This window comes from Bradyrhizobium sp. SEMIA, from assembly GCF_014844175.1.
GTDB lineage: Bacteria > Pseudomonadota > Alphaproteobacteria > Rhizobiales > Xanthobacteraceae > Bradyrhizobium > Bradyrhizobium arachidis.
In genome coordinates this window covers 7,670,857-8,132,229 of the sequence record NZ_CP046601.1, presented here as the reverse complement: position 1 = coordinate 8,132,229, position 461,373 = coordinate 7,670,857, and the positions used below count along the sequence as shown (strand labels likewise).

At 63.2% G+C, this 461,373-nt stretch carries 409 protein-coding genes, 1 tRNA gene and 27 pseudogenes (2 of these 437 cut by a window edge); 215 read left to right on the top strand and 222 right to left on the bottom strand.

The features are described from left to right. Window positions 1-1,027: the 5' portion of a TadE/TadG family type IV pilus assembly protein gene (locus tag FOM02_RS39025; RefSeq protein WP_027563463.1), read on the bottom strand. The gene continues 332 nt to the left of window position 1, outside the view; only the first 1,027 of its 1,359 coding nucleotides appear in the window; it begins with the start codon at window positions 1,025-1,027; the stop codon falls past the left edge of the window. Window positions 1,028-1,166: 139 nt separating this feature from the next. Between FOM02_RS39025 and FOM02_RS39020 the strand changes: the two genes are divergently transcribed. Beyond that, on the top strand, window positions 1,167-1,577 hold the full coding sequence (locus FOM02_RS39020) for a (deoxy)nucleoside triphosphate pyrophosphohydrolase (protein WP_027563464.1): 411 nt from the start codon (window positions 1,167-1,169) through the stop codon (window positions 1,575-1,577). 114 nt (window positions 1,578-1,691) lie between these two features. Here the strand turns inward: FOM02_RS39020 and FOM02_RS39015 are convergent, their stop codons facing one another. Further along, the gene (locus FOM02_RS39015; RefSeq protein WP_181411731.1) at window positions 1,692-2,561 is read right to left on the bottom strand and encodes a methyltransferase domain-containing protein; all 870 of its coding nucleotides are present in this window, start codon (window positions 2,559-2,561) and stop codon (window positions 1,692-1,694) included. Between the two features lie 200 nt (window positions 2,562-2,761). On the opposite strand from FOM02_RS39015, the gene FOM02_RS39010 reads away from it, so the two are divergent. The 4 genes and pseudogenes from FOM02_RS39010 to FOM02_RS38995 all read left to right on the top strand — a co-directional run bounded on the left by FOM02_RS39010 (window position 2,762) and on the right by FOM02_RS38995 (window position 5,171). Beyond that, window positions 2,762-3,571, top strand: a complete 810-nt coding sequence (locus FOM02_RS39010) for a ComF family protein (protein WP_027563466.1) — start codon at window positions 2,762-2,764, stop codon at window positions 3,569-3,571. Between the two features lie 35 nt (window positions 3,572-3,606). Further along, a complete protein-coding gene (gene grxC, locus FOM02_RS39005; protein WP_027563467.1) occupies window positions 3,607-3,882 on the top strand; it encodes a glutaredoxin 3 in 276 nt (91 codons plus the stop codon). Next, window positions 3,879-4,757, top strand: a complete 879-nt coding sequence (locus tag FOM02_RS39000) for a carbon-nitrogen hydrolase family protein (RefSeq protein ID WP_027563468.1) — start codon at window positions 3,879-3,881, stop codon at window positions 4,755-4,757. The genes grxC and FOM02_RS39000 overlap by 4 nt, the downstream gene beginning before the upstream one ends. After that, window positions 4,754-5,171, top strand: a pseudogene (locus FOM02_RS38995) (DUF1178 family protein). Before FOM02_RS39000 ends, FOM02_RS38995 begins: the two are co-directional and overlap by 4 nt. 114 nt (window positions 5,172-5,285) lie before the next feature. On the opposite strand, the gene FOM02_RS38990 reads toward FOM02_RS38995, so the two are convergent. The 3 genes from FOM02_RS38990 to FOM02_RS38980 all read right to left on the bottom strand — a co-directional run bounded on the left by FOM02_RS38990 (window position 5,286) and on the right by FOM02_RS38980 (window position 7,715). Next, on the bottom strand, window positions 5,286-6,185 hold the full coding sequence (locus tag FOM02_RS38990; protein ID WP_027563470.1) for an EamA family transporter: 900 nt from the start codon (window positions 6,183-6,185) through the stop codon (window positions 5,286-5,288). 274 nt (window positions 6,186-6,459) lie between these two features. Then, window positions 6,460-7,233 carry a bifunctional 2-polyprenyl-6-hydroxyphenol methylase/3-demethylubiquinol 3-O-methyltransferase UbiG gene (gene ubiG / locus FOM02_RS38985; protein ID WP_027563471.1) on the bottom strand — a complete coding sequence of 258 codons (774 nt, stop codon included), beginning with the start codon at window positions 7,231-7,233 and terminating at the stop codon, window positions 6,460-6,462. A gap of 14 nt (window positions 7,234-7,247) precedes the next feature. Then, on the bottom strand, window positions 7,248-7,715 hold the full coding sequence (locus FOM02_RS38980; protein WP_027563472.1) for a PH domain-containing protein: 468 nt from the start codon (window positions 7,713-7,715) through the stop codon (window positions 7,248-7,250). 150 nt (window positions 7,716-7,865) lie between these two features. Here FOM02_RS38980 and FOM02_RS38975 point away from each other — a divergent pair, with 150 nt between their 5' ends. From FOM02_RS38975 to prfA, 3 genes and pseudogenes are all read left to right on the top strand, one after another. Continuing rightward, window positions 7,866-9,122, top strand: a complete 1,257-nt coding sequence (locus FOM02_RS38975) for an aspartate kinase (RefSeq protein WP_027563473.1) — start codon at window positions 7,866-7,868, stop codon at window positions 9,120-9,122. 353 nt (window positions 9,123-9,475) lie between these two features. Then, window positions 9,476-11,743: a phosphoenolpyruvate--protein phosphotransferase gene (gene ptsP / locus FOM02_RS38970; protein WP_027563474.1), complete on the top strand. Its 2,268-nt coding sequence runs from the start codon at window positions 9,476-9,478 to the stop codon at window positions 11,741-11,743. A gap of 57 nt (window positions 11,744-11,800) precedes the next feature. Continuing rightward, window positions 11,801-12,885 (top strand): annotated as a pseudogene (prfA, locus tag FOM02_RS38965) (peptide chain release factor 1). A gap of 8 nt (window positions 12,886-12,893) precedes the next feature. Here prfA and FOM02_RS38960 read toward each other — a convergent pair. Next, entirely contained in the window at window positions 12,894-13,376 is a 483-nt protein-coding gene (locus tag FOM02_RS38960) for a MarR family winged helix-turn-helix transcriptional regulator (RefSeq protein ID WP_027563476.1), read from the bottom strand. Window positions 13,377-13,497: 121 nt separating this feature from the next. Beyond that, entirely contained in the window at window positions 13,498-13,998 is a 501-nt protein-coding gene (locus FOM02_RS38955; protein ID WP_265440991.1) for a hypothetical protein, read from the bottom strand. Window positions 13,999-14,327: 329 nt separating this feature from the next. Between FOM02_RS38955 and FOM02_RS38950 the strand changes: the two genes are divergently transcribed. The 5 genes from FOM02_RS38950 to FOM02_RS38930 all read left to right on the top strand — a co-directional run bounded on the left by FOM02_RS38950 (window position 14,328) and on the right by FOM02_RS38930 (window position 20,275). Continuing rightward, window positions 14,328-15,662 (top strand): substrate-binding protein, encoded by a 1,335-nt coding sequence (locus tag FOM02_RS38950; RefSeq protein WP_027563478.1) that lies wholly within the window; start codon window positions 14,328-14,330, stop codon window positions 15,660-15,662. 99 nt (window positions 15,663-15,761) lie between these two features. After that, window positions 15,762-16,637: a branched-chain amino acid ABC transporter permease gene (locus tag FOM02_RS38945; protein WP_027563479.1), complete on the top strand. Its 876-nt coding sequence runs from the start codon at window positions 15,762-15,764 to the stop codon at window positions 16,635-16,637. 11 nt (window positions 16,638-16,648) lie between these two features. Continuing rightward, window positions 16,649-18,496, top strand: coding sequence for an ABC transporter permease subunit (locus FOM02_RS38940; RefSeq protein ID WP_027563480.1), 1,848 nt, complete (start codon window positions 16,649-16,651; stop codon window positions 18,494-18,496). Next, window positions 18,493-19,191: an ABC transporter ATP-binding protein gene (locus tag FOM02_RS38935; protein ID WP_027563481.1), complete on the top strand. Its 699-nt coding sequence runs from the start codon at window positions 18,493-18,495 to the stop codon at window positions 19,189-19,191. The genes FOM02_RS38940 and FOM02_RS38935 overlap by 4 nt, the downstream gene beginning before the upstream one ends. Window positions 19,192-19,333: 142 nt before the next feature. Further along, entirely contained in the window at window positions 19,334-20,275 is a 942-nt protein-coding gene (locus FOM02_RS38930) for a DUF5996 family protein (protein WP_027563482.1), read from the top strand. A gap of 63 nt (window positions 20,276-20,338) precedes the next feature. Here FOM02_RS38930 and FOM02_RS38925 read toward each other — a convergent pair whose 3' ends face one another. Further along, complete coding sequence (locus FOM02_RS38925; RefSeq protein WP_027563483.1) at window positions 20,339-20,764, bottom strand: HIT family protein; 426 nt, start codon at window positions 20,762-20,764, stop codon at window positions 20,339-20,341. 92 nt (window positions 20,765-20,856) lie between these two features. On the opposite strand from FOM02_RS38925, the gene prmC reads away from it, so the two are divergent. Further along, window positions 20,857-21,747, top strand: a complete 891-nt coding sequence (gene prmC, locus FOM02_RS38920) for a peptide chain release factor N(5)-glutamine methyltransferase (RefSeq protein WP_027563484.1) — start codon at window positions 20,857-20,859, stop codon at window positions 21,745-21,747. 463 nt (window positions 21,748-22,210) lie between these two features. Further along, window positions 22,211-22,957: pseudogene (locus FOM02_RS38915) on the top strand (DUF4167 domain-containing protein). Window positions 22,958-23,237: 280 nt separating this feature from the next. Here FOM02_RS38915 and FOM02_RS38910 read toward each other — a convergent pair. Continuing rightward, on the bottom strand, window positions 23,238-23,984 hold the full coding sequence (locus tag FOM02_RS38910; protein ID WP_027563486.1) for a methyltransferase domain-containing protein: 747 nt from the start codon (window positions 23,982-23,984) through the stop codon (window positions 23,238-23,240). 108 nt (window positions 23,985-24,092) lie between these two features. On the opposite strand from FOM02_RS38910, the gene gloB reads away from it, so the two are divergent. Both gloB and FOM02_RS38900 read left to right on the top strand, forming a co-directional pair. Further along, window positions 24,093-24,860 carry a hydroxyacylglutathione hydrolase gene (gene gloB, locus FOM02_RS38905; RefSeq protein WP_027563487.1) on the top strand — a complete coding sequence of 256 codons (768 nt, stop codon included), beginning with the start codon at window positions 24,093-24,095 and terminating at the stop codon, window positions 24,858-24,860. Between the two features lie 24 nt (window positions 24,861-24,884). Then, window positions 24,885-25,307, top strand: a complete 423-nt coding sequence (locus tag FOM02_RS38900; RefSeq protein WP_027563488.1) for a cupin domain-containing protein — start codon at window positions 24,885-24,887, stop codon at window positions 25,305-25,307. Window positions 25,308-25,359: 52 nt separating this feature from the next. Here FOM02_RS38900 and FOM02_RS38895 read toward each other — a convergent pair whose 3' ends face one another. The 3 genes and pseudogenes from FOM02_RS38895 to FOM02_RS38885 form a co-directional block, all read right to left on the bottom strand. Beyond that, window positions 25,360-26,229, bottom strand: a complete 870-nt coding sequence (locus FOM02_RS38895) for a DMT family transporter (protein ID WP_027563489.1) — start codon at window positions 26,227-26,229, stop codon at window positions 25,360-25,362. A gap of 116 nt (window positions 26,230-26,345) precedes the next feature. After that, complete coding sequence (phbB, locus tag FOM02_RS38890; RefSeq protein ID WP_027563490.1) at window positions 26,346-27,071, bottom strand: acetoacetyl-CoA reductase; 726 nt, start codon at window positions 27,069-27,071, stop codon at window positions 26,346-26,348. Between the two features lie 240 nt (window positions 27,072-27,311). Continuing rightward, a pseudogene (locus FOM02_RS38885) lies at window positions 27,312-28,487 on the bottom strand (acetyl-CoA C-acetyltransferase). Window positions 28,488-28,803: 316 nt separating this feature from the next. Between FOM02_RS38885 and phaR the strand changes: the two are divergent. Beyond that, window positions 28,804-29,394: a polyhydroxyalkanoate synthesis repressor PhaR gene (gene phaR / locus FOM02_RS38880; RefSeq protein ID WP_027563492.1), complete on the top strand. Its 591-nt coding sequence runs from the start codon at window positions 28,804-28,806 to the stop codon at window positions 29,392-29,394. 108 nt (window positions 29,395-29,502) lie between these two features. After that, window positions 29,503-30,120, top strand: coding sequence for a class I SAM-dependent methyltransferase (locus tag FOM02_RS38875; RefSeq protein WP_027563493.1), 618 nt, complete (start codon window positions 29,503-29,505; stop codon window positions 30,118-30,120). A gap of 100 nt (window positions 30,121-30,220) precedes the next feature. Here the strand turns inward: FOM02_RS38875 and FOM02_RS38870 are convergent, their stop codons facing one another. After that, on the bottom strand, window positions 30,221-31,108 hold the full coding sequence (locus FOM02_RS38870; RefSeq protein WP_027563494.1) for a branched-chain amino acid aminotransferase: 888 nt from the start codon (window positions 31,106-31,108) through the stop codon (window positions 30,221-30,223). 135 nt (window positions 31,109-31,243) lie between these two features. Between FOM02_RS38870 and FOM02_RS38865 the strand changes: the two genes are divergently transcribed. After that, window positions 31,244-32,179: an alpha/beta hydrolase gene (locus FOM02_RS38865; protein ID WP_027563495.1), complete on the top strand. Its 936-nt coding sequence runs from the start codon at window positions 31,244-31,246 to the stop codon at window positions 32,177-32,179. Window positions 32,180-32,188: 9 nt separating this feature from the next. Here the strand turns inward: FOM02_RS38865 and FOM02_RS38860 are convergent, their stop codons facing one another. Further along, window positions 32,189-32,434, bottom strand: a complete 246-nt coding sequence (locus FOM02_RS38860) for a hypothetical protein (RefSeq protein WP_027563496.1) — start codon at window positions 32,432-32,434, stop codon at window positions 32,189-32,191. 182 nt (window positions 32,435-32,616) lie between these two features. On the opposite strand from FOM02_RS38860, the gene FOM02_RS38855 reads away from it, so the two are divergent. Together FOM02_RS38855 and FOM02_RS38850 are read left to right on the top strand one after the other, a co-directional pair. Further along, window positions 32,617-33,519 carry a hypothetical protein gene (locus FOM02_RS38855; RefSeq protein WP_051378263.1) on the top strand — a complete coding sequence of 301 codons (903 nt, stop codon included), beginning with the start codon at window positions 32,617-32,619 and terminating at the stop codon, window positions 33,517-33,519. A gap of 151 nt (window positions 33,520-33,670) precedes the next feature. After that, entirely contained in the window at window positions 33,671-35,251 is a 1,581-nt protein-coding gene (locus FOM02_RS38850; protein ID WP_027563498.1) for a sensor domain-containing diguanylate cyclase, read from the top strand. Between the two features lie 16 nt (window positions 35,252-35,267). On the opposite strand, the gene FOM02_RS38845 is transcribed toward FOM02_RS38850, so the two are convergent. Together FOM02_RS38845 and FOM02_RS38840 are read right to left on the bottom strand one after the other, a co-directional pair. Further along, window positions 35,268-35,825, bottom strand: coding sequence for a carboxymuconolactone decarboxylase family protein (locus FOM02_RS38845; RefSeq protein WP_265440989.1), 558 nt, complete (start codon window positions 35,823-35,825; stop codon window positions 35,268-35,270). A gap of 116 nt (window positions 35,826-35,941) precedes the next feature. Continuing rightward, window positions 35,942-36,406, bottom strand: a complete 465-nt coding sequence (locus FOM02_RS38840) for an Lrp/AsnC family transcriptional regulator (protein ID WP_027563500.1) — start codon at window positions 36,404-36,406, stop codon at window positions 35,942-35,944. 160 nt (window positions 36,407-36,566) lie between these two features. Between FOM02_RS38840 and FOM02_RS38835 the strand changes: the two genes are divergently transcribed. Continuing rightward, window positions 36,567-37,583 (top strand): 1-aminocyclopropane-1-carboxylate deaminase, encoded by a 1,017-nt coding sequence (locus FOM02_RS38835; protein WP_027563501.1) that lies wholly within the window; start codon window positions 36,567-36,569, stop codon window positions 37,581-37,583. Between the two features lie 183 nt (window positions 37,584-37,766). On the opposite strand, the pseudogene recQ reads toward FOM02_RS38835, so the two are convergent. From recQ to FOM02_RS38815, 4 genes and pseudogenes are all read right to left on the bottom strand, one after another. Next, window positions 37,767-39,631: pseudogene (recQ, locus tag FOM02_RS38830) on the bottom strand (DNA helicase RecQ). A 136-nt stretch (window positions 39,632-39,767) separates the two neighbouring features. Then, window positions 39,768-40,511 carry a polysaccharide deacetylase family protein gene (locus tag FOM02_RS38825; RefSeq protein ID WP_027563503.1) on the bottom strand — a complete coding sequence of 248 codons (744 nt, stop codon included), beginning with the start codon at window positions 40,509-40,511 and terminating at the stop codon, window positions 39,768-39,770. 103 nt (window positions 40,512-40,614) lie between these two features. Beyond that, the gene (gene metA / locus FOM02_RS38820) at window positions 40,615-41,610 is read right to left on the bottom strand and encodes a homoserine O-succinyltransferase MetA (RefSeq protein WP_027563504.1); all 996 of its coding nucleotides are present in this window, start codon (window positions 41,608-41,610) and stop codon (window positions 40,615-40,617) included. Between the two features lie 13 nt (window positions 41,611-41,623). Next, window positions 41,624-42,925 (bottom strand): O-acetylhomoserine aminocarboxypropyltransferase/cysteine synthase family protein, encoded by a 1,302-nt coding sequence (locus FOM02_RS38815; RefSeq protein WP_027563505.1) that lies wholly within the window; start codon window positions 42,923-42,925, stop codon window positions 41,624-41,626. 635 nt (window positions 42,926-43,560) lie between these two features. On the opposite strand from FOM02_RS38815, the gene FOM02_RS38810 reads away from it, so the two are divergent. The 3 genes from FOM02_RS38810 to FOM02_RS38800 all read left to right on the top strand — a co-directional run bounded on the left by FOM02_RS38810 (window position 43,561) and on the right by FOM02_RS38800 (window position 47,553). Then, window positions 43,561-44,865, top strand: coding sequence for a TadE/TadG family type IV pilus assembly protein (locus FOM02_RS38810; protein ID WP_027563506.1), 1,305 nt, complete (start codon window positions 43,561-43,563; stop codon window positions 44,863-44,865). Between the two features lie 259 nt (window positions 44,866-45,124). After that, a complete protein-coding gene (locus tag FOM02_RS38805) occupies window positions 45,125-45,943 on the top strand; it encodes a uracil-DNA glycosylase (protein ID WP_027563507.1) in 819 nt (272 codons plus the stop codon). After that, the gene (locus FOM02_RS38800; protein WP_027563508.1) at window positions 45,940-47,553 is read left to right on the top strand and encodes an amidohydrolase family protein; all 1,614 of its coding nucleotides are present in this window, start codon (window positions 45,940-45,942) and stop codon (window positions 47,551-47,553) included. The genes FOM02_RS38805 and FOM02_RS38800 overlap by 4 nt, the downstream gene beginning before the upstream one ends. A 30-nt stretch (window positions 47,554-47,583) precedes the next feature. On the opposite strand, the gene FOM02_RS38795 is transcribed toward FOM02_RS38800, so the two are convergent. Both FOM02_RS38795 and FOM02_RS38790 read right to left on the bottom strand, forming a co-directional pair. Then, window positions 47,584-48,618, bottom strand: coding sequence for an aldo/keto reductase (locus tag FOM02_RS38795; protein WP_027563509.1), 1,035 nt, complete (start codon window positions 48,616-48,618; stop codon window positions 47,584-47,586). Window positions 48,619-48,628: 10 nt separating this feature from the next. Beyond that, on the bottom strand, window positions 48,629-49,810 hold the full coding sequence (locus FOM02_RS38790) for an MFS transporter (RefSeq protein ID WP_027563510.1): 1,182 nt from the start codon (window positions 49,808-49,810) through the stop codon (window positions 48,629-48,631). A 98-nt stretch (window positions 49,811-49,908) separates the two neighbouring features. Here FOM02_RS38790 and FOM02_RS38785 point away from each other — a divergent pair. After that, window positions 49,909-50,858: pseudogene (locus FOM02_RS38785) on the top strand (LysR family transcriptional regulator). 38 nt (window positions 50,859-50,896) lie between these two features. Here the strand turns inward: FOM02_RS38785 and FOM02_RS38780 are convergent. Both FOM02_RS38780 and FOM02_RS38775 read right to left on the bottom strand, forming a co-directional pair. After that, window positions 50,897-51,505 carry an NIPSNAP family protein gene (locus FOM02_RS38780; protein ID WP_027563512.1) on the bottom strand — a complete coding sequence of 203 codons (609 nt, stop codon included), beginning with the start codon at window positions 51,503-51,505 and terminating at the stop codon, window positions 50,897-50,899. A 49-nt stretch (window positions 51,506-51,554) separates the two neighbouring features. Then, a complete protein-coding gene (locus tag FOM02_RS38775) occupies window positions 51,555-52,964 on the bottom strand; it encodes an amidase (RefSeq protein WP_027563513.1) in 1,410 nt (469 codons plus the stop codon). A gap of 99 nt (window positions 52,965-53,063) precedes the next feature. Between FOM02_RS38775 and FOM02_RS38770 the strand changes: the two genes are divergently transcribed. Continuing rightward, a complete protein-coding gene (locus FOM02_RS38770) occupies window positions 53,064-53,624 on the top strand; it encodes a TetR/AcrR family transcriptional regulator (protein WP_027563514.1) in 561 nt (186 codons plus the stop codon). Here FOM02_RS38770 and FOM02_RS38765 read toward each other — a convergent pair. The 5 genes from FOM02_RS38765 to FOM02_RS38745 form a co-directional block, all read right to left on the bottom strand. Further along, window positions 53,594-53,983: a hypothetical protein gene (locus FOM02_RS38765; protein WP_231164180.1), complete on the bottom strand. Its 390-nt coding sequence runs from the start codon at window positions 53,981-53,983 to the stop codon at window positions 53,594-53,596. The genes FOM02_RS38770 and FOM02_RS38765 overlap by 31 nt on opposite strands. Then, entirely contained in the window at window positions 53,919-55,649 is a 1,731-nt protein-coding gene (locus FOM02_RS38760; protein ID WP_084334855.1) for a long-chain-fatty-acid--CoA ligase, read from the bottom strand. Before FOM02_RS38760 ends, FOM02_RS38765 begins: the two co-directional genes overlap by 65 nt. A 522-nt stretch (window positions 55,650-56,171) precedes the next feature. Next, entirely contained in the window at window positions 56,172-56,594 is a 423-nt protein-coding gene (locus FOM02_RS38755; protein ID WP_027563515.1) for a tautomerase family protein, read from the bottom strand. A gap of 141 nt (window positions 56,595-56,735) precedes the next feature. Continuing rightward, entirely contained in the window at window positions 56,736-57,629 is an 894-nt protein-coding gene (locus FOM02_RS38750; RefSeq protein WP_035730494.1) for an SDR family oxidoreductase, read from the bottom strand. Between the two features lie 124 nt (window positions 57,630-57,753). Then, window positions 57,754-58,287, bottom strand: coding sequence for a PaaI family thioesterase (locus FOM02_RS38745; protein ID WP_051395265.1), 534 nt, complete (start codon window positions 58,285-58,287; stop codon window positions 57,754-57,756). Window positions 58,288-58,572: 285 nt separating this feature from the next. Between FOM02_RS38745 and FOM02_RS38740 the strand changes: the two genes are divergently transcribed. From FOM02_RS38740 to FOM02_RS38730, 3 genes are all read left to right on the top strand, one after another. Then, a complete protein-coding gene (locus FOM02_RS38740; RefSeq protein WP_084334857.1) occupies window positions 58,573-59,595 on the top strand; it encodes a helix-turn-helix domain-containing protein in 1,023 nt (340 codons plus the stop codon). Between the two features lie 290 nt (window positions 59,596-59,885). Beyond that, window positions 59,886-61,250: a DUF6538 domain-containing protein gene (locus FOM02_RS38735; protein WP_027563519.1), complete on the top strand. Its 1,365-nt coding sequence runs from the start codon at window positions 59,886-59,888 to the stop codon at window positions 61,248-61,250. A gap of 565 nt (window positions 61,251-61,815) precedes the next feature. Further along, window positions 61,816-62,694, top strand: a complete 879-nt coding sequence (locus FOM02_RS38730) for a hypothetical protein (protein WP_027563521.1) — start codon at window positions 61,816-61,818, stop codon at window positions 62,692-62,694. Window positions 62,695-62,717: 23 nt separating this feature from the next. Here FOM02_RS38730 and FOM02_RS38725 read toward each other — a convergent pair whose 3' ends face one another. The 5 genes from FOM02_RS38725 to FOM02_RS38710 form a co-directional block, all read right to left on the bottom strand. Continuing rightward, a complete protein-coding gene (locus FOM02_RS38725; protein ID WP_027563522.1) occupies window positions 62,718-63,488 on the bottom strand; it encodes a hypothetical protein in 771 nt (256 codons plus the stop codon). Window positions 63,489-63,601: 113 nt separating this feature from the next. After that, a complete protein-coding gene (locus tag FOM02_RS38720; protein WP_027563523.1) occupies window positions 63,602-65,308 on the bottom strand; it encodes a hypothetical protein in 1,707 nt (568 codons plus the stop codon). 24 nt (window positions 65,309-65,332) lie between these two features. Beyond that, on the bottom strand, window positions 65,333-65,938 hold the full coding sequence (locus FOM02_RS47395) for a mismatch-specific DNA-glycosylase (protein WP_416207741.1): 606 nt from the start codon (window positions 65,936-65,938) through the stop codon (window positions 65,333-65,335). Window positions 65,939-65,976: 38 nt separating this feature from the next. Next, window positions 65,977-66,750, bottom strand: coding sequence for a hypothetical protein (locus tag FOM02_RS38715; RefSeq protein ID WP_141263269.1), 774 nt, complete (start codon window positions 66,748-66,750; stop codon window positions 65,977-65,979). A gap of 50 nt (window positions 66,751-66,800) precedes the next feature. Further along, window positions 66,801-67,916 (bottom strand): DUF2806 domain-containing protein, encoded by a 1,116-nt coding sequence (locus tag FOM02_RS38710; RefSeq protein ID WP_265440988.1) that lies wholly within the window; start codon window positions 67,914-67,916, stop codon window positions 66,801-66,803. 117 nt (window positions 67,917-68,033) lie between these two features. Between FOM02_RS38710 and FOM02_RS38705 the strand changes: the two genes are divergently transcribed. The 3 genes from FOM02_RS38705 to FOM02_RS38695 all read left to right on the top strand — a co-directional run bounded on the left by FOM02_RS38705 (window position 68,034) and on the right by FOM02_RS38695 (window position 69,911). Next, a complete protein-coding gene (locus tag FOM02_RS38705; protein WP_027563526.1) occupies window positions 68,034-68,738 on the top strand; it encodes a recombinase family protein in 705 nt (234 codons plus the stop codon). Between the two features lie 146 nt (window positions 68,739-68,884). Next, window positions 68,885-69,124, top strand: coding sequence for a hypothetical protein (locus FOM02_RS38700; RefSeq protein WP_027563527.1), 240 nt, complete (start codon window positions 68,885-68,887; stop codon window positions 69,122-69,124). 280 nt (window positions 69,125-69,404) lie between these two features. After that, entirely contained in the window at window positions 69,405-69,911 is a 507-nt protein-coding gene (locus FOM02_RS38695) for a hypothetical protein (protein WP_028146482.1), read from the top strand. A gap of 6 nt (window positions 69,912-69,917) precedes the next feature. On the opposite strand, the gene FOM02_RS38690 is transcribed toward FOM02_RS38695, so the two are convergent. From FOM02_RS38690 to FOM02_RS47385, 5 genes and pseudogenes are all read right to left on the bottom strand, one after another. Further along, the gene (locus tag FOM02_RS38690; RefSeq protein ID WP_027563529.1) at window positions 69,918-70,568 is read right to left on the bottom strand and encodes a hypothetical protein; all 651 of its coding nucleotides are present in this window, start codon (window positions 70,566-70,568) and stop codon (window positions 69,918-69,920) included. A 42-nt stretch (window positions 70,569-70,610) separates the two neighbouring features. Next, window positions 70,611-70,712: a GIY-YIG nuclease family protein gene (locus FOM02_RS47390; RefSeq protein WP_347336538.1), complete on the bottom strand. Its 102-nt coding sequence runs from the start codon at window positions 70,710-70,712 to the stop codon at window positions 70,611-70,613. Window positions 70,713-70,753: 41 nt separating this feature from the next. Further along, complete coding sequence (locus FOM02_RS38685) at window positions 70,754-71,287, bottom strand: hypothetical protein (protein ID WP_027563530.1); 534 nt, start codon at window positions 71,285-71,287, stop codon at window positions 70,754-70,756. Further along, window positions 71,284-71,655 (bottom strand): hypothetical protein, encoded by a 372-nt coding sequence (locus FOM02_RS38680; protein ID WP_027563531.1) that lies wholly within the window; start codon window positions 71,653-71,655, stop codon window positions 71,284-71,286. Before FOM02_RS38680 ends, FOM02_RS38685 begins: the two co-directional genes overlap by 4 nt. 84 nt (window positions 71,656-71,739) lie before the next feature. Continuing rightward, window positions 71,740-71,997 (bottom strand): annotated as a pseudogene (locus FOM02_RS47385) (transposase); the annotation flags it as partial. 1,149 nt (window positions 71,998-73,146) lie between these two features. Here FOM02_RS47385 and FOM02_RS38675 point away from each other — a divergent pair. Further along, window positions 73,147-73,776, top strand: a complete 630-nt coding sequence (locus tag FOM02_RS38675) for a hypothetical protein (RefSeq protein WP_028146485.1) — start codon at window positions 73,147-73,149, stop codon at window positions 73,774-73,776. Between the two features lie 473 nt (window positions 73,777-74,249). Further along, a complete protein-coding gene (locus tag FOM02_RS38670) occupies window positions 74,250-76,199 on the top strand; it encodes a hypothetical protein (protein WP_231164179.1) in 1,950 nt (649 codons plus the stop codon). 218 nt (window positions 76,200-76,417) lie between these two features. Here FOM02_RS38670 and FOM02_RS38665 read toward each other — a convergent pair whose 3' ends face one another. Continuing rightward, window positions 76,418-76,693, bottom strand: a complete 276-nt coding sequence (locus FOM02_RS38665) for a hypothetical protein (RefSeq protein WP_027563535.1) — start codon at window positions 76,691-76,693, stop codon at window positions 76,418-76,420. A gap of 45 nt (window positions 76,694-76,738) precedes the next feature. Continuing rightward, window positions 76,739-76,828, bottom strand: a tRNA-Ser gene (locus FOM02_RS38660). Window positions 76,829-77,024: 196 nt separating this feature from the next. Between FOM02_RS38660 and FOM02_RS38655 the strand changes: the two genes are divergently transcribed. Continuing rightward, entirely contained in the window at window positions 77,025-77,366 is a 342-nt protein-coding gene (locus tag FOM02_RS38655) for a hypothetical protein (RefSeq protein ID WP_027563536.1), read from the top strand. Between the two features lie 157 nt (window positions 77,367-77,523). Here the strand turns inward: FOM02_RS38655 and FOM02_RS38650 are convergent, their stop codons facing one another. The 3 genes from FOM02_RS38650 to FOM02_RS38640 all read right to left on the bottom strand — a co-directional run bounded on the left by FOM02_RS38650 (window position 77,524) and on the right by FOM02_RS38640 (window position 81,628). After that, complete coding sequence (locus tag FOM02_RS38650; RefSeq protein ID WP_027563537.1) at window positions 77,524-78,987, bottom strand: trehalose-6-phosphate synthase; 1,464 nt, start codon at window positions 78,985-78,987, stop codon at window positions 77,524-77,526. A gap of 334 nt (window positions 78,988-79,321) precedes the next feature. Continuing rightward, complete coding sequence (gene otsB, locus FOM02_RS38645) at window positions 79,322-80,137, bottom strand: trehalose-phosphatase (RefSeq protein WP_027563538.1); 816 nt, start codon at window positions 80,135-80,137, stop codon at window positions 79,322-79,324. A 3-nt stretch (window positions 80,138-80,140) separates the two neighbouring features. After that, entirely contained in the window at window positions 80,141-81,628 is a 1,488-nt protein-coding gene (locus FOM02_RS38640; protein ID WP_092218475.1) for an MFS transporter, read from the bottom strand. A 175-nt stretch (window positions 81,629-81,803) separates the two neighbouring features. Between FOM02_RS38640 and FOM02_RS38635 the strand changes: the two genes are divergently transcribed. After that, a complete protein-coding gene (locus FOM02_RS38635) occupies window positions 81,804-82,187 on the top strand; it encodes a DUF3175 domain-containing protein (RefSeq protein ID WP_027563540.1) in 384 nt (127 codons plus the stop codon). 183 nt (window positions 82,188-82,370) lie between these two features. Here the strand turns inward: FOM02_RS38635 and FOM02_RS38630 are convergent, their stop codons facing one another. Then, the gene (locus FOM02_RS38630; protein ID WP_027563541.1) at window positions 82,371-84,404 is read right to left on the bottom strand and encodes a methyl-accepting chemotaxis protein; all 2,034 of its coding nucleotides are present in this window, start codon (window positions 84,402-84,404) and stop codon (window positions 82,371-82,373) included. Between the two features lie 206 nt (window positions 84,405-84,610). Continuing rightward, on the bottom strand, window positions 84,611-86,650 hold the full coding sequence (locus tag FOM02_RS38625; RefSeq protein WP_027563542.1) for a methyl-accepting chemotaxis protein: 2,040 nt from the start codon (window positions 86,648-86,650) through the stop codon (window positions 84,611-84,613). Between the two features lie 341 nt (window positions 86,651-86,991). Here FOM02_RS38625 and FOM02_RS38620 point away from each other — a divergent pair, with 341 nt between their 5' ends. The 4 genes and pseudogenes from FOM02_RS38620 (at window position 86,992) to FOM02_RS38605 (ending at window position 92,031) form a co-directional block, all read left to right on the top strand. Further along, entirely contained in the window at window positions 86,992-87,477 is a 486-nt protein-coding gene (locus tag FOM02_RS38620) for a (2Fe-2S)-binding protein (protein WP_027563543.1), read from the top strand. An 84-nt stretch (window positions 87,478-87,561) separates the two neighbouring features. Then, complete coding sequence (locus FOM02_RS38615; RefSeq protein ID WP_027563544.1) at window positions 87,562-89,904, top strand: xanthine dehydrogenase family protein molybdopterin-binding subunit; 2,343 nt, start codon at window positions 87,562-87,564, stop codon at window positions 89,902-89,904. Between the two features lie 13 nt (window positions 89,905-89,917). Continuing rightward, window positions 89,918-90,718, top strand: a complete 801-nt coding sequence (locus FOM02_RS38610) for an FAD binding domain-containing protein (RefSeq protein ID WP_027563545.1) — start codon at window positions 89,918-89,920, stop codon at window positions 90,716-90,718. Window positions 90,719-91,030: 312 nt separating this feature from the next. After that, window positions 91,031-92,031, top strand: a pseudogene (locus tag FOM02_RS38605) (CaiB/BaiF CoA transferase family protein). A 190-nt stretch (window positions 92,032-92,221) separates the two neighbouring features. On the opposite strand, the gene hppD reads toward FOM02_RS38605, so the two are convergent. Further along, window positions 92,222-93,340, bottom strand: a complete 1,119-nt coding sequence (hppD, locus tag FOM02_RS38600; RefSeq protein WP_027563547.1) for a 4-hydroxyphenylpyruvate dioxygenase — start codon at window positions 93,338-93,340, stop codon at window positions 92,222-92,224. A 122-nt stretch (window positions 93,341-93,462) separates the two neighbouring features. On the opposite strand from hppD, the gene FOM02_RS38595 reads away from it, so the two are divergent. Further along, the gene (locus FOM02_RS38595; RefSeq protein ID WP_027563548.1) at window positions 93,463-93,942 is read left to right on the top strand and encodes an Lrp/AsnC family transcriptional regulator; all 480 of its coding nucleotides are present in this window, start codon (window positions 93,463-93,465) and stop codon (window positions 93,940-93,942) included. 72 nt (window positions 93,943-94,014) lie between these two features. After that, a complete protein-coding gene (locus FOM02_RS38590) occupies window positions 94,015-94,326 on the top strand; it encodes a DUF1272 domain-containing protein (protein ID WP_027563549.1) in 312 nt (103 codons plus the stop codon). 120 nt (window positions 94,327-94,446) lie between these two features. Here FOM02_RS38590 and fahA read toward each other — a convergent pair. The 5 genes and pseudogenes from fahA to FOM02_RS38565 form a co-directional block, all read right to left on the bottom strand. Further along, window positions 94,447-95,717: pseudogene (fahA, locus tag FOM02_RS38585) on the bottom strand (fumarylacetoacetase). 139 nt (window positions 95,718-95,856) lie between these two features. Continuing rightward, entirely contained in the window at window positions 95,857-97,203 is a 1,347-nt protein-coding gene (gene hmgA / locus FOM02_RS38580; protein ID WP_027563551.1) for a homogentisate 1,2-dioxygenase, read from the bottom strand. Window positions 97,204-97,205: 2 nt separating this feature from the next. Next, window positions 97,206-98,162, bottom strand: a complete 957-nt coding sequence (locus FOM02_RS38575) for an MBL fold metallo-hydrolase (protein ID WP_027563552.1) — start codon at window positions 98,160-98,162, stop codon at window positions 97,206-97,208. A 35-nt stretch (window positions 98,163-98,197) separates the two neighbouring features. Further along, window positions 98,198-98,425 carry a DUF2783 domain-containing protein gene (locus FOM02_RS38570; RefSeq protein ID WP_027563553.1) on the bottom strand — a complete coding sequence of 76 codons (228 nt, stop codon included), beginning with the start codon at window positions 98,423-98,425 and terminating at the stop codon, window positions 98,198-98,200. Between the two features lie 8 nt (window positions 98,426-98,433). Then, window positions 98,434-100,053, bottom strand: a complete 1,620-nt coding sequence (locus FOM02_RS38565) for an FAD-dependent oxidoreductase (protein ID WP_027563554.1) — start codon at window positions 100,051-100,053, stop codon at window positions 98,434-98,436. Between the two features lie 110 nt (window positions 100,054-100,163). Here FOM02_RS38565 and FOM02_RS38560 point away from each other — a divergent pair, with 110 nt between their 5' ends. From FOM02_RS38560 to FOM02_RS47000, 3 genes and pseudogenes are all read left to right on the top strand, one after another. Beyond that, a complete protein-coding gene (locus FOM02_RS38560) occupies window positions 100,164-100,706 on the top strand; it encodes a MarR family winged helix-turn-helix transcriptional regulator (protein ID WP_027563555.1) in 543 nt (180 codons plus the stop codon). Window positions 100,707-100,791: 85 nt separating this feature from the next. Further along, on the top strand, window positions 100,792-101,511 hold the full coding sequence (locus FOM02_RS38555) for a class I SAM-dependent methyltransferase (RefSeq protein WP_035731952.1): 720 nt from the start codon (window positions 100,792-100,794) through the stop codon (window positions 101,509-101,511). Between the two features lie 84 nt (window positions 101,512-101,595). Continuing rightward, a pseudogene (locus tag FOM02_RS47000) lies at window positions 101,596-101,673 on the top strand (MarR family transcriptional regulator); the annotation flags it as partial. Between the two features lie 108 nt (window positions 101,674-101,781). Here FOM02_RS47000 and FOM02_RS38545 read toward each other — a convergent pair. After that, complete coding sequence (locus tag FOM02_RS38545; protein WP_027563557.1) at window positions 101,782-102,588, bottom strand: N-acyl homoserine lactonase family protein; 807 nt, start codon at window positions 102,586-102,588, stop codon at window positions 101,782-101,784. Window positions 102,589-102,970: 382 nt separating this feature from the next. Between FOM02_RS38545 and FOM02_RS38540 the strand changes: the two are divergent. The 4 genes and pseudogenes from FOM02_RS38540 to FOM02_RS38525 form a co-directional block, all read left to right on the top strand. Then, window positions 102,971-103,618 (top strand): annotated as a pseudogene (locus FOM02_RS38540) (caspase family protein); the annotation flags it as partial. 105 nt (window positions 103,619-103,723) lie between these two features. Beyond that, a pseudogene (locus FOM02_RS38535) lies at window positions 103,724-104,035 on the top strand (hypothetical protein); the annotation flags it as partial. Beyond that, entirely contained in the window at window positions 104,032-104,934 is a 903-nt protein-coding gene (locus FOM02_RS38530) for a terpene synthase family protein (protein ID WP_027564017.1), read from the top strand. The pseudogene FOM02_RS38535 and the gene FOM02_RS38530, both read left to right, overlap by 4 nt. Window positions 104,935-105,291: 357 nt before the next feature. After that, window positions 105,292-106,108, top strand: a pseudogene (locus FOM02_RS38525) (integrase arm-type DNA-binding domain-containing protein); the annotation flags it as partial. A gap of 752 nt (window positions 106,109-106,860) precedes the next feature. Here FOM02_RS38525 and FOM02_RS38520 read toward each other — a convergent pair. From FOM02_RS38520 to FOM02_RS38495, 6 genes are all read right to left on the bottom strand, one after another. After that, window positions 106,861-107,088 (bottom strand): hypothetical protein, encoded by a 228-nt coding sequence (locus FOM02_RS38520; RefSeq protein ID WP_265440986.1) that lies wholly within the window; start codon window positions 107,086-107,088, stop codon window positions 106,861-106,863. Between the two features lie 787 nt (window positions 107,089-107,875). Beyond that, on the bottom strand, window positions 107,876-108,190 hold the full coding sequence (locus tag FOM02_RS38515) for a hypothetical protein (RefSeq protein WP_265440985.1): 315 nt from the start codon (window positions 108,188-108,190) through the stop codon (window positions 107,876-107,878). Between the two features lie 546 nt (window positions 108,191-108,736). Continuing rightward, on the bottom strand, window positions 108,737-111,415 hold the full coding sequence (locus FOM02_RS38510) for a DUF5695 domain-containing protein (protein ID WP_265442256.1): 2,679 nt from the start codon (window positions 111,413-111,415) through the stop codon (window positions 108,737-108,739). A gap of 69 nt (window positions 111,416-111,484) precedes the next feature. Continuing rightward, window positions 111,485-111,625 carry a hypothetical protein gene (locus FOM02_RS38505; protein WP_265440984.1) on the bottom strand — a complete coding sequence of 47 codons (141 nt, stop codon included), beginning with the start codon at window positions 111,623-111,625 and terminating at the stop codon, window positions 111,485-111,487. Window positions 111,626-111,670: 45 nt separating this feature from the next. Continuing rightward, window positions 111,671-111,880, bottom strand: a complete 210-nt coding sequence (locus tag FOM02_RS38500; protein WP_028146171.1) for a hypothetical protein — start codon at window positions 111,878-111,880, stop codon at window positions 111,671-111,673. 2,285 nt (window positions 111,881-114,165) lie between these two features. Then, on the bottom strand, window positions 114,166-114,975 hold the full coding sequence (locus FOM02_RS38495; RefSeq protein WP_283808052.1) for an effector protein NopP: 810 nt from the start codon (window positions 114,973-114,975) through the stop codon (window positions 114,166-114,168). Window positions 114,976-115,394: 419 nt separating this feature from the next. Between FOM02_RS38495 and FOM02_RS38490 the strand changes: the two genes are divergently transcribed. Beyond that, window positions 115,395-115,559, top strand: a complete 165-nt coding sequence (locus FOM02_RS38490) for a hypothetical protein (RefSeq protein ID WP_231164113.1) — start codon at window positions 115,395-115,397, stop codon at window positions 115,557-115,559. Window positions 115,560-115,586: 27 nt separating this feature from the next. Here the strand turns inward: FOM02_RS38490 and FOM02_RS38485 are convergent, their stop codons facing one another. From FOM02_RS38485 to FOM02_RS38475, 3 genes are all read right to left on the bottom strand, one after another. Next, a complete protein-coding gene (locus FOM02_RS38485; RefSeq protein ID WP_265440983.1) occupies window positions 115,587-116,303 on the bottom strand; it encodes a S1/P1 nuclease in 717 nt (238 codons plus the stop codon). Between the two features lie 1,474 nt (window positions 116,304-117,777). Beyond that, window positions 117,778-118,158, bottom strand: a complete 381-nt coding sequence (locus FOM02_RS38480) for a hypothetical protein (RefSeq protein ID WP_265440982.1) — start codon at window positions 118,156-118,158, stop codon at window positions 117,778-117,780. Between the two features lie 371 nt (window positions 118,159-118,529). Further along, a complete protein-coding gene (locus FOM02_RS38475) occupies window positions 118,530-119,426 on the bottom strand; it encodes a LysR substrate-binding domain-containing protein (RefSeq protein ID WP_027564024.1) in 897 nt (298 codons plus the stop codon). A gap of 110 nt (window positions 119,427-119,536) precedes the next feature. Between FOM02_RS38475 and FOM02_RS38470 the strand changes: the two genes are divergently transcribed. The 5 genes and pseudogenes from FOM02_RS38470 (at window position 119,537) to FOM02_RS38450 (ending at window position 125,248) form a co-directional block, all read left to right on the top strand. Beyond that, window positions 119,537-120,286 (top strand): SDR family NAD(P)-dependent oxidoreductase, encoded by a 750-nt coding sequence (locus tag FOM02_RS38470; protein WP_265442255.1) that lies wholly within the window; start codon window positions 119,537-119,539, stop codon window positions 120,284-120,286. Between the two features lie 24 nt (window positions 120,287-120,310). Continuing rightward, window positions 120,311-121,150, top strand: coding sequence for a transketolase (locus FOM02_RS38465; RefSeq protein WP_265440981.1), 840 nt, complete (start codon window positions 120,311-120,313; stop codon window positions 121,148-121,150). Then, window positions 121,147-122,156 (top strand): annotated as a pseudogene (locus FOM02_RS38460) (transketolase family protein). Before FOM02_RS38465 ends, FOM02_RS38460 begins: the two are co-directional and overlap by 4 nt. 177 nt (window positions 122,157-122,333) lie before the next feature. Next, the gene (locus FOM02_RS38455; protein WP_265442254.1) at window positions 122,334-123,359 is read left to right on the top strand and encodes a TRAP transporter substrate-binding protein; all 1,026 of its coding nucleotides are present in this window, start codon (window positions 122,334-122,336) and stop codon (window positions 123,357-123,359) included. 35 nt (window positions 123,360-123,394) lie between these two features. Continuing rightward, window positions 123,395-125,248, top strand: coding sequence for a TRAP transporter large permease subunit (locus tag FOM02_RS38450; protein WP_265442253.1), 1,854 nt, complete (start codon window positions 123,395-123,397; stop codon window positions 125,246-125,248). 45 nt (window positions 125,249-125,293) lie between these two features. Here FOM02_RS38450 and FOM02_RS38445 read toward each other — a convergent pair whose 3' ends face one another. The 6 genes and pseudogenes from FOM02_RS38445 to FOM02_RS38420 all read right to left on the bottom strand — a co-directional run. Beyond that, window positions 125,294-126,184 (bottom strand): SMP-30/gluconolactonase/LRE family protein, encoded by an 891-nt coding sequence (locus FOM02_RS38445; RefSeq protein WP_265440980.1) that lies wholly within the window; start codon window positions 126,182-126,184, stop codon window positions 125,294-125,296. Between the two features lie 31 nt (window positions 126,185-126,215). Continuing rightward, on the bottom strand, window positions 126,216-127,316 hold the full coding sequence (locus tag FOM02_RS38440; RefSeq protein WP_265440979.1) for an ABC transporter ATP-binding protein: 1,101 nt from the start codon (window positions 127,314-127,316) through the stop codon (window positions 126,216-126,218). A gap of 10 nt (window positions 127,317-127,326) precedes the next feature. Beyond that, window positions 127,327-128,166, bottom strand: a complete 840-nt coding sequence (locus tag FOM02_RS38435) for a carbohydrate ABC transporter permease (protein WP_265440978.1) — start codon at window positions 128,164-128,166, stop codon at window positions 127,327-127,329. Further along, entirely contained in the window at window positions 128,163-129,086 is a 924-nt protein-coding gene (locus FOM02_RS38430; protein ID WP_265440977.1) for a carbohydrate ABC transporter permease, read from the bottom strand. The genes FOM02_RS38435 and FOM02_RS38430 overlap by 4 nt, the downstream gene beginning before the upstream one ends. Window positions 129,087-129,147: 61 nt before the next feature. Further along, window positions 129,148-130,365, bottom strand: a complete 1,218-nt coding sequence (locus FOM02_RS38425) for an extracellular solute-binding protein (RefSeq protein ID WP_265440976.1) — start codon at window positions 130,363-130,365, stop codon at window positions 129,148-129,150. A gap of 4 nt (window positions 130,366-130,369) precedes the next feature. Continuing rightward, a pseudogene (locus FOM02_RS38420) lies at window positions 130,370-130,823 on the bottom strand (helix-turn-helix domain-containing protein); the annotation flags it as partial. 394 nt (window positions 130,824-131,217) lie between these two features. Between FOM02_RS38420 and FOM02_RS38415 the strand changes: the two are divergent. The 4 genes and pseudogenes from FOM02_RS38415 to FOM02_RS38400 all read left to right on the top strand — a co-directional run bounded on the left by FOM02_RS38415 (window position 131,218) and on the right by FOM02_RS38400 (window position 136,433). Then, complete coding sequence (locus FOM02_RS38415; RefSeq protein WP_027562228.1) at window positions 131,218-132,051, top strand: substrate-binding domain-containing protein; 834 nt, start codon at window positions 131,218-131,220, stop codon at window positions 132,049-132,051. 54 nt (window positions 132,052-132,105) lie between these two features. Then, window positions 132,106-133,210 (top strand): annotated as a pseudogene (locus FOM02_RS38410) (molybdopterin-binding protein). Window positions 133,211-133,222: 12 nt separating this feature from the next. Then, complete coding sequence (locus FOM02_RS38405) at window positions 133,223-135,172, top strand: molybdopterin biosynthesis protein (RefSeq protein WP_027562226.1); 1,950 nt, start codon at window positions 133,223-133,225, stop codon at window positions 135,170-135,172. Window positions 135,173-135,302: 130 nt separating this feature from the next. Then, window positions 135,303-136,433, top strand: a complete 1,131-nt coding sequence (locus FOM02_RS38400) for an FAD-dependent monooxygenase (RefSeq protein ID WP_027562225.1) — start codon at window positions 135,303-135,305, stop codon at window positions 136,431-136,433. On the opposite strand, the gene FOM02_RS38395 is transcribed toward FOM02_RS38400, so the two are convergent. The 3 genes from FOM02_RS38395 to fdhD all read right to left on the bottom strand — a co-directional run bounded on the left by FOM02_RS38395 (window position 136,400) and on the right by fdhD (window position 138,211). After that, window positions 136,400-136,618, bottom strand: coding sequence for a hypothetical protein (locus FOM02_RS38395; protein WP_027562224.1), 219 nt, complete (start codon window positions 136,616-136,618; stop codon window positions 136,400-136,402). The genes FOM02_RS38400 and FOM02_RS38395 overlap by 34 nt on opposite strands. 80 nt (window positions 136,619-136,698) lie before the next feature. After that, complete coding sequence (gene mobA, locus FOM02_RS38390) at window positions 136,699-137,334, bottom strand: molybdenum cofactor guanylyltransferase MobA (protein WP_035731563.1); 636 nt, start codon at window positions 137,332-137,334, stop codon at window positions 136,699-136,701. Next, the gene (gene fdhD / locus FOM02_RS38385; protein WP_027562222.1) at window positions 137,321-138,211 is read right to left on the bottom strand and encodes a formate dehydrogenase accessory sulfurtransferase FdhD; all 891 of its coding nucleotides are present in this window, start codon (window positions 138,209-138,211) and stop codon (window positions 137,321-137,323) included. Before fdhD ends, mobA begins: the two co-directional genes overlap by 14 nt. A gap of 93 nt (window positions 138,212-138,304) precedes the next feature. On the opposite strand from fdhD, the gene mobB reads away from it, so the two are divergent. The 8 genes from mobB (at window position 138,305) to ybaK (ending at window position 148,151) form a co-directional block, all read left to right on the top strand. Next, entirely contained in the window at window positions 138,305-138,832 is a 528-nt protein-coding gene (gene mobB / locus FOM02_RS38380) for a molybdopterin-guanine dinucleotide biosynthesis protein B (protein WP_027562221.1), read from the top strand. A gap of 9 nt (window positions 138,833-138,841) precedes the next feature. After that, window positions 138,842-140,098, top strand: coding sequence for a gephyrin-like molybdotransferase Glp (gene glp, locus FOM02_RS38375; RefSeq protein ID WP_265440975.1), 1,257 nt, complete (start codon window positions 138,842-138,844; stop codon window positions 140,096-140,098). 45 nt (window positions 140,099-140,143) lie between these two features. Continuing rightward, window positions 140,144-140,407, top strand: coding sequence for a sulfurtransferase TusA family protein (locus FOM02_RS38370; RefSeq protein WP_027562219.1), 264 nt, complete (start codon window positions 140,144-140,146; stop codon window positions 140,405-140,407). A gap of 315 nt (window positions 140,408-140,722) precedes the next feature. Then, window positions 140,723-142,378, top strand: a complete 1,656-nt coding sequence (locus FOM02_RS38365; RefSeq protein ID WP_027562218.1) for an OFA family MFS transporter — start codon at window positions 140,723-140,725, stop codon at window positions 142,376-142,378. A 92-nt stretch (window positions 142,379-142,470) separates the two neighbouring features. Next, a complete protein-coding gene (locus FOM02_RS38360) occupies window positions 142,471-142,755 on the top strand; it encodes a hypothetical protein (RefSeq protein ID WP_027562217.1) in 285 nt (94 codons plus the stop codon). 246 nt (window positions 142,756-143,001) lie between these two features. Continuing rightward, on the top strand, window positions 143,002-144,711 hold the full coding sequence (locus FOM02_RS38355) for an NADH-ubiquinone oxidoreductase-F iron-sulfur binding region domain-containing protein (RefSeq protein WP_027562216.1): 1,710 nt from the start codon (window positions 143,002-143,004) through the stop codon (window positions 144,709-144,711). Next, entirely contained in the window at window positions 144,708-147,476 is a 2,769-nt protein-coding gene (gene fdhF / locus FOM02_RS38350) for a formate dehydrogenase subunit alpha (protein ID WP_027562215.1), read from the top strand. Before FOM02_RS38355 ends, fdhF begins: the two co-directional genes overlap by 4 nt. A gap of 201 nt (window positions 147,477-147,677) precedes the next feature. Then, window positions 147,678-148,151: a Cys-tRNA(Pro) deacylase gene (ybaK, locus tag FOM02_RS38345; RefSeq protein WP_027562214.1), complete on the top strand. Its 474-nt coding sequence runs from the start codon at window positions 147,678-147,680 to the stop codon at window positions 148,149-148,151. Window positions 148,152-148,160: 9 nt separating this feature from the next. On the opposite strand, the pseudogene FOM02_RS38340 reads toward ybaK, so the two are convergent. Beyond that, window positions 148,161-148,798, bottom strand: a pseudogene (locus FOM02_RS38340) (GntR family transcriptional regulator). A gap of 149 nt (window positions 148,799-148,947) precedes the next feature. Between FOM02_RS38340 and tcuA (FOM02_RS38335) the strand changes: the two are divergent. The 5 genes from tcuA (FOM02_RS38335) to FOM02_RS38315 all read left to right on the top strand — a co-directional run bounded on the left by tcuA (FOM02_RS38335) (window position 148,948) and on the right by FOM02_RS38315 (window position 153,313). Next, window positions 148,948-150,339 (top strand): FAD-dependent tricarballylate dehydrogenase TcuA, encoded by a 1,392-nt coding sequence (tcuA, locus tag FOM02_RS38335; protein ID WP_027562212.1) that lies wholly within the window; start codon window positions 148,948-148,950, stop codon window positions 150,337-150,339. A gap of 27 nt (window positions 150,340-150,366) precedes the next feature. Further along, window positions 150,367-151,395, top strand: a complete 1,029-nt coding sequence (locus FOM02_RS38330) for an esterase (protein WP_027562211.1) — start codon at window positions 150,367-150,369, stop codon at window positions 151,393-151,395. A gap of 4 nt (window positions 151,396-151,399) precedes the next feature. Further along, window positions 151,400-152,506, top strand: a complete 1,107-nt coding sequence (gene tcuB / locus FOM02_RS38325) for a tricarballylate utilization 4Fe-4S protein TcuB (RefSeq protein ID WP_027562210.1) — start codon at window positions 151,400-151,402, stop codon at window positions 152,504-152,506. Window positions 152,507-152,577: 71 nt separating this feature from the next. Then, entirely contained in the window at window positions 152,578-152,736 is a 159-nt protein-coding gene (locus FOM02_RS38320) for a DUF5993 family protein (RefSeq protein WP_027562209.1), read from the top strand. 10 nt (window positions 152,737-152,746) lie between these two features. After that, entirely contained in the window at window positions 152,747-153,313 is a 567-nt protein-coding gene (locus FOM02_RS38315) for a disulfide bond formation protein B (RefSeq protein WP_035730115.1), read from the top strand. A 45-nt stretch (window positions 153,314-153,358) separates the two neighbouring features. Here FOM02_RS38315 and FOM02_RS38310 read toward each other — a convergent pair whose 3' ends face one another. Then, on the bottom strand, window positions 153,359-156,763 hold the full coding sequence (locus FOM02_RS38310) for an acyl-[ACP]--phospholipid O-acyltransferase (protein WP_027562207.1): 3,405 nt from the start codon (window positions 156,761-156,763) through the stop codon (window positions 153,359-153,361). A gap of 650 nt (window positions 156,764-157,413) precedes the next feature. On the opposite strand from FOM02_RS38310, the gene FOM02_RS38305 reads away from it, so the two are divergent. After that, a complete protein-coding gene (locus tag FOM02_RS38305) occupies window positions 157,414-158,034 on the top strand; it encodes a TetR/AcrR family transcriptional regulator (protein WP_084334670.1) in 621 nt (206 codons plus the stop codon). Between the two features lie 6 nt (window positions 158,035-158,040). On the opposite strand, the gene FOM02_RS38300 is transcribed toward FOM02_RS38305, so the two are convergent. From FOM02_RS38300 to FOM02_RS38290, 3 genes are all read right to left on the bottom strand, one after another. After that, on the bottom strand, window positions 158,041-159,348 hold the full coding sequence (locus FOM02_RS38300; RefSeq protein ID WP_027562204.1) for a GGDEF domain-containing protein: 1,308 nt from the start codon (window positions 159,346-159,348) through the stop codon (window positions 158,041-158,043). Between the two features lie 235 nt (window positions 159,349-159,583). Continuing rightward, window positions 159,584-160,888: a nicotinate phosphoribosyltransferase gene (gene pncB, locus FOM02_RS38295; protein ID WP_027562203.1), complete on the bottom strand. Its 1,305-nt coding sequence runs from the start codon at window positions 160,886-160,888 to the stop codon at window positions 159,584-159,586. Between the two features lie 124 nt (window positions 160,889-161,012). Further along, window positions 161,013-161,933: a LysR family transcriptional regulator gene (locus tag FOM02_RS38290; RefSeq protein ID WP_035730113.1), complete on the bottom strand. Its 921-nt coding sequence runs from the start codon at window positions 161,931-161,933 to the stop codon at window positions 161,013-161,015. 104 nt (window positions 161,934-162,037) lie between these two features. Between FOM02_RS38290 and pcaH the strand changes: the two genes are divergently transcribed. Together pcaH and pcaG are read left to right on the top strand one after the other, a co-directional pair. Then, window positions 162,038-162,826 carry a protocatechuate 3,4-dioxygenase subunit beta gene (gene pcaH / locus FOM02_RS38285; protein ID WP_027562201.1) on the top strand — a complete coding sequence of 263 codons (789 nt, stop codon included), beginning with the start codon at window positions 162,038-162,040 and terminating at the stop codon, window positions 162,824-162,826. A gap of 4 nt (window positions 162,827-162,830) precedes the next feature. After that, on the top strand, window positions 162,831-163,457 hold the full coding sequence (gene pcaG / locus FOM02_RS38280; RefSeq protein WP_027562200.1) for a protocatechuate 3,4-dioxygenase subunit alpha: 627 nt from the start codon (window positions 162,831-162,833) through the stop codon (window positions 163,455-163,457). Window positions 163,458-163,482: 25 nt separating this feature from the next. Here the strand turns inward: pcaG and FOM02_RS38275 are convergent, their stop codons facing one another. Beyond that, on the bottom strand, window positions 163,483-164,088 hold the full coding sequence (locus FOM02_RS38275) for an NYN domain-containing protein (protein WP_027562199.1): 606 nt from the start codon (window positions 164,086-164,088) through the stop codon (window positions 163,483-163,485). A gap of 536 nt (window positions 164,089-164,624) precedes the next feature. On the opposite strand from FOM02_RS38275, the gene FOM02_RS38270 reads away from it, so the two are divergent. Then, window positions 164,625-165,008: an SPW repeat protein gene (locus FOM02_RS38270; protein WP_027562198.1), complete on the top strand. Its 384-nt coding sequence runs from the start codon at window positions 164,625-164,627 to the stop codon at window positions 165,006-165,008. A 16-nt stretch (window positions 165,009-165,024) separates the two neighbouring features. On the opposite strand, the gene FOM02_RS38265 is transcribed toward FOM02_RS38270, so the two are convergent. Then, window positions 165,025-165,930 (bottom strand): helix-turn-helix domain-containing protein, encoded by a 906-nt coding sequence (locus FOM02_RS38265; protein WP_265440973.1) that lies wholly within the window; start codon window positions 165,928-165,930, stop codon window positions 165,025-165,027. 50 nt (window positions 165,931-165,980) lie between these two features. Here FOM02_RS38265 and pobA point away from each other — a divergent pair, with 50 nt between their 5' ends. After that, window positions 165,981-167,153: a 4-hydroxybenzoate 3-monooxygenase gene (gene pobA / locus FOM02_RS38260; RefSeq protein ID WP_027562196.1), complete on the top strand. Its 1,173-nt coding sequence runs from the start codon at window positions 165,981-165,983 to the stop codon at window positions 167,151-167,153. A gap of 473 nt (window positions 167,154-167,626) precedes the next feature. Here pobA and FOM02_RS38255 read toward each other — a convergent pair whose 3' ends face one another. The 3 genes from FOM02_RS38255 to FOM02_RS38245 form a co-directional block, all read right to left on the bottom strand. Then, window positions 167,627-169,777 (bottom strand): adenylate/guanylate cyclase domain-containing protein, encoded by a 2,151-nt coding sequence (locus tag FOM02_RS38255; protein ID WP_265440972.1) that lies wholly within the window; start codon window positions 169,775-169,777, stop codon window positions 167,627-167,629. A 19-nt stretch (window positions 169,778-169,796) separates the two neighbouring features. Beyond that, window positions 169,797-170,465 carry a hypothetical protein gene (locus FOM02_RS38250; RefSeq protein WP_027562194.1) on the bottom strand — a complete coding sequence of 223 codons (669 nt, stop codon included), beginning with the start codon at window positions 170,463-170,465 and terminating at the stop codon, window positions 169,797-169,799. 187 nt (window positions 170,466-170,652) lie between these two features. Next, window positions 170,653-171,771: an HD domain-containing phosphohydrolase gene (locus FOM02_RS38245; protein ID WP_027562193.1), complete on the bottom strand. Its 1,119-nt coding sequence runs from the start codon at window positions 171,769-171,771 to the stop codon at window positions 170,653-170,655. A 287-nt stretch (window positions 171,772-172,058) separates the two neighbouring features. On the opposite strand from FOM02_RS38245, the gene FOM02_RS38240 reads away from it, so the two are divergent. The 12 genes and pseudogenes from FOM02_RS38240 (at window position 172,059) to FOM02_RS38185 (ending at window position 182,824) form a co-directional block, all read left to right on the top strand. Continuing rightward, complete coding sequence (locus FOM02_RS38240) at window positions 172,059-172,382, top strand: STAS domain-containing protein (protein WP_027562192.1); 324 nt, start codon at window positions 172,059-172,061, stop codon at window positions 172,380-172,382. Next, complete coding sequence (locus FOM02_RS38235) at window positions 172,382-172,747, top strand: response regulator (RefSeq protein WP_027562191.1); 366 nt, start codon at window positions 172,382-172,384, stop codon at window positions 172,745-172,747. Before FOM02_RS38240 ends, FOM02_RS38235 begins: the two co-directional genes overlap by 1 nt. After that, window positions 172,744-174,824, top strand: a pseudogene (locus tag FOM02_RS38230) (chemotaxis protein CheA). Before FOM02_RS38235 ends, FOM02_RS38230 begins: the two are co-directional and overlap by 4 nt. Beyond that, window positions 174,824-175,285 carry a chemotaxis protein CheW gene (locus FOM02_RS38225; RefSeq protein ID WP_027562189.1) on the top strand — a complete coding sequence of 154 codons (462 nt, stop codon included), beginning with the start codon at window positions 174,824-174,826 and terminating at the stop codon, window positions 175,283-175,285. Before FOM02_RS38230 ends, FOM02_RS38225 begins: the two are co-directional and overlap by 1 nt. Window positions 175,286-175,323: 38 nt before the next feature. After that, window positions 175,324-177,009 carry a methyl-accepting chemotaxis protein gene (locus FOM02_RS38220; RefSeq protein WP_265440970.1) on the top strand — a complete coding sequence of 562 codons (1,686 nt, stop codon included), beginning with the start codon at window positions 175,324-175,326 and terminating at the stop codon, window positions 177,007-177,009. Window positions 177,010-177,150: 141 nt separating this feature from the next. Continuing rightward, complete coding sequence (locus FOM02_RS38215) at window positions 177,151-178,005, top strand: CheR family methyltransferase (RefSeq protein ID WP_027562186.1); 855 nt, start codon at window positions 177,151-177,153, stop codon at window positions 178,003-178,005. Between the two features lie 16 nt (window positions 178,006-178,021). Next, a complete protein-coding gene (locus tag FOM02_RS38210) occupies window positions 178,022-179,113 on the top strand; it encodes a protein-glutamate methylesterase/protein-glutamine glutaminase (protein WP_027562185.1) in 1,092 nt (363 codons plus the stop codon). Between the two features lie 5 nt (window positions 179,114-179,118). After that, window positions 179,119-180,846: a chemotaxis protein gene (locus tag FOM02_RS38205; protein ID WP_027562184.1), complete on the top strand. Its 1,728-nt coding sequence runs from the start codon at window positions 179,119-179,121 to the stop codon at window positions 180,844-180,846. Between the two features lie 150 nt (window positions 180,847-180,996). Then, on the top strand, window positions 180,997-181,440 hold the full coding sequence (locus FOM02_RS38200; protein ID WP_027562183.1) for a hypothetical protein: 444 nt from the start codon (window positions 180,997-180,999) through the stop codon (window positions 181,438-181,440). 112 nt (window positions 181,441-181,552) lie between these two features. Then, the gene (locus FOM02_RS38195; RefSeq protein WP_027562182.1) at window positions 181,553-181,837 is read left to right on the top strand and encodes a hypothetical protein; all 285 of its coding nucleotides are present in this window, start codon (window positions 181,553-181,555) and stop codon (window positions 181,835-181,837) included. A 143-nt stretch (window positions 181,838-181,980) separates the two neighbouring features. Further along, window positions 181,981-182,427, top strand: a complete 447-nt coding sequence (locus FOM02_RS38190; protein WP_051378071.1) for a CHRD domain-containing protein — start codon at window positions 181,981-181,983, stop codon at window positions 182,425-182,427. Window positions 182,428-182,605: 178 nt separating this feature from the next. Beyond that, window positions 182,606-182,824 (top strand): hypothetical protein, encoded by a 219-nt coding sequence (locus FOM02_RS38185; protein WP_141263188.1) that lies wholly within the window; start codon window positions 182,606-182,608, stop codon window positions 182,822-182,824. 500 nt (window positions 182,825-183,324) lie between these two features. Here FOM02_RS38185 and FOM02_RS38180 read toward each other — a convergent pair whose 3' ends face one another. From FOM02_RS38180 to FOM02_RS38170, 3 genes are all read right to left on the bottom strand, one after another. Continuing rightward, a complete protein-coding gene (locus FOM02_RS38180; RefSeq protein ID WP_265440969.1) occupies window positions 183,325-183,603 on the bottom strand; it encodes a VanZ family protein in 279 nt (92 codons plus the stop codon). Window positions 183,604-184,604: 1,001 nt separating this feature from the next. Beyond that, a complete protein-coding gene (locus FOM02_RS38175) occupies window positions 184,605-186,155 on the bottom strand; it encodes an EAL domain-containing protein (RefSeq protein WP_265440968.1) in 1,551 nt (516 codons plus the stop codon). A 479-nt stretch (window positions 186,156-186,634) separates the two neighbouring features. Further along, complete coding sequence (locus FOM02_RS38170; RefSeq protein ID WP_167336527.1) at window positions 186,635-186,811, bottom strand: hypothetical protein; 177 nt, start codon at window positions 186,809-186,811, stop codon at window positions 186,635-186,637. 610 nt (window positions 186,812-187,421) lie between these two features. Between FOM02_RS38170 and FOM02_RS38165 the strand changes: the two genes are divergently transcribed. From FOM02_RS38165 to FOM02_RS38145, 5 genes are all read left to right on the top strand, one after another. Beyond that, complete coding sequence (locus FOM02_RS38165) at window positions 187,422-187,808, top strand: hypothetical protein (RefSeq protein WP_051378069.1); 387 nt, start codon at window positions 187,422-187,424, stop codon at window positions 187,806-187,808. 265 nt (window positions 187,809-188,073) lie between these two features. Beyond that, window positions 188,074-188,229, top strand: coding sequence for a hypothetical protein (locus tag FOM02_RS38160; RefSeq protein WP_167336526.1), 156 nt, complete (start codon window positions 188,074-188,076; stop codon window positions 188,227-188,229). 509 nt (window positions 188,230-188,738) lie between these two features. Then, window positions 188,739-188,864 carry a hypothetical protein gene (locus tag FOM02_RS38155; RefSeq protein ID WP_265440967.1) on the top strand — a complete coding sequence of 42 codons (126 nt, stop codon included), beginning with the start codon at window positions 188,739-188,741 and terminating at the stop codon, window positions 188,862-188,864. Beyond that, complete coding sequence (locus tag FOM02_RS38150; RefSeq protein ID WP_027562177.1) at window positions 188,857-189,141, top strand: hypothetical protein; 285 nt, start codon at window positions 188,857-188,859, stop codon at window positions 189,139-189,141. The genes FOM02_RS38155 and FOM02_RS38150 overlap by 8 nt, the downstream gene beginning before the upstream one ends. Before the next feature lie 51 nt (window positions 189,142-189,192). Further along, the gene (locus FOM02_RS38145) at window positions 189,193-189,612 is read left to right on the top strand and encodes a hypothetical protein (RefSeq protein WP_027562176.1); all 420 of its coding nucleotides are present in this window, start codon (window positions 189,193-189,195) and stop codon (window positions 189,610-189,612) included. Between the two features lie 86 nt (window positions 189,613-189,698). Here the strand turns inward: FOM02_RS38145 and FOM02_RS38140 are convergent, their stop codons facing one another. From FOM02_RS38140 to FOM02_RS38125, 4 genes are all read right to left on the bottom strand, one after another. Then, window positions 189,699-190,025, bottom strand: a complete 327-nt coding sequence (locus FOM02_RS38140) for a hypothetical protein (RefSeq protein WP_141263167.1) — start codon at window positions 190,023-190,025, stop codon at window positions 189,699-189,701. A 200-nt stretch (window positions 190,026-190,225) separates the two neighbouring features. After that, the gene (locus tag FOM02_RS38135; RefSeq protein WP_028146378.1) at window positions 190,226-190,858 is read right to left on the bottom strand and encodes a hypothetical protein; all 633 of its coding nucleotides are present in this window, start codon (window positions 190,856-190,858) and stop codon (window positions 190,226-190,228) included. Between the two features lie 27 nt (window positions 190,859-190,885). Further along, entirely contained in the window at window positions 190,886-191,596 is a 711-nt protein-coding gene (locus FOM02_RS38130) for a metallophosphoesterase family protein (protein ID WP_035731547.1), read from the bottom strand. A gap of 352 nt (window positions 191,597-191,948) precedes the next feature. Beyond that, a complete protein-coding gene (locus tag FOM02_RS38125) occupies window positions 191,949-196,088 on the bottom strand; it encodes a beta strand repeat-containing protein (protein WP_265440965.1) in 4,140 nt (1,379 codons plus the stop codon). 620 nt (window positions 196,089-196,708) lie between these two features. Here FOM02_RS38125 and FOM02_RS38120 point away from each other — a divergent pair. After that, complete coding sequence (locus FOM02_RS38120) at window positions 196,709-197,320, top strand: transglutaminase-like cysteine peptidase (RefSeq protein WP_027562172.1); 612 nt, start codon at window positions 196,709-196,711, stop codon at window positions 197,318-197,320. 3 nt (window positions 197,321-197,323) lie between these two features. On the opposite strand, the gene FOM02_RS38115 is transcribed toward FOM02_RS38120, so the two are convergent. The 3 genes from FOM02_RS38115 to FOM02_RS38105 all read right to left on the bottom strand — a co-directional run bounded on the left by FOM02_RS38115 (window position 197,324) and on the right by FOM02_RS38105 (window position 199,768). Further along, window positions 197,324-198,625, bottom strand: a complete 1,302-nt coding sequence (locus FOM02_RS38115) for a hypothetical protein (protein ID WP_027562171.1) — start codon at window positions 198,623-198,625, stop codon at window positions 197,324-197,326. 163 nt (window positions 198,626-198,788) lie between these two features. Further along, window positions 198,789-199,091 carry a hypothetical protein gene (locus FOM02_RS38110; protein ID WP_035730107.1) on the bottom strand — a complete coding sequence of 101 codons (303 nt, stop codon included), beginning with the start codon at window positions 199,089-199,091 and terminating at the stop codon, window positions 198,789-198,791. Between the two features lie 68 nt (window positions 199,092-199,159). Beyond that, window positions 199,160-199,768, bottom strand: a complete 609-nt coding sequence (locus FOM02_RS38105; RefSeq protein WP_141263163.1) for a hypothetical protein — start codon at window positions 199,766-199,768, stop codon at window positions 199,160-199,162. A gap of 271 nt (window positions 199,769-200,039) precedes the next feature. On the opposite strand from FOM02_RS38105, the gene FOM02_RS38100 reads away from it, so the two are divergent. Both FOM02_RS38100 and FOM02_RS38095 read left to right on the top strand, forming a co-directional pair. Beyond that, window positions 200,040-201,488: an undecaprenyl-phosphate glucose phosphotransferase gene (locus tag FOM02_RS38100; protein ID WP_084334668.1), complete on the top strand. Its 1,449-nt coding sequence runs from the start codon at window positions 200,040-200,042 to the stop codon at window positions 201,486-201,488. 192 nt (window positions 201,489-201,680) lie between these two features. Next, window positions 201,681-202,862, top strand: coding sequence for a polysaccharide biosynthesis/export family protein (locus tag FOM02_RS38095; protein ID WP_027562169.1), 1,182 nt, complete (start codon window positions 201,681-201,683; stop codon window positions 202,860-202,862). A gap of 142 nt (window positions 202,863-203,004) precedes the next feature. Here FOM02_RS38095 and FOM02_RS38090 read toward each other — a convergent pair whose 3' ends face one another. Beyond that, on the bottom strand, window positions 203,005-204,081 hold the full coding sequence (locus FOM02_RS38090) for a hypothetical protein (protein WP_141263161.1): 1,077 nt from the start codon (window positions 204,079-204,081) through the stop codon (window positions 203,005-203,007). A gap of 23 nt (window positions 204,082-204,104) precedes the next feature. Further along, window positions 204,105-204,995, bottom strand: a complete 891-nt coding sequence (locus FOM02_RS38085) for a glycosyltransferase (protein ID WP_028146377.1) — start codon at window positions 204,993-204,995, stop codon at window positions 204,105-204,107. A 137-nt stretch (window positions 204,996-205,132) separates the two neighbouring features. On the opposite strand from FOM02_RS38085, the gene FOM02_RS38080 reads away from it, so the two are divergent. The 9 genes from FOM02_RS38080 (at window position 205,133) to FOM02_RS38040 (ending at window position 215,845) form a co-directional block, all read left to right on the top strand. Further along, window positions 205,133-206,365, top strand: coding sequence for a glycosyltransferase (locus FOM02_RS38080; RefSeq protein WP_027562166.1), 1,233 nt, complete (start codon window positions 205,133-205,135; stop codon window positions 206,363-206,365). Beyond that, window positions 206,365-207,549 (top strand): glycosyltransferase family 2 protein, encoded by a 1,185-nt coding sequence (locus tag FOM02_RS38075; RefSeq protein WP_265440964.1) that lies wholly within the window; start codon window positions 206,365-206,367, stop codon window positions 207,547-207,549. Before FOM02_RS38080 ends, FOM02_RS38075 begins: the two co-directional genes overlap by 1 nt. Beyond that, window positions 207,536-208,699 carry a WecB/TagA/CpsF family glycosyltransferase gene (locus FOM02_RS38070; RefSeq protein WP_063617205.1) on the top strand — a complete coding sequence of 388 codons (1,164 nt, stop codon included), beginning with the start codon at window positions 207,536-207,538 and terminating at the stop codon, window positions 208,697-208,699. Before FOM02_RS38075 ends, FOM02_RS38070 begins: the two co-directional genes overlap by 14 nt. 110 nt (window positions 208,700-208,809) lie before the next feature. Next, window positions 208,810-211,236, top strand: coding sequence for a polysaccharide biosynthesis tyrosine autokinase (locus FOM02_RS38065; protein ID WP_231164288.1), 2,427 nt, complete (start codon window positions 208,810-208,812; stop codon window positions 211,234-211,236). Window positions 211,237-211,244: 8 nt separating this feature from the next. After that, on the top strand, window positions 211,245-211,994 hold the full coding sequence (locus tag FOM02_RS38060) for a hypothetical protein (protein WP_027562162.1): 750 nt from the start codon (window positions 211,245-211,247) through the stop codon (window positions 211,992-211,994). Between the two features lie 14 nt (window positions 211,995-212,008). Beyond that, entirely contained in the window at window positions 212,009-212,521 is a 513-nt protein-coding gene (locus FOM02_RS38055; RefSeq protein ID WP_051378063.1) for a hypothetical protein, read from the top strand. A gap of 115 nt (window positions 212,522-212,636) precedes the next feature. Next, complete coding sequence (locus FOM02_RS38050) at window positions 212,637-213,638, top strand: ABC transporter substrate-binding protein (protein WP_159073951.1); 1,002 nt, start codon at window positions 212,637-212,639, stop codon at window positions 213,636-213,638. A gap of 95 nt (window positions 213,639-213,733) precedes the next feature. After that, the gene (locus FOM02_RS38045) at window positions 213,734-215,077 is read left to right on the top strand and encodes an O-antigen ligase family protein (RefSeq protein WP_159073950.1); all 1,344 of its coding nucleotides are present in this window, start codon (window positions 213,734-213,736) and stop codon (window positions 215,075-215,077) included. Window positions 215,078-215,164: 87 nt separating this feature from the next. Beyond that, a complete protein-coding gene (locus FOM02_RS38040) occupies window positions 215,165-215,845 on the top strand; it encodes a hypothetical protein (RefSeq protein WP_051378058.1) in 681 nt (226 codons plus the stop codon). A 96-nt stretch (window positions 215,846-215,941) separates the two neighbouring features. Here FOM02_RS38040 and FOM02_RS38035 read toward each other — a convergent pair whose 3' ends face one another. Next, entirely contained in the window at window positions 215,942-216,943 is a 1,002-nt protein-coding gene (locus FOM02_RS38035) for a hypothetical protein (RefSeq protein ID WP_027562159.1), read from the bottom strand. A gap of 83 nt (window positions 216,944-217,026) precedes the next feature. Further along, a complete protein-coding gene (locus FOM02_RS38030; RefSeq protein WP_027562158.1) occupies window positions 217,027-218,301 on the bottom strand; it encodes an O-antigen ligase family protein in 1,275 nt (424 codons plus the stop codon). 253 nt (window positions 218,302-218,554) lie between these two features. Here FOM02_RS38030 and FOM02_RS38025 point away from each other — a divergent pair, with 253 nt between their 5' ends. Both FOM02_RS38025 and FOM02_RS38020 read left to right on the top strand, forming a co-directional pair. Beyond that, entirely contained in the window at window positions 218,555-220,417 is a 1,863-nt protein-coding gene (locus FOM02_RS38025) for an acyltransferase family protein (protein WP_027562157.1), read from the top strand. Between the two features lie 226 nt (window positions 220,418-220,643). After that, entirely contained in the window at window positions 220,644-221,951 is a 1,308-nt protein-coding gene (locus tag FOM02_RS38020) for an oligosaccharide flippase family protein (protein WP_051378057.1), read from the top strand. A gap of 140 nt (window positions 221,952-222,091) precedes the next feature. Here FOM02_RS38020 and FOM02_RS38015 read toward each other — a convergent pair whose 3' ends face one another. The 17 genes and pseudogenes from FOM02_RS38015 to rfbF all read right to left on the bottom strand — a co-directional run bounded on the left by FOM02_RS38015 (window position 222,092) and on the right by rfbF (window position 241,441). After that, on the bottom strand, window positions 222,092-223,174 hold the full coding sequence (locus FOM02_RS38015) for an acyltransferase family protein (RefSeq protein ID WP_063617210.1): 1,083 nt from the start codon (window positions 223,172-223,174) through the stop codon (window positions 222,092-222,094). Window positions 223,175-223,377: 203 nt separating this feature from the next. Then, complete coding sequence (locus FOM02_RS38010; protein WP_027562155.1) at window positions 223,378-224,469, bottom strand: acyltransferase family protein; 1,092 nt, start codon at window positions 224,467-224,469, stop codon at window positions 223,378-223,380. 68 nt (window positions 224,470-224,537) lie between these two features. Next, window positions 224,538-225,554: a glycosyltransferase family 4 protein gene (locus tag FOM02_RS38005; protein WP_027562154.1), complete on the bottom strand. Its 1,017-nt coding sequence runs from the start codon at window positions 225,552-225,554 to the stop codon at window positions 224,538-224,540. A gap of 41 nt (window positions 225,555-225,595) precedes the next feature. After that, complete coding sequence (gene rfbA, locus FOM02_RS38000) at window positions 225,596-226,495, bottom strand: glucose-1-phosphate thymidylyltransferase RfbA (protein ID WP_027562153.1); 900 nt, start codon at window positions 226,493-226,495, stop codon at window positions 225,596-225,598. A 36-nt stretch (window positions 226,496-226,531) separates the two neighbouring features. Then, window positions 226,532-227,374 (bottom strand): NAD-dependent epimerase/dehydratase family protein, encoded by an 843-nt coding sequence (locus FOM02_RS37995; RefSeq protein WP_027562152.1) that lies wholly within the window; start codon window positions 227,372-227,374, stop codon window positions 226,532-226,534. A gap of 33 nt (window positions 227,375-227,407) precedes the next feature. Beyond that, window positions 227,408-227,964 (bottom strand): annotated as a pseudogene (rfbC, locus tag FOM02_RS37990) (dTDP-4-dehydrorhamnose 3,5-epimerase). 24 nt (window positions 227,965-227,988) lie between these two features. Further along, entirely contained in the window at window positions 227,989-229,095 is a 1,107-nt protein-coding gene (rfbB, locus tag FOM02_RS37985; RefSeq protein WP_051378052.1) for a dTDP-glucose 4,6-dehydratase, read from the bottom strand. A 363-nt stretch (window positions 229,096-229,458) separates the two neighbouring features. Further along, window positions 229,459-230,271 (bottom strand): acyltransferase family protein, encoded by an 813-nt coding sequence (locus tag FOM02_RS37980; protein ID WP_265440963.1) that lies wholly within the window; start codon window positions 230,269-230,271, stop codon window positions 229,459-229,461. Between the two features lie 185 nt (window positions 230,272-230,456). Next, window positions 230,457-232,304 carry a hypothetical protein gene (locus tag FOM02_RS37975; protein ID WP_265440962.1) on the bottom strand — a complete coding sequence of 616 codons (1,848 nt, stop codon included), beginning with the start codon at window positions 232,302-232,304 and terminating at the stop codon, window positions 230,457-230,459. A gap of 147 nt (window positions 232,305-232,451) precedes the next feature. Then, window positions 232,452-233,450, bottom strand: a complete 999-nt coding sequence (locus FOM02_RS37970) for a Gfo/Idh/MocA family protein (protein WP_265440961.1) — start codon at window positions 233,448-233,450, stop codon at window positions 232,452-232,454. Window positions 233,451-233,481: 31 nt separating this feature from the next. Next, window positions 233,482-234,063 (bottom strand): class I SAM-dependent methyltransferase, encoded by a 582-nt coding sequence (locus FOM02_RS37965; protein WP_265440960.1) that lies wholly within the window; start codon window positions 234,061-234,063, stop codon window positions 233,482-233,484. Window positions 234,064-234,210: 147 nt separating this feature from the next. Then, a pseudogene (locus tag FOM02_RS37960) lies at window positions 234,211-234,546 on the bottom strand (GtrA family protein); the annotation flags it as partial. Beyond that, window positions 234,428-235,702: a glycosyltransferase family 2 protein gene (locus tag FOM02_RS47380; protein WP_416207740.1), complete on the bottom strand. Its 1,275-nt coding sequence runs from the start codon at window positions 235,700-235,702 to the stop codon at window positions 234,428-234,430. The pseudogene FOM02_RS37960 and the gene FOM02_RS47380, both read right to left, overlap by 119 nt. A gap of 26 nt (window positions 235,703-235,728) precedes the next feature. Next, complete coding sequence (locus FOM02_RS37950; protein WP_265440958.1) at window positions 235,729-236,961, bottom strand: class I SAM-dependent methyltransferase; 1,233 nt, start codon at window positions 236,959-236,961, stop codon at window positions 235,729-235,731. 171 nt (window positions 236,962-237,132) lie between these two features. Next, on the bottom strand, window positions 237,133-239,100 hold the full coding sequence (locus tag FOM02_RS37945; RefSeq protein ID WP_265440957.1) for a hypothetical protein: 1,968 nt from the start codon (window positions 239,098-239,100) through the stop codon (window positions 237,133-237,135). 515 nt (window positions 239,101-239,615) lie between these two features. After that, the gene (rfbG, locus tag FOM02_RS37940; protein WP_265440956.1) at window positions 239,616-240,674 is read right to left on the bottom strand and encodes a CDP-glucose 4,6-dehydratase; all 1,059 of its coding nucleotides are present in this window, start codon (window positions 240,672-240,674) and stop codon (window positions 239,616-239,618) included. Continuing rightward, window positions 240,671-241,441 (bottom strand): glucose-1-phosphate cytidylyltransferase, encoded by a 771-nt coding sequence (gene rfbF, locus FOM02_RS37935; RefSeq protein ID WP_265440955.1) that lies wholly within the window; start codon window positions 241,439-241,441, stop codon window positions 240,671-240,673. Before rfbF ends, rfbG begins: the two co-directional genes overlap by 4 nt. 436 nt (window positions 241,442-241,877) lie before the next feature. Here rfbF and FOM02_RS37930 point away from each other — a divergent pair, with 436 nt between their 5' ends. From FOM02_RS37930 to FOM02_RS37910, 5 genes are all read left to right on the top strand, one after another. Next, a complete protein-coding gene (locus FOM02_RS37930) occupies window positions 241,878-242,831 on the top strand; it encodes a CgeB family protein (RefSeq protein WP_265440954.1) in 954 nt (317 codons plus the stop codon). Between the two features lie 126 nt (window positions 242,832-242,957). Then, a complete protein-coding gene (locus tag FOM02_RS37925) occupies window positions 242,958-243,404 on the top strand; it encodes a hypothetical protein (protein ID WP_265440953.1) in 447 nt (148 codons plus the stop codon). Beyond that, the gene (locus tag FOM02_RS37920; RefSeq protein WP_265440952.1) at window positions 243,401-244,522 is read left to right on the top strand and encodes a DegT/DnrJ/EryC1/StrS family aminotransferase; all 1,122 of its coding nucleotides are present in this window, start codon (window positions 243,401-243,403) and stop codon (window positions 244,520-244,522) included. Before FOM02_RS37925 ends, FOM02_RS37920 begins: the two co-directional genes overlap by 4 nt. After that, window positions 244,519-245,286, top strand: a complete 768-nt coding sequence (locus tag FOM02_RS37915) for a class I SAM-dependent DNA methyltransferase (protein ID WP_265440951.1) — start codon at window positions 244,519-244,521, stop codon at window positions 245,284-245,286. Before FOM02_RS37920 ends, FOM02_RS37915 begins: the two co-directional genes overlap by 4 nt. Then, window positions 245,283-246,491 carry a glycosyltransferase family 4 protein gene (locus FOM02_RS37910; protein ID WP_265440950.1) on the top strand — a complete coding sequence of 403 codons (1,209 nt, stop codon included), beginning with the start codon at window positions 245,283-245,285 and terminating at the stop codon, window positions 246,489-246,491. Before FOM02_RS37915 ends, FOM02_RS37910 begins: the two co-directional genes overlap by 4 nt. A gap of 97 nt (window positions 246,492-246,588) precedes the next feature. Here the strand turns inward: FOM02_RS37910 and FOM02_RS37905 are convergent, their stop codons facing one another. The 11 genes from FOM02_RS37905 to FOM02_RS37855 all read right to left on the bottom strand — a co-directional run bounded on the left by FOM02_RS37905 (window position 246,589) and on the right by FOM02_RS37855 (window position 256,586). After that, entirely contained in the window at window positions 246,589-248,169 is a 1,581-nt protein-coding gene (locus tag FOM02_RS37905; RefSeq protein WP_265440949.1) for a hypothetical protein, read from the bottom strand. A gap of 107 nt (window positions 248,170-248,276) precedes the next feature. Beyond that, window positions 248,277-248,774, bottom strand: a complete 498-nt coding sequence (locus FOM02_RS37900; protein WP_265440948.1) for a hypothetical protein — start codon at window positions 248,772-248,774, stop codon at window positions 248,277-248,279. Window positions 248,775-249,107: 333 nt separating this feature from the next. Beyond that, window positions 249,108-249,701, bottom strand: coding sequence for a type II secretion system protein GspM (gene gspM / locus FOM02_RS37895; protein ID WP_265440947.1), 594 nt, complete (start codon window positions 249,699-249,701; stop codon window positions 249,108-249,110). Then, window positions 249,698-250,735: a PilN domain-containing protein gene (locus tag FOM02_RS37890; protein ID WP_167381152.1), complete on the bottom strand. Its 1,038-nt coding sequence runs from the start codon at window positions 250,733-250,735 to the stop codon at window positions 249,698-249,700. The genes gspM and FOM02_RS37890 overlap by 4 nt, the downstream gene beginning before the upstream one ends. A 1-nt stretch (window position 250,736) precedes the next feature. Continuing rightward, window positions 250,737-251,651, bottom strand: coding sequence for a general secretion pathway protein GspK (locus FOM02_RS37885; protein WP_244553987.1), 915 nt, complete (start codon window positions 251,649-251,651; stop codon window positions 250,737-250,739). Next, window positions 251,648-252,352, bottom strand: a complete 705-nt coding sequence (locus FOM02_RS37880; protein ID WP_092219966.1) for a general secretion pathway protein GspJ — start codon at window positions 252,350-252,352, stop codon at window positions 251,648-251,650. Before FOM02_RS37880 ends, FOM02_RS37885 begins: the two co-directional genes overlap by 4 nt. Further along, entirely contained in the window at window positions 252,349-252,747 is a 399-nt protein-coding gene (locus FOM02_RS37875; protein WP_265440946.1) for a type IV pilus modification PilV family protein, read from the bottom strand. The genes FOM02_RS37880 and FOM02_RS37875 overlap by 4 nt, the downstream gene beginning before the upstream one ends. Beyond that, entirely contained in the window at window positions 252,725-253,219 is a 495-nt protein-coding gene (locus tag FOM02_RS37870; protein WP_027564730.1) for a prepilin-type N-terminal cleavage/methylation domain-containing protein, read from the bottom strand. Before FOM02_RS37870 ends, FOM02_RS37875 begins: the two co-directional genes overlap by 23 nt. Next, window positions 253,182-253,637, bottom strand: coding sequence for a type II secretion system major pseudopilin GspG (gene gspG / locus FOM02_RS37865; protein ID WP_027564731.1), 456 nt, complete (start codon window positions 253,635-253,637; stop codon window positions 253,182-253,184). Before gspG ends, FOM02_RS37870 begins: the two co-directional genes overlap by 38 nt. 43 nt (window positions 253,638-253,680) lie before the next feature. After that, complete coding sequence (locus FOM02_RS37860; protein WP_265440945.1) at window positions 253,681-254,892, bottom strand: type II secretion system F family protein; 1,212 nt, start codon at window positions 254,890-254,892, stop codon at window positions 253,681-253,683. Between the two features lie 5 nt (window positions 254,893-254,897). Further along, window positions 254,898-256,586: a GspE/PulE family protein gene (locus FOM02_RS37855; RefSeq protein ID WP_416207739.1), complete on the bottom strand. Its 1,689-nt coding sequence runs from the start codon at window positions 256,584-256,586 to the stop codon at window positions 254,898-254,900. Between the two features lie 137 nt (window positions 256,587-256,723). Between FOM02_RS37855 and FOM02_RS46990 the strand changes: the two are divergent. The 4 genes and pseudogenes from FOM02_RS46990 to FOM02_RS37835 all read left to right on the top strand — a co-directional run. Beyond that, window positions 256,724-257,698, top strand: a pseudogene (locus FOM02_RS46990) (secretin N-terminal domain-containing protein); the annotation flags it as partial. Between the two features lie 430 nt (window positions 257,699-258,128). Next, a pseudogene (locus FOM02_RS47375) lies at window positions 258,129-258,179 on the top strand (hypothetical protein); the annotation flags it as partial. 258 nt (window positions 258,180-258,437) lie between these two features. Further along, window positions 258,438-259,103, top strand: coding sequence for a type II secretion system protein GspD (locus FOM02_RS37840; protein ID WP_265440943.1), 666 nt, complete (start codon window positions 258,438-258,440; stop codon window positions 259,101-259,103). 86 nt (window positions 259,104-259,189) lie between these two features. Continuing rightward, window positions 259,190-259,786, top strand: coding sequence for a prepilin peptidase (locus FOM02_RS37835; protein WP_265440942.1), 597 nt, complete (start codon window positions 259,190-259,192; stop codon window positions 259,784-259,786). A gap of 202 nt (window positions 259,787-259,988) precedes the next feature. On the opposite strand, the gene FOM02_RS37830 is transcribed toward FOM02_RS37835, so the two are convergent. Then, window positions 259,989-260,540 carry a tetratricopeptide repeat protein gene (locus FOM02_RS37830; protein ID WP_322596932.1) on the bottom strand — a complete coding sequence of 184 codons (552 nt, stop codon included), beginning with the start codon at window positions 260,538-260,540 and terminating at the stop codon, window positions 259,989-259,991. An 80-nt stretch (window positions 260,541-260,620) separates the two neighbouring features. Further along, entirely contained in the window at window positions 260,621-263,653 is a 3,033-nt protein-coding gene (locus FOM02_RS37825) for a CARDB domain-containing protein (RefSeq protein WP_265440941.1), read from the bottom strand. Between the two features lie 197 nt (window positions 263,654-263,850). On the opposite strand from FOM02_RS37825, the gene FOM02_RS37820 reads away from it, so the two are divergent. Next, window positions 263,851-264,165 (top strand): hypothetical protein, encoded by a 315-nt coding sequence (locus FOM02_RS37820; protein WP_265440940.1) that lies wholly within the window; start codon window positions 263,851-263,853, stop codon window positions 264,163-264,165. Between the two features lie 107 nt (window positions 264,166-264,272). Beyond that, the gene (locus FOM02_RS37815; RefSeq protein ID WP_265440939.1) at window positions 264,273-265,466 is read left to right on the top strand and encodes a CaiB/BaiF CoA transferase family protein; all 1,194 of its coding nucleotides are present in this window, start codon (window positions 264,273-264,275) and stop codon (window positions 265,464-265,466) included. A gap of 67 nt (window positions 265,467-265,533) precedes the next feature. Here the strand turns inward: FOM02_RS37815 and FOM02_RS37810 are convergent, their stop codons facing one another. The 12 genes and pseudogenes from FOM02_RS37810 to FOM02_RS37755 all read right to left on the bottom strand — a co-directional run bounded on the left by FOM02_RS37810 (window position 265,534) and on the right by FOM02_RS37755 (window position 277,882). Next, window positions 265,534-265,815 carry a hypothetical protein gene (locus FOM02_RS37810; protein WP_265440938.1) on the bottom strand — a complete coding sequence of 94 codons (282 nt, stop codon included), beginning with the start codon at window positions 265,813-265,815 and terminating at the stop codon, window positions 265,534-265,536. Between the two features lie 191 nt (window positions 265,816-266,006). Beyond that, window positions 266,007-266,438, bottom strand: a complete 432-nt coding sequence (locus tag FOM02_RS37805) for a leishmanolysin-related zinc metalloendopeptidase (protein WP_265440937.1) — start codon at window positions 266,436-266,438, stop codon at window positions 266,007-266,009. 29 nt (window positions 266,439-266,467) lie between these two features. Further along, on the bottom strand, window positions 266,468-266,854 hold the full coding sequence (locus FOM02_RS37800; RefSeq protein ID WP_265440936.1) for a hypothetical protein: 387 nt from the start codon (window positions 266,852-266,854) through the stop codon (window positions 266,468-266,470). 383 nt (window positions 266,855-267,237) lie between these two features. After that, on the bottom strand, window positions 267,238-268,116 hold the full coding sequence (locus FOM02_RS37795; protein WP_265440935.1) for an outer membrane protein: 879 nt from the start codon (window positions 268,114-268,116) through the stop codon (window positions 267,238-267,240). Window positions 268,117-268,398: 282 nt separating this feature from the next. Further along, window positions 268,399-269,352, bottom strand: a complete 954-nt coding sequence (locus FOM02_RS37790; protein WP_265440934.1) for a right-handed parallel beta-helix repeat-containing protein — start codon at window positions 269,350-269,352, stop codon at window positions 268,399-268,401. 237 nt (window positions 269,353-269,589) lie between these two features. Continuing rightward, window positions 269,590-271,104 (bottom strand): tripartite tricarboxylate transporter permease, encoded by a 1,515-nt coding sequence (locus tag FOM02_RS37785; protein WP_265440933.1) that lies wholly within the window; start codon window positions 271,102-271,104, stop codon window positions 269,590-269,592. An 11-nt stretch (window positions 271,105-271,115) separates the two neighbouring features. Continuing rightward, window positions 271,116-271,658 carry a tripartite tricarboxylate transporter TctB family protein gene (locus FOM02_RS37780; protein ID WP_265440932.1) on the bottom strand — a complete coding sequence of 181 codons (543 nt, stop codon included), beginning with the start codon at window positions 271,656-271,658 and terminating at the stop codon, window positions 271,116-271,118. A gap of 154 nt (window positions 271,659-271,812) precedes the next feature. Continuing rightward, entirely contained in the window at window positions 271,813-272,787 is a 975-nt protein-coding gene (locus tag FOM02_RS37775; RefSeq protein WP_265440931.1) for a Bug family tripartite tricarboxylate transporter substrate binding protein, read from the bottom strand. A gap of 400 nt (window positions 272,788-273,187) precedes the next feature. Further along, a pseudogene (locus FOM02_RS37770) lies at window positions 273,188-273,984 on the bottom strand (enoyl-CoA hydratase/isomerase family protein). A 41-nt stretch (window positions 273,985-274,025) separates the two neighbouring features. After that, window positions 274,026-275,225 (bottom strand): pyridoxal-phosphate-dependent aminotransferase family protein, encoded by a 1,200-nt coding sequence (locus tag FOM02_RS37765; protein WP_265440930.1) that lies wholly within the window; start codon window positions 275,223-275,225, stop codon window positions 274,026-274,028. A gap of 116 nt (window positions 275,226-275,341) precedes the next feature. Next, entirely contained in the window at window positions 275,342-276,625 is a 1,284-nt protein-coding gene (locus FOM02_RS37760) for an MFS transporter (RefSeq protein WP_265440929.1), read from the bottom strand. Between the two features lie 54 nt (window positions 276,626-276,679). Continuing rightward, window positions 276,680-277,882, bottom strand: a complete 1,203-nt coding sequence (locus FOM02_RS37755; RefSeq protein WP_416207738.1) for a pyridoxal-phosphate-dependent aminotransferase family protein — start codon at window positions 277,880-277,882, stop codon at window positions 276,680-276,682. Window positions 277,883-278,015: 133 nt separating this feature from the next. Between FOM02_RS37755 and FOM02_RS37750 the strand changes: the two genes are divergently transcribed. The 3 genes from FOM02_RS37750 (at window position 278,016) to FOM02_RS37740 (ending at window position 282,267) form a co-directional block, all read left to right on the top strand. Next, a complete protein-coding gene (locus FOM02_RS37750) occupies window positions 278,016-278,765 on the top strand; it encodes a GntR family transcriptional regulator (protein WP_265440927.1) in 750 nt (249 codons plus the stop codon). A 105-nt stretch (window positions 278,766-278,870) separates the two neighbouring features. After that, window positions 278,871-281,846, top strand: coding sequence for an FAD-binding and (Fe-S)-binding domain-containing protein (locus FOM02_RS37745; RefSeq protein WP_265440926.1), 2,976 nt, complete (start codon window positions 278,871-278,873; stop codon window positions 281,844-281,846). After that, the gene (locus FOM02_RS37740; protein ID WP_265440925.1) at window positions 281,839-282,267 is read left to right on the top strand and encodes a GlcG/HbpS family heme-binding protein; all 429 of its coding nucleotides are present in this window, start codon (window positions 281,839-281,841) and stop codon (window positions 282,265-282,267) included. Before FOM02_RS37745 ends, FOM02_RS37740 begins: the two co-directional genes overlap by 8 nt. Window positions 282,268-282,457: 190 nt before the next feature. Here FOM02_RS37740 and FOM02_RS37735 read toward each other — a convergent pair whose 3' ends face one another. Next, window positions 282,458-283,240, bottom strand: a complete 783-nt coding sequence (locus FOM02_RS37735; RefSeq protein ID WP_265440924.1) for an enoyl-CoA hydratase/isomerase family protein — start codon at window positions 283,238-283,240, stop codon at window positions 282,458-282,460. A 127-nt stretch (window positions 283,241-283,367) separates the two neighbouring features. Then, window positions 283,368-285,458: a molybdopterin oxidoreductase family protein gene (locus tag FOM02_RS37730; protein WP_265440923.1), complete on the bottom strand. Its 2,091-nt coding sequence runs from the start codon at window positions 285,456-285,458 to the stop codon at window positions 283,368-283,370. 252 nt (window positions 285,459-285,710) lie between these two features. On the opposite strand from FOM02_RS37730, the gene FOM02_RS37725 reads away from it, so the two are divergent. The 4 genes from FOM02_RS37725 to FOM02_RS37710 are packed head-to-tail and all read left to right on the top strand — an operon-like array spanning window position 285,711 to window position 289,969. Further along, entirely contained in the window at window positions 285,711-286,667 is a 957-nt protein-coding gene (locus FOM02_RS37725) for a tripartite tricarboxylate transporter substrate binding protein (RefSeq protein ID WP_265442251.1), read from the top strand. Window positions 286,668-286,680: 13 nt separating this feature from the next. After that, window positions 286,681-287,151: a (2Fe-2S)-binding protein gene (locus FOM02_RS37720; RefSeq protein ID WP_092215880.1), complete on the top strand. Its 471-nt coding sequence runs from the start codon at window positions 286,681-286,683 to the stop codon at window positions 287,149-287,151. Continuing rightward, on the top strand, window positions 287,148-289,274 hold the full coding sequence (locus FOM02_RS37715) for a xanthine dehydrogenase family protein molybdopterin-binding subunit (RefSeq protein ID WP_265440922.1): 2,127 nt from the start codon (window positions 287,148-287,150) through the stop codon (window positions 289,272-289,274). Before FOM02_RS37720 ends, FOM02_RS37715 begins: the two co-directional genes overlap by 4 nt. After that, a complete protein-coding gene (locus FOM02_RS37710) occupies window positions 289,271-289,969 on the top strand; it encodes a molybdate ABC transporter substrate-binding protein (protein ID WP_265440921.1) in 699 nt (232 codons plus the stop codon). Before FOM02_RS37715 ends, FOM02_RS37710 begins: the two co-directional genes overlap by 4 nt. Before the next feature lie 222 nt (window positions 289,970-290,191). Here FOM02_RS37710 and FOM02_RS37705 read toward each other — a convergent pair whose 3' ends face one another. From FOM02_RS37705 to FOM02_RS37690, 4 genes are all read right to left on the bottom strand, one after another. After that, window positions 290,192-290,998, bottom strand: coding sequence for an SDR family NAD(P)-dependent oxidoreductase (locus tag FOM02_RS37705; RefSeq protein WP_092215886.1), 807 nt, complete (start codon window positions 290,996-290,998; stop codon window positions 290,192-290,194). Window positions 290,999-291,076: 78 nt separating this feature from the next. Continuing rightward, entirely contained in the window at window positions 291,077-292,369 is a 1,293-nt protein-coding gene (locus tag FOM02_RS37700) for a TRAP transporter large permease (RefSeq protein WP_092215888.1), read from the bottom strand. Then, window positions 292,360-292,908: a TRAP transporter small permease gene (locus FOM02_RS37695; protein WP_027562513.1), complete on the bottom strand. Its 549-nt coding sequence runs from the start codon at window positions 292,906-292,908 to the stop codon at window positions 292,360-292,362. Before FOM02_RS37695 ends, FOM02_RS37700 begins: the two co-directional genes overlap by 10 nt. 76 nt (window positions 292,909-292,984) lie before the next feature. Further along, window positions 292,985-293,956 carry a TRAP transporter substrate-binding protein gene (locus FOM02_RS37690; protein WP_027562512.1) on the bottom strand — a complete coding sequence of 324 codons (972 nt, stop codon included), beginning with the start codon at window positions 293,954-293,956 and terminating at the stop codon, window positions 292,985-292,987. A 306-nt stretch (window positions 293,957-294,262) separates the two neighbouring features. Between FOM02_RS37690 and FOM02_RS37685 the strand changes: the two genes are divergently transcribed. Then, a complete protein-coding gene (locus FOM02_RS37685; protein WP_092215892.1) occupies window positions 294,263-295,039 on the top strand; it encodes a cyclase family protein in 777 nt (258 codons plus the stop codon). A 10-nt stretch (window positions 295,040-295,049) separates the two neighbouring features. Here the strand turns inward: FOM02_RS37685 and FOM02_RS37680 are convergent, their stop codons facing one another. From FOM02_RS37680 to FOM02_RS37655, 6 genes are all read right to left on the bottom strand, one after another. Then, window positions 295,050-295,778, bottom strand: coding sequence for a Crp/Fnr family transcriptional regulator (locus FOM02_RS37680; RefSeq protein WP_027562510.1), 729 nt, complete (start codon window positions 295,776-295,778; stop codon window positions 295,050-295,052). Window positions 295,779-296,038: 260 nt separating this feature from the next. Further along, complete coding sequence (locus FOM02_RS37675; protein ID WP_265440920.1) at window positions 296,039-296,173, bottom strand: hypothetical protein; 135 nt, start codon at window positions 296,171-296,173, stop codon at window positions 296,039-296,041. Between the two features lie 96 nt (window positions 296,174-296,269). After that, window positions 296,270-296,983 carry a helix-turn-helix domain-containing protein gene (locus tag FOM02_RS37670; RefSeq protein WP_265440919.1) on the bottom strand — a complete coding sequence of 238 codons (714 nt, stop codon included), beginning with the start codon at window positions 296,981-296,983 and terminating at the stop codon, window positions 296,270-296,272. A gap of 134 nt (window positions 296,984-297,117) precedes the next feature. Further along, window positions 297,118-298,221, bottom strand: a complete 1,104-nt coding sequence (locus FOM02_RS37665) for an ABC-type transport auxiliary lipoprotein family protein (RefSeq protein WP_265440918.1) — start codon at window positions 298,219-298,221, stop codon at window positions 297,118-297,120. Between the two features lie 3 nt (window positions 298,222-298,224). Continuing rightward, a complete protein-coding gene (locus tag FOM02_RS37660) occupies window positions 298,225-298,992 on the bottom strand; it encodes an ABC transporter ATP-binding protein (RefSeq protein ID WP_265440917.1) in 768 nt (255 codons plus the stop codon). A 2-nt stretch (window positions 298,993-298,994) separates the two neighbouring features. Continuing rightward, a complete protein-coding gene (locus FOM02_RS37655; RefSeq protein ID WP_265440916.1) occupies window positions 298,995-300,131 on the bottom strand; it encodes an ABC transporter permease in 1,137 nt (378 codons plus the stop codon). Between the two features lie 174 nt (window positions 300,132-300,305). On the opposite strand from FOM02_RS37655, the gene FOM02_RS37650 reads away from it, so the two are divergent. Continuing rightward, on the top strand, window positions 300,306-300,581 hold the full coding sequence (locus FOM02_RS37650) for a hypothetical protein (protein ID WP_092215903.1): 276 nt from the start codon (window positions 300,306-300,308) through the stop codon (window positions 300,579-300,581). After that, a complete protein-coding gene (locus FOM02_RS37645) occupies window positions 300,582-301,070 on the top strand; it encodes a phage holin family protein (RefSeq protein ID WP_092215905.1) in 489 nt (162 codons plus the stop codon). It begins immediately after the preceding gene. Here the strand turns inward: FOM02_RS37645 and FOM02_RS37640 are convergent. Together FOM02_RS37640 and FOM02_RS37635 are read right to left on the bottom strand one after the other, a co-directional pair. After that, on the bottom strand, window positions 301,067-303,763 hold the full coding sequence (locus FOM02_RS37640) for a bifunctional acetate--CoA ligase family protein/GNAT family N-acetyltransferase (protein ID WP_265440914.1): 2,697 nt from the start codon (window positions 303,761-303,763) through the stop codon (window positions 301,067-301,069). The genes FOM02_RS37645 and FOM02_RS37640 overlap by 4 nt on opposite strands. 68 nt (window positions 303,764-303,831) lie before the next feature. After that, window positions 303,832-304,671 carry a universal stress protein gene (locus tag FOM02_RS37635; RefSeq protein ID WP_265440913.1) on the bottom strand — a complete coding sequence of 280 codons (840 nt, stop codon included), beginning with the start codon at window positions 304,669-304,671 and terminating at the stop codon, window positions 303,832-303,834. Window positions 304,672-304,852: 181 nt separating this feature from the next. Between FOM02_RS37635 and FOM02_RS37630 the strand changes: the two are divergent. Together FOM02_RS37630 and FOM02_RS37625 are read left to right on the top strand one after the other, a co-directional pair. After that, window positions 304,853-306,365: pseudogene (locus tag FOM02_RS37630) on the top strand (AAA family ATPase). Between the two features lie 24 nt (window positions 306,366-306,389). Then, window positions 306,390-307,364, top strand: a complete 975-nt coding sequence (locus tag FOM02_RS37625; RefSeq protein WP_265440912.1) for a CHAD domain-containing protein — start codon at window positions 306,390-306,392, stop codon at window positions 307,362-307,364. Here the strand turns inward: FOM02_RS37625 and FOM02_RS37620 are convergent. Then, on the bottom strand, window positions 307,361-309,187 hold the full coding sequence (locus FOM02_RS37620; RefSeq protein ID WP_265440911.1) for a PHA/PHB synthase family protein: 1,827 nt from the start codon (window positions 309,185-309,187) through the stop codon (window positions 307,361-307,363). The genes FOM02_RS37625 and FOM02_RS37620 overlap by 4 nt on opposite strands. 207 nt (window positions 309,188-309,394) lie before the next feature. On the opposite strand from FOM02_RS37620, the gene FOM02_RS37615 reads away from it, so the two are divergent. After that, on the top strand, window positions 309,395-310,123 hold the full coding sequence (locus tag FOM02_RS37615) for a CBS domain-containing protein (RefSeq protein WP_027562498.1): 729 nt from the start codon (window positions 309,395-309,397) through the stop codon (window positions 310,121-310,123). A gap of 6 nt (window positions 310,124-310,129) precedes the next feature. On the opposite strand, the gene FOM02_RS37610 is transcribed toward FOM02_RS37615, so the two are convergent. The 3 genes from FOM02_RS37610 to FOM02_RS37600 form a co-directional block, all read right to left on the bottom strand. Further along, window positions 310,130-310,588: a RidA family protein gene (locus FOM02_RS37610; RefSeq protein WP_265440909.1), complete on the bottom strand. Its 459-nt coding sequence runs from the start codon at window positions 310,586-310,588 to the stop codon at window positions 310,130-310,132. A gap of 21 nt (window positions 310,589-310,609) precedes the next feature. Next, on the bottom strand, window positions 310,610-312,301 hold the full coding sequence (locus tag FOM02_RS37605) for a benzoate-CoA ligase family protein (protein ID WP_265440908.1): 1,692 nt from the start codon (window positions 312,299-312,301) through the stop codon (window positions 310,610-310,612). 151 nt (window positions 312,302-312,452) lie between these two features. Further along, on the bottom strand, window positions 312,453-312,971 hold the full coding sequence (locus FOM02_RS37600; protein WP_265440907.1) for a MarR family winged helix-turn-helix transcriptional regulator: 519 nt from the start codon (window positions 312,969-312,971) through the stop codon (window positions 312,453-312,455). Between the two features lie 251 nt (window positions 312,972-313,222). Between FOM02_RS37600 and FOM02_RS37595 the strand changes: the two genes are divergently transcribed. Then, the gene (locus tag FOM02_RS37595) at window positions 313,223-314,395 is read left to right on the top strand and encodes an ABC transporter substrate-binding protein (protein WP_265440906.1); all 1,173 of its coding nucleotides are present in this window, start codon (window positions 313,223-313,225) and stop codon (window positions 314,393-314,395) included. Between the two features lie 29 nt (window positions 314,396-314,424). Continuing rightward, window positions 314,425-314,883, top strand: a complete 459-nt coding sequence (locus FOM02_RS37590; RefSeq protein WP_092215923.1) for a cupin domain-containing protein — start codon at window positions 314,425-314,427, stop codon at window positions 314,881-314,883. A gap of 9 nt (window positions 314,884-314,892) precedes the next feature. Here the strand turns inward: FOM02_RS37590 and FOM02_RS37585 are convergent, their stop codons facing one another. The 4 genes from FOM02_RS37585 to FOM02_RS37570 form a co-directional block, all read right to left on the bottom strand. Beyond that, the gene (locus tag FOM02_RS37585) at window positions 314,893-316,143 is read right to left on the bottom strand and encodes a flavin-dependent oxidoreductase (RefSeq protein ID WP_265440905.1); all 1,251 of its coding nucleotides are present in this window, start codon (window positions 316,141-316,143) and stop codon (window positions 314,893-314,895) included. Between the two features lie 55 nt (window positions 316,144-316,198). After that, on the bottom strand, window positions 316,199-318,550 hold the full coding sequence (locus FOM02_RS37580) for a bifunctional salicylyl-CoA 5-hydroxylase/oxidoreductase (RefSeq protein ID WP_265440904.1): 2,352 nt from the start codon (window positions 318,548-318,550) through the stop codon (window positions 316,199-316,201). A 101-nt stretch (window positions 318,551-318,651) separates the two neighbouring features. After that, window positions 318,652-319,488 (bottom strand): enoyl-CoA hydratase family protein, encoded by an 837-nt coding sequence (locus FOM02_RS37575; RefSeq protein WP_265440903.1) that lies wholly within the window; start codon window positions 319,486-319,488, stop codon window positions 318,652-318,654. A 40-nt stretch (window positions 319,489-319,528) separates the two neighbouring features. Continuing rightward, window positions 319,529-320,290 (bottom strand): SDR family NAD(P)-dependent oxidoreductase, encoded by a 762-nt coding sequence (locus FOM02_RS37570; RefSeq protein ID WP_027562490.1) that lies wholly within the window; start codon window positions 320,288-320,290, stop codon window positions 319,529-319,531. A 217-nt stretch (window positions 320,291-320,507) separates the two neighbouring features. On the opposite strand from FOM02_RS37570, the gene FOM02_RS37565 reads away from it, so the two are divergent. From FOM02_RS37565 to FOM02_RS37545, 5 genes and pseudogenes are all read left to right on the top strand, one after another. After that, window positions 320,508-321,305 carry an alpha/beta fold hydrolase gene (locus FOM02_RS37565; RefSeq protein ID WP_265440902.1) on the top strand — a complete coding sequence of 266 codons (798 nt, stop codon included), beginning with the start codon at window positions 320,508-320,510 and terminating at the stop codon, window positions 321,303-321,305. A gap of 11 nt (window positions 321,306-321,316) precedes the next feature. Further along, complete coding sequence (locus FOM02_RS37560; RefSeq protein ID WP_092215933.1) at window positions 321,317-322,606, top strand: acyl-CoA dehydrogenase family protein; 1,290 nt, start codon at window positions 321,317-321,319, stop codon at window positions 322,604-322,606. A gap of 2 nt (window positions 322,607-322,608) precedes the next feature. Continuing rightward, a pseudogene (locus tag FOM02_RS37555) lies at window positions 322,609-324,134 on the top strand (class I adenylate-forming enzyme family protein). After that, entirely contained in the window at window positions 324,131-325,219 is a 1,089-nt protein-coding gene (locus FOM02_RS37550) for an NAD/NADP-dependent octopine/nopaline dehydrogenase family protein (protein ID WP_027562486.1), read from the top strand. The pseudogene FOM02_RS37555 and the gene FOM02_RS37550 overlap by 4 nt, the downstream one beginning before the upstream one ends. Window positions 325,220-325,222: 3 nt before the next feature. Next, the gene (locus FOM02_RS37545) at window positions 325,223-326,215 is read left to right on the top strand and encodes a 3-hydroxybutyryl-CoA dehydrogenase (RefSeq protein ID WP_092215937.1); all 993 of its coding nucleotides are present in this window, start codon (window positions 325,223-325,225) and stop codon (window positions 326,213-326,215) included. On the opposite strand, the gene FOM02_RS37540 is transcribed toward FOM02_RS37545, so the two are convergent. From FOM02_RS37540 to FOM02_RS37515, 6 genes are all read right to left on the bottom strand, one after another. Then, entirely contained in the window at window positions 326,212-327,258 is a 1,047-nt protein-coding gene (locus FOM02_RS37540; protein ID WP_027562484.1) for a peptidase M29, read from the bottom strand. The two genes, FOM02_RS37545 and FOM02_RS37540, sit on opposite strands and share 4 nt — an antisense overlap. A gap of 37 nt (window positions 327,259-327,295) precedes the next feature. After that, on the bottom strand, window positions 327,296-328,063 hold the full coding sequence (locus tag FOM02_RS37535; RefSeq protein ID WP_027562483.1) for an ABC transporter permease: 768 nt from the start codon (window positions 328,061-328,063) through the stop codon (window positions 327,296-327,298). Continuing rightward, window positions 328,060-328,845, bottom strand: a complete 786-nt coding sequence (locus FOM02_RS37530; protein WP_027562482.1) for an ABC transporter permease — start codon at window positions 328,843-328,845, stop codon at window positions 328,060-328,062. The genes FOM02_RS37535 and FOM02_RS37530 overlap by 4 nt, the downstream gene beginning before the upstream one ends. Then, window positions 328,842-329,687 carry an ABC transporter ATP-binding protein gene (locus FOM02_RS37525; RefSeq protein WP_092215939.1) on the bottom strand — a complete coding sequence of 282 codons (846 nt, stop codon included), beginning with the start codon at window positions 329,685-329,687 and terminating at the stop codon, window positions 328,842-328,844. Before FOM02_RS37525 ends, FOM02_RS37530 begins: the two co-directional genes overlap by 4 nt. 125 nt (window positions 329,688-329,812) lie before the next feature. Continuing rightward, entirely contained in the window at window positions 329,813-331,507 is a 1,695-nt protein-coding gene (gene ilvD / locus FOM02_RS37520; protein ID WP_092215941.1) for a dihydroxy-acid dehydratase, read from the bottom strand. Between the two features lie 77 nt (window positions 331,508-331,584). Then, window positions 331,585-332,583 carry an ABC transporter substrate-binding protein gene (locus tag FOM02_RS37515; RefSeq protein WP_265440900.1) on the bottom strand — a complete coding sequence of 333 codons (999 nt, stop codon included), beginning with the start codon at window positions 332,581-332,583 and terminating at the stop codon, window positions 331,585-331,587. A 167-nt stretch (window positions 332,584-332,750) separates the two neighbouring features. Here FOM02_RS37515 and FOM02_RS37510 point away from each other — a divergent pair, with 167 nt between their 5' ends. Further along, window positions 332,751-333,659, top strand: a complete 909-nt coding sequence (locus tag FOM02_RS37510; protein ID WP_027562478.1) for an NAD(P)-dependent oxidoreductase — start codon at window positions 332,751-332,753, stop codon at window positions 333,657-333,659. 29 nt (window positions 333,660-333,688) lie between these two features. On the opposite strand, the gene FOM02_RS37505 is transcribed toward FOM02_RS37510, so the two are convergent. The 9 genes from FOM02_RS37505 to FOM02_RS37465 all read right to left on the bottom strand — a co-directional run bounded on the left by FOM02_RS37505 (window position 333,689) and on the right by FOM02_RS37465 (window position 338,885). Beyond that, on the bottom strand, window positions 333,689-334,246 hold the full coding sequence (locus FOM02_RS37505; RefSeq protein WP_265440899.1) for a flavin reductase family protein: 558 nt from the start codon (window positions 334,244-334,246) through the stop codon (window positions 333,689-333,691). Window positions 334,247-334,255: 9 nt separating this feature from the next. Next, complete coding sequence (locus tag FOM02_RS37500) at window positions 334,256-335,455, bottom strand: acyl-CoA dehydrogenase family protein (protein ID WP_265440898.1); 1,200 nt, start codon at window positions 335,453-335,455, stop codon at window positions 334,256-334,258. 119 nt (window positions 335,456-335,574) lie between these two features. Further along, window positions 335,575-336,837, bottom strand: a complete 1,263-nt coding sequence (locus FOM02_RS37495) for a CaiB/BaiF CoA transferase family protein (RefSeq protein ID WP_092215952.1) — start codon at window positions 336,835-336,837, stop codon at window positions 335,575-335,577. Window positions 336,838-337,038: 201 nt separating this feature from the next. Further along, a complete protein-coding gene (locus FOM02_RS37490) occupies window positions 337,039-337,467 on the bottom strand; it encodes a GNAT family N-acetyltransferase (RefSeq protein WP_265440896.1) in 429 nt (142 codons plus the stop codon). A 63-nt stretch (window positions 337,468-337,530) separates the two neighbouring features. Continuing rightward, window positions 337,531-337,830, bottom strand: coding sequence for a hypothetical protein (locus FOM02_RS37485; RefSeq protein WP_265440895.1), 300 nt, complete (start codon window positions 337,828-337,830; stop codon window positions 337,531-337,533). Then, on the bottom strand, window positions 337,827-338,210 hold the full coding sequence (locus FOM02_RS37480) for a hypothetical protein (protein ID WP_265440894.1): 384 nt from the start codon (window positions 338,208-338,210) through the stop codon (window positions 337,827-337,829). The genes FOM02_RS37485 and FOM02_RS37480 overlap by 4 nt, the downstream gene beginning before the upstream one ends. Next, window positions 338,201-338,452 (bottom strand): hypothetical protein, encoded by a 252-nt coding sequence (locus FOM02_RS37475; protein WP_265442250.1) that lies wholly within the window; start codon window positions 338,450-338,452, stop codon window positions 338,201-338,203. The genes FOM02_RS37480 and FOM02_RS37475 overlap by 10 nt, the downstream gene beginning before the upstream one ends. Continuing rightward, entirely contained in the window at window positions 338,452-338,601 is a 150-nt protein-coding gene (locus FOM02_RS37470) for a hypothetical protein (protein ID WP_265440893.1), read from the bottom strand. Before FOM02_RS37470 ends, FOM02_RS37475 begins: the two co-directional genes overlap by 1 nt. A gap of 2 nt (window positions 338,602-338,603) precedes the next feature. After that, window positions 338,604-338,885, bottom strand: coding sequence for a hypothetical protein (locus FOM02_RS37465; protein WP_265440892.1), 282 nt, complete (start codon window positions 338,883-338,885; stop codon window positions 338,604-338,606). A gap of 473 nt (window positions 338,886-339,358) precedes the next feature. On the opposite strand from FOM02_RS37465, the gene FOM02_RS37460 reads away from it, so the two are divergent. Beyond that, window positions 339,359-340,060: a methyltransferase gene (locus tag FOM02_RS37460; protein WP_265440891.1), complete on the top strand. Its 702-nt coding sequence runs from the start codon at window positions 339,359-339,361 to the stop codon at window positions 340,058-340,060. Here FOM02_RS37460 and FOM02_RS37455 read toward each other — a convergent pair. The 11 genes from FOM02_RS37455 to FOM02_RS37405 all read right to left on the bottom strand — a co-directional run bounded on the left by FOM02_RS37455 (window position 340,053) and on the right by FOM02_RS37405 (window position 346,943). Beyond that, window positions 340,053-340,517 (bottom strand): tail fiber protein, encoded by a 465-nt coding sequence (locus FOM02_RS37455; protein WP_265440890.1) that lies wholly within the window; start codon window positions 340,515-340,517, stop codon window positions 340,053-340,055. The two genes, FOM02_RS37460 and FOM02_RS37455, sit on opposite strands and share 8 nt — an antisense overlap. Then, window positions 340,417-341,061 carry a hypothetical protein gene (locus FOM02_RS37450; protein ID WP_265440889.1) on the bottom strand — a complete coding sequence of 215 codons (645 nt, stop codon included), beginning with the start codon at window positions 341,059-341,061 and terminating at the stop codon, window positions 340,417-340,419. The genes FOM02_RS37455 and FOM02_RS37450 overlap by 101 nt, the downstream gene beginning before the upstream one ends. Window positions 341,062-341,135: 74 nt before the next feature. Beyond that, on the bottom strand, window positions 341,136-341,357 hold the full coding sequence (locus FOM02_RS37445) for a hypothetical protein (protein ID WP_265440888.1): 222 nt from the start codon (window positions 341,355-341,357) through the stop codon (window positions 341,136-341,138). Then, window positions 341,323-341,799 carry a hypothetical protein gene (locus tag FOM02_RS37440; RefSeq protein ID WP_265440887.1) on the bottom strand — a complete coding sequence of 159 codons (477 nt, stop codon included), beginning with the start codon at window positions 341,797-341,799 and terminating at the stop codon, window positions 341,323-341,325. Before FOM02_RS37440 ends, FOM02_RS37445 begins: the two co-directional genes overlap by 35 nt. Window positions 341,800-341,807: 8 nt before the next feature. Continuing rightward, entirely contained in the window at window positions 341,808-342,074 is a 267-nt protein-coding gene (locus FOM02_RS37435; protein WP_265440886.1) for a hypothetical protein, read from the bottom strand. Window positions 342,075-342,132: 58 nt separating this feature from the next. Continuing rightward, window positions 342,133-342,654 (bottom strand): hypothetical protein, encoded by a 522-nt coding sequence (locus FOM02_RS37430; protein ID WP_265440885.1) that lies wholly within the window; start codon window positions 342,652-342,654, stop codon window positions 342,133-342,135. A gap of 113 nt (window positions 342,655-342,767) precedes the next feature. Continuing rightward, the gene (locus FOM02_RS37425) at window positions 342,768-343,343 is read right to left on the bottom strand and encodes a hypothetical protein (RefSeq protein ID WP_265440884.1); all 576 of its coding nucleotides are present in this window, start codon (window positions 343,341-343,343) and stop codon (window positions 342,768-342,770) included. Window positions 343,344-343,550: 207 nt separating this feature from the next. Continuing rightward, window positions 343,551-344,744 carry a hypothetical protein gene (locus tag FOM02_RS37420; RefSeq protein ID WP_265440883.1) on the bottom strand — a complete coding sequence of 398 codons (1,194 nt, stop codon included), beginning with the start codon at window positions 344,742-344,744 and terminating at the stop codon, window positions 343,551-343,553. Continuing rightward, the gene (locus FOM02_RS37415) at window positions 344,741-345,616 is read right to left on the bottom strand and encodes a tail fiber domain-containing protein (protein WP_265440882.1); all 876 of its coding nucleotides are present in this window, start codon (window positions 345,614-345,616) and stop codon (window positions 344,741-344,743) included. Before FOM02_RS37415 ends, FOM02_RS37420 begins: the two co-directional genes overlap by 4 nt. A 76-nt stretch (window positions 345,617-345,692) precedes the next feature. Next, window positions 345,693-346,148: a hypothetical protein gene (locus tag FOM02_RS37410; RefSeq protein ID WP_265440881.1), complete on the bottom strand. Its 456-nt coding sequence runs from the start codon at window positions 346,146-346,148 to the stop codon at window positions 345,693-345,695. Between the two features lie 57 nt (window positions 346,149-346,205). After that, on the bottom strand, window positions 346,206-346,943 hold the full coding sequence (locus FOM02_RS37405) for a hypothetical protein (RefSeq protein ID WP_265440880.1): 738 nt from the start codon (window positions 346,941-346,943) through the stop codon (window positions 346,206-346,208). 249 nt (window positions 346,944-347,192) lie between these two features. On the opposite strand from FOM02_RS37405, the gene FOM02_RS37400 reads away from it, so the two are divergent. After that, window positions 347,193-347,669 (top strand): hypothetical protein, encoded by a 477-nt coding sequence (locus FOM02_RS37400; RefSeq protein ID WP_265440879.1) that lies wholly within the window; start codon window positions 347,193-347,195, stop codon window positions 347,667-347,669. Window positions 347,670-347,685: 16 nt separating this feature from the next. Here FOM02_RS37400 and FOM02_RS37395 read toward each other — a convergent pair whose 3' ends face one another. After that, window positions 347,686-348,042 carry a hypothetical protein gene (locus tag FOM02_RS37395; protein WP_265440878.1) on the bottom strand — a complete coding sequence of 119 codons (357 nt, stop codon included), beginning with the start codon at window positions 348,040-348,042 and terminating at the stop codon, window positions 347,686-347,688. Between the two features lie 343 nt (window positions 348,043-348,385). Between FOM02_RS37395 and FOM02_RS37390 the strand changes: the two genes are divergently transcribed. After that, complete coding sequence (locus FOM02_RS37390; protein WP_265440877.1) at window positions 348,386-348,637, top strand: hypothetical protein; 252 nt, start codon at window positions 348,386-348,388, stop codon at window positions 348,635-348,637. A 4-nt stretch (window positions 348,638-348,641) separates the two neighbouring features. Here the strand turns inward: FOM02_RS37390 and FOM02_RS37385 are convergent, their stop codons facing one another. From FOM02_RS37385 to FOM02_RS37365, 5 genes are all read right to left on the bottom strand, one after another. Beyond that, window positions 348,642-350,114, bottom strand: coding sequence for a hypothetical protein (locus tag FOM02_RS37385; RefSeq protein ID WP_265440876.1), 1,473 nt, complete (start codon window positions 350,112-350,114; stop codon window positions 348,642-348,644). Further along, entirely contained in the window at window positions 350,114-350,722 is a 609-nt protein-coding gene (locus FOM02_RS37380; protein ID WP_265440875.1) for a hypothetical protein, read from the bottom strand. The genes FOM02_RS37385 and FOM02_RS37380 overlap by 1 nt, the downstream gene beginning before the upstream one ends. 3 nt (window positions 350,723-350,725) lie before the next feature. After that, window positions 350,726-351,001 (bottom strand): hypothetical protein, encoded by a 276-nt coding sequence (locus FOM02_RS37375; RefSeq protein WP_265440874.1) that lies wholly within the window; start codon window positions 350,999-351,001, stop codon window positions 350,726-350,728. Continuing rightward, window positions 350,998-351,267 (bottom strand): hypothetical protein, encoded by a 270-nt coding sequence (locus FOM02_RS37370; RefSeq protein WP_265440873.1) that lies wholly within the window; start codon window positions 351,265-351,267, stop codon window positions 350,998-351,000. Before FOM02_RS37370 ends, FOM02_RS37375 begins: the two co-directional genes overlap by 4 nt. A 475-nt stretch (window positions 351,268-351,742) precedes the next feature. After that, a complete protein-coding gene (locus tag FOM02_RS37365) occupies window positions 351,743-352,555 on the bottom strand; it encodes a FadR/GntR family transcriptional regulator (protein WP_265440872.1) in 813 nt (270 codons plus the stop codon). Window positions 352,556-352,728: 173 nt separating this feature from the next. On the opposite strand from FOM02_RS37365, the gene FOM02_RS37360 reads away from it, so the two are divergent. From FOM02_RS37360 to FOM02_RS37335, 6 genes are all read left to right on the top strand, one after another. Continuing rightward, the gene (locus FOM02_RS37360; RefSeq protein ID WP_265440871.1) at window positions 352,729-353,694 is read left to right on the top strand and encodes a dihydrodipicolinate synthase family protein; all 966 of its coding nucleotides are present in this window, start codon (window positions 352,729-352,731) and stop codon (window positions 353,692-353,694) included. 32 nt (window positions 353,695-353,726) lie between these two features. After that, the gene (locus tag FOM02_RS37355) at window positions 353,727-354,839 is read left to right on the top strand and encodes a BMP family ABC transporter substrate-binding protein (protein ID WP_265440870.1); all 1,113 of its coding nucleotides are present in this window, start codon (window positions 353,727-353,729) and stop codon (window positions 354,837-354,839) included. A gap of 9 nt (window positions 354,840-354,848) precedes the next feature. Continuing rightward, window positions 354,849-355,712 carry an ABC transporter permease gene (locus FOM02_RS37350; RefSeq protein ID WP_265440869.1) on the top strand — a complete coding sequence of 288 codons (864 nt, stop codon included), beginning with the start codon at window positions 354,849-354,851 and terminating at the stop codon, window positions 355,710-355,712. A gap of 217 nt (window positions 355,713-355,929) precedes the next feature. Then, window positions 355,930-356,856, top strand: a complete 927-nt coding sequence (locus FOM02_RS37345; protein ID WP_265440868.1) for an ABC transporter permease — start codon at window positions 355,930-355,932, stop codon at window positions 356,854-356,856. A gap of 40 nt (window positions 356,857-356,896) precedes the next feature. Continuing rightward, window positions 356,897-358,411 carry an ABC transporter ATP-binding protein gene (locus FOM02_RS37340; protein WP_265440867.1) on the top strand — a complete coding sequence of 505 codons (1,515 nt, stop codon included), beginning with the start codon at window positions 356,897-356,899 and terminating at the stop codon, window positions 358,409-358,411. Window positions 358,412-358,452: 41 nt separating this feature from the next. Continuing rightward, the gene (locus tag FOM02_RS37335) at window positions 358,453-359,952 is read left to right on the top strand and encodes a CoA-acylating methylmalonate-semialdehyde dehydrogenase (RefSeq protein WP_322596931.1); all 1,500 of its coding nucleotides are present in this window, start codon (window positions 358,453-358,455) and stop codon (window positions 359,950-359,952) included. 574 nt (window positions 359,953-360,526) lie between these two features. Here FOM02_RS37335 and prpB read toward each other — a convergent pair. Next, window positions 360,527-361,447 (bottom strand): methylisocitrate lyase, encoded by a 921-nt coding sequence (gene prpB, locus FOM02_RS37330; protein WP_027564035.1) that lies wholly within the window; start codon window positions 361,445-361,447, stop codon window positions 360,527-360,529. A gap of 21 nt (window positions 361,448-361,468) precedes the next feature. Then, complete coding sequence (locus FOM02_RS37325) at window positions 361,469-362,647, bottom strand: 2-methylaconitate cis-trans isomerase PrpF family protein (protein WP_027564036.1); 1,179 nt, start codon at window positions 362,645-362,647, stop codon at window positions 361,469-361,471. Window positions 362,648-362,896: 249 nt separating this feature from the next. Here FOM02_RS37325 and FOM02_RS37320 point away from each other — a divergent pair, with 249 nt between their 5' ends. The 12 genes from FOM02_RS37320 (at window position 362,897) to FOM02_RS37265 (ending at window position 375,284) form a co-directional block, all read left to right on the top strand. Next, a complete protein-coding gene (locus FOM02_RS37320; RefSeq protein WP_051377652.1) occupies window positions 362,897-363,601 on the top strand; it encodes a GntR family transcriptional regulator in 705 nt (234 codons plus the stop codon). Between the two features lie 202 nt (window positions 363,602-363,803). After that, on the top strand, window positions 363,804-365,321 hold the full coding sequence (gene tcuA, locus FOM02_RS37315; RefSeq protein WP_035729220.1) for an FAD-dependent tricarballylate dehydrogenase TcuA: 1,518 nt from the start codon (window positions 363,804-363,806) through the stop codon (window positions 365,319-365,321). A gap of 11 nt (window positions 365,322-365,332) precedes the next feature. Then, complete coding sequence (locus tag FOM02_RS37310; protein ID WP_027564037.1) at window positions 365,333-366,313, top strand: MmgE/PrpD family protein; 981 nt, start codon at window positions 365,333-365,335, stop codon at window positions 366,311-366,313. Between the two features lie 104 nt (window positions 366,314-366,417). Beyond that, window positions 366,418-367,575, top strand: a complete 1,158-nt coding sequence (locus FOM02_RS37305; protein ID WP_027564038.1) for an ABC transporter substrate-binding protein — start codon at window positions 366,418-366,420, stop codon at window positions 367,573-367,575. Window positions 367,576-367,643: 68 nt separating this feature from the next. After that, window positions 367,644-368,513, top strand: a complete 870-nt coding sequence (locus FOM02_RS37300) for a branched-chain amino acid ABC transporter permease (RefSeq protein ID WP_027564039.1) — start codon at window positions 367,644-367,646, stop codon at window positions 368,511-368,513. Next, complete coding sequence (locus FOM02_RS37295) at window positions 368,510-369,496, top strand: branched-chain amino acid ABC transporter permease (protein WP_141263157.1); 987 nt, start codon at window positions 368,510-368,512, stop codon at window positions 369,494-369,496. Before FOM02_RS37300 ends, FOM02_RS37295 begins: the two co-directional genes overlap by 4 nt. Further along, window positions 369,493-370,254, top strand: coding sequence for an ABC transporter ATP-binding protein (locus FOM02_RS37290; protein WP_027564040.1), 762 nt, complete (start codon window positions 369,493-369,495; stop codon window positions 370,252-370,254). The genes FOM02_RS37295 and FOM02_RS37290 overlap by 4 nt, the downstream gene beginning before the upstream one ends. Then, window positions 370,247-370,954, top strand: coding sequence for an ABC transporter ATP-binding protein (locus FOM02_RS37285; protein ID WP_027564041.1), 708 nt, complete (start codon window positions 370,247-370,249; stop codon window positions 370,952-370,954). The genes FOM02_RS37290 and FOM02_RS37285 overlap by 8 nt, the downstream gene beginning before the upstream one ends. Before the next feature lie 32 nt (window positions 370,955-370,986). Next, the gene (locus FOM02_RS37280) at window positions 370,987-371,880 is read left to right on the top strand and encodes an NAD(P)-dependent oxidoreductase (RefSeq protein ID WP_027564042.1); all 894 of its coding nucleotides are present in this window, start codon (window positions 370,987-370,989) and stop codon (window positions 371,878-371,880) included. A gap of 73 nt (window positions 371,881-371,953) precedes the next feature. Next, on the top strand, window positions 371,954-372,913 hold the full coding sequence (locus FOM02_RS37275) for a Bug family tripartite tricarboxylate transporter substrate binding protein (RefSeq protein ID WP_063617230.1): 960 nt from the start codon (window positions 371,954-371,956) through the stop codon (window positions 372,911-372,913). Between the two features lie 8 nt (window positions 372,914-372,921). Further along, complete coding sequence (locus FOM02_RS37270; protein WP_027564044.1) at window positions 372,922-373,722, top strand: N-acyl homoserine lactonase family protein; 801 nt, start codon at window positions 372,922-372,924, stop codon at window positions 373,720-373,722. Window positions 373,723-373,805: 83 nt separating this feature from the next. Next, window positions 373,806-375,284: an aldehyde dehydrogenase gene (locus FOM02_RS37265; RefSeq protein WP_027564045.1), complete on the top strand. Its 1,479-nt coding sequence runs from the start codon at window positions 373,806-373,808 to the stop codon at window positions 375,282-375,284. A 385-nt stretch (window positions 375,285-375,669) separates the two neighbouring features. On the opposite strand, the gene lpdA is transcribed toward FOM02_RS37265, so the two are convergent. From lpdA to FOM02_RS37240, 5 genes are read right to left on the bottom strand one after another with little or no spacing between them, the layout of a single operon-like run. Further along, a complete protein-coding gene (gene lpdA / locus FOM02_RS37260) occupies window positions 375,670-377,064 on the bottom strand; it encodes a dihydrolipoyl dehydrogenase (protein WP_027564046.1) in 1,395 nt (464 codons plus the stop codon). Between the two features lie 4 nt (window positions 377,065-377,068). After that, window positions 377,069-378,343 (bottom strand): dihydrolipoamide acetyltransferase family protein, encoded by a 1,275-nt coding sequence (locus tag FOM02_RS37255; protein WP_027564047.1) that lies wholly within the window; start codon window positions 378,341-378,343, stop codon window positions 377,069-377,071. A gap of 1 nt (window position 378,344) precedes the next feature. Continuing rightward, on the bottom strand, window positions 378,345-379,358 hold the full coding sequence (locus tag FOM02_RS37250) for an alpha-ketoacid dehydrogenase subunit beta (protein WP_027564048.1): 1,014 nt from the start codon (window positions 379,356-379,358) through the stop codon (window positions 378,345-378,347). Window positions 379,359-379,361: 3 nt separating this feature from the next. Next, on the bottom strand, window positions 379,362-380,633 hold the full coding sequence (locus tag FOM02_RS37245) for a 3-methyl-2-oxobutanoate dehydrogenase (2-methylpropanoyl-transferring) subunit alpha (protein ID WP_051378394.1): 1,272 nt from the start codon (window positions 380,631-380,633) through the stop codon (window positions 379,362-379,364). Continuing rightward, window positions 380,618-380,986, bottom strand: coding sequence for a hypothetical protein (locus tag FOM02_RS37240; protein ID WP_141263155.1), 369 nt, complete (start codon window positions 380,984-380,986; stop codon window positions 380,618-380,620). Before FOM02_RS37240 ends, FOM02_RS37245 begins: the two co-directional genes overlap by 16 nt. A 32-nt stretch (window positions 380,987-381,018) precedes the next feature. Between FOM02_RS37240 and FOM02_RS37235 the strand changes: the two genes are divergently transcribed. Then, on the top strand, window positions 381,019-381,531 hold the full coding sequence (locus FOM02_RS37235; RefSeq protein WP_051377655.1) for an Lrp/AsnC family transcriptional regulator: 513 nt from the start codon (window positions 381,019-381,021) through the stop codon (window positions 381,529-381,531). 77 nt (window positions 381,532-381,608) lie between these two features. On the opposite strand, the gene FOM02_RS37230 is transcribed toward FOM02_RS37235, so the two are convergent. After that, on the bottom strand, window positions 381,609-382,118 hold the full coding sequence (locus FOM02_RS37230) for a hypothetical protein (RefSeq protein ID WP_027564052.1): 510 nt from the start codon (window positions 382,116-382,118) through the stop codon (window positions 381,609-381,611). Between the two features lie 492 nt (window positions 382,119-382,610). On the opposite strand from FOM02_RS37230, the gene FOM02_RS37220 reads away from it, so the two are divergent. The 9 genes from FOM02_RS37220 (at window position 382,611) to FOM02_RS37180 (ending at window position 391,967) form a co-directional block, all read left to right on the top strand. Then, window positions 382,611-383,747, top strand: a complete 1,137-nt coding sequence (locus FOM02_RS37220; protein ID WP_027564054.1) for an ATP-grasp domain-containing protein — start codon at window positions 382,611-382,613, stop codon at window positions 383,745-383,747. Next, window positions 383,744-384,634, top strand: coding sequence for a succinate--CoA ligase subunit alpha (locus FOM02_RS37215; protein ID WP_027564055.1), 891 nt, complete (start codon window positions 383,744-383,746; stop codon window positions 384,632-384,634). Before FOM02_RS37220 ends, FOM02_RS37215 begins: the two co-directional genes overlap by 4 nt. Window positions 384,635-384,669: 35 nt before the next feature. Next, window positions 384,670-385,875: an FAS1-like dehydratase domain-containing protein gene (locus FOM02_RS37210; protein WP_027564056.1), complete on the top strand. Its 1,206-nt coding sequence runs from the start codon at window positions 384,670-384,672 to the stop codon at window positions 385,873-385,875. Window positions 385,876-385,963: 88 nt separating this feature from the next. Further along, the gene (locus FOM02_RS37205; RefSeq protein WP_027564057.1) at window positions 385,964-387,163 is read left to right on the top strand and encodes a CoA transferase; all 1,200 of its coding nucleotides are present in this window, start codon (window positions 385,964-385,966) and stop codon (window positions 387,161-387,163) included. Beyond that, complete coding sequence (locus FOM02_RS37200) at window positions 387,160-388,350, top strand: CaiB/BaiF CoA transferase family protein (RefSeq protein WP_027564058.1); 1,191 nt, start codon at window positions 387,160-387,162, stop codon at window positions 388,348-388,350. The genes FOM02_RS37205 and FOM02_RS37200 overlap by 4 nt, the downstream gene beginning before the upstream one ends. A gap of 23 nt (window positions 388,351-388,373) precedes the next feature. Next, entirely contained in the window at window positions 388,374-389,225 is an 852-nt protein-coding gene (locus tag FOM02_RS37195) for an FAS1-like dehydratase domain-containing protein (protein WP_027564059.1), read from the top strand. 68 nt (window positions 389,226-389,293) lie between these two features. After that, on the top strand, window positions 389,294-390,121 hold the full coding sequence (locus tag FOM02_RS37190; RefSeq protein ID WP_027564060.1) for an ABC transporter ATP-binding protein: 828 nt from the start codon (window positions 389,294-389,296) through the stop codon (window positions 390,119-390,121). After that, entirely contained in the window at window positions 390,118-390,909 is a 792-nt protein-coding gene (locus FOM02_RS37185; protein ID WP_051377656.1) for an ABC transporter permease, read from the top strand. Before FOM02_RS37190 ends, FOM02_RS37185 begins: the two co-directional genes overlap by 4 nt. A gap of 38 nt (window positions 390,910-390,947) precedes the next feature. After that, the gene (locus FOM02_RS37180) at window positions 390,948-391,967 is read left to right on the top strand and encodes an ABC transporter substrate-binding protein (RefSeq protein ID WP_084334943.1); all 1,020 of its coding nucleotides are present in this window, start codon (window positions 390,948-390,950) and stop codon (window positions 391,965-391,967) included. Window positions 391,968-392,026: 59 nt separating this feature from the next. On the opposite strand, the gene FOM02_RS37175 is transcribed toward FOM02_RS37180, so the two are convergent. Both FOM02_RS37175 and FOM02_RS37170 read right to left on the bottom strand, forming a co-directional pair. Beyond that, entirely contained in the window at window positions 392,027-392,602 is a 576-nt protein-coding gene (locus tag FOM02_RS37175) for a cysteine hydrolase family protein (RefSeq protein ID WP_027564063.1), read from the bottom strand. Next, window positions 392,599-393,324, bottom strand: a complete 726-nt coding sequence (locus FOM02_RS37170; protein WP_265440866.1) for a GntR family transcriptional regulator — start codon at window positions 393,322-393,324, stop codon at window positions 392,599-392,601. The genes FOM02_RS37175 and FOM02_RS37170 overlap by 4 nt, the downstream gene beginning before the upstream one ends. Window positions 393,325-393,370: 46 nt before the next feature. On the opposite strand from FOM02_RS37170, the gene FOM02_RS37165 reads away from it, so the two are divergent. The 9 genes from FOM02_RS37165 (at window position 393,371) to FOM02_RS37125 (ending at window position 401,572) form a co-directional block, all read left to right on the top strand. After that, a complete protein-coding gene (locus FOM02_RS37165) occupies window positions 393,371-394,201 on the top strand; it encodes a CoA ester lyase (RefSeq protein ID WP_322596930.1) in 831 nt (276 codons plus the stop codon). Between the two features lie 80 nt (window positions 394,202-394,281). Then, window positions 394,282-395,487 (top strand): ABC transporter substrate-binding protein, encoded by a 1,206-nt coding sequence (locus FOM02_RS37160; RefSeq protein ID WP_027564065.1) that lies wholly within the window; start codon window positions 394,282-394,284, stop codon window positions 395,485-395,487. A gap of 102 nt (window positions 395,488-395,589) precedes the next feature. Further along, entirely contained in the window at window positions 395,590-396,339 is a 750-nt protein-coding gene (locus tag FOM02_RS37155; RefSeq protein WP_027564066.1) for an SDR family NAD(P)-dependent oxidoreductase, read from the top strand. Window positions 396,340-396,343: 4 nt separating this feature from the next. Beyond that, complete coding sequence (locus FOM02_RS37150) at window positions 396,344-397,249, top strand: NAD(P)-dependent oxidoreductase (RefSeq protein WP_035729227.1); 906 nt, start codon at window positions 396,344-396,346, stop codon at window positions 397,247-397,249. After that, window positions 397,246-398,142, top strand: coding sequence for a branched-chain amino acid ABC transporter permease (locus tag FOM02_RS37145; protein WP_027564067.1), 897 nt, complete (start codon window positions 397,246-397,248; stop codon window positions 398,140-398,142). The genes FOM02_RS37150 and FOM02_RS37145 overlap by 4 nt, the downstream gene beginning before the upstream one ends. Next, the gene (locus FOM02_RS37140; protein ID WP_231164111.1) at window positions 398,135-399,109 is read left to right on the top strand and encodes a branched-chain amino acid ABC transporter permease; all 975 of its coding nucleotides are present in this window, start codon (window positions 398,135-398,137) and stop codon (window positions 399,107-399,109) included. The genes FOM02_RS37145 and FOM02_RS37140 overlap by 8 nt, the downstream gene beginning before the upstream one ends. Then, entirely contained in the window at window positions 399,106-399,891 is a 786-nt protein-coding gene (locus tag FOM02_RS37135; protein WP_027564069.1) for an ABC transporter ATP-binding protein, read from the top strand. Before FOM02_RS37140 ends, FOM02_RS37135 begins: the two co-directional genes overlap by 4 nt. Next, window positions 399,884-400,621 (top strand): ABC transporter ATP-binding protein, encoded by a 738-nt coding sequence (locus FOM02_RS37130; RefSeq protein WP_027564070.1) that lies wholly within the window; start codon window positions 399,884-399,886, stop codon window positions 400,619-400,621. Before FOM02_RS37135 ends, FOM02_RS37130 begins: the two co-directional genes overlap by 8 nt. Window positions 400,622-400,633: 12 nt before the next feature. Then, the gene (locus FOM02_RS37125; RefSeq protein ID WP_027564071.1) at window positions 400,634-401,572 is read left to right on the top strand and encodes an SMP-30/gluconolactonase/LRE family protein; all 939 of its coding nucleotides are present in this window, start codon (window positions 400,634-400,636) and stop codon (window positions 401,570-401,572) included. 740 nt (window positions 401,573-402,312) lie between these two features. Here FOM02_RS37125 and FOM02_RS37120 read toward each other — a convergent pair. From FOM02_RS37120 to FOM02_RS37060, 13 genes are all read right to left on the bottom strand, one after another. Continuing rightward, window positions 402,313-404,871, bottom strand: coding sequence for an arylsulfatase (locus FOM02_RS37120; protein ID WP_084334945.1), 2,559 nt, complete (start codon window positions 404,869-404,871; stop codon window positions 402,313-402,315). A gap of 1,388 nt (window positions 404,872-406,259) precedes the next feature. Continuing rightward, on the bottom strand, window positions 406,260-407,234 hold the full coding sequence (locus FOM02_RS37115) for a tripartite tricarboxylate transporter substrate-binding protein (protein ID WP_027564072.1): 975 nt from the start codon (window positions 407,232-407,234) through the stop codon (window positions 406,260-406,262). Window positions 407,235-407,257: 23 nt separating this feature from the next. Beyond that, a complete protein-coding gene (locus FOM02_RS37110) occupies window positions 407,258-407,974 on the bottom strand; it encodes a GntR family transcriptional regulator (RefSeq protein WP_051377659.1) in 717 nt (238 codons plus the stop codon). 23 nt (window positions 407,975-407,997) lie between these two features. After that, window positions 407,998-408,738 (bottom strand): SDR family oxidoreductase, encoded by a 741-nt coding sequence (locus tag FOM02_RS37105; RefSeq protein WP_027564074.1) that lies wholly within the window; start codon window positions 408,736-408,738, stop codon window positions 407,998-408,000. A gap of 24 nt (window positions 408,739-408,762) precedes the next feature. Then, the gene (locus tag FOM02_RS37100; protein WP_231164110.1) at window positions 408,763-409,542 is read right to left on the bottom strand and encodes an SDR family oxidoreductase; all 780 of its coding nucleotides are present in this window, start codon (window positions 409,540-409,542) and stop codon (window positions 408,763-408,765) included. 7 nt (window positions 409,543-409,549) lie between these two features. Further along, entirely contained in the window at window positions 409,550-409,930 is a 381-nt protein-coding gene (locus FOM02_RS37095; RefSeq protein WP_027564076.1) for a carboxymuconolactone decarboxylase family protein, read from the bottom strand. 39 nt (window positions 409,931-409,969) lie between these two features. Beyond that, window positions 409,970-411,208: an ABC transporter substrate-binding protein gene (locus tag FOM02_RS37090; RefSeq protein WP_027564077.1), complete on the bottom strand. Its 1,239-nt coding sequence runs from the start codon at window positions 411,206-411,208 to the stop codon at window positions 409,970-409,972. Between the two features lie 35 nt (window positions 411,209-411,243). After that, entirely contained in the window at window positions 411,244-412,479 is a 1,236-nt protein-coding gene (locus tag FOM02_RS37085) for an ABC transporter substrate-binding protein (RefSeq protein WP_027564078.1), read from the bottom strand. 34 nt (window positions 412,480-412,513) lie between these two features. Further along, window positions 412,514-413,221, bottom strand: a complete 708-nt coding sequence (locus tag FOM02_RS37080; protein ID WP_027564079.1) for an ABC transporter ATP-binding protein — start codon at window positions 413,219-413,221, stop codon at window positions 412,514-412,516. Next, window positions 413,208-414,980 carry an ABC transporter permease subunit gene (locus FOM02_RS37075; RefSeq protein ID WP_027564080.1) on the bottom strand — a complete coding sequence of 591 codons (1,773 nt, stop codon included), beginning with the start codon at window positions 414,978-414,980 and terminating at the stop codon, window positions 413,208-413,210. Before FOM02_RS37075 ends, FOM02_RS37080 begins: the two co-directional genes overlap by 14 nt. 2 nt (window positions 414,981-414,982) lie before the next feature. Then, window positions 414,983-415,918, bottom strand: coding sequence for a branched-chain amino acid ABC transporter permease (locus FOM02_RS37070; RefSeq protein WP_027564081.1), 936 nt, complete (start codon window positions 415,916-415,918; stop codon window positions 414,983-414,985). A gap of 79 nt (window positions 415,919-415,997) precedes the next feature. Then, window positions 415,998-417,389 carry an MmgE/PrpD family protein gene (locus FOM02_RS37065; protein ID WP_027564082.1) on the bottom strand — a complete coding sequence of 464 codons (1,392 nt, stop codon included), beginning with the start codon at window positions 417,387-417,389 and terminating at the stop codon, window positions 415,998-416,000. Window positions 417,390-417,419: 30 nt separating this feature from the next. Next, window positions 417,420-418,313, bottom strand: coding sequence for an NAD(P)-dependent oxidoreductase (locus FOM02_RS37060; RefSeq protein ID WP_027564083.1), 894 nt, complete (start codon window positions 418,311-418,313; stop codon window positions 417,420-417,422). 226 nt (window positions 418,314-418,539) lie between these two features. Here FOM02_RS37060 and FOM02_RS37055 point away from each other — a divergent pair, with 226 nt between their 5' ends. From FOM02_RS37055 to FOM02_RS37005, 11 genes are all read left to right on the top strand, one after another. After that, window positions 418,540-419,916, top strand: coding sequence for an MmgE/PrpD family protein (locus FOM02_RS37055; protein ID WP_027564084.1), 1,377 nt, complete (start codon window positions 418,540-418,542; stop codon window positions 419,914-419,916). 28 nt (window positions 419,917-419,944) lie between these two features. Further along, window positions 419,945-420,334: a carboxymuconolactone decarboxylase family protein gene (locus tag FOM02_RS37050; RefSeq protein ID WP_008557256.1), complete on the top strand. Its 390-nt coding sequence runs from the start codon at window positions 419,945-419,947 to the stop codon at window positions 420,332-420,334. Window positions 420,335-420,345: 11 nt separating this feature from the next. After that, a complete protein-coding gene (locus FOM02_RS37045) occupies window positions 420,346-421,155 on the top strand; it encodes an N-acyl homoserine lactonase family protein (RefSeq protein ID WP_027564085.1) in 810 nt (269 codons plus the stop codon). Between the two features lie 88 nt (window positions 421,156-421,243). Continuing rightward, on the top strand, window positions 421,244-421,972 hold the full coding sequence (locus FOM02_RS37040) for a GntR family transcriptional regulator (RefSeq protein ID WP_027564086.1): 729 nt from the start codon (window positions 421,244-421,246) through the stop codon (window positions 421,970-421,972). Window positions 421,973-422,019: 47 nt separating this feature from the next. Continuing rightward, complete coding sequence (locus FOM02_RS37035; protein WP_027564087.1) at window positions 422,020-422,982, top strand: ABC transporter substrate-binding protein; 963 nt, start codon at window positions 422,020-422,022, stop codon at window positions 422,980-422,982. Window positions 422,983-422,987: 5 nt separating this feature from the next. Then, the gene (locus FOM02_RS37030) at window positions 422,988-423,743 is read left to right on the top strand and encodes an ABC transporter permease (protein ID WP_027564088.1); all 756 of its coding nucleotides are present in this window, start codon (window positions 422,988-422,990) and stop codon (window positions 423,741-423,743) included. After that, window positions 423,722-424,528 (top strand): ABC transporter ATP-binding protein, encoded by an 807-nt coding sequence (locus FOM02_RS37025; RefSeq protein ID WP_051378397.1) that lies wholly within the window; start codon window positions 423,722-423,724, stop codon window positions 424,526-424,528. Before FOM02_RS37030 ends, FOM02_RS37025 begins: the two co-directional genes overlap by 22 nt. 7 nt (window positions 424,529-424,535) lie before the next feature. Continuing rightward, the gene (locus FOM02_RS37020) at window positions 424,536-425,333 is read left to right on the top strand and encodes an ABC transporter permease (protein ID WP_265440865.1); all 798 of its coding nucleotides are present in this window, start codon (window positions 424,536-424,538) and stop codon (window positions 425,331-425,333) included. Between the two features lie 9 nt (window positions 425,334-425,342). After that, window positions 425,343-426,002 carry a polysaccharide deacetylase family protein gene (locus FOM02_RS37015; RefSeq protein WP_027564091.1) on the top strand — a complete coding sequence of 220 codons (660 nt, stop codon included), beginning with the start codon at window positions 425,343-425,345 and terminating at the stop codon, window positions 426,000-426,002. Window positions 426,003-426,005: 3 nt separating this feature from the next. Then, complete coding sequence (locus FOM02_RS37010; protein ID WP_027564092.1) at window positions 426,006-426,860, top strand: fumarylacetoacetate hydrolase family protein; 855 nt, start codon at window positions 426,006-426,008, stop codon at window positions 426,858-426,860. 35 nt (window positions 426,861-426,895) lie between these two features. Then, window positions 426,896-427,939 (top strand): cobalamin-independent methionine synthase II family protein, encoded by a 1,044-nt coding sequence (locus tag FOM02_RS37005; RefSeq protein WP_199820262.1) that lies wholly within the window; start codon window positions 426,896-426,898, stop codon window positions 427,937-427,939. Window positions 427,940-428,064: 125 nt separating this feature from the next. On the opposite strand, the gene FOM02_RS37000 is transcribed toward FOM02_RS37005, so the two are convergent. Next, window positions 428,065-428,682, bottom strand: a complete 618-nt coding sequence (locus FOM02_RS37000) for a TetR/AcrR family transcriptional regulator (RefSeq protein WP_027564094.1) — start codon at window positions 428,680-428,682, stop codon at window positions 428,065-428,067. 255 nt (window positions 428,683-428,937) lie between these two features. Here FOM02_RS37000 and FOM02_RS36995 point away from each other — a divergent pair, with 255 nt between their 5' ends. Genes FOM02_RS36995 through FOM02_RS36960 form a run of 8 tightly spaced genes read left to right on the top strand, consistent with a single transcriptional unit; the run spans window position 428,938 to window position 437,301 of the window. Beyond that, window positions 428,938-429,798: an FAD binding domain-containing protein gene (locus FOM02_RS36995; RefSeq protein ID WP_027564095.1), complete on the top strand. Its 861-nt coding sequence runs from the start codon at window positions 428,938-428,940 to the stop codon at window positions 429,796-429,798. Continuing rightward, window positions 429,795-430,319, top strand: coding sequence for a (2Fe-2S)-binding protein (locus tag FOM02_RS36990; protein ID WP_027564096.1), 525 nt, complete (start codon window positions 429,795-429,797; stop codon window positions 430,317-430,319). The genes FOM02_RS36995 and FOM02_RS36990 overlap by 4 nt, the downstream gene beginning before the upstream one ends. Beyond that, a complete protein-coding gene (locus tag FOM02_RS36985; protein WP_027564097.1) occupies window positions 430,316-432,691 on the top strand; it encodes a xanthine dehydrogenase family protein molybdopterin-binding subunit in 2,376 nt (791 codons plus the stop codon). Before FOM02_RS36990 ends, FOM02_RS36985 begins: the two co-directional genes overlap by 4 nt. Window positions 432,692-432,714: 23 nt before the next feature. Then, complete coding sequence (locus FOM02_RS36980; RefSeq protein ID WP_027564098.1) at window positions 432,715-433,956, top strand: ABC transporter substrate-binding protein; 1,242 nt, start codon at window positions 432,715-432,717, stop codon at window positions 433,954-433,956. 10 nt (window positions 433,957-433,966) lie between these two features. Continuing rightward, the gene (locus FOM02_RS36975; protein ID WP_027564099.1) at window positions 433,967-434,842 is read left to right on the top strand and encodes a branched-chain amino acid ABC transporter permease; all 876 of its coding nucleotides are present in this window, start codon (window positions 433,967-433,969) and stop codon (window positions 434,840-434,842) included. Then, window positions 434,839-435,837, top strand: coding sequence for a branched-chain amino acid ABC transporter permease (locus FOM02_RS36970; RefSeq protein WP_027564100.1), 999 nt, complete (start codon window positions 434,839-434,841; stop codon window positions 435,835-435,837). The genes FOM02_RS36975 and FOM02_RS36970 overlap by 4 nt, the downstream gene beginning before the upstream one ends. Further along, complete coding sequence (locus FOM02_RS36965) at window positions 435,834-436,589, top strand: ABC transporter ATP-binding protein (RefSeq protein WP_027564101.1); 756 nt, start codon at window positions 435,834-435,836, stop codon at window positions 436,587-436,589. Before FOM02_RS36970 ends, FOM02_RS36965 begins: the two co-directional genes overlap by 4 nt. Continuing rightward, window positions 436,582-437,301 (top strand): ABC transporter ATP-binding protein, encoded by a 720-nt coding sequence (locus tag FOM02_RS36960; RefSeq protein WP_035729239.1) that lies wholly within the window; start codon window positions 436,582-436,584, stop codon window positions 437,299-437,301. Before FOM02_RS36965 ends, FOM02_RS36960 begins: the two co-directional genes overlap by 8 nt. A gap of 448 nt (window positions 437,302-437,749) precedes the next feature. Here the strand turns inward: FOM02_RS36960 and FOM02_RS36955 are convergent, their stop codons facing one another. After that, the gene (locus tag FOM02_RS36955; RefSeq protein ID WP_027564104.1) at window positions 437,750-439,537 is read right to left on the bottom strand and encodes a peptide ABC transporter substrate-binding protein; all 1,788 of its coding nucleotides are present in this window, start codon (window positions 439,535-439,537) and stop codon (window positions 437,750-437,752) included. A 234-nt stretch (window positions 439,538-439,771) separates the two neighbouring features. Between FOM02_RS36955 and FOM02_RS36950 the strand changes: the two genes are divergently transcribed. From FOM02_RS36950 to FOM02_RS36900, 11 genes and pseudogenes are all read left to right on the top strand, one after another. Then, on the top strand, window positions 439,772-439,966 hold the full coding sequence (locus FOM02_RS36950) for a hypothetical protein (protein ID WP_027564105.1): 195 nt from the start codon (window positions 439,772-439,774) through the stop codon (window positions 439,964-439,966). Window positions 439,967-440,087: 121 nt separating this feature from the next. Then, on the top strand, window positions 440,088-440,279 hold the full coding sequence (locus FOM02_RS36945; RefSeq protein ID WP_141263153.1) for a hypothetical protein: 192 nt from the start codon (window positions 440,088-440,090) through the stop codon (window positions 440,277-440,279). A gap of 203 nt (window positions 440,280-440,482) precedes the next feature. After that, complete coding sequence (locus FOM02_RS36940) at window positions 440,483-441,265, top strand: MetQ/NlpA family ABC transporter substrate-binding protein (protein WP_027564106.1); 783 nt, start codon at window positions 440,483-440,485, stop codon at window positions 441,263-441,265. Window positions 441,266-441,384: 119 nt separating this feature from the next. Then, window positions 441,385-442,430: pseudogene (locus FOM02_RS36935) on the top strand (putative FMN-dependent luciferase-like monooxygenase). A 3-nt stretch (window positions 442,431-442,433) separates the two neighbouring features. After that, on the top strand, window positions 442,434-443,033 hold the full coding sequence (locus tag FOM02_RS36930) for a CMD domain protein (RefSeq protein WP_027564108.1): 600 nt from the start codon (window positions 442,434-442,436) through the stop codon (window positions 443,031-443,033). A gap of 15 nt (window positions 443,034-443,048) precedes the next feature. Further along, on the top strand, window positions 443,049-443,627 hold the full coding sequence (locus FOM02_RS36925; RefSeq protein WP_027564109.1) for an alkylhydroperoxidase domain protein: 579 nt from the start codon (window positions 443,049-443,051) through the stop codon (window positions 443,625-443,627). Window positions 443,628-443,686: 59 nt separating this feature from the next. Further along, window positions 443,687-444,844: an ABC transporter substrate-binding protein gene (locus tag FOM02_RS36920; RefSeq protein ID WP_027564110.1), complete on the top strand. Its 1,158-nt coding sequence runs from the start codon at window positions 443,687-443,689 to the stop codon at window positions 444,842-444,844. A 25-nt stretch (window positions 444,845-444,869) separates the two neighbouring features. After that, window positions 444,870-446,693: an ABC transporter permease gene (locus FOM02_RS36915; RefSeq protein WP_027564111.1), complete on the top strand. Its 1,824-nt coding sequence runs from the start codon at window positions 444,870-444,872 to the stop codon at window positions 446,691-446,693. Beyond that, the gene (locus tag FOM02_RS36910) at window positions 446,693-447,526 is read left to right on the top strand and encodes an ABC transporter ATP-binding protein (protein WP_027564112.1); all 834 of its coding nucleotides are present in this window, start codon (window positions 446,693-446,695) and stop codon (window positions 447,524-447,526) included. Before FOM02_RS36915 ends, FOM02_RS36910 begins: the two co-directional genes overlap by 1 nt. After that, the gene (locus FOM02_RS36905) at window positions 447,523-448,263 is read left to right on the top strand and encodes an ABC transporter ATP-binding protein (protein ID WP_027564113.1); all 741 of its coding nucleotides are present in this window, start codon (window positions 447,523-447,525) and stop codon (window positions 448,261-448,263) included. The genes FOM02_RS36910 and FOM02_RS36905 overlap by 4 nt, the downstream gene beginning before the upstream one ends. 229 nt (window positions 448,264-448,492) lie before the next feature. Then, window positions 448,493-449,548, top strand: a complete 1,056-nt coding sequence (locus tag FOM02_RS36900) for a HoxN/HupN/NixA family nickel/cobalt transporter (protein ID WP_035729244.1) — start codon at window positions 448,493-448,495, stop codon at window positions 449,546-449,548. 10 nt (window positions 449,549-449,558) lie between these two features. Here FOM02_RS36900 and FOM02_RS36895 read toward each other — a convergent pair. From FOM02_RS36895 to FOM02_RS36880, 4 genes and pseudogenes are all read right to left on the bottom strand, one after another. Next, window positions 449,559-451,075: pseudogene (locus tag FOM02_RS36895) on the bottom strand (helicase HerA domain-containing protein). Window positions 451,076-451,178: 103 nt separating this feature from the next. Beyond that, window positions 451,179-451,997, bottom strand: coding sequence for a YkgJ family cysteine cluster protein (locus FOM02_RS36890; protein ID WP_027564116.1), 819 nt, complete (start codon window positions 451,995-451,997; stop codon window positions 451,179-451,181). 508 nt (window positions 451,998-452,505) lie between these two features. After that, window positions 452,506-453,570, bottom strand: a complete 1,065-nt coding sequence (locus FOM02_RS36885; protein WP_027564117.1) for a ketopantoate reductase family protein — start codon at window positions 453,568-453,570, stop codon at window positions 452,506-452,508. 526 nt (window positions 453,571-454,096) lie between these two features. After that, window positions 454,097-454,336, bottom strand: a complete 240-nt coding sequence (locus tag FOM02_RS36880; RefSeq protein WP_027564118.1) for a hypothetical protein — start codon at window positions 454,334-454,336, stop codon at window positions 454,097-454,099. Between FOM02_RS36880 and FOM02_RS36875 the strand changes: the two genes are divergently transcribed. Continuing rightward, window positions 454,335-455,420: an alpha/beta hydrolase gene (locus FOM02_RS36875; RefSeq protein WP_322596929.1), complete on the top strand. Its 1,086-nt coding sequence runs from the start codon at window positions 454,335-454,337 to the stop codon at window positions 455,418-455,420. The genes FOM02_RS36880 and FOM02_RS36875 overlap by 2 nt on opposite strands. Before the next feature lie 91 nt (window positions 455,421-455,511). Here the strand turns inward: FOM02_RS36875 and FOM02_RS36870 are convergent, their stop codons facing one another. After that, window positions 455,512-455,991 (bottom strand): MarR family winged helix-turn-helix transcriptional regulator, encoded by a 480-nt coding sequence (locus tag FOM02_RS36870; protein WP_027564120.1) that lies wholly within the window; start codon window positions 455,989-455,991, stop codon window positions 455,512-455,514. Between the two features lie 534 nt (window positions 455,992-456,525). Here FOM02_RS36870 and FOM02_RS36865 point away from each other — a divergent pair. Then, window positions 456,526-458,100 (top strand): porin, encoded by a 1,575-nt coding sequence (locus FOM02_RS36865; RefSeq protein WP_027564121.1) that lies wholly within the window; start codon window positions 456,526-456,528, stop codon window positions 458,098-458,100. 544 nt (window positions 458,101-458,644) lie between these two features. Then, entirely contained in the window at window positions 458,645-458,857 is a 213-nt protein-coding gene (locus FOM02_RS36860) for a hypothetical protein (RefSeq protein WP_028146191.1), read from the top strand. A gap of 214 nt (window positions 458,858-459,071) precedes the next feature. Here FOM02_RS36860 and FOM02_RS36855 read toward each other — a convergent pair whose 3' ends face one another. Further along, on the bottom strand, window positions 459,072-461,373 hold the 3' portion of the coding sequence (locus FOM02_RS36855) for an NHLP bacteriocin export ABC transporter permease/ATPase subunit (protein WP_265440864.1). It continues 602 nt past the right edge of the window; only the last 2,302 of its 2,904 coding nucleotides appear in the window; its start codon lies beyond the right edge, outside the window; its stop codon occupies window positions 459,072-459,074.

Below are 461,373 nucleotides of genomic sequence, written 5' to 3'. Positions count from 1 at the left end.
CGCTACACATCGTCTTGCCCGAGTTGGTCTCGTCGGCGACGCCATCCGATACAAGGAACAGATATTTCAGCGGTGAGGCGGATGTGCCGGGTCCCGGCGAGGCGATTTCGTTATTGATCGCAGGAAAAATGGTGGTGAAGGGCGTATCTTTGTCGGCAGTATAAGCGTCATTCTGACCGGCCACCGCCATCAGGTCGATGCCTCCCGCCGCGGTCTTGGCGGATGTCAGGCTCGACGAGAGCGAAAACAGATTTCTCAATCCGATCGTGGCTGACGCACCGCCGAAATCGTAGATCGCCATTCTGAACTGGTTCGTGTAAGTCTGCGTGTTCCTGGCTGTGTCCATCAAGTTCGCGCTCGCCTGGCGCACCACGTCGATTCGGGTCGTGATGCCATTTGCTTTGGCAATGTCGTAGTTGCTTGTGCCGGCCGCCTTGGTGGTGTCGTGACACGCGAATGCGCATCCACCTGTCCTTGCCTGCATATTCGTGATGTCCGCCGGCGTCGCCGCCACGCCCATCGAGGGCGAATTGTCCAGCAGGAGGTAGAAGTCGACATAGAGCGGCATGGTGGCCGTCGAGGTCGACGTGCCGGTGAGGGCCAGCGAGGTCTTGCCGATCACACCGAGGAACATGGTGTTGACGGTGGCGCTGAACGTGACAGTCGAGGTGACGGTCGAGCCGCTCTTGACCACGGTCGGCGTGACGGTGCCGGGCGTATAGCCGGTCAGATTGGCAACGTTGGCATTGAAGATGTTCTGCGCGTCGGTGACGCCCACCGCGATCGAGCCATCCGAGGTCATCGTGCCCGCGGCGGCAAACGCCGGCGAGGCCTTGGCGATCGAGCCGACGCTGGCCGCATCGGCCGCAGCCTGAAGCTTGGACCGGATCTGCGTCGCGCGCGAGTAATCGACCGCGCAGCCGACCACCGTGATCAGGGGAACGCAGGCCAGCGCGAAGATCACCGCGATGTTGCCACGCCGGTCGCGGACGAAATGGCATAAGAGAGTGGGAAACGCAGCGCGCATAGCTCGGGTCCAGAGTGGTTTTAGGAGTTCCCACCCTAGGAACCGACGATTAAATATGACTTATGGGGTTCCCGGAAATGCGGCCGCGACGCAGTTAACGAACCGTTACGGATCATCTTCAGTGAGCAATATTTTTGGCATGGCCGATCTCAAACTGACATTAGTGGTGGCCTGCGCGCTGGTCGACGCTGACAAGCGCGTCCTGATCGCGCAGCGCCCCGAGGGCAAGGCGCTGGCGGGCCTCTGGGAATTTCCCGGCGGCAAGCTCGAGCCGGGCGAGCGGCCGGAGCAGAGCCTGATCCGCGAGCTCCATGAAGAGCTCGGCATCACCGTCGCCGAACCGTGCCTGGCCCCGCTGACCTTTGCGAGCTACGGCTACGAGACGTTTCACCTCCTCATGCCGCTCTACATCTGCCGGCGTTGGGAAGGGCTGGTCACCGCACGCGAAGGCCAGAACCTCGCCTGGGTCCGCGCCAACAGACTGCGCGACTACCCGATGCCGCCCGCGGACATTCCGCTGATCCCGCATTTGATCGATTTGCTGATGTGAGCACGGACCTCATCCTGAGGAGACCGCGAAGCGGTCGTCTCGAAGGATGGCCACACGGCAAGAGCCGGGCCTGCATGGTTCGAGACGGCGCTGACGCGCCTCCTCCCATGAGGATCACTCTTTCCCCGCCTTCTTGACCGCCTCCGCCAGACTCGCTTTCGCCGATCCCGGCTTGAGCGGCTGCTGCTGGCTCGCATGCGGGGCCCAGCCGGACAGCCAGATGATGTCGAATGTCGCGCGAATGCGGCCGTCGGCATCGGCAAAACGCTCGGCGTAGATTTCGGCCATCCGCAGCAGCGTGGCGCGACGGCTCGGCGCGCGGCGGCGCTCGATCAGCACATTGGCCGCGCCCATGCGGCGCAGGTCCTGCATCAGCGCGAACGCATTGCCATAGCGCACCACGACGCGGTCGACATCGGTCACCGGCAGCGCAAAGCCGGCCCGCTGCAACAGCGCGCCGATGTCGCGAAGATCAGCGAACGGCGCCACGCGCGGCGACACCCCGCCCTCGCATTCGGCTTCCGCCGCGGCAAAGGCTTGGCGCAGCTCGGTCAGGCTGTCGCCGCCGATCATCGCGGCGAGCAGCAACCCGTCCGGCTTCAGCGCGCGGCGGATTTGCGCCAGCACGCCCGGCAGGTCGTTGACGAATTGCAGCGCCAGTGCAGAGACGACGAGATCGAGACTTTCCGGCGCGAAGGGCAATTTCTCTGCGCCCGCCGCATCGAGCGCGATCCGCTCGATGGAAGGAAGCCGCGCCCGCAGCCCCGCAAGTCCCTCCCCGGGTGTCCAGAGATCGACCGGCGCATGAAACTCCCGCATCACCGCGGCCAACCGGTCGGACATATCCTCGGCAACACGATCGAGCAGGAATGTGACCCCGCCCTGCGCCTGCGTGCGCCGTTGCCGTGCATGCAGCAAGGCGCGATCGAACAAGGCGGGCGGGATTTGCGGGGTCTGGGCCATGCCGCTGGTTACGCCGATCATGCTGGGCATTGCAATCGCTCTCGTGTCCCGGACGCGGTGCGGCACGAAGTGACGCTCCGCAGAACCGGGACCCATGCTTCTGCGCGCACAGCTTCTGGGCCCCGGCTCAGCAGCGCACCACTGCGCGATGCGCTGCGTCCGGGGCACGAGACCGAATTCCGCCGCTTGAGCCGAATATCGCTCGGCGCTAGCCTTCCCTCATGGAAGCCGAAAGTGCCCCTGCCCGTTCCATCGCCGCACCACTGCGTGCCGCATGGACCGCCGGCCGCCACGTGCTGGCGCGGGCGGCCCGGCTTGCGCTCGACATCGCGCTGCCGACGCTGTGCGTCTCCTGCCGCGAACCGGTCGATGGCGAAGGCGTTTGCGCCTCGTGCTGGGCCGAGCTGTCGTTCATCGAACGGCCCTACTGCCCGCGGCTCGGCATTCCCTTCGTCTATGACCCCGGCCCCGAGATGCTGTCGATGGAGGCGATCGCAAGCCCGCCGGCTTACCAGCGCGCGCGAGCCGCCGTGCGCTATGACGACGTCGCCCGCACGCTGGTGCATGCGCTGAAATACCAGGACCGCACCGATCTGGCCCCGGCGATGGGCCGCTGGATGGCGCGCGCCGGAGGCGAGCTGCTCGCAGGCGCCGACATGCTGGTGCCGGTGCCCCTGCATTGGCGGCGGGCCTGGCGCCGCCGCTACAACCAGTCCGGGGCGCTGGCGCGCATCATCGAACGGCAGAGCGGGGTGAAAGTAAGGGCCGAGGTGCTGCGCCGGGTGCGCGCCACCGAGCAGCAGATCGGGCTGTCGCGAGCCCAGCGCGCCACCAATGTGCAGGGCGCATTCCAGGTATCCCGCGACCATCAGGCCGAGATTCAGGGCCGCCGCATCATCCTGATCGACGACGTCCTGACCACGGGTGCGACGCTGGACGCCTGCGCGCGGGCCCTGCTCCGCGCCAAAGCGGCCCAGATCGACGTGCTGGTCTTCGCCCGGGTTGTCGAGAGCGGCCCCCGTCCCATATAATTCAATGAATTCATGACATGAAAGCGCTGGACGAGATGACCGCTGCTGTCGAGATCTACACGAGGCCGGGTTGCGGCTATTGTTCCGCCGCGAGGTCCCTTCTGACCCGGAAGAAGGCGACCTTCGCGGAGTTCGACGTCGCCAAGAACCCGTCCTGGCGTCAGGAGATGTACGACCGCGCCGGCGAGGGCTCGACCTTCCCGCAAATCTGGATCGGCGGAACCCATGTCGGCGGCTGCGACGAGCTTTATGCGCTCGATCGCGAGGGCAAGCTCGACGGTCTGCTCGAAAGCGTGAAGGCCGTCTCATGAGCGACAACAGGACCTTCACCGCCGCGATGGTGCAGATGCGCACCGGCCTGATGCCCGGCCCGAGCCTCGAACAGGCCACCAGGCTGATCCGGCAGGCGGCGGCCAATGGCGCCGATTACGTGCAGACGCCCGAAGTCAGCAACATGATGCAGCTGAACCGCAAGGCGCTGTTCGAGCATCTGCAGAGCGAGGAGGATGACGCCTCGCTCAAGGCCTACCGCGCGCTCGCAGCTGAGCTGAAGATCCACATCCATGTCGGCTCGCTGGCGCTACGCTTCTCGCCTGACAAGGCGGTCAACCGCTCCTTCCTGATCGGGCCCGAGGGCAACGTGCTCGCGAGCTACGACAAGATCCACATGTTCGACATCGAGCTGCCGGACGGCGAGAGCTATCGCGAATCCGCCAATTACCAGCCGGGCGAGACCGCCGTGATCTCCGACCTGCCCTGGGGCCGCGTCGGCTTGACGATCTGCTACGACGTACGCTTCCCCGCGCTTTACCGCGCGCTGGCCGAGAGCGGCGCCTATTTCATCACGGTGCCGTCGGCCTTCACCCGCAAGACCGGGGAAGCTCATTGGCACGTGCTGCTGCGCTCGCGCGCGATCGAGACCGGCTGCTTCATCTTTGCCGCCGCCCAGGCCGGCCTGCATGAGAACAAGCGCGAGACCTATGGTCATTCGCTGATCATCGATCCCTGGGGCGAGATCCTCGCCGAGGGCGATGTCGAGCCCGGCATCATCATGGCGAAGATCGACCCGGCGAAGGTCGAGACCGCCCGCCGCGCGATCCCCTCGCTCCAGCACGGCCGCCGCTTTGGCGTCGCCGATCCCAAGGCGGGGCCGGATCACCTGCACCTCGTGCGGGGATCAGCATGATCCGCTACGCACTGCACTGCGACCGCGGCCACGACTTCGAAAGCTGGTTCCAGAGTTCGTCCGCCTACGATTCGCAGGTGAAGCGAAAGCTCGTGACCTGCCCGATCTGCGGCTCGGCCAAGGCCGGAGCCTGCGGCTGCGACCACGCCCGAGGCTGCGCCGTCAGGGCCGACCTCGCTGCTGATGGCGCAGGAGCGCGAGCTGCGCACCAAGCTGAAGGAGCTGCGCGACCACATCGTCAAGAACGCCGACAATGTCGGCGAGCGCTTCGCCAACGAAGCCCGCGCGATGCATTACGGCGACAAGGAGCACCGCCCGATCTACGGCGAGGCCTCACCGGAAGAGGCGAAGTCGCTGATCGACGAAGGTATCGAGGTCTCGCCGCTGCCGACGCTGCCGGAAGACAGGAACTGAGGCGTCCCTTCTTCGTCATGGCCGGGCTTGACCCGGCCATCCACGTCTTTCTTTCCTACAGCACGAAGAACGTGGATGCCCGGGACAAGCCCGGGCATGACGGCGGCTGAGAAGTCAGGCCCCCACCAGCAGCGCGACGCCCGCCACGATCAGCACAATCCCAAAAATCTCGCGCGGCGCGATCGGCTGCTTGAACGAGTAATAGGCGACGCCTTGTGCGAACAGCACCTCGATCAGCGCGAGGGTGCGGACATTGGCGGCGGCCGTCAGCGCGAAAGCCAGGAACCAGAACTGCGAGGCGAAGGCGCCTGTGAAGCCCGCCAGCATTGACGGCCGCCACATCCCGAGGATGCCCCGCAACACGTCCGGTGCACGCCAGAGCAGATAGATCGTCAGCACCAGCGTCTGCACGAACAGGCCAAGCACCAGGGTGAAGGACGAGGCCGTCACGAACGACACGTTCGGCACGGTGATGATGGCGCCGCGGAAGCCGACTGCGGAGAGTGCGAACGCCGCGGCCGCGACGAGGCCGGTGATGGTCGGCTTCAACTCGGCAAAGCTCTTCTCGCCGCCGGGCCGCAGCGCGGTGATGACGACGCCGATTGTCGCGATCAGGATCGCCAGCACCTTCAGCCAGGTCAGGTGATCGCCGAGGAAGACGAAGCCGAAGATCGCGGTCTGGATCGCCTCGGTCTTGAGATACGCCGTCGTCACCACGAAGGAGCGGTCGTTCATTGCGAGCAGCATCAAGCCGGTTGCGACGATCTGGCTGAGCGCCCCGAGCAGCAGCCACGGCCAGAACGCGGTCGGCGGCATGCCGATATGATCGCCGGTTGCGACCAGCACCACGCTTAAGAACAGCAGCGAGAACGGAAAGCCGAACAGGAAGCGGATGTTGGTCGCGCCCCAGGTCCCGAGCGGCTTGGTCAGCGACCGCTGCATCGCATTGCGCGCGACCTGCCCGAGCGCGGCGATGACGGTAAAGGGAATCCAGAGGCTGGTGACGGTGAGCATGAGGGGGTGGCTAATGCAGGAAGGGCGGGGCCAACCTGCAAGCTGAGGCGCATGCGGTCAACCGCGGGGATGTCATGGGAGCGATGCTCTCGCAACAAATACCGCCGTCGTCCCTGCGAACGCAGGGACCCCTAACCCCAGGGAGCAATTTGGCGACCGCTGCCAACCCACGCATCCAACACCGCGCCCCACCGATGGATTCCGCGGTATGGGTCCCTGCGTTCGCAGGGACGACACCATTTGTGGAGATACAGCTCGCGCCTTACTCGCCCCCTCACACCATCCCTTCCGCCACCACCATGTAGTTCACGTCCATGTCCGACGAGAGCGACCATTTGTCGGCGAAGGGGGAGTAGACGACGCCGGTCTGCTCCGTGATGACGAGGCGGTTGTCGAGGAGGTATTTCGTCAGCTCGTCCGGGGTGACGAACTTATTCCATTCGTGGGTGCCGCGCGGCAGCCAGCGCAGGACATATTCGGCGCCGACGATAGCGAGCGCAAAGCTCTTCCAGTTCCGGTTCAGCGTCGAGACCACCATCAGCCCGTTCGGCTTCAGCATCGCGGCGCAGCGCTTGAGGAAAACGCCGACATCGACGACGTGCTCGACCACTTCCATCGCCAGCACGATGTCGAAGCGCTCGCGCGGGTCGATTTCCTCGACCGTGGTGCAGCGGTAGTCGATCGCAAGATGGCTCTTGTCGGCATGCAGCTTCGCCGCGGCGATGTTGCTGGCCGACGGATCGACGCCGATGACTTGCGCGCCGAGACGCGCCAGCGGCTCGCACAAAAGGCCGGCGCCGCAGCCGATGTCGAGCACGCGCAAGGACCCGAGACAATTGAGGCTGCGCACATTGCGCTCGAACTTGCGGCAGGCGGCGTCGCGGATATAGCCGAGCCGCAACGGGTTGATCCGGTGCAGCGGCGCCATCTTGCCCTTGGGGTCCCACCACTCCACGGAGAGTTTCGAGAATTTCGCGATCTCGGCGGCGTCGACGGTCGAGCCCGGCTGGGCGGTTGCGGTGGCGGAGGTGTTTTGCTGCATGCTCATGGTTACGCGCGGTCCTACCGCGTGGTGATCGAACTACGGAAGGCGAGCGGCGAGGCGATGGTCCGGATGGTTTCGCGGCCTTCGCCGACGCCGTTGATGGTCACGTCGCCGTAGTTGAGAATACGTCCAAGAATCGACTGGTTGACGTCGACACTCTCGACCTTGTCGAGCGCCATTTCAAAGGTGCGGCGCTTGATGAACCCGGTCTTGTGCACAACCCTGAGGTTGGTGACGTCGGTCTCGGTGGTGAAGCGGTGGAACCAGCCCTTCAAGGTCCAGAACAGGGCCGCCAGAGCCACCACGCCCGCGGCGATGAGACAGAGAATCACGAGCCCGTCGACCGCGGTCTGCCGCGACAGAAGCAGAAGGCCTAGGGCCACGATCCAAGCCACGATCGCCGGAAAATAGAAGATCCAGTGCGCATTGGTCGAATACAGCACCCGCTCGCCGGGCTGCAGGATTTCGTCAATATAGCGCGCCATGACCTCGGTTAACCCATTGTCCGGATTGGGCCCCACAGGAACCCGCTTGCCCCCGGCCCCGCCCCTCTGTATACGCGCGGTCGGTATCCCCTGGCATCCGTCCAGCGCGGGTCACCATACTGATCCTTATGAAGGAATGCACGCGTCGTCATGAGCCGCCTCGTGATGAAATTCGGCGGCACGTCCGTCGCCAACATCGAACGTATCCGCAACGTCGCACGCCATGTGAAGCGTGAGGTCGATGCCGGCCATGAGGTGGCCGTGGTCGTCTCGGCGATGTCCGGCAAGACCAACGAGCTGGTGGCCTGGTGCACCGAGGCCTCGCCGATGCATGACGCGCGCGAATACGACGCCGTGGTCGCCTCGGGCGAGCAGGTCACGTCCGGCCTGCTTGCCATCGTACTCCAGGGCATGGGCATCCAGGCCCGCTCCTGGCAGGGCTGGCAGATCCCGATCAAGACCAGCGACGCCCATGCCTCGGCCCGGATCGAGGACATCGACGGCCGCGAGATCATCAAGCGCTTCCAGGAGCGCAAGGAGGTCGCGGTCATCGCCGGCTTCCAGGGTATCAACCCCGAGACCAATCGAATCACCACGCTCGGCCGCGGCGGCTCCGACACCTCGGCCGTCGCGGTTGCCGCGGCCGTCAAGGCCGACCGCTGCGACATCTACACCGACGTCGACGGCGTCTACACCACCGACCCGCGAATCGTGCCGAAGGCGAAAAGGCTCGACAAGATCGCATTCGAGGACATGCTGGAACTGGCCTCCCAGGGCGCCAAAGTGCTCCAGGTCCGCTCGGTGGAACTCGGCATGGTCCACAACATGCCGATCTTCGTCCGCTCGAGCTTCGACAAGCCCGAGGATATCGACCCGCATGCCAACCAGCCGCCCGGCACGCTGATCTGCAGCGAGGAGGAGATCATGGAAAGCCACGTCGTCACCGGCATCGCCTTTTCGAAGGACGAGGCCCAGATCTCGGTGCGCCAGATCGAGGACAAGCCGGGCGTTGCCGCCTCCATCTTCGGCCCGCTGGCGGATGCCAACATCAACGTCGACATGATCGTGCAGAACGTGTCCGAGGACGGCAAGACCACCGATCTCACCTTCACCGTGCCCGCCGCCGACTACACCCGCGCCAGGGACACGATCACCGCCGCCAAGGACAAGATCGGTTATGCACGGCTGGATACAGCCACCGACGTCGCAAAGATCTCGGTGATCGGCAGCGGCATGCGCAGCCATGCCGGCGTCGCCGCCCAGGCGTTCTCGGCCCTCGCGGGACGGAATATCAACATCCGGGCCATCACAACCTCCGAGATCAAATTCTCGGTCTTGATCGACACGGCTTACACCGAGCTTGCGGTGCGCACCCTGCACACGCTCTACGGCCTCGATCAGGGCTGAAGCCCCCCCATCATCGCGCTTCAGATTGTCGTTTGAGCATGGTCTTTCCGGAAAACCGCTTCGCACTTTTGCGGACCATGCCTGGGCTAATTTTCTCTTAGCGGTCGCAGCAAACGTGAAGGTGTACACACCTTCGCGTTTGGCAGGCGTTTTGCTTGGCAAAACAAGCCTCAATTCGCTATACGGCGAACAGGGTGGGCTGCCGCAGACTGTGTCCCAGTTCAGGCCGCTGATTCGGTGCAAGCGAAGGTTTGCGCCTGCGCCGGACAAACAATTTGGTTGTTTTTCTGGAATTTTAGGCCAGCCGCCGGCCGATACCGCCGGGCCCGGCAGACGGAGGAGATTGACGGTTCATGCGGAGCGCGTCGGGAGGTCCCCGCGTCTTGTTGAGACGGCTCCGCGAAACCATGGCGGAGCAGGTCTCGGCCCAGGAGCGGCTGGACAAGATCGTGGTGCTGATCGCCGCCAACATGGTGGCCGAGGTATGCTCGGTCTATGTGCTGCGCATCGACAACACGCTCGAGCTCTACGCCACCGAAGGCCTCAACCGCGAGGCGGTGCACCACACCGTGCTCAGCGCCCATGAGGGCCTCGTCGGCCTCGTCGCCAGCGAGGCGACCCCGCTCAACCTGAGCGATGCGCAGAGCCATCCGGCCTTCTCGTTCCGCCCCGAGACCGGCGAAGAGATCTATCACTCCTTCCTCGGCGTGCCGATCCTGCGGGCCGGCAATACGCTCGGCGTGCTGGTCGTTCAGAATCGCGCCAAGCGCAACTATGTCGAGGAGGAGCTCGAGGCGCTTCAGACCACCGCGATGGTGCTGGCGGAGCTGATCGCCTCCGGCGAGCTGTCCGCACTGGCCCCGCCGGGCATGGAGCCCGCCGCGCGCCATTCCGCGCAGAAGGTCGGCGCCATCCTGTCGGAAGGCATCGCGCTCGGCCATGTCGTGCTGCACGAGCCGCGCGTCGTCATCAAGGATTACATCGCCGAGGACCTGCCGAAGGAGGTCAAGCGGCTCGACACCGCGCTTGCCAAGCTGCGCGCCGATCTCGACCGCATGCTGGAGCGCGGCGACGTCGCGGAGGGCGGCGAGCACCGCGAGGTGCTGGAAGCCTACCGCATGTTCGCCAACGACCAGGGCTGGTCGCACAAGCTGCACGAGGCGGTCGCGACCGGCCTCACGGCGGAAGCCGCCGTCGAGCGCGTGCAGTCAGACACCCGCGCGCGCATGCTGCGCTCGACCGATCCTTACTTGCGCGACCGGCTGCATGATCTCGAGGATCTCGGCTACCGCCTGATGCGGCAGCTGGTCGGCCAGGACCACGCGCCCTCGCGCGAGCAATTGCCCGACAACGCCATCGTCATCGCGCGCGCTATGGGCCCCGCGGCGCTGCTCGACTACGACCGCAAGCGCCTGCGCGGCATCGTGCTGGAGGAAGGCACCGCCAACTCCCACGTCTCGATCGTGGCGCGCGCGCTCGGCATTCCCGCCGTCGGCGAGGTGCCGAACGCGCCGGGTATCGCCGATCCCGGCGACGCCATCATCGTCGACGGCACGTCGGGGTCGATCTATGTGCGTCCGTCGCAGGAGATCGAGGCCGCCTTTGCCGAGCGCGTGCGCTTCCGCGCCCGCCGCCAGGCGCAGTACCTGGCGCTGCGCGATCGTCCCTGCGTCACCAGGGACGGCCAGAAGGTCGAGCTGATGATCAACGCAGGTCTTGCGATCGACCTGCCGCATATCGAGGACACCGGCAGCGCCGGCATCGGCCTGTTCCGCACCGAGCTGCAATTCATGGTCGGCCAGAGCCTGCCGCGCACCAGCGACCAGCTCGCGCTGTATCGCACCGTGCTGGATGCGGCCGGCACCAAACCCGTCACCTTCCGCACCCTCGACATCGGCGGCGACAAGGCGCTGCCCTATATGGAAGCCGTGATCGAGGAGAATCCCGCGCTCGGCTGGCGCGCGATCCGGCTTGGGCTCGATCGTCCCGGTCTGCTCCGCGGCCAGATCCGCGCACTGCTGCGCGCCGGCGGCGGCCGTGCGCTGCGCATCATGTTCCCGATGATCTCGGAGGTCGCTGAATTCGACTCCGCCAAGGCGCTGGTCGAGCGCGAGCTCACTTACCTGCGCCAGCATGGCCACACGCTGCCTGAAAGGATCGACATCGGCACCATGGTCGAGGTGCCGGCGCTGCTGTACCAGCTCGACGAGCTCCTGAAGAAGGTGGACTTCATCTCGGTCGGCTCCAACGACCTGTTCCAGTTCCTGTTCGCGGTCGACCGCGGCAATGCCAAGGTGTCCGAGCGCTTCGACACCATGTCGGCGCCGATCCTGCGCGTGCTGCGCGAGATCGCGCGCAAGTCGAACGCCGCGAAGAAGTCGCTCTCGCTCTGCGGCGAGATGGCCTCCAAGCCGATCGGCGCATTGGCGCTGATCGCGATGGGCTATCGCTCGTTGTCGCTGTCGGCGACCGCGCTCGGCCCGGTCAAGGCGATGGTGATCGACCTCGACGCGAAAAAGGCCGAAGCGATGCTCAATCCGCTACTGGATGCGCCCTCCGGCAGCATCTCGATCCGGCAGAAGCTGACGGAATTTGCCGAGGCCGAAGGCCTGGCGTTGTAGCGGGCCTGCCGCCCCTTCCCGCCGCCGCGCCGCTTTCCGCACTTTGAGACTGAACCGATGTCGTCACTCCCCGAAGCCAAACTGGACGTCCTGCTCGCGCATCATGCTTCGCTCGAGGCTGAATCGCTGGGCCAGCTCGCCTCCGAGCGCTATGTGCAGATCACCCGCGAGCTCGCCGAGATCACCCCGCTGATCGAGGCGGTGAAGGCCTATCGTTCTGCGGTCAAGGAGCTCGCCGACACCGAGGCGCTGATCGCCGATCCCGCGACGGATGCCGAGATGCGCAGCATGGCGGAGAGCGAGCGCGACGAGCTGACGCCGAGGATCGAGGAGCTGGTCCAGAAGATCCGCGTGGCGCTACTGCCCAAGGACGCCATGGACGACCGCAACGTCATGCTGGAAATCCGCGCCGGCACCGGTGGCGACGAGGCCTCGCTGTTCGCCGGCGACCTGTTCCGCATGTACGAGCGCTTCGCCAGCTTGCAGGGCTGGAAGGTCGAGGTGATCTCGGCGAGCGAAGGCACCGTCGGCGGCTACAAGGAAATCATCGCGGAGGTGCAGGGCCGCGGCGCGTTCTCCAAGCTCAAATTCGAATCCGGCGTGCACCGGGTGCAGCGCGTGCCCGACACCGAAACGCAGGGGCGCATCCATACCTCCGCCGCCACCGTCGCGGTGCTGCCGGAGGTCGAGGACGCGACGTCGACATCAAGAACGACGACCTGCGCATCGAGACCATGCGCGCGCAGGGCGCGGGCGGCCAGCACGTCAACAAGACGGAATCGGCGATCCGCATCACCCACATCCCGACCGGCATCGTGGTGATGATGCAGGACTCGCGCTCGCAGCACAAGAATCGCGCCTCGGCCATGAACATCCTGCGCTCGCGCATCTACGACGCCGAACGCCAGCGCGTCGATGCGGCGCGCTCGGCCGAGCGCAAGGAGAAGGTCGGCTCCGGCGATCGCTCCGAGCGCATCCGCACCTACAATTTCCCGCAAGGTCGCGTCACCGACCACCGCATCAACCTGACGCTCTACAAGCTGCCGCAGGTGATCGCGGGTGAAGCGCTGGGCGAATTGATCGACGCGCTGACCACCGAGCATCAGGCCGCGCAGCTCGCGGCGCAAGGCGCTGCGGCCTGAGCCCGCGTTTAGGCGTCGCTGGGCGCCCGGAAAGACTTCAAGAGTCGATTCAACGCCGGGCTGGCGGCGCGGCGAAGCTCCTCGAGATTCTTCCGCGAGAGTGCCTGGAGCTTCTGCTCGCCCTTCTTCGTCAACTTGAGATGAACTCGCCTGGCGTCTTCCGGGTCGGCGACGCGGCTGACCAGCCCGAGCTTCGCGAGGCGGTTGATCAGCTCGACAGCGGAGTGATGCCGGATCAGCAGGAACCGCGCGACGTCACCGACTGTTGCGGGGCCTGGACGGACAAAGCCCTTGATGCCGAGCAGCGCCTGGTGCTGCGTGGGGGTCAATCCTTGCTGTGCTGCCGCCGCCTCGCTGAACGCCAGAAAGCTCCGGATCTGATAGCGGAATTGCGCCAGCGCCGCGTAGTCGGAGTCGCGCATGGTCCGGTTGCTTGAAGACCGTGCAGGCATCGCCGCCGTGGAGCGTTGCGCCTTCTTCGCCTGAACCATGCCGTGCCGCCTCCGCCCTTGCCGCCCGGCAATGCGGGCAGCTTAGCCAAAAGTAGCAAGCAGCGGCCGCCGTACAACCGGCGGGCAGCGGAGATGCACAAATATCGGCGCTTGCAGCCGCCTATTCGAAGCTGGACAGCAGGATCTTGACCAGGATGACCTGAAACGCGATCGGGATGCGGACGCTCTTGCGCCGGATCGAGCGCTGGAGCGCGCTGACGATCTCCGCACTGGTCAGGGCCCCCGTCGACGCATTGGTGATCAGCTCCGCCCACATCTCCGACAACGAGCCGCCGGACCGGATCACGGGTTTGATGGTCACGCCACAGCCCTGCGCCCAGTCGACGATCTCCCGCACGGTGTGAGGCCCGCAATTGCGCGCGGTCGCGAGGCGCTCGGCCGTCAGCGCGCGCAGCAGCTCGCGCGAGGGCGACCAGTTTCCTTTCGGCGGCTGCTCGCCGGTGAGCTCGACCGCGAGCTCCTTGAGGACGTTCTGGGCGCGCACGCTCAGTCGCTTCATCGGCGCCGGCGCACGCTTGGCCTGAACGGAGCCGACGGCCGGACCTCGCTCGCGCCGGACTGCGGCGCCGCGCGCTGGTCGCCTGCCTCTCCGCTTGGCCACGCAGCCTCCTGCCGCTCCGCCTCCTGCGACCAGGATCGTTGCTTCCGGACACCCGCCACTGTCGTCTGCCGCGCCATTTCGCTCGCCGAACCCGCTCGCCTCGTACTCACAAAGACTAATATATATCGTGATCCGATATGTTTTCACGACATAATTTTCGTCGTTCGACCAAAGGCGAAATTGACAGAAGGTGTTCACAAGCAATGCTTACGGCCAAGAACTACACGCGGATGTGACGTGCCCGGCGGGGGCAGGCCAAGCGAGGCCGGTTGCCGCCGGACAGGTCGTGTTTGGCCTGCAACCAAGAACGATGTTCGGAGGAAACGATCATGACTGACAAACTCATCCGCCGTGGCCTCTCGCGCCGCGGCCTGCTGCAGACGACCGCAGGCCTGATCGGCGGCTCGATGCTGCCGGCGCTGCCGGCCTTTGCCGAGGACAAGCCGGCGATCGGTTCCTATCCGGCTGGCGTGTCGGGTTCCACCGCCTTCATCGGCATCTCGGTGCCGCGCACCGGCACCTATGCCGTGCAGGGCGAGGACGAGCTCAAGGGCTATCAGCTCGCGATCGAGCACATCAACAGCGGCCACGACCTGATCAAGAAGATCTCGCCGAAGACCAGCAAGGGCGTGCTCGGCAAGGAGCTCAAGTTCGGCGTCGCCGATTCCGCGGCCAAGCCCAACGAGGCGGTGCAGGCGCAGCAGCGCTTCATCAGCGAGAACAAGGCGATCATGATCACCGGCGGCACGTCGAGCGCCGTCGCGGTCGCGCTCAACAAGCTCGCCCAGCGCGAGCACGTGCTGTTCGTGTGCGGCATCTCCGGCTCGAACGACACCACCGGCAAGGACTGCGTCCGCTATGGCTTCCGTCAGAACTTCTTCGGCCAGACCGCGGCCGCGGCGATCGGACCGGTGATGGTGAAGGAGTTCGGCAAGGGCAAGAAGGCGGCCTATCTCACGCCCGACTACACCTACGGCCACACCGTCACCAAATCGATGCAGGACTTCCTCGCCACCGCCGGCTGGACCACCGTGACCAACCAGGTCGCCCCGCTCGGCGCGCCCGACTATTCCTCCTATCTGCTGAACGTCGCGAACTCCGGCGCCGACGTCCTCATCAACGTCAACTGGGGCCACGACGCGGTGCTGTCGACCCAGCAGGCAAAACAGTTCGGCGTGCTCGACAAGATGAAGCTGGTGGTCCCTTACCAGGTGCCCTTCATCGCGCGCGAGACCGGCGGCCTGATGCAGGGCGTCTACGCCGCCACCGACTATTGGTGGACGATCGAGGACAAGTTCCCGCTGGCCAAGATGTTCAACGAGGCCTTCGAGAAGAAGTACGGCTACAAGCCGGAATGGGGCGCGGAGAACGCCTATGTCAGCTTCGCGCACTGGGCCCGCATGTGCGAGGAAGCCGGCAGCTTCAATCCGCCCGACGTGATCAAGGCCTATGAGAAGGGCGAGACGCTGCCCTCGCTGGTCGGCGACGTGCATTACCGCCCCGAGGATCACCAGTGCGTCCGCCCGGTGATCATCGTCAAGGGCAAGCAGCAGAAGGACATGAAGAACAAGGAAGACTGGTACGACGTGGTCGAGATCGTCCCGGGCGAAGGCCTGATGCAGAAGCCGGACGCGTTCGGCTGCCATCCCGGCGACTACACTTGAAGCCGGACTAACCCCTGTGACGCCGCGGGACGCACTCTGGTCTTGCGGCGTCACCTTTTTTGACGCGCGCTGCTCTCGCGTCTCAACGGCGATCATTGCATGATTAGTTGGCCCAATCTCGTTTCGCAGCTCTTCAACGGGCTCGCGCTCGGCGCGCTGCTGGCGCTGATCAGCTCCGGCCTGACCATCATCTACGGCACGCTCGGCGTGCTCAACCTCGCGCATGGCGCGATGTTCATGATCGGCGGCTATGCCGGCTTCGTCACCTACCAGTACACGGAATCCTTTGTCCTCGCCGTCATCGCGGGCTCGCTGTTCGTGATGCTGCTCGGCGTCGTGATGGAACGCGTCATCATCCGCCACTTCTATCACCGCCCGCACGAGGACCAATTGCTGGTGACTTTCGGGCTCGGCATCTGCTTCGTCGAGCTCGTGCGCCTGATCTTCTCGAGCCAGTCGCAGATCGTGCCACCGCCGGCGCTGTTCCAGGGCATCACCAATCTCGGCTTCATGTTCTATCCGACCTACCGCCTCGCCGTGGTCGGCATCGTCGCGATCGCGCTCGGCGCGCTGTTCCTCGTGCTGTACCGGACCCGGCTCGGCATGATCGTGCGCGCCGGCATCGAGGATTCGGTGATGGTCGATTCGCTCGGCATCAACGTCTACCGCGTCTTCATGGTGGTGTTCGGCATCGGCGCGATGGCCGCCGGCTTTGCCGGCATCGTCAACGCGCCGGTGGTGTCGCTGACCCCCGGCATTGGCGACGACATCCTGGTCCAGACCTTCGTGGTGGTGGTGATCGGCGGCGTCGGCTCGTTCCCCGGCGCGATCCTCGGCGGCCTGATCGCCGGCGAGATCATCAGCGTCACCTCCATGTTCAACCCCGGCTATGCCTATGTGATGCTGTTTGCGGCAATGACGCTCGTGCTCGTGGTGCGACCGCATGGCCTGCTCGGCGTCCAGGGCCGCGAGTAAGCGATTTCCCGATGCTCAAGCAACGCCCGTTCCTGATCGAGACCCTGACCGCGATCGGGTTGATCGCAGCGCCCTTCGTGCTGCCTCATCTCGGCTTCGCCCCCAACACCGTGAACCGGATCCTGGTCTGGGGCCTGTTCGGCCTCGGCTTCGATATCCTGTTCGGCTTCACCGGCTTGCTCTCGTTCGGCCAGTCCGCCTTCTACGGCACCGGCGGCTTCGTCGCGGCCTACCTGTTGACCCGCGCCGGCTTCGGCAACGTGCTGGGCGCGCTGATCATCGGCATGATCGCGGCTGCAGCGACCGGCTATCTGATCGGCCTGATCGCGCTGCGGCGGACCGGCATCTACTTCGCGATGATCACCGTGGCGATCGCGGAAGTATTCTTCTTCGTCGAGTTCAATCCGCTGTCGGATTTCACCGGCGGCGAGAACGGCCTGCCGGGCGTGCCGACGCCGAGCTTCAATCTCGGCTTCACCACCGTCCACTTCACCAATGGCTGGTCGCTCTATCAGTTCATCGCACTGTGCTATTTCGTCGGCGTCATCATCGCGCTCCGGATCGTGCGCTCGCCGGTCGGGGCGATTCTGAGCGCGATCCGCGACAATCCGCTGCGCGCCACTGCCGTCGGCCACAACATCCACGGCTACAAGCTGACCGCCTTCGTGATCGCAGCCGCTTATGCCGGCTTCGCCGGTGGCCTGCTCGGCGTGCTCCAGGCCTTCATGCCGCCCGATGCCTTCACCTTCGACACCTCCGGCCAGCTCGTGATGCAGACTGCGATCGGCGGGCGCGGCACGCTGTTCGGACCGCTGGTCGGCGCAACCGTCTGGCTCTTCCTCCAGGATTTCCTCCAGTCCGCGTTGGGGTTAGGTGCCGCCTGGAAGCTCGTGCTGGGCGTCGTATTCGTGCTGCTGGTCTGTTTCCTGCGCGGCGGCATCATCGGCGGTTTGGCCGATCTCTATCGCCTCGTCTCGGGCAGGCGTCGGCGGACGGATACGGAGATGGAGCAGGACGCTGCGGACGCCGCGATTCCGCAGCACCTCGCACCAGCGCCGATGCTGGCCAAGGAGGTCGAGCACCCCGCTTACTCCGGACCCATCCTGAAGGCGACCGGCCTCACCAAGCGCTATGGCGGCCTCGTCGCCAACAGCGACATCGATTTCAGCGTCAATCAGGGCGAGCTGCGCGGCATCATCGGGCCCAACGGCGCGGGCAAATCGACCTTCTTCAAGATGCTGACCTGTGAGGTCGCGCCGACCTCCGGCCAGATCGTGTTCGAGGGACGCGACATCACGGGATTGAAGGTCACAGAGGTGTGCCAGCTCGGGCTGACCAAGAGCTACCAGGTCAACCAGCTCTTCACCGGCCTCACGGTGCGGCAGAACCTGACCATCGCCGCCCTCGCCGAGCTGCGCGGAAAATTCCGGCTCGACCTGTTCAAGAAGCTCTCGAGCGTGAAGGGCCTGACCGAGCAAGTGGAACACACGCTGGCGCTGGTCAACCTCACCCGCCGCGCCGACACGCCGGTGTCCGAGCTTGCGTATGGCGAGAAGCGCAGGCTGGAGATCGGGCTTGCGCTCGCGACCTCGCCGCGCCTGCTGCTGCTCGACGAGCCGCTCGCAGGCATGAGCCCGCGCGAGCGCGTCGAGACCGTCAAGCTGCTCAAGTCGATCGCACGCGGCCGCACCATGATCATCATCGACCACGACATGGATTCGCTGTTCGAGCTGGTCGAACGTGTGACGGTGCTCCAGGAGGGCAAGGTGCTGATCTCGGGGACGCCCGAGGAAATCAAGACCAACGCCGCGGTGCAGGAGGCCTATCTCGGCGGCGTGCATGGGGAGATCGCCGCATGAGCCTGATCGAGGTCAACGGCCTGAACAGCTATTACGGCGATTCCCATATCCTGTTCGACGTCGCCATGCATGTCGAGCGTCACGAGGTGGTGGCTCTGCTCGGCCGCAACGGTGCCGGCAAGAGCACGACGCTGAAGAGCCTGATGGGCGTGGTGACGCCGCGCAGCGGCAGCATCAAGTTCGACGGCATCGACGTTGCCGGTCGGCGGAGCCACAAGATCGCGCAGGCGGGCATGCAGCTCGTGCACGAGGAGCGCCGCATCTTTGGCAGCCTGTCAGTGGAGGAGAACATCGTCCTCGCCGGCATCACTGCGCCGAAGCGTTGGCCGCTCGGGCGCATCTACGAGATGTTTCCGCGGCTGAAGGAGCGGCGCAGCAACCGCGGCACCGAGCTCTCCGGCGGCGAGCAGCAGATGCTGGCGATCGCACGGGCACTCGTGCGCGATCCCAAGATCGTGCTGCTGGACGAGCCGTTCGAGGGGCTTGCGCCGGTGATCGTCCACGATCTCGTCAAGGCCTGCCGCGAGCTCGCGGCCGCCGGCCAGACCATCGTGCTGGTCGAACAGAATCTGGCGGCAACGCTGGCGCTGGCGACGCGGATCTACATCATCAATAACGGCCACATCGTGCACGAAGGTCCGGCGCAGGAACTCAAGGCCCAGCCGGAACTGCTGCAACGCTATCTTGGCGTCTAGGGCGTCTACCCATAAACTCGGGGTGTCTGCTTTCGAGGAGCGAGCGGACACGCGGCCCCACCCCGGAATGTCGACTGGTGCCCAAGGCGGACACCGGGTCGCCCGTAGAGGTGAGGTCTTGCCCAAGCCGGGAGAAGACACCATGAGCACGATCTGGCCGGAGATCCCCTTCGAGGCATGGCGCGAAAGCTGTTCTGCGCTTCATTTGTATTGCCAGGTTGTCGGCAAGTATCGGCTCGCGAGAACGCCGTGGGTCAACCATTCCTGGCACGCGACTTTCTACGTGAATGCACGCGGGCTCACGACTTCACTGGTTCCGGACGGATCTGGCATCGAGATCGTCTTCGATCTCTGCCGTCATGTCCTGATCGGAGAGGCGGCCGACGGCTGCAGGGCTGAAATGCCGCTCGGGCGAATGTCCGTCGCCGAATTTCACACCCGGTTCTGCGAACTGATAGGACATCTCGGCGGAATACCGGAATTCGACGGTCGGCCCAGCGAGGTCCCGAATCCGATCCCGTTCCGGGATGACCGCCAAATCAGGCCCTACGATGCGGACGCCGTGACGCGGTTCTTTCGAGCCCTCGTGGCGATCAACGGAGTCTTTCATCGGTTTCGGACAGGATTCACGGGGAAGGTCAGTCCGGTCCATCTCTTCTGGGGCAGCTTCGATCTCGCGGTGACGCGCTTCTCCGGTCGTCCCGCCCCGCTTCATCCGGGCGGCGTTCCGGGTTTGCCTGATGTCGTGACCCGCGAGGCCTATAGCGATGAGGTCTCCTCCGCCGGCTTCTGGCCGGGCGGAGGTGGTGCGGAGTTCGCGGCCTTCTATTCCTATGCCTATCCCACCCCGAACGGCTTCGCTGACGGACAGGTCATGCCGGAAGGCGCATACTTCGATAACAAGCTCGGCGAATATCTCCTGCCCTACGACCTCGTGCGAAAATCCAGCGAGCCTGAGGAGACGCTCATGGCGTTTCTGCAGAGCACCTATCGGGCGGCGGCTGATGCCGGAAGCTGGGATCGTGCCGCGCTCGAATGTCCGATTGGCTCCCCCCTTCGACCCCGCCCGCTGAACAAACGATGATGAAGGTCGAGGAAAGTTCGCTGGCAGGTTGGTGGAGCGAAGCTGATCACGTCAGACGCCAAATCAGCCAGCAAGCGCCGCGATCATCCGCTTGGCATGCTCGGCGAGCACGGCCATGTCCTCCTTGCGCGTCTGCGCCGGCAGCAGCTCGATTCCGGCCCGGACCGGCATGACATGCATGTGCAGGTGAAGCACCACCTGCCCGCTGGCGGGCTCGCTGAACTGTTGCAGAATGATCCCTTCCGCGTCGAAGGCCTTCATCGCCGCGATCGCGACCCGCTTGGCGGTGCGGGCAACCGCGGCGAGATCGTCATCGGCGATGTCGAGAATGCCGCGCGCCGGCGCCCTCGGGATCACCAGCGTGTGCCCCGGTGAGCGCGGCATGATGTCGAGGAAGGCGAAGCTGCGGTCGTCCCTGAACACCTCGAAACAGGGAATTTCGCCGCGCAGGATCTTTGCGAAGACGTTCTGATCGTCATAGGCCGTCATGGATGCCTCCCTTCGCCACGCGGCGCGATCAAACGCGCTCCTTTCCGTTGACGCAAGCAAGTCCGCCGATCTATCCACGATGCCAAGGCAGGATGGTTCCATTGGCGACAGATTCCAGACACAGCATCGAGAGCGCGCGACGCGCGCTTGCGGCACGGCTGCAAGCGGCGGGCATCGAGGAGCCCGGCCTCGATGCACGCCTGCTCGTCGGCGCGGCCGTGGAGCTCGATCTCACCGCCATGGTGACGCAGGCGGCGCGACGACTGACACCTGACGAGGCTGCGCGGCTGGAAGGCTATGCGCAGCGCAGGCTCGCGCATGAGCCGGTCGCCCGCATTTTCGGAGCGCGGGAATTCTGGGGCTTGCCGTTCCGGCTGTCCGAGGCAACGCTGGTGCCGCGGCCGGACACTGAAACCGTGGTCGAGCTGGCGCTCGAGATTTTTCGCGAGTTCAGGGTTTCGGGGGGGCGCCCGCGAATCGCCGATATCGGCACCGGATCCGGCGCCATCCTGCTCGCTTTGCTGCACGAGATTCCCGAGGCGTTCGGCGTCGGCACCGATGTCAGCCTGACCGCGCTCAACACCGCACGCGATAATGCGGCCACACTCGGCCTGTCCGGCCGCGCCGCCTTCGTCGCCTGCTCTTATGCGGCGGCGCTTCAAGGCCCGTTCGACCTCATCGTGTCGAACCCGCCCTATATTCCCTCAGCTGAAATTCCGAAATTGAGCATCGAGGTGCGCGAGCACGATCCGCATCTGGCGCTCGATGGCGGCAATGACGGCTATGATGCCTACCGCATCCTGATCCCGCAGGCGGCCGAGCGTCTCGCCGCAGGCGGGGCGCTGATCGTCGAGGCCGGCCAGGGCCAGGCCCGGAATATTGAAACCTTGATGGGGGCCGCCGCGTTATCGGTGGACAGGCCACCCAAGGCCGACCTTGGAGGCATTCTCCGAGCCGTATCGGCCCGAAAAATGCCCCCATAAAAGCCCGATTGGCCTGTAAAAAGCTCTTGGAATATCCCTTGGGAACGACTACGTTCCGCTCAACACATCGGTGCCGGCCCCGTACACCTACGGGCGAAAGCCGGGGCTCTCGGGCGAGAGCGTTACTGATTATAGGTTCCAAGCCGCAGGTCCTGTTGAGCGCGATGGCCAGTGGAGCTGCGCTGCTCTCCGACCGCAACGTGAACGAAAGCCAGATATTGCGCTTGAAGACTTACGCAACAAAGCTGGGCTTGTTTCGGCAGGCGATATGAATGGGTTCGCTGGCGATGGATGCTGGCGAGTGGGGAACGCGTCTTTGTTGAACGCGACGGTCGACGAACATCGGCAGGGTTCGATCCGCTCTTGCGCGCGGTGCGCGCGAGACATGTGAACCGCTGTCAGCAAGTCACTCCTAGCAATCAGTAATGCGTGCAACCTTTAGGGCTGGAATTAAAGGCAGGACATGAGAAACGGTCAGAACAAGCAGCGGATGCGCAACCGCAACAACAATAACAACAACAACAACCGGCGCGGCCAGAACCCGATGACCCGGGTCTACGAGTCCAACGGACCCGACATCAAGATCCGCGGCACGGCCTCGCACATCGCCGAGAAATATCTCCAGCTCGCGCGCGACGCGCGGTCCTCCGGCGACCCCGTTGCAGCCGAGAACTACTACCAGCATGCCGAGCATTATTTCCGCCTGATCGCGGCGGCCCAGGAACAGTTCCGCCAGAACCAGCAGCAGCCGCGCGGCGACGAGCCGATCAGCACCAGCGACGATAGCGAGGACGACGGCGAGAATTTCTCGAATTTCGGCCAGGAGCCGGGCTTCGTCCCGCAGCCGCAACAGCAGCAGCCTTACATGCGCGAGGGCCAGCGCGATCATCACCAGCGTGATCACCAGAGCCGCGACAGCCAGCAGCCCTATCAGCGCGACAACCAGCAGCCGCGCGAGCACCGCGAACGCGACCATCGTCCGCAGCCGCAATATCAACCGCAGCCGCAACCTGCGAACCAGCCGCAGCCCGTCATCGCCGATGCCGGCAGCGTCGACCGCCTGCCCTCCTTCATCACCGGCGCACAGCCGCAAGCGAATGTCGGCGCCAAATGCCGGCCAGGGCGGCTTTGAGGGCGGCGGTGGCGAACGGCGCCCCGACGCGCGAGCAGCGCCGCCGGTTCGAGCGACGATCTCGCGCCCGGCGAGTAAGCCTTTTCTGATTTTCTGATCTGCAATCGTCCCGGCCTCGCGCCGGGACGATTGTTTGAGAACAGTCGGTGGCGGTGTTGCACCTCTCCCGCTTGCGGGAGAGGCGTAGGCCGCCTCCGGCGGCCGTTCTCAGAAACGCCGAGGCAGAGCCTCGGCTATGGCAAAGCGCCGGGTGAGGGCTCTCTCCTCTCGGGGAATCTCTCTGCGGAGGCACCCTCTCCCCAGCCCTCTCCCGCAAGCGGGAGAGGGAGCGCACCGTGGTCCCGGCGACGCTTGTGCCTTAGCTCCGCGTGACCGTGGTCGAGGACGGCACCAGCACCGGCTTGGTCAGTGCGGGAATGAGGCGCGCGCGTTCGTGCTTGGCGGGGATCGCGCGGTAGACCTGCTTGGTGGCCTCGACGATGTGCACCCCGGCAAAGGGCAGCGACAGCGCCGCGCCGGCACGCTCCCACATCTGCGCCGATTTCAGCACCCAGCCGCCGGCATAGGGCGGCATGAACAGCGCCTCGCCCCAGGCGGTCGGCGTGAACCAGGTCTGGCGCAGCAGCTCGGTGATCTGCGAGCGCGAATAGGGCCGGCCGTGGCCGAACGGCGTGTTGTCGGTGCGGGTCCACACTCCCCGCCGGTTCGGGATCACCGCGATGACGCGCCCCGAAGGCGACAGCACCCGCCACACCTCGCGCAGCAGCGCAGCCGGATCGTCCGACATCTCCAGCGCGTGGATCAGCAGGATGCGGTCGACCGCGGCGTCGGGAAGCGGCAGCGTGAATTCATCCACCAGCGAGGCCAGCGCCGGCCGTCCCGTCGGCCATTTCAGCACGCCCTGGGCCGCCGGCATGAAGGCGATGCAGCGCTCGGCATCCTCGCGAAACAACCCGAGATAGGGCGTCGGATAGCCGATGCCAAGCACGCGCTGGCCGTCGGCATTCGGCCAGCGCTCCCTGATGCCGCGATTGATCATTTGCCGCGCCACGATCCCGAGGCGGCGGGAATAGAATTCGCGAAGATCGACGACATCGATGCTCATGACGGCAATGTAACATGCACAAGGGCACTGCTGCGCGCGGAATATTGCATTGCCTGCGCAACGTTAACGCCATATTTGTCTGGCGGGGCTGAGCGCGATGGAGATGTCATGGCCGCCGAAATTCGTACTTTCAACTGTTTAAACGACAATTTCGGTTATTTGATCCACGATGTGGAAACCAAGGCAACCGCGTCGATCGATGCGCCGGAGGCCGGTCCCATCCTTGCGGCGCTGGAGCGCGAGGGCTGGCAGCTCACCGACATCCTGATCACCCATCATCATGGCGATCATGTCGGCGGCGTCGCCGAACTCAAGCAGAAATACAATTGCCGCGTCGTCGCGCCGCACGACAAGACGACGAAGATTGCGAACGTCGATCTGCGCGTTGCCAATGCCGACGTGGTCAAGGTCGGTAATCTGCTCGCGCGCGTCGTCGAGACGCCGGGCCACACGCTCGACCACATCTCCTACGTGTTCGACAATGAGAAGACGGTGTTCGCCGCCGACACGCTGTTCTCGATCGGCTGCGGCCGCGTGTTCGAGGGCACCTATCCGATGATGTGGGACTCGCTGTTGAAGCTCCGCGCCCTGCCCGACGACTTCAAGCTCTATTGCGGCCACGAATACACGGCGTCCAACGTCAAATTCGCACTCACCGTCGAGCCTGATAACGCGGCGCTCCAGGCGCGCGCGGCGGAGGTGGCGAAGCTGCGGGCCGAGAACAAGCCGACGATTCCCTCACTGCTTGGTGACGAGAAGCGAGCAAACGTGTTCCTGCGGGCTGATGCGCCCGAGGTCGCAGCCAAGCTACACATGAAGGGCGCGGATGCCGCCGCGGTGTTCGGCGAGCTGCGCGAGCGCAAAAACAAGTCCTGAACAAACAAGTCCTGACGGGGATCGATGCCGACCGCAGCCGAGATCATCGCACGCCTCGAACTCCGCCCGCACCCCGAGGGCGGGCACTATCGCGAGACCTTTCGCGACCAGAGCACGGATGCCAACGGCCGTTCGCGCTCGACGCTCATCTATTTCCTGCTCGCGCGCGGCGAACGCTCGCACTGGCACCGCATCGATGCGGTCGAGACCTGGCATTACTACGCCGGCGGCCCCTTGATGCTGCGCATCGCCCATGACGGCTGTTCCCAGCACGAGGTACGGCTCGGCACCGACCTGCTCGGCGGCGAGCGTCCGCAGGCGATCGTGCCGGCGAATGCCTGGCAGATGGCGGAGACCACGGGCGAGTGGACGCTGGTCGGCTGCACTGTTGCGCCCGCATTCGAGTTCGCCAAGTTCGAGCTGGCGCCGAAGGGCTGGGAGCCGTAGCTCGACGCTGTCGTTCCGAGGCGGCGCGCAAGCGGCGAACTCGAAATGACAATCACCTTTTCCGCAGCACCATGTCCTTCGCCGCGATCAACCCGCCGCCGGCGATCAGGATCGCAGCGATGGCGATGTTGGCGCTGGCCTTTGCAAACCCGGCGGCGATGAGGAAGCCGGTCGAGAGCAGCGGCGTCGCGTAGGAGGCGGCGCCGAGCACGCGGATGTCGCCGCGCTTCATGCCGATGTCCCAGGCGTAGAAGGCGGCGCCGACGGGGCCGATGCCGAGCCCGATCACGGCGAGCCATTGCAGCGCGGTCTCCGGCCACACCGTGGTTTCCAGCACACCATGCATCAGCGCGGCGAGCCCGGATGTGGCGAGGCAGAAGCCGGCGACCGCATCGGTCGGCACCGCCTTGAGCCGGCGCGACAGCACCGAATAGGTCGCCCAGACGAAGGCGGCGATGAAGGCCGCAATCAATCCCGGCACCGCCCCCGGCGCAAAACCGCTGGTGTTGCCGGCGAACAGCAGCACGGTGCCGACGAGGCCGAGCACGGCGCCGATGATGTGGTGTAAGGCGAGCCGCTCGCCGGGCAGGAAGGACGAGAACAGCACGATCAAGAGCGGCCACATGTAGTTCAGAAGGCCAGCTTCTGCGGGCGGCGCAAAGCGCAGCGCGAGGAAATACAGCGCGTGATAGCCGAACAGGCCGCCAACGCCGACAACCCACACGACCAGCGGCTGGCGCAGGCTTTTTGCGGCATCGCCGCGGCCGATCCAGGTCAAGAGACCGACGAGACCGCCGATCGCAAAGGTCATCGCGGCGAGCTGGAACGCCGGGATCTTTCCGGTCGCGACCGTCATCACGGACAGCAGCGACCACATCAGGATCGCGGTCAGTCCGATCAGTGTGGCTGTGCGGGGGCTCATCGATCAAAAGGCTCTGAGGACGTTTATGCCCGGCACGAGGCCGGGCATTTTCGTCTTCACTATCGCCTTGTCGGGCCCGAAGCTACAGGCTTTTGGATCAAAGGGCTGCGGCCAAATCAGGCCTGATACTGGCCGCCATTGATGGTCATGGTCGATCCCGTGATGAAGCCCGCCTCGTCGGCGGCGAGGAACACGACCGCGCGCGCGATCTCCTCGGGCTCGCCGAGCCGGCTGACCGGGATCTGCGGAATCACGTTCTTCTCCAGAACGTCCTTCGGCACCGCCTGCACCATTTCGGTGTTGATATAGCCTGGGCAGATCGCATTCACAGTGATGCCACCCTTGGCGTTCTCCAGCGCCAGCGCCTTGGTGAAGCCGATGTCGCCGGCCTTCGCCGCGGAATAGTTGACCTGACCGAACTGTCCCTTCTGGCCGTTGATCGACGAGATCGAGATGATGCGGCCGAACTTGCGCGAACGCATGCCCTCGATCACCTGGCGCGTCATGTTGAACAGCGAGCCGAGATTGGTGTTGATGACGGCGTTCCACTGTTCCAGCGTCATCTTGTGGAAGGCGGTGTCGCGGGTGATGCCGGCATTGTTGACGAGCACCTCGATCGGCCCGAGATCGGCCTCGACCTTCTTCACGCCTTCCGCGCAGGCATCGAAATTGCTGACATCCCATTTGTAGACGGCGATGCCGGTTTCGGCCTTGAACTTCTCCGCCGCGGCATCGTTGCCGGCGTAGCTCGCCGCGACCTTGTAGCCGGCCGCCTTCAGCGCCTTGCTGATCGCAGCCCCGATGCCCCGCGTACCACCCGTCACCAATGCAACACGTGCCATATCGTATTCCTTCCCTTGGACTCTTCGGACGTTTCTGAGTGATCGTTTTTAACGGTGGATTATGCGGCTGGTTTGACGGACATCAAGAACAAAACGCCCGGCGTTGAGCCGGGCGTTTGTATTTAGTCGAGGCTTGCGCAGTTGCGAAGAATATTTGATTTGCAACCGCCGCCTTTTTAGTCGCGTGCAACGCACTCAATCAGGTGTGCGGCGCACGCGTCAGTTTCTCGCCGGCGACGTTCAGTCGCGCGCCAGACACATCGCGATACCCATGCCGCCGCCGATGCACAACGTGGCGAGGCCCTTCTTCGCATCGCGCTTCTGCATCTCGTGCAGCAAGGTCACCAGCACGCGCGCGCCCGAGGCGCCGACGGGATGGCCGATCGCGATCGCGCCGCCGTTGACGTTGACCTTCGAGGTATCCCAGCCGAGGTCCTTATTCACGGCGCAGGCCTGCGCCGCGAAGGCCTCGTTGGCCTCGATCAGGTCGAGATCGCCGACGTTCCAGCCGGCCTTCTTCAGTGCGGCGCGCGAGGCCGGGATCGGCCGATCCCATGATCTTCGGATCGACGCCGGCCTGCGCCCACGACACGATGCGCGCGAGCGGCTTCTTGCCTTCCTTGGCCGCCTGCTTGGCGGTCATCAGCACCACGGCGGCAGCGCCGTCGTTGATGCCGGAGGCCGAGCCTGCGGTAACCGTGCCGTCCTTCTCGAAGGCGGGCTTGAGCTTGGCCATCGCATCGAGCGTTGCGCCATGGCGCGGATATTCGTCGTCGCTGACGACGACGTCGCCCTTGCGGGTCTTGATGGTGACGGGAACGATCTCGTCCTTGAACTTGCCGGCCTTCTGCGCGGCCTCGGCCTTCTGCTGCGAGGCAACGGCGAACTCGTCCTGCTGGGCGCGGGTGATCTGCCACTGCCGCGCGACGTTCTCGGCGGTGTTGCCCATGTGGTAGCCGTTGAAGGCATCCCACAGGCCGTCCTTGATCATGGTGTCGACCAATTCGAGGCCGCCCATCTTGACGCCGCCGCGCAGGTGCTGGGCGTGCGGAGCCATGCTCATGGATTCCTGGCCGCCGGCGACCACGATCTCCGAATCGCCGTTGAGCAGCGCCTGGTAGCCGAGCGCAACGGTGCGCAGGCCGGAGCCGCAAAGCTGGTTCACGCCCCAGGCCGGGCTTTCGACCGGAATGCCGGCTATGATCGAGGCTTGGCGGGCGGGGTTCTGGCCCTGGGCCGCGGTCAGGATCTGGCCCATGATGACTTCCGAGACCCGGCCGGCTCGATGCCACCACGCTCCAGCGCGGCCTTGATGGCGACGGCGCCGAGGTCATGGGCGGGAAGGGTCGCGAACGCTCCGTTGAAGCTTCCGACCGGGGTGCGGGCGGCGCTGACGATGACGACATCGTCTGACATGGGCATCTCCTGGGGCTTGAGGTTTTCTAAAAAGGGGCAGGCGGGCGGTTGGGAAAAGGCCCGTCAGTCTCGTCAGGCATCCTGTTAACGTCGTTGAGGCATGTCAATCGGCCGACGACCGAATCCATACCGCAGCGCATTCAAAATAGCGTTCTTGGCGCTTTCGCAAGCATGTTTTTGCTGCCCGATTAACCGTGGCGCACAAAACGGTAGCGTGACCCCTTTGAAAATGCTTATTTTGTTGCGTTGCGTACTCTTCCCGCCCTGCGGCATAGCCGCCGGGTTCCCGTTCTCAGCGTTTTGCAAGTGAGAGCCCATGGCGAAATCAGACCAACCCACCACGATCAAGAAATACGCGAACCGCCGGCTCTATAACACCGGAACGAGCACCTACGTGACGCTGGAAGACCTCGCCGCCATGGTCAAGGACGGCGAAGATTTCCTGGTCTACGACGCCAAGACCGGCGACGACATCACCCGCTCCGTGCTGGCCCAGATCATCTTCGAGCAGGAGAACAAGGCCGGCCAGAACCTGTTGCCGACCACCTTCCTGCGCCAGCTGATCCGCTTCTACGGCGACAGCATGCAGATGGTGGTGCCGAAATATCTGGAGCAGTCGATCGCGACGCTGACCCAGGAGCAGGAGAAATTCCGCAAGCAGATCGCCAACACGCTGTCCGGCACGCCGTTCGCGCCGCTGGAGGAGCAGGTCCGCCGCAACATGGAGCTGTTCCAACAGACCTTCTCGATGTTCAAGCCGTTCGCCGCGCCCCGCCCGGCAGCGAGCCCCGAGCCGGAGCCCGATGCGAGCGCCGAGGCGCCCAAGGACAGCAACATCGACGACCTGCGCCAGCAGATGAAGGAAATGCAGGAGCGCCTCGAACAGATGTCGAAGAAGGACGAGTAGCCCTTCGTTCGCGCCGGCGCGTCCGCCTCCGGCGGACGCGCGAATTGCCACTTGATCCCGGCAGCGCCGCTTGCGCGCTGCTGTCCCCCGGCCGAGGCCGGAGCCGCCATGTCTGACCGCACCACGCACTGGCAGAGCGTCTACGCCACCAAGGGCGAGACCGAGGTCAGCTGGTTTCAGGCCAGCCCAACGATCTCCCTCGAAATGATTCGCGCGGCCGCTCCGGACCATGACGCGGCCATCATCGATATCGGCGGCGGGGCCTCGCGGCTGGTCGATGCGCTGCTGCGGGACGGATATCGCGATCTCGCTGTGCTGGATCTTTCCGCCGACGCGCTTGATGCGACCAAGAAGCGGATCGGCGCCGCCGCTTCAACGGTCGACTGGATCGTCGCCGATGCCACGACGTGGCGGCCAATGAAGACCTACGATGTCTGGCACGATCGCGCGGCGTTTCACTTCCTGACCGACCCGCACGACAGGGCTGCTTATGTCGAGCGCCTGCGGACGGCGGTCAAACCAGAAGGGCATGTCATCATCGCGACGTTTGCGCCTGATGGTCCGGAGAAATGCAGCGGCCTGCCGGTGCAGCGGCACGACAGCGCGAGCCTTGCCGCAGAGCTCGGGCCGGAATTCGCGCTGGTCGAGACGCGCCGCGAGACGCATCACACGCCGTGGGATTCGACGCAGGCGTTTCAGTTCAGCCGGTTTCGGCGACTGGCTTAGCTCTGTCATGGCCGGGCTTGTCCCGGCCATCCACGCATCACGGCGAAGAAGAACGTGGATGCCCGGGACAAGCCCGGGGCATGACGGCGGAACGTCCAGATCAAGCCGCCAGCTTCACCGCATGCGCAAAGTCCCAATAGAGTTTTCGCGCCTTGGTATAGAGCGGACCCGGCTTCAGCTCGCGCTCGTCGATGCGGATCACCGGCGCGACTTTTGCAAAATTGCCGGTTGAAAAAATCTCGTCGGCGGCGAGGAAGTCGGCATAACGCAGTGTCTTCTCGACCACGGTGACGCCGTCGCCGCGAAGCAGGCTGATGACGCGCTGGCGCGTGATGCCGTTGAGGAAGGTGCCGTTCGGCACCGGCGTGAACACCACGCCGTCTTTGGCCATGAACACGTTGGAATTGCCGAACTCCGCGACGTTGCCGAGCATGTCGAGCATCAGTGCGTTCTGGAAGCCGCGCGCGGCGGCCTCTGCGAGCGCGCGCGAATTGTTCGGATAGAGACAGGCGGCCTTGGCTTCGACCGGCGCACATTCGGCGGTGGGCCTGCGGAACGGCGACAGCGTGATGGCGTTGCCGGCAGGCTTCGGCATCGGCGCTTCGTAGATGCACAGGCACCAATTGGTGGTCTCGGGGTCGAACAGCACGCCGCCGCCCGAGCCGTTCTGCGCCCAGTACATCGGACGCACATAGAGCTCGGCATTCGGTGCAAAGCGCGCGATGCCCTCGTTCGCGAGCGTGAGCCAGGTTCCGGCATCGACCACCGGCTTCAGGCCAAAGTTGATCGCGGATTGATTGGCGCGGGCGACGTGGCGGTCGAGATCGGGCGCGACGCCCTCGAAAGCGCGCGCGCCGTCGAACACGACCGAGCCGAGCCAGGCCGCATGCGTGCGCGGGCCCATGATCGGCACATTGCCGTCGTGCCATTTGCCCTCGAAGAAGGTCCAGCTCGGCGAATATTCGATCGGCTTCTTGATCTCGGCCATGACCGGCCTCCCCTGGAAATGTTCCGGCACTATTGTCCCAATTTCTAAACGATTTGCTGCGGGATTTGGATACCCTCCAGGGGAGGGTAAGACTGAGCAAATCCGCTATAGTACGCGCACGTCACGGAGTGTCCCATGCCGCTCGATCCGCTCGCAAAGCGTTTGTTGACCATGATGGCTGCGGCCGGGTCCCAAGCACGGAGCCGGCCGAGCGTCGAGGCGCGGCGGCAGTCGCTGGCGAAGCTGATGCAATTCGTGCGCGCTGACGCGCCTGACGTGACGGCGTCAGATGGCACGCTGCCCGGCCCCGGCGGAGCGCTGTCCTATCGGCTTTATTCACCCCCAAGCGCCGGCGAGCACGCGCCGGGCTTCGTGTTCTTTCATGGCGGCGGCCTCGTCGCCGGCAGCATTGCCACGCATGACCGCATCGCCGCGGCGCTGGCGCATGCAACCGGCTGCCGCCTCGTCTCGATCGACTACCGGCTCGCGCCCGAACATCAATTCCCGGCCGCCGTGGACGATGCGATCGCCGCAACCGAATGGGTCGCGCGCGAAGCGGCTTCGCTCGGCATCGACGCCGAACGGCTGGTGGTCGGCGGCGATTCCGCCGGCGCCACGTTGGCTGCGATCGTGTGCCAGGAAGCCGCGCAAAGCGCCGGCCTTTCCATCGTCGCGCAATGCCTGATCTGCCCGGTGCTGGATTTCGAGGAGACCTCGCCCTCGCGCGAGGAATTCGCCGAGGGCCATCTGATCGACCGCGTCACGATCGAGGCCGATCTCGCCGACTATCTGCCCGAGGGCCTGGACGCCGCCGATCCCCGCATCTCGCCGCTGCGCGCGACACGGCTCGCGGGCCTGCCGACGGCGATCATCCACACCGCCGAGTTCGATCCGATGCGCGACGAGGGCAATGCCTATGCCCGCAAGCTGCTCGCCGCGGGCGTCGCGGTCGAGCACGTCTGCCATGACGGCATGGTCCACAACTTCCACGCCATGGGCGCGATCCTGCCACAGGCCCAGCTCGTGCTGTCGCAGATCGGCGAGCAGGTCAGGCGGGCGGTGGAGAAATAAAAGCGCGACTCACACGCGCGCGCCAATCACCGCCCTGGCTGCCACTACATATTCCGGCCAGTGCGCGTCCGCATACCGTTCCGCCTGCCGCGCGCAGTTGATATCGGGCGCATGGGCGGCGGCGATCGTGCGAGCAAAGCGCTCTTCGGCGACCGTCACGTCCCCGGGCTCGGACGACGGGGCGGCGGCGACCGCGGCCGGAGCAACAGCAAGCCCCGCCAGACCCGTGAGCAAAATGCGGCGTGACGTGTTCATGTCTGTCGTCCTTCCATTGTCCGGCCGCACTCTGGCCGGCGAGTGTGTCAATGCGATCACGGCAGGGTAACCGCGCACATCCGCCTCGTCCACCGCTTGCGGATAGCGCTTGACCGCGCGAATGATCACGTTCCATCTAGAACACGATTCCGTCATCAGAGCGCCACGCGCCGGATTGTCACGTGTCCCATTCTCGCCGATCATACCGTCCGGCCTTGCCCGTCGTGATCGGGCTGCTTGGCCTGACGATCTCGGCAGGCGCTGCCTTCGCCGCCGATGACGACGAGGACAAACCCGCAAAGCCCGCCATCCCGAACATCTACCTCGATCTCCGCACCATCTATGCGGCGATCCCCGCAGGCACGCTCGGGCTCGGCTTCGGCAACACGTCCTTGTCGGCCGCGTTCGAAGCGCTGGCAGCACAACGCGGCACGACGCTGCCGAACGGCTTGCCGGCGGCGAAAGCCATTGCCGTCGACCTGCCGCTGACCGTCGACGTGACCGACCGCGTCTCGCTCTATGGCGGCGTGTCGGGCTCGACCACCGACATCGGCGGCGGCTGGTCGTCGTTCGACATCACGAGCTGGAACATCGGCGTGCAGGCCGACCTCTATCAGCAGAACGGCGGGAAGATCCCGACCATCACGCTGCAATCGACCCTGACGCAGTCGGTGCCGAACGAGCAGGGCATGACGAACTCGTTCAACAACATCCTGGAATTCGACTACGCGCTCGACGAGGACGAGACGCGAGGCTGGCTCGCGGGCGTGCAGTACACTCACACCGACATCGCCAGCCAGTTGGCCAGGATCAAGCCGAACACGATCCTCTATGCCGGTGGCTATTACCAATGGCCGAGCAACTGGAAGTTCACCGGGCGGCTCGGCGTGCAGTCGTTCGGCGGCGCGCAGCTCGCTGGCCGGACCTTGGCGGAGTCCTTCACCCAGCCGATCCTGCGCCTCGACCTCGACCGCATGGACGACAACGACAACCGCCTGTTCGGCATCACCGCGCAGATCGCGTGGATGCCAAAGCCGGCCTATCAGCTGACCTTGCGCACGCCACTCTACGCCGTGCGAAACTGACTGCGGCCATAGCGGATTTTGGATAAAGCGCGCCGCCCGTCAACCGATCGTTAATCCTCATCCCAAAACTTCTATTCCGTTACATCGCCGCAAGGAACCTTGCGCGACACTAGGCCGGCTTGTCGCATCGTATTCGCGTTGGAGGCTGCGAATGTCCCGCTTGGTCTCGGAACGGACGTTCCTTGCCGGGAAGATTTTCTTCAATTTCGGCCAGTCCTCGATCGATTGCGTCGTGCGCCGGCTGACCGAGGAGGCCGCGACGCTCGAGATGGAGAGCGGCCTCGGCGTGCCCGACCGTTTCCAACTCAGGCTCGCGGGCCGCGAGATCCTGGCCTGCCGCGTGATCTGGCGATCCGACCGCCAGGTCGGAGTCGCATTCGAGCGGCCTGGCAGCGAGCACCCGACCGGCGAGGAGCGGGAGCGCTCGTCCGACGCGCTGATGCGCGGCCAGATGCTGGCACTGCGCGCCGCGCTCGATCATGTGCCGACCGGCATCGTGCTGCTCGACTCCCATCTCCGGGCGCGCCTGATCAACCAGTCGTTTCGCCAGATGTGGCGCCTGCCCGACGAGGTCGCCGACAGCAATCCCTCCATCCTCACGCTGCTTCATCACGGCCGCGACACCGGCGCCTATGAGGTGCCCGACCCTGAGCTCGATGCCCTGGTGGCGGAGCGCGTCCGGGTGATCGAGGCGGGCGATCCGACGCCGATCGATCTGCGCCGCACCAACGGCGATGTGGTGCGCGTCCAGGTCACGCCGTTGCCCGATGGGGGACGTATGCTGACCTATACGCCCGTCACCGACATCGTGCGCGCCTCGGACGAACTGAAGCTGCTGAGGGATGCGCTGGAGAACGTCCAGGACGGCGTCCTCCTTCTCGACTCCGACCTGCACGCCACCTTCATGAACCGGCGCATGCGGCGATTCTGGGAGGTCAGCGAAGACGAGGCCGCAAGCCGGCCTGCCTATTCGTCGCTGGTGCGACGCCTGCACCGCGCCAGCGCACCCAATCTGCCAACGAACGAGCTTGCGAAATTTCCGGCAAGACGCGTCGAGGAGGTCAAGGCCGGCGATCACGTGCGCGACCTGCAGACGCCTGACGGAAGGCGCATCAGGGCCCATTGCACCACGATGTTGAACGGCGGGCGCATGCTGACCTATGTCGACATCACCGATCTGACGCAAAAAGCCGCGATGCTGGAGACGCTCGCCACCACCGATCCGCTCACCGGCCTCTACAACCGCCGTCACTTCCTCGACAACCTCGATGCGGAATGGAGCCGCTTCCAGCGCTACTATCGCGCCGTCTCGGTGCTGATGCTCGATATCGACCACTTCAAATCGGTCAACGATCGCTACGGCCATGCGGTGGGCGATGCCGCGATCAAGGCGGTCGCGGCCGCCTGCCTCGACGGCAAGCGGAAGTCGGACATCGTCGGCCGTCTCGGCGGCGAGGAATTCGCCGTGCTGCTGCCCGAGACCAGCCTGTCGCGGGCGAGGACTGTCGCCGAGCGCATCCGCAAGCGCGTGATGAGCACGCAGGTTCTCGCCGGCGAGATTCAATTCGGTCTCACCGTGAGCATCGGCATCGCGGAGGCCACCGTCAGCATGTCCGGCATCGACGCCCTGATGGGCGCCGCGGATCATGCGCTCTATCAGGCCAAGGCCGAAGGCCGCAATCGCTGCATCGCCTTCGCACCGCCGCCGCCTGCGAGCAAGGCGGCGGAGTGATCGAACGAAGCGGCTTTTAGTCCGGCACCGGCACGTCGAAGGTGTTGAGCGTGACCGAGACCATGCAATAGACGCCGACGAGATAGGACAGCTCGGCCGCGCCGTGCTCGCCGAACTCCTTCACCGCCGCCCGGTAGGTCAGCTCCGGCAGCACGCCGCCGCTGACCAGCGCCGAGGCCATGTCATAGGCGACCGCTTCCTGCTTGGTGAGATCGACCGGCCGCTGGCCAGCGACGATGGTCGCGAGCTTCTCGTCGGAGAGGCCGCGCTGCTCGGCGACCAGCACATGGGCGTAGAGCTCGTAGCCGGAGCGGAAATGCGAGCCGGTGACGAGGATAGCGACCTCGCGCACCGGCGCCGGCAGCAGCGGGTTCGACGCAACCGCCTTGACCAGCTCCCACACCGGCCCACCAAAGCGCGGCTCGCGAATCCAGGGATTCCATGGCCCGAGCAGCGCGCCGTCGTCGCGCATGTTCACGAAGCCCTTGAAGTGGTCCTTGATGCCCGCTCGCATGTCGTCATAGAGCGGCTTCTGTTCGGCGGTCAGATCCTTGGGATCGAGAAGGAGGCGCACGGCAGGATCTCCTCGTTGAGAAGCGCCGAGGCTCGCGCGCGTGCGCCTGCATGGCAAGTGAAGTTGCCGTGACGACCGTGCGATTCGAAAAGTGGCGTTGAAGCACCAGCGCGTGCTCAAAACTCCAGCGGCGCGTTGTCGACGACCTCCTTCATCACGAAGAAGGTGCGGGTCTGGCGCACGCCGGGCAGCGCGATGAGCTGCTCGCCATGGATGCGGTTGAAGTCCTCCATGTCGCCGACGCGAATCTTGAGGAAGTAGTCGAAGTCGCCGGCGACGAGATGGCAGTCGAGCACAAATTTCAGCTTGGCGATCGCCTGCTCGAAAGTCGCAAAGCTCTCCGGCGTCGAGCGGTCGAGCACGACGCCGACCATCACCAGCGTGCCCTTCGCCACCTTCTTCGGCGCCACCATGGCCCGGACGGTCGCGATGAAGCCGCCCTCGAACAGCCGCTGGGTGCGGCGATGGCAGGTGGCGGGGCTGATCGCCACGGTTTCAGCCAGCTCCGCATTGCTGAGCCGGCCGTTATTCTGAAGCAATCTCAAGATCTTAAGGTCAGTGCGATCGAGCCGGGCGGCCATGGAAGAAGCTTCCGCATCTATGGTATAATTCGGAAGGAATATGCCGTGAAGCCGCCATCCTCGCAAGATAGCGCGCAATATGGGCGCAATATTCGAGAGCACATTTTCCCGGGTTGATGCTAGCGACGTCCCCAGACCTCAACGCCAATCGGGATATCCCATGAAGCTCGACAAATTTCCGCGCTACCCGCTGACCTTCGGCCCGACGCCCATCGAGAAGCTGGAGCGGCTGTCAAAGCATCTGGGCGGCAAGGTCGAGATCTATGCCAAGCGTGAGGACTGCAATTCCGGCCTTGCCTATGGCGGCAACAAGCTGCGCAAGCTCGAATACATCATCCCCGATGCGATCGCCTCAAACGCCGACACGCTGGTGTCGATCGGCGGCGTGCAATCGAACCACACCCGCATGATCGCGGCGGTCGCCGCCAAGATCGGCATGAAGTGCCGCCTGGTGCAGGAGGCCTGGGTGCCGCACGAGGATGCGGTCTATGACCGCGTCGGCAACATCATGCTCTCCCGCATCATGGGCGCCGATGTGCGCCTCGTCGACGACGGCTTCGACATCGGCATCCGCAAGAGCTGGGAGCAGGCGATCGAGGAAGTGAAGGCGGCGGGCGGCAAGCCCTACGCGATTCCCGCCGGCGCCTCCGTGCACAAGTTCGGCGGGCTCGGCTATGTCGGCTTCGCCGAGGAGGTCCGCAAGCAGGAGAAGGAGCTCGGCTTCAAGTTCGATTACATCATCGTCTGCACCGTCACCGGCTCGACCCATGCCGGCATGCTGGTCGGCTTCGCGGCGGACGGCCGTGCGCGCAAGGTGATCGGCATCGATGCGTCGTTCACGCCGGCACAGACCAAGGCCCAGGTGCTCGAGATCGCGCAGAACACCGCCAAGCTCGTCGAACTCGGCCAGGACCTCGTCGCCGACGACGTCGTGCTGATCGAGGACTACGCCTATCCCGCCTATGGTGTGCCATCGGACGAGACCAAGGACGCGATCCGCCTCACCGCGCGTCTGGAAGGCATGATCACCGACCCCGTCTATGAGGGCAAGTCGATGCAGGGCCTGATCGACCTGGTGCAGAAGGACCATTTCGAGAAGGGCGCGAAGATCCTGTACGCGCATCTCGGCGGCGCACCGGCGCTGAACGGCTATGCTTATGCGTTCCGGAACGGGTGAGTAGACCGGCGTCTCGCCTCCCCCTCCGCTGTCGTCCCCGCGAACGCGGGGACCCATAGCCACAGGGAGATGTGTGGCGTGAGCTGGCAACCGCGAGTCATCGTCAAACCGCTTCCTGTGGTTATGGGTCCCGGATCTGCGCTTCGCTTGTCCGGGACGACAGCGGAGATAACGGCGGCGCCCCTACCGCGTCCTGATGATCTGCAACAGCTCTTCGCCATAATGCTCGAGCTTCTTGTCGCCGATACCAGGCACATTGCGCAATTCGTCGAGCGTCGTCGGCCAGGCGCGGACGATGCCGTCGATGGTGGCATCGTGCAGCACGACATAGGCCGGCACACCGCGCTCGCGCGCGACGTCTGAGCGCCAGGAGCGCAGCCGCGCGCGCAATTCGGGATCGACGTCGCCTTGCGGCGCGTTTGCGGCCGGGCGAGATCGCCGCGGCGGGATTTGGAGCGGCTGGCGCGGACACGCGTGCCGGGCGCTTCCTCGCGCAGCCAGACCTCGGTCTCACCACGCAGCACGCCGCGCGAAGAGTCCGTCAGCTTCAGCGCGCCATAGGCTTCGCTGTCGCTCTGCAAATGGCCCATCGCCACCAGCTGCCGCAACACTGTGCGCCACTGCTTCTCGTTGAGCTCGCGCCCGATGCCGAACACCGACAATTTGTCGTGGCCGAACTGCGTCACCTTCTCGGTCAAGCGGCCGATCAGCACGTCGATCAGGTGCATCGCGCCGAAACGCTGGCCGGTGCGATAGGCGCAGGACAGCAGCTTCTGCGCCAGCACCTTGCCGTCGCGCATCTTCGGCGGCGTCAGGCAGTTGTCGCAGTTGCCGCAAGTCTCGCCCATGACGATCTCGCCGAAATAGCCGAGCAGCCGTTTGCGGCGGCAGTGTGCGGTCTCGGCGAGACCGACCAGTGCGTCGAGCTTGCGGATCGAGACCCGCTTGAAATCGTCGGAGCCGCTGGACTCGTCGATCATGCGGCGCTGCTGCACGATGTCCGAGAGCCCATAGGCCATCCACGCGGCCGACGGCTTGCCGTCGCGGCCGGCACGACCGGTTTCCTGGTAATAGGCCTCGATGCTCTTGGGCAGGTCGAGATGGGCGACGAAACGCACGTCGGGCTTGTCGATGCCCATGCCGAAGGCGACGGTCGCGACGATGACGATGCCGTCCTCGTTGAGGAAGCGGTCCTGGTTGCGCGAGCGCACGCTTCCGTCGAGACCGGCATGATAGGGCAGCGCGGGAATGCCGGCATCGTCGAGTGCGGCGGCGACCTCCTCGACGCGGTTGCGCGACAGGCAATAGACCACGCCGGCATCGCCGGCATGTCGCTCCCGGATGAAGTCCTTGAGCTGCGACACCGCGTTGCGCTTGTCGACGATCTCGTAGCGGATGTTCGGCCGGTCGAAGCTCGAGACGAATTGCGGCGCGTCCGTGAGCTGAAGCCGCTCGACGATCTCCTTGCGCGTCAGCTCATCGGCGGTCGCAGTCAGCGCGATCCGCGGCACCTCGGGAAAGCGCTCGGCGATGATGGAGAGGCCGACATATTCGGGGCGGAAGTCGTGCCCCCATTGCGAGACGCAATGCGCCTCATCGATCGCGAACAGCGCCACCTTCGCCTGCGCCAGCAGCGACAGGCAGCGCGGCGTCACCAGCCGTTCCGGCGCGACATAGAGCAGGTCGAGATCGCCCGCGATCAGCCGCCGCTCGATGTCGGACGCCTCCTGGAACGACAGCGACGAATTCAGCGCCGCAGCGTTGACGCCGGCTTCGATCAGGCCGGCGACCTGGTCGCGCATCAGCGCAATCAACGGCGAGACCACGATGCCGCAGCCCTCGCGTAGCAGTGATGGGAGCTGGTAGCACAGCGACTTGCCGCCGCCGGTCGGCATCAGCACGAGGCAATTGCCGCCGTCGGTAACGTGCCGAATGATCTCGCCCTGTGCGCCGCGGAACCCCGGCAGGCCGAACACCGAATGCAGCACCGACAGCGCGTCACGGCCGGTGGCCGGCGCAGGCAGCGGAGCGGTGGAGGATGTGGACATGGTGCTGGAGCGATGCTTTGGGATTTGTCACAAGGCCAGTCGCATGCTGGCGCGGGCATGGCAAGACTGTTTGCGGGGCTTGCACCGTTGCGCGCGAGCTTCGCCCGCGCTGAGGGGGTTGAGCTGAGGTGAAAAACTACGCCCCGATCCTTCGCAATGCCTCGGCGACGGTCACGATCGGCATGCTGCGCTTCCCCGCCGCCTCCAGCGCGTGGCGCATCAGGTGCGGCGTGCAGCCATAGGGGCTGGGGGCATCGACGACGTCATGGCTGTAGAAGATCAGCCATCCGCCGCTCGCGATGGCTTCGTCGAAATAGCGATCTACTCCGGCCGCATCGATCTCGTAGTTGACCAAGGGCGAAGCGCGCAGGAACTGGAGGTCGATGACGTCGCTGTTGACGCCGGGCAGGATGCCGCGCGCCGAGCGGAACGCTTTGGCGAGCTGGGGCTTCCGCCAAATCGAGGCGATGCCATAAGGGTAGGCAAAGTTCTCCAACACGATCGAAGAATCGATGCCGCGGAAATGACTGCGGTTGCGCTCGATCTCGCGGGCCATCGCGGCCTCGTCGAGATCGGCCGAGCTCTGGTGCGAGAAGGTGTGGCAGGCGATCTCGTGGCCGGCGCGGTGCAGCCGCACGATGGCGTCATTCGACAGGCCATGCCAATGGTCCGACGGACGGTCGATCAGGCTGCCGGCGATGTAATATGTGCCGCGGCCGCCATGCGCTTCGAGGAGCGAAGCGCCCTCGCCTGCGGCGCTGTCGGGAGCGTCATCGAAGGTGAAGCTCACCATCGGCGCATGCGCGGGCAGGCGGTGCGGCGCGGCGCGGAAATGCCGGGCCAGCCGATTGCTCACGCGTCCCTGGAGTGCCGACCACACGACCGCATTTCCCGTTTGCCCCGATTCGCTCAATCAAACATTCGTGCGCGGCCCGAGGCAAGCTTCACACTTCGTTAGTCCTAACGGAACCCGCCGCCCCGATCTAGCGCGGCACGACCGACGCGTCGGCATCCGCGCCGAGATATTGCAGCCAGTTGCGGAAAAGCACCGCCGCCGCGCTGCCGGCCGCGATATCCGTGCGCAGATTCAGCGCGGGCAGCTCGTTGGTCAGCGCCGGATGACGCTGGTGCTTCGCCTGCTTCTCGAAGCGGAGGAGCTTTTCCTCCGTGGCTGCGTCAAAATAGCTCACCGGCAGGTGCGGATAGGTCTCGCGCTCACGGGCGAGATAGCGGCCGATGTCGCGCAGATATTCGCGCTGGAGCGACAACGCATCGTACTCCGGATGGCCCTGGAAGAACACGAAGCGGCTGGCATATTGCCGGACGAAGACGTCGACGCCGGCCTGAAGCGAACGTGTCAGCACCTGATAGCCGGCCTCGTCGAGATCGCTCTCGGCGATCTCGTTCAGGCGCGAATGCGAGACTTTCAGCGGCGCGGGCGCCGCGCGGGTCAGGGCATCGTCCGTCACGGCTTCGCAGTCGAAGATGCCGTGACATTTGGCCGGCAGGCGCCGCCGTTCGATACGGTCGAGATGCAGCACCGCCGCATGCGCGGCGAGGCACGACCAGATCGTGGAGCGCGTGTTGAGCTTGGCCCAGTCGATCAGGTCGGTGAGATCCCGCCAATACGGCTCCTGGTCGAGCTCGGGTGCGACCGGCTCGGCTCCGGTCACGATCAGGCCGTCGAATCTGTGCCGCCTGAGATCCGCGAGATCGGAATATTCGCTCTCGACATGCCACTTCGCTTCCGGCGAGCGTTTTACGGACGGCAGCGAAAAGCAGTGGAAGCGGATGCGGTGCGCGCCGGCCGCGGCCTGAAGCAGCTTCATGAACTGCCGCTCGGTCGCCTTCAGCGCCGTATCAGGCATGTTGTTGATCAGACCGATGGTGAGCTCGCCATGGTCGCGCGCGAGATCACGCTCCGCCGGCACCAGCGCCGGACTCGTTATACCTTGATCCCTGTCGATCAAGATCGTCATCGGAGCCGTCCGCCTACTCCGCAGCCTGGAGGCGCGCCGACGGACAGGCCTTTGCCAGCGCCTGGTCGATATCCTCGATGATGTCGGCGGAATGCTCGATGCCGATCGAGAGGCGGATCGTCTCCGGCAGCACGCCGGCGGCGCGCTGCTGCTCGGCCGACATCTGCCGGTGCGTGGTCGAGGCCGGATGGCAGGCCAGCGACTTGGCATCGCCGATATTGACGAGGCGCGTGATCAGCCTCAAGGCATCGTAGAAGGTCTTGCCGGCTTCCATGCCGCCCTTGATGCCGAAGGTGAACAGCGACGAAGCCTGACCGCTGAGGTACCTCTCGACGAGCGGAAAATACGGGCTGTCCGGGAAGCCGGTGTAATTCACCCAGGCCACGCGCGAGTCACCGCGCAGGAATTCGGCGACCTTGCGGGCGTTCTCGACATGGCGCTCCATGCGCAGCGCCACGGTCTCGATGCCCTGGAGCAGCAGGAAGGCGTTGAACGGCGACAGCACCGAGCCCATGGTGCGCTGATAGACGCTGCGCGCGCGCTCGATATAGGCGGTCCGGCCGAAGCGCTCGGCATAGACGAGGCCGTGATAGGACGCGTCCGGCTTGTTGTAGGCCGGGAAGCGGTCGGCGTGCTTGGCCCAGGGAAAGTTTCCGGAATCGACTATGGCGCCGCCAAGCGTGGTGCCGTGGCCGCCCAGAAACTTGGTCAGCGAATGCACGGCGATATCGGCGCCGTAATCGAACGGCTTGAGCAGGATCGGGGTGGCGACCGTGTTGTCGACGATCAGCGGCACGCCGTGGGCATGCGCAATCTTGGCCAGCGCCTCGATGTCGCAGACGTTGCCAGCGGGGTTGCCGATGGTCTCGGCGAACACGGCGCGGGTGTTCTCGTCGATCAGCTTTGCGATCGCGTCGGGCTTGTCGCTCTCGGCGAAACGGCCGGCGATGCCCTGCCGCGGCAGGATGTGCGAGAGCAGCGTGTGCGTGGTGCCGTAGAGCTGCGGCACGGAAACAATATTGCCGCCGTGATCGCCGACATTGACGAAGGCGAAATGCAGCGCGGCCTGGCCGGTCGCAACCGCAAGCGCGCCGACGCCGCCTTCGAGCTGGGCGATGCGCTTCTCCAGCACCGCGCTGGTCGGATTGGCGATACGGCTGTAACGGAAACCTTCGGCCTCGAGATTGAAGAGCGCAGCGCCATGATCGGCGCTGTCGAAGGCATAGGCTGCGGTCTGGTAGATCGGCACCGCAACTGCGTGCGTGGTGGCTTCGGGCTCGTAACCGGCGTGAATAGCGATCGTCTCGTTTCGCATCGTGCCACCTCCGCGTGGAGCGGGCCGCACTTATTGGCCTGTATGAGGCATGTGCGTTGTCCGCCGTCCCTCTGTTAGAGGCGGGTGGTAAAGCGGACAATAATTCGCATAGAGATCGAGGAAGTAACCCTAACAGCTGTTGGTGAATTGGCTAAAATTCGAGTTAATTTGGCTTAATGAATCGCAGCGCGCCGCCGCAGCTTGCCCAGCGCCGCTTCTCTTTCTCATTGCGGGCCGAGGTGCGTCATCCTGTGCAGCCGAGCGCTTCGAACGCTCTCACAGATCTCAACGCCTGTGCTTCGTCCGAGATCGAATCGCTGCCTCCCGAAGCGATTCGGAATGATCGAATCGACAGACAGATCTCGTCTCTTTCGCAGCACTACAGGTTGACGCTCTCACGCTCGACGCGGTGTCCGTGCAAATTGAGACGCGCGAAGACGCATCATGCGCCTCCCCCGTGTTACTACGGAACTCAACGATACAGACGCGCGCTGAGCCTATTTTTATAGGGACTCTCGCGCATCGCAGAAACGATCTGCAACGCGCGGACATGCATGTTCGCGTCGCGATCAACCGTTGCGTAAGTTTCGATGGCCTAGGTTGGCGCATCGTTTTTCGTTCGAGGATGCGTTTGCTTGACCTTTGCTACCGGGAATGCTCGTCGCCTGTTATCCCGCTTTGCTTCTGACCGCCGCGGCAACATCGCCATCATCTTTGCGCTAGCGCTGTTGCCACTGTTGTCCTTCGTCGGCGCCGCCGTCGACTACTCCCTCGCCGCGCGAGCCAAGGTGAAGCTGGCGGCTGCGCTCGACACCGCCGTGCTGGTCGCCACCGCCAAGAGCGAGATCACGAAGAGCACATCGACCGCGAAGAACGACGCCTTGAACGTCTTCAACGGGCAAATGTCCGCACTCGGCATGACCGCGAGCTCGGTGACCATCGATGTGACCGACAGCGTCACCAAACGCACCGCCTCGGGCACCGCAACGACCAACCTGACGACCTATTTCATGGGCATCGTGGGCTACAAGACCCTCGTCGTCTCGGCGACTTCGACCGCGGCGGCTTCGCTGCCTGCCTACATCGACTTCTACGTGCTGCTCGACAACTCGCCGTCGCAGGGGCTGGGCGCCACCACGAGCGACATGACGGCCCTGCAGAACGCGACCTCCGACAGCTGCGCCTTCGCCTGCCATGACATTTATACATCGAGCTCGAAGAAGACGCTCCAGACCTCGAGCTATTACTCGATCGCGAAGAAGCTCGGAATCAAGATGCGGATCGACCTGGTGCGCGACGCGACGCAGTCGCTGACCGACACCGCCACCGCCAGCCAGCTCGTCAGCAACCAGTACCGGATGGCGGTCTACACCATGGGCAGCGACTGCAGCTCCATCGGCCTGACCACGATCTCGGCGCTCACCTCGAGCCTCTCGTCGGTCAAGACGGCGGTTTCCGGCGTCGACCTGATGACGATCCCCTACACCAACTACAACAACGACATATGCACCGATTTCGACGGGACCCTGTCGTCGATGAACGGCGCGATTCCGACGCCCGGCGACGGCTCTTCATCCTCGCCGCAGAAATGGCTGTTCTTCGTCTCCGACGGCGTGGCCGATTACTATTATCCGTCGAATTGCAGCCAGACCGTGATCTCATCGTCGGGCCGATGCCAGGAGCCGCTGACGACGACGATCTGCGACACCATCAAGGCGCGCGGCGTCAAGATCGCCGTGCTCTACACCACCTATCTCGCGATCACCAACAACAGCTGGTACAACACCTACATTGCGCCATGGCGCAGCTCGATCGCGACCAAGATGCAGTCCTGCGCGACGTCGGGCTATTATTACGAAGTCTCCAGCGATTCGAGCATCACCGACGCGCTGAATGCGCTGTTTCAGAAGGCGATTGCCGTCTCGCATCTGACGAACTAGCCGCGCGCTTTCCCGATCACGCCCGCGACGTCGCGGCGTCCGGTGGCGCGCGGGCTGCGCGGCGCCAGGCCGGCGCGGTTGATCGCGGAGATCAAGCGGATTACCCGCTCGCGCTGCGCTCAGCGATGCCCTCTTAGGTCCTCTCTCCTGACCCATATTGTGGTTGAACATAACAGTGAATTACCGCTAAGATTGCGGCATTGCGACCGGCTTTTTTTGACGCAGCCATTTTGCCAGCGACATTATCGGAGCAATTGCCATGCTCACGGGATTCGACAGCGGATACGACCAACAACCATTTCGCGATCTATGCGCCGACTACCCTGGCGCCGAGGCCTACGATCCGCATGATTTCCGGATCGAGTGGGGCCCGATCTTTCACCGCGGCCGCCTCGACGGATCGGCGCGCGTGCTCGTCGTCGGTCAGGATCCGGCCCAGCACGAAACCATCGTACGCAGGATCCTGGTCGGCACTGCAGGCCGCCGGACCCAGGGTTTCCTCGCGAAGCTCGGCATCACGCAGAGCTACGTGATGGTGAACACCTTCCTGTACAGCGTCTACGGACAGAGTGGCGGCAGCAAGCACAAGAACGAGCCGGGCATTGTCGGCTATCGCAACAAATGGCTTAAGGCCGTGCTGGCGTCCGGCAACATCGAGGCCGCAGTCTCGCTCGGTGGCCTCGCGGACGAAGCCTGGAAAGCCTGGCTCAAGACGTCCGATGGCGCGGCCTACAAGACCCTCGCCTATCAGCACATTCCGCACCCGACCTGGCCGGAAAGCTCGGCGCACGATGCCGCCACCCAGGCCGCGAACACCAAGATCATGCTGACCAAGTGGAACGCCGCGCTCGCGGCTCTCGTGCCGCAGGTCGGGCATCCCGATGTGCCGACGACGCTCGTGCCCTATGGCGACGCCTTCAAGCCGGCCGAGCTCGTCGACATCATCGCGAAGGATCTACCCGCCGGCCTGCCGGCCTGGATGCGCGGTGATGCGGCATGGGCGGTGCGCCAGGGCACTGACGCGGCGACCAAGCGACGCACCATCACGATCACCATCCCCGACGGAGTGATCCCATGAGCCCGGCCGCTAATCCGAAGCGATGGGCCTTGACCGGACGGATCGTGACGATGGCGGCCGACGGCGACGTCATCAAGAGCGGGACGATCTTCATCGAGGACAGCCGCATCGCCGCGGTCGTGCCCAAGGGACAGCCGGCCCCGGCGGGCTTCGAGACGGTCGCTCCGGTCGCGACCGGCGGCACCATCTATCCCGGCCTGATCGAGCTGCACAATCATCTGAGCTACAACATCCTGCCGCTGTGGCGGGTGCCGCAGCTCTACGGCAATCGCGACCAGTGGCAGAACGCAAAATCCTACAAGACCTCCGTGACCGGCCCCATGAGCGCAATCGCGCTGGCCGATGACGGCTCGCTGCTGCCGGCTCTGGTCCGCTACGTCGAAGCCAAATGCCTGGTCGCGGGCACCACGACGAGCCAGGGGATCACGCTGTCGAACTGGAGCGGCACGATCCACAAGTACTACAAGGGCGCGCTGCGCGCCGCCGAGATCGGCAGTCCTCCGGACCTTCCACGGGCGCACTCGAAGATACCCGATATCGACGCCGACGATTGGGCGAAGTTCGACAACGAGCTGAAATCGTCGGCCTGCTTCCTGCTGCATCTCAGCGAAGGCATCGATGCCAAGGCCCACAGCCACTTCCTGGCCTTGCGCAACGGTTCGGGCGATTGGGCGATCGAACCGTCGCTGGCCGGCATTCATTGCACCGCGCTCGATGCGACCGATTTCGGAACGATGGCACATCACGAGGCCAAGGTGGTCTGGTCTCCGCTGAGCAATCTGCTGCTGTACGGGAAGACGACCGATGTCGCCGCCGCACGCGCAGCCGGCCTCACCATTGCGCTCGGCTCGGACTGGTCGCCATCCGGCAGCAAGAACCTTTTGGGTGAGCTGAAAGCGGCGAAGGTCGTCTCGGCGCATTTCAATCTCGGCTTCAGCGATTACGACATCGTCTCGATGGCGACGCGCAATCCGGCAACGATCCTGAAATGGGATGCCAAGCTCGGGACGATCGCCCAGGGCAAGTTCGCCGATCTGCTGGTCGTCAAGGGCGTCACCGGCGATCCCTACGGCCATCTGATCAAGTCGCGCGAGCAGGATGTCGTGCTGGTGGTGATCGGCGGACGGCCGCACTATGGAACGAAGAGCGTCATGCAAAAGGCGGGCGGAAGCGGCGAAGCGATCAAGATCGGCAGCAGCGCGCGGGTGATCGACTTCACCTCGCCCGACCAGGATCCGGGGATCGAGAACATCACGCTGGCGGAGGCGACGAACCGCCTGACCGCCGCGCTCGGCAATCTCGGCACGCTGCAACCGCACAGCCTTGCGATGTCGGCGGCGATCGCCGGCGGAACGGTGACGCGCACCGGATGGCGTCTCGCGCTGGACGAGCAGTTCGGCAACAATGTCCAGCTGCGGCCGCGGCTCGTCTATAACGGCATCCGGACCGGTCCCGATCTGTTGGCCTCCGCTGCGGCGGCGCCCGAGCCGCTGCATCCGATCAAGCTGGATGGCCTCACGGTGGCGGGCGATCCCGCCTTCCTGGACACGCTGACGAGCGAGTCGAATCTTCCGCCGGGAATCGCAACGGCAATCGCGGCATTCTACTAGGCCGCGATCGCCGCCCCATATTTGCGACCTTTACACCGGTGGTGGATTGAGCCGCGCAAAGCCTTCCTGGATGCGATAGGGGTAATAAGGATAGGGCGGCATCACGGCGTTGACCTCGTCGAGCCGCTTGATCTGATCCGCGCTCAGCGACCAGCCGACCGCCCCCAGATTGTCGCGCAGCTGCGCCTCGTCGCGCGCGCCGATGATCACGGAGGAGACCGTGGGACGCGAGAGCAACCAGGCGATCGCGACCTGCGCTACGGTGCGACCAGTCTCTGCGGCAATCGCGTCCAGCACGTCGACGACGGCATACAGACGCTCCTCGTCCACGGGCGGCCCGAACTGTGCGGTGGCGTGCAGGCGGCTCGCTTCCGGCAGCGGCTGGCCGCGCCGGATCTTTCCGGTGAGCCGGCCCCAGCCGAGCGGGCTCCAGACCAGCGCGCCAACACCCTGGTCGCGCGCGAGCGGCATCAGCTCCCACTCATAGTCGCGGCCGAGCAGCGAGTAATAGACCTGGTGCGCGACATAGCGCGGCCAGCCGTGGCGGTCGGCGATGGCGAGCGACTTCATCAGCTGCCAGCCCGCGAAATTCGAGACGCCGACATAGCGCAGCTTGCCGGCGCGCACGAGTGTGTCGAGCGTGGACAGCACCTCCTCGATCGGCGTGAACGCGTCGAAGGCATGGAGTTGAAGCAGGTCGATATGCTCCGTGCCAAGCCGGCGCAATGCCGCGTCGACCGAGGCAAGCAGCCGCTGCCGCGACGAGCCGGCATCGAGCGGGCCCTCGCCCATCGGCATGCTCATCTTGGTCGAGATCAGCACTTTGTCGCGACGACCCTTGATCGCGGCCCCGAGGATCTCCTCGGAGGCACCATTCGAATAGACGTCGGCGCTGTCGAACAGATTGACGCCGGCATCGAGGCAGATGTCGACCAGCCTGCGGGCTTCCTCCACGCCGCTGCGGCCCCAGGCCGAGAACAGGGGTCCCTGGCCACCGAACGTGCCGGTGCCGAAGCTGAGGACGGGGACCTTGAGCCCGGACGCGCCGAGATTGCGGTATTCCATGATCGCGCTCCTATTCCGCCGGGCACGCCACGACGGCGACCTGCCGGCGGTCGAGCTGGAGGCTCCACAGCGCGAGCACGAGGCCGATCGCGGTTATGCCGGCCGCGACCAGCGGCAGGGCGGAGAGGCCGAGCCCGCGATCAATGGTGACACCGCCGGCCCAGGCGCCGAGCGCGTTGCCGAGATTGAACGCGGCGATGTTGAGGCTGGAGGCCAGCGTGCGGCCGCTGGGCCCAGCCGCCTCCAGCACGCGCAGCTGCAGCGGCGCGACGGTTGCGAAGGCTGCAATGCCCAGCAGCAGGATCAGCGCGATGGCAGCGATCTTGACCGACAGCACGGCGGCCAAACCGAGCAACACGATCGCGAGCGCGGCGATCGTGCCGATCAGCGCACGCGGAAGGCCACGATCGGCAAGCTTGCCGCCGGCGACATTGCCGATCGCAAGGCCAACACCGAACACCAGCAGGATCGGCGAGACTGCGGCCTCCGAGAAGCCGGTGAAGCGCGTCAGGATCGGCTGGATATAGGTGAAGACGACGAACAGCCCGGCGAAGCCGAACACGGTCATGGCAAGGCCAAGCAGCACCTGCGGACGGCCGAGCACCGCGACCTCTTCCGCGAGCGAGATCGGCTTGTCGCCCTTGCCGACATGACCGGGCACCAGCGCAGCCACCACGGCAAACGCAATCACGCCGATCACCGTCACCGCCCAGAACGCCGCGCGCCAGCCGAGCATCAGGCCGAACCAGGCGCCGAAGGGCACGCCCAGCAGTGTCGCGACTGTCAGGCCGATGAACATGGTCGCGATGGCGGATGCGCGCTTGTCCTCGGCCACCAGGCCGGTCGCCACCACCGAGCCGACGCCAAAGAACGTGCCGTGCGCGAGCGAGGTCAGCACACGCGCGGCCATCAGCAGTTCGTAGTTCGGCGCCAGCGCGCAGGCCGCGTTGCCGAGCGTGAAGATCGCCATCAGCGCCAGCAGCACGGTTTTCCGCGGCAATTTGCGCGTCGCCAGGGTGAGGACTGGCGCCCCCACGAATACGCCGAGCGCATAGCCGGAGATCAGGAGGCCCGCGACCGGCACAGAGACATGCATGTCGGCGGCAACCTGCAGCAAGAGACCCATGATGATGAATTCGGTGGTGCCGATACCGAAGGCACCGGCGGTGAGCGCGAGGACGGCGGGAGGCATGCGTGGCTCCAATGGATGAGACGAGCCACGCAGATAGCGGCACCGCGGCAAAACCATTAGAATGTCCGCAATCCAATCATTTGTGACGTGAATTCAACATGGCCCGTTTCGACACCAACCGCTCCGCCGAGATGGAGGTCTTCGTCCGCGTGGTCGATCTCGGCGGATTCACCCAGGCCGCACGAAAACTGCGCCTGACGCCCTCGGGCGTCAGCAAGCTGATCTCTCGGCTGGAAACACGACTCGGCTCGCGGCTCGTCAACCGCACGACGCGCAAGCTCACGCTGACGGAAGAAGGCCGGGCCTTTTACGAGCGCGCCGTGCGCATCCTCGCCGAGATGGAGGAGGCGGAGCGCGAGGCGGCTTCGGGCGCTGCGCCGCGCGGCCGGTTGACGGTCAACTGCAACATCCCGTTCGGCATGCTGCATGTGATGCCGCTGCTCCCGCGCTTCCTCGAGCAGCACCCCGAGGTCACGCTCGATCTCGTGCTGACCGATACGCTAATCGACCTGATGCAGGAGCGCGCCGACGTCGCCATCCGCGCCGGGCCGCTGCGGGCCTCGCGCCTCGTCGCGCGAAAGCTCGGCACCAGCCGCATGGTCGTGGTCGGCGCGCCGAATTATCTCGCTCGCGCAGGCACGCCGAAGACGCCGGCCGATCTTGCCGATCACCGCGGCATCGGCTGGACCTTCCCGCGCTCGATCCGCGCCTGGCCATTCAAGCGCGGCGACCACACCGAGGAAATCGTGCCGCCGCCAGTCGCGCGCGCCAGCGACGGCGAAGCCGCGCGTCGGCTCTGTCTCGGCGGCGTGGGACTGGCCGCCTCGCCCTCTTCCACATCGGCCCCGACATCGAAGCCGGACGTCTTGTCCCAGTTCTCCAAAACTACAATCCCGGCGATCGCGAAGACATCCACGCCGTCTATGTCGGCCACACCGCCCCCCTGCCCGCCCGCGTCCGCGCGTTCATCGATTTTCTGGCCGCGCATGTGCGGGTGCCGGATCCCGCGCTGAAGCGCGCGGGAGACGGGAGGTGGAAGGTGGCCTAAGGACGCTGGGCTGGTCGCGAGGCAGCCGTACGACCTGGCTATTCGCCTTCCGGCATTGCGATGACCGAGACCGCCTGAAGGACATTCTCCGGGCCACCCTTCGGAGGCCAGACGCTGGTGGAAAAGGCGGCGCTGCGCAGCGACGCGCGCTGCGCGAGGCTTTCGAAACCCCAGATATGGGTGATCCGGGGTGGTCCATCGAGCGCGTACATGTTGATCACCAAATGCGCCGTGTAGTCCCGCGCCGGCGCGATCGCAGCCTCCCATCCCGCAAGCGTCGGCGGCAGTCCGCCCGGCTTCAGCTTGTAAGTGCGGAATTCGTAGACATCGCCGTAAGCCCCCGGCTGCACCGGCGGCAGGAAGGGAAAGCGCTGGTAGCTATCCATCTCCAACGCCGTGATCAGCCGCCCGGCGTTGAACGGATTGGCGCTCAACAACGCGCGGCGCCGTTCTTGATCCAGCGCATCTCGCGCTTCGAAGCTGCGCAGGATCAACAGGCGCCCAAGCGTAGCGAATTCCGTTCGCCAGCAGCCCAACAGCGTGCCGCTGGCGTCGGGCGCCGTGACCCAATCCCGTGCGGCCTTGGCGACTTCCGATGTCCCGAGCATCGGGCAGGCAAGGGATGTGAGTTCGTAGAATTCGCTCATGTTTCAATGCTCCTATCGAAGGGGGCGGGAAGACCCGCCCCCTGCAGCGTTAGATCGCAGGATGAAGATTGCGGACGGGGCTCACGTCTTCAAGGACCGAGGCAACCTCGAGCACCGTCGATTCCGCCAGCCACGACGAGACGATCTGCACGCCGATCGGAAGACCGTCACGGCTCGTTCCAAATCGCATCGAGAGAGCGGGCATTCCTGTCAGGCTGAACGGTGATGTGGCGCTCATCACGTGGAACGGCGAGACTGTCACGCCATCGACCACGACGTCGTTGAGACCATGCTTGGTCGCCGGGAACGGTGTCACCGGACATAGCAGCACATCGTAGCGCTGGAAGCATTCGGCAAAGGTGTCGCGAAGGCGCTCTATGGCCTGCTCGGCGGCGACGAAATCGGCGATCGGCGTATCAGGTGCATCAAGGACCAATTTGGCGTGCCTGAAGATCTCGGCCTCGTGGCCGGCGGTGACCTTCTCGAACTCGGCTTGGCTTTCCATCTGCTGGAGCTGCCAGAGGACGCTGTTGGCATCGGTCTGCTCCACCACTGGCAACCGGACCTGTTCGACCTGGTAGCCGGCATTGGTCAGTGCACGCGCCGCTGCCTTCACCGTCGCCACGACCTCGGGATCGATTGGCCCGAAGAAGCCTGGAGAGGCCATCCAGCCCACGCGAAGCTTACGGGTCGACGTTGTGCCCACCCCTGTGTCGAGGCTGGGCGAGCTGATGGAGAAGCCGTCGGCGCCGTCGGGCCCGGCCATCAAGGAATAAGCCAGTGCAACATCGCGAACCGACCGCGCCATCGGACCGATGTGCCAGAAGCGTCGCGGCACCCGTGGCCAGTGACCTGTCATCGGCATTCGGCCATGCGTGGCCTTAAAACCAACGATACCGGTATGTGCTGCCGGGCCACGCAATGAGATCGAGAGATCGCTGCCCACACCGAGTGGCGACATGCCCGCTGCGATGGCGGCCGATTCACCGCCGCTCGATCCGCCCGGCGTGTAGTCGAGATTCCAGGGGTTGTTGGTCTGGCCCGTCAGGAGATTGTCGGTTTCGATCGAATAGGAAAATTCGGGAGGGTTCGTCTTTGCGATGAGGATGGCGCCGGCGGCCTTTAACCTCGCCACAACGGTGGCATCGGTGTCAGGCACGCGCCCTCTAAAAATCGGCGAACCGCGCTGTGTCAGCACACCCGCCGTGTCGATTCCGTCCTTGACGGTGAACGGAACACCATGGAGAGGGCCGAGCTGAGCGCCTGACATCACTGCCGCCTCGGCCTTTCCAGCGCTTTCCATCGCGCTATCGGCCAGCGCGACAATTGCGTTCAGCTTGGGATTGACCGCCGCGATGCGGTCGAGGTGCGCCTGCATGACCTCGACGGGCGAAAGCTCCCGTTGAGCGATCAGCTGGGCGATGCGGGTGGCGTCCATTTTCACGATATTGTTGGTCATGTTATCCTACCTGTCATTTGGTAGGCTGGACATGTTCCTCGCATTTTCGGACTTCAATCCCTACCTGTCATTTGGTAGGGACACGATGAGGTGATCGAGATGACCGAAAATGCGAGGGAGGCGATCCTGGCCGCAGCGCGCAGGACGGCCCAGGCCCACGGATATGGCGGGTTGAACTTCCGCGACATCGGAGCCGAGGTCGGCATCAAGGCTGCGAGCATCTACCACCACTTCCCGGGCAAGGCCGAGCTGGGTGCGGCGGTGGCGAGACGCTACTGGGAGGATACGGCGGCGAACCTCGAAGCTCTTTCAAAAGCGAACGGAGATCCAAGAAAGGCGCTCCGGGCCTATCCGGGACTTTTTCGTCGATCGCTGGAGCAGGACAATCGCATGTGCCTCTGTAGCTTCATGGCGGCCGAATATGACGATCTGCCGGACGCGGTGAAAACCGAGGTGCAGGCTTTTGCCGATGTCAACGTGGCGTGGCTGACCAGGATGCTCGCCGCGGCCGCAGTTCCCGCCAGCAAGCGTGAAGCAAGGGCGCGCGCGATCTACGCGGCCGTTGCCGGCGCGCAGCTGATGGCGCGGAGCCGCGCAGATCTGAAGTTGTTCGATGCGCTGATCGAAAGCTATCGCGGATCCGGCTTGATCCCGACTTGAAAGCCATTGGCGGAGAGAGTGTCAGTCACCCCCCTTGAATTGGAGAACGTGCTCGCCTTTCGGACGAGCAGTTCATCGCCCTTTCGGCTGATTTCGAGCGCGGGTGCCTGGTATGGCGTTGAGACAACGACGCGCTGACCGGGCGCCAGTACTGTCACAAAGCGGATCGGCGTTCCCGCTTCACCCTGTGCGAGAGTCGTGACGACGCGGAATCCATCGGGCTCGACCGTGTAGTAGGCGACGCCGGATACATCGCCGAGATTGATGCTCAGGCCCTCGATCGGCCGCAGGCCGTTAGCGTGTGCGGCCGCGAGTGAGAAGGTGACGGCGGCTGCGAGAAGTGAGCTGCGCACTGACATAGGAACCTCCGTTGGCTTCGGCGGCGGGCGGGGCGCCCGTCTGGCTGATCGCGGCGGAAACGCGGTTTCCGCAAAGCTCTCGCAATCTGGTCTTCACGACTTTTCCGGTCGCCCCGTGCGGAAGCTCGTCGACGAACAGAACATCGTCCGGCATCCACCACTTCGCGATCTTGCCCTCGTAAAAGGTCAGGAGATCTTGCGCCTTGAGCCTCGATCCCTGGCGTCGGACCGCAAGCACGAGCGGGCGTTCGTCCCATTTTGGATGCGCAATACCAATCACCGCCGCTTCGACGATTTCGGGGTGGGCCATCGTAAGGTTTTCGAGTTCGATCGACGATATCCGTTCGCCTCCGGACTTGATGACGCCCTTCGAACGATCCGCAATCTGCATGTAACCGTCGCTGTCGACCGTGGCGACATCACCCGTGAAAAGCCAGCTGTCGGCACGCTCGCTTTCCGGCATCCTGTAATAAGCGCGGGCAATCCCGGGCCCCCGAACCACGAGGTCGCCAACTGCCTTGCCATCGTGGGGGAATTTTCTGTTTTTGCCGTCGCGAATGCCGATTTCGACACCGAAGAGCGCACGTCCTTGTTTGACCTGGCGAGACCGCCGTTCAGCTCTCGACGAGGTTATGTGCTTGCGCAGCGGCTTCGAGATCGTCGCAAGCGGGCTGGTCTCCAGCATGCCCCCGTCATGCAGAACTTCTACTCCGTATTCGTCCTGCAGCGTTTCCATCAGGGAGGCCGGATATGCCGTGCCACCAATCAGCGCGCGATTGAGCATCGTCGGCTTCACGCCGGCGCCTTGCAGGTATCGAACATAGCCCAGCCAGACCGTCGGCACGCCGCCGGCGAAAGTCACCCCGTGGTCCTCGAACAACCTGTGCAGGCTCTCACCGTCGACGTTTTGTCCGGCCATCACGAGCTTCGAACCCGTCGCCGCTGCACAATACGGCATTCCCCAAGACATGACGTCAAACATCGGCGAGACAAGCGCGACCGTGTCATGCAGAGAAATGCGGCAAGCGTCCGGCAGCGCCGCAGCGCAGGAATGCAGCACGGCGCTGCGATGGCTATACAGCACACCCTTTGGGTTTCCTGTCGTTCCCGACGTATAGCAAAGTCCGCATGCCGTGTTCTCGTCGAATTCCGGCCATGCATAAACTTCCGAGCACCCGGAGAGAAATCCTTCATAGGAGGGGAAGCCTTTGGCTCCCACGATCTTCGCGTCGCCAGCATCGCCCAGATATATCCACGCTTCAACAGTCGGACATTGCGGTATCAGCGACTGTACGAGATCGATGAATGCCAGATCGAAGAATACAACCACGTCTTCGGCATGGTTGATGATGTATATGATCTGCTCCACGAACAGCCTTGGATTGATCGTGTGGCAAACGGCTCCCATTCCGGAAATGCCGAAGGATAGCTCCAGATGCCGACAGCTATTCCAGGCCAGGGTCGCCACGCGATCGCCCGGCTTGATGCCGATCGAGTCCAATGCATTTGCGAGCCGGGAGCTGCGCTCGAGAAGGTCGCCGTAGCTCGTGACGTGATCGGGCTTGTCGGGAGTTCGGGAGACGATCTCGACATCGGGAAAGGAACGCGCCGCGTGCATGAGAATGGACGACAGGAGCAAAGGAGTTTGCATCATCAAGCCAGGCATGGCGAATGGTCCTCGGTTTCAACGCTTTCGTTTCAGCCGCAAGCGGCCGTTCATGCGGGCAGGATATTGTCCGCACGGGCACCCATTCAGCGGGAGGTCTTCATCAGCCAGGACGACGTCTCGCCTGCCCTCTCGGGCGCCCGGCCTCCGAAAACTCGCCTTCGCGCGAGACCTGGAAGGATGACGAGCTTGAAGTGAACGACGAGCAGCCTGATCGCAAAGGACGTGAGGAGCCATATGACTGACAGGGGCATTTGTCTTCCAAACACGATTTGAATTCGATGCTGTGAATGAAGCTAGAGGCCCTGGAAGCCGGATGTCGTGAGCCGCCGGCGCCCTTTCGCCGGTACTGGCACGCACCGTTCACGGCCACATCGCGCCGCCAACTCGGTCATCAGCTACTGGAACGAAAAAATGTTCTTCCAGTCGTTCTTCACGCTGATGATGGTCCAGTTTTTCTTCCTGGCCTCGCGTAGAGCGTCGGGGTCGCCGTGCTCAACTCGCTGTAGGTTGCGCCGACATTCAGGTATAGGCTGACGGGCGGTCCTCTTGGACCCAGAGCTTTTCAGCCTCGGAATAGGGGTCAGGCGGCTTCATTCCCTGGATGGTCCAGAAATCGATTGGCGTTTCGTCAATGTGGATCTCCCAGCGATAACCCCGCTCGCGCGTGAAGGAATTGAGCGCAGTGTTGACGCGCTCCAGCCACCACGCTCGCCGCTCGGGAGCAGTTGCGCGAGCAATCTGATCAATCCAGATCCTGACAAAATCGTTCGTTGCCTTTCCGCCGATAAAGAACGAGTTCCTTGGCAATTCGTGAAAGACAACGCTTGCATAGAACCGGGGCAGGCCGACATCCGCGTAGAGGTCCGTGATACGCGTCGCAAGCGCGCACTTGTCCTTGGCCGAGTACGCATTTTCCGGACAGTAGATATGCCACAGAGGCATTTGAGTTCTCCTCGCTAAGCTTTGGCGATATTCGTCCTGGCTTCTTCATTCCCTCGCGGGCCTATTCCCGGCACGGCGCGCCCGCCATCGTGCCGCCGCATGAGGACGGGTCGACGGCAGTCGCCGACCCGGAACGCTCCATCATGCGAGTGCTTCGAGATGCCCGAGGCCCAGACCGTCGACGACGGCCTTCTGGACGGGCGCGATGTCGGCATTGATCTTGTCGGCACCGAACGACGTGCCCACCACCGTCCGAGCGGCGCGACTGCCCTTCGCCTGGCCGACGAGCCTGGCAACGGCCTCGGCAATGTCGTGAGGCTTCGGAGCGTCCTTTCCCTGCAACATTGACGTGAAGGTCTTGTAAATGGCTTCGGGAATCTGGCCGACCTCGCCGTAGGACTTCGTGATGTCGCCGTCGGCAGGCCTCTGGATGCTCGCGTACAGGCTTGTCGGATAAGCGCCAGGCTGAACTTCCACCACGTCTACGCCGAGTTGGGAGACCTCCAACCGAATACTGTCGGTCAAAGCTTCGATCGCCATCTTGCTCGCGCCGTAGATGCCGACGAAGGGGAACGTCACCCGGCCGAGGACTGAGCCCATGTTGATAATGAGGCCTTCGCGCTCCCGGCGCATCGAAGGCAGCACTGCCCGCGTAACGCGGAGGAGCCCGATGACGTTGGTGTCGAAGATCGCCTTCGCCTGATCCGCCGTGAAGGCTTCGGTCACGCCGACCGATGCAATGCCGGCGTTGTTGACCAGCACGTTGATCTTGCCGGCCTCGGCAAGGATGGAAGCGATGGCGCGATCGACCGACACGCCATCGGTAACGTCGAGTTCTACGACGCCTATTTTCTGGCTTCGCAGCGCGTCGGCGTGGCTGCGATTGCGGCCGGCGATGTCGCGCATCGCGGCGAACACGCGATAGCCGTCGCGCGCCAGCCTTTCGGCGGTTTCGCGGCCGAAGCCGCTCGATGTGCCGGTGATGAGAATGGTGCTAGTCATGGTTTGGCTCCGGTGACGAGGGTTGCGGGTCATTGCGAGATGATCAGCCGGTATGGCTGGTCAGGAACTGGCGGAGTACCGCGACCGGGATGTCCGGGAACGAGCTTGAACAGACCTCGGGAGCGGCGCGTTGGGGTGATGAAGCCCTGGATGCGAGTCAGAAGGCGAATTCCAGGCTGGCGTGTGCAACTAACCTTCCCGTGGACGCAAACGAAACGCGGGTTTCCGTGAAGGCCGAAGCTTTGCCGAAGCGCAATACTTCCGCTCTTACATGATAGTCGTCGTTGACGGCTGGACGCAGGAAGTGAGTGTGCTGATACACGGTGCCTTTGGTGATGCGCCCCGTCGTGCCCACAGACAGTGACGCAACCGAGTCAATGGCCGCCATGATTGCCTGACCACACACCGCACCGCTTGACAATTTGAGCGCATCATTTTGCGGAAGCATCGCGGACACGATGCCCGGGTAGACCTTGAACTCTCGAAGGCCGAGCAGTTTCACCCAAGGCGCGAAGACATACTCGTACAGCTCGAGAACTGTGGCATCCGTCACTGGCAAACAATGAAGCGGAACCGGAATCCCGGGCCGCGCAACTCCCAAGGCAGGATCGGACTCGTTTTGCGTTGCCTGCTCGGTCACAAGCGCCCGGTCTCCCGTTAGCGTCTTTGTATTCTCAACCACTGTAATCATTGTTGTCTCCGATTCTCGTCAAAGCATGACTACGAGGATCGGAATCTAGGCGGCTGGACCTTAGGTGTCGTGAGGCGATCGCGCCCAATCGTCCGTACTGGCGCGCACCGCCTGGCGCGCCTCGCGGCAATGCCGACGCGATCTCGCGGGCGTGATTTGGCGTGACGCAGAGTTGAGCAGGAGGCGTCTTGGGCCACACTAGCTTGATCAACGGCTGCCCATGGTTTCGGCGCAGGCCGTTACAAAGCGTGCGATTAGGCTTAGCCAGACCCGCGGAGGCGATGGATGATGCACCCGAACGACGATTTTCTCAGCGCTCCAGAATTGGATTATGACGGTTTCCGAGCTGCAATGCGCGACGATTGGGGATGGTTTACTCCTGCTCACGAAACCAACATCTTCGCCAGCAAGGTGCGCACGCGGCGCGTCTTCGGATTTGCTGCAGTGGATCTCATCTGCAACGCTAGCCGTCTAGAGCGGACGGAATTGGACATTCGCCGCGATAATATGGAGTACTATTTCGTCACGGTTCAGGATACCGGCGAATCGACCATCATTCACAACGACCGGGTCGTAAATATCACTGCTGGCGATGTCATCCTGCTCGATTCCACAAGACCCGTGACATTCATCTCGCCGGCCCAGGACAGCGCGCAATGGCTTGGTTTGCAAGTGCCGCGCCAGAGCCTGGCGTCGCATCTCGGCTTCGAACCGCAAGGTGGCGCGTGCGGTCCTCGGCAGGCCCAAGCGTCGCGTCTACTCTGTCAACTCGCTCTTGACCTGGTCGGCAATGCAGAACCAGCTTTCGCGTCGACCGATAAATTTATGCATCTGGTGGTCTACGATCTCCTCGGCGCACTGTTTGCACCTCCCGCCCCGCTTGGCTCGCGCCACAACGACAAGCTGTTTATGCGCGTCTGCAGCATCATCAAGGACCGCTTTGCCGATCCGGACATTTCTCCGCGCGAGGTGGCTGCCGAGGCGGGAATTTCACTGCGCTATTTGCAGAAGCTGTTCACGGCCCGCGGGTCGACATGCGGTCACCACATCTGTTCGGCCCGTCTGGATCATGCAGCGCGTCTGATCGAACGCCGCGCGTTGATGAAGACAGGTCAGCCTCTCAGCGATATTGCCTACGCCTGCGGCTTTCGCGACTACACGCACTTTGCGCGCGGCTTCCGCCGGCGTTTCGGCACCGCGCCGGGCGCTGTCGGAGCAGGCGCCACCGGTAACGACAGCGCGCCGGTCCGCGCTGGATGCACGCCGCATTCGCTTCGGAGCCACACTCACCCCCCGGACGGCCCGTAAACTCAGCATTTAGCTGCTCAACACCGAGCCGCGGTTGCAGGCTCGAGTTCTGCCAGCGAGCGCAGTCAAGCGCGGATCTCGACCGAATTCGGAAAGGATCTCGCTTTCCAACGCCTGTCGCACCCGGAAGCAATCGGGGGGTTGACCGTCGAAAACAGAGATCCACCTTACATTTCGATGGGGACTGGCGGAGAGAGTGGGAACCTCCACCAAAAGCACCTGAAGACCAATAATCCCTTGTTTATCAGGCCTTAGCTGGATAGCAAGGTGTGGTTTTCGGGTATGGTTTGATGGCAGACACCAAGTATCTTCAGAAGAAGGGCAACACGTGGCGGGTGGTCGTAGAGATACCCAAGCCCCTTCGACAAGCCGCCAACGGCAAGCCTCGCTTTGTGAAGTCGCTGGGCACGGAAAGCCTCACGGAGGCGAACCGGCTTAAGCACAGCCACGTTGCTGAGTTTAAGCGCCGCATCAAGATGTATGAGAAGGGGCAAGCTGACCCGCTCGCCGCCGCGATTGGCGCGGCCATCGCCTTCCGTGAAGCGTTCGCGTCTTCCGACAACGAGTACCTTGCGCATGGCGATCAGGAGAGCTTTGCCGCCAGCGAACTGCTCGACGTGGTGAACCAAGAGGCTGAAGCGCTGTTGGAGGCCCAAGGCCCCGAAGCGGAGCGGTTGTTCCGCAGTCTCGCGACTGGCAAAGCGACGCTCATCCGCGACCACTATCCAACGTGGTTGACCATCTGCGAAGGCACGGAGCAAACCAAGGCGCAACACGAGGCCGCCATTAAGCGCTATCTCGTTTGGGCTGGCGAGTATACGTCCATCCAAGCCACCGACCGTCGCAAGGCGGGCGAATACGTTCAACTGCTGAGAGATGAGAAGTTAGCACCCAAGACGATCCAGAGGCACCTTTCGACGCTTTCGACCTTCTGGCGATGGCTAATGAGTAGCGGCCTTACCGACCCGAATAACCGCGACAATCCATGGCGGGAGCACGGCGTTGGCAAAAAGTCGCGCAAGGGCAAGACGGCTACCCGGAAGGGCCTCACCAACGAGAAGCTAGTGAAGCTCCTAAAGGGTCGATATCGCACCCCTCGCTACGCCAACGTGCTTGCAGACCTCACACGCCTTGCCCTGCTGCACGGAGCCCGGCTTGATGAGCTTTGCTCGCTCAAGAAGGTCGATGTTCATAAGCGCGCCGATGGCTATTGGTTCGTCATCAACGAAGGCAAGACCGAAGCCGCCGCGCGCGAAGTGCCTATCCACAATCTCGCTGTGCCCATCCTGAAGCGCCGCTTGAAGGGCAACGATGAGTATCTGTTCCCCGGACTGGTGCCGGGAGGTCCCGACGACAAGCGCTCTTGGAACGTCAGCAAAGCCTATGGGCGCTTCCGCAAGCAGCCGGATGTTGGTGTTAGCGCGCGCTTCGAGGACTTCCATGCTCTTCGCAAGACTTTTGTGGACCTCATGGAGGGCTTGGAGGTGCCTGAGAGCACCGTGAAACTCATCATCGGACACGATAGGGGCGAGGATATCACGTATGGCGTCTACTCGACCGGCCAACGCTTGGACCTTCGCAAGATCATCGACAAAGTGGATTACGGGCCTGAAGTCATGAAGACGATTGCATCAGGAGTTGGCACGGCGGCGTAGGGGTCGCATAGTCGGCTAATGGAAGCAGCGACCCACAGCACATTCCAGCTAACCAGGAGCGGCAGCGGCTGCGCGTTCATATCTCCGATAGGCGAGATACAGCGCATAGTCCGTGCGGGCGAGCGGTTGGGTCTCGATCCATCCGACACCAACGACGTATTCACGATGAACTCACTCTCCTTGCTCGTCGCTCGTGGAGAAGCAGAGCTTCTGCGAAAGGCCGTTTTCAGGCTCCTCGGTGCGCGGCGCGCTAATATGCAGTTGGGCTGCTTCAGCCGCTTCGGTGAGTGCGAGAACGGCCTATTCGGTCTGCGGTTCTCATCATTCGGTGTTTCATGGCCTCCTATCGTTGACGCGCAAAACAATCCAGCGCCCCCGACCTTTCAGCTACACAAGGGCTACCGCATCAGATGCGCGGCCTGGGCGGTGATGTCCTCAAATAGACGCGCCGTGTTTGCTAAGATGATCGCCGTACAGATTGTCAAAGCACCTCCTAAACCTCCACCGTTCGAGTTTGAGCCGATTGAGGGCGAATTTCTGTTCTCACAAGGAAGCGTTCAATCCAATGAGCGATGACCTATCAGACGATGCCCTTCTGTCGATGGTGGTGAAGGCCGACGAGGAGCTATTCGCCGCTGGGGAGGACATACGACAGCGACAATTCCGCGTTCCCAGCGTTGTAATGCGACAATTGGGGTACGTCTCATTCGGCCTATTCGGGGATTACACTTCGCCAATACTCAAGCGTATCAGGGCACAATTCGCACGGCTCTATAGCGCTCACGATCTAGCCGTAGGTGGCCATATCGGCGTGTTCATGTTCCGAGACATCTTTGGGCGAATTGGCATCCCGCATGGATATGGAACGGTGCGGATAGTTCCAATAGACCATGTTGAATTGACAGACGTTCAGAAACACATACTGGCCAGCGACTCCGCTGCCTTTGATGCATACCATGATCAATTCGCCGATCTTTTTGACCTTGAATACGGTGTTCGTGAACTACGAGCGCCCTATGCACAGATGGAACTAGTAGAAAGATTTCTCAATCTGTCTCGTTTGCACCTCCACGGCGCCGCTGCAATTCTCACGGGCGGATACGACTTCAGAGGCGCAGTGCAAAGCGGGCTCCTCGCCACCGAACTAGCTTTGAAAGCGTTGGCCGCCGCAACCGGGCTAGGCGAGAACGACATCAGAGACGGTTACGGGCACCATATCGACCGCCTCATCAATTACTTGGAACCTAAGTGGTCAACGCTGGACGCTGCAAGAGTGCGGAGGGTAACGGAGGCGCAGCCACGCTATGTCCGCAACCGATATGCCAAGGAGCAGCCTAAGCGCGTGGAAGTTGGTCACACAGTTATGGGCGCGCAATTCGTCGCTGGCGAGGTAACGCGTCAATTATCTGATAGGGACTTCAGAAAGGGGGCAGGGCAACCGTAGCCCCGCAATTACCCTCAGTAGCACTATGGAGCTTGACGGCACCTGACCGCCAGATTGTGCGCGAACGTAAACACGTTGGTAGCCAGACCTTCAAAGGTGCCGCCACTCAACACAGCTAAGAGTTCTACGCACGCGCCGGGGCTGCCTTCGTCGGGCTCGCGACGCTCAGAAAGCGCTGCTGCAATAATGTCCTGAGAGCGCTTCTGTTGTGGCGTTGGAGGATGAGTTTTGGCCCACTCATCGGCATGGCGGAAGCCATTCGCTCCTGCTTCAATTATAGCTCCTATGGAGTGACCACTGACGGATGGCCCCATCATGGACCAGTAGCGCTTTCCCTCGATATCGTCCCTGAGCCGAAGAAGAACGGTGCTGAGCATTAGCATCAGCGAACCTGCATAAATGCCCGCGCCGAAGACCGCTGCGGCTTGTCGGTCCCACACGTCGTGCAAGGCTGCGCCAAAAGCCCCGGACGGCATCCGATGCCCACGCATGATTTCTTCGTGCGCCTTGTTCCCCACGGCGTTTAAATCGTCGTCCAGAGCGCGGCGCTGGGACTGCATTTCGTCTACGGTCGCGAACAGGTAACGAAGGTGCGCCTCGCTATAGCGCCACATCTGCACGAGCCGGAATAGCCCGTTGTAAGCAATGTCGCCGTGCTGAGGGTCGCCGTCCTTTGTCGTTACGAGGTCACCAGTGCCGTCCAGGGACCAATCACCCATCTCGGTCAAAATCGTTAAGTTGTAGGTTTCGACGATTTCGTCGTACGGCCTCGCCTTAATGTCACCCGCTCTCATTTCGATCCCCTGTTGACCTCCGCGAGGCCATCGAGAAGGTCGCGTGTGGTCCAAAGATTCATGGAGGCGGTAGACGCTGCTTAGAGCGTTCAAGCCCCACCACAGCCTCTAGCCTACCGCCTTTGAACGCTAGTTAGTGTAGTGATGATGCGTTCGAACGCCTCCTCACACCGCGCGCAAAGGGACCGAAAGTGCGCGGCGAGTGACCCATGGTCTCTTAAGGCGCTCGCTTCCAGCTTCGTTCGCTCTCCAGTGTGATGCCCCGGCACCTTGCTTCTAAGGTGGTGTAGTTCCTTGAGTGGTTCCGCGATTTGATCTGCTGTTAGGCTATCCTCGGACCGTAGTATTTCCTGAATTAGTTTGAGACTTTGCCATGAGGGCTCGAACTTGACGCCAGAAGCTGTTGCGAGCTTGCGAAGCTCTGTCGCCACGAAGCCTTCCACGAGCATTTGGTCCAAGGCAAGCAACTCGTCGGCCCATTCCTTCGAGGACGTCGTAACCGGATAGTGCACTCTATCGCGCACCTGCGACCCTCTCGCGCGCCACCATGGCGGGGAATCACGATCAAGCTCGGCTACGGCATATCGCATGGATTGCAGTGGATCACTCTCGGTCGTCCACTCTCCCTTGAAATCCGTTTGGAAAGCGCGCTTCGAGATGGGGGCCTTGGGCCACTCATTATGAAGTTTCCAATGCTGCTGCTCCTTGAACGGTAGGTTCTGGAGATACCCTATATAGGTGTGAACTTGACCAGCTTCATTGATGTCAAAGGTCTTCAAATGCCAAGAATTGCGGCAAGTGATGGAGCGATCTGCCAAATCGTATTTGTCTGGGTCTGCCTTATACTTGGTCAAAACCTCTGGGCTGAAAAAGGCGGGAGATATCTCGAACGGCTTCTCGGACTTTGTGAAATAGTTGCTTAGCTCAAAAGGCGCGCACGACCATTCCACCAGCCGCTTGTTTTTCCAGTCGTCGATTTTGAAGTTTTCATACTGACGAGCATTTGGGTCATCTTCTCGCTTCCACTCCTCAATCAACTCGTCAACCGTGACATTTGGTCGAATGATTTGCCCGCCGTGAATGTAGCTCGCATTTTCACCTGATAGCGCTGAGTTGTAGAAAAGGTCGGGGGCATCGAAGTGGCGTTCCGCATTGTCCCAATGGCTAAATGATCCTGGCCTGAACCTCGTCAGGTCGAACTTCCGATAAAGAGCGTATCCACCTACTGCCATAAATTCCGCCAAGGGCTTGGTCTTGATCAGCACGAGTGTCCTACTGCGGTCAAAGTCACCGGTGCCAGCGTCGCGAAACACTTTGATGACTTCCTCTAGGTCACCCTCCGAATTTAGACGACAGTACGCGCTCCGCTCGGCAATGAAATGCAAACCAAGTGAGTGAACAAGCTGTTGACTTAGCTCTATCGGCGGGTCGTAGTTCGGCATGCCCTCAAAGGACCGACGAAATACAATCGGCTCTGCCCCATGAAGCGGGTGCTCCTCAGGTAGGTCGAAAGGAGGCTCAAGGTACATCTGATGCCCATGTCCGCCGCCCCACGCTTTCTGAATGCACCAGGCTTCATCGACATAAAAGCTGGTATCGTACAGCTTGTCTTTGTCAGGATTGATGAGGTTAGCGGCGCGCGCGAATATTGAGATGATCAGCAAGCTTTGGAAGCTCGCGTAGAGGATCACGGATTCATGCTCCTCCTCTGTCAATAGGCGCAAGCCATCTCGTTCTGCCCCGAGAAGCCAATCCTTGTCGGCTCCTAAAGGCATCACGTGGGCCGAGCTAATTCGATCAAAGAATTTTCGCTCTTGCATGCTGCTCTACGTCCGATGAATTCACTAAACCTTCCGCCAATCACTTAGTCCGAGTGCTATTGTGCGCGACCAGCGATCATGGAGACGATGAGTTTCCTGGCCCGGTGGGGGTCGAGGTTCGCACCGTCTCCGCAAATCGAGCCAATGCCTCTTTTGCTCACTCCACCATCGCTCACCCCACCTCGACGATGTAGTTGGCAAGATGAAAATGTCGGTTGCTTGATGCGCCCGCTGGCGGCCGTATTGAGCAGAACTCCCGCAAATCACTCGGCCAGCAGTTCTGCTGGTAAAGGCGAGGTAGCGCGGCTTGTGCGTGCTCAACGCTTCGAGAAGGCGCTCAGGCGAGAAGGCGCTTTTGGGCAACTCGTCGTCGTTTCCGGAAACTCGCTTGCACAGGTCGGTCAGGCCAATACCAAATCGTTTGAGCCGTCCATATTCGCTCGCCTCTAGTTTGTGGTCAGTGAAGCCGCACTCATGAAGTATGCTCCAGAACCGATTACGTTTGTGAGCATAGTAGGCCCCTTGCCGCGCTGAGGTGCGTCCTGGCGCGGTGCCGCAGAAAACAACGGTGAGGTTAGGACCTAGAAGGTCGGGAAGTACGTCAGTCGTCTCGCTGGTCGTATGGACCATCAAAGCTCCTCCAGCAATTCACCCAACCAGTACGTGAGTTAGACCAACATCGCCAAGAATCTGTAGATGTCGCCCACCTTGATGATGTGAAATCGATCCTTCCCGCCTGTCACGACGAGCCCCGCGAAGTAAGCGCGAAATTCCCCAGCCACTGCCTGGACGACAAACGCCGACCCTCCACTCATGCCATCTGGATCGAAGTCTAGCGGCTCATCCGTGCGAAGGCACATGAGCGCTGGATCGTAAGAAGATGGATCAGGATGACAGACGACAATTCGCTTCACCTTGCCGATGTGGTTCCTTTCCTCAAGTTCATATCGCTGGTCGCTGGATGGAAAGCCCGCAACGACTGCAAACATGATATCTGTGGCGGGCGCGTCTGGAGGAACCTCCCGCAGCGTAAAGAACCGCTCCTTCAGGTCCTGATGGGCCTCGCACGGCTCAGTGAAGTCGAAAGCGGCTAGGTCGAGATAGTGCGGATTGCTCTCGTCGTTGAAGTGGCGCACGCCTGAGGAGGTAATGAGCAGTTTTCCGTCCCGTCCAAGCAGCGAAACGTCCTCCGGCTGACACCCGCGCAATTGATGATTGGTGCAAAGCAAGAAATATCGCTCAGCAAATTTGATAGGGACGGCTGATCCGACTAAAGAGACCTTGTAGGTTTCATGATCGTTCCAGACGAAAAGGTTCTCCACGTAGCGAGCAAGCGCCATAGACAGAGTTGAAGCAGGGATCAGAAGGCCATTGAGGGCTACGCTTGTCCCGACCATCCGCTCAAGAGCGTTCCGTGTTGGTTGACGACCCTTTGCTGTCACGTGCGGCGCCTCAAGTACGCTCGTCTCCCATGCTCACTATCATTGGTCGCTCATCGCGCCTCGATATCGTACCGCTCGTCGGCCCACAAAAGGAGCTTGAATAGTCGAGCACTGATCCGTTCGCTGAAGGACCTCCAGTCATTGCTGCTACTGGCTTTCGTCAAAGGGTTCTTCCGCGTGAGACGTATCGACCAAGGTTGCCCATCAGGAGCAAGACTTGGCAAGATCGTTGCTGCTTGCTTACGTTTCAATTGATTGAGCAGTATCAAACGTAGATATTGATGCTCGTGCTGTTCGCCCAACGGCACGTCCTCAGACCGACGGAAGACAGCGCTGGCAATCTCCCTTCCCCGCAGCGTCAATGCGTAGTGACTGCGCAGATCGGCAGGAAGCGGTCCAGTGCGTTTGATCGCCTCAAAGGAGAAGTCTTCGAAACTGTATGTTCCCTCGTAGAGGGTGTTGTCGATCAAGCCCAAATCGTGAAGTATGCCTAAGTTGATACCTTGCGGATCATGCTCCCCCTCTTCAGGCTCGGGCAAGAAACCGAACGTTGCTACCACAGCCACAAAATTTCTGAAGCTTTCCGCGATCTGCGCGTCAAATAATCCAAGCGTCTGTAGCGCGGCCGCAGACAGCTTGGGGGCGCCCTGTATGGCGACTGAAGAGAGCGCGCGCGCCCATAACGATTGAACGTCGCTATCCGAGACCTTCTGAGCGAGGTCGGCGAACTTGAAGAGCCAGTCTTCGTCAACTTCGCGGGCACTGCCGTTCTCAGGGTCGCGCTCAACGTATTCCAGCGCGCGCCGCTCAATCGCCTCCAAATTCAACTGTTCGCGCGCCAATTCGATGCGAAGCCGTTCCGCACGCCGTTGAAGGGCGGCGTTATGCTCTAGGTCCGCAAGCGCTTGTTCGCGGCCTGCGGCGGCGACAGCCTTAGCTGCATTAATCTTTGCATCTGTTTCGATGGCAAGCCGTGCAGCCTCTGCCTTTGCTTCCTTCTTGGCGACCCACTCGCCAAGCGCTGCGTTACCAAGCCTCCCAAAGCCCCGCACCAACGCCTTTCCCGCGTCGCTGCCAACCTCGGCGAGAGCCTCTTCGGTCGGCTGGCCGGGCAAGGAAAGTCCGCCACCCGTCTTGGCCGGTTGCTCAGTTTTGGTTGCGCTCATTCCACCCTCCTGACTGCCGCCAAATAATTGTTCTCAACTGCAAGCACAACCTTATTGACTTGTACACAAATTCATCTAACGTCCGTTACATCGAAATGTGTATGAGGGCTTTTGGCCGTGGCACAGGGAAAATTCATCTCCTATTTGCGGGTCTCGACCGACAAGCAGGGCCGAAGCGGCCTTGGGATCGAAGCGCAGCGGGAAGCCGTCACGAGCTACCTCAACGGCGGCCGGTGGACTTTGGTGGCCGAATACGTCGAGACCGAAAGCGGCCGGAAGTCGGACAGGCCCAAGCTTACTGCGGCTCTCTCTCACGCGAAGGCTATCGGCGCGAAGATGGTCTTTGCCAAGCTGGACCGCCTGACGCGCAACGTTGACCTCCTGCGCTCCCTCGTGGCGAGCGATGTAGACTTGGTGTTCTGCGACCTCCCAAGCGTCCCTCCCGGCCCCATGGGCAAATTTCTCCTGACACAGATGGCCTCCGTGGCAGAGCTTGAGGCCGGCCTGATAGGCGAGCGCACAAAGAAGGCATTGGCAGCGGCGAAAGCGCGCGGCGTCAAGCTGGGCAACCCGAACGGTGCTCGTGCTCTCCGGGGCAAGCAGACCGGAAACGCTGAAGCGATCACGAGGATCAAAGAGAAGGCCGCACAGCGCGCTATGGACCTTCAGGGCATCATTGAGAGCATCAAGCGCTCAGGCGTCACGAGTGTCCGCGCCATCACTGAAGAACTCAACCGCCAAGGCATCAGTGCACCGCGCGGGGGCGAGTGGCACCCTACAGCCGTTGCAAGGCTGCTCAATCGTCTCCCTAAAGCCGCCTAAGCACAGCCAGGAACGGACCCATGCTGATCCATCTCACCATCGCCGCCGTCATCCTCTCAGCCCTCGTGCAGGACCGCAGCATGATCCTTGGGAGCTTGGCCGGGCTTGGTGCAGCCCTTTACATTGCCTGTTAGGAGATTGCCCCAATGGTCAGTGCTCAAGTGCTCAACTGGACAAATGCCAGTGTCGTCTTTGCATTCCTCGCGGCGCTGCTATGGGGCGCATCTGCGGCGGTGAACATTCCCCTGATTGGATCAGGCTGGGGCGCGCTCGTAGGCCTTGACGCGTTCTATGCCGCCATGAGGAAGGTAGCTCGCCTCAACATGCTCGCTGCGGCATCTGCGGCACTCTCCGCTCTGTGCCAAGCGCTTTCGCTTGCAGTGTAGCCTAGCCATTGTCGGGAGCCGTTAGCCGGATTTAGGATGGCAGTAATAAAAGCATGAAGTCTCGTTCGCTCCGAAGCGGCGCTTGGGTCTCTCGCCTTCATTCGCTGGCTTGGCAGCTCCCTTGGCCTCTAGGGTCCCTGCCGGCCCAATGAATTGGCACATTTCTTGAGAAATCGATTTCAAAATTGGGGTCTAAAGTCGCCGTTGTTGTTCGACCAAAGCGGCGCGTGAAGCTATCGGTCCCTAGAGAGCCGCGCCGATAGGCAAAGGGTCCCTCGACATGTACAAAGCCCGAAAGGGTCTCTCCCTAGCGTTCAACACACAAAGGAATGTCATGCTCCCTGAGCAGTCGAAGAGCGAGAGAGACCAGCGGGGAGCAGCGTTCCATGAGGCCGGGCACATAGTCGTGGCATGGAGCCTCGGTCTAGCGGTTGGCGGTGCTGAAATAGCGATTGGCGGCGATGATGCGAAGGGAACTGCTGAAGTTCAAACCCCCGACCACCTGGACCTACTAGAACAGCTTGCGATCTGCGCGGCTGGCCTACAGGCTCAAGAGATCTTCGACGCGCCGACGCACGAAGGAGCAGGCTGGGGCGACTACGGAAAAATGGTGGAGCTACTAGAAGACTTCGAAGAAGACGAGCAAGTCCGGATGATGCATCAAGGGCACGCTCGTGCCTCTGACCTTGTTGCTTCGAACCGCGCAATGGTTGAGCGACTTGCTACCGCATTGCTCGACAAGAAGCGCTTGGAAGCCGACGAGGTCGCAAAACTACTTGCGGACTGACCAATATCAGCGTTCGGCGAGGAAGCTCTGGATGTCTCTAATCATGCTGGCAACGTCTCCCCTCTTGAAGCCGTTGCTGTCCCCATGCGCAGCGCTGTTGCGAATGTCGGCCAACGCTGTGATCTGCTTCTGACGAAGCTTGTTGTAGACGCCAGCCTTAGCCAAATCCGCATTCATCTTGTCGAGCTTCCCGATCGGCAAGTCATTTTCGGCGCACATCTGACGAAGAGTGGTTTCCAGCACAACACCTGCAACGACCGCAGCAGCAGTTTCGTAGCCGGAAGCTAGTAGTTCGGTAGCCTGATCGAGCTCACTGTCAAAGACTTCACTTTGAAGGAGCGTTTTGAGACTGGAAAAATAGCCGCCCTCGAAATCTTCTTTTGCGGCCAATAGCACCGCGCTCAGTCGACGAAATATCTCGTAATTGGTCGTATACATCGTCGGCTCTTCGAGCTTCACGAACTCTCGAAAGTGTTGAGAGGTCTCGCCGCACACAGTGACCAGCAGATGCCGTACCTTTACGGACCAATTGATGAGTGTGTTCTGATCGATACGGTGACCGCCATAAGAAGGACCTTGCTCGTATTTCTTAGAGGCTTCAATAGCGTCCGCTTGCTGGCACAATTCATCAAATCGACGTCCGAAATCCACCCCCATGCGGCCCTCCTAGCTTACGCAAATCTTGGTCAAACACGCGGCTTACTGGAACTTCCGACGCTTGAACGCGGCCACATCCGCGCCCGTGAGCTTGAACCACTCGCCACTGGCTCGCTTGTCATTGAAACGGCGGTGCCAGTGAATGCCGGACTTGCGAGGTACGGAAGCCCTCTTGCTGCTTCAACTTAGAAGATCGGTTTGCCTATCGATCGACATACGCCATTCCGCATATACTTCATACCTTCCGATTTCGAACCGGTCGCGTTCCGGCCAGCATGGTGAGTGGTCTCCATGAAGAAGCTGTACTCTCCAGTTTCTTGATTGATGTATGACTTCATCACCCTGCTTTCGCTCCCTGCGTCGATGGTGCTCGGATAGACAGCTTTGCCGGTACAGATGACGACCCCATTCTTAAGTTCGCAATTTCCGGTGTTCAAGAATGCGGAACCATTGTCCGCCAATTCTCCCTCTCTCAAGCTTAGAGTGGTTGAAAACGTCTTAGGCGACAAAGATTCGATGGTTGGCTTGCTGAGTATAATCGTGAGCTTTCCCTCGCATTTTAGCAGTAGATTTTTCGGCAATTCATCGGCAAGAGCACATACCGTCGAAAAGCATACCAAGATCACGGCTCGCGTCGTGAGCTTGCCCCAAAACCTCATGCACATCAGCGGTTCTCCAATGTCGGGAAAGGCGACGCTCGAAGCTTTCGCAGAACTCATCTACCGCTCCCGCCGACCAACACCCATTGCAAGAAGCGCTCTGTGCGCTCGACGTGAGCCTCAGTCGCAGGCGGCGTGAACTGCAATGTCGAAAGTGCTCCAGCCGCTAAAGGCACTCGGGGAGCCTTGTAGGTGCCTGCGGCTTTCTTTGCTCTCCTGCGTGCCGAACTTGCTTTGCTGTTTCTGTGCTTGGGCAGGAAAGGCTCAACGTGAATTTGAACCGTCTTGCCGAACAGCGGCAACGGGCCTCGATAGTTCTCAACAGCCTCTAAGAGCTTCTGCACCATGTGCCACGCGGTCTTATAGGTTACGCCCAATGCCCGCTCGACCTCTCGCACGGTGACCGGCTTGGGCGACGTGTTGAGCATGTGCGCGGCCCGAAGCCACGCAGCAAGAGGAAGCTTAGACCCCTCAAGCGGAGTGCCAACCGTGACGGTGAATTGCTTCCTGCATTCGGAGCACAGATAGAGACCAGGGCGATGAGACGTGCCGCCTATCTCGGAAACGACAGGACCAGACGCCGCGCAGTGCGGGCATACGGGGCCGGTGGGCCACCTAATGCGCTCCAGAGCCGCCCTACAATCTTCCGCCCGCACGAGACCTCCAAGGTGTTTTGCCTCGTATATACGAAGCAGGCTGGAAGAGCAACTTCTTGTAACGAAGTCAGAGGGATGAGAGTTACAGCGCGTACCTATACACGAAGGGCTCATTATCGGGCTATGGGTCCTGCTGCCGCCCGCCATTCCAAGGACGACCGCTGAAATCGACTTGAAGAACGACAGCTAAAGCCCTTCGCCGTTGTTCGATTGAAACGCGCGCGTCAGACGGCGCTCCAGAGACCTTTATGGCTTTCAATTCAGCGAGATGATCGTTTTCTTGACTACCTTTACAGGAGACCATCACACATCGACTTCACGAAGCCTCACGACTACTTCGGAGCATTCTTCCACGCCTGCATGACACCCACAGAGCTATCCAAGCTCAGGGCGGTCCTCCAGCACGGATGGACCGAAACCGATCTTGCCGAGTTCGCCAGATGGCATACCGGCAGACCCTTCCTCGCCGTGAACAGACGCACGCTCATGGCAGTGATCAACTCGGCATTGCTGCGCGACCGCTTCGCTAAACGGTTCCTCAAGGAACGCGGGCAGCGTCCCATCGCTATGCATGCCTCTCGTCCCTCCGCAGAAATCCCTCACCGCAAAATTGACAACAGCAAATCCTGACAGCACTCGAAAGGCGCCCCAGCTTCTCCGTAGTGTGTGCCCTCACTTCGCTCAACGCGTCATCCTTGGACGGGCCTACGCCAACGGCTGGGACGCTCCAACGCTCATCAAGCTGGCAGGGGCCTTCCCGGCCACCGGCCGCCCCCGGACCAGCCCGTGCAAAGCGGCCTACCATCAAGCCATCATGATCGGCTCAGAGCGCGCCTTCGACGCCTCTCAGCCCTCCAACGCCTATTGGCTTATGTCAAAGGCTCCGGCCGTCGATAGCGATTGGCCGCACTAACTAGCGCTGCTCCAACCAAGGAGCGAAGTGCTGGGGTCTCTGGTAGCTTCTCGGGCAGCGCTTCGGTGTCTGGCTCTTTGTCATCCACCAACACAGGCGGGCAGGCTCACAGCAACGTGCAGCCTTCAAGAGCGGTAAACTGGATTATCCGCATCGGTTGATCCTAGCGGTCGAGGGAGATGGGATTTGGCTATACGCTCAGGTCTCATCTTCTCCAATTCGTCGGCGATGAAAACGACGACTTTAGCCCACTGTGGCGGACGCAAGCGGACATGGGGCAACCTCATGTGATAAATCATGCACGCGGCCGAGTTTGTCGCCGCGCTTGCCAAGCTGCAAAAGGGCCAACCATGGCAAAACCGAAGCTTCGTAATCTCAGCCGTCGCGAATTGTCAGAGGAAGATTATGTAGCGGTCGTAGAGCAACTCGAAGCGCCTGACGTTCCAGACATGGTAGCTGCGATACTTGGTGCCACGCTGGTTGAGCACCAAATCGAGCAAGCGCTTCGCATTCAGTTGAAACACGGAGACGCAAGTACGTGGGGCCGCTTAACCGATCCCACAGGTCCGTTACGCGATTTTAGCTCAAAGATTGCCCTCGGTTACGCGCTTGGCCGCTACGACGAGGAGATAGTTGAGAACCTAAGCATCGTGAAGAATATCAGAAACGCGTTTGCGCATGCACGGACTCTTCTCACCTTTGACCACCCCACTGTCAAAGCGGAGCTAGGGAAGACCAAGCCAATTCGACACGGCAAAAGGACATTAAGCGTCGCAACTTTGGCGATCGGGGTTGAAAAGCGAGCTTACCTAAGTTTGTGCTTTTCCATCTTCATGTACTTCCATCTGAAGCTTGTTCAATCTGTCAAGCGGCGCGAGCGTCACCTCGAAGCGAAACGCGAGGAGCTTCGGTTCTTGGAAGAATTTATTGCGTCTATGAAGGCAGCAAAGCAATCTCGGTCTGGTGGTCGTACAGCGTGAGGTACGTAGGCGACCGCGATCTGCATCAGGAACGACCCTCAGGCTTCCAGCGGGCCGCACTCACGCGTTTAAAGGCTGAAGAGCTGCCGGTAAGGCAGCGTGAGTGCCACTGCGTCGCTGTTCCTGCTAGGACTCACCTTCCAGGCCTCTGAATGGCAACCATAATAATTATCGAATAACTATCGTCAGAACAGCCTCAGGCTTCGCAGCGGGACTCACTGGGGCGTTCTGATGTTGGAGGGCGGGTGGGAGATAGCCGGAGAGCTCAAAACGGCTCTATGGAGTCCCTAGACGCTCCTGAAGCCATGTCTTCTACGATCAAATAAACACACCCCTGAAACCTCTAGAGAGAGGGGTAAGAGCTTGAGGAGTGCATTTGACCTCTCAAGCCTCGCCAGACCTCCAGAGCAGGCACGAGCCCCCCCTCGTTGCCACCAACGTCAATCTCAAACCAACCTCAAGGTCCACCACTCATGACTACCGTTATCGGTATGCACGAGCAGTACGCTCTCGTGCCACCGCTGGAGTTCGTGTCCGCAATGAACGATCATTGGACACAGACGCTCCACATGCCGTCCTCAGGCTCCCTGCGCTCCCTTTGGGAGACGATGGGGAATGTCTTTGAACGATCAATTATCGACAACATCAGCGAGCGTGATGCGCGCTGGAAGGTCCTTCAGCCCCCCACCGGGTCAGGGAAGACACAAGGGGCGTGCCTTTACTCGGCAATGCAGGCGAGGCGCAATCGGGACGCTTTAGCCCACCTCAAGCCTGTGGGTGTGCTCCTCGTGACTCGCCTGATCAAGCAGGCCGACGACCTCGCTGCTCAGGTCAACGCAATGGCGGGGGCGAACGTCGCTGTTGCTCATCACTCAAAGAGCGGAACTGATGCCGATGATATCGGGCGATATGACGTTCTGGTCGTGACACACCAAGCCTTCGTCAATGCTGCTGAGACCTTTGCCGGTGCCGCATGGTCGCGCCTCGTGCAGTGGAACGGAGGTCGTCGGCTCCTGACCATCGTTGATGAGGCGTTAGCCAACGTGGTGGAGGAGAACAAAGTCACGCTGGAGAGCCTTCAGTTTGTCCTTGGCTGTGTGCCCTTTGATGTCGCGCAAGCTCATCCTGACCAAGTCAAGCTCGTCGAAGCGCTCAAAGACGCGTTGGTACAGCAGGCGCAATCTGACACCAACGACGGCACGGCGAAACTGATGTGGAGGGATGGAGGGGCAAGAGAAGCACTAAACGCTCCCCCGGCTGCCATGAAACCTCTGCGTGAGGCCATGCGCAAGGTGAAGTACGATCGGAGGATCAGGGAGGGCAACACCAAGCGCAACATTGCCAAGCTGGTGGACGATACGCTCGCGAGCATCCAAGCTCTCACGGATCGGTGGGCCTACTATGCTCGCATCGGTAAGGACCACTCGCTCAACTCCTCCACGCTCACGGTCTCCTATGCTGTCCCCGGTGCGGTGGTGTTGGATGCGACAGCCAGCCAGAACTTCTTGTGGGAGCTATTCCAAGGCAGAGCACAAATCGAGCCTATCTGTGCCGGTGCTCGCAATTATCGAAACGTGACCCTTCACGTCGCGAGAGCCAAGGGTGTTGGCAAGACCACAATGGAGAAAACATTTGCGGCGCGCTACGCACGCTTGCTGGAAGCGCTTGAAGCACAGTTGGGCTCTGAGAGGTCGTTGTTTGTCTGCGTCCATAAGGACTATGAGCACGCTGCGGAGAGGTTCAAGCATCCCTTCGAGCGCGTCGGCTTCGGCCATTGGGGAGCCGTGGATGGCCGCAACGACTGGAAGGACTATGATACGGCGGTGCTGTTCGGGTTGCCCTATCGCGACCTGATATGGCCCACGAACGTGTTCTTCGCTCTCCAAGGCGTGCAGGACGATGATTGGCTGAAGGCGCCAACGTGGAAGGGTTACACGAACGTCCGCCGCCTGATGCAGCAGCGTCAAATGTCCGTGGAGATTATCCAGGCCATTAACCGCATTAGATGCCGTAAGGTCGTTGACGAGCACGGCGGCTGCAATGCGGCTGAGGTGTTCATTGTCCTTCCCGCCGACAGCATGGGCGATGCCATCCTGACGGACATCAAGGCCGACATGACTGATATCGATGTGGTGCCTTGGTCCTTCGAGATGGATGGTCCGAAAGTGCTGCGACCTCGTGAGGGAAGCGCGCATGCAGGACTGATCACGCTGATGCGGAATACTGAGCCCGGCGAGAATATCCCTATGACCGCCGTGCAGCGCGCTTTGGGGCTGAAGCCAAGGGGCATGGATAAACTGAGGGCAGTTCTGCGTAACGCCTCTCACGCAACTTGCAAGGCTCTACACGAGATTGGCGTGGAGTACGTGTCAGGCAGAGGGCGAGGAGCAAAGAGCTTCCTCGTGAAGCACGAAGCCGCCTAAGGCGGTCGGATCAGACTTGGCCGGTGAGGTCCCGCATGGGGCTTCATCGGTACATTTCGGTCTAACAATAACGTCGCGATCAACCGCGCCGAGCCTGATATCAACAACAGCGCGCACGGAAACCTATCAGGACAGAGAAAAGGCCCCACGGCGAAACCGTGAGGCCCCTCTGTGCTTCGCGGCTTCTGAGCGGCGAAGTGATGGACGAATGGTGTTGATCACCGCTGAGGTGCAGCCCTACGCGGCTTCTTTATCTTCCTCTCCCTCGTACCGGCCACACGCTGCTCCACGAAGGTCTGATGGACCTCCCCGAATGGCACGCCAAACCGCTCCGCAATCTTCTCCAGCGAGCCGCCGACTTGGTTGGCGAGCACGTCAAGTTCTTGGCTGAGCTTCGAAGCGGACTGCATGAGACCTAGCAGCGTCGCGAGGTCTGCAAGCTGCTGAGCAGTGCGGGTGTGGTTGGCGGGTGTGGTTTGAGATTTCTTGCTCATCGTGAAGTCCTTGTTTTATAAGGTTTTATAGGACTTCAGGAGTACTGGCGGAGAGAGTGGGATTCGAACCCACGGTACGGTTTCCCGCACACACGCTTTCCAAGCGTGCGCCTTAAGCCACTCGGCCATCTCTCCGGAGCGCCCTCTCTTGAAGGGGCGCCGATGATTTTGCAAGGGATCGCGGAGAAATCGGGTGAATTTTCCGCAACATATTGTATTTGCACGAGAATATCGCGTGTCACGAGACCGCTCGGAACCACCGAGGGGCTGAACCGGCGGAGGGTTTGGCGCGACGATTCACCTGAGCCCACCAATGACCGCCGGGGACGCCATGACCATCCGCAAGACCATCGCCGCGCTGAGCCTGATTTCGGCCCTTGGCTCAGCCTTTGCCGCACCGGCCCTCGCCCAAGTCTGCACCCGGCAGGGCGTCGACGTCAGCTGCGACGACGGGCGGCGGGGCATCCTGTCGGGCAACGCCATCCTGTGGCCGGACGGGACGCGCTCGAGCTCGACGCCGCATCAGAGCGTGATCATCGGCAACAAGAGCTCGATCCATGTCGGCCCCGGCGTGTTCGTCGGCCAGGGCAAGGGCATGGTGCCGCTGGATGATCCCAACGCGCCGAACAAGCGGCAATGCGCGATCCTGGATGGCGTGTCGTATTGTTATTGAGGTTTTCGTCTTCACCTCTCCCCGCTTGCGGGGAGAGGTCGGATCGCCTTTGCGATCCGGGTGAGGGGGTACAGGTCTCTCGATGGATCTCACATGTGGAGAGAGGCCCCTCACCCCCCGACCCTCTCCCCGTAAGAACGGGGAGAGGGAGGAGAGGCTAAATCAGCCGCACGCCCGAGATCGCCGACTTCAGCCAGCGCAGCGCCTGCGGCGGCTGGGAGACAAGCGGGGCGACTGCGGCCTTCTCGGTCCGGCACTTCTCGAGCTCCGCGACGAAGTCCGCCGACCATTGCTGGATGGTGTGGCCGCGCAGCTTTTTCATCATCGCGTCCCAGCGCATCTTGCGCTCGGTGAGCGGCATCGCGGCGGCGACCGCGATGGCGCGCGCCATGCCGTCGATGTCGTGCGGATTGACCAAGAGCGCGGTGTCGAGCTCGTTGGCGGCGCCGGCGAATTTCGACAGCACCAGCACACCGGGATCGGCCGGGTTTTGCGCGGCGACGTATTCCTTGGCAACCAGGTTCATGCCGTCATGCAGCGGCGTCACCACGCCGACCTGCGCGGTGCGGTAGAGACCGGCGAGCACGGCCTGGCTGAAGCCCTTGTTCAGATAACGGATCGGCGTCCAGTCGACCTCGCCATGGCGGCCGTTGACGTCGGTGACGAGGCGCGCGACCTCGTTCTGGAGATTGCCATAGGCCTCGATGCCGCCGCGTGAGGGGTTGGCGATCTGGAGCAGCGAGATGCTGCGCGAAAACTGCGGCTGCTCGGTCCAGAGCCGGTCGAACGCGCTGATGCGGTTGACGAGGCCCTTGGAATAGTCGAGCCGGTCGACGCCGATCGCAAGCCGCTCGCCGTTGAGGCTGCGGCGCAGCCGCGAGACATCCGGATGCGACGCTGACTTCGCGGCATAGGCTGCGAACTTCTCCGCATCGATACCGATCGGGAAGACCTCGCAGCGGGTGCGGCCGTGCTGCGAAAGCACGATACCATCCTCGACGGCGAGGCCGAGCTCACCGCCGACATAGGAGAGGAAGTTCTGGCGATCCTCCTCGGTCTGGAAGCCGATGAGATCGTAGGCCAGCATCGCCGTGATCAGCTCGCGATGATGCGGCACGCCCTGCATCACCGCGGCGACCGGCCACGGCGTATGCAGGAAGAAGCCGATCGGATCGTCGACGGAAAGATCGCGCAGCTCCGCGCCGAGCGCGAGGAAATGATAGTCCTGCACCCAGAACGCGGTCTTGGGTTTGCGGAAGCGCATCAAGGCGCGCGCCATGAAGGCGTTGACCTCGCGATAGCTGACATAGTCGTCGCGCGAGACGCGGATCAGATCGCTGCGCGAATGCAGCGCCGGCCACAGCGCCGAATTGGCAAAACCTTCGTAATAGCCGCCGTAATGCGCCGCCGGCAGATCCAGCGTCGCAATCGCGCCGGAACCCAGCGCCTCGATCTCGGCAAACGGTTCCTTCTGATGGCCGTCGCGCACACGGCCGGAGGAACCCACCCAGATCGCTCCTGAATGTTCAACAACTGGAAGCAACGCGGCCGCCAAGCCGCCCGTCATGGGCTCGTTGGGCTTGCCGCGCGCGACACGATTTGAAACGACAACCAAGTTCACAGGTCGTCCCCTCCTGTTCATTCCACCCCGTTTAACTGCCGTTCATCAATATGGTTCCTGTCATGATTTCTTCGGATTGAAACCAAAATCGGGCATGCGCGTTGGAACTGGTTTTCCTTGCGGAACCTGAAATTCCACTGCAAAGACAGTATTTGCGACTGATCGCGCAGCACGCATTGCGGCGCGCAATGATACCGCGCCGGGCTTATTGTGTCGGTGACGTGGCGTTGCCTTGGTTTTACCTAAAGCGCGTTCGCGCTTTAGGTAATTTTGAGCATGATGCTTTCGGAAAACCGATCGACACTTTGCGCCAACGCGGCCCTTCGGGTCCGGATCATGCTTTCGGGTCGAGCAGGTGCGCGAGGAACGCGCGCACGTCGCTCGGCGCGTCGAAGTGGCCGTTGACGCCGATGGCGCGGCGGCCGACCGAGAAGGCGAGGCCATTCATATCGGGCATGATCGCGAACACGGTTTCATCCGTGACGTCGTCGCCGATGAAGATCGGGCGGCGTCCCTTGAACGGCTCGTGCTTCATCAGCTCGCGCACGCCGCTCGCCTTGGTGAAGCCCGAATGCTTGATCTCGCAGACGAACTTGCCGGGCAGCACCTCGATCGGCGCATTGGGCAGATCGGCGCGGATCAGCGAGACGGATTCGTAGATCGCCTTCTCCGCATGCGGCGCAAGGCGGTAATGCAGTGCCAGCGAATAGCCCTTGTCCTCGAGCAGGATGCCGGGGCTGAGCTTGGCGATCGCAGCGAGCCGCCGCTTCAGCTCCTTGTCCAGCGGCGGTGCGTGCACGTCGTCCGCTTCGTTGTCGACCGACAGCCGCATCTCGGCGCCGTGACCGGCAACGGCGCGGAAAACATCCGGCGCGAAGATCAGGTCGATGTCGTTGAGCGATCGGCCGCTGACCAGCGCCAGCGCGCCGGAGGTGCGCTCCACCAGCGCTTTGAGCGTCTCCGACAGGCCCGGCGGCACCCACACCTCGCGCGGCGTCGGCATCAGGTCGAGCAGCGTGCCGTCGATGTCGAGCAGGATCGCGGTTTCGCCGAGATGCGGCACGAGCGCATGCGGCACCGGCACGGCGTCGGGAGCTTCATCATCGGCCATGGCGCGCATCTGATCCAGTTCAGCGAGTTCTGATGTCATAGTCTACTCCATGAAGGCGAGCGGCCGCGCAATTTGTTCGAGCGATTTGCGTTCCGCGGAGACGGCATAGCGCCACGCCACGATCGCGGCCGCGATCATCAGGAACGATCCCAGCAGATAGCCGGCGAACACGCTTGTGCGCGATCCCGTGTCGATCAGCGCGCCGAACAGCGCCGGCCCGATCACGCCGCCGATGCCGGTGCCGACCGCATAGAACACCGCGATCGCCAGCGCGCGGACTTCGAGCGGAAACGTCTCGCTGACGGTAAGATAGGCCGCGCTCGCGGCGGGCGAAGCGAAGAAGAAGATCACCATCCAGGCGATGGTCTGTCCCTGCGCGCTCAAGGCGCCGATCGAGAACAGATAGCCCGACAGCGCCAACAGCAGGCCCGACATGCCATAGGTGAACATGATCATGGTGCGGCGGCCGAGCGTATCGAACAGGCGGCCGAGCAGCAGCGGGCCGAGGAAGTTGCCGGCGGCGAAGGGAAGCAGATACCAGCCGACGTGTTCGGCACCAATGCCGTAGAAATCGGTCAGCACCAGCGCGAAGGTGAAGAAGATGGCGTTGTAGAAGAACGCCTGCGCGCTCATCAGCACGAGGCCGACCAGCGCGCGCTGGCGATAGACGAAAAACAGCGTGTGCACGACCTCGCGGATCGGCGTGTGATCGCGCATCTTCAGCCGGATCTTTGCGAAGCGCCCGTCGCTCGCATGCTGGTCATGGCCGATCACCGAGCGTTCGATCTCATCGACGATCGCATGGGCCTGGTCAGGCCGGCCATGGATCATCAGCCAGCGCGGACTTTCCGGGATCCACATCCGCATCAAGAGCACGACGAGGCCGATGGCCGCGCCGATCAGATAGGCGAGGCGCCAGCCGAGATCGGGACCGATCACGGCGGGATCGAGCAGGACGATGGCTGCAACCGCGCCCATTGCTGCGCCGATCCAGAAGCTGCCGTTGATGACCAAATCAGTCCAGCCGCGATAGCGCGCCGGCACCAGCTCCTGGATCGTCGAATTGATCGCGGTATATTCGCCGCCGATGCCGGCGCCGGTGAGGAAGCGGAACACCGCGTAGCTCGCGATATCCCACGACAGCGCGGTCGCGGCCGTCGCGGAGAGATAAAGCGCGAGCGTGATGAAGAACAGCTTCTTGCGGCCGATACGGTCGGTGAGCCAGCCGAAGCCGAGTGCGCCGAGCACCGCGCCGGCGAGATAGGCGGAGTTGGCAATGCCGAGATCGAGATTGGAGAATTGCAGCACCGGGCTCTGCTTCAGCGCGCCGGAGAGCGCGCCGGCCAGCGTCACCTCGAGCCCATCCAGGATCCAGGTGATGCCGAGCGCCAGCACGACGCGGGTATGAAAGCCGCTCCACGGCAGCGCGTCGAGCCGCGAAGGAATGCTGGTCTCGACGATGCGCTCAGTCGCGGCCGCCGCCGAGATCGCAGGTCCATAATTCAACGCTGGGCTCTGCTGCAATTCCATCGCGTTGTTGTCTGACCAATGAAAGCAGCCCCGGTTCACAGGATGTGGACAGGGGCGATGATGGAGCTGGGGCATTCGACCTGCCACCTGCGACAACGTCTGCGGCGAAGGCAGGTTCCCTTGGGAACGGCCGCCAATACCGCCCGTTTCCGATGGAGCCGCAAGGAGTTGACGCATGGCTCATGTCAGAAAGACGACACATTCGCGCAAAACAGCCGGCCACAAGACCGCGCGCCGGAAGACCAGCGCCCGGCGCAGCACCGCGCGCAACAGCACCAAGCGCGCCGCGCCAAAGCGCTGGTCACAGCGCGTGACAAAAGAGAGCGACGCGCTCGACCTCAAACAGGGCGTATTCAAGCTGACCAGCGCGAAGAAGATCGCGGCCTCGCTGAAGCGATCGGCCGAGCACAGCTCGCGCCGCAAGACCGGCGCGTACCGGTCGGCGCTGTCGATGCTGACCTTCTACATCAATCGCGCCGGCAAGACGCTGCCGAAGACGCAGCGCTCGCGGCTGGAGCGTGCGAAGGTGGAGCTGAAGCGGGCGTTCGGGAGGGAGTGAGGTTCGCGCTTCTTGCTCCGCTGTCGTCCCGGACAAGCGCAGCGAAGCGCAGATCCGGACCCATAATCACAGGGAGTGGTTATCGGGCGAGCGGGTAACTCCGAGTCTTCGCCAAACCGCTCCCTGTGGTTATGGGTCCCCGCGTTCGCGGGGACGACAGTGGAGGGTGGCGCTACAGCGGCCTTACGCCGCCCTGATGTTCGCCATGAACCGATCGAGCTCGGCGCGCAGGCGGGTGCTTTCGCTGGAGAGAGATTTGGCCGAGTTCAGCACTTCCTCCGAGGCCGAGCCGGTTTCGGCGGCGCCGCGGTTGACCTGCCCGATGTCGGTGGCCGCGGTCTGGGTGCCCTGCGCCACGGTCTGGACGCTGCGCGCGATTTCCTGCGTCGCGGCGCCCTGCTGCTCGACGGCGCTCGCGATCGAGGTCGAGATCGACGAGATCTGGCCGATGGTCGCACCGATCTCCTTGATCGCAGCGACGGACTCGGCGGTGGCGCCCTGCATGCCGGCGATATGCGAAGAAATCTCGTCGGTGGCCTTGGCGGTTTGGCTCGCCAAAGACTTCACCTCGCTGGCAACCACCGCAAAGCCGCGACCGGCTTCGCCTGCCCGCGCCGCCTCGATGGTCGCATTCAAAGCCAGCAAATTGGTCTGCTCGGCAATCGCCGTGATCAGTTTCACAACTTCGCCGATCTGCTGAGCAGCGTGCGAGAGCTTGCCGATGCGGCCGTCGGTTTCCTTGGCCTGAACCACGGCAGCTTCGGCGATCCGGCTGGAGTCGCGGACCTGGCGGCCGATCTCTTCGACCGAAGCCGAGAGCTCTTCCGTCGCGGTTGCGACCGACTGCATGTTCGAAGAGGCCTGCTCGGAGACGCCGGCGACCTGGCTCGACAGGCTCTGCGTCGTCTCGGCGGTACGGGTGAGCGTCGAGGCTGCCGATTCCAGCTGCACTGCGGAAGACGAGACGTTCGACACGATGGCGCCAACGGCGCTCTCGAAGTCGTCGGCAAAGCGGATCAGCTCGGAGCGGCGGTTCGCTGCCTGCTCCTTGTTCTGGGCTTCGCTGGCGGCGGCGTCGCGCTCGGCCTTGGCCACGGCCTGGACCTTGAACTCCTCGACAGCGCTAGCCATCTCGCCGATCTCGTCCTTACGCCCCAGGCCCGGCAGCACGACATCGAAATTGCCCGAGGCAAGCTCGCGCATCGCCTTGCACATCGCGATCATCGGACGCGAGATGCCATTACCGAGCATCAGGGCGAGCACCGCGCCGACCGCGAGGCCGCCCAGCGCCATCATCAGCATCAACTGCTCGGTCTCGCCGATGGTCGCATTGGCGCTCGCCTCGATCCGCTGCTGATCGGCGGTCAGGTCCGACCGCAAATCGGCCGAAAGCTTGAGGATCGACGCCGCCGACTTGGTCATCTCGCCGTTCGACTTGACGATGATCTTCACATTGTCGGTCAGCTTGGAGAACGAGGTGCGATACTGCTTGAGCAGATTGCCGATCTCGGTGACGCGATCGGTGATCTTCTGGTCGTTGGCATAGATGGAGACCAGCAGAGTCTCCAGGAACTTGATGCGGGCGACGACGCCGTCGGCGTTCTTCGGCTCCGGCTTGGCGACGAAGGCGCTCACCGAGGTGGAGACCGCCAAATATTGCGAGGTGACGTCCTTGGCCGTGGTCTGGACCGACGCAAGGCCTGCCAGTGCAGCCGTGTCGGCGAGATCGTCGAACTTGAAGCGAATCTTGTTGCCGACGCTGTTGAGCTCGTCGGCCGCGATCTTGTTGTTCTCGCGCGTCAGCGTGATGATCTCGCTGAAGATCTTGGCGAAGCGCTGGAACTCGGCCTCGAGCTTGCCGACCTGCTCGCGGCGCGCGGCTCCGGTCGTGGCCGCCATCGACTTGGCGATCGCGCCCCTCAGATTCTCTTCCGCCGCCTTGGCCGCGGTCTCGTCGTCCGCCGCGCCGGTCAGCGTATAGGCCCGCGCCAGCCCCTGATAGGCGATCAGGTCGCGATCCACGGTCCGGGCGAGATCGGCTTCCGATACGCTAGCCCGGTAGGAAGCTACGGCGCCCTGGATCCGCTCGAAGCCGAAATATGCGAAAGCCATGCTGACGGCGAGGATGGCCAGCACCGCCACGAAGCCGAGGATGATTTTTGCGCGAAAGCGCAAGGTGAACAGCTTCGATGAGCTCGGCTTCGACTTGGCAGACATTCCCCCACCCCATTCCATTCGCGGAAAACCAGGCGCAGTCCGGAAGCAGCCCGCTTCCTGACTCATCGGCACGTTACGGGGCAAAGGATAAGCTGTGGTAAATTTGTGCCACCGCAACTGGCGGTTAGGTGTCGCAGGGATGCGCACTCCGCTGTCGTCCCCTCGAACGCGGGGACGACAGCGAAGGGTGGGCGCTATAGAGAGCCTTACGCCGCGCGGATATTCGCCATGAAGCGGTCGAGCTCGGCGCGAAGGCGGGTGCTTTCGGATGAGAGCGACCTGGCCGAGTTCAGCACCTCTTCCGAAGCCGAGCCGGTCTCGGCGGCGCCGCGGTTGACCTGGCCGATGTCGGTGGCCGCGGTCTGGGTACCTTGCGCCACGGTCTGGACGCTGCGGGCGATCTCCTGCGTCGCGGCGCCCTGCTGCTCGACGGCGCTCGCGATCGAGGTCGAGATCGAGGAGATCTGACCGATGGTGGCGCCGATCTCCTTGATCGCCGCGACCGATTCGGCGGTGGCGCCCTGCATGCCCGCAATGTGCGAGGAGATCTCGTCGGTCGCCTTCGCAGTCTGGCTCGCCAGCGACTTCACTTCGCTGGCAACGACGGCAAAGCCGCGGCCGGCTTCACCGGCCCGCGCTGCCTCGATCGTCGCATTCAAAGCCAGAAGATTGGTCTGCTCGGCAATCGCGGTGATCAGCTTGACGACTTCGCCGATCTGCTGGGCGGCATGGGAGAGCTTGCCGATGCGGCCGTCGGTTTCCTTGGCCTGAACCACGGCAGCTTCGGCGATCCGGCTGGAGTCGCGGACCTGGCGGCCGATCTCTTCGACCGAAGCCGAGAGCTCTTCCGTCGCGGTTGCGACTGACTGCATGTTCGAAGAGGCCTGCTCGGAGACGCCGGCGACCTGGCTCGACAGGGTCTGCGTGGTCTCGGCGGTCCGGGTCAGCGTGGACGCCGCCGATTCCAATTGCACGGCCGAGGAGGACACGTTGGAGACGATCGCGCCGACCGCGCTCTCAAAGTCGTCGGCAAAGCGGATCAGCTCGGAGCGACGTGCGGCGGCTTGCTCCCGGTTCTGGGCGTCGCTCGCGGCGGCGTCGCGCTCGGCCTTGGCCACCGCCTGAACCTTGAATTCTTCCACGGCGCCCGCCATCTCACCGATCTCGTCCTTGCGCCCCAGCCCGGGCAGGACGACGTCGAAATTGCCCGAGGCAAGCTCGCGCATCGCCTTGCACATCGCGATCATCGGACGCGAGATGCCGGTGCCGAGCAGGAAGGCGAGGACCGCACCCAGCAGTGTGCCGCCGACGGCCAGCATCAGCACCAGTTGCTCGGTCTTCCCGATGGTTGCTTCCGATTCCGAATCCAGCCGCTGCTGCTCGGCGACGAGATCCGCCTTCATGGCGGTGGCGCCTTGCAGGATCGCGCCGGCTGAACCGCTCATCTCGGTGACGAGCTCGTCGACTAACTTGGCGTTGGCGATCAGCTTCTCCAACGCTTCGCGATAGGCGACCAGGATGGTCTTGGCGTCCTTCAGGCCGGCGACGATCTTGTCGTCCATGGAATAGACCGCGCCGAGCGAGTTCTCGACGAATTTCAGCCGCGCCAGCGCGCTGGTCGCGATCGCCTGGTCGGACGTCAGCACGAAATTGGTGGCCGCGGCGCTCGCGGTCTGAAACTGGGCGTTGACCTGCTTGGTGCCGAACTCGATCGACTGCGCCTCGGAATCGGAGGCATTGTTGCCGATATCGTCGAGCTTGTACTTCAGGAGATTCGCTTGGCGCGTCAGTTGGTTCTGCACCAGCAGCGCACTGTCGCGCTTGGCCTGGAGCACCTTGGCGAAGGTCGCGGAGAAATTCGAAAACTCCTTGGCCAGCTTGGAGAGGCTCTCCTGCCGCGCCGGCGTCTTGGCGCCCTTGACGGCCTGATCGATGGCGCTCTTCAGGCTGGCTTCAGCGTCCAGCGTCGCCTTGGCGTCGTCTTCCTTGCCGGTGACGACGAAATATTTGACCGCCGAACGGTAGCCGAGCAGCTCGCGGTCGATGTTGCGGGCAAGGTCCGCCTCCGAAACGCTGGTGCGGTAGGACCCGACCCCGGCCGACACCCGCTCGAAGCCGAAATAGGAGAAGGCCATGCTGCCGGCGGAGATCACCAGGACGGCGGCGAAGCCGAGGATGATCTTGGCGCGGAACCGGAGGGTCGGAAAGATTGTGCGCTTAGACGGCGACGCGATACGCCCGGACATTCCAACCCCCATTTATTCTATTCAGCCGCGATCCGGAGGCGCCCCGCCCCCCGACCTGGATGCGCAAAACTAAGGCAGAATCGATAAGGGGCGGTAAATTCGGCACGCCTGCGCAAGGCGGACTTGATCGGCCAGAGGCCGACCGGTGGGATGACGGCTGGCATCCCACGCGGCCAGCCGGTCCGGCCACAGAATCCCCGACCCGCCCGCACAAGTCGTTGCGGCCACGGCGGGATCGATGACCTTTCCATGACCGGGGCGACCAAAATCCCAGTTGCAAAGTCCGGACGCCGCTGTCTCTAATTAGAAACAATCAAAATCATCCCGGGAGGACTACAACCGTGTCTACAGTCAAACTGACGGTGAACGGCAAGGCCGTCGCTGTCGACGTCGAGGATCGCACGCTGCTGGTCCATCTGCTGCGCGATCACCTCAATCTCACGGGAACCCATGTCGGCTGCGACACCAGCCAGTGCGGCGCCTGCGTCGTCCACATGGACGGCCGTGCGGTGAAGTCCTGCACCATGCTGGCGGGTCAGGCCGACGGCGCCAACGTCACCACCATCGAAGGCATCGCCAAGGGCGACGAGCTGCACCCGATGCAGGCCGCCTTCCGCGACAATCACGGCCTGCAGTGCGGCTATTGCACGCCGGGCATGATCATGTCGGCGATCGACATCGTGCACCGCCATGGCGGTCAGCTCGACGAGGCCACAGTCCGCCAAGAGCTCGAAGGCAATATCTGCCGCTGCACCGGCTACCACAACATCGTCAAGGCCGTGCTGGATGCAGCCGGACGCATGAAGGTCTCGCAGGCGGCCGAGTAAAGCGGCCCGCCTCGAATAAAGAACCACCGCTGCTGCTTTCGAGGGAAAGCGCAGTCAAAACAATTCCGGTCGGGAGGACCAGACATGGGTGTTGAAGGCATCGGCGCGCGCGTCGTGCGCAAGGAAGACAAGCGTTTCATTACCGGCAAGGGCCGGTACGTGGACGATATCAAGCTGACGGGCATGACCCATGCCCATTTCATCCGCAGTCCGCATGCGCACGCCAAGGTGCGGAAGATCGACTCGTCCGCCGCGCTGAAGATGCCGGGCGTGGTCGCGGTGCTCACCGGGCAACAGCTGGTCGATGACAAGGTCGGCAACCTGATCTGCGGCTGGGCCATCACCTCCAAGGACGGCAGCCCGATGAAGATGGGCGCATGGCCGGCGATGGCGCCGGAGACGGTACGCTTCGTCGGCCAGGCCGTCGCGGTCGTGATCGCCGACAGCAAGAATCTCGCACGCGACGCGGCCGAATCCGTGGTCGTGGACTACGAAGAGCTGCCGGCCGTCGCCGACATGCAGTCGGCCATCAAGGCTGGCGCACCGCAGCTCCACCCCGAGGCACCCGGCAACCAGGTCTATGACTGGGTGATCGGCGACGAGGGCGCGGTCAGCGCCGCCTTCTCGAAGGCTGCCAACGTGGTCAAGCTCGACGTCACCAACAACCGCCTCGCGCCGAACGCGATGGAGCCGCGCGCGGCGATCGCCGACTATGACGCGGCGGAAGAGCACTTCACTCTTTATACGACCTCGCAGAACCCGCACGTCGCCCGCCTCGTGCTGTCGGCATTCTACAACATCGCCCCCGAGCACAAGCTGCGCGTGATCGCCCCCGACGTCGGCGGCGGCTTCGGCTCGAAGATCTTCATCTATCCCGAAGAGATGGTGGCGCTGTGGGCCTCGAAGAAGGTCGGCCGTCCCGTCAAATGGACGGGTGACCGCACCGAGGCCTTCCTCACCGACGCGCATGGCCGTGACCATGTGACCCATGCCGAGATGGCGTTCGATGCCAATAACAAGATCATCGGGTTGAAGGTGAAGACCTACGCCAATTTCGGCGCCTACATGTCGCTGTTCTCCTCGTCAGTGCCGACCTATCTCTACGCGACGCTGCTGTCGGGCCAGTACAACATCCCGGCGATCCACGCCGAGGTGATCGGGGTCTACACCAACACCACGCCGGTCGATGCCTATCGCGGCGCTGGCCGCCCCGAGGCGAGCTATCTGATCGAGCGTCTGATGGAGACGGCCGCTCGGCAGCTGAACGTCGATCCGGCCCAGTTGCGCCGGACCAACTTCATCACCCAGTTCCCGCACCAGACGCCTGTGATCATGGCCTATGACACCGGCGACTTTAACGCCTCGCTCGATGCGGCGATGAAGGCGATCGACTATGCCGGCTTTGCCGCGCGCAAGGCGCAAGCAAAGTCGCAGGGCAAGCTGCGCGGCATCGGCGTGTCCTGCTACATCGAGGCCTGCGGCATCGCGCCGTCCAAGGCGGTCGGCAGCCTGGGCGCCGGCGTCGGCCTGTGGGAATCCGCAGAAGTGCGCGTCAACCCGGTCGGCACCATCGAGATCCTCACGGGCTCGCACAGCCACGGCCAGGGCCACGAGACGACGTTCTGCCAGCTCGTCGCCGATCGCCTCGGCGTTCCGATCAGCCAGGTCTCGATCGTGCATGGCGACACCGACAAGGTGCAGTTCGGCATGGGCACCTACGGCTCGCGCTCCGCAGCCGTCGGCCTCACCGCGATCCTGAAGGCCATGGAGAAGATGGAATCCAAGGCCAAGAAGATCGCCGCGCATGCGCTGGAAGCGTCGGAAGCCGACATCGTCATCGAGAATGGCGAGTTCAAGGTGACCGGCACCGACAAGGCGATCGCCTTCCCGATGGTCGCGCTTGCGGCCTACACCGCGCACAACCTGCCTGACGGGATGGAGCCGGGCCTGAAGGAAAGCGCCTTCTACGACCCGACCAACTTCACCTTCCCGGCCGGCGCCTATATCTGCGAGCTCGAGGTCGATCCCGGCACGGGCAAGACCTCCTTCGTCAACTTCGTCGCGGCCGACGATTTCGGCCGGCTGATCAACCCGATGATTGTCGAAGGCCAGGTCCATGGCGGCCTCGCGCAAGGCATCGGGCAGGCGCTGCTCGAGCACGCCATCTACGATGCCAACGGCCAGCCGGTCACGGCCTCGTTCATGGATTACTCCATGCCGCGCGCCGACGATCTGCCCTCGTTCAACCTCTCCCACACCACGACGCTGTGCCCGGGCAATCCCTTGGGCATCAAGGGTTGCGGTGAGGCCGGCGCGATCGGCGCCTCCGCGGCCGTGATCAACGCGATTACGGATGCGATCGGCAAGAACAATCTGGAAATGCCCGCAACCCCTGACCGGGTGTGGCGCACGATCCACGCGGCTTAAGGGAGGAACGAACATGTACCAGACCACCTATCATCGCGCCTCCTCGGTCGACGAAGCCGCCAGTCTGTTCGGCAAGGGCAGCGAGGCAAAATTCCTCGCCGGCGGCCAGACGCTGCTGCCGGTGATGAAGCAGCGCCTCGCGGGGCCCTCCGACCTGATCGACCTCGGCAAGATCAAGGAGCTGATCGGTGTCGAGGCCGCCGGCGACACGCTGACCATCAAGGCCGCCACGCCGCATTACGATGTGGCGACCAGCGATGTCGCGAAGAAGGCGATCCCCGCGCTCGCCTATCTGGCGTCGCTGATCGGCGATCCCGCCGTGCGGTATCGCGGCACGATCGGCGGCTCGATCGCCAACAACGATCCCGCCGCGGATTACCCGGCCGCATTGCTCGCGCTCGGCGCCACCGTGAAGACCAACAAGCGGTCGATTGCGGCGGAGGATTTCTTCAAGGGCCTGTTCACCACGGCACTTGAAGACGGCGAGATCATCACCGCCGTGTCGTTCCCGGTTCCGGCGAAAGCGGGCTATGCCAAGATGCGGCACCCTGCCTCACGCTTCGCGCTGACCGCCGTGTTCGTCGCGCAGACGAAATCTGGCGAGATCCGCGTCGCCGCCACCGGCGCCTCGCAGAGCGGCGTGATGCGGGTTGGCGCCATCGAAGCCGCGCTGAAGGCGAACTGGTCGCCGTCCGCACTCGACAGCGTCAGCATCCCCGCGAGCGGACTATTGGCCGACATCCACGGCACGGCGGAGTACCGCGCCAACCTCGTCAAGGTGATGGCGCAGCGCGCGGTAGCTGCGGCCGGGTGACACTCGCGCTCTAGCGCCTCGACACAAATTTTCCGCGGCGCGCAGAAATGCGCGCCGCTTTTATTATGCGCCCATGCGTGAAAAGCGCTTGCCTCGCTGGCGTGAAGGCGAGAAAAGTTAATCAGCCAATTAACTCGCCCCCAAGAGCAACGTCGGAGGCGCTTGCCGGACCACCGGCATTTGCCCGCGACCCGAGGAAACAAAAACGTGCTCGATAAGCCAGCCCAGAACACATCCGTCCGCACCTCCGGCCCGCTGTCGGGCTTCCGCGTCGTCGAATTCGCCGGCATCGGGCCCGGCCCGTTCGCCTGCATGATGCTGGCCGACATGGGCGCCGATGTCGTGACGCTCGACCGCGTCGGCGCCAGGAAGAGCATGAAGTCGGTGGCCGGCCGCGGCCGCAAGGTGATCGAGCTCGACCTCAAGGACAAGGCGGCGATCGCGCAAGTGCTCGACCTGCTCGCCAGCGCCGATGCGCTGGTCGAGGGCTTTCGTCCTGGCGTGATGGAGCGGCTCGGGCTCGGCCCCGATGTGGTGCTCGCACGCAATCCAAAACTCGTCTACGGCCGCATGACCGGCTGGGCCAGGAAGGCCCGCTCGCCAACGCGGCCGGCCATGACATCAACTACATCTCCATCACCGGCGCGCTCGCCGCGATCGGCACCAAGGAAGCGCCGGTGCCGCCGCTCAACCTCGTCGGCGATTTCGGCGGCGGCGCGCTCTATCTCGTCGTCGGCGTGCTCGCCGCGCTGCTGGAAGCGCAGAAATCCGGCAAGGGACAGGTGGTGGACGCCGCGATGTGCGATGGCGCAGCATCGCTGATGTCGTTCTTCTTCGACATGACGACGCTCGGCCGCTGGACCGAAGGGCGTAACCAGAACTTCCTCGATGGCGGCGCACATTTCTATGGCGTCTACGAATGCGCCTGCGGCCACTTCGTCTCGATCGGCTCGATCGAGCCGCAGTTCTACGCGCTGCTGCGCGAGCACGCGGGCCTGACTGACGCAGATTTCGACGCGCAGATGAATCCCAAGGCCTGGCCGGCGCTGAAGGAGAAGCTGAAGGCCGTGTTCAAGAGCAAGACGCGCGAGGACTGGTGCAGGATCATGGAAGGCACCGACATCTGCTTTGCGCCAGTGCTGACCATGTCGGAAGCGACGCAGCATCCGCACATGGTGGCGCGCGAGGTCTTTCTCGAGCGCCACGGCGTGAAGCAGCCTGCGCCCGCGCCGAGATTCTCACGCACGCCGTCGGCGGTGCGTGAGCCGGAGGGTGCGGAGATCAGTGCGGTGACGGCCGCGTGGAAGCGATAGGTCTAGCCCCGGCAAAGATCGCGTAGGGTGGGCAAAGGCGCGAAGCGCCGTGCCCACGTTCTTTCCGCAATTCGATAAAGGTGGTGGGCACGCTCCGCTTTGCCCACCCTACGACACTGGGGTTATGGGTCCCCGCCTTCGCGGGGACGACACCGGTGATGTAGGCGCAGCTCGCGCCTAACGCGGCGCCCTACGCCGCGTTACCCACCTTCAACACCCCGCGCCGGATCTGGTCCTCCTCGATCGACTCGAACAGGGCCTTGAAATTGCCCTCGCCAAAGCCGTCGTCGCCCTTGCGCTGGATGAATTCGAAGAAGATCGGGCCGATCGCGTTCGCCGAGAAGATCTGCAGCAGCACCTTGGTCTGGCCGCCATCGACCACGCCTTCGCCGTCGATCAGGATGCCGTTCCGCTGCAACCGTACGACGTCTTCGCCGTGCTTGGGCAGGCGTGCGTCGATCTTCTCGAAATAGGTCTCTGGCGGCGACGGCATGAAGGGCAGGCCGGCGGCGCGCAGGCCTTCGATCGTGCCGTGGATCTCGCGGCAGCCGCAGGCGATGTGCTGTATGCCTTCGCCGCGGTAGGTTTTCAGATATTCCTCGATCTGCCCGGAATCGCCGGCGTCCTCGTTGATCGGAATCCGGATCTTGCCGTCCGGGCTGGTCAGCGCCCGCGAGAACAGGCCGGAGGCGCGGCCCTCGATGTCGAAGAAGCGGATCTGGCGGAAGTTGAACAGCTTTTCGTAGAAGCCGGCCCAGACATCCATGCGGCCGCGATGGACGTTGTGGGTGAGGTGGTCGAGATAGAACAGGCCGGCGCCATGGGGCTGCGGATCGCGCGCGCCGAGCCATTCGAACTCGGCATCATAGGCCGAGCCCTTGGCGCCGTAGCGATCGACGAGATAAAGCAGGCTGCCGCCGATGCCCTTGATCGCGGGCACATCGAGCGTCTTCTGCGCCGATGACACACCGGCGGGCTCGGCTCCGAGCGCAATCGCGCGGTCATAGGCCGCCTTGGCATCGACAACGCGGAACGCCATCGACGGCGCACAGGGGCCGTGGGCAGCCACGAACTCGTAGCCATGGGTGCCGGGCTCCTCATTGACGAGATAGTTGATGTCGCCCTGGCGATAGACCGTGATCTTCTTGGTCTTGTGGCGCGCCACGGGCGCATAGCCCATCAGCTTGAACAGCGCGTGCAGCTCTTCCGGATTGGGATGGGCGTATTCGACGAACTCGAACCCGTCGGTGCCCATCGGATTGTCGGCGGTGATAGTGGCCGGCGGTGCATCGTGCGGAAACGGACCCATGGTGTTCTCCCAAATGGCGGCTAGAGAGGAACTATCCTTCATCGGACGCGCAAGGAGCGTGCAAACGAGACAGGATTTGGCTATCTTATGCACGATCCGTGCATAAAATGGACAAACGACGCATGATTTCCGTGGACGCCTTCGACCTCAAGATCCTGACCGCGCTCCAGGACGACGGCCGCCTCACCAACCAGGAGCTCGCCGAGCTCGCAGGCCTGTCGGCCTCGCAATGCTCGCGGCGGCGGATGCGGCTGGAGGAGGAGAAGGTGATCGCAGGCTATCACGCGGACCTCTCCAGCGAGGCGCTCGGCTTCGGCGTGATCGCCTTCATCCAGGTGGGGCTTGCGACCCATTCGCCGGACAATTCAAAGCGCTTCCGTGCGCTGGTGAATCGCATCGACGAGATCCAGGAGGCCTATTCGCTCACGGGCGATGCCGACTACGTGCTCAAGGCCGTGCTGCGTGATCTCAAGGGCCTTTCCAACCTCGTGAACGACGTGCTGATGCCGCACCAGAGCGTCGCGCATGTGCGCTCCTCGATCGTGCTCGATCGTCTCAAGGAGAGCTCAAAGCTGCCGCTCAAGGAGATCAAGCCCGGCTGAAATCGAGGGAACTACGGCATTCGCGCTACGCGCGCGATCTGCGATGATCGGCCAGCTTGCGGAGATTTAGTCATGGCCCTCCAGCTTCGACCGAACTGCGAATATTGCGACCGCGACCTGCCGCCTGATGCAACGGACGCGCGGATCTGCTCCTATGAATGCACGTTCTGCGCGGACTGCGTTGAGACCAAGCTCTCCAACGTCTGCCCGAATTGCGGCGGCGGTTTTGCTCCGCGCCCGATCAGGCCGACGCAGGAATGGCGGCCGGGCGTGTGCACGAGCAAGCAGGCGCCGTCCGACAAGCGGGTGCATTTGAAATACAGCGTGGAGGATGTCGCGGCGCATTGTGCGCGGGTAAAGGACGTGGCGCCGGAGAAACGATAGGTCTCGTAGGGTGGCAAAGCGAAGCGTGCCCACCACACAAGCAGATGGTGGGCACGGCGCTCTCGCGCCTTTGCCCACCCTACGACACCGGAGCGCGCTACGAGACTGCACGCGCAGCCATTACTCCGCCGCCAGAATCGTCCCCTCGACCTCGCCGAACCCGACGCGGTAGCCGTTGCCCTGGCACCAGCCGCGCATCACGAGGCTGTCGCCGTCTTCGAGGAACGAACGCTTGGCGCCACCGGGCAGCTCGGCCGGCTCGGTGCCGTTCCAGCTGATCTCGAGCAGGCTGCCGCGCTGGTTCTTCTGCGGGCCGGAGATGGTGCCGCTGCCGAGGAGATCGCCGACATTCATGGCGCAGCCGGAGGAGGCGTGGTGCATCAACTGCTGCACCGAGGACCAGTACATGTATTTGAAATTGGTGCGGCTGATGCTGGCAGGCGCGTTGGCACCGGCGGCGCGCAAGGAGACGTCGAGCTCGACATCGTAGTTCTGTGGCCCCGCCTGCTTGAGATAATCCAGCGGCACGGGCTCCTGCTCCGGCCCGTTCAGGCGGAACGGCTCCAGCGCCTCGCGTGTCACCACCCACGGACTGATCGAGGTCGCGAACGCTTTCGCGAGGAACGGCCCGAGCGGGACATACTCCCATTGCTGGATGTCGCGCGCGCTCCAGTCGTTGAGCAGCACGAAGCCGAAGATCATCTCTTCGGCCTGGCTCTCCGTGAGCATGCCGCCCATCGGCGAAGGCTGACCGACCACGACGCCCATCTCCAGCTCGAAATCGAGCCGCTTGCACGGACCGAAGCTCGGCACGTCCACATTCGGCGGCTTCAGCTGCCGCGCGGGCGCTTCACCTTGGTGCCGGAGACCACGACGGTGGAGGCGCGGCCGTTATAGGCGATCGGCATGTGCAGCCAGTTCGGCTGCAACGCATTGTCCTTGCCGCGGAACATCACGCCGACATTGGTGGCGTGCTCCTTCGAGGAATAGAAGTCGGTGTAGCCGGACACTGCGAACGGCAGATGCAATCTTGCATCTCGCATCGGCACCAGCGCCTGCTTCCGCAGCTCCTCGTTGTCGCGCAGCTCGGGATAATCCGCACGCAACAGCTCGCTGATGCGCGCGCGCGTCCTGGTCCAGACTTTCGGTCCGAGCGCCATGAAGGAATTGAGCGAGGGCCCGGAGAACACGCCGAGCAGCCCGACGTCGAGTCGCGAATCCTGCTCGAGCTCCCAGAGATCGAGCACGTAATTGCCGATGGCGACGCCAACCCGCGGCGTCGGATTGGCCGCGGTCGAGAACACGCCATAGGGCAGGTTCTGGATCGGGAAATCGGAGGCGGGATCGACCTCGATGAAGGAGCGGAGGCTGGGGTCGTTGGGGTGGGGCATTGGTTTCCTGCCGGATTTTTTGAAACTCTCTCCGCCGTCATTCCGGGGCGCGCGGAGCGCGAGCCCGGAATCCATACTCACGCTCGTGGTTATGGATTCCGGGCCTGCGCCTTCGGCGCATCCCGGAATGACGAAACAATTACGGCTTGTTCGGATCGAACCGTTTCTCCAGGCCCTTCCAGCAATCCGCGTAATCATCCTGGAGTGTCGAGGACTTCGCGGCATGCTCCGTGACGCGCTGCGGATAGCGGGTTTCGAACATGAAGGCCATGGTGCCGGTCAGCTTCACCGGCTTCAGCTCGCCGTTGCTGGCGTGCTCGAACGCGTCGCGATCGGGGCCGTGCGGCAGCATGCAATTGTGCAGTGAGATGCCGCCGGGCACGAAGCCTTGCGGCTTGGCATCGTAGACGCCGTAGATCAGGCCCATGAACTCGCTCATGATGTTCATGTGATACCACGGCGGCCGGAAGGTGTTGTCGGCGACCATCCAGCGCTCGGGGAAGATCACGAAATCGATATTCGCCGTGCCCGCAGTCTCGGACGGCGAGGTCAGCACCGTGAAGATCGACGGATCGGGATGGTCGAAGCTGATCGCGCCGACCGGCGAGAATGCGCGCAGATCGTATTTGCAGGGCGCGTAATTGCCGTGCCATGCGACGACATCGATCGGCGAATGCGGCAGGGTCGTCTTGAACAGCGAGCCGCCCCATTTCACGAACAGCTCGGTCGGCGTGTCCTTGTCCTCGTAGTTCGCGACCGGCGTCAGGAAGTCGCGCGCATTGGCGAGGCAATTGGCGCCGATCGGCCCGCGCTCCGGCAGCGTGAAGGCGCCGCCGTAGTTCTCGCAGAGGTAGCCGCGCGCGGGGCCGTTCGGAATCTCGACGCGGAACTTCACGCCGCGCGGGATCACGATGATCTCGCCGGGCTCGGCATCGATGCGGCCGAACTCGGTGACGAGGCGCAAATTGCCCTGCTGGAGCACGAACAGCAGTTCGCCGTCGGCATTGTAGAAGTGCTGGTCCACCATCGACTTGGTGATGAGATAGACATGCGCGGCCATGCCTGCCTGCGTGTTCACATCCCCCGCCGTGGTCATGGTCTGCACGCCCTGGAGGAACGTCACCTCCTCCTTCGGCAGCGGCGTCGGGTCCCAGCGCAGCTGCGCGATCGGCAGGTCGTGTTCATGGCACGGCGCCGAGCGCCACAGGCCGGCATCGACCTTCTCGAAGCGCCCGGAATGCTTCACCGAGGGACGGATGCGATAGAGCCAGGAGCGCTCATTGGTGCCGCGCGGTGCGGTGAAGGGCGAGCCGGAGAGCTGCTCGGCATAGAGGCCATAGGCGCAGCGCTGCGGCGAGTTGCGCCCCAGAGGCAGCGCGCCCGGCAGCGCCTCGGTCTCAAAACTGTTGCCGAAGCCGGACATGTAGCCCGGCGTCACCTGCGCCGAGCTGCGGACGATCTGATCAGGCGAGGTATTGATGTTCATGACTATCCTCCTCCTTGCAGGGCGGCCCACATTTCCTGGTCGCGCTTGTCGGTCCAGATCACGGGATCGTCGATCCCCGATGCCTCATCATAGGCACGCGACACGTTGAACGGCAGGCAGTGCTCGTAGATGGCGAAGCTGTGGAATTTCGGATCCATCACCTCGCGCGTCGCGGCCATCGATTCTTTCAGCGTACGGCCCTTGGCGACCGAGATCTCGGCCGCGCCATAAAGCGAGGTGACGAAGTCTCGCGTCATCGCGATGGCTTCGCGCACCGTGCCAACGCCCTTCAGGGCATCGCCGCGGCCCGGCGCGATCGCCTTGGGATTGAAGTTGCGGATCTCGTTCAGCGTCAGCGGCCATTCGCGCAAATGCGCATCGCCGCAATAGCAGGCCGAGTGATATTCGATGAGATCGCCGGAGAACATCACCTCGGCATCCGGCACCCAGGCGACGATGTCGCCCGAGGTGTGACCCGCGCCGAGCTGCATCAGCCGCACCTCGCGTTTTCCCAGATAGATCGACATCTCGCCTTCGAAGGTCAGCGTCGGCCAGGTCAGGCCGGGAATGCTGGCAGCATCCTGGAACAGGCGCGGGAAGCGGCCGTATTCGGAATCCCAATCCTGCTGGCCGCGTTCGGCGATCAGCCGATGGGTCTCCTGCGAGGCCACGATCCCTTGCGCCTTGTAGGCGGAGGCGCCAAGCACGCGCACGGCATGATAATGCGACAGCACGACATATTTGATCGGCTTGTCGGTGACGGCTTTGACGCGCTCGATCACCTTGTTCGCCATCGCCGGCGTCGATTGCGCGTCGAACACGAGGCAGCCGTCGTCGCCGACGATGATTGCGGTGTTCGGATCGCCTTCGGCGGTGAAGGCGTAGAGATCGGTGCCGATCTCCGAGAAGGTGATCTTCTTTTCGGAGAGATCGCCGGTGGATGCGAAGTTCTTCGCCATCAGGTCATCCTTAAGTCTTTGCTTCAGGTTCTGGGTTATTGTTGTTGCTGTTGTTGCTGCTGCTGGCCGTCGATCATGCGGCGCGTGGCGAGCCCAATCGCCTCGCGCAGCACGTCGATATCGCCGATATGGTTGGCGAGGATCAGCACCAGCGCCGCGTCGAAATCGGCGCTCTGTTCCTCGGTGAGACCGCGATGCGCCTCGACGATGGCGCGGAAGGCGTCGTCGGGGCGTGCGAAGTTCGAGCTGGTCGAAAGCGGCATGCGAAACCTCAATTGACGCCTGTGGCGCGCGACAGCGCGGCCGCAATCGCCTCGCGCGTCGCATGGCGGAAGCGCGCCGCGACATAGCCATCGGGCCTGAGCAGGTAGGCTGCGCCCGGCGCGGCGTCGTAGCGCTTTACGACCAGGCCCTGGGGATCGGCAAGTCCGCCCTCGCCACCGACGCGAATATCCTTCAGGCCTCCCGGCGCATCGATCGCCGCTCCGTTCCTGAACGACAGCAAGGTGAAATCCGTTCCACCTTTGCGGAACGCATCGGTCAGATAGGCCTGCTCGCCGGCAACGGGGGCGTCGAGCATGGAACAGCCGGGCGATGGCCCGCCGCGCCAGGCATCTGCATCAGGCGATGACAGCGGCGAGTCATAGCTGCACGGCACCGAGAGCCGGCCGCCATTGACCATGCGCTTGCCGAACTCGGTCTCCTTGGCGAGCGACAGCACCGCCTTGCGCAGCCGCGCCTCCTGATGCGAGTTCGGCGCCATGAAATCGGTCGAGCGGGTGGATTCGCGGATGTTTTCGTCCGCCGCGAAGCTCCGTTCGACATGGTAGCTCTCGAGCAGGCTCGCCGGCGAAGTGCCACGGAGTACGCGGTCGAGCTTCCAGGAGAGATTCTCGGCGTCCTCGAGCCCCGAGTTCGCGCCGCGTGCGCCGAACGGCGAGACCTGATGCGCGGAATCGCCGGCAAAGATCACGCGGCCATGGATGAAGCGGTCCATCCGCCGGCACTGGAATTTGTAGAGCGAGATCCACTCGAACTCGAACTTGTCGTGGCCGAGCATGCGCGCGATCCGCGGCCGCACGTTTTCCGGCTTCTTCTCGACCACGGGATCGGCGTAGCGATTGAGCTGGAGGTCGATGCGCCAGACATCGTCGGGCTGCCGGTGCAGCAGCGCCGAGCGTCCCGCATGGAACGGCGGATCGAACCAGAACCAGCGCTCGGTCGGGAATTCCGCCGTCATCTTGACGTCGGCGATCAGGAACTGATCCTCGAACACCTGTCCGGCAAACTCGGCGCCGACCATCTGCCGCAACGAGGAGCGCGCCCCGTCGCAGGCGACGACATATTGCGCGTGCAGGCGATAGGCACCCTCCGGCGTGTCGATCGTCAGCGCCACGGAATCGTTGCGGCTCTCCAGCGCCGTCACCTTGTTGCGCCAGCGCAGGTCGATCGCGGGCAGATCGCAGATGCGGTCGACCAGATAGGCCTCGGCGTAATATTGCTGGAGGTTGATGAAGGCCGGCCGCTTATGACCGTCCTCGGGCAGCAGGTTGAACTGATAGAGCTGGGACTCGCCATGAAAGATGCGGCCGACGCTCCAGACCACGCCCTTCTCGACCATGCGGTCGGCGACACCGAGCCGGTCCCAATATTCGAGCGAACGCTTCGAGAAGCAGATCGCGCGCGAGCCCTCGCCGATGCGGTCGGCATCATCCAGAAGGACGACGCGCTGGCCGCGCTGGGCGAGATCGATCGCCAGCGACAGCCCCACCGGGCCGGCGCCGACGACCACCACCGGATGCTCGGCCGGATTTGGGCCGGGGCGATCCTGGTCGGGGTGGCGGCGATAGCCGAACTGGGTTTTGGCCTTTTGCGTATTGGCCTGCGCCATGCGCTAACCTCGGCTCTGGTCAGGAGAGGACTGATCTGCTAGATAGTCTCACGTGCAACTATTTTGGACCGGAGCCGGCCGGCCGTCAACTGGAATTCGGAGCGCTCTCCTTGGCGAGGACATCCAGCGATATCGCGCTGAAGACGCGGCAAGCCGACGAGGCTGCACCGCGACCGAAGGCGCGCCTCGATCTGTTCAAGTTCGTGCCGTTCCGCCTCAACCGGCTCGCGGCGGAAGTCAGCGCCGCGCTGTCGGTCGAATATCAGGAGCGTCACGGCCTCGACATTCCGGCCTGGCGCGTGATCGCTACGCTCGGCTTCCGCAACGATGCCTGCAGTGCGCAGTACATCTCGCAATGCACCCGCACGCACAAATCCACCATCAGCCGCGCGGTGACCACGCTGCTGAATGCGCAATTGATCGAGCGCGTCGAGAACGAAGCCGACCGGCGCGAATTTCGCCTGCAACTGACGAAGAAGGGCCGCGCGCTCTATGAAGAGCTGTTCCCGCAGCTGCTGCGGCGGGAAGACGAGATCCTCGCCTGCCTCTCCGCGCAGGAGCGCAAGCAACTGTCCGCGCTGCTCGGCAAGATCGAGGAGAGCCTCGATCTGATCCAGACCAGCGAAGAGGCCGACGCAAAGCAGGCGTATTAGGGATTCATGGAGGCGCGGACGTCGGCGTTTGGGGGTCCGGTTGAGGAAACTTGGTAGGCCCGTGACGGCACTGGCTCATATAGCGATGCTCCTTGCGGCGCTTGCCGCGACTCGCGCATACGCCGCTGACATAGGTCATCTGGCTCCCCCTGGAGTCGCTGCAAACGAGTTTCCCTCACCACAGCGTCCTGTTGCACGGATCGTCAGCCCACGCCGCTCCGCCGAAGAGCGCCGCGACGCCCTCAATGAGGCCGGTCAAATCGCACGTATTCTCGAACTGAAACCAGGCATGACAGTCGGCGACATTGGAGCCGGCGGTGGCTACCACACGGTCAGGCTCTCGCGCCTCGTCGGACCCGCCGGCTCTGTCGTTGCCCAGGACGTCACGCGGGATTACCTCATGGAACTCGCCAGGCGAACAGAACTTCTGAAGTTGACGAACGTGCAATTCGCGCTCGGCGAACCACACGACCCGCGGCTGCCCGCTTCCTCGCTGGATGCCGCAATCCTCGTGCATATGTATCACGAGATAGCCCAACCCTATGCCTTCCTCTACAATCTCGCGCCTGCCTTGAAGCAGGGTGCGCGGGTCGGAATTGTCGATCTCGAGCTTCCGACGTCGAAGCATGGCACGCCAATCGAGCTCTTACGCTGCGAATTGAGTGCCGTCGGCTATCGCGAGGTCGCCACATATAAGCTCGCAGGCGACGGAGGATATTTGGCGATATTCTCTCCGCCGGAGCTAGCGGCTCGAAAATCTCCCCGCGATATCGTTGCTTGCGGGGATCCTTCCGGCACTCGTTGACACCATATTTGCCGCCCGTCTCGGAGACTGCACACGTCCGAAGAAAAGGACTGGAATTGCCGGTTGAGACCCAAACCGGCGCCCTCCGCGCTGCTCGGCAAGATCGAAGCGAGCCTCGATCTGATCCAGACCAGCGACGAGGCCGACACCAAGCAGGCGTATTTAGCCCAGCCCGTCATTCCGGGGTGCCGCGAAGCGGCGAACCCGGAATCTCGCGCTACAACTTCTGGATTCCGGGTTCGCGCTTCGCGCGCACCGGAATGACGGTCACTACTTCGCAAACGACCTTGTCGGCGGCAGATGCAGCGCCCAGGCATCGACCTTGTCGCTGGCGCGCGGATAGATTTCCGTCACGATCGGATCATGACCGGGAATGAATCGATCAGGATGCCCGGCGAGACGCTCGATCGTTTCCCAGCCCGCCGCCATGTCGCCGACATTGTAGACGATCGGGAACGGGCTCCTGCGCTGGAGATTGGCGTAGTAGTGCGCGGCGTCGGACGCGAGCACCACCGGCCCGCGCGCGGTCTCGACCTTGACCACCTGCAGGCCGTCCGAATGGCCCCCGACACGATGCACGGTGACGCCGGGTGCGACCTCGCCGTCACCGGAATAGAACGTGACGCGCTCGCCATAGACATGGCGCACCATCTGCGTGACGTGCTCGACCGTGAACGGATGTCGCAGCAGGCCATTGCACATGCAGCGGCCGGTCGCGTAAGCCATCTCGCGCTCCTGGAGATGGAAGCGCGCGTTCGAGAAACGGTCGAGATTGCCGGCATGGTCGTAATGCAGATGCGTCACGATGATGTCGGCAATGGCTGACGCAGCGACACCGAAGCGCTCCAGCGCATCGACCGGATTCAGCGTCAGCTTGCGCGCCCGCGCGCTCGCCTCCTCGGCATTGAAGCCGGTATCGACCAGGATGTCGCGGCCCTTCCCTCGGATCAGCCAGACGAAATAGTCGAGGTCCTGCGCCGCGCTGTCATGCGGGTCCGGGGCCAGGAAGTTCATGTTGGGGGTGCGCGGCGACATCGTCGCATAGCGCAGCGCGTAGATTTCGTAGGCGTTTCCCATGGTCTTGCTTTTCTTGAGTTGGATCTTGCGGGACGATCGGGCGCACCAAGCCATTGTCCGCAAGAAAGGTCAAACGCCGGAGGCTGCGATGACCGCGAGCCTGCCATGTGAGTCCGCGATGTGAGACCAATCACATTCTCTTCGCCCCGGCTGCCCTAACTTGCTGCCGTAAAGATCGAACCGGATCGCTCGAGCCGCAATCATGACAGCCTGTTCATTCTCCTCCCGGCGCGCCCATGCGTTGCGATCAATCGTCGCGATTATCCCGAATCTCCAAGCGGTTGACGCCCCCCTTCCCGGGTTTGATAATGCCTGGAGCGTAAGTTAAGGTCGCCGCGGCGCAAGCTGGGAACGGCGCCTTTTTGGCTGGACCGCGCTGATTATGAAAATTCGCTTTCTCGTTCTTCTGTCCCTCCTCATTTCGCTTGTCCCGGCTGCGCCGTCCTTGGCCGCCGGCGACCGCTATGCGCTGATCATCGGCAACGCCAAATATCCGGATGCGGATGCCCCGCTGAAGGAACCGATCAACGACGCGCGCGACGTTGCCGACGAGCTCAAGCGCGATGGCTTTTCCGTGGAGATCGGCGAGAACCTGACCGGCGACGGCATGCGCCGCGCCTTCGAGAAGCTCTATGGCAAGATCAAGCCCGGATCGGTGGCGCTGGTGTTCTTCAGCGGCTTCGGCATCCAGTCGGCGCGCCAAAGCTACATGCTGCCGGTCGATGCGCAGATCTGGACCGAATCCGACGTGCGCCGCGACGGTTTCAGCCTCGAGACCGTGCTCGGCGAGCTCAACACCCGCGGTGCCGGCGTCAAGATCGCGCTGGTCGATGCGTCCAGGCGCAATCCGTTCGAGCGCCGGTTCCGCAGTTTCTCGGCGGGCCTCACCCCGGTGATCGCGCCGAACGGCACGCTGGTGGTGTATTCGGCGGCGCTGGCTTCGGTGGTGTCGGACGCCGGCGGCGAGCACAGCCTGTTCGTGCAGGAACTGCTCAAGGAGATCCGCGTCCCCGACCTGATGGCGGAGGACGGAAGGCAGGAGCCGGTAGCTCTACATGAAGATTGCGACATTCAACATCAACCTTCGCCGATTCTCGATACTCACAACGCCTGCGCAATCATTTACGGTTGCGGCGGCGACGGCGGCTGGGGCGCCGGTCGCGCGTCCACATTCGAGGAGACCGCCTATGCGTTGTTCGCGTTACGCGTGATGGACGAGAGCGAAAAAACCACAGGGCGCCGGCGCATCGCGCAGGTGGTGGCGCGTGCGCTAGAGTGGATGCTCGCCCGCCATGCGGCGCATGCATTGCCGAAAACGCCATTGTGGATCGGCAAGGAACTGTATTGCCCCGCTCGGGTCGTGCGTGTGGCCGAACTCGCCGGCTTGTGGCTGGCGCTTCATTGGGGGCGGCGCGTCCTGACCGAGGGAGCAGGAGCGGCGCCATGATCCAGGCAGAACGCGCGCTGCATCAGGTGCTGGGCTGGGGGCGTTCCCTGACCGGGTTCGCTGACGAGCATGCCGTGGAAGCGGTCCGCGGCGGCCAGTACATTCTGCAGCGTATCCGCCCGAGCCTGCGTGACATCAGCCCCCGCACCGGTCGCAATCCGCAGGACGAAACACTCATCGTGGCGTTCTATCGCGAACTGGCGCTGCTGTTCTGGCTCGACGATTGCAACGACCTTGGCCTGATCGTGCCGGAGCAGCTCGCCGCGGTGGAGCAGGCGCTGGGGCAGGGCGAGCCGTGCGCGCTCCCCGGATTCGAGGGCTGCGCTGTGCTGCGCGCTTCGCTGGCGGCGCTAGCCTACGATCATCGCGACTATGCTCAGCTTCTCGCCGATACCAGGCGCTACTGCGCGGCGCTGCGCGCCGGCCACGCGCAGGCGGCAGGGCCGGAACGCTGGTCCTACGCCGAGTACCTGCATAACGGCATCGATTCGATAGCCTACGCGAACGTGTTCTGTTGCCTGTCCTTGCTGTGGGGGCTGGACATGGCGACCTTGCGCGCGCGTCCGGCGTTTCGCCAGGTCCTGCGGCTCATCTCCGCGATAGGGCGCCTGCAGAACGATCTGCACGGACGCGACAAGGACACGTTGGCCGGCGAGGCCGACAACGCGGCGATCCTGCTGCTTCAGCGCTATCCAGCTATGCCTGCCGTGGAGTTCCTCAATGACGAGCTGGCCGGCTATACGCGCATGCTGTACCGGGTGATGGCGGAAGAGTGCTTTCCGGCGCCGTGGGGATCGTTGATCGAGGCCATGGCGGCCATCTCCGCGCGGTACTACCAGACCTCGGCCAGCCGCTACCGAAGCGACCCTCAGGGGCGAGGCCAGCGTTCGCCGGCCTGAACGCGGAGGAGGCGCGGCGTGCGCGCGCTGCCACGGTCTGGTCCGACGCAACGCCGTCGCCCGATGCCACGGACGGAGCGAGCATGAGCAACACCGCCCTGAGCCGGCGCAAGGACGACGATCTGGAGATCGTGTTGGAACCGCGACACGATTGGAACGTGTGACCTTTGCCTTCGGAGCACTTGACGTGCCCTTCGACCGTTTTCGATGGGCTTCGCTCCAATGTGCTATCCTGCTGTTTCAGCTGAACAAACTGAAATTTTAGCTTGTCTTCGGTATCCTCAGATACGCCCTGATTTGTGTCCGACTGCTTACGTGGTGCTTACGCGAGAACGGGTGTTCTGTCGGAGATTGCCCATGGTTAAGCTCACGAAGAGGGTCGTAGACGCCGCTGAGAGCAGCGACAGGGACTGTGTCATCTGGAATGAAGAGCTACCTGGTTTCGGTCTGCGCTTCTTCACTTCTGTCCAAGCGTAGCTACGTCATCCAATACAGATCACAGGGCCGCTCGCGCCGCTACACCATCGGCTTGCATGGCGTCTGAACCGCCCAGAAGGCGATAGGTCCAATTGGGGCGTGTCGCACAGGGCGACAATCCCGCGGAGGAACGCCAGCTCGATCGCAAGGCGATCACCGTCAAGGAGCTCTGCGTTCTTTAAACGATCTGAACGCCGGCCTCCTCCTGGGAAAGGGTCGACGCCCAAAGAAGCCCACTACCATCATCACCGATACCGGCCGCATTCAAGCGCCATATCATCCCGCTTCTCAGCACGTGGCGCGTGAAGGACCTAACCAGGGCCGATATCAACAAGGTCCTGAAGGATATCATGGCCGGCAAGACGCGAGCCTTAGTCAAGACGAAAAAGCTACGCGGGAAAGTCATTGTTCGCGGTGGCGCGGGAACGGCAACGCGGACCGCCGGGCTTCTTGGCGGCATTCTCACGTGCGCCGTCGATGCGGGTTCATCGCCATCAATCCCGCCCATGGTATGAGAAAGCCGGACAACGTGCGGAGCCGCCGGGCCAGAGAACCCGAATATCGGATCATTGGCGAGATAATGCGAAATGCCAAGAAGGACGAAAGGTACGTCACGAGGGCCGACATCATCCGCCAGATAGCACTAACCGGCTGCCGGAGGAGCGAGGTGATCGGTCCGATGTGGACCGAGGCCGATAAACGGCTGAGGCGGCGGCCTTACTGTCCCACTTGAATCACACGGAAATGAGGGCCGCCAGTTTTGTAAGGCGGGACGGGAACCGGCGTGAACGTTGTATCGGTCCGCTGAGCGCGCTTGCAATTTGGGCAGACATAAAGGTCGGCAATTATCGATTCCGGAGTGTCTCGCACTATCTCCGAGCGAAACCATCTCATGACGATCCGGCAATTCGGACAGCCCGGAAGTTCGAGATGCCCCAACGCGTTCTTCAGCCGATCCATCGCTGCCCCTCTGATCGGGAAATAGTAGCAGGCCCCCTTTGGATCACAACGTGTCAATTGATACGCAAGGGCAGACTAGGCATAGAAAAAGGCAGCTACCAGGGCGCTGCCGTCAAGCGTCATGACGAGCCGCACTATCAGCGTCAAAACCGCCAGACGGCCCCAGCCGGCGGGGCATTTGGGGGTGGGCCGCTGTGCTTAGTCTCCGTTGCACCAAGCGGACGCGAGCCTACTCACAGGATGAAGGCCTGCTCTGTTCGCTTTCGCTCGGTCCGTTGCCTATTTTTTCCCGACTTGATCGTCACACTGACGATGCATCCGGAATGGAGCGCGGGATACTGCCACACCGGGGCTGGCCGAATAGTTCACCTAGAGACCGTTTCACCCGGTTCATCTGACCGTGCGCGGACCGCAGCGATGAGTTCGCTGCGGCCTCTGTCCTAGTGACAGCGCGGCCAGATCCGCATTGCGGAGCGCCAGGGCTTCTATTCAGGTCAGACGGATCACCTCCTCACCTCGCTCCTTCGCTTGCAAATCGATCTGTTGAGCGGTGTCGAGCTCCTTCAAAGGGAGTGACTTAAATGGGTCTGAGGTCAGAGCCGTTGGCCGCCCGCAAGTCTCGCAAACCCATCTATCAATGTTGGATAGTCGACCAAGGACCACCTCGTGGCCACAGGCGAGTTTGAACATCTTTTGATCAAGCATGCTGATGGTCATCACAGTACTCCCGAGCAGCGGCTGGCACTCGGCATATTGCGTGCTGCCCGTCGCCGCCAGGCTAATCAATAGCGGCTGAAGCCATCGGTCACCATGAACGGTTCAATGCGAGAGCCGTCACCTAGTCGGATCCAACCTTGTGGTCGAGGGCCCATACATGGTTGGCATGTTGAGGCACCGTCAGCTGCCCCATCCGCGGCGGCGCGTGCGGGATAGGTTTTTCGTGGGGACGTGATCTAGCCCTGGCGAATCTGTTGCTGGAAGCGAGCCAATCGTCGGCGCACTTCCTGCACAGGCAGGCGGCATCTGGATGGGCGGAGTAGAGTCTTCAAGCCTTTCGTGCAATCACCTGATAGTGACATGATCTCCATCAGCGAGCTGATCGAACAACAAGACGCATGGATCTGATCTGTTCGGCCGAGGGCAAACTCGCGCAATATCCCGTCGCCGGTAAGCAAGTTCCATTGCCGAGATTCAGGGGGCGCATAGGCGAATGTGGCAGCCGTGCATTGCGCCGCCGAACTGTCGTGGCGCGGCTGAAATCTGCGCGCTTCAGACCTCAAGGGGGAGCCCCAAGCGCCTCAGCTCGTCGTCGAGTTCGCCTGCCAGTCACCTCTGCTAATATCCTTCGTCCGGCGGCGCTGGCAGCTTTCCTATTTCCCCCTTGAGCGCCATGACCTCGTGCTGAGTGTCGACGACGTGTTGGCACGAGGCGAATAACGCCTCGATGCTCTCGTTCAGCGCCGGTTGCTCCGCCGGCATTTGTTGTTGTTGCTTTGGCGTACTGTCACCACTTTTTCGGCGCATCAGCATCCGCGTGTAGCCACGCCGTGAAGCCTATGGCGAAGTCGCGAAGGCCCGCGCGATCTTCGGCGACATGTTCAGCAAACGGATAAGCAGAAACCTCAGCGATCCTTCCGTTGGCCGCGCCGGGATAGTATCCCGATTCGCCAGGAGGCCACTTTTTCGATACCGGAGATTGGCCAACGGGCAGATGAAACTTGCTTGATTTATCCAAGCAGCGCCATGGTGATGCTGCAGCGCCCCGATATTTCTGAGGACAATCGACTTCGATAGGAACGGTGTTGTCGCGGGCGCGCATCTTGGCCCAGGCAGTTGCTTGTTTCGGTGATCGGCACCCTGTCCTCGGCGTTGTTGTTTGAGCTGTGTCTTGTTCACGACATCGATGTCTCAAGTCGCGCAGTAAAGCTTCTCTATTACGGCTATAGCGCCTTGTTCGTTGAGGAACTCTCGTACAACATCGTTGGCAGGTCGGTTGCTTAAGATGCGTAGAGCTCTGTGACGATCATCTCGCTGCCAGGCGCAGCCAAAGAGTTCGGATTAGACTTTCTCAATCGGAGAAATGTGGCAGCGGATGCGGAGCAAATGCGCCCAGAAATGCGGAAGGTGGACTTAGGCTCCCGGGGGCCTGTCTTCGCGTCACTAACGGAGCCGCTGCCTTTCCACCTGATGAACCGTCTTTGGGAGTGATGCCGTAGCGCTTAGCCAGCGCTCTTAAGCTCTCTTGACTATTTGTATTGCTCGACGGACCGCGTCCGTCGCGGTGGCGCAGCCGTGTAAAATGTGTCCCAGGCGCTTCCTTCGAATCGTGCGATACGGATGCACCATCAAAGGCCGGACTAATCATCTAGCGAACCTGAACCCGCGGTAAGCGCGCGGCAGGCAAGCGGACGAGGATCTGGCTGTCTGTGATGTCGATGACTTCCTTGCGCTTCCTCCCATCATCGTACCGCAATTCGAGCGTCACTCCCGATGCAGATGGTGCAAAGGGCTCAGGCGTCAGGCTGATCCGCCCCTCCACCAAATTCAGAATGATCGGTCGATCCGCGCGAAATCGGGCGTCGAGCAGCACCAAGTCCAATCGGAGAGACTGGAGCCGCAGGTTGAGCCGTCGCCGCACGCCATCACGTGGGCAGATCCGCAGGGTGTGAGCGAACGTCTCCATCGTGCCACCGTAACAAACCTGCCCAAAGATGGGATCGTCGGCAACGATCGTCGCAGCGGCGCGGACCGCCCCACAAAATCCTAGGTCGACCTCGCACGAGTAATACCACGTTCCACGGTGACGCGGCTGACCGAGCCATGTGGTCCCGCTCGGCGCCGGCTCGAAGCCGCCAGCGGCCGCGCCGTCATTCTCCTCGCCTGGATACCAATAGCCATGACCGGCCGACGCAGGGCCGCTGTTCAGCAAAGCCCAAGCGCTGAGTTGTGACGCATAGCCGAGACGAAGGAGCGGATGCGGGTCGTCTGCATCGTTCAGCGCATGATCAAGCAGCGCCCAACCTCCCATTTGCGCCATGTAAGTCAGCGTATAGGCGTCGCCCGCAGTGCGGCGATAATCGCTGCCCAGGTAGTAATAAGCAGGTTCCAGCCAGCCACGGCAGAACAGATTTGCAGCGAGCTGACGCGCCGCGAAGGCACGCGCCGCCGCCTTCGAAACTCCCATGGCGGCAGGGTCGTCAAGGGCCGAGCGCGCCAGTGCCTGTGTTGATTCGAAGGCTGTGGAATCGAACGGATATTCCGACTTGAAAAGGTCCGCCTTTGCATCCACGAAGGCGCGCACCTTACGCGCCCAGTGCGCCTCCAAAGTCGCTGCCTCGCGCGTCAAGCCCGCAGTTATAAGCGCCGAAACCAGTTCGGGGATCACACATTCGTTGCAGAAGCCGGTGCGATAGGCAGACCACATCACCACGCGCATCGGCACCGTGAACATGGCCAACGCCGTACCGTAGGCGCGTACCAGATAATCTCGTGCGCTCTGGCGGGTGGGTATCGCGGGATGGTCAAGCGCGATGCGGTGCATGGCCAAATAAATCGCGAAGATGTGCGGATAGTCATAAGGGCGCCAGATATGCAGGCGGCCCTTTGGGCCGGGATCGCTACTTTCCCTGTTCTGCTTCCAATCGGGTATGCCGTAGATGCCGTAGGCATATGCCTCCTGTGTGGTACGTTGCAGCCCGCCCCAGACGAACGTATCTATATACCGATCCAACGCCGCCACTTCGGCCACATCAGGATGCTCGGCATTCTTGGTCGCGAGGTAAGCGGGCTTGCTCAGCCCGGGGTCGTCGCACGTCACCTCGTAGATGCGCCAGCCCTTGATCCGGTCGTAATTGTCCGGGCCAAGCAGGACCTGCGTCTCCATATTCCACTCGCCAAACAAACCGTCGTACCATTTGGACGGATCACGATGCTGCCGTTTCACGATGAAGGTAGCGCGCTTCTTCATCATCGTCTCGACGGGCTCGGTAGCGAAGAATTCAAGAAAGGTCTGGCGCGCACCCGCCTGGTGCAGGGTCAGCCGGTTCTCTCCCAATCGCGAAAAGCGAACCCGCCACAGTCGCCTGCCGGCCCGATCCGGCAACCGTTGCACCACCGTGTCGCCGGTAAATTCCGCTTCGATTCGCTCCACCGGAATGGAGGACGCGAGTGCGATGTCGACATGCTGGTCGTTGGGAACCGTCATGCCTAGCATTACTTCCACGTCCACCAGACCGGCGTCCGTGATAGCCCTGCGCGCCGCCTCATAATCGGCAACCCACTGGAAACGGAGACGGTAACGCCGTTGCTCGGCCGGCGAGAGGGAGAGGGAATGGGTCGGCTGTCGCCAGCGAGTCCCGCCCGCCACTGCCTCGCAGGCGGCCGCCCCGCCCAAGATGTAGGCGCACCACGTCCCACTGGCTTCTGCCGAATCCTTGTGAACATTCCAATATTCCAGTGACGTATCCGCTTCCGGCAAGAGCATGAGGAAGGGACCGGTGCTATTGCCACGAATCCAGAGGATGTGCGACCCATGCCCCGACACGAAGCTGTGCTTCAAAACAGCCGCCGATACCGGTTGCCCCGCCGGAAATTCGGTGTTCATCGGCATGGGCAGATAGAGGTCGCCAACCTCCACGCTCGCCATGCCGTCGTTCCGCAGCATGATCTCCCACGTCAATCTAGCTTCGTAAACTGAGAGGCGGCTCGCGAGAAGGACGCCCGCATCGTGGGCTGCTAGTTCAAGGGCAGCGCTATGCATCGGCTTCGTTGCACTAACGCCAGTTCGAAGCGTATGCCACTCGGATCCGGCACGCCGAACTCTAGCGTGAGCCGTCCCCAGCACGGCTCCAGGCAGGACATAGTCCGTGTCATACGCATCGTAACGATAACGCAACGAGATGATACCGTCTTGTGTGCACCCAACGACAAAGGGAGAGTCGGGCGCCTTCAACACCATAGCGACCTTGCGTTGCGGCTGATTGCGTGTAGGCACCGCAGCGCCCCCGAACAAAGCGCTACCCAAGAACCTACTGCCCAACAGCATCGTACGACGCGTATACGTCCAGGCTTTAGACATGCCTTTGATCTTAGTCATCAACCATATCCCGTATCGCTACACATGGATGATGAAAGGCGTGCGGTTGTGGAAGTTCCGGCCATCCGGCAGAGCAGCGACGGCTTCTTCGACCACCGAAAGCGCTCTCGCCCAATCCTGTGCCTCCATCGCCAGCCTTAGTTTAGCCAAGATCGGCATTGCGCCTTCGCCCTTGGCGATCCGCCCTGACTCGGCGGCTTCGCTTCATCTGATGCGCCAATGGCCAGTGAGAATCTTCGGCATAACGTCATCGAGTTGCGTCGGCGAACCGATAGAGGCGATGCGGCCATCACGGTCGACCCCGAACGGCGTCGGAATCCCAACAGAAAAGCTGGTATCCATCCAAAGCTTGTTCATTTCGCGTGTGTAGTTGAACCCGATCCGATAGTTGAGATTTGGCAATCTTTCGGTCAACCACTTTCCAACTTCGGGCCTCTTCCGCTATTTGAGCGCGCTCTTGAGCTGCTATTCCGAGGACCTCAATTCCGCTATCTCTGTATTTCTCTTGCAGCTGTATCAGATCGGACAGCGCCGCACCAAGTTGCCCAAAATTCAACGATGTACACCTTCCCGGGCTGGAAGCTCGTGACGGGCTGACCACGCAGCCAGTTCTCCACCTTGATCGGGGAAGCAGGGGATTCTAAGCCAGCGCCATGTTCCTCTCCAAACTTATTGTCAGAGGCTGCGCGATGTTTTGCGCTCGCTGATTTTGATCGCGACCACGATCAAGTGGGGTGCTGCCTTGGTGTAGATGCGCCGCCGAGCGAGATCCGCAGCGAATGTCGGTGTCTTCGTGCTAAGCGCGACGACACACAAAGTCAAAAGCAACAAGCTCCTTCCTCTCACAAGAGGGCCACATCGATTCCAGAACGGGGAGCATCGCTGGTCTCGCGTTTGGTGCGCTCAGCACTTTCAGTGCTGCCGCACCATACTAGCAACGACTGTGCCAGAATCGTAAGTCCTTCCTCAACCGCAAGGAGCATCACCCTCTGAATCAAAATACCAAGTCCGCCGACTGCGGAGAGCGCGGCCTCCGGTCGCGAGAGAGGAACTGCCGACCGGCGGACCGAACAGCTGCCCGTTTCGAGCTAGTCTCCGTGCTCCGGCATTCCAGAATTTACTTTCAACCACCCGCAACACGAACGCATCTTCTTCAGCCTTCTTGGGCACACAGCGCCCCCAACGGACGACGCCCCTACGAACTGCTGCCCTACCACCTTACGCGCGTACTGGACGACCGTGGAATTGCAGCCGCTCGGATAGGCCGACGCGCTAGGAATCACGACACGGAATGCTAAGCGGTCATCAGAGTGCGACTCCACCGCGGACGGAGATGCGCGATTCGCACGGCGCTCCACCGGGAACGGCCCGGTTAACGATAAGAGGGCGCTTATTCTGTTGCCCGCTACATCGCGGCTATGCATTCCGCCCTCAAATCGGAGATGCGCACACCCAACGTGGACCTCCGCGCAGTTGCCGATATTCTCGTCGGCGTCTCGCGCGTAGCTCATCAACTCGCGGTGGACTTAGGCGCCCCTTCGAGCATTGGCAGAACGTACGATCAGGCAATCTGTGGTGACAAGGTAGTGATCTTCCCGCGCCGCGGCTGCCTTTGAACGCCGCGCTTTTGCGGCCGACCTACCTTCGGCGGTGGCGCTCGTTCTTGCATCCCGTTCAAGCATAGCCCGAACGAACCTTTTCAATCGTTCAGCTCTTGGGCGCATGAGGACGGGCGTACCGCGGGGAAATTGCCGCGCTGCGGTGCCGTCAAGGATGAGGAGCGTCGAGGCTTTCGAAAAAGAGTGCGACGGTGCAAAAGTTCCGAAGGTCCGCCATTTTGGCAACTGCCCCTCGCTGAAGACGCGGCCAGTGGGAAGAACAGCTTCCTCTGTCAACCAACGCCGCGCCCTGTAGAACACCCGCGTGGCCGGACTTCGCATAGGTGCTGATAGTCTTCGTGGCGAATTGGATCGGAGCCTACCCGGACATGTTGGCATGGCGGAGCAGCATCCGACGATGCGCACGTGAGGCCAACGAAAGCATTGCATGCCGGACCGGCCCAGCCATTGTGATGAGCATAGATCGAGGATGTTTGTTGACGCAATCGAGAGCATTGCAGTGGCTCGATTTGGCGGTGCGATACGAGACCATGACCGGTTCGGAGCCAGATCGGAGGGGCACCGACCCAAACGGACAGGAAACCGCAAGCGCAAGATCAACCTCATCCTGGAGCAGAATGAGGTGGGTCTGCTGGCATCTGCTCCTTTTTTGATCTTGCCATGCGTCCACCGCCGGCGAGCCGCGTGGATGGTCTCGTTGCTCGATGAGTTGGCCCGACGTTTCTCGAGATTACCGCCTACGAAGAAAACGGCCAACGAAGCCCTCCTCACCCAGCGAACCCGGGAAGATCCCAAGCAATTCTGATGGCGCGGACGCAATGACGCTCGCGCATGCCATAGGCAATTCGCTTCTCCCGCCCAGGCCACAGTCGAAAACCCCGGTTGGAAGCCGGGATTTTCTTTTGTGCTATTACAGGCACCAACTCTCCTAAACCGCCGCGGTGCGGTCAGTGCAGCGCACCTCATGGATTGAGCCAAATTTGACTTCGGCTTCGTTCCGTCCAACGCTCGATCGTAAGCCGCAGGTGTCGGTTGGTCTGCGCTCCTGCTCCACCTCAATCGATTGATGGAGATCTCACGTCACATAAAGTCTCCATCCGAATCGGACTCTGGTGAAGGTTCATCATCACTCGGCGTTTTGATTTTGGAGAGATACATCGGAGAATTGGTTGCACGTTGCCATTCACCATCCCTGTATCTCCACTGTCTGGACTGGGTGGGATCGAGTACCATATCATTGTGATCTACATCAACGAAGCCCATTTGTTCTGCACGGGTTCTCGCTTCATCATTAGCAGGCCGCCAGTTCACCAGCGGCCGTTCGCCGTCTTGCTGTAGTTGGTGCTCAAGCAGAATATCGCCCGCGTTGCCGACGAGCGGATGAGCAACCTGAAAATCCACGATTGATGTGACGTCAGTTCGTCCGGGGAACTGTTCTCGCCACCGTTGGCTGGTGAACTCAGTCGCCATAGGAAATCCGGCTTCCGTTCTTTGGAGGCCGACGCTCCTATTTCCCAGTTGGTAGCTGTAATATCGGGCGGCATCAGAATCCCTTCGGATCGCGTAACTGCTAGCGACATCCGCGGTGCGCCTGGCTCTTTCGGATACAAATTCTGAGTATTCCTGCGGATTGTTGGCGATATGATTGATCTCGTCACCATGAAAGCTCCTCACCCGTTCCCGGAATTCGGCTTGGTCGATCTCAACAACGGGAGATCTTGAAGTGAGGTAATAACTCGGCTGCGAGGATGAGCTGGCACCCGAATCCTGCAATCCCATTCTACCGAACGCGTCCGCGAAATAGTCAGCATTCCTGTGCTCCGGGGAGCTCGCGTAATGATACTCATCAGCGGATGGAGCATCCGACCAATTGTTAATTCGACCGCCCATGGCGACCACACTCCTATGGCTGTTGCATTGTGTTCAGGTCATTAGACCTGACCCCGCCGATAAGCAGCTTAGCTGTCCGTAAGCTGACGCCGACAATAAACGGAAAGCAAAATTCTCTGATCTGCTTTGTAGCAATCGGCTTGCAGGACGCCGGCGAAGATCGCCAGATGCATCTGTGGATCCTCGCTTCGTCGGTCGCTCGAGGCGTAATCGCCGCTGCCGGCGGCGGGAACCCGGCGAAGGGCCGGTCGTCGCGCTAATTTAAATACACAAGCGGGATTAGGCACACCCCGTGATTGTGCGCAGCTCGCAGGAACAGGAGCCTGTATCTATGGGATTCTCGGACGACGTCCGGCTGGCGAACTGCGCATAATTTCGGTCTTTCCTATCGAGCCTAATCAGCTCGATAGGAGATCAGCATGCAAACCGCCCACGGCCTCGTGCTTGGGGAGGAGGAGTATTCTTCACCCTACGTTTCGCAATACCAGGAACACTTGCAGCGAAGGCGATATGCGCCGAACACTCAGCGCGACTACCCACCTCGCCGCTTTCCTTTAGCGAACGCCTGGCAGCGCAGCGTGTGACGGTCGGATTCATTTTCAATATCTGGTTCAGCAGATTGGCCAATCGTCCTCGGCAAGCGCAGCCTGATTGCGAGCTACGTTGCGAGCGTTGGTCTCATAATCTCGAGTTAGTTGAACCGGTGTCGTGTCATTCGGTATGGGAGCTGCATAAGCATTCTGCTTGGCCAGCTCGAAGCTTTCTTGGGCCAAGGTGGCAGGATCGAGAATCTGAGCCTTCGCGGAATCTGGCGCGACATTTTTGAGGCCGTTGAATTTGTCCTCGTCGTCGGTGATCGCTCCGAACACTGGCGAATAGCCGCCGAACAAGCTATCCCAATAAGCATGAAGCAGGATCGTCTCTCCCCTGGCTGGTATGACTTTTTCTGCGTTACCGCCGCGATCGCCACCATTGTCGGGCAGTTGCGCAGTGTAACAGGCAATTGCATGATCCGGCTGGTGTAGATCGCCAACCAGATGAAGTGTCCAGGCGAGACTGTAGGAACGCATAGCATCCCAAGCACTCTCTGAGGCTGGCAGCTTAGCGACTAGAGCCTTGAGCTGCGTGACAGCATCAACCGGATCCGGCTGCGGGAGGGACGTACCGTCCGGCGTGTACAGAGCGTCTTTGAAATGCCAATAGGCATGCTTGAGGTGGCCATATGGGACGATCTGTTTTGCCTTGGAATCTTTAACTTGATCGTCGTAGTAATCGTCCTTCGTTTTGATATCATCGGCCCATGTAGCGGCATGCACCAAGGCGTACACTTTTCCGCGCCCTGGGGCGCGCCTGCGATCCAGTTTGCGTAATCCGGTAGCTTCAGGAGTATGTCGGCGTGTTCTTTGACCGCCGGACAAGTTGCTTGTAAGCGAGATAGGCGATCTGCATATGCCCTTCGTCCCACCAAGCCGCGGCAGGCGAAAATGAGAAGCACGTGAAGGCGACTGACGCAGCAAGCGAACGCATTGATACCTCCCGAACGAAGCGGCCGATGTGCCGCGTGAATAGCCGACGTTTTTTCATATCCTGCACGGTGTGTTCCTTCAGCGGTATGACACCATCGAGTGTTACCGAGCTCCCGTCGTCAGTTTTGTGCCGCCTGTTTTGGAGGACGTGCTGGGGACCGGCTCCAGCGAATTTCGTGCTTGAACGACCTTTGACTGACGGTGATAGCCAAGCATTTTTTGACGGCGCTTCCACAGCGTTTTTTCCAAGCTTCGGGGATTGCCTCTGTGCTCCTGGGCCGGCTGCCTTTGGTCCACTATATAGTGCTCCTAAAGGATCGTATTCCCGCGACGTCCTGAAGCCTGCGTGAGACGAAGTCCCTATTTCGGCCGGCCACGCGAAGTAATCGTTGCAAAGCGTCATGACGCAAGAGTTTCGAATACTTTGGTCATAAATGGTCCAGTTTTCCGGTCTCAGATCATGTCCCATGGCGCTTCCTTGCAATGGTGCGATAAGGATGCACCATCAAAGGCAGGGGCTAAACATCTCGAACCTGAACCCCCGGTAAGCGCGCCGCAGGCAAGCGGACGAGTCTGCCTGTCCGTGATGTCGACGACTTCCTTCGCTTCCTCCCGTCATTGTACCGCAATTCGACCGTCACTCCCGATGCGATGGGGCAAAGGGCTCAGGCGTAAGGCTGATCCACCCCTCCCCCAAATTCAGAATGATCGGTCGATCCGCCCGGAGTCGGGCGTCGAGCAGCACCAAGTCCAATCGGAGAGACTGGAGCCGCACGTTGAGCCGTCGCCGCACGCCATCACGTGGCCAGATACGCAGGCTGTTAGCGAACGTCTCCATGATGCCGCCGTGACAAACCTTCCCAAAGACGGGATCGTCGGCAACGATCGTCGCAGCAGCGCGGACCGCCCCACAAAATCCCAGGTCGATCTCGCACGAGTAATACCATGTTTCACGGTGATGCGGCTCTACCGCGCTACCAGCAGAGCACGCTGATCAAAGGAGGCCCTTTTGGACGCCGATGGGAGTCCCGCCGCCATCGAGCACCCAAGGACCGATGATGCCATATCTGGCGAGAGCGGCTACGACACATTTTCCAGTGGCCATGAGGCACGGTGCCCGCAGGCGTTCGCCGCGCCTGAAGCGACCATGTGTTCGCGCCAATTTGGTCGATGCCCAGGTCTCACACATGAAGACGAGAGGATCCCGGTCGACCTTGTCGTGACTCTCGCGCAAGCCTCGTCGCCCTTCGAAGCGTCCGGACGGTCTTGCTCTGCGTCATGGGAGTCTCTTTTTGCGCGTGATCTTGTGACGCTCGAAGAAGCGGCGGATCGTGCCATAGCCAAAGCAAAGGCCCTCTTTGCTCAAGCTGTGCCTCAGTTCATCGATGGCGCTATCGGGCGAGGCCTCGAGCACAGCCATGATCGTCGCACGATGGGCCTCGACCCGGTGCGATTTCCGAGGCCGTTGGGCCTTTGGCAGAGCACCGCGCCGTGCTCCCGCTCGCGCCTTCGTCATCGGAGTACGCTCGCTGGGCTCACTCCAAAAGCTCGGCAGCCCGCCGCTGTGAAACGCGCCCTCAATACAGACGACCTTGGCCATTCCCAATTCCTGTTTCGGCAGATGGTCGCGGCCCCGCTCCTCCTTCAGCACGCGCATAGTAGTTCGTCAGCACCCGGTTATATCCGACGAACAGCGCTCGCTCAGCCTCAATCTTTCACACATCGATTCAGCTATTCGATACCTGGTGCATTGAGCTGCTCCGCGATGTTTTGAAACGACGTCTCAGAGCAAGTGCCCTCGCGGCGCTCGCTACCAATCGTACAATTTTGCACGCCAATCTACGATCTTCCGCCACCCCGATGGTGGCACCTCGGATAATGGGCACGAATGATACGATTGTGAGGATTTATGGAGGCCCGTTTGCTTGGGCGCCGACTTCGATGCGCTGAAGACGCGAACATCGGAGCTCGAGACGCAAAATAGCCGCACGCTTGGTTGGTTGAGGGCTGCTCGGCTTGACTTCGATATTAGTGCGAGGAACCCACGGTCTCGCCAGCGAGTTGCGCCACGAGCCAATCCGCGAAGGCTCGTACCGCAGATCTCTGTCGACTGGCGCGCGGGTAGATCAGGCGATGGCCGACGTAGCGGATATCGTTGGCGCGCCCTGCTAGCGGCGCAACTAGTCGCCCGCTCGCCAGTTCGCGTTCGGCCAGGAGCGTTGATTCCAACGCTACTCCCAATCCCTCCGCAGCCGTTGCGATTGCAAGAAAGCTGCGATCGAACCTCATCCCGTGGAGCGCAGGTGCTTCCAATCCGTTCGCCGTGAACCATTGGTGCCACTGAACCTGCTTCACGTCGGAACGAATGAGCGTTTGATCGAGGAGATCGGCAGCCTTCCTGATTGATTTTGCAAGCGCGGGGGAGCAGAGGGGCGTGACCGTCTCCTCTGGGAGCGGAACAACCTCCACTCCTTCCGCGCGCGGCGGACCGTAGACGATGTCGACATCGAAATCGTCGTTGCTGAAGCGCGCGTAGTCGGTGCTCGCAGCCAGGCGGACTTCGAGCTTCGGGTAAGTGGCGAAAAACTGTGCAAGTCGCGGGGCAAGCCATTGCGCGGCAAAGCTCGGCGCGGAATGAACGCGTACCAATTGCGGCCCGCGCGCGGCAACTTCTTCAAGCCCGCGGCGGAGCTGATCGAAAGCGGCTCCGGTGTGACGCATCAGGTTTTCGCCGGCTGGCGTGAGCCGCACTGACCGCGCGCTGCGCTCGAACAGAACAGTCCGAAGCGTGTCCTCCAGTTTGCGGATGGCATGACTGACTGCACTCGGTGTCAGGTGAAGCTCATTCGCTGCATCGCGAAACGATCCAGTGCGGGCGGCGGCTTCAAAGGCGCGAATTGCCGATATCGGGACGTTTGATAGCATTCCATAAGTGAACCAGATTCATCCATCCGTGACAACTGTGCGTTTGTCTGTTGCGCGTCCGCGAGGCATTCCTAGCCTTGCCAATGAAAAACAATTCGCGGGAGGAACTGATGCTGCTTAGCGGTAAGACGGCCATCATTTCGGGCGCGGCTTCGCCGCGCGGCATTGGGCTTGCCACAGCCCGCCGGTTCGCTACCGAGGGCGCGCGGGTTGCGATTCTCGATATTGATGCCGCAGCTGCCGCGGGTGCAGCGACCAGTCTTGGTACAGAGCATATCGGGGTATCGTGCGACGTTGCCGACAAGTCATCGTGCGAGCGGGCGGTCACTCGCGTAATGGAAGCATTCGACGGCATCGATATCTTGATCAACAATGCCGGCATCACCCAGCCGGTGAAGCTCCTGGAGATTTCGGCAGCCGATTGGGATCGTATCCAGGACGTCAACCTCAAGGGTGTACTGTTCCTCTCCCAAGCCGTGATCCCACATATGCGCGCACGGAAGTCGGGATCGATCGCCTGCATGTCGTCGGTCTCGGCCCAGCGCGGCGGCGGAATTTTTGGCGGCCCGCATTATTCGGCGGCCAAGGCGGGTGTGCTCGGCCTCGCCAAGGCGATGGCCCGTGAATTCGGCCCGGACGGCATTCGCGTCAATTGCGTGACGCCCGGCCTGATCGGCACCGATATCACCGCGGGCAAGCTGACGGATGAGATGAGGGCTAAGATTCTGGAAGGCATTCCGCTCAATCGTCTCGGCACAGCGGAAGACGTCGCCGGCATCTACACCTTTCTGGCCTCGGATCTCTCCGCTTATGTCACCGGCGCCGTGATCGACGTCAATGGCGGCATGCTGATCCACTGAGTCAGCAAGACAAGGTCCAAATCGATGGAAACGCTGACCAACACGCCCAAGCTGGCAGACCGCGCCTACAACATTCGCCGCAATGCGCTGCGCATGGGCGAGGTTCAGGGACAAGGCTATATCGCACAGGCCCTGGACATTTCCGACGTCCTCGCCGCGGCTTATTTCCACGCGATGCGCTACCGCCCGGAAGATCCGTTGTGGGAGGAGCGCGACCGTTTTCTGCTCTCCAATGGGCACTACGCGATCGCGCTTTACGCGGCTTTGATCGAGGCGGGGATCGTCCCGGAGGACGAGCTCGAAACCTATGGCAGTGACGAGAGCCGCTTGCCGATGTCCGGCATGGCCTCCTACACCCCCGGAATGGAAATGTCGGGCGGCTCGCTCGGGCTTGGGCTCAGCATCGCCGTCGGCATGGGCCTCGGGCTGAAGCGCAAGAAATCGGACGCACGGGTGTACACGTTGTTCTCCGACGGCGAGCTCGACGAAGGCTCCGTCTGGGAAGCCATCCAGTCGGCGGGCCACTACAAGCTCGACAATCTGATCGGCATCGTCGACGTCAATAACCAGCAGGCGGACGGTCCTTCGACGCAGGTGATGGGCTTCGAGCCGCTGGTCGACAAGCTTCAGGCCTTCGGCTGGTTCGTGCAGCGCATCGACGGCAACGATCTCGATGCCGTAGTTGCCGCATTCGATGCCGCCAAGTCCCATCCCGAGCCCAAGCCGCGGATGATCGTCGCCGACACGCTGATGGGGAAGGGCGTTCCCTTCCTCGAGCAGCGCGACAAGAACCATTTCATCCGCGTCGAGCAGCACGAATGGCAGCTCGCGCTGGCCGCGCTGGAAGCCGGGAGGCAGGCATGAAGACCGTCAGATCAGCGCCGCAGCCGGGCAAGCCGCGCCTGACCACCTCGGCCATGATCGCCTCGATCGCGTCTGAGGGACAGAAAACGAAACCGGCGCCGTTTGGCCACGCGCTCGTTGAGCTCGCGCGCAGCCGTCCCGATGTGGTCGGCATGACGGCCGATCTCGGCAAATACACCGACCTGCACATCTTCGCAAAGGAATTTCCGGACGCTATTACCAGATGGGTATGGCGGAGCAGCTTCTGTTCGGCGCCGCTTCAGGCCTTGCTGCCGAAGGTTTCATGCCGTTCGCGACCACTTACGCCGTGTTCGCATCCCGCCGTGCCTACGATTTCATACATCAGACGATTGCGGAGGAAGACCGCAACGTGAAGATCGTGTGCGCATTGCCCGGCCTGACCTCTGGCTATGGCCCGAGCCATCAAGCCGCGGAAGATCTCGCGCTCTTTCGCGCCATGCCGAACATGACTGTCATCGACCCATGCGATGCGCATGAAATCGAGCAACTGGTACCCGCGATCGTGGCACATCAGGGGCCGGTCTACATGCGCCTGCTGCGTGGCCAGGTGCCAGTCGTGCTCGACGAATACGAATACAAGTTCGAGCTCGGCAAAGCCAAGCTGATCCGTGACGGGAAGGATGTTCTGATCATCTCATCCGGCATCATGACAATGCGTGCGCTCGAGGCGTTGCAAACACTGAAGAACGATCGCGTCGATGCTGCGGTGCTCCACGTTCCGACCATCAAGCCGCTCGACGCCGAGACGATCCTGCGTGAAGCCGGCAAGTCAGGCCGCTTGGTCGTCGTTGCCGAAAACCACACGACGATTGGCGGTCTCGGCGAGGCGGTCGCCGCACTCCTGATGCGTTCAGGCGTCCATCCGCCTTTCCGTCAAATTGCATTGCCGGACGAATTTCTTGACGCCGGCGCACTTCCGACGCTGCACGACCGCTACGGCATATCCACCGCCGAGATCGCAAGGCAGATCAAGCAGTGGCTATAGCGCACCGGCACTAAGCGTCAGTCAGGCCCAATCTAAGTGAAGTGTTCCACCCGCTGCATGTTGCGGCGGGCGAGCCGATGGCTGTTGCCCCGAATGGGGGCGGTCGAAGAGCCCGCACAGCTGAAAACCATCCCAAGGCTCATGCAGCACAGCGTAATACAGAATCAGGAGGAAAACATGACTGTCTCGAAGTCCGGACGCATCAGCCGCCGTTCGCTATTGATGGCGGCTAGTGCCGTACCTCTCTGCGGGATTCTGACCCGTCCGGTATCTGCCGCCGAATTCGTCTACAAGTTCGCAACCGGACAGGACCCGACCCATCCGGTGAACATCCGCGCGCAAGAGGCGATCGACCGCATCAAGGAAGCGACCAGCGGCCGCCTGGAGATCAGGCTATTCCCGGCCAACCAGCTCGGTTCCGACACCGAACTGCTGACCCAGGTTCGCAGCGGTGGGGTCGAGTTCTTCAATCAATCGTCCTCGATCCTCGCCACCCTGGTGCCGAGTGCGGGCATCGTGAACACAGGCTTCGCATTCGCGGATTACGACAGCGTATGGAAGGCGATGGATGGTGACCTCGGCACCTACATCCAGGCCCAGATTGCCAAGACGCCGATCATGGCGGTATCGAAGGCTTGGGATAATGGCTTCCGCCAGGTGACCTCGTCCGGTCGTGAGGTCCGCACTCCGGATGATCTCAAGAACTTCCAGATCCGCGTTCCGCCGGCGCCGCTATTGACCTCGCTTTTCAAGGCCCTCGGCGCCGGACCGACGCCGATCAACTTCAACGAGGTCTATTCCGCGTTGCAGACCAAGGTCGTTGACGGGCAGGAGAATCCGTTGCCAATCATCGCGACCGCCCGTCTCTTTGAAGTGCAGAGCACCTGCAGCCTGACGGGCCACGTCTGGGACGGCTACTGGATCCTCGGCAACAAGCGCGCCTTCGAGCGCCTGCCGAAGGACGTGCAGGAGATCGTGACGCGCGAGCTCGATCGCTCCGCGGTCGATCAGCGCGCCGACATCGCGAAGCTTAGCCAGTCACTTCGCGCCGATCTTTCGGCCAAGGGCCTCAAATTCATCGACGTCGATCGCGCTGCCTTCCGCCAGGCCTTGTCGAAAACCAGCTTCTACACGGACTGGAAAGCCAAGTTTGGCGAGGAGGCATGGTTGCAGCTCGAGAAAGCTGCGGGCCAGTTATCATGACCAGCGAGGGCCATGCGCCGCATGTCGATGCCGGTATGGTGGCCGGCGCGTCGCAAGCGGGCCGGCGCAGTTGGGTCGTAACAGCGAACACTGTGCTCGGCCATATCGTCGCTGTACCTGCAGCACTGCTCGTGCTCGCGGAAATCGCGGTGCTGTCCGCGGGCATTGTGGGCAGATATGTGTTCCGCTCGCCGATCGTCTGGTCTGACGAGCTTGCCGGCATTCTCTTCCTCTGGCTCGCCATGCTCGGATCGGTGATTGCGTTTCAGCGCGGCGAGCATATGCGGATGACCGCCATCGTCGGCGTCCTCCGTGCGGAAGTTCGGGCATTCCTGGATGTCGTGGCGGCCGCAGCATCGCTGGCCTTTCTCGTTCTAGTCGTCTGGCCGGCTTACGAATTCGCCGCAGATGAGGTATTCGTCACGACGCCGGCGCTCGAGATCGTCAATAGCTGGCGCGCGGCGGCGCTACCAATCGGCATCGGCTTGATGCTGATCGCAGCGGTCCTCCGGCTGATCCGCATCGCGAGGCTCCGCAGCTTGCTGGCTTCGGCCGCAATGGTCGCAGGCATCATCGCAACCTTCGTTCTGCTCGCTCCCGCTTTGAAACCGCTCGGCAATCTAAATCTCCTGATCTTCTTCGTTTTCGTCGTAGGGGCGATGGTCTTTGTGGCCGTGCCGATCGCGTTTGCATTTGGTCTTGCGACGGTCGGCTATCTCGCCTTGACGACCAGCACGCCCGACGTGGTGATGATCGGACGGATGGACGAGGGCATGAGCCACCTGATCCTGCTCGCCGTGCCGCTCTTCGTCTTTCTCGGCCTCCTGATCGAGATGACGGGCATGGCGCGCGCCATGGTCAGTTTCCTGGCGAGCCTCCTGGGCCACGTGCGCGGCGGATTGCACTACGTGCTGGTCGGAGCCATGTATCTGGTCTCGGGCATTTCCGGCTCCAAGGCAGCAGACATGGCTGCGGTGGCTCCTGTCCTGTTTCCCGAGATGCGGCAGCGCGGGGCCAAACCGGGAGACCTCGTTGCGCTTCTCGCGGCGACCGGCGCTCAGACCGAGACGATTCCGCCCTCGCTGGTCCTGATCACCATAGGTTCGGTGACGGGCGTCTCGATCTCGGCGCTGTTCACCGGGGGCTTGCTTCCGGGGGTGGTACTCGCGGTCATGCTCGCGGCGGTCGTGTGGTGGCGATACCGCAGCGAGGACCTGTCTCACGTCAAAAGGGCGAGAGCCCGGGAGATTGGCCGCGCTTTCGTCATCGCCATACCGGCCATCGCGCTGCCATTCGTGATCCGGACCGCCGTTGTCGAGGGCATCGCAACGGCAACCGAGGTCTCGACCATCGGCATCCTGTACTCGGCGTGCGCGGGTCTCTTCGTCTATCGGCAGTTCGACTGGCGTCGCATCTATCCGATGCTGGTCGAGACGGCTTCGCTGTCGGGGGCGATTCTGCTCATCATCGGCGCCGCGACGGGCATGGCCTGGGCGCTGACCCAGTCTGGATTTTCGGCCTCTCTGGCCAAGTTCATGACCAGTCTTCCCGGCGGGGTCCCCGTCTTCCTGGCCGTGACGATCGTAACGTTCGTGATCCTAGGCAGCGTGCTGGAGGGAATCCCGGCCATAGTTTTGTTCGGTCCGCTGCTGTTCCCGATCGCGCGGCAGGTCGGGGTGCACGACGTCCACTACGCGATGGTGGTCGTCCTCGCCATGGGCATCGGCCTGTTCGCGCCGCCGTTTGGCGTCGGCTACTATGCGGCCTGCGCCATCAGTCGCATCAATCCGGACGAGGGCATGAAGCCGATCGTGGGCTATATGATCGCGCTCCTGATCGGCACGCTGATCGTTGCCGCAGTGCCTTGGCTATCGATCGGCTTCCTTTGATAACAGGCAAAGACGCCCTCGCGGGAAACATCGCGAGGCATCTCGTCAGGCGAATTTCGGAAGATGCAGCGGCAGGCCATCGCATGCCATGTCAATCTCCTCGACCTGGCCCTTGCCGACCTCCGTGACCCGGAGTTTCTTGCCTCCGAGTGTGAAGGCGCAGTTCGTCGGCTGAGGCCCATCCAGGACCAGACGATCGGCAACCTCGCCCCGGCGGTCGAGCACTGTGACATTCTTCTGGTTGTAGACCGTGCAATAGAGCCGACCGTCCGTTCCGAAGGCCATCCCGTCCGGCCCTTTGAAATCCGGATTGGAATCCGGCTGCAGCACGTTGCCGAAGACGACGCGCTTCGGCGCTGCCTCGCCAAGCACGTCATATCGATAGATCTCGCCGGTGAAGGATGCGTTGGCGTAGAGATGGTTGTCGGGACCGAAGGCAATGCCGTTGGTGAAGCGGATCTTGCGATCGAGCACGCGCAGTACCTTCATAGCTGCTGGATCGATCTCATACACACGGCCGTCCCAGTCGAGATCCATATAACCGTCGACGAAGGCCTGGCCGTTGATGAAATCCTCGGCAGCCATCCCGGAGTCGGTCATGTAGAGCAGTCCGTTCGGACCGAAGCAGAGATCATTCGGAAACAGAAAGCGGTCCGCGCCTTCGCCCTGCATGCGCCGGATCTCGTTTCCGCTTTCGTCGATGCAAATCAGCGACCGGAGGCCTGCTTCGGCGATCCAGATCCGACCGTGGCCATCGGTCGTCAGTCCATTCGGGCGCCCGCCCGTCGTCCGGATGACGCGGCGATTGCTGCGAGGATCGACCCGCGTGACGCAAAGGGTGGAGGCGGACATCTCTGTGACATACATCGAGCCGTCGGGCAGGCACACCGGACCCTCCGGCGCGCCAATTCCGGTTGCAAACAGTCTCGACGCCATTCATCCCTCCCGTTTTCGAATGTTGGTCTCGTTAAGCGATGACCAGGCCGCTGGCCGGATCGATCAGCACCACGCGATTGAGGTCGACGACGAGATCGATCCGCTCGCCGTGGCTGCTGACGTCGTGCGCCTGCAGCTCGGCAACCGCATCGACGCCGCCGATCTTGATGGTGGTGAAGGTGCGTGTCCCCGTCGGCTGAATGAGATCGGCAGTGGCCGAATAGGAGACCACGCCGTCGCGCAATGGCCCGCCGGCTCGACTGAAGTGCTGGGGCCGAATGCCGACGAGAATTTCTCGCCCATCCATACTAGCCAGCGGCCTCGCCTTCACGCTCGGAAGTGTCAGTTCACCGCCGGACTGAAACACCACTGCTGCGTCGGGGCCGTTGATCTTGAGGGTCGCCGGGATGAGATTGATCGACGGAGACCCCAGGAAGCCCGCCACGAACCCCGTGCGCGGCTGCTCGAACAACTCGAGCGGCGCGCCCTGCTGCTCGATCTTCCCGTCGCGCAGCAGCACGATGCGGTCGGCCAGCGTCATCGCCTCGACCTGATCATGGGTGACGTAGATCATGGTGGTCGTGATCTCGTGATGCAGGCGCTTGATCTCGGTGCGCATCTCGTCACGTAGCTGAGCGTCGAGATTCGAGAGCGGCTCGTCGAACAGGAACAGGTCGGCCTTGCGGACGATGGCGCGGCCGATGGCGACGCGCTGACGCTGTCCTCCGGACAGCTGCCTCGGATAGCGCTGCAGGAAATTGCCGATACCGAGCATCTCGGCGGCTTCGCTGACCCACTTCCTGATCTCGATCTCGGGAGTCTTGCGGGCGCGCAGACCGAAGGCGATGTTCTCGCTGACGGTCAGATAGGGGTAGAGCGCATAGTTCTGAAACACCATCGCGATATTGCGCTCGCGGGGGCGCAGATCGTTGACCACCGCGCCCCCGATGGTGATGGTTCCACCATCCGGATCCTCAAGACCGGCGATGGTTCGCAAGAGCGTGCTCTTGCCGCAGCCGGACGGCCCCACCAGCACAGCGAATTCACCATCGGCGATGGTGAGATCAACTCCCCGGACCGCATGCACGTTGCCGTAATATTTGTGTACTCCGGACAGCTTGACGTCAGCCACTCCGCTCTCCCTAACCCTTGACTGCGCCCAGCGAGATGCCGCGCACGAGATAGCGCTGCATCACCGAGACCGCGACGAAGATTGGCAACGTCCCCAGCACCGACATAGCCGCGATCTTCGCCCAGAAATTCGATTGGCCGCCGAAATAGTGCGTCAGCATGACCGGAAAGGTGATGACCTCGGTGCGCGTGAGCACGAGTGCGAATAGAAAGTCGTTCCAGGCGAACACGAAGGTGAAGACCGACGTCGCCATGAGGCCGGGACGCACCATCGGGAAAACGACCTTCCAGATCACCTCCCATCGATTGAGGCCATCGACCAGCGCGCTTTCCTCGAGCTCCAGGGGAACGTCGACGATGTAGCCGCGCATCATCCAGATCACGTAGGGGAGATTGAATGCGGTGTAGAGCAGGATGAGCCCGAAATAGCCGTCGACGAGGCCGAAATACACGTAGATCAGAAAGATCGGGAAGACGACCGCAATCGGCGGGATCATGCGCTGGGAGATGATCCACATCGCGAGGTTCTCGCCGCCGGTGCCGAACCGGGCGAGGCTGTAGGCGCAGAGCGTCCCGAGAACGATTGCGATGCCGGAACTGATGCCGGCGACGATCAGGCTGTTCAGGATCGCCAGGACGTCGCCATCCTTGAACAGGACGTAATAGTTCGAGAACTGGATCTGGCCGGGAATCCACAAGGGCGGGACGTGATAGATCTCGTCCGGCGTCTTGAACGAAATCATGAACAGCCAATAGACCGGAAACAGGAACAGCAGGGTCACGACACCGGCACCGAGATAGCGAAGCGCCAGGATGCGGGCTTTTCTGGCCGGAAGCCTGCCCATCCTCATCGCGCAAGCTCCATGCGCTTGAGGACCAGGGTCGTGATCAGCGTCAGCAGCGCAATCACCAGGAAGGAAATCGCGGCTGTGTAGCTGGTCTCGAATTGCGAGAAGCCCTGCACATAGATGTAGAGCGAGATGGTCTCGGTCATCGAGCCCGGCCCGCCCTCGGTGAGAGCCCAGATGATGTCGAAGATGCGAACGAGATCGAGGCCGCGGATCAGGCAGGCGACAGCTATCACTGGCGCGATCGCCGGCAGAACGATCGCGCGAAGCACGCGCAGGTGCGACGCCCCATCAATTTCCGCGGCCTCGAGCTGCGACGGGTCAACATTCGACAGCGCTGCAAGCAGCAGCAGGAACATGAATGGCGACCACTGCCAGACCTCGCAGATGATCACCGCTGGATAGACGTAGGCGGGATTGACGGTCCAAAGGATCCGCACCGGCTCACCGGCGAAGAAACTCAGGATCTGGCCAATCGGGCCGAAGCGGACGTCGAACATCAGACGCCAGGTCGCACCCGCGACGATCGGAGAGATCACCGTCGGAAGCACCAGCAGCGCGACGAAGATCTGCCGACCCGGCATTCGATCGATGAAGAGCTGCGCCATCAGGAAGCCGACCAGCAGCTCCAGGGGGAGGGCGATCGCGGTGATGGTGGCGGTGTGGCCGAGCGAAGCCCAGAGGCGGGCATCCCTCAACAGCTCTGCATAGTTCAAGAAGCCAACGAAGGAGGTGTCGTTCTCGGTCATCGTGATGCGCTGGAAGCTCACGATCAGCGAGTAGATCAGAGGGAACAGGCCGACCAGGAGGAGAATCAGAATGGCCGGCGCGACGATGAGATAAGGCAGGCGGTCCTCGAGCATGCGCCCGAACCGGCTGGGGCGGCGCTGCTCCGCGCCATTGAGGCTAACAGAAACTGTCATCATCAGTCCGGAAAACGGCACGGCACGGGAGGGCGATGCCTCCCGTGCGGTATCCAGTCAGTTATTGCGGGTAGGCGCCGGGCTTTGCGGCCCAGACCTTGTAGACGGCTTTCTGGTTCTCGATGCCGACCTTCTCCGTGATCGCGTCGAATTGTTGCGCCATGCGATCGAGAATGGCCTTGGGATCTTCACCGGCCCAGAGGCTCGAGACCGCCTTGGTCATTGCCTCGTCGTACTTGTCCTGTTGCAGCAGGGAGAGATCAAGCAGGCCCTTCTCGCCGGATGTCTTGATCGTATCGAGATAGGCGGGGGCGTCAGGCCAGAGCGCACGGTATTTCTCGCTCGCGTAGTGCGAAAGGCGGAACGGATCGCGCAGCGTATAGGGGAGCTGGACGCGCTCGAGGCTGGTCTTCTTGCTGTTCAGCCACTGGATGAAAAGATAGGCGGCCTCCTTGTTCTTACTGGTGGCCGAGACCGACAAGTCGAAGCCGACGCCGAGCTCGGGACGGCTGAGAGGCGTGAGCGCGTAGCCGACCTTGCCGGCGACCTGCGATTTCGGCACCCACTTCAGTGCTTCCTCGCCCGAGCCATAGCCCGCGGCCCAGCGACCGTAGGGCGGCCAGGAGATCGTCATCGCGGTCGTGCCCTGAAGGAACGCGGCGAGATTGTCGACGAAATTCCACTGCTCGACGCCGGGCGGCATGAACGTGTTTTCCGCCCGCATCTGCTTGAACACCTTGAGGCCGACCTCGCCATTCACCGTGGTCTTCATGGTGTCCGCATTGAAGAACTTGCCGCCCTCCATGCGGAAGCGCTCCTGGAACATGTATTGCGGGTAGGGCGCGGTGCGGAAGAAGCCGGCGCCGTAAACCTTGGGCGCCATCTTGTCGGTGATAAACTGGCCGATTTCGTCAAACTGTTTCCAGTCCTTCGGCGGCGCGAGCTCGTAGCCGAACTTGGCCTTGAATTCGTCCTTCATCTTCGGATCTTCGAAGATGTCCTTCCGGTAGTAGAGCAGCATCACGTCGCCATCGTCCGGAAAGCCGTAGATCTTCCCGTCATACTGCATCTGATTGTCGCGGTAGGCGGCCGCGATGTCCTGCAGTTCGTCGCGATAGCCGAACTTGTCGACATACTTGTCGAGCGGCTCAAGGACGCCTGCGCGTGCAAGATCGGGCATCCAGGATGGGATGACGTTCAGCGCGTCATACGCTCCGGCGCCGGATTTGAAATCCTGCATGATCTTGGTGAACATCTGGTCGGTCGGTACCTCAACCACCTTCACCTTGATGCCAGTGAGCTAACGCGACCAGCACCGCACTCATGCAGGTCCGGCGCGTCGCGCAGCGCCGTCGCACTGGCGTCGGCGGCAAGATTGCCGTCGGCATCGAGGCTGTGGAAGTGCACCGCAGCCGCCATCACCTCGTCGCGCTGCAAGCGCTCGAGCCCGCGCGCGCTGCCCTCGCTCATCGATCCCAAGCCCGAGCCGGATTCGCGCAGGCCCCAATCCAATAGCTCGTCCTGGCTGCCGCCCACGACCGGCGGCGGCTCCGCGATCAGCATGCCGGCGGGACGCGCGAGGCCCGACAGCACCCAGAGGTCGAGCTCGTGCCGCGGGAAGAGCCACTTGCCGGTCACCTTGGTGCAGGGGATCGCGCCGTTGGTGACGAGTTCGTAGAGCTTGCGTTCGCCGAGCCGGAGATAGTCGGCGGCTTCGCTGGTCGTCAGGAATTCCATCCTGCATTCCTATGCAAATTCTTGCTTCTTTTTGACGTTCGACGCAGGTGGAATTCTGCATTTCAATTTGTGTTCATCGGAACCATGCACGATGATCTCGCTGCTTTGCAACACATCCTCGCGCGCGATTTTTGCTTTGGTGAACGATCCTGTTGCGCGCGCATGACGCGAGGGTTGCGATCGCGATCGAGATGAGCGCCGCAGCCTTGCCGAACTTTCCCGAGTGTCACGCCTTTGAACGGTTGCGCCGGCGCGGCGAAGTCTGCTGCTGGTGGTGATCAGATGTCAGCTCTATCTGTCGTTGTCAGGACCCGCGCCGCGAAGCGACAATGCGTCACGAGTGCGGCGCAATCGATCATCATCATGACCGCGTCATATCCGAGGGAACCCGCTCATGGCCGTTCGCCGCCTGTCCGCTCTGCTTGCGCTTCTCTGCGGCCTTGCCGCAGGCGTCGTGGCGTCGTCCGCGGAGGACCGCGCGATCGTGCTGGCGACGACGGCATCGACGCAGGAGTCCGGCCTGCTCGACTATCTCCTGCCGATCTTCCGCGACAGGACCGGCATCGACGTCACGGTGATCGCGCGGCGCGCCGATGAGGTGCTCGACGGCGCGCGACGGGGCGAAGCCGACGTGGTGCTGATGCATGCGCGGCCGCAGGAGGAGAAATTCGTCGCCGACGGTTTTGCATCGAAACGCTACGACGTGATGTACAACGACTATCTGCTGATCGGCCCGAAGAGCGACCCCGCCGGCGTGAAGGGCAAGGACATCGCGACCGCGCTGAAGGCGATCGAGGCCAAGGGCGCGCCGTTCGTGACGCGCGGCGATCGCTCGGGCACCCACGCAGCCGAGCTCGCGCTGTGGATCGTCGCCGGCATCGACATCGCAAGTGCCAAGGGCGCCTGGTATCGCGAGGCCAGGCAAGGCATGAACGCGGCACTCGAGGCCGCGCGCGCTGCGAATGGCTATGTGCTGTCCGACCGCGGTAGCTGGATCGCCTTCAAGGAGCGCGGCGATCTCGACATTGTCGTCGAAGGCGACAAGCGGCTGCTCAACCAGTACGGGGTGATGCTGGTCAATCCCGAAAAATTTCCGGACGTGAAGAAGGAGCTGGGGCAGACCTTTGTCGACTGGCTGACCTCACCGGAGGGACAGACCGCGATCGCCGGCTACAAGGTCGACGGACAGCAGCTGTTTTTTCCGAATGCCGACAGGTCAGGCGGCTGATGGCTGCATCGTCGGCGGTTGCCAAACCGGGCGATGCATGGTCCATCATGGCGCATGACCCAGCGCCTGCCGCCCTCGCTCACATCGCTCGACGTCGCGCTCGCCGCGTTGCTGCGCGGCGTTGAGCGCTTGCGCCGGTGGAATTGCCGGTGACCGAAGCGGCCGGCTGCATCGCGGCGGGCACTCCGCTGCTTCCGGCCTGTCCGTCTCACGACGTTGCCGCCACCGACGGCTGGGCGCTATGCGCCAATGATCTCGTCGGCGCGTCCGCCTATTCACCGCTGCCTCTGCTTGCGGCGCCTACGTGGGTCGAAGCCGGTGACGCGATACCTGGGGGATGCGACTGCGTGCTCGATGCCGATGCAGTCGAAGTGTCGGGGCCGCTCGTCCAGGTGCTGGCCGAGGGCGTGCCCGGGCAGGGCGTCAGGCGCGCCGGCAGCGATATCGCGGATCGCGCGCCTGCCGGGAGACAGGGACATCCGGTCAGTGCAGCCGATCTGCTCATCGCGCGCGTCGCGGGTTTGGAAAAGCTCGGCGTGCGGCAGCCGCGGCTACGCATCGTCAATGTGCCGGACGCGACGGCGACGGCGCATATGATCGCCGGGATCGCACGCGCAGCGGGACTGGACGTGACGACGTTCGAGGCCGGCGCGCGTGACGAAGCATCGATTGCCGCTGTGCTCGATGCCGCCTCCTGCGATGCGCTGCTGACCGTCGGCGGCAGCGGCGTTGGTCGCCAGGATGCCGCCATCACCGCGCTGACCCAGTGCGGCGATGTGTCGCTCATGGTCTCGCGCTCCGGCCCGGACGCACCGCGGCGGTGGCGCGGGTCGGCAAGGTTCCCGCCGTCGCCTTGCCGGGATCGCCGGATCATGCGCTCGCGGCCTGGTTCGCACTTGCGCTTCCGTTGATCGATCGTCTGTCGGCGCGGCAGCTGCGCCGGCAGGTGACCTTGTCGCTCGCGCGAAAAATCGCATCCAGCGTCGGCATCGCCGAGATCGCGCTGCTCGCAAGGGAACATGAAACATGGATGCCGATTGCGGTCGGCGAGTGGCCGCTCCAGGCGATCGCCCGCGCGGATGCATGGCTGCTCATTCCCGGCAGCCACGAAGGATTTGCGGCGGGCGTGCCGGTCGATGCTTATCTGATGCGGGAGTGATATGGTTCCGGCATGACCATGATCCCAAAACCGCCAGACCGCAGCGCGCTCGAACAGGAGCAGTTCCTCAAGATCCTTTCGCGCGAGGAGGCGCTGGCGCGCTTCGAGGCGGCGCTGTTCCCGCGTGCGCTTCCGAATGAGGTTTGCAAGCTCGGTGCTGCGCTCGGCGCGGCACTCGCCGAAGACGTCACGGCACCGATCGATGTGCCGCCGTTCGACCGCTCCAATGTCGATGGCTTTGCCGTGCGCTCGTCCGACCTCGCCGCGGCCGGCGAAGGCGCGCCTGTTCGCCTTGCGCTCAACGGCGAGACCATCCATTGCGGCACCGCGCCGGCGCTACAAGTCGCAGTGGGAACCGCAACGGCGATCGCGACCGGCGGTCCGCTGCCGCGCGGCGCCGACGCCGTCGTCATGGTCGAGCATACCCAGCCGACCGGCTCGGATGCGATCGACGTCCGCCGCGCGACATCGCCCGGCCAGTTCGTCTCCTATGCGGGTTCCGACATCGCGCGCGGCGAGGCGCTGCTGCGCGCCGGCACGGTTATCGGGTCGCGCGAGATCGGCATGCTGGCGGCCTGCGGCATCGCCGAGGTGAAAGTCGCACGCAAGCCGCGCGTTGCCGTGATCTCCACCGGCGACGAGCTGGTGCAGCCCGGCGAAGCGCTCGCGCCGGCCGCGATCTACGATACCAATGGTGCGATCGTCACCGCGGCGATCAACGAGAATGGTGGTCAGGCGGTCTTCCTCGGCGCCATTCCCGACGATGAGGCAAAGCTCGAAGCCGCCATGCGCAGCGCGCTGGCGGACGCCGACATGCTGGTCCTCTCCGGCGGTACGTCGAAGGGCGCCGGCGACCTGTCACACCGCATCATCGGCCGGCTCGGGGCACCCGGCATCATCGCGCATGGTGTTGCGCTCAAGCCGGGCAAGCCGCTGTGCCTTGCGGTGTGCGACGGCAAGCCGGTGGTGATCCTGCCGGGCTTTCCGACTTCGGCAATGTTCACCTTCCACGACATGATCGTGCCGGTGTTGCGCAAAATGGCCGGACTGCCGCCGCGCTCCGACGCCAAGGTGAATGCGACGGTACCGGTCCGCATCGCGTCCGAGCTCGGCCGCACCGAATTCGTCATGGTCTCGCTGGTCGAGGGCAAGGACGGCTTGATCGCCTATCCATCCGGCAAGGGCTCCGGTGCGATCACGTCCTTTGCGCAGGCCGATGGTTTTCTGCGCATCGATGCGCTCGCCGACCAGATGCCGGCCGGCACCGAGGCCGAGGTGACGCTGTTCACGCCGCATGTGCGTGTGCCCGATCTCGTCATCGTCGGCAGCCACTGCACTGGCCTCGATCTCGTCAACGCGCAGCTCGCGCATGCCGGGCTCACCGTGCGTTCGATCGCGGTCGGCAGCCTCGGCGGGCTTGCGGCGGCCAAGCGCGGTGAATGCGATCTCGCGCCGATCCATCTGTTCGACGACAAGAGCGAGACCTACAACACACCTTATCTCGTCGAGGGGCTCGAGCTCGTGCCGGGCTGGCGGCGGATGCAGGGCATCGTCTTTCGCAAGGGCGACAAGCGTTTCGAAGGCCTCGGCGCGAAAGAGGCGGTCGCGGCTGCGCTCAGCGATCCCGCCTGCATCATGGTCAACCGCAACCAGGGCGCCGGCACGCGCATCCTGATCGACCGGCTGCTCAACGGCGCGCGCCCCGAAGGCTACTGGAACCAGCCGCGTTCGCATAATGCGGTGGCCGCGGCCGTCGCGCAGCACCGCGCCGACTGGGGCATGACCATTGCGCCGGTCGCCCATGCGGTCGGCCTTGGTTTCATTCCGTTCGCGGAAGAGCATTATGACTTCGCGCTGGTGACGGCGCGCAAGCAGCGGCCGGCGGTGCAGGCCTTTCTTGATGCGCTCGGCTCGGACGAGGCGCGCGCCGCACTGGAGCACGCGGGCTTCCGGCCCGCCTAAAGCGCGTGAACGCGCTTTAGATTCTTGTTCGAGCATGATCTGTTCGGAAAACCGCTTCACACTTTTCCGGATCATGCTCTAGATCGACGACGCGGCGCTCAAGCCGCGCGGCAGGGGGGGTGGGGACGCGATGGCAAGGCCGCTTTCGGTTGCGATCGTCGGTGCCGGCATGGGTGGGCTCGCGACAGCCGCGGCGCTCAGGCGCGTCGGCGTCGACGTCATGGTCTACGAGCAGGCCTCGCAGTTTGCCCGCATCGGCGCCGGCATCCAGATCGGCTGCAACGCGATGAAGGTGCTGCGCGCACTGGGGCTCGAGCAACGGATGCGCAGCCAGTCGTTCTATCCACGCTCCTGGAATAATCGCGACTGGAAGAGCGGCGACATCAAATTCGACATGATCTTTGGCGAGAGCGCGGAGGAGAAGTTCGGCGCGCCCTATCTGCTCGCCCATCGCGGCGATCTGCATGCGGCGCTGGCGAGCGCCGTGCCGGATGAGTTCGTGAGGCTCAACCACAAGCTGGCCGGTCTCGACGAGACGGGCGAGGGCGTCCGGCTCAGCTTCGCCGACGGCACCAGCGCCGTTGCCGATGCCGTTGTCGGCGCGGACGGCGTGCATTCGACGGTACGCGACATCCTGTTCGACACCGCGCCGGTCAGGTTCACCGGCCGCATCGCCTATCGCACCACCTATCCGGCATCGCTGCTCGGCGGCGCAGAGATCGACGACTGCACCAAATGGTGGGGCGAGGACCGCCACATCGTGATCTATTACGTCAAGCCTGACCGCAGCGAGGTCTATCTCGTCACCAGCCAGCCCGAGCCGGATTTCCGCATCGAGTCCTGGTCGGCGAAGGGTGACGTGCGCGATTTGCGCGCCTCATTCGAAGGCTTTCATCCGCAGGTCGGTCACGTGCTCGCGGCGTGTCCCGACGTGCACAAATGGGCGATCATGGATCGCGACGCGCTGGAGCGCTGGGCCGACGGCAATGTGACGCTGCTCGGCGATGCCTGCCATCCCATGACGCCCTACATGGCGCAGGGCGCGGCGATGGCCATCGAGGACGCCGCGGTGCTGTCGCGCTGCCTCGACGGCGTCGACCGCGACGGTGTCGCGGACGCATTCCGCCGCTTCGAGGCGACGCGCAAGGAGCGAACGACACGGGTCCAGGAAACCTCGCGTGCCAACATCTGGCTGAGAGAGCGGACCGACACGAGTTGGGTCTACGGCTACGATGCCTGGTCGGTGCCGCTCGCGGCTTGAGCGGCGCGCTCGCGTTCCTCCGCCTCGGCCAGTGCACGCTGCGCGGCGGGCGGCAGCGGCTTCGGGTCGGGCGGGACTTCGACGATGTCAGGCTTGCTAAGCCGTTTCGTGCGATCGATCGTATCCGAAACATCGATGGCGAAATCGACAACTTCGAATATGACATCCAAAAGGGAGTCGGCCATGGCTCATCCGGGGCAACGTACCGATCATTGGTCGTTCCCGTGCGGGGCCCGGTTCACGGCCAGGAGCTCAAAGCGGCGCCCTACGACGCGTCATCCAGCGCCGCCAGCCGCTCGGCCTCGGCGATGTCCTCGACCGTGTTGGCATTGAAGAACGGATCGAGCGGCGCGGCCGGCCAGGTCACCGTCGCGAGCGGATAGCGCGCGGTCCAGCGGTCGATCTTGCGGAGGTCCTCGACGACCAGCGCGTGCCGGAGCTCGTTGCGCAAGGCGACGCGCCACAATCCGATCACCGGATGCGACTGATCGCCGGATGCGGCGACCGCGAGCTGGGCGTTCTCCCGTGTTCGCGCCTCGTGCAGGCGCGCGACGAGATCGCGCGGCAGGAACGGGCAGTCGCCGGCAGCGCTGAGCACCCACTCGATGTCAGGACGGTTCGCAGCGGTCCAGTCGAGCGCGGCCAGAATGCCGGCGAGCGGGCCGGGGAAGCCGGGCACGTCGTCGGCGATGACCTGCAAGCCGAACGAAGCGAAACGCGCGGGATCGCCGTTGGCGTTCAGGATCAATCCGCTGCACTGGGGTGAAAGGCGCGCGATCACGCGCTCCAGAATGGTGCGGCCGCTGATGGTGCGCATAGGCTTGTCGCCACCGCCCATGCGGCGCGCCAGACCGCCGGCGAGCAACACACCTTGCGTGGCGGGAATGTCAGTCGTCACCACCTTCACCCTTGCGCTTGTGCTTGGCCGATTCCTCCTCGACGTAAGCGAGGTTCTGATCGTAGACGATCCGCTCTTCGCCTGCGAGCACGATGAAGCGCTTCCCGCGGGTGCGGCCAACCAGCGTCAGGCCAACCTGTCTTGCGAGATCGACACCCCAGGCGGTGAAGCCGGAGCGCGACACCAGGATCGGAATGCCCATGCGTACCGTCTTGATCACCATCTCCGAGGTGAGGCGTCCCGTGGTGTAGAGGATCTTGTCGCTGGCATCGACGCCGTGGCGGTACATCCAGCCCGCGATCTTGTCGACGGCGTTGTGGCGCCCGACGTCCTCGGTGTAGCAGAGCGGCTCGCCTTCCTTGCACAGCACGCAGCCGTGGATCGCGCCAGCCTCGAGATAAAGCGAGGGCATGGTGTTGATGGTCTGCGTCATCTGGTAGAGCCAGGAGGTACGCAGCTCGGCCTTCGGCAGCGCGACGCTCTCGACCGCCTCCAACAGATCGCCGAAGGCCGTGCCCTGCGCGCAGCCCGAGGTCTGCGTGCGCTTCTTCAGCTTGGCCTCGAAATTGGTGTGGTGCTCGGTGCGCACCACGACCACCTGGAGGTCGTCGTCGTATTCGACCTCGGTGACGGCGTCATTATATTTCAGCATGTTCTGGTTCAGCAGATAGCCGAGCGCCAGGTATTCCGGATAGTCGCCGATCGTCATCATGGTGACGATCTCCTGGGCATTCAGGTAGAGCGTCAGCGGCCGTTCCATCGGCACCTTGATCTCGACCTGGGCGCCGGTCTGGTCGGTCCCGGTCACGCTCTGGGTCAGGCGCGGGTCGTCCGGGTTGGGGACGATCAGGGGTACCGGGGCTTTGTCGATCTTCATCATGGCCGTGACGTTAGCATGACATTCGGGTCAAGCCGATATAAGCATGGTCACTATGATGGAGAAGGCGGTTCCGGCCGCGGAGATCGAGTTACGATGAAAGTCATCGGCCTTGCAGGCTGGAGCGGTGCGGGCAAGACCACGCTGTTGACGCGGCTGATCCCGCATTTCAACGCGCAGGGCCTGCGTGTCTCGGTCATCAAGCACGCGCACCACCAGTTCGACGTCGACGTGCCCGGCAAGGATTCCTGGCGCCATCGCGAGGCAGGCGCGGCCGAGGTGCTGGTGGCCTCGTCAAACCGTTGGGCCCTGATGCATGAATTGCGCGGAGCGGCGGAGCCGCGGCTGCCGGAACTATTGAGCAAGCTGTCCGCCGTCGATCTCGTCGTGGTCGAGGGCTTCAAGCGCGAGCCGCATCGCAAGATCGAGGTGCACCGCGCCGCCAACGGCAAGCCGCTGCTGTTTCCCGACGATCCCGGCATTGCCGGGATCGCGACCGACGTTGCGATTGACACGCGGCTGCCGACTGTCCATCTCGATGATATCGAGGCTGCCGCGGCGCTGATGCTGCGGGCGGCGATGCCGGTCGAGGAAGCGGTGGCCAAAAGCGCCGCGATGCGCTGACGAGGCACCATGGCGCAACTGTCTGACGATTGCTTTGCCTTCGGCGGACCGATGATGTCGGTCGACGAGGCCGTTGGCCTGATCACGACCCGTGTCAACGCGATCACTGATCTCGAAACGGTCGCGCTTGTCGATGCGGATGGCCGCGTGCTGGCGCACGATATCGCGGCGCCCCTGCCGCTTCCGCCGTTCACCAACTCGGCGGTTGATGGCTACGCCGTGCGCAATGCCGATCTTCCGCAAAGTGCGGAGCAAGCGTTGCCGCTCGATGGCCGCATCCAGGCCGGTGGCCTCGCGCATGCGCCGATCAAACCGGGCCACACCGCGCGCATCTTCACGGGCGCGCCGATGCCGCCGGATGCAGAGACCGTCTTCATGCAGGAAGATGTCCGCATCGATGCAACAGGCAAGATCGTGCTGCCGGCGGGGCTGAAGCCCGGCGCCAATGTACGTCCTGCGGGCGAGGACATCCCTCACGGGCACATCGCGCTGCGCGCCGGCCAGCGCCTGCGGCCGCAGCATGTTGCGCTTGCTGCGGCCTTTGGCCTGACCAAGCTCGACGTCGTCAGGCGCATCCGCGTCGCAGTGTTCTCGACCGGCGACGAGCTGGCCTCGCCCGGCGAGCCGCGCGCCGCCTCGCAGCTGTTCGATTCCAACCGCTTCATGCTGATGGCGATGCTGCGCCGGCTCGGCTGCGAGGTCAGCGACCTCGGCATTTTGCGCGACGATCGCACTTCCCTCGCGAACGGCTTGAAGCAGGTCGCGGGTGACCATGACCTGATCCTCACCACCGGCGGCGTCTCGACCGGCGAGGAGGACCACGTCAAGGCAGCGGTCGAAAGCATCGGCTCCCTCGTGCTGTGGCGGATGGCGATCAAGCCCGGACGGCCCGTGGCGATGGGCATCATCGGCGGAACGCCGCTGATCGGTCTGCCCGGCAATCCCGTCGCGAGCTTCGTCACCTTCGTCCATGTGGTGCGGCCGACGGTGCTGGCGCTCGCCGGCAGCCTGCCCGAGCCGCTGTTCCCGATCCCGGTGCGCGCCGCGTTCACCTACAAGAAGAAGATCGGCCGCCGCGAATATGTTCGCGCGTCATTGCGGCGCGGAGAGGATGGTGCGCTGGAGGCGGTCAAGTTCCCGCGTGAAGGTGCCGGCCTGTTGTCCTCGCTGGTCGAGACCGACGGCCTCATCGAGCTCGGCGAGGACATCATTCGGGTCGAGCCCGACCAGCGTGTAGGTTTTCTGTCCTATGCGGATTTGCTCTGACGCTCCTTCGTTGACGCCAATGCTTCGCCTCGCCATGTTGCGCCCATGACCAGAACGACGCTCGATCTCACCGGTTTGAAATGCCCGCTGCCTGCCTTGAAAACGCGCAAGGCGCTGAAGCCTTTGCAGCCGGGCGATCAGCTCGAAGTGCACTGCACCGATCCGCTGTCGGTGATTGACATCCCGAACCTGATCCGCGAGACGGGCGACACGGTGGAGATCACCGAGCGCAACGACGCGCGCATCGTGTTCTTGATAGAAAAGACAAATGGTCCAATAGAAAGCATCAATGCTGCGCTGCGTCCTTGAGGACGTTACCGCGCTGATACCGACCATTTGTCTATCGACATCGATCACGGCTTCTGCCCCAATTGACAATCTCCGTGCAGGCGCGGAGGTTGAGTCTTGTCTGCGATACGCGGATCAAGGGGCCACACGAAGCTTGCACGTCGTATCGGCATAGCGCCCCGCTTGCGGGGTTAACTTTTGGGATGCGCGCAACGATCCTGGCGCGCGTCGGATGATTGAGCGGAGCAGCAGGGACAATTGGCTGCCCCGCAACGGGCTGAGGATCAGGATCTTTTGCGGCAGGCTGTTCAGAAGGGCGGCTTAGGGGAGGAATGTATGGCTACTATTGAGAGCGCTGGAACGATATCGGGCGCCGGCGCAGGTTTTCTTGATCGCGAGCGGACCATCGCGACCGCCGGCTTCAATCGCTGGCTGGTGCCGCCGGCGGCGCTGTGCATCCATCTCTGCATCGGCATGGCCTATGGCTTCTCGGTGTTCTGGCTGCCGCTGTCGCGCGCGATCGGATTGACCGCGCCGAAGGCCTGTCCGGACATCTCGCTGTGGCAGGAGCTGTTCACCACGACCTGCGACTGGAAGGTCGCAAGCCTCGGGTGGATGTACACGCTGTTCTTCGTTGTGCTCGGCGTCTCCGCCGCGCTGTGGGGCGGCTGGCTCGAGCGTGCCGGACCGCGCAAGGCTGGCTTCGTCGCGGCATTGTGCTGGTGCGGCGGCCTCGTGCTCGGCGCCATCGGCATCTATCTCCACCAGCTCTGGATCATGTGGCTCGGCTCCGGCGTGATCGGCGGTGTCGGCCTCGGTCTCGGCTACATCTCGCCGGTGTCGACGCTGGTGAAGTGGTTCCCCGACCGGCGCGGCATGGCGACCGGCATGGCGATCATGGGTTTTGGCGGCGGCGCGATGATCGGCGCGCCGCTGGCGAACTGGCTGATGGACGTGTTCAAGAGCCCGACCTCGGTCGGTGTCTGGGAAACCTTCCTCACCATGGGCGCGATCTACTTCGTCTTCATGATGATCGGCGCCTTCCGCTATCGCCTGCCGCCGACGGGGTGGAAGCCTGAGGGCTGGACGCCGCCGAGCGAGAAGAAGACGATGATCTCCGAGCATCACGTCCATCTCGACAACGCACACAAGACGCCGGAGTTCTGGCTGATCTGGTGGGTGCTGTGCTTGAACGTGTCCGCCGGCATCGGCGTGATCGGCATGGCCTCGCCGATGCTGCAGGAAATCTTCGCGGGCAAGCTGATCGGCCTGCCTGATGTGGGCTTCAACGCGCTGAACGCCGCGCAGAAGGCGCAGATCGCCGGCATCGCGGCGGGCTTTGCCGGCCTGCTGTCGCTGTTCAACATCGGCGGCCGCTTCGTCTGGGCTTCGCTGTCGGACTATATCGGCCGCAAGAACACCTACTATACGTTCTTCATCCTCGGCATCGTGCTCTACGCGCTGGCGCCGACCTTTGCGGCAATGGGCTCGAAGCTGCTCTTCGTGCTCGGCTTCGGCATCATCCTGTCGATGTATGGCGGCGGCTTCGCCACCGTGCCGGCCTATCTCGCCGACATGTTCGGAACCCAGTTCGTCGGCGCCATCCACGGAAGGCTGCTGACCGCGTGGTCGACCGCGGGCATCATCGGCCCCGTCGTGGTCAACTACATCCGCGAGTTCCAGCTCGCGGCGGGCGTGCCGCGTGACCAGCTCTACAACACCACCATGTACATCCTCTGCGCCATGCTGATCGCGGGCCTGATCTGCAACTATCTGGTCAAGCCGGTCGATCCGAAGTGGTACATGAGCGAGGCCGAGGTGGCGAAGCTGCAAGCCTCGAGCGCGGGCGCGAACGCGGCGCAGCAAACCGGCTCGTTCGGGATCGGCACGGGCGGTCTCGACGCCAAGGCCGCGCTGTTCTGGGCCTTCGTCGCCATCCCGCTGGCCTATGGCGTGTACAAGACGCTGGAAAGCGCGGTGAAGATCTTCTGATCTTTGAACCTACATCATCGCGGGGTGCCGGCTGCCCGGCATTCCCGCGATGCTCGTCTTTCAAGTCAAGAATGGGATCTAGGGGGATTCTTATGCTTCGTACCCGTATCTGCCTTGCTGCCATGCTGCTGGCCGCAGGCCTTCACGCCGCCTCCGCACAGACCGCAACGGCGCCCGCAACTTCGGCGCCGGCGGCAACGACCGCCGCCAAGCCGCCGGGCAAGATCAAGCTCACCATGCAGAAGCTGAAGGACATGAAGGCGAAGTGGTCCGCCAACAAGCCCAAGCTGAAGGCCTGCCGCGGTGAGGTTAAGTCCAAGGGTCTGACCGGCGACGATCGCTGGTTCTACATCGAGGAGTGCATGAGCAAGACGTGAGGCGAGGTTCCACCTGAGTTTGCGTATGGGGGCGTGGCAGGGCGGCTGCCCGCCCCTAAATGACTATAGACACATTCTAAATTTACTTGGCGTCTGGTATACCAGAGGCTAGAGTTGCCTGGAATGAGGCCTGACTCAGGGGATCCGGACGACGCGGTTCCCGGTCCATCAGGCCTGGAAATGGGGGGATCGCGATGGCGATCCCGCCTGAGGTCATCGCGCTTTTGAGGAGAACGCGACGTTTCCATGAGCAGCAACGACGACGTTCAGAAGGTCAGGGAATTCGAGCATCCGGGCGAGGGGCGCCGACGCGCCAAGGCCACGCCCAAGGGCCGGCAGGTCGATCCGACCGCCGCGCATGAGATCGAGCAATTGCTCGGCGACCGCCCGCGGCGGCGCGATCTCCTGATCGAATATCTCCACCTGATCCAGGACAAGTACCACCAGATCTCGGCCGCGCATCTTGCCGCGCTTGCCGACGAGATGAAGCTCGCCTTCGCCGAAGTGTTCGAGACCGCGACCTTCTATGCGCATTTTGACGTGGTGAAGGAAGGCGAGCCGAATGTTCCGCCGCTCACGATCCGTGTCTGCGACTCGCTGACCTGCGCGATGCTCGGCGGCGAAAAGCTGCTCGCGGATTTGCAGGACGCCTCCGGTCCCGGCATCCGCGTCGTGCGCGCGCCCTGCGTCGGCCGCTGCGATACGGCGCCGGCGGCTGAGGTCGGCCACAACTTCGTCGATCATGCCACCGTTGCGAATGTCATGGCGGCGGCGAAGGCCGGCGATACCCACGCGCATTTGCCTGATTATACCGACTACGACGCCTACGTCGCCGGCGGCGGCTACAAGTTGCTGGGTCGCGTGCGCTCCGGCGAATTGTCGAAGGACGATCTGCTCAAGGCGCTCGACGATGCCTCGCTGCGCGGCCTCGGCGGCGCCGGCTTCCCGACGGGACGCAAATGGCGCGCGGTGCTGGGCGAGCCCGGTCCGCGGCTGATGGCGATCAATGGCGACGAGGGCGAGCCTGGCACGTTCAAGGACCGCTATTATCTCGAAACCGATCCGCATCGCTTCATCGAGGGCATGCTGATCGGCGCGCATGTGGTGCAGGCCTCCGACGTCTACATCTATCTGCGCGACGAATATCCGGCCTCGCGCGAGATCCTCGAGCGCGAGATCGCAAAGATCCCGCCGGGCGGCCCGACGCTGCACATGCGCCGCGGCGCCGGCGCCTATATCTGCGGCGAGGAATCCTCGCTGCTGGAAAGCATCGAGGGCAAGCGCGGCCTGCCCAGGCACAAGCCGCCTTATCCGTTCCAGGTCGGCCTGTTCGGCCTGCCGACGCTGATCAACAATATCGAGACGCTGTGGTGGGTGCGCGATATCGTCGAAAAGGGCGCTGACTGGTGGAAGGGCCATGGCCGCCATGAGCGTCATGGCCTGCGCAGTTTCTCGGTCTCGGGCCGCGTCAAGAACCCGGGCATGAAGCTCGCGCCTGCGGGCATCACCGTGCGCGAGCTGATCAATGAGTATTGCGGCGGCATGGCCGACGGCCATCAATTCTATGCGTACCTGCCGGGCGGCGCGTCGGGCGGCATCCTGCCGGCATCGATGGACGACATCCCGCTCGATTTCGGCACGCTGGAGAAATACGGCTGCTTCATCGGCTCGGCCGCGATCGTGATCCTGTCGCAGAAGGACAGCGTGCGCGCAGCCGCACTCAACCTGATGAAGTTCTTCGAGGACGAGAGCTGCGGCCAGTGCACGCCGTGCCGCGTCGGAACCCAGAAAGCGGCATTGCTGATGCAGAAGCCGGTCTGGAACCGTGCCTTGCTGGAAGAATTGAGCCAGGCGATGCGCGATGCCTCGATCTGCGGGCTCGGACAGGCGGCATCGAATCCGCTGTCCTCCGTGATCAAATATTTCCCTGACGAGTTCAAGGAAGCGGCCGAATGACGAAAATTACGTTCGAGCTCGACGGCAAGCAGGTCGAGGCCAAGCCCGGCGAGACGATCTGGCAGGTCGCAAAACGCCAGGGCCGCGACATCCCGCATCTCTGCTATTCGCCGGCGCCCGACTATCGCCCCGATGGCAATTGCCGCGCCTGCATGGTCGAGATCGAGGGCGAGCGCGTGCTGGCTGCGTCGTGCAAGCGCACGCCGTCGGTCGGCATGAAGGTGAAGACCGAATCCGCGCGCGCAACTGCTGCGCAAAAAATGGTGATGGAGCTGCTGGTCGCCGACCAGCCGGCGCGCGAGACCAGCCACGATCCGGATTCGAAGTTCTGGCACTGGGCCGAGACGACCGGCGTCACCGAGAGCCGTTTCCCCGCTGCCGAGCGCTGGGAGACCGACGCCAGCCATCCGGCGATGCGCGTCAATCTCGATGCCTGCATCCAGTGCGGCCTGTGCGTGCGCGCCTGCCGCGAGGTCCAGGTCAACGACGTCATCGGCATGGCTTATCGTAATCACGATTCCAAGATCGTGTTCGACTTCGATGATCCCATGGGCGAGTCCACCTGTGTCGCCTGCGGCGAATGTGTGCAGGCCTGCCCGACCGGCGCGCTGATGCCGGCCGTGATGCTCGACGAGAAGCAGACGCGCGTCGTCTACGCCGACAAGAAGGTGGATTCGCTCTGCCCGTTCTGCGGCGTCGGTTGCCAGGTGACCTATGAGGTCAAGGACGAGAAGGTGATCTATGCGGAAGGCCGCGACGGTCCCGCCAATCACAACCGTCTCTGCGTCAAGGGCCGCTTCGGCTTCGACTACATCCACCATCCGCATCGCCTGACCAAGCCGCTGGTGCGGCTGCCGAATGCGAAGAAGGATTCCAACGACCAGGTCGACCCGGCCAATCCCTTCACGCATTTCCGTGAAGCGAGCTGGGAGGAGGCGCTCGACATCGCCGCCAAGGGCCTCGTCAAGATCCGCGACGAGAAGGGCGTGAAGGCGCTGGCCGGCTTCGGCTCGGCTAAGGGCTCGAACGAGGAAGCCTATCTGTTCCAGAAGCTGGTGCGCACCGGCTTCGGCTCGAACAATGTCGACCATTGCACCCGCCTGTGCCATGCCTCGTCGGTCGCGGCGCTGTTCGAAGGTCTGAGCTCGGGCGCGGTGTCGGCGCCGTTCTCGGCCGCGATGGATGCCGAAGTCATCATCGTGATCGGCGCCAATCCGACCGTGAACCATCCGGTCGCCGCGACCTTCATCAAGAACGCGGTCAAGCAGAACGGCGCAAAGCTGTTCGTGATGGATCCGCGCCGGCAGTCGCTGTCGCGTCACGCGACCAAGCATTTGCAGTTCAAGCCGGGCTCGGACGTCGCGATGCTGAACGCGATGATCAACACGATCATCACCGAAGGCCTGACCGACGACCAGTACATCGCCGGCTACACCGAGGGGTTCGAGGACCTCAAGGAGAAGATCAAGGAGTTCACGCCGGAGAAGATGGAGGCGATCTGCGGCATCCCGGCGCAGACGCTGCGCGAGGTCGCGCGCACCTATGCGCGGGCAAAATCGTCGATCATCTTCTGGGGCATGGGCATCAGCCAGCACGTCCACGGTACCGACAATGCGCGCTGCCTGATTGCGCTCGCGCTGATCACCGGCCAGGTCGGCCGTCCCGGCACCGGCCTGCATCCGCTGCGCGGTCAGAACAACGTGCAAGGAGCGTCCGACGCGGGCCTGATCCCGATGTTCCTGCCGGACTATCAGCCGGTCGGCCGCGACGACATGCGCGGCGCCTTCGAGAAGCTGTGGCAGCAGGATCTCGATCCTGTCCGCGGCCTGACCGTGGTCGAGATCATGAACGCGATCCACGCCGGCGAGATCACGGGCATGTATATCGAGGGCGAGAACCCCGCGATGTCCGATCCCGATCTCCAGCATGCGCGCCAGGCGCTCGCGATGCTCGATCATCTCGTGGTGCAGGATCTGTTCGTCACCGAGACCGCGTTCCACGCCGACGTCATCCTGCCGGCCTCGGCCTTCGCCGAGAAGGAGGGCTCCTTCACCAACACCGATCGCCGCGTGCAGCTCGCGCGCCAGGTGATCAAGCCGCCGGGCGATGCGCGGCAGGATCTCTGGATCATCCAGGAGATCGGCAAGCGCATGGGCCTGCCGTGGAATTATTCGGGCCCCGGCGACGTCTACACCGAGATGGCAGAACTGATGCCGTCGCTCAAGAACATCAGCTGGGAACGGCTGGTGCGCGAAGGCGCCGTCACCTATCCGGCCGATGATCCGAACAAGCCCGGCAACGAGATCATCTTCACCACGGGCTTTCCGACCGCGAGCGGCCGCGGCAAGATCGTGCCGGCCAAGGTCGTCCCGCCGGATGAGTTGCCCGACGCCGAGTATCCGATGGTGCTCTCGACCGGCCGCGTGCTGGAGCACTGGCACACCGGCTCGATGACGCGCCGTGCCCAGGTGCTCGATCAGATCGAGCCGGAGGCGGTGGCGTTCATGTCGCCGAAGGACATGCGCAGGAAGAAGCTTGCGCCGGGCGATTTCATTCGCTTGGAGACCCGCCGCGGTGCCGTCGAGGTCAAGGTCCGCTCCGACCGCGACGTGCCGGAGAACATGGTGTTCATGCCGTTCTGCTACGCGGAGGCGGCGGCGAACCTCTTGACCAATCCGGCGCTCGACCCGTTCGGCAAGATCCCGGAGTTCAAGTTCTGCGCAGCAAGGGCCGAGCGCGTGGAGATGCGGGACGCGGCGGAGTAGGGTCCTGTCGAGTCTGACGGCGTAACACCTCCAAACTCCACTGTCTCCCCGCGAACGCGGGGAGGACACCGAGGGGGGGCGGGCAACTGTGCCCAACACCGTCATTGCGAGCGAAGCGAAGCAATCCAGGCTGCCTCCTTGGCGGGCTTCTGGATTGCTTCATCGCTTCGCTCCTCGCAATGGCGGTGGTAAGTGTGGCCCATGTCCAAAGCCACCCCCGCCACCCGCGCGCTTGAAGTCGCCCGCGTCGCCTTCACCGTCCACAGCTACGACTACGATCCCGACGCCGAGAGCATTGGCCTTCAGGCCGCGGCCGCACTCGGCGAGGATCCGGCGCGCGTCCTCAAGACTCTGATGGCGCTGGTCGACGGCAAGCCGGTTTGCGTGATCGTCCCGTCCGACCAGGAAGTGTCCATGAAGAAGCTCGCCGCGGCCGTGGGCGGCAAGTCGGCGCAGATGATGAAGCCGCCCGAAGCCGAGCGCGTCACCGGCTACAAGGTCGGCGGCATCAGCCCGTTCGGGCAGCGCAAGCCGGTCCGCACCGTGATCGAGCAGAGCGCGCTCGCCCATGACCTTGTCTATCTCAACGGCGGCCAGCGCGGCTTGCAGGTGCGGCTCAAGCCCACTGACGTGCGGGATGTCGCGAAAGCGGTCGTTGCGGACGTGCTGGCCTAAGCGTTCCGGCTACTGCTTCTGCAACAATTTCAGCCGGCAACGCAGCGCTTCGCGGATATGTGCGCGCGCGAGCTGCTCGGCCTTGTCGCCGTCGCGCGTGGCGATGGCCTCGACGATGGCCTGGTGCTCGCCATGGCTGGTCGAGGGGCGGCCCGTGACCGTGAAGGTGGTCGGGCCGAGCAGGGCGATCCAGTCCTGCAATTCACGGGAGGCGTTGTCGAGATAGCGGTTGCGCGCGGCGCGGCAGATCGCTTCGTGGAAGGCGCGGTTGAGCTTCGCCATCTCGGCGGCGTCGGTCGCGGACGCCTCGACAAAGGCTTGCTCGATATCCCTGAGTGCATCGACCTCGGGCGCCGAGGCATGCTCGGCGGCAAGGCGCGCGGCGGCGCCTTCCATGATCTCGCGCATGGCGTAGAGCTCGAGCACCTCGGAGATGTCGAGGTTGCGTACGATGAGCCCGCGGCCGCCGGCGGGCTCGACGAAGCCGCGCGCCGCGAGCCGTCCCAGGGCTCCTCGCGCAGCCGGTCGCCGGCGCGGTAGCTGCCGGCCTGCAGCGCCTCGCAGAGCGAGCGGAACACGGCCTCGCCCAGCGCGACGCCGGCGCCGCGCGCGATCGATCCGCCTGCCTTTGCCGGGCGTCTGGCCATGGTCCCTCAACACGCATCCTGCCCATGCAGAGATGCCGCTTGCGTGTCTTTTGTATATCTTTGTATACAAAAGTGCGCAATGGCGGCGGCATTGATCGAAGCCACCGGCGGGCAGAATGTCTCCAACTTCGTCGCATCGGGCAGACGGCATGGGCAGCAAATACGACGTGCTGGTGATCGGCGGCGGCAACGCGGCGCTGTGCGCGGCGATCTCGGCGCGCCGCGGCGGCGCCTCGGTGCTGGTGCTCGAAGGCGCGCCAAAATTCTATCGCGGCGGCAATACCCGCCACACCCGCAATATGCGTTGCGCCCATGACGCGGCCACCGAGATCCTGACCGGCCCCTACACCGAAGACGAGTTCTGGGAGGATCTGCTGCGCGTCACCGGCGGGCAGACCGACGAGGTTCTCGCCCGCCACATGATCCGGGAGTCCAAGGACATCCTGAACTGGATCGTGGAGCAGGGCGTGCGCTGGCAGCCCTCGCTCGGCGGCACGCTGAGTCTCGGCCGCACCAATTCCTTCTTCCTCGGCGGCGGCCGCGCGATGCTGAACGCGCTCTATCTCACCGCCGAGCAGCTCGGCGTCGAGGTCGAATACGATGCCGAGGTCACCGACCTCGTGATCGAGCACGGTATGTTCCTCGCCGCGCACCTGAAGCGGCCGATCAAGGGCGAGACCGAGATCCGCGCGACCTCGCTGGTGGCCGCGGCCGGCGGCTTCGAGGCCAACATCGAATGGCTGAAGCAATATTGGGGCGAGGCCGCCGACAATTTCCTGATCCGCGGCACACCCTATAACCGCGGCTCGATCCTGAAGATGCTGCTCGACAAGGGCGTGCAGGAGGTCGGCGATCCCACCCAGTGCCATGCGGTCGCGATCGACGCCCGTGCGCCGAAATTCGACGGCGGCATCATCACAAGGCACGACTCGGTCGTGTTCGGCATCGTCGTCAACAAGCACGCCCAGCGCTTCTATGACGAGGGCGAGGACATCTGGCCCAAGCGCTACGCGATCTGGGGCCGCCTCGTCGCGGCGCAGCCCGACCAGATCGCCTACATCATTTTCGATTCGACTGTTGTTACCAGCTTCATGCCGACGCTGTTCCCGCCGATCGCGGGGCAGACCATTGCCGAGCTCGCGGGCAAGCTCGAGCTCGATCCGGCTGCGCTGGAAAAGACCATCACCGAGTTCAACGCCGCGGTGCTATCAGGCACGTTCGACCACACCATTCTCGACGACTGCCGCACCGAAGGCATCACGCCGCAAAAGACGCACTGGGCGCGCAAGATCGAGACGCCGCCCTATCTCGCCTATCCGGTGCGGCCCGGGATCACCTTCACCTATCTCGGCACGCGCGTGAACAAGGAGGCGCGGATGCTGATGGCTGACGGCAAGCCGTCGGCCAACATGTTCGCGGCGGGCGAGATCATGGCCGGGAACGTGCTCGGCAAGGGCTATGCTGCCGGCATGGGCATGACCATCGGCAGCGTGTTCGGACGCATCGCAGGACGGGAAGCGGCGCGCCACGCCAAGAACTAGGGCAAAGAAAAGATAAAGGGAGCAACCATGTCACGCCTTGCCATTGCTTCGACCGCGGCGTTGCTGATGATCGGCCACGCCCGCGCCGCCGAGCCGATCACCCTGCGCGACATGGGCTCGTTCCATGTCGGCGGGCGTCTCGTCGAAATCTCCGGCAAGCCGGTGAGGGAGGTTGTGTTTGCGCCTGGCGGCGTGCCGGCCAAGGTCGATCCCAACGGCACCTATCAGGTCGAGCAGATGTACGTGCAGTATTTCCTGCCGGCCAACGAGAAGGGCGCATACCCGCTGCTGATGTGGCACGGCGGTGGACTGACCGGCGTCACCTACGAGACGACACCCGACGGACGCGAAGGCTGGCTGAACTATTTCCTGCGCAAGGGATGGGCTGTCTACAATTCAGACGCGGTGGAGCGCGGACGCGCGGGCTGGGCGCAGTACCCCGACATCTTCAAAGGCGAGCCGGTCTTCCTGACCACGGCCAATCCGTTCGAGCGCTTCCGCATCGGCGATGGGCCAAACTCCTACGATCCCGATCCTGCGAAGCGGAAAGTGCTGCCGGGCAACCAGTTTCCCGTCGAGGGCTACGAGAATTTCGTCAAGCAGAACGTGCCGCGCTGGACCACGACGGATGATGCGACCATCGCCGCTTATATTGCCGAGATCGATCGCGTCGGCCCATCGGTGATCCTGTTCCACAGCCAGGCCGGCACCTTCGGTTTCAAGGTCGCGCAGGCCCGGCCCGACAAGGTCAAGGCGCTGATCGCGATCGAGCCGGCCGGCATCGGCGATCTCGCCAAGGCGGCTGTGCTGAAGAACATCCCGACCCTGATCATCTATGGCGACTATATCGAGCGCGACTCGCGCTGGCCAAAAATCCGCGCCAACGGCATCGCCTTCGCGGATGCCATCAAGGCGGCCGGAGGCAGCGTTGACATCGTCGACCTCCCACAAGCCGGCATCAAGGGCAATTCCCACATGGTGATGATGGACAAGAACAACCTCGAGGTCGCAGGCCTGATCCAGAAATGGCTCGAGGCCAAGGGCCTGACGAAGTAACGCCATGCACGGAACCAGAATTCTGGACGAGGCCGACCGTCTGATGACGGTCTGCAATTCCTGCCGCTACTGCGAGGGTCTTTGCGCGGTGTTTCCGGCGATGGAGATGCGTCGCGCCTTCTCTGATGGCGACCTCAACTACCTCGCCAACCTCTGCCATTCGTGCGGCGCCTGCTACGTCGATTGCCAGTTCTCGCCGCCGCACGAGTTCAACGTCAACGTCCCCAAGACGCTGGCGGTTGCGCGTGCCGAATCCTATGCGGCCTATGCCTGGCCGCAGGCGCTGTCCGGAGCGTTCGCGCGCAACGGTCTCGTCATCAGCATCATCGCCGCGCTCAGCATGGCAGCCTTCATCCTCGGCTTCGCAGCCCTGAACGACCGCAGCGTGTTGTTCGGCATCCACACCGGCCCCGGGGCGTTCTACAAATTGATGCCGCACAATGCGATGGCCGCCTTGTTCAGCGCCGCCTTCCTCTATGCCATCCTGGCCCTCGTCATGAGCGTGCGTGCGTTCTGGCGCGACATCGGCTCACCCATCGGCGGCCGCGCCGAAGGCGGCTCCATCTTCCAGGCGGTCCGCGACGCCGGCGAGCTGCGCTATCTCCATGGCGGCGGCGTTGGTTGCTACAATGAGGACGACAAGCCGACTGACCGGCGCAAGCTGTATCACCATCTGACGTTCTACGGCTTCCTGCTGTGCTTTGCCGCGACCTCGGTGGCCACGCTGTACCACTATCTGCTCGGCCGCGAGGCGCCGTATCCGTGGTGGGATCTGCCCGTGGTGCTCGGCACGCTCGGTGGCATCGGCCTCATTGTCGGTCCGATCGGCCTGTTCACGGCCAAGACCCAGCGCGATCCGGCATTGCTCGACGAGAACCGTTACGGCATGGATGTCGGCTTCATCGCCATGCTGTTGCTGACCGGCCTTACCGGCATGCTGCTTCTCGTCCTACGCGAGACCTCTGCCATGGGGCCGCTGCTGGCGCTGCATCTTGGCGCGGTGTTCGCGCTGTTCATCACCATGCCCTATGGCAAGTTCGTGCACGGCATCTATCGCTTCGTGGCCCTGGTGCGTTATGCGCAGGAGCGGCGCAGCGAAGCCGGCTCTTGAGGGGCATGCGGCGCTGACGTATCTCTGGGGCTGTTCGCGCGATGCGCGAATCGCTTGGGGAGCCCACGCTGATGTACATGTTTCTGCCCTTTCTGCTGGCGCTCGCAGGCTGCGCGTCGGTCTGGCGTTCGCGCGCGGGGCTGAGCTATGCGCTCTGGAGCGCAACCATGGTCGTCGCCATCGCATGGTTCTTCCACCACGCGACCGATCCGCTGAAATTCTCGTTCTGAGGGTGACGAGATGGGCGCGACAGAGGTGAGCGGACGGCGGTCGGTCGGGGCGATCCTGAATATGCTGGGGCTGCTCGGGATCTCGCTGATCCTGGCTGTCGCATTCTTCTATCAGCTTGCGCTTGGCGAGTTGCCCTGTCCGCTCTGCCTGCTGCAACGGGCCGGGTTCATCGCGATCGGCATGGGATTCCTGTTCAACATGCGTCTCGGCGAGCGTCCGTCGCACTATGCGATGATCCTCATTGCGAGCCTCGTTACCGGCTTCATTTCGATGCGGCAGGTGTCGCTGCATCTCGCGCCCGGCGATCCCGGCTACGGTTCGACGCTGCTGGGCTTGCATTTCTACACCTGGGCGCTGATCGCGGCGGTCGGAATCGTCTGCTATGTCGCGCTCGTCTTCGTCCTGAAGGACGTGACGGACGACCGCGATGGCGCCGTGCCTCTGAACGGTCCGGCATCGAACGCGGTGTTCGCGATCTTCGCAGTTCTGGTTGCCGCAAATCTGCTGTCGACCGTGCTGGAGTGCGGAGCAGGGCAGTGTGACGACAACCCGGTCCGCTATCTCCTGCTCAAGTGACGGGATCGTCGCACCGGGCATTCGCCGGTGCGACGATCATGAGCCTCACGCCACCTCGCGCTCCGGCGCGGGCGCCTGCTCGCGGGCCATCGTCGTTGCGGTGACATAGTCGGTCTTGCCGGTGCCGAGCAGCGGTACCTTGTCGACCACCATGATCGTCGCGGGAACGGTCAGCTCGGAGGCGCCGATCGTCTTGGCCTGGGCCTGCATCGCGCTGCGCTCGGCGCTCTTCTCCGTGGTCAGCAGCACGATGCGTTCGCCCTTGCGCTGGTCGGGGATCGACACCGCGACCGAGGCGGCCTGCGGCCACAGCGTCGTCGCGATGGCCTCGACCGCCGACAGCGAGACCATTTCGCCCGCGATCTTGGCAAAGCGCTTCGCGCGGCCCTTGATGGTGATGAAGCCGGCGGAGTCGATGGCCACGATGTCGCCGGTGTCGTGCCAGCCCTCGGCGAGCTTTTCGAGCACGCCGGGATTTTCGGCCCGCAAGTATCCGAGCATCACGTTCGGTCCGCGCACCGAGAGACGTCCGCCTTCCTCGATGCCGGGGACCGGATCGAGGCGGCTTTCCATCAGCGGCGACAGGCGGCCGACGGTGCCGGGACGGTTGGCCATCGGCGTGTTCATTGCCAGCACCGGCGCCGTCTCGGTGACGCCATAGCCTTCGAGGATGCGGATGCCGTAGCGCTCCATGAACACCTGGCGCGTGCGGTCCTTGACCGCCTCGGCGCCGGCGATCACGAGGCGCAGCGTGCGGAAGTCGTAGGCATGCGCCGAGCGCGCATAGCCGGTGAGGAACGTATCGGTGCCGAACAGGATCGTGGCGCCGGTCTGGTAGATCAGCTCGGGCACGATGCGGTAGTGCAGCGGAGAAGGGTACATGTAGATCGGAATGCCCGCGAGCAGCGGCATCATCATTCCGCCAGTGAGCCCAAAGGAGTGGAACACCGGCAGCACGTTGAACACCTTGTCGTTGGCGTTGGCATCGACCCGCGCCAGCGCCTGCGCGGCGTTGGCGAGGATGTTGCGATGGGACAGCACCACGCCCTTGGGCGTGCCTTCCGAGCCCGACGTGAACAGCACCACGGCCGGATCGTTTGCCTGACGGGCGACGCGCGGCGCGGTGCCGGCGAGCAGGCCCTTGATCTTGTCGGCCGTGCCAATCGAGGCGCGGACGTCCTCGAGATAGACCACGCGCGCTTCCGCGGAGATCGCGGTCATCAGCTTGTCGAGCTTGCCCTTCTCGATGAAGGCTTTCGAGGTCAGCACGGTCTTGACCTGCGCGGCCTTCATGGCGGCGAGGACGTTGACCGGGCCGGCGGAGAAGTTGAGCATCGCCGGGACGCGGCCGATGCTCTGCAGCGCCATGAACACGACAGCAACGCCCGCCGAATTCGGCAGCAGCACGCCGACATTCTCGCCGGCCGACGTGCCGGCTTCGAGCTTGCTGCTCAGCACCTGCGCGCCGAGGATCAGCTTGCGATAGGTCAGCGTGGTGCCGAGCGCATCCTCGATGATGACCTTGCCGGTGTCGCGGTCGCGATAGGCGTGGCCGAGCGCTTCGAACAGGGTGTGATCGAGCATGGCATTCTTGACCATCGCATCGATCATCACGTCTTGGAGCGCGGCGCCCGCGGCATTGCGGCGTGCCTTGCCCTTCAGCTGTTCATCGATCGGGAGCTTGACCGGCGGCAGGATCGTGACCGTCACGCGCGGGAACCACGAACGCTTGATCTGGCTGCCGTTGAGGTAGCTGAGATGCGAGCGCTGCGCGCCCTCGATGCGGACCGGCACGACCACGGCGTCGGCCTTGTCGGCGATCATCGCGGTGCCGTCATAGACCTTCATCAGCGAGCCGGAGACGGTGATGCGTCCCTCCGGGAAGATCACCACCGGTTCGCCGGCGGCGACCAGCTTGATCAGGTCGCGTGCGGCGAGCGGCTTGGTCGGGTCCATGGTGTAGTGCTTGACCACGCGCAGGAAGGGCTTGGCCCACCAGGCCTTGGAGATGCCGGTATCGACCGCGAAGCTCGCGTCGATCGGCAGCACGGCGTGCAGCAGCGGGCCGTCGATCAGGCTGACATGGTTCGGCGCGATCAGCATCCGCGTGCCGGGAGGCGGCAGGTTCTCGAGCCCGCGAACCTCGGTGCGGAACAGTGCGCGGAACAAGAGCGAGCCGAAGTCGCGCACGCCTTCCTTGCCCCATTTATTGAGCACGAACCACACCGCGCCGAAGCTGGCGATGCCGAGGCCGAAAAAGATCCAGCCGACATGCAGCCCGCCCGCCTGGAGCAGCGCGACGAACAGCGAGCCGACCACCATGAAGGCGGCCTGCAGCACGTTGCCGGCAGCGATGATGCGGGCGCGCTCGTTCGGTGCCGACCAGGCCTGCACGGCGGCGAAGGAGGGAACGACGAACAGGCCGCCGCCGAAGGCGAAGGCGACGAAGTCGGCGAGCATACGCAGGCCGGCGAACGAGGTCGCGAAGCTGGCCGCGGTGATGTCCTGACCCTTGGCGGTCACGGCGATGGCCCAGGCGAGGTCGAGGCCGGCGCAGCCCATGATGATGGCGCCGATCGGCACCAGCGCGAGATTCGGGCGAACGTGGCTCAGGCTGGCCGCGAACAGCGAGCCGATGGCGATGCCGATCGCGAAGACCGCAAGGCACAGCGTCACCACGCCCTCGGTGCCACCGACGACCTCCTTGATCAGGGCCGGCAGCAGCGACAGCACGATGGCGCCCACCAGCCAGAACCAGGAGACGATCACGGTGCCGTCCCACAGCCGGTGGTCGGCGTGCAGCGTCCTCAGCAGGCTCAGCGTCGAGGTCCAGGGATTGGCGTTGACGGGCAAATCGGGCGCGGACGGCGTGGTCGCGGGAATGCGCGAGGCGAAGGCCCAGGACAACAGCGCCAGCACGACCACGGCCGATGCGACCCAGCCCATGTGCGCGGAGCCGGCGACGAACTGGCCGCCGGCGACGGTGCCGAGCAGGATGGCCATGAAGGTCGCGCCTTCGACCAGCGCGTTGCCGGTCGCGAGCTCGCCGAGCTCGAGCTGGTCCGGCAGCATCGAATATTTCACGGGGCCGAAGAGGGCGGCGATGATGCCGAACAGCGCCAGCGCTGCGAACAGCAGGGGCACCGAATGCAGGAAGAAGCCGGCGGCGGCAAAGGCCGCGGCGAAGATCTCGGCGAATTTGAGCCGCCTTGCGACGACGGATTTGACGTATTTGTCAGCGAGCTGGCCGCCGAGCCCGGACAGGATGAAATAGGGGAAGATGAAGACGGCGCCTGCCACCGTCACCAGGGCATCGCCGTGGCCGGTTGCGGCACTGTAAAGCAGGATGATGACGAGTGCGTTCTTGAGCACGTTGTCATTGAGCGCCGAGAAGAACTGCGCCCAGAACAGCGGCGCAAAGCGGCGTGACGACATCAAATCCCTGATCATGACTAGTCCTGTTTTGGAAAGGCAGCCTGAGGTTGTTACTGTTAGTGAAAAGTCACGACCGGAAGGATATGGGGCGAACGATTGCGGGGTGACGACGGTCACCGCCTGCTCTGTCCCCCGGTCCTCCGATCCTGTTGGTCTCCAAGTGATCTCGTTAGGTTCGCAAATATCTGGTCGGGCGGAAGGGCCGCACCTGTCGGGGATATCGCGCCGGACGATGAGGAAAAGTGAACCGCATCGCCGAGGATCGCGGGATGGGCTGCGAATGTCGGGACATGGTGAGTCCTTTGTTGCAACCGGCCCTTGCATTCTAGCCGCTCCGAACCGTTGCCTCAGGTGAGATGGGCCAGATGGCGAAAGGGCGAGAAGCGGCGGATCATGCTGAACCGGCGGCCGTCGTGACGGGCACGGGTGCGACTGGCCCGCCACATGCGGAAGGTCGCGCGCCGTTCGGCCAGCACGCCGGCAATGTCGCAGGCATTGGCGATGCGATCAATCGGAGCCATGGCGAACCGCAGCAGGGCGCGACCGAGGCCGGTCGCCAGAGCGGCGGCGTCATCAACGAAAGTGGAGGCGATATCAACAGCGAGGGTTTGCATTTTGCGGGTCTCCGGGTTAATTTGAACAATGTTCACGTGAGTAGCTTGAAAATGAACAATGTTCAAGACGAATCGCTGCGAGACCAGAAAAAAAATCGGCGGCGGCTCCAGATCCTGGAGATCGCCCGCAGCATTATCGCGACTAAAGGATTGAGATCATTGAAGGTTCGGGACGTCGCGGAAGCTGCCAGCTGCTCGGTCGGCAGCGTCTATAACGAGTTCGGCGATTTCGACGGGGTGATATTGACCGTCAATCGGGAGACGGTTCAGGCGCTGACGCTGCGACTGCAAGGGGTTCCGGCCGAGGATCCGGTTCGCCAGCTCTATGGGCTGGCGGAGACCTATCTCGACTTCTTCGCCGAGCACGCCAATCTGCTGCGTTCGCTGTTCGAGCACCGGATGGAGGACGACCGTCCTTATCCCGACGACATCCTCCAGATGGTGATGGATGCGTTTGCGCTGATGCATCCGCCCCTTGTGCGGGTGCTACCGGATGCGGACGACGTGAAGATCGCGCTGCTGTCGCGCACGCTGTTTTCGGCCGTGCATGGCATCATCTCGCTCGGCCTCGAGGAGCGCATGGTGGCCGTGCCATCGCAGATGCTGCGTCAGCAGGTCGAACAGTTCCTGGACGCGCATTTGGCCGGTCTTGGGATCCCCAGCCGGCGATGAGCCGCGTCAGGCGCGGACAGCCTCGCGCGGCCGGGACGCAACGAGGACGACGTCCGCTTTCGCACTGTCGACCTGGACCCGGTTGCGTCCCTTTTCCTTGGCGCGATAGCAGGCGGCGTCCGCGCGCCGCATCGCGTCTTCGAGCGTGGTGTCGCGATCGGCAATGCAGGTGACGCCGACGCTCGCGGTCACAGTAAAGCAACGATCGTCCCAGGCGAAGCTGAACATCTCGAGCGACCGGCGCAACCGTTCGGCGATATCGACGGCGTTCGCGGGCGAGCACTGCGGCAGGATCAGGCCGAATTCGTCGCCGCCGAGCCGGGCCACCAGATCATGCCGCCGCCGATCCTGTTGCAGCAGCTGCGAAACCTGGCAAAGCAGGCGGTCGCCGGCGAGATGGCCGCAGCTGTCGTTGACGCTCTTGAACTGGTCGAGGTCGAGCAGGATCAATGCGAGCGAACCCGCCGCGGTGTTGTCCAGCTCGCTTTGCAGGCGCGCTTCGAAGGCGCGGCGGTTGGAAAGGCCGGTCAGCCAGTCGTGCGAAGCCTGAAAGGCGAGGCGCTCCTTCTCGGCATGCAAGGCGTCCTCGAATGCCTGTCGTTGCAACACCAATCGCCGCGTGTGCCAGACCAGGAGCACGATCAGCATCACCGCAGTGACGATGTTGATGCAGGTCAGCGTCACCTTGATGGCGCGGGAGCCTTCGCCGAGCACGGTGGAGAAGCGGTTGGCATGCACCGTGAATTGAGCGTTGAGGTCCGAGAGCCGCGACGACAGGAATTGCAGGCGGTCCTTGTCCTGAACCGGGCCGCTCTCCAGCTCGGACCGGATCACCTCGCCGAACACGCTCAGCTCCAGCAGCATGGGGTCGGTCGCGGCCCACTCGCGGATCGCCTCCTGGAGGAAGCTGACGCCATTGAAGTAGCGAAACAGCCAGATCAAGCCCGGAACATCGTCGGGATGGTTGCCGCCTTGCAGAAACCCGATGCGGGCGGCCTCGACGTCGATCGGATCGCGCTCGAGCGCCCAGCGTGCGAACTCGTCGCCGATCGGAACGGCGAGCGAGGCCTGGTATTGCGTGAACTGGCTGGCCTTGCCCGAATGCAGATAGAGATTGAGGAAATAGACGGCGTTCTTCTGCGAGCGCGACCACAACGCTTCGCCCGCGACATAGGCGCGGACCGACGACATCACTTCGAGACTGAATCCCGCGATCGCCGCCTGGAGCACGACGACCATGACGAAAGGCGAGACGAGCTTGATGACATGAAGGAAGCTGTGTCCCTTCGTCGAAGACGCTGTTCTGCGAAACACCCTGCGTTCCCCAAATCGATCAACGACCCCAGCGGAGCGTTGCGCCTGCAACGCCAAGTAGAGGAGATCGTTGCTTAACTCGACCTGAAAGCGATAGGGACTGCGTCGCAGAGTGAAGGCGCTGTGAAGTGGATGGGTGCAGATCGCTTCAAATGCCGGAAGATCGGAACTGGCGCAGCGTCGGCGAGCCGATGCCTCGCATTCGTCGCGTGCGATTTACCCGATCGAGAGAATTCTAGACCAGCACCGGCTTGCGCACGCGACCGGCGTCACCGAAGACGCGCAAGTACCGATCGATCTCGGAGGGCATTCCGGTCGCCTTCTCCGGGTTGTCGGAGAGCTTGACGGCCGGATGGCCGTCGACCGACGACACCTTGCAGACCAGCGAGATCGGATCGAGGTTGAACGAGCCGTCCGGCGTGCAGCCGACGAAGTCGTTGGTGAGATTGGTGCCCCAGCCGAAGGAGAGCCGCACGCGGCCGGCGAAATGGTGATAGGTCTCCTCGATCGAGCCGACATCCATGGCGTCGGAGAAGACGAGCAGCTTGTCCTTGGGATTGCGTCCCATCTTCTCCCACCATTTGATGATCTCTTCGCCGGCCTGGATCGGCGGCGCGCTGTCGGGACGGAAGCCGGTCCAGTCGGCGACCCATTCCGGCGCATCGCGCAGGAACGCCTTGGTGCCGAAGGCGTCGGGCAGCGCGATCAGCAGATTGCCGCCATAGGTCTGGCGCCACTGGTCGAGAATGCGATAGGGCGCCCAGCGCAATTCCTCGTCGTCCTTGGCGAGCGCTGCCGCGACCATCGGCAGCTCGTGCGCGTTGGTGCCGATGGCTTCGAGATCGTTATCCATCGCGAGCAGCACGTTGGAGGTGCCGATAAAGGACGAGCCCAGGCCTTCCTTTACTGCCTCGACACACCAGCGCTGCCACAGGAAGCCGTGGCGGCGGCGGGTGCCGAAGTCCGACAACCGCAAATTCTCCAGCTTGCGCAGCCGCTCCACCTTGGTCCACAGCTTGGCCTTGGCGCGGGCATACAGCACGTCGAGCTCGAAACGGCCGCGGCCCTTCATCGCCGAACGGGAGCGCAATTCGTTGAGGATGGCGAGCGCCGGGATCTCCCACATCGTGGTGTGGGTCCAGGGTCCGTGGAAATGCAGCTCGTATTGACCCTCGACCTTGCGCAGCTCGTATTCGGGAAGGCGGAATTCGGCGAGCCAGCGGATGAAGTCCGCCGAGAACATGTGGGTCTTGCCGTAGAATGTGTTACCGGCGAGCCAGATCAGCTCCTTCTTGGTGAAGCGGATGGTGCGGGCATGGTCGAGCTGGGCGCGCAGCTCACCCTCATCGATGGTCTCGGCGAGCCGCACATGGCGCGACCGGTTGATGACCGAGAACGTCACCTGCTGATCCGGGTAATCTTCCCGAATCATTTGCAACATCAATAGCTTATAGAAGTCGGTATCCAGCAGGCTGCGGATGATGGGATCCAGCCGCCAGCTGTGATTGTAGGTTCGGCTCGCAATGTCGGTCACTGTCATGGCCGAATTCTAGCGTGGCCGCCCGCGCTCAACCAGTGGGTTTGGCGAGGGGCTGGGCGTCGCCGTGACCAGTCCCGAGCATGGCCGTGCGCGATCCGGGCCCGCTCGGACGCAGTCGATGCGGTCAGCCGCCGGCTGCCGTCGTTGCGACAATCTCGAGCTGATTCCTGACCCAGCGATGGGCCGGATCCTTCTGGTAGCGCTGGTGCCAGACCATGAACATCGGCAGCTCGGCGAGCGTTCGCGTGCGCGAGGCCAGCGGTATCCGCGTTTGCGCGAAACCGTGCATCACGCCGGAGGCAAGCAGGCTCGGCATGCTCGCCAGCATCTGCGATCCGCGCAGGAAGGACGGCACGCCGGAGAAGCTCGGCACGGAGATCGCGATGTCGCGGTGGAATCCGCTTGCGGCCAGCCGGCGGTCGAAGTCGAGCCGCTCATTGTCGGTGTAGACCACGGTGATGTGGCGCGCCGCCAGATAGGCGCTGCGGCCGGACGGAGCAGTGCGCGCCCTGGGATCGAAATAGCAGACATAGTGATCGCTCAGCAGGCGTTTCTGCACGATGTCGATGCCCGACGGCGGCAGCGGCGTGATCAGGAGATCGCAGCGGTTTTCGCGCAGCATCGCGGGCGAGGGCGATTGCGAGGGGATCACGCGCAGGTTCAGACCCTTTACCTGTCCCGCAACATGATCGAAGAACCGCGGCAGCAGCAGGTCGCGCTGGAAATCGTTGGCGGCGATCGTCAGCGAGAGCTGCGCCGTGGCCGGGGTGAAGCTGACGCCGCCGGCAAAGCTGCGCATCTCGTCGATCAGGGCGCGCGCCTTGGCGGCCAGTGCCTGCGCGTGCGCGGTGGCGACGATGCCGCGGCCGGACTTGGCGAACAGCGGATCGCCCGCGATCCGCCGCAGCTTGTTCAGGCCGTGGCTGACGGCCGACTGCGTCAGGCCGAGCCGCGTCGCCGCCGCCGTGACCGAACCTTCCTCCAGCACGGAGAGGAACAGCTCGAGGGCGTGGCCGTCGAGCGCCAAATGATCGATTTCTTTCATGCAATGTATTATAATCCATCTATTTATCTTGAGAATAGGTCGCCCCATGATCTCCCGATAAGCCGCGTGCCCGGACCCGGGCGCCACAGGGAGAGACAACGCCGATGAATGCCCAGGCTCCGATTCCAGCCTTGCAGGATCCCCGCCTCAACCGCCCCGAACCGTTCACGCCCCGCGATGGCGGCTTTTTTCAGCGCGACCGTTCGATCCACCCGCCGGCACATGCGCCCGGCTACAAATCCTCGGTGCTGCGCTCGCCGCGCCAGGCGCTGCTGTCACTGGAGAACTCGGTCTCGGAGATCACGGGACCGGTGTTCGGCCACAACGATCTCGGCCCGCTCGACAACGACCTGATCCGCAACTACGCCAAGGATGGCGATCCCGTCGGCGAGCGCATCATCGTCCACGGCCGCGTGCTCGACGAGACCGGCCGCGGCGTGCCGAACACGCTGGTCGAGTTCTGGCAGGCCAATGCCGGTGGCCGCTACCGGCACAAGAAGGACACGTATCTGGCGCCGATCGATCCCAATTTCGGCGGCTGCGGCCGCGCCCTGACCGACCACACCGGCTATTACTATTTCCGCACCGTGAAGCCGGGCCCCTATCCCTGGCGCAACTTCGTCAACAGCTGGCGTCCCGCCCACATCCATTTCTCGGTGTTCGGCTCCGGCTTTGCGCAGCGGCTGATCACGCAGATGTATTTCGAGGGCGATCCCTTGATCCCGGTCTGCCCGATCCTGACGACGATCCCGGACAAGGACGCGCTGGATCGCCTCGTGGCGCCGCTCGACCTCAATGCCTCGACGCCGTTCGACTCGCTCGCGTACCGCTTCGACATCGTGCTGCGCGGCCAGCGTTCCACCTATTTTGAAAATCGCCCCGAAGGAAACTGAGCCCATGCCGCAGCCGCTCAACTACCTCAAGGAAACCGCTTCGCAGACCGCTGGGCCCTACGTCCATATCGGCCTGATCCCGGCCATGGCCGGCTTCGACATCTTCGAGAAGAACTTCTCCAACGTGCTGGTAACGCCGAACACGTTGGGCGAGCGCATCACGCTGGAAGGCAAGGTGCTCGACGGCAGCGGCACGGTGCTGCGCGACGTGCTGCTGGAGATCTGGCAGGCCAATGCCAGCGGCCGCTACAACCATCCGGCCGACCGCTCGGCCGGCGCGCTGGACGAGGCGTTTCGCGGCTGGGGCCGGGCCGGCTCCGACTTCGAGAGCGGCCTCGTCACCTTCGAGACCATCAAGCCCGGCGCCATCATCGACAAGGCGGGGCGCAAATGCGCGCCGCACGTCAATGTTTGGATCGTCGCGCGCGGTATCAACATCGGCCTCAACACACGCATTTACTTCTCGGATGAAGAGGCCGCCAATGCCGCCGATCCCGTGCTCAATCTGGTCGAGCCGCCGGTGCGCCGGAAGACGCTGATCGCCACGCGCAGCGAACGTGCCGGCAAGGCCGTGTATTCCTTCACGATCAATTTGCAGGGGCCGGAGGAGACGGTGTTCTTCGACGTGTGAGGATCCGGCGGATCGTCTCGCAGGATCACTCCACCCGGTCGTCGCGTTTGATCGTTCCGCGCGTGAGGAATTGCGGCGGCTGGCGCAGCTCGCGCGGCCGGTCGGCCGGATCGCGCCCCACTTTCGGTTTCAGCTCCGCCAAATCAATGAAGACGTCCGCCTGTCGGCGCAGCTCGTCGGCGACCATGGGCGGCTGGGTGGAGAGAGTGGAGACGACCGTCACGCGGACGCCGCGGCGTTGCAGGGCTTCCACCAGCGACCGAAAGTCTCCATCGCCGGAGAACAATACGATCTGATCGACGTGTTCGGCGAGCTCCATCGCACTGACGGCGAGGTCGATATCCATGCTGCCCTTCACCTTGCGGCGGCCGGTGTTGGCGTCGACGAACTCCTTGGTGAGCTTGGTGACGACGGTATATCCGTTATAATCGAGCCAGTCGATCAACGGGCGGATTGACGAATACTCCTGATCCTCGATGACGGTCGTGTAGTAGAAGGCCCGCAACAGCGTACCGCGGCTCTGGAATTCGCCGAGCAGACGCCTGTAGTCGATGTCGAAGCCGAGCGCCTTGGAGGTGGCATAGAGATTGGGGCCATCGATAAAGAGCGCGATCTTCCCAATTGAAGACATTAGGCACAAATCCCCAGTTCCGCACGAAAGCCGGACGGTCCAGCCGAATGGCGGCGCGTCGGCCGGAAAACACTGAATGCGCCGATAGCTTGCCGAAAAAGGCGGCGCAGGCAACCGGACAGGGGTGGCCGCCTTGCGCCAAGGTTAGGGAGGATCCATGCCACCAGCGCCAGGGCGCCGAATGCCGCCACGCTAGGGCCGGCGCAGACCCGGCTCAATTGTACGGAGGTAAACAGCCGCTATCCAAAGGATGGGACGCCATATACGAAGGTAAGTGCCTGCGCCGGCAACAGACGCAATCGCGGTGCGCGGCGGATGCCGTCGCGCCTGCCGATGAAGGGGATATCCCGGCATTGCGGCTTCGGGTCGGACCATGCGCCGCTCTTCTTGCGCGTGCTGGCCATCGCGGCTCAGGGATATCGCCGTCGCTTCGGTTCCTGAGTGAGACCAAAGTCTACGCAGAAGGTCCCTGCCGGTCGGGAACAGAGGTGTTTCTCAACATTTGTTTCGGTACGTCTTCCCGCGGAGGGGCTGTCATGAGCAGACTGCAAGAGCGCGAAACCGCCCCTGACGTCTACAATCTGTTTCTCGCGGCTGTCCTCTTTCTATCGCCGTGGCTGTTCAAGCTGACGAACAGCCAGGGCAAGATCGACCTCTGGGTGACGAGCGCGATCATCGTCATCCTCTCGCTGGCGGCCATCATTGCCTATCGCGACTGGGAGGAGTGGATCAACGTCCTGATGGGCGTCTGGCTCATCGCCTCGCCCTGGCTGCTTGGATTCCCGCACACGCGGGCGATGCATCTCAGCATCGGCTTCGGCGTCGCCATCATGCTCCTGGCATTGCTCGATCTCTTCCTGCATTACCAGAAGAGGCATCCGGAGATGGAAACAGAGCAGGAGAGGGCGGCGCACCAATAGCTCTTCCGAGGCCTCCTCAGCCCTCGCCGCCATGGAGCTGCGCGCGAAAGGCGCGCGGCGACAGTCCCGTGGCCGCGGCATAGACCCGGCTGAAATAGGCGGGGTCCTCGAAGCCGAGCGCATAGGCGATCGTCGAGACCGGCAGATTGGTGTAGACGAGGTTGCGCCGCGCCTCGCGGATCAGGCGGTTGAGGATCAGGTGCGAGGCGGTATCGCCGGTCGCCGCCCGCGTGATCCTGTTGAGATGGGTCGGCGTGATCGACAGCGCGCGGGCGTAGTCCGCGACGCTCCAGCGCTCCAGATGATGCTGCTCCAGCAGCGCCTCGAAGCGGCGGAACAGTCCACTTTCCGCCGTGCCCGCACCGCCGCTCTCGCCGGTGAGCGCACGAGCCACCAGCCCGATCATGGCCGACGACAGAGCGCGCAGCACATGGGCGCGGCCGAAATCGCGCGCAGCGTGCTCGGCAAAAATCTGCTTCATGGTCGTGCGGATCTGCGGCGTGCCGCGCACCACGGCCGATCGTGACAGCGCCCCGCGCAGGCCTTCCGCGGCGAGCAGCGCCTCGTCCAGGATTTCTGCGGCGATGGTCAGCACCCAGCCTTGCGTATCGGGCTCGAAGCGGAAGCCGTGGACATGGCCGACCGGCACGTTGACGATCTGCATCGGCCGGAGCGCCACCACCCGCCCGTCGAGCGTCGCCTCGCCGCCGCCGCGTTCGATCAGCAGCACCTGGTGCAGCCGGGCGTGGCGGTGCACCGCCAGCGTCCAATCGTGCAGCACCGAGCGGGACGCGATGGTCTCGCAATGCACGACGTCGGGCAGATCGCCGGACTCGCCGAACAGATTATAGACCCGGATCGCCGGGGCAGGGGCTACGTGTCTCATGTTCGAATAGTACAAGACAAAGACGAAACCCTCCATCGGTTTGCGGGGTTGAATCTGCAAAAAAGTGCCGACGGGAGGACGCAAAAATGAAAGTTCAGGTCTGCATCATCGGCGGTGGGCCGTCCGGGCTGCTGTTGTCCCAGCTCCTTCATCTGAAGGGCATCGACACGATCGTGCTGGAGAAATACAGCCGCGACCACGTGCTGGCCCGAATTCGCGCCGGCGTGCTCGAGCATGGTTTTGCGAAGCTGATGCGCGAGGCGCATTGCGGCGAGCGGATGGACCGCGAGGGCGAGATTCACGGTGGATTCGAGATCGCCCATGACGGCAGGCTGTCCCATATCGACCTGCACAAGCATTCCGGCGGCAATTCGGTGCTGGTCTACGGCCAGACCGAGCTCACGCGCGATCTCTACGAAGCGCGCGATCGGCTCGGCGGCAAGGTCATGCACAATGCGGAAGACGTGACGCCGCATGATCTGACCTCGGACCGGCCCTACGTGACGTACCGCGCGAACGGCGAGACCCTCCGCGTCGATTGCGACTACATCGTCGGCGCCGACGGCTTTCACGGCGTCAGCCGCAAATCGATCCCTAAGGACGTGCTGCGCGAATACGAGAAGGTCTATCCGTTCGGTTGGCTTGGTGTGTTGTCGCGCACGAAGCCGGTGTCGCCCGAGCTGATCTATGTCAAGCACGAGCGCGGCTTTGCGCTCTGCTCGCTGCGCTCGCAGGTGCTCAGCCGTTACTACGTCCAAGTGCCGCTCACCGACAAGGTCGAGGACTGGAGCGACGATGCGTTCTGGGCCGAGCTGAAGCGCCGTCTGCCGGACGAGGTCGCAGGCCGGCTGATCACGGGGCCCTCGATCGAGAAGAGCATCGCGCCGCTGCGCAGCTTCGTCGCCGAGCCGATGAGCTATGGCCGCCTGTTCCTCGCCGGAGATGCCGCTCATATCGTGCCGCCCACCGGCGCGCGCGGGCTGAACAGCGCCGCCTCCGACATCTATTACCTCTATCATGCGATGCTCGCGCACTATCAGCGCGGCGATGATTCCGGCCTTGAGGGTTATTCCGCCAAGGCGCTGGCGCGGATCTGGAAGGCGCAGCGCTTCTCCTGGTGGATGACGATGATGCTGCATCGCTTCCCCGACCGGCTCGAATATGAGGACCGGCTGCAGCAGACCGAGCTGAACTACCTGCTCTCGTCCGAGACCGCGCAGCGCCTGCTTGCGGAGAATTACGTGGGGCTGCCGTTTTAGCTAGTGGCAGCTGCCCGCTCACAAATCCGTCGCGCGCGTGAAGAAAAATTGATGCGTCAGACCGGCATCAAATGACTCAGCAAATCCGCCCATTGTCGCCCCAGTCGCAAATGTGACCGGGCCAGCCCCGGACCGACGGACCGAACCATATTGGAATGCCGTCCCAGAAAATCCAACGGCCATCCGGTTCAAGCGGAAGCTTGTAGGAACGGCCGGCGGTGGCGGAATGGTTTATATCAAAGGGCGCGCGTATTATGACGCGTCGCTTCTCGCGAGCCACAGCGGACGTTGTGAGCATGGCGATCGCGATCAATCCAATCGACAAGAGCTTGATTGGGGACATCGAACTTGCCTTTTTGCCCTCGATGGGGCTGCAACCTTAGCCCGTTTCTTCGACCTTGGGCAGGCGAACCTATCCGAGCTAACATGGCGCATTTGCGCCAGTTGAAAGACGCACCGGGCCGCGGCGGCAACTACTTCCCTTCCAGCGCGTTGACCGGTGTCCAATCCGGCGGCGGCGGATTGGCCGCGAGAGCTTGGGCGCGCTTTGCGAACAGCGCTGACGTTGGATCGGTATTCGCGGTCTTCGCAAACGCGTCAGCCGCCTTCGCGAACTCCCGGGCGCGCCAGCAGGCCAGGCCTTCCGCATACGCTGCTGCCACCTTCGCCTGCTTCGCACTCTGCGCGCCCCTGTTGGCCAGCGGTTCGAACACCTTGATCGCCTCGCCGCGTCCCATCACCCTGATCGCATCGAGCTCGCGCCAGGCGAAGGTATCGCCGGTTTGTGCCACGGTCGCCTCCGAGGCCATGATCGCGGTGCCGTAATATTTGTTCGCGCCTTCGAGCCGCGAGGCGACGTTCACGGTGTCGCTCATCACGGTATAGTTGAAGCGGCGGCGCGAGCCGATATTGCCGACCACGGCTTCGCCGCTGTTGAGACCGATGCGGTGCGACAGGCCGTGACCGGCGAAGGCGGCATTGCTGGCGTTCAGCCCCGCGAGCTTCTCGTGACACTTCAGAGCGGCGTGGACGGCATTGCGCGCATGGGAGGGATCGTCGGCGGGCGCGCCGAACATGGCGACGATGGAATCGCCGATATATTTGTCGACATAGCCGCCATGGCTCTCGATGATGTCGGTCATGGCGGAGAGATATTCGTTCATCAGCTTCACCAGCTCGCCCGGCGTCATCGTCTCCGCGATCGAGGAGAAGCCGCTGAGGTCGGAGAAGAACATGGTGACGTTGCGCATCTCGCCGCCGAGCTCCGGCATCTTGCCGGAGGCGACCATGGTCTCGATGATTTCGGGGGCGAGATAAAGCGCAAAGCTCTTGCGCAGGAAACGCTCGTCGCGATCGGCCAGCACGAAGCGGTAACCGATCATCATCGCCAGTGCAGCAAGACTCGCGAGCGCGGGCTCGGTCAGCGGCAGCGCCATCGCATGCACGAATGCGCCGACAGCCGCGGCGGTGTAAATGGCGGTGAGGGCTAGCCACACGATCAGCGCGCCGCCCGGTGCAAGCAGGCAGGCGGCGCAGGCGATGATCGCCGCGAACACGATTGTCAGAACGGTCCGCATGGGAAAACCGAGCTCGGTCACGGCATCGCGCTCGATCAGGTTCCGCACCACGGTCGCGTGCACGAAGACGCCGGCGACGTCACTGCGCGCATTCTGCGCGGTGCTTGCGGGTGCGGGCAGGGCGCACCGCACGCCCGGCGCGCCGTCATAGCCGCTCGCAAGGCGCATCGAGGTCAGCTTGCGGTCCTCGAAATTCAGCGCGGTGCCGAGCAGCACGACCTTGCCGCCAAAGGCGCGGCGGAAGAAGTCACGGTCGCCTTTTTCGACGCAGGCCCGCAGATCGGCGAACGAATAGGCCGGTACGTCGCGGCCGAGCCCACGAAAGTTGAGCGTCAATGTATTCGGTACCGCGCTCGGGATCGTGTAGCCGGACAATTCGGCTGCACCTGACGGTGCAAGCTCGACCTTCGCTCCGACCGCACGTGCGGCGAGCTCGACCGCCATCGCCGGGACCGGCTTGCCATCGATGGAGAAGCTGAGCGGCATCCGCCGGATGACATCGTCCGCGTCGGTGTGGACGTTGAGCGCGCGGATGTTGTTTCGCACCGCCACCCGCTGCGCGGTGTACGGCGTGTCCGGGTGGTCGTTGCTCAGGATTTCGCCGAGCACCAGCTTGCCGCCATCGGAGATCTGTCGCAGCGCGATCAGGTAGTCTCGATCAAAACCCCTCATGCGGCTTCCGAGCGGCGCGTCGCCGAAGGGGATCTCGGACTGCTCGATCGAGCTCGGAAAGATCACGTCAAAGCCGATCACCTTGGCGCCGCCGTCGGTGATGCTGCCGAGCACCCGGCCGATTTCGCGCGTCCAGGTCTGTGTCGGCGATCCCTTGAAGGGTGGGGTGTCGTAGGTCTCACCGTCGATCGCCACGACGACCACAGGCGATGTCGCGGGATCGCGGCGGTCGCCGACGATCTTGCCGCGCAGCGCCGTGAGGATATCAAGCGAGAGACCTTGCAGCGACCGAAGCGGCGGGGACGTAAAGACCGCGCCCGCAAGGAGCGCGATCAGGATCGCCGCAACGATGTCCCGTCTGCCGATCCGCCGCATCGCCCCGTCGCTTGGTCGCCTATTCGAGCCGCAGCAGGCGACCGACGATCGGCGTCGGCGATGACGTGGCGCTGGCGTCGACCTGGAAGGCGTAGCGCTTGGCGCCGAGAATGGCGAGATAGCTGCCGCCGGGGGTGAGCGTCTTTCCGGCCTTGGCAAAGTCGTAGAACTTGCCGCCGACCATGATCTCGGTCTTGAGCGGCACGCTGATCGTGGGCTCCTTGCCGTCGGTGCGCTCGATCACCAGCGTGCTGCCGCTCTTGGCCTGCACCAGCGGCGCTGTGCCGTAGAGCGTCGGCAGCTTCGATGGCGCGCCCTTGGCGTCCGAGCGCATGGTGCGGAAGGTGGTCGCGGCGCTCTGGTTCGCCTCGCGCTCCGACAGTTTCGCCGCGTTGGTATCGCAGGGCACTTTTTCCCGCTTGACCTCGCCGAGCTGCACGGTGCTCTGCTCGGCGCCGACCAGGACGACGCCTTCGCTGATGGTTTCGCGCTGGCAGGATTTGAGATAGCTGAGGGTGATGCTCGCTTTGGGCCCGAGCTTGATGATCTTGCCCGGCGCCACATAGTCCATGAACGCGACGCCGTCGACCTTGCCCTGGACGTCTTCGACGATCGCGGCCGGCGTCTCCGCCAAAGCGGGGGCCGCAAGGCAGAACGCGCCGACAGCGGCGCCGATCAGGCTTTTCATGGGAATGCTCATCCAGTTCGACCGATGCTCTACCGGTCCCCGTCCTGGTCCGATGCGTAGCAGCGGCGCGCCCAGGCATGTGTGACCAGAATCACTCTTAGTATTGGTGCCACTTTAGCAGGAACAGGTTCAACCCGGCGACCGGAGAAAACGGAGCCGCGGCAAGCCGTTGGCCGAATGGATAATATCAGGCCGCCGGGATGGGCGGACGGCTCTGCGCCGCACTCTCTATATTAGGAACGAGCGTCGCCTCGGTCTTCTGATATGGCGTCGCCTGCTGTCCGACGGCGATCTCAACGACCTCGTCCCAGCGCGACAGGAAGGCCTCGACGCAGGCCGGGTCGAACTGACGGCCCTGATGCTCGACCAGGTAGTTGCGCGCGGCCTCCAGCGGCATCGGCTCTTTATATGGGCGCCGCGTCGTCAGGGCGTCGAAGACGTCGGCGACCGCGACCACGCGCGCGGCGACCGGGATCTCGTCGGCCTTGAGGCCGTTCGGATAGCCGGCGCCGTCCCAGCGCTCGTGATGTCCTGCGGCAATTTGCGCGCCGAGCTGGATCAGCTCGCAACTGGAGTCCGCCAGGATCCTCTCGCCGATGGTCGCATGGGTCCGGATCACCGCCATCTCCTCGTCGGTCAGCTTGCCGGGCTTGAGCAGGATGTTGTCGGGGATAGCAACCTTGCCGACGTCGTGCAGCGGTGCGGCCAGGTAGATGTCGCGGCAGAGCCGGGCCGGCAGGCCGAGCTGCTCGGCGATGATGCGGCTGTAGCGGGCAACCCGCAGCGTATGCTCGCCGGTGTCGTTGTCGCGGTATTCGACTGCGAGCGCGAGCCGCAGGATGATCTCCTCCTCGCGCTCGCCGAGCTTTCGCGTCGCAGCCGCGACTTCGCTCGCCAGATGCGCGGCACGATCGTTGAGCTTGCGTACGGCTGCACCAAGCTGAATCAAATTCCGCAGGCGCACCGTCATCTCGACGCTCTGCGGTGCCTTGGGCAGGAAATCGGTTGCACCGGCCTGCAGCGCTTCCATCTTGACGTCATCGGTCTGTCGCGAGGTGATCATCGCGATCGGGATGTCGGCGCAGCCCGGCAGGGTCCGCAAAGTGCGGATGAAGCTGATGCCGTCCATATGCGGCATCTCGTAGTCGACCAGCACGAGATCGAACACGCGCTCTCGCGCGCAGGCCAGCGCCTCCACGGGATCGAGGAAGGTGGTGGCCTCGACCAGACCTTCGGCTTCGATGTGGCGTTTCAGGAAGTTGAGGACGGAGCGGCTGTCATCAACCAGGAGCGCTTGGGTCAGCATCGGCGGCCGGGCTCGTTCGGATGGCGAGGCATGACCTCGACACATAGCCTTTGCGATTTAACGCGGAGCAAACGTTTCACCGGCATCACGCAGCCTGAAGACTGCGCGGAGCGCATGAGATTCGGGCAGGCCATGCATGCTTGCATGCACAGGCGAAGTTCTAGGGATTGTGACCCGTAGTTGTACGGGGATGCCCATTAGGGGTTTGCACACTCTCCCCACCGAATAGTCGTCGCGCGAGATTCGCGCCATGCGTGCAGTGAGTCTCGGGGAAATTTGGGGGACGAATGTCGTCTGATGTCACCGAGCCGAAGTGGTCCCTACGGCTGCCGGCGGATTGCAGCATCGCTGCGATCCGCAATGTCTATGACCTGATCCGCGAGGCGTTCGGCCGGCAGGACCGGCTCGAGATCGATTGTTCGAGCGTCGACAAGGCCGACGTGACCTCGATCCAGCTTCTGCTGTCGACCGCCAAGACGGGCGAGGCCCAGGGCCGCCCGGTGGTGCTCACATCATTCTCCCAGTCTCTGCGCAACACCCTTCGCCGTGCCGGCTTCACCAGCGAGGCGATGATCGATCAGCATTTCCCGCAAAAGAAAGATGGCACCTGATGGCCACGATTCTCACGGTCGACGATTCGCCCAGCATCCGGCAGATGATCAAGGTCGTGCTCGAGCCGGCCGGTCACAACGTGATCGAGGCCGGCGACGGCGCGCAAGGGCTCGCCAAGGCCCAGGCCGGCAAGCTCGATCTCGTCATCACCGACTTGAATATGCCCGTCATGAACGGGCTGGAGCTGATCCGGGCACTGCGCAAGCTGCCGAGCGCGGTCGGCATGCCCATCGTGTTCCTCACCACCGAATCCAACGATGCGGTGAAGCAGGAAGCCAAGAGCGCCGGCGCCACCGGGTGGATCACCAAGCCGTTCAAGCCCGAGCAGCTGCTCGCCGTCGTCGGCAAGCTGGTGCGCGCATGAACGTGATGGACCCGACCGAGGTCTTTCGCCAGGAAGCCAGCGAGCTGTTCGAGGTCCTGGAAGGAGCCCTGCTCGACCTCGGCCAGCGTCCCGACGACCGCGAGCTGGTCGATTCCGCCTTCCGCGCCCTGCACACGATCAAGGGCTCGGGCGCGATGTTCGGCTTCGACAAGGTCGCCTCCTTCACCCATGAATTCGAGACCGCCTTCGACCGCGTCCGCAAGGGCGAGATCAAGCCAAGCCAGGAGCTGATCTCGGTCGCGCTCGCCGCCAAGGACTATATCCGCGCGCTGATCGAGGATCCGCAGTCGACCGACGACATCATCGGCGACGCCATCCTCGACGATCTCAAGCGCTTCGTGTCGTCGGATCAGCCCGCAGCTCCCATCGCCGCGGCCGTGGAAGCGCCGCCGCTGGCTCCGACCGAGAGCAAGCAGGCCGGCTGGCACCTCTATCTCGAATTCGAATCCCACATCCTGCGCAACGGCTCGAATCCGCTCGACCTGCTGGAAGACCTCTGCAAGCTCGGTCCCTGCTTCGTCGTGCCCATCACCGACGGCATTCCTTTTCTCGACGAGATGGAGCCGGAAGACTGCTATCTGAAGTGGGACGTCAAGCTGCACGCGGCCTGCGACAAGGACGCGATCGACGACGTCTTCATGTTCGTCCAGGACGAGATGAAGCTGACGCTCTCGCCGCTGGAGCATGTCGAAGTGCCGGCCCCGGCGCCGCTGTTCCAGCTTCTCGACGAGGAGCCGATCGCCGAGATGCCCGCTCCGGTGGCCGAGGTCGTTGCCGCGCCCGTCGCGGAGCCGCCCGCCGCAAAGGCGGAGCTCAAGCCCGAAATCAAGCCCGAAGCGAAGCCTGAACCGAAGGTCGAGGCCAAGCGCGAAGAGCGCGGCATTGCCACCGTCCGCGTCCAGGCCGAGCGCTCGACGAATTGATGGACCGCGTCGGCGAGCTCGTCATCGCCCAGGCGCGGCTGAGCCAGCTCGCCGCCTCCGGCTCCGATCTCTCGATCAAGATGATCGCCGAGGAAATCGAGCGCCTCGCCTCCTCCTTGCGCGACACCACGATGGGCGCGCGCATGGTGCCGATCGGTTCGCTGTTCGGCCGTTTCCGCCGCCTCGTGCATGACCTCTCGCGCGATCTGTCGAAGCCGGTCGAATTCGTCACCTCGGGCGAGGACACCGAGCTCGACAAGACCATGATCGAGTGCCTGGCCGATCCGCTGGTGCATCTGATCCGCAATGCGATCGACCACGGCATCGAGGACACTGCAACGCGCGCCGCCAACGGCAAGACCGAGCAAGGCCGGATCGAGCTCGCCGCCGTCCATTCCGGCGCGCAGGTGCTCGTCACCGTCAAGGACAATGGCGGTGGCCTCAACACCGCGCGCATCCGCGCGAAGGCGCAAGAGCAGGGCCTGATCGCGGCCGGCGCCGTGCTGACCGATCACGAAATCCACCAGTTCCTGTTCCATCCCGGCTTCTCGACCGCGCAGACCATTTCGGCGCTGTCGGGCCGCGGCGTCGGCATGGACGTGGTCAAGCGCACCATCGAGAACATGCGCGGCACGATCGACCTGTCGACCAAGCCGGGCCAGGGCACGATCGTGACGCTGCGCCTGCCGCTGACGCTGGCGATCATCGAAGGTCTCCTGATCCGCGTCGGCGAAGGCCGCTACATCATCCCGCTGTCGGCGGTGGAGGAATGCGTCGAGCTGACCGCCGAGGACGAGCGCTCGCGCGGCCGCAACTTCCTCAACGTACGCGGTAATCTCGTTCCGTTCCTGCGCCTGCGCGAGCTGCTGACCGCATCGGGCTCGCCCGACCGGCACCAGAAAACGATCATCATCTCGACCGGCGAGACCCGCGTCGGCCTGGTCGCCGACCAGATCATCGGCAACCACCAGACCGTGATCAAGTCGCTCTCCAAGCTGCACTCTGACGTCACGATCTTCTCCGGCGCGACGATTTTGGGTGACGGCACGGCAGCGCTGATCCTCGACGTCGCCCAGCTCGTCACGCTGGCGCAGTCGAAGGTCGAGAAGCAGCACATCAGCGAGGCGGCGTGATGAACGAGGGGCAAGCCGGCGAGCACCAGGCGGGCGCGATGCAGGTCGTGATGATCGGCCTCGGCGAGGAGAAGTTCGCACTCGACGCAGGCCTCGTGCGCGAGATCATCGATCCCGTGCCCGTGACCAAGGTCGCGGGGGCGCGCGCGTTCGTTCCCAGCGTGATCAACGTGCGCGGCAACGTCATTCCGCTCGCCGATCTGCGCATCCGTTTCGGCATGCCGCAGCTCGCCGATTCAGGCGACACCCGCATCGTCGTCATCGAGCTGCAGCTCGACGGCGAGCCGGTCCTGGTCGGCGTCACTGCCGACAAGGTCTACGAGGTCACGGAGATTTCGCAGACCGATGTGCAGCAGACGCCGCGCGTCGGCATGCATTGGAAACCGGAGTTCATTCGCTTCATCGCCAAATGGCGCGAAGAGTTCGTCATCGTTCCCAACATGGAACGCATTCTGAATTGAGAGCAGGTCTCGGGGGCGAGACTGACGAGGGGCTGAAGATGAGATTTACGGTCAAGGCAAAGCTGGCCAGTGCGTTCGGCCTGGTCATCGTCCTGTCCATGGTCGCCGGCGGCGTGGCGTACATGAAGCTCGGCGACATGATGGCGACGGCCGACAGCATGGTCCTCCGCGCCAAGCGGATGGAGAAGGCGACCCAGATCGAGAAGGACGTCCTCCTCCAGCTCCGCGCGGAAAAGAACGCCATCATCGGCAATGAGAGCGAGGTCGAGCAGGCCGCCGCCGATGCCGCCAAGCGGCGTGAGGCTGCGTTCAAGACCAAGGACGAGGTCTACGCGCTCGCCAGTGAAGCCGGCAGGAAATTGCTCGACGGCTTCGCGGTGTCCTACGCCAAGATGAATGCCTATCAGGAAGAGACGATCCGGATCGCGAAGACCGACAAGGCCAAGGCGACGGACCGCTCGACCAACGAGGGGCGCAAGCTCGTGAACGAGGCGCTCGAGTCCATGGGTGCCTATGTCGAGAACACCAAGAAACAGATGGCTGACCAGGCCATCCAGTCGAAGGAAGAGGGGCATCAGGCGCAGTTCATGCTGTTGTCGCTTCTTGGTGTCTCGCTGATGGTCGCGATCGCGGCAGCCTTGTGGATTTCGATCTCGATCAGCCGTTCGCTCGGCCGCGCCGTCAGCCTTGCCGGAGCGGTGGCCGATGGCGATCTCAACCAGACCATTCCTTCCGCGAGCAACGACGAGATCGGCGATCTCGTCAGGTCGCTGAACATGATGGTCGCGAAGCTCCGGCAGATCGTTGCCGAAGCTCTCACCGCCGCGCAAAATGTCTCGGCCGGCAGCCAGGAGCTCTCCGCCAGCGCCGAGCAGCTCTCGCAGGGCGCGACCGAGCAGGCCTCGTCCGCCGAGGAAGCCTCGTCCTCGATGGAGGAGATGGCCTCGAACGTGAAGCAGAACGCCGATAACGCCAACCAGACCGAGAAGATCGCGGCGCAGTCGGCCAAGGATGCGGAAGCCAGCGGCGTTGCCGTCGGCCGCGCCGTCAACGCGATGCAGACCATCGCCGAGAAGGTCACGATCGTGCAGGAGATCGCACGCCAGACCGACCTGCTCGCGCTCAACGCCGCGGTCGAAGCCGCGCGCGCCGGCGAGCACGGCAAGGGCTTTGCGGTGGTGGCCTCCGAAGTGCGCAAGCTCGCCGAACGGAGCCAGGCGGCGGCAGCCGACATCGGCACGCTGTCGACCGAGACCGTGAAGGTCGCGCAGGAAGCCGGCGACATGCTGGCCAAGCTCGTGCCCGACATCAAGAAGACCGCCGAACTGGTCCAGGAGATCACCGCGGCCTGCCGCGAGCAGGACGTCGGTTCGGCCCAGATCAACCAGGCGATCCAGCAGCTCGACAAGGTCGGCCAGCAGAACGCCAGTGCTTCCGAGGAGGTGTCCTCGACCTCCGAAGAGCTCGCCTCGCAGGCCGAGCAGCTCCAGTCGACGATCGCCTATTTCCGCATCGACCACGGCGCAAAGAGCCAGGCGCCGGCGCCGATCGATCGCGCGGTCAATCAGCTGCGTGCCAAGGCGGCCACGATGGCGGCGGCCGAGCGTCCGGCCAAGAAGCCGCAGGCGAGGCCCGCGCGCGCCCTGAAGGCGGCCGGCGGCGGCGGCTTCGCTTTCGACATGAACGACGGCGAGGACGATCGCGACGCTGATTTCCAGCGCTAGGACTCTCCGAGGGATCGGTCCGCCCTTGACCGGTGGGCCGATCCCTCGCCAGCAATTGCGTAAACGTTCAGGATTCAAGATGGCCCGTTCGGCCCGACATTCAGTGCAGGCGGCGGCCATCCCGGTTGGGGGCATGCAGCGATGATGCCCGCCATGCAGGATACGGCGGTGCATCTGTCTGACCGCCACTTCCGGACCATCGCCGAGTTGATCGAGGGCCAGGTCGGCATCAAGCTGCCGCAGGGCAAGCGGCTGATGCTGGAGGGACGGTTGCACAAGCGCGTCCGCGCGCTGAACTTCTCCGACCTCAACGAATATGTCGAGAACCTGTTCGAGGCCGAGCATTTCGACACCGAGCTCACCCATCTCATCGATGTGGTGACGACCAACAAGACCGACTTCTTCCGCGAACCCCAGCACTTCACGTTCATGCGTGACGTGGCGGTTCCGGCCCTGCTCAAATCGCATGGACGCCGGAATGCGAACCTGAAGATCTGGAGCTCGGCGAGCTCCACGGGGATGGAAGCCTACACCACCGCCATGGTGCTGGACGACATGACCCGGAATGGATCGCGCTTCCAGTACCGCATCCTCGGGACAGATATTTCAACGGCGGTGCTGCGCCTTGCCAAGACCGCGATCTATACCCGCGACGTGCTCGCTCCGGTGCCGGAAAACTTCGTGAAGCGATACTTCCTGTCGTCGCGGGACAAGTTGCGCGGCGAGGTGCGGGTGGTGCCAGAGCTGCGGCGCATGACGCATTTCATGCGGATGAATCTCATGGATTCGTCCTATCCGGTCGACCGCGACGTCGACATCATATTCTGCCGCAACGTCCTGATCTATTTCGAGCGCGAGACGCAGCGCAAGGTGATCGAGCAATTGTGCAGCCATTTGCGGCCCGGCGGCTATCTCCTGGTAGGTCATTCGGAATCGATGATTCACAGTGCAGTGCCGGGTCTGAAGCAAGTCCAGCCAACTATTTTCAAGGTCTGATCGGAGCGCCGCCCACATGCCGAGGGAGAAAGTTCGCGTACTGATCGTGGACGATTCGGCGTCGGTGCGCCAAATCCTGCAGACGATCCTTTCCGAAGACCCCGATATCGAGGTAATGGGGACGGCGTCCGACCCGTTCGCGGCGGCGCGCCGCCTCCAGAACGAGATTCCCGACGTCATCATCCTCGACATCGAGATGCCCAGGATGGACGGCATGACGTTCCTGCGCAAGATCATGGCGCAGCGTCCGATCCCGGTGATCATCTGCTCCTCGCTGACCGAAGAGGGCTCGAACGTGATGTTCGAAGCGTTCGAGGCCGGCGCGGTCGACATCGTGCCGAAGCCGAAGATCGACACGCGCCAGGCGCTGCTCGAATGCTCGACGCGGTTGCGTGAGGCGGTCAAATCGGCGGCGCGTGCGCGGGTGCGTCCGCGCTCCGAGCGCAGGGTGATCGAGAAGAAGCTGACGGCTGATGCGATCATCCCGCCGCCGGTGCAGGGCAAGGTCCGGCCGACGACGGAACGCATCGTGTGCATCGGCGCATCGACCGGCGGGACCGAGGCCCTCAACGACGTCCTCGAGATGCTGCCGCCGCATTGTCCGCCCATCGTCATCGTCCAGCACATGCCGCCGGGCTTTACCGCAGCCTTTGCCAGGCGTCTCGACAGCGTCTGCCAGATCCGCGTCAAGGAGGCCGAGGACGGCGAGCCGGTGCTGCCGGGCTGCGCCTATATCGCGCCCGGTGCCCGTCACATGCTGCTTCAGCGCATCGGCTTGCGCTACCAGATCGCGATCAAGGACGGCCCGCCGGTGTCGCGGCATCGTCCCTCCGTTGACGTGCTGTTCCGCTCGGCGGCCCAGCACGCGGGCGCCAATGCGCTCGGCGTGATCATGACCGGCATGGGCGACGACGGCGCCCGCGGCATGCTGGAGATGCGCAAGCTCGGTGCTTCGACGCGCGCTCAGGACGAAGAGAGCTGCGTCGTGTTCGGCATGCCCAAGGAAGCCATTGCCCATGGCGGCGTCGAGAAGGTGGTCGCGCTGCACCACATCCCGCGCGAGATCATGCTCTGGTACCAGGCCGGGCATGTCGCGGCGGCAGGTTGATCGCAATGTCCGCCATTCCGGCCAACACACTGACTGAGGCGACCGCCGCGATCGAGGATGTCTCGTCGCGGGTCGAGGACGTCTTCGCGCGCGTCGGTCATGATCTCGGCCGCGGCCACCTCATGTTCAAGGAGCTGAACCAGGGCCTTGCGACGCTCTCCGAGGAGCTCTCCGGCGCCGAGATCGAGGGCGCCGCCACCGCCCTGCAGGAGATCTCCGCGCGGCTCAGCGAACTCGCAGAGGCGCTGCCGGCGGAAAGCGCGCTCCTGGAGACGATCGGCAAGAGCACGGCGGAGGCGTCGTCGCTGCTCAAGCCGCTGTTCAAGCACATTCAGATGATCACCATCATCGCGCGCAGCGCGCGGATCGAGGCGGCCTCGCTCGACGGCGATCGCGAAGGCTTTCTCGCCTTCACGCAGGAGGCCTACGATCTCGGCAAGGCCGTGCAGGGCTCGATCGAAGGCTGCGCGAAGGACCAGCAGCGCCTGTCGGATGCCGTCGCCACGGCGTCCAGCCGGCAGAAGGAATTCGAGAGCCGCTACGCCAGGCAGCTGGTGGCCGAGAGCGCAGAGCTCGGTGCGGCCTATTCGGGGTTGCGCGAGCAGCGCCGCAACGGCAGACAGCTTGCCGACCTCGCGAGCGCCAGCACCAGGAAGATCGCCGAGGCGGTCGGCGGCGCGATCATTTCGCTTCAGGCCGGCGACAGCACGCGCCAGCGCCTCGAGCATATCTGTCGCGGCCTTGGCCTTGCGTCGGGATCGTTCACGAGCCTCGTTCCCGAAGCGGTCGTAAGCGAGGACGGCGCGCGCGCGATCTGCCAGTTGCAGGCGGCCCTGCTCAGGGATGCCCAGCGCGAATTCGGCGGCGACATCGGCCAGATCGTTCGCGCGCTGTCCGCCATCCTGCACGACGCGGGCAGTGTCGTCGGCCACGGCCGCACGCTGTTCGGCGGCGAGGAGGGCGGCTCGTCGTCGTTCCTGGCGCGCATCAAGCAGACCCTGGCGCATGCCTCGACCCTGATCGGCACCTGCGAAAGCGCCGGCCGCGCGGTCGACGAGGCGCTCGCCATCGTCGAGGACACGCTGGCAAAATTTCGCCAGGCGATCGCCGGGCTCGCCGAGGCGACCGTCGACATCACCCTGATCGGCATGAATGCCGGGCTCAAGGCCAGCCATCTCGGCAGCCGCGGCAGCGCCTTCGTCGTGATCGCGAACGAGCTCAAGGCGACCGCCGATCAGGTCTCGGCGGGCGCGGGGCGCCTGCGGCCGGTGCTCGACAGTATCGAACGCTCCGCGCAGGAGCTGAAACAGCTCCGCGTGCAGGGCGATCCCACCCAGCTTGCCAAGCTCGAGCCGCAGATCCTCCAGGCGCTGCGCGAGGTCGAGGCCGGCAACGAACGGCTCGGCAAGCTGATGAGCCGGCTCGTCGATGAAGGCGCCGAATTCGAGGGGCTGATGAATTCGGCGCAGGGCCTGATGACCTCGCTGGGCGAGAGCTCCTCGGCATTGCCTGCGGTTGCCGCGCGGCTCGAGACTGCGAGTGCGGGCGCACAGCGGCCACAACCGCAAGCTCAGGATCAGACGATGCTCGACGATCTCTTCGCGCGCTACACGATGGAGCGCGAGCGGGACGTCCACCGCGACTTCCTGCAAACCCTCGGGCTGGCGTCGATCGCCACCGCGCGCAGGGTCGAGGCGGTCGAGACAGCGGATGACGGCATAGAATTGTTCTGACGTCCGCCGCCGCGCCTTTGCGCGCGCCTACAGCAATTTGACGGGTTGGCTTTGCACGGCGTTAACCGTGGCGAAATGCTCGTCGCATCGGTCATTGTCGCGCCCCAGAGTTGGTCGCAAATACGCATGGAATTGCGACGGATGTTTTTCATGCTGAGAGACGGCAAATACGCTGCGTGGTTCAGGACCCCGCGTGGCCAGGGCACCGGCGTCGTACATCTGGCCGAAGGGCGGATCTCGGGCAGCGACAGCTTCTTCACCTATGGCGGATCCTATCGGGTCGACGAGCAGCGCTTCACGGCCCTCCTGACCACCAAGCGGTATGCCGACGGGCCGCCGACCGTGTTCGGGCATGACGAGGTCGAGGTCGAGCTCTCTGGCGTGTGCAGTGGCGCGATGGCGACCTGCTCTGGAACGGCGAGGCAAGCGCCTGACGTGATGTTCGAGGCGACGCTGATCTACAGCCAGGAGGATCAACCTGCCGCCGAGACGCGATGTGCGGTGGTGAAGCTCAATGACAAATTGCCCAAGGGGCTCGACAGCCGTTCCCGGCCGCGCCACTTCCCCGGACCTCCCAGGTCTCCCGCATCTTAGTACTGCATTGACACTGTTGCCTCGAAAAGGCGCCGTAGCCGGACTGAAGCAACCGAGCCTTTAGACGTGAAATCTAAATCTGAAGCCCGATAACGGTGGTGGAAGAAGAAACATGCCTCAGATCTGGATGACCTATGACGAGCTCGGAAGACTGTGCGACTGCGACAGCAGTGAAGCCAGAATGAGAGCCATTCACCTGTCACTTGACCGTCGCAAGAGCCGCGACGGAACGACGCGCGTCAAGCTGGATCTTGCGTTGACGGCCAAGTTCTTCGCCTCCGTCCGCGAGTCTGATTTCGATCTCGACGGTGCCATCGCAGCACTCCAGGCCACGCATCGGCAGATGGCCGAACTCCTGACACCGCACGAGTTCCTCGGCAGGCGCGGAGTGGCGTAAGCGATCGCCCGGACCGGGCATTGCGATCCGCGTCGAGATTCCCGCTATGGCTGCCCCGAATCAGGCATAAATTCGCCTCCGGAATTTCCGGCTGGGCCTCGGGGTTTCAACCCGCACGGGCATACAGCCTGCAGGAGGATGCCATGAGGACGGCCGCTTATCGGGCGTGCGTGACGCTGGTGGGAACAGCTTTGTTGGGCGCGGCGACGATTGCGACAGCAGCGTCGGCGAGGGCGGAGGTCGTGAAACTTCAGGCCGACCTCAAAGGCGGCAATGAGGTGCCTCCGAACAATTCGCCCGGGACGGGCAAGGCGGAAGCGACCTACGACACCGAGACGAAAACCCTGACCTACACTGTCACCTATGCCGGCCTGACGGGCCCGGCGATGGGGGCCCATTTCCATGGTCCCGGCGAGGCCGGCAAGAACGCCGGCATCGCTCTGCCGTTCAAGACGGTGCAGAGCCCGATCCAGGGCAGCGCCACGCTGACCGACACGCAGGCCGCGGATCTCCTGGCTGGCAAGTGGTATGCGAACATCCATACCGCCGCGAATCCGGGTGGCGAGTTGCGCGGGCAGATGATGAAGTAGAGGCGGCCCGCCAAGTCAGGCAGCTTGGTGCAGGCTAACGCCTCTGGTCCCGACGATCACGCGCGAGACCGTTCATCTCGATACCGTTCATCGAGGCGCCCTGCGGCAACGAAAGCGTCGCCATTTGGTCGCACTTTGCCGCGATAACGTCACGCTGGAATTGATCGTCGGACCCAGCATGAAGCACCTGTTCCCTCTGGCTGTTGCCGCAGCCCTGCTTTTTCACACCGATGCGCGCGCCATGCTTCGCGACGCTTCGATCGATCATGACCTGGGCGGGGTCAAGAAGTCGTTCGAGGCCATGTTGCGCGCGCATAGCGGCCGCGCCATCGATCTCGGAACCGCACGTGCGGTGGTTCGCGGTCAGGATGCTCCGGAAGAACCGGTGAGCCGCTGATCAGGGGCGCGGCTCGGTAAGAGGTTCGGCAAGCCTGAATGATGTCGCCGGTCAGCTGTGGGCGTTCTCGATCAATTTACGGATAGGCCAGGCGCAACACGCATTCGGACATAACTGGCAACGCGCCTATTGTTGACGACCAATCCCCAACTCTTTCTGCAATTGCGGCGTAAAGCCCATTGCGCCCTCGGTACGTCCTTGGCCGGTTCCCAGGTTTCGAGTCGCTGGTGCCGGAGAGGAGGACGTTCCCGTGGCGGCGGTGGTCGGGGTGGATGAACCAGACGCAGTGCCGGTGTAGCCACTGCGCACACCGCTCGGATAGGTGCCTTGGGCGACTGCCGAGGGCGATGTCGCAATGAGCAAAGCTCCACCCAGAAGCACATGAAGTTTGCGGACCATCGTTCCAAATCCTCTCAACAGATTGCGCATTGTGGATCAGAAGCCGCAGTTTGCCAATCTGCGTCTTGCTGCGAGCTTTGAGCAGAGTGTGCAGAACGTGTCTAGGATGGAGATCTGGGCAAAAAGGCGAGGATGGTCTGAGCCAACAGCACACCGACTGTTCCCCCTGCTGCTTTCTGCAGCACATCCACCAGGGCCGGATCGCGATCGGGCGTTAGAGCTTGCAGAACCTCGAGCCCGATTGCGACTGACAGCACGAGCATGCAAGCGAGACGGAAGCGTCCAGGCAGCAAAAAGGACAGGAGAAAGCCCAATAGTCCATAAGCGCTGAACCGCTCGACGACGACAATCCAATAGGCTTCGTGATGGCCGACGAGCACGGGGCGACCTGCCAACTTCGCCAAGGTGGCGTAACTTATCAGGGCAAAGCAGACGCTAGTGGCCGCGACGAGGGGGTTCCGAAACATGTCCGCACCATACCCAACTCTGCGAGCTGATGCCGGGAAACCCTTTGCTATCGTTAAGGAGGCCACGCCTCTCGGTCGGACGAGAGCGCTAGCCGACGCTTCGCATCGACGGACGCGCCAAATTTTCATCAGGACCGTGCGAGGGCCGGACCGGAAAGACCTGCCAGAATCAGCCGCCACGACGGCCGTTTGATGCAACCCTCGGCATCTGTGCGACATTTCCACCGCGAGGACGGATCAGGAACTGTGGAGGCTCTGACGATTTGGAGGGGCGCACATAAGGCTTCAACTTGAGGTATTGCGTACGACGCCTCTGCGAGACGACGGATCGCGTGCCATAACCAGCCGCGAACGAAATTGCCACGATGGCAGCCAAGAGTATGATGTCGAACATGCGAGGGTACCACCATCGGAGCGCTTGCCAGTCCGATACCGGTGCTGGTCAACATTCATAAGGCAGTTTTGCGGACTTCCGATGACCCGCGATCACATGAATTTGCCCGCGATGACCGGAACTTTGTCGGCCGTCCGCAATGCCTCGTCAAGGTCGGGGTGAACGTGTGTCAACATCATGAACCAATTGCGTCGCGCCCGTTCAAAAGGCAATTCGCCTGAACCTGCGTCGGCGTCGTCGCGAACGCAGCTCGCGAATGCCGTAACCGGCGGCAAATCCAGCCGCAAAAATAGCCAATAGGAACAGCAGTGCCAACATGGCACCCCTTGAAGCATTTGCCGTGCCAGCTCGGCTTCGTCAGATGTGAAGGCGTTTGCTTCCAGGCGGCTGCTTTCGAACCGCCTCGCCGACCGACTTTCCTAAAGCATGATCCGGAAAAGTGCGAAGCGGTTTTCCGGAAAGATCATGCGCAAACAACAACCTAAAGCGCGATGACGATTCATCCAAATCTCATCGCGCTTTAGGCAACAAGCGCGGCTTTTTGTGTCGTGCCGTCGAGGCCGGCCGATTTACGTCTCTCAAGAAGCTCGACGAATTCCTTGACGGGCAATGGCGCGGCGACGAGATAGCCTTGGCCCTCTTCGACGCCGCAGGAGATCAGGGCGCGGACCTGCTCTTCGGTCTCGATCCCCTCCGCGATGACGCTCATGCTTAGATCGCGCGCGAGCGCGACCAGCATCTCCACGATGGTCGTGGTCGAGGCATCCACCGCGATGGTATCGACGAAGAACTTGTCGATCTTGATGGTGTTGGCACCCAGCGCTTTCAAACGCGATAGTCCGCTATGGCCGACGCCGACGTCGTCAATGGCAACGCGGAAGCCATGGTCGCGTAACTCGCTCACCACGGCTGCGGCACGTACGAGATCATCGAGTTCGTCGCGTTCGGTCACCTCGATCACGATCTGACGTGTGGACACCTTGGCCGCACCAACGGTGCTACGCAGTGTCTCGATGAAACCCGCGCTCAAGAGGTGCTTGGGCACGACATTGAGTGAAAGTTTGAATTCCTTGTCGGCCTTCAGGTGCGGCTGCAGGTCGGCCAGGGCACGGCCGAGAAGCTGCCAAGTCATGCCTTGAATCCGTCCGCTGGACTCCGCCAGCGGAATGAAATTCATCGGTGGCACGACGGAGCCGTCCGCGCGCAGCCAACGCACCAGGATCTCGCATCCTTTGATCTGCCTGGTCTTGAGATCGAAGATTGGCTGAAAATAGGGGCTGAATTCGCCGAGCGCCAACGCGCGGTCGAGATCGGCGACGGGGCCCTCGACGCGCCGCGTCCGCGACAGCAGGAGGCCGAAGAGCGCGCCCAGCGCGAGCGAGAGAGCGATGGCCGGCCAATAGGCCTGGCTGTTCCATGTCGACAGCACGGTCCTGTCGATGCGGATCGTCGTGCGCAGCGGGTAACGTGCCGAGCGCTTCTCGAAATCGACCGGATGCGGCAGCGCCTTGTCGGCATCAAGCATGAATTCGCCAAGCTGCGCGCCATTCGTGAGCGCCAGCAGGACCTGACCATGCGCGCGCAATTCCGCCGGCATGATATCGAACAGGCTGGAGTTGATGCCGAGGATGGCGACCAGCGCCTTGTTGTTGCCGATGTCCCTGAGCACGCCGAGGGCGTCGCCGCCGAATTGCTCGACGCGGAACAGCATCAGCCCCGCATCCCGCGAGGCCAGCATGTCGCCGCGATCGACCCAGCCCTTGTCGAATTCCAGCGTCTCCGAATAGGCCGAGCAGATCACCGAGCCGTCGGCGTTGACCAGACGCACGTCCTTGACCGCCGAGCGCCGATAGACGTGGAGACGGATCGCCTGCAGCGCCGCCGGATCGCAGGTGGCGAGCCCCCGGCTTGCCAACTGGTCGAGGCTTGCTGCGGCAAAGTCGACCGCGAACTCTGAGCGGCGCGTGACGACCTCGGTCAGCTCTTCGAGATGGCGCGCCTGCTGATCGTGAATGAACTGTGTAGCGGCGAAGTGGCCGCCTAGTCCAAACGTCACCGCGCCCGAAAGCACGAGCGCCGCCGTCGAAAATCTCGGCCGTGTTGATCGCATCCGGCCCCGGGACAGGGTTAAAAGAGGATTATCCGAACTTAACCGGGATGCGCTAAGATAAGGTTTAAGGCGGGCCGACTGACAACCGCCAAGCCCCGTTTCAGGTCGCACTCGGCCTGCCCTGCGACCCGCTGTTGTGCTCCGGATCACTCCAGCCCCGCAGATGGAGCCGTTATAGCTGGCGGAACTGCCGAGGGGGACGCCGCGGCAGCCGGACCTCGCTCAATCGGTAGTTGCTTGGGTAAGAGTGGCGGTCGACGGGCCACGTAACGCAAAGGCGCAGCACGACGAATGCAACGTTGAGGGCTAGCCAGATCGATACCGCAATAATGAAATAATGTGCCACAACGGAATCTCCGCTTTCTCAGCAGATCTTGTCGAGACAACGCTGAGAGCGGGGCGTGGTTCCGCAAGCGTTTCAGGCGGCCTTCCGCGGGCTGCTAGCCTTTCTTGGTTGCTGCCTTGGACTTAAGCGACAGGCCGAGGCGCAAGGCCATCCGCTTGATTGCGTCGGGTGATCGCCCGAGCTGTTTCGCTGCATCTTCCAGCGAAGTCGAAGACTTGGCCAATTCCATGAGGCGGCGGTCTTCCTTGAATGACCAGGGCTTGCGCGCCATAACCGAAACTATCCTCTCACGTCGATACGACGACAAAGCCGCCAAGCGGTTCGCTCAGCGGCTTTGCTTGGGTGGGGCCGGGCTTGGGGGAGCCCGGTGCGGAGATGGATAGGCGATCCGACGAAACGCGCAACAAAGACCGGGAATTAAGCTAACCTCTCAACCTTACCGCGGCGAATCCGGTGCGCGATTCACGTATAATCACGGGAGTTTTGGTCGGTGACGGCAGCTCGTGGACAAGTGGCTGTAGCTTAGGATCGCCCGGCCTCCAGTGATGGCTCTCGCAGAATGAGTTTGCGCGATCTCGCTTCAAGAGGCGGCAAGGCTCGCGTTCGAAGCGTGAGTTGATGCTGCGGGCCTAGCCGTCTTTGCTCTGCTCGACCTGCCGGGCGGCGTCGGCCTGATCGACGACACAAGGCGGACTGCCGCAGGCGATACGCTCCATGTTCTCTAGCTCGGGTCGAATTCCTGCGAGCAGATGTTGGATGACGGAGGTTGTGCAATTGGTTCTCTGTCGGTCGCTGCTGACACAGTAGCCCCGATGAACTACTGTGGTGTTTCGAATGGTCGGACGATCGCAATGCTCCCTAGGAGACCAGATTTCGGCGCCATGGTTGCCTTGGTCGTGACGATCCATGCCTGGTGTGGTCAGGCCTGGGCCGGCGACGAGGTCTCGACGGCTGGTTCGACGGTCGAAGGCGAGGCTAGTGATCTCGTCGCATCCCCCGATAGTCATATCTCCCGTGAGGATTGGAAGCGCCGGATTGGGGAGGCTCGCTCGCGGGCTGAGCAGGCGCGACGGGAGTGGAAGCTAAATGCTCCGTTGCGCACGTTCGTGCCGGATCCGCCGGAGAAAATCGCCACTGAACGGGTGCTGAGCGATGACACGCTGCAGCCGGGGGATATCGTTTCGACGGACAAGGGCTTCTTTGTGTTTCGCGGGCGGTCTGGCAGCGACGGGCAGGCTGCGGATTTCGCGCCGATAGCTCCGCGCTAGCTTGCTTGGGCGACATTTATTTCTCGCGCGCACTCACGCCTTGCAAAATCATGCTGATCGAGACGAAGCGAATCATCGCGCGCGAAATCGTGACGATCGTGTCAACTCTGGTTCACAATCGATCAAGTCATGATGCGCGCATGCAACGTCATCCCCGGTGAATTCTCCCTTGATGGAGTCCTGCGCCTCATCTCATGAGGACGCGTCACGAGATCGTCGAATTCGTTCGCTTATGATCGTGCAGACAATCAATGCGAACACGCAGATGCTTCAAAAGGCCTGGGCGGCATTCCCGCTCACCAAGATCAAAGAACGAGCATTCGAAGGCGCATTCTTCAGTGTTGTGCTGATCGCGATGGCCGGCTGGGTCTATTTCATCACGCTATCACTGCTGAGATTGATCCTGTGGTTCGTGGGCTGACTGCATGCGGATGATCGATCCTCAAGCAGATGGCTGCCCAATATTTCTCGCGTGTGAGAACGAAAACAGCAGCACTCATCACGATATCGACAAATCTGCAGGATGAGAATGCTGCGTCTGGGAGAAGGAGACGTTCCGCAAATGGAAAGATTTCCCAATGACATCGGTCTTGATCGTAGGCTTGATCTTCTTCGCGGGCTTCGGAGTTGGCTATCTCGCGCGTGCCTCGCGTTCGCGCAAGCGCAAGCATATGCGCCAGCTTTACGCCCCCTATGGTCCGCCGGCATCCCGGACGGCCGCGCGGCGCGCGTTTTGAGACTACACGACTCGAAGGCAGCTAATGTGATGACACATCTGTCCGGGGCGGCGTTCGCGATGACCAAGGTAACCATGTCCACTTAGGTTAAATCGCGGCCGCCGTTGTCTATCGGTTTGGTGATGAATAGGTTGCGCACGGATTTCAGGCAGATGATTTTGCATCCGTGCGCTTTTGAGTGGGATTTGAGTTGATGATCTGGCTCGTCGCTTTGGCCTTCCCGGTTGTGGCGGGACCGGTTTTCGTGTGGGCCTATGGCCGCCGGCTTGGCGCGCTAAGCGGTCCGTGGATCTGGGAAGAGGCGGCGCGTCATGACTGATCTGAGGAACAATGCGCCGCGGCGATACTTTGTCGATGCGGGCGGGCGACGCGTTTTGATTGGGCTGACGCCTGAGGAGACGTTCGAATTCGAACGGCTGGACAGCCAACCGGTTGCCGACCTATCCAAGGGGCAAGTTCTCCGCGACGGGAAGGTCCTGTGGCCGGTTACGGGGGAGCTGCGCTGGCAGGAGCTGTATGCCAAGCACGACGGTGCCTGGAAGGCGTGGTTGGTGCAGAACCGTGGTGAACGGACCGCAGGCTTTAGCCTTTGTTAACCATCCCGGACCCATTTTCTGGTCTGGCGCCTCCAACCGGAAAATGAACGCATGTTCCAGCTGTTCTTGCGAGCCCGTACCCACAACTTCTTGAGAGGCCATAGCCGGGGAGAGCAGGAGTTTCGTGCGCGTTCGCCCGAGCGCGACATGGAAACGGATCGCTCCCGGATCGAGGCCATCATGACAGCGATCGAAGATGCCCTGCACGCTGCCGAGCGTGAGCAGTCAGGCCTGAGCCGTCGCGTGGAAGACGTGCTCGCACGGGCTGCCGTGACGTTCGGCAATGGCGATGACGAATATCTGGAGCGCGAAGACCTGGACAAGCATCATCAGGATCTCTTCGACAAGGAGATCCTGAACGGTCAGCGCAGGCTCAAGGAGCTGGGCTCATCGATCGCGCACTACAAATTCCTGAAGGCGGCGATGCTGAGCCGCTTTCCGGAGTTCAGGTCACCCGCCAGCACAAATTAGAAGGCACTGCAGCCATCGAAGCGGCGGCAATCGTCGCCCTGACAGCGCATCAACCGGCGTCTGCGCTCAGGCAGCGAATCTTTGCCTCAGTACTGAAGAACGCGCTCGGGAAATGCCGGATTCACATACCGGGCATATGTGCGAACCCGTCCGTAGTAGTAGTGAGGCTCGTCCCGGGTGCGCGGATCAAAAGCGTAGGAGTATGCCATTCCGAGCGAACGATGCCGCACACGGACCACGGTTGGGCAGCCGCAGCGCGGACCGCAATAGGGATTGGGACCGCGATCGATATAGGGGACAGCCGTAGCGTGACGAACGGCGATCGGCGGAACGGCGTAATCGGCCGCGAAAGACGGTGAGGCGACGGCGGTCAGGCTCGTCGCAAGGGCGAGAAATCCGAGAAGAGATCGCATGGCTGTATTTCCCCAATTGGGACAATCTTAGACGTTCTCGTCCGAACGGGCAAGTTGGTCCCTGGGCAGCCGGGTATCGCGCAATAAACAGACAAACCTCCAAAGCGCGATGAGATCAGGATGAATCGTCATCGCGCTTTAGGTTGTTGTTTGAGCATGATCTTTTCGGAAAACCGCTGCGCAATTTTCCGGATCATGCTCTAGCCGCGTAGCGCGCCGACGAAGGAGGGGTCGACCGCCTGTACGGCTTGCTCCAGGAAGGCTTTGCCCTGCTTGGAGGCTTGCTGGTAGGCCTTAACGAGTGTCGCCCTCAAGTCCGGGCGGCGCGTCAGCATCAGCCGCACGTCGCCCCGCGCGAGCTCCGCGAGCTCAAGATCGAAAAGGGCATCGGCGGAGGTCGCGGTATAAAGCCGCATCGGCATCAAACGAGCATCGTTCGCCCCGGTGATGTAGGCCATCCTGAGCGCCCCGACCACCGTCGGACCACTGGGGTCACGTTGGGCTTCGAGGAGGGCTAACGCCAGCCATAACTCGGCGTCATAGGGCGTTACCGATAGCGCCGATATGACGCGCGATCGGGCATGATCGCTCCTCGGAGAGACCTTTCCATCACGAATGGCATCCAGCGCTTCGATTAGCGTGTGATTGCTTTCGAGGTCCGATCTGAAGGGAATGCCGCCGAACCAACCTGGAGCTTCGTGCAGCTGTGTCGACAGCTTGGGATCGTCAGGAAAAACGGGCCGTGCACTGGCAGCCAACTCCGCGGCGCCGGAAACGAAGCCGTAACATCCGACGAGCAGTGACAAGGCAATCAGGCTGATCCGGAAGAGCATCGACGAACTCATGGCTGAGCATTGTGCTCAAAGCGCCAGGAGACTATGCCCTTGAATAGTCAATAACGTCAAATTGCCTGTTGCATAGGCGCCGGTGTCGATGTTGACCCTGTTGGGACGGATATCGGGCTCCTGAACCGGTGTGTGTCCATGGACGATGTATTTGCCGAAATAAGCCTCGCTCCGTAGAAATTCCTCTCGGATCCAGAGGAGGTCGTGCTCCTGCTGACGTGCCAGCGGGACACCCGGTCTGACGCCAGCGTGAACGAAGAAGAAATCCCCGCAGACAAAGCGAGGGCGCAGGCCTTGAAAGAATCGATGCTGATGAAGCGGAATTCTTGCCGACAGCTCCTGGACGAGTTCGGCTTGTTCGGCCGCGCTGGGGTTGAGAGAGGGCTTGAGGCCGTAGGATGTCAAGGTCTGCAGGCCGCCGAACTGCTTCCATTGATCGAACTGGGCGGGGTCTTTCAGGACATCCAGCAGGAACTCCTCGTGATTGCCCTTGAGAAACACCGACTCATGCTTGCGGCCTCGTTCGATCAATAATTCGATGGTGCGGTACGAATCCGGGCCACGATCGATGTAGTCGCCGAGAAAGACATGGATCGGCCGCATCGAGCCGATCGTCGTGAGATCCTTGTCGATGACGGTAAACATCTGCTGCAGAAGGTTGGCGCATCCGTGGACGTCGCTGATCGCATAGATGCGGATGCCGTTCGGCAACCTCGGCTTCGGCATTTGCGCCTTCGAACGGGGCCATTTGATCATAGCGACTTGGGGACCTGTAATGCCTGCAGGTAGTACGATTCGGATAACGCGACCCTATCTCCCATCCTAAACAGATTCAGTAAGCAATTGTGCCCAAATGGTTTGGGCCGCTGCAATAGAGGGTATCGGAAAGGGCGGGAAGTGCGCCGAACGTCTCATTCTCGAGCCGATGGGGCCATTTGGCGCCATCTTGCGGGCCTTTGCCGGGGCGGTTTTCCGGTGTGTTCGACGGCGTGATCCGCGTGTCTGGCCGGCGGCGACAAGCATGCACCGCCGGCCATGAGCTTGAGGTTCAACCGGTCTTCATTCGCGTTTAGCGGCCCTACACCATCACCAGATGATCGCGGATCCAAGCGGCGTCGTGGCGTAAATCGGCCAGCTGCTGAGTGGTCGCTTCCTCGACCATGGCGATGGAGGCGGTGTGCCCGGCGGCGTCCACGACGTAGCCTCCATACTGCTGATAGGCTCTCGCAACCGCCAGGCCCTCGGGCGTCAGACCAGCGTGCTCGATGTCCAAGTCGGTTGGCAGGGCGAAGTGGGCTCCGACCGGGATTGTACCCTTGTAGGTGTTGACGCTGCCGCCATCGGCCGCCACGGCAGGGAAGACAAACTGGTCGAGTTGGTTGGTCCCTGCCTTGAGCTGGGTCGGGTCGAGCTCGATGGCCATGGCGTGGTTGATTGAAAGACTATTCAACTCGTCGGTCGTGATGAGGCCTCCGAGAAGAGACGCACCCGATGCCCGGACTCCCGCGCCGACGCCCACTGCGGTTCCCCATCCGGTGCCGTTCAGGTCACCCTCAACGAGGTAGCTCGCATGCCAGGTCTGGCTTGCCGAATCGTAGCTGGCTTTCCACGCTTCCCAATAGTGGATGCCGTCAGGATCGGCAAAGACGACCCAGCCGTCGCTGGCATGCGTCGGCGTCAAATCGGTCGGTGTCGTGATCTGCAGCGTTCCGTGCGACGAGAAGCCTCCACCCACTGTTGCTTGGTTCAGAACGTCAAATGTCCACTTCATGTTCGGCGCACCGGCCGGCGTGGTGAAGAAGATGTCCTCCGATTGGACCCAGGTGTTGGCGAGACTGGTGCTTTTGAATTGCTGGTTCTGGATCGCGTTCGGATCGGAGTAGTGGACGTTCAGTTCGCTGATGGGCGTATTCCAGAGGCTGTCCGCGGAGAAGAAGTGGTGCCCGGAAAGCTCGAAATCCTGCTGATGGGATATCAGGTCGGCCTTGCTGAGCCCGGAGAATGTCAGCGTGTTGCCGTGCCCGTCGTCGATGACGGCGCCTGCGGCGGTGTCCGTCGTGTGGTTCTGCAGCATGTCGGACACGCTGGTAAAAGCGGTCGAGTCGATCTCGACGTGATCGCTGCCGAAGTCAAAGGAGGCGATCGTGTCGTGACCGAAGTCGAACTTGAAGACCAGCGTCTCGGAGCCGCTGCTGGTGAAACTCTCGTCGGCACCGCTCGAGTAGACGGTTCGGGTATGGGTGCCGTCGAGAGCGACCTGGTCCTTTGACTTGAGAAAGCCGGTGGCGTCATACACATCATGCTCGGAGACGTAGGGCGTCCCCGCGGCGTTCGTCAGGAAGACGTCCTTGCTGTTGTCCGCGTGAAGCACGGTCTCCGTGGTAAGTGTGGCCTGGCCGTTCACCACCGTATAGAGCTTGGTGTTGGAGATGTCGGTCGAGCCTGTTGGATACTTCAAGACGTCGCTGCTCAGGACGGCATGGCCCGAGACATTCGCATAGGTCCGCGTGTCCGTGGTGCCGTTCGTGTCGATGGTTACCTCTGATTTGAGGACGCCCGTCGTGTCGAAATAGTCGGTCGTCTTGGTGCCGTCCGTGCCCAAAACGTACGTGTAGTCGAGAGTGCCGTCGGCGTGGGTGCGCGCCATGCTAATGAGCACGCCGGCGGTATTGTAGACATCGTGCTCGGCGACATAGGTCTTGCCGGTGATGTTGGACAGATAGACGTCCTTGCTCTTGTCGGCGTGCACGACGATCTCACTGGTGAGAACGCCGTTGGTGTAGGCGAGCGTATCCGAGGAGCCGTCTGCTTTCACGACGCTGCTGGACGTCAGCAGGCTGCCATCGGCGTTGTATTGAAGGGATGTCTTGGTGCCGTCTGCGCCCAGTGTGTAGGTGAAGTCGCGGGTGCCGTCGGCATGGGTGCGGACGATGTTGGTGAGGACGCCGGCAGCGTTGTAGATGTCGTGCTCGGCGACGTAGGTCTTGCCGGTGATGTTGGACAGATAGACGTCCTTGGTCTTGTCGACATGCGCCACGGTCTCGCTGGTGAGGACGCCGTTGGTGTAGGCGAGCGTATCCGAGGAGCCGTCCGCCTTCACGATCGAGCGGGACGTTATGGTGCTGCCGGTGGCGTTGTACTGAAGGGCCGTCTTGGTGCCGTCTGCGCCCAGAGTGTAGGTGTAGTCGAGCGTGCCGTCGGCGTGGGTGCGCACCGAACTGGTGAGAACGCCGGCCGCATCGAAGATGTCGTGTTGAGCGACGTAGGTCCTCCCGGCGATCTGCGAATAGTAGACGTCCTTGCTCTTGTCGGCATGGACGACCGTCTCGCCGGTGACGATACCATTGGTGTAGGCGAGGGTATCCGAAGAGCCGTCCGCCTTCACGACGATGCTGGACGTCAGCAGGCTGCCACTGGCGTTGTATTGCAGGGACGTCTTGGTGCCGTCCGCGCCCAGAGTGTAAGTGAAGTCGCGGGTGCCGTCGGCATGGGTACGCACCGCGCTGGTGAGCACGCCGGCGGCGTTGTAGACGTCGTGCTCGGCGACGTAAGTCTTGCCGGTGATGTTGGAGAGATAGACGTCCTTGGTCTTGTCGGCATGCAACGCCGTCTCGCTGGTCAGGACGCCTTTTGTGTAGGCGAAAGTGTCCGACGAGCCATCGGTCTTCGTGATCGTGCGGGACGTCAGCGCGCTGCCGGTGGCATCGTACTGCAGTGCTGTCTTGGTGCCGTCAGCGCCCAGGTTGAAGGTGTAGTCGAGCGTGCCGTCTGCGTGGGTGCGCACCGAGCTGGTGAGAATGCCGGCCGCGTTGAACACGTCATGTTGAGCGACGTAGGTCCTGCCGGCGATCTGCGAGTAGTAGACGTCCTTGCTCTTGTCGGCATGGATGACCGTCTCGCCGGTGACGACACCGTTGGTGTAGGCGAGGGTGTCCGAGGAGCCGTCCGCCTTCACAACACTGCTGGACGTCAGCAGGCTGCCGTTGGCGTTGTATTGAAGGGATGTCTTGGTGCCGTCCGCACCCAGAGCGTAGGTGAAGTCGCGGGTGCCGTCGGCATGGGTACGCATCACGCTGGTGAGCACGCCGGCGGCGTTGTAGACGTCGTGCTCGGCGACATAGGTCTTGCCCGTGATGTTGGAGAGATAGATGTCCTTGCTCTTGTCGGCGTGGACGACCGTCTCGCTGGTGAGTACGCCATTGGAATAGACGGAAGTGTCGGACGAATTGTCCACATATACTATCGCGCGGGACGCCAGGCTGCCGTTGGCATTGTATTGCAGCGTGGTCTTGGTGCCGTCTGCGCTCAAAACATACGTGTAGTCGAGAGTGCCGTCGGCGTGGGTGCGCGTCGCGCTAGTGAGCACGCCGGCGGAATTGTAGACATCGTGCTCGGCGACGTAGGTCTTGCCGGTGATGTTGGACAGATAGACGTCCTTGCTCTTGTCGGTATGCACGACGGTCTCACTGGTGAGGACGCCGTTGGTGTACGCGAGCGTATCCGAGGAGCCGTCCACCTGGGTGACCGTGCGGGAGGTTATGGCGCTGCCGGTGGCGTTGTATTGGAGAGCTGTCTTGGTGCCGTCGGCGCCCAGGCTGAAGGTGTAATCGAGCGTGCCGTCGGCATGGGTGCGCACCGAGCTGGTGAGAACGCCTGCCGCGTTGAAAACATCGTGCTGAGCGACGAAGGTCTTGCCGGCGATGTGGGAGTAGTAGACATCCTTGGTCTTGTCGGCATGGATGACCGTTTCGCCGGTGACCACACCGTTGGTGTACACGAGCGTGTCCGAGGAGCCGTCCGCTCTCACAACGCTGTTGGACGTCAGCAGGCTGCCGTTCGCATTGTATTGCAGCGACGTATTGGTGCCGTCGGAGTCCAGAGTGTAGGTGAAGTCGCGGGTTCCGTCGGCATGGGTGCGGACGATGTTGGTGACGATACCCGCGGCGTTGTAGACGTCGTGCTCGGCGACGTAGCTCTTGCCGGTGATGTTGGAGAGATAAACATCCTTGCTTTTGTCGGCATGCACTACGGTGTCACTGGTGAGGACCGCCTGTCCATTGACCGTCGTATAGAGCTTCGTGTCGGACACGTCGGTCGAGCCGGCCGGATATTTGATCACGCTGCTGGAAAGAACGCCGTTCGTGTAAGTCTGGGTCTGCGTCGACCCGTCCGCGAGCTTGGTCGTTGTCGATGTAACCGTAGGAGTAGTCGAGGCCATTGGAACCCACCATGTGTCGAGACTGATGGATGTGTAGGGCCGAGACGTCTCTATCGAGCGAAGTCTATCGATGGGTTCTGATCGGTAGAAACAACCAGACATTAATCGGAAACGATCAGCCCCGTATTTTCCACGGCAGTCGTGGTCTTGACTTGCACCGTCGCTGCGCGCCGCAACGTCGCGCTAGTGTGAATGCCGCCCATTCGAGCGACGAACTGCTGCGCATCGAAATGAACCGCGTTCTACAGTCTTGCTCGCATCGGGAACCGTTAACGCACACTTGCCAATGGCCGCCTCTCCCGGGAAGACGAGGTTCCCCATCGCGCGCTCCGGGTTGCAGAGGTGCCTTGGTGACGGATCATGGTCCGTCTCGGAAGGGCGGCAACAGAATTCGTCAGGGTTACCGCATTCCAAAGCCCGCCGAATTGGCACCCAACCTTCGATGGGCGACGACCGCGAGATTTCCTCGATTTCGGTTCGTCTCGAGCTCGCAGCGGCGATTGGTAAATGACTCGTATCGAACAACGAGACCGTTTGATTCTATTTGATCGGTCGAACGGCGCAGAATCTCAAATCGTTCCATCTAGCGTGCTCCTCAAGAGTGTTGTGGGGAGTCAAGCATGCGTAAGTTTTCAGCCTGGGTGGTCATGGGAGCCGCCGCGATCGCCCTCGGGTTTCAGCCGGTTCAAGCTGGTCTGTTGGGGATGCCGATGGGATTGCAGTCGGCCATCCAGCACATCAAATTCGAATCCAATGCGTTGGCCCCGTTCGCGTACACGCAATTCTGCGCTCGATATGTCGATGAATGCCGCAAGCGTCCAATGTTCCGCGGCGGTCCGGTGAAGCTGACGGCCGAGCGATGGGACCAGCTCAACGAAGTCAACCGTGCGGTCAACAGGGACATCATCCCCGAGCGCAACGAGTTTGGCCTGGCCGGCGAGACTTGGCTGATCGGTCCGGATCGTGGTGATTGCAACGACTATGCGGTCACGAAGCGCCATCAACTCCTGGCTCAGGGTTGGCCGGCCCGCGCGCTGCTCTTGAGCGAGGTGGTCACCAATTCCGGTGAGCATCACCTCGTTCTCGTCGTGCGTACGAAGAACGGCGATCTCGTGCTCGACAATTTGAGTCCGAGTATCAAGCCCTGGGCGCGCGCACCCTATCGCTGGGTTCGAATTCAGACACCAGATCACAACAGGTTGTGGGCCACGATCGCTTCGCGCCGGGTATGAGCCTTAGTTGCCGGCGCTTGTACGGCCCATGCTCTGCGCTATTCCGATCCCGATCGTGATGGTGGCGAGGATCTGAACGGCGGCATTCAGGAGGCCGTTGTCGAGGAACGCCTCGCAAAGCAGGACAATCACGCCGGCAGCGGCCGTGGAAGCATAACGAGAGTCGCGTCCGCGCCGAACGGCGCCACGGAACATGACGATAAAGACATAGGCAACCATCAGGACGACGAATGCCAATACGGGTTTGCCCCACTCGATTGCCATTGTGATCGCCGCGGACGGCAGTTCGAGAACCGGCGTTGCCTCGAAATCGCGATAGACGGGCTCGAGCGACTGGAACGTTCCCACGCCATTGCCGAGTTGCGGCGCGTCCGCCATCATGCGCTCCGCCATTGAACGTTGCGCTGTGTTCGCCGCCGGCGCCAAGTCAACAATCGTCCACGACGCTATCCCCTGAAGGCGCGTTATCGCTATTGCGGCCACGATCGCCGCGACGATCGCGAATAGAATGAGCGCGGGCCACCATCCGACCTCAAGATGGCGGCTGGCGGCCACAAGGATGAGTGAGAGAAATCCGAGGGCCACTGCGGCCGTCAGACCAACGGAAGCAAGATTTGCCAACGCGGCGAGTGAGACGCCGAGCCCGACCAGAACGAGCGCGAACTGGACCAGCAATGGCCTTGACACGCCTTGCGCTACGCCGCTGCCCCAATTCCTTCCGATCATCATAATGATCGTTGCGGCATTCATGAGGACAGACAGTGCAGCGGCTGCAGCGAAGGCGGAAGCTGCGCCGTCCGTCGACGGGATCAGGCCGGGGACGCCTCCAAAGCGCGAGATCAGCACCATCGCCGACATGAAGGTCGTCACCGTGCTCAATGCATAGAACAGCGTTTCAGCCCTGTGCCGGTCTCGCGTGACAATCACGGTAGAAATCAAAAGCGAGAGCATGGCCAGGTAGACCATAAGGCTGCGTACTGTGTCGTCCGGTGAAATGCTGATTCTTCCGGCGACAGGCTCGCCAAGGGCTACGGTAGTCATCTTCCAAATTGGATTGATGAGCGCAGGAAAGGGAAGGGGCGTTATCTGGAAGATCATCCATAAGGCGGGAAAAGCGAGCGAGAGCGCCAGCGGACTTATGAACCGAGCTGCACCGGATACATCGGCCTGTTCTCTCGTGGCTGCGCATATGAGGATGATTGCAGCCGCAACAGAAACGAGCTGCTCCACCAGAGGGATATGAATGGTTGCCAGCGCGGGGCATGCAGCCAGCACAATGATCAAAAGGCGAATGGAAATCTGCAAGCGGAAATTCTTCGTGCGAGAGTCGGGCAGACGCTATGGGCCGGTGCTTATCGCACATCGAGCAAGGTGTGCCAAATACGCGGATCAGATCCCGAACCGCGTGGATTTCCGTTGCGACTCTAGGCCAGCAGAGGCAGTGCACTACCCGAATGAATGCGTTGGCTCAGCGGCTTGGCCGCTGTCTGTACAACAGAGCGATGGCCGCAGTGCGCGATCTGGACGCGGACGGCATTCTGAGCGCGGCGAGGACGTGACGGCCGACTAGGCCGAAGCCATAGCCGACCTGTGTGAGCGCTCCGGCCAAAAAGGCCTGCGACATCGTCGATGCGAAAGCCTCGCCATGCGACAGCGCGAGCAGTGTGGCCGCCATGGCCGCGAGCAGGCTAACTGGCACGAGTATCCAGACGCGAAAGCGCCATGCGAGCACTGCACCAACCAGAAATAAAAAGATGGCGACCGGAACCATTTTTGTCTCCCGGCGAACACCTTTTCACCTGGTTCCCTAAGAATCCGTGAAGCGGGCGGGGCAGCGATCTAGCGAAGCGCGCAGCTTGATCGCAGCGCTCGCATGGCATTGGCGAGCCCTGCAAGAGGAATGGTCCCGCGAGTGGGCGTCGGCGTCGTTGCGATCTCGACGGTGAGCTCCGGGAATGTTTGCCAAGGGCCAGCAGCGAGCGCGGAGGCGCTCGGCGGTAGTACGATCGATTCTGCGCTTTGGTTGACCGAGGCCTCGAGTTGAACTCGATCAGATCCGGCTGCCAGGGTGACCTTTGGATGGCTTGCGCGAGGCTGTTGTTCCAAAAGAGTCAGCATCACTTCCGTCCCGAATTCGGCGCAACGCAGGCTCAATCCGGCCAGATTCAGATCCGATCTTGTCGTGTCGGCCGTACGCATGATTGCGACGATATCCGCGCCACCATTTGGATTGCGCGTCTTGACCAACCGCCAACCTCCATCGAGAGGCGTCGATTGGCTCGATGAGTTCAATTGGCGCGATACAGCATCGTCGCAACGCTGACGCTGCTCTGGATCTGCACCGGGCACGCAACTTTGAGGCAGTCGCGTTGAGTCAGCAGATGCAGAGCACGGCAGCGCGATTGCGACCACGAGAAACAATGCGCGGAACATCTTGAAGGCTTCCAACTTGAAGGCTTCGAACCAGACAATTGCCCATTGCGCGGGCCCTTGGTCTTGACGAGCTGATGATTAATTTGGCAGTAGTCGTATCATACAAACTTGATGCATTAGGCTGCGCAATCTTATTGCATTGCAGCAAAAAATGTTGTTTCTAACCTGTGGTTAATCTCACGTTACGACCTTCTTGCAGGAGGCGATCTTGATCCCCCACAGTCCGATTGAGCGGGACGTAAGCGGGCGTGGGCCAGCGGAGCGCGCGGCCTTGGAGACCTCCGCAATGCAATATCAAACTTTGCCAGGGACGAATTCCGGAGGAGGGCGCGTAAAGATCCCTTACTCCGCTCTGCAGTATTTGTTCGCGCTGGCCGACGCGTTCCTGATCGCGTCCGCTGCCGTCGTCGGCGGCGGCCTTTACCAGCTTGTCACAATCGGCGAGTTCAGGAACGCAGACCAATTGCTCGGCGCTGGTCTTACAGCTGCGTTGCTCTACGTGCTGATTGGTCAGTCCGGCGGCTTCTACGATCTGCGCATCGCATTCTCGAAGCGAAGGCGGGACGCCGGGCGCATTTTCGCGCAATGGTCCATGGTCAGCTTGTTGCTGACCCTGCTGGCGTTTCTCATGAAGACCGGGGCCGTGTTCTCACGCGGCTCGATCATCTGCTTCGGCTTGCTGGCGCTGGCGCTGCTTTTGGCCTGCCGCCGCTTTTCGAAACGATTCGTGGCAGCTGCTGTCGCTGACGGCCAAGTGCAGGGCAGGCGTGCCATCGTCATCGGGACCCGGGAAGAGCTTGCCGCCCTTGGGGTCGAAGAATTGCTGGAACGCTTCGGTCTGACCGAGATAGCGCGCGTCGTCTTTTCATCGGATCGCAACGGCGGATTTGCGATGACCGACGAAGAATCGTCGTTGCTCGATCGCGCGTTGGCAATTGGCCGCGAGTCGGCGGTCGACGAAATCGTGTTGGCGCTGCCGTGGACCGATACGCGCAAGCTCGAATTGGTGCGGGACCGCCTGAGGGTTTCGCCTCTCCCGGTGCAGTTGGTGCCTGACAGGCGAATTCGTGCGCTGGCTGAGAATCCGTCCTATCGCTTGCGTCGATCCTTATCGATCGAAATCCAGCGCGGGCCGCTGTCGCGTGCAGAACAGTTTTCGAAACGAGTGGTCGACATTGTCGGCGCATCGCTTGGTCTGATCATTCTGGCGCCGCTCATGATTTTGAGCGCCATCGCCATCAAGCTCGATTCTGCCGGCCCCATTTTCTTCCGCCAGCGCCGCAACGGTTTCAACGCCAAGCAGTTTTCGATCTTCAAGTTTCGCACCATGACCGTGATGGAAGACGGGGCCGCGGTGGTTCAGGCCAAGCGCTTCGATCCTCGCGTGACCCGTGTCGGGCGTGTTCTGCGGCGTTCGAGCATCGACGAGGTCCCCCAGCTCTTGAACGTTCTCACTGGCGAAATGTCGCTGGTCGGACCTCGGCCGCATGCGTTGGCGCACGACAACCATTACGGTGACCTGCTGGCGGAGTACGCATTCAGGCATCACGTGAAGCCTGGAATAACCGGCTGGGCGCAAGTTCGCGGATATCGCGGCGAGACTGCAAGGGTCGAGCAAATGAAAGGCCGGGTGGATTGCGATCTCTGGTACATCAACAACTGGAGTCTTGCACTCGACCTGAAGATCTTGATGCTCACTTGCCTCGAGATCACCCGCCAGGGAAACGCATACTGACCACATAACAGGCAAAAAACGGGCTGCGCTTGGGCAACTTTTGTCTGAGCGTGGTGACGGTCACCCGCGCGGCGTTGACGATGTAGCTGCAGCGCAACAACCTCAAGCCAATTCTAGCAATTCGATAGGGATTACGTTGACTCCGTTGAGGATTCAGCCCAATCCTCGACGGGGTTACCATTGGGGTTGGGCGTGAAATCCAGCATTACTTTATCGGCATTGCTTTCGGTCGTCCTGCTGTGTTCGGCAGGTTGCGCGATCATGCCCAGCTCTGGTCCCGAGGACCATGTCATCAAGAGCGAGATGACGAAGGCGGGGCCGGAGTACGGGCTCGTCAAGCTCACGCCGACCGTCGTCGACATTCTCAAAGAATATGGTCCGGGCGCACTGGCCGGCACCTTCCCCGACAAATCGCCTCCGCGCAGCATCAAGTTCGGCATCGGTGACGTCGTTTCTGTGACGATCTTCGAAGCGGCCGCCGGCGGTCTCTTCATCCCTGCTGAGGCGGGCGTCAGGCCGGGCAACTTCGTCCAGATTCCAAATCAGAACGTCGACACGGCGGGCAACATCACCGTGCCCTATGCCGGCGCCGTCAAGGCGGCAGGTCGTACGCCCAGCGAGATTCAGCAGGACATCGTCAAGGCGATCGGCAATCGAGCCATCGAGCCGCAGGTCGTGGTCGCATTGATCACGCAAAACACGTCGCTCATCAGCGTGCTGGGCGAGGTCAACACGCCGGCCCGCCTGCAAGCGAACGCTGCTGGCGAGCGCGTGCTGGACGTGATCAGCCGCGCCGGCGGCCCGAAGGGTCAGGGATGGGAGACCTGGGTCACGCTCGAGCGCAATGGCAAGCGGGCAACGGTGCCGTTCGGTGCGCTCGTGTACCAGCCCGACAACAACGTGTGGGTCCACCCAGGCGATACCATTTACGTCTACCGCGAACCCCAGATCTTCCTGGCGTTCGGCGCGGCGGGACAGCAGGGGCAATTCCCGTTTGACATGTGGAAGATCACCATGGCGCAAGCCATGGCCAAGGCTGGCGGATTACTCGATGCGCAGGCCGAGCCAGCGGGTGTCTTCGTCTACCGCCGTGAACCCCGGGAACTCGCCGAGCGATTGGGTGTAGACTGCTCGAAGTATGTCGGTCCGCTGATCCCGGTCGTCTACAATGTCGATTTCCGGGATCCTGCCGGCTTCTTCCTGGCGACCAAGTTCGACATGCGTGACAAGGACGTGCTGTTCGCTGCAAATGCAGCAACCTACGACACCGCGAAGTTCCTGCAGTTCGTACGCCTGATCGTGGCGACCGCGAACGACACGATCGTGTCGGCCAACAACGTGCAGGTGCTCAGGATCAACTCGAAGGGACTCTGATCCCTTCGGACCGCTCCAGTCTGAACTTCGATAAGCCGGGATCGAATATCTCCCGAAAATAAAAGCGCCGCCGACATTTGTCGGCGGCGCTTTCTGTTGAGCCAATCTGATTCTTGCCTTCCGGCGGCCGCTCGAGGCGGCGCTAATGAAGCGGTTGCAGTTCGGAAGGTCTCGGCGCGACCCTCTCGCCGGGACCACCAATGCTATCCGGGCCGTTGTTCGTGACCATTCTGAGCTGGGCCAGGATCTTGCGCTTGTCGCGCTGCAGATTGTCGGTCTGTGCTTTGTTGCAACCGGTTTCCGTGACGGCGATTATGTTGGTTCGAGCTGCGGCATCGACGACATAGCCGCCAAAGGTCGCGTAGGCTCGCGCGAGGGCCATCCCCTCGGGCGATAGATCGAGCTTGGTGAGATCGACCGACTGGGGAATCGCGAAAAGAGCTCCCATGGGGACGTTGCCGGAATAGGTGTTGCGGCCACCAAGATCGGTTGCCGTGGCCGGCCACACCTTCTGCTCGGCCATGGTCGCGCCTCGCCGCAACTGGGTCGGGCTGATGACCATAGCCATTGCGTGCGGGATGACGCCTTGCTCGAGTTCATGGCAACGAATGAGGCCGCCCAGGAGCGATCCGCCGAAGGCCCGAATGCCTTCGGAGGCGCCATCGCGGCTGGCCTTTCCAAGGCCATACAAATCCGTCAGCACAACATAGTGAGCGCGATAGACGTTGGCCGTGGGATCATACGAACCCTTCCAGACTTCGTACGCGTAGTGCCCGTCCTCGGTAATGATCGCGGCATACCTGTCGGTCCCTCCCAGGAATTGGATATTATGAGGCGTTTTGAGCTCGAATGATCCTCCATTCACGGGCGATGAAGACAACCAGGGACCGGTGGACGAGCGTCCCTTGTATTCCCATCGCATCACCGGATCGTCGGCCTTCTGTCTATCTATCTTGAGAAGGTCTACGCCGATCCAGGCGTAGGAGGCGGCGTGACCGCCGACACTCTCATTCCTGATCATCGCAGTTTCGGTCTCTTGGGGATCCTGGAAGGAGGCTCCCTTTCCGAGCGGCGTATTCCAGAAACTCGCATTCGAGAAAGGCTGGAGTCTTGGATCTCGACCTGATCCGGCTCGTACCTCACTGTCGAGGAACGCTGCCGAAAAGCCGCAAACAAGCAGGACCGCACTCAAACCAAATCCAGATACTTCGCGTCGCATCCCATGCCTCGACATTGTTGGCGTTATGCAACGCTCTTTCGCGCATAACCGCGTGCCGTCACCAAGGCGTTCCGGATTGTTGCGCGTAACATCTTCGCGAGAAGCGCGGGCGTAGCGCCCCACTGAATCATGCGGCTCCAATCGCCGAAGCTCGGTACGGTGCCGTAGAAGGGAGAGAAGAGCTGCATGAAGAGATACGGTTTAAGGTGGGCGGGGGCCTTGTCGTTCTTCTGCATTATTCTTTCGAAGGCATCGTAGCGCTTTTTGGAATTCTTGGAGATGCGGTCGCGACCTTCATCGACGTAACAGACGTAGCTGCAATCAGGAACGAGACGTGCGGGTCCGTATCTTCTCACCAGGCGCATGAAAAGCTCGAGGTCCTGCAAGGCGGGCATGTTTTCGTCAAACCCGCCAATTTCCGCGAGGTGCCCGGTAGGGCAGAAAATCTGGTTGCCGATGAAGTTGTGGTGGAAAAGATCTTCGTAACTGACCTCGTCCTTGCGATCGGTGGTGGGAGACGACGATTTGCCGTCGGTCATCACGCTTTGCGTGAACAATCCTGAAATGCGATTCGCATCGTCGCCGAGATTGCTCCAGTAGTTCAGGAGATTCTCAATCCTGGTCGGCGTGAATTCGTCGTCATCGTCCAAGCCGGTGATAAATTGTCCGGCCGCGATCTTTATGGCGCGGTTTCGCGCGGCGGGCGCTCCTCTTGCTTTATCCACGTGGATGACCGTGAGGCGAGGTTCGCTGGCCCGAAGACCGTCGAGATAGGCGCGCGTGTCGTCTGTCGAGGCATCATTGACCACGATGATGTCAAGATCGCTGTGTGTCTGTTGTATGACAGATCTCAGCGCGCGCTCGAGAAGCAATCTGCGATTGTGAGTCGGGATATATATGCTGACTTTAACCATCTTCAGGCACCGCAACGAGTTGCTCGCGCGCGCAACCCGCGGCGATAACCAATTTCTAAGGAATCTGCCTTGATCCCGCAATGATTTGGTATTTTATCGCACTGCGAGAAGCCTCGGTCGACGAAGGGATTTGAAGCGTGCCTGAACTGAAGTCGCCGCTCCGAAAGCGCGTGGCCTATCTGACAAGCCAATATCCCAAAGTGAGTCACAGTTTCATCCGGCGTGAAATTCTCGCGCTTGAGCGGTTGGGCTGGGAGGTTCATCGATTTGCCTTGCGTGGCTGGGATGCGGAACTGCCGGACGTTGACGATCGGACGGAACTGGAGCGAACTGCCTACGTTTTGAACAAGGGCGTGTTGTCCATTGCATGGGCAGTTGTGGCGACGATGTTTGCTGCGCCCGGCGGATTTTGGCGATCTTTCACGATGGCCGTGGCCTTGATGCGGCGAAGCGATCGTCCCTTCTTTCTCCATGCCATATATTTGGCAGAGGCGTGCTGGTTGGCGCGGGAACTCGCAAGACTCCAACTCTCGCATCTTCATACCCATTTCGGCACCAATCCCACTGACGTCGCATTGCTCGTCAATTGCCTCACGGGAATCTCTTACAGCTTTACCGTGCATGGTCCCGAGGAGTTCGATCGGATCATCGGGATCAACCTGCAGACGAAGGTGGAGCGGGCGAAATTCGTTGTTGCAATCAGCTCGTTCGGACGTGGCCAGCTGATGCGTCTCATTCACCCGAGTGGGTGGAATAAGATCAAAGTGGTTCACTGCGGCGTCGATGAGCGCTTCTTGATCAGCTCTGTGCTGGCCAACGCCGCGAACAAATTGGTGTGCGTGGGACGGCTCTGCGAGCAGAAGGGGCAGGCGCTGCTGGTGTCAGCAGCTGCACGATTGGCAGGCAGAGGGGCCAACTTCGAGCTCGTGCTCGTTGGGGACGGGGAGAATCGTCCGATCATCGAGCAGTTGATCAGGGATCACCAGTTGCAGGGCAAGGTTCGTATCACGGGCTGGGCGGACGGCGAGGCTGTGCGTCGCGAGATACTTGATGCCCGCGCGTTCGTTCTGCCGAGCTTTGCGGAAGGGCTTGCGGTTGTCCTGATGGAGGCCATGGCGCTCGGTCGACCCGTCTTGACGACGTACATTGCTGGTAATCCCGAACTTGTCGTCCACGAAGAAAATGGCTGGCTGTTTCCTGCCGGCAGTGAGGATGAACTGGCCGATGCCATGCACCGTTGCCTGAATGCGCCCGTATCGGTTCTTCAGGCCATGGGAGAGCGAGGCGCGCGCGCTGTTGCCGAGCAGCACAACGTGCAGACGGAAGCTGGGAAGCTGAGCGCGCTGTTCGCCCACGCTTTGGAGGCATGATGTCCGTCCTCATCGTCTGCGCGAGCTTTGCGATAGCGGTCGCCGTCGCCGTTCCGATCCTCGTTTTTGCCGTCCAGATCTTCGTTGCCGCTCGGACTGGGCACGTGCCTCCGCAAGATGTCCGCCGCCCGGGTTTCGCCGTTATCGTTCCCGCGCACGACGAAGAACAAGGAATTGCGCCGACCTTGCAGTCGATCCGTCGAGAGCTGACAGGCTCGGACCGCCTGGTGGTTGTCGCAGATAACTGCTCGGATCGAACCGCCGATGTCGCGGCCGCGGCGGGTGCTGAGGTCACTTCTCGCAACGATCCGATGCATCGTGGCAAGGGATTTGCTCTGGATCACGGTCTGCAGTTTCTGACCCGAACCGGAGCTCCCGAGGTGGTGATCATTGTTGACGCGGATTGTCAGGTCGCGGAGGGAGCGCTTGCGCGCATCGCAGCTCTTGCTGCGTCGACAGGACGGCCAGTGCAGGCGGCCTATCTGATGGCGCCCACCCGGAGCGGAGATCTCTCCCCAATTCGGAACCTTGCCTGGTTTACGAAGAATTATGTGAGGCCACTGGGCTGGTTGCAGCTCGGCTTGCCGACACAGCTGACAGGGTCCGGCATGTCGTTCCCGACGCATCTGCTTGGATCGGTCAGCCTGGCGACCGACGAACTGGTCGAAGATCTATCATTGGGACTCAAGCTGGCGCTGCGGGGACGCGCGCCCTTGTTCTGTCCGGAAGCCGTTGTGACGAGCCAATTTCCGGAAGATGTACGGGCGGAAAAATCGCAGCGCACGCGCTGGGAACACGGATATCTTCATTCGATTATAACGCATGCGCCTCGGCTGTTCGGCGAAGCGATCAAGCGTCGCGATTTGAACCTTCTTGGTCTCGTCCTGGACCTGATCGTGCCGCCGCTGTCGCTTTTGATAGTCCTGACCTTGGCATCGTTGTTCCAGGGAGCCCTGGTATTCTTCTGGACCGATACTGCTGCACCATTCGCCATCAGCTTGGGCTCGACAGCGGTTTTCGTGCTTGCCGTCATGGTCTTGTGGTCTCGCTTTGGGCGGGATTTCTGCTCACTCGCGGATTTGCTGAAAGTGCCAATCTACGTCTTGGCGAAGATACCGCTTTACCTGAAGTTCATTTTGAATCGTCAGCGCGTCTGGGTAAGAACTGATCGTGACTCAAGATAGTCTCAAAATTGCAGATGTGTCGGAACGCGACCTCAATCCGGTGCGCGTTGACTTCGGCCGTCGGGTCTATTGCCTGTTCGGCATTCCGGTCGATGCGCTTTCCTTCCAGGAGACGGTTGCCGAGTTGAAGCAGGCTGTGGCGAGGAGGGATCGCTGTGTTTGGTCGACGCCAAACCTGAACTTCCTCACGTCGTGTCTGAAGAGCTCGGAGTTTCGCGATATTCTCGGCAGGAGTCAGCTCTCGACCGTCGACGGAATGCCGCTGGTGATCCTATCTCGGATGCTCGGAATTCCCGTTCCGGAAAGAGTTCCGGGATCGACGGTTTTTGACAGAATGATGTCGGGCGCGGCGGGACCTATGAGAGTGTTCTTCTTCGGGGGACCTGAAGGGGCCGCAGCACGTGCCTGTGAGCGGTTGCCGCAATTGTCGCCCTCCTTGCAGAGCGCGGGCAGTTTTTCGCCGGGCTATGGCTCGATTGAAAGCATGAGCCGAGCGGACATTCTCGAGGATATCAATCGATCCGGTGCCGATCTGCTCATTCTGGCGCTCAATGCCAAGCGTGGTCATAGCTGGATCAGCCTGAATTCGCCCCATCTCAACGTGCCCGTCATCGCCCATCTCGGATCCGTCATTAACTTTGTTGCGGGAACGATACGACGCTCGCCGGAGTTTCTGCAGAAGACGGGCCTGGAATGGCTATGGCGGATTTGGGAGGAGCCTTATCTGGCGTCCCGGTACGCCAGGGATTTCGTCGATCTGGCGAAGCTTTTGGCAACAAAGGCGTTTCCGCTCTTGCTGCTCGGTCCCTTGGTCAAGCTTGCCAGCTCGGGTGGAGCGGCGCTGGATGTGAACGTCACGGCCCGAGATGGTCGCGCCGTGATCGAGCTGAAAGGAAGCAAGAGCGACCTCGATCTCGAAGGTCTGCGCAAAGCGCTCGATCAATATCAGGACTTTCGAGGTGAACTGGTCGTATGTCTGAGAGAGGTCAGCTATGTCGATCCTGCTTTGCTCGGCCTGTTGATCGTCGCGAGGGGAGGGCGTCTCGAAAAGAGGCTTCCGGTCCGGATTCGTTCGCCGCGGCGGCTTGGGGCCCGATTGCTCGTCCATCTCCACTGCGCTGACTATTTGATGGGCCCGCCTGACGATTGACCTTCGCCAAGAGACTGATTATATTCGAGAAATAGCTGCCCCGATGCGGTTCATGAAGTGCTTGCCTTTGCCAAACGCCTCATATTCGTCGTGATGCTTATGCTATTTTAGTGCAGCGCAGCATCGCTTTCCTCAAACAACAAAGTACTCCGCGCATGCTTCATAGCCGATTGCCTTCAGTCAACGTCGAGGCTCCGGAGCCGGAGCTGTTGTCGATCAGCGACGCCATTCTGGCGTTGAAGGGGCTGGTCTCGCGGCAGCTTCCCTTGATGATCTTCGTTTTCCTGGCGTGCGTGTCGCTTGGGCTGCTCTACGTGATCACCGCGCAGCGAATGTATACGAGCACTGCCAGTCTGATCATCGACAGCCGCAAGATCAACCTGATGCAGCAGCAACAGTCTGCTGGCAGTGATGCGCCGATTGAATCGGCAATGATCGACAGCCAGGTCGAGATCATCAAGTCGGATACGATCGCCCTCTCGGTCATCAAGGACCTGCGTTTGGTCGACGAACCGGAGTTTACCGGCGACAGCGGCGGGCTCGTCGGCAATGTTCTAGGCGCCGTCTTTTCTCTGTTTTCGAGTCCCACGCCGCCGTCCGAGTATCAGCAGTTGCGTAAGGCGCTTAGTCGCTTTCAGAAGAACCTCGCCGTTAAACGCGTGGGATTGAGCTACGTCATCGAGATATCCTATCGCTCGACATCCGCGGACCGCGCCGCGCAGATATCGAATGCGGTGGCCGAGGCTTATATCGTCGACTCTCTCGAGGCCAAGTACAACGCGTCCCGCCGTGCCGCGGTGTGGCTCCAGGATCGCATGAAGGAACTGCGGGCGCAGGCATCCGCTGCCGAGCGCGCGGTTGCTGACTACAAGGCCAAGAACAACATCGTCGATGCGGGCGGTCGACTGCTTAGCGAGCAACAACTGGCTGAAATCAACAGTGCGCTGACCGTCGCGCGGGCGCAGCGTGCGGAAGCACAAGCCCGTCTCGAGCGCATCACGGCGATTCTGAAGTCTGACGACGAAGATCGCAACGTCATTCTCAATGACCTCGCGACGGTCGCCGACACGATGCAGAATCCCGTCATCGTCAAGCTGCGCCAGACTTATCTCGACTATGCGGCGAAGGAATCGGACTGGTCGAATCGCTACGGTGCGAACCATCTTGCAGTGATCAATCTGCGCAATCAGATGCGCGAGATCCGGCGGTCGATCAAGGACGAGCTGAGGCGAACGGCCGAAAGCTTCAAGAGTGATCTAGAAATCGCGAAGTCGCGCGAGGAGGCCAGCCAGAAGAGCCTCAACGACGCGATCAGCCAATCCAACGACACCAGCCAGGCCCAAATTGTGCTGCGCGATCTGGAAAGCAACGCGCAGAGCGCGCGTGCTCTCTCCGACAACTTCTTGCAGATGTACATGGTGTCGGTGCAGCAGCAGTCCTTTCCGATTACCGAAGCTCGCGTGATCACGCCGGCTGCAATTTCGCTGAGTCCGTCGTCCCCGAAGACCTTGCTCGTGCTCCTCGGCAGCTTGCTCGTCGGCGGCTTGTTTGCTGGAGCAGGTGCGTTCATCAGGGATATGATGGATCGCGTGTTCCGCACGGCGCCGCAAGTTGAAGCGATGCTGGGTATGAGCTGTCTTGCGGTCGTGCCGCGCGTTCAGCCGGATGAGTTGCCCCAGACGGGCTGGAGCAAAGCGAGAACGGTGGCCAAACTGGCCTCTGGTTGGCGCCATCTGAGAGGCAGGAGCGAACCCGAGCAACAGGTCGTCCCTTCGGAGTATCCGGCCGGTGCTCAGCTTCTGGGCCGGCAGATGAACGTCACTGACACTATGTCCGGTGTTGTGACCCGCGCGCCGTTCTCTCGTTTCGCGGAATCTATGCGAGCGATCAAGATGGCCATCGATCTGAGCAGGGACGAGGCGTCCTGCAAGATCATCGGCATCACATCGTCATTGCCCAACGAAGGTAAATCGACGATTGCCGGCGCCATCGCGCAGGCGAGCTCCATGAGCGGTACGCGCACGCTTCTGGTGGACTGCGATATCCGCAACCCATCATTGACCCGGCGTTTCTCGCCGGATGCGCAGGCCGGACTAATCGAGCTTGTTCTCGGTCAGGCGGAGCTCAAGGATCTGATCTGGACTGACAGTCAGTCCGCGCTCCACTTCCTGCCTTGCGTCATCGCGTCACGATCGTCGAACTCGGCCGATTTGCTGGCCTCGGCTCCGATGGAGAGATTGTTCAAGGCGCTACGAAACCACTACGATCTCATCATCGTCGACTTGTCTCCGCTCGCGCCTGTTATCGACGTGCGCGGCACGTCGCGCATCGTGGACCATTATACCCTGGTGGTGGAATGGGCCGAGACCAAGATCGATGTCGTCAAGCGATGCCTGGAGGAAGCGCCAGGCGTGCAGAAAAAGCTGATGGGAATAGTGTTGAACAAGGTGGATATCGCAGCCCTGGGCCGCTATGACGCCTACCGCGGCGATTACTATCGAAACCGCTATTACCACCGATACGGCTACGTCGATTAGAAGGATCGTTGCGCCTGCTGCTCACCGTTAGGCTGCTTGCGACCTGTGCTTGTTTCCTGGCGGGGGGGTGGGGTGTGTTCTTCCTCATCCACCCTGATCGCGAGACGCGGCTGAATGGATTCGCTACGCGAATTCTGGCTTCGGATCGCTTCGATCGGCTTGAAGCATTGCTGCCCGAACTGAAAACCGCCGAACTGCGGGTCCCTTGCAACCCAATTGAGCTCCGCAGCGACGTGATCATCCGTACCCGTCTATACGAGGAGGCGGTGGCCGCGGCTGACCCGAAGCGGGCAGATCAACAGCTCATGGGAGCGCGCGAAGCACTCGACGAGACGATTGCATGTGCTCCGACCGAGGGCTTCCTCTGGTTCATTCGGTATTGGATACGGATCAACCAGGGAGCTCCGGCCGGACCGGAGCTTGCCAGCCTTGCGATGTCGTACCGGCTGGCCCCGGTTGAGGGATGGATAGCCGTCCGTCGAAACGTCTATTCCCTTGCGGTTTATGAGCTGTTGGCAGAAGATCAAAAGCGTGCCGTCCGCGCCGAATTTGCCACATTGGTTAACTCGGGTCTGCTCGCCACCGCCGTGCGTAACGTTTTGGGGGCGGGCTGGCCTATCCGCGATAAATTGCTGTCGGAGCTGGAGTGGACGGATCCGACCATGCGATATCAATTTGCGCGCATGGCTCGCGCTGAAGGCGCGGATCTTGCGGTGCCCGGAGTGAAGTTGCGTGATCCATTGGGACGGCAGCAATAGTTTGGAACAGATGGATGCGCGCGGTCATGCCTGAGAAGATGATGGCCCGAGCCATCGGACCGATCCTCTCCCGGGCCGGTCGCGCGAACTGCTTGCGCGAGATCTTGCCGGTATTCGTGTTAGGCACGATCTGCGTCGTGGGCGGGCCAGCATTCGGACAGGCAAGTCTTGCCAATCAACCTCTGTCCGACGAAACGGTCGGCGGCTCCGGCAAGTTCGCGACGAGTTCTCCGCTGACGCAGCCCAAGAGTTTCACGGTCTCGCGTCCCCGCGCCCTCGATCCGACCGGTAAGCCATGTCTCACCGTATCGTCGACGTCCGAAAGTCAGACGCTCAACAAGAACGTCTTCAATCATATCCTCATTCTCGACAATCACTGCGGCAAGCAGATCCGGATTCGGGCCTGCTACTACAAGACTGATAGCTGCACGACGATGTCGGTTGGTGGTTATCGTCGTCAGCAACACATCCTCGGAATCTTCTCGTACTCCGATTTTCAGTATTCATTTCGCGAATATGCCAACTAGGCCCCACGGGAGATCAAGGCGGGACGGGTCGCGGCGTGCCCACGGCAGGCCATCAGGATCCGTCTCCAGGCGATTGTTTCCGCGCGCGATGTTGCTGGGCGGGCTCGTCGGAGTCATGTCCTTGATTGCGGCCTCTCTCTTGGTCAGAGAATGGTCGCCGATCGCAATCAAGGAAGGTAAGTCCGCTTCGCAAGCGCTGATCATCAAGTGGAACGGTCCTCTAACCGAGGCTGCCGCCGGCGTCGTGCTCGGTGTCAACGATGGCGTTTTTCAGAAGGCTGGGTTGTCTTCACGCCTCGAGGTCGGTGTTGACGACGACGACGTGGTGAAGGCCGTAGCTGCTAGCGATCGTATCATCGGGCATGTTTCCGCGATGGCATTTCTGCGGGCGCGCGCCGCAGGTATGCCGGTTGTCGCGATCGCCGGCTCCTATGTTGCGAGCTCAATCCGCCTGTTCGCGCTCGACACGACCGACTTGCAGACCCCGTCGGATCTGGTTGGCAAGACTCTGGCTTACAGGGCGTCGAGCGAGGTCGGGTTTGTCGTCGAAGCGCTCATCAGCCGAAATGCTGTGCAACGCAGCCTGGTCAGGGCGACCGAAGCCACCGGCACGGTGGAACAGCTCATGGCTGGTGCCATCGACGTGCTGGCTGGCTACCTGGAAGTTGAGGGCGCGGAGTTGCGCCGGCTCAAGGTACCCTATCGTGTACTCGATCCAGGTGCCTTCAAGATCCACATTCCGGGGACGGTCTACATCGCCTCGACGCAGATGCTCGCAACGTCGTCCAGTTCGGCCGAAACCTTCGTCTCCGCACTTCTTGCATCCTGGGCGCGAGCCGATCTCGATCCCCGTCGAACGGCTGCGCTCGTCGCGGCGGCGATTGGGCGCGCAGCGACGCCAGAACGCTCGATGACCATGCTTGAGCAGCAGCGCGATTTGATCAGGCCCTTTGGGGCGAGGATGGCCGAGCTCGATCTGGCGCGATGGCAGGAGTTCCAGAGACTCCTGCTGCAACAGCGCGTGATCTCAGACCCGGTAGATCTGCGCGCGGCCATCGACTTCTCGCTCGTGCCGGACGTTTATCGTAGGCAGTCGCGGTCGGTTCAGGCCGATTAGCGATGTCTGGACGGTCGCAAATACGCGCTGAGCGGCAAGCGGCTGCAGCTGAAGAGCAGACGGCTGCCGCAATCGAAATACCCCTCAGCGAAAGATTGGCAACCTACGCTCTCGGGCTCGTGATCGCTGCGGTGCCGCTGATCTTTGGCTCGGTACAAAACAACGTGCTGGCGGTTTGGGTTACCTTGCTGGCGGCAATAGCCTTGCATTGCGTGTGGCGCCATGTCTGTGGCCTCGCCGTGCTTGCGGGATTCGCTGTTGTGATCTGCTGCTGGTTGCTGGTGGTCACGTTGCAGCTCATCCGGCTGCCGCCGTCTCTTGCTGCGCTCGCCCATCCGATCTGGCGTGAAAGTTCGGCGCTGCTCGGCACCGAGCCGACCGCTCGTATCAGCGCTGTACGCGATCTGCCGAGCATTGCGGCCGGAGCGCAGATCGCCAATACGCTCGCGCTGTTCTGCGGGATCTGCCTCGGCCGGAGCAGGTGGTCTGCGGCCTTGCTCCTCGAGATATTCGCCTGGTCCGGCCTCTTCTATGCAGTGTATGGAATTGTCAGCTTTCTTGCTGCGCCTGATCATGTGCTCTGGCTCGAGAAGGTGGCCTATCGCAACGTCCTGACGACGACTTTCATCAACGCCAACACGGCTGCTGTGTATCTGGGGGCAAGCGCTTTGGCGTGGCTGCTGCTTTGCGCGCGGAGCCTGAGGCTTCGCGAGGTCTCGCGACGTCACATCATCAGGGCCTTGTTCGAACGTCCATCGCGTCGAACGTTGATCTGCTCCGTCGCTTTCTTCTTGACGCTCTCAGCCAGCTTCATGACGGGGTCGCGGCTCGGCACCAGCACCACGCTTCTCGTCGTCGCCGGCGGCGCGCTTTCGTACTACCGTGTCTGGGTGCGCAGCTGGCGGGCGGCGGCGATGGCCGTTGTGGCCATCGTCGGCGCCGCTGTCCTGCTAAGTTCGGTCTTGGGCGGGTCCGTCAACGCTCGGTTCGATACGGGAGGGCTTTCCGGCGGCGGACGGGCGGAGGCCTACAGATCGACGCTCGAGATCATCCGGGAGTATCCACTCCTCGGGACCGGCCTCGGCACATTCAGGTGGGTTTTCCCGGAATATCGCAGCCGCGAGGTTCCTATCGGAGGGGTATGGGATCGCGCCCACAGCACCCCGCTCGAGCTCGCAGCCGAAATGGGCCTGCCGTTCGCCGGCCTGATCGCCGCCGTGTGGGCCGCTGTGATGGTCGCTCTGGCGCGCGCCATGGTCCGGCGCCGGCGCGACCGCGTATTTCCTGTGATGGCTTTTTGGGCCGGAGCGCTCGGGCTGCTCCATTCGCTCTTGGACTTTTCCCTGCAAATTCCAGGATTTTCCATAAGTATCATGGTGTTACTCGGAATCGGACTGGCCCAGTCATCCGGAGCGAGCGACCGATTGTCTGTTCCATGATCTCTGGACGGAACGATCGAAATGTGCTATCAATGTCAATAGGTTATTAATAATTGCGGCAAGCGCCGTTTGACAGTTTGGTGTCCAATGACAATCGCAACGTTTCTTGGGGATTTTCGTATTGGTTTGAGGGGGGTGACGTCAGCGGTGTTCCTGCTGGCGCTGGTCGGAGGGGCTCAGCAAGCCTCCGCGGCTTGCAGTCCGGGCGCCGCGTCCCCTCAAAAGATTGCCGATTTCAGTGCAAATCCTTCGTCGCTTTTGGGAACCGCCGGTTCGTCGCGCTCGCCTGGAGATGTGACGGCTGATGTCCGGGATCTCGTCATCAGCGACCCGGCCATGTTGCCCTTGGTCATCGGCCTCTTGAAGACGGATCCGCTTCCGAGTTCCGACCTGCAGAAGGCCATCGGGACGGGACTCGGGCTGGCGGCGAACCAGTGCATTCGTCCCGACCCCAACTTTGCCAGCGACATCCAAACGCAGATCGTCGGCACGAACTCGGCCGATGCCAAGCAGCAATACGCAGCCATTACCGGGAACCAGCTGATCGGTAGCGTTGGCGGCGGCGCGGGTGGCTTCTCCGGTGGTGCCAGCGGTGGCCAAACGAGCCCATTGACCAATCAGTTCGGCGGATCGAGCACCTTGCAGACTTTCCTCGCAAACAGCGTCACCAACCCGACCACCAACTTTTTCAGTGGTGGTACCACGGGCCTGAGCGTGTCGACGACGATCAACACCACAACGACGAGCGTAAGCAGCTCGACCCCCTAGATGGCGCGCTTTCGGCTGTGAGCGCACTGCTGGTCGCCGGTCGGGCAACCGGCAGCCGGTTAGACTTGGTCATTACGTCGGATGCCCGACCTGGCTTTAGCGTCGGATTTCCGGGTTTTTGGACGGAGTTCCCAAGCCGATCGTCGCGGAGATTCGTCCGACGCGTTTCTCTAGGGAGCTTCGAAGCCATCGCAGGCGCCGGGCGGCCCTTTGCCTCGCCAGCGCGACCAATGTCGATGCTTTGAGATGCATCGGAATGGCGGCGACAGCACAATTTCGCTCGAGCGCGATCCGCGCATAGTAATATTCCGGCAAGAAACGGTAGTCGCCGGCGAAATGGCAGATTGCCGGAGTGACAAGACCCTCCGCCCTCATGAAGCTGCACTGGCCTTGCGTCGGATCGATCGTCAGCTTCCCGCGCAGGCTCACGGGGGTCCGCATCAAGCGGCCCTGATCGTCGTATCCTGAGATGCCGTGCTGCGCCATCGCAAGGGCGTAGGCCGGCTCGTCGCCCGGGCCTGTTGAATCGAATGCCTTCAGCCCGTAACTGGCAGGATCATTCTGGATGCGCCGCGCGGATTCGAAAACCCTCGCGCTCAGAGCCGACTTTCGGAAAAAGTAGACACCGCCGTTGAACTTGGGGAGAGATGGCAACTCGAGGCGATGCATCAGGCCCGGGAGATCCAGGAAGTACTCGTCCGCGTCACCCGCCCGAAGATGTCGTTGTACGACCGGGCTGAAGTCGAAGCCGCGGACCTCGTTCAGCTCGTGCTCGAACGGCCGCGCGGCAATGCAATCGGCGTCAATGAACAGCGTCTCCTCGAAAGGCGAATACTGGTCGATGTACATCTTCTGGCGCACGCCACGCCCCAGCGATTGCCGCGCCGGAATGAGGTGGTCGTAAACTCCGGCAAGCCTTCCGCTTTGATCATCCGTTACGACGGCAATCGGATATGCAGGCATGTTCGCCTTCAGCGAAAGGCCGAGGTAATAGGCCTGGTCGATGTAATCCCGCGCGCCGATCGCCAGGGTCAGAAATCCCGCGGACGATCTCCCTGTAGGTTTTGCAAGGTCTCCTCCAGCAGGCAGGGAGTTCATGGTTGTTCCGCGTTGATTGGATTGCAGGGTTTATCAGGAGAGATACACGATGGTGTCTTCGGTGCGATGACCGAAGATCCCGTCTATCTCGGCTGCACGGCAGCTAAGGTGGGAGATGGCACTTCCGCAAGCGGAGAGTGCTGTGCCGGCGTCGGCTTTAGAACCCCAAATCGCAGCGCGAAATCCGCTCCGAATATCGCCCACGCGTACCAATTGTATGACAGGTAATAGGGCAGGTTATCCGAATAGCTGATGATCAGGTTGACGGTGGCGAAGCCGATGATGATGTAGGCCGGGCGGATTGCACGACGCCGATAGACGAAAACCGCGACAATGACGCCTGCGTAAAGCAGCACGTAACCCGCCAACCCCACTAGTCCGAGCTCGTAAATCGTCTGGATATAGGCGCTATGTGCCTCGATGGCATGATTGGCCAAAGGAAAGAAGCGCTCGGCGTTCTTTCCTAGTGTGCCCAGACCCTTGCCAAGTAGGCGAGCATCCTCCGAATCCGCCAACGCGCGTCCCCAGAGCAGCTGACGCCACCCGTAGGAGTTGACGACCACATAGCCGCCTTGGATGTCCTCGAAGGTGATGGTCGGCTCGGCCCCGATGCCTTCAAAACGTTCAGAAACAACAGGCACCAGCAAGATCAGCGGAGCCAGCGGCAGGACCACGAGCAACTTCCGATCCACGCCGATGGCGTAGATGACGATGAAGACAGCCATCGCCAGCCAAGCCGACCGGGTTTGGGTCGCCATCAACAACCCGAATAGCACGAAAAGGTACGAGAACAGGGACGCGCGCCATAGAACCGGGATACGGCGGTGAAGCACCAGATTGTAATACAAGATCGCACATATGACGGCGATCAAATAAAAGGCGAAGACGTTCGGGTGAGAGAACGTCGATTGTATCCGTCCGCTCGCAAGTCCGCCGGCGGCCAGCTCATAGAAGGCCACCGCAGTGGGAACGACAGATGAGTAGATGATGCAAAGCATCAGATTTGCGACATCCTCTTTCGTTCTGAGGAGGATGAACGCTGCGAGGAATATTGCGGGGAATGTGAGCGTGCTCATCAACAGCTTTGCGCTGTCGCCGAGGGCAGACGTGTAACCCAACGACAAGAACGCGATGATGAGGTAAGGCGCCCAGATCAACAGGGGGACTCGAGCAGATCTCGCCCGGGAACTGTAAAGCACTGCCACAGCTGCGATGGAAAGTGCTGCAAGGTTGAACAGCGCGCCGAGCGAGAAGCCGCCCTCGTCGCCGCCACTCGTTCTGCCGATGAGTCCGATCACGATTTCGGCGCTGGTACGGGTGGCTATGAGCCAAAAGAGCGCCACTCTTGCGAGGTTCATCTATTCGTCGCCGATCCGGGGTAAATGGCAGGTCGAAATTCGCGTTCACTTTATCCGATTGGCCCTGTCGGTGCCAGCGCTCGAGGACCGACGGCCGTGCCTCTCTGCATTAATCTTAGCACCTCCATGCCCGTCATTTCGGCTTCCGCGCATAGGGAAACAACGGCATCATTTGTAATTGTTCCGAAACCATTCCACGGAAATGACAACTTTTGTCCACACAAGAGACCTGCGTATTTCTTCCCGGAATCTTATGCAGTACCGCGCTGACATCGATGGCCTGAGAGCTGTCGCAGTTCTTCCTGTTCTTTTCTTTCACGCAGGGGTTCCCTATTTCTCGGGAGGCTTCGTCGGGGTCGACGTTTTCTTCGTCATCTCCGGCTACGTCATCACCAAGGGGCTTCGCGCGGAAATAGAATCCGGTCATTTCTCAATCGCCGGCTTTTATGAGCGCAGATTTCGAAGAATATTTCCTGCCCTGGTGGCCACGCTCTGCCTCACTTTTGCGGCAGCACTTTTTCTCCTGCTGCCGCAAGAACTGGTCGATTTATCCAATAGCCTGATCGCTTCGGTCCTCTCAGTCTCGAATATCTATTTTTGGCGTAGCTCCAGCTATTTCGATGCGTCGTCACTGTTTCGGCCGCTTCTCCATACCTGGTCGCTGTCCGTCGAAGAGCAATTTTACATCCTCATGCCGCTGTCGATGGCGGCGAGCAGGTACTTCTTCGAGCGGACGTGGCGTTATCTGTTCTGGCCGGTCCTTCTGCTCTCGTTGTTGCTGAGCATCTCGGCGACCTACACCGCGCCTACTGCGAACTTCTACCTCTTGCCGACCCGCGCCTGGGAAATTCTGCTCGGGGCAATGCTGGTGCTTACGCCGCCTCCGAGGCCGGCCCCGTGGTTGGCTGAACTGTTGGCAGCCGCGGGCCTCGCGCTGATCGGCTTCTGCGTCTTCTCCTACAGTGACGCGACACCCTTTCCCGGCGTGTCCGCACTGCTTCCATGCATCGGAAGCTTTCTCGTCATATTCGCCGGAGCCGATAACGCAACGCGGGTTGGCCGAATCTTGAGTGTCCGGCCATTGGTGCTGGTTGGCCTGATCTCTTATTCACTCTACCTCGTTCATTGGCCGATCACGGTCATGATGCGATACTATCTGTTGCAGAACCCCCAGGCGCTCCAGGTCCTGTTCATCATCGTAGCCAGCTTCGTCCTGGCCATTCTCTCCTGGAGGTTCATCGAAACGCCGTTCAGGCGGGGCGGAGCCGCGATGACGCGAAAGGCGGTTTTTGCGTCTTGGGGCACTGCCGTCGCGTTCCTGGTTATCCTGGGGTCCGTCGGTACGTTGTCCGCAGGATTTCCCGCGAGATTTCCGGACATGCAGGTGGCAGCCGCGGCCGGTCCCGGGCTGTGGCGAAATGGAGTTTGTTTTCTGGACGGATCGCAGACCTTCGATAAGTGGGATGCGAAGAAGTGCGCGTTGACCCACGGATACAGCGAGAACGTGCTGCTCTGGGGTGACTCGTTCGCCGCGCACTACGTCCCCGGCATCATCGCCTACGGCACGCAGTTGAATGCGAACATCTATCAATATACTGCGGCCGGCTGTCCTCCCGTTCTCAAGTATTACTCCTACAAGCTTCCGAACTGCCAAGCCTTCAACGCCCATGCCCTGGAGATCATCAAGCAACTCGGCATCAGGAAGGTCATCCTGAGTGCGCGGTGGGGGCTTCTGACCACCCGCGGCGGTTTCGACCTCCGCGACACCATTCGACAGATCGAGGCCGCCGGCGCCGACGTCTTCGTTTTTGGCCAGTCGCCAGAATTCGGGATCGATACACGAGCGCTGGCCGTCAGGCTGAAGGAGCGGTCGGACTGGTACGCCGCCAACTACGACGAAGCCCTGGAGCAAAAAATCAGGCTACAATCAGAAGGAGCCCACTATATCTCGCCCTTCGATCTCCTGTGTGAAAAGACCCTTTGCTCCTTTAAGACGAGCGCGGGACTGCTCTATATCGACTACGGTCACTTCTCGGAGAAGGGTAGCCTGGCGGCAGTCAAGTCCATCTTTCCGCTGATATCGGGTGTCGAGGCAAGGACCTCGGAGGCGCATTGACGCTTGGCTCGAGGCGACGATATCCGCCTTTCGGCCTCCAATTCGATGTGCTAGTCAGCGCTGTCTTCATCGCAAATGGCCAGCGCCGGACCGCTTCATTTGCGGCAATCTACATCTCGACCGGGCCAGAAACGGAGGGGGCGGCGTTGAACTATCGTCGCTTCGCAGGCTCTGACTTGGGCCGTCTTTCCGTGACGACAGCCTCTCTCGCTAGAACAAGCCCAGCATGTCGCCAATCGACCTGATCCGCAGTTACTGGGGCCGTCCACTGGTGCGCAGCATTGCTGTGGTGCTCACTGGTACGGCCGCGGCCCAGGTGATTACTGTCGCTGCGTCGCCGATCCTTAGCCGGTTGTTCGACCCGGCAGCTTTCGGCGCGCTCGGGACGTTCATGGCGATCGTCGTGCTTGTCAACGCGGTTGCGACGCTGACCTATTCCGCGGCAATCGTGCTGCCGTCTCACGATGATGATGCTCAGGCGCTCGTCTGGGTAAGCCTCCTGTCGTCGTTTGCCGTTGCCGCCGCGCTTTTGCTCGGCGTTGGTCTGTATCTGGCGTGGCTGGATCGGGTGGAGACCACACAATTTCTCTTGTTTGTGTTGCCGCTTCAGGTGGTCTTTGAAGCCCTGCTACAGGCGGCGCAGCAATGGATGCTCCGAAAGAAGCGATACGCCACATCGGCCAGGGTCATCATCGCCCAGGCGATCGTCGTGAGCCTTTCAAAAGTGCTGGTCGGCGTATTTTGGCCTACGGCTTTCGCGTTGATCCTGGTGTCGATGCTCGCGAGCCCATTCAGCTCGGTCGTGTTCCTGCTCTGGCTGAATGTCGGTGGTGAGCGCTGGCCGGCATGGGTCTCCGTGCAGCGGACGCGGCTCATGGCGCGCAGATATGTCGACTTCCCGCTGTTCAGGGCGCCGCAGACGCTGGTCAGCGCGGTATCCCAGAGCAGTCCGCTTCTGCTGCTGGCGGTCTTCCACGGCCACGTCGCCGCAGGCTTTTTCTCCTTGTGCAATTCCGCATTGGGAGCTCCCGCGTGGCTGCTCGCAAAGACGATCAACGACATCTTCTTTCCGCGGCTGGCAGAGCTCGCAAATCATGGCCAGGAGACGCGTCCACTGCTGCTCAAGGCGACCGGTGCGCTGTGCGCGATCACGGCGTTGCCCTTCGGGATTCTGATCCTCTTCGGCCCGCAGATCTTCGGCCTGGTCTTCGGTGCCAAATGGACCGAAGCGGGTACTTACAGCCAGTTCCTGTCCTTCGTGTTTCTGACCGCGATCATCACGAGACCCGCCTTTGCGGCTGCATCGGTCTATCGCGTCCAGCCCGCGTACCTGGTCTATGAGATCCTGAGCATCATCGTGAGGCTCGGCGCCCTCTCGATCAACGTCTTCGTCAAGACCGACCCGATCGTGCCGGTTGCGCTCTTCAGCTTGGCCGGCTCGTTGGCCAACATCGGCTTCCTCGGCTATATCCTCGGCGTGGCGACGAAGTTCGATCGCAAGCTCAAGCTGGAGAAACAGGCGAGCCACGCCTGAGCGCCGCGACGGCTTCGAGCCTGCTGAGCTCGTCGCCGTCAGGCTCTAGAGCATGATCCGGAAAAGTGCGCAGCGGTTTTCCGAAAAGATCATGCTCAAACAATAACCTCGATGACGATTCATCCTGATCTTATCGCGCTTTAGGCCGAGGCCTTGGCCCGTTTCATCGACATGAGCAGCGCGATCCTGGAGCGAAGCGCCAGAGCGGGAGCCTCGATCGTATGCCATGACGCGGCGCTGATGCCGATCGTTAGCGGCGTAGCGATCGCAATGATGCCCAGCGGTGAAATGCCGTTGAAGAAGTAGGCTACGAGCTGCTCGATCGGGAAAGCGTAGATGTAGATTCCGTAGGAATAGTCGCCGAGGTTATTGAAGGGATAGAGCACCTTGAGCGACCGAAAACCTATGTAGAACGTGCAGAAGGCGACGGAGAACAGGATCATCTCACGGTAGAATGGCGTGTTGGCCGACAACACCGTGCACACGAGGAGCGCTGCGCAGATCGTGAAGTTGAGCGGCAGCCGATCCCGGTAAGCATAGAACAGCATTCCGATGACGAAAGCCGGGGTGAGATCCAGCAGGTGAGACAGGAAATTGATGGCGCCTTTGCTTACCCAGTCAGGAAAGAGACCTGCCATCAGCATCAGCTTTGCTACGACATACAGGACTAGGTAGGTCGCAAAGAAAGTGGCACGCGCGGTCTTGTTCTGGAGAATGCCGAGCACGGCCAGAAACGAGACCATCACATAGCAGAGGACTTCATAAAAGAGTGTCCAGAGCGAGGCGTTCACCAGTTGGGGGAACGGGTTGCCGTCAAATACGCCGGGCAGCTCATATTGCACCCAGGCAAGTGACAATCCTGATGGAATGTAGGCATAAGTTCGAATGCTCGAGAAATAGCCGCCGACGCTCAGCACAGATACGCCTGCGCCAAGTAGCATTGTCGACAGAAGCGCCACGAGCAATCCGGGGTAAATTCTTAGAAAACGCGCAGTCCAAAAATCAAACGGGCCCGCACTTCTAAGTGCACTCTGCGCAATGAAGTAACCCGATACGCTGAAGAACACGAGCACTGCGAGGGTTCCGAGCCCTCCTCGCATACCAAGTTCCGACTCGAACGGCTGTACCGTCTTTGCTCCCCAAGCGATCGGATATGCATGTGACACAAGCACCGCGAAGGCGGCGACTGCACGAATGAAGTTGAAGTTGTTGTTTCGATGCATCCAGGACAACCCACATCTTCCGCAAGGCGTCGCCTTGCGAAATCCTGTGATGCGTTCTCGAATGTATCCAGAAACTTGAGCGTTTTAGGGCAGTCGTTCGTAACGATGAGAGAATTTTCCCGGCGTGCGGATGCGATCACCGCTGCTCGACCCGTTCCAGCTAACGGCTGTAGAGCGCGTGCCCGGAATTTTGATGGGCGCTCTCAGTCCGGTTGGGTCGAGATTTCAGGGCGTCTGATTGCGATCCCCAAGGCGACCTTTGAGCGGAGCAACAGGGCGGGCGCTTCAATCGTATGCCAGGAAGCAGCGCTTATCGCGATTGTAATCGGCGTGGAGATTGCGACGACTGTCAGTGCCGATATGTTGCCGAACAGATGGGCAACGAGCTGCTCAATCGGAAAGGCATAGATGTAGATGCCATACGAATAATCCCCCAAGTTATTGAAGGGATACAGCACCTGCAGCGATCGAAAGCCTATGTAGAAGGTACAAAATGCCGCTGAAAATAGCAGCATCTCACGATGGAAAGGTAAGTTCGTTGAAAGCGCCGTTCCGAGTACAAAGACGACGCAAATGATAGCGTTCAAGGGAAGTTGGTCGCGATAGACATAGAACAGCATTCCGATGACGAACGCCGGGGTCAATTCAAGAAGGTGGTTCAGGAAATTGTTTGCGGCAGGGCTGACCCAAGCTGGTGTAAGGCCAGTAAGCACCATCGTCTTTGCCGCGACATATGCGACCAAATACAAGACGAAGAAGCCGACACGCGCTTTGCTATGTTGCAGAATGCCGAGAGTGGCCAGCACGGAGACCATCACATAGCAAAGTACCTCATAGAAAAGCGTCCACAGTGATCCGTTTACGACTTGAGGAAAGGGATTGCCGCTAAAGACGCCCGGGAGGCTGTATTGTATCCAGAGAAGCGATAACCCTGCTGGCAGATACGTATACGTTTCGCGGCTGGAGAAGTATTCGGAGTTGCTCAGTGTGGATACACCGGCGGCAAGCAGCACAGTCAACGATAGCGAAACGAACAACCCAGGATAAATTCTCAGAAATCGCGCTACCCAAAAGTCGAAGGAACTTTTGCTTCTAAGCGCGCTCTGGGTGATAAAGTAGCCCGAGACGATGAAAAAGATTATGACCGCAAACCGACCCAAGCCACCGGTTAGTTGCAGCAGGTCTTCGAGAGGTTGGATCGTACGTCCACCCCAGGCAATTGGATATGCATGCGAAACCAGAACCGCGAACGCTGCAACGGCACGGATGAGGTTGAAATTGTTGTGTCGATGCATCCGGTCGTACTCATTTCTTCTCTTCGAGAGAGGCTGGTTTTCACCAGCCCCTGCATCATCCCGATCTGTTAGGTAGCCGCGAATCCCTTAAGTACCTGGCACATTTTCGGGGCGACGGCCCTGAAGGTCGCCGAATTCTCGACGCTTGTTCTTGCCGCGCTTCCGAGCCTCAGGCGAAGATCTTCATCGTTCCATAGTTTTGCGATGGCGTTGCGCAGGCCCTCGATGTCGCCCGGCTCGACCAGGAGCCCGGTCTCGCCGTCCTCGATATAGTCCACCGTCCCCGGCGCGCGCGTCACGACCACCGGCCGTCCGAACATCATGGTCTCGAGGAAGCTGACCTGACCGGAGGCGGCCTCGACTTCCTTGAGTGGAATCACGATGAGATCGGCGGCGCGGCTCAGCTTATGGCATTCCTCAAGCGGCAGGCCGCTCCTGTGTTCGATGAAAGGCGGCAGTTGCACGTTTTCCATGGCCTTGGGGCCGGAGACGATGATGGTACGGTATCCGAGCGGGGTGAGTGCCTTCACCAGGCCGTCGTAGTCGCGGTTGGCCGTTCCCAGCGCCAACACGAAGCGATCCGCGTTGCCGGTGACCGGCGGCAATGCCTTCATTTCCACCGAGAGAGGAACGTAAATGAATTTGTCCCGCGGCAGCCGCAGCCATTTCGAATAGATATCGATCTCGGCCGTCGAATGAACGACGAAGATGTCGATGGCGCGCGAAGCAAAACGGGCGAGCACGCCCTTAGCTCCGTCGTAGGTCGATCCGAGATTGAAGCACCATGCGACGATCGGCACCTTCGAAAAGGTGAGGCGCTTGATCAGCGCGAGGCAGATCGGCAGTTGAGGAAAGCTCGTGAGATAGCCGAATTGCTCGTCGGGTTTCGAAGGCGTCTTGAACCACGCTCGAACGGCATGACGCGCATAGTCGATCCACTCGCGCAAGCCGGACAGGCGGCGAGATCGATCATGATCATAGTCGGACGGGATCACCTCGAAGGTCAGACTTGGATCGGAGATGTAGGAAGGTATCCAGCCCGTCGTGGTCGAGGGGCTGAAGGGCGTCAATACCTTCCAGTGCATCGCTGGCCTAAGCGGGAGCTGATTGGGGGCTGAAGCATCGCTCAAGAAAGATAGTCCTCTTTCGGCATTGCGCAGACGCGCAACAGATATTGTCCATAGGCGCTCTTGGCGATCGGTTCGGCCAGGCGCCGCAGTTGATCGGGCGAGATCCAGCCGGAGCGATAGGCAATCTCCTCGGGACAGCAGATCTTGTAGCCTTGGCGTTTTTCGAGCACGCGGACGAACTCGGCCGCCTCGAGCATGTTGTCCGGCGTTCCGGTATCGAGCCAGGCAAAGCCGCGCCCCATTCTCTCGACGCGGAGCTGTTTCCGTTCGAGGTAGGCGCGGTTGACGTCGGTGATCTCGAGCTCGCCTCGCTTCGAGGGCTTCAGATTCGCGGCGATATCGACGACTTCCCGGTCGTAGAAATAGAGCCCGGTCACCGCCCAGTTCGATCGTGGTTCGCGCGGCTTCTCCTCGATCGATACGGCCACGTTGCGCTGGTCGAATTCCACCACGCCGTAGGCCTGAGGATCGCTGACGTGATAGGCGAAAATCGTCGCTCCATCGACCTGGCGGTTGGCCCGGCGCAGCACCGGAACCAGATCGTGGCCGTAGAAGAGATTGTCTCCCAGGACGAGTGCAGACGATTGGCCGGCGACGAAGTCGGCGCCGATGATGTAGGCCTGCGCAAGTCCGTCCGGGCTCGGCTGTTCGGCATAGCTGAACGACATTCCCCATTTCTCGCCGTCGCCCAGCAGCTGCCGGAATCTCGGCAGGTCGCTCGGCGTAGAGATGATCAGGACGTCGCGAATTCCGGCCAGCATCAGGACCGATAGCGGGTAGTAGATCAACGGTTTGTCGTAGATCGGCAAGAGCTGCTTCGACGCCGAGATCGTCATCGGATGCAGGCGCGTGCCGCTGCCGCCCGCGAGAACGATGCCTTTGGTAATCGCAGTCATCTCATGATCCTTTCGTGACCCGTCGATCGCGAGATCTCAATTCTTCTGTCCTGGTGCCGCAGCGAGGGCCGCCGCCAGCTTGGTCACGTCGCCCCAGACTGCCGGTGAATCGTACGGACGCATCGGAAACTTGCCCCATTGCAGCTCGATATCGAGGTTGTTGTCGGAAACGAATTTCGTGACCCGTGTTCGCAGGGACGTCGGTGTGCCCGAGCAGCAGTTGATCACTCCCGTGACCTCCGTCTGCGACGACACTTTGGCGATCTGTCCTGCGAGCTCCGCTACGTCGATGAAATCGCAAAGCAGCTCACCGCTGTTGAGCGGGAACGTCTTCTGGCCTTCTTCGGCTGCCTTCAGGAGTTTGGCAAAGATCGAATTGTTCCGGCGATCGTCTCCGGTGATGTAATAGCACCGCAGCCACTGGCTCACGGCGCCATGCTGGGTGCAGAGCCAGTCCTGGAGTTGGCGCAGATAGTTCTTGGCCATGCCATAGGGGTGGCGCGGCGACGCCGGCGTCGCCTCGGTGACGGCCCCGACGTGAAAGCCGATCTCGTGCACGGTCCCGGCGGTGACAAGATGCTTCAGGCCGCCGCGAAGCATTGTTTCCATGAACCGGTAATGCTTGTCGACATTGGCGAAATGCGCAGGATTTGCGTGATCGAAGCCGAATTCCCAGGCGAGATGAATGCAAACATCCGGGCTTCCGAGACGGCGGTACAGATCGGGATCGCTATCGAAGATGTCAGCCGCGAGGTGTCCGGAAGTGCCACCGCCAGATGGATGCCGCCCTATCGAGACGACCTCATGACCCGCCTTTCGCAAGGCCGGCACGACGTGCGATCCAACATATCCACCACCGCCGGTGACTGCGACCTTCATACCGTATCTGTCCCTCTTAACTCAGGCCGCCAGTCAATCGAAATAAGTCGGCAGCGCCTTCAGCTGTGGCCAGCGGGTATCTTTCTCTGCGAGCAGAGACTTGTCCCGTGGCACCTGCCAATCGATCGCGAGATCCGGATCATCCCAGGCAAGGCCACGCTCGTCCTTCGGAGACCAGTAAGCGGTTACTTTGTAGAGAACCACCGTGTCGGGTTCCAGCGTGCAATAGCCGTGGGCAAAGCCGGCCGGAACCAGAAGCTGTTTGCCGTTTCGGCCGAAAGCACTTCCGAGACCCACTTTCCATAAGTGGGCGACGAGCGCCGCAAGTCGACTGCGACGTCAACCACGCTCCCGTGCAATACGCGCAGCAATTTGTCTTGTGCCGTGGGGGGCGTCTGGAAATGGAGACCACGGATGGTGCCTGTCTCCTTCGAGAAGGCCTGATTGTCCTGAACGAAATTCAGGGTGATGCCGTGCTCGAAAAATCGCTGCTGGTTGTACGTCTCGCTGAAGAGCCCGCGGACATCGCCGAATGATTTTGGCGTAATGACCTTGACGGCCTCGATGGCGGTAGGAACGACGTTGAGCATGGTAAATCCTGGACGCTGAAGAACCTAGACTGCGAGGCCAAGTCGCTCGCCTCGATAGGTGCCTGTCCTCACGCGTTCCCACCATGTCTTGTTGTCGAGATACCATTGCACGGTTTGGCGCAATCCGCTCTCAAAACTGTGCCTTGGTTTCCAGCCCAGCTCTCGCGCTATCTTCGCAGCGTCGATCGCATAGCGTGCATCGTGGCCCGGGCGGTCCGCCACAAAGGTGATCAGCCGTTCGCGTGGGCCGATCGACGGATTGGGGGCGAGCTCATCGACCAATGCGCAGATCGCCCTGACAACATCGATATTTGTGGCCTCATTGTGACCGCCGATATTGTAGCACTGTCCCGTGACGCCTTTGTGAGCAACAAGCAGGAGTGCTTCCGCGTGGTCATCCACATGAAGCCAGTCGCGGATGTTTTCACCCTTGCCGTAGACCGGGAGCGGCTTGCCCTCCAGTGCATTGATGATCGTCAGCGGAATCAGCTTTTCGGGAAAGTGGTAGGGGCCGTAATTGTTGGAGCAGTTGGTGATCACGACTGGCAGGCCGTAGGTATGGTGCCAGGCGCGAACTAGGTGATCGGATGCGGCCTTGGACGCGGAATAGGGGGAGTTCGGCTGATAGGCCGTCTCTTCGCTGAAGTAGCCGGTGGCTCCCAGCGATCCAAAAACCTCGTCGGTCGAGATGTGATGGAAGCGAAAGCCGTCCTTGCGTTGCGGCGGCAGCTTCCGCCAGTACTCCAGGGCCGCCTGAAGCAGTGCAAAGGTGCCGACGACGTTGGTTTGAATGAACTCGCCGGGTCCGTCGATTGAGCGGTCGACGTGACTTTCAGCCGCAAGATGCATGACAACGTCCGGTGCGAACGCCGTCACAATTCGTCGCATGGCCGCAGCATCGGCGATGTCGGCTTGCTCGAAGCGGTACCGCGGATTCGCGGAAACCGGCCGAAGCGAATCCAGATTGCCCGCGTAGGTGAGCTTGTCGACGACGAGGACGTCACTCGACGTGGTCTCGATGAGGCGACGCACGACGGCCGAGCCGATGAAGCCTGCTCCGCCGGTTACGAGAAACCTCTTCGGATCGCATTGCGAAGCCAACGTCGAGTCCTTAGCCACGAACAGTTCCATTCTTGGTTTCAGCAGATAGTCAGCGAATGACTAAAAGTCCTTGTGGGCCTCTCTGTGGCGAGTGCCCAAGAATTCTTCATCGTGCTCAAAATTCGGACTGAAATTCCAAGATGAAGATAGATTAGCGAATTATGCGTGAAGTCTATTGTCTTCGTAAAATCCGAGCAAGTCATTTTTCCCCGCATAGCTAATATGACAAAATTCTGTAGTTCTTCGCGAATTCGAGCTTCGATGTTCGTGAGCAGCAGGTGCCTCGGAGCTGCCGGCCGTTGGCAAGGTTAATCCGCAGAATTCGCCTACACGCCAACGGCCAATAGATCGCGTAGCGTAGCCGGCCCCATTATCGAGAGCTCCCACTAAGCGTCAGCTTGAGCTGCTCCGCTGAAGTGGGGTGTCCATCTTCGCTTTGGGCTTGGACAATCCGGCGAGTAGCTGCGACATCGGCCTTTCGATCGTCGAGTACACGATCAGCCCGCCGACGAGCGCAATTGCGGTGCCGATCGTGCCATAGAACAGCGCGATCTCGCTGAAGCCGTGAACGATGCCGGCCCGTTTCGCGACCAGGTTGAACATCAGGAAGAAGATGATGTGCGACAGGTAGATCGAGTAGGACGCATCGCCGAGCAGCAATCCAGCGCGGCTCGGGCTTTTCTGGGCATCGGGTTCGAAGCTCAACGCCGCTGCGACGACAAGCGCGGCCGGCAGACCCCAAATGATCGCTCGTGTGAGCAGGCTTTCCGGGGTGTGCCAGGCGGACCACACGATCACTGCGCTCGCAAGAAAAATGAGCGTAGCTGCCAAGGATCTTGGGGGAATAAGTTTGGCTTCGTAGAGCCTCCCGATCACGCAGCCAGCGATGAATTCGAGCAGGAGCGGGCTAGTGTACGCGAATGACATGCCGTTTCTAAAATCGAACAGCAGGCCGATGGCAACCAAAGCGGCGAGGCACAAGACGACGGCCTTGAGTTGCGTCGACCTTGGCAGGGTCAGCGTAACGGCAAAGACGCAATAGAAGAACATTTCGTACATCAGCGTCCAACCGAGGAAGTAGAATGCTGAAATGCGCTGGCTCAAATGCTCCTCGAACCACGGAATGAAGAACAGCGACCTGACGACATCCAGCGGCGCAATCGCCCCTGGCAAATGGCCAGGACGGCCTTCGTTGTTCGCGCGCAATCTGCGCTCTTCACCCATACGGTGGCAGAAGACCAGGAATGATCGAGCTTGCCGGCTTTGTTCAAGGAAAGAAAAAAGCTCGGAACGGAAAATAGCACCAGAGCCGCCAGAAGCAGCGTGACCTGGATGCGCTCCAGTCTTGCAATGAACTCGCGCAACGATTCGGCCCCTCACCGTTCAGAATGCTATTCGTGACGAGCGCCGCAGTCCGGCTCTCGGCTGCTTTGACGATAGACGTAGGCGATCACCCCTCCCGCGCTGCCTTCCGCAACGTACTGATTCTCAACTCTCGGCCCCGGCAAGGTCTCGCGCGGTGGTCGCGTTCGTACCAGCAGTGCAGGACGTTCGAAAACCTTGCATCGTGCAGGCGACGAGAGATAACCTCGATAGCGCTCGATGATCGGACCGACACTTTGCTCGAGCTCGGCCTGCCGCACCGTGCGATTGTCGCTTGCCGGATACCATGCATCGCGAAAGCTGAACAGGTAGCTCAGATTTGATCCGGCCCGCTGCTGGATTTCCGCGCGCAGCAGCTGCTCTGCCATCTCCGGACTCACCTCCGTTCGAAACCAGTGCTCGAACAGCTCATTCTCGTAGCGGCTGGGATCGGCACTCCTGGCCTCCGGCGCCATGTTCGGAATGAAGTCCATGGCGACCCGGTAGAAAGTCAGCACGACATTGTAACGGTTGTTCGTTCTGACCTGCAGCACCGGCGCAATGCCCGCGTTGTCCAATACGAGGGTCGCCTGGTCCGCCGTAGCGGCGTCGACAGCCTGCAACGCGCGGACAGTGGCGATGGCCTCCATGTTGTAGGCCCGCCAGATCGAGAACGAGGTCTTCTCCGCCCGCACGACGACGGCGACAATGAGAGCCGAACATACCCACAACACCGGTGCAGGAAATGACAGCCGCGTGGTGTAGGACGGCGCCATGACGGAAAGGGCCGTGACAGCGCCGAACAGAAGTACCGGATAGCTTACGGTGCGCTCCCAATCCCGCGCGCTGAACATGACCCCGGTTACGATCTGCTGATTGCTCAGCACCAGGGGCATGACCAGACAACCCAAAGCGAGAAAGGCCAATGGCTCCCTGCACCCTCGCCAGATCATCCAACAGGCGAAGGAGATGCTGAAGACGAGGCTGCCGATAACGGAAGGCGTTATGATCGGCAGACGCGTCGGGTAGGTAAGGCCGGTCAGCATGCCCGTCGTTGTCTGACCGCCATTGTGATCCCAATAAACCGCGCTGAGCGATACCAATGCGGCCCCCAGCAAACCGACTGCAATTGGGATGGCCGAGATCTGCCTGAAATATCCCTGCACCAGCAGGAATCCGCCAGCAATCGCCGCCACCGGAAGCGTCACGAACGTGTACCCGATGGGAAGCAGAGATATGGTTATGACCGCTGCCGCAAGAGCTGCCCGTTCTCGAATTCCGATGACGACGGCAAATCGCGCGAGAAGTCCGAGAGTCAGGAACATGAGCACAAAGCTCACCTGCGGCTCCGGCGTCCTGAGAATCGCGAGAAAGCTCGTCTCGTAGGACGGGACCAGGTTGGGATGAGCCAACCCGACGATCTGGGAAAACCGCAAAATATTGAACTGGCCCGACGTCCAGAGAATCAGGTTGCCCAGTGAAAACAGATCATTCGCAAAAACGAGCAGCAGCGCCGCCAGCACCCTTGCGGAGCGGCCGGATACGACCTGACTGACGGCGAAATAGGCGGCGCAGCTCGCCAGGAATGGAAATACGAAATCCGACGCCGCCAGCGTCGCGTCCAGTGAGGATCCACAGAGGCGATAAATGATACTGAGCGCGAAACCTGACAGCGCGCGCGTCGACCTCAGCGTTCCCAGCAACCAGCTCAGAACATAGGTGTCCTCGTCATAGGCACCGTGAAAATACCGAAATTCGCCAATCTCCCAGGCGAATTGCAGGTGCGGCCAAAGCCCCAGGATTCCGACGAAGGTCGCTACCAGGCCGGCTGCCAGCAGGTCAGCTCGCGTCCAAGGCAATGGACAGTTCTTTGTCACGTCGACTTCCAATTGAAGGCAAGAGCGTCGGAGGCGAACGTAGACGACCGCTCAATTCGCCCTTCTGCAGTGATTACCTTGTGCGTAGGCCTTTCCTCGAACTTAAAACATCTGCATCCATAGATCGCAAGCCGGGCCGAGGACCAATCAAGTCCCGGGCGTTGCGAGCGCCCGTTTCAGGTCCTCCTGCACCGCAAGCAAGCCCGAGACGTCCCACCCCGGAAATGCCGCGTCTGTCGCACCCGTCACCTGAGACAGGAACGCTCCGAGCTCAAGTCGCAAGGTGCTGGCCATCACCGCCATGCGCGGATCGAGCGCGTGCGGCTTTCCGTTGATCGTCATCCCCCCGTGGGCGCCGCTGAAGTCGATCGACGCAAGACCGGCTTCGGTCCGGATTTCCAGCCACCTTCGACGCGCCGTCGCTCTGGTGTGACAGCGAAATTCGTGGCGCCCTCCCCGGTCGTCGCGGAATTCGATATGTCCCTGGCAGCCATCCGGACTTTCCTGCGCTGCGCCAATCCGAAGACCGGCATTCGGGACAAAGACCTGGAGGATCGAAAAGGCATGAGGCAGCAAGTCGTACAGCAGCCCCGTCTCCTCATGCCGGGCCTTTGTTGCGCCATGGCGCACTTCGTTTTCGACGTCTTCCCAAATCAGCGTCATATCTGCGCTGCCGGCGCCGGCGAGTTCCGCGGACAATTGATGGAAGGCCGGAAGGTAGGCGAATTCCGTGCCCACCGCGAGAACACGCTTCTTGTGCCGAGCTGCGGCTACGAGCGTCCGTCCGCTTTCCGGATCGACACCCAGGGGCTTTTCGACAAGAACGTGCAGACCATGGCCGAGCGCGTCGATTCCGTCGCGCACGTGATCGCGCGGACGACTCGATATGATCGCCGCCTGCGGCTGCCGATCGGCAAGCATGGCCTCGGCAACCGTCGGCACGACCGTCAGGCCTGCAAGCTCGGCGCGCGCGGCGGCCCATGTCCGCACCTCGTCGGGACGGCTGCGGGCAGCCAGGACGACGCCTTCGGCAGAACCGCGCGCGGCGACGACGACCGAAAGCCACGTCCGTCCCCAACGACCGCCGCCAACGATCACAAGCGGAACAGGCGAGGCCGCCGCGCGCCAGAAGTCAGCCAGTTCCAAGGCAATCCCGGTCAGGTGCGTCCCTCCCGATTCAGGACGACGGTTTCACGCCGCTGAGGTAATACTGGGCGCCGAACGGAAGGTGCCCCAAAAACGAGTCAACGCGGCTGAGAAACGGGCCGGCCGGCGGCACCGAAATGATCGTCTTCGTCTCGACCCTGGCAAAGCCGGCATCCGCAAACATTCGCCGCAGCTGCCCGGGCCGCAACAACACCGCGTCCTTGTCGATGTCGCAGGTCTTCACAATGTACTGGGTCGCGGGGTTATAGGGATTGTGCTCGAACACGAGCACTAGCCCGCCAGGCTTTGTCACGCGAAACATGTCCGCGACGAACTCCGTCCATTGCGGCGGCGGCACATGATGCATGACGCAGACGGTGAACACGATGGAGAATTGCCCATCGCGATAAGGCAGCCGGACTCCGTCGAAGGTCGAATAGTGCACGAAAGGATGCCGTGTCGCTGCGAGCTCGACGCTTTGCGCCGATACGTCGATGCCGTGCAGCTCGCGGAACTTCCCCTCCAGGCCGGGATGATACGCGCCGAGCCCGCAGCCGAGGTCCAGAACATCGAGCTCGGTCAGATCCGGAAAATGCTCCCTGCCGAGTCGCAAGATGTGCTCGCGCTTGATGTCGATGTAGAACGAGTGTTCACGCCCGGCGAAGGCAAGCGCCGAATTGATCTTGTCCTCGTAGTCGCGCGACGTTGTCGAAATCGGTCGCGACCTGTGCCTGCGTCACGTGAGGGTTCTTCTGTTCGCTCATTCCGACTCTCCGGTCGCAACGATGTGCTCGCGCCTGCCGCCGACGGCAAACACCCAGCCGCGCATCAGGAAGAAATTCAGCACGGGTATGATCACGCAAACGCCAATCGCGCCGGTCAGGTAGGGCCAATGCAGCAGGTCAACGGTCAGCGCCATTACGCACCAGGAAACCACAAGCCCAGCCAGGGACATGACCACAAAGCGAGCAACCTGATCAAGGGAATGGCCATTGACCCGGAAGGTAAAGCGACTCTGCATCAGGTACGAGATAGCGACCGAAATGACGTACGCGCACACCGACGAGAAGACCGGCGTCATCACGCGTGAAAGGACGAACGCGTTCGTCAGCACGAAGTACGCGAGCGTGGTCGTCACGCCCGACACGCCGAAGCGCAGGATCAGGCGCACGGAGGCTGACGTCGCCAGTGCGAACAAGCCGGACGTGGCGCCGGTGCCGTTCATCGGAGCAGATTCCGTTCGACGCTGTCGATTTGCTCATTGAAATTGACCAGGTCGGAATGATCGTCGGCGGCCGCATACGAACCTGATCGTAAATCCGGCCGACATAGATACCCAGCACGCCGAGGAAAAGACTGTTCAACCCTATCCCGAACAGGATGAGAATCTGTGTGGTCGTGAACCCCGGCGGAACGATCTGATGCGAGAACAGCCTGACGATAAGATAAAAAGCCGCGAGCAGGACGGCGGCCAGCGCGATCATCAGGCCGATATAAAACGACACCCGCAAAGGCAGGCTTGAGTGAGCGATGATGCCGTCCATTGCAAGGCGCACCAGGCTTCCAAAGCGAAACTTGCTTTCGTTGTGCAATCTCGCGGCGCGATCGAAGGGAATGCCGGTCTGACGTCTGGCAAGCGAGGAAATGAGACCGCGCAGATACATATGCGGCTCGTGAATCGGACGCAGCCGCTCAATCACGGATCGGTCGATCAGCCGGAAATCGCCGCCATCCGGAATGAGATGAGGTCCGCCAATCCGCCGCATCAATCGGTAATAGGCTCGCCTGGCGCGCCGCAACAACACGCTCTCTTTCCGGCTTCGCCGCACACCAACCACGACGTCAAAACCTTCGCGCCATTTTTGCAGGAAGGGAGCGAACATCGATGGCGGATCTTGAAGGTCCGCGTCGATCTGGATTGCCGCCGCTCCGCGCGCCAGCCGATAACCAGTCAGAACGGATTGCTGAAAACCAAAATTTCTTGAGAAGCGTGCGACCCGCACGGCCGGATCGTTGGCGGCGATACTGGAGAGCTTCTTGAAGGTAGTATCGGTGGAGTGATTGTCGGTGAACAGGAATTCGAACTGATAGTCCTTCAGCTCAGCCGTAACCCGCTTCAACTCCGAATAGGTTCGGTCGACGTTGTCTTCCTCATTGAACACGGGAACGATGATCGAGATGAGCGGCCTGCTCGAGGAGTCAGGTCCCCCATTCGCGGATCCGGCGCTCTCTCCTGACGTCGTTTCAGCCATCAAAGCCATTCCCGTCGCGCGCGGCACTAGGCCCGCTCAAACTCCTCTGGCGAAAATAGATCGATGATCTGACCGTCGTATCCCTGCTTGCGCATGTAGCCGTGAATTTCACCAGAGATGTGCCAGGCCAGGTTGAGAAGCGGCACATCACGGTTCGGGCGCTTGTCAAAGTCATTGTCGGAAAAAATCGGGATGCGGGTGCCCGGGATATAGTGCCCGATCTTCATCGAGCCGGGCTTCTCGTAGACCGCTTGCAGGACGGACTGATCGAGATCGAGCAGCTTCACCAGGATCGCCGCGCGACCCGGAAAGGCCTTGCCGACGAGTGGACCATGGCGAGAAACGGCCGCTTCAATTTCGGCGCGCTTGCTTTTCTGCCACGCGGGAATCCGCTTCGCCATGTCGAGCAGGCGCTGTTCGAAGCCGCCTTCGGCGGCGTCCACCTTGGCGAGTTCGGAAGCAGCCTGTTCGCCGCCCTCGCCCCTCCGCATCATGACGCGGATGTTGCCGCCATAGCGTGCCGGGAACTCCAGTGCCTCGATCCGTGCCTGAAGCGATTTGGCGATGTACCGGAAGGACGTCAGGCTATAGGTGCGCGGATGCTCGTGATAGAACGTATCGAATTGATAGCGATCGAGCACGGAGCCGAGATAGTGGTTCTCGACGACCAGCAGCGTGTTTGGCCCCATCAACGCGCCGACGGCCGAGAGAACGCTCCGCAGATCCTCGATATGCGCGAAAACATTGGTGAACGTGATGACGTCGGGCAGACCGCTGCTCGCTGCAATCTTTTCGGCCAGCGAGGGTGCGAAATAGTCCTGATAAACCGTGTGGCCGGCCTGCTTCGCGTCGGCGGCGGCGCCGGTCGGCTCGACGCCGATGGTTCTTGCGCCTCGTTCCCTGAAGATCGACAGCAGGCTGCCGTCGTTGCACCCCACGTCGAGTACCAACAGCTCCTTCAGTGAACCGATGTGCTTTTCGCATCGCTCCACCAGCTGACGCATTCCGTTCAGCACGTCTGCGGTGTGCCGAGCCCTGTAGTGATATGTGCTCGGAAACAACGTCCGTTTCGGAACCTGATACGCCTGGTGAGCCGTTTTGCAGGTCGGACAGAATACGATATCTATCGGATATGTTTCGGGAATCGCGGGATTCCCGACCGGTACGAGATCGTCGCACAGCGGATGGCTTCCGAGATCCAGAACTTCCTTAAGTTCAGATCCGCCGCACACCTCGCAACCTTTGATCGTACGCTCCATCTGCAGTTCCAAATCGGGGAGAAGAATGTTGCCTTATAAGTGAAGTCTGCGACATTGCAAACGTACCATTCGATATCACCGCCGGCCCGGTAGAAACCAGCGCGCCATCAAGACGCAGCTGCTGCCGCCGCGAAACCATGCCGTGGCGGGCGTGGCGATGGGCGCCCTGCATCAGCGACGCTGCAAGTAGATCAACCGGCCGCCGGGAGCGACTTCCGCGACGTAATTGCGCTCCAAGACGCTCAGGTCGATCTCAATATCGGTTCCGAGCAGGTTCGTCTCCGCCGCGTTTCCGAGCGTCGTCCCGACGAACAGTTTCTTGGGGCCGCGGGTCACCAGGAACTCCATCAACCGCTCCAGGTCGACGCGGCGGACGAGTTCGGCCACCCCCGGCCCTTCGAGCGCCGCTCTGGCGCCCGTTTGCCCGTAAAGCACACCTTGGTCCACGGCCACGATCGCAACAGGTTCGCCAGGAGAGCTTCTTGAGCGCACGAACTGGATGTCTGCCAGGATCTCCTTGTTCGCCTGCAACGGAGCAGATCTGGCCCGGATCATGTTCCCGGCGATTCCGAGAAGCGATGCTTCAAAAAAGACGGCGGACATCGCAACCGACAGCAACACCATCCCATCAACGACACGGCGTTGCAGCAGTCCGTATGCCGAACGGAGTGTTCGATCCAGAAGGAAGAAGATCAGGATGATGCTCGGCCACATCACCAGACGCAGCACCACGATGTGCGAGCGCCCGACGTAGTAGACGGCCAGGCAGATTCCGAGAGTGGCAACATAGGCCGCCAACTCCAGGCCGGGGTCGCGGGTTTCTCCTCTTCCTGCGGCAACGGCGGCGAGAAACAATGTCCCGAACAGAATGGCGGCGTGAATCGTCCAATAGCTCGGAAAGGCCGGTATCGGAATCATGCCGAAGCCCGTCATTGCGAACACTTGATGGAATACAATGAAATTGCTCAATTCGACCGGCCTGCCGGCCTTGAGATGAAGGTAGGCGATAAAAGCGACAATAAAGAGCACGGCACCGGCGATGTAGCTCGCCAGGTTCATTCCCGAGCCCAGCAGCTCGGCTCGGCCTCTCCAACGTCTCGCCGTAAATTTATCGAGGCCCACGAAGACGGCCAGCGACAACGCGACGGCAAGGCCGCTTTCCAAATTCCAGGCGAGCGCCGCGCCAGCGAAAACTCCAGCAGCAAACGCCGAAACAGGCGTTGCTACTTTTTGAACCCACGCCGCGACGAGAAGGCTAAGCGCCGGAAAAAAGAAACGCAGCGGAAAGTACTGAAGAACGGGGTCCACATTGTCGAACTGTGGATTGAATCCTGCCGCCATCACAAGACATATCGAACATCCTACCAGAATCAGCGGACCACGAATGAGCTTGGCGACGAAATGAAATACCGCCCACAGGGCCACGATCAGGATCAGCGCGAAAATGGCGGTCACCACCGGGATCGTGCTGCCAAACAGCTTGAGCAGCGGAGCCAGGAACTCACCGTAGCAACCATATTGAGGAAGCACTTCGGCCAAGCAGGTGCCTCCACCTGCGATTCTGATGACTGACGAAGTGACGGCTTCATAGTGCGAGCTGATCGGACCGCTATAAAGGAGGCTCCCCTCGGTCCATACGCGCTGAAGCAGAATCAGCGCTGCCGCCCCAAGGAGCAACAGCGCCATGGCAGGACGAGCAAATCGCTCTGGCAATCGTATCTTCAGGGCGTAAGCCGCACCCGCGAGAACGAGAGCCAGCACGATGTCTTTGATTGTTTGCCTGTCCCCAAATGCATGCTCCGAAGTCAGGACAACGGCCGCAACAATCAGGATCGACCAGAAGACTGACGAGGGCTCAACGGCAAATCGATCACTGCGTGCGGACGCTGCCGCAACACCGATCAATAAAAGCCCTGCCGTCAAAGTGAGGCCGACAAACAGGAATGGATCCTGAGGCTCCGGAAAGACACCGACCGTGTTGGGCAACAACAACGAGCGCGACAGCTCGAGGACGTCGGGATTCGCCGTGGGAGCCACCAACCGAAGAGCGTACCCGATCAGGACCATGGCCGCACAAAGCAACCAGAATAACAATACCGAAGCGGAAGACCGCCGTTTGGCGTCCAACCGTTTGGTCATCGTCTCATAATATGCCGAGCAGTCAAAGTGCGGCAGCCCCTTCTTCGTACCCCAATCGTCGCGATGCATATTGGAGCTAAAGGGCCCGTCAGCAGCAACGTTGAAATTATGACAAAATACCGTCCGGCGCCGATGGGTTACGTGCGATCGCCGTATTCCTGGTCCTTGGTGCTCAAGCCTTTCCGAAGCTTGTCCCCGCCGGCTTTGCCGGAGTTGACGTCGTTCTTGTCAATTCTGGATTCTTGATCACCGGCATCATCCTGGCAACCGATTTTTCGTTCGCGGGCCATCGCTCGCGCAGTGCGCGCCTCCTGTTTCCGGCACTACTTTCCGGACCAGTCCGGTCTGACGCGGGCTATTTCGTATCGACAGCGAGGTGAATAGCGATCGCGTGAAATGGAACCCCTGTCGCGATCGCATCGCGATGATACGTGCTGTTTTGCCGATCGCCTTTACGGCCCGAAATCTCGCGCATTCGCGCCGCCGCGAGCCGTCACATGACGCGGGGGCGTGCTCTACGACCCGCCGACGACCTGGTCGAGCTGCTCGAGTGAGAATGTGCGCAGGTCGCGGCCCTCGCGCAGCGCCTTGTACCAGTCGACGGTGAGCCGCAGGCCCTGCGCCAGGTCGAGCCGCGGCGTCCAGCCGAGCTCACTCCGCGCCTTGGCGCAGTCGAGCCTGAGATAGGCGGCCTCATGCGGATGCGGGCCGGCATCGGCGGTCCAGCGCGCGCCCTCGCCCCACTGCGCAATCAGATGCTCGACCACGGTCCCCACCGGCACCTCGCTCGCGGCATCGGGCCCGAAATTCCAGCCGCCGATGAAGCGCTCGTCGCCCGCCAGCCGCTCGACCAGCGTCAGATAGCCGAGCACCGGATCGAGCGCGTGCTGCCAGGGCCGCACCGAATTGGGATTGCGGATGCGCAATGCATCGCCGGCGAGGAAGGCCTGCATCGCATCGGGCACCAGGCGGTCGCGCGCCCAGTCGCCGCCTCCGAAGACGTTGCCGGCGCGCGCGGTCGCGACACGCGCAGCGCCCGGCGCTTTGAAAAAGCTGTGGCGATAGGAATGCGTCACCAGCTCGGCGCAGGCCTTGCTGTTGCTGTAGGGATCGTCGCCGCCGAGGCGGTCGCCCTCGCGGAAGGCTGTGCCCGCGCCGTTGTTCTCGTAGCACTTGTCGCTGGTGACGTTCAGAATCACCCGCACTGAACGCAGTTGCCGTGCTGCCTCCAGCACGTGCACCGTGCCCATCACATTGGTCGCAAAGGTCTCGACCGGCTCCTCGTAGGACGGGCGCACCAGGGCTTGCGCCGCCATGTGGATGACGATGTCGGGCTCGGCCTCGGCCATTGCAGCGCGCAAGGCGGAGAGATCGCGGATGTCGGCGATGCGGTGCTTGATGTCATCGGCGATCCGCGCCGTCACGAACAGCGACGACGCATGCGTCGGCTCGAGCGCAAGGCCGTAGACGCTGGCGCCGAGGCGGCGCAGCAGCAGCGAGGCCCAGGCGCCCTTAAAACCGGTATGACCGGTGAGAAAGACCTTCTTGCCGCGCCAGAATGCCGGATCCGTCACCAGATCCTCCACTTGGCGCGGTTCCCCATCCACTCGCCCTCGAGGAAGTTGCGATCGCGCAGCGAGTCCATCGGGTGCCAGAAGCCATGATGCACATAGGCGCGCAAATCGTCGCCGCGCACGAGCTGCTCCATTGGCTCACGCTCCCAGATCGTCTTGTCGCCCGCGATGAGATCGCCGACCGACGGCGACAGCAGGAAGAAGCCGCCGTTGATCCAGCCACCGTCGTCGTTCGGCTTCTCCTCGAAATTGACGACCCGGTCGCCCTCGATCGCGACCGCGCCGAATCGCTTGGCCGGCCGCACCACCGAGACGGTCGCCCTTCGCCCATGCGCCTTGTGGAAGGCGATCTCGGCGGCGAGGTCGATGTCGGCGACGCCGTCGCCATAGGTCAGCGCAAAGAAGGGCTCGTTCGCGACGTAAGGGAGCACCCGCTTCAGGCGGCCGCCGGTCTGAGTGTCCTCGCCGGTATCGACCAAGGTGACCCGCCAGGGCTCGGCGGTTTCGCGATGCACCTCCATCCGGTTCTCGGCGAGATGAAAGGTGACGTCGGACATGTGCAGGAAGTAGTTCGCGAAGTACTCCTTGATCATGTAGCCCTTGTAACCAAGGCAGATCACGAAATCATTGAAGCCGTAATGGCTGTAGATCTTCATGATGTGCCAGAGGATCGGCCGGCCGCCGATCTCGACCATCGGCTTCGGCCGCGTGCTGGTCTCCTCCGCGATCCGGGTGCCGAGACCTCCGGCAAGAATTACGACCTTCATTGACCTCTCTCCAGACGGGGGACAAGCATTCGCGGTCGCTTTTATACGAACCGACGACAGCGGGAATACTTTATCCCAATGAGAATTTTAGAGGTATTATAATACTGAAAAACTCTCTTGGCGTTTTCGCCCCCAACCGATACGACTGCGCCGAGACCGTCCCGCGACCCCAAACGCCCGGCAGCCTGCTCGAAACGAAATTGTGACGCCGTGCGCATCCTGATCCTCAACGCCGACTATCCGCGCTTCCTGTCCTGGCTCTACCGGCGCCGGCCCGGGCTCGAAAACGAGCCTTATGCGGCGCAGATGGCGGCGCGGAACGCCAGCCTGTTCGGCGTTGCCGATTTCTATTCGCGCAATTTCGCGGGTCTCGGGCACGTCGCCGCCGACATCCACGTCAACAATCCGTGGATGCGAGCGGCCTGGGCTCGCGAGCATGGCCTTGACGTCGTCGAGCCGGCGCCGCCCGGGCGCTCCCGCCGCGCGCGACGCGGTTCCCGGCTGGCTGCAACGCGCGGTCGCACCGTTCAAGCCGGTGCTGAGACCGCTCGCGCGCAAGGTCGGGCTCAGCCCGCGGCTCGATGCGGAAGCGGAAAAAGTCCTGCTGGCGCAGATTGAGGATTTCAAACCCGATCTCGTCCTCAATCAGGATCTGTTTCACGTCGACACGCGCCTGGCACGCCGGATCAAACAGATCGGCCGCCCTATCCTGGTCGGTCAGACCGGCATCTCGCCTTCGCGCGGCGAGGACTGGTCGGTCTACGATCTCATGATCTCGCAGATGGGCGCAGTGGTGGATTTCTTCCGTTCTCACGGTGCGCGCGCCGAAGTGGTCCATCTCGCCTTCGAGCCCGGGATCCTCGACACCCTTCCTCCGCCGCCGGCGCAAGAGTTCGACGTCACCTTCGTCGGCGCGGTGTCGGCCGATCACCAGCTCCGCGTCGCGCAGCTCGAGGCAGTGGCGCAGCGCTACGACCTCAAACTGTTCGGCAGCGGACTGCAAAGCCTTCCCGCCTCCTCGCCGCTGCACCGCTGCTACCAGGGCGAGGTGTGGGGCGTCGAGATGTACCAGGCGCTGCGCGCCTCGCGCGTCACGCTCAATTCGCATATCGACTTGGCCGGCCGCGAGGCCGGCAATGCGCGCCTGTTCGAAGCGACCGGCGTCGGCGCATTCCTGCTCACCGACTTCAAGGACAATCTGCACACGCTGTTCGAGCCCGGCCGCGAGGTCGTTGCGTGGCGCACCGTCGAGGACTGCCTTGCGGTGATCGATCGCTATCTCGCCGACGAGGCGGCGCGCCTGTCCATTGCAAAGGCGGGACAGGCCAGGACATTTGCCGCCCACACCTTCCGCAGGCGCGTCGAAGAAATCCTCGCTTTCGTCGGATAAATCCGCATTGAGCGCGCAGCGATCGTCATATTCCGTCCGCCCTTGACGGTCCCTGCCAAAATGACCAAAGTGCACCGCGAGATATCTATCTCACTCTAATCACAGCGGTTTTTGTCGAGGCTCAAGATGGAACACGTCGAACATGTTCGATTCGGCGACCAGCTCTACGCGATCATCGTGCGCGCCTCGTTCCGCGAGCCCGGTATCCATTTCTTCTCGACGCCGGAACTGTCGCAGCAGCTCGCCTTCATGAGCCATCCGAAGGGCAAGAGCATCGAACCGCATCGCCACAACAAGGTGACGCGCGAGGTGCACTACACCCAGGAAGTCCTGCTGATCCAGAAGGGCAAGCTCCAGGTCGATTTCTACACCGTCGAGGAAAAATATCTCGAAAGCCGCGTGCTCGGTGCGGGCGACCTCATCCTGCTGTGCAGCGGCGCCCATGGCTTCCACGTGCTCGAGCCGCTCGAGATGTTCGAGGTCAAGCAAGGTCCCTATTCCGGCGAGAACGACAAGACCCGTTTCCCCGAAGCCGCGCCGTCCGAAATCCGGATCAAGGGCCCGAACCTGTGAGCGCACCGTTCATTCCCGTCAACACGCCGCTGCTCGACGGCAACGAGGCCGACTATCTCGCCGAATGCGTCCGCACCGGATGGATCTCCTCGGAGGGGCCGTTCATCAAGCGCTTCGAGCAGGCGATGGCCGAAGCCGCGGGGCGGCGCCACGGCGTCGCCGTCACCAATGGCTCGGTCGCGCTCGACATCGCGGTCCATGCGCTCGGGCTCGAACAGGGCTCCGAGGTCATCATCCCGACCTTCACGATCATCAGCTGCGCCGCCGCGATCGTGCGCACCGGCCTCGTTCCGGTCGGGGTCGACTGCGATCCTGCGACCTGGAACATGACGGCCGAGGGCGTCGAGGCCGCGATTACGCCGCGCACGCGCGCGATCATGCTGGTCCACATCTACGGCCTGCCGGTCGATCTCGATCCGATCCTGGCGCTCGCGCGCAAGCACGATCTGAAGGTCATCGAAGACGCCGCCGAGATGCACGGCCAGACCTATCGCGGCAAGCCCTGCGGCGGATTCGGCGACGTCTCGACCTTCAGCTTCTATCCGAACAAGCACGTCACGACCGGTGAAGGCGGCATGATCCTCACCGACGACGCCGCGCTCGCCGACCGCCTGCAGGGCTATCGCAATCTCTGCTTCCAGCCACAGCAGCGTTTCGTCCACGAGGAGCTCGGCTGGAACGCGCGTATGACCAACCTGCAGGCCGCGCTCGGCGTCGCCCAGGTCGAGCGCCTGCCGCGCACCGTCGAGCTCAAGCGCCGGATCGGCCGGCTCTATGACGAGCATCTCGGCGGCCTCAACCGCATCCGACGTCCCGTGGCCCGCACCTCCTATGCCGACAACATCTATTGGGTCTACGGCATCGTGCTGAACGACGACGTGCCGTTCGACGCCAAGGAGGCGATGCGCCGCCTCGGCGAGAAGGGCATCGGCACGCGGCCATTCTTCTGGTGCATGCACGAGCAGCCCGTGCTGCGCCGGATGGGCCTGATGCTCGACGAGCGCCATCCGAACGCGGAATACATCGCCCGGCGCGGTTTTTACCTGCCGAGCGGGCTTGGTTTGACCGATGACGAGATCGCTCGCTCGGCCCAGGCGCTGAAGGAGATTTTGGCGTGACGGTGTTCGCCGACTACGCGCCCTGGTACGATCTCCTCTACCAGGACAAGGATTACGCGGCGGAGACGGCGTTCGTCGAAGCGCGCCTGCGCGACCACGGCGTGTCTTCAGGCAAGCTGCTCGATCTCGGCTGCGGCACCGGCCTGCACGCACTCGCCTTCGCCCGCAATGGGTGGAGCGTTGCCGGCATTGATCTCAGCCACGAGATGATTGCGAGCGCCAAGGCGCGCGCCGAACAGGCCGGGCTGTCGATTCCATTTCGTCAGGGCAATGCCTGCGAAACCGGTCCCGAACGCGACTTCGATGCCGTGGTGTCGCTGTTCCACGTTGCGAGCTACCAGACCAGCCGCGATGCACTGGCGGCGATGTTCCGCACTGCTCATGCCGCGCTGAAGCCTGATGGCGTGTTCTTCTTCGACTATTGGTATGGCGGCGCGGTGCTGGCGCAAGGCGTCGAGACCCGGGTCAAGGTGATCGAGCAGACGCCGCTCCGCCTCACCCGGATCGCGCAATCCGACCATGACGAACGGGCTGCGACCGTCACCGTGAACTACACGCTGTTCTGCGAGGACACCAAGAGCGCCACGATCCGCCGGGTCGATGAAGCCCACCACATGCGTTACTGGTTTCCGTTCGAGATCGACGCGGCGCTCACCGCGAGCGGCTTCCAGCCCGCCGCGCATGCCGCATGGCTGACAGAGGACGCGCCGAATTCGAAGATCTGGGCGGCCTATGCGGTGGCCAGAAAGAGCGCCACGCCGTGAGACCGCTGCGGCTCGCCGTCATGCTGGAGCAGGCGCTCGAACTCGGTGGCGGGTTCCAGCAGCCGCTCAACGATTTGCTCTGGCTGCGCGAATGGGCCGCGCAATCCGGCAACGAGATCGTGGTCTACTCGCCCTACCCGAAGACGCTGGCGATCTTGAAGGAATTCGGCGTCGAAGGCCGGCTGCGCAAGTTCGGCTTCTCCGACCACCTCTTCCTGTTCCTCAAATATTGCGGCCCCTTCGATCTCGTCCAGATCGCGCTGGAGCTCAGATCGCCGTTCGAGCGCGCCTTGATCCGCGACGGCATCGACGTCGTGCACTTTACGTCGACCTCGAAGCGACATTTGCTGCTCTACGAGCTGCCCTTCACCATCACGATCTTCGACGGCTGCCATCGCGATGCGCCGGAGTTTCCGGAGGTCCGCACCTTCGGCGAATTCGAGCGGCGCGAGATCCTGTTCCGCCTCGCCAGCACCAAGGCCGTTACGGTGATCGTCAATGCACCCGAGCTGATCGACGATCTCTGCCGGCGCTACGCCATGGAACGGGAGCGCGCGATCTGCATCCCGTTCTCGCCCTCGACCTATGTCAGCCGGTCCGCCCCCGATGCAGCGGCCGACGCGGCCGTGCTCGCGAAATACCGGCTCGAGCCGGGCTATCTGTTCTATCCGGCACAGTTCTGGCCGCACAAGAACCACATCACGCTGCTCGCCGCACTCGCTGTGCTGCGCGAGCAGGGCATCACCGAACGGCTGGTGCTGTGCGGCTCGAACCGGAGCGGCCGCGACAAGCTCGATAGGGCGATCCACAGCTACGGATTGGCCGACCAGATCTCCATCATCGGTTTCGTCGAGTCGACCGAGCTCGCCGCGCTGTACCGCGGCGCCGCCGCGCTGGTGATGCCGAGCTATTTCGGCCCGACCAATCTGCCGCCGCTGGAAGCCTGGGCGGTCGGCACGCCCGTTATCTATCCTGAAGCCTTCAAGGCGCAGGCCGGCGATGCCGCGATCCTGTTCGACTACGACGATCCGCGCTCGCTCGCGGATGCGATCGTCAGCCTGCGCAGCGACGGCACGCGCGAGCGGCTGCGCGCCGCCGGCGAACTCCGCCTCACCCAGTTCACCAAGGAGACCGAGGTCGGGCGCCGGCAATTCGCCCGGCACCTCGAGCGGTTGAAGCATCGGCTGGCGCTGACGCCTCGCTAGAGCATGATCCGGAAAAGTGCGCAGCGGTTTTCCGAAAAGATCAAGCTCAAACAACAACCTAAAGCGCGATGGTGATTCATCTTCATGCCATCGCGCTTTAGGCCGGGACCAGCGTCCGCAGCCGCTCGCGCAAGGCCTTGCTCAGAAGCGGGCTTGCGAGGGCGCCAACGACGACCAGCCAGGCCGCGCATTTTGCGATGAAGCTTGCAAGCCCGCCCCCGGGGATGACCGCCTCGATCGCCGTACCAATCAGCCAGCCGGATGCCACGACGGCGACCGCCATGAGCAGCAGAAACGCAATGTGCCTGAGCGGACGGCGCAGGGTCTGTTGCATGATCACCAGTCCAAGCAGGCCGAACTGAATCAGGATATCGCTCGCGACCACCGCGAAGGCCGCGCCGAGCGGTCCGAACCGCGGGATCAGGACGAAGGACAGAGCCAAGAAGACAACGAGCTGAAGCCCCTTGGTCCGGATCAGGAGCTCGCCGCGATTGCTGTGACTGGCAAAGACCAGCGCAAGCTGCGAGGGGGCGGCCGCGGCCGAGCCGAGCAGCAGCATCACCGCCAGCGGACCGTCATAGGGAATGCTGCCATGGGTCCACAGCGTGAAGAAGTCGGGCCAGAGTGGCAGCATGCCCGCAACAACAAGACATGCGAGCCCGGTCACAAACGCCGATCCGTAGGCATAGTGGCGGCGCAGTCGCTCCTTGTCGCCGATCGCGTGATCATGGCCGAGCTCGGCGCCGAACGGCAGGGCAAGCTGGAGGCTGAGCCCGCGCACCAGGCTCGCGATCACGCGCGTCAGCCCCCATTGCGCGACCGCGACGCGGTCGGTGACGAGGGCCGAGACCAGCAACACGGGAGCATTGACGAGCGCGAGCTCGGTGACGTTGGCGACCGCGAAGGGCAGCGCGCGGCCGAGCTGTCCGATGCTCCAGCGCCATGACGGAGCGACAAATGGGAGTTCTTGCGCACGCCGCAGGAACGGAAACAGGCGCGGCGCGTCGAAGGCCACGACGAAGATCGTGAACAGCAGCTGCGTCGACACGCAGGCGATCGCCACCGCGAGCAGGCTTCCGAATTTGAACAGCGCAACAAGCTGCGCGATCTGGCCGAGCAGCAGCGCAGCGTTCTGCAGCCAGATGATGCGGCCATATTGGCCGCGCACACGATAGAGGCCAGCGGCAAGGTTGGCAGGCAGGCTCAGAAGCGTGCCGAGCGTCATCACCAGCATCGCGGCGTCGAAGGTCGGCGTCGCATGAAAGCCAAGCACCACCGAGGGCGGCACGAGATAGATGGCCCCGCACAGCAGCACACCGAGAGCGGCGACGAGGGCGAAATAAATCCGCAGCATGTCGCGATAGAGGCGCGCGGTACGCCCGTCGCAGTCGACGCAGGACCTGAAGGCCAGAAACCGGTTGATCGCGCGGAGCTGCAGTCCCGCATCCGCCACGATGACGAGGCCGCCTGCGGCAAAGATCGCAAGCCACGCCGCGAGCAGTTCGCCGCTCCAGACGTGCAGGAATGCGGGGATCAGCAGCAGCTGCTGGGTCAGCCCCAGCCCCATCTGGACCAGGTTAGCCGACCAGCCGTGCATGAGCCGGCGGACGCGTCCGGCACCGCCGCCACCAGTCCGGCTATCGGCCTTGCCGGGCGCGTCAGTCTGCGTGTCGGTCAAGCCGCATCCTTCCCGGCGATAAGGCGTTGAAGCCGCGTCTTAAGGCGGTTGAACGGCTTAGGCAATGGCGTCCGGATTTGTCCCGGTACCGACAGCCGATGCAGCGCTCAGAGCCCGTCCGCCTCGCCGTTCTTCGGCGTGGAGCGCGGTACGAAGGGCGCGAACGACGTATTGGTCGTGGTCGGCATCGTCGGCTTGCCGCCGGCATCCGGCGGCGCGGCGCCGGCCGCGGTCGGAGCCGCCGTCGTTCCATCCGGCTTCTGAAGCGCCAGGATCTCGCTGCGCTCGCCCTGCTTGAACGTCACCTCGCGCGGCTGCACCGAGGTCAGCGACCAGCCGCCCAGCGTGTCGCCCTGCCGCAGGCGCACGATCGACTGGTCGGTGCGGTTGACGAGGATCGCGATCGCATCCCCCTCGCCCACCACGGCCCCGACCAGCAGCAGCGGCGGTGGCGCCTCGGCCGGCTTGGGCGGTGGCGGTGCCTGCACCTCTTCGACCGGAGTTCGACCGGAGAGGCGGCAACCGCGCGCGGCGGCGGCCGGCGCGAGGCCGAGAAGATCGGGCGCTCCTGCGTCGTCGTCAGCGCCGAGAACGGCACCGCCCACAGCGGATTGCCGCGGGGGACGGGTTTGCTGACAGGTTGCGCCGGGCCCGCGATCGGCCGCATCGCGCCGACATCGACGCTTTCGGCGGGGCTGCCCGCGGCATCGTCGGACAGGATATCCATGCGCGACGAGGTCGCGGCCGGAGCCTCGGCAATGCCTTGAGCCGTCAATGCGGCCGCCGCGCACAGCGCAGCCAATCCTGTCGGTCTCAGCCACCCGGACATCGAAAATTCCCTTGGAAGCTCGCGGCACGCTCGTGCCACCAAACTAGTTCCGATGCGCGTCGCCATCAACCCGCATCGAACCGGAACCCGGGCGACCGGCCAAAGCCCCCTATTTGCCCGCCTGCCACTGGCCGGAGACACCCAGGATCACCCTGACGCGGCCGGTGCCGGCCTCGTTCAGCGCAGTGGTCTGCGGCACCTGGACATCGAGCTGATCGACGTAGAGGAACGGCATGCCGGCTTCGAGATCGTAGAGCAGCTTCTGAAGCGCCGGCTGGTCCAGCTCGCAGCTCACGACGAGACCGACGAAGCCGTCCTTCACCTGTGCACCCGTGACGTCGACCTGCGAGGACTGCACCGAGCCGCCGACATTGCCGACTGCGGCCGCAACCCGCTGCAACAGATTGGCGCCCGCGACCGTCACTGTCGGCCCTTCCAGGAACGGCGTGCCCGGATGCTCGGCCAAAGCTGCCGCGGCATTCTTGGCGCCACCCTTGCGGCCGCGCAGCTGGTCGAGCAGGTCGGAGGTTTGCGCCAGCGCCTGGCGATGGGCGATGACGTCGGCGATCGACAGGCCCGCCATCAGCAGCAGCCCGCCCGCAACCGCCACATAGAGCGTGACCGCGATCAGCGGCGAGCTTGCGAGCGCCCGCGTGATCGCATTTCCTCCGGCGACCTTGGCGCTGCTCATGGTGCTGTTCATGGCACGTTCCTTGGCTCGATCTGCGCCTCGATGTGGAAGCGCTCGCCGGGATCGGACGAGCTGCGCGTGGTCGGAGCATAGAAGGTCGCGCGGGTGAAATGCTGGGACTGCTCGATTAGCGGGATCAGCGAGGGCGCATCGCGGGTGATGCCGCCGATCTGGAGCTTGTTGCCGGCCAGATGCAGCTCGGTGACATAGGTATGATCGGGCAATATCCGACTGAGCGACTCCAGCACGATCACGCTCGCCGGCGTCTCGTATTTGCGCCGTTCCAGCTGGGCGAGCGGCGAGCGCTCGCCGCCGTCGGCACCGCGGAGCGCGGCGCGGCGCTGGGTGATCTGCCGTTCGAGTTCGCTCTCCTGCGCGCTGAGGCTGTCAGCGAGATAGCCTGCTGCGACCGATCCGATCACCGCGGCGACGGCGGCGAAGGCCAGCACCAGTTGCAGCGTCCGGCTCAGCCGCGCCGGGTCGACCGCCCCGCGCGATCTCTGCTCGAACACCTTGATGCGCCCGCCCTCGGCCGTCTCAGTCGCAACCGCGATCGCCGCCGGATGGAAGGGCGCGACCGCCTCGACATAGCCCATCGCCAGCTTGCGCGGGGCCGCCGCGATCTCGGTGGTGATGCTCTCGCTGCCGTGCGCCACCGGAGCGCTGCAACCGAAGACGGCGTCGCCCGCGCTCCACGGCGTCAGCCGGTCTATCTGCGCCCGCACGATGCCCTCGAGGAAATCGGCCGCGCGCGCCGGCAGCTCCAGCGGACGGAACAGGAAGCGCGCCGGCCGCAGCACGATCTCGACGCGGCTGCCGCGGACGATCTGCGCCAGGTTGGGGCTTGCGAACTTGCCGTCCTCGAACGCGATCTCCTTCGAACCGTTCTCCGGCTTCGCCGTCTCCAGCGCGAACGCGCCGGTCTCGGTCTCGACCAGCCGCACCACGCGCGGCGACACCATCCGCTCGAGGCCGGCAACCGCCGTGCCGGCCACGGTGCCGGTCCAGGTATCGAGAATGGCGCGGAGGGAATCGAGCGAACTCATCTCACAGAGGCTTTCCGGCAGAGCCGTCATAGGCGTTGTGCCACGACAATACACGATACGGCTCATCGCTGCCTTCGAGAAGCAGGATGACGATCTCGGCCGAGTTGCGCCGGTGCGACGGCGCCTCGGCAACGACTGTCAGCCGGTAGGCCCGCGAGCCGTCGGTCGTCGCGTTGGCGCTCCCGGCGAGGGTGACCAGGGAGCGCGGATCGACCTTGGGGTCAGTGCGGTCGCGCAGCACCTGTTGCAGCGTCTCGGGCGTCATGCCCGGCAGCGCCGCCAGCACCTGCGGCGCTGCGTCCAGCAGATTCACCGTCCGCATGTTGCTGAACACGGTGACGAAGGGCAGCACACGCTCGATGACGGCCGCCGGAATTCCGCGCACGAGCCAGAGCTCGTCACTGTGCGGAAACGGCGCATGGCGCGGCAGATAGGGCGCACCGAGCGTGCGGTAGAAGGAATCCTCCGGATTGTCCTGGCCGGCCTCCGTCGAGGTGCGCCAGGCGAGGATCCGGTCGGCATAGACGGGCGCGTCGCTCGCGGAGACGCCGAGCGCCGTCATCAGGCCCGCCAGCATGGGCTTCGGCGCCATGTTGAGATCGAGGCGCGCGGCCTCCGAGCGGAACGTTACGCTGACCCGGCCTGCGCCGACGCGGGCATTGAAGGTGCCGCTGGTCGGACGCACGGCTTCGTTCTGCGCCGAGAGCCGGTAGGCCGTGAGCTCGAGCCCGGCGTTGATCAGCGCATCGGTCTGCAACCGGTCGGCGTTGACAGCGACGGTGACGGCCGTGTTGGTGACATAGGTCAGATAGATCAGCGCGAGCGTCGCCAGCGCCGCCAGCATCCAGAGCACCGCGACGACGATGAAGCCGCGGGAATCGCGCAGCTCTCTGCAATTCTGCGCCGGACGGCTCACAATTGCTGCTCCTCTTTCTGCGCCTGTTGCGGCCCGCCGCGCGCCGCGACGCAGGTCGCCGGATTCTTGGCCCGCGCGCATTCGGCCGGCGCGGTGATGTGCGGGATCACCGCGCCCGAGACCGCGAGCACCTGCCCGGTCGCGCTGTTGCGCACGGTGATGCGGATGCGATCCGGCAGTTGCGGCTGGCCGCGCCAGGTCGGCTGCCACTGGCCGTCCGGCCCGGCATAGGAGAAGCTCAGGCGGAACGGCGCGCGGATCAGCACGACCTGGTCGACAAAGCGGATCTGCCCGTCGGTCGGCATCGGCTGGAACGGCGCGCGCTCGCGCACCAGCGCCAGCCCCTGCGAGTCCGCCTTCTCGATCAGGCGGATGAATTCGAGACCCGGTCGCGTGCTCGGGCCAATCGCGGTGCGCAGGAACGTCACCGACAATTCGGCGCCGTCGAACAGCGGCACCTTGGCATCGCCGTTCACAGTGATCTGCTCGGCGACCGAGAGGTCGGCGACGATGCGGTCGAGCCCGGTCGCGAGACGCTCGGCCCGCTGCACGCGGGCGATGCCGCGATTCCAGTTCGGCAGCCATTGCGCCGTCACCGTCGCCAGCGCCGCCAGGATGAGCGTCATCAGCAGCGTCGCAAGCAACACTTCGAGCAGGGTGAAGCCCGCTTCGTCGGCCAGCGCGCGGCGCAGGCGCTTCATTGTGCGGCCCTCGGTACCAGCTTCACCGTCGTGATCTGGATCGCCGCTCCGTCGGCGCGCTGGAGCCGCAGATTGACGGCCATCGGCACGAAGCGGTTGGCGGCGGGATCATCGCCCGCCACGTTCATCGGCGTGATGTCGACGCGCCAGCGGCTGCCGGCCAGCTCGCCGCTCTGCCGGCCCGACTTGAGCAAGGCCCGCGGCGGCAGATCCGCGAGCAGCCGCTCTGCGGTGCCGGCCAGCGCCAGGCGCTGGTCGATCGAACGCGTGCCCTTCGCCGTCGTGGCGATGACCGAGCCGATGGTTCCGAGCACGGCCACGATGATCGCAAGCGCCACCAGCGCCTCGATCAGGGTGAAGCCGGCGGCGCCGTCAGAGCAGCTTCTGCGGGACAATCTCGACGCCTCCGGTCAGCCAGTTGACGCGCACCTCATAACCCATGCCGGGCCGCGCCAGCGCGATCGTGCCGCCGCACGACATGCCCGACGGAAAGAAATCGATCGACTGTCCCGCCGTCCGGTTGGCACAGCGCGAGGCCAAGGTCGCCGCCACGACCACGTCGCGGGGCAGACGGATGATTTGCCCGGTGACGCCGGAACGGATCGCACGCGCCTCTGCATCCACCGTGGTCGTCACTCTGGTCTGCCGGCGCAGCGCCGCGTTGCGGTCGGCCTTCAGCAGCGCCGCGGTCTCAACCGCATAGCTCTCCAGCTTGGCGCGCGTCGTCGTGCGCGGGACCGCCGGCAGGATGATTGCCGCGAGCAAGCCGATGATGGCGAGCACGCACAGGATCTCGATCAGCGCAAAGCCGCGCGCCTCAGCGAGGCCCTCAGCGCGCGCCGCTGACAATGTCGGCTGCCGTACCACTGCCGCCTTCCTGGCCGTCCGATCCGAGCGAGATGATCTCGTAAGGCGCGCTCGCGCCCGGCGAGCGATAGACGTAGATGTGGCCCCATGGATCGTTCGGCACCATGCCGCCGCGCAAATAGGGGCCGTTCCAGCCCGCCTGGTTGTTGCTGCGGGTCAGCGCGGTGAGGCCCTCGTTCGACGTCGGATAGCGGCCGAGATCGAGGTAGTAGAGATCGAGCGCACTGGAAAAGCTCTCGATCTGGATCTTCGCCGCCTTCGCCTTGGACTCGCTGAGATAGTTCAGCACCCGCGGGCCGACCAGCGCCATGATCATCCCGATGATGGTGATGACGACCAGCATCTCGACGAGCGTGAAGCCGGCTTCGCCTCGGCCTGCGCGCCGCCGGCTGCGCCTTGACGATGGATGTTTGGTCACTTCAAGTCTCTCCCCTTACCTGCCGTTACTCGCGTAGCCTGGCCTAACCGACAATCTGGCTCACCGACATCAGCGCCGTCATCACCGAGGTGATCAGGCCGCCGACCACCAGCGAGATCGCGATGATCGCCGCCGGCCCCGCGATGCCGACCGCACGGTCGAGCGTTCGCTGCAACTTCGTTTCGTAGAATTCTGCGACGCGCCCCGAGAGCATCGGCAATTGCCCGGTCTCGTCGCCGAGCCGGAGCATGCGCACCGCCATCGCCGGCAGCGCCTCGGTGTCGGCCAGCGCGTCGGAGAGCTTGGAGCCATGGCGAACGCGATCGGCGGCATCGCTCCAGACCGTGGACGGTCCGGTCGTCGCCATCATGTCGATCAGGATGCGCAGCGTGGTGGTGAGATTGACGCCGCTGCCGAGCAGCAGACCTAGATTGCGGCAGAACAGCGCCGTCCGGTACGCGCTCATCACGTTGCGGATCGCCGGCAGACGCACGATCGCATTGGTGATGCCGCGGCGGATCCGCTGCTGCCGCAGCAACAGCCATGCCGCTGCGATCGTGGCGGCAAGGCCGGCCAGCATCGTGTCGGAATTGCTGCGCAGGAAGGTCGAGATGTTGAGGAAGACGCCGACCACTGGATCGACCTTGGCACCGAAATCCTGCAAGACGCTGGCGAACTGGGGCAGCACGAAGCTGAGGAAGAACAGCAGCACGCAGCCGGCCGCGCCGAGCACGAATATCGGATAGCGGATCGCATCCGACAGCCGGCGCCTCAAGGCCTCGCCACGCGCGCGCTCGCCGGCCAGCACCTCCAGCACCTGATCGAGGGATCCCGAGGCTTCGCCAACCCGGACCAGCGCGATATACATCGCCGGGAACAGCCCCTCGTGCCGTGCCAGCGCCTCGGCGAAGCTTTCACCGGAGACGACGCGCGAGCGGATGTCGGCCACGACCGGGCGCAGCCGGCCGAAATCGGGATCGGCTGCGAGCAGCTCCAACCCGTCATTGATGCGGGCGCCGGCGCGCAGCAACAGCGCGAGGTCGCGAGTGAAGATCGTGACGTCTTCCGGCTTCGGCTTGTTGAAGAGGCTGAAGACGCCGGCGGCCGCGCCGCCCTCCTCCGGCGTGACGTTGTCGACCAGCACGAGGCCGAGCCGCTCGATCCGCGGCCCGACGTCGCCCGGCGCGGGCGCGGCAATGGCGCCGGAGATCAGTTCGCCGTTGGCATTGAGCGCGCGGTAGCGATAGTTCGGCATGGGTTCTAGCGCACCGTCGTCACGCGGAAGACCTCGGGTACGGTGGTGAGCCCGGCCCGGCATTTGGCGACCGCATCCTCCAGCATCGTCGTCATGCCGCCGCGCATCGCGGCGGAATCGATGGAGTGGGAGTCGGTCTGCGGCCCGATCAGCCCGCGCACCTCATCGGACATTTCGAGGATCTCGAACACGCCGTTGCGGCCGCGATAGCCGGTGCCGCCGCAGCGTTCGCAGCCGCCGGCCTCGTGCACGACCTCGCCGCACTTGAAACCGATCACCGCAAAGCGTGGGTCCTTGGCAAGATCGGCCTCGGTCAGCGTATGCGGCACCTTGCAGCGGTCGCAGAGCATGCGCACGAGGCGCTGCGCCACAACGGCGCGCAAGGTGGACTTCAGCAAAAATCCCTCGATCCCGAGATCGATCAGGCGTGGCACGGCGGCCGCCGCAGTCTCGGTGTGCAGCGTCGTCAGCACGAGATGGCCGGTCAGCGCGGCATGGATGGCGATATGAGCGGTCTCGGCGTCGCGGACCTCGCCGACCATGATCACGTCGGGGTCCTGGCGCACGAAGGCGCGCATGGCGGAGGCGAAGGTCAGCCCGATCGACGGCTTGACCTGCGACTGATTAATGCCGGGGATCTCGTACTCGACGGGATCCTCGATGGTGAGGATCTTGCGTGTCGGCTCGTTCAGGATCGAGAGCATGGTCGCAAGTGTCGTGGTCTTGCCGCTGCCGGTCGGCCCGGTGATGACGATCATGCCGTGCGGCATCGCCAGCATCCGCGTCATCGCGCCCTCGTCGCGCGCGCCGAGCCCGAGCCTGCTCATTTCGAGGAGGCCGCGGTCGCGCGGCAACAGACGGATGACGGCGCTCTCGCCATGCTGCGTCGGCATGGTGGCGACGCGAACGTCGATCTCGCTGCGCCCCACGCGCACGCGCGCCGCGCCATCCTGCGGCAGGCGCCGTTCGGCGATGTTGAGGCTGGCGAGAATCTTGATGCGCGAGATCAGCGCCTGCGGCGGGATGGCTTGCGGCGACGGCAGCGCGCGCAACAGGCCGTCGACACGCATGCGCACCGTGAGCCCGGCGCGGAATGGCTCGACGTGAATGTCGCTGGCACGCAAATCCACCGCGCGCTCCAATAGATCGTTGAGCGCGCGCACCACAGGTGCGCCGCTGGCGAGATCGCGCAGGCTCTCGATGTCGTCGTCGGACTGATGCGCAACGCTTCTGCCGCTTCGATCGGCATTCGCATCGTCGGCATCGGCCCGTTGATCGAGGACTGTCGTAATATCCTCATATGACGCTACGACGACATCGACCGCTGTTCCGAACACGATTTCGGCCGCGCGCGTGGCCGCGGTGTCAGAGGGGTCGGCGACAGCCAGCCGAACGCCATCGTCCGGCGCGATAAAGGGAAAGATGGTGGATTCACGCAGGAAACGGCGCGAAAACCCATCGAGCCGAGGCGTCGCGGCGAGCAGTTGCGGAAGGTTCAGCCGCGGCAGATCGAAATAGTTGGAGACTTCATCTGCGAATTCGGACGCGGACAGATCGGTGGCCTCCCACAATTCGCGCAAGGGGCGCGTCAGCGCGGGATTGCCCGACTTGTCCGCATGGGCGTGGGCCCGCAGCGGCAATGAATATTTTTCCAGGAGGTGCTGCCGGAAGCTCTCTGCGGAGCGGTCGCGCATCGCATTCACAGCGTTGACCTTGTTACTTGAATGCAACAACTTCGGCGGGGGCCGAAAGCCCTTTACCCTTGACTTATTTCTTAGCAAAAACATAATCGTGGCGCAAACAGTTGCGCGTCCGAGCCGCGGGGGATCGGATGCAATTTCCCATCACATCTAGCGTTGGCAGGCGTATTTTGTTTGAGGTGGTCCAGCCGCTCTTGCGCCTGCGCTCAGCGTTGCCTGCTGCGCTTGTCTTGTTGTCGTCCGCCTTCCTGCTCGGTGCCTGCATCGTCACCGCCGACCAGTCGATCGAATCCGATCCAAAGGATCCGCGCGCGCAGGACATCGCCGACAAGGTCCGCTCGCTCGACCTGCAGCCACGGCAGCCTGCCGATACCGGTGCAAGCGGCATCGCCCAGTCGAAATCGAACAAGCCCGCAATCTATCTCGGCGATGGCGCGACGCCGCAAGGCGGCGCGGTGGCCGAACGCGATGACGGCGGCGGCAGCGGCTACGATCTCAATTTCGAGAATGCGCCGGTCGCCACCGTCGCAAAAGTCATCCTTGGTGATGTATTGAATGTCGGCTACACGATCGACCCGCGCGTGCAGGGTACCGTGACGCTGGCCTCGGTGCGCCCGGTGCCCAAGGCGGACGCGCTCTACGTGCTGGAGAACGCGTTGCGCATGTCCGGCGTCGCATTGGTGCGCGACCGTACCGGCTATCGGCTGCTGCCGGCGCCGGAGGCAGGTCCCGGCGGCGTCGACCGCGCGAACGTCGCGGCCGGCCAGGGCATCTCGGTGGTGCCGCTGCGCTATGTCTCGGCCCAGAACATCTTCAAGCTGCTCGACGCCTTCGGCGTCAAGGCCTCGACCATGCGTCCCGACAACGCCCGCAACACGCTGATCATCAGCGGCAGCGGCTCCGACCGGGCGACCGCCGTCGACACCATTCTCTCCTTCGATGCCGACTGGATGCGCGGACAATCCGTCGGCATCTTCCCGGTGCAGAATTCCGCGCCGGAGCCCGTCATCAGCGAGATCGAGAAGATCATGGATTCCGGCGAAGGCGGGATGAGCCAGAACGTGATCAAGCTGCAGGCGATCTCGCGGCTCAACTCGATCCTCGTGGTGAGCCAGAAGCCGGAATATCTGAAGCGCGCGCAAACCTGGATCGCGCGGCTCGACCGCTCCGACACCGACGGGGTGAACCTGAAATCCTATCCGCTGCGCTACGGCAACTCCAAGGTGATCGTGGCGATGCTGAACGACATGCTGCTCAACCAGGGCTCGGCGAACAGCTCGACGCTCGACAACGCGTCGACCCAGATCTCGCCCGGCTCGGGCATGTCGACGACGACGTCGTCCTCCACCAATCCGATCGCCTCGCTGAGCGCATTGCCGACCGCCGCCGCCGGCGCCACCACGCCGGTCAGCGGCGGCGTTCAGCGCCCGTCCCGCTCCGGCCGCCTCCGCGACGCCGGCGCAGGACAACGGCCTCGGGGGCGGACTGTCGGGCGGCGGCGGTGCGAAGCCCGGCGCCAACGCCATCCTCCAGAACGTGCGGATCACCGCCGACGTCACCAACAACGCCGTGCTCGTCTACGCCAACCAGGACGCGCAGCGCATCGTCGAGCAGACCATCCGCCAGATCGACCGGCCGCAGCGCCAGATCGCGATCGAGGCGACCATCGCCGAGGTGACGCTGAACAATCAGCTGAACTATGGCGTGCAGTTCTTCCTGGCGAGCCAGAAAGGCTCGATCTCCAACACCATCTCGGGCATCAGCAACAGCGCCACGATCGGCAGCAACACCGAGCCGACGAGCAACGCGGTCAACGCCGCCGCCGGCGCCCTGCTCGGGCGCGCCTTGCCCGGCTTCAATTTCCTGATCGGCTCGGAAAACTCGCCGCGCGTCGTGCTTGATGCGCTGCATAACGTCACCGACGTCAAGGTGCTGTCGAATCCCTCGCTGGTGGTGCTCGACAACCAGGCCGCGACCTTGCAGGTCGGCGACCAGGTGCCGTTCTCGACCGGCACCGCGACCGTGCTGACCGCCAACAACACCGTGGTCAACACCATCGACTACAAGAACACCGGCATCATCCTGCGCGTGCTGCCGCGTGCCAATGCCAACGGCAACGTCGTGCTCGACATCGAGCAGGAGATCTCGAGCGTCGCGGCCGGCAGCGCCAACTCGTTGACGCCGACGATCTCGCAGCGCCGGGTCAAGAGCTCGATCGCGGTGACGAGTGGGCAGACCGTGCTGCTGGCCGGCCTGATCAGCGAGACCGAGAACAGGCAGCGCCAGGGCATTCCGATCCTCGATTCGATTCCCGGCATGGGCGATGCCTTCTCGCATCAGACCAACACGCGTGCCCGCACCGAGCTGATCCTGTTCATCCGGCCGACCGTGATCAAGGACGGCGTCGACGCGCATGTCATCGCCGAGGAGATGCGCACCAAGATGAACAGCCGCCTGGTCGGGACCAGCAATCCCGTGGTCACCGTGAACCCGCCCAAGGCGGCACGCTAGAGCATGATCCGGACAAGCGCGCAGCGGCTTTCCCTCGCGACAAACGCGGAACGCGTTTGCGCGGAGATCATGCCCACGCGACAACCGTGACGGATCAGGTGCCGGACGACGAGACGAGCCCTTCGCTCGCACTCGGCATCGCCCTGCTGCTGGGCGTGTTCGCGAGCCTCGTCACCGCGCCTGGCGCGGAAGGCCTCTACGGGGCGTTCCTGGCCGCGCTGATGCTGGCGATCGCGGCGAACGATGCCCGCCACTACCTCATTCCGAACGAGCTGACGGGCGCAGCTTTCGCCCTCGCCCTGCTCCGCGCCGGCGCCTTCGTGCCCGACATCGGCATCGAGGCGCTGCTGTGGCCGCTGGCCCGCGCTGTGGCGGTCGCGCTGCCGCTGCTGATGCTGATGCTGATCTATCGCTACTGGCGCGGCCGCGACGGGCTCGGCCTTGGCGACGTCAAGCTCGCGGCGGTGTGCGGTGCCTGGCTCGATCTTGCCACCGTGGTTGCGGTGATCGAGCTTGCGGCGCTGCTCGCGATCGGCGCCTATGTCGGCAACGCCGTGCTGCAAAGGAAGCGGCTGCGCGCGACCGCCTTCCTGCCGTTCGGGCTGTTCCTGGCGCCGGCGATCTGGATCGGTTGGCTGGGCGAGACCTGGTATGTGAACTGGCTCGGCGGCTGGCCCGGCTAAGGCCTGATAACCGCCACTGGCGGCCCACCCTTTACAAAAAGCTCGAAAACAACCCCATGCACAGTAGACGGGGACAGCTTTCTCGATGACTTAATGGCCGACGCGGGATACTTGCGGATTTTACGAAATCCATTTGACACGTCGGGCAAAACACTGGCACGATGTCACCATGGCCGCGGCGCGCCGGCCGGAATATTCGCGATCAATGCTCGCGGCTCGGCGCCCATTCCAGCGCCCGCAGACGGGCCTGTGCGATCTCCCCACGTGTCATCTTGGTGGTCACGGCATCGCGGATCCGGGCCCGCGACTCCCGCACCGGGGGCGCTGCGGCGGCCGTCGACAGGTTGAGCCATTTGGAGGCCTCGACGATGTCCTGCGGCACGCCCTGGCCGCGGTCATAGAGCAGGCCGAGGGAGTATTGGGCGCGACTGTCGCCCTGCTCCGCCGCGCGGCGGTACCACATCGCGGCTTCCGAGTAGTTCATCGGCACGCCGCGGCCGGTCTCGAACAGGAAGCCGAGATAAGTCTGCGCCGGCGCATTGCCACGCTCGGCGAGCGGAATGAAGATGCGGGAAGCTGTCACATAGTCCTGGCGCTGGACCGCAGCGACGCCCTGGCGGAACGACTGGGCGTGGGCCGGCGCGGCAAGCACAAGTGCCAGTAAGATCGCCGCCCCCCAGAGCTCTCGTCGCGCCGAACCGCACATCCATCCCCGCAAAGGCGACGGACGGAGCCCCCGATCACAGATCTTCATCTCACCCTCTTACCATCAGCGTCCCCAGACTAGTGCACGGGCAATGGAGAATCCAGAGCTGCGGTAAGAACGCGTATCGATCAGACCAGGTGATAATCGCTGATGTGATGCTGCGCGACGTCGGATGCGTGGTCGAACGTGAAACGAGAATCTGTCGTGTCCACCAGCTGCTGGGCAGCGGTCGCTTGTGCCGAAACGAGCTGCGCGAGCTGGGCATGATCCGCCCCGTGCGAGTTGCTCCCTTGCCCGGTGTCCGTCTGGGCCAGCGCGAAATTGTCGCCCATGGTCGTTGTCTGCGCGGCCGGGCTGCTCGGAGCGGCCACGGTAATCTGCGTGACGTTGTAGGCGTTGTTGGTCTCGTCGATCTCGGCGAGGTGATTGTTGTAGTCGGCAAGGCCGCCGACGTAGTAGGTGCCGGGCGCCAGATTACCGGGCAGCGTTATTGTGACAGTCTGATGATCGTAGTAGCCGGGCTGGCTCACCGTCGCCAGCGTCGCCGTCGTCGAAATCGTCGTCAGCAACGTATCCGACGTGGTGATGGTCGCATCAGTCGAGATGTAGATTCCGGCCGTGGTCGGCGTCGCCGCCACCACGTGACCAAGATTCATATTGTAGGCGTCGACCGTCAGACTGTCGCCGGCCAGGGCAGTCGTCTTGTTCACCGCCACATATTCGGACAGATCGGGCTGCGCCGGCGCTGCCGGCGCAGCCACGGTGACCTGCACGACGTTATAGGCGTTGTTGGTCTCGTTGCTCTCGGTGAGGTGGTTGTTGTAGTCGGCAAGGCCGCCGACGTAATAGGTGCCGGGCGCCAGATTGCCGGGCAGCGTCACCGTGACAGTTTGATGATCGTAGTAGCCGGGCTGGCTCACCGTCGCCAGCGTGGACGTCGTCGAAATCGTCGTCAGCAGCGTGTCCGACGTGGTGATGGTCGCATCAGTCGAGATGTAGATTCCGGCCGTGGTCGGCGTCGCCGCCACCACGTGACCAAGATTCATATTGTAGGCGTCGACCGTCAGACTGTCGCCGGCCAGGGCAGTCGTCTTGTTCACCGCCACGTATTCGGACAGATCAGGCTGCGGCGGCGCAGTGACCGTGACCTGAACGACGTTGTAGGCGTTGTTGGCCTCGTTGCTCTCGCCGAGCAGGTTGTTGTAGTCGGAAAGCCCACCGATGTAATAGGTACCGGGCGCAAGGTTGCCCGGCAGCGTCACAGCCACCGTCTGATGATCGTAATAGCCGGGCTGGCTGACGGTCGCCAACGTCGTCGATGTCGCGATCGTCGTGAGGAGCGTATCCGACGTCGTGATCGTCGCGTCGGTCGAGATATAGATTCCGGCCGTCGTGGGTCCGGCCACGGCGTTGCCGAGGTTCATGTCGTAGGCATCAACCGTGAGGCTGCTCCCGGCGGCAGCGCTCGACCTGTCCACGGCAACATATTCGGACAGGTCGGGACGGGCCGGCGCAGTCACGGTGATCTGCACCACATTATAGGTGTTGTTGGTCTCGTCGCGCTCGCCGAGCTGGTTGTTATAGTCGGCAATACCGCCGATGTAGTAGGTCCCGGGTGCCAGATTGCCGGGCACCGCGACCAGGATTGTCTGATGGTCGTAGTAACCGGGCTGACTCACCGTCGCGAGAGTCATCGAGGTCGACACCGTCGCGAGCAGCGTATCCGACGTGGTGATCGTCGCGTCGCTCGACAGATAGATGCGCGCGGTGGACGGCCCGGCCACGGCATCCCCCAGATTCATGTTGTAGACGTCAAGCGTCAGATTGGATCCGGCCACAACCGAGCTCTGGCTGACGGCGGTGTACTCGGACAGGTCGGGCTTGGGAGGCACCATCAGGCCGGAGCTTGCCGTCACACCATCGGCAAACTGGAAAGACTCGACGCCGGTCACCGTATCGGTCCCGTCGGGAGAACCAGCGCGCTGATCAACCACCGTGAAGGTCTGGTTGGCCGCATTGTAGGTGATCGCGTAGTTCGCCCTGTTGCCGGAGTACACGGCCGTGTCCGTCCCGGCGCCGCCGTTGATGGTGTCGTTGCCGCCGCCGCCGGTGATCGTGTCGTTGCCCGCGCCGCCGTTCAGCACGTTGGCGATGGCATTGCCGACGATCGTGTCGTTGCCGGAGCCGCCGGTGGCGTTGTCGATGTAGGAGCGCGCGTCGCCGTTGTAGAGATAGGCGTTGTAGACATTGCCTGACGCGTAATGTCCGTTGCCGAGATTGGCGAGTTGCACGGTGGAGAACACCGACGCCGCGCCGGGATTGAGATTGATGCTCAGATTGGTCGTGTAGTTCGACAGGTCGTAGGTATCGACGCCACCGCCGTCCCAGACCGTCTCGTAGATGCGGTTAGCCGAGCCGCCGGCGCCGCCGCCCGGCGCGAGCTGTCCGACGCCGTTGATGAACTCCTGCCCCGTCGTCGGGCTCCAGGTGTAGACCGTGTTGCTGCTCTGGGTCGCGTAGTCCGCGCCATACATCGTTTGCAGCGCGAGGATATCGTTGGCCATGTAGGTCTGCGGATATCCGTAGGCCTCGTTGGTGTAGCCGGACGTCGTCGAAGCACCGACATAGCTGCGATAGCTCATGACGGTGTATTCGCTGTCGTCATGCGCGCTCGGCACCGCGACGTTGGCGGGGCCCTCGGCCTCCTGGCTGTGCTTGAGACCGAAGGCATGGCCGAGTTCGTGCAGCGCAGTCGTGAAGTAGTAATTGCCGAGCTGCGCCAGCGAGTAATTGTATTTGGTGCCGAACCAGATATCTCCGCCGGACGCATAATTGCCGGGATAATAGGCGTATGAGGTCGGATTGGCTGCGGGCGACTGCGCGATCATGATATCGGCGCCGTTCGTGCCCGCGTACTGGATGCTGGCGTTGGTGTAGCTGAGGATCAGTCCGATCGCGTAATTGATCGCCGCCTGCATCTGGCTCGGCGCCGAGGCGAAGCCGGCCTGCGTCGGTTCGCTGCTGCCGCCGCTGTAGGGATTGGCGTAGTCGCTGGGCGAGTCGGGAAAGCTGTAGGTGATCGTGCCGGACCATTTATAGCCCGACAGCAGGCCGTCGATCTCGGCGTTGTTGGTGGCACTGACAGTGACAGCGTTAGCCAAGAAACTCTCCCGAGCGGTGCTTCAGCACGATTCGAAGTGCAGGCGCATGATTCTAGCTTGAGAGATATACATTTGGTTTAAAATGGGCATCGGCGCGCATCCCCTTCCGGAAGGCCGTGTTAGCCATCAAGTCCCGTAGTGATACGGAGTACGGCAAGATGCAGGTTCCGCCTAGCCGTATAATCGTAAGGGAAATCATGAAACTGGGTCCGCTTTCAGCCGGTCTGATCGGGGCGCTGGCAGTGCTCGCCGGACCGGATCAAACGCCTTTCGGAGAACAGCCTGTCATGGTCGGGAAAGCCAAAGCGGACGACAGCGCCAAGGAAGGCGCGAAAGCAGGACGCGCAGCCTCCATGCCGATGGCGCGCGATCCGTCCGCCGCGGTGGCGGAGGAATACGAAGCCGCCCGGCGAAAGGGAACCCGGGAGGCATTCGAGCTCTTCATTGCGCGCCACAGCGATGACCCGCTGGCCGAGCAGGCGCGCGCCGAGCTGAAGCGCCTGTCGCGCTGATCTGCCAGGCATCGCATTTCGGCAGGTGGCCTCGGCGCCAGACCGGGCTTGCCGCATGATGTTTCGGCACTATGGTGGCTCCGCAATCCTTCCGGAGCCCTTTCACGATGCCCTTCCCGCATGCCTCGGACGCCCTGTCGCGCTTCACCGTGCTCGATCTGACCCGCGTCCGGTCCGGGCCGACCTGTGTGCGGCAGCTTGCGGATTGGGGCGCCAATGTCGTCAAGATCGACGCGCTGACCGAGGATGCCGGCGGCGAACAGCCGGGCGGGCCCCGGCGGGGCTCGGACTTCCAGAATTTGCACCGCAACAAGCGGGCCATGACGCTGAACCTGAAGGACGAGCGCGGGCTCGCCGTGTTCAAGCGTCTCGCGGCCAAGGCCGACGTCGTGGTCGAGAACTTCCGGCCCGACGTGAAGAAGAAGCTCGGCATCGACTATGAGAGCCTCGCGGCGATCAACCCGCGCATCGTCTATGGCAGCATCTCCGGTTTCGGCCAGGACGGCCCCTACCACAAGCGGCCGGGCTTCGATCAGATCGCGCAAGGGATGGGCGGGCTGATGTCGATCACCGGCGCGCCGGGCGAAGGCCCGATGCGGGTCGGCATTCCCGTCGCCGACCTCACCGCCGGCCTGTTCTGCGCCATGGGCATCCTCACCGCGCTGCTCGAGCGCGAGGTCTCGGGCAAGGGGCAGTGGGTGCAGACCTCGCTGCTGCAGGCCCAGATCTTCATGCTCGACTTCCAGGCCGCGCGCTGGCTGATGGAGAAGGAGGTCGCCAAGCAGGCCGGCAACAATCATCCGACCAGCATCCCGACCGGCGTGTTCAAGACCTCGGACGGCTACATCAACATCGCCACCACCGGCGGCCGGATCTGGGAACGTTGCGCGCAGGCGATCGGCGCGCCGGAGCTCTATGGCCATCCCGACTATGCAACGGCCCCTGCCCGCTCCAAGAACCGCGATGCGCTCAACGCCGAGATCGAGAAGCGCACGGTGACGAAATCGACCGAGACCTGGGTCCGGGAGCTCAACGAGGCCGGCGTCCCGTGCGGGCCGATCTATGCGATCGACCAGATGTTCGAGGACGCCCAGGTCAAGCATCTCGGCATCGCGCAGGACGTGCCGAACGACGAGGACCGCCACATCCGCCTGGTCGGCCAACCCGTGACGCTGTCGCGCACGCCGAGCAAGATGGTCGCACGGCCGCCGGAATTCGGTGAGCAGACCGAAGAGGTATTGAAGGAATTCGGCCTCAGTGCGGACGAGATCGCAAAGCTGCGGGACGCCAAGGTAGTGTGACGGCGCGGCCGTTCCTCGCACGATCCCTGCCATGACGAGGTCCGGCATCGGCGGGTTGCGCGATCGTCTACATCTTGCGCAATCCGTCGAACCGCGTGTCGACGTAGTGGCCGGCGGCATCGACAACCCGGCAAAGCTCTCCGCCGTCATGATAGAGCAGAACGACCTTGGCTCCAGCCTCGAACTGTCCGGTCGGTGGCCCGCTCGGCGAACCGCGCGAGGCATAGAACGGCTGCGATCTCGCCACCTCGTGGGTGAACTGATTGGGCGGAGGCGAGATCAAGCAGTCCGACGGGATCAATGACGAATCTGGAAGCACGATCGCTTCCGGCCGCTTCATGCCCTCCATGGTCCGGTGTCCCTAAGTTTTGCCGCCCGACGGAGCCTCGCTTGGCAGGCCTTTGGCTTGAGGCCCTAAAGCGCGATGAGATTGATGAAACGTCATCGCGCTTCAGGTTGTCGTTTGAGCATGACCTTTTCGGAAAACCGCTTCGCACTTTGCGCTAACGCGGCCCTTCGGGTCCGGATCATGCTTTAGGTCTAAACGCCCAAGCTTTCCTCGGGCAACGTGATCGGAATCCGCGGCAGCACGATGCCTCTTGTCGTGGCGGCACGCGCGGCGACGAGCCCCGCCTCTGCCATGTGCAGATGATCCGGCAGATGGTACGGCTGGGCAACGTCCATATTCACCTCGTAGCCGAGATCCTGCAAGCTGGCGATCGTCACCCGGCTCATCGGATTACCGCCTTCATTGACGAAGCCGGTCATCAGTTCCGCGCCGAACACCGTGTCGCGCCAATGCGAGTCCCGCGTCCCTTCACCACCGGTGTTTTCGACGGGAACGGGCAGCGTCGCCGAGCCGCGGAGCTTGCCGTATTCGCGCATGGCGTTGGTACCGACGAATGTCGGATTGCTGGTGTGGGCTCCCTTCAACAATTTCTTGTTCGTCCAGATCGTTCCGATGCCGATCACGTGGCCCATCTCGTGCGTGATGACGTCGTTCAGGGTGCCGTCTGCTTCCATCGCGGCGAGATCGGCGTGTCGAACTGCATGTCGCCGGTTGCCGGCAGGAATGCAGCGGCGCCGGCATTTTTGGGGCGCAAACGGTTCGGCCCCGCCTGGCCGAGGATGTTGCCGGGGCCGTCGATGTCGGTGCCCTGCGCCGTGATGCGAAGATTGTTGATCCTTTCGCCACCGACCGTGACGTCAGGCAGATCGCCCACGATGGCGTGCGTCCACCGGTTTGCTGCGAGCTTGAAAGCAGCCTTCTGCTTGGTTGTCAGTCCGCCCAGAAAATGGACCTCGATCGTGTAGCCTCCGCGGGCTTCGGCTGCGACCGCGTGTGAAATCTCGGCACCCTTGCGAGCCCGGTAGCGTTCAATGCTCATGATATCCTCCGAGAAATGAGGTCGGAAAAATTCTATCTACGCTTGCATTCTGATCCCGATTAACGTCACCGACAAGCGAGAGAAGCGTCACGGCCTCTGACTGTTTCACGATCAAATAACGAGGCCCGGCGTCACCGCCGGGCCTTTCGAGATGACGTTGCCTGTCCACCTGCTTGAACGATGTGCGGGCGATTCCGCGCGGCGACACCAGCGAAACGCATCGCGCCGCGTCCTGCGATCGAACGTCGATCGCTACAACTCCCCGCTCCAATTCGATCGCACGTGTGCGCCGATCGAGCGAGCCTGATTTCGAAAGTCAGAACAGAAACGACAAAGCCCGGCGCGAGGCCGGGCTTTGCTTCTCGTTGACGCCTGTGTTGATTTCAGTACTTGGCGACCACCGGGCCGCTGAACTGGTAGTTGATGCCGGCGCGCAGAATGTGGTCGGTGAAGCGCGAGGACACGTTGACGCTGATCGGCAAAGCGGGCGCCAGGGTGAACGGGCCGGAGTCGAAGCGGCCGAGATCCATATAGAGATACTCGAGCTTGGCGTTCCAGTTCTGGGTGATCTTGCCTTCGACACCGACGCCGGCCGTCCAGCCGACGCGCGTCGTGGAGGTCGAGCCGACCGACCCGATCGGACCGAAGGGCGCGATAAGGCTGAAGCTGGACATCGTGCCCGTGGTCTTGATCTCACCGAAGGCCAAACCGCCGGTGCCGTAGAACAGCACCTTCGGAGTCGCCAGGATGCCGACGCGGCCGCGGACCGTGCCGAACCACTGCAGCTTCTGGTCGACCGTGAGTGTCGTGCCAGCCAGACCGCCGGGCGGAAGGAACGTAAAGGTGGGAAGACAGGGTCCGGCGACCGGTGCGGCGGCGGTGCCGACGCAGCTATATCCGGCGCGGCCCTTCTCACCCGACCATTGCAGGTCGCCCTCGACGCCGTACACCCAGTTGGCGCTCTGCCAGTTGTATCCCGCCTGCCCGCCGGCGATGCCGCCGTTCATGTCGAACGAGGCGCTGGTGATGGAGCCGGCCGGAGGCGCGATCGGCGCCCCGGTTCCGGAGTTGAAGAAAGATGCATCGGTGCGCGAACGGCCCCAGCTGTAGCCGCCATTGGCGCCGACATAGAATCCGGTCCAGCTCCAGACCGGATCGACCATCACAGGCGCCTTGACGTAGGGCTTGGCCGCCAGATCCGCAGCCAGTGCGCCCGTCGCGAACAGCGACATTGCCGCTGCCATCATCACAATCCGCTTCATGATCCCCCTCCCGATTTCGTGATAGGAATATATGCCGGCGGGCACTCGAGGGCTGTGCCGGGTCAGCAACAATCGGAAACAATCCGGGCGTGTGGCGACCCGGACTAGGACGACATCGACTGCTTATGCCTCTGAATCCATGGATTGTTCGGGGACTACCGTGATGTCGCCTTGGTCCATGTGTCACTGCGCCGCAGGCGAACAGATACAAAAAGCCCCGGGCGAGCCGGGGCTTTTGCAGTTGCGTGAACGACGCGCTGCGCGTCGCTGCGATCCCGATTGTTATTGCAGCCCGGTCGGATTGGTCGTGGTGCCGATTGGCGTGATCGTGCCGCCCGCGCCATTGCTGGTGAAGCGATTGTTGGAATACGAGTTCACAGTGCCGGACACACCGGTGTTGTTGAATGAAAGGTCGTTGTTGGACAAGTTGACTATGCCGCCCGTTTGCTTAACGCCGATCTGACTGTGGGTGATCGTGGTCGCGTCCACGTTGATGCCGCCGCCCGAGATCGAAACGCCAGCAACTGAATTACTCGACACGAGCGAATTGCTGAGATGCACGGCAGCGCCGGTGCCAACTGCGACACCACTGGCCGCATTGATCACCCTGACATTGCTGAGCGTGCCCTTGATCAGACCCGCCCCGCCGGCACTTGCGATCGTAAACCCGCTGCCTCCCATGTCCCGAACCGTCGTGTTCACGACGTTCAGCGTTCCGTTGGTGCGCTGATCGGCAATACCCGTGCCGGGCGACCCGAAATTGCCGTTGATCAGACAGTCCTCGATGTTGACGAAGCTCCCCACCCCGGCGCCGATGATGCGAATGCCGGTCAGACCGCTGTCGAATCCCTGGATTTGGAGGTTACGGAGGTTCACCGTCTTGCGTACGTCGGTTCCGGCGAAGGAATCGAACGCGACGTTGATGCCGTTGACGTTCGAATTGAGGATCGACCCGAACACCTCCTTGCAATCGATGGTGATCGATTTCGTGATGGTCACGGCGCCGAAGCCGCCGGGATCAATGCAGTTGATCTCACCGTTCACCGCTGTCTTCGAGATCGCACCGGCGAAGGTCTTGCAGGGCGCCGTGCGACTACACGGGTTGACGTCATCGCCGACACCAGACACCCAAGTGCGGCTCGCTTGGGCGCTGGCGGGACTCGCCAGGACGGAGAGTGCGAACACCGCCCCAGCGATCGCAAAAGACAAACCAAATAATCTCGGTATTCTCTTCATTTCTGGCTCCAGTCAAAAAAATGAACAATGCTTTGTCTCTCGAGACGCGGCCGGAGACGCGTCATCCTGTATCAGAGCAATACAACTTTACGTGTAATATGGCTCACAGCTACATCTCCAATCCCGCGCCCTCGATAGCGCAGTCGCGGATGAGCTGTATCGAGGCTTGATTGCTGAGAGATTGTCGCTTCAGTCCGAAGAGATCGTCGCTTCAAGCCACGACCTGAATCGGTTCGTTCACGACGACGGCCTCGCCCCGTGTGGCGATCTAACGCGGGCGAGCAAGCGATCGATCACCGGCCAGAACAGCAGCACGATCGCCAGCGTCGTGATCGAACCGACCAGCCCGTTCGACCAGAACACCTTCAGGTTTCCGCCGGAGCCGATCATCGACAGGCGGAAGGCATCCTCGGCGCGGTTGCCGAGCACAAGCGCGAGCGTGAACGGCGCCAGGGGAATGCCGATCTTCTTGAAGACGTAGCCGACGATGCCGAAGCCGAGCATCAGCCAGATGTCGAACATCGCATTCTGGATCGCATAGGCGCCGATCGCGCAGGACACCACGATCATCGGCGCCACCGCCGCGAACGGCACGCGCAGGATCGAGGCGAAGATCGGCACCGTCGTCAGCACCAGCACGAGGCCGACGACATTGCCGAGATACATCGAGGCGATCAGGCCCCAGACGAAGTCCTTGTGCTCGACGAACAGCAGCGGGCCCGGATTGAGTCCCCATACCATCAGGCCGCCGAGCAGGATCGCCGCGGTGCCGGAGCCGGGAATGCCGAGCGCCAGCATCGGCAGCAGCGCCGAGGTGCCGGAGGCATGCGCCGCCGTCTCTGGCGCGAACACGCCCTCGATGCGTCCCTTGCCAAAGCTCTCGGGCTCCTTGGCGAAGCGTTTTGCCAGATTGTAGCCCATGAAGGACGCAGCGATCGCGCCGCCCGGGGTGATGCCGAGCCAGCAGCCGATGAAGGAGGAGCGCAGCAGCGTCACCCAGTATTTCGGCAAGTCCTTCCAGACGCCGAGCACGACCCGCAGCGAGATGCTCGCGGCATGGCCGCGCAGCGCGAGGCGCTCCTCCATCGTCAGCAGGATCTCGCTGATGCCGAACAGGCCGATGACGGCGACGAGGAAGTTGATGCCGCGGAGCAGCTCGGACGAGCCGAAGGTCATGCGCAGATTGCCCGACACCGTGTCCATGCCGATGCCGGCGAGCAGGAGGCCCAGCGCCATCGAGATGACAGTCTTGTGCTTGGCTTCACGCCCGAGGCCGACGAAGGAGCAGAAGGTCAGGAGATACACCGCGAAGAACTCGGGCGGGCCGAACCTCAATGCAAAGGACGAGATCATCGGCGCGAGGAAGGTGATCAGGAGCACCGCGACCAGCGAGCCGACGAAGGAGGACGTGAACGCCGCGGTCAGCGCCTCCGCCGCCCTGCCCTGCTGCGCCATCGGATAGCCGTCGAAGGTGGTCGCGACCGACCAGGCCTCGCCGGGGATGTTGAACAGGATCGAGGTGATCGCGCCGCCGAACAGCGCGCCCCAGTAGATGCAGGACAGCATCACGATGGCCGAGGTCGGATCCATCGTGAAGGTGAGCGGCAGCAGGATCGCGACCCCGTTGGGCCCGCCGAGGCCGGGCAGCACGCCGACGAAGATGCCGAGCACGAGCCCGACCATCATCAGGACAAGCGTCTTCCACGTCAGCAGGACGGCGAAGCCGTGAAGCAGGAGACCGAGAGCTTCCATCGCGGGACCGCCTAGTGGCCGAAGGCCGCTTCGAGCGGCCCCTTCGGCATGATGACGTCGAAGGCGATGTCGAAGGTGACGAACATGATCGCCGTGAACAGGAACGCGGTGAGCAGCGACTTCCACAGCGCGATCTTGCCGACGAGGCGCATGAAGCCGGCGATCAAGAGGAAGCTCGCGACATAGAGGCCGAGGAACTGCGTCACCACGCAGAACAGCAGCGTCGGCACGAACACCGCCATGACGCGGCGGGCCTGCGCGCGCGTCACGAAGGTCTCGGATGCCTTGCGGTGGGCGATCAGCGCCACGACCAGGCCGTAGAGGCTGCCGCCGCCGAGGATGATGGAGAGATAGAACGGAAAATAGCCGGGCTCGGGCCCGGTCGCGTCCCAGGACGCGCCGGTGCGCCAATTATCGTAGCCGAGCGTGACGGCGAGCGCGAGCAGCAGCAGGCAGACGACGATCTCGATCGTGCCGGAGGAGACGACGGAGGGCGAGTCGTCTTCAGGCGCGGTCGGATCGTCGACGACGATTTCAAGATCGGTTTCGGACATGAGCTGCCAAGTCAAGTTGCGCTGTCATCATCCGCCTAGTGCGCAATTGCGCCCAGAGGCGGATGATCCAGTACGCCGTGCAGAAGCCGTCTTTCGCGATTTCTGTGCAATACTGGATGCCCCGCCTTCGCGGGGCATGACATGGAGGGTGTGACTACTTCGCGACGAAACCGGCTTCCGTCATCAGCGACTTGTTCTGGGCATCGTCCTCTTCGAGGAATTGCACCATGTCCTTGCCGGTGAGGAAGATCGGCTTCAACGCCTGCTTCTCCATGTAGTCCTTGTACTCGGCGGTCTGCGTCACCTTGTGGAACAGCTCGACATAGAATGCCTGCTGCTCGGGCGTGACCTTGCCGGGCAGGAACATCGCGCGCAGCATCAGATACTGCACGTCGACGCCCTCCTCCTTGCAGGTCGGGATGTCGGCCCAGGACTGCGTGTCCGTCACCTTGCTGGTGTAGGAGATGCGCTCCTTGTCGAACACGCAGAGCGGACGCACCTGGCCCGCGCGCCAGACCTCGAGATTTTCGCTAGGGTTGTTGACGTTGGCTTCGGTGTGGTTGCCGACGAGCTGGGTCGCGGCCTCGCCGCCGGACTTGTAGGGCAGATAGGAGAACTTTGCGCCGGTCTTCTGCTCCAGGAACACGGTCAGCACGTGGTCCTCGCGCTTGGAGCCGGTGCCGCCCATCTTGAACGGCGAGCTCGCGGCCTTCGCAGCCGCGACGAACTCCTTCACGGTCTTGGGGCCGGCGCTGTTGTCCCACAACACGAACTGGTCGAGCGCGATCACCGAGACCGGGGTCAGCTCGCGCCAGTTGAACGGGATCTTCGCCGACAGTGGCAGCATGTAGATCAGCGAATAGGCGATCAGCACCTTGTTCGGATCGCCCTCGCTCGACTTCATGTACATCAGCGCTTCCGCGCCCGAGGCACCGCCCTTGAGCGAGACCACCATCGGCTGCTTCATCAGGTTGTTCTTCTGGATCGCGGCCTGCATCATGCGCGCCATCTGGTCGGAGGCGCCGCCCGCGCCCGCTGCCACCACGATCTCGACCGGTTTGGTCGGCTCCCAGCCGGCAAAGGCCGGCGTGCCGCAAAGCGCGACCGCCAGCGTGATTGCAGCCTTCATTCCATGTCCCACGCGCGTCTTCCCCAAGTTTTTTGCCTATGTTCTTGTTCGGATTGGCAATTCGCGAAGTCTAGCGGATTGCATTGTGCGGGCGAATACCGGCCAGTTCAAGCCGGGCCGGCACCGCCCCGCTTATGACTTTGGAATGAGATGGATTGCAAGCACGACGGCCCCGGCAAGAAAGCGCGGGCCCCTTGCGGAGCCCGCGCCGGTTCTGGAAGCCAATGTGCCGGCTGACGAAAGCGCGATGAGATCAAGATGAATCGTCATCGCGCTTTAGGTTATTATTTGAGCATGATCTTTTCGGAAAACCGCTGCGCACTTTGCGCTAACGCGGCCCTCCGGGTCCGGATCATCCTCTAGACCAGCAGGATGTCGTTCGGATTGATCGGGACGCGCGCTACTTGCCCTTCCAGACCGGCGCGCGCTTGTTGAGGAAGGCGTCCATGCCCTCGCGAAAATCCTCGCTCATATAGGCCTTGAGGATCAGGTCTTCGCCCTCTTCGCGCGACAGCGTGCGGCGGATGCGGCGCACCGCTTCCTTTGTGGCTTCGAGCGTCAGCGGCGCGTGGCTGGCGACGAGCTTTGCGGTCTCGTCGGCGCGGCGCTGGAGCGTCTCGACGTCGGGCACGACCTCGTTGAGCAGGCCGAGCGCGAGCGCTTCCGGTGCCTCGACGAGGCGCGCCTTGAAGATCAGATCCTTGGTACGGGCCGGCCCACCAGCGCGACAACGCGGCTGATGTTGGACATCGACAGGCAATTGCCGAGCGTGCGCGCGATCGGAAAGCCCATACGCGTCGTTTCAGTCCCGATGCGGAGGTCGCAACAGGCCGCAATGCCGGCGCCGCCGCCGGTGCAGGCGCCCGCGATCGCCGCGATCACGGGCACGCGGCACTGCTCGAGCGTGCCGAGCACGCGGTCGATCCGGGCCTCGTAGTCCAGCGCGTCCTGCGCGGTCTTGAACGCGCGGAATTGCGAGATGTCGGTGCCGGAAGCGAAGGCCTTGTCGCCGGCGCCGGTGAGGATCAGCGCCTTGATCGAACGGTCGGCGTTGATCTCCTGGCAGATCTCCGCCATGCGGTCATACATGGCGAAGGTCATGGCGTTGCGCGCCTGGGGGCGGTTGAAGGTGATCCGCGCGATGCCGTCCGTGACGGAGTAGAGCAGGTCTTCGTTGGCAGTCGTCGGTGCGTTCATCGCGCGCTCACTTTCTTGGGTTGGTTCAGGCTGCCTGAACCTTAAGCCACCTGGGCCTTGGTCATCGGCACCACGTCGCGTCCCTTCAGGACGTCCATGGCCGCCAACACGCCGCCGCTCCGGTGCGGGATCTTTGCAAGATCGAGGCCCATCTCGACGCCGGCGAGCGTGCCCATCAGCATCAGATCGTTGAAATGGCCGATATGACCGATGCGGAACACCTTGCCCTTGACCTTGTTCAGGCCGGTGCCGAGCGACATGTCGAAATTCTCCAGCACCACCTTGCGGAACGCGTCGGCGTCGAACCCCTCCGGCACGCGCACGCCGGTCAGCGCCGGCGAATGCGCGGCGGGATCGGCGCACTGCGTCTCGAGACCCCAGACCTTGACCGCGGCGCGCGTCGCCGCGCTGTGGCGCTTGTGGCGAGCCCAGACGTTCTCGAGGCCCTCTTCCTCCAGCATCTTCACCGCTTCGCGCAGGCCGTAGAGCAGATTCGTCGCGGGCGTATAGGGGAAGGTGCCGAGCTTGTTGAAGCTGATCACTTCTTGCCAGTCCCAATAGGAGCGCATGCCCGGATTGGACTTGGCGACGTTGAGCGCCTTCTCCGAGACGGCATTGAAGCCGAGGCCTGGCGGCAGCATCAGGCCCTTCTGCGAGCCCGCGACCGAGACGTCGATGCCCCAGGCGTCGTGCTCGTATTCCATCGAGCCGAGACCCGAGATGGTGTCGACCATCAGCAGCGCCGGGTGCTTCACGCGGTCGAGGATCTTGCGCACCTCAGCGGGCGGCGTCACGCAGCCGGTCGAGGTCTCGTTGTGGACGACGCAGACCGCCTTGATCTTGTGCTGCTTGTCGGCGGCAAGGCGCTGCTCGATCTCGGCTAGGTCGGCGCCATGGCGCCAGTCGCTCGGGATGAAGTCGACGTCGAGCTTGAACTTGTCGGCGATGCCGCGCCACAGCACGGCGAACTGGCCGGTCTCGCACATCAAGACCTTGTCGCCGGGCGCGAACACGTTGACCATCGCCGCTTCCCAGGCGCCAGTGCCGGACGAGGGGAAGATGATCACGGGCTGCTTGGTGCGGAACACACGCTGCATCGCGGCGAGGACGGCGAAACCGAGCTCGGCGAACTCCGGACCGCGATGGTCCAGCGTCGGCATGTCCATCGCCCGCAGCACGCGGTCGGGCACATTGGTCGGTCCTGGAATCTGTAGGAAATGCCTTCCAGTATGCACGGTCATCGGCGTCCTTCCCGGTCTAGCCTTGATTTTGGTGGCCGCCGAATAGCACCATTTGACCGGCTTGTCCCCTCTCCTAAAGGCGTCTCCCATGCATAACCGGCGGACCTCCGCCGCCCCTACTCCGCAGCCACCACCCGGCCTGAGGGCAGGTGCCCCTCGGCCTCCGTGAACGGGCGTTCCGGATGCATCAGGAAGGCCGAGACGCCGCCGAGCAGCAAAAGGCCCATCGACATCAGGAACGGCAGGTACCAGTTGCCGGTCGTGTCGATCACGAAGCCGGCAACCAGCGGGGAGACGATGGCGGCGAAGGCCGAGCCGGTGTTCATGATTCCCGACGCGGTACCCGAATATTTCGGGGCGATGTCCATCGGGATCGACCACATCGGGCCGATCACGAGCTCGGCGCAGAAGAAGCCCGCCGACAGGCACAGCGCGACGATCGTGATGTCGTGGACGAACAGGATCGGAAACAGGGAGAGCAGCGCTCCCGTAAACCCTGCTACGGTGACGCTGAGCCGCGCCAGGCGGACATTGCCGGTGCGGTCGAGGATCTTGTCCGACAGCACGCCGCCGACGCTGTCGCCGACCACGCCGGCGAAGAACACACCGGAGGCGAACAGCGCCGAGTTCTTGATGTCGAGATTGTAGTTGTTCTTGAAGAACAGCGGCAGCCAGTTCAGGTACAGCCACAGGCACCAGCCGTAGCAGAAATAGGTCAGCGTCACCGGCCACATCCGCCCGAGCAGCGGGCCCCAGGGCACGCGTGGCCGCTCGCCGGTCGGGCGTGGCGGCAGCGCCGCGAGCTCGGCCTCGGTGATCGAGGCGTGGTCCTTCGGCTCGTTGCGGAAGTACCAGACCCAGATCACGCCCCAGATGAGGCTCACGAAGCCGAGCACGACGAAGGCGCCGCGCCAGGTCAGCCACAGGATCAAGAGCGCCACCACCGGCGGCGTCACGGCATTGCCGAGCCGGGCGAAGGAATGGGTCAGGCCTTGCGCGAAACCGCGGCGGTTCGCGGGCGTCCAATATTGCATCGCGCGTGTCGCGGTGGGGAACGTCGCCCCCTCGCCGAAACCGAGCGCAAAGCGCGCGACGAACAGCGCCGCGAGCCCGTTGACGAAGCCGGTCATGATGGTGGCGGCCGCCCAGATCATGCCGCACCAGAACAGCGTCTTGCGCGGCCCGAAATGGTCGCCGACCCAGCCGCCGATCACCTGGAACAAGAGATAGGGATAGGCGAAGGCGGAGAAGACGAGGCCGAGCTGGGTGTTGGAGAGACCCAGCTCCTTCTGGATCTCGCTCGCGGCGGTGCCGATGTTCACCCGGTCGACATAGGTGATGAAATACATCGCGCAGAGCATCGCCAGCACGACATGCGTCGCCTTGAACCGAATTCCCATCTCCACCCCTCCCTGATTGCTTGTTATGATTTTCAGCCGCGTGTCCCGCGCGGCTTAAGTGCCGACCACTTTCAGATGCGGCGAGGCATTGCCCTGTGGACGCTGCTCCAAGAGCTTCATCGCGACATCGACGCCGCCCGAACGATGCGGCACGCCGGCAACCGAGAGACCCATCTCCACGCCGGTGAGCGCGCCAAGCAGCGTCAGCGCATTGCATTCACCGAGATGGCCGATGCGGAACACCTTTCCGGCGACCTTCGACAGGCCTGAGCCGAGCGACATGTTGTAATTCTCGAGCACAATCTTCCGGAACTGATCGGCGTCATGGCCGGGCGGCATCAGCACCGCGGTCAGCACCGGCGAGAATTCCGACGGCTCCTGGCAGAGCACTTCGAGACCCCAATGATTGACGGCGGCACGCGTTGCGGCCGCGAGCCGCTGATGCCGCGCGAACACGTTGTCGAGCCCCTCCTCGAGCAGCATCGCGATCGCCTCGCGCAGGCCGTAGAGCAGGTTGGTCGCGGGCGTGTAGGGAAAGAAGCCCTTGGCATTGGGCTTGAGCATCTCCTCCCAGTCGAAATAGGAGCGCGGCATCTTGTTGGTCTTTGACGCAGCCAGGGCCTTCTCCGAGATCGCGTTGAAGCCTAGGCCGGGCGGCAGCATGAAGCCCTTCTGCGAGCAGCTAACGCTGACGTCGACCTTCCACTCGTCGTGGCGGTAGTCGACCGAGCCGAGCGAGGAGATGGTGTCGACCATGAGCAGCGCGGGATGGCTCGCGCGATCGATCGCGGCGCGGATCTCGGCGATGCGGCTGGTCGCGCCAGTGGAGGTCTCGTTGTGCACGACCATGACGGCTTTGATCGCGCGCGCCTTGTCCTCGGTGAGCTTTGCTTCGATCACGGCGGGATCGGCGCCGCGGCGCCAGTCGCCAGGCACGAAGTCGACCTCGATGCCGAAGCGGCCGGCCATTTGCCGCCACAGCGTGGCGAAGTGGCCGGTCTCGACCATCAGCACCCTATCGCCCGGCGACAGCGTGTTGACGATCGCGGCCTCCCAGGCGCCGGTCCCCGACGACGGGAAGATGATGACAGGGCCTTTGGTCTGGAAAATCTTCTGGCTGCCTTCGAGCACGGTGCGGCCGAGCTCGCCGAACTCCGCGCTGCGGTGGTCGATCACAGGCATGTCCATCGCGCGCAGGACGCGCTCGGGGACCGGGCTCGGGCCCGGAATCTGAAGGAAATGGCGTCCCTGATGCATGAAAACCTCCCTGTCGGCGGACCTTGGCCGGCTCTGGAGGCTATTTTGCATTCATTTTTTGTCCTTTCAATCGAAATTTGGTATTCGATTGTGGACGTCGACGCGCCCCAGCAGGCAAACTACTGTGCAGCAAATGAAATCCACGATTCCCGACACCGGGGTTCCGATCACGCCGCCGACCGCAAATGGCGGCGATCGCCAGGAAAACCGTCACGAGGCCTCGCTTCATGGCGAGATCCTGCTGCGGCTGCGCGACTACGTGGTCGAGGGCAACATCCCCGAAGGCGCGCGCGTGCCGGAGCGGCAGCTCTGCGAGATGCTCGGCATCTCCCGCACGCCGCTGCGCGAGGCGCTGAAAGTGCTCGCCGCCGAGGGGCTGATCGAACTATTGCCCAACCGCGGCGCGCGGGTGCGCCAGCTTAGCCAGCGCGACCTGGAAGAGCTGTTCGACGTCATGGCGGGGCTGGAGAGCCTTGCCGGGCGCCTTGCCTGCGAGGCCATTACGGATGCGGAAATCACCGCGATCGAGCAGCTGCATTACGAGATGTATGGCCACTATCTGCATCGCGACATGCACGGCTACTTCCAGACCAACCAGCGCATCCATGAGAGCATCGTCGCCGCCGCGCGCAACGAGACGCTGAAAACGGCGTACGCCAACTTCGCCGGCCGCATTCGCCGCGTCCGCTACTCCGCGAACTTCGCCCGCAAGCGGCAGCGCTGGGCCGAGGCGATGCGCGAGCACGAGGCCATCCTGGACGCGCTGCGCCGGAGAGCCGCCAGCGAGCTCAGCGACATCCTGTTCCAGCACCTGCGCAACAAGCGGACGGCTGCGATCGAGCATCTGACCGAGCCCCAAGAGGACGCACCGGCTTCGCCCTAGGAGCGGCCCGGCTTGCTCATTTTGAATTCATAATATAATCGGTCGGGAACCATAATGAATAACTCAGCAAGGCCTGAGCCTCGCTGGGGCAGTCCGGGATCAGGGATGACAAACGCCTCCTCGCTCGAACGGCGCCTGCGGTCGGAAGTGACCGGCGACGTCCTGTTCGACCCCTTCAGCCGCGGTCGCTACGCCACCGACGCCTCGTTCTACCAGATCATGCCGGCGGGCGTGGTGGTCCCCAAGACCATGGACGAGGCGTTGCGGGCGCTGGCGATTGCCCGCAACGAAGGCCGCAAGGTCACTCCGCGCGGTGGCGGCACCTCGCAATGCGGCCAGACCGTCAATGACGGCCTCGTGGTCGATCTCTCGAAGCACCTCAACCGCATCCTGTCACTCGACGTCGAGGGCCGGACCTGCATGGTCGAGCCCGGCATCGTCCTCGACGACCTCAACCGCCAACTTAGGAAGCACGGCCTGTGGTTTCCCGTCGACGTCTCCACGGCGTCGCGCGCCACCATCGGCGGCATGGCCGGCAACAATTCCTGCGGCGGCCGCTCGCTGCGCTACGGCACCATGCGCGACAACACGCTGTCGATGGAGGCATCGCTTGCCGACGGCACGCTGAGCCGTTTCGGCGAGGTCTCGCGCGATCTCTCCGACGTCGAAGCCAGTGACAGCACCCGCGCCCTGTTCCGCGACATGCTCGATCTCGGCACGCGCGAGGCCGACGAGATCGCGGCGCGCTTCCCAAAGGTGCAGCGCCGCGTCGGCGGCTACAATCTCGATGCGCTGGTGCCGCGCAACGCGCCCAACAACATGGCGCATCTGCTGGTGGGCTCGGAAGGCACCCTCGCCTTCACCACCAAGGTCGAGCTGAAACTGTGGCCTGTCATCCGCAACAAGGCGCTCGGCGTCTGCCATTTCGGCAGTTTTTACGAGGCGATGGATGCGGCCCAGCACCTGGTCAAGCTGAAGCCGATCGCGGTCGAGCTGGTCGACCGCACCATGATCGCGCTTGGCCGCGACATCGCGATGTTCCGCCCGATCATCTCCGCCGCGATCAAGGGCGATCCGGACGCGGTGCTGGTGGTCGAGTTCGCGGAAGAGGACCAGGCGGATAACCTGGCGCGCCTCAAGCAGCTCACCGAGCTGATGGGCGATCTCGGCTTCGGCTGGAATAACGACACGCGCAAATGGGGCGGCGTGGTCGAGATCACCGAACCGGCGCTGCAGGGCGGGATTGCCGATTTCCGCGCAGCCGGCCTCAACGTCATGATGTCGATGAAGCAGGAGGGCAAGCCGGTCTCCTTCGTCGAGGACTGCGCCGTGCCGCTGCCGCATCTCGCCGATTACACCGCGCGGCTCAACGAGGTGTTCGCGAAGCACGGCACCAGCGGCACGATGTATGCGCACGCCTCGGAGGGCTGCCTGCATGTGCGCCCCGTGCTGAACCTGAAGCTGGAGAAGGACGTCAAGGCGATGCGCGCCATCGCCGAGGAAGCCTTCGCGCTGGTGCGCGAATACAAGGGATCGCATTCCGGCGAGCATGGCGACGGCCTGGTGCGCTCGGAATTCCACGAGACCATGTTCGGCGAGCGCCTGGTTGCCGACTTCCGCGAGGTGAAGCAGCGCTTCGATCCCGATGGCGTCCTCAATCTCGGCAAGATCGTCGACGCGCCCAAGATGGACGATCGCTCGCTGTTCCGCTTCAAGCCGGACTATCGCGTCGGCGAGCTGAAGACGAAGCTCGACTGGTCCGCCTATCCCGGCGCCGGTGGCGGTTTCCAGGGCGCGGTCGAGATGTGCAACAACAACGGCGCCTGCCGCAAGCTCGAGGGCGGCGTGATGTGCCCGTCCTATCGCGCCACGCGCAACGAGAAGGATGTCACGCGAGGCCGTGCCAACACCTTGCGGCTCGCGATATCAGGCCAGCTCGGCCCCGATGCGCTGTCTTCCGACGAGATGATGGAGACGCTCAAACTCTGCGTCTCCTGCAAGGCCTGCCGCCATGAATGTCCGACCGGCGTCGACATGGCCAAGATGAAGATCGAGGTGCTCGCCGCGCGCGCCGCCAGCCACGGCCTCACTCTCCGCGATCGCCTGGTCGGCTACCTGCCGCGCTATGCCGGCCTCGCCGCGCGCTTCGCGCCGCTGGCGAATTTGCGCAACCGCAGCCCGATGCTGCGAAAGCTGTTCGAGCGGTTTGCCGGCATCAGCGCGCGCCGGGCGCTGCCCGCCTTCCGCAGCGATGTGTTCGTGCCGCCGGCCGACAGCGTCGGGCCGGAAGGCGGCCGCGAGGTCGTGCTGTTCGCCGATACGTTCAACCGCATTTACGAGCGCGAGAACCTCGAGGCCGCGCTGCGCGTGCTCACCGCCGGCGGCTATCGCGTGCACATGCCAAAGCCTGCGAGCGGCAGCCGCCCGCTCTGCTGCGGCCGCACCTTCCTCTCGGCAGGTCTCGTCGATGAAGCGAGGGCCGAGCTCGACCGTCTCGTTGCCGCGTTCGCGCCCTTTGCCGCGCGCGGCGTGCCGATCGTCGGCCTCGAGCCGAGCTGCCTGTTGACGCTGCGCGACGAGCTCGCCTCGCTGCGCAAGGACAACGACGCCAAGGCCGTCGGCGCGCACGCGCTCACCTTCGAGGAGTTTCTGGTGCGCGAGGCCGAGGCCGGCCGATTGCAACTGCCGCTTGGCAACGTCGCGGAAAAAGCAGTCGTACACGGGCATTGCCATCAAAAATCCTTCGGCGCCTTCAAGCCGGTCGAGCAGGTGCTGCGCCTCGTCCCCGGCCTGAAGGTCGAGACCATCGAGTCCAGCTGCTGCGGCATGGCGGGCGCGTTCGGCTATGGCGCCGACACCTATGATGCCTCGATCGAGATGGCCGAGCTGTCGCTGCTGCCGGCCGTGCGCCGCGCGGACCAGAATACGCTGGTCGTCGCCGACGGCACCTCCTGCCGGCACCAGATCCACGACGGCGCTCAGCGCGAGGCGCTTCACGTCGCGCGCGTGCTGGCGATGAGCCTCGACCGCGCCGGAACCAATTCCACTTCAACCGCTGCAAAGGAAACCAGCCATGGCTGACCTCACGCTCGACACCGCCCGAAAAATCCTCGACGCCGCCTTCGCAAAATCCGTCGAGCTGAAGCTCAAGCCGCTGGTCGTCACCATCCTGGATGCGCGCGGCGTCCTCAAGATCGCGGCCGCGCAGGACGGCACCAGCCTGATGCGCGCCGAGATCGCGCATGGCAAGGCCTATGGCGCGCTCGCGATGGGCATGGGCTCACGTGCGCTGTTCCAGCGCGCGCAGGAGCAGGCCTATTTCATCGATGCCGTCAACACGATTGCAAAAGGCGCGCTGGTGCCGGTCCCCGGCGGCGTGCTGATCATGGACGGCACCACGCTGCTCGGCGCCGTCGGCGTCTCCGGCGACACCTCCGACAATGACGAGGCCTGCGCGGTCGCGGGCATCCAGGCGGCGGGGCTGAAGGCCAACGCGGGCTGAGATCGTCGTTCCGGGGCGCGTAGCGCTAAACCACCACCGTCACCCTGAGGTGGCCGCTTCTTCAGCGGCCCTCGAAGGGCGACGGCCGGCTGCATCTCGGCCGTACATCCTTCGAGGCTCCCGGCGCGATGCTAACCGCACCGCGCCGCTCGCACCTCAGGATGACGGATCGACCAGCAGCTCCGCCTCTTCACCTTCCCGTCCAGACCGGCTTCCGCTTCTCGCCGAACGCCTTCAGCCCCTCCTTGGCGTCCTCGGTCATTGCGAGCAGGGCGATCTGGCTTTCGGTGTAGGCGATGCTCTCGTCGAACGACATCGAGGCGATCGCGCGCATGGCGTATTTACCGCGGCGGATCGCGGTCGGGGATTTGTCGACGATTCGCCCGATCAGCCAGTCGATCTTGGCGTCGAGCTCGGCTGCCGGTACCACATAGTTCAAAAGGCCAGCGGCTTGTGCGGCCTTGGCATCGAACGGCTCGCCGGTGAGCGCCCATTCATTGACGAGACGCGGCGGCGCGATGGATTGCAGCAGGCTCAGCACCTGCATCGGAAACACGCCGACCTTCACCTCCGGCAGGCCGAAGATGACGTGATCGGCCGCAACCGCCATGTCGGTCATGCACAACAGGCCCATGCCGCCGGCCATGCAGACGCCACCGACCCGCGCGATCGCAGGCTTGGTCGCGTTCTGCGACAGGCGCAGCAGATCGGCATAGTCGACATTCGGCCGAGAATGATCCATCGCGAACGCCGCACCGGAATTCTGCAAATCGGCGCCGGCGCAGAACGCCTTGTCGCCCGCACCCGTCAGCACGATGACGCGGACGTCCTTGTCGTCATGGGCGTCGCGATAACCCTTGCTGATGCCGGCGATGACCTCGCCGTTCAGCGCGTTGCGCTTGTCCGGCCGGTTGATGGTGATCCAGAACGCCTGCCCGCGCTTCTCGGTGATGACGGCTATGCTGTCGGTCATGACGTCGCTTCCTTGCTGTCCGTTTTGCAGCCATTTGCGGTAGGGCGGGCGGCAGGTGCAAGGGCAATCTGCAGCGCGGCGCCGCTTTAGCGCCTCGACACAAATTGCTGGCGAGGCAGGTGCGCGTTCAGGCCGCGGCGGCTTTTCTGATCCAGACCTTATTGTCGTGGAACGCGGCGCCGCCGATCGGCGCGACGGCTTCGGCGCCGGTCAGCATGTTGATGCCGCGGCCGCCGATATGGTTCTTGTTGGGATGAACGGATTCCGCGATCAGCACGCCGCGCCGCACGCCGTCGAACAGCGTCGCGATCAGCGTGGTCTCGCCCCGGCTGTTGCCGAGCGTCACCGCATCGCCATCGGCGATGTCGAGGGAGGCTGCATCCAGCGGATGGATCATCACGCTCGCCCTGCCCTCGCGCGCCTGCGAGGACGGCGTCTCGTTGAAGGTGGTGTTGAGGAAGCTGCGCGACGGGCTGGTCGCGAGCCGGAACGGATGGGCCTGGTCGACCTGCTCGATCACCGCCCAATGGTCCGGCAGCGATGGCATGCTTTCGATATCGCCCATGGTCTGGCCGAACGGCGGATGCGCCCAATCCGCCCTGAAGTGGAATTTCTTGTCGGGATGGGCAAAGCCGTCGAGGAAATGCGAGGTCCGGAAGTCCGGCTGCAGATCGCGCCAGAGGTCGGCTTCGAGGCCGGCGATGTCGCCGTGGCCGCTCAGCTGCAGCGTCGCATCGATCAATTCGCGCGGCGTCATCTCGAAACCCCGGTGCCTGGCGTCAAGCCGCGGCGCCAGCGCCTGCAACACCTCATGGTTGGAGCGGCATTCGCCGGGCGGGTCGATCAGCTTCGGCCCGACCGAGATGTGCTGATGGCCGCCGCCGTAATAGAGGTCGTCGTGTTCCATGAACATGGTCGCCGGCAGCACGATGTCGGCCATCTGCGCCGTCTCGGTCATGAACTGCTCATGCACCGCGACGAACAGATCCTCGCGCGCAAAGCCCTGGGCTACCAGCGCCTGCTCCGGCGCCACCGTCATCGGGTTGGTGTTCTGGATCAGCATCGCCTTGACCGGGCCCTTGCCGCGCAGGGCCTCGGCATCGCCGGTGAGGATGCGGCCAATCTTGGACTGGTCGAGCGCGCGGACGCTCTGATCGATCGCGTCGTGGCCCTCGATGATGGATTCGTTGAAGCGCCACAGCGCGTAATTGTTGAAGAAGGCACCGCCGCCTTCATATTGCCAGGCGCCGGTTACCGCGGGAATGCAGGTCGCCGCATGCATCTGCGTCGCGCCGTTGCGCGACCGCGTGAAACCGTAACCGAGGCGGATGAAAGTCCGCTTGGTCTCGCCGACCGCCTTGGCAAAGGCCTCGATCTCCGCCACCGGGACGCCTGAAATCGCCGACGCCCATTCCGGCGTACGCGTCTTCAGATGCGCCTCGAGCTCGGCGGGGCAGTCGGTGTATTTGTCCATATAGGCGCGGTCGGCATAGCCGTCGCGGAACAGGACGTGCATGACACCGCAAGCGAACGCGCCGTCGGTGCCGGGCCGCAGGATGATCTTGATGTCAGCCTGCTTCATGGTCTCGTTGTCGTAGATGTCGACCGCCGCGATCTTGGCGCCGCGCTCCTTGCGGGCACGCGCGGCGTGCGTCATCACGTTGACCTGGGTGTTGACGGGATTGGTGCCCCAGATCACTACGAGGTCGGACAGCGCCATCTCGCGCGGATCGACGCCGGCGATCTTGCCGGTGCCGATCGCGTAACCGATGCGCGCGACATTGGCGCAGATGGTCTGATAGAAGCGCGAATATTTCTTCACGTGCGTCAGACGGTTCAGCCCGTCGCGCATCACGATGCCCATCGTGCCGGCGTAGTAATAGGGCCAGATCGATTCCGCGCCGAACTCGCGCTCGGCCTGATTGAAGCGCTCCGCGATCTCGTCGAGCGCTTCGTCCCAGGTGATCCGCGCAAACTGGCCCGAGCCCTTCGGCCCGATGCGCCGCATCGGGAATGTCACCCTTTCCGGGTGATGGATGCGCTCGGCATAGCGGGCGACCTTGGCGCAGACGACGCCGGCCGTGTAGGTCTGCTTTTTCGAACCGCGCACGCGGCCGATGCTGCGGCCTTCGACGACCTCGATGTCGAGCGCGCAGGCCGACGGACAGTCATGCGGGCAGGTCGAATGGCGGATTTCGATCTTGGCGTGCTGGTTCATGTCCCAGTTCGTAACATCAAAATACTGGCCCGCCGAGCGCATTTTGCCGGCATTGCCCATGCGATTTGCTCAAACCGCGCGCGCCGCCGGTTCCTATCGCGCCTGCGAAATGGAGCGCGGCCACACCGAAAACCGCCCAATATTCCCTGAGACGATCGACTTTGTGAGCGTCGACAGTCCGCCTGCCCTGCCGCTACAGTGGCCGCCAACAAGAACGACATCAGGGAGGTGGGCGTGACGGCCCGACAATTCATGCTGGCGCTGGCCGCCAGCCTGCTCGGCGCATTCGCCGCAGCCCCCTCATTGGCGCAAGATTATCCCAATCACGCGGTTCGGATCGTCGTGCCCTTCGGCGCAGGCGGCCCGGCCGACGTCGCGGCCCGGCTGATCGGCAACGTGCTCCAGGAGAGCTTTGGCCAGCCCTTCGTGATCGAGAACCGCACCGGCGCGGGCGGCGTCATCGGCACGGTCGAAGCGGCGAAGTCGCCGGCCGACGGCTACACGCTCTTGATGATGTCCAACACGCAGACCGCGAACGAATCGCTGCTGACACCCGCGCAGCGCAAATACGAGCTGATGCGCGATCTCGCGCCGATCGCACCGGTGAACTATTCCGATCTCGTCATCGTGGTGAACCCGCAAGTCCCGGCGAAGACGCTTGCCGAGTTCATCGCGCTCGCCAAGGCGCAGCCGGGCAAGCTGAACTACGCCTCCTCCGGCCAGGGCACGCCTTATCACATGGCCGGCGAACTGTTCAAAGCCATGGCCGGCATCGACGTCGTCCACGTGCCCTATCGCAACAGCGGCGAGGCGCGCAGCGGCGTGATCGGGGGCCAGGTGCAGATGATGATCGACGCGGTGCCGGCGATGGCGCCGAACATCGGCGAGAACCAGGTCCGCGCGCTCGCGACCACCGGCAAGCAGCGCTCCGCCGTGCTGCCGAACGTGCCGACCGCCGGCGAAGCCGGCGTCGCGGGCTATGAGGCGACGATCTGGCTTGGCCTGATGGCGCCGGCCGGCACGCCAAAACCTGTCATCGACAAGCTCAACGCCGCTGTCAACGCAATGGTGAAGCGGCCGGACATCGTCAAACTCTGGACCGAGCAGGGCGCCGTACCCATGTCAATGACACCGCAGGAATTCGAACAATTCCTGCGCGGCGACATCGAGAAATGGGCCGATGTCGTCAAGAAATTCGACAAGTCCTGAGGCGGTACTGCTCATGCCTACCGTTCAATTCCGGCTCAACGGCGCAGCGATCGCCGTGGACGCCGATCCGGACCAGATGCTGCTCGATGTGCTGCGCAGCCGGCTCGGCATCACCGGGGCGCATTTCGGCTGCGGCGCCGGCGAGTGCGGCGCCTGTCACGTCATGGTCGACGGCCGCGCGATGACCTCGTGCGACATGCCGATGTGGTCGGTTGCGGACAAGGACGTCGTCACGGTGGAAGGCCTCGGGACAGTGGAGCAGTCGCACGCGCTACAGCGCGCCTTCATTTCCGAGCAGGCGATGCAATGCGGCTATTGCGTCTCGGGAATTCTGATCAGTGCGGCGGCGCTGCTCAAGCGCAATCCATCGCCGACGGAGGCGGAGGTGAGAGAGGCGCTCGATCGCAACCTCTGCCGATGCGGTTCGCATAACCGCATGGTGCGCGCGGTGTTGCGGGCGGCCTCGGAGATGGCAGTGCCATGACGTCCCCTGCCCCAAAGCTGCCGGTCAGCCTGACAGCCAATCCGAAGCTGTCGTCCTGGGTAAGGTTCACCGATGAAGGCCGCGTCGCGATCTCGCCCGGCAAGGTCGAGATCGGCCAGGGCATCGTCACGGCGCTGGCGCAGATCGCGGCCGACGAGCTCGATGTCGATCTGGCGCGGGTCGAGATGATCCGCGCCTCGACGGCGACGAGCCCGAACGAGGGCGTCACCTCGGGCAGCCTGTCGATCCAGCAATCCGGCCGCGCGCTGCGCCACGCCTGTGCCGACGTTCGCCAACGCTTCCTCGCCGCAGCATCTGAGCGTCTCGGCGTCGATGCGTCCTCGCTCGACATCGAGGACGGCACGATCTCGGGTCCCGGCAATGTCAGGACCAGCTATTGGGAGCTGGCCGGCGATGTCTCGCTCGACCACGACGCCACCGCAAGCGCGGCAGCGAAGATCGCGACCAAGCGCGCCGTCGCCGGACATTCCGTCCAGCGCGTGGACATTCCCGACAAGGTGTTCGCCCAGCCGCGCTTCATCCATGACCGGGCATTGCCCGGCTTGCTGCACGGACGCGTGCTGCGGCCGGACGTCTCGGGCGCCAAGTTGATCGCGCTCGACGAAACAGCCGCACGCGTCGTCCCCGGCCTCGTCGCCATCATCCGCGACGGCGGCTTTGCCGGCGTGGTTGCCGACGCCGAGGCCGCGGCGGAAGCGGCGCTGACGGCCTTGCGCAAGGGCGCGACATGGTCGGCCGGCGAGGCGCTGCCGGACGAAGACGATCTGGCGGGCTTCCTGAAGAGCCAGCCGGTCGAGACGACCGTCATCGACATCAGAGCGGCGGCAACGACAGCGAAAGCCGCGCGCACGCTTCGGCGGCAATACACCCGCCCCTACATCGCCCATGGCTCGATCGCGCCGTCCTGCGCCATGGCGCAGTGGGATGGCGACCGTGTCCACGTCTGGACCCACAGCCAGGGCGTTTACCTGCTGCGCGCCGATCTCGCGATCGTGCTCAAGCTGCCCGCCGAGAACATTGTCGTCGAGCACATGGAAGGGGCCGGCTGCTACGGGCACAATGCCGCCGACGACGTCGCGCTCGATGCGGTGCTGCTGGCGAAAGCGGCCGGCGGCCGTCCGGTCCGGGTGCAGTGGTCGCGCCACGACGAGATGAGCCACGCGCCGTTCGGCGCGGCGATGGCCATCGAGATCGAGGCCGATCTCGATACAGACAATGAGGTCGTCGGCTGGCGCCATACGCTCTGGAGCAACGGCCACGCGGCGCGACCGGGACGCGCGGCGCAGCCGGCGTTGCTCGCCGCAACCGAGATCGCAAATCCCTACCCGCGCATGATCTCGACCAATCCGCCGGCAGCCAATGGCGGTGGCGGCGACCGCAACTCTGTTCCACTTTACGACCTCCCGGCCTGGACGATCACGAGCCACCGGCTATTGACGATGCCGGTGCGCACCTCGGCGCTGCGGACGCTGGGCGGGCAAGGCAATGTGTTCGCCATCGAATCCCTGCTCGACGAGATCGCCGCCTTGCACGGCGAGGACCCGATCGCGTTCCGCCTGCGCCACCTGCGCGACGAACGCGCGAAAGGCGTCATCCGCGCCGCGGCGCGACGCGCGCAGTGGAAGCCGCAGAAGCAGGCGGGCATCGGCCACGGCGTCGGTTTTGCCCGCTACAAGAACACGGGCGCCTATTGCGCCGCGATTGCAGAAATTGAAGGCGACGACGACATCCGCGTCAAACGGCTGACGCTCGCGGTCGATGTCGGCGAAGCCATCAATCCGGACGGCGTGATCAACCAGATCGAGGGCGGCGCAATCCAGGCGACCAGCTGGGTGCTGAAGGAGCGCGTCCGCTTCGACCGGACGCGCATCACCTCGACTTCGTGGACGGACTATCCGATCCTGACCTTCAGCGAGGTGCCGGCGGTCGACGTCGAGATCATCCAGCGGCCGGAGATCGAGCCGGTCGGCGCGGGCGAAGCGGCACACGGGCCGGTGACGGCGGCGATCGCAAATGCCGTCTACGATTGCCTCGGCGTGCGCGTCCGCGACCTGCCGATCACGCGCGACAGGATCATCGCAGCCATGGAGCTTGCATCGTGACGACCTTGACCATTTTGAGCGGTGGCGCGGCGCAAGGCCTGGTGCGCGGCCTCAGCGACGCTTTCAAGACAAAGACCAGCCTCAGTATCGACGGCGAGTTCGGCGCGGTCGGCATCATGGCCGACAAACTGCGTACGGGCACGGCAGCCGATCTCGTGATCCTGACGCAGGCCCTCCTCGCAAAACTTGCCGAGGAGAAGCTTGTCGTCCCCTCCTCGATCGCGGATGTCGGCCGGGTCGAGACCGCGTTGGCGGTCCGCAACCGTGATCCCAAGGTGACGGCGAAGACCGAAGCCGATTTGCGCGAGGTGTTGTGTTCGGCGGACGCGATCTACGTCCCTGATATCAAGGCGTCCACGGCAGGACAGCACGTTGCAAAAGTGCTGGATCAGCTCGGCATCGCCTATGAGGTCGCATCGCGCCTCAAGATATTTCCGAACGGCGCGACCGCGATGCGGGAGCTTGCGACGTCCACCGCAGCGCGTCCGATCGGCTGCACGCAGGCCACCGAGATCATCGCGACCGACGGCATCGCGCTGTCAGGATCACTGCCGCCTGGATGTGAGCTGGTGACCATGTACACGGCTGGCGTGACCGCGCGGGCCGCACATCCGAATGAAGCGGCCGTGCTGATTGCGCTGTTGACCGGCGTAGACCACAAGGAGCTGCGCCAGCGCGTGGGCTTTGCCGGCTAAAACGGATGAGATGAGGCTCGATAGCTGTGGTGGCGGCGGTAGGCTCCCTCTCCCGCCTGCGGGAGAGGGTTGGGGAGAGGGTCTCTCGGCTGGCAAGACTCCCCAAGAGGAGAAAGCCCTCACCCGTATCGCATCTTCGATGCGATACGACCTCTCCCGGGAGAGAGACCTAGCCCGCGGCAATCGATTCAACCCAAAGCCATTCCGCTCTAGACGGCCGCTCTATTTGTGCAGCTGGGTGAGGCCGGTCGGCGGACCATCGACAGCGGTCCAGCCGCCGTCCACGAACAGCGTGCTGCCGCTGACATAGCTTGCGGCATCCGAAGCGAGATAGGCCACGGCGGTCGCGACCTCGTCCGCGCTGCTCCAGCGGTTGAACACGGTGTGGCCGGCATAGAGATTGTAGATGTCGGGCCGCTGCTTGAACGGGCCGGTCAGCGCGGTTTCGGCGATGCTCGGTGCGATCGCGTTGACGCGTACGCCGGCATGACCGACCTCGGAGGCAAAACCCTTCACCAGGAGGCCGATCGCGGCCTTGGTCGAGCCGTAGATGCCAAGGCCCGGCTCGATGGTCACCGCGCGGACCGAGGAGCAGGCGATGATGCTGCCGCCCTTCTGCGCGACCATGATGCGGCCGAAGGCCTGGAAGAACCAGACCGTCCCCTTGACGTTGAGGTTGAGGACGCGGTCGAGATCCTCCTCGGTGTAGTCGAGGATGGTCTTGCGGATGTTGAGCCCGGGCGTCGTCACGGCGATATCAAGCCGCGGGAATTTCTGCATCACGGTTTTCGCCAGCGCGTTGACGTCCGCTGCGCTGGCGGCATCGCAGCTGGCAGCCTCGGCCCAGCCGCCCTTGTCGCGAATGCCGGCGGCGGTCGCTTCCGCCGCGTCAAGCGCACGATCGGCGCAGACGACGCGGGCGCCGAGCCCAGCCAGCGCCTCGGCCGACGATTTGCCGATCCCTGAGGCGGCGCCGAGCACCACGGCCGTCTTGCCGGTGAGATCGAAGAGCTTGCGATAGTCGGTCACGGACAGATTCTCCCTGTTGCTGTGACGCAAACTACGCAAGGCGGGTGCGCCGGCCAAGTGCCGGCGCACGCACGGCAGCTATCCCTTGTATCCCATCAGGAGACGCGGCAGCCACAGCGAGAAGGCGGGAACGTAGGTGACGAACATCAGCGCTGCAATCAGCGCAGCGTAGAACGGCAGGATGGTGCGCATCACCGCGCCGACCGAAATGCCACCGATGGCGCAGCCGACGAACTGCGTCGTTCCGACCGGCGGGGTGTTCAGTCCGAGCGCGCAGTTGATCAGCATCAGCATGCCGAACTGCACCGGATCCATGCCGGCCTTCATCGCGATCGGCAGGAAGATCGGAGTACAGATCAGGATGGTCGCCGCCATGTCCATGAAGGTGCCGAGCACGAACAGGATGACGTTGATGAGCAGGAAGATCACCCAGGGCTGCGAGGACACCTTGCTCATCAGGTCGCCGGCGAAATCGGCCACCTCGTAGAGACCCATCAGGTACTGGAACATGGTGGAGACGCCGATCAGCAGCAGCACCACGCCCGTCGTCTTCACCGCCTTGGCCGCGGCCCGCAGGAAGTTCTGCAGGGTCATGGTGCGGTAGATGAAGAAGGTCAGCAGGATCGTGTAGGTGACCGCGACGGCGGCGGATTCGGTGGCGGTGAAGACGCCTGAGAGGATGCCAGCCAGAATGATGCCGACGATCAGAAGGCCAGGCAATGCGGCGGCGAGCGAACGGAACACCTCGGCCCAGCCCGGGAACTTGCCGGCGGGATAGCCGCGCTTCACCGCGACCGCGTAGGCGGCGACCAGCATGCAGATCATCAGCACGAGCGCCGGCAACAGGCCGGCGGCGATCAGTGCGCCGATCGAGACCTTGCCGCCGGCGGCCAGCGCATAGATGATCATGTTGTGGCTGGTCGGCATCAAGGCGCCGACCAGCGAGGCATGGGTGGTGACATTGACGGCGTAGTCGGTGTCGAACCCTTCCTTCTTCATCATCGGGATCATCACCGCGCCCATCGCCGACACGTCGGCCACGGGCGAGCCGGAGACGCCGCCGAACAGCGTGCAGGCGACCACGTTCGACATGCCGAGCCCGCCGCGGATGTGCCCGACGAGATTCTTGGCGAGCTTGACGATCTTGTCGGCGACGCCACCATGCAGCATCAGTTCGCCGCTGAAGACGAAGAATGGGATGGCCAGGAACGAGAAGATGTTCATCCCCGACATCATCTGCTGGAAGATGACGGCGACCGGCAGGCCTTCGTAAAGGATGGTGCAGATCGCCGAGAGGCCGATCGCGAAAGCGACGGGAACGCCGAGGATCAGGAAGCCGAAGAACGTGGCGCCGAGGATGATCAGTTCCATGAGGGGACGACCTCTTCGCCGCGCAGGAGAGCAATGATGTGCTCGATGGAAAAGGAAACGATCAGGATGCCGGAGGCGATCAGCGGGACGTAACGGATCACCTCGGGCAGGCCGAGATTGGGAATCTTGACGGTTCCGACCGACGCACCGAGGATCCAGCCGTTATAGGCCATCGCAATGCCGAACACGGCCACGAGAACGTGGATCACGATCTCGATCTTCTCCCGCAGGTGATCCGGAAGCATGACCAGCAGACTGTCCATGCCGATGTGTCCGGCATCGCGCACGCCGACGGCGGCGCCGATCAGCGTGACGTAGAGGATCAGAACCAGCGCGAGGTTCTCCGTCCAGGTCGGGCTGGAATTGAGCACGTAACGCCCGAACACCTGGTAGAACACGATGGTGACAATGACGAGCAGTCCGGTCACCGACAGATACATGCCCAGGCGAGCGACGGGAGCATTGATCCGCGACAGCAGGCCGGTCGACGGACGTCCGGCGACCTCCTGCTCGTGGCTTGCGACGTGTGGGTCTGTCATTTGCCGCGTCTCCTTGCGCGTCTGCTCGCGAGGGTCCGGTATCGCCTCGCGGCGAACCGGACCCGATGCCGTGGCCTTACTTCGTGTCCTGGATGCGCTTGACGAGGCCCTTCAGCTTCTCGTCGCCGGCGAACTTGTCGTAGACCGGCTTCATCGCATCGACGAACTCCTGCTTGTTGGCGATCGTCACGACCTGGACGCCGGCCGCTTCGACGGTCTTGCGGGAGGCCTGCTCACGCTCGTCCCAGAGCTTGCGCATGACCGGCACCGACTCCTTGGCCGCCTTGCGGATCATCGCCTGATCCTCCTTGCTCAGCGTGTCCCAGACCTTCTTGGACATCACGAGGACTTCGGGCGCCAGCGAGTGCTCGGTGACGTTGTAGAACTTGGCCGCCTCGAAATGGCGCGAGGACTCGTAGGAAGGCCAGTTGTTCTCGGCGGCGTCCACGAGGCCGGTCTTGAGCGCGGTGTAGACCTCGCCATAGGGCATCGGCGTCGGGTTGGCGCCGAGGCTCTGGATCATCCCGACCCAGAGGTCGGATTGCTGCACGCGGATCTTCAGGCCCTTGAGGTCGGCGAGCGACTTGACCGGCGCCTTGACCGTGTAGATGGACCGCGCGCCGCTGTCGTAATAGGCAAGACCGACCAGGCCTGCGGGCTCCATGGCGGCGAGGATCTCGTCGCCGATCGGCCCGTCCAGGACGGTGCGCATGTGCTGCGTGTCGCGGAAGACGAAGGGCAGGCACAGCGCGATGGTCTCGGGCACGAAATTGTTGAGCGGCGATGCGTTGATCCGCATCATGTCGAGCGCGCCGATCTTGAGCTGCTCGATGGTGTCCTTCTCGGAGCCCAGGGCGCCATTGGGAAACACCTTCACGCCGAGCTTGCCGCCGCTCGCCGCCGCGAGCTGCTTGCCCATGAACTTGACGGCCTCGACAGTCGGGTAGTCGGCGGGGTGGATGTCGGCAGAGCGGAAATCGCGTGCGGTCGCCAGCGGCGCGGAGATCGCCAGCACAGCGGCTGCGATGATACCGGTCAGTGTCTTCATCTGGGCTTTCCTCCTGGGGTGATTATGTCGTTGTCGGGCAGTTGCGGGCCGCCTTGGGTCGCTCCACTTCAGGTGCGAAGTCAAGCGCCATTGTCGTCCCTAGGGCGGGCGGCATTCCCTGTCCAAGCCAAATCCGGCATCGATCAATGCTGGAGTTGCATCGATCGATCGCGCGGTGCTCGCAAGGGCCTTCAGCGGATGATACCGTTTCTCCGAAGTCGTCCACACCGGCGCGTTACTTGACGCCGCAGCGCGAGCCCCCTCAAGATGCTGCAAAGCAGAACGGACCATTTCGGGGACATGCCCATGCCGCGGAAGCTGATCGATATTTCGGTGCCGCTCAAAAACGACGTGACGGCCGATCCCCCGGGCAATCACCCGACCATCCAGTATGTCGATCACCAGCAGGGCTTGCCCCGCATGCTGCAATTTTTCGACGGCTTGAAGGCCCAGGATTTGCCGGACGGACAGGGCTGGGCCGTCGAACAGGTCTCGTTGTCCACCCATAACGGCACGCATCTCGACGCGCCCTGGCACTTCCATCCGACCATGAATCGCGGCGAGCGGTCATGGACCATCGACGAGGTGCCGCTGGAATGGTGTCTTCAGCCCGGCGTGAAGCTCGACTTCCGGCACCTGCCTGACGGTTATGTGGCGACCGCCGCCGATGTCGAGACGGAGCTGAAGCGCATCGGCCACACGCTGTCGCCGCTGGAGATCGTCGTCGTCAACACCAGCGCCGGCGCCAAATTTGGCCAGGCCGACTACGTCAATTCCGGCTGCGGCATGGGCTATGAAGCGACCATGTACCTGCTCGAACGCGGCGTGCGGCTGACCGGGACCGACGGCTGGAGCTGGGATGCGCCGTTCATCTACACCGCGAAGAAATATGCCGAAACAAAAGATGCCGGGCTGATCTGGGAGGGCCACAAGGCGGGACGGCACATCGGCTATTGCCATCTCGAGAAGCTGCACAATCTGGACAAGCTGCCTTCGACCGGCTTCACGGTGTCATGCTTTCCGGTGAAGATTGAACGGGCATCCGCTGGCTGGACCCGCGCGGTCGCCATCATCGACAATTAGGTCGAGGCCATCACTCGCCGTCGAGGCCGCTCTCGGCGAGCTCGCGTAGCGCATCGGTGTCGAGCACGACGATGGCGCCATGCTCGAGCCGGACCCAGCTGCGTCCGGACCAGGCACGCAATTGCTTGTTGATGCTCTCGCGCGTCATGCCCACCATCTCGCTGATCTCCTGCTGCGTGATGGCGAGCGTGCCGCTGCCGGAATCGAGCTTGCGCTCCTCGGTGAGACCGAGCAGCGCGCTCGCAAGCCGGCCCGGCAGATTTTGCAGGATCACCTGCTCGACCTGCTGGCTGGTCCAGCGCAGTCGCGCGCAGAGCAGCTCGATGAATTTCATCGCCAGCGCCGGCTGGCTCTTCACGAACGGCAGGAAGTCCCGGCGGTCGATGATGTAGAGCTCGCAATTGGTGTTGGCGGTCGCATCCGCCGATCGCGGCGCACCGTCGAGAACGGCGATCTCGCCAAAGATTTCTCCGGGACCGATCAGATTGAGAATGGCGTTCCGCCCGTCGGGCGACGAAGAGGAAATCTTCACTGTCCCCGAGATCACTGCGAACAGATTGTTGCCGGGATCGCCCTTGGCGGCGATGGTCGCACCGCGCTTCACGGTGGTGTGCTTGGCGTAGCGGCAGAGCTGATCGAGCGCGTCCGGCTCCAGATCCGCGAAGATCGGGTGCTTGCGCAGGACCGATAGTTTGTTACCCACCGACTGTCGGGGGTCGCCGGTCTTGTCCTGAGGCACGCCGCGGGCTCCTAAGACTCAAGGCACTGAAGTTCCTGCGTAGTCAACGTTATCAGGCTTTTCAACCGGAAAGCACGGGCATGGTTTGAGGCAAATGCCCTAGGAATGCCCGAAGCCCGCATCCGAAGGATGCTCGATGCACTGGAATCGATGCAGGGTTGCAGCCTGCCCAAGCCGCTGGTTGCGTTGAGGCGCTGCCGCCGAGCCAGGCGTCGGCCGCTGAGCATCGGGCTGTCGGCCCAACAGACCTGACGATGACCTCAGGAGCTTTGGCGCTTGGAATCCCGGTCGAGCCGGCCTGCGCTGGTTTGCCGGTCCGCCCAGGCCAGGGCTGCGGCGAACGTCACGAAGATCGCGACGACGACAATGATCATCAGCAGCGCGTCAGTCGGCATCATGCTTCTCCCGGATTGTCCGGGGGCATTATTTGCCGCAGGCGGCCAGCGTCATTGATCGGGATCAAAAATCCGCGAGCATCGCGAAAACCCCCGTCAGGCTGCGGCCAGAGCCTGGACGCGCGCCGGATCGCGCAGACCGATACCACCCTGGATGATCTCGATCGCGCCGTGGCGCTCCAGCTTGGTGAAGGTGCGGCTGACCGTTTCGATGGTCAGGCCGAGATAGTCGGCGATGTCCTGGCGGCTCATCGGAAGGGGAACCGTGTCGGATGCCCCCTTGAGCGCGAACAGCCGCTCGCGCCAGCCGAGCAGAAAGGTCGCGACCTTCTCGTCCGCAGAACGACGGCCGAGCAGGACCATGTGGTCGCGGGCCTGGCTCAGCTCGCGAATCGCCAGCTCGTTGATGCGCCTGAGCAGGTGCGGTCGGTCCTCGATGAAACGGCCGAAGGGCGTCTTCGCGAACTGGCACACCGTCACCGCGCCGATCGCATCGGCCGAAAAATTGTGGCGGCCGGAGATATTCATCCCCAGGAAATCGCCGGGCAAGGCAAAGCCCACGATCTGCCGCCGGCCGTCCGGCAGCAGCTTGTAGAGCCGCATGACGCCTTCGAGGACGTTGTAGAACGAGGTCGCGATGTCCTCCTCGGAGAACACGGTCTCGCCCGCGGCGAAGTGGACGCGGCGGCCGAGATGCTCGAATTCCCGGAGCTCAGCTGTATCCAGCGACGCGCAAACCGCCGATCCGCGTACGGCACAGTCGCTACAGAAATGCCTGTTCGGCTCGATCGTCACCACGGAAGCTCTCATCCACCGCTCCATGCGCCGGCGGCCTCCGCATCAGGCCGGGTCCACCGCGCGGACTGCATTTTACTGCACTGCGCCAGAGCCGATTGACGCAGATCAATTTTTGCGGGCATGGCCGCCCTGCTCTGATCACGGCGCTAGACCGCCTGCACCGTCCAGCCGATCAGCTCCTTGGCGATGCGGGCGAAGGCTGCATCGAACGCTGCGACGGCCGCGGCCGGCTCGACCTTGTCGAGCTTCTCGCTGGCCTCAACGAGCCGCGATGCGACCACCTTGCCGCTCTTGTCGACGATCCGCGCCGACAGTCCGATCTCGACCCTTGTCTCGCCCTCGGTGGCGATCCGGAAGCGTCTGATGTCGATCAGGAGCTGATAGTCCGCTGGCCCGAGTTCGGTCGTGCGCAGCGGCGCATGCGCGATGTCGTAGTTCTCAAAGCTGTCGATGAGCCGCGCCTGCACCAGCTTTGGAATGCTGTCGGCCCAGAGAAATTCCGCAAAGCCCGGATTGTCCCCGCTGGGCGCGAACAGCATGCGCTGGGTCTGGAGCATCGCGACGGCGGTCGGCTCGGGAATGGCCAGTGACCCCGAGAGCGTCTTGGCGGCAGGCCCAGGATTTTGCGGCGCGCGCAAATCGTAGGTGATCTTTTGCACAGGCGTTCCGCCCCCCGTCATTTTCTCGAGCCCCGCCAAGATGCCGTCGATCTTGCCGGTGTTGCGCGCGAGGCCGTCGGAGAATGTCCTGAGGTTGGCGATGGTGTCCTTCAGCGGACCGGAATTGTCCTCGAGCACGGTGTCGACCCGCCGCAGCGCGTCGCGCGCGGCCTGCGTCATGCTCTGGCCTGCGCCCGCCTCCGCGATCAAGGTCGGGGGCTCGCCGGATTTGGCGACGATCACGCCGCCCTCCAGCGTCACCACTGGCACGCCGGTCAGCCCCAGGAAGTCGAGCCCGACCTTGGTGTCGGTGCGCACCGGCGTCGTCGCGGCCACGGAGATCGTCGCATTGACGAAGCGGGGATTGTCCGGCGCAAGCCCAAGCTGGGTCACCTCACCGACGCGGATGCCATTGAACAGCACGCCGGCGCCCACCAGCAGGCCCGGCACAGGTCCCTGGAATTGCACGTGGTAATTCGTGCGCGGGCCGATGCCGCCGGTGTTGTTGAGCCAATAGACGAAGCCGAATACCGCAATGATCGCGGCCAGCACGAAGCTGCCGATCAGCGCGTAGGGAGCGCGGGTTTCCATGTCTCATCTCATTTCGTGTTGCAGCATCTGCGAGCGCTTGCCGTGGAAATAAGCGCGCACCCAGGGATGCTCGGATTGCAGCAGCTCGCGCATCGGACCGATCGCCACGATCCTGCCGTCTGCGAGCGCGGCGACGCGGTCGCAGACCGTGGTCAGGCTGGCGAGATCATGGGTGACCATGAACACGGTGAGCCCCAGGGTCTTTTGCAGGGTCCTGATCAACGCGTCGAAATCGCCGGCGGCGATCGGATCGAGGCCGGAGGTCGGCTCGTCCAGGAACAGGATCGGCGGATCGAGCGCGAGCGCGCGCGCCAGCGCCACGCGCTTGGTCATGCCGCCGGAGAGCTCCGACGGATATTTGTCGGCGTCCTGCGGCCGCAGTCCGACCATCTCGAGCTTGGCGATCGCGATCTCGTCCATCAGCTCCTGCGACAGCACGAGATTTTCGCGCAACGGAAACTGGATGTTTTGCCGAACCGTCAACGAGGAGAACAGCGCGCCCTGCTGAAACAGGATACCCCATGTCGTGGCCGCGCCTTCCGTGCGGCCGCCGATCGGTTGTCCCATGACTTCGATGGTGCCGGCCTGGCGCGGAATGAGACCGATGATGGTCCGCATCAGCACCGACTTGCCGCCGCCGGACGCGCCGACCAGCCCGAGGATCTCGCCGCGGCGGACGTCGAGCGACAGTTGATTGAGCACGGTCTGGCGGCCGAAGCCGACCACGAGGTCGCGGACGCGGATCGCGAACTCCTCTTGCGTCGCGTCCATCGTCACATTCCGATCGAGGCGAAGAAGATCGCGAACAGGCCATCGAGCACGATCACGAGGAAGATCGACTTCACCACCGACGTCGTGGTCTGGCGTCCGAGCGATTCGGCGCTGCCCTTCACGCGTAGCCCCTCGCTGCACGCAACGATCCCGATCACCAGCGCCATGAACGGCGCCTTGAGGATCCCCACCTCGAAATGGGTGACGGAGATCGCCTCATGCAGCCGCGCGATGTAGATCGCCGGCCCCATGTCGCCATAGAACTGCGCGACCAGCCCGCCGCCATAGAGTGCCGCGATCGAACCGATGAAAGCGAGGATCGGCAGCGCAATGACGAGGGCGGCAACGCGCGGCAGGATCAGGACGTGGACGGGGTCGAGGCCCATGGTCGAGAGCGCGTCGATCTCCTCCCGCATCTTCATCGAGCCAAGCTCGGCGGTGTAGGCGCTGCCTGACCGCCCAGCGACCATGATGGCGACGATCAGGACGCCGAGTTCGCGCAGCACCAGGATGCCGACCATGTCGACGGTGTAGGATTCCGCGCCGAACCTGCGGAAATGAAAGAAGCCCTGCTGGGCGATGATGGCGCCGATCAGGAAGGTGATCAGCACGATGATGGGGATGGCCTGCCAGCCGATGCGGTAGAGCTGGTAGACCAGCGAGGTCAGCCGCAGCGACCGCGGCCGGCGCAGCACGCCGATCACGGCCATGAACAAGGCGCCGAACATCTGCAGGAAGATCGTGATGTCTTCGCGCGCCCCGACCGTGGACTTGCCGAGATCGCCCAGCCTGAGCAGAACCGGATTTGGCGCAGGCGCCGGCGGCGGCGTGTGGCGGTTGACCTGGCGCACCTCGTCCATCAGTCCGCTGAAATGATCGGCGACGCCGACGAATTCCGCCGATCTGCCGGATGATGCAGCCCGGCGTGACAACTTCTCGAGCACCCAGGCGCCGAGCGTGTCGAGCGCGCTGACGCCCGACATATCGAGCGTCACGGCTGTCGATCGATCGACATCCGCCCCGACCGACCGGGACAGCGTTTCAAGCGTCGACACATTGGCTGCGGTCCACGGCCCTTCCGGGCGCAGGTTCAGCGCATCGCCGGAGGGCGTTGCCAGCAACAGCGGTTCGGTGCTCACGCTTCACCTCATCGGGACAACCGGTCCCTATTCGACCGGCATTTCTAGGCCAGGGTGTGACGGCCGGTTTGACCTGTCTCAAGACCGGGATCGCGCGCCGCCTCTTGACTCAAATCAACCGCAGCCGCGCTGGCGGCCCTAAGTTCCTTCTGTATTCAATGGAGACCGAGATCCATGTTCGACAGCGACAGGATGAGCGACGAGCTTCGCGCACTGAAAGTGGACGTCACGCGCCTCCTGGGCACCGCCGGCGAGGAAATGTTCGACAGCTCGAAAGAACGGGCTGAAGCTCTCGCCGATCAGATCAAGGCCGCGCTTGCCGAGCTCGGCGAGACCGTCAGCGACGAGCAGGAGCAGCTTCAGGGCCTGGTTGCTGATCGCCCGATCACGTCGCTTGCCTCGGCTTTCGCGCTCGGCGTGGTCGTCGGCTTCATGCTGAGGAGACACTAGGTGAATACGGAAAATATGGTCAAACACCTGCGCGTACTCTGGCGTACCGACAGGATCGTTGCGGACATCAGGCTGCGCCATCTGCTGACGGGCCTCGGCCTCCGCGCCTTTGCGGCTCTGATCGCTGCATTCGGGCTGCTGATGCTGGAGCTGTCGGCCTATTTCGCGCTGGTCCAGATCTGGAGCGCCATCGCGGCGGCGGCCATTCTCGGGGCCGTCAATTTCCTCATCGCCGGGATTCTCTTCGTCATCGCCGGTCGTCCTCCGTCCGGCCGTGACATCGAGCTCGCCAACGAGATCCACGGCGCATCCATCGAGGCGCTTCAGATCGAGGCGCGCGCGCTTCAGGCCCAGGTGTCAGGCGCGGTTCACCATCCGCTCAGCACAATCGTTCCGGTGCTGGTGCCGCTGATCGCGATCATCGTCAAGAGCCTGCGGAAAACGGCCAACGAGTCCGCCAGTGCAACGTCGGCCGAGGCGCGCTCCTAGCGAAGCTTCAGCCGAACGTCGCAAATCTCCGGCTCGGTCGGGTCCGGCTTCACCTCGAAGCCGAGCTGCCGGCACATGTCGAGCATCGTGGTGTTCTCCTGAAGCACATCGCCCGAGATGGTCTTCAGCCCTTCCGACTTCGCGTAGTCGATGATCAGCTGCATCAGCGTCCATCCGAGCCCCCTGCCCTTGAGATCGGAGCGCAGCAGGATCGCATATTCGCCGCTCTCATAGACCGAGTCCGAATGGAGCCGGACCACGCCGACCATCTCGTTGGTCGCCTCGTCGAACGCGATGAAGGCCATGGCACGCGCATAGTCGAGCTGGGTCAGCCGCGCGATGAATTCGTGGGTGAACTCCTTCATCGGCGCGAAGAAGCGCAGGCGGAGGTCGTGCTGAGTGACATGACGCAGGAATTCGTGGATGGTCGGCTCGTCCTCGGGACGCAACGGACGCACGAAGATGCGCCAGTCGTCCTTGAGCACGAGGCGGCGCTCCCATTGTGACGGGTAGGCGCGAACGGCGAAATTGGCGGGTCCTGAACCGGCGAATTTGCGCTGCGGCGGCCCCACCGCGACGCGGGCATCGACCGCGGTCACGCCGGTCTCATCCGCGAGCAGCGGATTGATGTCGAACTCTCGTATCTCGGGAATGTCGGCCGCCATCTGGGCCAGCTTGACCAGCACCATGGCGACGGCATCCTGCTTCACCGCAGGTACGTCCCGATAGGCCTTCAGCAGACGCGAGACGCGGGTACGCTCGATCAGGTCACGGGCCAGTTGCAGATCGAGCGGCGGCAGCGCCAGCGCCTTGTCGTTGATGATCTCCACCGCCGTCCCGCCCCGGCCGAACACGACGACGGAGCCGAAGGTGGGATCGTCGGCAAGCCCGAGGATCAGCTCGCGCGCCTTGGCCTTGACCACCATGGCCTGCACGATGACGCCCTCGATGCGGGCTTCGGGACGCAGCTTCCTCGCCCGGGCGAGAATGTCGGTCGCCGCCGCGCGCACCGCCTCCGGCGTGGTCAGATTGAGCACGACGCCGCCGACATCCGACTTGTGGGTGATGTCGCGCGACATGATCTTCAGCACGACGGTCGCGCCTTGCGCGAACACTTCATTCGCACGAGCCACCGCATGCTCGACATCACCGGCGGCATAGGTCGGCACCATCGCGATGTCGTAGGCTTCGAGCAGGTGCTTGATCTCGACGGGCTCGAGCCATTTGCGGCCGTCGGCGATCGCCGCGGTGACGATCTGCCTGGCGGCCCGGGCATCGGGCACGAACGTGTCGGGCATCGCCGGCGGAACCTCGCTCAGCTCCTCCACCACTTCGCGATGCCTCACGAGATGCATGAAGCCGCGCACGGCATCATCTTCGGTCGGGTAGTTCGGAACACCGGCGCCGGAGAGCGCCTGACTGATGCTCTGATCGGCGCCAACCCAGGCGGCCAGCACGGGCTTGGCCCATCGGCCCTGCTGCTTACGGTACTTGCCGACCAGCTCCGTCACCGTCGCTGCGATGTCGGCGGCCGAGGCGATCGCGGTCTGCACATTGAGAACGAGGACGGCATCGTTGTCGGAATCGGCGAGCAGCACCTCCAGCGCCGCCGCGTAGCGCGCTGCATCGGCATCGCCGACGATATCGACGGGATTTGCGCCCGACCACGTCGGCGGCAGCACCGCATCGAGCTTCGCGCGAGCGTCAGCCGAGATGGATGCGGGAATTCCATCGAGCTCGACCAGCCGATCGATGGCGAGAACGCCGATGCCGCCGCCATTGGTCAGGATGGCAAGGCGCTTTCCGGCCGGCGATTCGACGCGGCCGAGCGTTTCGGCACAGTCGAACAGCTCGCGCAGATCGGAGACCCGCAGCACGCCCGCGCGGCGGAACGCCGCGTCATAAACGGCGTCTGCGCCGGCGAGCGCGCCGGTATGGGTGGCCGCGGCTTTCGCCCCCTGCGCCATGCGGCCGGACTTCACCACGACGACCGGCTTCACCCGTGCCGCGGCGCGCGCCGCGGACATGAATTTGCGGGCATCCTTGATGGCCTCGATATAGAGCAGGATCGCGCGGGTCTTGTAATCCATCGCGAAATGATCGAGCAGGTCGGCAATGTCGACGTCGATCTGATCGCCGATCGTGACGATGCCGGAGAAGCCGACGCCGCGCTGCGCGGCCCAATCGACCATGCCCGCCGCGATGGCGCCCGATTGCGAGATCAGCGCGAGATTTCCCGCCCCCGGCATGTGCGCGGCGAAGCTGGCATTGAGGCTTACGGCAGGCATCATGATGCCGAGGCAGTTCGGCCCGATCAGCCGCATGCCGAATTTACGGGCCGCGGCGATGGCTTCCTCTTGCAGCGATCCCGGTCCATGACCAAGCCCGGCCGAGACGATCAGCGCGCCGGCCGAGCCGCGACGTCCCGCCTGGTCGATGATGCCGGGAACCTCGCGCGCCGGCGCGGTGATCACCACGAGCTCGGGGACGAAAGGCAGCTTGTCCAGATTTTTCACCGCCGCAATGCCGGCAATCTCGGCATGGCGCGGATTGACGAGGCCGAACTGCCCCTTGAATTCCGCCTTGCGGATGTTCTCCAGAACGGCGCGCCCCACTGAGACCGGGCGGGCGCTCGCACCGACGAGCGCGACCGAACGTGGCGACAGCAGATTCTTCAGGCGATAGGTGGACATGACAGCAAATGCGCCCGGCCGCTAGTGGTTCCGATGGTTGAAGGTCAGGTCGAAAGACTGGTCCGCGCCTAGTAGGAGATCATAACCCAGCACGGTGGCTCGCCAATGACGGTCTTTGTCACACCGCCCCACACGATCTCGTTCAGGCGCGAATGATGGTAGGCGCCCATCACGATGGCGTCGATGGCATGGGAATTCGCCCAGCTTCCGAGCACCTTTCCGGTCGAGCTGCCTCCGCCCTCCGTCGTTTCGAACGTGGCGTGGATCCCATGTTCCCTGAGATGATCGACGAGACTCATGCCGGATTGGGCCATCGCCTCGGTCTTGTCGTCCGTCACCGTGAGCACCCGTACGGACGCAGCGGCCTGAAGGATGGGCAACGCGTCACCGACGGCCCGTGCGGCACGGGCGGAGTGATCCCAGGCAATCATGACATTCTCGAATTCCGGTCGCAGCTCGTCCACATGCTGTTCCGGGCAGAGCAGCAGCGGCCGGCCCGATTCGAACAGGAGCGCTTCAATGATGTGCTCCGTTCGGCTGTCATGCGGCTTTACAGGGACCAGGGTGAGGTCGGCAAAGCGCGCATGCTCGGCCAGGGTCAAGGCGAGCTGGTCTGCCGGCACCTTGGCCGATCGGCTCTGGGCGCGAACGTTGGCGCGGGCGGCTGCATGGCTGAAGGCGCTGATGAGTTGCTGCGTGTCGCCTAGCTCGTTCGAACCGCCGGCCTCCGCGGGCTCCGGATCGCCGGGGCGTATGACCTTCGGCCGCACGAAAACCTCGTCCTCAAGCGCGAGCGCGGTGATCCTGGCGCCGAGGTCGGCGGCCACAGCCACGCATTTCTCGATCGCCGCGAGCGTCTGCTCGCGCGGCTGGCCGACAAGCGGCAGAAAGACATCCTTGATGGGCATCGGGATTCTCCTTGCCGGTCAGGATACGCTTGCCTTTCCTCGGAACGCTTGATCCTTCTCAAGGCAGGAACCAGCCGCCGACGGCGCGCCTTGATTGATGTCAAGGACTGGCCGCGATCCGGCCATAAGGGTTAGCTTGGCGCTTCAGAACTCGCCGACCTATCGGGACATGCCCCCAGAGATGACGGATGATTCTGCTACCCAGGAACGGGTCTTCCAGGCGCTCGGCGCGCGTCCCGGCGTGGACCGGATCGACACCCACGCAGCTTCGGTGTTTCTCGATCGGACACGCGCGCTGAAGATCAAGCGAGCTGTCAAATTTCCGTTCCTCGACTACTCGACGCTCGAAAAGCGCAAGGCGGCCTGCGAGGAGGAGATCAGGATCAACCGGCCGCTCGCCCCGCAGATCTATCATCGGGTCGTGGCGATCACACAAGAGCCGGACGGATCGGTGCAGGTCGGCGGAAGCGGCCGGCCGATCGAGTATGCGGTCGACATGGCCCGTTTCGACGAAAGCCGCACCCTGGATCATCTGGCCAAGGCAGGCCCGCTGGATGCGGAGCTGGCCGCAGCCGTGGCGGACGTGATCGCAGGCTCGCATGCGCAAGCCACGATTGCGGATGGAGCTGCGTGGATTACATCCATTCCCCACCTGATCGACGGCAACAGCACCGGGCTGCGCGCCGGCGACCATCTCGAGGCGGTGGCGATCGAGCAGCTTGGCAAGGCCTCACACGAGATATTCCTGCGCGTCCGCACCACGCTCGAGGAGCGTGGCCGCCGTGGCTTCGTGCGCCGCTGTCATGGCGACTTGCACCTTGCCAATATCGTGCTGATCGACGGCCGGCCCGTCCTGTTCGACGCGATCGAGTTCGATGCGCAGATGGCAACCGTGGATGTGCTCTACGATCTCGCGTTCGCGCTGATGGACCTGCTGCGCTACGGCCAGGCGAACGCGGCCAACGCAGTGCTGAACCAGTATCTGACGATGGCGCCCGTCGAAATGCTCGACGCACTGGCCGCGCTGCCGCTGTTCATGTCCATCCGCGCGGCGATCCGTGCGCAGGTGGCGCTGGCGCGGCTGAAGCGGCCAGATGCCGAGCGGACCGGAATTCTCGACGAGGCGCGTCGTTATTTCGACCTTGCCCGGACGTTGATCCATCCGCCCACCCCTCGCCTGATCGCCGTTGGCGGACTGTCGGGCACCGGCAAGTCGGTCCTCGCCCGCGCACTGGCTTCCATCGTGGCGCCAGAGCCGGGCGCTGTCGTGCTGCGCAGCGACGTCATTCGCAAGCAATTGTTTCGGGTCGGGCATACCGACCGGCTGCCGCCCTCCGCGTATGGCCCTGACGTGACCGCGCGCGTCTACGAGGTGCTGATGCAGCGCGCCCGGCAGGTGCTGGCGCAAGGCCATTCTGCCATCGTCGACGCGGTCTTTGCGCGCGAATCCGAACGGGACGACCTCGCCGCCCTGGCCAGCGCCTGCGGCGCGCCGCTCAACGGATTATTCCTGATCGCAGACCTCGCCACCCGTCAGACGCGAATCAGCCGACGCTTCTGACGCCACGCAAGAGGTTGCCGCGCTGCAAGAGCACTATAATATCGGTCACGTCGGTTGGGCGACCATCGATGCATCCGGGACACAAGCGCAGACGCTGGGGCGCTGCCGCGCCGCGATCGCTGAGGGCAAATAGGGAATCTGATTGGCGCGGGCTAGAATGGCGCGACCCACCAAGAGTTCGACGGCGGCCGCGCGCCCCAAGCCCGCGGCGCGCCGTAGCGACCTGCCCGGCCGCCTCAGCCTCGGCATGGCCTGCGACACCGCATTCCGGATCATTGCCCGCCGTCATCTCGATGCCGTCCTCGCGCAGCATGAGGGCACGTGCCGCGGCGATCCGGAGGCGCTGCACCAGATTCGGATCGCACTGACGCATCTGCGCACCGCGATCCGTTTTTTCGCGCCCATGGTCGACGACGCGCTGCGGCCAAGCGTCTGGACCGAGCTGAAATGGCTGAACAGCCAGCTCGGCATGGTGCGGGACCTCGACGTGGCGATCGAACGCGTCGTCGCCGAAAGCGGCGAGGAGCTCGCCGTGATCGCCGAACTCCAGCATTGGGACGAGAAGCGCGCCGAGAGCCACCGCCTGCTGGCACGCGCGCTGCAATCGGCGCGGTATCGCCGCCTCGTCGAGCACACCTCGGCCTGGATCAAGCACGGCCCCTGGTCGACCCGGCGCAGCAAAGAGGCCATCAGGCTGCGCCGCTGCACGCTCGCCGACCATGCCACGACGAAACTGACGGAGTGGGAAAAGACGCTGCTCAAGAAAGCGCGCAAACTGCGTAAGCTCGACGTCGAGAAGCGGCACAAGCTGCGGCTTCTCAACAAGCGGCTGACCTATTCGATCGAATCGCTCCAGGACCTGTTTGCCGAGGAATCGCTGACGAAGCAGAAGTCGATCCTCAAGCAATTGCGCAAGGCGCAACGGTCGCTCGGACAGCTGAACGACGATGCGCGAGGGCAGACGCTGGCAGCATCCTTGAACGAAGCCGTCCCCGAGGCGCACATCCGCTTCCTCAACCGCAAGCGGCAAAAGAAGCTGCTGCGAACCGCCGTGGAAGCCTACCGCAAACTGGACAAGGCCAAGCCGTTCCGCTCCTCCGACCTCGCGCCGAATGCCGAGCCTGAGGATTAGGTGTGCACATATTGCCCCGGCGCGTCGGGTAGATCGCCCCCGATCTGGGGCGGGGCGCAGGGATCACCCGAGCGCGCCGCCAGCCATTGCGCCCATTCCGGCCACCACGAGGCCTCGACATGCCGCGCCAGCTTCAGCCACTCCTCCGGACCGACATAAGGCGCATCCGCAGCCTTGGTCATGACCTGATAGCTGTGCCCGGGCTCGTCCGGTGGCGCGACGACGCCGGCATTGTGTCCACCGCTGGTCAACAGGAACGTCACATCGGCATCGACCTGATAGTGGATCTTGTACACGGATTGCCAGGGCGCCACGTGATCGGCGAGCGTGCCGACCACGAACGACGGCGCGTGGATGTCAGAGAGTGAAATGCTCCTGCCGTCGACGCGATAGCGGCCTTCGGCGAGATCATTGTCGAGGAACAGCTTGCGCAGATATTCCGAATGCATGCGATAAGGCAGCCGTGTGGCATCGGCGTTCCAGGCCATCAGGTCGCTCGGCGGCGTCGCCTCTCCCATCAGATAATCGCGCGACAGCCGCGACCAGATCAGATCGTTGGAGCGCAGCAGCGCGAATGCACGGGCCATCTGGGCCGTGTCGAGATAGCCGCGCTGCCACATCATGTCTTCGAGGAAGGCAACCTGGCTCTCGTTGATGAACAGCGTCAGCTCGCCCGCCTCGGTGAAATCCGTCTGCGCGGCAAGCAGGGTGATGGTGCCTAGCCGCTTGTCGCCATCGCGCGCCATCGCGGCGGCTGCGATCGACAGCAACGTGCCGCCCAGGCAATAGCCGAGCGCATGGGTTGTCCGGCCCGGCACGATCCGCCCGATCATGTCCAGCGCCGCCATCACGCCGAGCTTGCGATAATCGTCGAAGGCGACGTTCCGATCCTTTGCATCCGGATTGCGCCAGGAGATCGCGAACACGGTGAAGCCCTGCCCGGTCAGATATTTGACCAGCGAATTCTCCGGCGACAGGTCGAGGATGTAGTATTTCATGATCCAGGCCGGAACGATCAGGATCGGCTCAGGCCGCACCTGCGCGGTCGTCGGATGGTACTGGATCAGCTCGATCAGCTCGTTGCGGTAGACGACTTTTCCGGGAGACGCGGCAACCGTCTTCCCGACGACGAACTGCGCGTCGCCGGCCGGCGCCGCAAGCGAGAGCATGCGCATCAGATCGCTGCACCAGTTCTGCCAGCCGAAGACGAAATTTTCTCCGCCGCTCCGCAATGTTTTCTCTAGCACCTCCGGGTTGGTCGCGGCGAAATTCGACGGCGCCAGCATATCGAGCATCTGGCGGATCGAGAATTCGACGATGGCTTCGTTCGCGCGCGACACGCCACGCACGCCGGTCGTGGCATCGTGCCACCAGCGCTCTCCGAGCAAAAATGCTTGCGCCAGCAGATTGAACGGCGCGGCTTCCCATTGCGGTTCCTTGAAGCGCCGATCCCGCGACCGCGGCTGGATCACCGACCACGGCTTCTGGCCCGGCGAGGTCGCGTGGACTGACGCTTCGAGCAACCGGGCGCTGTCGCGAAGGACGTTATGGGTGATCTCCATCTGGCGCTGCGGCGCAGCGGCAAGATGCGAACTCCAGTCGAGCCAGGCCAGAGATAAGGCGGCCGGTGAAATTCCACCGGTGAACCGAGCCAGCATCGCATGACATGCGCGGTCGAGCGGGTACGGGTCCGACTGAGGCTGCAAGTCCGCGGCCGGCCTTCGGGCCGGTCCCTCGGGGGAAGCGGCCCGCGCAACAGGTTCGACGGAGGATCCCGGCGCCGCCGGCTGCCCGGCCCGCGAAAGTATCTGCACGACGCTCATGACGGAAGGTTCCTGCGCGCTGATGTATGTTCGCGGCAGGATATGCTCCGGCACTTCGGAGCAGCTTGAGCTGCATCAATTCTGGGAACGGATCAAAATTGCTCAACCAGGCAGGACTGGCTTCGTCCACTTGACCTGGGTCAAACCTCATCGCCACGCTGGAGCTAGGCTCTCCTTCGACATTCAACGAGCCCTCGGAGCTTTGCCATGCGCGCCCACCAGATCATGACCCGGTCGGTCATCTCGGTCACTCCCGACACCAGCATCGTCGAGGCCGCGAACATCATGCTGACGCGGCACGTCAGCGGCCTCACGGTGGTCGACGAAGCCGGCAAGCTGGTCGGCGTCGTCTCGGAAGGGGATTTCATCCGCCGCAGCGAAATCGGCACCGGGCGCAAGCGGGGACGCTGGCTGCGGTTCATTCTCGGGCCGGGCCAGTCCGCGAGCGACTTTGTCCACGAGCACGGCCGCAGGGTCGCGGAGGTGATGACCCCCTCGCCTGTCACCATCACCGAGGATACGGCTCTCGCGGAGATCGTCGATCTCATGGAACGGAACCACGTGAAGCGCCTGCCGGTGGTGCGCGGCGACAAGATCGTCGGCATCGTCTCGCGGGCCAACCTGCTACAGGCGGTGGCGGGGCTCGCTCGCGAGGTACCGGACCCGACCGCCGACGACGATCACATTCGCGTCCGCATCATCGACACCATGGAGAAGAACGACTGGTGCCCGTACGGGCTGAACGTCATTGTCCGCGACGGCATCGTTCATCTCAGTGGCGTCATCACTGAGGAACGAGCGCGGCAGGCCGCGGTTATTGCCGCCGAGAACGTCGAGGGCGTGAAGAAGGTGCACGATCATCTGTGCTGGGTCGACACCATGTCGGGTGTCTACCTGAACTCGCCGGAGGACGACAACCTCGCCAAAGCGAGCTGAGCAGATTCAGCGGGGAATGACGGCGGTGGCTTCGATCTCGACGCGCGCCGCCTTCTCGACGAGCCGGACGACCTGAACCAGCGCCATCGCTGGATAGTGCGCGCCGAAGACGGCACGGTAGATCCTGCCGAGCTCCTTCAGGTTCGTCAGGTACTCGTCCATGTCGACGACGTACCAGGTCAGGCGCACCAGATGCTCGGGCCCGGCACCGGCTTCCGCCAAGATCGCGGCGATGTTGCTCAGGGTCTGGGCGACCTGCGCGACGAAGCCGTCGGCGAGACGCTCCTCGGCATCCCAGCCGATCACGCCGCCGGTCACGACGATGCGCCCCTCGGCGGCCATGCCGTTGGCATAGCCCTTCGGCATCGGCCAGCCCGAGGGCTGGAGCACCTGCGCGCCTCGACGGCTGTCGTTCTCGGCTGCGGTCGGCAGCACCGCGAGCTGTGGGCCTTTCGGCGTCGTCACGGACAATTCTTGATCCTCATCTCATTCTGCGGCGACGCCCGAGGACGCCGCTGCCGCCTGCGCCAATTGCCTGAGGGCAAAGCGCTTCAATTTGCCGGTCTCGGTCTTCGGCAGCTGCGTCACGAACTCGATCGCGCGCGGATATTTGTACGGCGCGATCTCGCGCTTCACATGCTCCTGCAACTCGGTTGCGAGCTGAGCGTCCGGCGTCACGCCGGGCGCGGCAACGACATAGGCCTTCACGATCATGCCGCGCGCCTCGTCCGGCGCACCGACGACGCCGCACTCGACGACCGCGGGATGCGTCAGCAACGCCGCCTCCACATCCGTACCCGCGATGTTGTACCCGGCCGACACGATCATGTCGTCGGAGCGCGACTGGTACCAGAAATAGCCGTCGCTATCCATCAGATAGGTGTCGCCGGTGATATTCCAGCCGTTCCGGACATATTTGCGCTGACGCTCGTCGGCGAGATAGCGGCAGCCGGTCGGCCCGCGCACCGCAAGATTCCCCATCGTGCCCCGCGGTACGTCATGGCCGTCATCGTCGACGATCTTGGCCTCATAGCCGGGAACGGGCTTGCCGGTCGCACCGGGCCGGATCTCGTCCTCGGTCGCGCTGATGAAGATGTGCAGCATCTCGGTCGAGCCGATGCCGTCCATCAGCTTGATGCCGGTGGCCTTGAGCCAGGCCTCGAATGTCGGTTTTGGCAATGTCTCACCAGCTGAGACACATTTGCGCAGCGAGGAGATGTCCCGGCCCGCGAGCTTGCCGATCATGGCCCGGTACGCGGTCGGCGCCGTGAAGCAGACTGTCGTCTTGTACTGTTCGATCGCCGACAGCATATCGTCCGGCGTCGTCTTCTCCAGCACGACGAAGGACGCGCCAATGTGCATCGGGAACAGCACGCCGCCGAAACCGAAAGTGAAGGCGAGCGGCGCCGAGCCGACGAAGCGATCCTTCTGCTCGGCGCGCAGGATGTTGCGCGCATAGCCGTCGCAGACCGCCAGCATGTCCCGGTGGAAATGCATGGTGCCCTTGGGATCGCCTGTCGTGCCCGACGTGAAGGCGATCAGGCAGATGTCGTCGGCGGCGGTATCGACGGCAGTGAACTCTGGGCTCGCGTCCGCTATCAGCGCCTCGAGCGAATTGGCCGCGCCATTGCCCCAATAGACCACGTGCCTGAGACCGGGCGCAGCGGCTTTCGCCTTCTCCAATTCGTCGGAGAGCTTCCCGTCGCAGAGCGCGAGCGTAATCGCCGCTTTCTGGATCGGATAGGACAGCTCCTTGGCGCGCAGCAGCGGCATCGTCGCGACGCAAATGCCGCCGGCCTTGATCACCGCCAGATAAGTCGCGACCATCATGGGATTGTTGGCCGAGCGGAGCAGCACGCGCTCGCCGGTGACGAGACCGAGCTTGCCGACCAGCACATTGGCAATGCGATTCACCAGCGCTTGCAGCTCGCGATAGCTGTAGCTGACGGCCGGACTGATCACGCAGGGCGCATCGCCATGGCCCTGCTCGACCCAACGATCGAGGAAATAGCTGACGCAGTTCAGTCGCGGCGGGTAATGCAGCTCCGGCCGCGTGAAGATGAATTCGGGCCACAGCTCCGGCGGCGGCAGATGCTGCCGCGCAAATGTATCGACATGGGCTGTCGCGGCGTTGCCGTCATGCGAGCCCGAGACTTGAACCTTGGCGGCGTTGGCCATCGCACGCTCCTTTGCGCATGGAAAGCACCCGGCAGCACTATCTGGAAAAACATTTTAGGCTTAAAACAATTTGGCGCAATAGGCGATTTTGGGCACGGCGTGCTTTTTCCTGCGGCAAAAGGGGATTGGAGGGGCCGGCCCGGATGCGGGCTCAGGGCCGCCTGCGCGCGGCCGATTTTTGTGCGGACGCCTTGGTCTTGGCGAGGAGGCGCATCAGTTCGCGTACGTCTTTCGGCGTCAGGTCGGCGAAGAGATCGGCGATCCAGGTCTCGTGCTCTGCGGCCATCCTGCGGAACTCGGCACGGCCGAGCTTCGTGAGGCGGATCACCTGGACGCGGCGGTCGGTATCCGAGGTGCGCCGGTCGAGATGGCCGGATTCCACGAGACGTTCGACGAGGCCGGTGACATTGCCGTTGGACACCATCATGCGCTTGGAGACGTCGGACAGCGTCATGCCGTCGGGCGCCTTGTCGAGCTGTGCCATCAAATCGAACCGGGGCAGCGTGACGTCGAAGCGCTGCCGCAGCCGGCCGCGGACCTCGCCCTCGATCAGGGTCGTGCAGGTGAGCAGGCGCAGCCACAGCCGAAGCTCTTCGGCATGGTCCTCCGGCGTTTCGACGGCCTTGGTCTCGGAATCGAGCATCTTGGTGCAGTCACTCACGGCCGGCATTGGCGTCGGCGCGGATTCCCCAACGTTTTGAGCTTCAAATAAATCCGCGCCGGCCGCAAGTCTAAAGCTGCAACAATCGACCGCACGCGAATTTCTTTAGGCTTCAAATAATTGGCGCGCCGTTTGCATGCGCCCTGCGCGCTGGATGGCGACGCCGTGCACTTTGCTTGCCGCGGCCGCCATCATCGGCATAAGCTTGGATTGGAGTACGCGGCTTGCGGCGCAGGCCCTGATGTCACGGGGGACAGATCATGAAGACGCAAACGACCTTGGCTGCGGCCGCCTTGCTGCTCGGCACCGCGATGAGCCCTGCCCTCGCCCAGGAGAAGCTCAAGCTTGGCGTGATCGTGACCCTGTCGGGACCCGCCGCCGCGCTCGGCCAGCAGGTGCGCGACGGCTTTGCGCTCGCAGTGAAGGACCTCGGCAGCAAGATGGGCGGCCGCGACGTCGAGGTCGTCGTGGTTGACGACGAGCTCAAGCCGGATGCGGCGGTCACCAAGGTCAAGGGCCTGCTCGAACGCGACAAGGTCGACTTCGTGGTCGGCCCGATCTTCTCCAACATCCTCCAGGCGATCCACCGCCCCGTGACGGAATCCAAGGTATTCCTGGTCAGCCCTAATGCAGGTCCGTCGACGTTTGCCGGCAAGGACTGCAACCCGTTCTTCTATGTGACCTCGTATCAGAACGATCAGGTCCACGAGATCCTCGGCAAGGTGGCGCAGGATCGCGGCTACAAGCGGATGTACCTGATGGTGCCGAACTATCAGGCCGGCAAGGATTCGGTTGCCGGTTTCAAGCTCGACTACAAGGGCGAGATTGTCGAAGAATCCTACATGCCGTTGAACACGCTGGACTTCCAGCCGGAGCTGTCCAAGATTTCCTCGCAGAAGCCCGATGCGCTGTTCACGTTCATGCCGGGCGGCCTCGGCGTCAACCTCGTCAAGCAGTACCGGCAAGCGGGTCTTGCCGACAGCATTCCGGTGCTCTCGGCTTTCACGGTGGATGAATCGACGCTGCCGGCGCAGCAGGATGCGGCGGTCGGCATGTTCGGCGGAGCGAACTGGGCGCCCAATCTCGACAACCCCCAGAACAAGAAGTTCGTCGCGGCCTATGAAGCCGCCTATAACAGCGTGCCCGGCACCTACGCCTTCCAGGCCTATGATGCCGCGATGCTGATCGACAGCGCGGTCAAGGGCGTGAAGGGCGACCTCTCGAACAAGGACGCCGTCGCGGCTGCCCTGAAGAAGGCCGATTTCACCTCGCTGCGCGGCTCGTTTAAGTTCAACACCAACGGCTATCCGATCCAGGACTTCTACCTGACCAAGGTCGCCAAGCGTCCGGACGGCAAATTCCAGACCGAGATCGTCCAGAAGGTTTTCGAGAACTACGGCGACCGCTATGCCAAGGATTGCAAGGCGAACTAAGCCGAGCGTCGCGTCAAGGGAGGACTTCAATGAGCAGCGAAATCACCGGCATCACGCGGGCCAATGAGGGGATCCAGGGCATTTCCTGGAACATCCTTGGCCAGACCTATGTGCCGAAGAGCAAGACCGAGCACAGTTTCTCCTGGCACGCGACCCTGCCGCCGGGCACGTTCGTGCCGCCGCACATCCATCCCGACCAGGACGAGTATCTCTACATGCTGGAGGGCAAGCTCGACTTCATGCTCGGCAATTCGGAGGCGCAGGCGACCGCAGGCGATCTGATCCGCCTCGGCATGGGCGTGCCGCACGGCATCTTCAACAAGTCGGAGCAGACCGCAAAGGTGCTGTTCTGGGTCTCGCCGACCAAAAAACTGTTCGACCTGTTCTGGGGTCTGCACAACATGAAGGAGCAGAAGCCGGAGGACGTGGTGGCGATGGCCGCGGAGTTCAACATCCACTTCCTGCCGCCGCCTCCCGGCGCCGGCTAACAGCTCAAATCAGGCGCGTACGGCCGCGAGGCCGGGCACGGCAGCAAAGCCTGCCTTCGTGGCATAGCCCCGCACGATCGCCTCGCGCTGCGAATGGCTCAGCACGTTGTCGACATTGTCGAAGCCGTCGGGGGCAAGCTGCTCGACGGCGTCGATGACGCCCTCGGGACCGCCGCGCCGGTTGGAGCGGACGATGTCAGCGGTCATCGGCAGGCGCTTCTTCTCGTATTCGAGCAGCGCCTGACGCGGATGCTCGGCACGCACCAGCGCATCGGCAAGGCAGCGGGCATCGAGAATCGCCTGCGAGGCGCCATTCGAGCCGACCGGATACATGGGATGCGCGGCGTCACCGAGCAGCGTGACGCGGCCGGAAGACCAGTAAGGCAAGGGATCGCGGTCGCAGGTCGGATATTCGTAGAACTCGGGCGTCGCCGAGATCAGGCTCTTCACGTCGACATAGGGCACCGAGAAGCGCGCCAGGTGCGGCATCAGCTCCTCGCGGCGGCCCGGGCGCGACCAGTCTTCTTTCCGCGGCGGCGGGGCATTGCCCTCGCCGACCTTGACCAGCACGGCCCAATTGGTCAGCCGGCTCGCCGGGCTCGATCCCTCCGCGATCGGATAGATCACCACCTTGGCGTTGAGGCCGCCGGCCACGATCATCGACTTGCCGGTGAGGAACAGCGGCCAGTCGCGCGCACCGCGCCACAGCATCAGGCCGTTCCAGCACGGCGGTCCCTCGTTCGGAAACAATGTCTCGCGGACGCGCGAATGGATGCCGTCGGCGCCGATCAAGATATCGCCGCGCGCGGTGTGGATGTGCGCACCGGCACGATCGAAGAAATAGGCTGTGACGCCGCCCTCATCCTGCGTGAAGGCGCCGAGGCGGCAACCGGTGTGGATTGCGTCCGTGCCGAGCCGCTCCTCGACGGCGCGATGGATGACGCCCTGAAGGCGGCCGCGGTGGATCGAGAATTGCGGCACGTCATGACCGGCATCGATGCCGCGCGCTTCGCGCCAGACTTCCTGGCCGTGGCGATTGAGGTAATAGAGCTGGTCGGTGCGGATCGCGACGTCGTCGAGCTTCTGCAACAGCCCGAGCCCGGCGAGCTCGCGCATCGCATGGGGCAGCGTATTGATGCCGACACCGAGCTCACGGATGGTGTCGGCCTGCTCGAAGATCTCGCAGTCCAGGCCACGCGAGCGCAGCATCAATGCCGTGGTGAGACCACCGATGCCGCCACCGACGATAATCGCCTTCATCGCCCTTACTCCACTCGAAACACGCCAGGCAATGCGGTTAACGTCGCACGGGCGGTCACTCCGCCGCAAGCGGCTTTGTCGCCTCCGCCTTGAGCTCGGCCCGGGTCTTGGGCTTAGCCTTAATTCGCAGCTCCTCGAGATCCTGCCGGTCGCGAACGCTGTTGCGGAAGATCTGGTCCTTGCCGGGCAGATATTGCGGCGGGCAGAACGCATCGTTCGCCCCGTACCAGGCCGCCGCCTTCATGGTAAAGAAGGGATCAACCAGATGTGGCCGCCCGAGCGCAACGAGGTCCGCCCGGCCGGCGGCCAGAATGGTGTTGGCCTGGTCCGCGGTGGTGATGTTGCCGACGCACATGGTGGCGACGCGGGCTTCGTTGCGGACCTGGTCGGAAAATGGCGTCTGGAACATGCGCCCGTAGACCGGCTGCGCATCGCGCACCGTCTGCCCGGTCGAGACGTCGACGAGATCGACACCGGCCTCGGCAAAGGCGCGCGCAATTGCAACGGCATCGTCTCCGGTGACGCCGCCATCCGCCCAGTCGGTTGCAGAGATACGGACCGACATCGGCTTGTGCGACGGCCACGCCGCGCGCAACGCCTCGAACACCTCGAGCGGGAAGCGCAGGCGGTTTTCGAGCGAGCCGCCATATTCGTCCGTCCGGGTGTTCGTCAGCGGGGAGACGAAGCTTGCCAGCAGATAGCCGTGGGCGCAGTGCAGCTCCAGCATGTCGAAGCCGCAGCGCTCGCCGCGTTCGGCGGCCGCGACGAAAGCGTCCCTCACTGCATTCATGCCGGCGCGATCGAGCTCGCGCGGCACCTGGCTGTCGGGGAAATAGGGCAGCGGCGATGCCGAGACCACGTCCCAGCCGCCCTGCTCCAGCGGACGGTCCATGCCGTCCCACATCAATCTGGTCGCACCCTTGCGGCCGGCGTGCCCGAGTTGCAGACAGATCTTTGCGGCCGAGTTGCCGTGGACGAATTCCACGATGCGGCGCCAAGCAGCTTCCTGCTCGTCGTTCCAAATGCCGGCGCAGCCGGGTGTGATCCGGGCATCGCGGCCGACGCAGGCCATTTCCGTGAAGATCAGGCCGGCGCCGCCAATGGCGCGCGAGCCGTAATGCACCAGGTGGAAATCGCCCGGCACGCCCTCCTTGGCCGAATACATGCACATCGGCGACATCACCGCGCGGTTGGCGATCTCCATCTCGCGCAGGCGGAACGGCTGGAACAGCGGTACCATGGGCTTGTCGGTGTCGACGTCGAAGCCGCTATCGCGCACTTGCTTGGCGAAGGACTTTTCGACCTCGGCGACGAAATCGGGCGCACGAAGTTTGAGATTGTCGTAGGTGATCGCCTTCGAGCGCGTCATCACGCCGAAGGCGAACTGGACGGGATCAAAGTCCCAGAAGCGGTCGACGTGCTCGAACCAGACCAGCGAGACGTCGGCGGCGTGCTGGGTCTTCTCGACCTCCTCGCGGCGGCCGTGCTCATAGACTTCCAGCGCGGCCTTGACGCTGGGCGCGTTTTGCATCGCCTCGGCGAGCGCGATCGCGTCTTCCATCGCGAGCTTGGTGCCGGAGCCGATCGAGAAATGCGCGCTCGCCTTGGCGTCGCCGAGCAGGACCATGTTGTCCTTGACCCAGCGCTTGCTGCGGATCATCGGAAAATTGCGCCACATCGAGCGGTTCGTCAGCAGCTTATGCCCGTCGAGGAACCAGCCGAAGATGTCGGCCATCCGCGCGGCGGACTCCTGCTCGTTCAGCCCGGTCAGCCCTGCCCGCTCGAACGTCTCCGGATCGGTTTCGAAGATCCAGGTCGAGTGACCGGCTTCGTACTGGTAGGCATGAGCGATGAACGGCCCCCACTCCGTCTCCTGGAAGATGAAAGTGAAGGCGTCGAGCGGCCTAGTCGACCCCATCCAGGCGAACTTGTTGGTGCGGAGATCGAGTTCCGGCTGGAAGTGATCGACATGTTTCTCGCGGAAGCGGCTGTTGATGCCGTCGGCAAGCAGGATGAGGTCTGCGTCGGCGAATTGGGACTCGTCGTCGATGTCCACTTCGAAATGCAGGCTGACACCGAGCTCGCGCGCCCGCTCCTGCAGGATCAGCAGCAGCTTTTGTCGCGAGCAGCCGCAAAACCCGTTACCGCCGACCCGGTGCATCGTGCCGCGGAAATGCACGGCGATGTCGTCCCAGTAGGCGAATTCCTGGGTGATGCGGCGATAGCTCGGAAGGTCGTGCTTCTCGAAATTGTCCAGCGTGGCATCGGAGAACACCACGCCGAAGCCGAACGTGTCGTCGGCGCGGTTGCGCTCATACACGGAGACGTCGGCGCCCGGGCGCTGCTTCTTCAGCAGGATCGCCGCATAAAGACCCGCAGGTCCGCCACCGATGATCGCGACTTTCATGGGAGCCTCGCCAATCTTCCCGGCAATGAAACTATTTTAAGCCTAAAATAATTTCTGGCAAGTCCCCGTTTCCGCGACGGCGGCGGCCGAGAGAGCGCCGCTCAGTCGCCCCTGAAGACCGGCTTGACCTTGTTGGCGAAAGCCTCGAAAGCGCGCTCGAAATCCGCCGTCGTCATGCACAGCGCCTGGGCAACGGCTTCCGCTTCGATTGCCTCCTCAACCGACATCGCCCATTCCATCGCCAGCATCCGCTTGGTCATGGTGTTGGCGAAGGTCGGCCCCTCCGCGACCTGCTTGGCCAGGATTTGCGCCTGCGGCAGTACCTGTTCCGGTGTGACGATGCGGCTGAAGAAGCCCCAACGCTCGCCCTCTTCCGCGGTCATGAACCGGCCGGTGTAGAGCAGCTCGGACGCGCGGGACTGGCCGATGATCCGCGGCAGGATGGCACAGGCTCCCATGTCGCAGCCGGCAAGGCCGACCTTGTTGAACAGGAATGCCACCTTGGCCCCGCTCGCTGCGAGCCGCATGTCAGATGCCATGGCGATGATCGCACCGGCGCCGGCGCAGATGCCTTCGACCGCGGCCACGATCGGTTGCGGGCAGGCCCGCATCGCCTTGACGAGATCGCCGGTCATCCGCGTGAAGGCGGTGAGCCCCTTGGTGTCCATCTTCACGAGTGGACCGATGATCTCGAACACGTCACCGCCGGAGGAGAAATTGCCGCCCGCGCCGGTGACGACGATGGATTTGACCGCGTCGTCGAAGGCACAGGCGCGGAAGCAGTCGGTGAGCTCGCGGTAGCTTTCGAACGTCAGCGGATTCTTCCGGTCGGGCCGGTTGAGCGTCACGGTGGCAACGCCGTCGACCACGGCCAGGAGGAAGTGCTGCGGCGAGTAGTCCGCGAGCGGCACGGTCACGGGATTGGCTGGTCTGCTCATACGGTCTCCTTGCTTTCCTCGTCCGCGCTTTTTCCGTGCGCTAGATCTCACCACCGGCCACGGCAATCGCCTGACCCGTAATCGCACCGGCGCCCTCGCTGCACAGCCAGAGCACGGCATTCGCCACTTCCTGCGGCGTGATCAAGCGCCCCTGAGGATTGTGCTTAGCGAGTTCCGCGATCGCTTGCTCGCGGCTTCGCCCTGTCTTCTTCATGATGTTCTCGATGCTGCCGGCGACGAGATCCGTATCGGTGAAACCGGGACAGATCGCGTTCACGGTCACGTTGCTGCCGGCCATCTCCAGGGCAAGCGATCGCACCAGCCCGACCACGGCGTGCTTCGCGGCCGTATACGCGCTCACATAGGCATAACCTTTCAGCCCAGCCGTCGATGCAATCGCGACGATCCGGCCATACGGCCGATCCTTCATCCCAGGCAGCACTGCCTGGACGGCATGGACAACGCCCATGAAATTGACGTCCATCATGCGCGCAAAGAGCGCACTGTCAGACTTGGAGAACGGCGCGGATTCGGCGCTACCCGCGTTGGCGATAAGGATATCGATCGGCTTTCGCTTGTGCGCTTCGGCTATGGCAGCTTTCAATGATGCTTCGTTCGAGACGTCGGCAACGGCCGCGAAATGCGCAGCACCCACGTTGATCGCCTCTTCGAGCGTAGCGGCATTCCGGCCCAGCACTGTCACGGTGGCGCCGGCCCCGACAAGTGAGGCGGCGATCGCACGGCCGATGCCGCGGCCGCCACCGGTCACCAGCGCGTGCGGCGAATGCGGCAATCCGGACATGCGCTGGCTCCCTGAAAATCTGCTGATCGCTCCCCCGGATATATTTTAAACTTCAAATTTTTGCAACGAAAGCGCTGAACAGCATCGCTGAACGCCCGCGCGCGACAGACCGGCCCGAAAATTGCTTTAAGTATAAAATTATCGCTTCCCATCGCCCACAGGCCTGTTAGCATCGCAGGGCCAAGCAAAAGGATGTCGCGTGTCGCAGCCTGCGCCAATGATAACAAGGGACGGACGCTTCGCCTATGAGGCCGCGGGCGATCCGGGCGCGATTCCCCTGATCTTCCTGCATGGCATTGGCGGTGCGGCACGGGCCTGGCGGCAGCAACTCGCCACATTCGGCAAACGCTTCCGAACAATCGCATGGGACATGCCGGGCTATGGCGGGTCGGCGCCGCTCGCCAGCGTCAGCATCGCTGCCCTGGCCGATGCGCTCCAGCACTTCATCGAGCAGATCGGCGCAAAAAGGCCCATCCTGGTTGGCCACTCGATCGGCGGCATGATCGTCCAGAAATGGCTGGTGCAATCGCCGAAGCTGGCGCGCGCGGTCGTCCTCGCGCAGACCAGCCCGGCCTTCGGCAAGGCCGATGGCGACTGGCAGAAATCGTTCATCGCAGCGCGGCTTGGGCCGCTCGATCGTGGCGAGACGATGAAGTCGCTGGCGCCTTCACTGGTGAAGGAGCTGGTCGGCGATGACCCCGATCCCGAAGGCATGGAACTTGCGCGCGAGTGCATGGGAAATGTGCCCGAGGCGAGCTATCGCGCCATGATGCTGGCCCTGATCGGGTTCGATCAACGCAGCACGCTCAAGGACATTTCCGTGCCGACTCTGCTGCTGTCCGGCTCCAGGGACAACAATGCGCCCGCGCCGATGATGGCGAAGACGGCCACCTACATTCCTTCGGCTGAATATGTCGAGCTCGCCGGCGTCGGCCATCTCGCCAATCTTGAACGGCCTGCTGCCTTCGATGAGGCCCTCGGCCGGTTCCTGAACTCCGTCGCGACCAAAGCGTAAGGTGATGCGCAATGACCATGCAAGTCAGCAAGACGATCGGCACGACTGACAAGGTCGCGCTGGATGCGCCGATCTTCGATCCCGTCGCCTTTCGCTTGAGCGACGAGCAGGCCGGCATCATCACGCGCGCGCGGGAGATCGGCCAGAGCGTGTTCGCCGGCCGCGCCGCCACTTACGATCGCGAGGCGATCTTTCCGACCGAAAACTATCGCGATCTGCACCGCGTCGGTCTGCTCGGCATCGCCGTGCCCAAGAAGCACGGCGGGCTTGGCGCAAACTACCAGACCTATGCCCTGGCGGCCGCCGAGATCGGCCGCTATTGCGGCGCGACGGCGCTGACCTGGAACATGCATGTCTGCTCGACTCTGTGGTCGGGCCCGCTCGCCGACGACCTCGACATGGACGCGGAGACCCGCGCCGAGCACGAGCGCCGTCGCGCCGTTCACTACAAGCGCATCGTCGAGGATGGCGCGATCTATTCGCAGCCCTTCTCCGAAGGCGGCGCGGCAGCCGCGGGCGGCGTCGCCTTCGGCACGGAAGCAAGGCCAGTCGAAGGCGGCTGGATCGTCAATGGCAAGAAGATCTTTGCATCGCTCTCCGGCCACGCCGACTATTACGGCGTGCTCTGCACCGAGATCGAGGAAGGCGAGAAAGCCTCGCGCCGCAACACGCTCTACCTTGCGATCTCCGCGAAATCGGAAGGCGTCTCGGTCGTCGGCGACTGGGACCCGCTCGGCATGCGCGGCACCGTCTCGCGCACGCTGCTGTTCAAGGATGTCTTCGTTCCGGAAGATTCTGCGCTGATGCCGCGCGGCGTCTATTTCCAGGCCGCGATGCGCTGGCCGCACATGTTCCTGACGCTGTCGCCGACCTATATGGGCCTCGCGCAGGCCGCCTATGATTTCACGGTGCGCTATCTTCGTGGCGAGGTGCCGGGCATGCCGCCGGTCAAGCGGCGGATGTACCCGACCAAGCAGATCGCAGTCGCGCAGATGCAGATCAAGCTCGAGCAGATCAAGGCGATCTGGTTCCAGGCGGTCACGGAAGCGCACGCCAATCCGAGCAAGGAGCAGGTGCTGCGCGCCTACGCCGCGCAATATTCGGTGATGGAGGGCGCCAATGAGCTCGCGGCGCTCGCGATCCGCACCTGCGGCGGACAAGCCATGCTCCGCTCGCTGCCGCTGGAGCGCATCTATCGCGACAGCCGTTGCGGCTCGCTGATGCTACCCTGGACGGCCGAGCTCTGCCTCGACCGCATCGGCCGCGAGGCGCTGTACGAGACCGGCGAGACGGACGACTGACGGTGGACCTCTGTAGTCTGATCGATCGCAACGCGGCATTTGCGCCAGACAAGACAGCCATCGCCTTCGAAGAGGAGCGGCTCAGCTACGCGGCGTTCGCCTCGCGCATCGAACAGACTGCGACTGCCCTGAAGCAGGAGCTCGGCGTCGGGCGCGGCGACCGCGTCGCGATCCTGAGCCTGAACCGACCGGATTATCTCGTTCTGCTCTACGCCTGCGCGCGGCTCGGCGCGATGCTGGTGCCGCTGAACTGGCGGTTGGCCGTCGCCGAGCAGCTCTTCATCCTCACTGACGCGGGCGCCAACGTACTGGTGCTGGAGCACGCGTTCGAGGGAGTTCTTTCCGAGCTTCCGCCTGGGACCTCGGTCGTCGGCCTCGATTTCGCACCACCGCACGGCGTAACATTCGAAAACCTGCTGGCTCGCGGCGAAGGCAATGGCCGCAATCCGCACACTGATCTCTCCTGCCCGCTTCTGATCGTCTACACCTCAGGAACGACCGGCCGTCCAAAGGGTGCGGTGCTACGCCAGGAGGCGCTGTTCTGGAACGGCGTCATGAGCCAGCACATGCACAACATGACGTCCGACGATCATGTGCTGACGGTGCTGCCATTCTTCCATGTCGGCGGCCTCAACATCCAGACCACCGCAGCGCTCCAGCTGGGCGCGACCGTCACGATCCATGCCCGCTTCGCGCCGGATACGGCGCTCGCCGCGATCGAACGCGAGCGGCCGACGCTGACCGTGATGGTGCGGCAATCATCCAGGCCGTGAGCGAGCATCCCTCATGGGCGGCGACCGATCTCTCATCGCTCAAGGCGGTCGCGACCGGATCGACCATCGTGCCACCGCACCTGATCGACCGCTTCGTCGCGCGTGGTGTGCCGGTGCTCCAGGTCTACGGCTCGACGGAGACCTGCCCCATCGCCGTCTACACACGCCTCGGCGGCGATCTCTCGCGGGCGGGATCGACCGGACTTGCGGGACTGTGCTGCGAAGCGAAGGTGATCGACCAAGCGGGCCACGAGGTGCCAGCAGGCACCCCGGGCGAGATCGCGGTGCGCGGGCCCAACGTGTTCTTCGAATATTGGGGCAATGCAGACGCTACGCGCGACGCCCTGAACGAGGGCTGGTATCGCACGGGCGATATCGGGCTGTGCGACGCCGACGGTTATTTCTGGGTCCGCGACCGCAAGAAGAACATGATCATTTCCGGCGGCGAGAACGTCTACCCGGCCGAGGTCGAGCGCGTCTTGCTCGAACACCCAGATGTCAGCGAATGCGCCGTGATCGGCCGGCCCGATCCGCGCTGGGACGAAGTGCCCGTCGCCTATGTGATCCCGCGATCCGGCTGCCGGCTCGAAGCGGAGGAATTGCGAGCGCACCTTCGGGCGCAGCTCGCGCGCTACAAGGTTCCGCGTGATATCGTCTTCGTTACCGACCTGCCACGCACGGCGCTGGGCAAGGTCCAGCATTTCCTGCTGAAGCAGCTCGATGCGCAGTCGCGCGCGCAAGGAGAAGCATCTTGAAGATTGCGGTTCTAGGTGGGGGAAACGGCTCTTTCGCGGCCGCAGGCGATTTTGCGCTGTCCGGCCATGACGTCCGGCTCTGGCGCCGCGATGCCGATCAGGTCGCGGCACATCGTGCCGCCGGCTCGCGCATTCTGGTGAAGGATCATAACGGCAGGCACGATGTGAAGCTTGCACTGGTCACGACCGACATCGGCGAAGCCGTCAGCGGGGTCGAGCTGATCCTGTGCCCTGCTCCCGCCTTCGCGCAGCCGGATATCGCCCGCCTGCTCGCGCCGCATTTGCGGGACGGCCAGGTCGTGTTTCTGCCGCCGGCAACCTTCGGATCGATGATCTTCGCTCGGGCCGCAAGGGATGCCGACAACCACGCCAAGGCCAGCTTCGCCGAGACCGGCACGCTGCCCTGGCTGACGCGGAAGCACGGGCCGTTCGAGGTCGCGATCACCATCCGCGCCAAACGGCTGCCGGTCGGCGTGTTTCCACTCGATCAGGCACCGCACGCCCTCGAAGTGATTGGACGCGCCTTCCCCGATGTAATCGAGCCGTGCGGAGATGCTCTCTCCGGCGCACTGATGAACGCAGGCCCGATCATCCACCCGCCGCTGATCGTGATGAACGCAGGTCCGATCGAGCATTTTGAGCGGTGGGACATCCACAAGGAGGGTACCCAGGCCGCGATCCGCCGGGTGACGGACGCACTCGACGCCGAGCGGATCGCCGTGCGCGAGGCGCTCGGATATGGCGCGCCGCATTTCCCGCTGGCGCATCACTATGCGAAGGAAGGGGAGATCTGGATGTATGGCCGCGGCTCGCACGACCGCCTGACCGATTCCGGGGACTGGCGCGAGCGGATCATACTGACCGAGCATCGCTATATGCGCGAGGATCTACGGCTTGGATTATCGCTGCTGGTCTCTGCCGCGACACTGGCCGGCGTCACAACGCCGCTAGCAAAAGCGTTTCTGGCCATTGGCGGCGCCATTTGCGACGAGGATTTTGCGCAGGGTGGCCGAACGCTCGAAACGCTTGGCCTCGGCGGTCTCCACAAGGCTGAGTTGCAGACGCTGCTTCGCGAAGGATTCTGACCGATGACTCGTCGCGCCAACATCGTCTGTCTCGGGGCCGGCCGCATGGGGCGCGGCATCGCCGTCGCGTTCGCCTACGCGGGTCACATCGTCACGATGATCGACATCAAGGCCCGTTCGGCGGAAGATTTCGTCAAGCTGGAAGCGGACGCACTCGGCGAGGTCAGGAAGACCTTTGCCAGCCTCTCGAAGCTGGGGCTGCTGACCGAGGCGGATGTCGATCCGCTCATTGCGCGGGTCTCGGTGGTACCAGCTAGCCGGAGCGGTGCGGCGCTGGCCGAAGCCGGAATGGTCTTCGAGGGCGTTCCTGAGGTCGTCGAGCTCAAGCGCGAGGTGCTGGGCGCGGCTTCAAAACAGGTCGGACCGGATACGATCATCGCATCGACCACGTCCACCATCCTCGTCGACGATCTCTCGGGCGCGATCGTCAACCCTCGCCGCTTCCTCAACGTGCATTGGCTCAATCCGGCCTATCTGATCCCGCTAGTCGAGATTTCGCCCGGCAAGGCTACCGATCCCGCCATCATCGACGAGGTCAAGACGCTGCTTGAAGGCATCGGCAAGGTGCCTGTGGTCTGCGCGGCGACGCCCGGCTTCATCGTGCCCCGCATCCAGGCGCTGGCGATGAACGAAGCCGCGCGCATGGTCGAGGAAGGCGTCGCCAGCGCCGAGGAGATCGACAAGGCGATCCGCTACGGTTTTGGTTTCCGCTATGCCGTGCTCGGACTGCTCGAATTCATCGACTGGGGTGGTGGCGATATCCTCTACTACGCCAGCCGGTATCTCGAAGGCGCACTCGGCAGCGATCGGTATCGCGCGCCGGACGTCATATCGCGCAACATGCGTGAAGGCCGGATCGGACTGCGCACCGGCGCCGGCTTTCTCGACTATTCCGGCATGGACGTCGATGCCTATCGCGCAAAACGGCTTCAAGCCATGGTGGACCTGCTCCGGCACTTCGACCTGGCTCGCCCGCCCGTGCTCGATCGCAGCTAGCCGAAAACGTCCTGAAGCACGCCTTCCCGCACAACCGCGACGCCATCGAGCTCGATGGTCGTTCCCATCATCGGCAAATCAAAGTGCCCTGCAGTATAGCGGCCGGCAAACTCATTCGCGCCGGTCGAAAACAGGAAGTTGCCGGAGACGGCGCGGATCTCGGTGCCGTTGGTGTCGCGCTGATCGTACATCGAGAGCGCTTCGTAGCGCGCGCCCGGGTTCATACCGAAACCGACATGTGAGACTGCATAGGCCTCGCGATCACCCCAGGCGGCAAGATAGGCGCGCATCATCGCAGCATCCGTGCCCTCGCCTTCCAGCTCGACGACGTAATCGTCCTTCAAGGTCATCTTCACCGGCGAGGTCAGATAGCGCTTGAAAGTCAAATTGATGTCGCCGGGCGCCATCACCAGCGTCCCGTTGATCGTCCCGCTCTTGGGGAAGCTGACGACGATGCCGCCGGGCCAATGCGCCAGCGTGCCGGGCTTGTCGGTCCAGCCCCAGACGCCGACCGTGGACGCACCGACCATGTCAACGTCGAGCGCTGTGCCGGCCTTCGAGGTCACCTTCATCCGCTTGGTCCCACGTAGCATCTTCGCCGCCGCGCGCACGCGCTTCTCGAGCGCGGGATCCGGCACCATCCGTTCCAGCGCCTCGGGATGCTCGTTGGAGATCACCAGGATACGTGCACCGGCCTTGAGGATCTCCGGCGTCTCCACCGCATGCATCAGGCCCTCGATGGTGCAATCTACCACGAAGCCGGCCTGCTGAAGCGCCGTGATGACCGGGCCAAGCTTCTGGATCGCTTCGCTGGCTCCCGTCGAGCGAACCGGAACGATATTGCGGTTGCGCGGCGTCGGCATCACTACATGGAACGGCCGCGCACCCATGCGCAGCAGCGCGAGTTCCGCCAGATGCACGTTCAAGGGGCGCGACTGGGTTTCCGAGAGGATCGCCGCGGTATCGCCGGCCTTGACGGCGCAACGCTCAAAGATCTCGCAAAACGCGTCGATCCATTTTGCTTCGATGCGATCAGCCAGCATGATTCACTCCCGGTCTTTTGGTTTCTTGTTCGTCAGATCACGCCTCAGGGAAGCCCCGCAGCAGGTACGAGCGCACCGCCCCGAGCAGCCCGTTCAGGATCAGGCCCAGCAGCGAGATCGTGATCAGCGGCACGAACATGTCGACGGCCTGAAAGGTTCGAGCCGCCGTGACGAGCGCATGGCCCAGTCCGTCCGTCGATGTGATCATCTCGGCCAGAAACACCACGATACATGAAATGACAAGGCCAATCCGGCAACCGGTCAGGATCGACGGCATTGCCGCCGGAAGCACCACTTTGAACAGGATTTCGTACCGCGGTGTCCCCGCGGCCATCGCCGACCAGATCAGCTTCTGCTCGACGGTCGACGCGCCGTAATAGGTGGAGAGCAGGATAGGAAAAAGTGCGTCGGCAGCCACCAGCGTGATCTTCGATCCGTGGCCAAAGCCGAGCAGCAGCAAGAGCGCCGGATACAGCGCAACCTTGGGCAATGGCGCCAATACGCGCACGATCGGCCGAACCACGGCATTGATCGCGGGACTGGCTGCGGCAGCGATGCCGATGCTGACACCGAGCACCACCGCAATCGCGAAGCCGGCGAACAGCCGGATCAGGGTCGCCGCGATCTCCTGCTGAAATGTCCACGTTACGAGCTGCTGGAGCAACCGGCTGAAGACGAACCCCGGCGGCGGCAGCAAGACCACAGGCGCAAAGCCGAACGATACGAGGCCTTGCCACAGCGCGATCACCAGCACGATCGGCGCAAGCCCGAAGATGACGTTTGTGGGGAGAAGGCGCGAGGTCATGAGAAGCTCAGCGGCATGTCGAACTGAGGCTCGGACCAGCGCACCAGCCGCGCGCGGATCCGCTCGAAGATCGCATCGAGGCAGATGCCCATAGCTCCGACGATGATGATCATCGCAAAGACGGTGTCGTACTGCCCCATGTCGAGCGCGTTGAAGAGGATGTTGCCGGCGCCGGACTGGCGGGCGATCATCTCGCTCGTGATCATCGTGATCAGCGCCAGCACGAGCCCGGTGCGGCACCCGGTCAGGATTTCCGGCAACGCCGCCGGCAGCACGATCCGGGCCAGGCGTTGCGGGGGTGAGAGTCCCATCGCAGCGCCTGACCACAACATCTTCTCTTCGACCGCCTTGGCGCCCTCGAAGCTGTGGTAGATCACCGGCAGGCTCACGCCGAGGAAGATCACCAGTGTCTTCGTGATATCGCCGACGCCGAGCCACAGCATGATGATCGGCATCAGGGCTGCTTTCGGCACCGGGTAGATCACCATCAAAAGCGGATTGAAGAAGGCCGCGACGGCCCGGCTGCGGCCCATCAACAGGCCGAGTGGAATCGAAAACAGAACAGCGATGCCGAACCCGATCGCCATGCGGCGGAGCGAGGCAAGGATGTTGATGAGAGAATCCTTGTCGCCAAGGATGTCCGGAATCGCGCGGATCGCCTCGAGCGCCGTTGGAAAGCTGTCGTTCTTCAGCGCAACCGAGGCGACCTGCCACACCGCCAGCAAGCCGATGCAGGCGAGCACCGGGGCAACGCGTCTCAGCAAGGCGGCTGGCGTCATCATGAGGGCGACCCGGCCTCGTCGCTCTCGTCGAACATGCGCTCGATGTCGACAACGTATTTCTGGTAGCGTGGGTCGAGCAACAGCTCGTTACGCCGGCGCGGCCGTGGCAGGTCGATGTCGATCACCTGCCTGATGCGGCCGGGCGATTTCGACATCATCACGACCTTGTCGGAGAGGAACACTGCTTCGTCGACCGAGTGGGTGACGAACAGCACCGTCTTGCGATCACGCTCCCAGATATTCAGGAGATCGTTCTGCAGCCGCGTCCGGGTGTGCGCGTCCAACGCGCCGAACGGCTCGTCCATCAGCAGGACTTCAGGATGGTAGGCGAGCGTCCGGGCCAACGCGACGCGCTGCTTCATACCGCCGGACAGCTCCTTGGGGTAAAAGTTCTCAAAGCCCTTGAGGCCGACCATCTCGATCAGGGCCCGGCTCTGCGCTTCTGCCTCGGTGGCTCGTACACCTTTCTGACGCGGGCCATACATCACATTGCCCAGCACGGTCTTCCAGGGAAACAGTGCGAACTCCTGGAAGACCGGCCCACGATCCGGCCCGGGTCCCGTGATCGCCCGTCCCTTGATCTTCGCCGCGCCGCTGGTCGGGCTGACGAAACCGCCGACGATGTAGAGCAAGGTCGACTTGCCACAACCGGACGGACCGAGGATGGAGACGAAGGCGCCCTCGTCAATCGTCAGCGAGATGTCCGATAGCGCCAGATGATCCCTGCGCGCCGAGGTTTGAAAGACCTGCGAGACGCGGTCGATCTCGATGATCGTAGAAGCCGGCTTTTTTGACGTCACCGCTCCCACCCATTCGCTCGACCTCGAAGCCACTATCGTCATCCCGTCTCCCGCGTCACTCGCGCGCGAACGTCGCGCGGCGGATCTGCTGAACGTCCTCCATCAGCGGCACGAGCTTAGCAAGAAACCTGCCAGACAGGCGGACGTTTTCGCAAGACGGCGGCGCTTCATTCGAACCATGGCCATTCTGCCGGGCCTTCATGCGTGACGGCTCCGCCCGGCGCCTGCCCGACCAGCCGCGCATATTTTGCAAGCGCACCCGCGCGATGGCGCGGCGGGCGCTGTTTCCAGTCCTGTCGGCGTAAAACGAGTTCCTGCTCGTCGACCAGCAGATCCATCCGCCGGTTTGCAGCATCGATCCGGATCCTGTCGCCATCACGAACGAGTGCGAGAGGACCACCGACAAACGCTTCCGGAGACACGTAGCCGATGCACATGCCGCGGGTCGCGCCGGAGAACCGGCCATCGGTAATGAGGGCCACCTTTTCGCCCATGCCCTGCCCGTAGATCAGCGCGGTGACGCCGAGCATCTCTCGCATGCCGGGGCCGCCGACCGGCCCTTCATTGCGGATCACGAGAACCTCGCCCGCCTTGTAGCTGCGGTCGCGAACCGCTTTGACACAGGCTTCCTCGTCTTCGAACACGCGCGCGACGCCCTCGAAGAACTGGCTCTTCAAGCCGGCGACCTTGATGACCGCACCGTCGGGACAGAGATTGCCCTTCAGCACCGCCACGCCGCCATCGGGCATGATCGGCGCACGAGATGCGTAGACGACCTCGCCATCGGGCGCGTTCGCCGCGCCATATTCTTCAGCGAGTGTGCGGCCCGTGATGGTGATGCAGCTGCCATCGATATGCCCGCTCTGGATCAGCTCGCGGATCACCACGGCCGCGCCGCCGATATCGTAAACGTCCTTTGCCGTATACTTGCCGCCCGGCCGCAGATTCCCGATCAGCGGCGTTCGGGCAAAAACCTCGCCGACGTCGTCGATCGTGAATGCAATGCCGGCCTCGTTCGCAATCGCCGGCAGATGCAGGGCGGCATTGGTCGAGCCGCCGGTCGCGGCAACGATCGCCGCGCCATTCTCGAGGGATTTCCGCGTCACGATGTCGCGCGGCAGCGGACCGCCGCGTTCCAGCATCTCCATGATCAGCCGGCCGGCGCGTCGCGAGATCTGTGCGCGCTCGGCATAGACACCCGGCACCATCGAGACGTTGGGAATGGTCAGGCCCATCGCCTCGGAGACCATGCCCATGGTGTTCGCGGTGAACTGGCCGGCGCACGCGCCGATGGTCGGCAAGCAAGCACGCTCGATCCGCTCAAGCGTCTCGCCATCGATCTCACCGGTCATGAAACTGCCGACAGCCTCGTAGGAATCGAGCACCGTCAGCGTCCGTCCGTCCACGCGGCCCGGCAGCGAGCTGCCGCCGTAGATGAAAATGGACGGGACGTTGCAGCGAACCATGCCCATCATCACGCCGGGAAGCGTCTTGTCGCATCCGCCATATCCGATGAGCGCATCGTAGGCGAGACCATGGACGACGGCCTCGATCGAGTCGGCGATCAGCTCGCGCGAAAACAGGGAGAACTTCATCCCCTCGTGATTCATGCTGATGCCGTCGGACACCGAGATCGTCGAGAATTCGCGCGGCGTACCGCCGGCCTCCTCAATTCCTGTCTTGGCCGCGGCCACCTGGAAGTCGTGCGTCATGTTGCAGGGCGTCTGCTCGCCCTTCATGCTGACGACGCCGACCATCGGCTTGGCAATCGCCGCATCGTCGAGCCCCATTGCGCGCATGAAGGCGCGATGCGGGGCCCGATCGAGGCCGTCTGTCGTGACTCGTGATCGCAACTTTTTCATACGAGCATCTTCTTCATGCAACGTCCCGGATCACCCGGGACGTTGCGATCTCCTTTGTTCGACGTACGGCCGCTCGCCTATTCCAGCGGGGCGACAATTGTCGGATGCTTGAACTGCGCCGCGTCCAGCTTCGGCAACATTCCCGTCTCGGCGTAGATGTCCAGCATCTTCTGGATCGCCGGAAAGTTTGGCGCGGCACCAGGATCGCGACCGAAATCATTGTCCTTGAGCAGATAGGTCTCCAGCACCGGAATGGGCGCCTTCAAGACCTCATTGACAACCTTCAGCGTCTCTTCGCGGTTCGCCAGCGCCTTTTTCATGCCCGAGGTGATGTCGCGGACATAGGCCTTGACCACCTCCGGGTTCTTATCGACGAAATCGGCGCGGCACGCTTCCAGGATGTGCACGATGTTCGGCATCGCCTGCGACAGCGAGAACAGTTTCCTTGTTCCGCCCTTGGCCTCTGCGCGCGCGGCAAACGGCTGGTTCATGTTGACCGCATCGACGCGGCCCTGGCGCAGGGCATCCTCGGAGACGGCAAAGCCGACCTCGACCAGTTTGATATCCTTGGCCGGGTCGACGCCATTCTGCTTCAGCAGCAGATTGAACGGCCCTTGCGTGCCGCCGCCAATCACGGAGATGCCGACCGTCTTGCCTTTGAGGTCCGCGATCGTCTTGATCGGCGAGTCATCCATCACCGCCCAGTAGACCGAGAAGCCGCCGGGTTTCTCGAACACGTGCTGCGCCACGATATAGGCCTTGAGGTTGCCGCCGACCACGCCGTTGGCGAGCGACAGCGGCGCCTGCGTCGCGCAGTCCAGCGCGCCGGCCGCCAAAGCCTGCGTCATCGGCGCGGTACCCTGAAACTGGGTCCATTCGATGTTGTAGGTCTTGCCGAGGTTGGGAAACTCAGCCGGGCGGCGCATCATCCAGTACTTGGATTCCTCGGCTGGGATCGTCCAGCCAACGCGGATCGTCTGCTGTGCCCATGACGGGCTCGCGCCAGCGGTCACGGCTGCTGCCGCTCCCAAAGCCAGAATCCACTTCGAAACGCTCCACCTCGAAACGGTTCGCATCGTGCCCACTCCGCTGCTCCAGCGCCGACAGGCGCCACCCAACCCGACTGCCGCAAATGTTTCATGGTTCAAACAATCAAGCAAGCCATGCGGGTTGGACGGTTTCGCCGTCCGGCCTGCCATGTATGGTAAGGCGACGTTTGCGCTGCGACAGAAAGAGGCAACCTATGGCTGATGCGAGCAAGACAAACCCGCAAGGCGTCGAGAGGCTCGGCTATCTCGGCCTTGGGCTGATGGGCACACCCATGACCCGGCGCCTGCTCCAGGCCGGCTACCAAGTCAGCGTCTGGAATCGCTCGGAGGGCAAGATCACTCCACTCGTCGAGGCTGGTGCAAGGCGTGCAGCCACCCCTCGTGACGTCATGGCGACCTCGGACATCGTGTTCATGTGCGTCACGGATGCCGCCGCCGTCGAAGAGGTGATTTTCGGGCCCGAGGGGCTTTCCACGGCGCCCGGCGCGGAAAAGCTCGTCGTCGACTTCTCATCGATCCATCCTGACGCCGCGCGCGACCTTGCGAAGCGATTGAGGGCGGCGAACGGCGCGGGCTGGATCGACGCGCCGGTATCCGGCGGCACCAAGGGCGCCGAGGAAGGCACGCTTGCAATCATGGCCGGCGGGGAAGCGGCTGACATCGAACGGGTGCGACCCTATGTGCTGGCCATGGCCCGCAGGTTCACCCACATGGGCCCTACCGGGGCCGGCCAGACCACTAAGCTCTGCAATCAGGTGATCGTCGGTTGCGCGATGGCCGTGCTTGCGGAAGCAACACGCCTTGCGGCGAATGCCGGCATTGACGCCAACCGGTTGCCCGAAGCGCTCGCGGGCGGCTTTGCGGATTCCATTCCGCTTCAGCTGTTCGTGCCGCGGATGGCCCAGGGCATTCACTCCCCGCCTCTTGGGCACATTGCCACGATGCTCAAAGACCTCGATACGGTCGCCGACGTCGCGCAGACGACGTCGACGCCGGTGCCGATGGCGTCGCTGGCCGGACAGCTATTCAGGCTGGCCAAGGCCGCCCGCGGCGCGGAAGCGGATGCGCTGGAAATCTACAAGCTCTCGGCAGCAGAGCGCTAGGCCATCGCGCGGCTCGCAGCACGTCACTGCTACTTCTTGCGCTCGTCGTCCGTCAGGAACCGGCCATACGTCCCACGCGCAAACAGCAGCGGCTCGCTGGCGTTGTAGTCATAGGCCTCGACCGCGCCGAGAAAGATCACGTGATCGCCGCCATAGTAGCGATTGACGGATCGGCATTGAAAATTGGCGACGCTCTCGGCGAGCACCGGCGCATTGCCGAGGCCCGGTGTCCAGTCAACGCCGGCGAACTTATCCTCGGATGATTTCGCAAACTTGTTCGCTAACCCCTGCTGCGAAGTGCCGAGCACGTGAACGGTGAAATGGCTGGCGTTCTGAAACACGATCAGGCTCGACGAATAGATCCCGAGACTCCAGAGCACCAGAGGGGGATTTAAAGAGACCGACGCGAACGAATTGCAGGTGATGCCATATGGCTTTCCATCCGCGGCCGTGGCCGTGATGATCGTTACGCCCGTTCCGTATGTGCCGAGCGCATTGCGAAAATCGCGGGGGTCGATCGACGAGCTGTCGCTCGCAAGCTCATTGGCAGGATCGGGGACGGCCGGCTGCTTCGGCAGGTCAGTCATCGGCCGGCCTCACAGCGTGAGGTTCTCGGACGGTAGCCCGAGAGCCACGCGTCCATAGTTGGTTCCGGCCGCATCGAAGTTGAATGCAAGATGCGAGTTGATGGCGTGGGCGTCACGGAATTGCCGCTGCAACACGCCCGTCGTGAACAGGCCGCGCGCTCCGCTCGCCGCAAACAGCATCGAGACCGCCTCGGTGCACAGATTCACCGAAAAGGCTCCGTCGCGTCGATATCTGGTCTTCGTCGCCATATCGGGAATATGACGGCGTCTCGCATTCCCAACGGCCTCGATACAGGCCGAGCGCATGATCAGGCGCGCAGCATCAATCTTGGCCGAAGCCTCCGCGATCTTGATCTGCGTGCTTTGGAAGTCGCTAAGCTTGGCGCGGTTGTAGGTCGAGATGCGATGACGCGCGACCTCCGCATAATCGTCAAGACACGCTTGCGCATTCCCGAGCGCAACACCGGACAGGACGTAGGGAAACAGCGAGAACACGGGCAGCGTATACGACGGATTGGGATTGACTCCGCTTCCGGGCGTCGGCCCGCCGGCAAGATCGCCGACGGCGACCGTCATGTAGTCGGGCACAAAGGTATCCTTGACCTCGACGTCAGAGGAACCGGTGCCGCGCAATCCCGCGACATTCCAGGTGTCCAGCACCTTGTAATCGCCTTTCGGCAGCAGAAAGATTCGATATTCGATGCCATCAGCCTCGTCGTCGGAGTAGACAACGCTCGCGAGCATGTTCCAGTCGCAGGATGCAACGCCCGACGAGAATGGCCAACTCCCGTGCAGCCGGTATCCACCCTCGACCCTCGTGGCGCGACCGGCCGGAAAAATGAACGAGGACGCAATCAGCGCATCCGGATCGCGACCCCAAACCAGACCCTGCGCCTTCTGCTCGAACATGCCGAGCATCCAGTGATGGCTCGCCAGATTGGCAAGATTCCACGCAACCGACGCGTCCGCCCGTCCGAGCAGCTCGGCGCAATCGACCAGGGCGACGTAGTCGAGCTCGGCACCGCCAACGCGCTTGGGCTGAAGCATCCGGAACAGACCGGCGTCGTGGAGATCTCTCTCGGTTTCCGGCGGAAGATGTCGCAGCTCCTCCGTCCGCGCCGCTCGCTCGCGCAGCTGCGGCAGAAGCCCTCGAGCCTTCGCGATCATGGCCGCATAGGCGCTGCCTTCCGGCCCTGTCGGCTGACCCATGCTCGGCTCCTGGTCAGGCGCCATTCGTGTCCCTCGCTGTCGCCTAGTTATGCGGCGGGAGCATCGCCAAATCAAGCAGATGTGGCGCCAGCGCGTCACGCCTGCTCAAGACTGCAGGTTCAGAGCGACGGCTTGGCTGATCCAAAAGCGCCCTTTTGTGTGAACTCCGAAATCCGACGTTCGTCGTATCCCAGCGTATCACGAAGGACGTCTTCGGTATGCTCGCCCAGCAAGGGTGCCGCTACAGGATCAATCGCACCGGTCAGGCTCATATTAATCGGAGCTTCGATGTTGGGGACCCATTGCGCCGTAGGGTGTGGAATCCGGCTCAAGCGATGGCGCTCCCGGGCCTCCGGCGCGTTGAATCCCTCCTCGACCGTGCGAAGATAGCCGACCGGAATATTGGCCAGCTTCATCTTCGCCATCCAGTTCTCGAGTGTATCGCTCGCAAACACCTCCGCGATGGCGGCCCGCAGCAGCTCCTTGTTCTCGGAGCGTGCCTTGCGCGAGGCGAATTGCGGATCGGTGATCAGATCGGGCCGGTTCAGCACCTCGACCACCAGCCTACGATAGAGGCGATCGTTGGCGCAGGCCATGTAGAGCGGCCCATCGGAAGCCTCGTAGACGCCGACGGTGGGAGACCCGCTCGGCGAATTGCCGAATCGTCCGGGGTTCTCACCATTAATGAGATAAGCCATGCCGTAGAAGCCGGTCATCCCCATCGCGATGTCAAACAGGGCCACCTCGACATGTTGCCCGCGGCCGAGCCGATCCCGCGCCAAGAGCGCCAGCAGGATCGCGTTGCAGGCGGACATCCCCGTCGCCATGTCCACGATGGGCGGGCCGGTGCGCACCGCCGGGCCATCAGCGAACCCGTTGAGGGACATGAAGCCGCTTTCCGCCTGCGTAATGGGATCGAAACCGGGCCGCGAGGCGAACGGCCCGGTGCGCCCGTAAGCGGAGATCGAGCAATAGACCAGCCGCGGATTGAGGGGCGCGACAGCCTCGTAGTCGAGGCCGAACTTCTTCATGACCCCGCTGGAAAAATTCTCGACGACCACATCGGCCTTCCGGATCAGATCCAGCGCGATCTCGCGGGCCTCCGGGACGGCGAGGTCAAGTGCGATGCCGCGCTTGTTGCGGTTCAGGCTGAGATAGGCCGCACTCTCGCCGCCGATTTCGGCATGCTCGTAGGCCCGCGTATCGTCGCCGCCGTCCGGATTCTCGATCTTGATGACGCGCGCGCCGAAATCGGCAAGCGTCTGCGTGCAGGCTGGCCCCGCCACGACGCGCGTGAAGTCCACGACCAGAAGACCATCGAGCGCAGTCGGTCCGCCGGCCGCCCGCGACGAACGTTCAGGCAATTGAGGCTTGGTGGGCATCGACAGCGCTCTCCCTTACATCGGCTTATGGTCGCCGAATTTCCTGCAGCACCAACTTAAAGCCCGGCGTCGCCGGGTTCGCAAGTGCCTCACCCGCATCGCTTCAATACGCAAAAAGGGCCCGGCAGCCGTCAAGCTGCCGGGCCCCTTTTTATGTTGAGAAGATTACCTTCCGCATCACGGGAAACCCGCTCCCATCGTTCAGCGAAGCCATTTCCGCCAATAAAGACTGTACGGCCAGGCCCAGGGCACTTCCGGCTCGAAGAGCCGATAGTTCGCCCGGATGAAGTTATTCGCCGAGATCGGGTTATCCGTCGTGTCGGAGACGATACTGTCCCATCCCACACGCCGTCCCCTCGCCTCGATTGCGCGCATCAGCCTGCACTGAAGGCCGCGCCCCCAGTGCCGCTGCAACACGCCGACCCTGGAGAAGTAACCTCCATTGCGAACGTGCGTCGACGGCACCACGCCGGCAAACGCGACCGCCTCACCACGATGATAGGCCAGCCACCACGCTCCCAGCTCGAATTGCGGCACGGTCGCCGCATCGAAGAACGTCATCTGATGCAGATCGGCCAAGGCATCGGCAATGTCGTCATCGGACGCATCGACCATACGAATTCTGTACATGAGATCGCCCGTTGGCGAGAGATGACGTGAATGAAAGCGCCGCAACGTCGCCGTGGTGACGACTCACTTGCTCAGTACGACCTTGACGCCGAGCCAGACGGCTCCCATCAGGCCCGTCGCAAGCACCGTGATCACAGCCTTGAAAGTATAGCTTTGCGCCTGCTCCACGCTCCTTCGCCATCGCCGCAGGTGCTGGAAATCAGCCCTCAGCTCCTTGCGGTCGTCATCTTCGATTCCAAAAGAAGCCAGCACCGATGCGACCGCCTTCAACACGATCGCATCGATGCTCTCCTGCTGAATCCTATGCTGCTCGGCCAATGTTTCGGCGACGATCGCTCGAATCTCCTCGTCCTGAATCTTCACCGCTTGATGATCCTCGCAACATTCTCGAACCCGCGCTTGGCGAAGTAGAAGGAGACCACGAGATTGGCCGTAATGGCGGCAAATCCTGCCAATGCGTCGGTGGTACCGAGGCCGAGAACCTTGTCCCAGACAAGCAACTTTGCGAAATAGATCGTCACGCAGTAACCGATCAACTTGTCCGGCTCGTACCAATAGCCGAGCTCCGCGGTTCTATATTGCATGACGGCCTTGGTCTCGGCCGTCTGCGACGCGATCTCGCTCGCCGCAAGATCCGCCGCGATCTTGGTGTCGACATTTTCGACTTTGAGCTTCGCGCTGTAGGCATCGATCAGCGCCTTGACGACGGGGCCGCCAAGAAACGAGATGAGGGTCATCCACATTGGTCTTTTCTCCGAAGGGTTCGCAGGCGCGCGATGATGGTGATGACGGAGATCACCAGCAGAATGCGTCCCGTCGTCTTGACGTCGCCGATGGCGGAGCTGATCTGATCCTTGACGCCGGGATCGCCGAGCGCGTCGGCGAGGTCGTCGATGATCGAAGCCAGCGCACCGGCGAGCGCGATGCAATAGCTCCAGGCAATGGTCATGGAGTGCAGGCAGGCCGCCTTGATCTTGGCGAGCATCACGATTTGGCCCGCAGCGCTGCAAGCTTGACCTCGAGCGACTTGATCAGAGCATCGGTGCCGGTCACGAACCGAAGCACCGGGTCCTTGCAAAACCAGCAGGCCGCAAAGCCGGCAGCGAACAGAATGATATCGAGGATCGTCCACATGTTCATTTCCTTCCAAAAATTGCTCTGATCAGGTTGACGACGAACGCACCGATCGAGCCTTTCGACGGGTTCGTCAGTGAAGGCCGCGCCAAATTGCCGGCCGACGGACTTTTCGTAAGCCTCGCACCGGAAAGACTGATCTCGGGATCGAGCTCCATCAGCGCGATCATGAGTGCCGCGCATCCCAGTTGCGGATCGACCTTGCCTGGATCGTAAACACCGTCCCTGACGTACTTCCCGGCCCGGTATTGGTTGGTGCCCGACCAGACGTAGGGCGACGGCACACCACGAGCGGCGTAACCGATGCCGTTGTAGGTCTCGAGTGCCGTCAGCGCCGATGCGATCGACCAGTCCTTGTGACGCGCGAGGAAGGGCGGACACTTGACCAGCGCGTCGATGGCTGCGGCCTCCCAAGACTCGAATGGGCCCCGCCCCGCCGGAACGTGAACCGAAATGCGGTTCCAGGGATCGCCCTGGGCCAGGGAAGCCCTCCAGTCCTGAGAGCTCTCTCGCTCGTGGATGACGGCGATAACAGGCCAGGGGACGCCGGTCTTGGCCTCCCGCGTGATAACGCGCTTTGGAATTGTACAGTCGGGCCGCGATGGTACCGGCCTCCGTCTTACGGGTCAGCTTGGCATGCGCCCAGCGGCGGGCGTTCGCCGCGGATAGGGCGTTGAGGTCTACCATGGGTTGCTCGATTAGGGGTTGGAGTGTAAGTTCCGACGCAACTCAGCAATATTGCGAAACGGAGCTGCGGATGAGCATCGTCAAACGCTTGGAAAAGGAGGTCGTGCGCCCCGTTCTGCGCTGGGCGCGCCCTGCCAAGCGTGTCGTTTTGGGCGGCATCGCGATCGACTATAAGGCCGAGCTCGATGGCGGTGGAATTGAATTCGGCCAAGAATTCATTCCGTTCCTGCGCTCGCGCGGCATGCCGGTACAGCGTCGCGCCTTCGAATGGTGCTCGGGGCCAGCGTTTATCGGCTTCTCGCTGCTCGGCAATGGCCTGTGCGAGACACTTTGCCTTGCCGATATCAACCCTGCGGCCGTCGCTTCATGCCGCAACACAGTTCGTCAGAACCACCTCGAAAACCGCGTGTCCGTGTACCAATCGAACAATCTTCGGAGCCTTCCCGAAGGCGAAAAATGGGGTTTGGTTGTGAGCAACCCGCCCCACTTCATCGACCAATACGAAGGCGACATCCGCGCTCATGATCCGGGCTGGAACATCCATCGAGAATTCTTCTCAACCATCCACGGTCATCTCGAAGATGACGGCGTCATCGTCCTTCAAGAGAACAACCGCGGATCGACCGTCGAGACCTTCCGGGAAATGATTGACTTCGCCGGCCTTGAAATCGTCTTCACCTACGGCGATAAACCAACGCTCACAGCGAAGAGCGAATTCTTCTTCATGGGCATTGTGAAGAAGGGTGTCACGGCGCCGGCGTGGGCTAGATAATTCGCAGTAGCTTGTTCGCTATGATCGTCGGTTGAAGCATTACAACCGGCGAGCTAGTTCCGCCCTGCGGGGTGCCGGTGAAAGTCGAGGTCGCTTGGGATGCAGTCACAGTGGCTGTCGTATTTTGGAATGCGCCACTTGGCGAACTGTTCGAAATCGCGGACCCAGCCACAATCGTCTGAGCGTTGCCACCGATGCTGATGGCCCCGTTCGTGATAGTCCCCCCGGGGGTGTAAGGCGGTAAATTCGCAGTAAGGAGGGTTTTTGTCTCCGCGCCTCCCGATCCGCCAAGCGTCGTCGCCCCGCCGGTGATGATACCGGTCCCGCTCAATCGCGATGCCGCACTACCGCCCATGTCATCCTTGCCGGCGACAACGCGTCCGCGCAAATCCGGGATGTTGAAAGTGCTTGAGCCGTCTCCAGCACCAAATGTGGTGCCAAACAATGAGAAGAGCATCGAATACGCAGTTCGCGAAACCGCCTGCCATATGGAAAAACGAAATTGGCGCTCGGCGCGACGTGCCAAAATAGTCGATCATGCCGCCGATCGGCACGGTAAAGGGAAGCTGATAGAAGTCCTTCAGCCGCCACGTGTTGCCCGTGTTGTAATAGACAAGCGTGTAAACACCGCCAGTCAAGAGCGTTGCAGCGGGAACGGCTGTGGTGGAAGATGCCGTGTCGATGATGATGGGGTCCGCACCAAGTCCGTCAACATTCAGCGTCGGATTAGCGCCGTTGGTCGCGTGAATTGTGACCGAGATTTCAGCGCCGTTCATTGCCGATTTGGAGGAAAAGACCTGGTTGGAGGAGACGGTATAAGCCGTCGATGTGCCGCCGGTGATCAGCGAGCCGGACGTGTCGTCACGATACTTGGCAGTAGCCGCCATCATGGCGCGCGCCGAGTCATTGACGCTGGACGGCGACTGGCCCTCCGCCCAATTGATCGTGGAGTCAGCCGTCGCGTCGGCGGAGGCCGTTTGAGACCACTTATAGAGAGTCATTCTGTATCCTTGATGTAAGACGCGCCCCTGCTGGTCGCCGAAGCGTCGCTCGTGGAGGCCGCTGCTGCGAGCCGTCAGTCCGGCGTTTTCGCCTCTGTGCCGCAAAGCTCGATGTACTGTGCGCAGCGGCAGGACGGCGCCCGGGCCGTCAGGAGATTGCGGATCACGCCCGCGGGGACGCCGGGACTCTCGCTTGCGATCCTCGCCACGCGGGCGTCGATGATGCCGTCGATTTCGGCGCGCAGTTCCTCGATGCGGTCCTCAATCCTTGCCGTGCGCTGCTGCTTCAATGCCATGGGTCTGTTCGTCCTTCGTTTGAGCCTCCAAAGCCGCCAGCTTCTGGCGGACGGAAGCAGCATCGTTCTGGGCACGCCGGAGCGCGCGTTCCCGCTGAGCTTCGTGCGAAGCGAGATAGGCCTGGATGTCGTAGGGGAGTACGCCGAACCGTTCCTTGAACGATCCCGGCCATGACCGTGGTGGAGGAATGGCTGCGATCGCGCTCATCGCGCTTGCCGCCGCGCCGCCGAGCGTGGGATCGGCCAGGCCGAGCGACACGTGCATCCGCGATATCTCCTGCACGGCCGGCCAGAGCCGGCTCATGCCGAGCGACGCGCAGTCGGTCACGAAACGCGCCACCGACGCAGGTGTCGCTGGACACGCCGCCACGCCGTTGAGCTCGCACCATCGGCCGAACATCGGTGCATCGCGCAACCGCGCCTGCGCGAGCGCCGTGAGCAACGGATGGGTCATCGCTTCGCTTTCCGCAGCGCCTCATGGAGGTCGCTCATGCGTCGGCGCAGATCGACGAGCTGAACGCGCCTTCGCAGGCTGTGGGGACTTGAATCGATCTCGCCCCCCAGCTCGGCATCGAACCTTTCGAGTGCCGCCACGCGCTTCTTCAGTCCGTAGAGGGCGAAGTTTTCCGCAATCCGCTCCGCCGACATCGGTTCGCCGTAGAGACTTGTGGTGATGGACTCCGCGCGTTCAATGAAGTTCCGGTCGTTTTCGCTCATGGTGTGTTTTCCTGTCGTGAATTCTGTTGATCGGCACCGGCGAGGCGACTGACGACCTCTAGAAAGGAAAGAATATTGGTGGAGCGAGGCGTCGCTCCGGCCTGCCCGCCCCGTCAGTGCGACGACCGGAGGTCGTCGCGATTGGCCACTCCTGTCGCGGAACAGGGGCAGTCTTCATCGGAGGAGCAAACGGATTTGGATCTACGTACAGCTCGTTTTTGTCTCGGGTTGTCGGCGACAATGCTGGCGGCAGCTCGATCGGATCGGACGGCCTTGCACCTTCGATTCTTTTGCGGAAGTCTTCGGCATGCGCGCGGAGATACCTGATCACGTCTCCGAGGATATCCGCCGGATCACTCACGCGCCCCTGCGAGCTCTTGAACGATTTGATGTAGCCGTCCAGATCATCGGCCCGTGCTTGCCAGTCCTTCTGGACCCCATCCGGATAGTAGGACTGATTGCCTTCCAGGAGATCGCCCAGTTGCTTGCGAACGGCATCGTAAATACGCGGGCGATCTGCCTCCGCGATCGTCGTCTCGTAATCCGGGGGAGGCAGATACTGTCGCTCGATGGTAGCCATGATGAATTCCTGTCGAAGCATGCCGAACAGATCCCGCGATCAAAAGGATCGCAGGATGATTCAGCTGACGAGTAAGGGTGAAAGACGGGCTAGCTGCGCGCCCGGGCGCCGAACTATTTTAAGTCCGAGAACTGCAGATACAGAAGACCCAGAGGGATGTTCTCGACGTATTCGTTTCTCTTGCGTGCTTGCCCCTCGTAGATCCACAGGCGAAGCAATGGCTCGGTAAGCTCCCTTGCAGCCAGGCGATCGCCGCCCGAGAAATAGCAGCAACCGGCGCTGCGGCTGCGGCCACCGTTGGCAAAGACGATCACCTTATGGGACCCCGAACGCTCAACGTTGAGCGATATCGTCAGATCCGATTTTGTCAGCTCGATCGTGCAACGCCTCTCGTACTGACATTCTTTCGCGACCCCCTCTTGGTTGGACGCACCCGTCGCGCCTCTGGCGACATCCGCTGTTGTCGTGCCGTCGAAAGCATAGGATATCGTGTAGTCACCAGCAAACGCGTCGACTGACAGAAGAAGGCCTGTCGCGACAATCACGACGGACAAAATACGACTCAACGGCATGAGTATCCTATCCTGGATGCATTCAGCGCCAAACGAGGTACACTCGTTGTTCTTCGCACCCTTGATGACGACGTCGAGGACGATGAAAGATAGGCACTGAGACGCCGAGAAGTTCACTTTGCTCTCCTCTCGGCTTCAGATTGCACCGAGCGACCGCGAGGCTCAACGGCTGCTGCATTTCTGGCAAAGAACCACTGCATTCCGAAACCACTGTGGCGCAAGAACCGCGTTATCAGCGACCGCCAATCGAACATCCGGCACTCCCGGCAAAATTAGAACAAATAGGGAACATTGTCAATTCCGACGACCGCTATGAATTCCCGCTCATTCTCCGCGCGTTCGCCTTGCCTGGTACAGCGCGACCGCATCCTTGAGATCGCCCGTGCTGGAAAGCCGCGCGCTGAGCGTTCGTAGATCGTGCTGACCACGCTCACCTCGGCTCGCTGCCAAGCCCGGCCTCTGCACCGGCGGCATCGGCCTTGCCGCGACGGCATCCCTCGCTTTCATCATCAGCCGGTATTTGCCCGCATCGTACATCATGCGCTGGAACGTCGCATTGCGCATCAAGGGCTCGTTGTCGAAGAGGCGTTGCAGCTCTTCCGGCTCGATGCCGCTGGCCCTGGCCGAGGCCATGATCTCCTGCGCTACGGCCTGCCTGACGCTGCTCGCTTCTTCCTTCAGCATCGTCTCTAACCGGGCGTCCTCTGCCCTTGCATAGTTCACAAAGTTGCGCCGCGTGGCATCCGCCGTCCGCCGCATCTCCTCGTGTTGACGCGCGCGCAATTGCTCGCTTCCCGCAACGATCGCCTGGATACGCGCCAGCTTTGCGGGATCCTGACGCGCTATTTGCGCCAGGGCTTCCGGAAGCCGCTCCGGCGCAAGGCCGGCCAATTCCGGAAATTGGCTGACAAAGCTCGCCTGCGCGATCTGCAGGGCAGTATCGAGGCCGTCGGCATAGCTCTGCCGCGCGCGCTCGACCTCGCCGACCTTTTCCTCGAGTGCGAGGCGCACCTGCGGATGCTGCATGAGCTGCTCGAGATCGGGATCGATCTCGGCGGAACGTTTCCCTGGATCCTGCTTTGTGCGCGAGGAAGCTTCAATCTCCTCGTCAGGCTCCTCACCGTCCTTGGGCTGCTCAAAGCCGTAGAACTCAGGCGCGTCGGGATCATTGGCGGCTACGTCTGCGCGCAGCGCATCGATCCTAACGGCGAGTTCCTCCGAAGACTCGTTCTCGGCGATCTGCCTGTCGCCAGCCGTTGCGCTTGCATAATCCCGCGCGGCGCGCGCGAGCGTTACGGCCTCGTTCGCGGCAGCTGGCTTGCCTTCCGCGTCTGTATATCGCCTGACGACAGTTTCGGGCTGGGTCTTGGATCGCCGGTCGGCAACGTCGCGCAAGGAAGCGCTGTCGCCATCGATTGATGCGTGCTCCGGATCCCCGTTAGAATCCGGCATCTCCGCGTAGCCCGCATTGGCGAGGTCGAAGGTGGCGCCCGTCACATCGAGATTTGGCTCGATCATGGTTGCTTCCCGACAGTGAAGTTGAACTTGAACGGACTCATAAGATTGCCGATTCCGCCAGCCAACGTCGCAAACTGATCGATCCCGGACTTCTCCTGCGTCCCCGTCGTCGTGCTGTTGCCCTGCGTGCCAAGTTGCGCGATCGGCACGCCGATCTGCGCGAGCAGACCCAGCGCTTGCACGGGAATGCCGCGGCGCTGCGCCTCCTCCGCCAGAGTGGCATTGGCGCCATAGTTCTGTGCGTCCAGCGCCGATTGCGCGGCTGTCACGCCCTGGCCGCGATTGGCGAGATCGCTCTGCTGCATCTGCGTCAACGTGTTCGCCGTCGTGTTGCCGGCATTGTAGAGCGCGCCCGCGGCAGCAAGCTGGTTCGCCACATCCTGATTGTATTGCGCGGCGATCACCGGCGCCTCGGCCGCCGCAACGCCTCTTCCTAAAGCCATCAGGTTGGCACCGCTGAAATCGCGGCCCGCGGCAGCGAACTGCGAGTTCACGTCGTTGCCGACATCCGACCGGATCTGCGCAAGCTGCGCAGTCAGCGCCGGATTGTTGCCGAGCATGCTGCCGCTCGCATAAGGCGTCAGCAAGTTGCGATAGGTCGCGAGGTTGTCCTGCACATTGCTGGCCTGGGCGGTGGCGCCGCCGCCGCTCAGCAGCGACTGCGCATAGTTCGCGATCTGGCCCGCATAGGGATTGCCCGCCGCAGCGTTGTTCTTCAGCGTATCGAGTGCACTACTCTCCGCTGACGTTAAGCCGGTGTTGTTGAGCCCAGTGCTGATCTGGCCCAACATCGTTTGCAGTGCGGGCTGCGCGGCAGCCCATGGTGCCGACTGCGATTGCACGGTCTGCGTGGAAGTGGATTGTCCACCCATGGACGATGTTCCTTCTGGGTTTCGTTATGTGTGATCTGTCGTTGCAAAAGACCTGCGAACCGCATGGCGGCCCGCATCAACGCGTCGACGGCAAGCGCTTGTCGATGATCGCGTGGGTTTCCTCATATCCTTCAAGCACGCGTGCCCAGCCTTTCCGGCCGAAGATGCGCACGCACCGGCACCCCTCCGCTTCAGCGTAGGCTTCAATACCGCCGATCAAAGATAGCCAGCGCGCGATGCCGACACCGGCGCAGGCCGTGATGACGCAGACCTTGCCCGCTTCCGTCTGCTCAAGGCTTGTCGATGCAACAGCCTCGATCGTCGAGCCGCTCCAGGCGACCCAAAGCAGCGATGTGCCGTCGAGAATGTCGCGCTCTATCGCGGCGAACGCCGACAGCCCCGTTCTGACAATCGCCCGCAAGATGAGGGGAGCGACGAGCGGCCAAATCTCGCGCACGTATTCCGGATCGATGCAAACGAGTTGGATGTCGCCCGCGCACCGATCGCGCCAGAGATCGCGTGGGCCCGGCATTTCAAAACGGAAAGAAGATCGGCGGCTGGACCGGCCAAGGCGTGGTGGGTTCGTTGGTCAGGAGCCGCGCGGGCGATCGCCGCCCCCTTGTTGGGTATCCGGCGGCGGTTGGGAGGACACTCGCGATATCTCAGACGAGGGACCTTGCGGCGACGCAACGAGACCTTCCGGAAACGCCGGCGCGCCAAAGATCGGGGCGGCATGATCCGGAAAGGCCGGCGCCAGCGGACCCGGTGCCGATGGTTGCAACCGCATCTTCCTGTCGGCCCAAGACCTCAGATCTGCGATCGTCATCTTATCGAGGAACGGATTGGCCGTGATCGCATCATCGCCAAGAACCGACCTGGCCGAAGCTGCTGGGTCGGCACCAAGCACCTTGAGCGCACCCGAGGGGCCCGCAAAATGCGCCAGGTAGACATTGGCGGGAGTCGCTTCGTGTCCGGCCCGAACAAGCCTCTTGGCATTCTCGGCCGCATAGGCTTCGACCATCTCGGCCGAGAGCTTTGGGTCCGTGCGCAGCGCCGCGAGCTCGTCCGGCGTCCCGGTCAGGTCCGGCCGGTACTTGGCCAACATATCGAGCCAGGTCCCACGCAGGAATTGTCCCGCTCCCAAGGCGCTCGAGAGCCCGTTCACGGCATTTGCCCTGCCGCCGCTTTCGGTGCGCACGATCTGATTGGTCAGCGGGCTGGTGGCTCTCGCTACACCCGGCCGATAGGCAGCCTGCTGCTGCTGAAGCGCACGGATGCGGTCGATCAGATCGGCTGCTGCGTTGCCGAAGGTTCGGGGATCATACACGTCTCGTTCGGTCGCAGTCGGATTGGCTCTCCGTGCAGGCCGCCCGGCGATCGCCGACAGTCTACCGAGAAGACTGCCGGCGCCAGCATATGCCCCCGGAGCAAAGACATCATCATCGCGAAAACCCACATCGACCTCCATGTCGGGATTTGGAAAGGAGCTCGCTCCGTCCTCGAGACGAGCCAGCGCAGTTGCAATGCCGGACGATCCATCTATAGCTATGGGGACCACCACTGCAGGATGTGACAAATGAAGCTGCTACCCGTTGCGTTCGCCCTGATGCTGACCGGCACCGCCGCACAAGCCGTCGACTTCCGCTGGACCCTTGGCTACGGTCAAGGCACGCTGGAAGCGAATATCGAGAACGGCGCCGGATCCACCTTCAGCATTTACTGTCCGGCGGGCAGCGACGACAAAACGCCGGGCATGTTCATTTCGGTCGCGCGGATCAAGCCGCAGGTCAAAGAAGTAGTCGCCGCGCAGATCATCATCGACGGGAAGAACCACCCCTTCCTCCTCGACGGCAGCCAGTTCAAGGCGGAAGGACGTCAGAACCAGTGGGATTTCAGAGAACTCGTCAAGGCGCTCGCCACGACCAAACAGAAATCCTTCGTCGTCGAATTCCCCAAATACCAGACCCAGGAGACGTTCTCGCTACTCGACGTCCGAAAGACCCTGGGCACTGCGAAGAAGTCCATCATCCGGGAATGCGAAGACGGGACCTGATGCGACGTGTGCTTCGTCAATAGTCTTGAGTTCCGCGGTTGCCGGGGTCTCTCGGTGGCGCGTCCGGCGGCGGCGCAAGACGCTGCTGGCCGACTGCGATCTCGATGAGAAGCTTTCCGTCAGCGCCTTCCCAGCACATGATCCGGTTGACGAGCCTCGGCGCCAGATCCGCGATGGCGTAATCGCCCCGCCATATCAGTCCCCATTTTGGACTGCGCGTGACGAGCTCGCGCTTGGGCTCCCAATTTCCCTTCGAGAGAAGGGGAGCGACGAACGCCAGGCATCGCGCGCTGAAATCTGAATGCTCGTGCTCTGTAACCTCATCGATCGGCTCCAGCGGAGGCGTGTCGATGTCAGAATGCTCAGAACTCATTGGAAATCCCGGGTGACCGCAAAGAACCATACACGTAACCGAGGAAAAACGCGATGGTGCTTACAGCGCCCGGACGAAGAGCCCCTTGCCAATAATCAGCGTAGGGCATTTGCTCTCTCCAATATTCATTTAGTGGAAAAATGCACTGCAGGCGTTTCTTGCCGAAGTTGTTCGAAATCATTTGGCGGCGGGCATGGTTGTCCGCGCAAGACCACCGGTTGGCGGCATTGCTGGCCTGAGACGCACTTGCTCCTGGACGTCGTCTATGATGCGCTCATCGCCGCACCCTCAGCCCACCACCGCCCACAAAAACACCCGCCCCGCCGTCGCAGAATTCGCATGCGTGATCGTGAACGCTCCGTTCGCAACCGCGCTCACATACATCGTTCCGTTGCCGACCTCCGTCGCTGCATTCGCTGACGCCGGCACCAGGATCGGCACGGAGCCTGCCGCGCAGTTCGCCGTGGTCACCGTCGTGCTCGATGCGCCTGTCGCCAGCGTCGCGCTGCCGACGGCGTTCGATCTGCCGGCTGCGAGCTGTTGGATCGCAAGCACGATCTTCTTCAGGTCGGTCTCGGTGATGCCAGGTACGTAAGCCGTCATAGCGTGCCGTTGGGTGAGAGATCGGGAACGATGCCGGCGCAGAAGGACCAATTCGTCGCGGCCGGAATGCGCACTTTGAAGCGGGAATAGCGGGTGTCGCGCCGGACATCGCAGCGGCCGGTCCGGGCGTTGACCAGAACCTCCGCACCCGGTATTGCCGCCGCGGACGGCGTGTCGCGCCAGGACACCGAGCCGAACAGGGTCGCAGCGTCGGTGACCGGGCGGAAGCCACGGACGGTGATGCGGTTCTCGTCCGTGCCCTGCTCTGGACTTTCCAGCGTCGCCTCGAGATTCGGGCCGCGGAAAAAGCCGAGCACATGCGCGTTCGAAAACTGCGCGATCTCGGGCTGTACTGCGGTCGCGTAGGCATCGAGGCTCAGCGTCAGCGCATCCAGCGATGACGAGATGCTGTCGAGGTTCTCCAGGGTCAATCCGGTCTGCGAGATGCCCAGCAGATACTCGCCCGTCACCGCGACCGGGAAGAAGCGATCGAGCAGGAAGTCATAGCCGAGCAGCTTGTCGTAGGCGCCGACCGTGCCGGACACCGATTTGTAAGCCCAGTAGACGCGCGTCGAGCGCGGATCGGCAGCGCCCATGAAGAGCTGGAGGTTGCCCTTGTCGAGATCGGCGAGGAAGCTGCGATCGACCTTCTCGCGGCCGATCTGCTGCGGCACGCCGCCCGGCTCGATCTTGTGAAAACCCTGGCCGGCGTAGAAGAAGACGCGCTCCCCGGCGCGAATGATCGAATATGGCGCGTAGAGGCCCTTGTCCTGGGTGATGCGATCGATCTGGAAGATGATCGGCGATCCCGGCACATAGGACATGCGCCGGATCGCCTGATCCTGGAAGATCACCCCGGATTCGCCGCCGGCGACGCCGCGGACGATGCCACCATCCGGAAAGTCCTGGAAGTCGGACGACTTGATCCCGCTGGTCCAACTGTCGACCGCATTAAAGTTGTTCAGCCCGGACCATTGGATCCGGTACGGCGTCGACAGCAGTCCCGATAGCACCAGAAAGCGTCCGACCACGCTGATATAGGCAGCCTGCGGCGGTGAACCCAGCGCATCGACGAAGGCCGTCGACGAGGAGAGATCGAAGATCTGCAGGACAGCGTTGGCCTGCGTCGCGAAGACGAAATTCCCGGTCTGGGCAAACTGCCATTGCGCGGTCGCGGAAAGCGCCGAATAGGACGACGCGCCCTTGGAGACATCGACCCAGGTGAAGTCGGTATTGTTGAGCCGATAGAGTTTTGTACTTGTGCCGGCGAAGGTGACGACGGTGCCGTCCGACTTCAGCGCGTAGAACGCGCCGCGGCACGGCGCCGGCAGCGCCGATGTGTAGGCTGAGAATGACGGAAACGGTCCGTAACCGTCGCCGCGCGGAATAACGTTGAGGATGTTGCGCGTAGCCTGCCCCTCATAGTCGCTGACGTCGGGGCGGTATTCGCCATAGGAAAGGAGTGGCATTATTCGGTCGTCCATGGTTCGGGTTCTATCGAAACAGGCGTCCACGCATTCGAGGGCTGCATGTCCGGCGTCCAGGCTCCCGCGGAAGATGGGGCATCGTTCCAGGCCAGCGGCGGCAAGATAGCCTCCGTCTGCCACGACATCGTATCGAACGGTCGGCGAACCCACGCCTCGTGGTCGCGTTCGTAGGTTGAATCGCCGCCGGCCCAGGCAACCGCGCCGGATCCTGAGGCAAGCGATACGACGAATGGAAGAGACATCCCCGACAGCGCAATCGCACTTGGCGCGGCGATTGCGCGAACCGTCGAGCTCATCGCTGTTCCGCTCAGGAGGAACGAGCCGCCGACGCTCATTAGTAAGGACCTGAATGCCGCCGCATTGCCGGCGAAGGCGAACGTCCCTGGATTGCCCGACCCCGCGACCTTGAAGCCCGCCGAATTCCCGGCCGCCAGCACGCCCGAGCTTGCGGCCGGCTCTGATGTCCTGAATGCAGCCGCTTGCCCCGCGAGAGCGACCGTCCCTCCTACAGTCAGAAGCGCAAGATTCCCGTTGCTCGGGAGTTGAGCCAGCGCCCAACGGCCAAGCGCGTCGAAGCCGAGAAGCGACATGCGTCAAAGCTCCGCAGCCGATCGAAACAACGCGTCGATCTGATCGCTCGTCCAGCCGCAGGCGACGCCGATCGCAACCGTCAGCGGATGGCTGCGCTGAAATGTCGTCGCCCCCGAGACAATCATGTTTGCCTCGAACTGCTGTTCGGGCGGCAAGTCCTCGATCGCCCGCTGGAGCACGGCCGGGATCTCGCCCGTTTTCACCGCAGTCAGCGCTTCCGCCCGCGTGATGACGCCCTGCGCGGCGAGTTGCTGGAAGAACTGCCGATCCGAGATCACACTCGACACCGGGTTGTGAACATCTGGTCGGTCGGTACCTCAACCACCTTCACCTTGATGCCAGTGAGCTTCTCCCATTGCGGGCCCGAATAGTTCAGCGGGTCCAGAGACTGGAGACCAGCCTCCCAGACGATGCTGATCGTTGTACCTGCGTACTTCTTCGCGGCTTCCACCGCTGTGTCGGCCGCATCCTTCTCGGCAGCCGGCGCCGAGGCACTAGCGAGCCCTAAGACAGCGGCTGCGCCGAGAAATGTCCTAAACTTCATCCCTTCCTCCTCCTCTTCTGGACGTCCGGAGTCCGGCAGAGCCGGCTTCGGACCGCTTCTCACATGATCCCAGCCGGATTTGCCAGCCGCCGGCGCGAACGGACCCTGTCGACGGCGACCAGCCGAGAGAAACAAATTCATCTATGTCGAGGATTTGCAGCCCAGGCGCATCGCTGGTCGGGCTTGTCGCCCGCAACCCGAATGGACGCCAGTTGGCGTTGTAGAAGCACTTATCCTCCCCAAAACGCTTGCGAGCGTTGACTTTGGGGCTAGTCTGCGTCGAAGCGGAACCGGCCGACAAATGAGAACTTTGCAAGCATCGGTGAACCGCAGTCACCTGTCTGTTTCGGTCTCCGAGAAGACGAGTCGATTGTGCGGTTACGGATCGGGGTGGAGAACAGGCTTGCCGCGCGATCCAAAGCGCAATGCTCGCGGAAGGTCGTGCCGACGTAATCGTGGCGGAACAGGTTGCGCTTCAGGACAGTGGCCGCGGACGCGGCGCCATTTCCGAGTCGAGGATAAGCCGACCATCGAGTCGGCCATCCAGCCGCTTCACGTATTCTGAAGCTTCCTCCATGTGCGCCTTCATGAGCGCGCGCACGCGCTCGCTGTCGCGCGCGCGGGCGGCCTTCGCGATTTCCGTGTGTATCTTGACGTTAGCGCATCCAAATCGCGTGTGCTCTTCCGGGGGCGTCTGGGTGCTGAAGACAACCAGGCGACGGAGCATCTCGTTGATCAGCTCGCATGCAAAGCGCAGGAAGGGATTGGGGTTTGCTGCAGCCAGGATGTCGTGAAAGTCGAGATCGGCCTGGCGTTGACGTACCAGAAGAGAGGGCTCCTGCGAGGCCGGCTGGCACGTCTGAATGTTCTGCTCTAGCGCGTCGAGCTGGTCGTCCGACAGAAATGGCACCGAGCCGGCAGCTAATTCCGGCTCCAGCAGGCGTCGCGCCGCATAGATGTCCTCCATGCTGACCTCTTTGAAGAACAGGTAGTTCTGCAACAACTGAAAGGTGCGCTCGAGCGGGACCTCCATGATCGTCGCCCCACCAGTCGGGCCGGTGCTGATCGTGATCAGTCCCTGCACCTCGAGGGACTTGAGCGCCTCGCGGATCGTGCTCTTGCTGACCGAAAACAGCCGCTGAAGCTCCTTCTCCATGGGAAGCTTATCGCCCGGACGAAGGTTCTTCTGCGTGATCAGCTGCTTGATCTCTTCGGTAACGAGATCGGCCCGCTTTTGAATTTTCAGCCGCGCCCCCGGCCGCTGCAATTTTTCCAGTTCGATCGTCATTGCAAATTCTCCAAGTCTACCAATAGCTTGAGAGGGTCTGTGCCGGGGCGAACTTGGCGCGCCCGGGGAAACAACCGACTCGTCGATTGACACTTCTTCCATAATCGGCATATTCGTGCAAATCCGGTTTATCATGATAAATATGATAGACAGTTTCGTTGAGGAGAGCGAGTATGGCGATGGATCGGAACATCCCGGAAATCTGGGCGGCGATTCACACGCCCTTCGATGCATCCGGTGCCATCGACGAGGCCGGAGTGCGCCGGAACGTCCGCCACTACATCGCAACCGGATTGGCGGGCGTGTTCTGCAATGGGCTGATCGGCGAAGTTTGGTCGCTGACACTGCCGGAAAGAAAACGTGTCATCGAGGTCATTGCGGACGAGGCGGGGGGGCGCCTTGGGATTTCCGTGGTGATCTCGGGTCCCTCGGTCGAGGAAACCATCGATCTCGGCGAGCATGCGCGTCGGCTTGGCGTCAGCCACGCTGTGCTCATGGTTCCAACCTCCGGGCCACGATCCCCTGCGCAGCAGTTCGCGTATCTGCATCACATCTGCGTCCGACTGGAGATGCCGATCGTCATCTTCAACGCGCGAACGGCCGCGGGCAGCCCATTGGATCCGAGCGTTTTCACGCAGCTCTGTTCGCTATCCAATCTCAAACTCCTGAAGACGACCGGCAATGCAGCCGAGAACGCGGCGCTTCGTCAGGCTGCGCGAAACGGCGTCCTGGTGTCGGACCCACTGGAAGAGAACTTCTTCGCCAACATGCAAGCAGAGGGTCAGGCGATCCTCTATGCCGACCCCGAGCCCTACCTCTATCAGCGCGGCGAGTTTCGCCCGATCGCAGAATACGTGGCTCTGTTGGCGGCTGGGCGGACGGAAGAAGCAGGTCGCATCTGTGCTTCACTCGCGCCGCAACGGGTCATCTTCAACAAGTGGATCATGGACCCGCTGAAGCGCGGTCACATGCCGAACGCGGCGGTCAAGCATTGGTGCGATCTGATCGGCCTCGCCGGCGGCGCGGTGCGCTCGCCGGTCACGCCGCTGTCCGCTGCTGAGAGACGGGAGTTGGAAGCCGATCTCATCGCATGTGGTGCGCCCGGCCTGCTGTCCGCTGCCGAGCGAATTTCGTCGTGACTTGCTGATTGGAATCTTCAACGGAGAGGAACATGACTTTGAAGCCTGTCGACCGTCGCTCGGTGCTCCAGATGCTGGCCGTTGCCGGCTCCGCACCACTCATTCTCAAGAGCACCGTGGCCCGTGCAGAGACGCCGCTCACCGTCGGAGTTCTCTACTCCGGGTCCAAGCAGGATTACGGTTTCAACCAGTCCCACGCGCAGGCCGCCGCGGCCCTGAAGAAGCTGCCCGGCATCAAGGTGATCGAGGAGGAGCGCGTTCCGGAAACGATCGCGGCCCAACGCAGCATGGAAGGCATGATCCGCCAGGATGGCGCTCAACTCATCCTGGCGACGTCCTTTGGCTATTTCAAGCCGCACGTTTTGGAGATGGCGGCCAAGTATCCGGACGTCACCTTCGCTCACACCGGCGGCGTGTGGACGGCGAGCATGCCCGAGAACATCGGCACGTTCTACGCCTACATCTTCGAGGCGCAATACATTTCGGGAATCGTCGCTGGCCACATGACGAAGAGCAAGAAGCTCGGCCTCGTCGCGGCGAAGCCGACACCCAATCTCCTGCGCAGCATCAATGCGTTCGCGATTGGCGCGCGTTCGGTCGATCCGGCCATTCAGGTGCAGGTCATCTTCACTGGCGACTGGGTGCTTCCTGTGCGTGAGGCGGAAGCGACGAACACGTTGGTCGACCAGGGGGCCGACGTCATCGCCGCCCAAGTCGATAGCCCGAAGGTTGTGATCGAGACGGCGGAGAAGCGCAGCGTCATGTCATGCGGCTACCATTCGAGCCAGGCGGATGTCGCTCCCAACGGCTATCTCACGGGAGCCGAGTGGAACTGGATCACGCCGTATCTCGTCTACGCCGGGAGCGTGCGTGGCGGCAAGAAGCCGGAGCACTATCTCCGAGCCGGCCTTGGCGATCACTTCGCCAAGAACAGCCCGTTTGGGAAACTCGTTACGCCAGAGGCGCGCGCAGCGGCCGAGACGGCGAGGGCAGACCTCATCGGCGGCACGCGCGTGATCTACAGCGGCCCGCTCAAGGACAACAAGGGCAACGTCGTCATCCCTGCAGGCATCGTGCAGAGCAGCAACGACCGCGTGCTCGACGGCATCAATTATCTCGTCGAAGGCATCATTGGCCAAGTCTAGGAGGCGCTCTTGTCTTCGATCTCCGGAATCGAACCCGTGTCATCGAGTCCGCCAGTAACCGCAGCCCAACTCGGTTTGGCCTTGCCTGTCCTGGCGGTGCTACTGGCGTCGGCCATCTTCGCGGCGTTCGTCGCCTTGTACGGACAGAACCCCGTCACGGTGTTCGGTCTGATCGTCCAGGGCGGCTTCGGCAGCAGCTTCGCCTGGCAGGATACCTTGTCGCGCGCCGCGCCCTTGGTCCTCGTGGGGCTCGCTGTTGCGATCCCCGCGCAAGCGGGGCTGGTGATTATCGGCGGCGAGGGGGCTTTGGTGCTCGGCGGGCTTGCGGGTGCCGTTGTGACGTTGCCGTTCGCGGGAGCGCACGCGCTTCCCATGCAACTCCTCATGTTGGTGGCTGGCGCCTTGATCGGAGGATTCTGGTTCGGTCTGGCCGGTGTGCTCCGTCAATACCGCGGCATCAACGAAACGATCTCGAGTCTGCTGCTGTCCTATATCGGAATCGCTGTCTTCCACCATCTGACCGAAGGCATGTTGCGCGATCCGGCGAGTCTCGACAAGCCGTCGACCCACCCTATCGATCCCTCCTACGCGCTGCCGACGCTGCCAGGTGTCGGCGTTCACGCCGGCCTCGCGGTCAGCCTATTGCTGGCGATCGCCGCACATGTCGTGCTCCGCTACACCCGCTGGGGATTTGCCCTGCGAGTGGTCGGCGGAAGTGCCCGGGTCGCGAGGATGATCGGTCTTGCCGTGAATCGCTGGATCATCGGCGCCTCGGTCGTGGGCAGGTGGCATGGCGGGAGTTGCCGGTGCAATCGAAGTGGCGGCCGTGCAGGGAACAGCCAACTCGTCACTCATCGTCGGTTATGGGTATAGCGGAATCCTCGTGGCGTTCTTGGCGCGACACCAGCCGCTCGCGATTGTCGCTGTCGCGCTGTTGATCGGCGGCATGCAGGCGAGCGCCAGCCTGCTGCAACGGCGTCTCGGACTTCCCGATGCGACAATGCTGGTGTTTCAGGGTCTGATCTTCGTTTGCGTCCTCGTCGCGGACGCAATTGCGCAACAACTCCGAGAAACCACGCGGAGGTAAGACATGGACGCTACATCAATCGGCTGGCTTGCGCTGCCGCTCGCGATCCTGGGGGGCGCCATCCGTGTGTCGACACCCTTCATTTTCGTCAGTATCGGCGAGCTGATTACCGAGAAATCGGGCCGTATCAATCTGGGCCTCGAAGGCACGCTGATGCTCGGTGCTATGGCGGGATACGGGATCTCTTACCTCTCCGGTTCGCCCTGGCTCGGCGTGCTTTCCGCCGGGCTTGCCGGAATAGCGTTCGGGCTGCTGCATGGCCTGCTGTGCAGCGTGAAGCGCGTCAATGACACCGCGATCGGCATCAGCCTCATCGTGCTGGGTACCGGCCTTGCGTTCTTCCTCGGCAAACCGTTGATCGAGCCCAAGGCGCCGCCGCTTCCCTCGATCGCGCTCGGATTCTGGTCGAGCGTACCGCAGGTGCGAGCTGCGCTGGACGTCAACGCGCTGTTCTTCGTCGGAATTGCATTGGCCTTTGCGGTCTACGTCTTCCTGAACAGGACCGGCTGGGGGCTGATGCTGCGTACGGTGGGAGACAGCGAGGATGCGGCACGCGCACTTGGCTTTCCCGTATTGCGGGTGCGCATCATAGCGACCATGGCGGGCGGCTTTCTCGCCGGCATTGGCGGCAGCTTCCTGTCGCTTTCGTACCCGGGGAGCTGGAGTGAAGGCCTGTCGAGTGGCCAGGGCATCATGGCCGTCGCGCTCGTCATCTTTGCGCGCTGGCGTTCGATCAACGCCCTTGGCGCATCGCTGCTGTTCGGCGGGGCGGGCGCTCTTGGTCCTGCGCTCCAGGGCATTGGCGTGATCGGCTATTACTACCTGTTTAATGCGGCTCCCTACATTCTGACCCTTGCAATCATGGTTGCGTCGACGTCGCGGGGTGCTCCGTTCGCCGATGCGCCAGGCGAGCTCAAGCTCCACCGGTGAGAAGCGCCGTGACGAGAATTCATCCTTGGAGGATAGTCCGATGAGCGTTCTGCAAGTCGAGCTCAAGAACATGACGAAGCGTTTCGGGGCGAACCTCGCCCTGAACAACGTATCGCTGCTGATCCGCTCGGGCACCGTCCACGCGCTGCTCGGGGAGAACGGCGCTGGGAAGAGCACGTTGGTCAAATGCCTGGTCGGCTTTTACCATCCGGACGAGGGTCACATCCAGGTGGATGGGCGCGAGCACCGGCTGAACTCGCCCAAGGACGCCGATGCACTCGGCATCGGCATGGTTTATCAGCATTTTACTCTCGTGCCGTCGATGACGGTGGCGCAGAATCTCGTCGTCAGCGGCGCGAGATTGCCCGCCTACATCAACTGGCAAAGCGAGCTGAGACGGCTGGCCGAAGTCACCAAGAAGTTTCCTTTTCATGTGCCACTCGGCGTACGCATCTCGCAGCTCTCTGCGGGCGAGAAGCAGAAGGCCGAGATCGTCAAGCAGCTCTATCTCGGGCGCAAGCTACTCATCCTGGATGAACCGACGTCGGTGCTGACGCCGGCAGAAGCCGATGAAGTGCTCGGCCATGTTCGCAGCCTGACACGAATGGGCGAACTCAGCGCTATTCTGATCAGCCACAAGTTCCATGAAGTGCGCCGATTCGCCGACGACGTGACGGTGTTGCGTCGAGGCGCGTCGGTGAGAACGGGCGCCGTCGCCGATTTGACTGATGACGCTCTGGCAGAAGCTATGATCGGAGAGCCGGTCAGCAAGATGCTGCCGCACGCGCCGAAATCACCGCCGAAGTCCGATGTTATCCTCTCCATCAGCGACCTCCGCGTGAACGGCGACAATGGTCTTCCCGCCGTGAAAGATCTCTCGCTCGAAGTGCGGGAAGGCGAGATTGTCGGGATTGCCGGGGTATCCGGAAATGGACAATTGGAGTTGGTCGAGGCCCTGATGGGGCAGCGGGATCGCAGCGGCACGATGACCGTGTCCGGCTCACCGTTCAACGGTACGCGACAGGAAATCGCCCGCCTCGGCGTCTATGGACTGCCGCAAGAGCCCCTGAAGAACGCCTGCATCGATCGCATGTCGCTGGCCGAGAACCTTGCCCTGCGCAATTTCGATCGGGTGCCGCTCTGCCGTGGTATCGCAATGAACTATGGCGCGCTCGCCGAGCAGGCAGAGAGGCTGGTGGCACAATTTCGTGTCAAGGCCCCTGGCCTGAACGCAAGCATGAGCGCCCTATCCGGTGGCAATGTTCAACGCGCTGTGCTGGCGCGAGAACTCACACAGGACGTTCGATTGCTGGTCGCGTCGAATCCGACGTTCGGTCTTGACTTCGTTGCGTGCGAAGAAACGTACCGTCGGATCCTGGAGGCCCGGAACGGCGGAGCCGCAGTGCTGCTCATCTCGGAGGATCTCGACGAGTTGCTTGGCTTGGTCGACAGGGTCCTCGTCATGAGCGCGGGTCGCATCGTCCATGAAGTGTTAGCCGAGGGCGCCGACAAGCGCCTCATTGGCAAGTACATGGCGGGAATGAAAGCCGCCTGACTTGAGGGCGCGTGTTGATCAGAAATAGGAAGGAGACGTTCGTGATCACGCAAATCAATCATTTCATCAATGGCAAGCAGGTCCCGGGCGGCACTGAACGCAGTTTGCCCATCTTCAACCCGGCAACGGGCGAGCAGACGGGCCGTGTTGTTGCCGCCGACCGGGCGGTGGTGGCAGACGCGGTGTCCGCCGCCAGCAGGGCAGCGCAGGGATGGGCCGAAACGACGCCTTTACGGCGTGCACGTGTGCTCAATCGGTTTCTGCGAATCCTCGAGGATCGCACAGGTGAGCTTGCGGACGTGATCGTCTCCGAGCATGGCAAGGTTCACTCCGACGCGCTAGGGGAAGTTCAGCGCGGAATGGAGGTGGTCGAGTTTGCCACGGCCGCTCCCCAGCTCCTCAAGGGCGAGCTTACCGAAAATGTCGGTACCCGCGTCGACAGCTATTCTACCCGCCAGCCGCTCGGTGTTGTCGCCGGAATCACGCCCTTCAATTTCCCGGTCATGGTTCCGATGTGGATGTTTCCGGTCGCCCTCGCCTGCGGAAATGCGTTCATTCTGAAGCCTTCTGAGCGCGACCCTTCGGCGTCGCTCGTCATGGCGGAGTGGTTGAAGGAAGCAGGTCTGCCGGACGGCGTGTTCAACGTGGTGCAAGGCGACAAGGAGGCGGTCGATGCGCTGCTGCATCACCCGGATGTTTCGGCGATCAGCTTCGTGGGCTCCACGCCGATCGCACAGTACATCTATTCGACGACCGCAAACACCGGAAAACGCTGTCAGGCCCTTGGTGGCGCCAAGAACCACATGATCGTGATGCCCGATGCCGATATGGACCAGGCGGTCGATGCGTTGATAGGGGCCGCCTATGGCTCCGCTGGCGAACGCTGCATGGCGATCTCGGTTGCCGTGCCGGTCGGCGAGGGGACCGCGGACAAGCTGATCTCCGCGCTCGAACCCAAGGTTCGAGGCCTGAAGGTCGGGCCGGGTACCGACCGCGAAGCGGAGATAGGGCCTCTCGTGACGAAGCAACATCTGGAGAAGGTCCGCAGCTATATCGATGCCGGCGTCGCCGAGGGCGCAAAGTTGCTGGTTGACGGACGCAAGTTCAGGATGCGGGGGTACGAGAATGGTTTCTTCGTGGGCGGCAGCCTGTTCGATCATGTCAAGCCGAACATGAAGATCTACAAGGAAGAGATCTTCGGACCTGTGCTGTCAGTGGTTCGAGCCCCGGACTACGCGACAGCCGCGCGCATGATCAATGAACACGAATTTGGCAATGGTACCGCCATCTTCACGCGTGATGGCGATGCCGCGCGTGAATTCGCCCATCAGATCAAGGTCGGAATGGTCGGCATCAACGTTCCAATTCCGGTGCCAGTGGCCTTTCACTCCTTCGGTGGATGGAAAGCATCGATTTTCGGCGACCATCACATGCACGGCCCGGAGGGCGTTCGCTTCAATACTCGAATGAAGACGGTCACCAGCCGCTGGCCAACTGGGATGCGAGCCGGTGCCGAATTCGTCATGCCGACAATGTCGTAGGAGAAGTCGCCATCGAATCTCTGAACGCTAGTTCCTCCCTGACTGCGAGGGCCTCAGGCCCTCGCTTCTTTTCAGGCGACTTCATCCGCCAAAAAACCACTTCGGCGGCCGTGACGAGTTCCTCCTTGCCGCAACGGCGCAAACCTCCGCAATTTCGCAAAGCTGATTCCGCTCCTAGGCCGCTCTTCGTCACCCTATTTGGTAACCATTGGCCGCTACGGCGTCCTAGTCGTAGCCGATAGCGAGACCGAAATAGCGCGCTTTCGATTTCTCGCGAGAGAGGGGCGCTTCAACGCTACCGCCGGCAAGACCTCCTACAACATCGCTTCATACGAGCTTAGAAGTGCGCTTACCCTCGGGCTCAAGAACTGCCTCATGCTAAGGAATGGATGAGATATCGTAGATTTGGTTGGTGTGGGGAAAGGCGGTAGCGCTCCCCCGCTACCAAATCTACGAGTTTGCACGCCAACCTACGATTTTCTGCGATCCCATACGCGCGTTGCTCTTCAAATCAAGGCAAGCGTCATGGACTTTGCGATGGCCAGGCGGACGCGGTCGGCGCAGAGCATCGTCGCTAGCGTTGAGGCATGCCGGCCGGAACGATCGTTTGAACGATCGATGAATCGAGAGCTTCGTAGTCGTGCAGAGCGATTGTCGCGTAGAGCTCAGCGCGCGTCTGCATCCGCTCGACCAACTTGTGCGTGCCGCCGTCACGCGCAATCGCCGCGTAAAGCTCAGCCTGGGCCTTGTTCGCCACGCGCAATGAAGAGACCGGCCAGATCACCATTGCGTAGCCCATGGCCTCGAATTCAGCGGCCGTGAAGAACGGCGTCTTTCCAAACTCCGTCATGTTCGCCAGCAGGGGGACGCCGGGCATGCGCTCCGCAAAGGCGCGGAACATCTCGGCCGTGTTGAGCGCTTCCGGAAAGATCGCATCGGCACCCGCCTCCATGTAGAGCTTTGCGCGGGCGACCGCCCCGTCGAGGCCTTCGCTTGCGGCGGCGTCGGTCCTGGCAATGATCACCAGATCGCGACGTGCTTTTGATGCAGCCGCAACCTTGGCCGCCATGTCGCGCGCGTCGGCGATCTTCTTGTCATTGAGATGGCCGCACTTCTTGGGCAGTATCTGATCTTCAAGGTGAAGCGCGCCAGCGCCGGCGTCCTCGAAGACGCGGGTTGCATGCATCACGTTCAAGGCTTCGCCATAGCCGGTGTCGGCGTCGACGAGGAGGGGCAATCCCGTCGCGCGGACGATCTGGCGGACGAAGAAGGCGACCTCATCCACAGTGATGATGCCGAGATCGGGCAGGCCCATCGACGCCGTCATCGCGGCGCCCGAAAGATAAAGCGCGTCGAAGCCGGCCGCCCTGGCCTGCAGCGCCGCCATGCCGTTGTGAGCACCCGGCAGCTGCAGGATGCCCGGCCGCTTCAGCAGCTCGCGGAAGCGGCGGCCGGCGGATTCGCGGGGAAGGTCGGCGGCAACGAGATAGGTCATCTTAAGAGAGCTCCGGGATCGTTACGCGCTGCGTCGTGCCTGCGCGGTGGATTTCGCTGTTCGATAGAACACGCTTCCTTCGAACAGCCGTCTGGCGGTGCGGTACACCGCGCCATGAATGGCCCGCGCCTTTACGGGATCATCGGCATGTTCCACGGCTGCATCGACCACGGTCGTACCGGAGGGATGTGCGATGGTGATCGGGCCGTCGCCGGCACGGGCCATCCGGTTCGGAAGCGTGCGTTCGATGCGCACCGCAATGGCAAGGCAGGTGGCGCCTGTGATCGGGACCGCGCGGTGCGGCTGACCGATCGAAATCATCCTGATGCCCAGTGACATGTCGGAAGCCTCAAGCCGCCGACCGGACAACGTCGTCATCTGGCGCGGCGCTACGATCATCGCGACCTTGGGCACGCTTGGGATCTTGGCTGCCGCGGCGACATCAGGGGCAAGGCCCATCGCCACGGACGCCGCGCAGCGAATCGCCTCCATCCGTTCGAGAAACACCGGATCGCTTTCGAGAGTCTCGGGCATCTCGCTGCCGTCCTTGCCGACCGAACTCGCGGCGACGAAGACGCAAGGATTGGCGGCATCGACGAGTGACGCCTCGATCGAACCGAGACCGGGGATATCGAAATGATCGCAGGCGCGACCGGTCGGCAGCAGGCGCCCGGTTCGGGTGCCGCCCGGATCAACGAATTCGAGCCGGACCGGTGCTCCCTGTCCGCCGACGCCATCGATCGTCATCTCGCCGTCGGTCTCGACATCCCCGTCCGCCATTGGGAAACGTGCAACGATGATCTTGCCGGTGTTGGTGTTGTGAATGCGCACCACGGCCTCGCCGTTCGCTGGCGCCTTCACCAGGCCTTCGCTGACGGCGAACGGGCCCATCGCCGAAGACATGTTGCCGCAATTTGCGCTGTAGTCGACGTCAGCGCTCTTCACGGAAATCTGCGCGAACGTATAGTCGATGTCGGCATCCGGCCGCGTCGGCGAGCCGACGACGCAAACCTTCGAAAGAGACGACAGCCCGCCGCCCATCCCGTCGAGTTGGCGGCCGTTGGGATCGGGCGATCCCATGATCGCCAGGAAGATCGGATCCCATTGTGCGGGATCCGCCGGCAGATCCTGTCTGTTGAACACGACAGCTTTCGACGTGCCCCCGCGCATGAAAGCGGCCTTAAGCTTGTTCTGCGGCATTAAACCTACCCTCTGCATACGTATGTATACTTTGGATACCACTGTATACATTCATGGAGCGGACTGCTACCCTTATTCTATTCGGTGGACGCTGAGGGCCTCGTTCCAGACAGGCGGCGCTACGCCGAATATCTTGCGCCGTTCACGTGCCGTGTACGGTCGGATGAATCGGACGCAGATCATTGATGGACGGTTTGGCGCGTCTCGCTCGCATGAGCAGCTCACGCCGAATGAGATCAGGAAGACCTCATGAACGACGACATGGTGTTGCCGGACCGCACGAAGTTCGCATCTGCTGCCGACTATGCTTACGCGGCGCTACGGCGTGAGATCGTCGAAGGGCGCTTTGCTCCGGGGCGGCGCATGCGCGAAGTTGAATTGGCGGAACATCTCGGCATCAGCCGAACGCCAACCCGCCAGGCGCTGACGCGGCTCGAACTCGAGGGCCTGCTCGATCTTCGCCCGCGAACCGGGCTTGTCGTGTCCGTTCTCGACATGGATGCGGTCGAAGAGCTCTACGAGATGCGCGCGGCACTCGAAGGCACCGCGGCCGCGATGGCCGCAAAGCACGCGAGTCCGAAAGATTTTGCCGCGCTGGCCAGACTTGTCGCCGAAGGTGAAAAGCTCGATCGCGATCCGCTCAAGCTCTATCGGCACAACAGGGAATTGCACGACGCCATTCAGGTCGCTGCTCACAATCGCTATCTCGAAAAGAGCTTGTCGGCTCTGCAGGATGCGATCGCGCTTCTGGGGCCGACGACGTTGGCCGACAAGGGCCGCTTTGCGGTCGCTCAGGCCGAGCACGCAGCCATCGTGCAGGCGATTTCGCAGAGAGACGGCGAGAAGGCTGACCGCCTGGCGCGCACCCACGTTCTGAATGCGCTCGAGACCCGTCGAGCGATCCTGGCGAAAGAGCGTGAGCTGGAAGCGCGCCGCGAGCAGGATGGTGTCTGAACTGATCCGCGAGCGCCGCTGATCTTTTTGCTTCCAACGGCGCTTCGTTCAGCCTCCTGACCTTATCACTTTCCGTATCAGACTGTTTTCATGGGGTTTTTCCTCGGAAATGGCGCCGTCTGAATTATCTTGCATTCGAATGTATACATTAGTATTCACGAGCATACATAAGCCCAGAAGGCGCAGGCGGGAAGGAACGGAAATGCACGAAGAGTTCGATGTGATCGTCGTTGGCGCGGGAAATGCCGCTCTGGCTGCGGCAGTCTCAGCGAAAGAAAACGGCGCCGATCGTGTCGTCGTTCTCGAGAAAGCCCCCCGCGAAATGCGAGGCGGAAACACGCACTGGAGCGGCGGTGTTCTGCGCTTCGCCTATGACGAGCCGCGCGAGATCGGCGCCCTGCTGCCGGGCATCGAAGACGAGTTCGAGAATTTCTACGACGGCATTTCTCCTTACACGCAGGAAGATTTTCACGGCGATCTCGTGCGCGTCACCAACGGACGCACCGATCCGGCCTTGTCGCGTCTGCTCGTGTCGAATTCGCAGGCGACCGTTCGCTGGATGAAGGACACCGGCGGCATCAAGATGGAGCCGGCGATCAGCCTGTCCGCCGTCAAGAAAGACAACGTCATGGTCTGGGCGCGCGGCCTCGTGGTGCGCGCGGCGCACGAGGGCGTCGGCCTTTCGCGCAGCTGGTTCGCGACTTGCGAACGCATGGGGATCGAGGTTCGGTACGGCAACGCCGTCTCGGAGTTGCTCGTCGATGACAATGGCCGCGTCGTCGGTGTCAAGACTAAGGACGACGAAGGCGTTCGTTCGCTCGGCGCGAAAGCCGTCGTGCTCGGCTGCGGCGGGTTCGAGGCGAACGTTCAGATGCGCACGCAGCACATCGGTCCCTTGGTCGGCGCCGCAAAGGTTCGCGGCACGCCGCACAACCAGGGCGACGGCCTGCGGATGGCCCTGGCCATCGGCGCCATGCCGTGGGGACAGTGGAGCGGCTGCCATGCAACGCCGATCAGCGCGGATTGGGGCGACTTCGCGCCGCGCGAAATGACCGATCGCAGCAATCGTCTGTCCTACGTCTATTCGGTGATGATCAATCGCAAGGGCAAGCGCTTCGTCGATGAAGGCGAAGACGGCGCGCTCTTCACCTACGCGAAATTCGGCCGAGCCATTCTGGCCGAGCCGGGCGCCAAGGCATATCAGCTGTTCGACAGCAAGGTGATCCACCTGCTCGAGCCGCGCTATTCGACCAGCGACCCGATCAAGGCGAACTCGCTGGCAGACCTGATCGAGCAACTCGATATCGACGACAAGGCGCAGGCGCTCAGGACCGTCCAGCAATTCAACGATCATGCCCGCGCGCCGGACGAAGGCTTCGATCCCACGAAGAAGGACGGCCTCTCGACCAAGGGCCTCGATCTCGAAAAGACCAACTGGGCGCTGAAGCTCGACAAGGCACCTTATTATGCCTACAGCGCGACGGGCGGAATCACCTTCACGTTCGGCGGCCTGAAGATCAACGAGAACGCCGAGGTGATCGGCACCGACTGGCGCCCGATCAAGGGTCTCTACTGCTGCGGCGAGCTCGTCGGCGGTCTGTTCTATGACAACTATCCGGCTGGCACCGGCCTCGTCTCGGGTGCCACCTTCGGCAGGATCGCGGGCCGAAACGCTGCGGCCCAGCAGAGCGTCGCGCGAGCCCAAGCGGTGGCATCGTGACCAGCGCCACGATGGCAAGACCAGGCGGCTGGGCCGAAAGCCTGGCGGAGCGGATCGGCTCTTACGATTCACGGCGGCGAGATGCCAAAGCTGCAGCAAAGGCCAAGGCGGCGATCATCACAGCGTTCGGCCTGGCGCTGTCCGGCGCGCCAGCCGCCATCACGAAAGCGCTGCTGGGTACTTCCGGCGTCGCGACAAGCGGGCCGGCGCTTGTCTTTGGGACCGAGCGGCGCACAAGCGCCGTCGATGCCGCGTTGATCAACGCCACAGCTGCAGTCGCCGGAGCCGAAGCTTCACGCGATGCAGCGAATGCGGCGTGTATCGTGACGCTGTTCGGGCTCTGCGAGGAGCGTGGAAAGACGGGGCAGCATTTCCTCGATGCGTTGATGTCGGCCGCTGAGATCTCTCCTCTTCTCGCGCCGATGCTGTCGCCCGCGGGCGGCGAGCTCGGATATGCCTTGTTCGGTGGGGTCGCGGCGGCCGCCCGTGTGCTCGAATTGAGCCGCCCGAAGATTGCAGCCGCGCTGCTCATGGCAGGGATGGCGAACGTCGACAGTCCTCCTGCCGGACCGGTCGGAGCGAGGTCGCTTATGATTGGTCTGAGCCTTCGCAGCGGATTGCTGGCCGCTCTGCTCGCCGAAGCCTTGGACGAAGTGTCCTGCGCCGAGATGATCGGGAGCGAAGCAAACACGATCCCGAGTCCGGCCACGGACAGCGGAGCGCCGGGAGAGGCCGCTTTCGATCTTCTCGCAGTTCAATCGCCGCCAGCAGCCGATCTCTGGGATCAGTTCGAGCAGCGGGCTGGCGCCGTTCTGCCGCGCGATCACATCGCTCCGCTATTCGAACGGCTCGAGACGATCGACAAGGTGAGCGACCTCGCGACGGTGTCGCGTCTGTTGCAAGGCCGCGGAGCGCAGGAGGAGGCGCCAAAGAAGGTCGTCTTTGCCGCGCGAGGAACGCACGAGCCGGAGGAGACGACTTGGGTTCCCTGAACCCGCAAATGAATGCGAGGCGGCCAAGCCGCGTCGCAACGACAAGCCTTACCTGACACAACAAGAGCAAGGCCGACAAAAATATCATCTGGGGAGAGATTGGAATGAAGCGTCTTGAGTTGGTTGCCGTACTCGCCGCATCCGTCATGTGTTCTGCGGCTCGGGCCGAAGACAGTGTCACGATCGGCGTGCACGCCAGTTTTTCCGGTGCCGGTGCCGCGTTTGCCGAGGGCATGCTCGCCGCCACCGACTTTGCTGCCGAGGATGTCAACAAGGGCGGCGGCCTCGAAGTTGGCGGCAAGCGCTACAAGATCCTGATCAAGCAATATGACGACCGCTATCGCGCCGCCGACGCGGTCACCGCGATGGATCGCCTGATGATCCAGGACGGAATCCGCTTCGTGGTCGGTCCGATGGGCTCGGCGGCGGCCGTGGCGACCAAGGATCAGACCACGTCTGGAAAAGTCATCACCATGACGCTGGCTTTCACGCCCCGCGCGCTCGGGGCCGATGCGCCGTTTGCTTACCGGCCCGTGATCACCACCGGCGAATTTTCCGATCCGCAGGTGGCCTGGCTGATGAAGAACACGTCGGCCAAGCAGGTCGTGTCGCTGTTGCCCAATGACGAAACCGGACAGCAAATCGGTGTGGCGAACTTCAACTCCTACGCCAAGGCCGGCGCGAAGCTGCAGGTCGAGTATTTCGAGCGCGAGCGCGTCGACTTCGTGCCCATTCTGACCCGCCTTCTGACCAAGGCCGACGGGCTCGAGCTTGGCGGCAACTCTCCGACCACCGCGGGACTCATTCTCAAGCAGGCCCGCGAACTCGGCTACCGCGGTCCGGTGTTCGTCACGGGCGGCGATGTTGCCGCCGAGATGCTGAAGGTGGCGGGCAAGGACGCGGCTGAAGGCGTCTACGTGCACCTGCCCATCGATACCGGCCTGCCGGATACGGCAGCCTATGTCGCCCGCTTCAAGGCCAAGTATGGGCCGAACATGAACGGGTTCAGTCCCTTCTTTTATGCCGGTCTGCAGATGCTGTTTACTGCGATGAAGAAGGCCGGGACCGTTGACGATACGACCAAGATCGCGACGACGCTCGATGGACTGTCCGACGTTCCGACCGCGATGGGCAAGGCGGGCTGGACGGGCGAGCAGAAGTACGGGATCAAGCACCAGATCGATCTTCCGTTCTATGTCGGGCAGATGAAAGACGGCGTCGTGACCAAGGTGGCAACCTGCGACGTCAACGCCTGCAAATAAGCGACCGCTGGAACAGGTGGGGCGCGCCTGCGCCTCACTCACACGATTGGAGTCGTCATCCCGTGAGCATGGATATCATTCTGGTCCAGACCGTCGTGAACGGCCTCATGGTCGGCATGATCTATGTGCTGATGGCCATCGGCTTCACCATGGTGTTCGGCATCATGCGCATCGTGAATTTTGCGCATGGCGAGTTCTACATGGCCGGCGCGTTCCTGTTCGCGATCCTTTACGGCAGCAACGGCTTGCCGTTCTCCATCAGCGTTCTGCTGGCCATTGGCGCCACGGCCTTGCTGGGACTGCTGATGGAGCGGATCGTCTTCCGCAAGTTTCGCGGCAACGAGCTGAACGGCATGATCGCATCCGTCGGCGTCGCTCTCATCCTCCAGAACAGTGCGCTTCTGATGTGGGGATCCTCGGCACGCACCGTGCCGCCGGTCGTATCGGGGGTGCTATCGGTCGGCGGCATCGTATTCCCCTGGTCGCGGCTGGTGGTCATCATCGGAGCGATCGTCGCCGTCGTGTCGCTCAACCTCCTGATCGGCCACACAAGGATCGGCCGGGCCATGCGCGCCGTGGCGCAGGACGCCGAGATTGCGCAGGTGCAGGGCATTCGCGTCGACGTCATCTTTCCCGTCGCGTTCGTGCTGGGCGTGAGCCTTGCGGGATTCGCCGGCGTTCTGATGGCCCCGGTGCTGTCGGTCTCGCCGTTCATCGGCCTGGCGCCGACGCTGAAGGCCTTCGTGATCGTCGTCATCGGCGGGCTCGGCAGCGTTCCCGGCGCCGTGGCGGGGGGATTGCTCATCGGCTTGATCGAGAGCTTCGCCGGCACCTTCGTCAGTGCTTCATTGTCCGAGATCCTTCAATTCCTGGTCGTGATCGCCGTCGTGTTGCTGCGTCCGCAGGGCCTGTTGGGCCGAAAGGAGCGTGAGGCGTGAATCCTCCCACAACCAAGCCGATGTCTTATGTCGGGATCGCAGTGGCCGTCGGTCTCGCCGTGCTGCTGCCCTGGTTCGCACCGAACCAGTTCTACGTCCATCTGGCGACAGTCGGCTGCATCAACCTGATGCTCGTGCTCGGCCTTGCCATCATTGCCCGGGCGGGGCAGCTGTCGATGGGCCATGGTGGCTTTGCGCTGGTCGGCGGATATGTCTCGGCGTTGTTGTCGATCAAGGGCTGGCCGCCGCTGCTGACCCTGTTCATCGCTGCGGGGGTTGCGGCCGTCATCGCGGCCGCGCTTGGCTGGGTCATCCTGCGTTTGCGCGGCGTCTATTTCGTGCTGGTCGCCTTTGCATTCAGCCAGATCGCGGTGCTGCTGGCGCTGGACATGAGCTCGATCACGGGCGGAGCAAACGGCCTCGTCGGTGTGCCGCCGATTTCGATCTTCGGTTACGTGCTTCGCGCCAAGCCGCAATTCTATCCGTTCGCGCTCGTGTGTGCGCTGACGACGCTGCTGTTGACCTGGCTACTCTATCGCTCGCCGCTCGGCACGATGATGGCGGCCACCGCCGAGAACCAGCGGCTCACCGAATCGAGCGGCATCGATACGCATCGCGTCCAGGTGATTGCCTTCACGGTCGGATCGGGCATCGCCGGCTTCGCGGGCGCGTTGTCGACGCACTATCTCCGTTTCATTTCGCCGGACTCATATACGTTCTGGGAGTCGGTTTCCTACCTGACCATGCTGGTCGTCGGCGGACGGGACGGGGTGCTGGGGCCCGTGGTCGGTGTTCTCGTGCTGACGCCTCTGCCGGAGCTCCTCCGCTCCACCGAAGGATTGCAGCACATCATCTACGGGGCCGTGCTCGTGCTCTGCCTGATGTTCGTTCCGAACGGCCTCGCAAGCCTCATTCAGACCTGGCGTTCGCGCCAACGGGTTGCGACAACCGGCGCCGCGCGCGTGGCCGAGGAAGTGCCATGAGCATGCTCCAAGTCGAAAGCCTGAAGCGCTCCTTCGGCGGGCTTGTCGCCGTTCGAAACGTATCCTTCGAGGTCAACGAGGGCGACTTTCTCGGCCTTATCGGACCGAACGGCGCCGGCAAGACCACGCTGTTCAACGTGATTTCGGGCGTTCTCAGTCCATCGGCTGGCACTGTGCGGTTCCAGGGACGAGACATTTCCGGCCAGCCAGCCAATCAAACGGTTCGCCAGGGGCTTTCACGGACCTTCCAGGCCGCAACCATCTATCCGGAAGCGACTGTCATTGAAAATGTCGCGCGCGGCACGCTGGCTTCGAACGTGAGCGGCCTGTGGGGAGGGTTTCTCTCGAGCAAATGGCGGGTGGCAGCGAAAGACAAGGCGTCTGGTGTGCTCGATCTGTTCGGGCTGACGCGCCGTGCCGGCCTGAAGGCACGCGAATTGTCCTATGGCGAGCAGCGGCGCCTCGGCGTTGCAATCGCGCTTGCCAGCGAGCCCAGGCTCTTGATGCTCGACGAGCCGGTCGCCGGCCTCAACCCGGAGGAGGCGGCTGAACTCGCCTCGGTTCTCCGCCGGGTCAAGTCGGAACGCGGCGTGACCATGGTGATGGTCGAGCACCACATGCGCACGGTCATGGGCCTCTGCAATCGCGTCGTGGTGCTGGATCACGGGACGCTGATCGCGCAGGGAACGCCGGCGGAAGTCGTGTCGAACCCAGTCGTCATCGAGGCGTATCTCGGCAAGGAAGCGGTCCATGCTTGATGTCCGCGGGATCAGCGTCGCCTACGGTCCGCTCACGGCGGTCCGCAACTTGAGCCTCTCCGTCGCTGACGGAGCGATCGTCTCTCTCATCGGTTCAAATGGTGCGGGCAAGACCACCACGATGAAGGCCATTATCGGCCTCAAGCCTGTGAGCGGCGGAGAAATCTATTTCGACGGCGAGCGCATCGATGGCGCATCGGCTCCTCGGCGCGTCGGGCGCGGGATCGCGCTGTCACCCGAAGGACGCCGTGTCTTCCCGCAGATGAGCGTGCTCGACAATCTGCTGGTAGGTAGCTACTCGCAGAGGGATAAGGCGCACCAGAGAAAGACGCTGGACCAGATCTACGGATACTTTCCCCGTCTCGTGGAACGAAGGAGCCAGATGGCCGGTTCGCTGTCGGGCGGCGAGCAGCAAATGGTGGCCATCGGCCGCGCACTCATGGCGAGGCCCCGCCTGTTGCTGCTGGATGAGCCGTCGCTCGGGCTTGCTCCGATCATCGTCGATGAGATCGCGCGCATCATCGTCGAGATCAACCGCGATATCGGCATGTCGATCATCCTGGTTGAGCAGAATGCAAAGCTTGCATTGAATCTCTGCAACGAGGCGTATGTGCTGGAGACCGGCGCGGTCGCGCTGAGCGGGAAGGGCAAGGACCTCCTGGCCAGCGACTACGTCCGGCGTGCCTATCTCGGCATCTGAATGTATCTGTCCAAAAATTCCGGAGTTTTGTTATGACTGGCTCTTCGACTTTCGGCTTCATCGGTTTGGGCGTCATGGGCGAACCCATGTGCCGGCACCTCGTGCAGAAGACGAAGCAGAGGGTCCTGATTCACGACATCAACCCCGAGCCCGTGGCGCGCCTGGTTCAAGCCGGCGCAGTCGATGCCAGCTCGATCGCGGGGCTCGCGAAAGCCGATGTCGTCTTCATTTCCATGCCCAGCGGCGAGCACCTGAAGAAGATTTGCGAGATGCCCGGCGGGATCCTCGAATTCGCGCGCGCGGGCCAGAGCATCGTCGATCTCTCGACCAGCCCGTTGAAACTGACCCGTGAGCTGGCCGGCGCCTTCGCCGCAAAGGGAGCCGACTATGCCGATGCGCCCGTGGCCCGGACGCGGGCGGCGGCCGAGGCGGGGACGCTTGCAATTTCGGTCGGAGCAAACGCGGACGTGTTCGCGCGCATCGAGCCGCTGCTGCGTTGCTTCGCGAGCGAGGTGACCCATTGTGGCGACGTCGGATCGGGCCAGGTGGTCAAGATCCTCAACAACATGGTCGTGGTCGGGACCGTGACCGCGCTGTGCGAAGCCGCCGCGATCGCAAATTCGGCGGGTGTGTCGACCGCGACCCTGTTCGACGCCTTCTCCAAGGGCTCCGCGGACAGTTTTGCTTTGCGCAATCACGGCTACAAGGCGGTCTTGGCGCAGGAGTTTCCCGAGCGGGTGTTTTCGACCGACTACATGCACAAGGACGTGTCTTACGCGCTCGATATGGCAAGGGACGCCGGGATCGAAGCGAGGGAAGCCGCACTCGGCGCCAGGCTTCTGACTGAGGCCTCTCAGGCCGGCTTTGGAGCCAACTACTGGCCGGTCATCGTGAAGATCATCGAACGCTCTTCGAAGAAGTCATGATCGATGCGTGAGGGCGATCGAGCCTCGCCTTTCGAGATCAGGAAATAGCAAAAACGATCAATGGGAGGGTTCTGTGCGGGTGTTGTTGTTGACGATAACGCTGCTCCTTTCACACTGGAGCCCGGCGGCAGCAGCGGATGGCTATCCCTCGCAGCGAATTTCGGTCATTGCCCCATTTGCGCCTGGCAGCGGAACAGACGGAGTTGCGCGCATCGTGTTTCAGCGGCTGTCGGAATTGCTGAAGACAACGATCATCATCGATAACCGCGTCGGTGCAAATGGCGCGCTGGGGGCGACGGCAGCTGCGCGCTCTGCGCCCGACGGATACACGTTGCTTGTCGGCGGAACGTCGACGCACGCCGCCAATCCCAGTCTGCTGAAATCGATCCAATATGATCCAATCGCCGATTTCGCCCCGATTTCGCAATTCGGCCTGTTTCCGTACTTCCTGATCGTCGATCCCGGCCTGCCCGTGAAAAGTGTGGCCGACCTCGTGGCTCTCGCGAAGAGCAAGCCGGGCACGCTGACGTTTGGTTATGCCAATGCGCTTGGCCAACTGTCCGGCGAAGCTTTCAAGCGGCGGGCAGGGATCGACATTGCCGCCGTGCCTTATCGAAACAGCCCGCAGGTCGTCACCGATATCATCGCGCAGCGTGTCTCCATGACATTCATGGACATGGCGCCTGCGGTCTCTCAGGTCGAGGCCGGCCAGGCACGCGCACTCGCGACCACGAATCCGGACCGCGCCTCGCTTTTCCCCGATATCCCGACCATGAAGGAGGGAGGGCTCGCGTTCATCAACATTTCCGCGTGGTCGGGACTGTTCGCACCCAAGGACACGCCGCCCGAGATCGTTGCCAGGCTCGCCGAAGGCGTGCGCGAGGTGCTGGCAGAACCGGAGATACGCAAACGCCTCGCCGATATCGGCTTCGAGGCTCAGTGGATCGGGCCGGCAGAGTTCGCCAAGCATGTCAAGGACGACATGGATCTATGGGCGACGACAACGAGGGAAGCCGGCATCGAGCGCCAGTGAGTGATGACATGTCCGAGTATGAAATCTATGCGATCCGGTACGCCAGGAAGGACGAGCGCCGCTCATCGGAGAACTTCATCGAGCACGATGCGCCGGACAGCCCGATGCCGATGGACTTCTTCGTCTGGGCACTGGTCGGCCGGGACCGCACGGTGATCGTCGATACTGGCTTCGACGAGAAGGCCGGCAAGGCGCGCAACTATGCCGTCACGCGACCGGTCGCTGAGGGGCTGAAGCAGATCGGGATCAATCCCGACACCGTGAAAGACGTCATCCTGACCCATATGCACTGGGACCATGCCGGCAACCACGATCTGTTTCCTCAAGCCCGGTATCACGTGCAGGAGCGTGAGATGCATTTCTGCACGGGCCGCTGCATGTGCGATGTCGAGCAGAAGAAGGCCTATAATGTGGAAGACGTCAGTCACATCGTCAGGCGGAACTTCGAAGGGCGCGTGACGCTCCACGATGCGAATTCCGATTTCGACGACGGAATCTCCCTGCACTGGCTGGGCGGGCATACCGCGGGACTGCAGGTCGTGAGGGTGAAGACGCGGCGAGGTCACGTGGTGCTGGCCTCGGATGCTTCGCACTACTACGCCAACATCCTGCAGCGGCGACCATTCCCGGTGTTGTTCGACACCAAGCAGATGTTGAACGGCTTCGCTGTCATCCAGCAGCTCGCCGATGGTCCGTCCCACATCATTCCAGGCCACGACCGGCAGGTGCTGTCCCTCTTTCCTGCCGCGCGCGCGGGGCTCGACGGAATCGCGCGGCTGGACGCCGACGCTTGCGGAAAGCCGGCCTAAGCCTCAGCCGGAAGAAGGCCGGCGCAGGACACACTCTCTAGATCAGACACACAACGGTTCGCCAGTCGCGGAGATCATCGATCATGCCGAAGAAGTACGGAATTGCCATCGCCAATGAGATCGTGAGCGCACCGAACCAGGAATGGTTGTCCGCCATAAACCCCTATACCCGCGAGGAATGGGCGCTGGTGCCGCAGGCGACCCCGGCGCAAGTCGCCGATGCAATCGCGGCGGCCAGGAGAGCGTATGACTCCGTCTGGAGTAAAACGACCGGGCTTGCTCGGGCGAATTTGTTGAACCGTCTGGCCGACCTGCTCGATGCGCAGGCTGAGCGCATAGCCATCATGGAGAGCTCCGACAACGGCAAGATCATCCGCGAGACGCACGGTCAGATGCATTTTGCCGCGCGCGCCTACCGGTTTTTCGCGGGCTGCGCCGACAAGATTTTCGGTGACACCATTCCGCTGGACCAGCGCGACGTCTTCGACTTCACGCGTCGGGAGCCGATCGGTGTCGCGGTTCTGATCACGGCGTGGAATTCCCCGATGGGCCTGCTCGCCAACAAGCTCGCTCCGGCGCTCGCGGCAGGCAATTGCGTCGTCATCAAGCCATCCGAGCATGCATCCGTGACGACGCTGGAGTTCGCCGAACTGGTCCGGGAGGCCGGGTTTCCGGCGGGCGTCGTCAACGTGGTGACCGGCGACTACAGGACCGGGCAGGCGCTGCTCACGAGCGGCCGAATTGACCGTGTCAGTTTCACGGGGAGTCCGAATGTCGGTCGACAGATTGCAGCGGAGGCGGGCCGCTCGCTAGTCCCGGTGACGCTTGAGCTGGGGGGAAAGTCGCCCAACGTGATCTTCGAGGATGCGGACCTCGATAAGGCGACGGTTGGTGCTCTCGCCGGCATTTTCGGCGCAACCGGACAAACCTGCATCGCGGGCTCGCGGCTGCTTGTTCAGCGTTCGATTCATGATGAGATCGTGAAGCGGCTCGTCGGCCGCGCTCAAAAGATCAGGTTGGGCAATCCGTTGCACAAGACAACAGATATGGGAACGGTGGCGAACGAGCCGCAGTTCGATCGGATTCTCAAATGCATCGGTGATGCCCAGAAGGAGGGCGCGGTCCTCGCTTGCGGCGGCAAGCCTGCGACAGGCGATGGCCTGGGCAAAGGTCTTTTCATCGAGCCGACCATCTTCACCGGCGTTGAGAACAGGATGACGATTGCCCAGGAAGAGGTGTTCGGGCCCGTGCTCTCGATCATTCCCTTCGACTCGGAGGAACAGGCGATCAGCATCGCGAACGATAGCAAATACGGGCTGGCGTCCGGAATTTGGACCACGAACCTGTCGCGCGCGTTGCGCGTCTCGCGGGCGGTCCACGCTGGAACGGTTTGGGTGAACACCTACCGTGCTTCCAGTGCGATGGCTCCGTTCGGCGGGTTCAAGGAGTCGGGATTCGGTAAAGAGCGCGGGGTGGCGGCGTTGGACGAATTCCTGCAGACCAAGAACGTCATGATCGATTTCTCAAACGAAGAGCGTGATCCCTTTGCCCTCAAGACGTAAGGCGAGCATCGCTCGTCGGCTGAAAGGCAAGCGCAACGCATCCCGCCAACAGAGCGGCGCGAATGTACTGCTCCTTGCGATCCCCGGAGACGGGGTTGGTCTTCCGGAGACTGGCGGGCAAATACGTCAACCCATGCAAAATTGGCGTAACGTATTTGCTGAAATCGATGCCGACGAATTTCGAGCAGCTCGCTCGATGGACCGAAGCTCATTGATTCTGCTGGGTTAGCGCCTTGAAGCCCAAATGATATGGCGCCCGTAACTTGGGAGCTCTCTAACTTATTGATGTTGCGTGAGCGCTTCGAGGACCAGCTGCAATTGGTCGATCATTCGAGACGACGAGAAACGCGCACGAACGGCGGCCATGGTGGCGATGCTTGTACGTTCAGATATGAATTGCATGTCCCAGCGACTTCAGCGCGGCCTCGTGCAAGGCTTCGCTTTGAGTTGGATGCGCGTGGATGGTCATCGCGATGTCCTCGAGGCGTGCACCCATTTCCAGCGCGAGGCTGAAGGCTGCTGACAGTTCTGCTATGCCGGCTCCGACACCCTGGATTCCAAGCAGCAAATGGTTGTCCGCCCGCGCCACGGTCCGGATGAAGCCGTCCTCCCGCTCCAGCGTCAGTGCGCGACCGTTGGCCTTGAACGGAAAGAGATCTGTCTTGATCTCAAAAGCCTTTCCGGCCGCCTCGCTCGGGGACAGGCCGACGGTGACGATCTCGGGATCGGTGAAGCAGATCGCCGGGATCGAAACCCGGTCCCAGGCGCGGCGACGACCGGCAACGATCTCGGCCACCATCTCGCCTTGCGCCATGGCGCGATGCGCCAGCATCGGTTCTCCCGTGACGTCGCCGATCGCGAAGATGCCGTGCATCGAAGTGCGGCATCGATCGTCAATTCGGATGAACGGTCCGTCCATATCGAGATCGAGGTTCTCGAGGCCAAAACCGTTCGTCGCGGGCTCGCGACCGACGGTAACGAGGATCCTATCGGCTTCAAGTGATGTCTGCTCGCCGCTAGCAGTCTCGATCGCGAGTGCCGTGCCATCCGCAACCAGCGCCGTCGCCTTCGCGCCTGTCAAAACGGTGACTCCGAGCGCACCAAGGCGTCTGGCGATGGGTTCGCTCAGGTCGCCATCATATTGCGGGAGAATACGTGGCGCGGCCTCGATGACGGTGACGGTCGAACCCATTTTCGCGAACGCCGTGCCCAGCTCCAGGCCAATGTAGCCGCCGCCGACCACGACGAGCTTGTTCGGGATTTCGGTGAGCGCCAATGCCTCGGTCGACGAGATCACGCGGCCCCCGTAGGGAAGCAATGGCAACGCGACCGGTGCGGAGCCTGTCGCGATCACCACTGTTGCGGCATGGATCACCTGCCGGCCGGATTGCGTTTCGACCTCGATGGTCTTGCCGTCGCGGAAGCGGGCGTACCCGGCCACGAGCCTGACCCCGGCCTTCTTCAACAGACCGGCCACGCCGCTGTTCAGACGCCGGACGATGCTGTCCTTCCAGGCGATGGTCTTGGCGAAGTCGAGCGATGGCTTTGCAGTGGAAATACCGAGCGGGCTGTTCTCGGCGGCGCGTGCAATCGTCTCATACTCGCCGGCTGCATGGATCAAGGCCTTCGACGGAATGCAGCCGACATTGAGACAGGTTCCCCCGGGCTTCTGGGCGTCGACGACGATCGTATCGATGCCGAGCTGGCCAGCGCGGATCGCGCAGGTATATCCGCCGGGGCCAGCGCCGATGACGAGAAGCTTGCAGGAAAGTTCGTTCACAGGCTTAGCCTTCAATGAAGATCATGGCCGGCGTTTCCAACAGCAGCTTGATGCGCTGCACGAACCGGGCGGCATCGAACCCATCGATCACCCGGTGATCGAAGCTGGACGACAGGTTCATCATCTGACGTGGCACGAAGGCAGCGCCATCCCAATGCGGACGGATAGCGATCCGGTTGACACCGATGATCGCGACCTCCGGGTGATTGATGATGGGCGTCGTGGCAAGCCCGCCCAGCGCGCCGAGCGAGGTGATCGTGATGGTCGAACCGGAGAGTTCGTCGCGGCTGGCGTTGCCGTTCCGAGCCGCTTCGGCGAGCCGCGCGACCTCGGCGGCGCAACTCCAGAGGTCGAGCGCTTCCACATGTCGAACGACGGGGACCACCAGGCCGGTCGGCGTCTGCGTGGCGATCCCGATATGAACGCCTGCGTGCTGGCGAACGATCCCTGCCTCGTCGTCGAAATGGGCATTGAGATGAGGCTGCTCGGCGATCGCGCGCGCCATGGCGCGCATCAGGAACGGCAACAATGTCAGTCTGGGCTTGCCCGGCTGCTTTTGGCTGTTGATCTTCGCGCGCAAATCCTCGAGCGCGGTGACATCGACCTCTTCTACATAGGTAATGTGCGGAATGCGCGAGCTCGCAATCGACATCTTCTCGGCGATCTTGCGGCGCAAGCCGACGATCTTGATGTCGGTTACCGCGGTTTGCGTCCGATACTGCGCCGCTGTCGTTCCGGTAAGGCCGCGCGCGATATGGGCGTCAAGATCATCGTGGGTGACCCGCCCAGCGGGGCCCGTGCCGCGGATCTGGCGCAAGTCGACGCCGGCTTCGCGCGCGCGAAGCCGGACCGCGGGAGCAGCCAGAGGCCGATCACTGGCGTGGTGGAGCGGCGCCGTGGAGGACCGCGACCTCAATGCGTTGGGCGGCTCGCTCGCCGGCAGGCTCGCGGTGCTTGCGGCATCGTCAGGCTTTTGGGGCGGCGAGCTTGCCGCGCGCGGCGCCGGCTGCGTTTCCGCCGTCGCCGGCTCACTCTTGCCGTCCACCTCCAGCCGAACGAAATCCGAGCCGATGGCGAGCACGTCACCCACCGTGCCGGCGAGCCAGACGACACGTCCGTCCGCCGGCGAGGGGATTTCCACTGTCGCCTTGTCGGTCATGACGGCACCGAGCACGGCGTCCTCGCGCACGATGTCGCCCACTTTAACGTGCCATTCCACGAGCTCGGCTTCCGCAATGCCTTCGCCGACGTCGGGCAGCCTGACCACGCGCTCGGCCATCTCAGGCCTCCAGCGTTTCGATCAATGCACGGCTGACGCGCGATGGGCCCGGAAAGTAGTCCCACTCCTGCGCATGCGGGTAGGGCGTGTCCCAGCCGGCGACACGCGCAATGGGCGCTTCCAGATGGTAGAAGCATCGCGTTTGGACCAGTGCGCAGAGCTCAGCACCGAATCCAGAGGTCAACGTCGCCTCGTGCACGATCACGCAGCGTCCGGTCTTCCTGACCGAGGCTTCGATGGTGTCGAGATCGAGCGGCAACAGCGAACGGAGATCGATGATTTCGGCATCGACGCCGGTCTCGGTCACGGCGGTCTCGGCGACGTGAACCATCGTGCCGTAGGCCAGGATGGTGACGGCGTTGCCCTGCCTGCGGATCGCGGCGCTGCCGAGCGGAATTGCAAAATGTCCGTCGTCGACCTCGCCGAGATCATGCTTCGACCACGGCGTCACCGGTCGGTCATGATGGCCATCGAACGGACCGTTATAGAGTCGTTTGGGTTCGAGGAAGATCACGGGATCGGGGTCCTCGATGGCCGAGATCAGCAGACCCTTGGCGTCGCGCGGGTTTGACGGCACCACCGTCTTGATACCGCAGACATGGGTGAACAGCGCCTCCGGGCTCTGGCTGTGCGTCTGTCCGCCAAAAATGCCGCCGCCGGTCGGCATGCGCACCACCAGCGGGCAGGTGAACTGGCCGTTGGAGCGGTAGCGTAGCCGCGCGGCTTCGGAAACGATCTGGTCATAGGCCGGATACATGTAGTCGGCGAACTGGATTTCGACGCAGGGCTTCAGGCCATAGGCCGCCATGCCCACCGCGATGCCGACGATGCCGAGTTCGCTGATCGGGGTATCGAAGCAGCGGCTCGTTCCGTATTTCGCCTGCAGTCCCTGGCTTGCGCGAAACACGCCGCCGAAATAGCCGACGTCCTCGCCGAACACGACGACACCGTCGTCGCGCGACATCATCACGTCCATGGCGTCCCGAATGGCCTCGATCATGGTCCGCCGTGTCATGGTTCAGACTCCGGCTTCCTGGCGCTGGCGGCGCAGATGCGCCGGCATCTCGGCGAACACGCCCTCGAACATGTCGCGTGCCGTAGGCCGCTGCTCGGAATGGAGCGTGCCGTAGCTTTCGGCTTCCTTTTGTGCCGAAACCACGGAGTCGAGGATCTCCGCCTCAGCCTGCTTGTGCCGCTCCTCCGACCAGGCGCCGCGGACGATCAAATGGTTCTTCAGCCTGATCACGGGATCTCCGAGCGGCCACGCTTCGGATTCTGTCTTCGGCCGATAGCCCGCGGGGTCATCCGAGGTAGAATGCGCACCGACGCGATAGGTCACGTGCTCGATCAGGGTCGGGCCGAGGTTGCGGCGTGCGCGCTCGCAGGCCCATTTCGCGACCGCATGGACTGCAAGGTAGTCGTTGCCGTCGACGCGTAGCGCCGGAATGCCGAAGCCGAGACCGCGCGCCGCAAACGTGCCGGAGCCGCCGCGTGCGATGCCCTGGAAGGTCGAGATGGCCCATTGATTGTTGACGATGTTGAGCACGACCGGCGCGCGATAGGTCGAGGCGAACACCAGCGCGGCATGGAAGTCGGATTCGGCAGTTGCGCCATCGCCGATCCAAGCGACAGCGATCTTGGTGTCGTTCTTGATCGCGGACGCCATCGCCCAGCCGACCGCCTGGATGTATTGGGTGGCGAGATTGCCGGAGATCGAGAAGAAGCCGTGCTCCCTGGAGGAATACATCACCGGTAGCTGGCGTCCCTTCAGGGGATCATGCGTGTTGGAGTAGATCTGACAGGCCATCTCGACCAGCGAGTAGCCGCCGGCGATCAAAAGCCCCGCCTGGCGATAGGTCGGAAAATTCATGTCGCCCGGAAGAAGCGCCTTGCGGAAGGCGCAACTCACGGCCTCTTCGCCCATATGCTGCATATAGAACGACGTCTTGCCCTGACGCTGTGCTGTCTGCATGCGCGCGTCAAACGCGCGCAGCGTCATCATGTGGCGCAAGCCTTCGAGCAATTCGCTGTCCGAGAGCGCGCCGGCCCAGGGACCGACCGCCTCGCCATCGCGATTGAGCACGCGGATGACGGAGAAGGCGAGGTCACGCATCGTTTCGGCGTCCACGTCGACGTCGGGACGATCGACCTGGCCTGCACGGGGGATGCGGATGTTCGAGAAATCAGGCGTGCCGCCCGGGCGCACCGCCGGCTCCGGTACGTGGAGCTTGAGCGGCGCATGTTCCGCGGACGGCGCCGCGCCGCTTTGGGGGCTCACAGCGTCACGCATGAGGTTGGGGTCGCGCATTGACTTTCACCTCTCACCTCGATCGCATCGATGCAAAACAACGCGCCGACGCGGCGAGCGAGCCGGTCAACGAGGTCGCGATCATCGATGTCTATGGAAGCCGAGATGCGGCATTCGTTCGCGTCCACCTGCGCGCTGACGGCAGCGAGCCGGAGCCCTGCAACACGCGTCTGGTCGAGCAGGCGGCCGAGTGCAGCGTGCATATCGCTGGTCTGGAGTTCGAGAAGAAACACCGCAATGGTCTCATTTTGTTGGTATAGCTTACTGGCAAGATTGAGGATTGTTGTTCTTTTCTTCTGGGTATAGGCTGGAAAAGCGATAAAGGGGTTCTGCATTATAGCTTCAAGTCGAGAATGAGGTTCTTAGTATGTCGCCGGTCGGACGTGCCACGACGCCAGTCAAGGCTCCGCGCAAGGACGCGCTTCGGCTCGACGAGATCGATCGCAAGATTCTGCGCGCCTTGCAGCAGGACGCGCGCCTGACGACGGCGCAACTCGCCGACAGGATCGGCCTCTCCACGACGCCATGCTGGAACAGGCTGAAGCGTTTGGAGACGCAGGGCTATATCGATGGCTACGTCGCGCTTCTTAATCAGGACAAGCTCGGTCTGCCTGAAACAGTCATCATCGAGCTGACGCTCGATCGCCACGACGAGGAGATGCTCGAACGTTTCGGCCAGCTGCTCACGAACTTGCCCGAGGTGATCGAAGCCTATCTCACCACGGGTGACTATGATTACGTCGTGAAGGTCGCGGTCGAAAGCACCGCCGGTTACGAACGCTTCCTGCGCGAAAAGCTCTACCGCATTCCGGGCATCCGCCACAGCCGGTCATCGTTCGCGCTGCGCTGCCTGAAGAAGCTGACCTCGGTGCAGGTCTAGGCAAAATGCGTTCGTGGCGACGAGAAGACGTCACCCGGTGGGACGTCCTCTCGTGTTCGAGTTGAAGATGCGGCGCGTCAGAAGGCGGTCTTCTTGCCGATGATGCCGACATAGCTCGATCGCACCAAGGCACCCCAGCGCCCGTCCTTCTTAACGATCACATAGAGGGAATCGGCCGACAATATCGGCTTGTCGTTGGCGTCATAGCGCGTGAAGCGCGTGACAAAGTGGAGCTTGTCGTCGGATTTCTGAACGAGCTTGCGATAAGTCCAGGCCGAACGCGCCCATGTCGATGCCTCCGCCAACTGCCTCGCGTCGTTCGATTGCGCATATTCTTCCGGCGTGTTCCAGATCTGCACCTGCCCGCCGGCGATCCGAATATGCGGATAATGGACGGTCTTGGCCCAGGCTACTGCATCGCGCGAGTTGAACGCCTTCATGAACTCGTCGAGATAGGCGCATCCCTGCTTCAACAGCTCGTCGTTTCCGGGATTTACGCACTCGTCGTCTGCCGGGCTTTGAGCGAACGCAACGGTGCTCATGCCAAAGAACGCACCCCCAAGCAGCAGCAATTTGCGAATTTTCACGATTAGACCTCCCCGATTGGCCAAGTCGACTTGGCTTCGTTGTGATTAATACCGCGCCTGTACCATTCGACGTTGATCTACGACGCGCTCCTTGTCGTCGTGCTCGGCGGAATCGACCTCAGCGGCGGGCAGGGCAGCGTCCGCCACGTGATCGTCGGCACGATCCTAGTTGGCGCTCTCACCAACGGCATGACGAAGGTCTATTTCGCGATTTGGCGTCATAGGGGGCTATGGCTGCGATGCTCATCGCAGCAACCGGCCGGCTGCTTGTCCCGACTACCGCGAGGCTGAGCGAGCGAACCGCGCCCCAACGACGCCCATTGCAACGCTACGCGCAATGCATGCCGCAATAATAATGCATTATCGTTGGCGGGAGCGCGGCGAAAAAATTGAGAAAACCCATCGCCAGATCGACTTTTCTGCTCCATTTCTCGCCAAATCGACGCCGATCTTCAAATAATAGCCATTGACCGCCTGAAAATAGAATGCATTATGCATTTCATGTTGGTCACCGAAGCTCAGGGCAAGGCGCTGCTCCGCGCCGCTGCCGTTCCCACTCCCTCAAGCTGCGAATTGCATTCGCTCGAGGAGGTTCGCGGTTGCCAGGTCGGCTTTCCTGTTGCGGTCAAGGCGCAGGTGGCCGCCGGCGGCCGAGGAAAATCCGGCGGCATCCGCAAGGCGGCTTCGGCCACAGAACTCGAAGCGGCCTTCGACGCGATCATGGCGATGCGCTTCGCCGGCGAGGCGCCGGAGTCCGTGCTCGTCGAGTCCTGGCTCGACATCGAGCGCGAGCTGTATCTCGCCGTGGCGATCGACAGCCGCGTCGGCGGCTTCAACGTGCTTTATTCGCCGCACGGTGGCGTCAACATCGAGGACGGTCCGCCGCCGCTGAGCTATCCGGTCGGACTCGCCCGCAATTTTCGCGCTCACGCCTTTCGCGCGCTGCTCGAACCGGTCGAGAGTGATCTGAAGGTGCGCGAGCGCGTGATCTCCACGGCGCGCCGGCTGCTCGAGATCGCGCAGGCGAACGAATGCACGACGGTCGAGATCAATCCACTGGTCGTTGCCAAGGGTGGCGCGCTGATCGCTGCCGACGCCAAGATTGTCCTGGACGAAGCCGCGGCCTTTCGCAGAGCCGCCACAGCGTCGGCCATTGCGAGCTCGCGCGACAAGGCGGAACGCGAGATCAGGCTGTGTGAAGAGGCCAATCTGATGCTGGTCTGGCTCGATGGCGAGATCGGCCTGATCTCGGGCGGCGCCGGCATGACGATGGCCGCGATGGATGCGATCGACGGCGCCGGCGCGCAGCCGGCCTGCTTTCTCGACGTCAGCGGTAATCCGACGCCCGCAGGCTTCGGGCTCGCCTTCGATCTCCTCGACCGCGCACCGAACGTGAAGGGCATTCTGGTCAGCATGTTCGGCGGCGGGCTGCACACGGATCGTGTGGCTAAAACGCTCGTTGAGCTCTTGGCGAAGCGAGCGTCCCCGAAGCCGGTAACCGTCCGCCTCAATGGCACGCGCAGCGACCTGGCGACAACCATTCTCGGCGAGGCCGGCCATCGCAACCATGCGACTCTGGAGCTGGCCGTCGCCGACATCGTGCAGAAGGTTGCAGGAGCGCGGTCATGAGCATTCTCCTCGACTCCGACGTGCGCGTGCTGATCGTCGGCATCACCGGCAAGTTCGGGACCTTCTCGGTCAAGGATCTCGCGCAGAGCCACACCCGCGTTGTGGCCGGCGTCGCGCCGGGGCGCGGCGGCCAGGCCATCGAGGGCATCCCGGTGTTCTCGAGCGTCGCGGCCGCGATGCAGGAAACGCACGCCAATGCGGCGCTGATCTACGTGCCGGCCATGGTCGCACTCGATGCGGTGCTGGAGACGATCGAGGCCGGCTGCCCGCTGATCGCCTATCCAGGCGACGGCCTGCCTGTGCTCGATGCGATGGAGATGCGCGCGGCGGCGATCGAGCACGGCGCGCACCTGGTCGGACCGAATTCGCCGGGCCTGATTTCGCCGGGCAAGGCCAAGCTCGGCTTCATGCCGTCGTTCTGCTACACGCCGGGTCCGATCGGTGTGATCTCGCGCAGCGGCTCGCTGTCCTATGAGGCCTGCTTCCGCCTCTCGCAGGCCGGCCTCGGCCAAACCAGCGTCGTCGGCATCGGCGGTGATCCCGTGCGCGGCGTCAATGCCGCCGAGGCCATCGCGCTGTTCCACGATGATCCGGAGACGCGCGCCATCATCTATCTCGGTGAGATCGGTGGCTCGGAAGAATACGCGCTCGCCGAATATGCCAAGCGACCCGATGCAAAGCCTTCGGCGGCGCTTCTGGTTGGTCGGACCGCGCCCGCCGGCAAGAAGATGGGACATGCGGCCGCGATGATCGGCTCCTACGCCGAGAGTTGGGCCGCCAAGGTCGAGGCACTCGATCGCGCGGGCGTCGTGATCTCGCGCGACCTCGATGGCCTTGCGGCTGCGGCAGCATCGGCACTGGCCCGCGCCATGAAACCCGCAGCCTAGAAAAACCTCAACTCATACAGGGAACGGAGACCACAATGGCAGACGTCATGGAAAAAGAGGTCGGTCACGCGCCGGCGGAAGGAAAGATCACCGACGAGGCGATCGCGCAGGCGCGCGGCATGATCGGTTTGCAGCTTCGCCCCGAAGGGCCGTATCTCCAGGACGCGACCGAAGACACCATTCGCAACTTCTGCAACGGCATCGGCGATCTCAATCCGCTCTATCGCGACGCCGAGCACGGCCGCCAGAGCCGTTACGGCACCAATGTCGCCCATCCCATGTTTCCGATGGCGTTCGGCTGGATCGGCCGCACCCGCTGGGGCTTGCCCGGTGTGCACGGCTTCTACGCCGGCAACGACTGGGAGCTGTTCCGCCACATCCGTCCGGGCGACCGCATCACCGCGATCGAGCGCGTCGTCGGCATCGAGGAGAAGGAGAGCAAGTTCTCCGGACGCCTCGTGCTGCAATATGTCGAGGCGACCTATTCCAACCAGCGCGGCGACCTCGTGGCCCGCGCGCTCGGCACCTGCACACGTCACGAGCGCAAGGCCGCGCGCGACGCCGGAAAGTACAAGGACGTCAAGCCCTACGAATACACCGCGGACGAATTCGCGGCGCTCGATGAAGCGATCCTGAAGGAAGACGAGCGGATGCAGGGGACCGCTGTTCGCTACTTCGAGGATGTCAATGTCGGCGACGAATTGCCGCCGATCGTCCGCGGCCCGCTCTCGCTGATGGACACGATGGGCTTCCTGGTCGGCTGCGGCCGCGGCCACACCCACGGCATCGTGCTGAAATCCGCGGTCAAGCATCCCGGCCATTTCTTCCGCAATCCGGAGGCCGGCGGCGGCATCGAATATACCGGCATCGGCCATCACCGCGAGTCGGTCGCCAAGGAGGTCGGCGTTCCCGGCACCTATGATTACGGCCCGCAGCGCTCGTCGTGGCTCGCGAGCCTCGTCACCAACTGGATGGGCGACGCGGCGTTCCTGAAGCGCGTGCGCACCGAGATGCGGCGCTTCAACACCATGGGTGATTCCACCTGGTGCAAGGGCAAGGTCAGCAAGAAATACGTCAAGGACGGTTTTGCGCTGGTCGATCTCGAGATCTGGGGTGAGAACCAGCGCGGTGAATTGACCACGCCGGGCCTCGCCACTGTGATGCTGCCATCGCGCAACGTGGACAATCGCGTGTTCTTCGACGGATCGGCACTCGAGCTGGAACTGCCGACGATCCGCTAACGGCAGCCCGAGCCAACAACCGAGGCGTGGTGCGCGTTGGCGCACCACGCCTCGGACGAGACCAAGAACAATAAGGGGAAGCGTTGCCATGATGGACGGGGCCGTTGCGCCGCTGCTGGCGGGAGTGACCGTCGTCGAGATCTCGCGCGGTGTTGCGGCGAGCCATGCCGGCCGGCTTCTCTCCACCCTCGGTGCCGAGACGGTTCTCATCGAGCCGCCGGATGGCAATCCGCTTCGCCGTGAGCCGCCATTCCTTCCGCCGTCGGGCGAAGCCAGCGCACTGTTCGCTTTCCTGGCGGCCGGCAAGAAAAGCGTCACATGCGATGTCGAGACGGCGTCGGGGCGGGCGGCATTGTCCGTGCTGCTGGCGGCCGCCGACATCTTGATCCACGACCTTCGCACTGACGAACGCGCGAGCCTCGATCTGGACGAGCAGACTCTGAGCTTGCGCTATCCGAAACTGATTGATGTCTCGGTGCTGCCCTTCGGCGCGGTCGGACCGAAGGCCGGCTGGCAGGGCGAGGAGATCAACCTGATCCACGCATCCGGCGAAGGCTTCCTGCTGCCGAATGGCCTTGCCGCCGAGCTCTTTCCCGATCGTCCGCCGATCAAGGTCTACGGGCACTTCGCCGAATATCAGGGCGGCGTGGTAGCTGCGCTCGGCGCGTTGTCGGCGCTGATCGGACGTGAGCAAGGTGGTGCCGAAAGCGTCGACGTCTCGGTGCAGGATGCCGCGCTTGCGGTGGGTGCATTCGCGCTGCAGCGCCTTGGCGACGGCTCGCTCGAGCATCGCCACACCCGCTCGTTCAAATATGGTGGCGTGCTCGAATGCGCCGACGGCTATGTCGAGCTGCTGACTCTCGAGGAGCGGCAATGGCGCGGCCTGGTCGAACTGATGGGCCGCCCGGACTGGATGCTCGATCCCGCGCTCGCGGATTCGCTGGAGCGTAGCCGCCGCGGTGCCGAGATCAATCGCGCCATTCGCGCCTGGGCGCTCGAACAGCAGACGGCGGACGTCGTCGCGCGCGCGCAGGCCTTGGGCGTCCCCATGGCGAAATATGTGAGCCCCGCCGAGGTGCTGGCCGGCGCGCATGAACGCGCGCGGGAGCTGTTTCAGCCGGTCGAGATCCCCGGCCGCGGCTCCTTGCCGGTGCTGTCGGCGCCGCTTCATGTCGATGGCGCGGCATTGCGCTTGCGAGCCGGGCCGCCGCGGCTCGGCGAACATCAGCACCTGCTCACGGCCAGGCGCATCCGCGACCAGCCGCTCGTCGCCGCGGAGGCCTCATGAAACCGCTTGCCGGAGTTCGCATCGCCGATTTCACGCTGCATGCGGCGGGTCCGTTCTGCACCCACATCCTGTCGCAGCTCGGCGCCGAGTGCATCAAGGTCGAGAGCGCGGCGCGCCCCGACATCTTCCGCAAGCCGCATCCGGTCTATGGCCGGATGGGACCTGCGAGCTTCGACCAGGTTGCCTCCAACAAGCTCTCGGTGCGCATCAACCTGAAGGACGCCAAGGGCATTGCGCTGGCCAGGAAGCTGGTCGGGGTGAGCGACCTCGTCTGCGAGAGCTTTCGGCCCGGCGTGATGGAGCGGCTCGGCCTCGGCTATGCCGCGCTCGCCGCGTTGAAGCCGTCGGTGGTGATGGTGTCGGTGTCCTCGTCGGGCCAGAGCGGGCCGGATTCGCATTTCGCCGGCTATGCGCCGCTGTTCGGCGCCTGGGGCGCGCTCGGCTATCTCACCGGTTACGAAGACGGACCGCCGGTCGAGATGCGCCATGTGATGGATCACAGCGTCGGCATGAATGCGGCGATGGCGGCGGTGGCCGCGGTGTATCGCCTGCGCCGCACCGGACGCGGAGGACATGTCGATGTCAGCGCGCGCGAGGTCGCCTGCTCGCTGGTCGGCGAGGCGCTGCTGTTCGCCGCGGCGGGCGGAAGTCCGGCGCGGATCGGCAATGATCATCTGCGCATGGCACCGCATGGCGTGTTCCGGACCCGCGAGGTGGATCGCTGGCTGACCATCGCGGTGCGCTCCGACGACGAATGGCGGAGCTTGGCGAAGCTGATCGGTGCACCGCATCTCCTGGCGGATCCGCGGTTTCAGACCGCTGCAAGCCGGCATCAGCATCGGCGGCCGCTGTACGGAGAGATCGAGCACTGGACGATGTCCTGCGAGGCCGGTGAGGCCGAGCGTATGCTGCAGGCTGCCGGGATCGCGGCGCATGTGTCCTGCAACATGGAAGACATTGCGCACGACCGGCATCTGCGCGCGCGCGGAACCGTCGTCGACGTCGAAGACACGACGGGCCGCAGTCGTGCCGCGCTGAAGGCGCCGATCCGGTTCTCGCGATCCGAGGTCGGCATGGCACGCGGCACGCCGCGGCTTGGCGAGGACGAGGATTATGTGTTCAGCGAGCTGCTGGGCTTGAGCCACGCGGAACGCGACAGCCTGATCGAGCAGCGCGTGATTTACTGACCGTTTCAAGTGGAGTTGCCGCCATGAGCGAGAGTGCAGCATCGGTCGAACAGGACTGGCACGCCTGGGTCGGCCGCAAGGAAACGATCCGGGAGCTGATCGCACCGGACCGTGTCGCCGCGCTCGGCGCCACGCTCGGCATCGCGGGAAACCATGCATCCGGCGCGCCGCTGCCGCCGGGATGGCACTGGATCTTCTTCAACCGCTTCGTGCCGCGCCATGAGCTCGGGACCGACGGGCATCCCAAGCGTGGCGGCTTCCTGCCGCCGGTGTCGCTGCCGCGCCGCATGTGGGCCGGCGGGCGGCTCACCTATCACGCACCACTGACCATCGGCGGAGAAGGCGTGCGCGAAAGCACCATTCTCAAGGTTGAGGCCAAGTCCGGCCGCGCCGGCAAGCTCGTCTTCGTGACCGTCAGCCACAGCGTCACGTGCAATGGAACGGCCTGCATCACCGAGGAGCAGGACATCGTCTATCGCGAGGCGGCAGCGCCCGGATCGCCCGCGCCGCCGGCCTCGCCCGCTCCGCAGGATGCGGCGTGGTCGGAAGAATTCCGGCCCGACACGGTGCTGCTGTTCCGCTATTCGGCGCTGACGTCGAACGGGCATCGCATCCATTACGACCAGGCCTATGCGCGAGCCGAGGAAAACTATCCCGATCTCGTCGTGCATGGTCCCCTGACGGCGACGCTGCTGCAAGGCTTTGCGGAGAGGCGCGCCGGCCAGCCGCTCAAGTCTTTCGAATTCAGGGGCGTCTCGCCGCTGTTCGTGAGCTCGGCGCTCAAGCTGGAAGGAAAGGGCGATGCACAGTCGCTCGACCTCTGGGCCAGCGGTGCCAACGGCGCGCTCGCGATGCGCGCGGCGGCGCAGGTCTGAGGACGCCAGGACAGGATTGAGACCAGGGCGGGATCGAGAACAAGAAGAATACAGGGGAGGCGAAGGCGATGAGATCGGCGCACCTGTCTGTTGTCCCTGCGCAGGATTGCGAGGCGCCGCACGCGCCTGCGGTCGAGCTGCGCGGCGTCGGCAAGACCTTTAGCTCGCGCAGCGGCCGGGTCGATGTCCTCAGCGGATTGGATTTCTCGCTAGAGAACGGCGAGTTTCTCGCCATCGTCGGCCCGAGCGGCTCGGGCAAGTCGACGGTGCTGAACCTGCTCGCTGGTCTCGATCAGCCGAGCGCAGGCTCGGTCTTGTGCCAGGGCGAGCCGGTTGCTGCGGTCAACACCGGGATCGGCTATCTCACCCAGCACGACAGCCTGCTGCCGTGGCGGACCGTGGAGCAGAACATCGCAGTGCCGCTGGAGCTGCGCAATTTCGACCGCGCCGAGATCGCGGCGCGCGTGCACGAGCAGATCGCGCAGGTCGGCCTCGACGGCTTCGAGCAGCACTATCCGAGCCAGCTCTCCGGCGGCATGCGCAAGCGCGCGATGCTGGCCCGCACGCTGATCTACGATCCGCCGGTGCTGCTGATGGATGAGCCGTTCGGGCCGCTCGACGCCCAGCTCAAGCTGGTGCTGCAGGCCGAGCTGCTGAAATTGTGGTCGGCGCAGCGCAAGACCGTGGTGTTCGTGACCCACGACATCGTCGAGGCGATCACGCTCGCCGATCGCGTTCTGGTGTTCTCGCCGCGTCCCTGCCGGATCAGGCTCGACGAGCCGATCACCATTCCGCGGCCGCGCGAGGTGCACGAGGTGCGCTTCCATCCGGCGTTCGAAGAACACTACCGGCGGCTTTGGGCCGCGCTCGAATCCCCCGTGAGGCGACCGTCATGAGCACGCAGGCGCTGTCGGAGACGCGGGCCGAGCCGGCCTTAAGTCCATCCAGTCGTGTTTGGCTCTATCGCGCGATCTTCGCGGTTGCGATGCTGGCGGCCTGGCAGGCTGCGTCCGGCCCGCTGCTCGATCCGTTCTGGGTGAGCAGCCCGGTCGCCGTATTCAAGACGCTGGTCGCGTGGACGGCGAGCGGGCAGCTCGCCTATCATCTGCTCATCACCTTCAAGGAAACGTTCGCCGGCTTCGTGCTGGGCGCAACCGCGGGCGTTGCGTTCGCATTGCTGGTCGGCGCGAACGACACCCTGCATCGCACCGTCGATCCGTTCGTCACGGCGGTCTACGGCGTGCCCAAGGTCGCGCTCGCGCCGCTCTTCATCATGTGGTTCGGCATCGGGCTCGCGCCGAAAATCGTGCTCGCGGCGATCAGCGTGTTCTTCCTGGTGTTCTTCTCGACCTTGCGTGGCGTGCGGGAGGTCGACCTCAAGATGGTCGATGCGCTTCGGACGATGGGCGCGGGCAAATTCGCGGTTCAGCGCATGGTGATCTTCCCGTCTGCGCTGCCATGGCTGTTCACGGGATTGAAGCTCGGTCTGCCCTACGGCTTCGTCGGCGCGGTCGCGGCCGAGATGATGGCCTCCAATGCCGGCATCGGCTACCTCACGCAGAACTCGGCGGGCCAGCTCGACACCGCCGGCGTGTTCGCCGCGCTGTTCGCGCTGATGGTCGTCACCACCCTGCTGAACGAAGCGCTCGGACGGCTGGAGAGCTGGATCTTCCGCTGGCGCTAACGGAGACCATGTCAAAACAAGAATAAAGGGAGGACATCATGATCACGCGTCGAACGATGTTGGGCGGTATGGCGGCAGGAGCATTCACCGGCTCGGTCACGCCGACCCTGGCGCAGGGTGCGGGCGGCAAGCCGGTCACCATCGCGATCGGCGGCTACACCTTCGCCTACCTGCCGCTGCTGGTGGCGACGGCTGCCGGATTCATGAAGGACGCAGGCCTCGACGTCTCGCTGATCGACACCGGCAGCGGCACCAACAGCATGGCCGCGATCCTCGGCGGCAGTGTCGACGTCGCCGGCCTCGTGATGAGCGACGTGATCCTGGCGGTCGCCAAAGGCCAGAAGATCAACGCCTTCGCGCCGCTGATGTCGCAATATGCGAGCGACGCCGTGATCAGCCGGAAGACGGCGGAGAAGATCGGTCTTGTGCCGGAGATGCCCTTGAAGGAGCGCATGGCCCGCATGAAGGGCCTGACGCTCGCGATCTCCGGCCGCGGCAGCGGCACCGACAAGATCTGGCGTTATCTGCTGTCGCTCGGCGGGCTCGATCCGGAGAAGGATGTCAGCCTCACGGTGGTCAAGCTCGACAAGATGTATCTGGCGCTGCGCTCCGGCCAGATCGACGGCTTCAACACCACCGCGCCCGCGAACAACCAGGCGGTGGAGGACGGTCTTGCGGTCTGGGCGGCGCGCCCGTCGCATGGCGAGGTGCCCGGCATCGAGAACTTCCTTTACACGGTGCTGTGCGGACGGCCGGATTTCCTCGACAAGAATCCGGAGGTCGCCGCCGCGCTCGTCCGCGGCATGACCCGGGCGTCGGAGCTGATCCGGAGCGATCCCGATGCTGCCGGCCAGATCCTGCATGACCGGTATTTCCAGCAGACGTCGACCGAGCTGATCAAACACACGGTGTCGGATCAGCGCATGACCGTCTCGGTGCCGCCAACGCTGTCGGAGCAGCAATTCGCGCACAACATGGAGTTCGAGCTGAAGTTCAGCGAAGCCGTGCGCGGCGTCACCTATCAGCAAGCGATCAATCCGCGCTGGCTGGGGGCGTAGAGCTCATCCTTACCTTGCAGACGGTGCACCTTCTCCCACAAGGGAGAAGGAAGAAAGCGCTAGGCGAAGCTCACATCGGCACTGTTCTTGATCGCAGCGAAGCGGGCGAGGCAGCGCAGTGCGCTGTCGTGCTCGTCGCTCGTCCCGCCCGCGCAGCAATCCTCCAGCACCGTGCAGGCATAGTCGCGGTCGTGCGCCTCGCGCGCGCCGGTGTGCACCACGCCGTTGGTGGAGACGCCGGACAGGAACAGGTCGGTCACGCCGTGGGCGCGCAGGATCGGCTCGAGCGAGGTGCCGTAGAACGGGCTCACCCGATGCTTGACGATGTCGAAATCACCCGCTTCCGGGGTGAGGTCGGGATGCACTTCGGTGCCCCAGGTGCCGAGCTTGAACAGGCCGGCGCCCTTGGCGCGGGAGAAGATCGGCGAGTTCGGCGGGCATTCGCGGTAGTCGGGCGAGAACCCGACGCGGACGTAGCCGACCAGCACGCCGGCCGCGCGCGCTTTGGCGATGACAGCCTTGGTGCGGCCGAGCACGTCGCGCTCCTTCATCAGCGGGACGTAGGTCTTGGCCCCGCTGCCGTTCTCGTGGACGAGATCGTTCAGCATGTCCATGACGAGCAGCATCGGCTTCATAGCGTCTCCTTCTCAGAGCTCTTCGATTTGACGGGATCCTCGGCCTTGGCCGGCATGCTGTTGCGCAGCTCGGTCCAGCCGGTCTCGATGTGCTGACGCATCGTCAGCATCGCGCTTGCGGCATCGCCCTCGATCACGTTCTTCAGCAGCTCGCTGTGCTCCCTTGCGGCGCGCAGCGCGCGGCCGCCGATGCGGTTGATGACGTCGAACGGATATTGCGCCCACAGCACCTGGACGAAATGCAGCGTCTTCGGAAGCCGCGCGAAATCGTACATGCGGCGGTGGAAGCGGTAGTTGATGCCGCGCGCGGCCGTGCTGTCGTTGGCGAGCGCGGCCTCCTCGAACTGCCGCGCCAGCTCGCGCAGTTCCGCGATCTCCTCGGCGGTGATGTTGCGCACGGCGCTTTCGACCAGCTGGGTCTCGAGTGTGATCCGCAGCTTCAGGATCTCGGTGGAGGCTTCGACGTCAAACGGCGCCACGGTCGCGCCGCGATAGGAGTCGCTGGCGAGATAGCCTTCGGCCTCGAGCAGCTTCAGCGCCTCGCGCACCGGCGTGATGCTGATCTTGAGCTCCTGCGCGATCTCGGTCTGCTTCAGCCGGGCGCCGCGCGGCAACCGCCCCGAGATGATGCCCTCGCGGAGATAGTCGGCGACCTGCTCCTCTTTCGTCCGGTATTCCATGTCGATGCCGCTGCCCCCGACCGATTGCCCCGCGACTACCATAGACGCGGCCCACCGGGGAGGATAGAAGTACAAACGATAATGCATCATGCATAATCGAGGTCATCGCCGCATGTCCAGCCCTTTGTCGCGTTCCTTCCTGTTCGTCCCCGCCAGCCGGCCCGAGCGTTTCGACAAGGCGGCGACGTCGGGCGCCCACCAGGTCATCCTCGATCTCGAAGACGCGGTGGCCCCGGCCGACAAGAATGCGGCGCGCGGCTCGATCGCGCAGTGGAGCGGGCGGACGGACGCGGTCGTGCGCGTCAATGGTGCGGACGGTCCGTTCTTCGCCGCCGACATGGACATGATCCGCCGCGCCGGCGTGACCAGACTGATGCTGCCGAAGGCCGAGCCCGGAGCGCTCAATCGTGTGGTGGGGTTGCTGGACCGGCCGTGCCAGATCATCGCGTTGATCGAAACCGTCAGGGGATATGCCGAGCTGCGCAGCATCGGCAAAAGCGGTCTGGTTTCGCAGCTGGCGTTCGGCAATCTCGACTTCGGCATCGATGCCGGCGTGACCGAGACCGCCCAGGAGCTTGATCCGGTCCGTCTGCAAATCGTTCTGGAATCGCGGCTGGCCGGATTGGCGCCGCCGATCGATGGGGTGACGACGTCGTGGACGGATGCTGCGGCCTTCGGTGCGGCGGTCGGCCGCGCAAAGGCGCTGGGTTTCGGCGCCAAGCTCTGCATCCATCCGGCGCAGGTCAAGCCGGTCAACGATGCCTTCCTGCCCACGGCCGACGAGCTCGACTGGGCCCGCCGGGTGATGGAGGTCGCCAAGGCCGGCGCGGCGGTGGCGCTGGACGGCAAGATGATCGATGCTCCTGTCATCCGTCGCGCCGAGCTGATCCTGGCGGGAGAGGTTCGTATTGCAACATAATGCATAATGCATTTTTTCTTGACCAAGTCAGTTCCGCCCTCTAAAGATTGTCGGAGAAAAACAAATATCGGGGAGGGCCTATGAAGAGGCGCGACTTTCTCAAGCTATCGGGCGCCGCCGCGCTCGCATCGGCCTATCCCGGCACAGCGCTCCGCGCCGACGAGATCGGCGTCGACGCCGCCGCGAAGACCATCACCATCGGCGGGTTCACCCCGATCACGGGACCGGTCCCGTTCTACGCCATCCTGACCCACGCGGCGGACGCTTATTTCAAGAGCGTCAACGAGGCCGGCGGCATCAAGGGCTGGAAGATCAATTACGTGACGCTCGACGACGGCTACGATCCGGCCCGCAGCGTCGCCGCGGTGCGGCGCCTCGTCGAGGACAACCACATTTTTGCGCTCGTCGCCGCAGTCGGCACCGCGACCAATGTCGCCGTCATTCCCTATGCCAAGGAGAACGGCCTGGCGATGATCGGACCGATCGGCGGCGCCAGCGCCTTCTTCGCCGAGCCGAATATCTTTCCGCTGTTGCCCGACTACGGCTGGTCGGCGGCCTCGAATGCCGAGTTCGCCGTCAACGATCTCAAGCTGAAGAAGATTGCGCTGTTGTGGGAGAACGACGAGCTCGGCCGTTCCGCCAAGCGCGGCTTCGATCTCTTCATGGAGGCGAACAAGCTCACGCCGGCGGAGTCGGTCCCGTTCGAGGTGAAGACCACCGACTTCACGCCGCACATCCGCCGCGTCGCCAATTCGGAGGCGCAGGCCGCGATCCTGTTCGGCTCCAACGCCAACCTCGCGGCCGCGCTGAAGGCCGCCGACCGCCAGGGCGTCAAGCTGACCTGGTTTGCGCCGTTCTTCACCGCCGATCCCGCGACCTACAAGCTGACCGGCGATCTCCTCAACGGCGTCTACTTCTCCTCATGGCTGCTGCCGGTCGACAGCGCCGAGCCGGAGATCAAGGCCTACCGCGAGGCGGTGTCGAAATACTATCCGAACGATCCGGTCGGCGTGTTCGGCCTCAACGGCTGGAGCAACGCCGCCCTGTTCGGCAGCATTTTGGGCGCGCTGATCGACAGCGGCAAGCCGATCACGCGCGCCAATCTGATCGAGGCAGGTAACACGTTGAGCAATGCTTCCGTCGGCGGCGCACGCAAGGTGACCTTCACCGGCGCCGATCACCGCGGCACGCGCCAGGAGGCGATCCTCCAGGCGCAGGGCTCCTTCGTGATGGTGCGCGACTTCAAGCCCTATCCGGCGGTGGCCTTCGACGCCAAGCCGGCCTGAGCCGATCCCCTTCAGCGGGTGATCGCAAGACGCGATCGCCCGCTGTTCATGTTAATTGCCGACGCCAACAAGAAAACTGAAGAAGAACAAGGAATCTACGACATGGCTGGATCGCCCCTGAGCGGCCCCTCGCGCCTCGACGGACAAACTGCCCTCATCACCGGAGCTGCCGGCGGCATCGGCCGCGCCGTGGTCGCCGCGTTCTGTGAAGCCGGTGCCGACGTTATCGCCACCGATATTGTCGAAGACGGCGGCAAGTTTCCCGCAAAGGCCAGCTATCGCCGCTGCGACGTGACGGATCGTGTGGCGACCGAGAAGCTGATCGACGACGAGCTGAAGGCACGCGGCAAGATCGACATCCTCGTGCTCTGTGCCGGCACGATCGCCAACACGCCGCTGCCGCAATCGACCGACGAGGAGTGGGAGAAGATCCTCGCCGTCAACCTGATGGGCACGGTCAATCCTGTCCGCAAGCTCTATCCCGTCATGGCCGAGCGCGGCTTCGGCAAGATCGTGGCGCTCGGCTCGATCGCCGCCAAGATCGGCGGCGTCGCTTCGGGGCCCGCCTATGTCGCGGCGAAATCCGCCGTGCATGGCCTGATGAAATGGGTCGCCAAGAACGGCGCGGCCAAGGGCGTCTACGCCAACATTATCGCACCCGGCCCGGTCGAGACGCCGATGTGGGCCACCGTCACCGATCGCGCCGCGCCGTCGGCGAACGGCAACGTGCCGCTGGGACGGTTCGGCCAGCCCGAGGACATCGCGCAGAGCATTCTCTTCCTCTGCTCGCCGGCGTCGAACTGGATCACCGGCACGGTGCTCGACGTCAACGGCGGCATGTTGATGGATTGATGCCATGAGCGCAGCAGAGACCATCGGTTTCATCGGCCTCGGCGTCATGGGCGGGCCGATGTGCCGCAATACGGCGAAGAAGCATGCCGGCCGCGTGCTGATGCTGGATCGCGATCCGGCGGCCGTTTCGGCGCTGTCCGACACCAAGGCGGAGGCGGCCGCTTCACTCGAGGCACTCGCTGCCACCGCCGACGTGATCTTTCTGTCGCTGCCCGGCGGGCCGCAGGTGGAAGCAGTCTCGACCGCGATCGCGCAGGCCGCGCGGTCGGGCACGACGATTGTCGATCTCAGCACCACGCCCGTCGCGCTGGCGCGCAGCGTCGCCGAACGGCTGAAAGCGAAAGGCTTCCACTTCGCCGACGCGCCTGTGGCGCGCACGCGTGAGGCCGCGCAGCGCGGCGAGCTCAGCATCATGGTCGGCGCGGACGCGGCGGTGTTCGCGAAGGTCAAGCCGCTGCTCGACTACATGGGGTCCGATGTCACGCATTGCGGCGAGGTCGGCTGCGGCCAGGTCGTCAAGCTGATCAACAACGCGCTGGTGTTCGAGCATACGCTGGCGCTGGCCGAGATGATGGTGGTCGGCGAACGTGCCGGCGTGAAACCCGAGACACTGCTGAGCGCGGTGTCGAAAGGTTCGGGCGACAGTTTCGTGCTGCGCAATCACGGCACCAAGGCGATGCTGCCGCGCAATTTCCCGGACAAGGCGTTCCCGCCCGAATACGTGCTGAAGGATCTCGACTACGTGCTCCAGCTCGCCGCCGATACCGGCGTTCGCCCTGGCGTCGCCGAGCTTGCGCGCCGCTACTACGACGCTGCGTGCCGGCACGGGCTCTCGGGGCGCTATTTCCCGGGCGTGATCGAGTTCATCGAGCAGGGCGGCGTGCCCGACGACGGGCAGACAAAGGCGTGAGCGTGGCGGGATTCATCAGGGACATCCTGCCGCTGCTGTGGTCCGGCATCATCTCCGGCTGTCTCTACGGCGTCGGCGCGCTCGGGCTCGTCATGGTGTTCAAGAGCTCGCGCGTGGTGAATTTCTCGCACGGCAATCTCGCCTGTCTCGGCGCCTTCGTGGTCTACGGCTTCTCCAGCGGCAGCCTGCTCAGCCTGTCCTGGGGCAGCGCAGTGGCGCTGGCGCTCGGCATCGCCTGCGCCGTCGCGGTGATCAGCTATGTCCTGATCGCGCCGATCGTCTTCAAGTCCGATCTCGCCTCGACGATCGCAACCCTTGGGGTCGGGCTGATCCTGCAAGGCGCCGTGCAGCTCGTCTTCGGTGCCGACATCGTCAATCTCGACTTGCCTGTGCCACGCCTCAGCTTCAGTCTCGGCGCAATCCGCATCTCCTCCTACGATCTCGCCGTCCTCACTGTCACGCTTGCGATCGTCGGCGGACTGTTCGTGATCATCGAGCGCACCAGGCTCGGTGTCGCCTTCCGCGCAGTGTCGACCAATCCGTTCGCCTGCGAGGTCTGTGGGCTGAACCTGCGCTCGGTTCACCTGTTCTCCTGGCTTGCCGGCGCCGTGCTTGGCCTCGTCGCCGCCTTGCTGATCGTGCCGACGACGTTCCTGAGCTCGACGACCGTGCCGTCCTTCATGCTGCAGGCTTTCACGGCGGCCGTGGTCGGTGGTTTCTCGAGCCTGCCGGGCGCCGCGGTTGGCGGCATCCTGGTCGGCATCGCCATGAACCTGTTCTCGTTCTACGTCTCGCCGGAGTTCATGAACACGTTCCTGCTCGGCGTCATCCTGCTGACGCTGAACTTCTTCCCCAACGGGCTGCTGGAAAGGGCGATCGGTGGCCGTGTCTGATCTCGCGCACCCGTCCAAGGCCGGCCTGTCCGCCCGCGGCGGTCACCTCGATCTTGTGCGCCTGTCCATGCTCGGGCTGGTCGTGGCCCTGTCGCTGCTGCCGATCATCGCCGGCGGCTTCCTGCTCTACAGCCTGTCGCTGTGTTTTGCGAACGCGCTGGCCGTGCTCTCGGTCAGCCTGCTCGTGCGCTACGGCGGCGAGGTGTCGATCGGGCACAGCTTCTTCGTGGCGCTCGGGGCCTATGCCGTGGCGATCGTCGAGCACCGCCTTGGCCTGTCGATTGTGGTGAGCTTGCCGCTGGCGATCTTGCTCGGCGCCGGTGCCGGCTTCGTCTTTGCATTCCCCTCGCGGCGGCTGTCCGGAATCTACCTCGCGGTCTCGACCATGGCGCTTGCGCTGGCGCTGCCGGAAATCCTGATCGGATTCGAGAAATTCACCGGCGGTTTCGAAGGGCTCTACATCGCGCAGGACCTGATCCCCGGCATCCCCAAGGCGCTGCAGCGCTATTACATCGCGCTGCTCGTGCTCGTGCTCGTCTGCCTTGCGCTCGCGCATTTCCGCAAGTCGTCGCAGGGCCTAGCGCTCTTGATGGCGCGGGCGCAGCCGCGCGCGGCCGAAGCGATGGGGATCACGCGAAGCTGGGCGCGGATCTCGATCTTCACCTTGAGTGCAGCGCTGGCCGCGCTTGCCGGCGCGCTGACCGGCTTTGCCTCCTCGACCGTCTCGCCCAACAGTTTCACCTTCTTCAGCGGCGTCTTCCTGCTGGTCGGCTCGGTCGTCAGTCTCAACAGGCTGTCGCTGCCCGCCGCGCTCGTTGGCGGCGCCTTCATCACCCTGGTGCCGACCTATCTCGCCCAGGCTGGTGACTGGGTTCCGATCCTCTATGGCGTCGCGCTCGTCGTCGTGACGCTCATAGCCAATGCCGGCGATCTGCGCCGCTTCCGGCCGCGCAGGAGAGGACGATGATGCAAGCCGCAGGCAGTCACGGGCTCGTCGCGGAAGGCATCTCGCTCGGCTTCGGCGGACTCCAGGTATTGAGCGACGTCTCGATGACGTTGCGGCCCGGCGTCATCACCGGCCTGATCGGGCCGAACGGCGCCGGCAAGACCAGCCTGTTCAACTGCCTGACCGGGCTCTACCACGGCCAGCGCGGCATCAGCAGCTTTGACGGCATGCCGTTGAATGGCCTCGGCCCGGCACAGCGCGCCGCGTGCGGCATCACGCGTAGCTTCCAGAACCTGGCGATGTGCCCGGATCTGTCGCTGTTGGAAAACGTTCTGGTTGGTCTCACCCTGAAGCGGCGCTCCGGCTGGTTCAGCGCCTTCGTGCCGACCCCGGCGCAGCGGATGGAGCAGCAGGAGGCGGAACGCCGCGCCATGGCGGCGCTGAACGAACTCGGCATTGCCTCCGCCGCTCACGAGACGCCGTCCGATCTGCCGCCGGGAACGCTGCGCCTCGCCGAGATCGCACGCGCGATCGTCAGCGAGCCCAGGGCAATCCTGCTCGACGAGCCGGCGGCGGGACTGAATGCGGTCGAGACGCGCGACCTGATGCGCGCGCTGAAGCGCCTGATGCGGTCCGATCTCGTGCTGCTCGTCGTCGAGCACGACATGGACCTGATCATGGAGCTGTGCGAGCAGATCTACGTGCTCAACTTCGGCAAGATGATCGCGAACGGTACGCCGGTGGAAATTCGCGCGCATCCGGATGTGATCCGCGTCTATCTCGGAGACGATGCCGATGACTGAGCTGTTTTCCGCGCGCGGTCTCTGCGTCAGCTACGGTGCGGCGCGCGCGGTCGAAAACGTCGATCTCTCGGTACCCGAGAGAGGTGTCGTCGCTTTGCTGGGCGCCAACGGCGCGGGGAAGTCCTCGGTGCTCAAGGCCGTCGCGGGCCTGGTGCCGGCGGAAGGCGAGATGCGCTTTGCCGGTGAAGATATCAGCGCGCTTGCCGCACGGCAGCGCGTCCGGCGCGGCATCGTCTATGTCCCCGAGGGCCGTCAGGTCGTCGGCTCGCTCACGGTCGCCGAAAATCTCCTGCTCGGCGGCTATTTTCTCGACGCGCGCACGCAGCGGCAGCGGCGCGACCTCATGCTGGAACTGTTCCCGGAGATCGCGAATCGGCTCAAATCGCCGGCCTGGATGCTGAGCGGCGGCGAACAGCAGATGCTGGCGATCGGCCGCGGCCTGATGAGCGCGCCGCGGCTGTTGCTTCTGGACGAGCCGTCGCTCGGGCTGGCGCCGCTTCTGATCCGGCGCGTGTTCGAGCGACTCGTCACGATCAAGCAAGACACCGGGCTTGCCATCATGCTCGTCGAACAAAATTTCCGCATGACGATGAAGGTGGCCGACGAGCTCTATTTCGTCCGCAACGGCGCAATCGTGGGCCATCGCAGCGCGGCGGACCTTGCGACCGCGGCAAGCCGGGCCGAGGTCGTGGACGCCTATCTCGGTGCGGGCCAGCCGGCACCGGCATGAGGGAGTGATGACATGCGCCTCGAAGGCAGGGAAATCGCGAACGGACTGGCCTTTCCGGAAGGGCCGATTGCGCTCGCCGATGGCAGCGTGATCGTTGTCGAGATCGAGGGCGGCCGGCTGACGCGGGTGCTGCCATCCGGCAAGAAAGAGGTGATCGCGAAGCTCGGCGGCGGTCCGAACGGCGCGGCCATCGGCCCGGACGGCAAATGCTATGTCTGCAACAATGGCGGCTTCTCCTGGCACAGGGACGCAAGCAACTTTGCCCGCCCGACCGGCCGGGCCGAGGACTACACCACGGGCCGCATCGAGCAGGTCGACCTCGACACCGGCGCCTTCAAGACCCTCTACGACAGTTGCGGCGGGATCAGCCTGAAGGGACCGAACGACATCGTGTTCGACGCCAAGGGCGGCTTCTGGTTCACCGATCTCGGCAAGACCTATGGCCGCCTGATGGACCGCGGCGCGGTCTATTACGCGCGCACCGACGGCTCGATGATCAAGGAAGCGATCTTTCCGATCATGACGCCGAACGGCGTCGGACTTTCGCCGGACGGACGCACGCTCTACGTCTCGGAAACTGAAACCAGCCGGATCTGGAGTTATCCGGTCATCGGCGAAGGGGAGGTTGCGAAGGAGCCATGGCCGTCGCCGAACGGCGGCCGCCTGCTGCATGGCCTGCCCGGCTATCAGCGTTTCGATTCGCTCGCAGTGGAGGCCGGCGGCAACATCTGTGTCGCTACGCTCGTGCGCGGCGGGATCAGCGTGTTCTCACCGGACGGACAGCTCGTGGAATTCCACGAAGCCGACGAGGTCTATTGCACCAACATCTGCTTCGGCGGTGCGGACATGCGCACTGCCTTCATCACGCTCTCCGGCACCGGACGGTTGATCGCCGTGGAATGGCCGCGGCCAGGCCTTGCGCTGAACGATTCTCGAACCGCGCGCAGATAGCTGCGCCGACCCCGCCGACAAACGCCGCCGCCTCCTATGCAAATGACTGGATAAGAAATCGTAGGTTTGATTCGCGTGGGGGCGACCTTTTCTCGCTCTCGTCAAGAGGGCGAGGGGGATTCTAGTCTGATGCCCGTCGGGCAACACACCTCTTACCCCGTCAACCCCTCTCCACAAGAATATTCCACTTTACCGAAATTCGGAAATATCGTATGTGTCGCCCATCCCGGCTCATCCTTGAGGGGCGATCGTGAGGTCGTCACGTTTCGCGAGCGGGGGTTGCGGTGGACGCGGCAGCGTCGGGCGCGAGGGGTTGAGGGCAGGGCGGATTGCTCTCCGTGAGCCCGAAACCGCGCGTGACGAACGGCGCTGACAGGTTCGTCTCGCCTGTAAGTTTCCGGCTCTGTCGACAGGGCTGGGAAAACTGCGGTGAACAAGCGAGCCGTGCGTACGGCAAAACCGTGTGGTCCTTGCTGCAACCGATTTTTTTAGCTTGTTGAAATCGATGTAAGCACCTTAAGATAAAAGCATATTCCTGTTGTTGCCGGACTGGCGAGAGGCACCGTCCGAACCTGCTGGGCCCCAATAGGCCCTAGTTTCACACGTATGCGCTGGCGCTTCCTGCTCAGTGCCCCGAAATGATGCGCCACTGATGTTCGACGGATTTCGCTTGGATACCGGCACGTCAAACGTCCGGCCGGGCCCCGAGGAAAGGACGCAAGGCCGGATTTGCCGTGGCATTAGTTGTTCGCGCCAGCGCGCGCGTGCCGAGTGACCTGATGCTCCTCGCTGCTGAGCTGCACGGGCCCGACCTTGAAGGTGAGCTTGTCGAGCTTGCCGCCGAAGCGGAAGGGGACCTGATAGTCCTTGTCGTCAACCGGGGTACGGGTATCGACACCCACGTCGAAGGTTTCGTCAATTGACATGATGAATGGAAGGGTGTGCGGGACTTTGCTGGTCGCAGCCTCCCTGTCGTCCACCTTCAGGACGCCCGTGCCGCCCTTGCCGAAACCGGGTCCATCGTATTTGAAATCGAACACGATGGTGTGCTTGCCCGGCGTGAGCGCCTCCTTGCCTTCCCAGCGGAAGCGTTCGAGGTCGGCCAAGTTATAGACGAAAACCGGCTTGCCCTTGAGCAGATACAAGCCATAGCCACCGAAACGGCCGCCGAGGGTGACGATCATCCCTTCGCTGCCGTCCTGTGAGCCCGTACTCCCAACGGTGCCCCCCGCGCCTGGAATGTCGAGCTCCGCAGTGATCGTAAAGGACCTGTTCAGAATGCTTGGTGCATCGCTTGTGGGGATACCCGACAACTCACCCGAGTAGGTGAAAGTATTCCGACCGGCGGTCGCGCTTGGCCTTGGTGCTATGACGCGCGAAAGGACCGAGTTGTCCAGCGGAAACACATTGTACTTCGTCGCTTCCACGATGAACAACTCCTGCAACTCGCGGAGCTTGTCCGGCATTTTCGCCGCGAGGTCGTTGTTCTCCGAGTAGTCCTCGGCGATGTTGTAGAGCTCCCACTTGTAGCCGTTGACCACGTCCTCGGGCAGCTTGGCGGTGCCCATGAGCCAGGGCGGCGCAGGTGGCGTTGTCGCCGCGATCCAGCCGTCGTGATAGATGGCGCGATTACCCCACATCTCGAAATACTGCGTCGTTCGCGCGGACGGCACGTTGGCGCTCGACTTGTCGAAGGTGTAGGTCATGCTGACACCTTCAATCGGCTTCTGCGCGATGCCGTTGACCATCAGCGGCGCCGGAATGCCGGTTCCCTCAAGGATGGTCGGTACGATGTCGATCATGTGGTGGAACTGGGTGCGGATGCCGCCTGCATCCTTGATGCGGTTCGGCCAGCAGATCGCCATGCCCTGGCGGGTGCCACCGAAGTGCGACGCGACCTCCTTCGTCCACTTGAATGGTGTGTCGAAGGCCCATGACCAGGCCACCGCCATGTGCGGATAGGTCGCGGCCGAGCCCCAAGCGTCATACGCCTTTAACTGCTCGGCGATCGGAAGATCCAATATGCCGTTGTAAGCGGTGTATTGATTCGGAGTCCCGCGCGCGGTGCCTTCCGGACTCGTGCCATTGTCACCGCTGATGTAGATGATCAGCGTGTCGTCGAGCTTGCCTTCATCCTGAACTTCCTGGATCACGCGCCCGATCTCGTGGTCGGTGTAGGCGACATAAGCGGCGAACACCTCGGCTTGCTTCGCGAACAGCTTCTTCTCATCGGCCGTCAAAGCCTCCCATTTCTGCAGGTCGTCCGGCCAGGCTGTGAGCTGCGTGTTCGCGGGGATCACGCCAAGGCGCTTTTGATTGGCGAAAATCTGGTCGCGCAGGGCGTTCCAGCCCATGTCGAACTTGCCCTTGAACTTGTCGATCCATTCCTTGGTCGGCTGATGCGGCGAATGGGTGCCGCCGGGCACGTAATAGAGGAAGAACGGCTGATCCGGTGCCGCCGCATTGAGCTGTCGCAGGTGGGCGATCGCATCGTCCGCCATGTCCGTCGTCAGATTGTAGCCGGGGTTTCCGACCCAGGGGAAAACCTGGGTGGTGTTGCGGAACAGGTATGGCGTCCACTGGTCGGTCTCGCCGCCCATGAAGCCGTAGAAGTAGTCAAAGCCCATGCCGATGGGCCATTGGTCGAAGGGACCGGCCGCGCTGTACTGATAACTCGGCGTGTTGTGGTTCTTGCCGAACCATGACGTGGCGTAGCCGTTCTGCTTCAGGATCGTGCCAATGGTGGCGTTCTCCGGTCCGATGACGCTGTCGTAGCCCGGATAGCCGGTCGCTTGCTCCGAGATGGTGCCGAAGCCTACCGAGTGGTGGTTGCGGCCGGTAATCAGCGCTGCCCGTGTCGGCGAGCAAAGGGCCGTGGAGTGGAATTGGGTGTAGCGCACGCCCATCTGCGCAATGCGATCCATCGCAGGTGTCGGAATGACGCCGCCAAACGTCCCCGATACTCCGTAGCCCTGGTCGTCAGTCATGATGAGGAGCACGTTGGGTGCGCCCTTTGGCGGCACCACGCGCGCGGGCCAATACGGTTTGGACTGGCTGGCTTGAAGGTTGATGTCGCCGCCGAACTTCGGTGGCGGCGGCGGAAGATACTTTCCATCTATCGTCGTGGTGGCCCCCGGTGAGCCCGGCGTGCCAGTGGTTTGTTGCGCGAGACTGGTCGTTCCCAGCGTGCACAGCAAACAAGCGGCGCTGAGCGTGGTACCGCAAAGCAGCCATTTGCGGCGGTCTAGTAAGCGGCTTTCTGGCTTTGAGTTATCGTCATCCTGGCGGGCACGGGTCATTCGAGCCTCCCCTCTAGCGGATGTCAGAACTCTCTGCACGCCTACCCCAGACACAACGCCGCAACGCTTCTGTTGATCTAAATCAAGACGATGCCCACAGGTCCGAAACGTCGCCTTCGGGTCATTCGCGACGGGGTTGGCCAGCGGTAAGTCTGGGCACGGACCACTATGCCGCCGAAACCGGAAGTGAGTTCACTGCCTTGGGCTAATAGCCATGGCGGTTGTCCGAGCTGCCATCGCCCCCGTCCCTGTCCGGCCCGGCGGCAGGTTCGCGCGCGGTCCCCAGGTTGATGTCGGCAACCCCCAACATCAAGCGAGCTGGATCGAACGGAGGGGCGAGCGGCGGATTTTTGAGACGCCGCGAAGCCAAGCTCGCAGCTCAAGCCTGTCGAGCCGCGGGCCGCCGCCAGGGACGCCTGGAAAAATCTCTCGTGCTGCGCAGCGTCGAGCCGCGCCCAGCCTTCCAACGTTGCCTCAGTCAGATCAGTGCGCCGCATCTCGCGTGAACCTCAAAAACGAATTCAGCATACGAAACCCGAAAAGCGGAAATTGCAAATATGCCGAAGGCGGGCGGTCGCGTGTACCCCGCGAAGGGTCCGGCCCCCAGGGGGATCCCGGACGGAGGATCGCTGAGATGTGAGTGGCTACTGTATCACCCAACCGTTGTGTGCAATCTTAGGCTGGGCATAAAGGGGGCGGGCGCACATGCGGTCGGTCAGGATGACGCTGCTCTTGCGGCCCCGCTTGCCCGAGGGGGCAGCGGCAATGGTAGTCTCCATGTGGTTTCGGCTCCTACGCTTGAGACCAAAGGGCCGGGATTTGAGCTTTCAGTTTGTCGTGCGGACGCTGAAGCGTTTAGGTCCCCGCCCTAGATTTGGCGAACTCCGCAGGAACAGCCCGAAACAAGCCTACGCATAACGCACTTGTTTTAAAGGGTTTTTGTAGTTTCACGGTGTTTCACCAAGATCCAAAATATAGACGTGTGGTCCTGGCCGTCGTTGCTACGGTCAAGCTCTTGCGGATGCGGCATTTGCGTCAACCGGCGCGGTGCCGGCGACTTCCGCGGGAGTGAGGGAGGCCAAAGGGAACTCGGCTCCCGGGAGAGCACGGCATAAGCCGTCCAACCATTGCGCAGGGAGGGCCGAGTGATTGGCTCCACCTGTATGCTGCTGTGCGGTTCTCTTGCGCACCATCTTCGCGCAGCGGACCGCGGGTGCGAGGTCAGCACCCGGTCTTCCCTGCGCCCTCTTGGCTTCGAGGGTGGAGCGATGAAGCAAAGCTCGAGCGGATTGGGCCGCGAGAGCGCGAAGGCGTGTCTGCTGTTTGAAAGTGTCTGCCGCTTGAAAAGAGTCTGCTGTCGCGCGATCGCCTCGACGACGCCAACACGCCTACTGCGGCTCGATTCCTGCCGCCTTGATAATCCGCCCCCACTTGCCAATCTCAGATTTCAAGAAGGCTTCAAGGGCTTCCGGCGTTGCGCGGTTGGATTCGACCGGCGCCATGCTGAGTTCGGCAAAGCGGCTGATCAGTGCAGGATCCTTCAGTGCCGTCTGCAGCGCGCCGACGAGATGGTCGACCACCGGCTTCGGTGTGCCGCGCGGGGCGTAGAGACCGTACCAGGTCGTGACGTCGAATTCGGGAACGCCGGCCTCTGCCGAGGTCGGCACGTCAGGCAGGGTCGCGACACGCGCTTTGCTGGTGATCGCGTAGCCCTTGATCGTCTTTGACTGGATATACGGCGTCGGTCCGGTCGCGGGATCGCAATAGACATCGATATGGCCGGCGATGACGTCGTTCAGCGCTGGTCCGCCCCCCTTGTAATAGATCTGCGAGAGCTTTGTATTGGTGGCGCTCATGAACATCAGGCCGCAGAGCTGCGAGGCCGAGCCGAGGCCGACATTGCCGAAGGTCATCTTGTCGCCCTCGCCGCGGATGCGTGCGATCATCTCGCTCAAATCCTTGGCCGGAAAGTTCGGCCGGGCCACCAGAATCATTGGCACGTCGGTCACGAGCCCGATCATGGCGAAGTCGCCGACCGGGTCGAACGGCAATTTTGCGTAGAGCGCGGGCGCTGTGGCCTGGCCGACATGCATGAGCAGCAGCGTATAGCCATCGGGCGCGGCCTTGGCGACGCGGTTGGTACCCAGCGTACCGCCGGCGCCGACGACATTCTCGATGACGATGGACTGTTTCAGCGTCGCACTCATGGCGTTGCCGAGGATGCGCGCGATGACGTCGCCAGGACCGCCAGCCGAGAACGGCACGATCATCGTGACCGGGCGGGAAGGGTAGTCGTCCGCGATCGCGGTGCCGCAAGGGGAGAATAGGAGAAACAGGATCAGCGATCGTACGAGATACGTCATCGAACACTCCCTGGCGGCGTTTTTTAGTCGTCGGAAGGCGCCGCCTCCTTGGCCGCCGACGATTTTTCAATCATGTCCAGCGCGGCCACTGCGGCCGCGTTGATGTGGTCGACACAGCAGCGCTCGGCGAGATCCGCATCGCCGCTCTGGATCGCGCGCCAGATCGCGGTGACCTCGCGCAGGCTCTTGTTGATCCGCTTCGGCTGCGACATCGACGTAATGCGCAACAGCTGGATGCGGTCGTGGAGCGGCTTGAGCATGCGCTCGATAAACGCATTGCGGCAGCCGGCGATCAGCGCGGCGTAGAAATCGGTCTTGGCTTCCAGGCAGCCGACCAGATCCTGCTTGGCCGCGGCCGCCTTCAGCCGCGTCAGGGCCTCCCCGATCCGGCGTGCCACTTCGGGGTCATGCAGCCTGGCGCATTCGCGGCCCGCGAAGCCTTCGAGGACCGCACGCGCCGCATAGAGCTGCCGGGCCTCCTCCAGGCTGATCGTGGAGACCACGGGGCCACGGTGCGGGACGGTATTGACCAGCCCGTCGGCCTCCAGCGCGCGCAGCGCTTCGCGGATCGACGGGCGGCTGACGCCCATCATCTCGCAGAGCTCGCGCTCGACCAGGCGCTGGCCGGGTTTCAGCGTTCCCGACATGATCGCCTCGCGCAGCTTTTGCGCGACCATCGCCCGGACGGTCGGGACGTCCTCGATGCGGAGTGTCGACTGCAATTCGCTACGTCTTTCCATGTCCGGGTCCTGTTCGGGAAAAGTCAGTACCGGTTTACAGGCAGAATCATCATTTCGGCAATTTGAACGTGGGGCGGCTGGTCGAGCGCAAAGACGATGGAGCGGGCGATATCGGCCGGATCGAGCGCCATCCTGAACTGGTCGAAATAGTCCTTTTCCTTCCGCGTATCGCCGCGGTAGCGGGTCAGGATGATATTGGTCCGGGTCAGGCCGGGCTGGAGCTCGGTCACCCTGATTGCGGTTTCCGCGAGCTCACCCCGGAGGGTCTCGGTGAACATGTGCACGCCCGCCTTGCTGGTGCTGTAGGCGGCCATGTCAGGGACGATACGGACGGCGTTGATCGAGCTGATGTTGACGACATGGCCGGCATTGCGCAGGACCATGCCGGGGAGGATCGCGCGGGTAACCCGCATCAGGCCGATCAGATTGGTCTGGATGATGTTGGACCAGTCGTCGGCGGAGCCGATGTCGAAGCGGGTCCGTCCACCGATATCGTGTCCGGCATTGTTGATGAGGACGTCGACCGGCTTGAAATGACCGGGAATCGCATCCGGCAGGCCGTCCACAGCCTTTGCGTCGCTGATGTCGAGCTGGATCGGAAACACCGCGTCCCCGCCCGTCGTCGCCAGTTCCTGCAGCGCCTTGGCATCGCGGTCGACCAGCACGACGCGGCGGCCGCTCTCCAGCAGCGCCTTGGTGATGGCGCGACCCATGCCGCCGGCGGCGCCCGTCAGCACGACGCTCTGGCCCGATTGTTCAGTCATCGCAGCACTCCCATTCGAAGGTCCTCATGCGACCGACCAGCCGCCGTCGATGGGCAAGCTGGCTCCGGTGATGTCGTTTGCGGCCGGACTACAGAGAAAAACGACCATGGCGGCGACCGCGTCCATTCCGATGAAGCGCCGCGTCGGCTGGCGCTCGCCGAGATATTCGCGCGTGACGTCATCGACCGGACGGCCGCTATTCGCGGCAATGCCGGCGATCTTGTTGAGAATGGCGGGCGTCGGCAGCGTGCCGGGGCAGATCGTGTTGCAGGTGATGCCGCTGCGGGCCGTCTCCATGGCGACGGCACGGGTGATACCCAGGATTGCGGTCTTGGTGGTGACGTAATCGATACGTTCCTCGACCGCGCGGCTCGAATAGATCGAGCCCAAATTGATGATCCGCCCAAAGCCGCGCTGCTTCATCGCCGGCAGCGCCAGGCGTATCAGGTGAAACGGTGCCGACAGGTTCACGGCCAGCGCCTGTTCCCATTTCTCGGGCGGAAACTGCTCGATGGCAGAGAAATGCCTGATGACGGCGTTGTTGACGAGAATATCGATGGCGCCGCAGCGGTCGAGCAAATCGGCCATCATGGTCTCGATCGCCTCGCGCTGGGCGAGATCGGCGCCAGCCGCGATAACCTCCACGCCGAAGCGGTCGCGCAGTTCGTCCGCGGCCTGCTTCGGCGCGATGAGATCGTGAAGGACGATGTTGGCGCCCGCGCCGGCAAGGCCGTCCGCCATGGCCCGTCCGAGGCCTGCGGTCGCGCCGGTCACGAGTGCCCATTTGCCCTTCATCACAGCCATCGCTCCGCTATTTCTTGTCGAGCTCTGCGAAGACTTCCTTGGCGTTGCGGAACGCATCCACGCCCGCGGGCACGCCGCAATAGATCGCGACCTGCATGAACACCTCGCGGATTTCCTCCTTGCTGGCGCCGTTGGCGAGCGCGCCGCGGACATGCGTCTTCAGCTCGTGCGGGCGATTGAGCGCGCAGAGCATCGCCAGGTTCAGGAAGCTGCGGGTCTTGCGTGTCAGGCCCTCGCGGCCCCAGACGTAGCCCCAGCAATATTCCGTGGTGAGGTCCTGCATCGGGCGGTTGAACTCGTCGGCGGACGCGATCGCCTTGTCGACGAACTCGCTGCCGAGCACGCTCTTGCGGATTTCGAGGCCGCGGTCGTAGGTCGCCTTGTCCATGTTGCTCTCCGTTTCTTGTTGGTGTCGTCAGCACTCAGGTCAGTTCTTGGGCCAGAACGGCTTTGCCAGCGCGAGCTCGGGCGGGAATACCGTCACCGGCACGCCGGACTGCCACTGCACGATGGTCATGCCGGCGCCGACCCGGCGGCCCTTCTCGTCGAACTTGATCTCGCCCAGCGGGTAATATTTGGAGGGACCGCCATCCATCGTGCGCAGCGCCTCGCCGACGGCGACGCGGTCAGCCTTGCCGGCCTTCTCCAGCGCGTCCTTGATCACCCACATGTCGCCATAGGTGGAGATCGCGTTCTGCGTCATCCACGGCTCCTTGTAGCGGGTCTTCAATTCGGCGATCAGCGCCTCATGTCCCTTGGCGCCCCAGCTCGCGACGCACGTCAAGACGCCCTGAAGCAGTTCGGGGCTGACGGTCTGCAGCATGTCCGGCTCGGCGATCGCGATGCCGAACGAGATCGTCGGAACCTTTCCTTGGCCGAGGCCGAACTCGTTCATCTTCTCGAGCAGCAGCTTTGCGTCCGAGATCACCGTCGGCAGGAAGAACAGCAGATCGGGTTTCGCCGAGCGGATCTTCTGCACCAGCGACGTCGCGTCCGCCAAGGGCGGCGTGAACGTCTCGTCGACGATCAGTTGCAGCTGGTTTTCCAACAGCAGACCTTCGCGCATCGCCTTTGCGGAGGCGATCGAGGCGCCCGTGTTGTCGGTCAGGATCGCGACCGTCTTCGGCCGCTTGCCGGAGGCCGTGTCCGCCAGCTTGATCAGCTGCGGCAACGCCTGCTTCGCCTGCGAACCCGCGGTGGCCGCGGTCTGGAACACGTATTTGAAGCCGCGCTCGGTGATGAGATCGGAGTAGGAGAGGGTGAGCATGGGCAGATTGGCGCGCTCGGTCACCTCGGTCACCGCGAGGGTGAACGAAGACAAATAGGCGCCGCTGGCCGCAACCAGATCGGTCTCCTGCGCCACCATGCGCTGGGCCGCGTTCTTGGCCTTTTCCGTGGTGTCGCCGGAATCGAGCACGACGAGCTTCAGCTTGGCGCCGCCGAGCGCCTTGATGCCGCCTTGGGCGTTGATGTGGTCGATCGCCATCTCGGCGCCTTCGCGCATCACCGTGCCCGGACGGGCATAGAGCCCGGAGATCGGCACCAGCAGGCCGACCTTCACTTCAGAAGGCTGCTGCGCCCAGCCGGCGCGGGATGCGATCAGCGTGCCGGAGGCGCCGGCAAGCAATGTTCGCCGCGATATCGTGAACTTGCTCTTTGCAGTCATGACAATTCTCCTCCCTGAAAAGTCGCGCGACGCTGTTAGGATTTCTTCGGCCAGAACGGCTCTGCCTGCGCGAGCTCGGGCGGATAAACGGTGACCGGCACGCCCGATTGCCATTGCACGATGACGACGCCGGCGCCGACGCGGCGGCCCTTCTCGTCGAATTTGAGCTGGCCGCCCGGATAATATTTCGAATCTCCGGCATCCAGAGTCCGCAAGGCCTGTGCGACTGCATTGCGGTCGGCCTTGCCGGCCTTCTCAAGCGCTTCCTTCATCACCCACATGTCGCCATAGGTCGAGATGACGTTCTGCGTCGCCCAAGGCTCCTTGTACTTGGCCTTGAGCTCGGCGATCAGCGCTTCGTGACCCTTCGCGCCCCAGCTGGCGACAATGGTCATGATGCCCTGTACGATCTCCGGGCTCACGCTCTGGAGCATGTCGGGCTCGGCGATGGTGATGCTGAAGGACACGGTCGGGATCTTGCCCTGGCCGAGGCCGAACTCGCTGATCTTCTCCAGCCCGAGCTTGGCGTCCGACACCGCGTTCGGCATGAACAGCAGCAGGTCGGGCTTGGCCGAACGAACCTTCTGGATCAGCGGCGTCGCATCCGAGAGGGGTGGGGTCCAGACTTCTTCGACGACGAGCTGGAGGCCCTCCTGCGCGAACAGTCTCTCCTTCAGCGCCTTGGCGGTGGCGACCGAGGTTGCGGTGTTGTCCATCAGCATCGCCACGGTCTTCGGCCTTTTGCCGGACGCTTTCTCGGCGAGCTTCATCAATGTCGGCAGGCCCAGCTCGGATTGACGGCTCGCGGTCGCGGCGGTCTGAAAGATGTATTTGAAGCCCCGGTCGGTCAAAAGGTCCGAATAAGAGAGCGTCAGCATCGGCAGTTCGGCACGCTCGGTGACCTCAGTGACCGCAAGCGTGAAGGACGAGAGATAGGAGCCGGTAGCGGCGACGAGATCCGGCTCCTGCGCGACCATGCGCTGTGCCGCGTTCTTGGCCTTCTCGGTGGTGTCGCCGCAATCGATCACGACCAGCTTCAGCTTGGCGCCGCCGAGCGTCTTGATGCCGCCTTGCGCGTTGATGTGCTCGATGCCCATCTCGGCGCCCATCTTCATCACCTGGCCGGGGCGGGTGTAGATGCCCGAGAGCGGAACGATCAGCCCGACCTTCACTTCGGCGGGTCCTTGCGCGCGTGCCACGCCGGCAAGGCTGACGGCGGCGGCCCCGGACAGCACGGTCCGGCGCGAAAGTCCCTTCGCTGTCTTGTTCATTGTGTTCTCTCCCTTGTCCTTGTTCTTATGTTGGTCACATGCCGAGATAGGCCTTGCGCACGCGGTCGTCCGCGCGCAGCGTGTCATTGTTGCCTTCGAGCACGACGCGTCCGGCTTCGAGGACGTAGCCGTGGTCGGCCGATTCCAGCGCTTCCGCGACGCGTTGCTCGACCAGCAGCATGGTCAGCCCGGACTGGCGGCGGATCTCGATCAGACGATCGAAGATGAAGTCCGCGGTCGATGGCGCGAGGCCCATCGACGGCTCGTCCAGCATCAGCAGCTTCGGCGAAGAGGCGAGGCCGCGGCCGATCGCAAGCATCTGCTGCTGGCCGCCCGACATCGTGCCTGCGAACTGGTTGCGGCGCTCCTTCAGCACTGGCAGCCATTCGAAGATCCGCTCGATATTGGCCCGCCAGTCGCGCCGGCCGCTCTCGGTCATCGCACCCATCTCCAGGTTCTCCATCACGGTCAGTGACGGGAACACTTGGCGGCCCTCGGGGACGTGGGCGATGCCGAGATGGGCGCGCTGCGGCGGCGGTACGGCGAGGAGATCGACGCCATCGAAGGTGATTGCCCCGCCGCTCGGCTTCACGATGCCGGAGATCGTCTTGAACAGGGTGGTCTTGCCGGCGCCGTTGGGCCCGACGATCGCGACGAACTCGCCGGCGCCGACATTGATCGAGACGTTATTCAGGACGGGTTTTGCGGAATAGCCCGCGCTCAATCCCTCAATTCGCAGCATGGCCCACCCACTTCTTGCCGAGATAGGCCTCGATCACACGGTCGTCGCGCGTCACCACTTCCGGCAGGCCCTCGGTGATGACGGCGCCGTGGTCGAGCACGAGGAAGCGATCGACCAGGCGGACCATCGCCTGCATGGTGTGCTCGATGATCGCGATGGTCATGCCGTCGCGCGCGAGCTGCTGGATCACGGCGACGACCTCGTCGGCTTCGCCATGGCCGAGGCCCGCGAGCGTCTCGTCGAGCAGCAGGATGCGCGGCTGGCCGGCGATCGCGCGAGCCAGTTCCATTAGCCGCAACTCCTTGGTCGAGAGCTCGCCAGCGACACGGCTGGCCACAGCGGAAAGTCCGACGCGCGCAACCGCGTCGGCGGCCAGCCTGCGGGCCTCCTCGTCGGAACGTGCGCGCACATAGGCACCGACAACGACGTTGTCGAGGATCGACATGCGCAGGAATGGCCGCATCACCTGGAAGGTGCGGCCGATGCCGGCCTCGCAGATCACGTGCGGCCGCTGCCCGGACATGTTGCGGCCATCGATCAGGACCTCGCCCTGGCTCGGCTTCAGGAAGCCGTTGAGGAGGTTGAACAGCGTCGTCTTGCCGGCGCCATTGGGGCCGATGATGCCGAGGATCTCGTTCTGGTGCAGCTTGAAGCTGACATCCTGCACGGCCTTGAGGCCGCCGAACGAGCGCGAGAGATTGCGGACCTCGAGCACGACCTCGCCGGTCGCGGCGCGCTGCCGCGCGGCAGGCTTCAGCGATGTGACGTTGGTGGTCGTTGCCTCCGTCGCGTCACTGACGGTTGCCGTCGATGCGTTCCGCTTGCGCAGAAGATCGCGCAATTTCCAGAACAGGCCCTCCGGCGCCAGCAGGATGACGCAGACGATGGCGATGCCGAAGATGACGCCCTGAATCCCGGGGATGCGTGCGCCGGCCTCCGCATGGAGGATCTCGGCGAGCGGGATCAGGATCACCGAGCCGATGACCGGACCCCAGACGGTGCCGACGCCGCCGAACATCGCGACCGTCAGCGCCTGCGCCGACACCAGCATGCCGAACACCGATTGCGGGGTCACGACCAACAGCACCTGCGCGTAGAAACCGCCGATGGCGGCGGCGATGGCGCCGCTCAGGGTGATGGCGCGCAACTTCCAGGCCAGGGTATTGATGCCGGCCGCTTCGGCCGCGGCCTCGTTCTGCTTGATCGCGAGCAGCGCCATGCCGAAGCGCGAGCGCTCGATCACCTGCGTCAGCACGATGGTGGCCAGCATGATGGCGAGCCCCAGCAGCGTGTAGATGTGGGGATTGGTGAACTGCATGAAGGCAATCGGCGCGTCGCGCTTGATCGGAAGCGTCACCTCCTGGAAGCCGAGCCATTCGAACACGTAGAGAATGGCGAGCGGATAGGCGAGCATCGCCAGCGCGAAGTAGTGGCCCTGCAGGCGGAAGGTCGGAAATCCGATCAAGAGCCCGGCAATGCCGCCGAGCATGGCGGCGATCGGGATCAGCAGCCAGGGCGAGATGTTGAAATAGATCTGCCCGAGCGCGGTCGCATAGGCGCCGATGCCGAAGAAGGCGGCGTGACCGAACGAGATCAGCCCGGTGTAGCCGCTGAGCAGGTTCCAGGACAGGCCGAACACCGCCCATACCGGAACCAGCGTCAGAATCAGCTGGTAGTAGGAGTTGGTGACGCCGAGCGAGATCCCGGCGTAAGCGAGCGTGAAGAGCAGGGGCGGCAGGAAGGAACGCATCCGGAGCATGATCACGTCCTCTCCACCATGCGCCCGAAGAAGCCCTGCGGACGGAAGAAGATGATGAGGAGGAAGACGGCGAAGATCGCGGCGTTCTGCAATTGCGTCGGCAGGATCAGCGTCGACATCTGCTGCACGAGGCCGATCGTCATGCCGCCCCAGAATGCGCCGATGATGCTGCCCATGCCGCCGAGCACGACGCCGGCATACATGACGATGACGTATTCGAGGCCGACGAAGGGATGGAACGGATAGTTGGTGGCGAGCAGGCCGCCGGCAATCGCGGTGATGCCGCAGCCGAGCGCGAAGGCGGTGCGGTGCGCGCGGTCGACGTCGATGCCCATATAGGTCGCTGCGGTCGGATTGTCGGCGGCCGCGCGCAGCGACTTGCCGATCCGCGTGCGCGTGATCAGCAGCGAGAGCAGGATCATCATCGCGAGCGACACGACCGCATCGATGCTGCGGGCCTTGTTAAGGAAGATGCTCATGTCGAAGAACGGGCCGAGCTCCCAGGCTGAGCTCGACAGCGGCGTGCGGATCGAGGCCAGCACCGAGCCGAACACGATGAGGCCGCCGTTCTGCAGGATCAGCGCGATGCCGAGCGTGAGGATGAGCTGGGCGTAATGGCCTTCGCCTTCGAGCGAAGCGGTGCGCGTGCCGGAGACGTGCGAGATCAGCGTCCGATGGACGAAATAGCCGAACACGGCAAGCACGGGCCCGGCCAGCAGGATGGAGACGAACGGTCCGACGGTATTGCCGAACATCGCCTGCACACCGGCGGCGGTGAAGAGATAGAAGGCCGTGTACATGCCGAGCATCATGAAATCGCCGTGGGCGAAGTTGATGACACGCATGACGCCGAAGATCAGGCCGAGCCCGACGCACATCAGGCCGTAAACGGCGCCAATCAGCAGGCCCGCGGCGAGCGCTTGCAGAAATCCTTCCATCAGCCACGCCTCCGCGCTGCCGACGATGCTAGACTGGCCTCCAAGTCGACCATGTTTCCCCCGTACTCTCCGGCATTTCTTATGATGCCGATCGTAAGACCCGTTCCGTCTCCAGACGGCATTGTGCGGCGATGGCGCCGGCACTGCCGAGTTGCTCGCAATCGTCGATGAGTTGCTCGAGCCGGTGCGCGCGATCCTCACCGAGGACTCCGGCAGCGGCAGCGCGGAAGCGCGCGCGAATTTCTGAAGGCGTAGCCGCGATGACGTCGGGCAGCGCGTGCCGGATGGCCCGGCCGCTGCGCAGATGCACGCTCACGTCGGCGCCCTGCTTGCCGGGGAAGGCGGCGGTGAAGCCGGGATCGGCCTCGAGATCCGTGATCGCGACGAGGCGAATGATGTCGGCATCGTCGGGCTCAGAGTAATTCTCTTCCTCGATCTCGCCCCGCGCCAGCGTCGCGGCGACGCTGAAGGGAATGCTCATCTTGGCCTGGAGCGCGTTGCGGTAGGGTCCCATCGAATCGCAGCCGGGATAACGCACGGCCGCATCCGGCGCGCGAATGACGACGCGGTCGATCTCATCAGCGCTGGCGAGCTCAAGCGAAACGCGAAGCGCGGCCTGTGCTGCGGTCTGCGCGAAGTTGCAGGCGGGAACAGGCTTGTTGTAGACGGCCATGATCTCGCACTCGCCATCCGGGAAGAGCGCAATGCTGTCCGGCGCGGCCTGGCGGCGATAGGCGGCGAACAGGCCGGCTTCGCCTTCGAGGATCGTTTCCGAGCCGAACGCGCCGGCCGCGGCCAGGCCGATCGCCTTGATCGCGTTGCTGGCCGCAAAGCCCGGATGGAAATACATGTCCGAGCCGCCGGCATGCGGCCACTCGTTCAGCCCGCTGGACGTGTTGGCCGCGATCGCGATAGCACTGGTTGCTGCGTCCTCGGAGAGGCCAAGCGCAAAACTTCCGGCGAGCGCCGCGCCTGGAGGGGCCACGAGCCCGGTCGGACGATAGAGGCGGGCGAGATCGGAGGTCAGCAACGCGCGGCCGATCCGTGCGCCGGTCTCATAGCCGATGATGGCAGCGGCGAGCAGCCTTGCGCCGTGCAGCGGCGCCTGTTCCGACAGCGCGAGTAATGTCGGCCAGATCACGACGCCGTGGTGCGCGATGCTGGCCGCGTGCATGTCTTCACGGACGAGGCCGTGCCCCATCACCGCATTGGCGAAGGCGGCATCGGCCGGCGAGGAGAGTTGCGACGTTCCGATGATGGTCGCGTTGCCGCCGCCTTGTGCAACCGCAACGGCCTGGCGGCTCCAGGGATGCTGGCCGGCCTCGAACGCGCAGGAGAGGAAATCGAGCAGGCAGAGCTTTGCCTTGGCGACGACGTCAGGCCCGAAATCACCGAGGTCCAGCGCAAGCACGCTCCGCGCCATCTGGCGCGCGAGCGAGACCTTGCCTGATCCGGTCGGGCCGATCGTCATCGCAATCGCTCTCCCTCGAGGCTTGCGCGATCAGCCGCGCATTTCCACGCCGGCCCACTCCTCGAGCACCTTTGCGATCGAGGTGAAGTCGGACGAGGCGCCATATTTGGCGTTGGTGATTGCGAGCATCTGCCGCACCACCGCGCCGCAGACCATTGGCACGCCCATCGCCTCGGCCTCGTCCACGCAGAGCCGGACGTCCTTGTAGGAAAGTCCGGTGGCGAAGCCGAAATCGAATGTGCCGGGCAGCACCGCGCGGGGGAACTTGTCTTCGGAGGCGCTGTTGCGGCCGCTGCTGGCGTTGATGATGTCGATCAGGACCTTTGCGTTGACGCCACCCTTGACGCCCATTGCCACCGCTTCAGAAGTAATCACGAGCGCGGCAGCCGCCATCAGATTGTTGGCGAGCTTGGCGGTCTGCGCCACGCCGGGCTTGTCGCCGGTGTAGAACAGCTTGCCGAAATTCTTCAGGATCGGCTGCACGGTGTCGTAGGTCGCTTGCGGACATGACACCATCACGGCCAGCGTGCCGTTGACGGCGCCCTTGATGCCGCCGCTCACGGGCGCATCGACCAGCGTCATGCCCTTGGCCTTCAGACCTTCCGCAACGAGCTTCGCTGCGCCGGGACCGGACGTCGAGAGATCAATGACGATCTTGGCGCGGTTACCGCTGCTGATGCCGTCCTGGCCGAGTGTGACCGCCTTGACGATGTCGGGCGTCGGCAGGCTGACGAGCACGATGTCGGCGCGCGAGGCGACGTCGGCCGGCGACTTTGCGAGTTGCGCGCCGCGCTTGACCAGCGGCTGCACTGCGTCGGCCTGGGTGTCGTAGACGACGAGCGAATAGCCCGCGTCGATCAATCGCCCCGCCATGGGGCCGCCCATGCGGCCCGTGCCGATTACGCCGAGGATCTCTCCCGCCATCGTCTACTCCCTGTCGCGCGATCCCGTACCGGATGCGCCTTCTTGATCTCGTTGGTCGAACGCTCTCGCCGGCTGGCCTTGTCGGCCGCCGTCGTCGTGGCAGCGGGATCCCGCGCCAGCGGCCGGATTGTTATGATTGTCAGACAAGCTGTCAAGCATAACATTTGGGATCGACAGTTTGCCGCGGATCGTCCTATGGTCCGGGAAAACGAGGAAGACGCCCCGCGTGCCGCAAGATCCAATTCCGAGTGTGAGCTGGACGCTCGCCGATTTCGTCGCGACCTCGTCATGGGCGGACGTGCAGGCGCAGAGCGTCGAGGCACGGCGATCGATCCTCAATTTCTTTGCGACCGCGCTCGGCTCCGCGCGCGATCCGGTGGTCGTCGCCGCGATGCGGACCTTGTCGCCGTTCAGCGGTGCCGCGACATCGACGGTCATCGGTCACTCCGAGCCGATGGACGCGCTATGCGCGTCGTTTCTCAATGCCATCTCGGCCAATCTGCTCGACTTCGACGACACCCATCTCGAGACGATCATTCATCCGGCCGCCCCGGTCGCAGCTAGCATCTTCGCGCTTGCGGAGACGCGAAAACTGTCGGGGCGCGAGGTGTTGACCGCGTTCATTCTCGGCGTGGACGTGGAATGCCGCATCGGCAATTCAGTCTCGCCGCGCCATTATGCGCGCGGCTGGCATATCACCTCCACCTGCGGGATCTTTGGTGCCGCCGCAGCAAGCGCGAAGCTGTTGGGCCTGCCTGCGGAAGACATTGCGAACGCGATCGGAGTTGCGGCGAGCCAGTCGGCCGGCAATGTCGAGAACCTGCCGAGCGCCGCCAAGAATGTCAGCGTCGGCAATGCCGCACGTAACGGATTGTTCGCGGCGCTGCTGGCCCAGCAGGGTTATGAGGCCGCGCCGCACGCCATCGAAGGTCCGCTCGGCTGGGCGCGCACCATGGGCGACGAGCCGGATCTTGCGCGTTTGCTCGATGGCCTGGGCAAGACCTGGGAAATCGCAAAAAACACCTACAAGCCCTATCCCGCCGGCATCGTGTTCCATTCGGTCATCGATGCCTGCCTCATGTTGCGCGAGCGGATCGGCCGCAACGTCGATCAGGTCGAGGCGGTGACCGTGCAGGGCTCGGCGCTGCTGCTCGCGCGCGGCGATCGTCCCGTCAACAACGAGCGCGATGCGCGCGTCAGCATCCATCATTGTGTGGCCTGCGGACTGCTGCTCGGCACGGCGGGCGTGGCCGAGTTCATGCACGAGACCGTGGTCCGGCCCGATATCGTGCGAATGCGGCGGAAGGTGAGGGCGGAGCTCGATGCTCAGATGCCGGACGGCGCGGCGCGCGTCGCCTTGCGCCTGTCGTCCGGTGAGGTGCTCACCGAGACCGTGACGTCGCCGCGCGGCAGCCAGGCTGCGCCGCTGTCGGACCGCGACATCGAGGAGAAGCTGCGCGAAGGCGTACGGACTGGTCGAAGCGATTGGGATCCGGACCGCGTCATCGACGCTGTCTGGCGGCTCGATGCGGTTGATGACGTCGGTGAACTCCTGCGATCGCTGCGCCCGCCGCCGGCGACGCGCCGAACAACTTCCAACTAGACTCTCTCAAGACCTGAAAGGGACGATCATGAGCAAGACCGAACTGTTCGAAAAAGGCCTCAAGGTTCGCAAGGAGGTGCTCGGCGAGGACTATGTCAACAAGTCGATCGCCGGTGCCGACGAGTTCACGCGCACGATGGCGGAATGGTCGACCGAGTTCTGCTGGGGTGCCTTGTGGACGCGGCCCGGCGTCGACCGTCGTACGCGCTCGATCGTCAATCTGGCGATGCTCGGCGCGCTGAACCGTCCGCACGAATTGAAGCTGCACGTGAAGGGCGCGCTGAAAAACGGCCTGACCAAGGAGGAGATCAAGGAGATCCTGCTTCAGGTCGCCGTCTATTGCGGCGTGCCCGCCGGCATCGACGCCTTCCGCAACGCGCGCGAGGCCTTTAACGAGGTCGACGCGGCCGGTTCCTGAGCGAGAGCCCCATGGCTGACCCGGAATACGAGCTCTTCGCCATCCGCTATGCCACCCGCGATGCGCAGCGGAGCGAGCACTTCATCGGTGGCGACCCGCATGACGGGCCGATGCCGATGGACTATTTCATGTGGCTGGCCAAGGGCGGCGGGCGCACCTTCGTCATCGACACCGGGTTCAACAGCGAAATCGCAAAGCAGCGCAGGCGGACATTCCTGCGTTGCCCCGTGGAGACGCTGGCCGCGTTCGATGTCGACGTCGCCGACGTCAAGGACGTCATCCTCACGCATCTGCACTACGACCACGCCGGCAATTTCGACCGGTTTCCGAATGCGCACTTTCATCTCCAGGAGCGCGAGCTTGCCTACGCCACCGGGCGCTATATGCACTATCCGCGCCTGTCGCATTCCTTCGAGGTCGAGGATATCTGCGGAATCGTGCGGCTGAACTACGCGCGGCGGGTGCTGTTCTACGACGGGGACGCCGAGATCGCGCCCGGACTGAGCGTTCATGCTGCCGGCGGCCATTCCGCCGGCCTTCAGTTCGTCCGCGTCAACACCCGACGTGGCCCCGTCGTGCTCGCCTCCGATGTCAGTCATTTCTACGAGAACATGACCAGCGAGCGTCCGTTCACGACGGCGTTTCATGTCGGCGACATGCTGGTTGGATTCGACAAGCTGCGCGCCGCAGCGTCCAGCGCGGACCACATCATCCCCGGCCACGATCCGCTGGTCATGAAGCTTTACCCGGCACCCAGCCCTGAGCTGAACGGTGTCGCCGTTCGCCTCGACGTCGCGCCGTCCGGAGCCGCTCGTTCCTAGGACGTCGAGCACGCGATAGCGGAACGACCAAAAAATCGATTTTCGATTTTCTATTGACCCGCACGCCCTCCCTTGCAATCATCCCGGCATGGGTCCGCTTCAGTTCCAGTTGTCCGGAAGCCCCGGAGATGGTCCGCGCAGCCTGACGTCGGCGCTGCACGAACGCCTGCGCGCCGACATCCTGGCGACGCGGCTGCTGCCGGGGCAGAAGCTGCATATCGCAGGCCTCGCAAAGCAGTTTTCCGTGAGCCTTGCCGCCGTGCGTGAGGCATTGTCGCGTCTCGTCGCCGACGGTCTCGTGCAGGCATCCGACCAGCGCGGTTTTCGCGTTAGCCCGGTCTCGCTCGCCGATCTCGCCGACGTGACGCAGACGCGCATCGACATCGAGGGCCTTGCGCTCCGCCGCTCCATCGAGCGCGGCGATGATGCCTGGCTCGCGTCGGTCAAATCCGCCTGGGTAGATCTCAAGGCCGTTCCCTATCACTATCCTGATGATCCCACCGTGCACTACGAGGAATGGGTGATCCGTCACCGCATCTTCCATCGTGCGCTGGTCAATGCCTGCGGCTCGCCGTGGCTGCTCGGCTTCCGTGATGTGTTGCATGAACAGAGTGAGCGCTATCGACGGCTCTCGATCCGTCGCGAGCTCGGCAGTAAGCCGCGCGACGTCGAGGCCGAGCACAAGGCGATCGTCGCCGCCGTGGTGAAGCGCGACGCGGATGCGGCAGTTCGCGCCTTATCAAAGCATTTTGGCATCACCAAAGAATTCGTCGAGCTCGCCGCCTCGCGCATTGCGGAGGTGAGCCGCTCGTCCTGACGATCCCTAGAAATTCGGCACAAAAAAATACAGTCCGGGAGGAAACAATGAAGATCAATCGCCGTCATGCGTTCATGTCGCTCGTTGCCGCCGCAATGCTGGCCGGCCCTGCGAGCGCCGCCGACACCATTCGCGTCGGTCTGCCCACCAAGACGTACTGGCCGACGACGATCGCCGAGACGGCCGTGCGGCAAAAGCTGTTCGAGAAGGAAGGCATCCAGGCCGAGCTGACCATCTATCGTAGCGGCGCCGAGACCTTCGAAGGCATGGCCGCGGGCGCTGCCGACATCATCCTCGATCCGCCGTCGCTGGTCTCCGCCGGCCGCAAGAAGGGCGTGATGTCGCGCATCGTCGCCAATGCCGCGATGGGCAATTTCGGGTGGCAGCTGATGGTCCCAACCAAATCGACGCTCGACGTCAAGGATCTCAACGGCAAGAAGGTGGCGATCACCGCGGCCGGCTCCGGATCCGACCTGCTCGCGCTGTGGACCATCCAGGACAAGAAGATCGATTTCACCCGCGTTCCCGTCGGCGGCGGTGGCCTGGTGCCGAACCTGCTGGCCGGCAACGTCGAGGCGGCCGTGGTCTATTCGCCGCTCAGCTTTCAGATCTCGAAGTCCGGCGAAGCCAGGACCATCCTCGATTACGCGACCGCGGTTCCGCCGAACCTCACGGCGGGGTGGATCGTGCTCGACAAATTCGCGGATGCAAAGCCCCAGCTGGTGCAGAAGGCGGTGAACGCGCTCTATGGCGCGGTCGCGTTCATGCGTGCCAACCGCGACGTCACGGTCAAGCTGATCGCCGAGCTCTACGAAATGCCGCCGGAGATCGCCGCGCTCGAATACGACAACACGATCATGAAGCTCGAGACCAGCGGTGATATGGGCGCCGCTGGCGTGAATGCGGCCGTGCAGCTGTCGCTCGATCTCGCCAAGCTCGGTGGCCTCAAGGACATCGTGCCGGTCGAGGACGTCATCTCGACCAAGTTCAAACCCGTCCCGACCAAGTAGCAGCGATGCAGGGCTCGCTCGCCATCAACCTCGCGCGGATCGCGATCATCGTCGCGATCCTGGCGCTATGGGAAATGCTGTCGCGCACCGGCATCGTCAATCCGCGCCTGCTGCCGTCGGCGTCCGACACGTTCGTGACGCTCGGCGATCTCCTGCAGCGCGCGGCCGTCCAGAAGGATCTGATGGTGACCGCGACCGAGGTGCTGGCCGCGTTCGCGCTGGCCGTGCCCTTCGGGGCAGTGATCGGCTTCCTGGTCGCCGAGAACCGCTACTTCGCGGATGTCGCCAAGCCGCTGCTGTTCTTTGCCTTCAGCATCCCGAAGTCGATCTTCCTGCCGATGTTCATCCTGGTGTTCGGCGTCGGCTTTGCCCAGAAGGTCGGCTTCGGCTTCTTCTCGACTATTTTCATCGTGATCATGTCGACGACGACGGCGGTGGAGTCGGTCAAGGTGGAGCATCTGACGGTGGCGCGCTCCTACGGTGCCACGCCATGGCAGACGGCGTTTCGTGTCTATCTGCCGAGCATGCTGCCGGTGCTGCTGGAGGCCTTGCGGATCTCCATGATCTTCAACCTGACGGGGGTGATCCTTGCCGAGATGTACGCCTCGCGCGACGGCATTGGCCACCAGATCGCGACCTGGGGCGAGAATTTCCAGATGAAGCAGCTCCTCGCCGGCGTGGTGATGGTGGCGGCGATTGCCATGACCTTCAACGAACTTGTCAGATGGGTGGAAACGCGATGCAGCCATTGGCGAACGTGACCCCATTGAAACCCGCCGCGCGGGCCGGCGCGATCGAGGTGAAGAATGTCGGCCAGGTGTTCAAGACCCGGTCGCAGGACGTCGTCGCGCTCGACGACGTCTCGCTGGAGATCAAGCCGGGACGGTTCGTCGTGCTGGTCGGGCCGAGCGGTTGCGGCAAGTCGACCCTCCTGATGATGATGGCCGGCCTGCGCCAGCAAACGTCAGGCACCATCACCATCAGCGGCGCGCCGATTCCGCAGCCCGACCCCGACCGGGTCGGCGTGGTGTTCCAGGAGGCCAGCCTGTTTCCGTGGCTCACGGCGGAAGACAATGTCGAGTTTCCGCTGGCGCTGCGCGGCGTGCCCAAGGCGGAGCGTCGGGCCAAGGCGCAAGATGCGCTCAAGCTGGTCGGGCTCGAAGGTTTCGGCAAACGCCATCCGCATGAACTCTCCGGCGGCATGAAGCAGCGCGTCTCGATCGCGCGCGGGCTGGTGCAGGATCCGCCGGTGCTGTTGATGGATGAGCCCTTCGCCGCCCTCGACGAGCAGACCCGCATGACCATGGGCGACGAGTTGCTGCGCATCTGGGCGGCGACCGGCAAGACCGTCGTGTTCGTCACGCACAGCCTCACCGAAGCCGTCTATCTCGCCGACGAGGTGATCGTGATGTCGGCGCGGCCCGGCCGCATCGTCGACCATCTCCAGGTCCAGCTCCCGCGGCCCCGCACCTACGAGATGCTGAGTGGCGATGCTTTCGGTGCGTTGCGTGATCGCATCTGGCGGCACATCCGCAAATCGGCGTGAGGCGGAGATGAGCGCCAAAACGCTGCGATATCTGATCGTGATCGGCCTGATTGCTCTGTGGGAGCTGTTGCCGCGCACCGCTCTCATTCCCGAGCTGTTTCTGCCGTCGCTGTCGTCCACGCTGATGGCGGGATGGATGGACGCAGCCGAATATGGTCACGCGCTCGCAGTGACGCTCTACGAGGTCGTCGTTTCGATGGCGTTCGCCTGCGGCGGCGGCATCCTGCTCGGCGCCATCGTCGGCAGCCTGCCGCGCCCGCGCGTGCTGATCATGCCGATGGTGTCGAGCCTCTATGCGGTGCCGCTCGTGATCCTCTACCCCGTCTTCACGGTCTGGCTTGGCATGGGCTCGGAATCCAAGATCGCGTTCGCCTCGATCTACGGTTTTCTGCCGACGATGCTCGCGACTGCCGCCGGCATCCAGACCATCGATCCGCAACTGCTGCTTGCCGCGCGCAGCATGGGCGCAACGCTGAGCCAGCGGCTGGTCCGCGTCATCATTCCCGCGGCGATCCCGACCGTGCTATCCGGCCTGCGCGTCGGCGGTGCGCTCGTCATCGTCGGCGTCGTCGTCTCGGAGATGCTGATCTCCTCGGCCGGCATCGGCTATCTGATCTCGCGCTACCGCACCATCCTCGATAGCCCGCACGTGTTCGCGGGCGTGTTGCTGGTGTTGTTCCTCGCCATCGCCTTCAACGCTGCGATCCGCTGGATCGAGCGCAAGGCGGCGATCTGGCAGACCGGCACCCGCGCCGGTCAGGCCAATGACGAGATCGCGTCGGGCGCGATGCAGCCGGCGACCTGAGGTATCCGCGTGTACGATTTGACCCTGACATTCGACAACGGCCCCGATCCCGAGGTGACGCCGCGCGTGCTCGACATCCTCGCCGAGCGCGGGATCAAGGCCACCTTCTTCGTCATCGGTGAGAAGCTCGCCGATCCCACACGGAGTGCGCTCGCGAGCCGTGCGCACGGGGAGGGGCATTGGATCGGCAATCACACGTTTACGCACAGCATTCCGCTCGGTGAGCAGAAGGACAGCAACACGGCAGAGAACGAGATCGGCCGGACGCAAGTTGCGATCGGCGATCTCGCGCATCCGCAGCGCTGGTTCCGGCCATTCGGTGGCGGCGGCAATCTCGATACGCGACTGCTGAAGCCGTCCGTCGTCGACCATCTCATCCGCAACAAGCACAGCTGCGTGCTCTGGAACTCCATTCCGCGCGACTGGGATGATCCCGACGGCTGGACCGAGCGCGCGCTCGACCAGTGCGGCCGGCAGCCCTGGACGCTGATGGTGCTGCACGATCTGCCGACCGGCGCGATGGAGCATCTCGAGCGGTTCCTCGATCGCGCTGAGGCGGCCGGCGCCCGCTTCCGCCATGATTTCCCGCCCCAATGCGTTCCCATCCGCAGCGGCGAGATCGCACTTCCGATCGACGACTATGTATCCTCCATCGAAGAGAGTGTTTGACTGATGAAAGTTGCAAGCTTCACGATCGCCGGCAGCCCGAGCTATGGCATCGTCACCGACAACGGCGTCATCGACGCCGGCAAGCGCCTGAAGGCCTATCCGACGCTGAAGGCATTGCTTGCGAAAGGTTCGCTCGACGAGCTGAAGAAACTCGCCGGCGAGAAGCCCGACTACGCGCTGCAGGATGTTGCGCTGCTGCCGACCATTCCCGATCCCGACAAGATCTTCTGCATCGGCGTCAACTACGCTACGCATCTGGCCGAAAGCGGTCACCCGACGCCGGCGCATCCGATGATCTTCACCCGCTTTGCCAACAGCCAGGTCGGCCACGGCCAGCCGATGATCCGGCCGCTGGAATCCGAGCGCTTCGATTACGAAGGCGAGATGGCCGTCATCATTGGCAAGGCCGGCCGTCGCATCTCGCGCGAGGCCGCGCTGAGCCATGTCGCCGGCTATGCCTGCTACAATGACGGCAGCATCCGCGACTGGCAGCGCCACACCTCGCAATTTGCGCCGGGCAAGAACTTTGCCGGCACCGGCGGCTTCGGCCCCTGGATGGTCACGACCGACGAATTGACCGATGTCACCAAGCAGACGCTCATCACGCGCCTCAATGGCGTCGAGGTGCAGAAGGCGCCGATCTCCGACCTCGTCTTCGACGTCCAGGCCCTGATCGCCTATTGCTCGACCTTCACCGAGCTCGCGCCCGGCGACGTCATCGTCACTGGCACGACCGGCGGCGTCGGCGCCTATCGCACACCGCCGCTGTGGATGAAGGGTGGCGACACCGTCGAGATCGAGATCTCCGGCATCGGCATCCTACGCAATCCCGTCAAGGACGAGGGGCGCGCGGCCTGAACAACGCTTTCGACAACAATAAGAAGGAGACCTCCATGCCCATGCCAACGCATATCCTGCCGACCACCGTGGTCGGCAGCTATCCGCAGCCGGAATGGCTGGTGAATCGCGCGATGCTGTCGAAGGTGGTGCCGCGCACCCGCCTGCACGACATGTGGCGGCTGCCGGCGGAGCACCTGCAGGAGGCGCAGGACGATGCCACCATCGTCGCGATCCGCGACATGGAGCGCGCCGGCATCGACATCGTGACCGATGGCGAGATCCGTCGCGAGAGCTACTCCAATCGCTTCGCTACCGCGCTCGATGGGATTGATGGCGATAATCCCGCGATGATCGTGGCGCGCACCGGCAACACCCAGACCCCGGTGCCGCGCGTCGTCGGTCCGGTGAAGCGTAAGGGACCGGTCGAGCTGCACGACATGCAGTTCCTGCGCAAGAACACGGAGCACGCCGCCAAGATCACGCTTCCCGGTCCGTTCACCATGAGCCAGCAGGCCAAGAACGAGTTCTACAAGGACGAGGAAGAGCTGGCGATGGCGCTCGCCGAGGCCGTCAATGCCGAGGCGCTCGATCTGCAAAAGGCCGGCGCCGACGTGATCCAGCTCGACGAGCCCTGGGTGCGCAACAATCCCGAGCTCGCCAAACGCTACGCCGTCAAGGCGATCAACCGCGCCTTGCACGGCATCACCGTGCCGACCGTCGTGCATCTCTGCTTCGGCTATGCCGCGGTCGTGCCGGGCTCGAACAAGCCGGCCGGCTATTCCTTCCTTGCCGAGCTCGACGACACCATTGCCGACCAGATATCGATCGAGGCGGCGCAGCCGAAGCTCGATCTCGGCGTGCTCAGGGATCTCTCGTCGAAGAAGATCATGCTCGGCGTGCTCGACCTCGCGGACCCCGCGATCGAGAGCGTCGATACCGTCGCGGACCGCATCCGCAACGGCCTCAAATATGTGTCGCCGGACCGCCTGGTTCCCGCGCCCGATTGCGGCATGAAGTATATGCCGCGCGCAATTGCGTTCGGGAAGCTGAAGGCGATGTGCGACGCCGCGGCCAGGGTACGGCAGGAGATCAGCTGACAGGATATCCAGGCACTTGAGCCGGAGGCGGGTTTGACGGAACGGGAATTCTTGCCGCGATCGAGCGACCAAGATTTTCGAGCGCTCGTTGCTTGCGCATCGATCGCCGCATGTGCGCGTCTCAATTACTGACCAAAAAGCTTCGGCATCGCCGACTTCGCGCCGTCCATGAAGGTCTGGACGGCGTCGCGGACGATGGCGTCGAGATCGGACGGGATCGGCGTCTCGTAGACGAACTTGCGGATGGCGAGATAGAAGATGCGGCCGTGCAGGCCCCAGAACAGCTCGGTCTCGCGCTCGCTCAGCGGATGGGCCTTTGCATCCGGCAGGTTCAGATCGTGGCGCAGCTCCGCTGCAGCGGGCTCGATGATCTCGCGGCGCACGATGTCGAGATAGCGGCCGGTGATGCCGAACGACTTCATGCCCGATGAGACGAAGATCCGAACCCAATTGTATTCGAACACACGTTCGACATAGTCGAGATAGAAGCGCGTCAACCGCGCCTCCAGCGAGAGCGAGCGATCCCGGATCATCGGGCCCCAATCGGGCGACCAGCGGCTGAGATAGACGTCCTGGTACACGCGCTCGATCAGCGCCTCCTTGCTCGGGAAGTGGCGATAGATCGCCGAATGCGTGATGCCCATGCGTTTTGCCAGTTCGCGGGTCTGGCCCTCGAAGCCATGCTCGGCGAAGAAGCGGATCGCCTCGTCTACGATCGCGCGCTCGCGGTCGGCCGCGCGCATGTTGCGGCGCTTTGGCGCGGACTTGCTGCCGGTGTCGGTCCGCTTCCGGACCGTTCGCTTTGCCGTTTTCTGCGCTTTTCGGGCCATTTCGTCGCTGAATCGCACGTCTCAAAGCCTTCATAGCCCAAGGTGCATTTGTGACCAAATGGTCATTTCCTGTTGACCGGCCTTCGGCGGCGTGTCAGGATTTTGAGACCAGATGGTTACAAATCTGGCATCCCGGCTGATGAGCCGATGGATATCGAGGAAACGGCGGTGAAGGCGAGGGCTTTCAGCTATTTTCGTGCTGCGACGATCGACCAGGCGCTGGATGCTCATGCGCGCGCCGGCGATGACGCGCGCTTCATCGCCGGGGGGCAGAGCCTCGTACCGGCGCTGTCACTGCGGCTGCAGGCGCCGCGGCTGCTGATCGACATCACCCACATCGACGAGCTGCGCGGCGTCAGGCGCGACGGCGGTTACTTGCGCATCGGCGCGCTGACATGCCATTGCGAGATGCTGAGCGAACCGTTGATTGCCGAGTTCGCGCCACTCTTGCATGCCGCGGCACCGTTCGTGGCCCATCCCGCGATCCGCAACCGCGGCACTTTTGGCGGCAGCGTCGCGCTGGCCGACCCAGCGTCGGAATTTCCGGCCATGACCTTGGCACTCGATGCCGAGATCGAGATCGCAGGCCCGTCCGGCAGCCGCCGCGTCAAGGCCGACGACTTCTTCCTCGATCTGTTCGAGACCGCCTTGCAGCCCGGCGAGCTGATCACTGCGGTCTACGTCCCGCTGTTCAAGGCCGATCAGCGCTTTGCGTTCGACGAGCTGGCGCGACGGCGCGGCGACTATGCGCTGGTCGGCTGCGGCATGCTTGCGACTTTCACCGGCGAACGCGTTGACGACATCCGTATCTCCTTCTTCTCGGTCGGCAATACACCAACGCGGGTGAAGGGCGCCGAGGCGACCTTGATCGGATCGAGCCTGGAGGCGGAGCGTATCGCCGCAGCCCAAGCCGCGCTCGAAGGCGATCTCGCGCCGCCTGACAGCGACGAGGTGCCGCCGGCGATGCGGCTGCATCTCGCCCGCGTGCTGCTCGGCCGCATGCTCGGACGTCTCGGTGAGGGCGCATGAGCGGCTTCGACCAAACCTTGCTGGATGATGCGGACGAGACCGTGCGGGTTCAATTGACCGTCAACGGCCGTAGGGTCGCCTGTGAGGTCGCGCCGCGTGAGACGCTGGTTGACTGCCTGCGCAACGAACTGGAATTGACGGGCACGCATGCCGGCTGCGAGATGGGCGCCTGCGGAGCCTGTCTGGTGCAGCTCGACGGCCGCGCAGTGCATTCCTGCCTGATGTTCGCCGTGCAAGCCGATGGCGCGACAATCAACACCATCGAGGGCCTTTCCGAGACCGGCGTGATCGCCGACCTCCAGGCCGAATTCCATCGTCGCAACGCACTGCAATGCGGCTTCTGCACACCGGGCATGCTGGTCAATGCCCATGAGCTGTTGTCGCAGGTAGCGCAGCCGAGCCGCGAGGAGATTCGCGACGCGCTGTCAGGCAACTACTGCCGCTGCACCGGCTATGAAGCGATCGTCGACGCCATCGAGGCCGTTGCGCAAGCGCGTGACCAAGGTGGAGGCACGAAATGAGCGCGCCGCTGACCTCGCTCGATCGTCCGAACTCCTATATCGGCCGGTCGGTACCGCGCCCGAACGCCAAGAGGCTGCTGGCCGGACGTGGCCGCTATGTCAGCGACCTCAAGCTGCCGCGCATGCTCCATGTCGCGTTCCTGCGCAGCCCGCATGCGCACGCGAAGATCGTCGCGATCAATGCCGAGCAGGCCCTCGCGCTCGAAGGCGTGCATCTCATCGCGACCGGCGTCGATCTCGCAAAGATTTGCACGCCCTGGACCGGCACGCTCGACCATTTCAAGGGCATGATTTCGGCACCGCAATTGCCGCTGCCGCTGGACCGCGTGGTCTGGGCCGGGCAGGCGGTGGTGGCCGTCGTTGCCGAGAGCCGGGCGATCGCGGAAGACGCGCTGGAACTGATCGAGGTCGACTACGAGGACCTTCCGCTCGTCGTCGACATCGACGGCGCGCGCGAAGCCAGCGGCCCGGTGATCAATCCCGGCAGTGCCACCAATACCTGCTTCCGTGCCCACCTCGACAGCGGCACAGTCGATGACGCCTTTGCGCATGCGGCGCACGTCGTGGAAGAGGAAATCACATTCGGCCGCCACACTGCGGTGACGCTGGAGCCGCGCGCCATCGTCGCGGACTACGATCCGTCCGCTGGCATGCTCACTGTGCATCACGCGACGCAGACGCCGTATCAGTTTCAGGACCTCTATTCGCGGCATTACGGCATCCCCGAGGCACGTGTCCGCGTGATCGCGACCGACATCGGCGGCTCCTTCGGGATGAAGCTGCATGTCTATCACGAGGACATGGCAGTGGTCGGCCTGTCGATCCTGCTCGGCCGTCCGGTCAAATATGTTGCGGACCGCATCGAGTCCTTTGTCTCCGATATCCATGCGCGCGATCACCGCGTTCGCGCCCGCATGGCGCTCGATGCCAAAGGCGAGATCCTGGCGATGGACGTGCTGGACCTGACGGCAATCGGGGCCTTCTCGACCTATCCGCGCACCAGCGTGGTCGAGGGCAATCAGGTGATCCGCCTGATCGGCGCGCCTTATCGGTTCAAGAATTACCGCGCCACGCTGGAGGTGATCTTCCAGAACAAGGTGCAGACCAGCCAGTATCGCGCCGTCGGCCATCCTATCGCCTGCGCCGTGACCGAGCGGCTGGTCGATATGGCAGCAACCAAGCTCGGCCTCGACCCCTTCGCCATCCGCGCGCAGAACGTCATCGCGGACGATGCCTATCCGCAGACCTCACCGACCGGCTACCGCTTCGAGGCGCTTTCGCACCAGGCCTGCTTGAAGCGCCTGCGCGAGATCATGGGCTATGATGCATTGCGGGCCGAGCAGGCCGACTTGCGCAAGCGCGGCGTCTATCGCGGCATCGGGATTGCGACCTTCGTCGAGATCACCAATCCGAGTCCCGCCTTCTATGGCGTTGGTGGCGCGCGCATCTCCTCGCAAGACGGCGCCATTCTCAGCCTGACGCCCTCGGGCGAGGTGCGCTGCCTGATCTCCGTCACCGAGCAGGGGCAGGGCACCGAGGCGATCATCAGCCAGATCGTGGCCGATCAGCTCGGCCTCGCGCAGGAGCACGTCAAGGTGATCACCGGCGATACCGAGGTGACACCGCATGGCGGCGCCACCTGGGCCTGCCGCGGTGCCGGCATTGGCGGAGAGACCGCGCTCCAGGCGACGCGGGCGCTCAAGCGCAACATCCTGGAGATCGCCGCACTCATTCTCCAGGAGCAGCCCTCAGCGCTCGACATCATCGATGGGCAGGTGATTGACGCGGCGACCCGGAACCAGCGGATGCCGATCGCCGAGATCGCACGCATCGCCTATTTCCGCTCCGACACGCTGCCGCCGGGTACCCAGGCGCAGCTCACCGTGAGCCATCACTTCGCGCCGCAAGGTTATCCTTTCGCCTTCACCAACGGCATCCAGGGCTGCTCTCTGGAGGTCGATGTCGAGACCGGCTTCATCAAGGTGCTGAAGCATTTCATCGTCGAGGATTGCGGCCGCGTCATCAATCCGATGCTGGTGGACGAGCAGCTCCGCGGCGGCATCGTGCAGGGACTGGGCGCCGCGCTGTTCGAGGAATGCCGCTACAGCGAGACCGGCCAGCTGATGAACGGCTCGCTCGCCGATTACCTCGTTCCGATGCCGATGGAGATGCCCGACATCGTCATCGCCCATGTCGAGACGCCGACCGCCGACACGGTGCTCGGCGCCAAGGGGGTCGGCGAGGCCGGCACGGCGGCGGCGTCCGCCTGCGTGCTCAACGCCGTCAACGATGCGCTCGCGCCATTCGATGCCACCATCAATTCGATTCCGATCACGCCCACCAAGGTCCTGAAAGCCCTGAAGCGATTCTAGAAAAAAGACAGTTGGAGGAAATCATGCCCAAATCCGGTCCGACCCCAAAGATAACCCGCCGCACCGCGCTCGTTGGCCTCTCGGCCGGCGCGGCACTGCTCGCCATGCCCCGGCTCGGCCGCGCTGCGGACGAGACGATCCGCATCGGTTTTCCGACGCCGCTCACGGGGCCGTTCGCCGCCGAAGCGCGCGACCAGGTCAAATGCGCCGAGCTCGCCGTCAAGCTCGTCAACGACAAGGGCGGCATCGGCGGCCGCAAGGTCGAGCTGCTGGTCCGTGACGACAAGCTCAACGCCGGCGAAGCCGCAACCCGCACGCTGGAGCTGATCGAGAAGGACAAGGTGCATGCCGTGGTCGGCGCGCTCTCCAGCGCCGTGCAGCTTGCAGTCAACGAGGTCACGCGCGCCCGCGGCGTGATCTACGTGTCGATCAGCCAGTCCGACACCATCAACGAAGCCAAGGACTTCAGCAAATACACCTTCCACGAGGCGCTGAACCCGCACATGACGACAGCGGCCGTGGCTCGGCAGACGCTGAAGAAGGGCATGAAGGTCGCGCACCTTGTGGCGGATTACGCCTATGGCCACGAGATGCTGCGCGGCTTCAAGCGCGCGCAGGCCGCGATCGGGGCCGACAATGTCGGCGAGATCCTGCATCCGTTCGGTGCTGCCGACTACTCCACCTTCATGCCGCGCCTGATGTCGATGCGGCCGGACGTGCTCTGCATCTCAAATTTTGGCCGCGACCAGGCCAATGCGATCAAGCAGGCGGTGGATTTCGGCGTGAAGCAGCAGATGAAGATCGTCGTCCCCGTGATCCTGCACAATCAGCGGCTCGCCGTTGGCCCCGACGTGTTCGAGGGCGTGGTCGGCGGCGCCAACTACTATTGGGGCCTGGAGACGCAAAGCAAGACGGCTGCTGCCTTCAATGCGGCATTCAAGGCCGCCAATGGCGGTGCGATTCCGACCGATTACGGCGCCTATGGCTATTCCGGCGTCGGATCGCTGCTGGCCGCCATGCAGGCCGCCGGCGGCACCGACACCGACAAGGTGGTCGATGCCCTTGAGAAACTGCAATACGATCTGACCAAGGGCCCGCAGCACTATCGCAAATGCGACCATCAGTCGGTGCAGTCGGTGCTGGTGCTGGAGTCCAAGAAGAAATCGGCCATGGCGGGCGACAACGATCTGTTTGCCATTCTCGCCAATGACGCGGGTTCCGACGACATGCTGCGGACCTGCAGCGAGCTCGGCCATGCCACCTAAGACATAGACGATGGACCTGTCGCTGATCATCATGCAGCTTCTCTCCGGGATCGCCCTTGGGGCGGTCCTGGTGATCACTGCGCTTGGACTGACGATCGTGTTCGGCATGCTCGGGGTGGTGAACTTCGCCCACGGCGCGCTGTTCATGATCGGGGCCTATGCGGGGCTGTATCTGGCGTCGCTGACCGGGAGCTTCTGGTGGGGGTTGCTGCTTGCGCCCATCCTGATCGGCGCCTTCGGCATGCTGATCGAGTTCGTCCTGATCCGCAGGCTCTATGGACGCTCGATCGACGATCCGCTGCTGCTGACCTTCGGCCTCAGCTACATCCTGGTCGAAGGCGTGCGCATCGTGTTCGGCAGCGACGGCATTCCGTTCCCGACTCCGCCGCAGCTGATCGGCGTGGTCGATCTCGGCATCGGCTTCTTCCCGCGTTACCGCCTGTTCGTCATCGCGCTGGTGGCGGTCGTTTTGCTGGTGCTCTGGCTGACGCTGGAGAAGACACGCGTCGGCCTGATCGTGCGCGCCGGCGCCCGCGATCCCACCATCATGCAGGTGCTCGGCGTCGATATCGGCCGGGTGTGGCTTGCGATCTTCGGCCTCGGCGTCGGCCTCGCTGCGCTCGGCGGCGTGCTCGCCGGGCCCATGCGCAGCGTCAATCCGGAGATGGGTTCGCTGGTGCTGGCGGAGGCGTTCGTGGTCACCGTGATCGGCGGGCTCGGCTCGATCGTCGGCGCCGTCGTTGCCGGCCTCATGGTCGGCATCTCCATCAGCATGGTGGCGCTGTTCGCGCCCGAGATGGCGACCATCGTCATGTTCGCGCTGATGGCGGTGGTGCTGCTGATCCGCCCGCAAGGCCTGTTCGGCGTGAGAGGGAGGACCGCGTGACGCACCCTTCGAGCGGCGAAGCGGTCGCCAAACCCTCGTCCAGCGGCCTCGGCTGGCTGCTTGAGCAGCGTGTGCTGCTCTCGATCGCAGTGCTGGCCGTGCTGCCCTGGCTGCTGCCGTCGCAAGCGCTGGCCGTCAACGTCCTGATCTACGGCGTCGTGGTGATGGGCTATAATCTCTTGTTCGGCTACACCGGGCTGCTGTCGTTCGGCCAGGCCGCGTTCTTTGGTGCCGGCGCCTATTTCACCGGCATCGCGATCGGCCGCTATGGCGTGCCGTGGTTTGCGGCCGTGCCGATCGCGGTCTTGCTGAGCACCTGTCTTGCGGCCGCGATCGGTATCGTCTCGACGCGCACGCGCGGCATTTACTTCTCCATGGTGACGCTGGCGCTGGCCCAGCTGGTCTATTACGTCGCGCTGCAGGCTTCGTCCTTCACCGGCGGCGAAAATGGCCTGCGCGGCTTCACGGTCGACCGCATCAGCCTGTTCGGCTTTCAGGTCAACTTCCTCGACCCCGTCAACAAATATTACGTGCTGATGGCCTTCGCGGCGCTGGCGATGTGGTTCCAGTCGCGCATTCTCAACTCGCCGTTCGGGGCCGTGATCGAGGCCATCCGCGAGAACGAGCAGCGTGCTCGGGCTTGCGGCTATGACGTCGAGCGCAGCAAGCTGATCGTGTTCATGCTGTCGGGCGCGATCTCCTCGCTCGGCGGCTGCATGCTGGCGCTGCATCTGTCGATCGTGCCGCTGGACATCCTGCACTACCAGACCTCCGGTATGATCGTGATGATGGTGCTGCTCGGCGGCGCCCGCAGCTTCTTCGGGCCCTTCGTCGGCGCCGCGAGCTTCCTGATCCTGGAGGACGTCATCTCGCTCTGGACGCCGCATTGGCAGATCTTTGTCGGCGCGATCTTCGTGCTGTTCGTGTTGTTCCTGCCGAAGGGCATCTGGGGCACGCTGCTCGATACGCTTCGTATCGGAAAGGCGCGGCCATGAGCGGGGAACTGCTTCGCGCCGACGGGATCGGCAAGCGCTTTGGCGGCTTCGTCGCGCTCGAAGGCATCACCGTGTCCTTTGCAGCCGGACAGCTCACCTCGATCATCGGGCCGAACGGCGCCGGCAAGAGCACGTTCTTCAACATTCTCTCGGGCGCGTTGACGCCGACCTCGGGCAAGCTGCACTTCAGGGACCGCGAGCTCAACGGCCTATCGCAACACCGCTTCGTGCATCGGGGCATCTCGCGCTCCTACCAGATCACCAACATTTTTCCCGATCTGTCCGTGCACGAGAATGTGCGCGTGGCGGCACAGGCACTGACCGTGAGCTATGACATCTGGCGCAATCGGGCCCGGCTGACCGAGCTGAACGCGCGCGCCGATACGGCGCTGGAAGCGGTGGGACTGCTTGGTCAGCGCAACGAAATGGCAAAATTCCTGTCGCACGGACAGCAGCGCGCGCTGGAGATCGCGATCGCACTGGTCTCCGAGCCGGAGTTGCTTCTGCTGGACGAGCCGACCGCCGGCATGGGGCCGGAGGAGACCAAGGACATGGTGGCGTTGCTCGAACGGCTCGCCGAGAAGCGCACCGTGCTGCTGGTCGAGCACAAGATGAAGATGGTGCTGGGCCTGTCCAAGCGCGTCGTGGTGCTGCATCACGGCCGCCTGCTGGCGGACGGTGCGCCTGACGAGATCAGGAGGAATCCGGAAGTCCGCCGGGTCTATCTCGGACAGAGTGAAGGCTATGGCTGAGACAGCGCTGCTCGAAATCAACGACCTCCACGCCTGGTATGGCGCGAGCCATATCCTGCACGGCATCTCGCTGCATGTGGCCCCGGGCGAGGTCGTTGCTCTCGTCGGCCGCAACGGTGCCGGCAAGACCACGACCTTGCGGGCGATGATGGGCCTGATGCCGAAGGCGACGGGCAGTGTGCGCTTTGCGGGCCGGGAGCTGCTGCCTCTGCGCGCCCATCAGCGCTTCCATCTCGGCCTGGCTTACGTGCCGGAGGAGCGCCGCATCGTCCCGGGCCTGTCCGTGCGCGAGAACCTGCGGCTCGGTCTGGTCGCGGCGGGCGGCGACATCGATGAAGGTACCGCGATCGACGAGATCGCCGAAACCTTCCCTCGCCTCAAGGAGCGCCTCGATCAGGAGGGTGTGACGCTCTCCGGCGGCGAGCAGCAGATGCTCGCCATTGCCCGCGCCTTGATCGGTGAGCCCAAGATGATCCTGCTCGACGAGCCCTCGGAGGGCATCATGCCTGTCCTGGTCGAGGAGATGGGCGTGCTGTTCCGCCGCCTGCGCGACGAGGGCAAGACGCTGCTGCTGGTCGAGCAGAACGTCGAATGGGCCCTGCGCCTCGCCGACCGCGCCGTCATCATCGACCAGGGCGAGGTGGTGCATCAAAGCAGCGCCGCGGCGCTGCTGGCGGACAAGGACATCCAGGAGCGTTACTGCGCGGTGTGACCGACCTCAGACTTGCCGGTCGAAATGGAATCAGTCTGGCGGCGCCAGACGCAAAGGAACTCTTCAACGTGATCGAAGCTTGAATCGGCGGGCCGGCATCGCCGCCGATGGCTGGCCTGCGCGGCCCCGCCTCCCAGCCCCCCATACCCCCCGAGGGCGGGGCTGCGCTTCATCCCGAGATACGGGTCGTGATCGTCGAGGCAGACACGATCCGGCATTAGGCCTCGCGTGAAGAAAAAGCCGCCGGGTTCTGCACCCTGGCGGCTTCGAGAAGTCCCAAGCTGTTGATCGCCTCCCCAGCCTCATGCGTACCGCCGTTACCTTGTTTGCGGCCATGCCCGGGGAGTCTAGGCGAGGGCGCCTGATTCTGCTGTGACCTGAAGCACACAACACGCGGAATGTCGCAAAGCCCGCGGGCCTTGCGTTCGCCGCTCCTTCGCGTGCGTCCTCAGACCCGATACCAGCCCGCCAGATTCCACGTGATGGTGTCCCAGCCCGAGATGTCGGCCATCAGGCTGTTGACGCTGGAATTGACGATGTGGCGCGAGAGCAGCGGCAGGAAGACGTGGGCCTCGCAGAAGGTCTCGTCGACCTTGATCAGCAGCGCGGCGCGTTTGACCGGGTCGAGCTCGTTCTGGGCGGCCTTGTAGGCCTTGTCGACTTCGGGATCGGAATAGCGCGAATTGTTGCGGCCGAGCCATTTGTTGTCCTTGGTCGCGATCTCCCAGGACACGCATTGGTTCAGCAAGCGCTCCGGATCGGGCTGCGGCTGCGTCGTGTTGTACATCTCGATGTCGGCGTAGAATTTCGAGTAGGTGTCGGGATTGCCGACATCCGAGGAGAAGAACACCGATGCGGTGACCGCCTTGATCTCGATCTCGATGCCGGCCTTCAGGCAGGCCTGCTTGATGATAGCCTGCGTCTTCTGGCGCGGCGCGTTGGTCGAGGTCTGGAACACGTATTTGAGCTTCTTGCCGTCCTTCTCGCGGATGCCGTCTGCACCCTTGGCCCAGCCGGCCTCGTCGAGGATCTTGCTCGCCTTGTCGATGTCGAACTCGTAGTTCAGCTTGGGGGACTTGAACTGCTTGGGCGCGTTGACGAAGCTCGCAGTTGCGACGGCGCCGCGTCCGTAGATGAACTTCTGGATCGAATCGCGGTCGATCAAGAGATTGATCGCGCGGCGAACGGCGGGATCGGACAGCGTCGGGTGCTTGGTCTTGACGCTCGACCGCTCGCCGTCGACCTCGGTCCAGGGATCCGTCGTGTTGAGGATGATGAACTCGACATTGCCGGAAGGCGTGATGTCGAGCTTGCCTTTGCCGCCCGCCTCCATGCGCTTGAGGACCTCCTCCTCCACCTGCATGTTCCAGGCAAAATCGTATTCGCCGGTCTGCAGGACGGCGCGCGCCGCGGAGACCGCATCGCCGCCGCCCTTGATCTCGATCGTGTCGAAATGCGGCTGATTCTTGATGTGATAGTCGGGATTGCGTTCGGCGCGGATCAGGTCGCCCGGCTTGAACTCGACGAACTTGTACGGCCCGGTGCCGACCGGCTTCAGATTGCCGGGCGCCTCGCGCGACTTCGCGCCGACATAGTCGGCGAAATGATGTTTTGGCAGGATCTGGCCGACCGAGCCGACGAAGGGATCGGCCCAGAACGGCGTCGGGGCCCTGAAGTTCACCTTGACGGTATGGTCATCGATTTTCTCGACCTTGATGTCTTTGTAGGATCCCGTGGTGTAGGCCGCGGTCGCAAGATCGGCGGCATAGGCCCACGTGAAGACGACGTCGTCGGCGGTGAAGGGCTTGCCGTCATGCCACCGCACGCCCTGCTTCAGCTTCCAGATCACGCTCATGCCGTCCGCCGCAAGGCCGCCATTGGCCTTGGTCGGCGCCTCGGCGGCAAGGCAGGGGATGAGGTTGCCCTCCTTGTCCCAGCCCGCGAGCGGCTCGAAGAAGATGCGCGAGGCGATCTGGTCCTTGGTGCCGAGCGCGAAATGCGGATTGAGCAGAGTGGGAGCCTGCCAGAGCAGGAGCTTCAGCGGGCCGCCGCCGCCGGCCTTGGTCGGCTTGTAGGGCAGCGTGGCGTCCGCCATCGCCACGTCATTCCAGAGCAGGATCTGGCTTGCGATCGGCGCCGCGATCCCGACCGCGGCCATGGTCTGGATGAACCCGCGCCGCGACAACGTGCCTTGCTTCACCTCCGCGATTGCCTTGCGGATGTCGTTCTCGTCCATCAGATGGCCTCCACTTGGAACATTCGTCGCCAGCGTCCCATCATGTTTCATCACGGACGAGGCGGCAATGCCGGCAAGGGGCGGCAAGAGCGGAAAACCCTGCGGCGAAATGGCGGAGGCGCGCGGCGGATAAGCATGGTCGATCGCCGGCCACGCCTGCTTTCACGGGGATGGTTGTGGAACGCCGCAGCGCGACGGCCGTTCCATCTTTTTAGGCGGGATCAGGAGGCTCCGATGGGCGAGGGAGAAGACCATTTTGCGCGTCTGCTCGGGCGGGCGGCGATGGACGTGTGGGGAGATATGCCCCGCGACATCCAGGAGGCGCTGTTCGAGACCGCGATGAAGCAGCGCGACGGCGAGCGCGAAGACCTCGCACGGCTGCTGCACGCGCGCCACCCGCGCACGCAGCATCCGTCAAAGCCGGCTTGAAGCGCCGGGCCGTTCGTCCCCAGGAGGAACGTTCGCAAGCGAACCTCGTTTTCCAGACGGGCGTTGCGTCAGATGCAGCGGGCGAGAGCGGCACGCGAATTTGTTCGGCGAGGTGATCTTCGTGAGCGACCTGTTTATCGGAATGTCGATCGGAAAATGGTACGATCCGATCTCGGAGCGATGGATCACGCCGCCTGAGGCCAAGCCGGCCGATAGCCGCTCGCGCTCGGAGCCGGAGGCAAGCCCCGATGTCCGCAAAAGGTGCGAAACCCAGCGAATCTGGAATCTGCTGGTCGACAGCGCGCGAGGATGACGTCGAGAGAGCGCGGCCGGCCATGATGTGCCGGCCGTTTGTCGCGGGCGCAATCGCTGCCGCCAATTCGTTTCACGTCCGGTGGCGAATCGAGAAGGCGCAGCCCACGACTTGCCGCCAATATGGATATTCATTTCATTGATTTCGCCCGGCGGAGAAGCGAATACGGTTCCCATCATTGCCGCAGACTGCCGGAGACCAAGATGTCGTTTCGCCTTCCCCTGATCCTTGCAACCGTGCTCGCCGCCTGGTCCGCTGCTGCGAGCGCCGAGACCATCAAGATCGGCGTGACGCCGGGACCGCATGCGCAGATCCTCGAAGCGGTGAAGCCGGTCGCCGCCAAGCAGGGCCTCGACATCCAGCTGATCGAGTTCTCCGACTACGTCGTGCCGAACGCCGCGCTGGATGCCGGCGAGATCCAGGCCAATTCGTTCCAGAACCAGCCTTATCTCGACAACCAGAAAGCCGATCGCGGCTACAAGATCGAGTCCGTCGCGCTGACCGTGAACTTCCCGATCGGCGTCTATTCGAAGAAGCACAAGGCCTTTGCCGATATCCCCGAGGGCGGCAAGGTCTCGATCCCGAACGATCCGACCAATGGCGGCCGCGTGCTGCTGCTGCTGCGCGACAAGGGCGTGATCAAGCTGAAGGAGGGCACCGGCTTCAAGCCGACGGTGCTCGACATCACCGAGAATCCGAAGAAGCTGAAGTTCATCGAGGTGGATGCGGCGCAGGCGCCACGCGCGCTCGACGACGTCGACGCCGCCGCGATCAACACCAATTATGCAACCCAGGCTGGGCTCGATCCGGTCAAGGATCCGATCCTGCGCGAGGATCCGAAGGGGCCCTATGTCAACCTGATCGCGGTCCGCACCGCCGACAAGGACAAGCCCTGGGTCAAGACCCTCGTGGACAGCTACCACACGCCGGAGGTCAAGGAGTTCGTCCTGACCAAGTTCAAGGGCGCGGTGCTGCCGAGCTGGTAGGCAGACTGCCTGGCTCCAGCGCAGGGCCGTCCCGGCGGGCAGCCTTGCGCAATGCCCGCTTGTCTGGAGCTGCGGCAACCGACATCATCGGGGCCCATTCTCGCCCGGCAGGGGTCGTAATGAAACGCTTCGCAAACCTGAAACGACTGGGATTCTTCACGCGCCTCCTCGACGAGGCGCGCCCGCCGAGCGCTACCGCTTTGCAGCCGAGCAGATCGTGCGCGCCGAAAAGGCGGGCCTCGATTCCGCGTGGATCGCGCAGCATCATTTCCACGAACGCGAAGGCGGCCTGCCGTCGCCCTTCACCTTCCTGGGCTATGTCGCCGCCCAAACCTCGCGCATCCGCCTCGGCACTGGCATCGTCACCCTGCCGCTTGAGAACGCGGTGCGGGTGGCCGAGGACGCTGCCGTCCTCGACCTCATCTGCAACGGCCGCTTCGAGCTCGGCGTCGGCACCGGCGGTAACCCGTCGGCCTTTGCCGCCTTCGGCCTCGACAGCACCCAGCGCAACGAGATCTTTGCGCGCAATCTGGCGGTCGTCCGCGCCGCGCTGACCGGCAAGGTGCTCGAAGGCGGCGACACGCTCTATCCGCAGCGGCCGCAACTGGACGGTCGGATCTGGCAGGCGACGTTCTCGGTCGCCGGTGGCGCCCGCGCCGGCAAGGCGGGCGATGGCCTGTTGCTGTCGCGCACCCAGCCGCGGACCAAGGACGCGCCGAAGGCGACGCTTGCCGAGATCCAGAACCCGATCATCGATGCCTATCTCGAAGCACTGCCGCCGGGCTGCGAGCCCCGCATCATGGCCTCACGCAGCGTCTTCGTCGCCGACGACCACGCCGAGGCGATGCGCCTCGCAGACCTCGGACTGCGGCGCGCGCTGCCGCAATTCATGAAGGGCGGGCACCTGCCCCCGGGCGAGACGCTGGAGGAGATGATCACGGCGTTCGACACCCATGTTGGCGCGGCCGACGACGTCATCGCCTCGCTCCGCACGGATGCTACGCTGGAGCGGGTGACCGATCTGGTCTTCCAGGCCCACTCGGTCGATGCGCCGCATCCCTATATCCTGCGCTCGATCGAGCTGGTCGCGGAGAAGGTCGCGCCGGCGCTGGGCTGGGTCCGGACGGCGGCGACTGATGCGCATCAACGTGTTGCACGAGGCTGAATGATGGCAACAGAAGATATCATCGACACGCTCGCCGGGATCGAGCCGGGCTCGGCTCTGGACGCCATCCGTGCCCGCCGTCTTCAGGCGCGCGAGAACGCGCAGAAGAGCTATCTCTCTCTGTTCGAGCCGATCGACGCCGGCGAGTTCTCGCTTGTGGAACGCGCGGCAATCGCGCTCTTCGTCATCGGGCTGCACCGCGAGCCCAATTTCACCGCCTTCTACCGCGCGAAGCTGGCTGCGACCGCCGATGGCGCGCGCCTGGTGGAGGTTGTCGAAGCCGAAATCGGGCGCGGCGAAACCTCAGGGCCGTACGGCGCGTATCCGGCCGGGCCGTTGTCAGCCGAGAACACGGCCGGCTTGATCTACCGCGTGAGTGCAGAGGGCAAGTCCGCCCTTGGCGGCAGACTAGCCGCGGCGTTCGAGCACGCGCATCTGCTGGTGTTCCGTCCGCGCGATGCCGCGTCCGCCGACATGAAGGCACTGCTCGCCGCCGGCTGGTCGACCAGCGGCATCGTCACGTTCTCCCAGCTCGTCGCATTCCTGTCGTTCCAGGTGCGCGTCGTCACCGGCTTGCGCACGCTCGCTGCCGTGAATGCATAAGAGGAGGCAGCAATCATGAGCGCCACCGTCAATCCGCCCGTCGTCTTCACCCAGGATGAGCTCGGCTGGGTCTCCTGGATCGATCCGCTGCCCGAGGCCGAGTTGACCGAACGGCATTTCAACGGTCTCGTCGATCGCGCCCGCGCCAAGTCGGAATATTTCCGGCTGCTGGTACGCGACCCTGAAGTCCTTGAAGCCCGGACCAAGACCGACAAGGACGTCTTCTACAACGTGGCCGACGGCCTGCCGCGCGCCGAGCGTGAGCTCGCGGCTACCGCGACCTCGCGCTACAACGGCTGCATCTATTGCGCGTCCGTGCATGCGCGCTTCGCCAGCACCTATTCCAAGCGCCGCGACGACGTGCAGCGCCTGCTCGACGAGGGCGTCAAGGCCGATCTCGGCGAGCGCTGGAACGCCGTGGTCAAGGCCTCGGTGGCGCTGGCGGCGACGCCGATCGCGTTCGGTCCTGAAAATATCGAGGAGCTGCGCCGGGCCGGGCTCGACGATGCCGAGATCGTCGACGTCATCAACGGCGCCTCGTTCTTCAATTGGGCGAACCGGCTGATGCTGTCGCTCGGCGAGCCCTCGAAATAGGCAGTCTCGCCGGCACAAGAATTGCTGCTTGTTTCAACATTGAGTGGATGGAGCCGTAGATGAGCAACATCGATCGCCGTACCCTGGTCAAAGGCTCGCTCGCTGCCATGATGGCGGGAGCCGCCTTCTCGCGCAGCGCGTTTGCGCAAGCCTCCGAGCCGATCCTGCTCGGCGTCAGCGGTCCTCTGACCGGGCCGAATGCGCAATATGGCACGCAGTGGAAGCAGGGATTTGATCTCGCACTCGACGAGATCCAGGCGGCCGGCGGCATCAACGGCCGCAAGCTCGCTTATCAATTCGAGGACAGCCAGAGCGATCCCCGCCAGTCGGTCGCAATCGCGCAAAAATTCGTCTCCGATCCCCGCATCGTCATGGAGCTCGGCGACTTCTCCAGTCCCGCCTCGATGGCGGCATCGCCGATCTATCAGCGCGGCGGCCTCGTGCAGTTCGGCTTCACCAATTCGCATCCTGACTTCACCAAGGGCGGCGACTTCATGTGGAGCACATCGGTCAGCCAGGCCGACGAGCAGCCGCTGTTGGCGCGCTATGCGGTGAAGCGCCTCGGCCTGAAGAAGCTTGCGGTGCTGCACCTCAACACCGATTGGGGCCGCACCAGCCGCGACTATTTCGTCAACGCCGCGAAGGAATATGGCGCGGAGATCGCGGTCACCGAAGGCTACATCGCGGAGGAACGCGACTTCCGCTCCACCCTGGTGCGCGTGCGCGATGCCAATCCGGACGGACTGATCCTGATCTCCTATTACTCCGACGGCGCGTTGATCGCGCGCCAGGCGCGCCAGGTCGGATTGAAGCAGGTGATCTGCGCCGCAAGCTCGGTCTACTCGCCGAAATTTTTGGAGCTCGGCGGCGAGGCGGTCGAGGACGTCCATGTCGGCACGCGTTACTTCCCAGAAGACCCGCGGCCCGAGGTGCAGAAGTTCATTGCCGGCTTCAAGAAGAAATACAACGGGCTGGAGCCCGACGCCTTCAACGCCTACTCCTATGATGCGATGAACATGGCGGCCGCGGTGGTGAGGATCGGTGGCGCCGACCGCAAGGCGATCCGTGACGCCTTCACCAAGGTCAAGGACGTTCCCAGCGTCATCTTCGGCACCGCGACGTTCGACGTCGCGACCCGCCGCGTCAAGGGCGCCATGAATGCCGAGCTGGTCGTGCGCAAGGGTCAGTTCGCGCTCTGGGACGGCAAGCCGACCTGATCTCCCTCCTCAGTAGGAACCCAGCGTGTCTTCCTGGTTCGACTACACGATCAACGGGCTGATCGTCGGCAATGTCTACGCCCTCGTTGCGGTCGGGCTCGCGCTGATCTTCGGCGTCAGCCGGCTGATCAACTTCGCGCAAGGCTCGATCTATCTGGTCGGGGCCTATATCGGCTGGGTCGCGGTGGTGCAGCTGCATACGCCGCTGCCGCTCACCATCATCGTGGTCGCGGCGGCAGCTGCGATCGTCGGCTTGGTCATCGAACGTTTCGGCCTGCGGCCGCTCCAGAACTCGGTGCGCATCGCGCCGCTGCTGGCGACCATCGGCATCAGCTTCGTGCTCGATCAGCTGGTGATGCTGACCTTCTCGCCCAACCCGCGCGCGCTGCCGAGCCAGTTGCCTGATGTCCGCTTCCAGGTCGGCGGCGGCACCATCGGGCCGCTCGACCTGCTGATCGCCGGCGTCGGCATCACCAGCGCGCTCTTGCTGTTCGTGTTCCTGCGCTACTCTAAGCTCGGCTGGGCGGTGCGCGCGGCCTCGCAGGACCGCGACGCCGCGATGCAGATGGGCGTCGACGTCAACCGCGTCAATCAGGCGGTGTTCGGCATTGCCGCAGCGCTCGGCGGCGTCTCCGGCATGCTGGTCGGCATGTACTACAACCAGATCGACACCGCGATGAGCCTGCAGGCGACGCTCAAGGGCGTCGTCGCCGAAGTGGTCGGCGGCGCCGGCAACGTACCCGGTGCTGTCATCGGCAGCCTGCTGCTGGGCCTCGTCGAGAGCTACGGCGTTGCCGTGTTCGGCACCAGCTACCGTAATCTGTTCGCGTTCCTGCTGCTGGTGGTCGTGCTCGTGTTGCGGCCGAACGGATTATTCGCCAGCGCGCGGCAGGCACCGCCCGAGCCGCTCACCGGCACCTTCATCGCGCCGAGCCGCCCGGTGCGCATTCCGCGCTGGGCGTTGCTGGTCGCGGTCGCGATCTTCGCGGTCCTGCCGTTCTTCCCGGTGTCCTTCTACGTGCTCCAGACCCTGATCAACGCTTGGCTGCTCGGCATGCTCGCGCTCAGCCTGACCCTGGTGGCGGGCACGATGGGGCAGGTCTCGCTCGGGCACGCGGCGCTGCTCGCGATCGGCGCCTATACCTCGGCGCTGCTGTCGCTGACCCTCAACGTTCCGGTCGGTCTCGCCATCATCGCCGGCGGGCTGATGAGTGCCGCGCTCGGCACGACGCTGATCTCCCCGTCGTTCCGGCTGCGCGGGCATTATGTGTCGATCGCGACGCTCGCGATCGGCGAGATCGTGTCGCTGGTGATCCTGAACTGGGAAAGCGTGACTCGCGGACCGATCGGCATCTCCGGCATCCCGCCGCTGTCGCTGTTCGGCTACGATCTGGTCAGCCCGACTTCGATCTACTGGTTCAGCTTTGTCGTGATGGTCGCACTCGCTTTGCTGCAGGGCCGCTTGCTCGGTTCGCACCTTGGCCGCAGCTTTCGCGCCATCCGAGACGACGACATCGCCGCGCGCGCCTATGGCCTCAGCCTCAACCGCTACAAATCGCTGGCCTTCATCTTCGGCGGTTTTGCTGCCGGCGTCAGCGGCGCCATCGCCGCGCATCTCTATTCCTACATCAACCACGAAACCTTCAACACGCAGCAATCGATTCTGGCGCTGACCGTCGTTATCCTTGGCGGCCTCGGCAATGTCGTCGGCGCCATCGTCGGGGCGGTGGCGCTGGTCGGCCTGCCCGAAGTGTTCCGGATCGCGGCGGAGTACCGCATCCTGATCTACGGCATCGTGCTGCTCTTGCTCGTGCGGTTCAGGCCGCAGGGCCTGCTGGGGACGATGTGATGGCGGAGCCTATGCTGTCCCTGCGCGGACTGACGCGCCGTTTCGGCGGCCTCACCGCCGTCGATGCCATCGATCTCGATCTCGCCAGGGGCGAGCTCATCAGCATCATCGGCCCGAATGGCGCCGGCAAGACGACGCTGTTCAATCTCGTGACCGGGCTCGACCGGCCTGATGCCGGCACGGTCCATTTCGAAGGCCAGGACATCACGGGCTTGTCGCCGGAACGGCTTGCGGCCGAAGGCATCGCGCGCACGTTCCAGCTCGGCCGCGTCTTCGGCAATCTCAGCGTCATGGACAATGTCCTGATCGGCGCGCACACGCGGCTGCGCGCCGTGAAACCGGCGGTGCCGGTGATCGGCCCGCTGCTGGAATTGGGCTTGGCTCTGTTGCGCCCGGCCAGCGTCAAGGCCGAGGAAGAGCGGCTGCGGGAGGAGGTGAGGGCCATTCTCGCGCGCTTCGGCGAGCGGCTGCTGCCGCGGATCGACCAGCCGGCCTACAGCCTGTCCTACGCCAACCGCCGCCGTGTCGAGATCGCGCGCGCGCTCGCGCTGAAGCCGCGCCTCTTGCTGCTGGACGAACCAACCGCCGGCATGAACCCGACCGAGACGGCGGAGATGCAGGCGCTCGTGGCCGAGCTGAAGGCGGAAGGGCTGACCATCCTCCTGATCGAGCACAAGCTTGAGATGGTGATGCGGCTCTCCGACCGCGTCATCGTCATGGACGAGGGCAAGAAGATCGCGGAAGGGCCGGGCGAGGAGGTCCGCAACGATCCCAAGGTGATCGAGGCCTATCTTGGTCACGGCCTGACGCCAGAGCAGGAGAGCGCGGCATGACGGCGAGCACACCCGAACCGCTGCTGGTGCTGTCGAACGTCAACACGTTCTATGGCCAGGCCCAGGTGCATTTCGACCTCTCGATCACGGTCGCGCGCGGCCACATCGTCTGCCTGCTCGGCGGCAATGCCAGCGGCAAGTCGACGACGATGAAGATCATCTTGGGACTCGTGAAGCCGCGTTCGGGTGATGTGACTTTCGACGGCGCCTCGCTGCTTGGCCTGTCCACGCCGCAGATCGTCCGCCGCGGCATCGCCTCGGTGCCGGAGGCGCGGCGCCTGTTCGCCGACATGAGCGTCCGCGAAAATATCCTGATGGGCGCCTTCGTGCGCAACGATCGCGATGCGGTGGCGCAGGATCTCGACAGGATGCTGACACTCTTCCCAAAGCTCGGTCAGCGGCTGTCGCAGCGTGCCGGCTCGCTCTCCGGCGGCGAGCAGCAGATGGTCGCGATGGCGCGCGCGCTGATGAGCCGTCCCAGGATGATCGTGATGGACGAGCCGACCATGGGCCTGTCGCCGCTCTATGTCGATCGCGTGCTGGAGCTGATCCGCACCATCAACCAAGAAGGCGTGTCCGTCTTCATGGTCGAGCAGAATGCCAGCCTCGCGCTCGAGATCGCACACGAGGCCTATGTGCTCCAGACCGGCAGGATCGTGCTGTCAGGCCCGGCGCGGGCGCTGGCGGACGACCCCCGCGTGCGGGATGCCTATCTCGGCGGCTCCGAGGCGGCGTAGTGCGATCTATCCACTCGTCATGGCCGGGCTTGACCCGGCCATCCACGTCTTAGGCTGCAGCGCGAAGAACGTGGATGCCCGGGACGAGCCCGGGCATGACGACCTCCCTGCAAATTCGCATATGCGATCATCAGGCCACAGCCGGGGCTGGTCAGTGTGACTATTCTATGAAAATATCATACCGTGCGATGGAGCGTACGGACGGATTGAATTCGTGACGAGATGGTCCTTGCGGGCAATCGAGCCCGGCGTAGCGTTGCTGTTCGGCGGGCTGATTGCCGCCAACATCGCCGCATGGGCCTGGGCCTTCGCGGCGTTCGGCGACCGTCCGACGGTGATGGCGACAGCGCTGCTGGCCTGGGTGTTCGGGCTGCGCCACGCCGTCGATGCCGACCACATCGCCGCGATCGACAACGTCGTGCGCAAGCTGATGCAGGCGGGCGATACGCCGCGCAGCGCCGGCCTCTATTTCGCGCTCGGTCATTCCACCATCGTCGTGGTCGCGGCCATGCTGCTCGCGCTCGGCGTCGTCGGCCTTGGCGCCGACAGCCTGCTCAAGCAGATCGGCAGCTTCATCGGCACATCGGTATCGGCGCTGTTCCTGCTCGTGATCGCGGCCATCAACCTCGCCATCTTCGTCAGCCTGTGGCGGGCGATCCGCATCGCGCGCGAGCAGGGCGTTCACGACGCCGAAGGGCTTGATGCGCTGCTCGCCAATCGCGGAATGCTGGCACGTCTGCTCGGCCCGATGTTCCGCCTGGTGACGCGGCCGTGGCACATGTATCCGCTCGGCGTCCTGTTCGGCCTGGGCTTTGACACCGCGACCGAGATCGGCCTGCTCGGCATCTCCGCCACGGAGACCGCGCACGGCGCCTCGCTCGCCGATATCCTGGTCTTCCCCGCGTTGTTCGCAGCAGGCATGGCATTGGTCGACACCGCCGATTCCACGCTGATGGTGAGTGCCTATCGCTGGGCCTTCGTCGATCCCTTGCGAAAACTCTGGTACAACCTCACCATCACCGGCGCTTCCGTCGCGGTGGCGCTGCTGATCGGCGGCATCGAGGCGCTCGGGCTGATCGCCGATCGGCTCGGCCTGTCCGGCGGCGTGTGGGTGCTGGTCGACGGTCTCAACGGATCGCTCGCCAATCTCGGTTTTGCCGTGATCGCGTTGTTTGCGATCGCCTGGCTCGTCTCGGTCGCGCTCCACCGCCGTATCTTTGCTGACGATCGCGGTGCCGCGCCTGACATGCTGATCGATGCGACCGAGGTAGCGCGACGGGCCTGAGTCCCCGGGATCAGAGCGAAGCCGCGCTTTGCACTCGCTCCGCCGGCAGCTCGTCCGCATTGGGATCGCCCGGCGCGGTCGCCCAGGCCAGCTCCACTAGCGTCACGAACCTGCGGCCACCGCCGTCGAGCTGGACGACGATCAGGCCCTGCTCCTCCATATAGCCGAGGAGGCGCTGCGCCCGGCGCAGCGAATGCGAGCCGTAGGCGCGGGCGATCGCGGCATCGCCGGGGCAGGGCCAGCCCTCCTTCGCGGCGCGCGCGATCATCATGAACACGCCCTGCATGTCGTCGGGCAGGATCGAGGCGCGCAGCGACACCTCTTGCCAGGCATCGTCCTCGGCGAGGTCGGTGCCGAGCCCGGCGCGTGCATGCGTCAGCATGCGGCGGAATTCGTTGAGGTCGGGCACCGCCGAGCCAAGGCCCTCGATGCGGCAGCGGACCACGAATTCCTGATAGAGCACGCCGATGGCGCGGAAGCCGGCATCTGGCTCGGCCAGCACGGCGCGAAGCGTACGATCGACGCGCTCGCGCCGCTCCGCAAGCTCCTCGGCGCTGACGGGCACCTCGACCACTTCGGTGCGGATCTCCGGCGTCGCGGCTGCTTTCGCCGCGCGGAGCTGCTCGAGCAAATCCGGCGCGGGCCGGCGCTGCGGCCGGCGCTGGCATCGGGTGGCGGTGCCGCCAGGATCACGGCGCGCGCATCCTCCAGCGTCGCTTCGGGCAGCGGCATCAGCCGCGGCGTGGAATTGCGCGGGCTGGTATCGGTCGCGCCGATGTTCAGGCGCAGGGGACGGCGCGACAGCGCAGGTCCCAGCGCCATGAACTGTCCGCGCTCGAGATCGCGAAAGGATTCTGCCTGCCGCCGCTCCATGCCGAGCAGATCGGCGGCCCGCGCCATGTCGATGTCGAGGAAGGTGCGGCCCATCAGGAAGTTCGAGGCTTCCGCCGCGACGTTCTTGGCGAGCTTGGCGAGGCGCTGGGTCGCGATGATGCCGGCAAGCCCGCGCTTGCGGCCGCGGCACATCAGATTGGTCATGGCGCCGAGCGACAGCTTTCGCGCCTCGTCCGACACTTCGCCGGCGACGGCAGGCGCGAACAGCTGCGCCTCGTCCACGACGACGAGCATCGGGTACCAATGGTCGCGGTCGACGTCGAACATCCCGCCAAGGAATGCCGCGGCGCGCCGCATCTGATTCTCGGCATCGAGGCCTTCGAGATTGAGCACGGTCGAGACGCGATGCAATCGCGCGCGTTCGCCGGCAACCTGCAAGCCGCGCTCGGTGTGATCCTCGGCGTCGATCACCAGATGGCCGAATCGCTCGGCCAGCGTGACGAAATCGCCCTCGGGATCGATGATGGCCTGCTGCACCCAGGGCGCGCTCTGCTCCAGTAGGCGCCGCAGCAGATGCGATTTGCCGGAGCCGGAATTGCCCTGCACCAGGAGGCGGGTCGCCAAGAGTTCTTCGAGGTCCATGGCGGCCGCGGCGCCTGCCGTGGTCTGCCCCATCTCGATCGCAACCGTCATGTCCCCGACTCAAGTCCCGTCATTCGCGGACAGGGGCTTATCAATCCGGCCGGGGCGCGTCGAGCGGAACAGGGCGAATCATGCCGTGTTGCCCACGGCGGAGTTAGGCGTGATTCGAGAGCCGCAGAAGTGCGGGCCGATAGGGCGCCTGCGGATCGTCGTCCTCGTTGTCGGGAATCGCGCAGGAGCCGAATTCCTGCCTGATCCGCTCGACCTCGGCGATGCGCTCGTGCAGCCGCTGCAGATGTTCGGGCGATCTTGCCCTCCAATAACGGAACGTGTCCTGCGTCAGCGGCAGGAACGCGGTGCCGAACAGCGTCGGTTCCGAAACGATGGTGCGTCCGAGCAGCATGAACCGGTCGGGGCCGGACACGATGAGGGTCGCATAGCCGCGGTTGCCTATCCGCCTGATGCCGTTCAGCGACCATTCGGCGAGCTTGCTGAAGTAAGGCTCTTCCCGCCAGCGATCGGGACAATGGTCGTCTGCGGTGACGTTGACCGCGTCCTGGCTGAAATGGACGATGAGCCCGGCCTTCGCGGGGAACCACTCGTCGTCGAGATGGCCCTGCAGCCAAGCACAGACGAACGAGCGGCACATCTGCGGACGGCGGTCGTAGATGGTGCATCCCGTGCCGGTCTGCCAATGCTTGCAGAGCTGGTTCACCGGCTTGTCGACGGCGGCCACCTCGAGGATGTCGCAGCAGGCGTTGCAGGAACCGCATTGCCGGGCGGGACGCGCCGTCTTCGGCAGGCCGGTCGCGCGAAAACCCTGGCCGTCGCGGACCAACAGCTTCTGCTTCTCCAGCGCGGTCAATGCACGTTCGATCTTGAGACGGGATAGTCCGGTGGCGTCGATCACGCCCTTCATCGTCGTCGCGCCCGCCTCGACCGCGCGAACGACGCTCAGCATTGCCTGATCCATTTTTTATTTATCTTGTTGGTTTGCGTCCGCTCCTGGACGCCGGCATTGCATAATGGCTGAGGCGAAAAGCTATCGTCCTCCGTTTTGCGGGACAACAAGCGGAGACTGATCTGCGCGCATGCGGCGCCTGCGCAAATGCAGGATCGCGCGCGCCGCGCGCCGATCGCTTCAAGCCTTGGCGACAGGGAATTTCGATCGCGCTTGACGGATTCGCGGGCAAAACGGCGTCATTTCACCGCCGTCCAGCCAAACAGACGATGAGCAGCCGGCGTGTTCTCACGCGGCTGTGATATGCGCGAGGCATGCGCTCGCGCGCGGAAAGACGACACGTTTGCGTGATTGCGCGCTGATGATGAAGCATCGCGCGGCGCGTTGCTCATGCATCACACCGGGAACTGGCCGGGTGCTCGGCGAATGAATGCAGCCCCGGAGGGAGCGCAGCGTGATCCGGGCTACGGAGCACGCCGCGTCAAGGTCGACGCGATCCGACAGGAACGGAAGCGGCCCGCTACTGCGCGCCGGACCCGCCCTGCACGATCTTCTCGTTCAGCTTCTGGTCCACGGTGTCGACCGTGCGATCGATCTCAGCATTGGGCACGCCGAGCTGATGCGAGATCAGCTTCACCAGGAGGTCGACGCGCTCGATGAAGGGTGCGCCGCTCGCGATCGCGCGCGCAGCCGACGAGGGCTTGAGCAGGCTCTCGGCGGCCTTGGCGTATTTCGCGAACGGCACCTGGTCCTGCGGATCGGCGCCGAGCTTGCGGGCGATCGCATCGACATGGTCGTAGATCGTCTGCGAGCGCTGGAGGTCGCCGTGAACGGCGTCGCGGATCGATTGCGGCTCGTGCGGCGTGATGCAGCGGTAGTTGCCGGTCAGCAGCATCGACCATTTCGCCAGCGGCACGAACAGGGAGTCGAACACTTTCAGCTTCACCGGCACGTCGTGGCCGTCGAGCGTCACCGCGTCGATGTCGGCCTCTAGCTCGCGCAGCACCTTGTTGTGCTTCTCGTCGGCGAAGGCCGATGCCTTGAAATTCGTGGGCAGGCCGACATGGAGAACGTTCGCCGCGTCCTCCGGCGGGCGGAACGCCTGCGGATCGGGCGAGCACAGTGTCACCAGGCCCGGCTCGAAGCGCTCCCACACCTGCGCGTTGGTGTAGGCCTCCTCGAGATCCATGTCCGCGAGCGCCGGAATGCGCTTGAGATAAGGCAACGGCGGCATGTTCATGATCGACAGGCACGGCAGCTTCGCGGCGGCGATCTTGACCATGAGAACGCGCACCGTGTGGTTGGTGTATTGCGGCTCCTGCATCGCGAGGCCGACCATGTCGTAGCGCGAGAGGTCGACATTGGCCGGCGTCACCGCGTCGAGCTTGCCGGGCAGGTCGCGCGAGAAGATAGCCCGGTGCGCGGCTTCGTCGCGCAGCTTGATGCGTACTTCGGTACCTTCGCGGTTGATCAGCTCAGCGGTCTTGGCGCGGCAGACCAGGGTCACATTGTGCCCGGCCATCAGCAGCTTCGTGCCCAGCAGCGAGCCGTAGGAAGCTCCGAGAATCAATATGTTACGCGCCATATTCCGTCCCCTCGACAATGTGCGTGATTTTTGAGCCCCGGCCGTCATCCGCGGGCGAGTTGCCGGCATGTAAGGCGAAGTGCGTGAGGATGGCAACTGGGATAATGCATACAAGGCCTTGGGCTATATTCCGTCGGCCGGATGGCGTGCGACCCCGTCCAGGTTGCCGGGGGCTCGCCGGTCGCGCGGCGGGGCAATTCCCGCCCAGTTGTCGCCATTACATTCTGTCATACCGAAATTCTGTTTAACGAATGTTTTGCGCGTTTCGGGTGGGCTATGCACGCAAGGATGCATATCGGCACACAAGGATACATATCGTCTCACGATATATTTGAATGGGCCGTCAACGGTTCCGGTCGCTCTCCGTCGATAGTCGCGTTGACGAAGCGGCAATCAGCCGCATCTTTCGCCATTATCGTGATTGGCGGTGCGCTAGATTCGCGCCGTAAAAATTACGCGATCAGGGCTGATACGACATGCCGCATCGTCATCGCGGGTCTGTTTTGATCATTGATGACAACAAATGTTAAAACGCGGGGATCGCGAACATGGCAGAGTGGAGAACCTCGATCGCACGGAGCGGGGAACTGACCACTGGGTTGAGCCAGCCTGAATCTTTGAGCGAGGCCGGCTCGTTGCGATCGGCAGCCAGATCGACGGACACGATCAGGCGCGTTGCGACGGAATCGAGCAGGCGCGCGGCGCGCCATGCTGGAAGCGAAGCCGGCAAGTCTAGCAACCGCTGACGCTGCTGTTCGGAGATCATGATGGACGGTGGTCATTGGCCTCATGGTTCTTGTGACGGCGCCGGTGGAAGCCTGGTACGCTTGCGTAGACGCGCGTCCGAATTCTTCGATAGCTTGCCCGTTGCAGAACTGGCGAGCGAGGCACACAGGCGGCTATGGATTTCGGACTGGTTGCGGGTCGCAGAAGACTATCGGACCTTGGCCGAATTCGCGCGCGCGGACCGTTCTGGCCGGATCGCGCATGAAGCGTGGATGTGCGCGCAGACGGCGATCCAAGTCGCGCGAAGCCTGTCTTGTCAGGAAGACATCGCGGACGCCGACCTCGCAGACAAGCTCGCGACCGGCCTGAAAAGCTTCGAGGATGACGCTGGCCTTGCGATCGATCGCGTCGAGATCGATTGCTTTGGTCAGGAGGTGCTTGCCGGCTTCTTTGTCCAGGGCGGGCGTCGGGGGCCTCGCGCACCCGTGGTCATCTGCATCAGTGACGAGCACATCACCGGCAGCTCGATGATGGGTCGGCTGCCGCCAGCCTTGCTTCGCCGCAACATGTCGCTGCTGCTGATCGACCCCTGCAATTCGTCCCATCGTCGTTCTTTCAAGCCGGAGCATGTGCTGCAATGCTGCCTGGACTATCTGGAGGCTCGTCCGGATATCGACCAGCAGCGGATCGCGATCTATGGCGAAGGCGCCGCCGCCCCGCATGCATCCCGTCTTGCACTCACGGATGGCAGGATCGCTGCCGCCGTTTGCGACGGTGGCCTTCTGACGCAGTTCATGCGCCGGGCGCCGTTTCGCTGGATGACCGGACTGGAGCAGAGCGACCAGGACGGGAGCTCGACAGGCTCGATGCTGCCGTCGCGTCGACTATCTTGTCCGCTTCTGGTGGTCGTCGGCAGTCGCTCGATGGTGCGCGAGCACGAGGCTCTCGAACTTCGAACGTTCTATCGGCAGGCCGGAGCCGATTGCTCGATCGTGGTGCCGAATTGCATCCCTCACCCGCTGGGCGAGGTCGAGAATTTCATCGCCGTGGACGACTTCATTTTCGAATGGCTCGACGGCAAGCTTGGAGTTGGTCGTCAGCCGGATTCCCTCACCTATCTCTAGCCGGATCAAGGAGCATCGCGTGCAGGTCGCTCCGGTGCGGCGTGACGTCGATCAGGGATGGCCAGGCGGTGCTGCGCCCGACGTCGGCGGATCACGAAGCGTCGATGGCCAGCAATCGTGCAGCAAGCCGCGCGTTCTTGGCGAGCTTGGCCAGCGCAGCATTCAGATCGGCCAAGGTCTCCTCATCGAGCTCATTGAACATGGTCGAATTCAAGGCGAGCCTTCTCTTGGAGAGCTTGCCGATTTCCGTCGTCGCCTTCTCTGTCAGCGACATCAGGACGAAGCGGGCATCGTCGGCTGCCGGTCGCCGCGACAGGAATCCGCCCTTCTCGAGGCTCTTGGTCTGGTTGGTCACGAAGGCCGGATGGATCCGCAGCTTGTTCGCGATGTCGATACCGGCGACGCCGCGCCCCTCATCGAGTTCGGTGATGGCCATCAAGATGAGCCACTGCGGCTCGGTAATGCCTAGCAGGGTGGCCCAGCTGGTGTGGATGTCCTCGAGCTGAGAGTGGATTTCGACCACATTCCAAATGAAGTCCGTAATCGCTCTGTCGAGCCTCTTCTCAATCATGTGGTCCCGGGATCGCTCAGGCAGAAGGAAATCAGACAGGTCAGCAAAGTAGATCTTGTACCGGGATATTGGGCACGTGTCCCGTGCATAGCGTGCGGGAGGCGTCGATGCCTATCGTGCCGCGAAAACCATTTGGCCATTCAACGCTTGCATAAAACAATTAATTGGGTTACATGTAATCCCACTCAAGTTTGCTGCTCTTGACCAACGTCGACAGCTAGCAATGTGAGACCTCCAAGAAAGCCCTCGGGATGCCCCCTGAGGGCTTTTTCTTTTGTTTTCAGCATCTAGATGGCCAGTAAACCGCCCTGTTGCTTGGCGGCAACATCCTCTTCAGAACTTGCGCTTCATCAAATCAATGAATTGAGGCGATTGTTTTTATAAACTATACGTGAAGCACGACGGAGGGGGGGCACCTCACTGTCGTTTCAGTCCGGACCTTCAGTGCGGACCTGAATTGAACGGAAATTGATGTGGGTAACGCGGCCTCCAGCGAGGACCCGGCCCCCTGAACCGACACCTGGAGGTTTACTAATGAAGTTGACGAAGACGCTCTTTCTCGGCTCGGCAGCCGGCCTGATGGCCGTCTCCGGCGCGTTCGCAGCCGATCTTCCCGTGAAGGCCAAGGCGGTCGAATACGTGAAGATCTGCTCGCTGTACGGCGCCGGCTTCTACTACATCCCGGGCACTGACACCTGCATCAAGCTGGGTGGCTATCTGCGCGCTGAAGTTGGTCTGAACACCAACAGCATCTATGACTCGCAGCGTACCGCGCCTGCCGCGGGGCGCAATCGCCTGAGCAACTACTACACCATGCGCGCTCGTGAAGATCTCAACATCGACACGCGCACCGCAACCGAATACGGCGTCGTCCGCACGTTCTTCGATGCGACGTTCTCCTGGACCACGGGTAGCTATCAAGGCACGGGTTCTGGGTTCGGCGGCACTGCCTATAGCAGCACGCTGGCCCTCAACAACGCTGGTGCGTCCCCGGCGCTGGTCGGTTCGTCGATCAACCCGACTGACGGCGGCACCTCGGGCGGTGCGCTCGGCGTGTACTATGCCTTCATCCAGTTCGCCGGCTTCACCATGGGTAAGGCGGTGTCGCAGTTCGACGCGCCCTGGACCAACTATCCCGGCAACAACTTCGACGGTCTCGTCGGCGGCTCGGGCACGGTCACTGGTGTCAACCAGTTCACCTACACCGCTGACTTCGGTCAGGGCGTGACGGCGGCGTTCTCGGCTGAAGACGCAACTGCGTACTACCAGGCCGGCAACCTCAACGTCAGCAGCGCTGCTGGTGCTGCTGCTATCGCCGGTTTGACCACTGGTGCGCTGGGTGCCAACGCCATCGGCGGCTCGCGTTCGCCGAACCTCGTCGGTATGGTGCGTGTCGATCAGGCTTGGGGCCTCTTCCAGGCGTCGGTGGCTGCGCATGACAACCACGTTGCCTACTACGGCGCGACCGAGACGACTGGTCACCCCGACGACAAGTGGGGTTGGGCGGTTCAGCTCGCTCTGTCGATCAAGAACATCCCGACCGGTGCGGGTGACGTGATCAACATCTCGGGCGTCTACACCGACGGCGCGACCCGCTACAACTTCCAGAACCTGGCGGGCGGCTCGTACATCATGTACGGCGGCTCGAGCCTTGCCTACCAGAGCGTCGCCGCGGTTACCGCTCCGGACACCACGTACGTCACGGGCGGTTCGCAGGAAAGCGTCAAGACCTGGGGCTTCCGTGGCGCTTACACCCACAACTGGGACCCGTACTGGAACACCGCGATCTACGGTGCCTACGCTCAGGCCCAGTTCGGTGGTGGGACCAAGACCTTCCTCTGCGGAGCTGGTGGCGTGTTCTCGTCGGTTGCGGGCGTGACCTCGTGCAATCCTGACTTCAACATCGGTCAGATTGGCCTGATCACCCGCTGGACCCCGGTCAAGAACCTCACGTTCTCGGGCGACTTCACCTGGACCCATGTCGACCAGAAGTATGCTGGCGTGGTTGCTGCCGGCGCCAACTTCCCGGTCGCCAAGCCGGCCGCGACAACCGAGCTGAAGGATCAGGACTCGTTCACCCTGCTGCTCCGCGCTCAGCGCAACTGGTAAGATTAGTCGAAAGCAATTCGACGAAGCACCCGGCGGGCAACCGCCGGGTGTTTTTTTGTGGCGATTCGTAGCCCCGACGGAGATTTGTAGCCCGGAGGAAGCCAACGGGTCGGCGCGGAGCGCCGCCCGATGACAGGCTCAGCGTAATCCGGGTTCTTGCCACGAGCGACAGCCGCCCCGGATTGCGCTCCGCTCCGTCCGGGCCTGCGTAGCGCGGCCTGTGTCGCCGCCCGTCAACCCCTCCTCCCAAAAATATTCCGCTTTACCGAAATTCGGAAATAGCGTATGTGTCGCCCATCCTGGCTCATCCTTGAGGGGCGATCGTGAGGTCGTCACGGTTCGCGAGCAGGGGGTGCGGTGGACGCGGCAGCGTCGGACGCGAGAGGTTAGGGCGGGGCGGATTGCTCTCCGTGAGCCCGAAACCGCGCGTGGACGAACGGCGCTGTCAGGTTCGTCTCGCCTGTAAGGCTGCCGTCACGCAGCTGCTCGCGCAGTCGAACACCAGCTCGATCGGCTAAGTCACAGAGACCAGAGGAGAGAAATCATGATTGAAGCGTGTGAACTGATCGACATGGAACTCGACGCCGTGTCTGGCGGGTTCTTCGACCTGAGCAATCTGTCCAACAACATCGTCGCGCAGGCGAACTCTGCCACGCAGGTCGGTGTGGCTCAGGGCGGCTCCAGCGTCTTCGGTGCCGGTGGTGCCGCTGCCGTCACGCAGCTGCTCGCGCAGTCGAACACCAGCTCGATCGGCTAAGTTACCAATGCCCGCACACTCCTTGGCTACTTCCGGGGGTGTGCGGGTACTCATTTCAATCGAGAACTCTCATGGACACAGGCATCCTCGCGCAATGAACTGGGGCAGAGGTCTTGACACGGTGTCGATGCCCAACGAGCGTACTCGTGCCCACCTGCCGAGAGATCCTCATCCACAGGGAATGGCCCGGCCTAGCGATGCGTCCGCCGTTAGGCTAGTGATGAGCCGATTCAAGCAGCTGCCGCTTGGCAAAATCCGCAAACGGCCCCGGCTCGTTCATGAGCTCCGCGTAGCTTCCCGCTTGCACGACCTTGCCGCGCGAGAGCATGACAATACGATCCGCATTGCGCACGGTGCTGAGGCGATGCGCAATCACAATCCTCGTAATGCTCAATCGTTCCAGCGAGGTGCCGACGATGCTTTGGGTTTGGTTGTCGAGTGCGCTGGTTGCCTCATCAAACAGAAGAATCCGTGGTGAGCGCGCAAGAGCGCGGGCGATCAATAGTCGCTGCCGCTGACCGCCTGACAGCGTAGTCACGCCTTCCGCAACCAGCGTATGCATGCCCATCGGCATCTGCGCGATGTCGGCATCCAGCGCCGCCAGTCGGGCGGCCTCCCAGGCCTTCTCCAGCGGCAGATCAACGCCGCCGCAAATGTTGTCGTAAAGGCTTCCGGTTGCGAGCTTGGTATCTTGCAGAACTACGCCAAGCTGCCGGCGCACGGCGCTGATGTCGAGCGTGTTGAGAGCCTTGCCGTCGTAAAACACCGTGCCAGCTTCCGCCCGCTCAAAACCGAGCAGCAAACGAAAGAGCGACGATTTCCCGCTACCTGAGGGACCGACGATCGCGACGTAGTCACCCGTCGCAATGCTCAAGCTGATATCATCCAGGACCTTCGGCCCGCCTTTCATATAGCGGAACACGATGCCGGAAAGTTCGAGCTCTCCAGATAGCTCTCCGGGTGATCGCCGTTCCTCAGAGATCTCGGCTGGAGTGGAAATCACGGGCTTCAAGCGGCTGAGGTGAGGAATCGCCACCAGTGATTCACTGACGCTCGAGGCCCAACTGCCGATCGCGGCCGTGGCCTGTCCGAACGCTGCCAGAAAGCCGAGAAACGCGCCGAGATCGAGCAGGACGTGACTGTTTGTGTAGGAGGCGAGCGCAAAGATGACCAATGTCGCCAGCATCGGAAAGGCGGTATCAAAGGTACTCAGCGCGTTGGCCGCTTGCTGCGAGGTAATAAAATAGCGCCTCTGTACGGCAAATTGTTGCGACCATCGCGCTAACGCGCGCGCCGTTGCGCCTGCCACGCGCAGCTTGCCGACTCCCGCAATCAATTGCAGCACAAAGCCACTGGCCTTGCCTTGCAGGTTGAACTGCTTGGTTTCGTAGTAGAGTCGCACGGCGCTCGTGCCAAGAATTGCAGCTGCTCTAATCATGGTAAGCAGCAGTGCAATGCCGCCCAGTCGGAGGTCATAGTAGAGCATCAGTCCAATGCTGAAGAGACAAAAGAACGAGGCCGTAAAGCCGCCCAGCACACGCCCGGTGAAGATCCGGCGAGTGGCGTCGATGCCCATGGCGCGATCGACCAAATCGCCGCTTGTATATTCGCGAAATAGAGAGGTGGGCAGGCGGAGCAGTCGGTCGATCAGCGCGGCCTGCAGCTTATAGTCGAGCAGACCTTCGAGCCTTAACGTGACCCGTCCTTGCATCGCCTGTAGACCGGCCATCGCCAAAGCGGTGACCGTCAGCGCAAGCGCACAAACAAGGAGCTGATCGATCTCGGTGCGCGGGATAACCGAATTGACAAGGACATTGGTGATCAGTGGCGGCATCAGCGACAGTAGCCCGATTGCTATAACAGCCAACGCGATGCGCGCGATGCTGCCGGAAACGCCTCGCATCGCAAAGGTAAGCAGATCGCGATATTGGAGCGGGCGGGACGGCAGCGCCGGATAGAAAGTGATGGCCTCTGATTTGAGTTCGCCAGCAACGGAGCGATCGACCGGGTGACGACTTCCACCCTTTGGGTCGAACATCGTGTAGGTGTTCGCCCGCTCGCGCACCAGAGCCACTGGACTGCGTTGGTCTCCGTGCCAACCGAGGAGCGGTCCGGCATCGGTCTTCCACCAGACATCGCGCAGGAGTACACGGCGGATCCGCAACTGGGCTGTGCGAGCGATCTCCAGAATGTCGCTGAAGGCCTGTCTTGTGGGTTGAGCGCGCTGCGAAAGTGTAACCGGTATTCCCAGTTCTTCTCCGACAACCCGGCAACTGCAAAGCAGTGGGTCTGTCGGGTCCCATTCGGATTGCGCACGATCGGCTTTCTTGACCACGACATCAGCGAGCCGCTCAAACGAGTCGAGGGTTTGCGACGCAGTGAGTTCGTCGCGGCGGACCAGGCGTTCCCGCTCTCGAATGACGCCCTCTGCCAGGCTGCGCTCAAGATGAGCGATAACTGTTACCTGGAATCGATCAATCGCGGACCACAGAACCTGGGTACCTGGCGGGTTTGGG

Coding starts and splice junctions, on each gene's coding strand:
- FOM02_RS39020 (WP_027563464.1), top strand. CDS start 1,167: ATGGCCGATCTCAAACTGACATTAGTGGTGGCCTGCGCGCTGGTCGAC.
- FOM02_RS39015 (WP_181411731.1), bottom strand. CDS start 2,561: ATGATCGGCGTAACCAGCGGCATGGCCCAGACCCCGCAAATCCCGCCC.
- FOM02_RS39010 (WP_027563466.1), top strand. CDS start 2,762: ATGGAAGCCGAAAGTGCCCCTGCCCGTTCCATCGCCGCACCACTGCGT.
- grxC (WP_027563467.1), top strand. CDS start 3,607: ATGACCGCTGCTGTCGAGATCTACACGAGGCCGGGTTGCGGCTATTGT.
- FOM02_RS39000 (WP_027563468.1), top strand. CDS start 3,879: ATGAGCGACAACAGGACCTTCACCGCCGCGATGGTGCAGATGCGCACC.
- FOM02_RS38990 (WP_027563470.1), bottom strand. CDS start 6,185: ATGCTCACCGTCACCAGCCTCTGGATTCCCTTTACCGTCATCGCCGCG.
- ubiG (WP_027563471.1), bottom strand. CDS start 7,233: ATGAGCATGCAGCAAAACACCTCCGCCACCGCAACCGCCCAGCCGGGC.
- FOM02_RS38980 (WP_027563472.1), bottom strand. CDS start 7,715: ATGGCGCGCTATATTGACGAAATCCTGCAGCCCGGCGAGCGGGTGCTG.
- FOM02_RS38975 (WP_027563473.1), top strand. CDS start 7,866: ATGAGCCGCCTCGTGATGAAATTCGGCGGCACGTCCGTCGCCAACATC.
- ptsP (WP_027563474.1), top strand. CDS start 9,476: ATGCGGAGCGCGTCGGGAGGTCCCCGCGTCTTGTTGAGACGGCTCCGC.
- FOM02_RS38960 (WP_027563476.1), bottom strand. CDS start 13,376: ATGGTTCAGGCGAAGAAGGCGCAACGCTCCACGGCGGCGATGCCTGCA.
- FOM02_RS38950 (WP_027563478.1), top strand. CDS start 14,328: ATGACTGACAAACTCATCCGCCGTGGCCTCTCGCGCCGCGGCCTGCTG.
- FOM02_RS38945 (WP_027563479.1), top strand. CDS start 15,762: ATGATTAGTTGGCCCAATCTCGTTTCGCAGCTCTTCAACGGGCTCGCG.
- FOM02_RS38940 (WP_027563480.1), top strand. CDS start 16,649: ATGCTCAAGCAACGCCCGTTCCTGATCGAGACCCTGACCGCGATCGGG.
- FOM02_RS38935 (WP_027563481.1), top strand. CDS start 18,493: ATGAGCCTGATCGAGGTCAACGGCCTGAACAGCTATTACGGCGATTCC.
- FOM02_RS38930 (WP_027563482.1), top strand. CDS start 19,334: ATGAGCACGATCTGGCCGGAGATCCCCTTCGAGGCATGGCGCGAAAGC.
- FOM02_RS38925 (WP_027563483.1), bottom strand. CDS start 20,764: ATGACGGCCTATGACGATCAGAACGTCTTCGCAAAGATCCTGCGCGGC.
- prmC (WP_027563484.1), top strand. CDS start 20,857: ATGGTTCCATTGGCGACAGATTCCAGACACAGCATCGAGAGCGCGCGA.
- FOM02_RS38910 (WP_027563486.1), bottom strand. CDS start 23,984: ATGAGCATCGATGTCGTCGATCTTCGCGAATTCTATTCCCGCCGCCTC.
- gloB (WP_027563487.1), top strand. CDS start 24,093: ATGGCCGCCGAAATTCGTACTTTCAACTGTTTAAACGACAATTTCGGT.
- FOM02_RS38900 (WP_027563488.1), top strand. CDS start 24,885: ATGCCGACCGCAGCCGAGATCATCGCACGCCTCGAACTCCGCCCGCAC.
- FOM02_RS38895 (WP_027563489.1), bottom strand. CDS start 26,229: ATGAGCCCCCGCACAGCCACACTGATCGGACTGACCGCGATCCTGATG.
- phbB (WP_027563490.1), bottom strand. CDS start 27,071: ATGGCACGTGTTGCATTGGTGACGGGTGGTACGCGGGGCATCGGGGCT.
- phaR (WP_027563492.1), top strand. CDS start 28,804: ATGGCGAAATCAGACCAACCCACCACGATCAAGAAATACGCGAACCGC.
- FOM02_RS38875 (WP_027563493.1), top strand. CDS start 29,503: ATGTCTGACCGCACCACGCACTGGCAGAGCGTCTACGCCACCAAGGGC.
- FOM02_RS38870 (WP_027563494.1), bottom strand. CDS start 31,108: ATGGCCGAGATCAAGAAGCCGATCGAATATTCGCCGAGCTGGACCTTC.
- FOM02_RS38865 (WP_027563495.1), top strand. CDS start 31,244: ATGCCGCTCGATCCGCTCGCAAAGCGTTTGTTGACCATGATGGCTGCG.
- FOM02_RS38860 (WP_027563496.1), bottom strand. CDS start 32,434: ATGAACACGTCACGCCGCATTTTGCTCACGGGTCTGGCGGGGCTTGCT.
- FOM02_RS38850 (WP_027563498.1), top strand. CDS start 33,671: ATGTCCCGCTTGGTCTCGGAACGGACGTTCCTTGCCGGGAAGATTTTC.
- FOM02_RS38840 (WP_027563500.1), bottom strand. CDS start 36,406: ATGGCCGCCCGGCTCGATCGCACTGACCTTAAGATCTTGAGATTGCTT.
- FOM02_RS38835 (WP_027563501.1), top strand. CDS start 36,567: ATGAAGCTCGACAAATTTCCGCGCTACCCGCTGACCTTCGGCCCGACG.
- metA (WP_027563504.1), bottom strand. CDS start 41,610: ATGACGATCTTGATCGACAGGGATCAAGGTATAACGAGTCCGGCGCTG.
- FOM02_RS38815 (WP_027563505.1), bottom strand. CDS start 42,925: ATGCGAAACGAGACGATCGCTATTCACGCCGGTTACGAGCCCGAAGCC.
- FOM02_RS38805 (WP_027563507.1), top strand. CDS start 45,125: ATGCTCACGGGATTCGACAGCGGATACGACCAACAACCATTTCGCGAT.
- FOM02_RS38800 (WP_027563508.1), top strand. CDS start 45,940: ATGAGCCCGGCCGCTAATCCGAAGCGATGGGCCTTGACCGGACGGATC.
- FOM02_RS38795 (WP_027563509.1), bottom strand. CDS start 48,618: ATGGAATACCGCAATCTCGGCGCGTCCGGGCTCAAGGTCCCCGTCCTC.
- FOM02_RS38790 (WP_027563510.1), bottom strand. CDS start 49,810: ATGCCTCCCGCCGTCCTCGCGCTCACCGCCGGTGCCTTCGGTATCGGC.
- FOM02_RS38780 (WP_027563512.1), bottom strand. CDS start 51,505: ATGAGCGAATTCTACGAACTCACATCCCTTGCCTGCCCGATGCTCGGG.
- FOM02_RS38775 (WP_027563513.1), bottom strand. CDS start 52,964: ATGACCAACAATATCGTGAAAATGGACGCCACCCGCATCGCCCAGCTG.
- FOM02_RS38770 (WP_027563514.1), top strand. CDS start 53,064: ATGACCGAAAATGCGAGGGAGGCGATCCTGGCCGCAGCGCGCAGGACG.
- FOM02_RS38765 (WP_231164180.1), bottom strand. CDS start 53,983: ATGTCAGTGCGCAGCTCACTTCTCGCAGCCGCCGTCACCTTCTCACTC.
- FOM02_RS38760 (WP_084334855.1), bottom strand. CDS start 55,649: ATGCCTGGCTTGATGATGCAAACTCCTTTGCTCCTGTCGTCCATTCTC.
- FOM02_RS38755 (WP_027563515.1), bottom strand. CDS start 56,594: ATGCCTCTGTGGCATATCTACTGTCCGGAAAATGCGTACTCGGCCAAG.
- FOM02_RS38750 (WP_035730494.1), bottom strand. CDS start 57,629: ATGACCCGCAACCCTCGTCACCGGAGCCAAACCATGACTAGCACCATT.
- FOM02_RS38745 (WP_051395265.1), bottom strand. CDS start 58,287: ATGATTACAGTGGTTGAGAATACAAAGACGCTAACGGGAGACCGGGCG.
- FOM02_RS38740 (WP_084334857.1), top strand. CDS start 58,573: ATGATGCACCCGAACGACGATTTTCTCAGCGCTCCAGAATTGGATTAT.
- FOM02_RS38735 (WP_027563519.1), top strand. CDS start 59,886: ATGGCAGACACCAAGTATCTTCAGAAGAAGGGCAACACGTGGCGGGTG.
- FOM02_RS38730 (WP_027563521.1), top strand. CDS start 61,816: ATGAGCGATGACCTATCAGACGATGCCCTTCTGTCGATGGTGGTGAAG.
- FOM02_RS38725 (WP_027563522.1), bottom strand. CDS start 63,488: ATGAGAGCGGGTGACATTAAGGCGAGGCCGTACGACGAAATCGTCGAA.
- FOM02_RS38720 (WP_027563523.1), bottom strand. CDS start 65,308: ATGCAAGAGCGAAAATTCTTTGATCGAATTAGCTCGGCCCACGTGATG.
- FOM02_RS47395 (WP_416207741.1), bottom strand. CDS start 65,938: ATGGTCCATACGACCAGCGAGACGACTGACGTACTTCCCGACCTTCTA.
- FOM02_RS38710 (WP_265440988.1), bottom strand. CDS start 67,916: ATGAGCGCAACCAAAACTGAGCAACCGGCCAAGACGGGTGGCGGACTT.
- FOM02_RS38700 (WP_027563527.1), top strand. CDS start 68,885: ATGGTCAGTGCTCAAGTGCTCAACTGGACAAATGCCAGTGTCGTCTTT.
- FOM02_RS38695 (WP_028146482.1), top strand. CDS start 69,405: ATGTACAAAGCCCGAAAGGGTCTCTCCCTAGCGTTCAACACACAAAGG.
- FOM02_RS38690 (WP_027563529.1), bottom strand. CDS start 70,568: ATGGGGGTGGATTTCGGACGTCGATTTGATGAATTGTGCCAGCAAGCG.
- FOM02_RS38685 (WP_027563530.1), bottom strand. CDS start 71,287: ATGAGTTCTGCGAAAGCTTCGAGCGTCGCCTTTCCCGACATTGGAGAA.
- FOM02_RS38680 (WP_027563531.1), bottom strand. CDS start 71,655: ATGCTCAACACGTCGCCCAAGCCGGTCACCGTGCGAGAGGTCGAGCGG.
- FOM02_RS38675 (WP_028146485.1), top strand. CDS start 73,147: ATGGCAAAACCGAAGCTTCGTAATCTCAGCCGTCGCGAATTGTCAGAG.
- FOM02_RS38670 (WP_231164179.1), top strand. CDS start 74,250: ATGACTACCGTTATCGGTATGCACGAGCAGTACGCTCTCGTGCCACCG.
- FOM02_RS38665 (WP_027563535.1), bottom strand. CDS start 76,693: ATGAGCAAGAAATCTCAAACCACACCCGCCAACCACACCCGCACTGCT.
- FOM02_RS38655 (WP_027563536.1), top strand. CDS start 77,025: ATGACCATCCGCAAGACCATCGCCGCGCTGAGCCTGATTTCGGCCCTT.
- otsB (WP_027563538.1), bottom strand. CDS start 80,137: ATGACATCAGAACTCGCTGAACTGGATCAGATGCGCGCCATGGCCGAT.
- FOM02_RS38640 (WP_092218475.1), bottom strand. CDS start 81,628: ATGGAATTGCAGCAGAGCCCAGCGTTGAATTATGGACCTGCGATCTCG.
- FOM02_RS38635 (WP_027563540.1), top strand. CDS start 81,804: ATGGCTCATGTCAGAAAGACGACACATTCGCGCAAAACAGCCGGCCAC.
- FOM02_RS38630 (WP_027563541.1), bottom strand. CDS start 84,404: ATGTCTGCCAAGTCGAAGCCGAGCTCATCGAAGCTGTTCACCTTGCGC.
- FOM02_RS38625 (WP_027563542.1), bottom strand. CDS start 86,650: ATGTCCGGGCGTATCGCGTCGCCGTCTAAGCGCACAATCTTTCCGACC.
- FOM02_RS38615 (WP_027563544.1), top strand. CDS start 87,562: ATGGGTGTTGAAGGCATCGGCGCGCGCGTCGTGCGCAAGGAAGACAAG.
- FOM02_RS38610 (WP_027563545.1), top strand. CDS start 89,918: ATGTACCAGACCACCTATCATCGCGCCTCCTCGGTCGACGAAGCCGCC.
- hppD (WP_027563547.1), bottom strand. CDS start 93,340: ATGGGTCCGTTTCCGCACGATGCACCGCCGGCCACTATCACCGCCGAC.
- FOM02_RS38595 (WP_027563548.1), top strand. CDS start 93,463: ATGATTTCCGTGGACGCCTTCGACCTCAAGATCCTGACCGCGCTCCAG.
- FOM02_RS38590 (WP_027563549.1), top strand. CDS start 94,015: ATGGCCCTCCAGCTTCGACCGAACTGCGAATATTGCGACCGCGACCTG.
- hmgA (WP_027563551.1), bottom strand. CDS start 97,203: ATGAACATCAATACCTCGCCTGATCAGATCGTCCGCAGCTCGGCGCAG.
- FOM02_RS38575 (WP_027563552.1), bottom strand. CDS start 98,162: ATGGCGAAGAACTTCGCATCCACCGGCGATCTCTCCGAAAAGAAGATC.
- FOM02_RS38570 (WP_027563553.1), bottom strand. CDS start 98,425: ATGCCGCTTTCGACCAGCTCGAACTTCGCACGCCCCGACGACGCCTTC.
- FOM02_RS38565 (WP_027563554.1), bottom strand. CDS start 100,053: ATGGCGCAGGCCAATACGCAAAAGGCCAAAACCCAGTTCGGCTATCGC.
- FOM02_RS38555 (WP_035731952.1), top strand. CDS start 100,792: ATGCTCCTTGCGGCGCTTGCCGCGACTCGCGCATACGCCGCTGACATA.
- FOM02_RS38545 (WP_027563557.1), bottom strand. CDS start 102,588: ATGGGAAACGCCTACGAAATCTACGCGCTGCGCTATGCGACGATGTCG.
- FOM02_RS38530 (WP_027564017.1), top strand. CDS start 104,032: ATGATCCAGGCAGAACGCGCGCTGCATCAGGTGCTGGGCTGGGGGCGT.
- FOM02_RS38520 (WP_265440986.1), bottom strand. CDS start 107,088: ATGACCATCAGCATGCTTGATCAAAAGATGTTCAAACTCGCCTGTGGC.
- FOM02_RS38515 (WP_265440985.1), bottom strand. CDS start 108,190: ATGCGCGCCCGCGACAACACCGTTCCTATCGAAGTCGATTGTCCTCAG.
- FOM02_RS38510 (WP_265442256.1), bottom strand. CDS start 111,415: ATGCTGTTGGGCAGTAGGTTCTTGGGTAGCGCTTTGTTCGGGGGCGCT.
- FOM02_RS38505 (WP_265440984.1), bottom strand. CDS start 111,625: ATGCCGATCTTGGCTAAACTAAGGCTGGCGATGGAGGCACAGGATTGG.
- FOM02_RS38495 (WP_283808052.1), bottom strand. CDS start 114,975: ATGGGCGGTCGAATTAACAATTGGTCGGATGCTCCATCCGCTGATGAG.
- FOM02_RS38490 (WP_231164113.1), top strand. CDS start 115,395: ATGCAAACCGCCCACGGCCTCGTGCTTGGGGAGGAGGAGTATTCTTCA.
- FOM02_RS38480 (WP_265440982.1), bottom strand. CDS start 118,158: ATGCGCGTGCTGAAGGAGGAGCGGGGCCGCGACCATCTGCCGAAACAG.
- FOM02_RS38475 (WP_027564024.1), bottom strand. CDS start 119,426: ATGCTATCAAACGTCCCGATATCGGCAATTCGCGCCTTTGAAGCCGCC.
- FOM02_RS38470 (WP_265442255.1), top strand. CDS start 119,537: ATGCTGCTTAGCGGTAAGACGGCCATCATTTCGGGCGCGGCTTCGCCG.
- FOM02_RS38465 (WP_265440981.1), top strand. CDS start 120,311: ATGGAAACGCTGACCAACACGCCCAAGCTGGCAGACCGCGCCTACAAC.
- FOM02_RS38455 (WP_265442254.1), top strand. CDS start 122,334: ATGACTGTCTCGAAGTCCGGACGCATCAGCCGCCGTTCGCTATTGATG.
- FOM02_RS38450 (WP_265442253.1), top strand. CDS start 123,395: ATGGTGGCCGGCGCGTCGCAAGCGGGCCGGCGCAGTTGGGTCGTAACA.
- FOM02_RS38445 (WP_265440980.1), bottom strand. CDS start 126,184: ATGGCGTCGAGACTGTTTGCAACCGGAATTGGCGCGCCGGAGGGTCCG.
- FOM02_RS38435 (WP_265440978.1), bottom strand. CDS start 128,166: ATGAGGATGGGCAGGCTTCCGGCCAGAAAAGCCCGCATCCTGGCGCTT.
- FOM02_RS38430 (WP_265440977.1), bottom strand. CDS start 129,086: ATGACAGTTTCTGTTAGCCTCAATGGCGCGGAGCAGCGCCGCCCCAGC.
- FOM02_RS38415 (WP_027562228.1), top strand. CDS start 131,218: ATGGCCGTTCGCCGCCTGTCCGCTCTGCTTGCGCTTCTCTGCGGCCTT.
- FOM02_RS38405 (WP_027562226.1), top strand. CDS start 133,223: ATGACCATGATCCCAAAACCGCCAGACCGCAGCGCGCTCGAACAGGAG.
- FOM02_RS38400 (WP_027562225.1), top strand. CDS start 135,303: ATGGCAAGGCCGCTTTCGGTTGCGATCGTCGGTGCCGGCATGGGTGGG.
- FOM02_RS38395 (WP_027562224.1), bottom strand. CDS start 136,618: ATGGCCGACTCCCTTTTGGATGTCATATTCGAAGTTGTCGATTTCGCC.
- fdhD (WP_027562222.1), bottom strand. CDS start 138,211: ATGATGAAGATCGACAAAGCCCCGGTACCCCTGATCGTCCCCAACCCG.
- mobB (WP_027562221.1), top strand. CDS start 138,305: ATGAAAGTCATCGGCCTTGCAGGCTGGAGCGGTGCGGGCAAGACCACG.
- glp (WP_265440975.1), top strand. CDS start 138,842: ATGGCGCAACTGTCTGACGATTGCTTTGCCTTCGGCGGACCGATGATG.
- FOM02_RS38370 (WP_027562219.1), top strand. CDS start 140,144: ATGACCAGAACGACGCTCGATCTCACCGGTTTGAAATGCCCGCTGCCT.
- FOM02_RS38365 (WP_027562218.1), top strand. CDS start 140,723: ATGGCTACTATTGAGAGCGCTGGAACGATATCGGGCGCCGGCGCAGGT.
- FOM02_RS38360 (WP_027562217.1), top strand. CDS start 142,471: ATGCTTCGTACCCGTATCTGCCTTGCTGCCATGCTGCTGGCCGCAGGC.
- FOM02_RS38355 (WP_027562216.1), top strand. CDS start 143,002: ATGAGCAGCAACGACGACGTTCAGAAGGTCAGGGAATTCGAGCATCCG.
- fdhF (WP_027562215.1), top strand. CDS start 144,708: ATGACGAAAATTACGTTCGAGCTCGACGGCAAGCAGGTCGAGGCCAAG.
- ybaK (WP_027562214.1), top strand. CDS start 147,678: ATGTCCAAAGCCACCCCCGCCACCCGCGCGCTTGAAGTCGCCCGCGTC.
- tcuA (WP_027562212.1), top strand. CDS start 148,948: ATGGGCAGCAAATACGACGTGCTGGTGATCGGCGGCGGCAACGCGGCG.
- FOM02_RS38330 (WP_027562211.1), top strand. CDS start 150,367: ATGTCACGCCTTGCCATTGCTTCGACCGCGGCGTTGCTGATGATCGGC.
- tcuB (WP_027562210.1), top strand. CDS start 151,400: ATGCACGGAACCAGAATTCTGGACGAGGCCGACCGTCTGATGACGGTC.
- FOM02_RS38320 (WP_027562209.1), top strand. CDS start 152,578: ATGTACATGTTTCTGCCCTTTCTGCTGGCGCTCGCAGGCTGCGCGTCG.
- FOM02_RS38315 (WP_035730115.1), top strand. CDS start 152,747: ATGGGCGCGACAGAGGTGAGCGGACGGCGGTCGGTCGGGGCGATCCTG.
- FOM02_RS38310 (WP_027562207.1), bottom strand. CDS start 156,763: ATGATCAGGGATTTGATGTCGTCACGCCGCTTTGCGCCGCTGTTCTGG.
- FOM02_RS38305 (WP_084334670.1), top strand. CDS start 157,414: ATGAACAATGTTCAAGACGAATCGCTGCGAGACCAGAAAAAAAATCGG.
- pncB (WP_027562203.1), bottom strand. CDS start 160,888: ATGACAGTGACCGACATTGCGAGCCGAACCTACAATCACAGCTGGCGG.
- FOM02_RS38290 (WP_035730113.1), bottom strand. CDS start 161,933: ATGAAAGAAATCGATCATTTGGCGCTCGACGGCCACGCCCTCGAGCTG.
- pcaH (WP_027562201.1), top strand. CDS start 162,038: ATGAATGCCCAGGCTCCGATTCCAGCCTTGCAGGATCCCCGCCTCAAC.
- pcaG (WP_027562200.1), top strand. CDS start 162,831: ATGCCGCAGCCGCTCAACTACCTCAAGGAAACCGCTTCGCAGACCGCT.
- FOM02_RS38275 (WP_027562199.1), bottom strand. CDS start 164,088: ATGTCTTCAATTGGGAAGATCGCGCTCTTTATCGATGGCCCCAATCTC.
- FOM02_RS38270 (WP_027562198.1), top strand. CDS start 164,625: ATGAGCAGACTGCAAGAGCGCGAAACCGCCCCTGACGTCTACAATCTG.
- FOM02_RS38265 (WP_265440973.1), bottom strand. CDS start 165,930: ATGGAGGGTTTCGTCTTTGTCTTGTACTATTCGAACATGAGACACGTA.
- pobA (WP_027562196.1), top strand. CDS start 165,981: ATGAAAGTTCAGGTCTGCATCATCGGCGGTGGGCCGTCCGGGCTGCTG.
- FOM02_RS38255 (WP_265440972.1), bottom strand. CDS start 169,777: ATGCGGCGGATCGGCAGACGGGACATCGTTGCGGCGATCCTGATCGCG.
- FOM02_RS38250 (WP_027562194.1), bottom strand. CDS start 170,465: ATGAAAAGCCTGATCGGCGCCGCTGTCGGCGCGTTCTGCCTTGCGGCC.
- FOM02_RS38245 (WP_027562193.1), bottom strand. CDS start 171,771: ATGCTGACCCAAGCGCTCCTGGTTGATGACAGCCGCTCCGTCCTCAAC.
- FOM02_RS38240 (WP_027562192.1), top strand. CDS start 172,059: ATGTCGTCTGATGTCACCGAGCCGAAGTGGTCCCTACGGCTGCCGGCG.
- FOM02_RS38235 (WP_027562191.1), top strand. CDS start 172,382: ATGGCCACGATTCTCACGGTCGACGATTCGCCCAGCATCCGGCAGATG.
- FOM02_RS38225 (WP_027562189.1), top strand. CDS start 174,824: ATGAACGAGGGGCAAGCCGGCGAGCACCAGGCGGGCGCGATGCAGGTC.
- FOM02_RS38220 (WP_265440970.1), top strand. CDS start 175,324: ATGAGATTTACGGTCAAGGCAAAGCTGGCCAGTGCGTTCGGCCTGGTC.
- FOM02_RS38215 (WP_027562186.1), top strand. CDS start 177,151: ATGATGCCCGCCATGCAGGATACGGCGGTGCATCTGTCTGACCGCCAC.
- FOM02_RS38210 (WP_027562185.1), top strand. CDS start 178,022: ATGCCGAGGGAGAAAGTTCGCGTACTGATCGTGGACGATTCGGCGTCG.
- FOM02_RS38205 (WP_027562184.1), top strand. CDS start 179,119: ATGTCCGCCATTCCGGCCAACACACTGACTGAGGCGACCGCCGCGATC.
- FOM02_RS38200 (WP_027562183.1), top strand. CDS start 180,997: ATGCTGAGAGACGGCAAATACGCTGCGTGGTTCAGGACCCCGCGTGGC.
- FOM02_RS38195 (WP_027562182.1), top strand. CDS start 181,553: ATGCCTCAGATCTGGATGACCTATGACGAGCTCGGAAGACTGTGCGAC.
- FOM02_RS38190 (WP_051378071.1), top strand. CDS start 181,981: ATGAGGACGGCCGCTTATCGGGCGTGCGTGACGCTGGTGGGAACAGCT.
- FOM02_RS38185 (WP_141263188.1), top strand. CDS start 182,606: ATGAAGCACCTGTTCCCTCTGGCTGTTGCCGCAGCCCTGCTTTTTCAC.
- FOM02_RS38170 (WP_167336527.1), bottom strand. CDS start 186,811: ATGGCGCGCAAGCCCTGGTCATTCAAGGAAGACCGCCGCCTCATGGAA.
- FOM02_RS38165 (WP_051378069.1), top strand. CDS start 187,422: ATGGTTGCCTTGGTCGTGACGATCCATGCCTGGTGTGGTCAGGCCTGG.
- FOM02_RS38160 (WP_167336526.1), top strand. CDS start 188,074: ATGCTTCAAAAGGCCTGGGCGGCATTCCCGCTCACCAAGATCAAAGAA.
- FOM02_RS38155 (WP_265440967.1), top strand. CDS start 188,739: ATGATCTGGCTCGTCGCTTTGGCCTTCCCGGTTGTGGCGGGACCGGTT.
- FOM02_RS38150 (WP_027562177.1), top strand. CDS start 188,857: ATGACTGATCTGAGGAACAATGCGCCGCGGCGATACTTTGTCGATGCG.
- FOM02_RS38145 (WP_027562176.1), top strand. CDS start 189,193: ATGTTCCAGCTGTTCTTGCGAGCCCGTACCCACAACTTCTTGAGAGGC.
- FOM02_RS38140 (WP_141263167.1), bottom strand. CDS start 190,025: ATGCGATCTCTTCTCGGATTTCTCGCCCTTGCGACGAGCCTGACCGCC.
- FOM02_RS38135 (WP_028146378.1), bottom strand. CDS start 190,858: ATGCTCTTCCGGATCAGCCTGATTGCCTTGTCACTGCTCGTCGGATGT.
- FOM02_RS38130 (WP_035731547.1), bottom strand. CDS start 191,596: ATGCCGAAGCCGAGGTTGCCGAACGGCATCCGCATCTATGCGATCAGC.
- FOM02_RS38125 (WP_265440965.1), bottom strand. CDS start 196,088: ATGGCCTCGACTACTCCTACGGTTACATCGACAACGACCAAGCTCGCG.
- FOM02_RS38120 (WP_027562172.1), top strand. CDS start 196,709: ATGCGTAAGTTTTCAGCCTGGGTGGTCATGGGAGCCGCCGCGATCGCC.
- FOM02_RS38110 (WP_035730107.1), bottom strand. CDS start 199,091: ATGGTTCCGGTCGCCATCTTTTTATTTCTGGTTGGTGCAGTGCTCGCA.
- FOM02_RS38100 (WP_084334668.1), top strand. CDS start 200,040: ATGCAATATCAAACTTTGCCAGGGACGAATTCCGGAGGAGGGCGCGTA.
- FOM02_RS38090 (WP_141263161.1), bottom strand. CDS start 204,081: ATGCGACGCGAAGTATCTGGATTTGGTTTGAGTGCGGTCCTGCTTGTT.
- FOM02_RS38085 (WP_028146377.1), bottom strand. CDS start 204,995: ATGGTTAAAGTCAGCATATATATCCCGACTCACAATCGCAGATTGCTT.
- FOM02_RS38075 (WP_265440964.1), top strand. CDS start 206,365: ATGTCCGTCCTCATCGTCTGCGCGAGCTTTGCGATAGCGGTCGCCGTC.
- FOM02_RS38055 (WP_051378063.1), top strand. CDS start 212,009: ATGCGCGCGGTCATGCCTGAGAAGATGATGGCCCGAGCCATCGGACCG.
- FOM02_RS38050 (WP_159073951.1), top strand. CDS start 212,637: ATGTCCTTGATTGCGGCCTCTCTCTTGGTCAGAGAATGGTCGCCGATC.
- FOM02_RS38040 (WP_051378058.1), top strand. CDS start 215,165: ATGACAATCGCAACGTTTCTTGGGGATTTTCGTATTGGTTTGAGGGGG.
- FOM02_RS38035 (WP_027562159.1), bottom strand. CDS start 216,943: ATGAACTCCCTGCCTGCTGGAGGAGACCTTGCAAAACCTACAGGGAGA.
- FOM02_RS38030 (WP_027562158.1), bottom strand. CDS start 218,301: ATGAACCTCGCAAGAGTGGCGCTCTTTTGGCTCATAGCCACCCGTACC.
- FOM02_RS38025 (WP_027562157.1), top strand. CDS start 218,555: ATGCAGTACCGCGCTGACATCGATGGCCTGAGAGCTGTCGCAGTTCTT.
- FOM02_RS38020 (WP_051378057.1), top strand. CDS start 220,644: ATGTCGCCAATCGACCTGATCCGCAGTTACTGGGGCCGTCCACTGGTG.
- FOM02_RS38015 (WP_063617210.1), bottom strand. CDS start 223,174: ATGCATCGAAACAACAACTTCAACTTCATTCGTGCAGTCGCCGCCTTC.
- FOM02_RS38010 (WP_027562155.1), bottom strand. CDS start 224,469: ATGCATCGACACAACAATTTCAACCTCATCCGTGCCGTTGCAGCGTTC.
- FOM02_RS38005 (WP_027562154.1), bottom strand. CDS start 225,554: ATGCACTGGAAGGTATTGACGCCCTTCAGCCCCTCGACCACGACGGGC.
- rfbA (WP_027562153.1), bottom strand. CDS start 226,495: ATGACTGCGATTACCAAAGGCATCGTTCTCGCGGGCGGCAGCGGCACG.
- FOM02_RS37995 (WP_027562152.1), bottom strand. CDS start 227,374: ATGAAGGTCGCAGTCACCGGCGGTGGTGGATATGTTGGATCGCACGTC.
- rfbB (WP_051378052.1), bottom strand. CDS start 229,095: ATGGAACTGTTCGTGGCTAAGGACTCGACGTTGGCTTCGCAATGCGAT.
- FOM02_RS47380 (WP_416207740.1), bottom strand. CDS start 235,702: ATGGCTGAAACGACGTCAGGAGAGAGCGCCGGATCCGCGAATGGGGGA.
- FOM02_RS37950 (WP_265440958.1), bottom strand. CDS start 236,961: ATGGAGCGTACGATCAAAGGTTGCGAGGTGTGCGGCGGATCTGAACTT.
- FOM02_RS37945 (WP_265440957.1), bottom strand. CDS start 239,100: ATGACCAAACGGTTGGACGCCAAACGGCGGTCTTCCGCTTCGGTATTG.
- rfbF (WP_265440955.1), bottom strand. CDS start 241,441: ATGAAGGTCGTAATTCTTGCCGGAGGTCTCGGCACCCGGATCGCGGAG.
- FOM02_RS37930 (WP_265440954.1), top strand. CDS start 241,878: ATGGCCTTGACGTCGTCGAGCCGGCGCCGCCCGGGCGCTCCCGCCGCG.
- FOM02_RS37925 (WP_265440953.1), top strand. CDS start 242,958: ATGGAACACGTCGAACATGTTCGATTCGGCGACCAGCTCTACGCGATC.
- gspM (WP_265440947.1), bottom strand. CDS start 249,701: ATGAACAGCACCATGAGCAGCGCCAAGGTCGCCGGAGGAAATGCGATC.
- FOM02_RS37890 (WP_167381152.1), bottom strand. CDS start 250,735: ATGAGTTCGCTCGATTCCCTCCGCGCCATTCTCGATACCTGGACCGGC.
- FOM02_RS37880 (WP_092219966.1), bottom strand. CDS start 252,352: ATGAAGCGCCTGCGCCGCGCGCTGGCCGACGAAGCGGGCTTCACCCTG.
- FOM02_RS37860 (WP_265440945.1), bottom strand. CDS start 254,892: ATGCCGAACTATCGCTACCGCGCGCTCAATGCCAACGGCGAACTGATC.
- FOM02_RS37855 (WP_416207739.1), bottom strand. CDS start 256,586: ATGCGCGACCGCTCCGCAGAGAGCTTCCGGCAGCACCTCCTGGAAAAA.
- FOM02_RS37830 (WP_322596932.1), bottom strand. CDS start 260,540: ATGAAGATCTGTGATCGGGGGCTCCGTCCGTCGCCTTTGCGGGGATGG.
- FOM02_RS37820 (WP_265440940.1), top strand. CDS start 263,851: ATGAAACTGGGTCCGCTTTCAGCCGGTCTGATCGGGGCGCTGGCAGTG.
- FOM02_RS37815 (WP_265440939.1), top strand. CDS start 264,273: ATGCCCTTCCCGCATGCCTCGGACGCCCTGTCGCGCTTCACCGTGCTC.
- FOM02_RS37810 (WP_265440938.1), bottom strand. CDS start 265,815: ATGGAGGGCATGAAGCGGCCGGAAGCGATCGTGCTTCCAGATTCGTCA.
- FOM02_RS37800 (WP_265440936.1), bottom strand. CDS start 266,854: ATGAGCATTGAACGCTACCGGGCTCGCAAGGGTGCCGAGATTTCACAC.
- FOM02_RS37795 (WP_265440935.1), bottom strand. CDS start 268,116: ATGAAGCGGATTGTGATGATGGCAGCGGCAATGTCGCTGTTCGCGACG.
- FOM02_RS37790 (WP_265440934.1), bottom strand. CDS start 269,352: ATGAAGAGAATACCGAGATTATTTGGTTTGTCTTTTGCGATCGCTGGG.
- FOM02_RS37785 (WP_265440933.1), bottom strand. CDS start 271,104: ATGGAAGCTCTCGGTCTCCTGCTTCACGGCTTCGCCGTCCTGCTGACG.
- FOM02_RS37780 (WP_265440932.1), bottom strand. CDS start 271,658: ATGTCCGAAACCGATCTTGAAATCGTCGTCGACGATCCGACCGCGCCT.
- FOM02_RS37775 (WP_265440931.1), bottom strand. CDS start 272,787: ATGAAGGCTGCAATCACGCTGGCGGTCGCGCTTTGCGGCACGCCGGCC.
- FOM02_RS37765 (WP_265440930.1), bottom strand. CDS start 275,225: ATGACCGTGCATACTGGAAGGCATTTCCTACAGATTCCAGGACCGACC.
- FOM02_RS37760 (WP_265440929.1), bottom strand. CDS start 276,625: ATGGGAATTCGGTTCAAGGCGACGCATGTCGTGCTGGCGATGCTCTGC.
- FOM02_RS37755 (WP_416207738.1), bottom strand. CDS start 277,882: ATGCATCAGGGACGCCATTTCCTTCAGATTCCGGGCCCGAGCCCGGTC.
- FOM02_RS37750 (WP_265440927.1), top strand. CDS start 278,016: ATGAAATCCACGATTCCCGACACCGGGGTTCCGATCACGCCGCCGACC.
- FOM02_RS37745 (WP_265440926.1), top strand. CDS start 278,871: ATGACAAACGCCTCCTCGCTCGAACGGCGCCTGCGGTCGGAAGTGACC.
- FOM02_RS37740 (WP_265440925.1), top strand. CDS start 281,839: ATGGCTGACCTCACGCTCGACACCGCCCGAAAAATCCTCGACGCCGCC.
- FOM02_RS37735 (WP_265440924.1), bottom strand. CDS start 283,240: ATGACCGACAGCATAGCCGTCATCACCGAGAAGCGCGGGCAGGCGTTC.
- FOM02_RS37730 (WP_265440923.1), bottom strand. CDS start 285,458: ATGAACCAGCACGCCAAGATCGAAATCCGCCATTCGACCTGCCCGCAT.
- FOM02_RS37725 (WP_265442251.1), top strand. CDS start 285,711: ATGCTGGCGCTGGCCGCCAGCCTGCTCGGCGCATTCGCCGCAGCCCCC.
- FOM02_RS37720 (WP_092215880.1), top strand. CDS start 286,681: ATGCCTACCGTTCAATTCCGGCTCAACGGCGCAGCGATCGCCGTGGAC.
- FOM02_RS37715 (WP_265440922.1), top strand. CDS start 287,148: ATGACGTCCCCTGCCCCAAAGCTGCCGGTCAGCCTGACAGCCAATCCG.
- FOM02_RS37700 (WP_092215888.1), bottom strand. CDS start 292,369: ATGGAACTGATCATCCTCGGCGCCACGTTCTTCGGCTTCCTGATCCTC.
- FOM02_RS37695 (WP_027562513.1), bottom strand. CDS start 292,908: ATGACAGACCCACACGTCGCAAGCCACGAGCAGGAGGTCGCCGGACGT.
- FOM02_RS37690 (WP_027562512.1), bottom strand. CDS start 293,956: ATGAAGACACTGACCGGTATCATCGCAGCCGCTGTGCTGGCGATCTCC.
- FOM02_RS37685 (WP_092215892.1), top strand. CDS start 294,263: ATGCCGCGGAAGCTGATCGATATTTCGGTGCCGCTCAAAAACGACGTG.
- FOM02_RS37675 (WP_265440920.1), bottom strand. CDS start 296,173: ATGCCGACTGACGCGCTGCTGATGATCATTGTCGTCGTCGCGATCTTC.
- FOM02_RS37670 (WP_265440919.1), bottom strand. CDS start 296,983: ATGAGAGCTTCCGTGGTGACGATCGAGCCGAACAGGCATTTCTGTAGC.
- FOM02_RS37665 (WP_265440918.1), bottom strand. CDS start 298,221: ATGGAAACCCGCGCTCCCTACGCGCTGATCGGCAGCTTCGTGCTGGCC.
- FOM02_RS37660 (WP_265440917.1), bottom strand. CDS start 298,992: ATGGACGCGACGCAAGAGGAGTTCGCGATCCGCGTCCGCGACCTCGTG.
- FOM02_RS37650 (WP_092215903.1), top strand. CDS start 300,306: ATGTTCGACAGCGACAGGATGAGCGACGAGCTTCGCGCACTGAAAGTG.
- FOM02_RS37640 (WP_265440914.1), bottom strand. CDS start 303,763: ATGTCCACCTATCGCCTGAAGAATCTGCTGTCGCCACGTTCGGTCGCG.
- FOM02_RS37635 (WP_265440913.1), bottom strand. CDS start 304,671: ATGCCCATCAAGGATGTCTTTCTGCCGCTTGTCGGCCAGCCGCGCGAG.
- FOM02_RS37625 (WP_265440912.1), top strand. CDS start 306,390: ATGGCGCGACCCACCAAGAGTTCGACGGCGGCCGCGCGCCCCAAGCCC.
- FOM02_RS37620 (WP_265440911.1), bottom strand. CDS start 309,187: ATGAGCGTCGTGCAGATACTTTCGCGGGCCGGGCAGCCGGCGGCGCCG.
- FOM02_RS37615 (WP_027562498.1), top strand. CDS start 309,395: ATGCGCGCCCACCAGATCATGACCCGGTCGGTCATCTCGGTCACTCCC.
- FOM02_RS37605 (WP_265440908.1), bottom strand. CDS start 312,301: ATGGCCAACGCCGCCAAGGTTCAAGTCTCGGGCTCGCATGACGGCAAC.
- FOM02_RS37600 (WP_265440907.1), bottom strand. CDS start 312,971: ATGCCGGCCGTGAGTGACTGCACCAAGATGCTCGATTCCGAGACCAAG.
- FOM02_RS37595 (WP_265440906.1), top strand. CDS start 313,223: ATGAAGACGCAAACGACCTTGGCTGCGGCCGCCTTGCTGCTCGGCACC.
- FOM02_RS37590 (WP_092215923.1), top strand. CDS start 314,425: ATGAGCAGCGAAATCACCGGCATCACGCGGGCCAATGAGGGGATCCAG.
- FOM02_RS37585 (WP_265440905.1), bottom strand. CDS start 316,143: ATGAAGGCGATTATCGTCGGTGGCGGCATCGGTGGTCTCACCACGGCA.
- FOM02_RS37580 (WP_265440904.1), bottom strand. CDS start 318,550: ATGAAAGTCGCGATCATCGGTGGCGGACCTGCGGGTCTTTATGCGGCG.
- FOM02_RS37575 (WP_265440903.1), bottom strand. CDS start 319,488: ATGAGCAGACCAGCCAATCCCGTGACCGTGCCGCTCGCGGACTACTCG.
- FOM02_RS37570 (WP_027562490.1), bottom strand. CDS start 320,290: ATGTCCGGATTGCCGCATTCGCCGCACGCGCTGGTGACCGGTGGCGGC.
- FOM02_RS37565 (WP_265440902.1), top strand. CDS start 320,508: ATGATAACAAGGGACGGACGCTTCGCCTATGAGGCCGCGGGCGATCCG.
- FOM02_RS37560 (WP_092215933.1), top strand. CDS start 321,317: ATGACCATGCAAGTCAGCAAGACGATCGGCACGACTGACAAGGTCGCG.
- FOM02_RS37545 (WP_092215937.1), top strand. CDS start 325,223: ATGACTCGTCGCGCCAACATCGTCTGTCTCGGGGCCGGCCGCATGGGG.
- FOM02_RS37540 (WP_027562484.1), bottom strand. CDS start 327,258: ATGCTGGCTGATCGCATCGAAGCAAAATGGATCGACGCGTTTTGCGAG.
- FOM02_RS37535 (WP_027562483.1), bottom strand. CDS start 328,063: ATGACCTCGCGCCTTCTCCCCACAAACGTCATCTTCGGGCTTGCGCCG.
- FOM02_RS37530 (WP_027562482.1), bottom strand. CDS start 328,845: ATGATGACGCCAGCCGCCTTGCTGAGACGCGTTGCCCCGGTGCTCGCC.
- FOM02_RS37525 (WP_092215939.1), bottom strand. CDS start 329,687: ATGACGATAGTGGCTTCGAGGTCGAGCGAATGGGTGGGAGCGGTGACG.
- ilvD (WP_092215941.1), bottom strand. CDS start 331,507: ATGAAAAAGTTGCGATCACGAGTCACGACAGACGGCCTCGATCGGGCC.
- FOM02_RS37515 (WP_265440900.1), bottom strand. CDS start 332,583: ATGCGAACCGTTTCGAGGTGGAGCGTTTCGAAGTGGATTCTGGCTTTG.
- FOM02_RS37510 (WP_027562478.1), top strand. CDS start 332,751: ATGGCTGATGCGAGCAAGACAAACCCGCAAGGCGTCGAGAGGCTCGGC.
- FOM02_RS37505 (WP_265440899.1), bottom strand. CDS start 334,246: ATGACTGACCTGCCGAAGCAGCCGGCCGTCCCCGATCCTGCCAATGAG.
- FOM02_RS37500 (WP_265440898.1), bottom strand. CDS start 335,455: ATGGGTCAGCCGACAGGGCCGGAAGGCAGCGCCTATGCGGCCATGATC.
- FOM02_RS37495 (WP_092215952.1), bottom strand. CDS start 336,837: ATGCCCACCAAGCCTCAATTGCCTGAACGTTCGTCGCGGGCGGCCGGC.
- FOM02_RS37490 (WP_265440896.1), bottom strand. CDS start 337,467: ATGTACAGAATTCGTATGGTCGATGCGTCCGATGACGACATTGCCGAT.
- FOM02_RS37480 (WP_265440894.1), bottom strand. CDS start 338,210: ATGTGGATGACCCTCATCTCGTTTCTTGGCGGCCCCGTCGTCAAGGCG.
- FOM02_RS37475 (WP_265442250.1), bottom strand. CDS start 338,452: ATGCTCGCCAAGATCAAGGCGGCCTGCCTGCACTCCATGACCATTGCC.
- FOM02_RS37470 (WP_265440893.1), bottom strand. CDS start 338,601: ATGTGGACGATCCTCGATATCATTCTGTTCGCTGCCGGCTTTGCGGCC.
- FOM02_RS37460 (WP_265440891.1), top strand. CDS start 339,359: ATGAGCATCGTCAAACGCTTGGAAAAGGAGGTCGTGCGCCCCGTTCTG.
- FOM02_RS37455 (WP_265440890.1), bottom strand. CDS start 340,517: ATGCTCTTCTCATTGTTTGGCACCACATTTGGTGCTGGAGACGGCTCA.
- FOM02_RS37450 (WP_265440889.1), bottom strand. CDS start 341,061: ATGACTCTCTATAAGTGGTCTCAAACGGCCTCCGCCGACGCGACGGCT.
- FOM02_RS37445 (WP_265440888.1), bottom strand. CDS start 341,357: ATGGCATTGAAGCAGCAGCGCACGGCAAGGATTGAGGACCGCATCGAG.
- FOM02_RS37435 (WP_265440886.1), bottom strand. CDS start 342,074: ATGAGCGAAAACGACCGGAACTTCATTGAACGCGCGGAGTCCATCACC.
- FOM02_RS37430 (WP_265440885.1), bottom strand. CDS start 342,654: ATGGCTACCATCGAGCGACAGTATCTGCCTCCCCCGGATTACGAGACG.
- FOM02_RS37420 (WP_265440883.1), bottom strand. CDS start 344,744: ATGATCGAGCCAAATCTCGATGTGACGGGCGCCACCTTCGACCTCGCC.
- FOM02_RS37415 (WP_265440882.1), bottom strand. CDS start 345,616: ATGGGTGGACAATCCACTTCCACGCAGACCGTGCAATCGCAGTCGGCA.
- FOM02_RS37410 (WP_265440881.1), bottom strand. CDS start 346,148: ATGCCGGGCCCACGCGATCTCTGGCGCGATCGGTGCGCGGGCGACATC.
- FOM02_RS37400 (WP_265440879.1), top strand. CDS start 347,193: ATGAAGCTGCTACCCGTTGCGTTCGCCCTGATGCTGACCGGCACCGCC.
- FOM02_RS37395 (WP_265440878.1), bottom strand. CDS start 348,042: ATGAGTTCTGAGCATTCTGACATCGACACGCCTCCGCTGGAGCCGATC.
- FOM02_RS37385 (WP_265440876.1), bottom strand. CDS start 350,114: ATGCCACTCCTTTCCTATGGCGAATACCGCCCCGACGTCAGCGACTAT.
- FOM02_RS37380 (WP_265440875.1), bottom strand. CDS start 350,722: ATGTCGCTTCTCGGCTTCGACGCGCTTGGCCGTTGGGCGCTGGCTCAA.
- FOM02_RS37370 (WP_265440873.1), bottom strand. CDS start 351,267: ATGAAGTTTAGGACATTTCTCGGCGCAGCCGCTGTCTTAGGGCTCGCT.
- FOM02_RS37365 (WP_265440872.1), bottom strand. CDS start 352,555: ATGACGATCGAACTGGAAAAATTGCAGCGGCCGGGGGCGCGGCTGAAA.
- FOM02_RS37360 (WP_265440871.1), top strand. CDS start 352,729: ATGGCGATGGATCGGAACATCCCGGAAATCTGGGCGGCGATTCACACG.
- FOM02_RS37355 (WP_265440870.1), top strand. CDS start 353,727: ATGACTTTGAAGCCTGTCGACCGTCGCTCGGTGCTCCAGATGCTGGCC.
- FOM02_RS37345 (WP_265440868.1), top strand. CDS start 355,930: ATGGACGCTACATCAATCGGCTGGCTTGCGCTGCCGCTCGCGATCCTG.
- FOM02_RS37340 (WP_265440867.1), top strand. CDS start 356,897: ATGAGCGTTCTGCAAGTCGAGCTCAAGAACATGACGAAGCGTTTCGGG.
- prpB (WP_027564035.1), bottom strand. CDS start 361,447: ATGACCTATCTCGTTGCCGCCGACCTTCCCCGCGAATCCGCCGGCCGC.
- FOM02_RS37325 (WP_027564036.1), bottom strand. CDS start 362,647: ATGCCGCAGAACAAGCTTAAGGCCGCTTTCATGCGCGGGGGCACGTCG.
- FOM02_RS37320 (WP_051377652.1), top strand. CDS start 362,897: ATGAACGACGACATGGTGTTGCCGGACCGCACGAAGTTCGCATCTGCT.
- tcuA (WP_035729220.1), top strand. CDS start 363,804: ATGCACGAAGAGTTCGATGTGATCGTCGTTGGCGCGGGAAATGCCGCT.
- FOM02_RS37310 (WP_027564037.1), top strand. CDS start 365,333: ATGGCAAGACCAGGCGGCTGGGCCGAAAGCCTGGCGGAGCGGATCGGC.
- FOM02_RS37305 (WP_027564038.1), top strand. CDS start 366,418: ATGAAGCGTCTTGAGTTGGTTGCCGTACTCGCCGCATCCGTCATGTGT.
- FOM02_RS37300 (WP_027564039.1), top strand. CDS start 367,644: ATGGATATCATTCTGGTCCAGACCGTCGTGAACGGCCTCATGGTCGGC.
- FOM02_RS37290 (WP_027564040.1), top strand. CDS start 369,493: ATGAGCATGCTCCAAGTCGAAAGCCTGAAGCGCTCCTTCGGCGGGCTT.
- FOM02_RS37285 (WP_027564041.1), top strand. CDS start 370,247: ATGCTTGATGTCCGCGGGATCAGCGTCGCCTACGGTCCGCTCACGGCG.
- FOM02_RS37280 (WP_027564042.1), top strand. CDS start 370,987: ATGACTGGCTCTTCGACTTTCGGCTTCATCGGTTTGGGCGTCATGGGC.
- FOM02_RS37270 (WP_027564044.1), top strand. CDS start 372,922: ATGTCCGAGTATGAAATCTATGCGATCCGGTACGCCAGGAAGGACGAG.
- FOM02_RS37265 (WP_027564045.1), top strand. CDS start 373,806: ATGCCGAAGAAGTACGGAATTGCCATCGCCAATGAGATCGTGAGCGCA.
- FOM02_RS37255 (WP_027564047.1), bottom strand. CDS start 378,343: ATGGCCGAGCGCGTGGTCAGGCTGCCCGACGTCGGCGAAGGCATTGCG.
- FOM02_RS37250 (WP_027564048.1), bottom strand. CDS start 379,358: ATGACACGGCGGACCATGATCGAGGCCATTCGGGACGCCATGGACGTG.
- FOM02_RS37245 (WP_051378394.1), bottom strand. CDS start 380,633: ATGCGTGACGCTGTGAGCCCCCAAAGCGGCGCGGCGCCGTCCGCGGAA.
- FOM02_RS37240 (WP_141263155.1), bottom strand. CDS start 380,986: ATGCAGAACCCCTTTATCGCTTTTCCAGCCTATACCCAGAAGAAAAGA.
- FOM02_RS37235 (WP_051377655.1), top strand. CDS start 381,019: ATGTCGCCGGTCGGACGTGCCACGACGCCAGTCAAGGCTCCGCGCAAG.
- FOM02_RS37220 (WP_027564054.1), top strand. CDS start 382,611: ATGCATTTCATGTTGGTCACCGAAGCTCAGGGCAAGGCGCTGCTCCGC.
- FOM02_RS37215 (WP_027564055.1), top strand. CDS start 383,744: ATGAGCATTCTCCTCGACTCCGACGTGCGCGTGCTGATCGTCGGCATC.
- FOM02_RS37210 (WP_027564056.1), top strand. CDS start 384,670: ATGGCAGACGTCATGGAAAAAGAGGTCGGTCACGCGCCGGCGGAAGGA.
- FOM02_RS37205 (WP_027564057.1), top strand. CDS start 385,964: ATGATGGACGGGGCCGTTGCGCCGCTGCTGGCGGGAGTGACCGTCGTC.
- FOM02_RS37200 (WP_027564058.1), top strand. CDS start 387,160: ATGAAACCGCTTGCCGGAGTTCGCATCGCCGATTTCACGCTGCATGCG.
- FOM02_RS37195 (WP_027564059.1), top strand. CDS start 388,374: ATGAGCGAGAGTGCAGCATCGGTCGAACAGGACTGGCACGCCTGGGTC.
- FOM02_RS37190 (WP_027564060.1), top strand. CDS start 389,294: ATGAGATCGGCGCACCTGTCTGTTGTCCCTGCGCAGGATTGCGAGGCG.
- FOM02_RS37185 (WP_051377656.1), top strand. CDS start 390,118: ATGAGCACGCAGGCGCTGTCGGAGACGCGGGCCGAGCCGGCCTTAAGT.
- FOM02_RS37180 (WP_084334943.1), top strand. CDS start 390,948: ATGATCACGCGTCGAACGATGTTGGGCGGTATGGCGGCAGGAGCATTC.
- FOM02_RS37175 (WP_027564063.1), bottom strand. CDS start 392,602: ATGAAGCCGATGCTGCTCGTCATGGACATGCTGAACGATCTCGTCCAC.
- FOM02_RS37170 (WP_265440866.1), bottom strand. CDS start 393,324: ATGGTAGTCGCGGGGCAATCGGTCGGGGGCAGCGGCATCGACATGGAA.
- FOM02_RS37165 (WP_322596930.1), top strand. CDS start 393,371: ATGCATAATCGAGGTCATCGCCGCATGTCCAGCCCTTTGTCGCGTTCC.
- FOM02_RS37160 (WP_027564065.1), top strand. CDS start 394,282: ATGAAGAGGCGCGACTTTCTCAAGCTATCGGGCGCCGCCGCGCTCGCA.
- FOM02_RS37155 (WP_027564066.1), top strand. CDS start 395,590: ATGGCTGGATCGCCCCTGAGCGGCCCCTCGCGCCTCGACGGACAAACT.
- FOM02_RS37150 (WP_035729227.1), top strand. CDS start 396,344: ATGAGCGCAGCAGAGACCATCGGTTTCATCGGCCTCGGCGTCATGGGC.
- FOM02_RS37135 (WP_027564069.1), top strand. CDS start 399,106: ATGATGCAAGCCGCAGGCAGTCACGGGCTCGTCGCGGAAGGCATCTCG.
- FOM02_RS37130 (WP_027564070.1), top strand. CDS start 399,884: ATGACTGAGCTGTTTTCCGCGCGCGGTCTCTGCGTCAGCTACGGTGCG.
- FOM02_RS37125 (WP_027564071.1), top strand. CDS start 400,634: ATGCGCCTCGAAGGCAGGGAAATCGCGAACGGACTGGCCTTTCCGGAA.
- FOM02_RS37120 (WP_084334945.1), bottom strand. CDS start 404,871: ATGACCCGTGCCCGCCAGGATGACGATAACTCAAAGCCAGAAAGCCGC.
- FOM02_RS37115 (WP_027564072.1), bottom strand. CDS start 407,234: ATGACGTATCTCGTACGATCGCTGATCCTGTTTCTCCTATTCTCCCCT.
- FOM02_RS37110 (WP_051377659.1), bottom strand. CDS start 407,974: ATGGAAAGACGTAGCGAATTGCAGTCGACACTCCGCATCGAGGACGTC.
- FOM02_RS37105 (WP_027564074.1), bottom strand. CDS start 408,738: ATGACTGAACAATCGGGCCAGAGCGTCGTGCTGACGGGCGCCGCCGGC.
- FOM02_RS37100 (WP_231164110.1), bottom strand. CDS start 409,542: ATGGCTGTGATGAAGGGCAAATGGGCACTCGTGACCGGCGCGACCGCA.
- FOM02_RS37095 (WP_027564076.1), bottom strand. CDS start 409,930: ATGGACAAGGCGACCTACGACCGCGGCCTCGAAATCCGCAAGAGCGTG.
- FOM02_RS37090 (WP_027564077.1), bottom strand. CDS start 411,208: ATGACTGCAAAGAGCAAGTTCACGATATCGCGGCGAACATTGCTTGCC.
- FOM02_RS37085 (WP_027564078.1), bottom strand. CDS start 412,479: ATGAACAAGACAGCGAAGGGACTTTCGCGCCGGACCGTGCTGTCCGGG.
- FOM02_RS37080 (WP_027564079.1), bottom strand. CDS start 413,221: ATGCTGCGAATTGAGGGATTGAGCGCGGGCTATTCCGCAAAACCCGTC.
- FOM02_RS37075 (WP_027564080.1), bottom strand. CDS start 414,980: ATGCTCCGGATGCGTTCCTTCCTGCCGCCCCTGCTCTTCACGCTCGCT.
- FOM02_RS37070 (WP_027564081.1), bottom strand. CDS start 415,918: ATGGAAGGATTTCTGCAAGCGCTCGCCGCGGGCCTGCTGATTGGCGCC.
- FOM02_RS37065 (WP_027564082.1), bottom strand. CDS start 417,389: ATGACGATCGGCCCGACCGGATCAGGCAAGGTCTCGCTCGCGCGCCAG.
- FOM02_RS37060 (WP_027564083.1), bottom strand. CDS start 418,313: ATGGCGGGAGAGATCCTCGGCGTAATCGGCACGGGCCGCATGGGCGGC.
- FOM02_RS37050 (WP_008557256.1), top strand. CDS start 419,945: ATGAGCAAGACCGAACTGTTCGAAAAAGGCCTCAAGGTTCGCAAGGAG.
- FOM02_RS37045 (WP_027564085.1), top strand. CDS start 420,346: ATGGCTGACCCGGAATACGAGCTCTTCGCCATCCGCTATGCCACCCGC.
- FOM02_RS37040 (WP_027564086.1), top strand. CDS start 421,244: ATGGGTCCGCTTCAGTTCCAGTTGTCCGGAAGCCCCGGAGATGGTCCG.
- FOM02_RS37035 (WP_027564087.1), top strand. CDS start 422,020: ATGAAGATCAATCGCCGTCATGCGTTCATGTCGCTCGTTGCCGCCGCA.
- FOM02_RS37030 (WP_027564088.1), top strand. CDS start 422,988: ATGCAGGGCTCGCTCGCCATCAACCTCGCGCGGATCGCGATCATCGTC.
- FOM02_RS37025 (WP_051378397.1), top strand. CDS start 423,722: ATGCAGCCATTGGCGAACGTGACCCCATTGAAACCCGCCGCGCGGGCC.
- FOM02_RS37020 (WP_265440865.1), top strand. CDS start 424,536: ATGAGCGCCAAAACGCTGCGATATCTGATCGTGATCGGCCTGATTGCT.
- FOM02_RS37010 (WP_027564092.1), top strand. CDS start 426,006: ATGAAAGTTGCAAGCTTCACGATCGCCGGCAGCCCGAGCTATGGCATC.
- FOM02_RS37005 (WP_199820262.1), top strand. CDS start 426,896: ATGCCCATGCCAACGCATATCCTGCCGACCACCGTGGTCGGCAGCTAT.
- FOM02_RS37000 (WP_027564094.1), bottom strand. CDS start 428,682: ATGCGCGCGGCCGACCGCGAGCGCGCGATCGTAGACGAGGCGATCCGC.
- FOM02_RS36990 (WP_027564096.1), top strand. CDS start 429,795: ATGAGCGGCTTCGACCAAACCTTGCTGGATGATGCGGACGAGACCGTG.
- FOM02_RS36985 (WP_027564097.1), top strand. CDS start 430,316: ATGAGCGCGCCGCTGACCTCGCTCGATCGTCCGAACTCCTATATCGGC.
- FOM02_RS36980 (WP_027564098.1), top strand. CDS start 432,715: ATGCCCAAATCCGGTCCGACCCCAAAGATAACCCGCCGCACCGCGCTC.
- FOM02_RS36975 (WP_027564099.1), top strand. CDS start 433,967: ATGGACCTGTCGCTGATCATCATGCAGCTTCTCTCCGGGATCGCCCTT.
- FOM02_RS36965 (WP_027564101.1), top strand. CDS start 435,834: ATGAGCGGGGAACTGCTTCGCGCCGACGGGATCGGCAAGCGCTTTGGC.
- FOM02_RS36960 (WP_035729239.1), top strand. CDS start 436,582: ATGGCTGAGACAGCGCTGCTCGAAATCAACGACCTCCACGCCTGGTAT.
- FOM02_RS36955 (WP_027564104.1), bottom strand. CDS start 439,537: ATGGACGAGAACGACATCCGCAAGGCAATCGCGGAGGTGAAGCAAGGC.
- FOM02_RS36950 (WP_027564105.1), top strand. CDS start 439,772: ATGGGCGAGGGAGAAGACCATTTTGCGCGTCTGCTCGGGCGGGCGGCG.
- FOM02_RS36940 (WP_027564106.1), top strand. CDS start 440,483: ATGTCGTTTCGCCTTCCCCTGATCCTTGCAACCGTGCTCGCCGCCTGG.
- FOM02_RS36930 (WP_027564108.1), top strand. CDS start 442,434: ATGGCAACAGAAGATATCATCGACACGCTCGCCGGGATCGAGCCGGGC.
- FOM02_RS36925 (WP_027564109.1), top strand. CDS start 443,049: ATGAGCGCCACCGTCAATCCGCCCGTCGTCTTCACCCAGGATGAGCTC.
- FOM02_RS36920 (WP_027564110.1), top strand. CDS start 443,687: ATGAGCAACATCGATCGCCGTACCCTGGTCAAAGGCTCGCTCGCTGCC.
- FOM02_RS36910 (WP_027564112.1), top strand. CDS start 446,693: ATGGCGGAGCCTATGCTGTCCCTGCGCGGACTGACGCGCCGTTTCGGC.
- FOM02_RS36905 (WP_027564113.1), top strand. CDS start 447,523: ATGACGGCGAGCACACCCGAACCGCTGCTGGTGCTGTCGAACGTCAAC.
- FOM02_RS36890 (WP_027564116.1), bottom strand. CDS start 451,997: ATGGATCAGGCAATGCTGAGCGTCGTTCGCGCGGTCGAGGCGGGCGCG.
- FOM02_RS36885 (WP_027564117.1), bottom strand. CDS start 453,570: ATGGCGCGTAACATATTGATTCTCGGAGCTTCCTACGGCTCGCTGCTG.
- FOM02_RS36875 (WP_322596929.1), top strand. CDS start 454,335: ATGATGGACGGTGGTCATTGGCCTCATGGTTCTTGTGACGGCGCCGGT.
- FOM02_RS36880 (WP_027564118.1), bottom strand. CDS start 454,336: ATGATCTCCGAACAGCAGCGTCAGCGGTTGCTAGACTTGCCGGCTTCG.
- FOM02_RS36870 (WP_027564120.1), bottom strand. CDS start 455,991: ATGATTGAGAAGAGGCTCGACAGAGCGATTACGGACTTCATTTGGAAT.
- FOM02_RS36865 (WP_027564121.1), top strand. CDS start 456,526: ATGAAGTTGACGAAGACGCTCTTTCTCGGCTCGGCAGCCGGCCTGATG.
- FOM02_RS36860 (WP_028146191.1), top strand. CDS start 458,645: ATGATTGAAGCGTGTGAACTGATCGACATGGAACTCGACGCCGTGTCT.